The 461,373-nt window shown below is 45.5% G+C and carries 442 protein-coding genes and 5 pseudogenes (2 of these 447 running past the window's edge); 325 read left to right on the top strand and 122 right to left on the bottom strand.

The features are described 5' to 3' along the window. A protein-coding gene (locus tag AC4E8B_RS24105) for an extracellular catalytic domain type 1 short-chain-length polyhydroxyalkanoate depolymerase (protein WP_490216084.1) crosses the window boundary here: on the bottom strand, positions 1-1,409 show its 5' portion. It extends 376 nt beyond the left edge of the window; 1,409 of the gene's 1,785 nt are visible here — the first part of the coding sequence; its start codon is at positions 1,407-1,409; its stop codon lies beyond the left edge, outside the window. Positions 1,410-1,701: 292 nt separating this feature from the next. Here AC4E8B_RS24105 and AC4E8B_RS24100 point away from each other — a divergent pair, with 292 nt between their 5' ends. From AC4E8B_RS24100 to arsC, 3 genes are read left to right on the top strand one after another with little or no spacing between them, the layout of a single operon-like run. Next, a complete protein-coding gene (locus tag AC4E8B_RS24100; RefSeq protein ID WP_490216083.1) occupies positions 1,702-2,046 on the top strand; it encodes an ArsR/SmtB family transcription factor in 345 nt (114 codons plus the stop codon). 16 nt (positions 2,047-2,062) lie between these two features. Further along, complete coding sequence (locus AC4E8B_RS24095) at positions 2,063-3,358, top strand: arsenic transporter (RefSeq protein WP_490216082.1); 1,296 nt, start codon at positions 2,063-2,065, stop codon at positions 3,356-3,358. Between the two features lie 28 nt (positions 3,359-3,386). Further along, a complete protein-coding gene (gene arsC / locus AC4E8B_RS24090; protein WP_490216081.1) occupies positions 3,387-3,806 on the top strand; it encodes an arsenate reductase (thioredoxin) in 420 nt (139 codons plus the stop codon). Positions 3,807-4,389: 583 nt separating this feature from the next. Here arsC and AC4E8B_RS24085 read toward each other — a convergent pair. Together AC4E8B_RS24085 and AC4E8B_RS24080 are read right to left on the bottom strand one after the other, a co-directional pair. Next, complete coding sequence (locus AC4E8B_RS24085; RefSeq protein WP_490216080.1) at positions 4,390-4,944, bottom strand: hypothetical protein; 555 nt, start codon at positions 4,942-4,944, stop codon at positions 4,390-4,392. A 136-nt stretch (positions 4,945-5,080) separates the two neighbouring features. After that, positions 5,081-6,007: a sigma-70 family RNA polymerase sigma factor gene (locus tag AC4E8B_RS24080; RefSeq protein WP_490216079.1), complete on the bottom strand. Its 927-nt coding sequence runs from the start codon at positions 6,005-6,007 to the stop codon at positions 5,081-5,083. 196 nt (positions 6,008-6,203) lie between these two features. Here AC4E8B_RS24080 and AC4E8B_RS24075 point away from each other — a divergent pair, with 196 nt between their 5' ends. Then, positions 6,204-6,767 (top strand): hypothetical protein, encoded by a 564-nt coding sequence (locus AC4E8B_RS24075; protein WP_490216078.1) that lies wholly within the window; start codon positions 6,204-6,206, stop codon positions 6,765-6,767. A 95-nt stretch (positions 6,768-6,862) separates the two neighbouring features. Here AC4E8B_RS24075 and AC4E8B_RS24070 read toward each other — a convergent pair whose 3' ends face one another. The 3 genes from AC4E8B_RS24070 to AC4E8B_RS24060 are packed head-to-tail and all read right to left on the bottom strand — an operon-like array spanning position 6,863 to position 8,447. Continuing rightward, entirely contained in the window at positions 6,863-7,417 is a 555-nt protein-coding gene (locus AC4E8B_RS24070) for a restriction endonuclease (RefSeq protein WP_490216077.1), read from the bottom strand. A gap of 38 nt (positions 7,418-7,455) precedes the next feature. Beyond that, entirely contained in the window at positions 7,456-7,674 is a 219-nt protein-coding gene (locus AC4E8B_RS24065; RefSeq protein WP_490216076.1) for a hypothetical protein, read from the bottom strand. 35 nt (positions 7,675-7,709) lie between these two features. Then, entirely contained in the window at positions 7,710-8,447 is a 738-nt protein-coding gene (locus AC4E8B_RS24060; RefSeq protein WP_490216075.1) for a MerR family transcriptional regulator, read from the bottom strand. A gap of 90 nt (positions 8,448-8,537) precedes the next feature. Here AC4E8B_RS24060 and AC4E8B_RS24055 point away from each other — a divergent pair, with 90 nt between their 5' ends. The 3 genes from AC4E8B_RS24055 (at position 8,538) to AC4E8B_RS24045 (ending at position 10,559) form a co-directional block, all read left to right on the top strand. Next, positions 8,538-9,242 carry a CPBP family intramembrane glutamic endopeptidase gene (locus AC4E8B_RS24055; RefSeq protein WP_490216074.1) on the top strand — a complete coding sequence of 235 codons (705 nt, stop codon included), beginning with the start codon at positions 8,538-8,540 and terminating at the stop codon, positions 9,240-9,242. A gap of 114 nt (positions 9,243-9,356) precedes the next feature. Continuing rightward, entirely contained in the window at positions 9,357-9,950 is a 594-nt protein-coding gene (locus AC4E8B_RS24050) for a CBO0543 family protein (RefSeq protein ID WP_490216073.1), read from the top strand. A 153-nt stretch (positions 9,951-10,103) separates the two neighbouring features. Beyond that, entirely contained in the window at positions 10,104-10,559 is a 456-nt protein-coding gene (locus AC4E8B_RS24045; RefSeq protein ID WP_490216072.1) for an NUDIX hydrolase, read from the top strand. 40 nt (positions 10,560-10,599) lie between these two features. On the opposite strand, the gene AC4E8B_RS24040 is transcribed toward AC4E8B_RS24045, so the two are convergent. From AC4E8B_RS24040 to AC4E8B_RS24020, 5 genes are all read right to left on the bottom strand, one after another. Next, on the bottom strand, positions 10,600-12,246 hold the full coding sequence (locus AC4E8B_RS24040; RefSeq protein WP_490216071.1) for a hypothetical protein: 1,647 nt from the start codon (positions 12,244-12,246) through the stop codon (positions 10,600-10,602). Positions 12,247-12,248: 2 nt separating this feature from the next. Then, on the bottom strand, positions 12,249-13,025 hold the full coding sequence (locus AC4E8B_RS24035; protein WP_490216070.1) for an ABC transporter ATP-binding protein: 777 nt from the start codon (positions 13,023-13,025) through the stop codon (positions 12,249-12,251). Between the two features lie 643 nt (positions 13,026-13,668). Further along, a complete protein-coding gene (locus AC4E8B_RS24030; protein ID WP_490216069.1) occupies positions 13,669-14,277 on the bottom strand; it encodes a lysozyme inhibitor LprI family protein in 609 nt (202 codons plus the stop codon). A 192-nt stretch (positions 14,278-14,469) separates the two neighbouring features. Beyond that, positions 14,470-15,741, bottom strand: a complete 1,272-nt coding sequence (locus AC4E8B_RS24025; RefSeq protein WP_490216068.1) for an MFS transporter — start codon at positions 15,739-15,741, stop codon at positions 14,470-14,472. Positions 15,742-15,793: 52 nt separating this feature from the next. Beyond that, positions 15,794-16,336: a recombinase family protein gene (locus tag AC4E8B_RS24020; RefSeq protein WP_490216067.1), complete on the bottom strand. Its 543-nt coding sequence runs from the start codon at positions 16,334-16,336 to the stop codon at positions 15,794-15,796. A gap of 157 nt (positions 16,337-16,493) precedes the next feature. Here AC4E8B_RS24020 and AC4E8B_RS24015 point away from each other — a divergent pair, with 157 nt between their 5' ends. The 3 genes from AC4E8B_RS24015 to AC4E8B_RS24005 all read left to right on the top strand — a co-directional run bounded on the left by AC4E8B_RS24015 (position 16,494) and on the right by AC4E8B_RS24005 (position 18,970). Next, a complete protein-coding gene (locus tag AC4E8B_RS24015; RefSeq protein ID WP_490216066.1) occupies positions 16,494-17,957 on the top strand; it encodes a SulP family inorganic anion transporter in 1,464 nt (487 codons plus the stop codon). Between the two features lie 18 nt (positions 17,958-17,975). Further along, complete coding sequence (locus AC4E8B_RS24010; RefSeq protein ID WP_490216065.1) at positions 17,976-18,392, top strand: universal stress protein; 417 nt, start codon at positions 17,976-17,978, stop codon at positions 18,390-18,392. A gap of 158 nt (positions 18,393-18,550) precedes the next feature. Then, positions 18,551-18,970 carry a universal stress protein gene (locus AC4E8B_RS24005; RefSeq protein WP_490216064.1) on the top strand — a complete coding sequence of 140 codons (420 nt, stop codon included), beginning with the start codon at positions 18,551-18,553 and terminating at the stop codon, positions 18,968-18,970. Between the two features lie 55 nt (positions 18,971-19,025). On the opposite strand, the gene AC4E8B_RS24000 is transcribed toward AC4E8B_RS24005, so the two are convergent. Further along, entirely contained in the window at positions 19,026-19,718 is a 693-nt protein-coding gene (locus tag AC4E8B_RS24000; protein WP_490216063.1) for an LrgB family protein, read from the bottom strand. Continuing rightward, the gene (locus tag AC4E8B_RS23995) at positions 19,706-20,092 is read right to left on the bottom strand and encodes a CidA/LrgA family holin-like protein (RefSeq protein ID WP_490216062.1); all 387 of its coding nucleotides are present in this window, start codon (positions 20,090-20,092) and stop codon (positions 19,706-19,708) included. The genes AC4E8B_RS24000 and AC4E8B_RS23995 overlap by 13 nt, the downstream gene beginning before the upstream one ends. A 159-nt stretch (positions 20,093-20,251) precedes the next feature. On the opposite strand from AC4E8B_RS23995, the gene AC4E8B_RS23990 reads away from it, so the two are divergent. From AC4E8B_RS23990 to AC4E8B_RS23925, 14 genes are all read left to right on the top strand, one after another. After that, a complete protein-coding gene (locus AC4E8B_RS23990; RefSeq protein ID WP_490216061.1) occupies positions 20,252-20,689 on the top strand; it encodes a MarR family winged helix-turn-helix transcriptional regulator in 438 nt (145 codons plus the stop codon). A 117-nt stretch (positions 20,690-20,806) separates the two neighbouring features. Continuing rightward, positions 20,807-21,607 carry a hypothetical protein gene (locus tag AC4E8B_RS23985; RefSeq protein WP_490216060.1) on the top strand — a complete coding sequence of 267 codons (801 nt, stop codon included), beginning with the start codon at positions 20,807-20,809 and terminating at the stop codon, positions 21,605-21,607. Positions 21,608-21,834: 227 nt separating this feature from the next. Further along, positions 21,835-23,025 (top strand): YhgE/Pip domain-containing protein, encoded by a 1,191-nt coding sequence (locus AC4E8B_RS23980; protein ID WP_490216059.1) that lies wholly within the window; start codon positions 21,835-21,837, stop codon positions 23,023-23,025. A 45-nt stretch (positions 23,026-23,070) separates the two neighbouring features. Then, complete coding sequence (locus AC4E8B_RS23975; RefSeq protein WP_490216058.1) at positions 23,071-23,610, top strand: PadR family transcriptional regulator; 540 nt, start codon at positions 23,071-23,073, stop codon at positions 23,608-23,610. A 118-nt stretch (positions 23,611-23,728) separates the two neighbouring features. Beyond that, on the top strand, positions 23,729-24,025 hold the full coding sequence (locus tag AC4E8B_RS23970; RefSeq protein ID WP_426874211.1) for a nucleotidyltransferase family protein: 297 nt from the start codon (positions 23,729-23,731) through the stop codon (positions 24,023-24,025). Further along, entirely contained in the window at positions 24,018-24,239 is a 222-nt protein-coding gene (locus AC4E8B_RS23965) for a HepT-like ribonuclease domain-containing protein (RefSeq protein WP_490216057.1), read from the top strand. Before AC4E8B_RS23970 ends, AC4E8B_RS23965 begins: the two co-directional genes overlap by 8 nt. After that, positions 24,227-24,331 (top strand): HepT-like ribonuclease domain-containing protein, encoded by a 105-nt coding sequence (locus AC4E8B_RS23960; RefSeq protein WP_490216056.1) that lies wholly within the window; start codon positions 24,227-24,229, stop codon positions 24,329-24,331. Before AC4E8B_RS23965 ends, AC4E8B_RS23960 begins: the two co-directional genes overlap by 13 nt. Positions 24,332-24,534: 203 nt before the next feature. After that, positions 24,535-25,410 carry an SMP-30/gluconolactonase/LRE family protein gene (locus tag AC4E8B_RS23955; protein ID WP_490216055.1) on the top strand — a complete coding sequence of 292 codons (876 nt, stop codon included), beginning with the start codon at positions 24,535-24,537 and terminating at the stop codon, positions 25,408-25,410. 612 nt (positions 25,411-26,022) lie between these two features. Then, positions 26,023-27,477: a PTS system trehalose-specific EIIBC component gene (treP, locus tag AC4E8B_RS23950; protein WP_490216054.1), complete on the top strand. Its 1,455-nt coding sequence runs from the start codon at positions 26,023-26,025 to the stop codon at positions 27,475-27,477. Positions 27,478-27,554: 77 nt separating this feature from the next. Then, positions 27,555-28,271 (top strand): trehalose operon repressor, encoded by a 717-nt coding sequence (gene treR / locus AC4E8B_RS23945; RefSeq protein WP_490216053.1) that lies wholly within the window; start codon positions 27,555-27,557, stop codon positions 28,269-28,271. A gap of 137 nt (positions 28,272-28,408) precedes the next feature. Then, a complete protein-coding gene (locus AC4E8B_RS23940) occupies positions 28,409-29,413 on the top strand; it encodes a TRAP transporter substrate-binding protein (protein ID WP_490216052.1) in 1,005 nt (334 codons plus the stop codon). Between the two features lie 15 nt (positions 29,414-29,428). After that, a complete protein-coding gene (locus AC4E8B_RS23935) occupies positions 29,429-29,974 on the top strand; it encodes a TRAP transporter small permease (RefSeq protein ID WP_490216051.1) in 546 nt (181 codons plus the stop codon). After that, on the top strand, positions 29,971-31,266 hold the full coding sequence (locus AC4E8B_RS23930; protein WP_490216050.1) for a TRAP transporter large permease: 1,296 nt from the start codon (positions 29,971-29,973) through the stop codon (positions 31,264-31,266). The genes AC4E8B_RS23935 and AC4E8B_RS23930 overlap by 4 nt, the downstream gene beginning before the upstream one ends. 99 nt (positions 31,267-31,365) lie before the next feature. Beyond that, positions 31,366-32,091 (top strand): DUF421 domain-containing protein, encoded by a 726-nt coding sequence (locus tag AC4E8B_RS23925; protein ID WP_490216049.1) that lies wholly within the window; start codon positions 31,366-31,368, stop codon positions 32,089-32,091. A 246-nt stretch (positions 32,092-32,337) separates the two neighbouring features. Here AC4E8B_RS23925 and AC4E8B_RS23920 read toward each other — a convergent pair whose 3' ends face one another. Beyond that, positions 32,338-32,775 (bottom strand): hypothetical protein, encoded by a 438-nt coding sequence (locus AC4E8B_RS23920; RefSeq protein ID WP_490216048.1) that lies wholly within the window; start codon positions 32,773-32,775, stop codon positions 32,338-32,340. A gap of 417 nt (positions 32,776-33,192) precedes the next feature. On the opposite strand from AC4E8B_RS23920, the gene AC4E8B_RS23915 reads away from it, so the two are divergent. Next, the gene (locus tag AC4E8B_RS23915) at positions 33,193-34,422 is read left to right on the top strand and encodes a glycosyltransferase family 4 protein (RefSeq protein ID WP_490216047.1); all 1,230 of its coding nucleotides are present in this window, start codon (positions 33,193-33,195) and stop codon (positions 34,420-34,422) included. A 44-nt stretch (positions 34,423-34,466) separates the two neighbouring features. Here AC4E8B_RS23915 and AC4E8B_RS23910 read toward each other — a convergent pair whose 3' ends face one another. Next, a complete protein-coding gene (locus AC4E8B_RS23910; protein ID WP_490216046.1) occupies positions 34,467-34,955 on the bottom strand; it encodes a CBO0543 family protein in 489 nt (162 codons plus the stop codon). A 347-nt stretch (positions 34,956-35,302) separates the two neighbouring features. Here AC4E8B_RS23910 and AC4E8B_RS23905 point away from each other — a divergent pair, with 347 nt between their 5' ends. Together AC4E8B_RS23905 and AC4E8B_RS23900 are read left to right on the top strand one after the other, a co-directional pair. After that, on the top strand, positions 35,303-35,701 hold the full coding sequence (locus tag AC4E8B_RS23905) for a cytidine deaminase (RefSeq protein WP_490216045.1): 399 nt from the start codon (positions 35,303-35,305) through the stop codon (positions 35,699-35,701). A 124-nt stretch (positions 35,702-35,825) separates the two neighbouring features. Beyond that, on the top strand, positions 35,826-36,860 hold the full coding sequence (locus AC4E8B_RS23900; RefSeq protein WP_490216044.1) for a DUF3231 family protein: 1,035 nt from the start codon (positions 35,826-35,828) through the stop codon (positions 36,858-36,860). A gap of 82 nt (positions 36,861-36,942) precedes the next feature. On the opposite strand, the gene AC4E8B_RS23895 is transcribed toward AC4E8B_RS23900, so the two are convergent. Continuing rightward, positions 36,943-38,109: an acyltransferase family protein gene (locus AC4E8B_RS23895; RefSeq protein WP_490219874.1), complete on the bottom strand. Its 1,167-nt coding sequence runs from the start codon at positions 38,107-38,109 to the stop codon at positions 36,943-36,945. 138 nt (positions 38,110-38,247) lie between these two features. Between AC4E8B_RS23895 and AC4E8B_RS23890 the strand changes: the two genes are divergently transcribed. Both AC4E8B_RS23890 and AC4E8B_RS23885 read left to right on the top strand, forming a co-directional pair. Further along, positions 38,248-38,796: a GNAT family N-acetyltransferase gene (locus AC4E8B_RS23890; protein WP_490216043.1), complete on the top strand. Its 549-nt coding sequence runs from the start codon at positions 38,248-38,250 to the stop codon at positions 38,794-38,796. Positions 38,797-38,920: 124 nt separating this feature from the next. Then, a complete protein-coding gene (locus AC4E8B_RS23885; RefSeq protein ID WP_490216042.1) occupies positions 38,921-39,385 on the top strand; it encodes a 2-thiouracil desulfurase family protein in 465 nt (154 codons plus the stop codon). 493 nt (positions 39,386-39,878) lie between these two features. Here the strand turns inward: AC4E8B_RS23885 and AC4E8B_RS23880 are convergent, their stop codons facing one another. Then, entirely contained in the window at positions 39,879-40,640 is a 762-nt protein-coding gene (locus AC4E8B_RS23880; RefSeq protein WP_490216041.1) for an SDR family oxidoreductase, read from the bottom strand. Positions 40,641-41,013: 373 nt separating this feature from the next. Between AC4E8B_RS23880 and AC4E8B_RS23875 the strand changes: the two genes are divergently transcribed. From AC4E8B_RS23875 to AC4E8B_RS23855, 5 genes are all read left to right on the top strand, one after another. Further along, positions 41,014-41,475 carry a DIP1984 family protein gene (locus tag AC4E8B_RS23875; protein WP_490216040.1) on the top strand — a complete coding sequence of 154 codons (462 nt, stop codon included), beginning with the start codon at positions 41,014-41,016 and terminating at the stop codon, positions 41,473-41,475. A 343-nt stretch (positions 41,476-41,818) separates the two neighbouring features. Beyond that, positions 41,819-42,607: a hypothetical protein gene (locus tag AC4E8B_RS23870; protein WP_490216039.1), complete on the top strand. Its 789-nt coding sequence runs from the start codon at positions 41,819-41,821 to the stop codon at positions 42,605-42,607. Positions 42,608-42,610: 3 nt separating this feature from the next. Beyond that, positions 42,611-43,069, top strand: coding sequence for a hypothetical protein (locus AC4E8B_RS23865; RefSeq protein ID WP_490216038.1), 459 nt, complete (start codon positions 42,611-42,613; stop codon positions 43,067-43,069). 139 nt (positions 43,070-43,208) lie between these two features. Then, on the top strand, positions 43,209-43,448 hold the full coding sequence (locus tag AC4E8B_RS23860) for a hypothetical protein (RefSeq protein ID WP_490216037.1): 240 nt from the start codon (positions 43,209-43,211) through the stop codon (positions 43,446-43,448). Positions 43,449-43,520: 72 nt separating this feature from the next. Next, on the top strand, positions 43,521-43,694 hold the full coding sequence (locus AC4E8B_RS23855; RefSeq protein ID WP_490216036.1) for a hypothetical protein: 174 nt from the start codon (positions 43,521-43,523) through the stop codon (positions 43,692-43,694). 84 nt (positions 43,695-43,778) lie between these two features. Here the strand turns inward: AC4E8B_RS23855 and AC4E8B_RS23850 are convergent, their stop codons facing one another. Beyond that, positions 43,779-44,105 carry a hypothetical protein gene (locus AC4E8B_RS23850; RefSeq protein WP_490216035.1) on the bottom strand — a complete coding sequence of 109 codons (327 nt, stop codon included), beginning with the start codon at positions 44,103-44,105 and terminating at the stop codon, positions 43,779-43,781. A 142-nt stretch (positions 44,106-44,247) separates the two neighbouring features. Beyond that, the gene (locus AC4E8B_RS23845; RefSeq protein ID WP_490216034.1) at positions 44,248-44,679 is read right to left on the bottom strand and encodes a DUF4395 domain-containing protein; all 432 of its coding nucleotides are present in this window, start codon (positions 44,677-44,679) and stop codon (positions 44,248-44,250) included. Positions 44,680-45,009: 330 nt separating this feature from the next. Here AC4E8B_RS23845 and AC4E8B_RS23840 point away from each other — a divergent pair, with 330 nt between their 5' ends. Further along, on the top strand, positions 45,010-46,635 hold the full coding sequence (locus AC4E8B_RS23840; RefSeq protein ID WP_490219873.1) for a catalase: 1,626 nt from the start codon (positions 45,010-45,012) through the stop codon (positions 46,633-46,635). Positions 46,636-46,924: 289 nt separating this feature from the next. Beyond that, complete coding sequence (locus tag AC4E8B_RS23835) at positions 46,925-48,142, top strand: MFS transporter (RefSeq protein ID WP_490216033.1); 1,218 nt, start codon at positions 46,925-46,927, stop codon at positions 48,140-48,142. Between the two features lie 38 nt (positions 48,143-48,180). On the opposite strand, the gene AC4E8B_RS23830 is transcribed toward AC4E8B_RS23835, so the two are convergent. The 6 genes from AC4E8B_RS23830 to AC4E8B_RS23805 all read right to left on the bottom strand — a co-directional run bounded on the left by AC4E8B_RS23830 (position 48,181) and on the right by AC4E8B_RS23805 (position 51,217). Beyond that, positions 48,181-48,480, bottom strand: a complete 300-nt coding sequence (locus AC4E8B_RS23830; RefSeq protein ID WP_426835166.1) for a spore coat protein — start codon at positions 48,478-48,480, stop codon at positions 48,181-48,183. A gap of 14 nt (positions 48,481-48,494) precedes the next feature. Further along, positions 48,495-48,689: a hypothetical protein gene (locus tag AC4E8B_RS23825; RefSeq protein WP_490216032.1), complete on the bottom strand. Its 195-nt coding sequence runs from the start codon at positions 48,687-48,689 to the stop codon at positions 48,495-48,497. 16 nt (positions 48,690-48,705) lie between these two features. Beyond that, positions 48,706-49,842 carry a zinc-dependent alcohol dehydrogenase gene (locus AC4E8B_RS23820; protein ID WP_009794449.1) on the bottom strand — a complete coding sequence of 379 codons (1,137 nt, stop codon included), beginning with the start codon at positions 49,840-49,842 and terminating at the stop codon, positions 48,706-48,708. A gap of 18 nt (positions 49,843-49,860) precedes the next feature. Next, on the bottom strand, positions 49,861-50,232 hold the full coding sequence (locus AC4E8B_RS23815) for a spore coat protein (RefSeq protein ID WP_490216031.1): 372 nt from the start codon (positions 50,230-50,232) through the stop codon (positions 49,861-49,863). Positions 50,233-50,248: 16 nt separating this feature from the next. Beyond that, positions 50,249-50,494, bottom strand: coding sequence for a spore gernimation protein GerQ (locus tag AC4E8B_RS23810; RefSeq protein ID WP_490216030.1), 246 nt, complete (start codon positions 50,492-50,494; stop codon positions 50,249-50,251). Positions 50,495-50,668: 174 nt separating this feature from the next. Then, entirely contained in the window at positions 50,669-51,217 is a 549-nt protein-coding gene (locus tag AC4E8B_RS23805) for an MEDS domain-containing protein (protein WP_490216029.1), read from the bottom strand. Between the two features lie 203 nt (positions 51,218-51,420). Here AC4E8B_RS23805 and AC4E8B_RS23800 point away from each other — a divergent pair, with 203 nt between their 5' ends. Then, entirely contained in the window at positions 51,421-52,017 is a 597-nt protein-coding gene (locus AC4E8B_RS23800) for a cupin domain-containing protein (RefSeq protein ID WP_490216028.1), read from the top strand. Between the two features lie 301 nt (positions 52,018-52,318). Here the strand turns inward: AC4E8B_RS23800 and AC4E8B_RS23795 are convergent, their stop codons facing one another. Further along, positions 52,319-53,188 (bottom strand): SDR family oxidoreductase, encoded by an 870-nt coding sequence (locus tag AC4E8B_RS23795; RefSeq protein WP_490216027.1) that lies wholly within the window; start codon positions 53,186-53,188, stop codon positions 52,319-52,321. A 286-nt stretch (positions 53,189-53,474) separates the two neighbouring features. Here AC4E8B_RS23795 and AC4E8B_RS23790 point away from each other — a divergent pair, with 286 nt between their 5' ends. From AC4E8B_RS23790 to AC4E8B_RS23780, 3 genes are all read left to right on the top strand, one after another. Then, positions 53,475-53,954: a DUF2975 domain-containing protein gene (locus tag AC4E8B_RS23790; RefSeq protein WP_490216026.1), complete on the top strand. Its 480-nt coding sequence runs from the start codon at positions 53,475-53,477 to the stop codon at positions 53,952-53,954. Positions 53,955-53,963: 9 nt separating this feature from the next. After that, positions 53,964-54,188 carry a helix-turn-helix domain-containing protein gene (locus tag AC4E8B_RS23785; RefSeq protein WP_490216025.1) on the top strand — a complete coding sequence of 75 codons (225 nt, stop codon included), beginning with the start codon at positions 53,964-53,966 and terminating at the stop codon, positions 54,186-54,188. A gap of 102 nt (positions 54,189-54,290) precedes the next feature. Then, positions 54,291-55,055 carry a DUF817 domain-containing protein gene (locus AC4E8B_RS23780; protein WP_490219872.1) on the top strand — a complete coding sequence of 255 codons (765 nt, stop codon included), beginning with the start codon at positions 54,291-54,293 and terminating at the stop codon, positions 55,053-55,055. Positions 55,056-55,096: 41 nt separating this feature from the next. Here the strand turns inward: AC4E8B_RS23780 and hpaB are convergent. The 4 genes and pseudogenes from hpaB to AC4E8B_RS23760 form a co-directional block, all read right to left on the bottom strand. Beyond that, a pseudogene (hpaB, locus tag AC4E8B_RS23775) lies at positions 55,097-56,541 on the bottom strand (4-hydroxyphenylacetate 3-monooxygenase, oxygenase component). A gap of 363 nt (positions 56,542-56,904) precedes the next feature. Beyond that, a complete protein-coding gene (locus AC4E8B_RS23770; protein ID WP_490216024.1) occupies positions 56,905-57,804 on the bottom strand; it encodes a phosphotransferase enzyme family protein in 900 nt (299 codons plus the stop codon). 203 nt (positions 57,805-58,007) lie between these two features. Continuing rightward, positions 58,008-58,310 carry an ArsR/SmtB family transcription factor gene (locus tag AC4E8B_RS23765; RefSeq protein WP_257992806.1) on the bottom strand — a complete coding sequence of 101 codons (303 nt, stop codon included), beginning with the start codon at positions 58,308-58,310 and terminating at the stop codon, positions 58,008-58,010. A 45-nt stretch (positions 58,311-58,355) separates the two neighbouring features. Continuing rightward, positions 58,356-59,123 (bottom strand): SDR family NAD(P)-dependent oxidoreductase, encoded by a 768-nt coding sequence (locus tag AC4E8B_RS23760; protein WP_490216022.1) that lies wholly within the window; start codon positions 59,121-59,123, stop codon positions 58,356-58,358. Between the two features lie 197 nt (positions 59,124-59,320). Here AC4E8B_RS23760 and AC4E8B_RS23755 point away from each other — a divergent pair, with 197 nt between their 5' ends. The 6 genes from AC4E8B_RS23755 to AC4E8B_RS23730 all read left to right on the top strand — a co-directional run bounded on the left by AC4E8B_RS23755 (position 59,321) and on the right by AC4E8B_RS23730 (position 63,857). Next, positions 59,321-59,575: a hypothetical protein gene (locus tag AC4E8B_RS23755; protein WP_490216020.1), complete on the top strand. Its 255-nt coding sequence runs from the start codon at positions 59,321-59,323 to the stop codon at positions 59,573-59,575. Between the two features lie 38 nt (positions 59,576-59,613). Continuing rightward, entirely contained in the window at positions 59,614-59,919 is a 306-nt protein-coding gene (locus tag AC4E8B_RS23750) for a hypothetical protein (RefSeq protein WP_490216018.1), read from the top strand. Positions 59,920-60,417: 498 nt separating this feature from the next. Then, positions 60,418-61,530 (top strand): metallophosphoesterase, encoded by a 1,113-nt coding sequence (locus AC4E8B_RS23745; protein ID WP_490216017.1) that lies wholly within the window; start codon positions 60,418-60,420, stop codon positions 61,528-61,530. 46 nt (positions 61,531-61,576) lie between these two features. Next, a complete protein-coding gene (locus AC4E8B_RS23740) occupies positions 61,577-61,891 on the top strand; it encodes a putative quinol monooxygenase (protein ID WP_490216015.1) in 315 nt (104 codons plus the stop codon). 140 nt (positions 61,892-62,031) lie between these two features. After that, positions 62,032-62,637, top strand: coding sequence for a TetR/AcrR family transcriptional regulator (locus AC4E8B_RS23735; RefSeq protein ID WP_490216014.1), 606 nt, complete (start codon positions 62,032-62,034; stop codon positions 62,635-62,637). Between the two features lie 20 nt (positions 62,638-62,657). Further along, positions 62,658-63,857 carry an MFS transporter gene (locus AC4E8B_RS23730; protein ID WP_490216012.1) on the top strand — a complete coding sequence of 400 codons (1,200 nt, stop codon included), beginning with the start codon at positions 62,658-62,660 and terminating at the stop codon, positions 63,855-63,857. Positions 63,858-63,957: 100 nt separating this feature from the next. Here the strand turns inward: AC4E8B_RS23730 and ahpF are convergent, their stop codons facing one another. The 5 genes from ahpF to AC4E8B_RS23705 form a co-directional block, all read right to left on the bottom strand. Further along, on the bottom strand, positions 63,958-65,487 hold the full coding sequence (gene ahpF / locus AC4E8B_RS23725) for an alkyl hydroperoxide reductase subunit F (RefSeq protein WP_490216010.1): 1,530 nt from the start codon (positions 65,485-65,487) through the stop codon (positions 63,958-63,960). A gap of 13 nt (positions 65,488-65,500) precedes the next feature. Next, positions 65,501-66,064: an alkyl hydroperoxide reductase subunit C gene (gene ahpC, locus AC4E8B_RS23720; protein WP_129613196.1), complete on the bottom strand. Its 564-nt coding sequence runs from the start codon at positions 66,062-66,064 to the stop codon at positions 65,501-65,503. Between the two features lie 443 nt (positions 66,065-66,507). After that, on the bottom strand, positions 66,508-67,914 hold the full coding sequence (locus AC4E8B_RS23715) for a PTS transporter subunit EIIC (protein WP_490216009.1): 1,407 nt from the start codon (positions 67,912-67,914) through the stop codon (positions 66,508-66,510). A 24-nt stretch (positions 67,915-67,938) separates the two neighbouring features. After that, a complete protein-coding gene (gene chbG / locus AC4E8B_RS23710) occupies positions 67,939-68,664 on the bottom strand; it encodes a chitin disaccharide deacetylase (RefSeq protein WP_490216008.1) in 726 nt (241 codons plus the stop codon). 44 nt (positions 68,665-68,708) lie between these two features. Continuing rightward, positions 68,709-70,034 carry a 6-phospho-alpha-glucosidase gene (locus AC4E8B_RS23705; protein ID WP_490216007.1) on the bottom strand — a complete coding sequence of 442 codons (1,326 nt, stop codon included), beginning with the start codon at positions 70,032-70,034 and terminating at the stop codon, positions 68,709-68,711. Between the two features lie 196 nt (positions 70,035-70,230). On the opposite strand from AC4E8B_RS23705, the gene AC4E8B_RS23700 reads away from it, so the two are divergent. Both AC4E8B_RS23700 and AC4E8B_RS23695 read left to right on the top strand, forming a co-directional pair. Beyond that, complete coding sequence (locus tag AC4E8B_RS23700) at positions 70,231-70,935, top strand: GntR family transcriptional regulator (RefSeq protein ID WP_490216005.1); 705 nt, start codon at positions 70,231-70,233, stop codon at positions 70,933-70,935. Between the two features lie 144 nt (positions 70,936-71,079). After that, entirely contained in the window at positions 71,080-71,688 is a 609-nt protein-coding gene (locus AC4E8B_RS23695) for a LysE/ArgO family amino acid transporter (protein WP_490216003.1), read from the top strand. Between the two features lie 108 nt (positions 71,689-71,796). Here AC4E8B_RS23695 and AC4E8B_RS23690 read toward each other — a convergent pair whose 3' ends face one another. From AC4E8B_RS23690 to AC4E8B_RS23670, 5 genes are all read right to left on the bottom strand, one after another. After that, positions 71,797-73,743, bottom strand: a complete 1,947-nt coding sequence (locus tag AC4E8B_RS23690; protein ID WP_490216002.1) for an FtsX-like permease family protein — start codon at positions 73,741-73,743, stop codon at positions 71,797-71,799. Beyond that, positions 73,733-74,494 (bottom strand): ABC transporter ATP-binding protein, encoded by a 762-nt coding sequence (locus AC4E8B_RS23685; protein WP_490216001.1) that lies wholly within the window; start codon positions 74,492-74,494, stop codon positions 73,733-73,735. Before AC4E8B_RS23685 ends, AC4E8B_RS23690 begins: the two co-directional genes overlap by 11 nt. A 101-nt stretch (positions 74,495-74,595) precedes the next feature. Next, complete coding sequence (locus tag AC4E8B_RS23680) at positions 74,596-75,600, bottom strand: sensor histidine kinase (RefSeq protein WP_490215999.1); 1,005 nt, start codon at positions 75,598-75,600, stop codon at positions 74,596-74,598. After that, complete coding sequence (locus tag AC4E8B_RS23675) at positions 75,597-76,286, bottom strand: response regulator transcription factor (protein WP_490219870.1); 690 nt, start codon at positions 76,284-76,286, stop codon at positions 75,597-75,599. Before AC4E8B_RS23675 ends, AC4E8B_RS23680 begins: the two co-directional genes overlap by 4 nt. A 271-nt stretch (positions 76,287-76,557) precedes the next feature. Then, complete coding sequence (locus AC4E8B_RS23670; RefSeq protein WP_490215998.1) at positions 76,558-77,547, bottom strand: ornithine cyclodeaminase family protein; 990 nt, start codon at positions 77,545-77,547, stop codon at positions 76,558-76,560. A gap of 506 nt (positions 77,548-78,053) precedes the next feature. Here AC4E8B_RS23670 and AC4E8B_RS23665 point away from each other — a divergent pair. Both AC4E8B_RS23665 and AC4E8B_RS23660 read left to right on the top strand, forming a co-directional pair. Beyond that, entirely contained in the window at positions 78,054-78,623 is a 570-nt protein-coding gene (locus AC4E8B_RS23665; RefSeq protein WP_490215996.1) for a sigma-70 family RNA polymerase sigma factor, read from the top strand. Further along, complete coding sequence (locus AC4E8B_RS23660) at positions 78,620-79,687, top strand: DUF4179 domain-containing protein (RefSeq protein ID WP_490215995.1); 1,068 nt, start codon at positions 78,620-78,622, stop codon at positions 79,685-79,687. The genes AC4E8B_RS23665 and AC4E8B_RS23660 overlap by 4 nt, the downstream gene beginning before the upstream one ends. A 177-nt stretch (positions 79,688-79,864) precedes the next feature. Here AC4E8B_RS23660 and AC4E8B_RS23655 read toward each other — a convergent pair whose 3' ends face one another. Both AC4E8B_RS23655 and AC4E8B_RS23650 read right to left on the bottom strand, forming a co-directional pair. Continuing rightward, positions 79,865-80,317, bottom strand: coding sequence for a DUF305 domain-containing protein (locus AC4E8B_RS23655; protein WP_490215993.1), 453 nt, complete (start codon positions 80,315-80,317; stop codon positions 79,865-79,867). A gap of 206 nt (positions 80,318-80,523) precedes the next feature. After that, positions 80,524-81,432, bottom strand: a complete 909-nt coding sequence (locus tag AC4E8B_RS23650; RefSeq protein ID WP_490215992.1) for a Gfo/Idh/MocA family protein — start codon at positions 81,430-81,432, stop codon at positions 80,524-80,526. A gap of 265 nt (positions 81,433-81,697) precedes the next feature. Here AC4E8B_RS23650 and AC4E8B_RS23645 point away from each other — a divergent pair, with 265 nt between their 5' ends. After that, positions 81,698-82,045, top strand: a complete 348-nt coding sequence (locus tag AC4E8B_RS23645; RefSeq protein ID WP_490215991.1) for a PadR family transcriptional regulator — start codon at positions 81,698-81,700, stop codon at positions 82,043-82,045. Next, on the top strand, positions 82,032-83,027 hold the full coding sequence (locus AC4E8B_RS23640; RefSeq protein WP_490215989.1) for an HAAS signaling domain-containing protein: 996 nt from the start codon (positions 82,032-82,034) through the stop codon (positions 83,025-83,027). The genes AC4E8B_RS23645 and AC4E8B_RS23640 overlap by 14 nt, the downstream gene beginning before the upstream one ends. Positions 83,028-83,054: 27 nt before the next feature. Here the strand turns inward: AC4E8B_RS23640 and AC4E8B_RS23635 are convergent, their stop codons facing one another. Next, the gene (locus tag AC4E8B_RS23635; protein ID WP_490215988.1) at positions 83,055-83,432 is read right to left on the bottom strand and encodes a VOC family protein; all 378 of its coding nucleotides are present in this window, start codon (positions 83,430-83,432) and stop codon (positions 83,055-83,057) included. A 211-nt stretch (positions 83,433-83,643) separates the two neighbouring features. Between AC4E8B_RS23635 and AC4E8B_RS23630 the strand changes: the two genes are divergently transcribed. The 9 genes from AC4E8B_RS23630 (at position 83,644) to AC4E8B_RS23590 (ending at position 95,078) form a co-directional block, all read left to right on the top strand. Further along, positions 83,644-84,642: a sugar-binding protein gene (locus tag AC4E8B_RS23630; RefSeq protein WP_490215987.1), complete on the top strand. Its 999-nt coding sequence runs from the start codon at positions 83,644-83,646 to the stop codon at positions 84,640-84,642. A 1-nt stretch (position 84,643) separates the two neighbouring features. After that, positions 84,644-86,116 (top strand): sensor histidine kinase, encoded by a 1,473-nt coding sequence (locus tag AC4E8B_RS23625; protein ID WP_490215985.1) that lies wholly within the window; start codon positions 84,644-84,646, stop codon positions 86,114-86,116. Next, positions 86,094-87,671, top strand: a complete 1,578-nt coding sequence (locus tag AC4E8B_RS23620; protein WP_490215984.1) for a response regulator — start codon at positions 86,094-86,096, stop codon at positions 87,669-87,671. Before AC4E8B_RS23625 ends, AC4E8B_RS23620 begins: the two co-directional genes overlap by 23 nt. Before the next feature lie 340 nt (positions 87,672-88,011). Beyond that, complete coding sequence (locus AC4E8B_RS23615; RefSeq protein WP_490215983.1) at positions 88,012-89,295, top strand: IS110 family RNA-guided transposase; 1,284 nt, start codon at positions 88,012-88,014, stop codon at positions 89,293-89,295. Positions 89,296-89,941: 646 nt separating this feature from the next. Further along, complete coding sequence (gene mglB, locus AC4E8B_RS23610; protein WP_490215981.1) at positions 89,942-91,000, top strand: galactose/glucose ABC transporter substrate-binding protein MglB; 1,059 nt, start codon at positions 89,942-89,944, stop codon at positions 90,998-91,000. 166 nt (positions 91,001-91,166) lie between these two features. Further along, positions 91,167-92,669 (top strand): galactose/methyl galactoside ABC transporter ATP-binding protein MglA, encoded by a 1,503-nt coding sequence (gene mglA / locus AC4E8B_RS23605; protein WP_490215980.1) that lies wholly within the window; start codon positions 91,167-91,169, stop codon positions 92,667-92,669. Positions 92,670-92,681: 12 nt separating this feature from the next. After that, positions 92,682-93,701 carry a galactose/methyl galactoside ABC transporter permease MglC gene (gene mglC / locus AC4E8B_RS23600; protein WP_490215978.1) on the top strand — a complete coding sequence of 340 codons (1,020 nt, stop codon included), beginning with the start codon at positions 92,682-92,684 and terminating at the stop codon, positions 93,699-93,701. A gap of 77 nt (positions 93,702-93,778) precedes the next feature. Next, positions 93,779-93,970: a hypothetical protein gene (locus tag AC4E8B_RS23595; protein WP_490215977.1), complete on the top strand. Its 192-nt coding sequence runs from the start codon at positions 93,779-93,781 to the stop codon at positions 93,968-93,970. A 118-nt stretch (positions 93,971-94,088) separates the two neighbouring features. Beyond that, positions 94,089-95,078 (top strand): glycosyltransferase family 2 protein, encoded by a 990-nt coding sequence (locus AC4E8B_RS23590; RefSeq protein ID WP_490215976.1) that lies wholly within the window; start codon positions 94,089-94,091, stop codon positions 95,076-95,078. A gap of 12 nt (positions 95,079-95,090) precedes the next feature. Here AC4E8B_RS23590 and AC4E8B_RS23585 read toward each other — a convergent pair whose 3' ends face one another. Then, on the bottom strand, positions 95,091-95,990 hold the full coding sequence (locus AC4E8B_RS23585) for a PhzF family phenazine biosynthesis protein (RefSeq protein ID WP_490215975.1): 900 nt from the start codon (positions 95,988-95,990) through the stop codon (positions 95,091-95,093). Between the two features lie 153 nt (positions 95,991-96,143). On the opposite strand from AC4E8B_RS23585, the gene AC4E8B_RS23580 reads away from it, so the two are divergent. Next, positions 96,144-97,928, top strand: coding sequence for a S9 family peptidase (locus AC4E8B_RS23580; protein ID WP_490215974.1), 1,785 nt, complete (start codon positions 96,144-96,146; stop codon positions 97,926-97,928). A 104-nt stretch (positions 97,929-98,032) separates the two neighbouring features. On the opposite strand, the gene AC4E8B_RS23575 is transcribed toward AC4E8B_RS23580, so the two are convergent. The 4 genes from AC4E8B_RS23575 to AC4E8B_RS23560 all read right to left on the bottom strand — a co-directional run bounded on the left by AC4E8B_RS23575 (position 98,033) and on the right by AC4E8B_RS23560 (position 103,761). Continuing rightward, positions 98,033-99,553, bottom strand: a complete 1,521-nt coding sequence (locus tag AC4E8B_RS23575; protein WP_490215973.1) for a UDP-N-acetylmuramoyl-L-alanyl-D-glutamate--2,6-diaminopimelate ligase — start codon at positions 99,551-99,553, stop codon at positions 98,033-98,035. A 190-nt stretch (positions 99,554-99,743) separates the two neighbouring features. Further along, positions 99,744-100,976 (bottom strand): peptidase T, encoded by a 1,233-nt coding sequence (gene pepT / locus AC4E8B_RS23570; RefSeq protein WP_490215972.1) that lies wholly within the window; start codon positions 100,974-100,976, stop codon positions 99,744-99,746. 703 nt (positions 100,977-101,679) lie between these two features. Then, the gene (locus tag AC4E8B_RS23565; RefSeq protein WP_490215970.1) at positions 101,680-102,063 is read right to left on the bottom strand and encodes a VOC family protein; all 384 of its coding nucleotides are present in this window, start codon (positions 102,061-102,063) and stop codon (positions 101,680-101,682) included. Between the two features lie 45 nt (positions 102,064-102,108). Further along, positions 102,109-103,761 carry a M20/M25/M40 family metallo-hydrolase gene (locus AC4E8B_RS23560; protein ID WP_490219869.1) on the bottom strand — a complete coding sequence of 551 codons (1,653 nt, stop codon included), beginning with the start codon at positions 103,759-103,761 and terminating at the stop codon, positions 102,109-102,111. Between the two features lie 450 nt (positions 103,762-104,211). Here AC4E8B_RS23560 and AC4E8B_RS23555 point away from each other — a divergent pair, with 450 nt between their 5' ends. Together AC4E8B_RS23555 and AC4E8B_RS23550 are read left to right on the top strand one after the other, a co-directional pair. Beyond that, on the top strand, positions 104,212-105,390 hold the full coding sequence (locus tag AC4E8B_RS23555) for an Alp7A family actin-like protein (RefSeq protein WP_490219867.1): 1,179 nt from the start codon (positions 104,212-104,214) through the stop codon (positions 105,388-105,390). 15 nt (positions 105,391-105,405) lie between these two features. Next, positions 105,406-106,014 carry a hypothetical protein gene (locus AC4E8B_RS23550; RefSeq protein WP_490215969.1) on the top strand — a complete coding sequence of 203 codons (609 nt, stop codon included), beginning with the start codon at positions 105,406-105,408 and terminating at the stop codon, positions 106,012-106,014. An 86-nt stretch (positions 106,015-106,100) separates the two neighbouring features. Here AC4E8B_RS23550 and resA read toward each other — a convergent pair whose 3' ends face one another. Next, positions 106,101-106,637, bottom strand: a complete 537-nt coding sequence (resA, locus tag AC4E8B_RS23545; RefSeq protein ID WP_490215967.1) for a thiol-disulfide oxidoreductase ResA — start codon at positions 106,635-106,637, stop codon at positions 106,101-106,103. Positions 106,638-106,875: 238 nt separating this feature from the next. Between resA and AC4E8B_RS23540 the strand changes: the two genes are divergently transcribed. Then, positions 106,876-107,778 carry an NAD(P)/FAD-dependent oxidoreductase gene (locus tag AC4E8B_RS23540; protein ID WP_490215966.1) on the top strand — a complete coding sequence of 301 codons (903 nt, stop codon included), beginning with the start codon at positions 106,876-106,878 and terminating at the stop codon, positions 107,776-107,778. 151 nt (positions 107,779-107,929) lie between these two features. On the opposite strand, the gene AC4E8B_RS23535 is transcribed toward AC4E8B_RS23540, so the two are convergent. After that, positions 107,930-108,652 (bottom strand): class I SAM-dependent methyltransferase, encoded by a 723-nt coding sequence (locus tag AC4E8B_RS23535; protein ID WP_490215964.1) that lies wholly within the window; start codon positions 108,650-108,652, stop codon positions 107,930-107,932. Between the two features lie 182 nt (positions 108,653-108,834). Here AC4E8B_RS23535 and AC4E8B_RS23530 point away from each other — a divergent pair, with 182 nt between their 5' ends. The 5 genes from AC4E8B_RS23530 (at position 108,835) to AC4E8B_RS23510 (ending at position 113,619) form a co-directional block, all read left to right on the top strand. Continuing rightward, complete coding sequence (locus AC4E8B_RS23530) at positions 108,835-109,296, top strand: hypothetical protein (protein WP_490215962.1); 462 nt, start codon at positions 108,835-108,837, stop codon at positions 109,294-109,296. A gap of 235 nt (positions 109,297-109,531) precedes the next feature. After that, positions 109,532-111,190 (top strand): glycoside hydrolase family 13 protein, encoded by a 1,659-nt coding sequence (locus AC4E8B_RS23525; RefSeq protein ID WP_490219866.1) that lies wholly within the window; start codon positions 109,532-109,534, stop codon positions 111,188-111,190. A 136-nt stretch (positions 111,191-111,326) separates the two neighbouring features. Further along, positions 111,327-111,803: a Cys-tRNA(Pro) deacylase gene (gene ybaK / locus AC4E8B_RS23520; RefSeq protein ID WP_490215961.1), complete on the top strand. Its 477-nt coding sequence runs from the start codon at positions 111,327-111,329 to the stop codon at positions 111,801-111,803. 167 nt (positions 111,804-111,970) lie between these two features. Next, the gene (locus AC4E8B_RS23515) at positions 111,971-113,083 is read left to right on the top strand and encodes a PRK06851 family protein (RefSeq protein ID WP_490215959.1); all 1,113 of its coding nucleotides are present in this window, start codon (positions 111,971-111,973) and stop codon (positions 113,081-113,083) included. Positions 113,084-113,109: 26 nt separating this feature from the next. Continuing rightward, positions 113,110-113,619 (top strand): hypothetical protein, encoded by a 510-nt coding sequence (locus AC4E8B_RS23510; RefSeq protein ID WP_490215957.1) that lies wholly within the window; start codon positions 113,110-113,112, stop codon positions 113,617-113,619. Between the two features lie 108 nt (positions 113,620-113,727). On the opposite strand, the gene AC4E8B_RS23505 is transcribed toward AC4E8B_RS23510, so the two are convergent. The 4 genes from AC4E8B_RS23505 to AC4E8B_RS23490 form a co-directional block, all read right to left on the bottom strand. Next, positions 113,728-115,044, bottom strand: a complete 1,317-nt coding sequence (locus tag AC4E8B_RS23505) for a YjiH family protein (RefSeq protein WP_490219865.1) — start codon at positions 115,042-115,044, stop codon at positions 113,728-113,730. A 206-nt stretch (positions 115,045-115,250) separates the two neighbouring features. Beyond that, on the bottom strand, positions 115,251-117,017 hold the full coding sequence (locus AC4E8B_RS23500; protein WP_490215956.1) for an ABC transporter ATP-binding protein: 1,767 nt from the start codon (positions 117,015-117,017) through the stop codon (positions 115,251-115,253). Further along, positions 117,004-117,771 carry a MerR family transcriptional regulator gene (locus AC4E8B_RS23495; RefSeq protein ID WP_490215954.1) on the bottom strand — a complete coding sequence of 256 codons (768 nt, stop codon included), beginning with the start codon at positions 117,769-117,771 and terminating at the stop codon, positions 117,004-117,006. The genes AC4E8B_RS23500 and AC4E8B_RS23495 overlap by 14 nt, the downstream gene beginning before the upstream one ends. Before the next feature lie 171 nt (positions 117,772-117,942). Continuing rightward, the gene (locus AC4E8B_RS23490; RefSeq protein ID WP_490215953.1) at positions 117,943-119,262 is read right to left on the bottom strand and encodes a short-chain fatty acid transporter; all 1,320 of its coding nucleotides are present in this window, start codon (positions 119,260-119,262) and stop codon (positions 117,943-117,945) included. Positions 119,263-119,412: 150 nt separating this feature from the next. Here AC4E8B_RS23490 and AC4E8B_RS23485 point away from each other — a divergent pair, with 150 nt between their 5' ends. The 4 genes from AC4E8B_RS23485 (at position 119,413) to clpP (ending at position 122,345) form a co-directional block, all read left to right on the top strand. After that, on the top strand, positions 119,413-120,312 hold the full coding sequence (locus AC4E8B_RS23485) for an SDR family oxidoreductase (protein ID WP_490215952.1): 900 nt from the start codon (positions 119,413-119,415) through the stop codon (positions 120,310-120,312). 108 nt (positions 120,313-120,420) lie between these two features. Next, positions 120,421-120,912, top strand: coding sequence for a GNAT family N-acetyltransferase (locus tag AC4E8B_RS23480; protein WP_490215951.1), 492 nt, complete (start codon positions 120,421-120,423; stop codon positions 120,910-120,912). A 146-nt stretch (positions 120,913-121,058) separates the two neighbouring features. After that, on the top strand, positions 121,059-121,739 hold the full coding sequence (locus AC4E8B_RS23475; protein WP_490215950.1) for a sigma-70 family RNA polymerase sigma factor: 681 nt from the start codon (positions 121,059-121,061) through the stop codon (positions 121,737-121,739). A gap of 24 nt (positions 121,740-121,763) precedes the next feature. Next, positions 121,764-122,345, top strand: a complete 582-nt coding sequence (clpP, locus tag AC4E8B_RS23470; protein ID WP_490215949.1) for an ATP-dependent Clp endopeptidase proteolytic subunit ClpP — start codon at positions 121,764-121,766, stop codon at positions 122,343-122,345. Between the two features lie 32 nt (positions 122,346-122,377). Here the strand turns inward: clpP and AC4E8B_RS23465 are convergent, their stop codons facing one another. Next, positions 122,378-122,905: a DinB family protein gene (locus AC4E8B_RS23465; RefSeq protein ID WP_490215947.1), complete on the bottom strand. Its 528-nt coding sequence runs from the start codon at positions 122,903-122,905 to the stop codon at positions 122,378-122,380. A gap of 263 nt (positions 122,906-123,168) precedes the next feature. Further along, the gene (locus tag AC4E8B_RS23460; RefSeq protein WP_490215945.1) at positions 123,169-124,686 is read right to left on the bottom strand and encodes a glycine betaine uptake BCCT transporter; all 1,518 of its coding nucleotides are present in this window, start codon (positions 124,684-124,686) and stop codon (positions 123,169-123,171) included. A gap of 210 nt (positions 124,687-124,896) precedes the next feature. On the opposite strand from AC4E8B_RS23460, the gene AC4E8B_RS23455 reads away from it, so the two are divergent. The 3 genes from AC4E8B_RS23455 (at position 124,897) to AC4E8B_RS23445 (ending at position 127,641) form a co-directional block, all read left to right on the top strand. Beyond that, positions 124,897-125,559 (top strand): DNA alkylation repair protein, encoded by a 663-nt coding sequence (locus AC4E8B_RS23455; RefSeq protein WP_490215943.1) that lies wholly within the window; start codon positions 124,897-124,899, stop codon positions 125,557-125,559. A 60-nt stretch (positions 125,560-125,619) separates the two neighbouring features. After that, positions 125,620-126,486, top strand: a complete 867-nt coding sequence (locus AC4E8B_RS23450) for an HAD family hydrolase (RefSeq protein WP_490219863.1) — start codon at positions 125,620-125,622, stop codon at positions 126,484-126,486. Between the two features lie 69 nt (positions 126,487-126,555). Then, entirely contained in the window at positions 126,556-127,641 is a 1,086-nt protein-coding gene (locus tag AC4E8B_RS23445; RefSeq protein WP_490215941.1) for a PQQ-dependent sugar dehydrogenase, read from the top strand. Positions 127,642-127,683: 42 nt separating this feature from the next. On the opposite strand, the gene AC4E8B_RS23440 is transcribed toward AC4E8B_RS23445, so the two are convergent. From AC4E8B_RS23440 to AC4E8B_RS23430, 3 genes are all read right to left on the bottom strand, one after another. Further along, complete coding sequence (locus AC4E8B_RS23440) at positions 127,684-128,337, bottom strand: TetR/AcrR family transcriptional regulator (protein ID WP_490215939.1); 654 nt, start codon at positions 128,335-128,337, stop codon at positions 127,684-127,686. Between the two features lie 78 nt (positions 128,338-128,415). Next, entirely contained in the window at positions 128,416-129,444 is a 1,029-nt protein-coding gene (locus tag AC4E8B_RS23435) for an ABC transporter permease (RefSeq protein WP_490215937.1), read from the bottom strand. Beyond that, positions 129,441-130,172: an ABC transporter ATP-binding protein gene (locus AC4E8B_RS23430; RefSeq protein WP_490215936.1), complete on the bottom strand. Its 732-nt coding sequence runs from the start codon at positions 130,170-130,172 to the stop codon at positions 129,441-129,443. Before AC4E8B_RS23430 ends, AC4E8B_RS23435 begins: the two co-directional genes overlap by 4 nt. 176 nt (positions 130,173-130,348) lie before the next feature. Here AC4E8B_RS23430 and AC4E8B_RS23425 point away from each other — a divergent pair, with 176 nt between their 5' ends. Beyond that, on the top strand, positions 130,349-130,792 hold the full coding sequence (locus AC4E8B_RS23425) for an SRPBCC family protein (protein WP_490215935.1): 444 nt from the start codon (positions 130,349-130,351) through the stop codon (positions 130,790-130,792). Between the two features lie 70 nt (positions 130,793-130,862). Here the strand turns inward: AC4E8B_RS23425 and bshB2 are convergent, their stop codons facing one another. The 3 genes from bshB2 to pdxK all read right to left on the bottom strand — a co-directional run bounded on the left by bshB2 (position 130,863) and on the right by pdxK (position 132,859). Then, on the bottom strand, positions 130,863-131,528 hold the full coding sequence (gene bshB2 / locus AC4E8B_RS23420) for a bacillithiol biosynthesis deacetylase BshB2 (RefSeq protein WP_490215933.1): 666 nt from the start codon (positions 131,526-131,528) through the stop codon (positions 130,863-130,865). Positions 131,529-131,549: 21 nt separating this feature from the next. Beyond that, positions 131,550-131,897, bottom strand: coding sequence for a YojF family protein (locus AC4E8B_RS23415; protein WP_490215931.1), 348 nt, complete (start codon positions 131,895-131,897; stop codon positions 131,550-131,552). A 125-nt stretch (positions 131,898-132,022) separates the two neighbouring features. Beyond that, a complete protein-coding gene (gene pdxK / locus AC4E8B_RS23410; RefSeq protein ID WP_490215930.1) occupies positions 132,023-132,859 on the bottom strand; it encodes a pyridoxine/pyridoxal/pyridoxamine kinase in 837 nt (278 codons plus the stop codon). Positions 132,860-133,119: 260 nt separating this feature from the next. Between pdxK and AC4E8B_RS23405 the strand changes: the two genes are divergently transcribed. From AC4E8B_RS23405 to AC4E8B_RS23365, 9 genes are all read left to right on the top strand, one after another. Further along, positions 133,120-133,791, top strand: a complete 672-nt coding sequence (locus tag AC4E8B_RS23405) for a response regulator transcription factor (protein WP_490215928.1) — start codon at positions 133,120-133,122, stop codon at positions 133,789-133,791. After that, complete coding sequence (locus tag AC4E8B_RS23400; protein WP_490215926.1) at positions 133,788-135,167, top strand: sensor histidine kinase; 1,380 nt, start codon at positions 133,788-133,790, stop codon at positions 135,165-135,167. The genes AC4E8B_RS23405 and AC4E8B_RS23400 overlap by 4 nt, the downstream gene beginning before the upstream one ends. A gap of 591 nt (positions 135,168-135,758) precedes the next feature. Next, entirely contained in the window at positions 135,759-136,670 is a 912-nt protein-coding gene (locus AC4E8B_RS23395) for an ABC transporter ATP-binding protein (protein WP_490215925.1), read from the top strand. Beyond that, a complete protein-coding gene (locus tag AC4E8B_RS23390) occupies positions 136,670-137,377 on the top strand; it encodes an ABC transporter permease (RefSeq protein ID WP_490215923.1) in 708 nt (235 codons plus the stop codon). Before AC4E8B_RS23395 ends, AC4E8B_RS23390 begins: the two co-directional genes overlap by 1 nt. 1 nt (position 137,378) lies before the next feature. Beyond that, the gene (locus AC4E8B_RS23385; protein WP_490215921.1) at positions 137,379-138,113 is read left to right on the top strand and encodes an ABC transporter permease; all 735 of its coding nucleotides are present in this window, start codon (positions 137,379-137,381) and stop codon (positions 138,111-138,113) included. Positions 138,114-138,487: 374 nt separating this feature from the next. Further along, the gene (gene mobA / locus AC4E8B_RS23380; protein WP_490215920.1) at positions 138,488-139,084 is read left to right on the top strand and encodes a molybdenum cofactor guanylyltransferase; all 597 of its coding nucleotides are present in this window, start codon (positions 138,488-138,490) and stop codon (positions 139,082-139,084) included. 72 nt (positions 139,085-139,156) lie between these two features. Beyond that, complete coding sequence (locus AC4E8B_RS23375) at positions 139,157-139,621, top strand: molybdenum cofactor biosynthesis protein MoaE (RefSeq protein ID WP_490215919.1); 465 nt, start codon at positions 139,157-139,159, stop codon at positions 139,619-139,621. After that, positions 139,614-139,844 carry a molybdopterin converting factor subunit 1 gene (gene moaD / locus AC4E8B_RS23370; RefSeq protein ID WP_490215917.1) on the top strand — a complete coding sequence of 77 codons (231 nt, stop codon included), beginning with the start codon at positions 139,614-139,616 and terminating at the stop codon, positions 139,842-139,844. Before AC4E8B_RS23375 ends, moaD begins: the two co-directional genes overlap by 8 nt. Before the next feature lie 13 nt (positions 139,845-139,857). Then, on the top strand, positions 139,858-140,877 hold the full coding sequence (locus AC4E8B_RS23365; RefSeq protein WP_490215915.1) for a ThiF family adenylyltransferase: 1,020 nt from the start codon (positions 139,858-139,860) through the stop codon (positions 140,875-140,877). A 103-nt stretch (positions 140,878-140,980) separates the two neighbouring features. Here AC4E8B_RS23365 and AC4E8B_RS23360 read toward each other — a convergent pair whose 3' ends face one another. Then, positions 140,981-141,304: a YflT domain-containing protein gene (locus AC4E8B_RS23360; protein ID WP_490215914.1), complete on the bottom strand. Its 324-nt coding sequence runs from the start codon at positions 141,302-141,304 to the stop codon at positions 140,981-140,983. Between the two features lie 182 nt (positions 141,305-141,486). Between AC4E8B_RS23360 and AC4E8B_RS23355 the strand changes: the two genes are divergently transcribed. The 4 genes from AC4E8B_RS23355 (at position 141,487) to AC4E8B_RS23340 (ending at position 144,039) form a co-directional block, all read left to right on the top strand. Beyond that, positions 141,487-142,266, top strand: coding sequence for a DUF4230 domain-containing protein (locus AC4E8B_RS23355; RefSeq protein ID WP_490215913.1), 780 nt, complete (start codon positions 141,487-141,489; stop codon positions 142,264-142,266). After that, on the top strand, positions 142,250-142,924 hold the full coding sequence (locus tag AC4E8B_RS23350) for a uracil-DNA glycosylase (RefSeq protein ID WP_490215912.1): 675 nt from the start codon (positions 142,250-142,252) through the stop codon (positions 142,922-142,924). Before AC4E8B_RS23355 ends, AC4E8B_RS23350 begins: the two co-directional genes overlap by 17 nt. Positions 142,925-143,309: 385 nt before the next feature. Next, a complete protein-coding gene (locus AC4E8B_RS23345) occupies positions 143,310-143,645 on the top strand; it encodes a YwdI family protein (protein WP_490219862.1) in 336 nt (111 codons plus the stop codon). Positions 143,646-143,667: 22 nt separating this feature from the next. Then, positions 143,668-144,039 (top strand): DUF423 domain-containing protein, encoded by a 372-nt coding sequence (locus AC4E8B_RS23340; protein ID WP_490215911.1) that lies wholly within the window; start codon positions 143,668-143,670, stop codon positions 144,037-144,039. 34 nt (positions 144,040-144,073) lie between these two features. Here AC4E8B_RS23340 and gerQ read toward each other — a convergent pair whose 3' ends face one another. From gerQ to hemQ, 3 genes are all read right to left on the bottom strand, one after another. Beyond that, positions 144,074-144,568, bottom strand: coding sequence for a spore coat protein GerQ (gerQ, locus tag AC4E8B_RS23335; RefSeq protein WP_490215910.1), 495 nt, complete (start codon positions 144,566-144,568; stop codon positions 144,074-144,076). Positions 144,569-144,590: 22 nt separating this feature from the next. After that, positions 144,591-145,013 carry a cell wall hydrolase gene (locus tag AC4E8B_RS23330; RefSeq protein WP_490215909.1) on the bottom strand — a complete coding sequence of 141 codons (423 nt, stop codon included), beginning with the start codon at positions 145,011-145,013 and terminating at the stop codon, positions 144,591-144,593. Between the two features lie 395 nt (positions 145,014-145,408). Continuing rightward, positions 145,409-146,152, bottom strand: coding sequence for a hydrogen peroxide-dependent heme synthase (gene hemQ / locus AC4E8B_RS23325; RefSeq protein WP_490215907.1), 744 nt, complete (start codon positions 146,150-146,152; stop codon positions 145,409-145,411). A gap of 453 nt (positions 146,153-146,605) precedes the next feature. Between hemQ and pta the strand changes: the two genes are divergently transcribed. Together pta and lipL are read left to right on the top strand one after the other, a co-directional pair. Next, positions 146,606-147,583, top strand: coding sequence for a phosphate acetyltransferase (gene pta, locus AC4E8B_RS23320; RefSeq protein WP_490215905.1), 978 nt, complete (start codon positions 146,606-146,608; stop codon positions 147,581-147,583). Between the two features lie 415 nt (positions 147,584-147,998). Further along, positions 147,999-148,859 (top strand): octanoyl-[GcvH]:protein N-octanoyltransferase, encoded by an 861-nt coding sequence (lipL, locus tag AC4E8B_RS23315; RefSeq protein ID WP_490215904.1) that lies wholly within the window; start codon positions 147,999-148,001, stop codon positions 148,857-148,859. A gap of 108 nt (positions 148,860-148,967) precedes the next feature. Here the strand turns inward: lipL and AC4E8B_RS23310 are convergent, their stop codons facing one another. Next, entirely contained in the window at positions 148,968-149,762 is a 795-nt protein-coding gene (locus tag AC4E8B_RS23310) for an RsfA family transcriptional regulator (RefSeq protein WP_490215902.1), read from the bottom strand. 325 nt (positions 149,763-150,087) lie between these two features. Between AC4E8B_RS23310 and AC4E8B_RS23305 the strand changes: the two genes are divergently transcribed. The 3 genes from AC4E8B_RS23305 to AC4E8B_RS23295 all read left to right on the top strand — a co-directional run bounded on the left by AC4E8B_RS23305 (position 150,088) and on the right by AC4E8B_RS23295 (position 152,469). After that, complete coding sequence (locus AC4E8B_RS23305; RefSeq protein ID WP_022544517.1) at positions 150,088-150,312, top strand: YuzB family protein; 225 nt, start codon at positions 150,088-150,090, stop codon at positions 150,310-150,312. Positions 150,313-150,614: 302 nt separating this feature from the next. Further along, entirely contained in the window at positions 150,615-151,913 is a 1,299-nt protein-coding gene (locus AC4E8B_RS23300; protein WP_490215900.1) for an HD domain-containing protein, read from the top strand. A 49-nt stretch (positions 151,914-151,962) separates the two neighbouring features. Further along, positions 151,963-152,469 (top strand): YwgA family protein, encoded by a 507-nt coding sequence (locus tag AC4E8B_RS23295; protein WP_490215898.1) that lies wholly within the window; start codon positions 151,963-151,965, stop codon positions 152,467-152,469. 47 nt (positions 152,470-152,516) lie between these two features. On the opposite strand, the gene thmT is transcribed toward AC4E8B_RS23295, so the two are convergent. Then, positions 152,517-152,795: a 2-hydroxymuconate tautomerase gene (thmT, locus tag AC4E8B_RS23290; protein ID WP_490215897.1), complete on the bottom strand. Its 279-nt coding sequence runs from the start codon at positions 152,793-152,795 to the stop codon at positions 152,517-152,519. Positions 152,796-152,907: 112 nt separating this feature from the next. On the opposite strand from thmT, the gene AC4E8B_RS23285 reads away from it, so the two are divergent. Both AC4E8B_RS23285 and AC4E8B_RS23280 read left to right on the top strand, forming a co-directional pair. Beyond that, positions 152,908-153,570 carry a site-2 protease family protein gene (locus tag AC4E8B_RS23285; RefSeq protein ID WP_490215896.1) on the top strand — a complete coding sequence of 221 codons (663 nt, stop codon included), beginning with the start codon at positions 152,908-152,910 and terminating at the stop codon, positions 153,568-153,570. Positions 153,571-153,644: 74 nt separating this feature from the next. Next, positions 153,645-154,157, top strand: a complete 513-nt coding sequence (locus tag AC4E8B_RS23280; RefSeq protein WP_490215894.1) for a YwhD family protein — start codon at positions 153,645-153,647, stop codon at positions 154,155-154,157. Positions 154,158-154,320: 163 nt separating this feature from the next. On the opposite strand, the gene AC4E8B_RS23275 is transcribed toward AC4E8B_RS23280, so the two are convergent. Continuing rightward, entirely contained in the window at positions 154,321-156,396 is a 2,076-nt protein-coding gene (locus AC4E8B_RS23275) for a transglycosylase domain-containing protein (protein ID WP_490219861.1), read from the bottom strand. 261 nt (positions 156,397-156,657) lie between these two features. Between AC4E8B_RS23275 and speE the strand changes: the two genes are divergently transcribed. From speE to argS, 4 genes are all read left to right on the top strand, one after another. Further along, complete coding sequence (gene speE, locus AC4E8B_RS23270; RefSeq protein WP_490215892.1) at positions 156,658-157,485, top strand: spermidine synthase; 828 nt, start codon at positions 156,658-156,660, stop codon at positions 157,483-157,485. 42 nt (positions 157,486-157,527) lie between these two features. Next, complete coding sequence (speB, locus tag AC4E8B_RS23265) at positions 157,528-158,403, top strand: agmatinase (protein WP_490215890.1); 876 nt, start codon at positions 157,528-157,530, stop codon at positions 158,401-158,403. A gap of 425 nt (positions 158,404-158,828) precedes the next feature. Then, positions 158,829-159,272 (top strand): YwiB family protein, encoded by a 444-nt coding sequence (locus AC4E8B_RS23260; RefSeq protein ID WP_490215888.1) that lies wholly within the window; start codon positions 158,829-158,831, stop codon positions 159,270-159,272. Further along, positions 159,269-160,939: an arginine--tRNA ligase gene (argS, locus tag AC4E8B_RS23255; RefSeq protein ID WP_490215887.1), complete on the top strand. Its 1,671-nt coding sequence runs from the start codon at positions 159,269-159,271 to the stop codon at positions 160,937-160,939. The genes AC4E8B_RS23260 and argS overlap by 4 nt, the downstream gene beginning before the upstream one ends. A 569-nt stretch (positions 160,940-161,508) precedes the next feature. Here the strand turns inward: argS and uvsE are convergent. Then, complete coding sequence (uvsE, locus tag AC4E8B_RS23250; protein ID WP_490215885.1) at positions 161,509-162,465, bottom strand: UV DNA damage repair endonuclease UvsE; 957 nt, start codon at positions 162,463-162,465, stop codon at positions 161,509-161,511. Positions 162,466-162,525: 60 nt separating this feature from the next. Further along, complete coding sequence (gene cls / locus AC4E8B_RS23245) at positions 162,526-163,728, bottom strand: cardiolipin synthase (RefSeq protein ID WP_490215883.1); 1,203 nt, start codon at positions 163,726-163,728, stop codon at positions 162,526-162,528. Between the two features lie 207 nt (positions 163,729-163,935). On the opposite strand from cls, the gene AC4E8B_RS23240 reads away from it, so the two are divergent. From AC4E8B_RS23240 to pyrG, 10 genes are all read left to right on the top strand, one after another. Further along, positions 163,936-166,047: a (Fe-S)-binding protein gene (locus AC4E8B_RS23240; protein ID WP_490215882.1), complete on the top strand. Its 2,112-nt coding sequence runs from the start codon at positions 163,936-163,938 to the stop codon at positions 166,045-166,047. Positions 166,048-166,528: 481 nt separating this feature from the next. Beyond that, positions 166,529-167,716, top strand: a complete 1,188-nt coding sequence (locus AC4E8B_RS23235; protein WP_490215880.1) for an acetyl-CoA C-acetyltransferase — start codon at positions 166,529-166,531, stop codon at positions 167,714-167,716. Positions 167,717-167,753: 37 nt separating this feature from the next. Next, the gene (locus AC4E8B_RS23230) at positions 167,754-168,605 is read left to right on the top strand and encodes a 3-hydroxybutyryl-CoA dehydrogenase (RefSeq protein ID WP_490215879.1); all 852 of its coding nucleotides are present in this window, start codon (positions 167,754-167,756) and stop codon (positions 168,603-168,605) included. A 38-nt stretch (positions 168,606-168,643) separates the two neighbouring features. Further along, the gene (locus AC4E8B_RS23225; protein WP_490215878.1) at positions 168,644-169,774 is read left to right on the top strand and encodes an acyl-CoA dehydrogenase; all 1,131 of its coding nucleotides are present in this window, start codon (positions 168,644-168,646) and stop codon (positions 169,772-169,774) included. A gap of 42 nt (positions 169,775-169,816) precedes the next feature. Beyond that, positions 169,817-170,956, top strand: a complete 1,140-nt coding sequence (locus tag AC4E8B_RS23220; RefSeq protein WP_490215876.1) for an acyl-CoA dehydrogenase — start codon at positions 169,817-169,819, stop codon at positions 170,954-170,956. A 119-nt stretch (positions 170,957-171,075) separates the two neighbouring features. Further along, on the top strand, positions 171,076-171,753 hold the full coding sequence (locus tag AC4E8B_RS23215; RefSeq protein WP_490215874.1) for a TetR/AcrR family transcriptional regulator: 678 nt from the start codon (positions 171,076-171,078) through the stop codon (positions 171,751-171,753). Continuing rightward, positions 171,750-175,016: a fused isobutyryl-CoA mutase/GTPase IcmF gene (icmF, locus tag AC4E8B_RS23210; protein ID WP_490215873.1), complete on the top strand. Its 3,267-nt coding sequence runs from the start codon at positions 171,750-171,752 to the stop codon at positions 175,014-175,016. Before AC4E8B_RS23215 ends, icmF begins: the two co-directional genes overlap by 4 nt. 168 nt (positions 175,017-175,184) lie before the next feature. Continuing rightward, a complete protein-coding gene (locus tag AC4E8B_RS23205; protein WP_490215871.1) occupies positions 175,185-175,364 on the top strand; it encodes a hypothetical protein in 180 nt (59 codons plus the stop codon). A gap of 354 nt (positions 175,365-175,718) precedes the next feature. Continuing rightward, entirely contained in the window at positions 175,719-176,285 is a 567-nt protein-coding gene (gene rpoE, locus AC4E8B_RS23200) for a DNA-directed RNA polymerase subunit delta (protein ID WP_490215869.1), read from the top strand. Between the two features lie 381 nt (positions 176,286-176,666). Then, positions 176,667-178,274 (top strand): CTP synthase, encoded by a 1,608-nt coding sequence (gene pyrG / locus AC4E8B_RS23195; protein WP_490215867.1) that lies wholly within the window; start codon positions 176,667-176,669, stop codon positions 178,272-178,274. A gap of 438 nt (positions 178,275-178,712) precedes the next feature. Here pyrG and AC4E8B_RS23190 read toward each other — a convergent pair whose 3' ends face one another. Beyond that, positions 178,713-179,234: a DUF2529 domain-containing protein gene (locus AC4E8B_RS23190; protein ID WP_490219860.1), complete on the bottom strand. Its 522-nt coding sequence runs from the start codon at positions 179,232-179,234 to the stop codon at positions 178,713-178,715. Between the two features lie 458 nt (positions 179,235-179,692). Here AC4E8B_RS23190 and AC4E8B_RS23185 point away from each other — a divergent pair, with 458 nt between their 5' ends. The 19 genes from AC4E8B_RS23185 (at position 179,693) to AC4E8B_RS23095 (ending at position 197,996) form a co-directional block, all read left to right on the top strand. Then, the gene (locus AC4E8B_RS23185; RefSeq protein ID WP_490215865.1) at positions 179,693-180,067 is read left to right on the top strand and encodes a response regulator; all 375 of its coding nucleotides are present in this window, start codon (positions 179,693-179,695) and stop codon (positions 180,065-180,067) included. 311 nt (positions 180,068-180,378) lie between these two features. Next, a complete protein-coding gene (locus AC4E8B_RS23180) occupies positions 180,379-181,236 on the top strand; it encodes a class II fructose-bisphosphate aldolase (RefSeq protein ID WP_490215864.1) in 858 nt (285 codons plus the stop codon). Between the two features lie 111 nt (positions 181,237-181,347). Continuing rightward, entirely contained in the window at positions 181,348-181,995 is a 648-nt protein-coding gene (fsa, locus tag AC4E8B_RS23175; RefSeq protein ID WP_490215863.1) for a fructose-6-phosphate aldolase, read from the top strand. Positions 181,996-182,315: 320 nt separating this feature from the next. Further along, complete coding sequence (gene murA, locus AC4E8B_RS23170; RefSeq protein ID WP_490215862.1) at positions 182,316-183,602, top strand: UDP-N-acetylglucosamine 1-carboxyvinyltransferase; 1,287 nt, start codon at positions 182,316-182,318, stop codon at positions 183,600-183,602. Between the two features lie 38 nt (positions 183,603-183,640). Continuing rightward, the gene (glpX, locus tag AC4E8B_RS23165; protein ID WP_490215861.1) at positions 183,641-184,603 is read left to right on the top strand and encodes a class II fructose-bisphosphatase; all 963 of its coding nucleotides are present in this window, start codon (positions 183,641-183,643) and stop codon (positions 184,601-184,603) included. 446 nt (positions 184,604-185,049) lie between these two features. Then, positions 185,050-186,324 carry a transcription termination factor Rho gene (gene rho, locus AC4E8B_RS23160; RefSeq protein ID WP_490215860.1) on the top strand — a complete coding sequence of 425 codons (1,275 nt, stop codon included), beginning with the start codon at positions 185,050-185,052 and terminating at the stop codon, positions 186,322-186,324. A gap of 156 nt (positions 186,325-186,480) precedes the next feature. Next, positions 186,481-186,693, top strand: a complete 213-nt coding sequence (rpmE, locus tag AC4E8B_RS23155; RefSeq protein WP_490215859.1) for a 50S ribosomal protein L31 — start codon at positions 186,481-186,483, stop codon at positions 186,691-186,693. A gap of 166 nt (positions 186,694-186,859) precedes the next feature. Further along, entirely contained in the window at positions 186,860-187,480 is a 621-nt protein-coding gene (locus AC4E8B_RS23150) for a thymidine kinase (protein ID WP_490215858.1), read from the top strand. Positions 187,481-187,619: 139 nt separating this feature from the next. Continuing rightward, entirely contained in the window at positions 187,620-188,081 is a 462-nt protein-coding gene (locus AC4E8B_RS23145; protein WP_490215857.1) for a hypothetical protein, read from the top strand. Between the two features lie 350 nt (positions 188,082-188,431). Next, the gene (gene prfA, locus AC4E8B_RS23140) at positions 188,432-189,505 is read left to right on the top strand and encodes a peptide chain release factor 1 (protein ID WP_490215855.1); all 1,074 of its coding nucleotides are present in this window, start codon (positions 188,432-188,434) and stop codon (positions 189,503-189,505) included. After that, positions 189,498-190,376 (top strand): peptide chain release factor N(5)-glutamine methyltransferase, encoded by an 879-nt coding sequence (prmC, locus tag AC4E8B_RS23135; RefSeq protein ID WP_490215853.1) that lies wholly within the window; start codon positions 189,498-189,500, stop codon positions 190,374-190,376. The genes prfA and prmC overlap by 8 nt, the downstream gene beginning before the upstream one ends. 659 nt (positions 190,377-191,035) lie before the next feature. Then, positions 191,036-191,734 carry a stage II sporulation protein R gene (spoIIR, locus tag AC4E8B_RS23130; RefSeq protein ID WP_490215851.1) on the top strand — a complete coding sequence of 233 codons (699 nt, stop codon included), beginning with the start codon at positions 191,036-191,038 and terminating at the stop codon, positions 191,732-191,734. Between the two features lie 186 nt (positions 191,735-191,920). Further along, on the top strand, positions 191,921-192,307 hold the full coding sequence (gene gsiB / locus AC4E8B_RS23125; RefSeq protein WP_490215849.1) for a glucose starvation-inducible protein GsiB: 387 nt from the start codon (positions 191,921-191,923) through the stop codon (positions 192,305-192,307). A 154-nt stretch (positions 192,308-192,461) separates the two neighbouring features. Continuing rightward, the gene (locus AC4E8B_RS23120; RefSeq protein ID WP_490215848.1) at positions 192,462-192,902 is read left to right on the top strand and encodes a GNAT family N-acetyltransferase; all 441 of its coding nucleotides are present in this window, start codon (positions 192,462-192,464) and stop codon (positions 192,900-192,902) included. Positions 192,903-193,078: 176 nt separating this feature from the next. Further along, positions 193,079-194,119 carry an L-threonylcarbamoyladenylate synthase gene (locus tag AC4E8B_RS23115; protein ID WP_490215847.1) on the top strand — a complete coding sequence of 347 codons (1,041 nt, stop codon included), beginning with the start codon at positions 193,079-193,081 and terminating at the stop codon, positions 194,117-194,119. Between the two features lie 146 nt (positions 194,120-194,265). Continuing rightward, positions 194,266-194,823, top strand: coding sequence for a manganese efflux pump MntP (locus AC4E8B_RS23110; RefSeq protein WP_490215846.1), 558 nt, complete (start codon positions 194,266-194,268; stop codon positions 194,821-194,823). Positions 194,824-195,496: 673 nt separating this feature from the next. Beyond that, positions 195,497-195,934 carry a low molecular weight protein arginine phosphatase gene (locus AC4E8B_RS23105; RefSeq protein WP_490215845.1) on the top strand — a complete coding sequence of 146 codons (438 nt, stop codon included), beginning with the start codon at positions 195,497-195,499 and terminating at the stop codon, positions 195,932-195,934. Between the two features lie 16 nt (positions 195,935-195,950). Further along, positions 195,951-197,243, top strand: coding sequence for a methyl-accepting chemotaxis protein (locus AC4E8B_RS23100; RefSeq protein WP_490215843.1), 1,293 nt, complete (start codon positions 195,951-195,953; stop codon positions 197,241-197,243). A 120-nt stretch (positions 197,244-197,363) separates the two neighbouring features. Further along, positions 197,364-197,996, top strand: coding sequence for an NUDIX hydrolase (locus AC4E8B_RS23095; RefSeq protein WP_490215842.1), 633 nt, complete (start codon positions 197,364-197,366; stop codon positions 197,994-197,996). Between the two features lie 36 nt (positions 197,997-198,032). Here AC4E8B_RS23095 and AC4E8B_RS23090 read toward each other — a convergent pair. Continuing rightward, positions 198,033-198,341 (bottom strand): annotated as a pseudogene (locus tag AC4E8B_RS23090) (C40 family peptidase); the annotation flags it as partial. Positions 198,342-198,353: 12 nt separating this feature from the next. Next, positions 198,354-198,548 carry a hypothetical protein gene (locus tag AC4E8B_RS23085; RefSeq protein ID WP_490215840.1) on the bottom strand — a complete coding sequence of 65 codons (195 nt, stop codon included), beginning with the start codon at positions 198,546-198,548 and terminating at the stop codon, positions 198,354-198,356. 207 nt (positions 198,549-198,755) lie between these two features. On the opposite strand from AC4E8B_RS23085, the gene rpiB reads away from it, so the two are divergent. The 33 genes from rpiB to spoIID all read left to right on the top strand — a co-directional run bounded on the left by rpiB (position 198,756) and on the right by spoIID (position 231,121). Continuing rightward, the gene (gene rpiB, locus AC4E8B_RS23080; protein WP_490215838.1) at positions 198,756-199,196 is read left to right on the top strand and encodes a ribose 5-phosphate isomerase B; all 441 of its coding nucleotides are present in this window, start codon (positions 198,756-198,758) and stop codon (positions 199,194-199,196) included. A 20-nt stretch (positions 199,197-199,216) separates the two neighbouring features. Further along, positions 199,217-199,780, top strand: a complete 564-nt coding sequence (locus AC4E8B_RS23075; protein ID WP_490215837.1) for a TIGR01440 family protein — start codon at positions 199,217-199,219, stop codon at positions 199,778-199,780. Positions 199,781-200,414: 634 nt separating this feature from the next. Beyond that, a complete protein-coding gene (locus tag AC4E8B_RS23070) occupies positions 200,415-200,960 on the top strand; it encodes a sigma-70 family RNA polymerase sigma factor (RefSeq protein WP_490215836.1) in 546 nt (181 codons plus the stop codon). Next, entirely contained in the window at positions 200,941-201,939 is a 999-nt protein-coding gene (locus AC4E8B_RS23065; RefSeq protein WP_490215834.1) for an anti-sigma factor, read from the top strand. Before AC4E8B_RS23070 ends, AC4E8B_RS23065 begins: the two co-directional genes overlap by 20 nt. A 143-nt stretch (positions 201,940-202,082) precedes the next feature. Continuing rightward, positions 202,083-203,324, top strand: a complete 1,242-nt coding sequence (glyA, locus tag AC4E8B_RS23060) for a serine hydroxymethyltransferase (RefSeq protein ID WP_490215832.1) — start codon at positions 202,083-202,085, stop codon at positions 203,322-203,324. 164 nt (positions 203,325-203,488) lie between these two features. Beyond that, entirely contained in the window at positions 203,489-204,118 is a 630-nt protein-coding gene (upp, locus tag AC4E8B_RS23055) for a uracil phosphoribosyltransferase (RefSeq protein ID WP_490215831.1), read from the top strand. A 398-nt stretch (positions 204,119-204,516) separates the two neighbouring features. After that, positions 204,517-205,533 (top strand): nuclease-related domain-containing protein, encoded by a 1,017-nt coding sequence (locus tag AC4E8B_RS23050; protein ID WP_490215830.1) that lies wholly within the window; start codon positions 204,517-204,519, stop codon positions 205,531-205,533. Between the two features lie 24 nt (positions 205,534-205,557). Continuing rightward, positions 205,558-207,798: a S8 family serine peptidase gene (locus tag AC4E8B_RS23045; protein WP_490215828.1), complete on the top strand. Its 2,241-nt coding sequence runs from the start codon at positions 205,558-205,560 to the stop codon at positions 207,796-207,798. Between the two features lie 327 nt (positions 207,799-208,125). Next, entirely contained in the window at positions 208,126-208,347 is a 222-nt protein-coding gene (locus AC4E8B_RS23040) for an AtpZ/AtpI family protein (protein ID WP_490215826.1), read from the top strand. Between the two features lie 6 nt (positions 208,348-208,353). Beyond that, on the top strand, positions 208,354-208,728 hold the full coding sequence (locus AC4E8B_RS23035) for an ATP synthase subunit I (protein ID WP_129612994.1): 375 nt from the start codon (positions 208,354-208,356) through the stop codon (positions 208,726-208,728). 21 nt (positions 208,729-208,749) lie between these two features. Then, on the top strand, positions 208,750-209,460 hold the full coding sequence (gene atpB / locus AC4E8B_RS23030; RefSeq protein ID WP_490215824.1) for a F0F1 ATP synthase subunit A: 711 nt from the start codon (positions 208,750-208,752) through the stop codon (positions 209,458-209,460). A 76-nt stretch (positions 209,461-209,536) separates the two neighbouring features. Beyond that, the gene (gene atpE / locus AC4E8B_RS23025; RefSeq protein WP_009792631.1) at positions 209,537-209,749 is read left to right on the top strand and encodes a F0F1 ATP synthase subunit C; all 213 of its coding nucleotides are present in this window, start codon (positions 209,537-209,539) and stop codon (positions 209,747-209,749) included. 217 nt (positions 209,750-209,966) lie between these two features. Continuing rightward, positions 209,967-210,500 (top strand): F0F1 ATP synthase subunit B, encoded by a 534-nt coding sequence (atpF, locus tag AC4E8B_RS23020; RefSeq protein ID WP_490215823.1) that lies wholly within the window; start codon positions 209,967-209,969, stop codon positions 210,498-210,500. Then, the gene (locus tag AC4E8B_RS23015; RefSeq protein ID WP_490215822.1) at positions 210,497-211,033 is read left to right on the top strand and encodes a F0F1 ATP synthase subunit delta; all 537 of its coding nucleotides are present in this window, start codon (positions 210,497-210,499) and stop codon (positions 211,031-211,033) included. Before atpF ends, AC4E8B_RS23015 begins: the two co-directional genes overlap by 4 nt. Positions 211,034-211,057: 24 nt before the next feature. Beyond that, the gene (gene atpA / locus AC4E8B_RS23010) at positions 211,058-212,566 is read left to right on the top strand and encodes a F0F1 ATP synthase subunit alpha (RefSeq protein ID WP_490215821.1); all 1,509 of its coding nucleotides are present in this window, start codon (positions 211,058-211,060) and stop codon (positions 212,564-212,566) included. Between the two features lie 155 nt (positions 212,567-212,721). After that, on the top strand, positions 212,722-213,582 hold the full coding sequence (locus tag AC4E8B_RS23005) for a F0F1 ATP synthase subunit gamma (protein ID WP_490215819.1): 861 nt from the start codon (positions 212,722-212,724) through the stop codon (positions 213,580-213,582). Between the two features lie 168 nt (positions 213,583-213,750). Then, on the top strand, positions 213,751-215,172 hold the full coding sequence (gene atpD / locus AC4E8B_RS23000; RefSeq protein ID WP_490219858.1) for a F0F1 ATP synthase subunit beta: 1,422 nt from the start codon (positions 213,751-213,753) through the stop codon (positions 215,170-215,172). 22 nt (positions 215,173-215,194) lie between these two features. Beyond that, complete coding sequence (locus AC4E8B_RS22995; protein WP_490215818.1) at positions 215,195-215,602, top strand: F0F1 ATP synthase subunit epsilon; 408 nt, start codon at positions 215,195-215,197, stop codon at positions 215,600-215,602. Between the two features lie 757 nt (positions 215,603-216,359). Beyond that, positions 216,360-216,734 (top strand): NADH-quinone oxidoreductase subunit A, encoded by a 375-nt coding sequence (locus AC4E8B_RS22990; protein ID WP_490215816.1) that lies wholly within the window; start codon positions 216,360-216,362, stop codon positions 216,732-216,734. Next, a complete protein-coding gene (locus AC4E8B_RS22985; protein ID WP_490215814.1) occupies positions 216,725-217,237 on the top strand; it encodes a NuoB/complex I 20 kDa subunit family protein in 513 nt (170 codons plus the stop codon). The genes AC4E8B_RS22990 and AC4E8B_RS22985 overlap by 10 nt, the downstream gene beginning before the upstream one ends. Positions 217,238-217,241: 4 nt before the next feature. Continuing rightward, a complete protein-coding gene (locus AC4E8B_RS22980) occupies positions 217,242-218,540 on the top strand; it encodes an NADH-quinone oxidoreductase subunit C (protein WP_490215813.1) in 1,299 nt (432 codons plus the stop codon). A gap of 3 nt (positions 218,541-218,543) precedes the next feature. Further along, entirely contained in the window at positions 218,544-219,644 is a 1,101-nt protein-coding gene (locus AC4E8B_RS22975; RefSeq protein ID WP_490215812.1) for an NADH-quinone oxidoreductase subunit D, read from the top strand. Then, a complete protein-coding gene (gene nuoH / locus AC4E8B_RS22970; RefSeq protein ID WP_490215810.1) occupies positions 219,644-220,651 on the top strand; it encodes an NADH-quinone oxidoreductase subunit NuoH in 1,008 nt (335 codons plus the stop codon). The genes AC4E8B_RS22975 and nuoH overlap by 1 nt, the downstream gene beginning before the upstream one ends. Positions 220,652-220,719: 68 nt before the next feature. Beyond that, positions 220,720-221,139 (top strand): NADH-quinone oxidoreductase subunit NuoI, encoded by a 420-nt coding sequence (gene nuoI, locus AC4E8B_RS22965; RefSeq protein ID WP_009792644.1) that lies wholly within the window; start codon positions 220,720-220,722, stop codon positions 221,137-221,139. Next, positions 221,136-221,660: an NADH-quinone oxidoreductase subunit J gene (locus tag AC4E8B_RS22960; protein ID WP_490215809.1), complete on the top strand. Its 525-nt coding sequence runs from the start codon at positions 221,136-221,138 to the stop codon at positions 221,658-221,660. Before nuoI ends, AC4E8B_RS22960 begins: the two co-directional genes overlap by 4 nt. Beyond that, a complete protein-coding gene (gene nuoK / locus AC4E8B_RS22955; protein ID WP_009792646.1) occupies positions 221,657-221,971 on the top strand; it encodes an NADH-quinone oxidoreductase subunit NuoK in 315 nt (104 codons plus the stop codon). Before AC4E8B_RS22960 ends, nuoK begins: the two co-directional genes overlap by 4 nt. 149 nt (positions 221,972-222,120) lie before the next feature. Further along, positions 222,121-223,986 (top strand): NADH-quinone oxidoreductase subunit L, encoded by a 1,866-nt coding sequence (gene nuoL / locus AC4E8B_RS22950; RefSeq protein WP_490219857.1) that lies wholly within the window; start codon positions 222,121-222,123, stop codon positions 223,984-223,986. Then, a complete protein-coding gene (locus AC4E8B_RS22945; protein ID WP_490215808.1) occupies positions 223,983-225,497 on the top strand; it encodes an NADH-quinone oxidoreductase subunit M in 1,515 nt (504 codons plus the stop codon). Before nuoL ends, AC4E8B_RS22945 begins: the two co-directional genes overlap by 4 nt. A 6-nt stretch (positions 225,498-225,503) precedes the next feature. After that, the gene (nuoN, locus tag AC4E8B_RS22940) at positions 225,504-227,018 is read left to right on the top strand and encodes an NADH-quinone oxidoreductase subunit NuoN (protein ID WP_490215807.1); all 1,515 of its coding nucleotides are present in this window, start codon (positions 225,504-225,506) and stop codon (positions 227,016-227,018) included. Positions 227,019-227,226: 208 nt separating this feature from the next. Further along, on the top strand, positions 227,227-227,463 hold the full coding sequence (locus AC4E8B_RS22935; protein ID WP_490215806.1) for a DUF1146 family protein: 237 nt from the start codon (positions 227,227-227,229) through the stop codon (positions 227,461-227,463). Between the two features lie 256 nt (positions 227,464-227,719). After that, on the top strand, positions 227,720-228,466 hold the full coding sequence (locus AC4E8B_RS22930) for a YwmB family TATA-box binding protein (RefSeq protein WP_490215805.1): 747 nt from the start codon (positions 227,720-227,722) through the stop codon (positions 228,464-228,466). 33 nt (positions 228,467-228,499) lie between these two features. Further along, positions 228,500-229,807, top strand: a complete 1,308-nt coding sequence (gene murA / locus AC4E8B_RS22925) for a UDP-N-acetylglucosamine 1-carboxyvinyltransferase (protein WP_490215804.1) — start codon at positions 228,500-228,502, stop codon at positions 229,805-229,807. 285 nt (positions 229,808-230,092) lie between these two features. Continuing rightward, positions 230,093-231,121, top strand: a complete 1,029-nt coding sequence (gene spoIID / locus AC4E8B_RS22920) for a stage II sporulation protein D (protein ID WP_490215802.1) — start codon at positions 230,093-230,095, stop codon at positions 231,119-231,121. A 21-nt stretch (positions 231,122-231,142) separates the two neighbouring features. On the opposite strand, the gene AC4E8B_RS22915 is transcribed toward spoIID, so the two are convergent. After that, on the bottom strand, positions 231,143-231,562 hold the full coding sequence (locus AC4E8B_RS22915) for a VanZ family protein (protein ID WP_490215801.1): 420 nt from the start codon (positions 231,560-231,562) through the stop codon (positions 231,143-231,145). Between the two features lie 140 nt (positions 231,563-231,702). On the opposite strand from AC4E8B_RS22915, the gene spoIIQ reads away from it, so the two are divergent. From spoIIQ to AC4E8B_RS22875, 8 genes are all read left to right on the top strand, one after another. Beyond that, positions 231,703-232,668, top strand: a complete 966-nt coding sequence (gene spoIIQ / locus AC4E8B_RS22910) for a stage II sporulation protein SpoIIQ (protein ID WP_490215799.1) — start codon at positions 231,703-231,705, stop codon at positions 232,666-232,668. 438 nt (positions 232,669-233,106) lie between these two features. Next, the gene (ggt, locus tag AC4E8B_RS22905) at positions 233,107-234,720 is read left to right on the top strand and encodes a gamma-glutamyltransferase (protein WP_490215797.1); all 1,614 of its coding nucleotides are present in this window, start codon (positions 233,107-233,109) and stop codon (positions 234,718-234,720) included. Positions 234,721-234,732: 12 nt separating this feature from the next. Next, on the top strand, positions 234,733-235,338 hold the full coding sequence (gene pcp / locus AC4E8B_RS22900) for a pyroglutamyl-peptidase I (RefSeq protein WP_490219855.1): 606 nt from the start codon (positions 234,733-234,735) through the stop codon (positions 235,336-235,338). Positions 235,339-235,467: 129 nt separating this feature from the next. Continuing rightward, on the top strand, positions 235,468-236,001 hold the full coding sequence (locus AC4E8B_RS22895; protein ID WP_490215796.1) for a sigma-70 family RNA polymerase sigma factor: 534 nt from the start codon (positions 235,468-235,470) through the stop codon (positions 235,999-236,001). Beyond that, a complete protein-coding gene (locus AC4E8B_RS22890) occupies positions 235,994-237,322 on the top strand; it encodes a DUF4179 domain-containing protein (protein WP_490215794.1) in 1,329 nt (442 codons plus the stop codon). The genes AC4E8B_RS22895 and AC4E8B_RS22890 overlap by 8 nt, the downstream gene beginning before the upstream one ends. A 156-nt stretch (positions 237,323-237,478) precedes the next feature. After that, positions 237,479-237,661 carry a hypothetical protein gene (locus tag AC4E8B_RS22885; protein WP_490215792.1) on the top strand — a complete coding sequence of 61 codons (183 nt, stop codon included), beginning with the start codon at positions 237,479-237,481 and terminating at the stop codon, positions 237,659-237,661. Between the two features lie 128 nt (positions 237,662-237,789). Beyond that, positions 237,790-238,092 carry a DUF4212 domain-containing protein gene (locus tag AC4E8B_RS22880; protein ID WP_490215791.1) on the top strand — a complete coding sequence of 101 codons (303 nt, stop codon included), beginning with the start codon at positions 237,790-237,792 and terminating at the stop codon, positions 238,090-238,092. Between the two features lie 40 nt (positions 238,093-238,132). After that, a complete protein-coding gene (locus AC4E8B_RS22875) occupies positions 238,133-239,803 on the top strand; it encodes a sodium:solute symporter family protein (protein ID WP_490215790.1) in 1,671 nt (556 codons plus the stop codon). A gap of 91 nt (positions 239,804-239,894) precedes the next feature. Here AC4E8B_RS22875 and AC4E8B_RS22870 read toward each other — a convergent pair whose 3' ends face one another. Next, the gene (locus AC4E8B_RS22870) at positions 239,895-240,563 is read right to left on the bottom strand and encodes a LysM peptidoglycan-binding domain-containing protein (RefSeq protein ID WP_490215789.1); all 669 of its coding nucleotides are present in this window, start codon (positions 240,561-240,563) and stop codon (positions 239,895-239,897) included. Positions 240,564-241,296: 733 nt separating this feature from the next. On the opposite strand from AC4E8B_RS22870, the gene spoIIID reads away from it, so the two are divergent. Both spoIIID and AC4E8B_RS22860 read left to right on the top strand, forming a co-directional pair. Next, positions 241,297-241,569, top strand: coding sequence for a sporulation transcriptional regulator SpoIIID (gene spoIIID / locus AC4E8B_RS22865; RefSeq protein WP_009792667.1), 273 nt, complete (start codon positions 241,297-241,299; stop codon positions 241,567-241,569). 441 nt (positions 241,570-242,010) lie between these two features. Then, complete coding sequence (locus AC4E8B_RS22860; protein ID WP_009792669.1) at positions 242,011-243,012, top strand: rod shape-determining protein; 1,002 nt, start codon at positions 242,011-242,013, stop codon at positions 243,010-243,012. 202 nt (positions 243,013-243,214) lie between these two features. On the opposite strand, the gene AC4E8B_RS22855 is transcribed toward AC4E8B_RS22860, so the two are convergent. Then, positions 243,215-243,538, bottom strand: a complete 324-nt coding sequence (locus tag AC4E8B_RS22855; protein WP_490215788.1) for a hypothetical protein — start codon at positions 243,536-243,538, stop codon at positions 243,215-243,217. 159 nt (positions 243,539-243,697) lie between these two features. On the opposite strand from AC4E8B_RS22855, the gene AC4E8B_RS22850 reads away from it, so the two are divergent. From AC4E8B_RS22850 to AC4E8B_RS22830, 5 genes are all read left to right on the top strand, one after another. Further along, positions 243,698-244,537: a flagellar hook-basal body protein gene (locus tag AC4E8B_RS22850; protein WP_490215786.1), complete on the top strand. Its 840-nt coding sequence runs from the start codon at positions 243,698-243,700 to the stop codon at positions 244,535-244,537. 49 nt (positions 244,538-244,586) lie between these two features. After that, entirely contained in the window at positions 244,587-245,411 is an 825-nt protein-coding gene (locus tag AC4E8B_RS22845; RefSeq protein WP_490215785.1) for a flagellar hook-basal body protein, read from the top strand. 15 nt (positions 245,412-245,426) lie between these two features. Beyond that, positions 245,427-245,693: a DNA-directed RNA polymerase subunit beta gene (locus tag AC4E8B_RS22840; protein ID WP_490215783.1), complete on the top strand. Its 267-nt coding sequence runs from the start codon at positions 245,427-245,429 to the stop codon at positions 245,691-245,693. Between the two features lie 98 nt (positions 245,694-245,791). Continuing rightward, complete coding sequence (fabZ, locus tag AC4E8B_RS22835; RefSeq protein ID WP_490215782.1) at positions 245,792-246,226, top strand: 3-hydroxyacyl-ACP dehydratase FabZ; 435 nt, start codon at positions 245,792-245,794, stop codon at positions 246,224-246,226. A gap of 240 nt (positions 246,227-246,466) precedes the next feature. Further along, positions 246,467-246,799, top strand: coding sequence for a hypothetical protein (locus tag AC4E8B_RS22830; protein WP_490215781.1), 333 nt, complete (start codon positions 246,467-246,469; stop codon positions 246,797-246,799). A 69-nt stretch (positions 246,800-246,868) separates the two neighbouring features. On the opposite strand, the gene AC4E8B_RS22825 is transcribed toward AC4E8B_RS22830, so the two are convergent. Continuing rightward, on the bottom strand, positions 246,869-247,300 hold the full coding sequence (locus AC4E8B_RS22825) for a YwpF-like family protein (protein ID WP_490215780.1): 432 nt from the start codon (positions 247,298-247,300) through the stop codon (positions 246,869-246,871). A gap of 265 nt (positions 247,301-247,565) precedes the next feature. Here AC4E8B_RS22825 and ssb point away from each other — a divergent pair, with 265 nt between their 5' ends. The 3 genes from ssb to AC4E8B_RS22810 all read left to right on the top strand — a co-directional run bounded on the left by ssb (position 247,566) and on the right by AC4E8B_RS22810 (position 252,268). Further along, positions 247,566-247,922 carry a single-stranded DNA-binding protein gene (gene ssb / locus AC4E8B_RS22820; RefSeq protein ID WP_490215778.1) on the top strand — a complete coding sequence of 119 codons (357 nt, stop codon included), beginning with the start codon at positions 247,566-247,568 and terminating at the stop codon, positions 247,920-247,922. Beyond that, positions 247,919-248,089: a hypothetical protein gene (locus AC4E8B_RS22815; RefSeq protein WP_490215776.1), complete on the top strand. Its 171-nt coding sequence runs from the start codon at positions 247,919-247,921 to the stop codon at positions 248,087-248,089. The genes ssb and AC4E8B_RS22815 overlap by 4 nt, the downstream gene beginning before the upstream one ends. Before the next feature lie 276 nt (positions 248,090-248,365). Then, on the top strand, positions 248,366-252,268 hold the full coding sequence (locus AC4E8B_RS22810) for a S8 family serine peptidase (RefSeq protein WP_490215774.1): 3,903 nt from the start codon (positions 248,366-248,368) through the stop codon (positions 252,266-252,268). Between the two features lie 138 nt (positions 252,269-252,406). Here the strand turns inward: AC4E8B_RS22810 and AC4E8B_RS22805 are convergent, their stop codons facing one another. Continuing rightward, positions 252,407-252,817 carry a helix-turn-helix domain-containing protein gene (locus AC4E8B_RS22805; protein ID WP_490215773.1) on the bottom strand — a complete coding sequence of 137 codons (411 nt, stop codon included), beginning with the start codon at positions 252,815-252,817 and terminating at the stop codon, positions 252,407-252,409. 193 nt (positions 252,818-253,010) lie between these two features. Between AC4E8B_RS22805 and AC4E8B_RS22800 the strand changes: the two genes are divergently transcribed. Then, positions 253,011-253,427, top strand: a complete 417-nt coding sequence (locus tag AC4E8B_RS22800; protein WP_490215772.1) for a hypothetical protein — start codon at positions 253,011-253,013, stop codon at positions 253,425-253,427. Positions 253,428-253,430: 3 nt separating this feature from the next. Here the strand turns inward: AC4E8B_RS22800 and AC4E8B_RS22795 are convergent, their stop codons facing one another. The 4 genes from AC4E8B_RS22795 to AC4E8B_RS22780 form a co-directional block, all read right to left on the bottom strand. Further along, entirely contained in the window at positions 253,431-256,259 is a 2,829-nt protein-coding gene (locus AC4E8B_RS22795; RefSeq protein ID WP_490219853.1) for a DEAD/DEAH box helicase, read from the bottom strand. Further along, positions 256,252-257,874 (bottom strand): SWIM zinc finger family protein, encoded by a 1,623-nt coding sequence (locus AC4E8B_RS22790; protein WP_490215770.1) that lies wholly within the window; start codon positions 257,872-257,874, stop codon positions 256,252-256,254. The genes AC4E8B_RS22795 and AC4E8B_RS22790 overlap by 8 nt, the downstream gene beginning before the upstream one ends. Before the next feature lie 190 nt (positions 257,875-258,064). Further along, positions 258,065-258,790, bottom strand: a complete 726-nt coding sequence (locus AC4E8B_RS22785; protein WP_490215768.1) for a hypothetical protein — start codon at positions 258,788-258,790, stop codon at positions 258,065-258,067. 163 nt (positions 258,791-258,953) lie between these two features. Continuing rightward, on the bottom strand, positions 258,954-260,528 hold the full coding sequence (locus AC4E8B_RS22780) for a C39 family peptidase (RefSeq protein WP_490215767.1): 1,575 nt from the start codon (positions 260,526-260,528) through the stop codon (positions 258,954-258,956). A 305-nt stretch (positions 260,529-260,833) separates the two neighbouring features. Here AC4E8B_RS22780 and AC4E8B_RS22775 point away from each other — a divergent pair, with 305 nt between their 5' ends. The 3 genes from AC4E8B_RS22775 to AC4E8B_RS22765 all read left to right on the top strand — a co-directional run bounded on the left by AC4E8B_RS22775 (position 260,834) and on the right by AC4E8B_RS22765 (position 264,111). Beyond that, on the top strand, positions 260,834-262,219 hold the full coding sequence (locus AC4E8B_RS22775; protein ID WP_490215766.1) for a S41 family peptidase: 1,386 nt from the start codon (positions 260,834-260,836) through the stop codon (positions 262,217-262,219). Positions 262,220-262,369: 150 nt separating this feature from the next. Further along, positions 262,370-263,551, top strand: a complete 1,182-nt coding sequence (locus tag AC4E8B_RS22770; protein WP_490215765.1) for a hypothetical protein — start codon at positions 262,370-262,372, stop codon at positions 263,549-263,551. Between the two features lie 14 nt (positions 263,552-263,565). Continuing rightward, the gene (locus AC4E8B_RS22765) at positions 263,566-264,111 is read left to right on the top strand and encodes a signal peptidase I (RefSeq protein WP_490215764.1); all 546 of its coding nucleotides are present in this window, start codon (positions 263,566-263,568) and stop codon (positions 264,109-264,111) included. Between the two features lie 21 nt (positions 264,112-264,132). On the opposite strand, the gene AC4E8B_RS22760 is transcribed toward AC4E8B_RS22765, so the two are convergent. The 4 genes from AC4E8B_RS22760 to AC4E8B_RS22745 form a co-directional block, all read right to left on the bottom strand. Continuing rightward, on the bottom strand, positions 264,133-264,930 hold the full coding sequence (locus tag AC4E8B_RS22760; RefSeq protein ID WP_490215762.1) for a lipid II flippase Amj family protein: 798 nt from the start codon (positions 264,928-264,930) through the stop codon (positions 264,133-264,135). A gap of 182 nt (positions 264,931-265,112) precedes the next feature. Continuing rightward, positions 265,113-265,388 carry a hypothetical protein gene (locus AC4E8B_RS22755; RefSeq protein WP_490215761.1) on the bottom strand — a complete coding sequence of 92 codons (276 nt, stop codon included), beginning with the start codon at positions 265,386-265,388 and terminating at the stop codon, positions 265,113-265,115. Next, the gene (locus AC4E8B_RS22750) at positions 265,388-266,134 is read right to left on the bottom strand and encodes an Ig-like domain-containing domain (RefSeq protein ID WP_490215759.1); all 747 of its coding nucleotides are present in this window, start codon (positions 266,132-266,134) and stop codon (positions 265,388-265,390) included. The genes AC4E8B_RS22755 and AC4E8B_RS22750 overlap by 1 nt, the downstream gene beginning before the upstream one ends. Next, positions 266,134-267,120 carry an Ig-like domain-containing domain gene (locus tag AC4E8B_RS22745; RefSeq protein WP_490215757.1) on the bottom strand — a complete coding sequence of 329 codons (987 nt, stop codon included), beginning with the start codon at positions 267,118-267,120 and terminating at the stop codon, positions 266,134-266,136. Before AC4E8B_RS22745 ends, AC4E8B_RS22750 begins: the two co-directional genes overlap by 1 nt. A 607-nt stretch (positions 267,121-267,727) precedes the next feature. Here AC4E8B_RS22745 and AC4E8B_RS22740 point away from each other — a divergent pair. The 3 genes from AC4E8B_RS22740 to AC4E8B_RS22730 all read left to right on the top strand — a co-directional run bounded on the left by AC4E8B_RS22740 (position 267,728) and on the right by AC4E8B_RS22730 (position 275,060). Continuing rightward, positions 267,728-270,121 (top strand): hypothetical protein, encoded by a 2,394-nt coding sequence (locus AC4E8B_RS22740; RefSeq protein WP_490215756.1) that lies wholly within the window; start codon positions 267,728-267,730, stop codon positions 270,119-270,121. Positions 270,122-270,212: 91 nt separating this feature from the next. Next, positions 270,213-272,195 carry a WD40 repeat domain-containing protein gene (locus AC4E8B_RS22735; protein ID WP_490215755.1) on the top strand — a complete coding sequence of 661 codons (1,983 nt, stop codon included), beginning with the start codon at positions 270,213-270,215 and terminating at the stop codon, positions 272,193-272,195. 327 nt (positions 272,196-272,522) lie between these two features. Beyond that, the gene (locus tag AC4E8B_RS22730) at positions 272,523-275,060 is read left to right on the top strand and encodes a hypothetical protein (protein WP_490215753.1); all 2,538 of its coding nucleotides are present in this window, start codon (positions 272,523-272,525) and stop codon (positions 275,058-275,060) included. Between the two features lie 78 nt (positions 275,061-275,138). On the opposite strand, the gene AC4E8B_RS22725 is transcribed toward AC4E8B_RS22730, so the two are convergent. Next, positions 275,139-275,930, bottom strand: a complete 792-nt coding sequence (locus AC4E8B_RS22725; protein ID WP_490215752.1) for an SGNH/GDSL hydrolase family protein — start codon at positions 275,928-275,930, stop codon at positions 275,139-275,141. 189 nt (positions 275,931-276,119) lie between these two features. On the opposite strand from AC4E8B_RS22725, the gene AC4E8B_RS22720 reads away from it, so the two are divergent. The 21 genes from AC4E8B_RS22720 (at position 276,120) to istB (ending at position 299,685) form a co-directional block, all read left to right on the top strand. Then, positions 276,120-276,860 (top strand): YveK family protein, encoded by a 741-nt coding sequence (locus AC4E8B_RS22720; protein WP_490215751.1) that lies wholly within the window; start codon positions 276,120-276,122, stop codon positions 276,858-276,860. Then, entirely contained in the window at positions 276,850-277,554 is a 705-nt protein-coding gene (locus tag AC4E8B_RS22715) for a CpsD/CapB family tyrosine-protein kinase (protein WP_490215750.1), read from the top strand. The genes AC4E8B_RS22720 and AC4E8B_RS22715 overlap by 11 nt, the downstream gene beginning before the upstream one ends. Before the next feature lie 96 nt (positions 277,555-277,650). After that, entirely contained in the window at positions 277,651-278,418 is a 768-nt protein-coding gene (locus tag AC4E8B_RS22710; protein WP_490215749.1) for a tyrosine-protein phosphatase, read from the top strand. 257 nt (positions 278,419-278,675) lie between these two features. After that, a complete protein-coding gene (locus AC4E8B_RS22705) occupies positions 278,676-280,496 on the top strand; it encodes a polysaccharide biosynthesis protein (RefSeq protein WP_490215748.1) in 1,821 nt (606 codons plus the stop codon). An 11-nt stretch (positions 280,497-280,507) separates the two neighbouring features. Beyond that, complete coding sequence (gene galU / locus AC4E8B_RS22700; RefSeq protein ID WP_490215747.1) at positions 280,508-281,395, top strand: UTP--glucose-1-phosphate uridylyltransferase GalU; 888 nt, start codon at positions 280,508-280,510, stop codon at positions 281,393-281,395. 216 nt (positions 281,396-281,611) lie between these two features. Then, complete coding sequence (locus AC4E8B_RS22695) at positions 281,612-282,742, top strand: DegT/DnrJ/EryC1/StrS family aminotransferase (RefSeq protein ID WP_490215745.1); 1,131 nt, start codon at positions 281,612-281,614, stop codon at positions 282,740-282,742. Beyond that, positions 282,742-283,422: a sugar transferase gene (locus AC4E8B_RS22690; protein ID WP_490219852.1), complete on the top strand. Its 681-nt coding sequence runs from the start codon at positions 282,742-282,744 to the stop codon at positions 283,420-283,422. Before AC4E8B_RS22695 ends, AC4E8B_RS22690 begins: the two co-directional genes overlap by 1 nt. Next, positions 283,382-283,876 (top strand): GNAT family N-acetyltransferase, encoded by a 495-nt coding sequence (locus AC4E8B_RS22685; RefSeq protein WP_490215744.1) that lies wholly within the window; start codon positions 283,382-283,384, stop codon positions 283,874-283,876. The genes AC4E8B_RS22690 and AC4E8B_RS22685 overlap by 41 nt, the downstream gene beginning before the upstream one ends. Beyond that, entirely contained in the window at positions 283,866-284,819 is a 954-nt protein-coding gene (locus AC4E8B_RS22680; RefSeq protein WP_490215742.1) for an aminotransferase class V-fold PLP-dependent enzyme, read from the top strand. Before AC4E8B_RS22685 ends, AC4E8B_RS22680 begins: the two co-directional genes overlap by 11 nt. Before the next feature lie 32 nt (positions 284,820-284,851). Beyond that, the gene (locus tag AC4E8B_RS22675) at positions 284,852-285,889 is read left to right on the top strand and encodes a GNAT family N-acetyltransferase (RefSeq protein ID WP_490215741.1); all 1,038 of its coding nucleotides are present in this window, start codon (positions 284,852-284,854) and stop codon (positions 285,887-285,889) included. A 49-nt stretch (positions 285,890-285,938) separates the two neighbouring features. Continuing rightward, positions 285,939-287,171, top strand: coding sequence for a glycosyltransferase family 4 protein (locus AC4E8B_RS22670; RefSeq protein ID WP_490215740.1), 1,233 nt, complete (start codon positions 285,939-285,941; stop codon positions 287,169-287,171). Between the two features lie 2 nt (positions 287,172-287,173). Beyond that, positions 287,174-288,193, top strand: a complete 1,020-nt coding sequence (locus AC4E8B_RS22665; protein WP_490215739.1) for a polysaccharide biosynthesis protein — start codon at positions 287,174-287,176, stop codon at positions 288,191-288,193. Further along, entirely contained in the window at positions 288,193-289,302 is a 1,110-nt protein-coding gene (locus AC4E8B_RS22660; RefSeq protein WP_490215738.1) for a capsular polysaccharide biosynthesis protein CapF, read from the top strand. The genes AC4E8B_RS22665 and AC4E8B_RS22660 overlap by 1 nt, the downstream gene beginning before the upstream one ends. 3 nt (positions 289,303-289,305) lie before the next feature. Beyond that, entirely contained in the window at positions 289,306-290,430 is a 1,125-nt protein-coding gene (wecB, locus tag AC4E8B_RS22655; RefSeq protein ID WP_490215736.1) for a non-hydrolyzing UDP-N-acetylglucosamine 2-epimerase, read from the top strand. 1 nt (position 290,431) lies between these two features. After that, complete coding sequence (locus AC4E8B_RS22650) at positions 290,432-291,577, top strand: glycosyltransferase family 4 protein (RefSeq protein WP_490215735.1); 1,146 nt, start codon at positions 290,432-290,434, stop codon at positions 291,575-291,577. Positions 291,578-291,782: 205 nt separating this feature from the next. Then, a complete protein-coding gene (locus AC4E8B_RS22645; protein WP_490215734.1) occupies positions 291,783-293,084 on the top strand; it encodes a phenylacetate--CoA ligase family protein in 1,302 nt (433 codons plus the stop codon). A 4-nt stretch (positions 293,085-293,088) separates the two neighbouring features. Further along, positions 293,089-294,381, top strand: a complete 1,293-nt coding sequence (locus AC4E8B_RS22640; RefSeq protein WP_490215733.1) for an oligosaccharide flippase family protein — start codon at positions 293,089-293,091, stop codon at positions 294,379-294,381. An 8-nt stretch (positions 294,382-294,389) separates the two neighbouring features. Next, the gene (locus AC4E8B_RS22635; RefSeq protein WP_490215732.1) at positions 294,390-295,742 is read left to right on the top strand and encodes an O-antigen polymerase; all 1,353 of its coding nucleotides are present in this window, start codon (positions 294,390-294,392) and stop codon (positions 295,740-295,742) included. Between the two features lie 15 nt (positions 295,743-295,757). After that, complete coding sequence (locus tag AC4E8B_RS22630; RefSeq protein ID WP_490215731.1) at positions 295,758-296,924, top strand: nucleotide sugar dehydrogenase; 1,167 nt, start codon at positions 295,758-295,760, stop codon at positions 296,922-296,924. 425 nt (positions 296,925-297,349) lie between these two features. Next, a complete protein-coding gene (gene istA, locus AC4E8B_RS22625; RefSeq protein ID WP_490215730.1) occupies positions 297,350-298,924 on the top strand; it encodes an IS21 family transposase in 1,575 nt (524 codons plus the stop codon). Further along, positions 298,921-299,685: an IS21-like element helper ATPase IstB gene (gene istB, locus AC4E8B_RS22620; RefSeq protein WP_490215729.1), complete on the top strand. Its 765-nt coding sequence runs from the start codon at positions 298,921-298,923 to the stop codon at positions 299,683-299,685. The genes istA and istB overlap by 4 nt, the downstream gene beginning before the upstream one ends. 1,163 nt (positions 299,686-300,848) lie before the next feature. Here istB and AC4E8B_RS22615 read toward each other — a convergent pair. Both AC4E8B_RS22615 and AC4E8B_RS22610 read right to left on the bottom strand, forming a co-directional pair. Continuing rightward, positions 300,849-301,103, bottom strand: a complete 255-nt coding sequence (locus tag AC4E8B_RS22615; RefSeq protein ID WP_490215728.1) for a hypothetical protein — start codon at positions 301,101-301,103, stop codon at positions 300,849-300,851. Next, on the bottom strand, positions 301,091-301,615 hold the full coding sequence (locus AC4E8B_RS22610) for a hypothetical protein (protein ID WP_490215727.1): 525 nt from the start codon (positions 301,613-301,615) through the stop codon (positions 301,091-301,093). The genes AC4E8B_RS22615 and AC4E8B_RS22610 overlap by 13 nt, the downstream gene beginning before the upstream one ends. Positions 301,616-302,255: 640 nt before the next feature. Here AC4E8B_RS22610 and AC4E8B_RS22605 point away from each other — a divergent pair. The 5 genes from AC4E8B_RS22605 (at position 302,256) to AC4E8B_RS22585 (ending at position 306,893) form a co-directional block, all read left to right on the top strand. Further along, entirely contained in the window at positions 302,256-302,477 is a 222-nt protein-coding gene (locus AC4E8B_RS22605; protein WP_148975759.1) for a hypothetical protein, read from the top strand. After that, positions 302,477-302,839, top strand: a complete 363-nt coding sequence (locus AC4E8B_RS22600; protein WP_490215725.1) for a type II toxin-antitoxin system PemK/MazF family toxin — start codon at positions 302,477-302,479, stop codon at positions 302,837-302,839. Before AC4E8B_RS22605 ends, AC4E8B_RS22600 begins: the two co-directional genes overlap by 1 nt. Positions 302,840-303,090: 251 nt before the next feature. Continuing rightward, the gene (locus AC4E8B_RS22595) at positions 303,091-303,678 is read left to right on the top strand and encodes a transposase (protein ID WP_490215723.1); all 588 of its coding nucleotides are present in this window, start codon (positions 303,091-303,093) and stop codon (positions 303,676-303,678) included. Next, positions 303,648-305,180 (top strand): YifB family Mg chelatase-like AAA ATPase, encoded by a 1,533-nt coding sequence (locus AC4E8B_RS22590; RefSeq protein WP_490215721.1) that lies wholly within the window; start codon positions 303,648-303,650, stop codon positions 305,178-305,180. Before AC4E8B_RS22595 ends, AC4E8B_RS22590 begins: the two co-directional genes overlap by 31 nt. Before the next feature lie 483 nt (positions 305,181-305,663). After that, entirely contained in the window at positions 305,664-306,893 is a 1,230-nt protein-coding gene (locus AC4E8B_RS22585) for a multidrug effflux MFS transporter (protein ID WP_490215720.1), read from the top strand. Positions 306,894-307,398: 505 nt separating this feature from the next. Here the strand turns inward: AC4E8B_RS22585 and AC4E8B_RS22580 are convergent. From AC4E8B_RS22580 to AC4E8B_RS22570, 3 genes are all read right to left on the bottom strand, one after another. Then, positions 307,399-308,406, bottom strand: a complete 1,008-nt coding sequence (locus AC4E8B_RS22580) for a glycosyltransferase family 2 protein (RefSeq protein ID WP_490215718.1) — start codon at positions 308,404-308,406, stop codon at positions 307,399-307,401. Positions 308,407-308,457: 51 nt separating this feature from the next. After that, on the bottom strand, positions 308,458-309,420 hold the full coding sequence (locus AC4E8B_RS22575; RefSeq protein WP_490215716.1) for a PIG-L deacetylase family protein: 963 nt from the start codon (positions 309,418-309,420) through the stop codon (positions 308,458-308,460). 78 nt (positions 309,421-309,498) lie between these two features. After that, entirely contained in the window at positions 309,499-310,626 is a 1,128-nt protein-coding gene (locus tag AC4E8B_RS22570) for a glycosyltransferase family protein (protein ID WP_490215715.1), read from the bottom strand. Positions 310,627-310,935: 309 nt separating this feature from the next. Between AC4E8B_RS22570 and AC4E8B_RS22565 the strand changes: the two genes are divergently transcribed. The 19 genes and pseudogenes from AC4E8B_RS22565 (at position 310,936) to AC4E8B_RS22475 (ending at position 327,894) form a co-directional block, all read left to right on the top strand. After that, positions 310,936-312,066 carry an NAD-dependent epimerase/dehydratase family protein gene (locus tag AC4E8B_RS22565; RefSeq protein ID WP_490215713.1) on the top strand — a complete coding sequence of 377 codons (1,131 nt, stop codon included), beginning with the start codon at positions 310,936-310,938 and terminating at the stop codon, positions 312,064-312,066. Continuing rightward, on the top strand, positions 312,063-313,106 hold the full coding sequence (locus AC4E8B_RS22560; RefSeq protein WP_490215712.1) for a WaaS/CpsH family glycosyltransferase: 1,044 nt from the start codon (positions 312,063-312,065) through the stop codon (positions 313,104-313,106). The genes AC4E8B_RS22565 and AC4E8B_RS22560 overlap by 4 nt, the downstream gene beginning before the upstream one ends. 23 nt (positions 313,107-313,129) lie before the next feature. Beyond that, positions 313,130-313,696, top strand: coding sequence for a dTDP-4-dehydrorhamnose 3,5-epimerase (gene rfbC / locus AC4E8B_RS22555; RefSeq protein ID WP_490215711.1), 567 nt, complete (start codon positions 313,130-313,132; stop codon positions 313,694-313,696). After that, complete coding sequence (gene rfbB / locus AC4E8B_RS22550; RefSeq protein ID WP_490215710.1) at positions 313,693-314,715, top strand: dTDP-glucose 4,6-dehydratase; 1,023 nt, start codon at positions 313,693-313,695, stop codon at positions 314,713-314,715. The genes rfbC and rfbB overlap by 4 nt, the downstream gene beginning before the upstream one ends. Then, a complete protein-coding gene (gene rfbD / locus AC4E8B_RS22545) occupies positions 314,703-315,620 on the top strand; it encodes a dTDP-4-dehydrorhamnose reductase (RefSeq protein WP_490215709.1) in 918 nt (305 codons plus the stop codon). Before rfbB ends, rfbD begins: the two co-directional genes overlap by 13 nt. Positions 315,621-315,673: 53 nt before the next feature. After that, positions 315,674-316,318 carry a sugar transferase gene (locus AC4E8B_RS22540; protein WP_490219850.1) on the top strand — a complete coding sequence of 215 codons (645 nt, stop codon included), beginning with the start codon at positions 315,674-315,676 and terminating at the stop codon, positions 316,316-316,318. A 1-nt stretch (position 316,319) separates the two neighbouring features. Beyond that, a complete protein-coding gene (locus tag AC4E8B_RS22535; protein ID WP_490215707.1) occupies positions 316,320-317,081 on the top strand; it encodes a YveK family protein in 762 nt (253 codons plus the stop codon). Beyond that, positions 317,071-317,745 (top strand): CpsD/CapB family tyrosine-protein kinase, encoded by a 675-nt coding sequence (locus AC4E8B_RS22530; protein WP_490215706.1) that lies wholly within the window; start codon positions 317,071-317,073, stop codon positions 317,743-317,745. The genes AC4E8B_RS22535 and AC4E8B_RS22530 overlap by 11 nt, the downstream gene beginning before the upstream one ends. A 95-nt stretch (positions 317,746-317,840) precedes the next feature. Continuing rightward, a complete protein-coding gene (locus tag AC4E8B_RS22525; RefSeq protein WP_490215705.1) occupies positions 317,841-318,611 on the top strand; it encodes a sugar phosphate nucleotidyltransferase in 771 nt (256 codons plus the stop codon). An 82-nt stretch (positions 318,612-318,693) separates the two neighbouring features. Further along, positions 318,694-319,623 carry a glycosyltransferase family 2 protein gene (locus tag AC4E8B_RS22520; RefSeq protein ID WP_490215703.1) on the top strand — a complete coding sequence of 310 codons (930 nt, stop codon included), beginning with the start codon at positions 318,694-318,696 and terminating at the stop codon, positions 319,621-319,623. Positions 319,624-319,665: 42 nt separating this feature from the next. Then, complete coding sequence (locus tag AC4E8B_RS22515) at positions 319,666-320,955, top strand: hypothetical protein (RefSeq protein ID WP_490215702.1); 1,290 nt, start codon at positions 319,666-319,668, stop codon at positions 320,953-320,955. Between the two features lie 100 nt (positions 320,956-321,055). Further along, positions 321,056-322,453 carry a lipopolysaccharide biosynthesis protein gene (locus tag AC4E8B_RS22510; RefSeq protein WP_490215701.1) on the top strand — a complete coding sequence of 466 codons (1,398 nt, stop codon included), beginning with the start codon at positions 321,056-321,058 and terminating at the stop codon, positions 322,451-322,453. 29 nt (positions 322,454-322,482) lie between these two features. Beyond that, entirely contained in the window at positions 322,483-323,649 is a 1,167-nt protein-coding gene (locus tag AC4E8B_RS22505; RefSeq protein ID WP_490215700.1) for an NAD(P)-dependent oxidoreductase, read from the top strand. Continuing rightward, the gene (locus AC4E8B_RS22500) at positions 323,646-324,902 is read left to right on the top strand and encodes a glycosyl hydrolase family 28-related protein (protein WP_490215698.1); all 1,257 of its coding nucleotides are present in this window, start codon (positions 323,646-323,648) and stop codon (positions 324,900-324,902) included. Before AC4E8B_RS22505 ends, AC4E8B_RS22500 begins: the two co-directional genes overlap by 4 nt. Before the next feature lie 26 nt (positions 324,903-324,928). Beyond that, on the top strand, positions 324,929-325,135 hold the full coding sequence (locus AC4E8B_RS22495; protein WP_490215696.1) for a hypothetical protein: 207 nt from the start codon (positions 324,929-324,931) through the stop codon (positions 325,133-325,135). A gap of 127 nt (positions 325,136-325,262) precedes the next feature. Then, positions 325,263-325,640, top strand: coding sequence for a VanZ family protein (locus AC4E8B_RS22490; protein WP_490215695.1), 378 nt, complete (start codon positions 325,263-325,265; stop codon positions 325,638-325,640). Between the two features lie 90 nt (positions 325,641-325,730). Continuing rightward, positions 325,731-326,006: a helix-turn-helix domain-containing protein gene (locus AC4E8B_RS22485; protein ID WP_490215693.1), complete on the top strand. Its 276-nt coding sequence runs from the start codon at positions 325,731-325,733 to the stop codon at positions 326,004-326,006. 613 nt (positions 326,007-326,619) lie between these two features. Beyond that, positions 326,620-326,922, top strand: a pseudogene (locus AC4E8B_RS22480) (DUF3221 domain-containing protein). A gap of 420 nt (positions 326,923-327,342) precedes the next feature. Then, positions 327,343-327,894 carry a hypothetical protein gene (locus AC4E8B_RS22475; RefSeq protein ID WP_490215691.1) on the top strand — a complete coding sequence of 184 codons (552 nt, stop codon included), beginning with the start codon at positions 327,343-327,345 and terminating at the stop codon, positions 327,892-327,894. A 224-nt stretch (positions 327,895-328,118) separates the two neighbouring features. On the opposite strand, the gene AC4E8B_RS22470 is transcribed toward AC4E8B_RS22475, so the two are convergent. After that, the gene (locus AC4E8B_RS22470) at positions 328,119-328,784 is read right to left on the bottom strand and encodes an Ltp family lipoprotein (RefSeq protein ID WP_490215690.1); all 666 of its coding nucleotides are present in this window, start codon (positions 328,782-328,784) and stop codon (positions 328,119-328,121) included. A 347-nt stretch (positions 328,785-329,131) separates the two neighbouring features. Here AC4E8B_RS22470 and AC4E8B_RS22465 point away from each other — a divergent pair, with 347 nt between their 5' ends. Together AC4E8B_RS22465 and AC4E8B_RS22460 are read left to right on the top strand one after the other, a co-directional pair. Beyond that, positions 329,132-329,668 carry an excalibur calcium-binding domain-containing protein gene (locus AC4E8B_RS22465; protein WP_490219848.1) on the top strand — a complete coding sequence of 179 codons (537 nt, stop codon included), beginning with the start codon at positions 329,132-329,134 and terminating at the stop codon, positions 329,666-329,668. Positions 329,669-330,056: 388 nt separating this feature from the next. Beyond that, a complete protein-coding gene (locus tag AC4E8B_RS22460) occupies positions 330,057-331,361 on the top strand; it encodes a vWA domain-containing protein (RefSeq protein ID WP_490215689.1) in 1,305 nt (434 codons plus the stop codon). Between the two features lie 169 nt (positions 331,362-331,530). Here the strand turns inward: AC4E8B_RS22460 and AC4E8B_RS22455 are convergent, their stop codons facing one another. Further along, positions 331,531-332,124, bottom strand: coding sequence for a class D sortase (locus AC4E8B_RS22455; protein ID WP_490215687.1), 594 nt, complete (start codon positions 332,122-332,124; stop codon positions 331,531-331,533). Positions 332,125-332,511: 387 nt separating this feature from the next. Between AC4E8B_RS22455 and sipW the strand changes: the two genes are divergently transcribed. The 8 genes from sipW (at position 332,512) to AC4E8B_RS22415 (ending at position 339,049) form a co-directional block, all read left to right on the top strand. Continuing rightward, on the top strand, positions 332,512-333,081 hold the full coding sequence (gene sipW / locus AC4E8B_RS22450; RefSeq protein WP_490219846.1) for a signal peptidase I SipW: 570 nt from the start codon (positions 332,512-332,514) through the stop codon (positions 333,079-333,081). A gap of 85 nt (positions 333,082-333,166) precedes the next feature. Continuing rightward, positions 333,167-333,967 (top strand): TasA family protein, encoded by an 801-nt coding sequence (locus tag AC4E8B_RS22445; RefSeq protein ID WP_490215686.1) that lies wholly within the window; start codon positions 333,167-333,169, stop codon positions 333,965-333,967. A gap of 65 nt (positions 333,968-334,032) precedes the next feature. Next, positions 334,033-334,659 carry a TasA family protein gene (locus AC4E8B_RS22440; RefSeq protein ID WP_490215685.1) on the top strand — a complete coding sequence of 209 codons (627 nt, stop codon included), beginning with the start codon at positions 334,033-334,035 and terminating at the stop codon, positions 334,657-334,659. A 464-nt stretch (positions 334,660-335,123) separates the two neighbouring features. Continuing rightward, positions 335,124-335,444 (top strand): hypothetical protein, encoded by a 321-nt coding sequence (locus AC4E8B_RS22435; protein ID WP_490215684.1) that lies wholly within the window; start codon positions 335,124-335,126, stop codon positions 335,442-335,444. A 257-nt stretch (positions 335,445-335,701) separates the two neighbouring features. Continuing rightward, positions 335,702-336,322: a hypothetical protein gene (locus AC4E8B_RS22430; RefSeq protein ID WP_490215683.1), complete on the top strand. Its 621-nt coding sequence runs from the start codon at positions 335,702-335,704 to the stop codon at positions 336,320-336,322. Between the two features lie 406 nt (positions 336,323-336,728). Further along, positions 336,729-337,265 carry an NADPH-dependent FMN reductase gene (locus AC4E8B_RS22425; protein WP_490215682.1) on the top strand — a complete coding sequence of 179 codons (537 nt, stop codon included), beginning with the start codon at positions 336,729-336,731 and terminating at the stop codon, positions 337,263-337,265. Positions 337,266-337,545: 280 nt separating this feature from the next. After that, entirely contained in the window at positions 337,546-337,866 is a 321-nt protein-coding gene (locus AC4E8B_RS22420) for a PadR family transcriptional regulator (protein ID WP_490215680.1), read from the top strand. After that, positions 337,859-339,049, top strand: coding sequence for a DUF2812 domain-containing protein (locus AC4E8B_RS22415; protein ID WP_490215679.1), 1,191 nt, complete (start codon positions 337,859-337,861; stop codon positions 339,047-339,049). Before AC4E8B_RS22420 ends, AC4E8B_RS22415 begins: the two co-directional genes overlap by 8 nt. 157 nt (positions 339,050-339,206) lie before the next feature. Here the strand turns inward: AC4E8B_RS22415 and AC4E8B_RS22410 are convergent, their stop codons facing one another. Beyond that, positions 339,207-340,103, bottom strand: a complete 897-nt coding sequence (locus AC4E8B_RS22410; RefSeq protein WP_490215678.1) for a GAF domain-containing protein — start codon at positions 340,101-340,103, stop codon at positions 339,207-339,209. A gap of 499 nt (positions 340,104-340,602) precedes the next feature. Here AC4E8B_RS22410 and AC4E8B_RS22405 point away from each other — a divergent pair, with 499 nt between their 5' ends. From AC4E8B_RS22405 to AC4E8B_RS22330, 16 genes are all read left to right on the top strand, one after another. Continuing rightward, the gene (locus tag AC4E8B_RS22405; protein ID WP_490215677.1) at positions 340,603-341,769 is read left to right on the top strand and encodes an anhydro-N-acetylmuramic acid kinase; all 1,167 of its coding nucleotides are present in this window, start codon (positions 340,603-340,605) and stop codon (positions 341,767-341,769) included. 54 nt (positions 341,770-341,823) lie between these two features. Further along, positions 341,824-342,732, top strand: a complete 909-nt coding sequence (murQ, locus tag AC4E8B_RS22400) for an N-acetylmuramic acid 6-phosphate etherase (protein WP_490215676.1) — start codon at positions 341,824-341,826, stop codon at positions 342,730-342,732. After that, a complete protein-coding gene (locus AC4E8B_RS22395) occupies positions 342,725-343,819 on the top strand; it encodes a serine hydrolase domain-containing protein (protein WP_490215675.1) in 1,095 nt (364 codons plus the stop codon). The genes murQ and AC4E8B_RS22395 overlap by 8 nt, the downstream gene beginning before the upstream one ends. Positions 343,820-343,837: 18 nt before the next feature. Continuing rightward, positions 343,838-345,385 carry an ABC transporter substrate-binding protein gene (locus tag AC4E8B_RS22390; protein WP_490215674.1) on the top strand — a complete coding sequence of 516 codons (1,548 nt, stop codon included), beginning with the start codon at positions 343,838-343,840 and terminating at the stop codon, positions 345,383-345,385. 50 nt (positions 345,386-345,435) lie between these two features. Beyond that, the gene (locus AC4E8B_RS22385) at positions 345,436-346,380 is read left to right on the top strand and encodes an ABC transporter permease (RefSeq protein ID WP_490215672.1); all 945 of its coding nucleotides are present in this window, start codon (positions 345,436-345,438) and stop codon (positions 346,378-346,380) included. A gap of 27 nt (positions 346,381-346,407) precedes the next feature. After that, positions 346,408-347,238 carry an ABC transporter permease gene (locus tag AC4E8B_RS22380; RefSeq protein WP_490215670.1) on the top strand — a complete coding sequence of 277 codons (831 nt, stop codon included), beginning with the start codon at positions 346,408-346,410 and terminating at the stop codon, positions 347,236-347,238. Between the two features lie 66 nt (positions 347,239-347,304). After that, a complete protein-coding gene (locus tag AC4E8B_RS22375; RefSeq protein ID WP_490215669.1) occupies positions 347,305-348,300 on the top strand; it encodes an ABC transporter ATP-binding protein in 996 nt (331 codons plus the stop codon). Next, positions 348,293-349,270 carry an ABC transporter ATP-binding protein gene (locus tag AC4E8B_RS22370; protein ID WP_490215668.1) on the top strand — a complete coding sequence of 326 codons (978 nt, stop codon included), beginning with the start codon at positions 348,293-348,295 and terminating at the stop codon, positions 349,268-349,270. Before AC4E8B_RS22375 ends, AC4E8B_RS22370 begins: the two co-directional genes overlap by 8 nt. A gap of 21 nt (positions 349,271-349,291) precedes the next feature. Beyond that, positions 349,292-350,179, top strand: coding sequence for a MurR/RpiR family transcriptional regulator (locus tag AC4E8B_RS22365; protein WP_490219845.1), 888 nt, complete (start codon positions 349,292-349,294; stop codon positions 350,177-350,179). A gap of 308 nt (positions 350,180-350,487) precedes the next feature. Then, entirely contained in the window at positions 350,488-350,820 is a 333-nt protein-coding gene (locus tag AC4E8B_RS22360; RefSeq protein WP_332273024.1) for a DUF3870 domain-containing protein, read from the top strand. 220 nt (positions 350,821-351,040) lie between these two features. After that, a complete protein-coding gene (locus AC4E8B_RS22355; protein ID WP_490215667.1) occupies positions 351,041-352,084 on the top strand; it encodes an LLM class flavin-dependent oxidoreductase in 1,044 nt (347 codons plus the stop codon). Positions 352,085-352,139: 55 nt separating this feature from the next. Then, positions 352,140-352,691, top strand: coding sequence for an NADPH-dependent FMN reductase (locus tag AC4E8B_RS22350; protein ID WP_490215665.1), 552 nt, complete (start codon positions 352,140-352,142; stop codon positions 352,689-352,691). A gap of 92 nt (positions 352,692-352,783) precedes the next feature. After that, on the top strand, positions 352,784-353,743 hold the full coding sequence (locus tag AC4E8B_RS22345) for a hypothetical protein (protein ID WP_490215664.1): 960 nt from the start codon (positions 352,784-352,786) through the stop codon (positions 353,741-353,743). Then, positions 353,743-355,050: a fumarylacetoacetase gene (gene fahA / locus AC4E8B_RS22340; protein WP_490215663.1), complete on the top strand. Its 1,308-nt coding sequence runs from the start codon at positions 353,743-353,745 to the stop codon at positions 355,048-355,050. Before AC4E8B_RS22345 ends, fahA begins: the two co-directional genes overlap by 1 nt. A 22-nt stretch (positions 355,051-355,072) precedes the next feature. Continuing rightward, positions 355,073-356,239, top strand: a complete 1,167-nt coding sequence (locus AC4E8B_RS22335; RefSeq protein WP_490215662.1) for a homogentisate 1,2-dioxygenase — start codon at positions 355,073-355,075, stop codon at positions 356,237-356,239. Between the two features lie 182 nt (positions 356,240-356,421). Then, positions 356,422-357,747, top strand: coding sequence for an MFS transporter (locus AC4E8B_RS22330; protein ID WP_490219843.1), 1,326 nt, complete (start codon positions 356,422-356,424; stop codon positions 357,745-357,747). A 61-nt stretch (positions 357,748-357,808) separates the two neighbouring features. Here the strand turns inward: AC4E8B_RS22330 and AC4E8B_RS22325 are convergent, their stop codons facing one another. Beyond that, positions 357,809-359,119 carry an HRDC domain-containing protein gene (locus AC4E8B_RS22325; protein ID WP_490215661.1) on the bottom strand — a complete coding sequence of 437 codons (1,311 nt, stop codon included), beginning with the start codon at positions 359,117-359,119 and terminating at the stop codon, positions 357,809-357,811. A gap of 132 nt (positions 359,120-359,251) precedes the next feature. Here AC4E8B_RS22325 and AC4E8B_RS22320 point away from each other — a divergent pair, with 132 nt between their 5' ends. After that, positions 359,252-360,004, top strand: coding sequence for an NERD domain-containing protein (locus AC4E8B_RS22320; RefSeq protein ID WP_490215660.1), 753 nt, complete (start codon positions 359,252-359,254; stop codon positions 360,002-360,004). Positions 360,005-360,376: 372 nt separating this feature from the next. Beyond that, entirely contained in the window at positions 360,377-360,973 is a 597-nt protein-coding gene (locus AC4E8B_RS22315; RefSeq protein WP_490215658.1) for a hypothetical protein, read from the top strand. Here AC4E8B_RS22315 and AC4E8B_RS22310 read toward each other — a convergent pair. Then, on the bottom strand, positions 360,967-361,464 hold the full coding sequence (locus AC4E8B_RS22310) for a hypothetical protein (RefSeq protein ID WP_490215657.1): 498 nt from the start codon (positions 361,462-361,464) through the stop codon (positions 360,967-360,969). The two genes, AC4E8B_RS22315 and AC4E8B_RS22310, sit on opposite strands and share 7 nt — an antisense overlap. A 153-nt stretch (positions 361,465-361,617) precedes the next feature. Further along, entirely contained in the window at positions 361,618-361,902 is a 285-nt protein-coding gene (locus AC4E8B_RS22305) for a hypothetical protein (RefSeq protein ID WP_490215655.1), read from the bottom strand. A 735-nt stretch (positions 361,903-362,637) separates the two neighbouring features. Here AC4E8B_RS22305 and AC4E8B_RS22300 point away from each other — a divergent pair. The 13 genes from AC4E8B_RS22300 (at position 362,638) to AC4E8B_RS22240 (ending at position 376,216) form a co-directional block, all read left to right on the top strand. Continuing rightward, entirely contained in the window at positions 362,638-363,456 is an 819-nt protein-coding gene (locus AC4E8B_RS22300) for an SDR family NAD(P)-dependent oxidoreductase (RefSeq protein WP_490215653.1), read from the top strand. 11 nt (positions 363,457-363,467) lie between these two features. Further along, the gene (locus tag AC4E8B_RS22295) at positions 363,468-364,523 is read left to right on the top strand and encodes a ketopantoate reductase family protein (protein WP_490215651.1); all 1,056 of its coding nucleotides are present in this window, start codon (positions 363,468-363,470) and stop codon (positions 364,521-364,523) included. Next, positions 364,507-365,166 (top strand): GntR family transcriptional regulator, encoded by a 660-nt coding sequence (locus tag AC4E8B_RS22290; protein ID WP_490215650.1) that lies wholly within the window; start codon positions 364,507-364,509, stop codon positions 365,164-365,166. The genes AC4E8B_RS22295 and AC4E8B_RS22290 overlap by 17 nt, the downstream gene beginning before the upstream one ends. Positions 365,167-365,179: 13 nt before the next feature. Then, positions 365,180-366,196, top strand: coding sequence for an ABC transporter ATP-binding protein (locus AC4E8B_RS22285; protein WP_490215649.1), 1,017 nt, complete (start codon positions 365,180-365,182; stop codon positions 366,194-366,196). After that, complete coding sequence (locus AC4E8B_RS22280) at positions 366,126-367,142, top strand: ABC transporter ATP-binding protein (protein ID WP_490219841.1); 1,017 nt, start codon at positions 366,126-366,128, stop codon at positions 367,140-367,142. The genes AC4E8B_RS22285 and AC4E8B_RS22280 overlap by 71 nt, the downstream gene beginning before the upstream one ends. 38 nt (positions 367,143-367,180) lie before the next feature. Beyond that, entirely contained in the window at positions 367,181-368,176 is a 996-nt protein-coding gene (locus tag AC4E8B_RS22275; RefSeq protein ID WP_490215648.1) for an ABC transporter permease, read from the top strand. A 12-nt stretch (positions 368,177-368,188) separates the two neighbouring features. Further along, entirely contained in the window at positions 368,189-369,007 is an 819-nt protein-coding gene (nikC, locus tag AC4E8B_RS22270; protein WP_490215646.1) for a nickel transporter permease, read from the top strand. An 81-nt stretch (positions 369,008-369,088) separates the two neighbouring features. Then, positions 369,089-370,726, top strand: coding sequence for an ABC transporter substrate-binding protein (locus AC4E8B_RS22265; RefSeq protein ID WP_490215645.1), 1,638 nt, complete (start codon positions 369,089-369,091; stop codon positions 370,724-370,726). A gap of 84 nt (positions 370,727-370,810) precedes the next feature. Beyond that, the gene (locus tag AC4E8B_RS22260) at positions 370,811-371,752 is read left to right on the top strand and encodes a M14 family metallopeptidase (protein WP_490215644.1); all 942 of its coding nucleotides are present in this window, start codon (positions 370,811-370,813) and stop codon (positions 371,750-371,752) included. A 1-nt stretch (position 371,753) separates the two neighbouring features. Continuing rightward, positions 371,754-373,082, top strand: coding sequence for an amidase (locus tag AC4E8B_RS22255; RefSeq protein WP_490215642.1), 1,329 nt, complete (start codon positions 371,754-371,756; stop codon positions 373,080-373,082). Continuing rightward, complete coding sequence (locus AC4E8B_RS22250) at positions 373,075-374,211, top strand: M20 family metallopeptidase (RefSeq protein WP_490215640.1); 1,137 nt, start codon at positions 373,075-373,077, stop codon at positions 374,209-374,211. Before AC4E8B_RS22255 ends, AC4E8B_RS22250 begins: the two co-directional genes overlap by 8 nt. An 18-nt stretch (positions 374,212-374,229) precedes the next feature. Then, on the top strand, positions 374,230-374,970 hold the full coding sequence (locus tag AC4E8B_RS22245; RefSeq protein ID WP_490215638.1) for a creatininase family protein: 741 nt from the start codon (positions 374,230-374,232) through the stop codon (positions 374,968-374,970). Continuing rightward, positions 374,963-376,216, top strand: coding sequence for a hypothetical protein (locus tag AC4E8B_RS22240; RefSeq protein ID WP_490215636.1), 1,254 nt, complete (start codon positions 374,963-374,965; stop codon positions 376,214-376,216). Before AC4E8B_RS22245 ends, AC4E8B_RS22240 begins: the two co-directional genes overlap by 8 nt. Before the next feature lie 189 nt (positions 376,217-376,405). Here AC4E8B_RS22240 and hepT read toward each other — a convergent pair whose 3' ends face one another. Then, a complete protein-coding gene (gene hepT, locus AC4E8B_RS22235) occupies positions 376,406-376,777 on the bottom strand; it encodes a type VII toxin-antitoxin system HepT family RNase toxin (RefSeq protein ID WP_490219839.1) in 372 nt (123 codons plus the stop codon). Positions 376,778-376,861: 84 nt separating this feature from the next. Continuing rightward, positions 376,862-377,239 (bottom strand): annotated as a pseudogene (gene mntA, locus AC4E8B_RS22230) (type VII toxin-antitoxin system MntA family adenylyltransferase antitoxin); the annotation flags it as partial. Positions 377,240-377,527: 288 nt separating this feature from the next. Between mntA and AC4E8B_RS22225 the strand changes: the two are divergent. The 8 genes from AC4E8B_RS22225 to AC4E8B_RS22190 all read left to right on the top strand — a co-directional run bounded on the left by AC4E8B_RS22225 (position 377,528) and on the right by AC4E8B_RS22190 (position 384,280). Beyond that, positions 377,528-378,328, top strand: coding sequence for an SDR family oxidoreductase (locus tag AC4E8B_RS22225; protein ID WP_490215635.1), 801 nt, complete (start codon positions 377,528-377,530; stop codon positions 378,326-378,328). Positions 378,329-378,414: 86 nt separating this feature from the next. After that, positions 378,415-380,346, top strand: coding sequence for a BglG family transcription antiterminator (locus AC4E8B_RS22220; RefSeq protein ID WP_490215633.1), 1,932 nt, complete (start codon positions 378,415-378,417; stop codon positions 380,344-380,346). A 4-nt stretch (positions 380,347-380,350) separates the two neighbouring features. Further along, positions 380,351-380,791 carry a transcriptional regulator GutM gene (locus AC4E8B_RS22215; protein WP_490215631.1) on the top strand — a complete coding sequence of 147 codons (441 nt, stop codon included), beginning with the start codon at positions 380,351-380,353 and terminating at the stop codon, positions 380,789-380,791. A 4-nt stretch (positions 380,792-380,795) separates the two neighbouring features. Beyond that, complete coding sequence (gene srlA, locus AC4E8B_RS22210; RefSeq protein ID WP_490215629.1) at positions 380,796-381,341, top strand: PTS glucitol/sorbitol transporter subunit IIC; 546 nt, start codon at positions 380,796-380,798, stop codon at positions 381,339-381,341. 20 nt (positions 381,342-381,361) lie between these two features. Continuing rightward, positions 381,362-382,366 (top strand): PTS glucitol/sorbitol transporter subunit IIB, encoded by a 1,005-nt coding sequence (gene srlE, locus AC4E8B_RS22205; protein WP_490215628.1) that lies wholly within the window; start codon positions 381,362-381,364, stop codon positions 382,364-382,366. Between the two features lie 112 nt (positions 382,367-382,478). Then, positions 382,479-382,841 carry a PTS glucitol/sorbitol transporter subunit IIA gene (locus AC4E8B_RS22200; protein WP_490215626.1) on the top strand — a complete coding sequence of 121 codons (363 nt, stop codon included), beginning with the start codon at positions 382,479-382,481 and terminating at the stop codon, positions 382,839-382,841. 75 nt (positions 382,842-382,916) lie between these two features. Continuing rightward, positions 382,917-383,600 carry a fructose-6-phosphate aldolase gene (locus AC4E8B_RS22195; RefSeq protein ID WP_490215625.1) on the top strand — a complete coding sequence of 228 codons (684 nt, stop codon included), beginning with the start codon at positions 382,917-382,919 and terminating at the stop codon, positions 383,598-383,600. 23 nt (positions 383,601-383,623) lie between these two features. Beyond that, a complete protein-coding gene (locus AC4E8B_RS22190) occupies positions 383,624-384,280 on the top strand; it encodes an HAD family hydrolase (protein ID WP_490215623.1) in 657 nt (218 codons plus the stop codon). Positions 384,281-384,780: 500 nt separating this feature from the next. Here AC4E8B_RS22190 and AC4E8B_RS22185 read toward each other — a convergent pair whose 3' ends face one another. The 4 genes from AC4E8B_RS22185 to AC4E8B_RS22170 form a co-directional block, all read right to left on the bottom strand. Then, positions 384,781-385,068, bottom strand: coding sequence for a hypothetical protein (locus AC4E8B_RS22185; RefSeq protein WP_490215622.1), 288 nt, complete (start codon positions 385,066-385,068; stop codon positions 384,781-384,783). 256 nt (positions 385,069-385,324) lie between these two features. After that, a complete protein-coding gene (locus AC4E8B_RS22180) occupies positions 385,325-386,752 on the bottom strand; it encodes an amidohydrolase family protein (RefSeq protein WP_148949787.1) in 1,428 nt (475 codons plus the stop codon). Positions 386,753-386,770: 18 nt separating this feature from the next. Beyond that, complete coding sequence (locus AC4E8B_RS22175; protein WP_490215621.1) at positions 386,771-388,306, bottom strand: Na+/H+ antiporter NhaC family protein; 1,536 nt, start codon at positions 388,304-388,306, stop codon at positions 386,771-386,773. A gap of 38 nt (positions 388,307-388,344) precedes the next feature. Next, positions 388,345-389,100 (bottom strand): FadR/GntR family transcriptional regulator, encoded by a 756-nt coding sequence (locus tag AC4E8B_RS22170; protein ID WP_490215620.1) that lies wholly within the window; start codon positions 389,098-389,100, stop codon positions 388,345-388,347. A 305-nt stretch (positions 389,101-389,405) separates the two neighbouring features. On the opposite strand from AC4E8B_RS22170, the gene AC4E8B_RS22165 reads away from it, so the two are divergent. From AC4E8B_RS22165 to AC4E8B_RS22130, 8 genes are all read left to right on the top strand, one after another. Further along, positions 389,406-390,257: a sugar phosphate isomerase/epimerase family protein gene (locus tag AC4E8B_RS22165; protein ID WP_490215619.1), complete on the top strand. Its 852-nt coding sequence runs from the start codon at positions 389,406-389,408 to the stop codon at positions 390,255-390,257. Continuing rightward, complete coding sequence (locus AC4E8B_RS22160) at positions 390,250-391,590, top strand: amino acid permease (protein ID WP_490215618.1); 1,341 nt, start codon at positions 390,250-390,252, stop codon at positions 391,588-391,590. The genes AC4E8B_RS22165 and AC4E8B_RS22160 overlap by 8 nt, the downstream gene beginning before the upstream one ends. Positions 391,591-391,723: 133 nt before the next feature. Beyond that, positions 391,724-392,737, top strand: coding sequence for an SIS domain-containing protein (locus AC4E8B_RS22155; protein ID WP_490215617.1), 1,014 nt, complete (start codon positions 391,724-391,726; stop codon positions 392,735-392,737). A gap of 61 nt (positions 392,738-392,798) precedes the next feature. Further along, complete coding sequence (gene frlD / locus AC4E8B_RS22150) at positions 392,799-393,581, top strand: fructoselysine 6-kinase (RefSeq protein WP_490215615.1); 783 nt, start codon at positions 392,799-392,801, stop codon at positions 393,579-393,581. A 62-nt stretch (positions 393,582-393,643) separates the two neighbouring features. Next, a complete protein-coding gene (locus tag AC4E8B_RS22145; protein ID WP_490215614.1) occupies positions 393,644-394,372 on the top strand; it encodes a GntR family transcriptional regulator in 729 nt (242 codons plus the stop codon). A gap of 196 nt (positions 394,373-394,568) precedes the next feature. After that, positions 394,569-395,453, top strand: a complete 885-nt coding sequence (locus AC4E8B_RS22140; protein ID WP_490215613.1) for an ABC transporter ATP-binding protein — start codon at positions 394,569-394,571, stop codon at positions 395,451-395,453. Beyond that, positions 395,450-397,981 (top strand): DUF2705 family protein, encoded by a 2,532-nt coding sequence (locus tag AC4E8B_RS22135; protein ID WP_490215612.1) that lies wholly within the window; start codon positions 395,450-395,452, stop codon positions 397,979-397,981. Before AC4E8B_RS22140 ends, AC4E8B_RS22135 begins: the two co-directional genes overlap by 4 nt. A 303-nt stretch (positions 397,982-398,284) precedes the next feature. Continuing rightward, a complete protein-coding gene (locus AC4E8B_RS22130) occupies positions 398,285-399,493 on the top strand; it encodes a TraB/GumN family protein (protein WP_490215611.1) in 1,209 nt (402 codons plus the stop codon). A 49-nt stretch (positions 399,494-399,542) separates the two neighbouring features. Here the strand turns inward: AC4E8B_RS22130 and AC4E8B_RS22125 are convergent, their stop codons facing one another. The 3 genes from AC4E8B_RS22125 to AC4E8B_RS22115 form a co-directional block, all read right to left on the bottom strand. Beyond that, a complete protein-coding gene (locus AC4E8B_RS22125; RefSeq protein WP_490215610.1) occupies positions 399,543-400,208 on the bottom strand; it encodes a hypothetical protein in 666 nt (221 codons plus the stop codon). A 363-nt stretch (positions 400,209-400,571) separates the two neighbouring features. Then, entirely contained in the window at positions 400,572-402,128 is a 1,557-nt protein-coding gene (locus tag AC4E8B_RS22120) for an IS1182 family transposase (RefSeq protein WP_490215609.1), read from the bottom strand. Positions 402,129-402,268: 140 nt separating this feature from the next. Continuing rightward, positions 402,269-403,018, bottom strand: coding sequence for a hypothetical protein (locus AC4E8B_RS22115; protein WP_490215608.1), 750 nt, complete (start codon positions 403,016-403,018; stop codon positions 402,269-402,271). 364 nt (positions 403,019-403,382) lie between these two features. On the opposite strand from AC4E8B_RS22115, the gene AC4E8B_RS22110 reads away from it, so the two are divergent. After that, a complete protein-coding gene (locus tag AC4E8B_RS22110; RefSeq protein ID WP_490215607.1) occupies positions 403,383-404,042 on the top strand; it encodes a hypothetical protein in 660 nt (219 codons plus the stop codon). Between the two features lie 142 nt (positions 404,043-404,184). Here AC4E8B_RS22110 and AC4E8B_RS22105 read toward each other — a convergent pair whose 3' ends face one another. Beyond that, positions 404,185-404,619 carry a hypothetical protein gene (locus AC4E8B_RS22105; RefSeq protein ID WP_490215605.1) on the bottom strand — a complete coding sequence of 145 codons (435 nt, stop codon included), beginning with the start codon at positions 404,617-404,619 and terminating at the stop codon, positions 404,185-404,187. A gap of 451 nt (positions 404,620-405,070) precedes the next feature. Here AC4E8B_RS22105 and AC4E8B_RS22100 point away from each other — a divergent pair, with 451 nt between their 5' ends. Further along, a complete protein-coding gene (locus tag AC4E8B_RS22100; protein ID WP_490215603.1) occupies positions 405,071-405,730 on the top strand; it encodes a hypothetical protein in 660 nt (219 codons plus the stop codon). A gap of 63 nt (positions 405,731-405,793) precedes the next feature. Here AC4E8B_RS22100 and AC4E8B_RS22095 read toward each other — a convergent pair whose 3' ends face one another. After that, on the bottom strand, positions 405,794-406,852 hold the full coding sequence (locus AC4E8B_RS22095) for an SGNH/GDSL hydrolase family protein (protein WP_490215602.1): 1,059 nt from the start codon (positions 406,850-406,852) through the stop codon (positions 405,794-405,796). A 354-nt stretch (positions 406,853-407,206) separates the two neighbouring features. Here AC4E8B_RS22095 and AC4E8B_RS22090 point away from each other — a divergent pair, with 354 nt between their 5' ends. The 13 genes from AC4E8B_RS22090 (at position 407,207) to AC4E8B_RS22030 (ending at position 424,057) form a co-directional block, all read left to right on the top strand. Further along, positions 407,207-410,080: a family 10 glycosylhydrolase gene (locus tag AC4E8B_RS22090; protein WP_490215601.1), complete on the top strand. Its 2,874-nt coding sequence runs from the start codon at positions 407,207-407,209 to the stop codon at positions 410,078-410,080. A 202-nt stretch (positions 410,081-410,282) separates the two neighbouring features. After that, the gene (locus AC4E8B_RS22085) at positions 410,283-410,960 is read left to right on the top strand and encodes a YesL family protein (protein ID WP_490219837.1); all 678 of its coding nucleotides are present in this window, start codon (positions 410,283-410,285) and stop codon (positions 410,958-410,960) included. A 17-nt stretch (positions 410,961-410,977) separates the two neighbouring features. Continuing rightward, complete coding sequence (locus AC4E8B_RS22080) at positions 410,978-411,700, top strand: N-acetylmannosamine-6-phosphate 2-epimerase (protein ID WP_101549122.1); 723 nt, start codon at positions 410,978-410,980, stop codon at positions 411,698-411,700. Positions 411,701-411,720: 20 nt separating this feature from the next. Further along, a complete protein-coding gene (locus AC4E8B_RS22075) occupies positions 411,721-412,671 on the top strand; it encodes an acetylxylan esterase (protein WP_490215600.1) in 951 nt (316 codons plus the stop codon). Between the two features lie 31 nt (positions 412,672-412,702). Beyond that, complete coding sequence (locus AC4E8B_RS22070; protein WP_490215599.1) at positions 412,703-413,563, top strand: MurR/RpiR family transcriptional regulator; 861 nt, start codon at positions 412,703-412,705, stop codon at positions 413,561-413,563. A gap of 16 nt (positions 413,564-413,579) precedes the next feature. Then, complete coding sequence (locus tag AC4E8B_RS22065; RefSeq protein WP_490219835.1) at positions 413,580-415,154, top strand: FAD-dependent oxidoreductase; 1,575 nt, start codon at positions 413,580-413,582, stop codon at positions 415,152-415,154. A gap of 36 nt (positions 415,155-415,190) precedes the next feature. Beyond that, positions 415,191-416,156: an ABC transporter permease gene (locus tag AC4E8B_RS22060; RefSeq protein WP_490215598.1), complete on the top strand. Its 966-nt coding sequence runs from the start codon at positions 415,191-415,193 to the stop codon at positions 416,154-416,156. A gap of 13 nt (positions 416,157-416,169) precedes the next feature. Further along, on the top strand, positions 416,170-417,045 hold the full coding sequence (locus AC4E8B_RS22055) for a carbohydrate ABC transporter permease (protein ID WP_490215597.1): 876 nt from the start codon (positions 416,170-416,172) through the stop codon (positions 417,043-417,045). A gap of 118 nt (positions 417,046-417,163) precedes the next feature. Further along, positions 417,164-418,642, top strand: coding sequence for an extracellular solute-binding protein (locus AC4E8B_RS22050; RefSeq protein ID WP_490215596.1), 1,479 nt, complete (start codon positions 417,164-417,166; stop codon positions 418,640-418,642). Between the two features lie 100 nt (positions 418,643-418,742). Then, positions 418,743-419,912: an alpha amylase family protein gene (locus tag AC4E8B_RS22045; protein ID WP_490215595.1), complete on the top strand. Its 1,170-nt coding sequence runs from the start codon at positions 418,743-418,745 to the stop codon at positions 419,910-419,912. Continuing rightward, the gene (locus tag AC4E8B_RS22040; protein WP_490215593.1) at positions 419,909-421,504 is read left to right on the top strand and encodes a DUF4127 family protein; all 1,596 of its coding nucleotides are present in this window, start codon (positions 419,909-419,911) and stop codon (positions 421,502-421,504) included. The genes AC4E8B_RS22045 and AC4E8B_RS22040 overlap by 4 nt, the downstream gene beginning before the upstream one ends. Continuing rightward, positions 421,501-423,099 carry a beta-N-acetylhexosaminidase gene (nagZ, locus tag AC4E8B_RS22035; RefSeq protein WP_490215592.1) on the top strand — a complete coding sequence of 533 codons (1,599 nt, stop codon included), beginning with the start codon at positions 421,501-421,503 and terminating at the stop codon, positions 423,097-423,099. Before AC4E8B_RS22040 ends, nagZ begins: the two co-directional genes overlap by 4 nt. Before the next feature lie 22 nt (positions 423,100-423,121). Next, positions 423,122-424,057, top strand: coding sequence for an ROK family protein (locus AC4E8B_RS22030; RefSeq protein ID WP_490215591.1), 936 nt, complete (start codon positions 423,122-423,124; stop codon positions 424,055-424,057). A 397-nt stretch (positions 424,058-424,454) separates the two neighbouring features. Here the strand turns inward: AC4E8B_RS22030 and AC4E8B_RS22025 are convergent, their stop codons facing one another. Genes AC4E8B_RS22025 through AC4E8B_RS22015 form a run of 3 tightly spaced genes read right to left on the bottom strand, consistent with a single transcriptional unit; the run spans position 424,455 to position 427,360 of the window. Beyond that, the gene (locus AC4E8B_RS22025) at positions 424,455-424,808 is read right to left on the bottom strand and encodes a cupin domain-containing protein (RefSeq protein WP_332272986.1); all 354 of its coding nucleotides are present in this window, start codon (positions 424,806-424,808) and stop codon (positions 424,455-424,457) included. Between the two features lie 6 nt (positions 424,809-424,814). After that, positions 424,815-426,392 carry an autoinducer-2 kinase gene (lsrK, locus tag AC4E8B_RS22020; RefSeq protein ID WP_490215589.1) on the bottom strand — a complete coding sequence of 526 codons (1,578 nt, stop codon included), beginning with the start codon at positions 426,390-426,392 and terminating at the stop codon, positions 424,815-424,817. A 41-nt stretch (positions 426,393-426,433) separates the two neighbouring features. Continuing rightward, on the bottom strand, positions 426,434-427,360 hold the full coding sequence (locus AC4E8B_RS22015) for a sugar-binding transcriptional regulator (RefSeq protein ID WP_490219834.1): 927 nt from the start codon (positions 427,358-427,360) through the stop codon (positions 426,434-426,436). Positions 427,361-427,643: 283 nt separating this feature from the next. Here AC4E8B_RS22015 and AC4E8B_RS22010 point away from each other — a divergent pair, with 283 nt between their 5' ends. From AC4E8B_RS22010 to AC4E8B_RS21965, 10 genes are all read left to right on the top strand, one after another. Next, positions 427,644-429,128, top strand: coding sequence for a sugar ABC transporter ATP-binding protein (locus AC4E8B_RS22010; RefSeq protein WP_490215587.1), 1,485 nt, complete (start codon positions 427,644-427,646; stop codon positions 429,126-429,128). Positions 429,129-429,142: 14 nt separating this feature from the next. Next, positions 429,143-430,144: an ABC transporter permease gene (locus AC4E8B_RS22005; RefSeq protein ID WP_490215586.1), complete on the top strand. Its 1,002-nt coding sequence runs from the start codon at positions 429,143-429,145 to the stop codon at positions 430,142-430,144. Continuing rightward, positions 430,145-431,143, top strand: coding sequence for an ABC transporter permease (locus tag AC4E8B_RS22000; RefSeq protein ID WP_490215585.1), 999 nt, complete (start codon positions 430,145-430,147; stop codon positions 431,141-431,143). A 1-nt stretch (position 431,144) separates the two neighbouring features. Further along, positions 431,145-432,215 (top strand): autoinducer 2 ABC transporter substrate-binding protein LsrB, encoded by a 1,071-nt coding sequence (gene lsrB / locus AC4E8B_RS21995; RefSeq protein WP_490215583.1) that lies wholly within the window; start codon positions 431,145-431,147, stop codon positions 432,213-432,215. Positions 432,216-432,234: 19 nt separating this feature from the next. Next, positions 432,235-433,113 (top strand): 3-hydroxy-5-phosphonooxypentane-2,4-dione thiolase, encoded by an 879-nt coding sequence (gene lsrF / locus AC4E8B_RS21990; protein WP_490215581.1) that lies wholly within the window; start codon positions 432,235-432,237, stop codon positions 433,111-433,113. Between the two features lie 468 nt (positions 433,114-433,581). Further along, positions 433,582-434,211 (top strand): SGNH/GDSL hydrolase family protein, encoded by a 630-nt coding sequence (locus AC4E8B_RS21985; protein WP_490215580.1) that lies wholly within the window; start codon positions 433,582-433,584, stop codon positions 434,209-434,211. A 654-nt stretch (positions 434,212-434,865) separates the two neighbouring features. Next, positions 434,866-436,128, top strand: a complete 1,263-nt coding sequence (gene codB, locus AC4E8B_RS21980) for a cytosine permease (protein WP_490215579.1) — start codon at positions 434,866-434,868, stop codon at positions 436,126-436,128. A gap of 3 nt (positions 436,129-436,131) precedes the next feature. Then, entirely contained in the window at positions 436,132-437,400 is a 1,269-nt protein-coding gene (locus AC4E8B_RS21975) for a cytosine deaminase (RefSeq protein WP_248137930.1), read from the top strand. 155 nt (positions 437,401-437,555) lie between these two features. Next, positions 437,556-438,257 carry a phosphoribosyltransferase gene (locus AC4E8B_RS21970; RefSeq protein WP_248137899.1) on the top strand — a complete coding sequence of 234 codons (702 nt, stop codon included), beginning with the start codon at positions 437,556-437,558 and terminating at the stop codon, positions 438,255-438,257. 297 nt (positions 438,258-438,554) lie between these two features. Then, a complete protein-coding gene (locus AC4E8B_RS21965) occupies positions 438,555-438,821 on the top strand; it encodes a LysM peptidoglycan-binding domain-containing protein (RefSeq protein WP_009792881.1) in 267 nt (88 codons plus the stop codon). A gap of 61 nt (positions 438,822-438,882) precedes the next feature. Here the strand turns inward: AC4E8B_RS21965 and AC4E8B_RS21960 are convergent, their stop codons facing one another. Continuing rightward, positions 438,883-440,094 (bottom strand): M14 family zinc carboxypeptidase, encoded by a 1,212-nt coding sequence (locus AC4E8B_RS21960; RefSeq protein WP_490215578.1) that lies wholly within the window; start codon positions 440,092-440,094, stop codon positions 438,883-438,885. 566 nt (positions 440,095-440,660) lie between these two features. Between AC4E8B_RS21960 and AC4E8B_RS21955 the strand changes: the two genes are divergently transcribed. Next, positions 440,661-446,222: a pullulanase gene (locus AC4E8B_RS21955; RefSeq protein WP_490215577.1), complete on the top strand. Its 5,562-nt coding sequence runs from the start codon at positions 440,661-440,663 to the stop codon at positions 446,220-446,222. A 100-nt stretch (positions 446,223-446,322) separates the two neighbouring features. Here AC4E8B_RS21955 and AC4E8B_RS21950 read toward each other — a convergent pair whose 3' ends face one another. The 3 genes from AC4E8B_RS21950 to AC4E8B_RS21940 form a co-directional block, all read right to left on the bottom strand. Continuing rightward, on the bottom strand, positions 446,323-446,469 hold the full coding sequence (locus tag AC4E8B_RS21950; protein WP_490215576.1) for a hypothetical protein: 147 nt from the start codon (positions 446,467-446,469) through the stop codon (positions 446,323-446,325). Positions 446,470-446,715: 246 nt separating this feature from the next. Continuing rightward, a complete protein-coding gene (locus AC4E8B_RS21945; protein WP_490215575.1) occupies positions 446,716-448,035 on the bottom strand; it encodes a DUF4179 domain-containing protein in 1,320 nt (439 codons plus the stop codon). Further along, positions 448,025-448,567: a sigma-70 family RNA polymerase sigma factor gene (locus AC4E8B_RS21940; protein WP_490215574.1), complete on the bottom strand. Its 543-nt coding sequence runs from the start codon at positions 448,565-448,567 to the stop codon at positions 448,025-448,027. The genes AC4E8B_RS21945 and AC4E8B_RS21940 overlap by 11 nt, the downstream gene beginning before the upstream one ends. Before the next feature lie 97 nt (positions 448,568-448,664). Between AC4E8B_RS21940 and AC4E8B_RS21935 the strand changes: the two genes are divergently transcribed. The 7 genes and pseudogenes from AC4E8B_RS21935 to AC4E8B_RS21905 all read left to right on the top strand — a co-directional run bounded on the left by AC4E8B_RS21935 (position 448,665) and on the right by AC4E8B_RS21905 (position 453,210). Then, positions 448,665-449,270, top strand: coding sequence for a sigma-70 family RNA polymerase sigma factor (locus AC4E8B_RS21935; RefSeq protein ID WP_490215572.1), 606 nt, complete (start codon positions 448,665-448,667; stop codon positions 449,268-449,270). Beyond that, positions 449,263-450,663, top strand: a complete 1,401-nt coding sequence (locus AC4E8B_RS21930; protein ID WP_490215571.1) for a DUF4179 domain-containing protein — start codon at positions 449,263-449,265, stop codon at positions 450,661-450,663. The genes AC4E8B_RS21935 and AC4E8B_RS21930 overlap by 8 nt, the downstream gene beginning before the upstream one ends. A gap of 375 nt (positions 450,664-451,038) precedes the next feature. Further along, on the top strand, positions 451,039-451,470 hold the full coding sequence (locus tag AC4E8B_RS21925) for an SMI1/KNR4 family protein (protein ID WP_490215570.1): 432 nt from the start codon (positions 451,039-451,041) through the stop codon (positions 451,468-451,470). Positions 451,471-451,483: 13 nt separating this feature from the next. Further along, positions 451,484-451,690: pseudogene (locus AC4E8B_RS21920) on the top strand (hypothetical protein); the annotation flags it as partial. Between the two features lie 21 nt (positions 451,691-451,711). Next, on the top strand, positions 451,712-452,167 hold the full coding sequence (locus tag AC4E8B_RS21915; protein ID WP_490215569.1) for a DUF4274 domain-containing protein: 456 nt from the start codon (positions 451,712-451,714) through the stop codon (positions 452,165-452,167). Positions 452,168-452,322: 155 nt separating this feature from the next. Continuing rightward, positions 452,323-452,799, top strand: a complete 477-nt coding sequence (locus tag AC4E8B_RS21910; RefSeq protein WP_490219832.1) for a hypothetical protein — start codon at positions 452,323-452,325, stop codon at positions 452,797-452,799. A 246-nt stretch (positions 452,800-453,045) separates the two neighbouring features. Then, positions 453,046-453,210 (top strand): hypothetical protein, encoded by a 165-nt coding sequence (locus AC4E8B_RS21905; protein ID WP_490215567.1) that lies wholly within the window; start codon positions 453,046-453,048, stop codon positions 453,208-453,210. Between the two features lie 155 nt (positions 453,211-453,365). Here the strand turns inward: AC4E8B_RS21905 and AC4E8B_RS21900 are convergent, their stop codons facing one another. From AC4E8B_RS21900 to AC4E8B_RS21880, 5 genes are all read right to left on the bottom strand, one after another. Further along, positions 453,366-454,907 carry an AbgT family transporter gene (locus AC4E8B_RS21900; protein ID WP_490215565.1) on the bottom strand — a complete coding sequence of 514 codons (1,542 nt, stop codon included), beginning with the start codon at positions 454,905-454,907 and terminating at the stop codon, positions 453,366-453,368. Beyond that, on the bottom strand, positions 454,904-456,340 hold the full coding sequence (locus AC4E8B_RS21895; RefSeq protein WP_490215563.1) for a M20 family metallopeptidase: 1,437 nt from the start codon (positions 456,338-456,340) through the stop codon (positions 454,904-454,906). The genes AC4E8B_RS21900 and AC4E8B_RS21895 overlap by 4 nt, the downstream gene beginning before the upstream one ends. 36 nt (positions 456,341-456,376) lie before the next feature. Continuing rightward, the gene (locus tag AC4E8B_RS21890) at positions 456,377-457,624 is read right to left on the bottom strand and encodes a M20 family metallo-hydrolase (RefSeq protein WP_490215562.1); all 1,248 of its coding nucleotides are present in this window, start codon (positions 457,622-457,624) and stop codon (positions 456,377-456,379) included. Next, complete coding sequence (locus tag AC4E8B_RS21885; protein WP_490215560.1) at positions 457,617-458,915, bottom strand: amidohydrolase; 1,299 nt, start codon at positions 458,913-458,915, stop codon at positions 457,617-457,619. Before AC4E8B_RS21885 ends, AC4E8B_RS21890 begins: the two co-directional genes overlap by 8 nt. A 269-nt stretch (positions 458,916-459,184) precedes the next feature. Beyond that, the gene (locus tag AC4E8B_RS21880) at positions 459,185-460,501 is read right to left on the bottom strand and encodes a hypothetical protein (RefSeq protein WP_490215559.1); all 1,317 of its coding nucleotides are present in this window, start codon (positions 460,499-460,501) and stop codon (positions 459,185-459,187) included. A 557-nt stretch (positions 460,502-461,058) separates the two neighbouring features. On the opposite strand from AC4E8B_RS21880, the gene AC4E8B_RS21875 reads away from it, so the two are divergent. Then, on the top strand, positions 461,059-461,373 hold the 5' end (the start) of the coding sequence (locus AC4E8B_RS21875) for a LacI family DNA-binding transcriptional regulator (protein WP_490215558.1). 690 nt of this gene lie beyond the right edge of the window; only the first 315 of its 1,005 coding nucleotides appear in the window; the start codon lies at positions 461,059-461,061; the stop codon falls past the right edge of the window.

The following is a 461,373-nucleotide window of genomic DNA, read 5'->3' as shown; positions in this document are numbered from 1 at the left end:
AAGGATAAAATTCCTCTGAAGGTATCAGTATTGTACATCCCTTTATCGCCAGCCTTAATATCTCCTGAGCCTTTGCCATCTGCTGTGAATCGGCCGGCAAAGCCGCTTTCCCCTGAGATGGCGCTGAATGTCAGCGAGTCCCCGGGAGGAGGAGCATCTTCTTCGATGATATATACCTCTTCTTTGACAGACTCTCTTTGTCCGGAGCTGTCCTGGCTGAAAAACTTAAGGGTTGTATCGCCGGAAATGAAAATCGGTCCGGTATAGAGTGTGGATTGTGTTGTAGGATTTGAACCGTCCACTGTATAGTAAGTGGCTGCTTCTTTATTGGTCTGGAATTCTACATAGACAGGCTGATTATAGGTTCCGCCTTTAGGGCTCGCTGAAGTTGCAGGGGCAACGCCGTCATTTCCGCCGTTATCATTGCCTGCAAAAGATTGAAAGAACTCCCACATCATTCGGCTGGCATCAGGTCCCTGTGGATCTGTATAGCTGCCTTGCACATTTCCCCCTGACCAGGCATGCCCCATGCTTTGAACCGCTACTTTTTTCATCCAGACTTTGCCGTCCCCAGCTTTATAATGGCTGACAGTGTAGCTTTTTCCGCCAGGTACGGTTAAATTCTCGGTCTGGTCCGGCTGATCGTCAATCCAGACATCCTCAGTGCCATTCTGTGCTAAATCGTTTGTGACAGCCCACTGTGTGATGACCTGATTTCCATTTACCGGTGCGACTGTGTAGTCCGAAGTTCCGTGAAACACTATAACTGGCATGAGGTCTGCCCGGCTTCCCATTGCCTGATATGCAGCCCTCCCTTGGCGCACTGGATCAGGGCCGCCGCTGGACATAGCGGTAAAAGCCCCGGTCATGCTGGTTGCAGCTTTGTATTCAAGACCCGCTCCCACCCCAATGCCAGAGAAAAGGTCAGGATACGCGGCCCCCATGATCACGCTCATCGCCGCACCTGCCGAAAGACCCGCTGCATAAACCTGATCATCTTGGATAGAGTAATTATTTTTTATAAGATTCACCATACCGGCGATAGCAGCTGGTTCCCCGCTGCCGCGCGACTGATGGGCTGATTCGAACCAGTTCCAGCACTTATTGGAATTGGCACTGCTGGTCTGTTCAGGATACAGCACCAAAAATCCTTTTTCATCAGCCAGTGCATTCATCTTCGTCCCTGCCGCAAACTGGCTGGCATCCTGTGTGCACCCATGCAGCATGACATATAACGGATAAGACTGACTTTCATCGTACTGATCAGGAACATACAATTTATAAGGCTTGCCGCCATAGGAGCCTGTAATAAATTGTCCTGCAGCCTTCGAATTACCAGGAAGCAATGTGACCGAGCATACAAAAATCAAAACGATTAAACCAATCCAAGATTTTTTGCGAGCCAGCATAATCAACTCCTCCTTTTATCCTTCAGATTTAGTGTAGGAGGAGGGAGTTACAACCAAGTTACAGTGAGGCGGGAGAGGTTGGGTAGGCATTGATTAATAACCTAACCTGGAGAGAAAGACAGAAAAAAGCAGGCGGCTGGAATAGGTGAAGAATAAGGACAAAAAATCTGTTGAGAAACCTGAAAAGGCGCATATTAAAAGGGAGTAAAGGTAATGTAAAAAGAAAACTTAACCATTGCATATATAAGTAAATTCTTATATATTAATATCGTAAAGCAGGAGGTGAATACAGTTGAATCTGTCCGCTGTTGAAGTTGATAAAGCTGCCAGCATCTTGAAATTATTAGGTGATAAAACACGGCTGACCATGCTGAAAATCCTGGATAATAATGATTGCTGCGTTTGTGAGTTTGTTGAGATTTTTAAAATGAGCCAGCCTGCCATCAGCCAGCATATCCGAAAGCTAAAAGATGCAGATGTGGTAAGGGAAACCAGGAGAGGCCAATGGATCATTTATTCTCTGAACAAAGCGAGCGACTACTACCCGCTGGTGAAGGATGTACTGGATCATCTGCCGAGCCAGGACTATAAATTGAGAGAACTGGAAGAACAGGGATTAAGAATTTCGTGTGAGTAAGAGGGGGTAACATATTTTGACTCAGATTGTTTTAGCATCATTGATATTTCTGGCCACCCTCATATTGGTAATATGGCAGCCGAAAGGATTATCGATTGGCTGGTCTGCTTGTGGGGGAGCTATTCTTGCCTTGATTGTAGGAGTAGTTGACTTCAATGATGTGATTGATGTGACATCCATTGTCTGGAATGCAACGCTTGCTTTCATTGCGATCATCATCATTTCACTGATTCTGGACGAAATTGGATTTTTTGAGTGGGCAGCTCTGCATATGGCAAGAGCAGCAAAGGGAAGCGGAGTTAGAATGTTTGTTTATGTTTCCATTTTGGGGGCTTTGGTTGCGGCATTTTTCGCCAATGACGGAGCCGCATTGATTCTAACGCCAATTGTTCTTGCGATGGTCAGAAACTTGAAGTTTGATGAAAAAATGGTTTTCCCATTCATCATCGCGAGCGGATTTATTGCCGATACAACATCTTTGCCGCTGGTTGTCAGCAACCTTGTTAATATCGTTTCAGCTGACTTTTTTGGAATTGGGTTTGTGGAATTTGCATCCAGAATGATTATTCCAAACTTCTTTTCGCTCGCAGCAAGTATCATTGTCCTGTACTTATACTTTAGAAAAAGCATACCGAAGAATTATGATTTGTCCCATCTGAAGGAACCTTCCGACGCGGTTCGGGACAGCAAGATGTTTCGGCTGTCATGGCTTGTGCTGGGAATCTTATTAATCGGCTATTTTGCAAGTGAGTTTATTGGGGTGCCTGTTTCAATCATTGCCGGAGTCGTTGCCATCTTCTTCTTATTAATGGCACGCAGGAGCCCAGCCGTCAATACCCGCACAGTCATTAAAGGGGCACCTTGGGCAATTGTGTTTTTCTCCATCGGAATGTATGTAGTCGTATATGGGCTGAGAAACGTGGGCCTTACCAACGTGCTGGCTGATGTGATTCAAATGACAGCTGACCAGGGGCTATTCGCGGCAACCATCGGGATGGGATTCATTGCAGCCATTCTTTCATCTGTGATGAATAATATGCCAACTGTTATGATTGACGCACTGGCCATTGCTGACACTGATACCAGCGGTGTGATCCGGGAAGCGCTGATTTATGCAAATGTCATTGGATCTGATCTGGGTCCGAAGATCACACCAATTGGATCTCTGGCAACCCTGCTATGGCTGCATGTATTGTCTCTAAAAGGAGTAAAAATCTCCTGGGGAACCTATTTCAAGACTGGAATTGTGCTAACCATTCCAACATTATTCATCACATTAGTTGGCTTATATATTTGGTTACTGATCATTTAAAAAACTTACCTAAAAGGAGAGTCTCAACATGACTAAAAAAACAATCTACTTTCTATGCACAGGAAACTCTTGCCGCAGCCAAATGGCAGAAGGATGGGCTAAGCAGCATTTAAGTGATGAGTGGAATGTATACAGTGCAGGAATTGAAGCGCATGGTTTAAATCCGAATGCTGTAAAGGCCATGAAGGAAGCCGGCATCGACATCTCCAATCAGACTTCTGATATCATTGACACTGAAATTTTAAATAATGCGGACTTGGTTGTAACGCTTTGCGGTGACGCAGCAGACAAGTGCCCGATGACTCCTCCTCATGTAAAACGCGAACACTGGGGATTTGACGATCCAGCCAAAGCAGAAGGAACAGAAGAGGAAAAATGGGCCTTCTTCCAGCGAGTACGCGACGAAATCGGCGGCCGCATCAAGACGTTTGCCGACACTGGCAAGTAAAAGCAAATAGCCAAGAGAAATCACTCTCTTGGCTATCCTTTTTTCTGGCATATAAAGTATGCTTATATTAGTTTAAAGCTGAGCATCAGGATGAACATTCTGTTGTGCATGTGGTAAATGCCTATAATAAAGGGGATATTTTTACGTTTTTATATGCCAATTAGCAATCCATTTAGCGCCAGAAATCGCAAGCGTACAATAAGTTTTGTATAGACAACAACCTTATTTTGCAATAAACACTACTGAATAAAAGGGTGCCCTTGCTGAACAGCCTCCTGCCCTTAGTTCAAGCGGAGCGCAGAAAAGTCGAGAAAGAGAGAGGACCTTCCTTGAAGCCTTTTAAAGATAAAATATATTGGACGCTGCTGCCTATTGGTATAATAATTGGCTTTTTCGTCATATTTGTTTACCCGAAAAAGACTATCTATGGATTTTTACTGATAATTGTATTTTGGATTGTTTATTATACTTGGACTTATTTTGATGAAAAACGCAATAACAAAGAATAAGGTTTCTTATTGGATTATTCGCTCCGGCACTTTTGCACAGCAAAAAAACAAAGGGATGGAAAACTCCCATCCCTCTAACCATTTTTCTCAATAATATCCTCAATAATCTCAAACGCCTTCTCCCGAGTCATTCCCTCTCTCAATGAAAACTCAATATGATAAGAGCCTTCCTCGAGATTGAAGAAAGTGATTAACATATCTGTATCCGACGTAATCTCTCTATAATGGACTTCCACCCCGTTCATAGTCTTAATCTTGCTGTCCTCGTCGCCATCAATGATTTCGAAAGTGCTGTAAGTGATGTTGAAAAGCCAGGGTTCTCCATCATACAGCCCATACAGAACCTTTGAATCCATGGTATTTTCGTATTTTTCGATATACTCTTTGTCCCTTAACTTGCCTTTTTCTTTCGAATAGACTACAACCAGATCCTTTTTGTCACCTGATGGCGGATATTTAACCTCTGCCGATGTGATGGGATACTGTTCATATTCAGGAATAAAGACATCAGTCTTCAATTCATCGGCAGCTTGATCTTTGAAAGAATCTGTTCCTCTGTTCGCTTGAGAGGAACAGGCACTGGCAATAACCATCAAACCAAACAGCAAAACACTCATTCTCCGCTTCAAATTCTCGGCTCCCTGTTATTATTGGTAATTACCTTATTTTAACATATGTAACTTTTTTATGTTCTGAATCGTATAATCTGTCTTAGAAGCTTATTGTAGCAAGAGAAAAAGGCAGACCTAAATCTGCCTTTAAAGATTACCTCGCCCAATTCACAGGCGGCTTTGTAAGCTGCGCCGGCACACCCAACTCCTCTGCGGCTGCCAGAATGAATTCTTTCCGGAAAAAATAGCTTACATGCCTGACGATTTTTCCGTTTTCGGTTTCCTGGTACTGAATATCATGGATGAGAGGGCCTTGTCCTTCGTCGGCAAAAACAATGATAACCGGCTTGCCCCAAAGTATACGGGTCTCTGCTCTATAGCCGGGCAATCCATAGCGCAGCGAGCCGTTCCGCATTTCTTCTTTGCTAAACTCAGCGAATCCTAATGGCGCTTCATTCTGAGCCTGGTCACTGATCAGGTTCAGGACTGCTTCGACATCACCTTGGTTTAAAGCCTTTAAGTAGGCTTTAATGACAGGCTCATTTTTATGGACGAGGCGTTGGTTCTGAGTTTCCGGACTGTTATGCTGCTTCAGTTTCTCTTTCATTCTTCTCGTTGTGGCATAAACGGCTCCAGGGGTGGTCCTGACCATGCCTGCCACTTCCTCAGCCGTGAACTGAAAGACTTCAAACAGCAGGAATACGGCGATCTGCCTTGACTTGAACAGATTAACAAGGCAGCCGACTGCCTGCTGAAGCTCCAGCGTTTCCGTGAATTCAACCGCTGGAATATCTCCTTCGTCCAATGTGCCAAGATTTCTTTTCTCCCTGCGGCAGTGGTCGATCCAGATGTTGGTGGCCATCCTGTACAGATAAGATTTTGTATTTGTCGGATGCCATCTTTGAAATAATCCGCCCAATGCCTTCAGCATCGTTTCCTGAAACAAATCTTCGCCATCCCACGGAGATCCGGTCAGATAGCGGCAATATTGCCAAAGCTGCCCGGAATGTGCCTCAGCCAGCTCCGTAAACATCTCCTTCAGCTCACGTGCTTTGCCTGCTAATTCTTGTTCTGTCACCATATAGTCAGCTCCTTTATTGATAGGACGAATAGGAAGGTCGAAATTGTACGGAAAAATGAAATTTCATTAAAGTTTATTTTAAGTCTACATCGCCGGAGTGAATAATGCCCGGTATTGTTCTGCAGCGCCTAAAAAGCTGAAACCTTTTACATGAAAATTCCTTCTAATATTAAAAGAAGCCAAAAGGAGAGGTTAAGTGAATAACTATTTGCTGTCAGCCGTTTTGCTGCTGTTCACTATTCTAACGGCGGGCTGTCAATCGTCCCATACTGTCGATAACAGCGATTTAGAAAAAATTGAAGTTTCTCAGACCAGCGATGAAACCGTTCAAGGTGACTTTATCTTCCGGATTAAAAGTGAAAAGGCAGAGTACAAAGAAGATGAGGACATAGAGTTATATGGGGAAATTGAATATATAGGGGAAAAAGACGAGGTCACAATCCTTCATTCTTCATCAGCTTTCTTTTTCCCGATGCGGGAAAAGATACGGGGGTATGAAATCGGAAGTGCAGTAAATGACATCGGATTATCAACAACGCTTAAAAAGAGTGTGCCCTACCGGGAAGAGTACGGAAAAAGCGGCGGGTATAGTGAAGATCAAGATCCTCAAGACTATGTAAACTTTATGAAGGAGTTCCTGAATAGCACCGGCTTTCCTGCTGGGCATTATGTGGTCAAAGGCTCTACTGATTTTAGTGTTGAATCAGGAGAACACGTCAGGATAAAGGGGACCGTGGAATTTAAGGTGATGAAGAAATAATTAGCTGTGCAGTCACAGTAATTCAGCCTTGAGTTAGGTTTGACTGATTTCATTTTGGTGTCTTGTCCCCCGGGATAAGGGAGAGATTCCGAATGCTAACCCCGGATTCTCTTCCCCTTTCCCACCGCCAGAATCCAATCCATAAACTGCTCCCGCTCATACAGCCGTATAGGAAGCTTCCTGGCAAATTCAGAAGCTTGAGGGGTATAGCCATAATTGGTGATCACCCAGCATTCGTCAGCTTCATAAGCATCCATTAGTTTGAACGTCCGCTGCACAAGGCGGATCCCAACGTCCTTTTTATGGCTTTTCACTTTAACAACCGCTTTTTTGCCTGCTGGCGTCTCCAGCAAAAAGCTGATATCTGGATTTTCTCTCTCAAGCCTTATAATGATATAGCCTAATTTAGCCAATAACGGAATAGTGAACTCCTTCAATTCTTCATCTGTCTTCTTATCGATCACCCAAACCTCAGAATCTTTCTGCCTTTTCGTCATCCGCCGGAGCCAGAACACGGAATAAATGAAATACAAAATCACTTCACTGATAAAAATGAAAACGGCTGTTTCCCCATTGCCTGTTTTGATAAAAGAGAAAACCGGCACTATGATCATTGTGATCCAAACAAAAATATGAACACGATTGTTCATGGCGTAACACATCCTTCTATTAACAGTTAAAGTGCTTACTAAGCACCAGGATGATTTTCACAAGAAACAGGGGACCAAAAGCCTTCCTTCTTAATCGTCACTGTTCTCTCTGTATCAAAGCTTTCAAAGCACTGGTCTATGATCTGTTTGTTCACCTGATGATTCTTACCGATTTGAATAATCATGACGGTCCCGATTGTTAAAATAGCTATGCTTCCGATGATGGCCAGCATCATTTGAAGTTTGTTTTTCTTCAATGATCTTTCTCCTTTCCTGCTAGGCACGATTGCGCTTAGCTGCCAGCCTTTGTTTCAGCATATACCAAACAGCGCTCTACAAACTCCAGCACCTCTTCAGATACCGGATATAGGCCTGTTTCCTCGGCAGGCATTTTTCTGACTTCCCAAAATTGGTCCATCAGCTCTGTATCTCCCTGGAAGCTTTTCTGTGAAATTCTGATTAACTCAGAAGCAATCTCAACTCCTTCGTCAGATTCTGCTGGAATGCGTTGTTCCACGCACCACTCGATCCTCCGCAGCAGGGAAATATACTGCTGGGTGGTCTCATCATTGCTGCCCAGGTTTGGGATTGTTTTTTCCAGGAACGCTTTTTCCTCTTCCTGAAAATAGTCGGTCCATTTCTTTGAACGCTTTTGTGAATTCTGCACAAGCTCTGTGACACGGTCCCAGGATAGTGATTCCTCCAGGTCGGTCATATTGATCAGAGATGCTGTGTTGGAGATGCTAGCTTGCAGTTCCGAGAGCTGTTCCTGCAGGTGATTATAGTGGGATACTAAAATTTGCTTATAAGAAAGCTGTTTCAGTACTTCGCGGATTTCCTCTAACGGAAGTGAAAGGGATTTGAGAATCAGGATTTTCTCCAAAGTAAATAAGTCTTCCTCTGAATAATACCGCTTTCCATTCTCATCTTTAAAGCCCGGGGCCAGAAGGCCGATCTGATCATAATAGCGGAGTGTGCGAACGGAAATATTGCGCTGCTTCGCTACTTCTCCCGTTGTCCAGCGTTTCATTGGAATTCCTCCTAAAAAAAGCTTGCAGGTTACGCAGCGTTACCCAATATAGTTAGATTATACCATTTAAAAGAGAAAGAGGGACGGAGAATGGAAACTGATCAAGTGAACTGGAAAAAGCAGGACCCATGGGGCTGGAGAGAATTCATTTTATTAATGCTGCTTGAATTTGCTGTTGTAATAGGAGGCATCAAGCTTCTGGTCCAGCCGATATATGCTGAGCTGTTTAATGACGATTTATATGCCGGGACATTAACCGGGCTGACCATAGCTATTATTCTTATGCTGGGGATATACTTTATTGCCCTCCGCCCAAAAAGGCTGTCATGGAGGGAAGTTGGAGTAAAAGCATACAGCTCGAAGGATTGGAAGCTCATTGGATTGTATTCAGCAGTCCTGCTGGTGGGCTCAGTCATCATTGTCGTGCTCACCAGTTTCATAGGCAACTCATGGGAAAACAGCAAAACTGAGGCCATGCAGCAGAACGTCACTTTTTTCACAGTGCTCATTGCATTTATTTCTGCGGCTGTCATTTCGCCGATATATGAGGAAATCTTTTACCGCGGCTTCTTGTATCGGTGGCTGCGGACAAGGATGGGACTGACAGGAGCGCTTTTGCTTAGCTCGCTGATCTTTACCATCATTCATATCCCGACCTATAACGTCATGCCTGTCAACTTCTTCAGCGGCATCCTTTTCGCCCTGGCCTACGAAAGGACAGGTTCGATTTGGCCTTCTGTATTAATCCACGGATTGACGAACGGGATCATGGTGCTGCTGACGAGTTTAGGCTAGAGAGATGAATCCAGCTGGCTGTCTTTACAAGATTTTTTCACTTAATATATAGAAATTACCGAATAAAATCCCACTTGTGATTGATACTAATGATAAAAAGTGGGGGAAACCATTGTGGAAAAAGACCGGCTCGATATAATGGAGAAAATCATGAGGGAGGAAATAGAACAGAATGGCCGATTGGTAGATTATTGGCAAGAGTTTTCGAATTTGTTCTATTGGCAAACATGGATTGTCATTGCCATGTTTTTTATCCCGCTCATCGTCCTGATCCTTTTTATTGACCGGAAGAGGGCCCTCCAGCTTGGCTTTTATGGATACAGTGTGCATATCTTTTTTACCTATACAGACATCATTGCCACGGAAAGGGGACTGTGGATCTATCCCTTTAAACTTCTCCCTTTGCTTCCTTCCAGCATCACTCTTGATGCCTCTTTTGTTCCGGTCGTTTACATGCTCTACTATCAATTCATTATAAATACAAAGAAAAATTATTATATCTGGATGCTTCCGCTTTGCCTTGCGCTTGCTTTTGTATTAAAACCAACCATGGTTGGGCTTGGACTCTTTCATTTTCGCGGGAAAGAGAACTTCTTGCTGCTGTTTGCAGGGTATGTATTTGTTGCCCTTATCTCTAAATGGCTGACTGACTTTTTTATTTTGCTGGGGAAAACTAAGAAGTGGAGCTTTCTGCCATCTCGAGACTAGACAAGTCACTGTATAGTACTCTGCAGGATTCTTCATCCAGTTTGCACTAAATCTGAACAATCCTCACCTCGGATTCTCTGGAGAAAAGGAAGGAGAATGGACATCCTTATAGAAATATATACTTCATAGCGGGAGGTAACCAGGGAGGTTATTATGGGGTATATAGAAGATTTGCGCAGTGTTGTCGGCAATGAGCCGCTCATATTGGTTGGCGTGGCAGTCGCGGTCATCAATGATATGGGAGAATTTTTGCTGCAAAAAAGAATTGACGGCCGCTGGGGCGTTCCCGGAGGATTCATTGAATTAGGCGAATCGACAGAAGAAGCAGGAAGAAGGGAAGTCCTGGAGGAAACAGGCATTGAAATAGGCAAGCTTGATTTGGCAGGAGTGATTTCAGGAAAAGAGCATCATGTGAAATTGCCGAACGGGGATGAGTTTTATCCGGTGACAATCGCCTATATCTCGAGGGATATCAAAGGCGGGGTTCTTAAAGCAGACGGCCTGGAAACGACTGAAGCAAAATTCTTCAGAGCAGATGAGTTCCCTGAAGGGCTGAATCCTTTGATAAAAAATCTTATAAAGCAATATGCACAATCCTTATCGCAGTAAAAAAGAAGCCGCCAAATCATGGCGGCTTTCTTGTGCCATCCTATTCAAGGACATTCTTCCAAGTTACTTTAAAAGCCAGCTTCCAAAATACAGTCAGATAAATGAGAGCAACGGCCATATACAGATAAATTCCAAACGGCAGCAAGGTGCTTAAATAGTGCAGCCCGGCAAATAAGCCGGCAAACAGCATCAGTCCGATGATTATCACGCCATTGCCATTCTGATTATACTGGTCAAAAGACTCCGAAAACGGCACCGCTGTTTTCAGGATCATGAAGCAAAGGACTGCATAGGTACAGGCATTGATAAACACGACAACCAGGTCCGGCACAACCCTTGCCCCGAAAAGCAGGACAAACAGGACGCTTAATATAGAGTAGATCGGCAGGTACAATTTAATGATAAATGCCTTTATCGTCCCGCTGAACATGGGGCCAAGCTGTTCTAAAGGCGCGGCTCTGAAAATCCAGCTCCCTTTATATTTACCGGAATACTTCAGAAGGATCATGATGGTCGGGATGATGATCATGCTGAAGTAAATAGATAAGTATGATTTGCTGCCTTCCAGACGGCTGAGGTCTGTATCAAAGCTGCTGAAAATCATTAGAAAAGGAACGACGATGGAAAACCCTAAAGAAGGGTACACCTTCAACTTGAAATCCCGTTCATTTTTCATCATGCTGCTGGAAAATTTAAAGAATGCTCTTTCTTCCTTTGAACGGCAAAGCACCTTAAGGAAAAATTGGCCGGCTTTGCTTCTCTTCTTTTCCCTAGCTTTCCCGTGATAGGCAAGCTTTTGGAGGTTTTGCTCAAAGGTTGAGTTGAATTTGGTATAAATCCAAATGCTCAAGAGCGGAACGACGATGCTTAAAGCTGTAAAAAGGATATAAAACGGCTGGAAGCTGCGGTTCAGCACCAATTCCGTATTAGCTCCAAACCACATCGGGAAGATGAATACCTGCCACCATTTAGGCTCCAGCGAAACGGTGAAATCGATGATGGCGAAGGAGCGGATCAGCAATTGATAGCCGACCATGATCATCAGGGAAAGCCCGATCTGGACATAGTTAATAAGATCTTTTAATTTTTCCCCATCAAAGAAGCGAAGGAATGCCAGGTAGATAAGCGCAGTCAATCCAACGATAAACAGGTCAATCAGGATAATGTTGATGACTGCGGTCAGGAAGAACAAAGGTCCAATTCTGAAAAGCCCGACAAACAAAGGGATCGTGACAAGCGCGATGGTAAGGAATGATAGATAAATGACAACGTGGACCATCTTCGCCGTATTGATCGTTTTGCGGTCAACAGGTTTCGGAAACAGGATATTCCGGTCACGGATATCCAGCAGGACTGTAGAAAAATCGGATATCATCGAGGTCATGACGAAAAAGGTGAAAATTCCGTAAAAAAGACTCATTTGAAAAAGATAGTTCTCACCCATGAGCAGAAAGGGAATCATGAACAGCCCGAATAAAACATAAATCCATAGTGATTTTATATACTGATTGTTCTTTTCCTTGTCTTCTGCCTTCCTCGCGTTCTGCGCAAAAACGGTCGGCACACGCCGCCCATCCATCGTCAGCTTTACTTGCAGGATCATTCTCATAGCCTTATAATCTACGCCGAATCCGGTGAACATCCGCTCAAAACGGTCTAATATTTTGAGAGTCTGAAAGTTCTGCATCCTTACATCTCCCCTACAATCGAAACAAACCTAGCACCCAGTTCCTTATGCTCGCTGAATCCTGTCAGCTGGTTGAAAATCTGCTCAAGCGAGCCTTCCGTCTTTTGCTGCAGCTCTTCAAAGGTGCCATCAGCAGCAATCCTGCCGTCATGAAGGAGAATGATGCGGCTGCTGATTTTTTCGACCACATCCATAATGTGAGAAGAGTAGAAAATCGTTTTACCCTGCACGGCAAGCTGGGCCATGATCTCTTTAAAAATCATCACACTGTTCGCATCCAGGCCATTGATGGGCTCATCAAAAAATAAGAGGTCCGGATTATGCAATAAGCTCGAAATAATGAGCAGCTTCTGCCGCATCCCCTTCGAATAAGAAGCAATCCTGGAATAATAGACCTCGCCTATGCCGAACAGCTCCATCAGGGTCTTTGCTTTATAACTGGCAAGGTCAGAATCGATTCCGTACAGCTCGCCGATAAAGGTTAGATACTCATGGCCAGTCAGATTGTCGTATACCTCGGCAATCTCCGGCACATAGCCGATTTTCCTTTTATAATCAATCTTTCCATCCGATATATCCTGGCCGAAGATCTTCACCTCGCCTGAATACCCGTCCTCAATTCCCAGCATAATTTTCACAGTCGTACTCTTTCCAGCACCATTCGGGCCGATGTAGCCAATGATCTCCCCGCGTTTTACCTGAAAAGAAACGCCATTCAGCACCGGTTTGGATCCATAGCTCTTCTTCAAATCCTCAATCTCTAATATGATGTCTTCCATACCCCTAACCCCATTTCAAAATAATTCCATTTAGTATTAGTGTAACATTAGGTGCTGGGGGGCTAAAGGGTCGATTGGGAATTGTTCCATTTTTTCGGTTGTTTACGATCTTAGAAGGATGCTATTGAACGAGTTGAGCAAGGGGACTTTGGGTTGGAAAGTGCGGGAGGAAGTCCTGTAAGAGGCATTTAGAAGAGGACTTTACTGACCCAGAGTGCCTCGATGAACCGGTATGAGTCACTCAAGAGAGTGAATGCCCACTCCAGAGTGCCTCAGAGAACCGATATGAGTCACTCAAGAGAGAGACCCCTGCCCCAGAGTGCCTCAGAGAACCGGTATGAGTCACTCAAGAGAGAGAATGCTCACTCCAGAGTGCCTCAGAGAACCGGTATGAGTCACTCAAGAGAGAGATTTCCGCCCCAGAGTGCCTCAAAGAACCGGTATGAGTCACTCAAGAGAGGGATTCCTGCTCCAGAGTGCCTCAGAGAACCGATATGAGTCACTCAAGAGAGAGACCCCCTGCCCCAGAGTACCTCAAAGAACCGGTATGAGGGATCTCAAAAAAACAAAAAAGGCATTGCTCAGCGCAATGCCTTAGGATACTTCCTTTTTTCAGTTTATCAGCAATCCCGCCAAGGAAGAATCAGTTCATATAAATTTCGACCAGCTCATAGCATCTTTCTTCTGTGAGATTGGCCAGGACAGCGACATATTCTAAATGTTCCTGTGTACCGCCTTCATATTTGAGGGATGCCTCCAATGCGCGGGCGTCACGTTCCTTTAGCCAATCGCGCTGTTCTTCCCTTAAGGACTCCATCTCTTCTGCCGGAAGCTGCTCTTGTAGAGCTCCATAAATCTCATTCAGTCTGTCATCCCAGATTTCCCAACGGTCATTTTCTACTTTCTTCAATGCGTATGTTGATGAATCTGCTGCTTCTAATGCGTCTGCTTCTTTTTTGCTGGCATTCAGTTTTTGGAGGTACTCATCCTTCAGGCTATCTTCGGCTTCATTAGCAGGAGGGTCTTCTTCTTTTTCAGATGATGTGTCATCTGTATTGGTGCTGCCGGTATTTGAATCATCTTCTGCGGAGTCTGTACCAGAAGATTCGTGCTCTGCATGTTGAGACGAATCATTATTTTGCTGCTTCTCGGACTCATCATTTGATACACCAGATGAGCTTTCACAAGCCGCTAATAGCAGTACTGATAAAACAGCAAAAATGGCTATGTAATGTTTGATTTTGTTTTTCATGTTAAAAAGTCCTCCTCTTTCAATTTCCTGACTTATTATGGCGTCCGATTAATAGACTTGGCCTGCCTATTATACTGTAACATTATTCCTTTTATCAGGAAAATCGGCGGGGGACCTGATTCCAAATACCGCTAAAAAGCCTGCCTTTCATTAAGAAAAGCAGGCTTTGATATGGCAATATGCGGCACTGTCTTAAACCGAATAGGTCTGCTCCGATTTCACAGGCTTGCGCGCCAGCAATGAACTGAATATAGCAAGCAGCGGCAAAATCAGGGTCAGATACAATATTTGCTGATAACCGCCGAACAGGTCGAACGCAAAACCGAAAGGAAGGGGGCCGAGTGCCGAGCCGATGACGGTTACGGTCATGGCAGTTCCTTTAATGCTGCCAAGTGACTGCCTGCCGAAGTAGCTGGGCCACACATAATTGAGGGCGATCCTCTCAAAACCGCCGCTGATGCCCCACAGCACCCCGAAAATGATGGCAACCGTGACGTTTTTGGCGAACAGCAATATCAGAATAAAAATGATTTCCCCAAAGAAAATGCCTGCGAGGACATAATTCACTTTTACTTTATCAAGAATGAAGCCGGCTGCGAGTGTAATCGGAAAGCCGATGATAGCCATCAGGCTTAAAACCACCGCTGCCAAACCAGGGGATAGATTCTGGACCCCGAAGATGGATATAAGATGGAAGGTAAGTCCTGTATTGACTAATGCCGGTATGGACACACAGAACAAGAGCATCCAGAAAGCTTTGGTTTTCATGGCTTCCTTCAAGGTCCAATTTTCCTCTAGATCGCTCTCAGCCATATCTGTCTGCTCACCTGGTTTCAGGACCGGCTTCTGCCGTCCGTCCGGCAGGAGGCCGATATCTTCAGGCTTGTTCCTGATTAAAAGAAAGGCGAGCGGAACAAAAATGACCAGGAGGGCGACTCCCCACACACGCCAGGAAAAGCTCCATCCCCATGTATTGACCAGCCAGGCATTCAGCGGCGGGAAAAGGGCGGAGCTGGTGAAGCCACCCAGGGCCATCAGACTTAACGCCTTTCCCCGATTCTGGATGAACCATTGAGGCACAAGTGTGTTGGGGATGAGGGACATAGAACCCTGCCCGAGCAGTCTTATCAAGAAGAAACCGACAAAAAGCATGGCCGTATTGGCTACAAGGCTGTTCCAAAAACAGGCCAGTGCCAGGCTGAACCCAACAGCCACCGCCATCTTGCGCTGCCCATGCCGGTCAATGAAGCGTCCCACAAAAAACATGCACAGACCTGCACAAAGAGTAGCTGCAGAGTAGACCGCTGAAACCTGTGAACGGCTCCATCCGAAATCACGTATATAAGAATCAATAAAAACAGAAACAGAATAGGTCTGCCCAGGGCCGGAGAAAAACACGCCAAGGGCAGCCACAAAGACAATGACCCAGCCGTAATAGATGCCCTGGAACCTTTCTTTTATCATTGAAAATCCCCCTGTCCTCATGAAGTCCCGAAAGATGGCGGAATAAAGGGGATCAGCTTTCTAAGTATCGGTAAAGAGTTGATTTGCTGATGCCGGTCTCTTCCTTGATTTCCTTCAGGCTGTATTGCTTGCTCTGATACATGTCAATGGCGCGCCGGACGTTTTCATCTGCCTTGCGGGGCCTTCCGGCGACGTTGCCTTTTTCCTTGGCTGCCAAAAGCCCCTGTTTCGTTTTTTCGCTTTTGACATCGCTTTGAAACTCAACGAGATGCCTGGTTATGTAAAGAAAAGAATACCCGGCAGGATTGCCTGTATCAATATTTTCCTCGAGTGAGAAAATAAAAGCACTCTTTGAATTGATTTCTTCCAGCAATTCAACAAGGTGGCGCGAGGAATCTGCCAGGCTGAATAACCTGGTGACCATGATTTTGTCGCCAGGCTTAAGCCCTTCCAGCAGGGAGTCCAGCTGCAACCGTCTTTTGGGTGATGCATGCTCTTCCGCCAAAAGGATTTCACAGCCTGCTTCCTGCAGTGTCTTTCTTTGATTTTCACAATTCTCATCGCCTTGAAGAGGCCTCATATATCCGATCAGCATGATTTTTCTCCTTTAATGAAAGGTTTACAATCAGCATAACACATTGTGATTTCGTAAATAAAGGTTCAAAATGGTTCCTTTTTAGGACTATTCATGCTAGACTGTCTTAGTTGAGTTTTGGTTATTTATTATCTTTATATATATAGGAGGATCTAAATTGGTCGAAAAACTTAAGAAAGAATGGTTTTCAAACGTAAGGGCGGATATTCTTGCTGGCATCGTCGTTGCACTTGCCCTGATTCCGGAAGCTATCGCCTTTTCCATTATAGCAGGTGTAGACCCGATGGTGGGTCTGTACGCTTCCTTCTCCATCGCCGTCATCATCGCCTTTGTGGGCGGCAGGTCCGGGATGATATCAGCGGCCACTGGGGCAATGGCCCTATTGATGGTTCCGCTTGTCAAAGAGCATGGATTGGATTATCTTCTGGCAGCCACTATTTTGACAGGTGTCCTGCAGATCATTTTCGGGGTATTAAAAGTTGCCAAGCTGATGAAATTCATCCCGAGAGCCGTCATGATCGGGTTCGTCAATGCACTGGCCATCTTGATTTTCATGGCGCAGGTGCCGCACTTCCTGGGCATTTCCACAATGACTTATGTCTTTGTCGCGATTACACTTGTTATTGTTTATGTACTTCCAAGGTTCCTGAAGTCTATCCCGGCACCTTTGATTGCCATCGTTGCTTTGACAGCCGTAGCAATCTACTCAGGTACAGAGCTGAGAACTGTAGGCGATTTAGGGACTATCACACAGTCACTGCCTTCCTTCTTCATCCCTGATGTACCATTCAGCTTTGAAACACTGGCCATTATTTTTCCATACTCGTTAGCTCTATCTATTGTAGGTTTGCTTGAGTCACTGCTAACAGCTTCGATCGTCGATGATATGACAGGGACTGAAAGCAATAAAAATAAAGAATCCAGGGGCCAGGGGATTGCAAACCTGGTGAATGGCTTCTTTGGCGGCATGGCAGGGTGTGCGATGATCGGTCAGTCTGTCATCAATGTCAAATCAGGCGGAAGAGGGAGATTATCCACCCTCATTGCTGGTCTTTTCCTGATGTTCCTCATCATTGTCCTGGGAGACCTGGTCGTTCAGATCCCGATGCCGGTGCTAGTCGGAATTATGATCATGGTATCGATCGGAACATTTGACTGGAGCTCATTCGCTTATCTGCGGAAAGCGCCAAGAACAGATGCGGTGGTCATGCTTGCAACAGTTGCCATTGTTGTTGCCACCCACGACCTCTCAAAGGGCGTTCTGGCAGGAGTGGTCCTCAGTGCCGTCTTCTTTGTCTGGAAAATATCAACTGTCAGGCTGGTTAAAAGAACAGAAAAACAGAAAGTGGTATATGAAGTCGAAGGTCAATTGTTCTTTGCTTCTGTAGAAAGCTTTCTTGATTCATTGGATTTTACAGCTCAAAATGAAGCAATCGTTTTGGATTTCACCAATGCCCATATCTGGGATGACTCAGCCGTGGGGGCCATAGATAAGGCTGTTTTCAAATTCAGGGAAAACCATAATGACGTACAAGTCATCAACCTGAATGCAGCGAGCAAGAAGCTGGTCGATAAGCTGGCTGCCTTCCAAGATCCCAATGCAAAAATATCGGCACATTAAAGGAAAAGGGGAATAAATATGTACAAGAGGATTCTGCTTGCCATTGACGGGTCAGAGCATTCAGAAAGAGCCACAGACCAAGCTGCCAGCCTGGCAGAACTGTCCGGTGCATCGATAGAAATCGTCTATGTTGCCGACTATTCCAAAGCCATGAACGACGTCCTCCATACTCAAAGCAAAGAGGACCTTGACCTTGCCAGGCGGGAAAAGCTTCTGCCATTTGAAGAAAAGCTGGAGGCGCTCGGCATTTCCTTCAGTGTCAAGATCCTTCATGGCGAACCCGGTCCTGCAATCGTGGACTATGCCAATTCTTCTAATGCTGACCTGGTTGTCATCGGAAGCCGCGGACTGAATGCTCTCCAGGAAATGGTTCTCGGGAGTGTCAGCCATAAAGTCGTCAAAAGGGCCGACTGCCCTGTACTTATCGTAAAATAAAACAGACGCCCTCCAGTCCGGAGGGCAATATTTCCTTTTTTATTCTGAACCATGGCTATTCATATAAGAAATAGATATAATCATAAATAAATTGCAGGAAAGGCTTTATCCTTCACAAAAATGAAAGCGTTATCATCTTAATATCAGGAGGTTATCATATGTACCAAAAGATATTATTAGCAACAGATGGATCAGAGCACAGTAAAAGGGCTGCTGAAAATGCCATCCATATCGCCAAATGCAGTGCAGGTTCCAAGATTGAAATCGTCTATGTCGCCGACCCTGATAAAGCCAAGTCGGAAACGCTGAGCCACTGGAATTCTGCCAATCTTGGCGAGGGAAAAAAGAAGCGGCTTGCCGAGGTTGAAAAGCTTGCAAAGGAATCCGGAGTACAGTATGAAATTATTGTACTGGATGGTGAACCGGGTCCCTGCATTGTCGATTATGCCAATAAAAATAAAGCTGATATCGTGATCATTGGAAGCAGGGGGCTGAATGTCCTGCAGGAATTCGTCCTTGGAAGTGTGAGCCATAAGGTTGCCAAGCGGGCGGCCTGCCCGGTGCTGATTGTGAAGTAAGCTGCGGCTTTGCACATAAAAAAACCTGCCTTCCAAATGGATAAGCAGGCTTTCTTTAAATATGGAACAGCCACACAACAACTGGACCGAACACGGATCCAAGAAGGGCGCATAGAGTCATCGAAACGGAGCTCATGGAGACGCTGACTTCGCCGTACTCGGACGCTTTTGAAGTTCCGAGCCCGTGTGAGGCGCTGCCGAGTGCGATGCCGCGGCCAAGCGAGGAGCGGATCCGGACCCACTTGATGATAGAGGGGCCTAATAGGACACCTGAGAAGCCGGCAAGTGTGACAAAGATGACGGTCATGGAAGGGATGCCTCCGATGCCGTCTGCGATTTGCATGGCGACGGGCGTGGTGATCGATTTAGGGATGAGCGACAGGATGAGCTCGTGGTTCATCCCGAGCAGCATCGCAAACAGCATGCCGGTGATCATCCCGGTGAACAGGCCAGTGAACACACCGCCAAGGACCGGCAGGCTGTATTTCTTCAAAACTTCCCGCTGGGTATAAAGCGGATAGGCAAGGGCGGTCACAGCCGGACCAAGCAGGAAGTGGATCCATTTCCCGCCTGTCATATACTCTTTATACGGCACATGAAGTCCTGCAAGCAGGGCGACAATAATGATGGTCGAAGTCAGGACAGGAATGAATACAGGATAAGAGTATCGCTTATATACAGAAGCCATCACCATATAGATGGTGATGGTCGAGAAAATCATCAGGATTGCGATGATCATGCTTTGCACGCTCGTTTCTCCTTTCGTTTATCAGCTCGGCTTTCTAAAAACTGGCTCATCAGGCCTGCAGCAGCAATCGTGGCAATCGTACTCACGACAACGATGGCAGCCAGGACCGCTCCAGTGGCAGAAAGCAGGCTCGGATAATTGACGACACCGGCCATCGACGGGATGAACAGGAGAGGCAGGATTGACAGCAGAAAGCTTGCTCCGTCTTTCACAAAGATGACCGGCACAATATGGAGCAGTAAACAGGCAAGCAGCAGCAAGAGTCCGATGATGCTGCCTGGTATTGGTATATGAAAAGCCTGCTGGATCACATCACCCGTAAAGGTGAAAGCGTATAGTACACAGATTTGGAGGACAATTTGCAGCCATTTCATGATAGTTATAGCCGTTCTGGAAAATAAGAACAGCGTTCCTCCTTTCAAAATCACTTTACTTTTCAGATAAATGTTTGTATAGTACAAGTATATATTTGTATTATACAAGCATTTTAAGCTTTGTCAATCTATGTGCCACTCATACTAGGAGATGAAAGCATGTCAAAAGAGAAACAAAAAGATGTTGAATTAATAGAATACGAATTGGCAACCTTCATCCGCAAGGCAGTCTACCTTGAGCAGTCCGAAAAAAAGATCGGCCAGCTGGAGCGCTCAGCCTACCTGCTGCTCAGACAGCTTGATGAATTTGGCCCAGCCCGCGTTAAAGAGCTTGCTGAAGCTTTTAAGCTTGATATCTCGACACTGTCCAGACAGGCTGCATCACTTGAATCAAAAGACCTTATCAAGCGCTGTTCCGATCCAAAGGATGGCAGAGTAAGCGTATTTTCAATTACAAACCTCGGAAAAGAAAAACTGGAAGCAGATATCGCAAACCGAAGGGCCCATTATTCCAAGGTTCTAAAGAACTGGACAGAAGAAGAAAAGAAGATGTTCGGAAAGCTGATTGTCCGGCTCAATACTTCGTTCTTTGAGTAGATGCATAAAACTGCTGCTAAAAAAGTAAGCGCATCCATCAGGGGAGCCGAAAAGGAATTTCCATCTGCTTCCTCTTTGATATAATAAGAGAAAAAGAGTAAAAAAAGAGGGAATTCCATGCGCCTTTATAAAACATCACCATACCTGATGCTTGCCGGCCTGATCTGCCTGCTGGGCGACGGAATATGGATAATCAGCAGCTATGAAGACCCTGCGCCTTATCCGCCTGCAGCCTATCTGTGGCTCTTTGCCGGAGCTTTTCTCATGCTCATATCTTTTACTTTTATGGAAGTGATGAAGGGGAAGGCCGGCGGAAGCAGTTCAGGCTTTCGTGCAACAAGAAAAGATGTGAGGGAATATCTCCTGCCCTTAGCGGCAAAGGCACAAAACGGAGACAAGCGTATTTGGGCTTTGCTGATTGCCGTGATAATCATCCTGGCTGCGGTCTTTTTTGCCTTTCCGGGTTTTCCGCTGCTCGATGTAGTTTTCACAGTGATTCCGGCAGCTGCTGGAGCCGGCTTCGTTCTATATATGGCGAAAGCCGAACCTGAGGAAGATGATGAACCAGGCAAAGCTTACCGCTGGCTGCGCTTCATTGATTATCGCAGGCATCCGTTCAGCCTCGCCCTCCTGGTATTCATTCTAATGGCCCTGTCATTGCTTTTATCCAAGAAATACGAAATCAGCCTTGTGATTGACCAGGAGGGCTACAGCCCTTATGCCACCTCGCTCAGGACAGAATTCCATCTCAATGCCGCTCTCCTGGTGTCCTGTGCCTGCCTGTATATCAACCAGCACGCCCCATTTCTCGGCTTTCATCAAAAAAACAGCAGCCACCTGGTCGTTGTCGGAATTCACTTTATGGAGATTCTGGTCTGCGGTGTTGGATTGTTTGTGCTGATTTTGAGCTGGTTTTAGGGGGCGGTTTTAAACATATCTGGAGGGAAATTGCCCTGATCTAATTAAATACTTTTAAAAGACTGCAAGCTGCGTTTCACTACGCCAAGCATGCAGTCTTTTTTATATTCCCATGTTGACTTTCCCAAATAGATACAATAAACTAGCAAAGTACTCTAATTAAAGTACTTTTAATAAAGTGATTTAATAAAAGTCATATAACCCTTATAGAAGGAAGGAAAGCAATAATGAAGTTCACACAGTTCCTAAAAACACGAGGGGCCATCGCATCGATTTTCATGGGAATTTTTTATGCCGCTGCAATGCTTGGCATCTTTCTCCCAGGCTATTCTGCAATTCCAGGGAATGTCGATCAAATGCCTATTGCGATTGTGAATGAAGATGCTGGCGCTTATGGTGCAAAGATTGCAGGACAGCTCCAGGAGAATCTGCCTTTTAAAGAAATTGAAACAGATATAAGCAATAAGCAGGCCATTAAAGACCTGAATCATAATGATCTGGCTTTAGTCGTGCGAATCCCGGAAACCTTCTCTGCGGATCTGCAGAAAGGCGAGGGATCGACAGGCATTGATTTTACAATTAATGAAGCTTCGGCCACTACTGTTTCTTCCACTATGAAATCTGTCGTCGGTGAAATTAACAATCAGCTGCGCAGCCAGTTCTCACAGCAAACCGCACAGGGTGTCCTGATGAACTTTAATCTGCCGGAAGACCAGGCTGCAGAGATGGCTAAGAAAATAGAAACAGCTTATAGCGGAAATGTCATTTCTATCAATAAGATTCCAGCTGGCATGAATAATAATATGCTGCCGATGTTCCTGACAATGGCCGGCTATGTTGGTGCGATGATTGGTGCTATGCAGCTGGTTGCTGCTTTCAGGGAAAGCCGAGGCAAAGCAAGCAAAACCAGGCTGTTCCTTTATGTACAATTAACAGCACTTCTGATTGCCGTTGTATCATCGGCTGTTGCCGTCGGAGTGGCTTATTTGGTCAATGAGCCAAGCGGCGATCTGTTCTTCGGCATCGCCGGCCAGCAGATTCTGAACTATATGGTCTGCTTCAACTTCACGGCAGTTCTGATCTTCCTCATCGGGGAAGGGGGCATGGTCTTGAACCTGCCGATCCTGCTGATGCAGACACTAGCAAATGGCGCTACCATCTCACGGGAAATGATGTATGCTCCGTTCCAATGGATGAGCCATATTTCCCCGATGTATTATTCCGTCCAGGCTTACATGGCCAATATGTACAGCAGCATCAGCCCAAGCCCGTACCTCTGGTCAATGGCCGCAATAGGAGGGGCTGCGATGCTGATCAATATTGCCATTGTTGCGTTCCTTCACAAACCGGCGCCAGTCGGGGTTCCAGAGTTTGATGCAGGTGATGCTCTCAAGGCTGCAGGTGAAGTCACCGCCTAGTTTTGCTATGATAAGAAGAAGAGTCTTCTTGCAGGAGGATATAATATGTCCATTCAAATTTTCATCCTAAGCAAACTGATGGAGGATAATAATTATCCGTATAAATTAAAAAAGCAGCTTTCCGAACCGATCCCGCTCGATCAGCTGAGCGGGCTGACGGAAAGCAAGCTGTACTACCACTTCGATACATTGGCGAAGCAGGGCCTCATTGAGACAGTCGAAATCATCAAAGAGGAACATCGCCCTGATAAGCAGGTTTTCGGCATCACAGCTAAAGGCCGCGAAGAATTGCCGAAGAAAATCTACAAGGAATTCGAGAAATCAACCCAAATCGGGGAGATGGTCGTCGCGATCGCCAATATCAAATATGTGGAGCGCGGCAAGGTCATCACTATCCTGGAGAAAAAGCTCGACGCCATCAAGGCCCGCTGGGAGCAGATCAGCAGCATAGACGCCGAGCAGCATGTCGGCGAGGCGCATCAGAACATCAGGGAATTCATGGAAGGCTATGTTTCAACCAGGATGGAACATACGATTTACTGGCTGGAGGAGCTGATACGGCGGGTGGAGCGGAAGGAAATTTGATGGTTCCGTGAAAGGGAAAAGTCTTGTTTTGTGCAAGGCTTTTTCTTATGTCTGAAGAATAAATAAAGTTAGTGATGCTATAATGGAAATGACGAATATCGAAAATGGCGGTGAAATGATGGTATCACAAGTGGAGATTTTAGCTGTTCTGTCTGAAAATCTGGACAAGTGGAAGGAAATGTACGGTGTACAGCGAATTGGCCTTTTCGGTTCATATAGCAGGGGCGAGGAGAAAGAGTCCAGTGATATCGATTTAATTGTAGAATTCAGCAATTCTCACTTATCCTTTGACAATTATATGGATTTGAAGTTTTTTCTTGAAGATACTTTTCAAAAGCCAGTCGATTTAGTCATTATAAATGATATCAAGCCTGCTTTGAAACCAGTCATTTTAGAGGATGCTAAGTATGCATAGGGAACCTAAAGTTTTTCTTGAAGATATTTTAACTGCCTCCACAAGAGTGTTGACATATACAAAAGGGTTGACCTATGACGAATTTTTGGGAAATGATTTGGTCATAGACGCAGTAATAAAAAATATATTGGTGATTGGAGAAGCAGCAAAGAATATCCCGGATAAACTTAAAGAATCAAATCCCATATTGAATGGCGTAAAATGGCTGGGATGAGAGATATGGTGATTCATGGGTATTTTTCAAGAAACTACCTGATCATTTGGGATGTCGTTGAAAAGAAAATTCCTCAGCTTAAGAACAAATAGAGCAACTCTTAGAAATGCTTGATTAGCACTATTCCTAAATAATGAGCTTTCCAGCCAGCTTCTGCTAACAGAAGCTGGCGTTTCTATAAGCTGATCAATAGACTAAGGTTAAGGTTAATAAATTCATTCGTAGTTTCCATCCGCTCCGTCCCGGGAAAGTCTATAATAAAGTAAATTCTATACAATTGATGAGGGGGTTAAGAATGGGAGAAGCAGAATTAGTCCTGGATGCAAAGGCCACGCTTGGCGAGGGCCCATGCTGGGACGCAGAGAAGCAGGTATTATACTGGGTGGATATCAAGGAGAAAAAGGTGAACATCTTCAGCCCGGCTTCAGGAGAAAACCGGGAGATTCAGCTGGATCAGAATATAGGGACGATTGTGCCAAAAAACGCGGAGGAAGCGGTGGTGGCGCTGGAGGATGGCCTTTATCTTCTTAACCTCGATACAGAGAAGCTCACTTTACTAAAGGAACTAGAGAGCGATATTCCCTCTAATCGTTTCAATGACGGCAAGTGCGATCCTGCCGGCCGGTTCTGGGCAGGTACGATGGACAAGCAGGGTGCAGGGGCTGAAGGGGCGCTGTACTGTCTGGATACCGATCAGCAAGTTGAGAAAAAGTTAGATCAGCTTGGCATTTCGAATGGCCTCGCGTGGTCACCGGATAACAGGTTCATGTATTTTATTGATACACCAACAAAAAAGATCAGCCGCTTTGATTTTGACATTGAAACCGGAGCGATTGAAAACCGCACTGAAATCATCAGCTTTCCGGAAGGAGACGGTGCACCGGACGGGATGACGATTGATGGAGAGGGAATGCTGTGGATTGCCCACTATGGCGGCGGCAAGGTGTCGAGATGGAATCCTCATACAGGCAAGCAGCTGTCAGAAATAAAGGTCCCTGCCAAGAATGTGACCTGCTGTACATTTGGGGGCGAGGACTTAAAGGACTTGTACATCACCACTGCAAGAGATGGGCTGAACGAAGAGCAGCAGAAAGATTACCCATTGTCAGGCGGGCTGTTCAGGGTAAAAACGGACATAAAAGGAAGTCCGGCTTATTCTTATAAAGGTTAAAGTCTGAGCTGCCTATAAGGCGGCTTTTTTAAGTTTCCAGCTTGCAACTATATAAGCCATCTTAATAATTCTTAATAAATTCCCTAATAAATTCTTCAGGTTTTGAATTTATGCTAAAGGTATAAATTCGACAGATGGAGTGAAGCGAAATGAAGGGGCATGTATTTCTGCAGCAATATTTGAAGCACCCAAGAAAAGTTGGGGCACTCTTGCCAAGCTCGGGCTATCTGGCTGAAAAGATGGGTGCTAGATGAAGGAACTAAAGCCCTCTAATTCAAAAAAAGAGAAACAGAGGGTGCCAGATGAAGACACGAAGGTCCTCTGATTTAAAAAAAGAGAAATAGAGGGTGCCAGATGAAGGAACTAAGGCCCTCTGATACAAAAAAAGAGAAACAGAGGGTGCCAGCAGAACGAACTAAAGCCCTCTAATTCAAAAAAAGAGAACCAGAGGGTTCCAGTAAAGAAACAGTCCCCATTATCCCGGCAAAAAAGATTGTGTTGACAAACTTGTATATATAAGTTAAATTTTAAAAGAGCTCAGTATTTGTATATACAAGTTAATGAAAGCGCTGTTATATATTCATGCTGATTATAAAATATGGGGGAATACCTATGACAAAATATACAGGCCCTGCAAATGAGCTGCTGGAGCATATCGGCGGCCGGGACAATATTGCAGCGGTGACACATTGTGTGACACGCATGCGCTTTGTCCTGAATGATCCATCCAAGGCTGATATCGAAAAAATTGAAAACATTAAGCTTGTAAAAGGAACCTTCACACAAGCAGGCCAATTCCAGGTAGTAATCGGCAATGAAGTTTCCAGCTTTTATAATGAATTTACGAAGATTGCCGGTGTAGAAGGCACTTCAAAAGAGGAAGCCAAAACAGCGGCCAAGCAAAACCAGAATTTGCTTCAGCGGATGATGGGGCATATGGCAGAGATATTTACACCACTGATTCCTGCCCTTGTTGTCGGCGGTTTGATTCTCGGCTTCCGAAATGTAATCGGTGACATTAAGCTCGTAGAAGATGGCACCAAGACCATTGTTGAGATATCCCAGTTCTGGGCTGGCGTCCATGCTTTCCTTTGGCTGATCGGCGAAGCGATATTCCACTTCCTTCCTGTCGGGATCACCTGGTCTGTCGCCAAGAAGATGGGAGCATCCCAGATCCTTGGAATCGTCCTTGGTATTACATTAGTATCTCCTCAGCTGCTGAATGCCTATGGCGTTGCCGGGGCAGGGGCAGGAGATATCCCGCAATGGGACTTCGGGTTTGCCCAGATTGATATGATCGGCTATCAGGCACAGGTCATCCCTGCGATTCTGGCTGGTCTGACGTTAGGCTTTTTGGAAACAAGATTGCGCAAAGTGGTTCCGAACTCTATCTCAATGATTGTCGTGCCTTTCCTTGCATTGGTGCCGACTGTATTGATAGCGCATACAGTGCTCGGCCCTATCGGCTGGCAGATTGGTTCAGCAATATCAGATGTTGTTTATTCAAGCCTGACTTCTTCATTCGGTTGGCTGTTTGCAGCAGTGTTTGGCTTTGTGTACGCACCGCTGGTCATTACCGGCCTGCATCATATGACAAATGCCATTGACCTTCAGCTGATGAGTGAGCTGGGCGGAACGAATCTATGGCCAATGATCGCTATTTCAAATATTGCTCAAGGCTCTGCCGTATTGGCCATGATCTTCATCAACCGCAAAGATGAAGAAGAAAAGCAGGTTTCCATCCCTGCGGCCATTTCCTGCTACCTTGGTGTAACAGAGCCTGCCATGTTCGGGATCAACCTGAAATACGGATTCCCATTCCTGGCGGCCATGATCGGCTCAATGATTGCCGCGGTTGTCTCAGTAGCAAGCGGCGTCATGGCCAACTCGATCGGTGTTGGCGGACTGCCGGGCATCTTATCCATCCAGGCGCAGTATATTGGCACATTTGCGATCTGCATGATCATCGCGATCGTTGTTCCATTCGTTCTGACAACGATCTTCGCTAAAACAGGGGTAAAGAATTTTACTTTTAAAAAGCAAAAGAAACAGAGTGCAGCTGTCTAACTGCATACAGGAAGGGGGATGGGTTTTCTCCCTTCCTTTTTCTTTGCCCGATAAAATGAAGAATGGAGATTTGTCCAATGAGAAAGAAGTATCTCGATATCTGCCAAAGCCTCACAGAGCAAATCAGGAACGGAAGCATTAAACCGGAAACCTTTCTGCCATCTGAGAATGAAATGGTAAAAGAATATCATGCTTCAAGGGAAACCATTCGAAAAGCTTTGAATCTCCTAGCTCAAAATGGCTATATTCAAAAAATCAGGGGAAAAGGATCCATGGTCCTCAACACTTCCAAATTCGACTTCCCTGTGTCCGGGCTGGTCAGCTTCAAGGAGCTGGCAGGCAAGATGAGCGAAGCCCCCGAAACCATCCTGAACGGCTTGAATCTCGGGAAAGCCGGCGGGTTCATTCAAAAAGAATTGCAGCTGGAGGAAGGCGATCTGGTCTGGGACGTACTGAGAACAAGGAAGATGGGAGGAGAAAGGATTATTCTCGACCGCGACTATCTGGCCGGGAAGCATGTTCCCCATCTAACCCGGGAAATCTGTACAAACTCAATCTATGAGTATCTTGAAAAAGATTTGAACCTGAACATCAGCTTTGCCAAAAAGGAAATTGTCGTGGAGGAACCAACCGATGAAGACCGATCCCTTCTGGACCTCGAGGGCTTCCAGAATGTAGTGGTCATCAGAAGCCATGTCTACCTGAACGATGCCAGCCTTTTTCAGTTCACAGAGTCCAGGCACCGTCCGGACAAATTCCGCTTTACCGACTTTGCCAGAAGAGCTCTCCATTGAATAGTACTATCAAATGCCGGGCATTGCTCCGGTATTTTTTTATGTGCTTTCATAATCCCTTCTGTTTCAATAGTCATATTTTAGGGAATACCTTCAGGAAATAATACAACATTGCATACATAGCTGGAGGGGGATTTATGAAGAATTTTAAGGTGTTTGGCATTATCCTTCTGCTCTTGGCAGGTGTTCTGGCTGGATGTACAGCTCAGGCTGCCGGGGAGGAAGGGACCGTCACATTAAGGCTTGCCCATAATCAGGGCACTACACATCCGATACATACTTCGCTGGTAGAGTTTGCAAGATTGGTAGAAGAAAAGACAGATGGCAGTATGAAGGTCAAAATTTACCCGAGCGGACAGCTTGGCGGGGAGCGCGAGGCACTTGAGCTGACGCAGACGGGTGCGATTGACTTTGCCAAGGTGAGCGCCGGCTCACTTGAAAATTTTTCAGAAGTCTATTCTTTGTTCAGCCTCCCTTATCTATTCGACGATAAAGACCATTTCTATAAAGCGATGAACAGCAGCACTACAAAAGAGGTTTACCAGACTACGACTGATATCGGTCTGAGAGGCCTGACGTTCTATGAGTCAGGCACAAGGAATTTTTACACAAAAAACAAGCCGATTATGCATCCGGATGATCTGAAGGGGCTGAAAATACGGGTACAGCCAAGCCCGACAAACCTGAAGATGCTTGAGCTGATGGGCGGGTCGCCGACGCCGATGTCCTTCGGTGAAGTCTATACTGCTATGCAGCAGGGAGTCATCGATGGCTCGGAAAATAATGAAACAGCATTGACGGATAATAATCACGGAGAGGTAGCAAAGCAGTACAGCTACAGCGAGCATACCATCATCCCGGATATCCTGATTTTCAATGAAAGCAAATGGAAGCAAATGACTGCCGAACAGAAGAAGGCCATAGCAGAAGCAGCTGAAGAGTCATCTTTTTACCATAAAGAGGTTTGGCGGAAAGCAACAGAAAAAGCGATAAAAGACGCTAAGGATATGAATGTCACATTCAGCAGACCGGATAAAGAGCCTTTCATGGAAGCAGTCCAGCCGCTGCATAAGGAGTTTGCAGAAAAGAAATCGACCGGAAAATACTATAAAGAAATCCGGGATATGGCTGAAGGCAATTAAAAGGGGAGAGCAATCATGCAGACTATGAAAAAATGGATCGATCTGAGCATTGGCTTTGTGGCCTGCACCCTCCTGGGTGTGATGGTCCTGATGGCAATCTGGCAAGTGTTCACAAGATATGCCTTGGATTCACCAAGTACAATTTCAGAGGAGTTTCTCCGGTATTCGCTGATATGGGTTTCCATGCTCGGCGGAGCCTATGCCTTCGGAAACAAGAAGCATATCGCCATTGAGTTTATTATAGAAAAGCTGGAAAACAGGAAGAGGCTGGCCGCAGCTATCCTGATTGAGCTGATTGTCCTGGCCTTTGCTGTTTTTGTCATGATCGTCGGCGGGTCTAAAACAGTTGGGATTTCCATGGAGCAGTATTCTGCCGCACTCGGCCTCCCGATGGCCTATATTTATCTGTCCCTGCCGGTGAGCGGCGTCCTGATTGCTGCTTATTCTATGATCTCCATCAGGGAAATCTCCGCAAACAGAAAAGCAGACTTATATTCAGAAGAAGTGGAGACTCCAGAGCCCATACATATTGATAAGGATAGAAAGGAGGGGCTGGGATGACCATCACGGCAGGACTCCTATTGCTGTTTGTGTTCTTTCTTCTCTTATTTTTGGGCGTGCCCATTGCCATCAGCATCGCCGGTGCCTCTCTTGTCACCATGCTGGTTCTGTTTCCTTTTGATATCGCCGTTTTCACAGCAGCGCAAAAGATGGTGGCAGGTTTGGACAGCTTTTCCCTGCTCGCCATCCCGTTCTTCATCCTCTCGGGTGTCATTATGAATAATGGAGGGATCGCCATCCGCCTGATCAATTTTGCGAAGGTCCTTTCCGGGAGGATGCCCGGGTCGCTTGCTCATACGAATGTTGTCGGGAATATGCTGTTCGGCTCAATTTCCGGTTCCTCTGTTGCGGCTGCCGCAGCGATTGGCGGCGTCATGTCGCCACTTCAAAAAAAGGAAGGCTATAACCCGGCGTATTCGGCGGCTGTCAATATCGCTTCGGCACCGACAGGGCTGCTGATCCCGCCAAGCGGCCTGCTGATCGTCTATTCCCTTGTCAGCGGCGGGACTTCAATTGCCGCGCTCTTTATTGCCGGCTATATTCCCGGCATCCTTTGGGGCCTTGCGACCATGGCGGTAGCGTATGTGATTGCGAAGAAAAAGAATTATCCGATTGCACCAAAGATTACGTTCAGCCAGGTGCTGAAGGTATTCCTGGATGCCATACCGAGCCTGCTGCTCGTGTTCATTGTCATCGGCGGAATCATTGCCGGGGTGTTCACGGCAACAGAAGGCGCTGCCATTGCGGTTGCGTATTCGCTTATTCTATCGATGTTCTATCGGACTTTTAAAGTAAAAGATATACCGAAGATGCTGATGGAAACGGTGGAGATGACAGCCATCATCATGCTTCTGATCGCCGCATCGACCATCCTTTCCCTTATCATGGCGTTTACAGGCATTCCGGAGGCCATCAGCAGCGGGATTCTCAGCCTGACCGATAATCCAATCCTGATCCTGCTGCTGATGAACGTCATCCTGCTGGTCATTGGGACGTTCATGGATATCACACCGGCGGTCCTGATATTTACCCCGATCTTCCTGCCGATTGCCACAAGCATCGGGATGGACCCGGTACATTTCGGCATCATGATGTGCCTCAATCTCTGCATCGGAAGCATCACACCTCCGGTCGGAAGCGCCCTGTTCGTCGGATCCAGCGTCGGCAAGGTGAAGATCGAGCAGCTTGTGAAGCCATTGCTTCCATTCTACGCTGCCATCATTGTTGTACTGCTGCTTGTCACTTATATCCCGCAGGTCAGCATGGTGCTGCCGGGGCTGTTTGGTTTATAACATGAAAATGAGCCGCCTGCACTCAGGCGGCTCATTTTTTCCGTATAATTCTAGTCTTTCTCCGGACAATAAGGACATCATCTTTCAGGAGGAAAGACTATGGAAGAGTTCCTGCACAACAGCCTTATTATTTCCGGAAGAATCATTACCATCCTGCCTTTATTGCTATTCATCACTCTCTTTATGGGAAGGCGTTCGATTGGCGAACTTCCTGTCTTCGATTACCTGGTCATCATCACACTGGGGGCTGTTGCCGGAGCTGACATAGCCGATCCTTCAATCCGGCATCTGGAAACAGGCTTTGCCATCATCGCCATCGGCCTGCTCCAGCGGCTGATTGGCAAACTGAAAATCTCAAAGCGGAAGTTCGGAAAACTCATTACCTTTGAGCCGGTCATTGTCATACATAAAGGCAAATTCCTTAGTGCCAATCTAAAAAGAAACCATTACAGCATAGATAATATCCTGCAGATGCTCAGGGATAAGCAGGTCTTCGATGTCCGATATGTGGAATTGGGTGTATTGGAGGGGAATGGCATGTTAAGTGTCCAGCTGACATCATCTGAACAGCCTGTTACAAAGAGGGATATACATCTATCTGGAAATCCGGGCAAAATCGCTTTTCCGCTGGTCATGGAAGGAAAGTTATATCCGAAGGTACTGGAACAGTTTGGTTTGGACCAGGCATGGTTTGAGCAGGAATTATCCAGGGTGGGCATTTCCCAATTAGAGGAAATATTTTTCGCTTCCATCAGCCCCCAGAGAGAATTGCATATCTCAAAGAAAAATGAGAATCTGCAGTCCATCCCTCCTATGTACCATTGATCTTTTCCCCAATGTGCGGATCGGTTGTGAGATTTGACGATAGAATTGTATGTCCGCTCATCGTAACCTGGGAGGTAGAGCAGCAGGGACTGTATTGGATATACTGTGACTCTAACTTTATCTCATTCTTTTGTCATTCTTATGCATGCTTATTAACCTTAAACCCTAGATCGGATAGCTGCCTGCACAGTTGAAGGCTTTATGTAGAAACCACACTAAATTACTTCTAGTGTGGTTTTTATTGATTTATCCTGCAGTAGCTATGGCGCTGAAGCTCTCCGGTCCTACTCTCACTGTTCCTAATATCGTCGCTCTAATATAAGCCCGATACACCAGCTGGCCATTGGCTGGCGCAGGGGGATTAAAGTCCGCACCATTAAAGTTGATCAGCTGTGGACCCAAAATTTCTAAGTTGAGCTGTTGTCTTGCAGTATATACAGTGGTCAATCCGGTTTCTACTGTTCCACGCACAACCTCAATGATAACCGAAGTTATTAGTGGCAATAAGGGTAATTGAACTGCCACTGTACCGTTGAAGTTAACCCTGACGATTCCAGGTGGTTCTTGTCCCACTTGAAGCCCTATATCCCCAAAGAGTGACTCAGTTCCTACAAGAATAGGGATGGATTGGGAGTTGGCAAAGCTCGCGTTCTGGCTTGTTCTTCCATCTAAATAGATTCCCATTTCATGATTCACCGCCTTTCTAATATATTCTATGTATCGTTTGCATGAACGATTGGGTGATAACTAGAGAGTGTTAACCTATTTTTTCTGTTTCTTTTATACGAATGTGCAGAAATTGCTGTTATGCCCGGAACCATACACCTTCACAGGCATACGCTAATAATTGCAGGATTCTAACTCTGATGAAAAGGGGATTCTTCCTATATTCCACGGAAATGTAACATGAAAAATGTACCTAAACTAAAAAAAGTCATGAAAGGCATCGCGGGGGATAGGATGAAGTCTAAGGATAAACAGTCCTGAAGACGGGCTGAACTGGTTAAAGGAAGAAGAACCAACAGGAGCTAAAAATGCCGATAATGTCGAACAGGAGGCAATAAAGGTGAACTCAATGGGAATTTTAAGAAGGCATCATTCATGAAAATATTGTTTGTATCCTACTATCCTCAGCCATCGATTGGAGGCATATGGACTTATGCCTCAAGGCTTGTGGATCGATTAAAGGAAATGGGACATGACGTTTCTATTCTCAGCTTAAGCCAGGACACCTATAATTTTCGAATTCATGGAAGACCTGAATCTCTTACAAATCAAACGAACTCTTCCGCTGATGAAATTCTGAAGGCTTATCCGGATTATGACAAAAATAGTTTCACCTTTCATACCGAAGTTTATCGCTATTCTCTAAATGCCGCTGCCCAGCATTATGGGCTGGGCGATTATGATATCATCTATGCCCAGGATGCAATCGCGGCAGGCGCTATAGGCAGAAACAAGCCTTCGGATGTGCCGATGGTCATGAGTGCACACGGCTATTTATCAGGTGAGGTCTTCTATCATCTGAAAGATCAATTTCCTGCTGCATCTGATGAAGAGATCCGGCAGAATGAGATGTATACATTCTTTCATTTCTTGGAAGGGCTGGGCTATCACTACTGTGATCTGATTCATTCTCAGTCAAGTTGGATGAGGGATAAAATCATCGAAGGTTCTAAGGTTCCTGCAGGAAAAGTGGTTTTATTCCCATACGGAATGAATACGGGGAAATTCATCCATGAGCTGGAGGATGCTGCAAAACTGGACACCCGCGGGAAAAAAATTATATTGTTCACCGGACGTCTTGTCTCCTTAAAGGGCCTGCATATCCTTATACCGGCACTTAGACTCCTCCATAAGGAAAGGCAGGACTGGGAATGCTGGATTCTGGGCGACGGAGAGGAGAGGTCTGCTTTGGAACAGCAATGCTCAAACCTCGGCATTGCCCGCTTAGTGAAATTTTTTGGGAATACAAATAATGTCGTTCCATATCTGAAAAGTGCCGATATTTTTGTCCTTCCAGGACTGCAGGATACTCAGCCCCATTCTGTTATGGAAGCCCAGCTGGCAGGGCTTCCTGTTATTGTAAGCAATGCGACCGGGCTGCCGGAAATGGTTCAGGACCAGGTGAATGGCATTGTTTTTCCAGCCAATGACAGTGCAGCTTTGTCTCTTCACCTTCGTTTTCTTCTGGAAAATCAGCAAAAGAGGCAGGAGATGGGGCTGAACTCGCTTCAGTGGGGAAAATCGAAATGGGACTATGACCGGTTGGTCAACAATATTCTATCAATGTTTAATAAGGCGATTTCCAGAAACGATATCCACTCCTGAAAGCATACCCTGGGTGCAAGGAATGTGGAGATAGACACCAGTTCCTAATCTTTATCAGGAACTGGTGTATTAGGTGCTTTCCGGATGATCGCAATAAAAGCTCTGGAAATTAAAAAGGTGAGAGACAGTGAAAAAAAGCTTATAAAGGAATTCCAGCCTTTATTAAACTTAATCAAGTTTGTCCTTGTTACAAAGAAATGCTCAGCTAGTGACATTGGGATACTAAACCAGAGCAGCTTACCAAGAGTGCCTAAAAAGCTCGACGATTTTGTGGCCTGGTTGAAGTATACACAAGCAACAGGATAGAGCAGATAGTCAAAAATAAAGCTGATGTCAAACGACTTAAAGAGCTTCACGGGATAGGAGATAAAGCCTTTTCGGACAAGCAGCTTATCAAGGATGGAAGAAAGATACCCTTTGAATAAAAAGATCAGCATCCAGTCCTTGACCGGGGGCTTTCTTATTAGATTAATAAAAGAAACCAACCCAAATACCAGCAGAATTCTTAGTGTGTTTTTTTCAAATGTGTTCATCGTGGTTCCCTTCCAGCGTTATATTTTCTATCGTTACTATCCCATGGATAACAGGGATATATTCATGTTTAACGATCAGCTCCATACTATGTGGCCGTAGAAACTCCTTTAGTAAGCGTAAGCTGCAGGAAACCTGGATTGTGGATGAAAATTTGTGGGAATCATTATTTTGGTCTTTAGTCCTTTTCCTTGAAAAAAGAGAGTGGCTTCAAAAAAATAGCTTTTTTCATCAATATTCGGTATTGACAAACTTTTCCCTGATATATAATATAAGAAGTCCTGCCAACTAAAACATTGGCATCAGGGGACTGTGAAAAGTTCATCTTATGTGAAAGGGATGGATTGTTGTGGATAAAGAGAAATTAATGGAAAGTGCGCGGAGCGTTAAACAATCGGCCTACGCACCTTATTCCAATTTTCCTGTAGGAGCGGCTTTGCTGCTGAAAGATGGAACCGTTATCAACGGAGTGAATGTAGAAAATGTTTCCCTGGGGGCGACGAATTGCGCCGAAAGGACAGCCATCTTTACTGCTGTTGCAAATGGCTATAAAAAAGGGGACTTCCAGGCAATCGCAGTTTCCGGAAATACGGCTGACTTTCTTCCGCCTTGCAGCATCTGCAGGCAGGTGCTGGCAGAATTCTGTTCACCGGATATGCCGGTCTACTTAACCAATGAGAAAAAAGATATATTGGAATTGCCTTTGAAGGAACTATTGCCATATGCCTTCACTGATTTAGAAATGTAGATATAATCATACGAGCCTGCTCTTGGATTTTTCGGAGCAGGCTTTTTCTATGCCTATACAGAGAATACGTTTCCGGCGGGAGGAGGATACTAACACAATATAAAGCTGATGAAGGAGATTGATCATGAATACGATCAAACCGATTAAAGCAGGAACGAATAAGACGAGTCCGAAAGAGCCTCTAACTTCTGCAGAGATGGGGAAGCTCTGGGCCACCTATATGGGAAACAGCATGTCCAAATGCATCCTGGCTTACTATTTGCGCCATGTGGATGATCATGATATTAAAGCTTTATTGGAAAACGCCGCGAAATTATGCGGCGAGTTCATGCAAACCACAACAGATATTATGAAAGAAGCAAAATTCCCTATTCCTGACGGCTTTAATGAAAATGATGTCAATTTAGAAGCTCCCCGCCTATTTCATGACGACTATTACGTCCATTATTTGAAATATGCAGCCAAAGCCGGGGTGAGCATATACAGTGTAGGCTACCCCATTGTATTCCGGCAGGATATTGTAGAATTCTTTCGATATTGTACTAGAGCAACAATGGATCTGCTTGACCAGATCAAAGACATTTCCATGCAAAAAGGCTTGATCATCAAGCCGCCCTTTATTCCAGTACCCGAAAAGGTTGATTATGCCCAAAAGGATTTCTTAAACGGCTTCCTTGGGCGCGTCAGGCCGCTGCATGCTCTGGAGATCGCCCATTTATACGACAACATCGAAAATAATATGACAAGCAAAGCATTTATCATGGCCTTTGCCCAAACAGCCAAAAGTGAGAATATCCGGCAGCTGTTCCAAAAGGGAACAAGCATGACACACACCAATCTGGAGCGGTATATGAAAAAGCTCCATGACGAAAATTTGCCTTCCCCTTCCTTTCTGGATGACCTGGTAACAGACTCTACCTTCGCACCTTTCTCGGATAAACTCATGCTGTTCCACAAGATGGATATGTTCTCCATGAAAATCAGGTCGTTCGGCAATTCGCTGGCTGTGAATGGCAGGCATGATATCGCACTCTTATATTCAAGATCGCTTATGAAAATCTCGGATTTCGTCACAGAGGCCTCAGACATCATGATGGAGAATGGCTGGATGGAAAAACCGCCGGAAGCCGCGGAAAGGCAGAATCTCGCTTCCAAGTAAGTAAAATACCAGAAGGAGCACCTGAGGCCCAATCGGCTGATATCATGCGTGACTGTCTGCGGCGTAAGGTGTCCCCTTTTTCTTATATGACGATGTCTGCATTCGGTTCTTGAAGCGTTTCCGGCTTTTTGCGTTTACGCAGACCAAATATGACTCTCAACACGTTAAAATTGCGTATGATTGTATGATGAAAAGCCATGATAACTGCAAAAGACACGGATGTAAGAAAAACATATTTAAACGGAACATTCCAGCCTAAATCAGCGATCCAGAAACCCAATAAGATAATGATTGGCTGATGCAGGACATAAAAAGGCATTGATGCTTCATTGGCATAAGATAGTGCACGATTGTTGAAATTCAGATGCTTATCACCAAGAAAGAAGATGAACAGCAGGACATTCCAAACTAACAGGACGCGAATGACAGTAAAAATATAAAAGGCCGCATTCCCATGCTCGGGAAAGCCTGTAAGAAAAACCCACAAAACATAGGCTGCTAAGCTGGCTCCACTGAGTGCACCTGTAAGCTTGCCGCTATTCCGCGCAAAACTCCGGAAAGACTTTCGTGCAAAAAAATAATAGCCATAGGTGTATAAAATCAAGTAAAACAAAATCCCCCAGCTTGCCAAATTCAAGATATCATTCGTCCATAGAGCTGCTCCTGCTAAAGGCAGGGGCAAAAATAAGTAGTGGGAAATAGCAAAAGGTCCATTTTGAATACGCTGTCTCTGCCTCTCATTTAGAAAGAAAGGCAATGTTAAGGCAGAAAAAATCAGGAGCATCAACAGATACCATAGATGATGGCCGAAAAATGCAAAATTCCCCGTCCCGCCCATTTCCAGATACAGTCCATCGAAATAATGGGGGAAGAACTGAAAGAAAGGACCCTCAAACTGCTTATTGGTTACCCGCTCTATATATACTTGTGGAGGAGAGAGGATAAAGATGCCCAGGAGCAATGGGATGCCAAGCCGGGCAGCCCTCTCTTTTAAGAATGCTCCGGATGTGCGTTTTTTCAATGCATAATAGGTACTGATTCCTGAGATGGCAAAAAAGACAGGCATAATCCAATTGCCAGCGGATAATGAAAACAGCTCTATATAAGTTCTGTTGATTTCGTTATTCTTTACATGCCATTCAAATGAATTAAAAAACATTGAACAATGGTACAAAAATACAATAAGCATTGCTAAAATTTTAATCCAATCTAAATCATAATGCCTGTTTGCCTTTCCCGGCAGCCCCATATTATTCCCCCAAGCGGAACCCAATGCATCAACGTACATCAAGCCCCGTTTATAGTATTTTTCCGATAGCCTGCTGGCCTATATCAGTGTATATTAATATTTACAATAATAATATTTTTTATTGGGGGGAGTCTTTAGATGTTATATGACCATATCAATAAAACCATATCCACTGACCGGCTGCAGCTGAGACTGTTTCAAGTATCCGATGCAGAAACTGTCTCAAGACTCTGCAACAATTATAATCTTTATAAAAGCACCCTGTACCTGCCCTACCCATATTCACTGAATGATGCCCTGTCCTGGATGGAGCATCAACTAGAAAACTTCAACAGCGATAAATCATATGAACTGGCGGTGACCGGCCGGCAAACCGGTGAGCTGTACGGCGCGATTGCATTATCAAACAATCAAAGTTTCTGCCATGGCGAGCTTGCCTATTGGATAGGTGAGGAATATTGGGGGAAAGGCTATGCCACCGAGGCGGCAGAGGCAGTCATAAAGTTTGCTTTTGAAGAAAAGAAATATCATAAAGTATTCGCCCGCTATTTCCAATCCAACCCGGCTTCAGGACGGGTCATGGAGAAGCTTGGCATGAGGGAAGAAGGAATCCTCGTGGATCATGTGCGGAAGGAAGACCGGTATGAGAGCCTGGTATGCTATGGACTTATTAACCCGGCAGAATAATAGGAACTTTTATAAGACCTGTCCGTAATATTATTGAGGTGGATAGAATGGAAGCCATTGCAGCTTTGATCCTTCATTCTTACTTTTTTAAAAATAAATGCCCGGCATTATGGAGGTGGCAGTATTGTTATTAGTCAGTTCGTGCCTGGCAGGGCTGGAAGTAAGATACAATGGAACCCATTGCCTGCATGATAAAATCCTTCAATTGATTGATCAAAAGAAGGCTGTATCCATCTGCCCTGAATTGCTTGGTGGGTTCTCGACACCGCGTGAACCTGCTGAAATCATTGGGGGCGATGGGGGCGATGTCCTGGACGGCAGGGCGCGGGTCATAGAAAAATCAGGCCGGGATGTAACGGAGTTATACATAAACGGCGCCTATGCAGCCTTAAAGAAAGCAGAAGAGCTGCAGGTGAGTGCGGCAGTGTTAAAAGAGTTCAGCCCCTCATGCGGAAGTTCCGGGATATATAACGGAAGGTTTTCGGGGCAAAAAGTCTCCGGGGACGGCGTTGCTTCAGCCTTGTTAAAAAGGAACGGGATAAGAGTAATATCAGAAAGGGAGCTTGGGGAGCTGCTTGGAAATTTTTAAACTATAACTCTTTTGTTTTCTATTGTTACTAATCTGAAATAAGCGATGTTATGCTTTGCAGGCCTTATCCATAGTCTTTACGGTGCCGTTCCTCATATTGTAAAGGAAAACAAATAGTGTTAACCTTGTACTGACATAGTGTCTTTCCTATGTAAAAAGGAGCGATTACACTATGCTTAGTAAGGCGGAACACTTACTAATCAGTAGAGAACTTGGACGTTTACGTGATGAATTTATGCTATGCAGCGATGACCAAGTAAGGAAAAACATTCACCAGGATATTCTTTTACTCCGTACGGCGTTAACCATTACTGCTAGAAAATAGCAGTTTTTTTATGGATTTTTGCTGTGGTAAATTCACCTTGCCGATGCCGGCTGCAGCCTTATTTGTACATAAGGGATGAGCCCAACACTATTCTAAGGGGAAGAGGGCCCAATCCCGAGCCCTCATTTTTGACCTCGCATATTATGCGCTAACCTCTTCAGCAAAAGCTTATTCAATAGTGTGTTTCATTGCCTTGTACATTTTCGCCGTGTGTTCATCAAGTTCATCCCGTGACATGCGAAGGCGATCGACCGAAGAGCCATAGCCAATTTCTTCTTTTCCTTCTTCCAGGCCTTTAAAGATTCCATCAGCGAATGCATCAAGGGGTTCTCCCTGAGTATGAAGCCCTGCTCCGCCTAAGTCAGTGTTCACTGCCGGAGGGGCAATTTCAATCACTTCCACTGAAGTTTCGGAAAGCTGGTGCCGCAGGCTCACAGTAAAGGAATGGAAAGCTGCTTTCGTAGCTGAATAAATCGGCGCAATGACAAGCGGTGTAAACGCCAGACCGGATGTAACGTTGATGATGGCCGCTTCCTCTTTCTTTGCCAGGAACGGAGCAAACAGCATGGAGAGGTGGAAAGGCGCTTCAATATTCGTTGTGAGTTCTTTGTTAAAATAACCCCAATCATTCTTCGCATCCGCCGCCAGTACATTAAACCGCTGCTGGATCCCCGCATTGTTCACCAGCACATTTACATCCGGATGATGTTCCTCCACCCAATCAAACAAAGCCGAACGGTCCGTTTCCACAGACAGATCGCATACCTTTGTAATCAGCCCTGGAAATTTATCCTTAGCTTCCTGCAGGGCGCTTTCCCGCCGGCCGCAGACAATGACGGTATTGCCGGCATTGATAAAGCGTTCAGTAAAAGCCAGCCCGATGCCGGCGCCCCCGCCTGTGATCAGTATCTTATTTCCTGAAAGTTTCATTCTGGCACCCCTTCTCTTTCATTTCATGATTTTTGCCGATATCCACACAAAGATGACACTATCCCCACAAGATTGTTGATAATACCCGGATCTTGAAGATATCCACAGCTGGATTTAAGAAATCCTTCCGCAATTATGCGATATCCACAGCCGGAGCGAGGAGACTCGACAGCCATAGGATATCCACATTAAAAAGGCAATAACTGCAGCTTCTCATTTCCTGTATACCCCATCGGAGAACGGCTCACCCGGCACTGCCGCAAGAATATCATAAGGCTACGCCAGGACTGCAAACCAGCAAACTGCTTGATACAGCAGGAATTCGCCGGGAAGAATCGAAACTATAATAGTATAAACAGGGGGAGGGTCAATTATGAAATTAGCAGAGGCCTTGATATTGCGTTCGGATTATCAGAAAAGGGTCGAGCAATTAAGGAACCGGTTGAGCCAGAATGCCAGAGTCCAGGAGGGGGATCTTCCGAATGAGGAGCCGCAGGTGTTAATGGAAGAATTGACAGAAATCCTGGTAAAATTAAAAGTTCTGATCCAAAACATCAACCGCACCAACATACATACCCCTTACGATCAGTCGCAGTCGCTCGCGGACGCACTGACAAGCAGGGACCTGATCGGGCAGGAAAGAAAGATCTACAGCGACTTGCTGGGGCAGGCAACCATACGGCATGACCGCTATTCACGTTCGGAGATTAAATATGTATCTATGATCGATGTTAAGGAAACCCAAAAGTTTGTGGATGAATTATCCCAGAAATACAGGACCCTGGATGTGAAGATTCAGGAATTGAACTGGAAAACAGAATTGATGGAAAACTGATATTTGCTATGGAAGTTGGTAGCGGGCGGGAAGGCGAATGCCAAACCCTGCAGCAGGGTTAAGCTGCACTTAATGGTCAGGGTTCGGGGTGGCCTGAGGTTCAAATCCTCATTCACAGCTAATACCCAGTACTGTAACCACAGAACCATTTACAGCTAACAACTAACAACCGGGCATTGATTCCCGCTTCGTGAGGGCGGATAGGGGAAGATAGCAAATTTCTGAGGTGGCGCTGATCCTATAAGATCGGCGCCCTTTTTAGCTTTTTTGCAGTGCCGGTCTGGATAAAAGAAGGAATGGGAGGAAGGATAATACAATAGGATGAAACATAAGGTGGATAACAATGGATAATTATACGAATGACAATACTGCCCGCAGGTACAGAGCTCATGTGAGCATCCTGGGAACCACCCAGATCCATCTGCGGAATCCCTGTATCATTGCGTGGTGGAGTGCTGCATTTCCGGGATTTGGCCATCTGCTTTTATCAAAGTATCTGCGGGGGTTTGTGCTGTTTATCTGGGAAGTGGTAGTCAATATTAAATCAAAGCTGAATCTGGCCATGATCTATTCTTTTCAAGGTGACATAGAAAAGGCAAAAGAAGTGCTGGAACCAAGGTGGCTCCTGATTTATATTCCTGTGTATATATTCGCCATCTGGGACAGCTACCGGACGACTGTCGATTTGAATCAGATCTATGTGCTGGCTGAAAGGGAAGAGCATCGGTTCAACTCCTTCAGCATGGGTGCCCTGGAGATTAATTATTTGGATAAGCGAAACCCTGTTATGGCCGTAGTATGGTCCTTATTTGTCCCGGGATTGGGCCAGTTGTATATACATAGGATTGTGTCTGCTTTTTTCACCATTGTCTGGGTGGTGATCTTTTTTTACTATTCCCATGGCCTGGACGCGCTCACCTATCTTCTTATGGGTGACATCCAGAAGTCGACATCGGTCATCAATCCGGAATGGCTGCTCTTTTTCCCGTCCTTATACGGTTTTTCACTATATGATGCTTATATTAACACAGTTGAAAACAACAAATTATTCAGCAAAGAGCAGCGGGCGTTTTTCAAGAAAAACTACCAATCATCCTCTTTTCAAATTCTAAAAGGGCAGAAGGTGAAATGACTGATGCAGCTGTTTTCAACATTTGGACATGGCAGTTCGATTGAAATGGCGGTTTCTACTCTTGAAAAGAAGGGAATCAAGCGCGACAACATTTATATCGTTCCCTTGGACAATCGGCAAGAGAAGCATAGACTGTTCGATGGGCTGAACCGTTCAGACGGCACCTCCCTCATTGATATTGGGGCGGCACTCGCGACTGCCTTCTCTGTTGTTGGAGCGAGCATTGGATTTAAATTGGCGTGGGGGCCCATCTATTGGGGGCTGATCACTGCAGCTGCCGGTTTTGTGCTCGGTGTTGGCATCCGCCTTTTTACAGAAGGAGTTGTCAAAAAGAAACGAAGGCAGCTGAAAGGAATGCACTCTGAAGTTATTCTCATCGTGGAATGCGAAGATTCGGAAGGTGAAATGGTTGAAAATATCTTGTTTGGCCATTATGCATTAGGGGTCGCCAAGGTAATGTGAAATACATAGTGGAGAAAAATGCTGGCTGCTGTTCAGGCAGCTTTTTCTTTTGGGGCAGCTTCACCTAAGATCGAGTGAGATGGTGGATATTTATGGTAAAATAAAGATAGGGAGATTAGGAACTGGGAGGCAGAGGGATTTGAACACTTTTACAGAAACAAGAAGAATCAATGGCAAAGCAGTAGGCTCGCTGCTGATCGGACTTATATCAATAGCAGGCATCATGCTGGTGGGGGAAGGGGCTGTCCTTAGCTTAGCAGGGCTCATCTTGGGCTTCACTGGTCTGAGAGAAACGAAGAAAGGAGAGCAGACTGGCTTCTGGGCGGCTGCAGCAGGCTTGATTTTGAATGCTATAGGTAATATCAGTCTAATCTTATAGTTAGGGGGAGCCAAACTGGAAAAGATATTGGTAAAGACGGCTATATATTCATTCATTGCTTCTTTTTCCATTATGCTGGTATGGACAGACAGAGAGAACACCATTACCGATGGCGATGGGACTCATTCATTTATAACCACTTCTTATCCGGACTTCTTTTTCATAGTGTTAGAGAGGTCGCTTATGATCATGCTTTTGGCCGTTTTAATTGCACTAGTAATTCTCGGCTGGAAAAGGCTTCAATAAAGGGGATAATTCGAATCGCCCTCTTTCTTAATATGAAAGAGGGCTGACTGATGGCCTTAAATTTTATAGCATTTTTGCTTCAAGCTAGGCATTGCGTCCAAAGAATACATAGTCAGTTGAAATGGGGATGATATCGATAATGCTATTTGTGTTCAACAGGTTATCGAGCTGGCTTCCCCTTTCTGTGACAATCTGGGTTTTGTTATAAATATCTCCATTGAAGTTTGCACTGAGAACTAATCCATTGAGAAATGGATTTTGTGCATTTCCATAGATGATAGTCCTCGTTTGGCCCGGCGCAAGCGTAAAATAAACATCACCATCAAAGTTGGCAGGGTTGTCCCCTTGGCGGACGAGAAGAGCGATCTGCAGAGCAGCTGCACTGCGATTATTAAATGTCTTTTGTGCCATTTTTATTAACCCCCTTTCTCCATTATTCTATGAGAAATAATACTTAAGGAGAGGGCTTGTATAATAGGGAGATTGATCATTTATGCCGTTAAGCAGAAAAAAGGACGAGGGAACCTCTGTTTTGAGAGGTTCCCTCGTTTTATTAGTTCTGGCTCATTCTTCGTTTGGCACGGAACCTGATCAGCTGGAAGCGGATAAAGCAGCCGATGCAGAAGCCCAGGATGGCCACAAATGCAGCGAGTGCGACCATTATCGTGAAAATATGGCCAAGGATCGTCAATCCGAATGCATAAGAAATCAATCCCCCGGCCAGGCACACAACTGCAATGGCCTGATTGAACTGCTGCTGGTCCCATTCCTCAGGGATATAAGCAGACGGCGCTTTCTTAAGGAATGATCTGGCGGCCCGCATGACGGGATTGAATCCAAACAGTAGTCCCATCAGTCCGGCTATAAGCGGAATAGCCAAAATCCACTCCTGGCCGGTCAGCCAGCTGGCCGCAATACTGATGACAATGAACCATTGATTGGTCCTGACGAGGGGACGGGGAATTGAACGTACTGTTTCTGCCATATATAAATACGACCTTTCGTATAAGAATTTAAGGTTTTATACTATCTTACTCATTTTGCAGCATTTTGGGAAGTGGAAAGTCTTTATCTATTTATAATTATTTTTTTATAATAAACAGTTTAAACGGTTTGGGAGGCGGGTAAAAAATTGGTTGTAATAGTTGATTTTACCTTTAAGTTCCCCGGACATTGTCATCTTTAGACCTACATAGCAAGAAGATCATTTTACAAAATCATCCTTTATCTTTGTATAAAATTTCCTTAACCAGAAAAGATAAAGGTGATTAATTTGAGGAGGTTATGCAGTTTGGATCAGAACAAGGACAAAAATATGCAAAACGGCGACGATGTGAAGCGCGAGAAGCTGACGACCCGCCAAGGCCATCCTGTAAGAGATAACCAGAATATACGGACGATCGGCAATCGCGGTCCAGCTACACTTGAGAATTATCATTTTATAGAAAAGATTTCCCACTTTGACCGGGAGGAAGTGCCTGAGCGCGTCGTCCACGCACGCGGATCCGGGGCCTTCGGATACTTTGAGACATATGGAAAAGCAGGCGATGAGCCAGTTGAAAAATATACACGTGCAAAAGTATTTTCTGGTGCCGGAAAAAAGACTCCGCTTATGGTCCGCTTCTCAACAGTGGCCGGGGCGAAGGATTCGCCTGAGACAGCGCGTGACCCGCGCGGCTTCGCGGTCAAAATGTATACTGAGGACGGAAACTGGGATCTGGTCGGGAATAACCTGAAGATATTCTTTATCCGCGATGCCATGAAGTTCCCTGATATGATCCATGCTTTTAAAGCCGATCCTGCTTCGAATGTGCCGAACCCTGAGCGGATGTTTGATTTCGTTTCCCGGACGCCTGAAGCGACCCATATGATTACATTCCTGTTCTCGCCATGGGGCATCCCTGCGACTTACCGCCATATGCAGGGTTCAGGCGTCAACACATACAAATGGGTCAATGATAAAGGCGAAGCGGTGCTCGTGAAATATCATTGGGAGCCAAAGCAGGGAATCCGCAACCTGACGCAGGAAGAAGCCAATATGGTCCAGGCAAAGAATGTAGGGCATGCCACACAGGACTTGTATGAAGCGATAGAGCGCGGAGACTATCCGGAGTGGGAACTCTATGTACAGATTATGGAGGATGACTACCACCCTGAGCTGGACTTTGATCCGCTCGATGATACAAAGCTCTGGCCGGAAGATCAATTCCCATGGCTGCCGGTGGGCCGCATGGTGCTTGACCGCAATCCGGTTGACTTCCATGCAGAAATTGAACAGGCTGCCTTCGGAACAGGGGTCCTGGTTGACGGGATGGACTTTTCTGATGACAAAATGCTTCAGGGGCGCACATTCTCATACTCTGATACGCAGCGCTACCGTGTTGGCGCCAACTACCTGAAAGTGCCGGTGAACGCGCCGAAAGCGCCTGTCCGCACGAACCAGCAGCGCGGCCAGATGGATGTCCGCGATCCGAAAGAATCCGGTGACAATCCGCATATTAACTATGAGCCATCCATGCTCGGCGGCTTCGAGGAAGCGGGAGAAACAAGCCCTCCGCCGCATCGGCCGACCTATAATGCAGCAGCCATGAGCGCGCCGATCGACCGCCCGAACAACTACGGCCAGGCAGGGGACACTTACCGCAGCCTAGAAGACTGGGAGCGCGATGAGCTGATCCATAACCTTTCCGATGCCCTTGCCGCCTGCAACAAGCGCATCCAGGATGCGATGGTCGAGCACTTCACACAAGCTGACGAAGATTACGGCCGCCGCGTGAAGGAAGGCATCGAAAAGAGAACGAAAGAACTGAAAGAAATGTCAGCGGAAGACAATGTCCCTGGCCGTGAAGCAGGACAATCCAAATACGGACAAGGCTCCTTATCCGCCAACGAAGCAACCAGGGAAGCCGTGGACAAAGGCCACGAAGCCGATCCGTATTAATACAGGTTAAGCCGAGGAGCTGCCCGGAACATCAGGATGACCGGTGGGATGGGCGGCTTTTTTTTGTTGGATAAGTTCTGCTGAAGGGACTTGAGATAGGTGCATATAAATTTGATTCATAAGCCATTCAGCTGCTGAAACTTATCCCTCTCTTCATTCTCCACCAGGAAAAACCCCCTTCTTTACAAAGGATTTATCAAAGGTATTGGCGAATTGGTACCGATTAGGAAGATTAGCCGACACTATATTTCTAATTAACCAAATCCTCAATACATAAGGACTGATCATCGTGCTTTTCAAAAATAGAAATTTCCTTGTTTTATGGATCGGGCAGCTGGCAACGATTTTTGGGAATCGGTTCAGTGAGATTGCTGTTCCTCTGATCGTACTGCAGCTGACAGGATCGCCCTGGAAGGCAGCATTGATTGCTGTCTGCTCCAGGGTGGTGCCGCTGGCATTATCTCTGCAGGCAGGCTATTGGGTTGACCGGCATTCGAAGAAAAAGATTGCCATGGGGGCGGATGCCCTCAGTTTCCTTGCTATGTCTGCACTGGTCCTGTGTTTTTATTTTAATGTGCTGAACATCTGGACATTGGCGATCTGCCTGCTCTTACTGGGAGCTGCAGGGCTCTTTTACAGGGTGGCGCTGGGAGCGATGCTGCCGGCGATTGCGGGGAGGGAACAGCTTGTCAGAGCCCATAATTATATCGAAGGGGCAGATGCCGTCAGTACACTGGCTGGGCCAGTGATGGCAGGTGCTGCTCTGTCCGCTCTTGGTTCTGCCGCAGTGCTCGGCATTGATGCTTTGACCTATTTAATTTCCTTTGCAGCGCTGGCTTTATTGACCTATAAAGAAGTGCCTTCTGTTAAAGAAAGAGGGGAAGGCTTCAAAAATGCCCTTGCTTTTAAGGAAATAAAATACTTGTTCATGAACCCCTTTCAGCGTTTCATTTCTTTTCAGCAGGCTGTTTTAAATTTTGCTTCCTCCTGTGTGGTTCTTGCTGTCATTTTTTATACAAGCCAATCTCTCGGATTTAGTGAGTGGCAGACAGGCGCGGTATTATCAGCGGCCGGGGCTGGGAACCTCCTCGGTGTCTTTCTGCTGAACAAAACGGTTCACTTATCATGGAAAATTTTATATGGAGTACTGATGGCTGTTTCAGGGCTGGGCCTTCTGCTGATTTTACTGTCTGGCAAGTTCGCCGTCATCGCCTTTGGCATGTTTTTATTTGATGGGGCACTGTCGATGGCTTTCGTAGTAAATGGTTCTGCCCGGCAGGCAATCACCCCTGATAGTTTTTTGGCCCGTGTAGCGGGAGGGGGGATTCTATTATCCGGCCTGGCGGCTGTCAGCGGCACTCTTTTTGCTGGGGGAGTAGCAGAATCCTTACATCCGCGGATCGTTATTGCAGGCTGCTCAATCTTGCTTTTCCTGGCTGCTGCCGTGTCACTGTCGTTCAAGCAGGGCAAAAGCCGGCTGGATAAGCTTGAGCCGATGAGTTTTTAAAAAAGATGGACGCGCCTTAGCCGTCCATCTTTTTCCTTTTACAAAGTAGGCAATTTCAAAGCTATCTCCATATTCTGCAGGTTCAAATTCGTTTGCTCTTCTGTATTCCAGGCATAATACCAGCCTTTTTTCATCATATAAGTGGAAATTTCCTCGTGCAGATCGAGCGTTGCTTCCAAATGGCGGGTGAGCATTTCCTTGATCTCCGGCGTTCCTGCGTCCGTTACAGCCATGGCGAGGTTCCTCGCACCGCTTTTCGCTGAAATCAGCAGGTCCATAGCGACCATCTGGTCTGTAAGTGCGTCCATGCCGGTCAGTTTTTCTATAAATTGAATCATATAGTTTCAACTCCTCATTGCTGTACTTTTGATAAAACAGAACTGAATTCCTGCAGCTGGATGGTGGAGGTATCCACGTCCTTCTGCATGATTGCTTTGAGCTGCGGGTCAGTGACGAGTGCTTTCATCGTTTTCGACTTTGTCAGGCAAAGCGTTTTGAATGCCGCGATTTCCTGGACCTCCAGGATTTCGTGTAAAAGATAGTCCATTCTGCCATCTCCTTATCTAAGGTTTTAATACGACTTTGATGCAATTGTCCATCTTCGTATCAAAGATTTCATAGCCATGCTTGGCTTCGCTCAGCGGGAGGACATGGCTCACTACATCTCCCGGATCGATTTTTCCGGTGGCCACCAGTTCGTACATATATGGCATGAGGTGGATCATCGGGGCCTGGCCGGAGCGGATATTGACGTTGCGCTGCATGATATCCCCAAGAGGGAACCCATTATAGCGGCCGCCGTACACGCCTGTGATCTGGATGGTCCCGGCTTTGCGGACTGCCTGTGAGGCGATGATGAGGGCACTCATGGCCCCGCCCTGAAGCTTCAGTCCGCTTGCCAGAAATTCCATATCGGTCATCTTTCCATCCATGCCGACCGCATCAATGACTACATCTGCTCCTCCATGTGTAATTTCCTTCAAATGGCTCCCAACATTTTCATACTGTTCAAAGTTAATGATTTCGACCTTGTTCGTCCGTTTGGCATGCTGGAGGCGGTAATCGACATAGTCAACAGCGATGACCCGTTTAGCTCCCTTCATCCAGGCGAACTTTTGGGCAAAGAGGCCCACAGGTCCGCAGCCGAGTACGATGACGGTATCCCCGCTTTTTACTCCGGCATTGTCAACGCTCCAGAAGCCGGTGGACATGGCATCGGCGATGACGCTCAATTTTTCATCCGGCTCTTCGCAGCTCTCGGGAATTTTAAAATGGGTGAAGTTGGCGAAAGGCACCCGCAGGTATTCCGCCTGTCCGCCAGGGTAGCCGCCCGTATTGCCGGAATAGCCGAAATATGCGCCCATATCGCCGTTGTCATTCGTATTGTCGCATTGGCTTTCAAGCTGATTTTTGCAGTAGATGCATTCCCCGCAGGCGATATTGAAAGGAATAATGACGCGGTCCCCTTTTTTAACCTTTGTCACCTCTGGGCCTACCTCTTCGACAATGCCCATCGGTTCATGTCCGATGACATAGTCCTCCTGCATATTCGGAATGAATCCGTGGATTAAATGGAGATCAGATCCGCAGATTGCTGTGCTTGTAACCTTGATGATCATATCATCCGGCTTTTCGATCCTGGGATCTGGAACCTCTTTGACTTCGACATTTTTGATGCCTTGATAGGTGACTGCCTTCATGTATAGGTACCTCCAATATTAATGGGATTCATCAGGTGTCCGGTCAAACATGCCTTTTCTGTTAGTCTCACGAGGGAAAAGGTTCATGTTGCCGATCATGATCGTATTTTTGGCTGAGAGCTGGTCCAGCTTATATTGTTCGCTCAGGTCATGGGGGTGGAACCATTTTTTGCTGATCATGAGCTCTGAAATTTCCTGATGCATCTGAATGCCCTGCATAAGCTGTTTCCTAAGCAGCGCCCGTACATCTGGGGTAGCTGCTTCCGTCAAAGCCGCAGCCAAGTTTCTTACTCCTTCTTTTGTACGGATGAGAAAATCGAGCGCGAATGTCGTATCAGCCAGTTCGGGCATATTTAGGGCATTGATAGGATCCAAATGGTCTTGATTCAAGAGAGCTTACCTCCTTTCAATTAATGATGGGCGTTGGACGGCTTTCCGGGACGGGAGCACTAAAAGGAACCCGTTCGTAGATGGCCTGCAGTTCAGAAAGATCCTTTTTGGATTGTTCCAGATCTTTTTGCATAAGGGCCTTTAAGTCTTCATCAAAAACAAGCCCCTGCATCAGCTTGGATTTTGCGACACAGAGCGTTTTGAAGTTGACGATTTCATGTAAATCCAGTGATTCATGGGGAGCCAGATGCTTCGTATCCATAGATGTTCATCCTCCTTTTTGCATATACGCGGATTATTTTTCCCCGGAAACAATTATTTACGCTGGCGGTTTTTGTAAGCTGAGAGGTTTGCAGGGGGATTTTATAGAAAAATGGCCAGTTCTTCAGCAAAAATAAAAAAGCTTCCGGGTTGACCGGAAGCCATCTATTTATTCTTATTGTTCGCGCAGCAGATAGTTGTGGCATGAGAGGAGCCCTGCCTTAAATTCCTGGCTTGCCCTCTCTGAGTCATAGGCACAAACCGATAAAATTCTGTTGTCAAACACAATTGTATCCGCTTCTTCTTCGGAAGCCAGCAATTTGCCCTTGACTCCCTCTTCGCTCCGCCACTCTATATGTGCCCAGCTGCGGACCACTGAATTCTCTTCTGAATAATCGTCCATTAACTTTGGAAGAAAGTCGAAAATTGAATTAACCCGGAAATCTCCCTTTGCATAATAAAAATCAAAGTTGTTTATAAACGCTACTTTCTGCAGATCACGGTCTTCCAAACTTTCACAAAGTGAGTTTCTAATCTTTTTAATCCAACGATCGTTTTCTATAATAACGACATATTCATTCAATTTAAGTCCGGTGATGACAAAATCTTTTACATTCGACAGGTACCGATCATGATCCTCAAAAAAGTATAAAACATATCCCTTGGCAAGGCTTCGAAGATCGTGTATTTCTTTCACTTCCGTACTTTCCAATTTGCACCTCATTGAGTATAGACATATAACGCCTTCCGTTCAGCTTAACATACTTTATAGGGGAAGTATGCTATTCGTTAAAATTAGACATGTTATGCCCTGAATTTTCACACTTTTCATAAATAAGGAGAAGGATCAGAAACATGGAAGCGGATGGCATTCACCCAGCCCGATGCATAAGATAATCCGAATAGATGTGAAGGGATTGAGAGAGAATGCATGATTACCGAATGTATCCATATCCGTTTATAATGCCGGCAGCTGCCGGCTTTCAGCCGGTTTCCGGGCGCTATCCTTTGGAAGGGAACTATGCCGGGAGCTATTATCCCGTTTCTTATGGGGAACACCGGGTGCCGCTAAAGGATTATGGTCCCAGCCCATTTGTCGTTAATATCAATGAAGCGACAAAACAAAATAAAGCGTTCCGTACAGCTCTCTGGACAGGAAAGCATCTGCAGCTGACGCTGATGAGTTTGAAGCCTGGTGAGGACATTGGGCTCGAGAGGCATAATAACCTCGACCAGTTCCTGCGTATTGAAAAGGGGCAGGGTATCGTCCAGATGGGGAAGAGCAAGAATAATCTGGACTTTAGAAGGAATGTCTATGATGATTCAGCCATATTCATTCCTGCCGGCACATGGCATAATCTCACGAACACAGGCAATACATCACTGAAGCTGTACTCAATCTATGCGCCCCCAAACCATCCCTTTGGCACAATCCATCAAACAAAAGCAGCCGCAGAAGCTGCCGAACAAAGCCATGGATATCGCTCCAAACATGCGGGGTATCCTTATGGATGGGGTTATTAAGCAGAAAAAGATAGTGTAAAAAGGGGCTGCCGGGTGGGCAGCTTTCTTTTTAATATATTTTGGTTAAATATGGGTATTAGCTTGAGGCCCACAGGATGTGGGTCATGCGGATGTTGCCACAGGACGTGGCGTTCTTAGTCCGCGTTCCTTTAATGAGCAAGCGCCCTCCGCATTTCTATTTGTCTAGCTGCGGGCGCTAGCCCCTCGAGTCATAAGCCACTTTAGGATTGAAGGCAAAGAACGCCTTCTATCCTAAAGCGTCTTATGCTTGTCGGGGCTGAGCAAGCGCCCTCCGCATTTCTTAGTAAGGGGTACCCCCATTAATATGCAGCACCTGTCCTGTTACATATGAAGATTCATCAGATGCAAAGTACACATAGCCTGGCGCAAGTTCGCTCGGCTGGCCCGGGCGTCCCATCGGCGTTTGGAATTCTCCCTCGCTGCCGAAACCGTCTACCTGCTCTTTTGTAAAAGAGGCGGGGATGAGCGGTGTCCAGATTGGGCCTGGCGCCACGGCATTCACCCGGATTCCCTGCTCGACAAGAGACCCTGACAGGGAGCGTGTGAAGGCAAGGATTGCCCCTTTTGTTGAAGAATAGTCGATCAGCTTCGGTGCTCCCTGGAAGGCTGTGATAGAAGTGGTGTTGATGATAGAGCTTCCAGGCTTCATATGGTCGAGTGCAGCTTTTGTCAGATGGAACATGCTGAATATATTGGTGCGGAAAGTCCGTTCCAGCTGCTCTGTTGTAATTTCCTTGATGGATGGCTGGGTATGCTGCTCACCGGCATTGTTGACAAGGATGTCCAGCTTGCCAAATTCGGACACAACTTTTTCAACAGCTTCCTTGCAAAAAGCTTCTTCACCGATATCGCCGGCGATCAGCAGGCAGCGGCGGCCTTCCTGTTCCACGTACTTTTTGGTTTCACCGGCATCGTCATGCTCATCGAGATAGGAAATGGCTACATCAGCGCCTTCCTTCGCAAAAGCTACAGCCACAGCACGGCCAATTCCGCTGTCGCCGCCAGTGATCAGCGCAGTTTTGCCAGACAGCCTTTCACCTTTTCCTGCTAGATTCTGCGTGAAGTCCGGGCGTGGTTCCATTTCGTTTTCGAATCCTGGCTGGCGATCCTGCATCTGGCCAGGAATCTGTTTTGGCATGTCTTTTCCCATTGATTAATCAATCCTTTCTTTCATAATTGATTGTTTGTGATTACTATCACTTAAGCCTATATAGATTTCTTACCCTTGAGGTTGGATTTAAAACAGGATTGTCCGGTGTGGATGTGTATGACTTTCCATAACGGATATTCATGCCAAGGGGAGGTGATTAAAGCCTGCAGAAATCGGGGAGTTAAATTATTAACCAACAAAAAAATAATTAAAATCATTAACTTTTTATTGATATTCAATAAAAAATATCTTAAAATCAATCTAACTTAACTGTGAGGTGTTCAAAATGAAAAGAGAAACTCTCTTTTTGAAAATCGCTGTCTTTCTTATTGGCGCACCGATTCTTGCTTTATGTATCTTCGGGCTGCCTTCTTTGGCCATTAATGCATCCAAAAGCGGGTTAGAGTGGGCAAACCTGCTGTATGGCATCCTGGCCATTATGTATGTATCGGCGATTCCGTTTTTCGCTGCCTTGTATCAGGCCATTAAACTTTTAAATTATATTGACCATAACAACGCATTCTCAGAACGAGCTGTAAAGGCTTTAAAGACGATAAGAAACTGTGCCGTTGGTATTATGCTGCTATATACAGCAGGCATGCCGCTCTTCTACTTTGCGGCAGAGATCGACGATGCCCCTGGCATTATCCTGATTGGGATGGTCATCATTTTTGGTTCCATTGTGATTGCCGTTTTTGCCGCTGTCCTCCAAAAGCTGCTGAAGAATGCGATCGATATTAAGTCAGAAAATGATCTGACGGTCTGAGGTGAGAACATGGCAATTATCATTAATATAGACGTCATGCTGGCGAAAAGGAAAATGAGCGTTACCGAGCTATCAGAGAGGGTAGGCATCACCATGGCCAATCTTTCCATACTGAAAAATGGAAAAGCAAAAGCAGTCCGGCTGACGACTTTAGAAGCTATCTGCAAGGCGCTGGACTGCCAGCCCGGAGATATTCTGGAGTATAAAAAAGATGATGAAGAGCCGGAACGCTGAATGAATTAAGGCTTTGCCGGGTCAATCTGCGTAATCGGGAGGTTTCTTATGAGTATAGCCATACAGAATGATTCGAAAAAGAGAACATTACGGATGCAGATGATGGGAGGGGGCCGGCAGCTTTGCATTTTTGGATGGGAACAGGCATTGTCCTGTCTATTTCCTGTCGTCATCTTTGCTTCATTGGCTTTGACAAAAATCATCCCGCTTCCGTTCCTGCCGCGGTATGACTGGCTGCTCCTCATCTGTCTCGTGATGCAATGGGGGATGGTGCGTTCCGGGCTGGAGACACGCGATGAATTAAAGGTCATCACCCTTTTTCACCTGATTGGCCTCGCGCTTGAGCTGTTCAAGGTTCATATGGGCTCCTGGTCTTATCCGGAAGAAGGTTACTTCAAGGTTGGAGGTGTGCCATTATACAGCGGATTTATGTACGCCAGTGTAGCCAGCTATCTTTGCCAGGCATGGAGGAGGCTGAGGGTCGAACTGGTTGAATGGCCGCCGTTTTGGCTGGTTGTCCCTCTGGCCGCGGCCATTTACCTGAATTTTTTCACCCACCACTACTGGATAGATATTCGCTGGGTGCTGTCAGGGCTGGTGATTATCGTCTTTTGGCGCTCCTGGGTCATATATGAAGTCGGAGGAATCAAGTACCGCATGCCGATTGCCCTGTCATTCGTGCTCATCGGATTTTTCATCTGGATAGCGGAAAACATCGCCACCTTTTTCGGGGCGTGGGAATATCCAAATCAGGCGGATGCCTGGAGCCTTGTCCACCTCGGAAAGGTGAGCTCCTGGCTGTTATTGGTGATCGTCAGCTTCCTGATTGTTGCAACATTGAAATTGGTCAAGGGAAAGTCCCATTAAAAAAAGCCGTATCCTTTTGCAGGGATGCGGCTTTATCTATACTAATCTGATTTTCTCTTATGAAGGAAGTCGCTGATTTTCCGGACAAAATCTTCCTTCGGATAGGTATGATATAAAGTGCTGGCCAGCCGGATCGGATCGCCGGAAAAATATCTTTCATAATGAGTCTGCCTTGTGCCGTATGGGCTCATCGTCAAATCCCAGGCCAGCCGAAAGAGGTGGACCCGATTCTTTGCATCCATTGCTTCTGCTTGAAGATATTGATCAAGGTCCGCTCGTATGCCGGATTCAAAATCCTTCTCGGTCGGCAGTGAAGTCATGCCGCTTGCACCGATGACCTGGATGATTTCGCAAAAGCGGGGATACAGATCCGGGAAAAGATTGCTCGCGATCTGCAGCGGGACGAGGCTCGGACGCATGCAGCCAAACTCATCAAGGGCAGCATCATTTTCAGACTTCTCGAGCAGTGCTTTCATTGTTTCAAGCCCGATGATGATCTCGGAGATCTTGGCTTGTATATGCTGGTACTCGCTGATATTGATTCCCTTTACAATAGATTCGGCAATGCCAAGAATGAATTCTGTTTTTACAATCTGCCTGGTTTTGCCTGGTGATAGGCAAAAGGATGAAAGCTGCTCTTATTTTTGAACGCAAGGGCTGCTTCGCCATTGTCATAAAGGAATACCCGCTCCCAGGGGACCAGTACATCATCGAACACCACAATAGCATCCATTTCATCGTAATGAGAGCTGAGGGGATAATCAAAGGCAGAGCCATTGCCTGTAAAAGAGCTCCTGCAGATAAATCTCAGCCCATCTGTGTTGGAGGGGATGGAAAAAGCAAACGCTTCTTCCGTGTCAAACCTGCCGGGCGAGCTGAGGACCAGCAGTTCATCGGTCAATCCTCCCTGCGTCGCCAAAAGGCGGGCGCCCTTGATCATCAGGCCTTTATGGTTTTTCTCGATTATTCTCGCTGAGACAGGGGTGTCAGAGCCAAGATAGAAAGCTGAGCGGTTGACCTGCGGAGTAATGAGTGTGTGGGTGAAAGAAAGGTCTTGATCTGCGGCACGGTCATAAAGGGAGCGGACATGATCAGAAAAACAGTTTTCCCTGCCCTCCAGGATGGAGGCAGAAGCTGCCAGGCTCATGACCGCCGTATTCATATAGTCCGGGCTTCTGCCCATCATGCCATGAGTGGCCCTCGCCCAATGCTCAGTCATTCTCCTTCTTTTCAGCAAATCCTCTTTTGTCTGCGGCTTTAAATACGACAAGCCTGCATGTTCATTTGTCCCGGGCATGCGAAAAGTCATCTCGTCCTTCAAATGGCCGTCGCATTGCATATCATAGAGCGAGGCCTTTGCCGCCACAATTCCTTCAAATGCAGGGTGCTCAGAAATCTTCCCCATGACCCTCTCTCCGTCCAGCCACACCTCATTTTCCATCCGGTCCAATCGTTCAATGAATTCCTTCCCATTCCGAATCCCCATTGTCCCAATCCCCTTTACATATTTGGCCGATATATCGTCCTTCTAAGTTATTATCACTGTATTTTCCGGCTAGCCTGTTCGTTACAGGGGGAAAAGCCTTGTTTTTGAATAGGCTGCTGGTTTTGCTGGCAGATTGAGAGCATAGATTAATCCATTGGCAGTTAATACGGTTAATTGAAGCTTTTTTTCTATTAATTCAGCAGTTTATTTAATCACTCCAGGGTTTTCGCCCAATGTAAAAAACCAGCAGTTCAAGTCGAGCTGCTGGCTTAGAAATTTCACTTTTTCCCTGCATGAGTATAATGTGTTAGTCATTCTCCCGGCAGCTGAAGTAAGCTTCTAGATCACTTCAAGGTCAGAAGATTATAGATATTCCACGAAGACTGTAATCCCCGCGAAAGGTTCCCGGCTCTTGATCTTCCGCTCCAGATCCTGCAGCGTATATACCTGCCAATCTTCTAAATAGGCTTTATCCCATTCTCGGTCAAACAACTGATATAAGAAAACCTCCCTTAACTTTAAAAAAATCGGAATCTGGGCAATCGTGTCGGGATGCAGATCTGTTACAGACTGATATCCGCTAAAAACATGATGCATAAACCGATATGAGAAAGCCTCTGCTTCTCCAATGAATGAATCCTGCTGCCAGTAGGCGTGGTAGAACAACACGGCCAGATCCTGCGCAAACCAATTAAAGGCGCATTCATCAAAATCGATGACCGTGATTTCTCCATTTTCCCGAACGACAAAATTCCCTTGATGGAAGTCGTTGTGAATGAGCCCAAAGGTGTCCCGGGCTGGCTTGTATGTCTGCAGGCCATCCATAAGCCGGTCATATTCTTCCCTTAGCCAGTCAGCCAGACCATCTCTGATACCAAACACATCCGGATTCTCATTCGACCAAACAGGCCGCCTATTATCCTCAATCTGATAGTTTTTTGATAAAGCATGCATCCTTCCCAATATCCGCCCAAACTGTTCAAAATTCTTTTCGTTCCAATGAGCGGGAAGGGTCACATCAACCGGGTTCCCACGGACATATTCGAAGTGCGCCTTTACCAGTCCGCCATCCAGTTCGATTTTCTTGGCCGGTTGCGATAAAGGAATTCCGTTTTTATGTAAAAAATCCATCCATTGAAGTTCCTGCCGTACTTCTTCCGCTGATTTGTGATTACCGGATATTCTTATGATTCTATTATTCTTTTTATCGTAAAATACTTCATTATGAAAACCGCCGCTAAGGCGTACGTATCCCTCTGTCATTCGCAACCTCTCCCTAAGAAACTGATCTTATAAACAGTATAAGCCGATTGCAGACGGAGGGGAATGACTATTGGGTTAATTTGTAAAATCCAGGGTAGCTTCTATAAGAAGAGAGGAAAAAAATAAGATTCCCCTGGGCTGCAGAAGAATCTAATAAAAAATATATTTGTATTTCCCTTGGCTTCAAACTGCACACAGTCTAATCACAAACACTCCGACTCAACGATATGGATCAGGTCCTTCAGCATCTCAACTGATTGGTCGAGTGTAAGGGAATAGTAACGCTGCGTGCCGCGCTGTTCCATTGCAACCAGCTTCTGGTCCCGAAGAATTTTTAAATGATGGGAAATTGCCGGCCTGGATAAGGCAGACTGATCCGCTATTTCATTTACGCTTAAGCTTTCATGATCGGCCAAGAGTAAAATGATATCCTGTCTTGCGGGATCGCTTAATGCCGTGAAAAGCGGTATGCATGAACGGAATACTTCAATTGCCTGCTGTCCCATCGAACAAACTCCTTTAGCCCTTTTTCTCCCATAATTAAAGCTTATTTAGGCTTCTTTTGCAACATATTTGGCGATCTTGGCTGCTGCACTTCTTGGAAGGAATTTTGCAGCATAGGCCCCAAGCTTATTCGAACTTCCAGTAATGACGACACGCTTACCAGCCATGAGGGCACGGTATCCCTGCTGTGCAACCTCGCCTGAATCCATGGCTCCGCTGAACATTTTGGTTTTCTCCACTTTTGCAACAGAGGCAAAATTGGTCTTAGTGGCTCCCGGACATAGGGTAGTGACAGTTACATTCGTATTGGCCAGCTCTTCCGCCAAAGCTTCTGAAAAAGATAACACATAAGCTTTTGTCGCATAATAAACGGCCATTAAAGGACCGGGCTGGAAGGCAGCCGTACTTGCGACGTTCAAGATTCTTGCCTTGTGGGGACGATTCTTCAGAGCAGGAAGAAAATGATAGGTCAGCTCTGTAAGGGCAGAGACATTTAAATGAATCATTTCCGCCTGCTTTTGAATATCCAGCTCATCAAAATGCCCCATGAGCCCGAAGCCTGCATTATTCACCAGCACATCAAGGGATATTCCCGCCGCTGTAACTTCCTCATAAACCTCTTTTGCCGCCCCAGCTATGCTCAAATCCTTGCTGATGGTTAAGACGGATCGGTCCGGGAATGCGCTTTTGATTTCTTCCAGCTTTGTTGTATTCCTGGCCACCAGAACCAAATCATATCCGTCTGCAGCAAACAATTTTACAAAGTCATACCCCAAACCGCTGGTTGCTCCTGTAATCAAGACAGTTTTTTTCATCTTAAGACCTCCATGTTTTTCATACAAATGTTTATAGGCTTAAATGTTTAAGTGTTTAAACGTATAGTACAACAAAAGATCCTCTTTGGCAAACACTTTAATCATCAAAGAATCTGGAAAGAGAAAGAAGGAAGCGGCCCAGCTATGGAGAATCTATCTGAAAGAGCCATTTCAGCACTAAGGAATAGAGGGATACGGTGACTATTGATAAAAGAAACCGGCTGGAAGAAATTCCATTCAGCTATCGTGTTAATAAAGAGAATACAGTTTTCCTGGAGTATCACGGAAAGCAAGTGAAGATTTTAAAAGGAAAAGAGGCTGAGAAGTTTTTGAAGAAAATGAATGTAGCCGCTAATGAACAAGAATCACAATTGATCATGGCAAAGGCTACGGGCAATTTCAAGAGAGGAAATGAAGGGGATCAGGTTTTGAAGCTAAAGGGGAAGCAGTAGTCGATTAAAAAAACAAAGCTTCAAATAAGGAGGGCAATATGCTGGCGCTATCCTTGTTTTTAATGGCTTTAGGGCTTGTTATTATGGGGGTTGGAATTTATATCAGGAGGAAGGGGAAAACAGCATTCATCGCAGGGAACAATGAAGTATTTGTACCGAAAAATGAGAAAGTGCTGGCAGGACGGATCGGCGCTGCTGTTCAATTGTTTGGGATTGAGACAGTCCTTTTTCCGCTGCTCTATCAACTGATTGAAGGGTTGAAAGGCTGGCATTTTGCCATATTGGCTGTTGTTCATTTGTTGGCTGTGCTGGTTTTTATGGTGATGGATCAGGTGGAGAGATAAGAAAAGTCAAAGAGGGTATAGCTCTGAGAACTAAGACCTTCTAAACGCCAAAAACAGAAACAGAGGGTGCTAGTCGGAGAGACTAAGACCCTCTAAACGCCAAAAACAGAAACAGAGGGTGTTAGTCAGGGGGACTAAGACCCTCTGAACGCCAAAAATAGAAACAGAGGGTGCTAGTCAGGGGGACTAAGACCCTCTGAACGCCAAAAACAGAAACAGAGGGTGCTAGTCAGGGGGACTAAGACCCTTTAAACGCCAAAAACAAAAACAGAGGGTGCTAGTCGGAGGAACTAAGACCCTCTAAACGCCAAAAACAGAAACAGAGGGTGCTAGTCAATAAAACTAAGACCCTCTAAATCCCCAAAACCCAAACACCGAACACAGGGTGTCTGCTGCCCCCTCTAACGGCCTATAATTATGCTTATTATGAAGGATTTCCTTTCTTAGAAACGAATCTTTTTATTATCATTAAAAACAGCAGACAGAAGGAGAACGCCAGTGGACAAGATACAAGAAATGCACATACCAAAGAATGCCAGGGTAATCGTCACTTCGGATATCCATGGAGAAATCGGCCTCTTTAAAGAACTCCTGAAAAAAGTCAGCTTTAGCAATGAGGATTACCTGATCATTAACGGTGATATCTGTGAGAAAGGCAGCAACAGCAAGGAGGCTGTCGCATACATAATGGAGCTTGCAATGCTCAATCCCCTGGTGCAGGTAATTGAGGGGAATTGCGAGGCACTGGTTGGGGAGCTGCTGGCAGAAAATCCTTTGCTTATCAAATATTTAATGACAAGGCGCTATTGCCTTTTCAATGAATGGCTAACAGACGCAGGGTTCCCGCTGAATGAACAGTCAAGCATCCGTGAGGTAAAAGAAATCTTGATAGAGCATTTTTCACAGGAAATTGAATGGCTTTCCAGCTTGCCGACTGCGATAGAGACAGATGATTATATCTTTGTTCACGCAGGGCTGGAGGATTTGCCGGATTGGAGGGAGACAAACAGGGACAAGGCTATTTCAATTCCATCTTTCCTGGAAAAATCCCATCAGGCTGACAAGTTTGTAGTCGTCGGCCATTGGCCTGTCGTGAATTATTCGAAAGATATTCCAAATGATAACCCGATCATCGACCGGGAGAAAAAAATTATCAGCATTGATGGCGGGAACAGGGTGAAGGACAAAGGGCAACTGAATGCCCTGGTCATTCAGAGGACCTTTGAAGACGATCTGTTTTCTTATACTTATGTCGATGATTCCCCGGCTTGCCGGGCCGTTAAGGATTCCGCTGAAGCTTTTGATATGAAGGGGGCTATTCTCTACCCCGATTATGATATTGTCCCTTTAGAAGAAGATGAACATTTTACCGTGTGCAGGCAGCCGGGGAAGGACGAGCTGCTTTATGTTAAGAATGAATACATCTTACAAGATGAGGCTGGGTGTTATAAGGTGAAATCTGATGTTTCCTGCTCCCTTATAAACGTGAGTGCAGGAGAGGCAGTGTCGGTTCTGGATGACAGCTGCTCAGGCTATGCACTGATCAAAAAAGACGGAAAGACCGGGTGGGTGAGGAAAGAGATTCTGCCTGCTGTTTTGCTTGGAGATTGAAGGGTTGGGGCATCCTTATAGCAGTAAAATAAGAGGAGGACTTTGAGTGGATAAATTCAGTCTGTTCGGCAAGTTTACAATAAAAGAAGGAGAGCGGGATAATATGGTCAGCATCCTTCTCGAAGCAGCAGAATCTATGAAGGAAATGGATGAATGCGAAATCTATCTTGTTCATACATCAGCAGGCGAGCCAGATGCCGTCTTTGTTTACGAGGTGTGGAGCGATGAGGCTGCCCATCAAAACTCTTTGTCTCTTGAAGCAACCCAGACCTTAATCAAGCGCGCCAAGCCTATCATCGCCGGGATGGAGCGGATCAGCACCATGGAAGCCAAGGGCGGGAAGGTAGTTTACGGCTCTTAATATTGAACAGAAGATTTAAGCTGCCAATACAGGCGGCTTTTCTTTTTTCAGAAGGAGGAGTTCACTCAAATCAGGAAGTTGACTTTCCGCCAATTTCAGTGTTAAATAAGACTAACGAACGTTAGGAAGGTGAGGCGGCTGTGGCAGTTGAGCTGACCAGCGAAAGAATTAAGATGACTGCTCTCAAGCATTTTGCCCAATTTGGCTATGAAGGTGCATCAATGGCAAATATTGCAGAGGAAGTCGGCATTAAGAAGCAGTCCATTTATACACATTTCAAAGGGAAAGATGAGCTGCTGCTGAAAGTTTCTGATGATGTGCTGGCAGACGAACTGAAGTTTTTGGATGACTATGCGGAAACCCACAAGGAGAGCCGGCTGGAGGATTTCCTTTATGGTTTTCTTTTAAAATACCGCGACCGCTATGGGAAAGATGACTTTACGAAGTTTTTATTACGGATGCTGTTTTTCCAGCCTGCCCATCTGTCAAAAGAGGCGGAGGAATTTGGCCGGAAGTATGTCGATCATTTGGAGGAAATCCTAATCCTTGCTGCCGGGAAGGGAAAAGCGGACGGCCGGATTGACAGTGGTGTGGGAGCGAGAACGGCCGCAGCAGCCTATATGGGTGTGCTGGATGGCTTGTTTTTTGAACTGTTGACAGGTGATGCATCCAGGGTCCAGGAGAAGCTTGAATTTTCCTGGCATGTCTATTGGAGAGGGGTATCCAGTGATCCCGTCAGGACATGATACTTACAGGAGGAAGAGGTATGAAAAGAAATAATATTGCTTTGGCTATTCTGCTTATGAATTTGCTGATTGCCTTTTTAGGGATTGGCCTTGTGATTCCTGTTACACCTGCCATTATGAATGAATTGAATATTTCGGGGACGGTTGTCGGCTATATGGTCGCTGCCTTTGCCGGCGCCCAGCTGATTATGTCGCCCATTGCGGGAAGATGGGCAGACCAGTTCGGCAGGAAGCGGATGATTGTGATCGGCCTGTTCATTTTCAGTGCCTCTGAGCTGCTGTTCGCATTGGGACAGTCGGTTGCCCCTTTGTTTGTCTCCCGCATCCTCGGAGGGGTGAGCGCGGCGTTTATCATGCCTGCGGTCACAGCGTTCATCGCCGATATTACGACTATCAAGTCCAGGCCAAAGGCACTTGGCTATATGTCTGCAGCCATCTCGACAGGATTCATCATCGGCCCGGCCATCGGCGGATTTCTAGCTGAAATCGACACAAGGCTGCCATTCTTTTTTGCGGCAGCTTTTGCATTAGGCGCGGCGATCTTATCCTTAATTACGCTGAAAGAGCCAGAGCGGAATCCGGAAAACGGGGAAACAGAGAAAGCCGGGGCGCAGAGAGCAGGCTTCAAGCGGGTTTTCGCACCAATCTATTTCATCCCTTTTGTGATCATTCTTATCTCTGCCTTCGGCCTGGCGTCCTTTGAGTCGCTGTTCTCGCTGTTTTCAGACCACAAATTCGGGTTTTCGCCGAAGGATATTGCGATCATGATTACAGGGGGAGCGATTCTTGGCGCCATCGTCCAGATTGTGTTTTTTAACCAGCTTACGATATGGCTCGGTGAAATCCGCCTGATCCGCTATTGTCTGATCTTTTCTGCTTTACTCGTATTTATGATGACGATGGTGAACTCTTATGCGGCCATCATGATGGTCACGATGACAGTTTTCGTCGGCTTTGACTTGATCAGGCCGGCTGCCACTACCTATTTATCGAAAATCGCAGGTAATGAACAGGGCTTTGTCGGCGGCATGAACTCGATGTTCACAAGCGTTGGCAATGTATTGGGTCCCATCATCGGCGGCATGCTGTTTGATGTGGATTATGATTATCCATTTTACTTTGCTGCCCTGATGATCGTCCTTTCGGTTGGCCTTTCGTACCTTTGGGCTGAACCAGGGAAAAGGAAGAAGAAAGTGGCAGGGAAGCTGTCTGCCGGGTGATGGAGTGGATAAGCTGATTGGTTTAATGCCGGTCAGCTTTTTTCATTGGGCTCAACGTAAAAAAAAGCCGCTCTGCTGTAACAGCAAAGCGGCTTTCGTTTTAGTGGCGGATCAGATAATCAAACGCGCCGAGGGAAGCAGTCGCGCCGGATCCCATAGAGATGATGATTTGCTTATAGGCGCTGTCAGTGCAGTCGCCGGCCGCAAATACACCAGGGAGGCTGGTCGCGCCATGCTTGTCCACGATGATTTCGCCGAAGCGTGTACGCTCGATCTCGTCACCGAGCCAGTCCGTGTTCGGTATCAGGCCGATCTGGACGAAGACGCCCTGAAGCTCGACGTGATGCTCTTCTCCTGTTTCGCGGTCAACATAGGAAATGCCGTTCACTTTATCAGTACCGGTGATTTCCTTTGTCTGGACGTTCTTCAGGACTGTTACGTTAGGCAGGCTGTACAGGCGGTCCTGGAGGACAGCATCGGCCTTCAGCTCAGGATTGAATTCAAGTACGGTTACGTGCTTGACAATGCCGGCAAGGTCGATTGCCGCTTCAATTCCGGAGTTTCCGCCGCCGATGACGGCAACATCTTTTCCTTCAAAGAGCGGGCCGTCGCAGTGAGGGCAGTACGCTACACCTTTGTTTTTGAACTCGGCTTCGCCAGGAACGCCGACATTGCGCCAGCGTGCACCTGTTGAAAGGATGACGCTCTTGCTTTTCAGCACTGCGCCGTTCTCAAGTTCAAGCTCGATCAGGTCTTTCTTTTCCAGGCTCTTTGCGCGCTGGAGATTCATGACATCAATGTCGTACTCTTTCACATGCTCCTCAAGGCTTGCAACGAGCTTAGGGCCTTCCGTGTGCTTGACGCTGATGAAGTTCTCGATGCCAAGAGTATCCATGACCTGGCCGCCAAAGCGCTCGGCTACAATGCCGGTGCGGATGCCTTTACGTGCCGCATAGATCGCAGCACTCGCACCGGCAGGGCCGCCGCCGACAACAAGGACATCGTAAGGATCTTTATCAGACAGCTCGGAGGCATCCGGGCCGCTGCCCATTTTGCCAAGAATCTCTTCCAGGCTCATGCGGCCGCTGCCGAAGGATTCGCCGTTCAGGAAGACGGTCGGAACAGCCATGATGTCCCTGCTTTCGACTTCTTCCTTGAAAGCGGCGCCGTCAATCATCGTATGCGTGATGTTTGGATTGAGAACGCTCATCAGATTGAGTGCCTGTACCACATCAGGGCAGTTATGGCAGCTCAGGCTGATATATGATTCAAAGCGATATTCGCCTTTGATGTTTTTGATCTGGTCAATAACCTTCTGGTCGGCTTTAGGTGCCCTTCCGCTGACCTGCAGCAATGCAAGCACCAGGGAAGTGAATTCATGTCCTAGAGGGATACCGGCAAAAGTTACTCCTGTATCTTCACCGATCCGATTCACACTAAAGCTTGGTGTCCTATGCAATTCTGCTTTTTCCACCTTAATGCTGGATGACATGGAGGCCAATTCGTCTACCAGTGCCAGCATATCGCGGGAGACGTCGTCAGAGCCTGCGCTGACCTTAAGCAGGACCTCGCCTTCCATTAATTGAAGATATTGAGCTAACTGTGCTTTTATATCTGCATCTAGTGCCATTTAAATTCTCTCCTTAGATTTTTCCTACAAGGTCAAGGCTTGGCTTAAGTGTTTCTCCGCCTTCCTGCCATTTAGCAGGGCAGACTTCGCCTGGATTGTTGCGTACATATTGGGCAGCCTTGATCTTGTTCACGATTGTGCTTGCGTCACGGCCGATGCCGCCTGCATTGATTTCTACTGTCTGGATGATGCCGTCTGGATCGATGATGAAAGTACCGCGGTCTGCAAGGCCTTCCTCTTCGTCAAGAACGTCGAAGTTGCGAGTGATTTTCTGTGATGGGTCGCCGATCATCACATACTCGATCTTGCCGATTGCTTCTGAGTGGTCATGCCAAGCTTTATGTGTAAAGTGAGTGTCTGTAGAAACAGAGTAAACCTCTACTCCAAGATCTTTCAGAGTTGCATATTCGTTTTGAAGGTCTTCAAGCTCAGTCGGGCATACGAAAGTGAAATCTGCAGGGTAGAAGCAGACAACGCTCCACTTTCCTTTGAAGTTTTCTTCCGTTACATCGATGAAATCACCGTTAAAGAACGCTTTTGCTGAGAATGGCAGTACTTCTTTTCCAATTAAAGACATTTGAAAATCCTCCTAAATATTTTTTTTTAGAAAATAATAGTATGCCCATAGGACGTCACTATTACTTATCTATAATTATTATAATCAGATATAAATTATTATATATTGAGGTGGGGTTTGTCAAGCGATAGGCGTGGCCAAAGCTGTTTTAAAATAGCTTCCGCCCTAGGGGAATCCCTAGTGAGGCTAATTTAATTTCTTTTGTCCCGGTCAGCAGGTGATTTTCAATTAATCAGCGTTACCTTAGTAATGTTGATAATTTGGGCCGGGGGGTCAGGTCCCTTGGCCCGGGGAGAAAGGCAGTTGGGAAGACAGAATTTCTTTCATAGGGTATTCCTCTTTCAACACATTTGCCTGGGGGATGATTACTTGTATGTGATCTTTACCTACAATGCACCTCTCTAATAAACAACACCCCCTAAATGAACAGGGGGTGTGAAGTATTAATTTTCCTCTTCTAAAAACTTATCCATTTCATTTTTAATAGTTGTAGCTTGGGAGCCGATGACAATCTGGACACTCCGGTTATCTACTTTGATGACTCCGTGGGCACCTGTTTGTTTAATTTTTTCGACATTGACCTTGTTTACATCCTTCAACTCTAAACGAAGGCGTGTCATGCAATGATCATTGGAAATAACATTTTCCTTTCCGCCGATGTTTTCTAGTATTTTTTTCGCCATGTATTCAAGATTAGAATGGGATAAAATCAATTCTTTCTCTTCTTTTGTCGCCGCAGCTTCAAATGCTACATCTTCTTCACGGCCCATAAGAGGAATGTTCTTCTTTACGATCAGGGTATAAAAAGTGAAGTAATACAGGGCGAAGAATGCGAGCCCAACAGGTATGAAGAGAAGTCCTTTATCTGATAAGCTTAAGTTTAATATGAAGTCGATTACACCTGCTCCCCAGGAAAAACCAAGTCTGATATGGAGGAGGTAAAGAATGGCGCCTGCCAAACCTGTGAATATAGAATGAATGAAGTACAGCAGTGGTGAAGTAAATAGGAATGTAAACTCAATTGGTTCTGTAATCCCTGTTATAAACGAAGTAGCTGCTCCTGAAGTCATGAGGGTTTTGGTTTCCTGTTTCCGCTTTTTAGCTGCCCGTGTAATGGCCAATGCAATGGCAGGAATACCGAACATCATGGTCACAAAAAATCCTCCGATGAAATAGCCGGCAGATGGATCACCGCTTAAAAAGCGAGTGATTTCACCGTGGACAACTTCTCCTGAAGGTGTTTCATAATCACCAAGACCAAAGTAGACATACGTATTCAGGACATGGTGCAGGCCAAACGGCAGGAGAAATCGGTTCAGGAAACCAAAGAGGAATACACCGAAAGCTCCCATACCTACCAGGGCTTTACTAAATGAATCAATTCCCATTTGGGCATAAGGCCAGATTATTGACATGAGACCTGCTATTGGAATCATTGTAAAAATAATTACGGTAATGGGAAACTTCTCGCCGCTAAAAAAAGCAAACATATTCGGCAGCTTTGTATCTTTAAATTTATTATAAATAAATGCAGCAACCAGCCCCGCCATGACCCCGCCGAACACACTCATGTTTAGATCCGGATCCATGATTTTCAAACCTTCTTTAAGAACATTGATGGCCAAAAACCCAGTTAGTGCAGGTATTCCTTTATCTTTGGTCTTGGCGAGGCCCATTGCGATACCGATTGCAATAAGCGCATCCATTTGTGCCAAAATGACCCCTGCAGCCTGGAACAATGGAATATTCAATAAGTCTGGTGCTGTTAAACGCAATAGCAATCCTGCAATCGGTAGAGCAACAATTGGAATCAGCAGTGACTTCCCCAGCTTTTGCAAAAAACTTCTCATGAATATTTCTCCCCCTTTGTGTTCTTACAAGTCTTTAAATGTAGCTAATTTGATTTCTGAATGTGAAGTGATCAACTCCTTGATGGCAGGATGGGTCAGGAACTCCACTTCGTCTATTCTGGGATAAGTAAAAGAAGAGGTGGACATCAGCTTTTTGTCTAAGTATGCTGGATGGCACATCACTTCAGCGGAGCTGCCAGATTCGAACAAGTCTTGAAGAGATTTTTCATTTTTTAAAGCGGTTTCAATTAAGTAAGAAAAAGAATCGGTTGTTTTCAAACCGATAGGAACATCCATATTCTTTCTAACAGGTAAACCGTATTCTTTCGCCAGTTGTATAAAAACTTTAGGAAATTCTCCAAATGAATTGATATGATGATGGCTGTCTAAATGAGTCGGTGTCAGTCCAAAGGATAGGGAAGCTTCGATTTGGGCTTTCCATTCTGCATACACTTCTTCATAATCAATCGTAAATGCGCCTTTGTAAAAAGCTAATGACCTGAAGTTTCCATGGACATCAACAATGGTCCGATGGGTTGTTAACAATGGCCGGTCGCATGTCATTACAAGATGTACGCCAACCCCAAGCCCTGGGTTTTCTTTTGCCAGTTCAGCGGCATGCTCAGCCCCGGGCATATTGGACATAAATGTAGTGGATGTCAGAACTCCTTCTTGATGGCAGTCAATGATGGCATGATTCACGCCTCTTGAATAGCCGAAATCATCTGCATTGATAATCAATTTTTTCATCGTAATGCCTCCTTTTTAAAAGCCTGCTGTCCATATTAATAGTGCTATTTCAAAGTCGGCCAGTAAGGTTTGTTGACTTCTATCATATCTTCCAAAATGGCCTTTGCTTTTACCGGCGAAATGACTGTCCGGTTCAACGTTAATGCCTGCACTAATTTCTGGTAGCTTTTTTCAAAAAAAGCTTCTGAAACAAGTTTTTCATATGCGTACTGGCCTTCTATCAATCCCTTGTAAAATACCGGGATTTCTCCAATCGCAAATGGCTTCGGGCCATTCGCGGTCAATAAAGCCGGCACCTCTATCATTGCATCATTGGGGAGGTTAGAAATGATTCCATTGTTCTCTACAATCACAATATAGCGTTCATTCAAGTTGTAAGCTATTGACGCTGCTGCTTTTACCATAAAGACACCATGGATATCGACATGAAGGTCTGAACCTTCAGCACTTCCTTTTTCAATAATCTCATCACATAGTGTATGCACACGCTTCTGTCGGCCTTCAATTACTTGTCTTGCCCTCGTCCGTTCCGGATCCTCTTTTTCTACCATCTTGTCTGGATACAAATAGTATTGAAGATACGTATTCGGAAGAAATTCCGGGAAATCCTTCAGCATTTCTCTCGCCTGCTCAAACGTTTTTTGCCAAGAAACATCATTCGCAATTTCCTGATCTTCCGGAACAAATCCATCATTGATGATCCTGGATTTAAGAAGTTCTGTATGATCATTTCCTTGTTTATCATAAATTTTCGTAAACCATCCGAAGTGATTTAATCCGAAATATTCCGGCACTATCTCCCAAACATCCAGCCCAAGTATCTTGGCGTAGCTGATCATAATGGCAATGGGCATATCACAGATGTTCATTAGTCTCTTTTCATCAGGGAATGCTTCCTTCAATGCCACCGCTACTATGGCAGCAGGATTGGTATAATTCAAGATCCAAGCATGAGGAGCATGGGTACGTACACTTTTGACCAGTTGAATCATATCTCTGATGGAACGCAAGCCATAAGCCATCCCTCCAGGTCCGCAGGTTTCCTGTCCTACAACCCCGTGTAAAAGCGAAATTTTTTCATCCTGTTCTCGCATTACCAACCCGCCGGTGCGAATTTGCACGAATACAAAGTCTGCATTTTGGAACGCTTCTTGTTCATTAGTGGTATACGTAAAAGATTCCAGCTCCGGATAGCGTTCCTTCATCAGAATCTCTGTTGCTTTGGCATTTCTCTCTTGGCGTTTTTCATCAATATCGTAGAAAACGAGTTCTTTTAATGGGAAATTGGCTTTTTCGTTAATCAAACTCATCATCATCCCCATTGTATAAGTGCTTCCACTTCCGGCTATGACTACTCGTTGCGTTTGCATTGCATGCAGTGCTCCTTTCCCTGTTGTTCATTTATTAATACAAATATAATACTAATTTAAAATATATTCAACACAATTTTATAATATTCTTATATTTCAATCTCTTTATCCTCTTAATTTAGATGAAAAATAAGCTGTGTTGTTTTATATTTGTATTAGACATATTTATAGCTAGTTAGACGGAAAAGGAGAGAATATGAATAATCCTTTATATAAACAAGTAGCGAATCAAATTAAAAAACAAATTTTATCGGAAAACCTGGATAAAGATGATGCGATCCCTTCAGAACAAAAATTAGCGGAAGCTTTTGAAGTGAGCAGAGTGACCATTCGACAAGCAATAAAGCTGCTGGTGGATGAAGGGATTCTCTATAAAATCCGTGGAAGCGGAACGTACGTCAAACAGCCGAAGATCGAACATGATATTTACCGCCTTCAGGGATTTACTGAAGAAATGAAAGGGTTAAACCATATTCCCTCCAATGAAGTGCTTGAATTCTCTATGCAAGTCCCAAAAGCAGAAATAAGAAATAAGTTAAAAATACTGGAGGAAGAGAAAGTATTTTTTATTAGAAGATTAAGAAGTGTGGATGGAGAACCGCTGATTTTGGAAGAAACCTATATGCCAGTTTCCCTCTTTCCGGACCTATCTGTAGAGGTCATGACCCGTTCAAAGTATGATTACATCGAGGGGAAAGGGTATCTCATAAAGGAAAGCCAAGGTGAAATCTCTCCTCATAGCCCAAATAAGGATTTAAGGGAGATTCTCCACATGAAAGACCATTCCTGTCTAAAGATGAATGTAGGAGCCTATCTAGAGGATGGAACTCCATTCGAATATACAGAACTTTACTTTAGAAGTGAGAAGTATACCTTTAAATTTACATCTCGGAGATTTTAAAATTGTATAACGCTACATAGGCGCTGTACAGGTTCAAAATTAAAGTATAAATAGAATTTAAATAAAGATCAGTACAAGTTAATGCTATGACAAATTGGCTTGAAACTTCCTCTTTCTTAATAGCAAAGCAAAGGAGGAAATGAATTGGAAGTGCTTCTTCACGGAATCATTCTCGCCTTCGGCCTGATCCTTCCGCTTGGCGTTCAGAATGTGTTTATCTTTAATCAGGGTGCTGTACATAAAAGATTTACAGGGGCGCTGCCGGCGGTGGTGACAGCCGGGATATGTGATACTATTCTGATCACACTGGCTGTTGCCGGTGTATCAATCATCGTTTTCAGCTTTGAATGGCTGCGGCTCCTGCTGTTTGTAGCAGGAGCCCTTTTTCTTGCCTATATGGGCTGGCAGATGTGGAAAAGCAGGCCGGAGCCTGCTGCAGGAGAGGGGGAGGGAAGATTCACGGCAATGCGCCAGATTGCCTTCGCCGCTTCAGTCTCCTTATTGAATCCCCATGCCATCATGGACACGATCGGTGTGATTGGAACCAGTTCTCTGGCATATGAGGGCTATGAGAAAGTGCTGTTTTCCGCGGGCTGCATCGGCGTCTCATGGATCTGGTTTCTGGGTCTGGCCTTCGCAGGCAGAATGCTCGGCCAAATCGATGAAAACGGGAAAATCCTCTATTTGATGAACAAAATCTCCGCGCTCATCATCTGGGCAATGGCGATTTACATGGTCAGGCAGCTGTTTTGAGCCGGGGGGTCTGTCCCCCTGGCTCACTTTGGTCGGGCAGCGGTTTTGAGCCGGAGGGTCTGACCCCCTGGCCCGCCGGCTCCCTGGCCCGCCGGCCCCCTGGCTCGCTTATAGCGCATCCTTTACGACCTTTTTGGAGTACAGGACAGATAGTACGCCAAAGATGGAGTAGAGGATGGTGTATAGGATCATGACGCTGATCATGGGTGTCCATACTTCGGCCCCGAACATGAACCAGCCGGACTGGACGGCGAAGTAGCTGTGGACAAGGCCGATCGCAAGCGGGATCCCGAAGCTGAACAGCTGCTTGGCCTGGAGGCCCTTCATGAGATCTCCTGTGGTGAATCCCAGCTTGCGGAGGATCGTGAAGTTCGGCTTTTCGTCCTCGCTTTCGCCCATCTGCTTGAAATAGAGGATGCAGCCGGAAGTGACAAGGAAGGAAAGTCCAAGGAAGCCGACGATGAACATTATGAGTCCCATATTGCTTTTCTGGCTTAGCATTACATCGAGCTGGGAATCATTTTCCCCGCTTTTGCCGAGCTCCAGCGTATGGAAGGCCGCATTGGCTTCATTGATAAGATTCTGGTCTTTGATATCAATGCCGATATACACATCATGCTTATCCTGCAGCCCGGGTTCCATCTCTGCCTTCAGCTGCTCATACACAGCATCATCCACAACCGCTGTCTGCAGGCCGCCTTTCGTATAATAAAGAGGGAGAAGATAGTCTTTTTCCAGTCCGATGTACTGAAGCGGGATACCATTTTCCTGGGTAAGAAGCTCAACCTTTCCCGAATCCTTCAAGGGCATGAACCTTTGAAGAACGTCGCTGTAGCCTGTAAAAATGACCTCATTTTCATTAAGGTCCCATTTCCCCGCCGAGCTCTCACTGATGACCGGCAAGTCCATCTTATCGGTATCAAAATTCATTTCCTCCAGCTTTTTCCCTTGGATATCTTTAACATCGATAGAGGCTGTGACTACTTCAATCCGTTTTTCCTTGTACTCGATATTTTTAGAATCAAGCTCCTGCTTGAACTGTTCAGCACTATCCTTGACGGTGAAGGAAAAATCATTCGGCACATTGTCCCGCGCCATTTTTTCAGCCGAATAATAAGAGATATAGCTGAGTGACAGCAATCCGATCGCCAGCGCAGAAACCGTGGTAATGATCGTCAGCAGCAGCGCATTCGATTTCATCCGGAACATGATGGATGAAAGAGACAGCACTTCTTTTACATTCAAATATCCGTCCTTTTTCCTCCGGATCAGGTAGATGATGAAGCTGACCGAGCCTTTATAGAAGAAATAGGTGCCGAGAATGACGGATCCGAGGATGAAAATCATTGCCCCGAACAGCGCTGGCATTGAGGTGAAGTCTCCTTCGAACAGGATGCCTGATACATAATAGCCGGAGGCAATCAGGATGATGCCAAGGATGCCGATGATGATATTAAATACAGACATCTTCCTGACCTTCTCTTCAGCGGACGACTGCACCCTGAAGAGAGACAGGATGCTCTGCCCTTTAATGAACAGATAGTTCACCAGCATGATCAGCAGGTAGATGGCAGTGAAGACGATGATGGTCTGCACGAGGGCCTTATTTGAAAAATAAAGCTCAGCGACATCATCGACACCCGTAATCTTGAACAGGATCATCATCATCAGCTTGGAAACCAGGAACCCGGCCAGCATGCCGATGAGGAGGGAGCCGTAATAGAGCAGGAAGTTCTCTGCCGTCAGGATGCGGAAAATCCGGCTTTTTGTCATGCCGATCAGCTGAAATAAGCCGATTTCCCGGCTGCGCCTTTTTGTAAAAAGGCTGTTGGCGTACACAAGAAAGACTGCCACAATGGCCACAAGAAGAACAGAGGCTGCTTTCATCCCGGCGCCTCCCTTGATGGAGCCTTTGACCTCATCCATCGCCGGGTCATACTGCAGGGTGACAAACGCGAAATACAAAGCTGCGCTGAATACGAGGGCAAAGATGTACAGATAATAGTTTTTCACATTCTTTTTGAGATTCTTCCAAATCAGACTATTAACGCTCATCCTGCACACCGCCCAGCACAGCCTGCGTTTTCATGATGTCCTTGAAAAAAGCCTGCCTTGTCTGTTCTCCTTTGTTGAGCTGCGTGTAGATCTGCCCATCTTTGATGAAAATCACGCGGCTGCAGTAGCTCGCCGCTGCCGGATCATGGGTGACCATGACGATCGTCGCCCTGCGGCTTTCGTTCAGTCCACCAAGCTTGTTCAGAAGGTCTGCGGCTGACTTTGAATCAAGGGCGCCTGTCGGCTCATCGGCAAAGATGATGCTCGGCTCATGGATGAAAGCCCGGGCTGCCGAGGTGCGCTGCTTCTGCCCGCCAGAGATCTCATTCGGATATTTATCCTTCAGCTCCAGGATGCCGAGCTCTTCGGCGATAGCGTTGAAGCGGCTGTCGGCCTCCTTTTTCGCCACCTTTGAAATCGACAGCGGCAGCAGGATATTTTCCTTTACCGTCAGTGTGTCCAGGAGATTATAATCCTGGAAAATAAAGCCGAGATAGTTCTTCCTGAATTCGGCCAGCTTCTTTTCCTTCAGGATGGTCATTTCTTTGTCCTCGATCCGGATCGTTCCGCCTGTTGCTTTATCGATCGATGATAAAACATTCAGCAAGGTCGTTTTTCCCGAACCGGAAGCCCCCATGATGCCGACGAACTCGCCTTCGTGTATTGCCAGGTCGATGCCCTTCAGCACCTCCTGCCGGTTCAGCTTCGTTCCGTAGCTTTTATGGAGCTTGATTGCTTCTAGAATCGCCATATAGGCTTCCTCCTCTAATCTTGATACTCTCATTATAAAAAGAACCCTGATGGAAATCCTTTCAGCAGACGAACAAAAAGGAAAAGCATGTGACAATCGTGTCACATGCTGATCACTTGGGAAAAATCATTTTTCTTTGGAAAAGAAAGGGTAAAACAAGTACCTTCCCCAAGGGTGGATTGGACCTCAATCTCAATAAGAAGCGGAGCGGCCGCCTTTTTTGAAAGATACAGTCCCATCCCTGTTGCTGCATGGTCTTCATGCTTGAGTGTGGACGTAAAGCCTTTATCAAAGATGCGGGGCAGGTCCCTCGGGTCGATGCCGCGTCCGAAATCGCGGATTTCAAGCCTGGTCTGCCCGTTCTGTTTCCAGCTTTTGATTTTAATATCGCCAGAATCGCTGTATTTAATGCTGTTCGTCATAATCTGCCTGATGATGAAAGCCAGCCATTTGCCGTCTGTCAGCACCTCTGTCTCCCCAAGGCTGATATCAAAGCCGATCCCTTTCTGGATGCACCAGGCTTTCATCGTCAATAGCTCGTGGTGGATGATTTCCTCCAGGTCGGCTTTCTGGATATACAGGTCATTCTCGATGAACGGGATCCGCTTCTGGTGAAGCTGCTGGTCGAGGAGCAGGTGGATGCGGAGCCACTCATAGGTAAGATTCGATTTGAGCGGACCATCTTCAAGTCTTTCAATCATCAGATGCAGGGCGGTCAGCGGTGTTTTCACTTCATGGATCCAGGCAAGCAGCTGGTCCTTTTCTGTCTCGAGGGAAAGATGAAGCTCCTGGGCCTCCTTTTTCAGGAGTGCTGACTGCTCGGAAACCGCTTCTTCCACAATCTTTTCAAAGGGGCTGGAGGGGGCGGGGATGCTGCCTGGATCCAGGTCGCCTAATCGTTCTTCCAGATTTTTATAAAAGGAAGCCTCCCGCTGATAGCGGACTGCCAGGAAAATCAGGAATGAGATGAAGGACAGTCCGGCAAAATACAGGATGCTATCCAGCGGGATGGCAGAATCGACGAAAGAAATGAAAATCAGCAAAGCATGCGCAAACAGGAAGTACAGGATCCAGCTGAGGCGCTCTCTTAAAAAACGGAGTTTCATTGGCTCTGCTCCTCCACCGCCATATAGCCCATCCCGACCTTCGTTTCAATATAGCGGCCAAGCCCAAGCTCTTCCAGCCTTTTACGCAGGCGGTTGACGTTCACGGTCAGTGTATTGTCGCTGATGAAGCGCTTATCGTCCCAAAGGCTGCTGATCAGCTGGTCACGCGTTACAATCTTGTTTTTCTGCTCAATCAGCTGCTTCAAGATAAACATCTCATTTTTGGTCAGCTCCACACGCCCGGATTCATTCTCTACAATGCTCCGGTCAAAGTCGATGCTTGCGCCGCACCACGTCTTCAGCTTCACTTCATCCGTACTGTAGCTGTAGACGCGCCGCAGGATCGCCTGGATTTTGGCGATCAGCACATCAAAATGGAACGGCTTTTGCACAAAATCATCCGCCCCAAGCTGCATCGACATCACCATATCTGTCGGATGGTCACGCGACGACAAAAAGATGATCGGCACATTCGAGCCCGACCGGATCATCCGGCACCAATGAAAGCCATCAAACCGCGGCAGCTGTATATCAATGATCACCAGATCAGGTCTGATTACCGCAAACTCCTCCATCACCAGGCTGAAATCCTGGATTCCGTGCACCTCATACGACCACTGTTCCAGCCGTTCCTCCATCTCCTGAAAAAGAGACCGGTCATCCTCAATCAGCAAAATCTTAAACACAACCATCACCACACGTTTCTAATCAATTACCTCAAGTGTAAGGAAATAATGGGAAATGAGCAAGTAGGCCAGGGTGCCTGTCCCCTTGGTTCTTTCCCTTGGTTCTTGGAGAGCCAGGGGGACAGGTCCCTTGGCTCAATCGTTTGATTGCGGTGTGGCACGAAATAGGGGGATATTCATAGTCCGAGCAGGCGATCCACTCGGTGCTGCGGAAGGCCCGGGATGAGGAGGCACAGCCCGAAGAGGGACAGTAAGCCTGCCCCTCTTTGTGCTATACATCCACCTCGGCACCTGCCCCGAGTTCGAGTGCCTTCTGATAAACGGCACTGGCGATGGCGAGGTCGAAATAGGCCGTGCCGACTGATTTGAAAAAGGTGATTTCCTGGTCATTTTCTCTGCCGGAAATCTTACCTGCCGCGAGCTCCCCGAGTTCCCCATGCAGCTGATCAAAGCGCCATGTCCCCGAATTTGCCGGTATGATTAAGTCACCGGCCTCTTCTTTTACGCCTTCAATCGTATCAGCCACAATTTTAGAGGATCTCAGCAGAGTCTCTTCATCAACTTCCTGCATATGCGGCTGATAAGAGCCGACTCCGTTGATATGAGTGCCCGGCTTGAGCACTTTCCCTGAGAAGACAGGGGTGGAAGAGCGGGTGGCGCAGATGATGATATCCGCCGCGGCAGCTGCACGGTCAGCATCTTCAGCGATGGTGACCTTCCCATCAAAGTCCGGGCAGAGCGCCTTGATTTTTTCGGCGAATCGCTCGGCTTTTTCCCGTGTGCGGTTATAAAGGATGATGCTGGAGATCTCCCGTACCTCAAGGACGGCCTGCAGCTGTTCTTCTGCCATTGCTCCGCAGCCGATGACGGCGGCAGTCCGGGCATCTTCCTTGGCCAGATGCACAGTCGCCACACCACTGATAGCACCGGTCCGCAGGCTGGTCAGATAGGATGCATTCAAAAGGGCAAGATGGTCGCCATTCACAGCATCTGTTAACAGAATTACTCCCTGGGTCGTTTTCTTGCCGATGGAAGGGTTGTTGGGGAAAATAGTGACCGCTTTGACGACTGTTTTCCCAGCCGCAGGCATTGCGCACGGCATATACAGTGCAGATGCCTCATGCTCGGGGATATCGAGGACCGTCCGGTGCGGATTGAGGACTTCGGCTTCCGTTTGCAGGATCAGGCCGTCCTTCATATCCTGGAGGGCATTTTTCATAGAATAAAAGGATCGTATTTCTTTTTCAGATAAAATAAGCATTCATAATTCCTCTCTTTCTAAAAAAAGGAACTGCCAGAGCAATTCCTTCTTCATTTTTTAAAGCGCAGCGTTTGGCTTTGTGCTTTCGGTGATCACGGTGCTGGTGTCCAGGTCCTTGATGCTTGCCACGGCCGCCAGAGAGATGGGGCAGTCAGCATGATAAGCACTCCCCGCAAGTCCAGCTCAATTATGTAAGGATATAAAAGAGGTCAAAAAACGAGCAGGTCTTAAAAGGTAAAATGCTATACAGACTAGGATATAATCTATGGCGGACGGAAACAAACGAAACGATATTTAATTATAAATTTTCTGAATAACAATAGGCTTTGCCAAACAAAAACGGAATCTTTCCATAAAGGAGAGGATTCCGTTTTTTAAAGACCAGGCTCTATCGATCTAAGTCAAGGAACCTGCCAGCCCGTCTTTTAAAAAATATGAGAGATTCCCTTACTTTCTTCGTTATATAAGGTATAAATGATTCTAGATAACTAGCAAGGAGAATGTACATGAAGTCCAACGAAAATAACTTCATTATGCGGCTGCAGTGTCAGAAAGAAGACGCTTTGGAATACATCATTGATCAGTATTTGCCATTAGTAAAAGGAATTACATTAAAAGTTCTTTCTCCGGTGGAAAACGGCGGAATGGCCGAAGAATGCATCAATGATGTATTTCTGTCCATATGGAGTAATTCAAAAAAGTTCCAGGGTGATTCAGCAGCAGACTTCAAAAAGTGGGTCTGTGCCATTGCAAAATATAAAGCGATCGATTACTACCGAAAGGCCAGCAAAAGGGTGGAGCACAGCACTGAGTTTCCAGAAGCTAATACGGAGAATTCAGCAGAGGCTGAGCTTGTCGTAAGAGAGGATAAAGCCGAGCTGATCAGGCTGATCAATCTGCTGGATCCTATTGACCGCAATATTTTCATCATGAAGTTTTTTCTTGGCTTAAAAACAGAGGAGATAGCAGCTAAGCTGGGACTGACAAATTCCTCCGTTGATAATCGGCTGCATCGGGGAAAGAAAAAACTGTATAAAAAAGCTCTAAATCTTAATATCGGGGGGAGCATTGTATGAAGGATATATATGAATTGCTGAATGATGCCAGCATCGATGAAAATGATTTTGAGGAAATAGAAGTGAATGAGTTAGAAAAGCAGAAATATAAAACCAGCCTGAAAAAGTCTATAAGACGCAGAAATAAAAAGTTTGGCTGGAAAAAAAGTGCCGCAGCTGCCGCAGTCGTAAGTTTGTCTGTCGTCACATTCGGTCTGGCGTTCCCTGCTTATGCTGCCAATATCCCGGTGGTCGGGGATGTATTCAGGTTTTTAGAAGGCGGGACAACAGGAATTTATGATCGATATAAGGAAAATTCCACTAAGGTGGCTCTGTCAAAAGAAAGCCAGGGAATCGAAGTCACCCTTAATGATGCGATATTCGACGGCAAAACAGTTTCCATCACTTATACCATCGAAAGTGAATACGATCTGGGAGATGAAGATGAACTGGAAACGGAGCCTTTTGTGGAGCCATTCCTGATTATCAAAGGTGAACAGGGATGGACAGGCTTTTCAAAGCTGTCGAAAGTAGATAACAGCCATTATGCAGGGATTACCACAGCTACCACTAATACTTATACTGAAAAGAAGGATGTCAGCGTTAAGCTGCATATGCCCAGCATCTTCACTAAAAATAAACAGCAGGAAATTAAAGGTGACTGGCAATTCGATCTTGATTTAAAAGCAACGGAGAATAACGTTCAAACCATCGGTCAGCATATCGAACAGGGCGGACTTAAAGTTGAGGTTGATAAAATCACCTTCACCCCTATGTCGTTCATCGTCTATTACAGCCAGCTGCTTTCAGAGAACGGCGGCAGCAGCCGGAAAAATGCGGATGTGGAGCTCGAAATTAAGGATGAGCTGGGAAATCTTTATCATGGTGAAGTGTATGGCGGCTGGTCAGATGAAGAGAAGATAACCCGCGGATTCAGCAAGACATTCGGCAAGCTCGATCCGAAAGCAACCAAGCTTAGAATTACTCCCCATATCAGATTATATAAAGAAGTGGCTGAAGATGGTTCCTATATTGGTGAAGAAACACTGGTATTGGACGACATCTTAGTTGATTTAAAGAAATAGCGGGGGAGGAACGGAGTCAGATTCAGATTATTGCAGAGGTCCTTTTTCAATATCCTCTGCAGCTCTGATTGTCTTTCTATCGGAGTTTAGTTTTTCTTCTCATAAAACACAGGTTTACTGTCCCGCCGTCAGATTTGGGGCAGTAAACCTATCCCCTCCGTTCCGCTTCCATTTCAATCATTCCTTCTCCTCAAGATCCTCAATCAGCTTCTTCATCTCATCGATCTCCCTGCGCTGCGCTTCAATGATATCTTCAGATAGCTTCTTGACCCGAGGGTCCGACAGGCTGGCGCGTTCACTTGTCAGGATGGCGATTGAGTGGTGGGGGATCATCGCTTTCATCCATGCGGTGTCCTCGATAGTAGCCTGGCTGCGGACAAGCCAGAGTGAAACAGCGAATACCAGGGCGCTTCCCGCTAAAATCATATAATTCAGCTGCTTATTTTTGTACATATTCCACATGAACAGCAGCATCACAATGGCCATGGCCGATCCCATGATCAGTGCCATATACACCCGTGTCTGGCTGTAAAAAATATGATCGAGCTGAAAAACATTCAAATACATAAGTCCAAACATAATGATCGTCGAAACAGCGATCATCACTCCAAATCTTGCGTAATTCTTCATTGAGGGCCCCTCTCTCTTTATAGTTTCTATAAGGCTCGTTCCCTTGCTGCAGTCAAAGCAAACTAGGAATTTTCCATGCGGCTTAAACCAGCGTTCCAGATCGAGCCAGCATAAAAAGCCGGAAACAAATGTCTCCGGCTTTCCTTTTTAAATCCGTTCTAAATCTAAGCGGGAGAATAAACTGCCTCCCGTGTCCCGAATCAGCTTCAAGCCTCCGGATCAATTTGTTTTACAATTTTCTCGCAGATCTGATGGGTGATGAGCGAGTCCTCGATGGAGGGATCCGGGGTTTTATTCTGCCGGACAGTGTCGAGAAAGTGGCCGATCAGCTGATAGAAGCCGCGTTTGTAGAGAGTGGGCTCCCAGTCCCCGAATTTGGTCACTTGAATGCTTTTGTCATGATAGTGGACCGTTTCGACAAGGGCATTGACCACATATTTATCATGGCTGGTGCTGTATTCGATCGTTTCCTCGGTGACCCCGCCATTGCGGTTCATGATGCCGACCGCGGTGCTGCTTTCCCCGATCAGCTGAACGATGAGGTGGTCCAGCCTGCCGCCAGATCCTTTTGACTGGACAGTAACATCCTTAACCGGCTCATCCATGAGGAAACGAAGGGTATCAACGACATGGATGAAGTCCTCCACCACGAATCTCCTTACAGCATCAGGGGAAGAGAAACGGTTTTTCTGCATCAGGATCAGGTTTGCCCTGCCATGCTCCTTCAGCTCCCTTACCCTTGGGATAAAGCGGCGGTTGAAGCCGACCATGGCAATTTTGCCTTTTTCTTTGGCCAGACTGACAATCTTTTCGGTTTCTTCAAAGTTCATGGAAACCGGCTTGTCTATGTATACATGGATATCGTGCAAAAGCAGTTTTTGCGCGATTTCAAAATGGGCTTCAGTTGCCGTGCTGACGATAGCCGCATCAATCCCCTTCTCGAGCAGTTCCTCGACAGTGCCCGCAGTTTCACTGATCCTGTACTTGTCTGCAAGCTGATAGAGTGTCTCTGCATTTCTCGTGCAGAGCACAAGCTCTATGCCTTCCTGTTCTGACAATACAGGCAAATAAGCCTTCTTCGCGATATCTCCAAGGCCGATGATGCCAATTTTCATATGCTCACCCCGTTTATGATAATTTTTTTATCAGTTCGTACTTGAGGTTGTTATACAAATAAACTTTCGGACATATGTCCTGAATCTTATCCAGCTGTCTCCCTGATTATAGCAATTCTGCCCAAAAAGGGGGGGACAGGTGTTTCAATTTTTTTAAAAAACAATATTATGTGATCAACAATAGTGTACATCGCATAGTATGTAGTATACTGTATGATATATAGCAAACAACCCAGAAATACTTGAGATCAATGAGGTGAAGCCGATGGATTCATTGCTGAACAGTTTAATGACGGAATTGAGGAGGGGGACATTGACGCTTGCTGTGCTCAGCCAGCTGGATACGCCCCAATACGGCTATTCGCTGGTGCAGAGACTGGAGGCGGGCGGCATATCAATTGAGCAGAGCACTCTGTACCCGCTCCTGAGAAGACTGGAAAAGCAGGAGCTTGTTACAAGCAGCTGGGATACGAGCGAAAGCAGGCCGCGGCGCTATTATGTGCTGAGCGAATACGGGACAAAGGTTTACAGAGAGCTGAAAAAAGAGTGGGAGCGAAGCACACAGGACCTTCGCGGCCTGCTGAAAGGGGATGGAAAAGATGAACCTGATTGAGCTTTACATTCAGGAGGTGGTGCGCCGCCTTCCGGAAGGCAAGCGGGAGGATATCGGACTGGAGCTTCGCTCGACAATCGAGGATATGCTTCCGGATGATTATGAAGAGAAAGATATAAAAGAAGTGCTCATAAAGCTGGGCAGCCCGGCGCGGCTGGCAGCGAATTACATGGACCGGCCGATGCACCTGATCGGCCCGCGGTATTTCGATGTTTACGTGCATCTTATCAAGCTGATTCTGCCCATTGCGGCTGTTATCGCATTCCTGGCTAATGCAGCTGTGGAAATTATGGCCCGGGACACTGGCGAATCTGCGCTTGATATTATTCTCGCTGTTTTTGGAACTGGCATTTGGGGGATGATCAGCTCCGGCATCCAGACGCTATTCTGGCTGACACTGGTGTTTGCCGTCATCGAACGGACTGACAAAGGAAACAATCAGGAGCCGGTAACAGACAGCCTTCAAAAGTGGACTCCGGATGACCTGAAAAACGTCCCTCAGATCAGCAGGGAAAAAAGGATTCCGAAACATGAGCCGATCGCGAGCCTGATCATGACCATTATTTTCGCCGCCCTGTATTTCAATGCAGATAGGATCATCGGGCTGTATGAACAAGGCGGTGCCGGATTGGAATTCAGGATATCGGTATTTCAGCAGGATATCCTGCTTTCCTATTGGCCTATTATTCTGGCTGCCCTTGCCGTGGAGCTTGTTCTGATTTTCTTTAAATGGGCGAAGGGACAGTGGACGAAAGGATTGGCATGGCTGGCTGCAGCCTCACAGGCCATATCCTTAGCCGCCTTCATCCTGATCTTCAGCAATTCCTCTGTTTGGAACAAGGACTTTACCGGTTATATGGATGAACTCTTCCATGCCTCGCTCCGCCTTGAACACTGGGTTCTCTGGGGCGGCATTGTCTCCATTATCGTCTTTGGTTCTATAGAGGTGTATCACGCCTTCAGAAAATCCCGGATCCGCTGAAAAAAAAGCCCGCCATAAAAGGCGGGTTTATTGCTGCACCGGGATATCGCTCGTCAAGGCGTGTGTATTTCCTTCAGTGTCCTGGAAAAATGCCATCCAAGTCTCGGTTTCCCCCATCCTGGCAACCATATGCGGTTTGCCTGTAAAGCCTGCCCCTTTTTCAGCGAGGTCCTTGTACGATTTGCGGATATCCTCCACCTGAAAATAAAGGACAGAGCTTGGATGGGCGAACTCTTCTTTTTCAGGCAGGCTCAGCATCAGGCGCTGTCCGCCGCACTCAAAGAACGCCATCGTCTCCATGCTGAACAGTAGGGGAAGCCCCAGCACGTCCCTGTAAAAAGGGACCGCCCTTTCAATGTTTTTGACAGGGATGCCGATCTGGCTGATTTTTTGTAAATCCCGCATTTCTACCACTCCTTAGAAATTTTTGTTAAATCTATTATAGCGCTAACTCCTTTTAATAGGACCAATTATTGGGAAAATCCACTTTAGAATTCTGAAAATTATACCACCTTTTAAAAAGAGGCGTTATAATATTTCTATTCGCTTAAGCAAGACTTAGGCACCGCCATGATTCCTATTAATCTACCATTCCAAAAAAAGAGGGTTGTCCGCCATGAGCAAATGGTCTGTGTTTGCCTATACATCGTTTAGCTTCTTTTTTGCCATCAGCTGTACCATGGCTGTTTTCTACGGCTACAAAGTGATTGCCCATCATGTTCCTCAGGAGTCCGGCAAGCTTGAGGATTACCGCTACCATTTCGTGCTTGTGCCGGAGGAGCTGGATAATGAGTACTGGAGGCTTGTTGAAAAAGGGGCCAGGAAGGCTGCGGAGGAAGCGGGCGTCATCCTGGAATATGCCGGTCCGAATCAGGCTAGCATCGATGAGCATCTGGAGACGATTGAAAAGGCGGCCGCATCCAAGGTTGATGGCATCATCACCCAGGGCCTCAGCGATGAGCAGTTCACGCCTCTCATCGATAAAGTGGTCGAGAAAACCCCTGTAATCACAATTGATACGGATGCAGCCAACAGCAAGCGCCTTGCCTACATAGGCACTGATAATTATTATGCCGGCTATCTGGCCGGAAGGGCTCTGGTAAAAGATCTGGACGGCAAAGCCGAAGTGGCGATCATCACCGGGAATTTCTATGCCAATCATCAGATTCAGCGGGTGAACGGCTTCAAAGCAGCGGTCGGGAGCGAAAAGAACGTCCGCATCATTGATGTGGAAGAATCGGAAATCAGCAGGGTAAAGGCCGCAGAAAAGGCATACCAGATTTTAAAAGAACACCCGAATGTAACCGCTTTCTACGGAACCAGTGCCCTTGATGCCATCGGGATTGCCCAGGTGGTGGAGATGATGCAGAGGCAGGGAGACATTTATATCATGGGCTTTGACACGCTTCCTGAAACCATTGATTACATGAAAAAAGGGACCATCCAGGGAACAGTCGTTCAGGAGCCTTTCGAGATGGGCTACCGGTCCGTCCGGATGATGATCGACCTGCTTGAAGGCAGGGAGGTTCCGCCCCTCGTCCATACAGATACAAAGATTCTGAGAAAAGCAGACCTGCCGATCAGCAGCCAGGAACAGCTCAGGGAGGTCCACTGATATGCTGTTCAGGATCAGGTCGAAGCTGCTCTTATATTTTATTGTCCTTGTCATCCTGCTGACTTCTGTCGGCCTGTTTTTCTATAAAGCCAGCGAAAAGCTGGTAACTGAATATGATAACAGCTTTGAAAGATTCCTGCTCCTTAATGATATCTCCCAGCGGACCAGCCTTGTCACAGAGAAGCTGAAGGCTTATATCACAGACAAGGACCATACCTACCTGCTCCAATATGAGCAGGAAAAAATAAAGCTTGTGGATGACCAGAAAAGGCTTTATGAGATTATGGATACCAGTGATCTGACACTCATTAACTATAAAAACATGATCGACAGCTTCCTTGAAGAAACAGATGCCTCGCTCGAAGCCTTTGAGCGGGATGAAATCAACACCTACTCGGGCCATCTGAATGAGGTGCTTAAGATCGGCGGGTTTCTCCAGGAAAATACACTGGCCCTTTTAAATAATAAATTGACCGACTACCGCTCCTTCTATAGGCAGATGGAGCAGCAGAACCACTATTATAAAATGCTTTCCCTGTCCCTCTTTGCCGCGGCCTTCTTTTTGAGCACACTGCTTGCCTTCTGGATATCAGGAGGAATCACCAAGCCGATTTCCAAGCTTTCAGAGGCGGCAAGGCAGATTGCAAAAGGCAATCTGGAAGGGGAGGAAATCAAAGTGGCTGCCAAGGATGAACTGAAGCTGCTGACAGATACCTTCAATCAAATGAGGACAAATATCAGGACGCTGGTCATTGAAATCAAGCAGCAGTCCGAATTGGACAAACTGCTGAAAGAGCTGGAGCTCAAGAGCCTGCAGAATCAAATCAATCCGCATTTTTTATTCAATACACTGAATACGATTTCTAAAATGGCTTATCTGGAGGATGCCGAGGAAACCTCGCGCCTGATTGAATCCGTCGGGGCTCTTCTCCGCTACAACTTGGGGGACTTGAATAAAGCCTCGACTCTCCGGGAAGAGGTCAGGGTGGTAAAGGAATATTTTTATATCCAGCAGACGCGTTTTGGAGACCGGATCTGCTTTGAAGCAGACATCGAAGAAGACTGCCTGGACATTGAAATACCTGGGCTGACCCTGCAGCCATTAATTGAAAATGCTTTCATACACGGGGTGGAAGAGTACGAGGAAAATGGGGTCATCCGCCTGGATATCAGCCGCAGAAGCGATGCGATTATTGTTGAAGTAAGCGATAACGGCCCAGGGATGGACCCGCAAGCAAAAAGAAGGCTGCTGGCCTATGCAGAGGGGCTGGAGGAGAATGGCCCCCAGGAGCAGCCAAACGGGCACTCCACAGGCATCGGTGTCAGGAATGTCATCAAAAGGCTGCAGCTGTTTTATCAGAAAAAGCATGTCGTGGAGATCGAATCAGGGCCGGGGAAGGGAACGACTTTCAGGCTGGTGATCCCAGCCATGGCCAAAGGGGGAGAAAAGCTTGCTCAAAGTATTGGTCGTTGATGATGAGGTATTGGAGAGAAAAGCTGTAGCCAAAATGATCCGCAGCTCATTCAATCATGCCGAGGTGGTAGGGGAAGCAGCCAACGGGAGGATTGCGATTGAAATGGCTGAAAAGTATGAGCCGGATATTATTTTTATGGATATTAAAATGCCGGGCGTGGACGGGATCGAGGCTGTTCAGGAAATCAGGAAAATCCGGCCGGAAACACGCTTTATCATGGTTTCGGCTTTTGATACGTTCGAATATGCCAAGAAGGTGATGCAGCAGGGTGTAAAGCAATATATCCTGAAGCCAAGCTCTAAGGCGGATATCACCGCTGCCTTTGAAAGCGCGGCCGGTGAAATCATGGAAGAGCGCAGGAAAAGGGAGGAAGAGCGGAGCCTCAAGGAAAATCTCGAAAAAGCGGTATCCATTGCCCAAAAAGAATGGGTCGCTTCCCTGATGATGAACCAGGTGCAGGATATCACCTTTGAGAGCTGGGGCCGGCTCTTGGGCACCGAGATTCTATCCGGCTATATCATGCTGTTCAGCTATCAGCATAAGCCTGGGAAGGAAGCTTCAGAGGACCGGGAAAAAGCGTGGTACAGCTGGCTGAAAGAGGCACTCTCCAATCTGCCGGAGCATCAGGAGGCAATGGTCGGCCCTCTCGTTGAAGACCAGGTTCCTGTGCTGTTCCTTTGCCAAAAACCGACTGAAAAAATACATTTCAAATCCAAGTCCCAAACTGTGCTGGACAGGCTCCTTGCAAGATTCGCAAAGGAATTTCCGGAAGCGGAATTAAGGACAGGGATCGGCCATCCCTATGACGAGGCCCGGGATCTGACTAAATCCTACCATGAAAGCGTCCTGGCCCTCCAAAAGCTCATCCAGCTGCCCGGCCGGTCTTATTTAGTCGGGGAAAAGCAGGGCAGATCCGCCGCAGGAAGCCCGCCGCCTGTCTTTAATGCAGAGAAAGAGCTGCTTGAAGCAGTGCGCCAGGCAGATGTGAACCATGTCCTGTCTGCCTTTGACCGCTTTATGAGCAGCCATGCCGCTGGAGCGCAGGAAACGGCGGACATCCGCAGGTCTCTTCATGAGCTGTTCGTGCTGGTATCAAGAATGCTCTATGAACTCGGCATCGATTACAGGCAGTCGCCCGAGCTCAGCGGTTTTGATGACAGCAGGGCCTTGTTTGAGCAGGGGAAGAATCATCTCCTCCGCATTGTCCGGCATGTGCAGGCATGGCGGAACAGCCATGCCAAAGATATGCTCTATAAAGCGAAGGAATATATCGAAGCCCATTATGCCGAGGCGCTCACCCTTGAGACGGTCGCCGAATATGTAGAGTTGAGCCCGTTTTATTTTTCCAAACTGTTCAAGGACCGCTTCGGGATGACCTTCATCGATTTTGTCACAGACGTCCGGATCCGGCAGGCAAAGCACTTCCTCAAGGAAGGCGCCCTCAGCCTGAAAGAAATCTGCTACAGCATCGGCTACAAAGACCCCAACTACTTCAGCCGCGTCTTCAAAAAACACACCGGCCTCTCACCAACCGAATACCGCAAGGAAAGCTGAAGGATCTCTAATAAGGGGTCTTTTTTTTTATAAAAGCAGATGGGAAAGAAATTGCTGTCACGTCTTTTGAAATTAATAAACATGCCGGGTGAAAGCCGGGACAAATGAATGCCCAAAGAATTATAAAAACCTGTTGATTGGAGTGGAAGGCACGTAGACTCCTGCGGGATTGCAGCGGCAGAGCTGAGACCCCGCAGGAGGTACGACGAGGAGCATTCCTGTAATAAAGTAATTGGGTTACTTTTCGGGATTTCTGCGATGTGCATAAAAAAAGTCCCCCTGGTACGATAGAGAGTGTCATGCATGACCTCGAATTAAGTACCGAAGGGAGACTTCTACTATGGATATTACACAAAATGAACGACTTAGGCAAATTACTGAACACACACTGATCATTGGAATCGATATCGCCAAGTACAATCATGTGGCCCGGGCCATTGATGACCGCGGTATCGATTTATCCAAACGGCTAGTTTTCCCTAACTCGTTAGAAGGATTCAACCTTTTACTTCAGTGGGCAAGGCAACTAAGCCAGGAAACAGGTCGTCCAAACTTGATGATAGGCATGGAGCCCACAGGCCATTATTGGTTGAATTTAGCCTATTTTCTTAAAGCTAAAGGGGAAAAAACCGTCGTTGTAAACCCGATGAAGGTCAAAAAATCGAAAGAGCTGGATGATGATTCCCCCACCAAAAATGACACGAAGGACGCCAAAGTAATCGCCCAGGTCATACGTGCGGGCCGTTATCATGAACCTATCTTACCTGAGGGGTTATATGCAGAGCTTCGTGAAGGAATCAAACTGTTTGACATGATTCAAGAGGACCTGTCTTCGATTAAAGCACAAATGCATAATGTGCTGGATCGGTATTTCCCTGAATTCTTAACAGTCTTTAAAGAATGGAACGGCAAAGCAGCGCTACAATTCTTGAAGTGCGGTTATCTGCCCGAAGATATTCAGCAAAAGACAGAAGAAGAACTTCTTAAAGAAGTAAAGCCGGTGGCCCAGAATACTCCAATGTCGAAGATATCCCGCCTTAAGCAGGCGGCCGCCTCAAGCGTTGGAATGACCACTGGTCTCCGGATGGCCCGCAAGGAGATTCTATATCTTGTGGATCAGTATCATTGGTTATCAGAACGCCTCCAAGACCTTAAAGTAGAATTGGAGGAGCTGGTGCGGCAGGTTCCAGGGGCGGAGAGGATGATGGACATCAGAGGCATCGGGTCTATGACCGTCGTTGGCTTCTTTGCCGAGGTTGGCGACCTCTCAAATTACCGAGATCCACGCCAAATTATTAAATTAGCGGGACTCAACCTGAAGATGAACCAATCCGGCAAGCACAAGGGGCAGACAACCATTACCAAACGCGGAAGGCGGAGACTGCGTGCCATTCTGTATCAAGTCGCCCGCCCGCTGGCCTGTCACAATAAAGGGTTCAAAGCCCTCCATTATCACTACAAAAACAGGGCTAAAAACCCTCTAACGGGGAAACAGTCCTACATTGCCTTAGGCCGTAAGCTGATCAAAATCCTGTTTGTGATTGGAACACGGGAGTGTTCTTTCAGTGAAGAACGCATGATTCATGATATCCCACATTTCTCTGATGTACAGGTAGCTGTTTAAATCAAATTCCGTTTCTTGTATTGTTTGTTTATACTGTTTCTAAATCAAGACAGAAGAAGCACGGATAAGCCGGTCACCATTCCGAGCATTAGGGCATAGACCCACCCGAGGAGCATATCCGGCATCCACACATGGCTAGGTCGAACGAAGGAATTTGCGCGCATAGACGCCGAGAGAAATGGGAGGGTCCACCACCATGTCGTAAGTGGAGATCCAAAGGTGCGATTATCAATTTACTTCCTATAACTGGTAATTGATATATCCGGTCTATTGAGACGCAAAGTCCACTTCCAAATTCTTAAAAATTTGGATGAAAATGTTCATCTACGCCGTCCCCCTTCTTTATAGTCAAGAGATGAAATGGGAGTAAAACAAAGCAATTATAAGAAAACGGTCGTTTTCATGAGGGAGGCTCAGCGCCGCCCCGCGGAAAGCGAAGTGCCTGGAACGGAGATCAACCCCCATTTACAAGTGAAGCCCTTTTTGGCAATTCAAATATCATCAAGATTTTTATCCTGAACACGCTTTCACAAAATAATCTAGAAAATCACAATTTAATGCTAGTTTTTCCAAAGATGAATTTCCCCCTATCCTGCTACTATTTATGTAAGGGCTTACAAATTAAAAACCAAAAGGGGATTAGAAAATGGCGAAAAAGAAAAAAGGTTTACTGGTATCACTTACAGTTGCATCAAGCATCCTGCTGGCTGCAGGCTGCAGCAGCTCGACTGGCGGTTCAGGGGATTCCGGCAAGGAAGATGGACTTCCGGCTGTCGGAGCAACCATCTACAAATTTGATGATAACTTCATGTCCTATGTGCGGCGGGCGATGGAGGATGCTGCAAAAGACAAGGCTGATCTGATGCTCAATGACTCGCAGAACGACCAGGCAAAGCAGATCGAGCAGGTCGACACACTGATTGCCAAAGGGGCAAAGTCGCTGGCGATCAACCTGGTTGACCCAAAAGCGGCACAGACTGTCATCGATAAAGCAAAAGCTAAGGACCTGCCGGTTATCTTCTTCAACAAAGAGCCGGATGCAGCGGTAATGAAAGGCTATGACAAAGCGTACTATGTCGGAACGACTTCCTCCGAATCAGGCGTGATTCAGGGTGAATTGATTGCCAAGCAGTGGGAAGCGAATGAAGCTGCCTGGGATAAAAATGGAGACGGCAAAATCCAGTATGTACTCCTTAAAGGCGAGCCGGGCCACCCGGATGCTGAAGCCCGCACCAAATATGCGGTTGACACAGTCAACGGCATCGGCATTGAAACAGAAGAACTGGCAATGGATACAGGCATGTGGGATGCAACGAAGGCAACCGAAAAAATGGATGCCTGGCTGGCAAAATACAGCGACCAGATTGAATTCGTCATCGCCAATAATGACGGCATGGCACTAGGAGCAATTTCTTCTCTTGAAAAAGCAGGCTATTTCTCTGGAGACAAATTCATGCCAGTCGTAGGCGTTGACGCTATTCCGGAAGCATTGGATATGATTGAAAACGGCAAAATGGTCGGAACCGTATTGAATGATGCGAAGAATCAGGGGAAAGCAACCGTCGATCTTGCTGTCAATGCAGCAAACGGCAAGGATGTGCTTGACGGAACGGAATGGGAGCTTGATGAAGCCAAAGCTGTCCGCGTTCCTTACGTAGAAGTTACGAAAGATAACATCGATGTCGGCAAGAATGCTTATAAGTAAGAACCGCTGATTCTTATAGCAGCAACGGAATAATAGATTAAAAGAGTTTTGCCAACAACAATGGGGGGCTTGCTGTGCGGGTCTCTCATTGTTTTACAGGAAATAGCCGGACAGCCATTACAGGCAGCGCCGGCACATGCAGAAGGGCAAGCAAGGAGGTGCACTCATGCCGGAAACAAACGGAGCAGTGCTGCTGGAAATGAAAAATCTAACAAAAAGATTCCCCGGGGTCATCGCCCTGAACAATGTCTCCCTCAAAGTGAGGGCAGGCACGGTGCATGCCTTGATGGGGGAAAATGGTGCAGGCAAATCAACATTGATGAAATGCCTTTTCGGCATCTATTCAATGGACGAAGGCCAGATCTTCCTCGAAGGCCGGGAGGTGGCGTTTGCCAGTTCGAAGCAGGCGCTTGAAAGCGGGGTCTCCATGGTCCATCAGGAGCTTAACCAGGTGCGCCAGCAGAATGTCATGGATAATATCTGGCTTGGACGCTACCCGAAGAAAGGCATTTTCATTGATGAGAAAAAAATGTATGAAGATACGGCAGCCATTTTTAAAAGCCTGGACATCCGCATCGATCCGTCCAGCAAGGTAAGCTCTCTTTCCGTTTCAGAGATGCAGATGGTTGAGATTGCCAAAGCGGTTTCCTACCAGTCGAAGATCATCGTCATGGACGAACCGACCTCTTCACTGACAGAAAAAGAAGTGAATCATTTATTTAAAATCATTAAAAAGCTGCAAAGCGAAAATGTTGCCATCATCTATATATCCCACAAAATGGAGGAAATCCTCCAGATTTCTGACGAAGTGACGATCATGCGCGATGGCCAGTACATTGGGACCAAGAGCGCCGAGGAGCTCACAACGGACGAAATCATCCGACTCATGGTCGGGCGCGATCTGTCACAGCGGTTCCCGGAAAAGCTCAACAAGCCGGGAGAGGTCATTTTAAAGGTCACCGGCCTCACAGCTGAAGCAAAGCATTCTTTCTCTGATATCGGCTTTGAATTGAGGAAGGGAGAAATCCTCGGCATCGCCGGGCTGGTCGGATCAAAGCGGACCGAGGTAGTGGAAGCCCTGTTCGGCATGAGGGGCGTGAAGTCAGGAAAGGTTGAGCTTCACGGGAAGGAAGTCCATAACCATTCCCCGCAGCATAGCATCAAGAACGGTTTCGCACTCGTTACGGAGGAAAGAAGATCGACGGGTATTTTCCCGGAATTGAGCATCAGCTTCAACTCTATCATCGCCAACCTGAAGAAATACCGGAAAGGCATCTTCCTTTCAGACGGCAAGGTGGCTGAGGATACCAAATGGGTCATAGACAGCATGAATGTCCGGACACCGTCGCAGAAAACATCCATCGGCAGCTTGTCCGGAGGGAATCAGCAGAAGGTCATCATCGGCCGCTGGCTCCTCACAAGGCCCGAGATCCTGCTATTGGATGAACCGACGCGGGGAATTGATGTCGGTGCCAAATTCGAAATATACCAGCTGATCAGCGAATTGGCAGCAGAAGGAAAGGGAATCATTTTCATTTCATCCGAAATGCCGGAACTATTGGGCGTGACCGACAGGATTATGGTCATGAGCAACGGGAAGCTGGCTGGGATACTGGATACTGCAGAAGCCTCACAGGAAGAAATCATGCGGCTCGCTGCGATGTACTAGGAGGAAACACACATGAACAAAGCTGAAAAAAGATTCGATGCAGCCAAATGGCTCGTCGACAATGTCATATATGTTGTACTGGTCCTGCTCGTCATCGGGATCATCATCGCTTCACCTGACTTTCTATCAATCACGAACTTTATCAATATCCTGAGCCAGTCTTCATCCAGGATCATCATTGCCCTCGGGGTAGCAGGCATCCTGATCACAGCGGGGACGGACCTTTCGGCTGGAAGGCTTGTGGGTCTTGCTGCCGTTGTGTCAGCCTCGATGCTGCAGGCATCAGACTATGCCTATAAAATGTATCCGAATCTGGCTGAGCTGCCAATCATCGTGCCAATCCTGATCGCCATGGCCGTTACTGGCCTGTTCGGGGCACTGAATGGTGTTATTGTCTCCAAGTTCCATGTACCGCCTTTCATTGCCACCCTTGGCATGATGATCGGCGTCTACGGAGTCACTTCAATCTATTTTGACCGCCCGCCATACGGCGCCCAGCCAATCGGCGGACTGAGCCAGAGCTTTACGACATTCGCCCAGCGGGGGATCCCGATCGGCCAGTATGAATTGCCATACCTTGTCATTTATGCAGCAGTTGTCTCGATCATCATCTGGGTGGTCTGGAACAAAACACAGCTGGGGAAAAACATGTATGCCATCGGCGGAAATCCTGAGGCAGCAAAGGTTTCAGGCGTTAACGTCGCAAGAAATATCATCTTGATCTATCTGATCGCCGGCCTTCTTTACGGCTTCTCCGGCACCCTTGAAGCCGGGCGTGTAGGAAGTGCCACGAATAATACAGGAAATATGTATGAACTGGATGCCATCGCGGCTTGTGTGGTCGGCGGGGTTTCACTGTCAGGCGGTATCGGCACCGTGCCGGGCGTCATCACCGGCGTACTGATTTTCCAGATCATCAACTACGGCCTTGCTTTCCTTGGCGTCAGCCCTTACATTCAATTCATCGTAAAAGGCGCCATCATCATTGTCGCCGTCGCCTTTGATATGAGAAAGCATGCGAAAAAGAAATAAGCACTCCGGCTCTGTTTCTCATTTGTGCCGCCCTGTGCTATACTTGCCTGACAAAACCGGCAAAAGGAGCTCGGGACATGAAATTTTTCAAATCGCAAATGAAGCAGCTGGTCAAGCAGAACAAAGAACTGCAGCTGCGTTTAAAAGAACTCGAAAAAGAGCATATGCTGGAAAAAAACTTTGCTCTTAAAGCCTTGTACCATGCAGAGGTTGCAGACGGAGGAAAATACCAGACTGCTTATCAAGCATTGGACCTGCCTAAAAAGTAGGTCCTTTTTTTGTTTGATTTTAAAGGAGAGGGATTTCCATCATATTCCTGTTTGGGGATGGGGTGAAGGAGGGAAAAGATGTAAAAAATTATACGTATATAGTAAAGGGGGAGCCCTTATGAGCCAAATCAAAGTAACTGTCGGGATTCCGGTCTACAATTCTGCCAATCATATCAGCATATGCCTGGAATCGATTCTGAATCAGTCTATGGAGCAGGAGAGCATCGAGATTATTGCGGTGAATGACGGGTCGACCGACAGCTCGGGAAGTGTGCTCGACTGCTATGCAGGCTCCCATTCCAATATTACAGTCATCCATCAGGAGAACACAGGAGGGCCGGGCGCCCCGCGCAACACGATTATGGGACGGGCCCGCGGGGAGTTCATCTTCTTTGTCGATGCGGATGATTATTTGGGTCCTGAGGCACTGGAGCGGATGTATGGGATGGGGAATGAAAACCACTCTGATATTATTGTGGGAAAATTTACAGGAGTGAATGGCCGGTGGGTTGCCAAGTCTATGTTTTCAGAAAACAAACCTTTCACCAATGTGTATGAATCAAATGTGCTCGAAGCGATCGGCCCTACAAAAATGTTCCGCCGCAGCTTTCTGCTTGAGAGTGATATCACCTTCCCGGTGGGCATCTGCACAGCAGAGGACCAGCCATTCATGGTAAAGGCCTATATCCTGGCCCGCGGCATTTCAATCCTGGCGGACTATCCATGCTATTATGTCGTCAATCACAAAGATAAGCAGCATGCGAGCGTCATCCAGGTTCAGCCGCGGGACTATTATAAAACGCTTGAAGAATCGGTGAAAATCATCCACCGATACGCAGAGAATGAAAAGAAGCGTAATCTGTTAAAAGCAAAATACCTAAAGAAAGAGCTGACAACGGGAAGAAGCATCCTGTTTGCCGGCTCTCGGATGGGGCTTGATGAAAAGATTCGGTGGCTCAGTGAACTGAACCGTTTTTTAAACAGCTGGGTAGACGAAGGTACCGAAAAGCTTCTGCCGCTCAATATGAGGGCCTTCCTTTTCCTTGTGAAGAGCGGCGACCTGGAGAGACTTAAGGCGTTCTCCGGAACGGAGGCAGTCCGGGCTTAGGGAGAGGGATGCTTAAAAGGCCAGTGTTCCGGAGATCACAGTTACCGCTCTGCCGCCGACTGTAATCCGGATGTTCTCCCCATCTGAGCTGATGCCCGCCTCAAGAAGCCCGGGCCTGCCGGCTGCATGGCCCTGGCCAATGACGAGCTTATGGCTTTTTTTCTGTTCAAGAATATTCTCGAGCATCAAATAGCCGGCAAGGGCGCCATTTGCGGAGCCTGTGACAGGATCTTCCCTGATCCCTGCAGCCGGTGCAAAATCCCTCGTATAGATATCATACTCCATACCGTCAGCATCAAAAGTAAATAAATGCGTCTTGGCAAGCCCCAAGCGGCGGTTATGCTCCTCCAGCATGCTGAACTCGGGGTCTGCCTGATCGATTGCTTCCCTCGTCTTAAGGGGGATGAGAAGATGCCAGTTCCCTGTATACCCCAGCCTGACAGGATAGCGCACGTCAATGTCGGAAGAAGAAACGCCAAGCATCCGGGACAGTTCCTCCAGGCCATATTCTATTTCTTTTACTTTCGGTGATATTTGAGTCATCTCTGCAGAGAGAAGCCTTCCCCTGTCTGTCTGGAAAGTGACCGGTACGATGCCGATATTGGTTTCAAAGCGGATCTGGCTGCTTTTTTCAAGCCAGTCCAACTCAGACGCCATGACCCAGGCAGCGCTTAAGGTCGCATGGCCGCAGAAATCAATTTCACAGGAAGGTGTAAAATAGCGGATCCTGTAATCCGCATTTTCGTGTTTAGACGGAGACAGAAAAGCGGTCTCAGACAGATTGAATTCCCTTGCTGCCAGCTGCATCTCCTGCTCTTCCATGAATGCTGCATCCGGAACCACGCCGGCAGGATTGCCGCCAAAAGCCCGCTCCGTAAAAGCATCTACCTGATAGAATTTGATATGTTTCATCAAAAACGCCTCCTTCAGCTCTATTTTCAAGAAAATTCTTGCAAAAAGATAGGGATTCCGGCCTTTCTTCCCGAATACTATAAAGATGCCGGCAAATCTATTATACAGAATCACTGCCGTATCCAGTAAAGAGAGAAGAAGGGGGAAACAAGAATGCTGTCTTTTTCAAAACCGGATGTTGAATATTTCTTCCAAACCTTTGGCATCCAGACATTTGCTGTGAGCCCGGATGAATCGCAGCTTGTGTTCAGCACAAACATGAACGGAAAATACAATCTATGGGCGATGGATCTGCCCAATCTCTATCCTTATCCGTTAAGTTTCCAGAACCAGAGCTGTGAGGAAATCGAGTTTGATAAAGAAGGCCGCTTCCTGCTTGCTGTCATAGACTCGGACGGCGATGAAAACGGCCAGATCTATGCCCTGCCGAGGAACGGCGGTGAGTTAAAGCCTATCCGCACGCATGAAAATGCCCGGCATATGGGACTGGTTGCCTCCAAGGACGGAAAGACGCTTTATTATACGTCCAGCAAGGAAGATGCCACCTTTTTGAAGGCATACGCCTATAACATGGAGACGGGGGAAGAAGAGGTCTTGCTTCACGGCCGGGATGCCGCCACCTTCCTGACCGCAAAGAGTCCTGATGAGAAGCGCTTTGTCTTTGGCAGGATGTTCGCGAATACGTACTCGCTTGCCTATGCATGGGATGGGGAGAAGGAAGTGCTGCTGACGCCGGAGGCAGAGCCGCAGCATACAGTCACTGATGCAGTCTTTATTTCGGAATCCGATATCTATCTTGTAACCAACTATAAAGAGGATTTATCCTATTTAGCTAAATTCAGCCTGGAAACAAACGAATTCACAAAAATGCTTTCGCTCGATGGGGAGGACTTTTCAGGGCTGAAATATGATAAAAAGGCCCGCGCTCTGTATATCAGCAGCCAGAAAGGGGTAGAGGACCATCTCTACCGCTATGGGCTTGAGGAAGGCAAAGCAGAGCAGCTGGAGCTGCCGGCGAGCACCATCGACGGGCTGTCAGTGGCAGAGTCCGGAAACATCTACCTGCTGGGAAGGTCTGCAGTCACCCCTCCTAATATATATAAATATGAAAAGGGCGAATGGACACAGCTGACCAATAACCGGGTGCCTGGTGTCAGTGAAGAGGAAATGTCCGAGCCTGAAATCCTTCGCTATCCTTCCTATGACGGACTGGAAATCGAAGCACTCTTCTTCAGGGCGAAGGAGGAAAGCAGCAACGGCCACGTCATCCTCTGGCCGCACGGGGGCCCCCAGGCGGCAGAAAGGGCGTCTTTCCGGTCGCTGTTCCAGTTCCTCGTCCACAGGGGCTACAGCATCTTTGCGCCGAATTTCAGGGGCTCCTCGGGCTATGGGCTGTCTTATATGAAGATGGTCGAAGGCGACTGGGGCTATGGTCCGCGCCTGGATAATATTGAAGGACTTGAATGGCTCATCAAGAACGGCTATGCAGACCGGGAGAAGCTCCTGCTCATGGGCGGAAGCTATGGCGGCTATATGGCCCTGCTCCTGCACGGCAGGCATCCAGAGTACTTCAAAGCTGTTGTCGATATCTTCGGCCCGAGCGACCTGTTCAGCTTCATCGAATCGGTTCCTGAGCACTGGAAGCCTGTTATGAACCAATGGGTCGGCGATCCGGTCAAAGACAAGGAAAAGCTGGTCGAATACTCACCGATCACTTATCTTGACACGATGACAAAACCGATGCTCGTCATCCAGGGAGCCAAAGACCCGCGGGTCGTCAAGGCGGAATCCGACCAGATTGTCGCAGCGCTCCAGGAGAAGGGAAGGGAAGTCGAGTACATGGTCCTCGACGACGAAGGCCACGGCTTTTCCAAGAAAGACAACGAAATTAAAGTTTACCGCAAAGTGCTGGAGTTCTTTGACGGTTTTATCCATTAAGGCCTGGCCGGGGAGTGCATGCTGTGTGCGCGCTTCCCGGCTTTTTGCTGTTTTTATGTGTCAGGAACCGAAAAAAACAGGCCAGCACCAGGCCTGCCTGTCCTTTACGCTTCATAGCGTTCAAGATTCCCGCTTTCTTCAGTATTCCGGAAATAATCCTTAATGATTTCCTTATCAGAATGTGGGATTTTTTCGCCTTTGACGATTTGAGCCCCATTAATGCAGCCGCTTGTAAGGAGGATTAAATCGTCTTCATCGCTGACAGATAATGCTGCGAGCACGCCGTCCCTCCGCGTCGGCTCCTGCAGGATATTCCCGGCATGAGGGTTGGAGAAGCCTTTCATAACGTGGCCGACCACTTCCCAAGGGTCAAGGAAACCGGGATGGTCGACCGATACGATTACCTGGTCTGCCTGATTCTCGACAGCTTTTGCCATTTGCGGCATTTTCGCTTTATCCCTGATTCCGATTCCTGTGATCATGACAATCATTCGCTTATGCTGCAGTTTTTTCGCTTCCTTCAGCAGGCTTTTGAGGGCGACCGGCGTATGTGCATAGTCAATAATGATCTTCCTCCGGCCGAATTCCTGCAGCACCTCGAAGCGGCCTGTCGGGTTCTCAACGCGCGGCAGGGCCTCGATGATCTGTCCGATCGTAAAGCCAAGGTGCATGGCAGCGCAGATGGCTGCCAGAAGATTGGCCACATTATAGCTGCCGTATACAGGCGTCCGGACAATATAAGAGCCGTTTCCAAGCCTCAATTCAAAGCTTGTCCCATCGTTCGTCACCCTGATGTTTGAAGCTTTTACATCTGCAGCGGAATTCTTTTTCAGGCTGTAGGTGAGGAGGCTGCCCCCGAAGTCCTGGATGATATCAGCGCCCATCCCTTCATCGTCAAGGTTCACCACTGCCCGTTTTGCCTGGCGGAACAGCTTCAGCTTCGCCTGCTTGTAATTCTCAAAGCTTTTGTGAAATTCGAGATGCTCAGGCGACAGATTTGTGTGGATGGCCACATCAAAGTTGATTCCGGCGGTCCGCTGCTGCTCAATGGCAACGGATGAGACCTCCATCGCGGCGAGCTGGTCCCCGCGTTTTGCGAAATCGGCAAAAATGGCATGCAGGTCGCTTGCCTCCGGGGTAGTCGGTGTGGACTGGACAAAGCGGACCTGCCCCTTGGATGAAAGCACCCCATTGGTGCCAATAGAACCGGAGGGGATGCCGAGTGCTGTCATCAGCGATTTTACGAAGGCTGCAACAGTTGTTTTGCCGTTTGTGCCGGTAATGCCGACTGTATGTATTTTTTCATGGATTTCTCCATGGAATATGATGGATAAATGGGCAAGGAAAGCCCGTGCATCTTCAGTCTGGATGAAGGTAAGCTCCGGATATTTCCGGCTGAATTCCTCGAGGATGGCAGCATTCTCTCCTGCAAGGGCTGCAGCCCCCTTCGCTATGGCTTCTTCCAGGAAGGCATGGCCGTCATGATTTTCGCCGCCCATGCAGACAAAGACCGACTGAGGGCCCGCATTTCGGGAATCATAAGTGATGCTATTTATTCTCTGAGTGGGGCGGCCCCATCTCTGTCTGATGTTCAGCTGATCATATTGCTCAAAGTAGATGTCCATAGTGTCGCTGTCTTAACCCCCTGTATTAAAAAGCCTGAATTGGCGCATTTTTCGACAATACGCCATATTCCTATACCCATACTAAAAGTATTTACACATTCTCTTGAAAAAATGTACCCTGTGAATGTGCTTCGGTCATTTCAAGCTAAGGGAGAACAAAAAAGACGGAGATTAGATCTCCGTCCTGCCATTATGCTTTCTCTTCAAACAGCTTTGCGATTTCTATGATAACATTCGCTGCTTTTTCCATATTATCAACCGAAATATATTCGAATTTGCCATGATAGTTTTCGCCGCCTGTGAAAATGTTCGGTGTCGGAAGCCCCATATAGGAAAGCTGGGAACCGTCAGTGCCGCCCCTGATCGGAAGGATCTGCGGCTCGATATCAAGCTTTTTCATCGCTTCTCCTGCAATGTCGACGATCTCGATGACAGGCTCAATCTTCTCTTTCATGTTATAGTACTGGTCCTTAAGCTCCAGCTGGACGCGCTCTTTTCCGTATTTCTCCTGCAGGGCAGCAACGGCTTTTTCGAGCAGCTCTTTTTTATTCTCGAATTCTGCCCGGTCAAAATCACGGATGATATAGCTCATCTCTGTCTTTTCTACATCTCCTTTGAATGAGCCAAGGTGGAAGAAGCCTTCATAACCCTCTGTAAGCTCAGGAGCCTGCTCCTGCGGAAGGCTGCCTTGCAGCTCCATCGCGATTTTGATGCTATTGACCATCTTGCCTTTGGCAGATCCAGGGTGAATATTGGTGCCGTTGATGGTGATCCTGGCTCCCGCCGCACTGAAGCTTTCGTACTGGAGCTCACCGATCGGCCCGCCGTCCATTGTATAAGCATAAGTGGCATTGAAGGCTTTTACATCAAATTTATGCGGACCCCTGCCGATTTCCTCATCTGGTGTAAAAGCGACCCTGATGGCCCCATGCTTGATTTCAGGGTGTTTGATAAGGTATTCCATCGCCGTCATGATTTCAGCGATTCCTGCCTTATTGTCGGCCCCGAGAAGGGTAGTGCCGTCAGTTGTGATCAGTGTATGGCCCTTATACTGCTTCAGGCTTGGAAAATCCTTCGGCGAAAGGACAATATGTAAAGAATCGTTCAGGATAATATCGCCGCCGTCATAATTTTCAGTAATCTGCGGGCTGACGTTTTTGCCGGTAAAGTCGGTTGCTGTATCCACATGGGCAAGGAAGCCGATGACAGGCACCTGCTTATCTGTATTGGAAGGGAGGGTGGCCATAACATAGCCGTTGTCATCCATTGCCACATCCTCCATGCCGATGCTTTTAAGCTCTTCTACGAGCTTTCTGGCAAGGTCCAGCTGTCCGGGGGTGGAAGGGCAGGTGTTGCTGTTATCATCTGACTGTGTATCCATTTTTGCATACGAAACCAGGCGTTCAATCAGGTCTTTTTTCACTAAAATCACTCCAAGCCTTTTTCTTTCATCATATCATTTTTGTTTCGGGAAGCGAATAATAAAAGGCACAAAAGCTGAACTTTTGCTCTTTGGTTTCGGAGAAAGGAAACGGCAGAGCTTTTTAAGTTTATTTTTGTTTGATATAGGGGCTGTTGATTTCCGTTCCAGGCACTGCGCTTTCCGCGGGGCGACGCTGAGCCTCCTCAGAGCAAGCTCCTGCGGGGTCTCAGCATTGCCGCTATCTCCCGCAGGAGTCTGCGTGCCTTGCACTCCAATCAACAGGGTTCCTAAAATTAGTTGGGCAGGTTTGCATCAATAATGGGGCTGTTGATTTGCGTTCCAGGCACTTCGCTTTCCGCGGGGCGGAGTTGAGCCTCCTCGCGCTGCGCGCTGTGGGGTCTCAACTTTTCCGCTATCTCCCGCAGGAGTCTGCGTGCCTTGCACTCCAATCAACAGGGTTCCTAAAATTAGTTGGGCAAGTTTGCACCAATTATGGGGGCTGTTGATTTGCGTTCCAGGCACTTCGATTTCCGCGGGGCGGAGTTGAGCCTCCTCAGAGCAAGCTCTTGCGGGGTCTCAGCATTGCCGCTGCGATCCCGCAGGAGTCTGCGTGCCTTGCACTCCAATCAACAGGGCTTTTAAATTTTTATGGCAGTGTGACTAAAAAAGTGCCGAATTGTCCCAGCCCATTCTGTAATTAAAGTTACCGCTGAAAAAATTCAATCCATTCCCTGTCAGGCCCGTAAAAGAAGAAATACTTATATCCGTTCGGAAGGGTGGTGATTTCCTGGTCTATGAGTTCAATTCCAAGCTCCTTGAGCCGGGTGAATTCTCCTTCCACATCATCGGTGCTGATCGCAAAATGATGGACTGTTCCTTCCTCTGGGAGATGATCATTATAGCCCTGGATCAGCTCCAGCTCTGTTTCTTCATTTCCGCTAAAGCCAAGGAAGGCAAGCTTGATGATACCGTTTGAATGGGGGGCTTCAGCCTTCAGCTCCATGCCGACAGCATTTTTATAAAACTCTATCGATTTCTCTATGTTTTTCACCATTACCCCGACGTGGTCAATTCTTTTTCCTGCCATGAAAACATCTCCTCACTATTATTTTAAAATCATTTCCCAGGAAACCTAGCCTCTTAATACCTGCTGAATCACCCGGTTTGTCAGGTTAGGGGCAATCTCAAGCGAATACTTCATTTCCATGCGCTCAAGCTTTTTATGGGCATCCAGTCCGTATGGCCCTATATTGATGACAGGTACATTGAGCTCACGGATATCGCTGTATTCTACATAATGCTTCGTGCCCCAGCCAGGGTTATTGTCAGATACAGCATTGATTCCTGCTTCATCATCGCTGAGCGCTATAAAGCTCATATCAGATATATAAGGGAAAAAATTCTTGGCGATGATTGGATGAGGGTAGGAAGGCTGGATTTCTTCCACTGCCTGATCCAAGGCATCAATAAGCCTTCTCTCATCCTCGGTTTGCCCAGACAGCTCAATTCTCGGCGAGTATAAAGAAGAGTAGAAAAGAATCATCGCCGGGCTTTTATCTCTCATCCACTTCCAGGCTTCTTCAACGACTCTCGCGGCATACATCCTTGTATCCAGTTCCTTATCAAGAAGAAGTTCTTCTTTAAAATCTTCCATTTGTTCTATATATGCCTGTCCATTTTCTTCCACAAGCATCTTGTGCATTTCTTCATACGTATAGACGCGAGGCTGCCAAGGCATCTTCGCATATGGTTCCCCGCTTAATTCAGCGAACTGCCTGTTCCGCTGCTCAAAGGAAGAGAGCGCACTGCTAAAGGCGATGTGGGCTTGCTCCCTCAGCTTCTCGAGTACTTCCTTCGGCGACCAGGAATGAATGAAGAAATTATAGTAGACATAGGCACTCAGCGCAGTCTGTACGGTATAGGAAGGCTTCAGGTCTGTCTGCTTCAGGGATACCGGAGGAACGGTCGTTTCCCCTAGCGCCTCATTGCTTAGTTCCGGGTTGTAGCTGATCTGCCTTGTCAGTTCAGCAGCTAGGAAATTCGGATCCAGCCCTTCAAAGCAGGAGCCGACATGTGTTTCGGCACCTGTTATGAAGAAAGAGGGGAGCAGCTTTCCAACTGTTCCTTTGTAGATATAACGGTTTGTATCTCCCTCGAAGCGCGGGGAGACAAAGTCAGCATTGATTGCCGCAGCATAATGGAAATTATACTCATCTTTCCATTTTTTCAATGTCTTCAAAGCAGACAGGACTCCATGTGAACCGTCCTCTTCATCACATTCAGCCAGGAATACCAGATTTCCTTCCAGTTCTTCCGGATGCTCAGAATAGTATTTTAAAAGAAAGAGATGGCTTGCAAGCCCGCTCTTCATATCAAGCACACCTCTGCCAAACATCCAGTCGCCGGATTCAAGCTGTTTCTTTGCTCCGGCAGGGAGTTCTTCATTCCTGAACAGGTCTGCAAGCTGATCAGGGTCGCAGGCTGCATCACGGAGCTGGTTGAAATCATCGATTCCCACCGTATCCATATGGCCCATCAGAATGACTGTCCGGCTGTTTATCTTTTTTGTACCTTTTACAAAAGCCAGTACATTATACCGTTCCAATTCATCATCTATCGTCTGCTCTATAACGAGCTGTCCGCTGTTCTCCGCAAAATAGGGGAACGAGGATAGCAGTGTATATAAAGAATGGGCAATCACCTTCTCGCCATTTGTATTCACTATGCTTTCAATATTGACTAGCTGTTTCGTAAAAGCCAAAGTTTCTTCGCGGCAATTAAGCATCTTCATCAAGCTCTCCTTTTGTCTAGTAAACTGTTAATGTATTAAAATTATCCTATTGTTGGAACGGTCGTCAAGAGGACTGTTTTTTACTGAAGAAAGTTCTTGAGAGGGGAGGGGAGAAGAGATTTTTGAAAAGGGAAAATGGAAGTAAATGGTTTGAAAACACAATTGTATACTTGTTTACATATATGTTTGCAAATGAAAACAATAATGTAAACTTGCAAACAAAATGTATACAAGGTGTTTATAAAAATGTTTACAAGTTTACAAAGTTGTTTAGATGTTGTCATGTCAACATTTTCTATGCTTACGATGAAGTTTGCGTAATGTTTACAATCTAACATTTATATTACTTTATATGAAACTCATTGAATATTTGCCAAATATTAATTAAGCTTAAGGTAATTGCTTGTACGATAAGCAAGGTACAATGTGAAAGGAATGGTAGATTTGAAGAACCCGAGAATAGCAGCAGTAGACGTAGGCAATGATTCACTGAAAGCCTTATTCGGAAAATTGGATTATGAATTGAATATACCGAATGTCATTGCAAGGGATGTTGCGGACAGACCGGTAATCGGAATAGAAGAATTAGACAGCAAAGAACCTTTGGACGGGATTCATGTTAAAGTTCATTCCCCAGCATTAAAAGACAATAATGCAATCTATCGTGTCGGAACACTGGCGACTAAAAGCGATAATGCTTCCGAGCTGGATCCAGGCAGCAGTAAATCCGAGGAAGACCAGACGCTTGTCATGCTTTTCGTTTCACTTGCCCTTGATGCGGTAAGAGAAGAAAATGCAGGTTTGTTCCCGAAAAATAACAATATTATCGATACTGATTACATCTTGGGCACTGGGCTCCCTCTCCGTGAAGTGAAGGAAGGGAAAGATGCGGGCTACCGTTCAAAGCTGCTCGGATCTGTGCATCAGGTAGAGTTCCTTGTGACTCCTAAATACCAGGGCATTAAAGTTAATCTGAAATTCAGCGATGTGAAGGTTTATCCGGAAGGCTTCGCGGCTTTCATCAATCTTGTGATGGATAACGACCTGAACATCATCAATAAAGAACTGATCGACAAGCGCATCCTGATCCAGGATATCGGAGGCCTTTCCACTGATATCGCTGTGATCAAGAACCGTACAGTTGATGATGATAAGGCGCAGGGCTTCAACCTGGGCGTGTCGGAATCATTGGAAATGATCCGTGAGGAAATCAGGTCCAAGCATGGCGTTGAGCTTGACAGCCGCCGTGATGTGGTGGAAATCATCACCAAGAAAAATGACCGCAACCATATCATGGTGAAGGGAAGCCGGACAAGCGTCCATGACATCACGGACCGCATCCTTTTCGACCTTGCCAAAAAACAATACCGCCTGCTCCGCAATGTTTGGCTGAAAAATTCGCAGACAGAGATCTGCTATTTCGTCGGCGGAGGTTCTGCTGTATTGAAGGAATATATCAAATCGCTGAACAACAGCCTTGATGGATACAATATCGACTTCTTTGAGGATGAAAAAGAAAGCATCTGGATGATGGCGAACGCGTATTACAAGCTGGTTGCCGACCATTTGAAGAGAACATCCAAGCCGGAGAAGCAGGATGAGAAAAAGCCGGTAAAAGCATAAAAATAAGGTGGTAACATGACAAAATCTTCATCCAAGGGGATCGAAAGAGGCCAGACGATCGCGTTTCGTGTACCTTCTGATACCCCGGAATACTTAGTTAAACAGCTGCAAAAGCTTAAAGAAGCTGAAAAAAGGAATTTTTCCAGCAGGATTGCCGACTATGTCATGCAGGGTGTCAGCCAATCAGTCAAAAAGGAACAGGAAACAGTCACGATCCCGCTGCCGAAGGCGCTCAGCAAGATGCAGCGCGACTGGCTCAAGCATGAGCACTCTGAAGCCCTTCTCGGAAGCATCATCTACCAGCTGATCACAGACCCGGTCAGGTCTGCGGCGCTGCTTGCCAGCTTGAACAGCAAATCGACCGATATCGATGAAGCCCTTTATCTGCAGGAACAGAAGGAAAGGGAAGAGAAGCCCTTCAACAAGGCTGATGCTCCCCTTCCATTACCTCCAGAACAGGAAGAAGAGGAAGAGCTGCCTGTGTTCACGGCAGATGCTGATGACGATCTGGATGATATGGATTGGTCAAGTGTACAAATAGACCGTTCGGCTGAAAACGGGGACCAGGAAGAAGAAAGCATGGAAGACCTTCTTGGTGATTTTCTTGCTCATATGAATAAATAGGATGAAGAAAGAGACAGGCGCGCAAAATGGCCTGTCTCTTTTTTTTATAGAAGTTATACTGATGGCGCGAAAATAGACGGGCGTTTCTAATCTACCAATTCACTTACCCAGTCATTCAGATTCTCACTGCTCATTTCTCCTTCATACACTCTGGCGATTTTACCGGAAGAATCTATAAAGAAGCTTGAAGGAATCTTATAAACATCGTACATGCTTTCAACTGCATTATTTTTGTCTAAAAGGATTTGGAAGTCTATACCTAATTGCTCTTGCAGGTTTTTTACCGAAATTTTTGGTTCGCTCAGATTGACTGCCAGCACCTCAAACCCATCTTCTTTATATTCTTCGTAGGTGGACTGGATTGCTGGCATTTCGTTCTTGCAGGGTGCGCACCAGGTGGCGAAAAAGTTAATCAAGACGGGCCTTCCGCTGTATTCACTTAATTTTGTCTTCTTGCCATCCAGTGTTTGAAGCGCAAAATCTGGTGCTTTTTCGTGAAGCATCGCTTTTGTACCGGATTCTTTTGAAAGAACATTCTGGTACAAAGTGTATCCTGCTGCCAGGAATAGAGCCATTAAAATAATCGATCTCATGACAAGTCTTTGTGTCTTTTTAGGTTTCATAACTCCTCCGATCAAAACAGATGGTTTTAAATAGTGTAACATTTTCTGGAATGAATTCTTTGGGTGAATGTTATTATTTTTTGACAATTCCATTAAAGCTGTCTGGAGGAGGGCTGTCAGCATGATTATATACCTCAATGATATTGCCGGCAGCCAAAATTGCGTTTCCGTGCGTTAATAGAGCCCTGATGCGGGTAAATTACCTATAAATACCTAATAGGCGCAAGGAGGCCATCTAATGACACACGATTGCATCATCATCGGCGGAGGGATTGCCGGCCTGCAGGCTGCGATTCAATTGGGAAGGTATAAGCACAGGGTGCTGGTTGTCGACTCAAACCATGGCCGGTCGACCATCTGCAAAAGCTATCATAATATCCTCGGATATCCAGATGGGGTAAGCGGCCAGGAGCTCAGGGACATCGGGCGGTCTCATGCAGAAAAGCTTGGAGTCGAATTTAAGCTGGGAAAAGCAGAGAAGGCAGAAAAAGAGGAAAGTCAGTTTAAAATTACCCTTGAGGACGGCGGGCAGCTGGAGTCCAAAAGGCTGCTTTTATCAACAGGGGTTATGGACAGGATCCCGGAATTTCCGAATCTTTATCCAACGCTCGGCGTCAGTGTGTATGTATGTCCGGACTGTGACGGTTATGAGGTGAAAGATAAAAGGACGATTGTGATCGGCTCTGGCATTCCTGGGGCTAATATGGCTGTCACACTTTCCTACTGGACAGGCGAATTGGTCTTTATCAATCATGAGAAGCGGGAAGTCAGCGGGGAGCTGATGGACAAATTGCGCGAGCTGAATATTGAATACATGGAAGAGCCGATCCAGGAAGCAATTGCAGACGGGCCGAACATCCGGGGATTTCTGCTTGAGAATGGCCAGAGGGTTATGGGGGAGCGGGGCTTTACGGCTTTTGGAGGAAATGAAGTCAAGTCGGACCTGGCCAAGCAGCTTGGGGTTGAAAGGCTGGAAAACAAGCATATTAATGTCGATCCACGTTCCAAGATGACCAATGTAAAGAATGTTTGGGCGGCAGGAGATGTGGTTGCCCATTCAGAACAAGTGACCATTGCAATGGGGGACGGATCACAGGCGGCGATTTGGATTCATAAGTCTATTCTGGCGGAGGGAAAATAAAAAATGAATAAAGGGACCCCGGCTTTACTGAAGGCTGGGGTCTCTTTATGCTCGTTCGTTCACTATAATGAACACCTCGGATGCTGCTGTGCTTCCCGGGTGGACACTATACATACAATGCCCGCTTTATGCATAGATTGTATAATCACGGCTATTTCTGCATCCGGTACACCCGGTATCCCAGGCGCTCAGCATAGATGGCCAGGAGTTTCTGATGCTCAATCAGTATATGCTCATACTTGGGATTGATGAGGTGGGGATTGGCGATTTCCGGCTGCTGATCCCATGGCGAGTTGATGATTTCAGTATAAATGGAGTTGGCCGCTACCGTCCTTGGGGACCGGAAACCTTCTGATGCATAAGTCTGCAGCCATTCTCCCTCTGTCAGCAGGCGCTTGATGCTGTATACATTCTGAATTTGGGTTTTCTCCTGAGGATTCAATGGCTCCTCTGCCGTCATCTCAAGGTCGAGGAAAATCCCGCCTGGTTTGAGTACCCGTTTAATTTCTTTCAAAGATTGTTCAATGCTGGTAAAAATAATGACAGATTCGGCGATAATATAGTCAAAGCTATTATCAGCAAAAGATAAATTTTCAATATTTTCCCTGAGAGCAGTGACTGGCAGCCCTTCCTGGGCAAATCTCTTCTTTGCCTGGCCGATCATCAGTGGATGGCGGTCGATCGCTGTTACGTGGCAGTTGAAGGATTTGGCTATGAAGGCAGCTGTCTGCCCGGTGCCGCAGCCTGCATCAAGCACCTTTGCCTTGCCTGAGAGCTGTTCCATCCCTAAAACTCTCTTCGTCAAAGCTAAGCCGCCCGGGTGAGCGCCGCCCATTCCGAAAAAAGCAAGTGCATCCTGATATGATGGCTTCATGTTTCCGGTATCCCTCCTGTTCCGTTCTGCTGTGCCATACAGTATATGGATAAAAAGGGTGCAAAGTCACAAAAATAATGGTAAGATAATGTTTCATTACAGAGTTAAAGGGGTAAAGGATTTGTTTCCCTTCCTTTCGCTGTAATGGATTATTAGCTTATTTGCAAAGAAAGGTGTAGGAATTGACGAATAAAAGGCTTGAACAAATCGTTGATGGGCTCCTGGAAAAAGCAGGGAGCACGGCCGCTGTCGTTTTGGAGGATTATTTCGGGGGAAACCGTTTTGCAGGTGGAAAATACAGCATGGGGACCCATACCATTACATTATATATTGAGGAAATCAAAAAGCAGTGCCTGCAGATTTTTTCCTCGCTTGATCATTTCGAAGAATATTTTGCAGTCGTTTGCGCACATGAAATCGGCCATGCCGAAGACCGGGAGCTCGGGGAGCTCGCAGACCGTTCCGACCTTGCAGCGACTTCATCAGAAAGAAACCGGCTTGCCCTCCGCATTGAAGAAAATGCGTGGGAATTTGCAGAAAAATTATTGGGGCATATTAATATGGCTTTTGTAAAAACCATTATCTATCATTCGCTTCAGCCCTATATGGAGCTGCTTGAGGCAGAGGCCGCTGAAGCTGTGTAAACCGGCATCCAAAGAGATGGCCGGTTTTTTGCTGGCTTTTTATTATCGTGATTCCTAGAAGGCATATTCTCTGATTATATTGCCAAAGGGTCATATTTTCCTATGGCGCCGCTTCACTTTCATATTGAATAAATTCAATGTAAGCGTTACACTACATATAGACGTATGCGATTTTTTTTGCGGTTTAATGCAAACGTTTGCGCATACAAATATTAACTTACTTGAGGGTGTTATGATGAAAAAAATTTGGTGGAAAGAAGCAGTAGGCTATCAAATATATCCGCGCAGCTTTCAGGATTCAAACGGAGACGGCATAGGCGATCTTCAGGGAATCATTGAAAGGCTTGATTATGTAAAAGACCTTGGCATCGATGTGATCTGGATTTGTCCTGTCTATAAATCGCCCAATGATGACAACGGCTATGATATTTCCGATTATCAGGACATCATGGAGGATTTCGGGACGATGGCCGATTTTAACAGGCTGCTCGAGGAAGTGCATCAGCGGGGGATGAAGCTGATCATCGATCTGGTCCTCAATCATACGAGTGATGAGCATCCGTGGTTCATTGAATCGCGTTCTTCCGAGACCTCGCCCAAGCGGGACTGGTACATTTGGCGCGACGGCAGACAGGGTGCTGAACCGAATAACTGGGAAAGTATTTTCGGAGGCTCTGCATGGGAATGGGATGAATTGACGCAGCAATATTTCCTCCATGTGTTCTCAAGAAGGCAGCCGGACTTAAACTGGGAAAACAGCGAGGTCCGCGAGGCGCTTTATGATGTTGTGAACTGGTGGCTGGAAAAAGGAATCGATGGATTCAGGATTGATGCCATCAGCCATATCAAGAAACGCCCCGGCATGCCTGACCTGCCGAATCCGGAAAATAAGAAGTATGTCTCTTCCTTTGATATGCATATGAACCAGGAAGGCATCCATGATTTCCTTCAGGAGTTCAAGGAAAAGACGTATGCGAACTATGACAGCATGTCTGTCGGTGAAGCAAACGGCGTTGCAGTGGACGAAGCAGACCTGTGGGTAGGCTCTGAAAACGGGAAAATGGATATGATCTTCCAGTTTGAGCATCTTGGGCTATGGGATGCGGAAACAAATCCTGAGCTTGATATCGTTGAGCTGAAAAAAGTGCTGACCCGCTGGCAGAAAGGCCTTGAGAAGGACGGCTGGAATGCATTGTTCATTGAAAACCATGATAAGCCGCGCGTTGTATCAACATGGGGGAATGACAGGGAATTCTGGCGGGAAAGCGCCACCTCGATGGCAGCCATGTACTTCCTGATGCAGGGGACGCCTTTCATCTACCAGGGCCAGGAAATTGGAATGACGAATGTCCAGTTCCCTTCAATTGATGATTATGACGATGTGGCCGTAAAGAATCTTTACAAGCTTAAAACAGAAGAAGGCAAGAGCCACCAGGAAATCATGGAGATCATCTGGGCTTCATCACGGGACAACAGCCGGACGCCGATGCAGTGGGACAGCACAGCCAATGCAGGCTTCAGCAGCGGCAGTCCCTGGATGAAGGTAAATAGCAATTACACAGACATCAATGTTGAAAAGCAGGAAAAAGATGAAAAGTCCATTCTGTTCTTCTATAAAAAAATGATCTCCCTGAAAAAAGCCAATGAAGTCTTTACCTACGGACAATATGACCTGCTGCTTGAAGAAGATAAGCAGATCTACGCCTATACACGCACTTCGGAAGACGAACAGGTCATTGTCATCACCAACCTGTCTGCTAAAGAAGCCGTTTTTACAAGCGATTTTGCCTTAAAGCCAGAGAATCTGCTGCTGAACAACTATCCGGCAGAAGAGGCGGAAGGGGAAAGCGTTGTGCTGAAGCCTTATGAAGCGCGGGTATACCGCTTGGGGTGACAGGCACCTATACCACCTATATACCAGTTCCCAAAACAACCCCTCCCGCAATGGGAAGGGTTTTTTCCTATTTCACAGGTGCCTGGAACCGATTGGAAATGCTACTATAAAGAAAAGGCTTCAGGAGGGAATACCTATGGCCCAGGGAAAGACAAATGCAATGAGACTGCTGGATGCAGCAAAGCTGGAGTACAATTCATTATCCTATGACAGTAAGGACGGCAAGATTGACGGGGTTTCGGTTGCCGGGAAAATCGGCAGGGATCCGAAACTGGTTTACAAAACACTTGTCGCACAGGCCGGCAAGAATATTTATGTTTTCCTTGTTCCGGTAGAAGCAGAGCTGGAGCTCAAAAAGGCAGCGAAGGCGGCAGGAGAGAAAAAGGTGGAAATGATTCCTGTGAAGGACATCCAGAAGTTCACCGGCTATATCCGCGGCGGGTGCTCGCCTGTTGGCATGAAAAAGCTGTACCCGGCCTTCATCGACAGACAGGCAGAGCAGCTTGAAAGCATCATTGTCAGCGGAGGGAAGATTGGGCTTCAGATTGAACTGGCGCCTGAAGAATTGAAGGAACTGATCAAAGCCGAATGGAAGGATCTTGCAAAAAAATAGCAGCACCTAAAAGCCTCTGCACTGTAAGGGGCTTTTTATTTTGTCCCTGAAAAAGTACATCCATTGACAGCAAATTTCTGCACATAGGCGTTCACCCATACGGCCGTCCCGGCATACAGTAAAGAGGTAGGACCATTCAGCAATCAACTGAAAAAGGATGTGTGAATGTGGCTGGAAAAATTATCGATTATTTTGCAGGCGGCAATACCGCAAGAGGCTTCCACAGCCTATATGAATCCAATCTCCAGGATTTATCGCGTTTATTCATACTTAAGGGCGGCCCAGGCACAGGGAAATCGACACTCATGAAAGAAATCGGCAGCAAATGGCTTGATAAAGGCTTTAACATTGAGCTTCTTCACAGTCCCTCAGACAATGACTCTGTCAGCGGTGTGATCATTCCTGCTCTGAAGATCGGGATTGTAGACGGCACTGCGCCACAGGTCATTGAACCGAAAGCGCCTGGTGCCATAGAGGAGTATGTCAACCTTGGGGAAGCGTGGGACTCAGCCCAGCTGGCCACCCAGAAAGGGAAGATACTCAGGCTCAACAGCAAGATTGAAATTTGCTATAAACAGGCATACAGCACTTTTGCAGAGGCGCTGAAAATCCATGATGACTGGGAGAAATTCTATATCGACAGCATGGATTTTGAGAAGGCAAACCAGCTTACTTCAAAGCTGATTCAAGTATTTTACGGAAAAATGACCCTGAATAAGCTATCTTCCGTCAAGCATCGGTTCTTAGGTGCTGCCACGCCAAAGGGAGCGGTTGACTGCATCCCGAACCTGACTCTCGATATCCATAAGCGTTACTTCATCAAAGGCCGTCCCGGCTCAGGGAAGTCAACGCTTTTGAAAAAGCTGGCAGCTGAGGCAGAAAAGCGCGGCTTTGACATTGAGGTTTATCATTGCGGCTTTGATCCCAATAGCCTTGACATGCTGATCATCCGCGAACTTGGCCTCGCCATATTCGACAGCACTGCCCCCCATGAATATTTCCCGAGCAGGGACGGGGATGAAATCATTGATATGTATGAACAGCTGATCGCCCCTGGAACCGATGAAATATTTGCTGATGAAATTAAAGAAATCGCAGCCAAATATAAAGCGAAGATGACAGAGGCAACAGGCTATCTGGCAGACGCCAAGAGGCTGAATGATGAATTGGAGAAGATTTATTCAGAATCCATGGATTATTCGATTGTGGACACTATCCGCGGCAGTATTGAGGAGAAAATTCTCCGTATTGAAACCCCTCATCCGATCTATGCCGATTAACTGAAAGCAGAAAGGGGAACGACTCATTGAATTATTACCCTTATCAAGGCCAGTATTATCCTTTGCCACAGGCAGATCCGCAGCAGCCGCCGGCTAGATTCAATCTATTTCCAGGGGGCGGGGGCCAGCCTGGCATTCCTTTCCCGCCCGGTTTTCCAGGCGGAACGCCATTCCCGGGCCAGCAGCCTGGCTTTCCGGGAGGCGGCGGGCAGCCCTTCCCAGGCGGAGGAGGCCAGCCCGGTTTTCCTGGAGGAGGCGAAGGACAGGGGCAGGCGGGAGGACCGCCGAGCTCACCGCCGCCATCCTTCACCCCTGAGCTTCAGACTCAGTCCGCCTCCGTGTTTGCCGTCGATCCCGGCGCCATCAGAGGCTGTTTATACCGCTTCACCTATCTATGGCTGAATAATGGCAGAAGCTTCTGGTTCTATCCAACATTCGTCGGCAGGACTTCTGTCGCCGGCTGGAGGTGGAGAGGATTCCGCTGGGAGTATTATGGCACAGACACCAATCGGATCCGCTCCTTCCGCTGTACCTGATAAGAAATGTGCAAGCGCAGCGGCTAGACAGCATTCAGAGTTAAAAGATATACTTTCTTATCAAATAAAACAGACCCCTTCAGCCATCCTGAAGGGGTCTTCTCTTCGTTAAAAAATAAGATGTGCTGCCAGCACGATGACCGGCAGGGTAATGATCGTCCGTTCAAGGAAAATAATGATCAGGTCCTTCAATGAGACAGGGATCTTGCTTCCAAGCAGGAGTCCCCCGACTTCTGACATATAAATCAGCTGGGTCACGGATGTACAGGCGACGATAAAGCGGGTCATCTCGCTCTCAATCCCGCTTCCAATAACAGAAGGCAGGAACATATCGGCAAATCCGACTACAAGCGTCTCTGATGCTGCTTTCGCCTCAGGCACCTGCATAAGCTCCAGGAGAGGTATGAAAGGCATGCCAGCCACCTTGAAGATCGGCGTGAATTCCGCTACAATCAGCGCCAATGTGCCGAGCGCCATGACGATCGGCGCCACACCCATCCACATATCGAGGATATTTTTCGCACCCTGTTCAAAGAATTGCAGGATGCCGCGGTTTGCTGCCGCTTTGGCTGTTGCCTGTGTTATACCCCAGCTAAGAGGTGAATAGCCTTCCGGAATCGTTTCATCAAGCTGGGGAGCATCCTCTGTAACATAGGTGTCAGGCTTGGTCGACAACGGCGGAATTCTCGGACAGATAAGGGCTGCCACAATCCCGGCTATGAGGACGGTCAGATAGAATGGAACAAAATAGCTCCCCAAATCCACCTGGGAGATAACAACAAGGCTGAAGGTAATGGAGACAACAGAGAAAGTTGTGCCGATGACGGCCGCTTCCCTTTTCGTATAAAAGCCTTCCTCATACTGCTTGCTCGTCAAAAGGACACCGATCGTGCCATCGCCGAGCCAGGATGCCGCACAGTCAACCGAAGAGCGTCCCGGCAGCCTGAACAGAGGCCTCATCACTTTCGTCAGGAGGGAGCCGAAAAGCTCGAGCAGTCCAAAGTTCAAAAGCAGCGGCAGGAATAATCCCGCAAATAGAAACACTGAAAATAGAACAGGGAGCAGATCAAAAAGAAGCAGCCCTCCTGTATTCTCAGACCATACCCATTCAGGGCCGATCTGGTAAAAAGTCATTAAGGCAAAGATGGCGCCGAGCACTCTTGCCGCAAACCAGATGGCCGGAACATCAAACAGGGCAGTGAAAAACGCACTTTTGCGGATGAAGGCGGGCTTTACAAGCTTGGCCAGCAGTGTACCTGCAAAAGTCAGAAAAATGATCACGGTCATGATGGCCGGCAGATAGGCTGCCAGAAGGTCCTGGACAAGGCCCGATAAGATGGCGATTGGAATGGTCACTTCGCCTTTATAAGAAATAGGAAGCATAAATAAGCTGATACCGATCAATGAAGGAATGAGGAAGATCATAAAGCTTTTTCCTGATGCTTTTTTCCTCGCTGCAGATTCTGTCAAAACATTCACCCTTAATACAATTTATATTTATAAGACAAAGGTTATTTTAATTCATCCTGTATGAATTGCCAACCCACATCTCTTAAATTCCACGGATTCCCTTGTTTTTAAACCTTTTTCCCAAAGAATATATTTATAAAGAAAGAGACTGACCTGAAAAGTCAGCCTCCTGAGGCGGCAGAGCGGTCTGACAGCTGCTGCTCTGCGAGCTCCCTGTACAAAGAATGTTTTTCATACAGCTCCCGGTGTGTGCCGGTCCCGGTAATGCTTCCGTTTTCCAGCACGGCAATCTGATCGGCATCCACAACGGTGGAAAGCCGGTGGGCAATCACAAGGGTGGTGCGGCCCTCCATCAGATGCTCCAGGGCTTTCTGGACAAGATGCTCGGATGTGCTGTCGAGATTGGATGTGGCTTCATCCAGCAGCAGGATGCGGGGATTGCGGATCAGCGCCCTGGCAATGGCAATCCGCTGCCTCTGGCCGCCGGAAAGCTTGATGCCGCGCTCACCGACCTGTGTATCGAAACCATCAGGCAGGGCATCGATGAATTCCGAAGCATTGGCGAGCCCCGCAGCTCTTTCAATTTCCTCATCCGGCACCTCGCGCTCCATTCCATAGGCAATATTATCGCGGATGGTGCCTGACATGATCGGGCTTTCCTGTGAAACATAGCCGATGGCTGACCGCCATGAATGGAGGCGGAAGGAGTTGATGTCCTGACCGCCGAGCAGGATCCGGCCTGTCTGCGGCAGGTAGAAGCGCTCCAGCAGGGCGAACAGGGTGGTTTTTCCGCCTCCGCTCGGGCCTACGATGGCCGTGGTCTTTCCGGCAGGTACAGTCAGTGATGCCCCGCCAAGGATTTCCTTTTCTTTGTAAGCGAAACTTACCTTCTCAAAAGTGATATCCTGGCTTGGATTGGCCACAGCCTCCGTGCCTTTATCCACTTCCTTTTCTGTATCAAATATATGCTGGATCCTTTCTGTCGCCCCGACAGCCTTCTGGAATGCCGTAAAGAAGGAAGCCATCTGGCTGAAAGGGACGACAATCTGGAACATATAAATGATGATCGCGACGAGCGAGCCGGCCGAGAGAGCGCCAGAAGCAACGCGGACGCCGCCGTAGCCGATCAGGATGACGAGCACAAACATCATGATGAAGGTCATGAAGGGGGAAATGACAGACTGGATTTTCGCTTCCTTCAGCCCGAACTGAAATAGATGGCGTATGCCCTTGTCGCCGCTCTCCTGCTCTGCTTTTTCAGCATGATAGGCTTTGACAAGGCGGATATCGGCAAGGACACGCCCGAGATTGCCTGAAAAACTCGCCATTTCATCCTGGGTTGCCCTTGAAATCTTATACATTTTCTGCCCCAGCGGCATAATCATAGCGATGGCCAGCGGTACGGCAATGATCATCACAAGCGTCATCTTCCAGTCAATCAGCAGAAGGATGATCACGGAGCCGATGATGGAAATGATCCCGGTCAGAAATGAAATCAAATGCTGGGTAATGAGGTTTTTGACGATATTCGTATCCTGTGTGACCCGGCTCATCGTTTCCCCTGACTGCTGCTGGTCAAAGAAAGGGACAGGCAGATGGAGGATCTGCCCCCAAAGCTTTCTCCTGATGGATGCAACAACCGCCTCCCCGATATAGCTGAGGAAATAATAAGAAAAGCCGGAAGATACAGTCTGGATGATAAAGGCCCCTGCCAGGAGCAGGACGACGCTCATCTCCAAAGCGGAAGCGGCCAGCTGGTCGACCATCGATTTGGTGAATAGGGGGACGATCAGACCGGCCCCGGTTTCCAGGATGCTGAGGAAAATGGCCGACAGCAGGATCCAGCGCGGCGGCTTGGAATCCTTCAGAAGGCTCCAAAATGCTTTCCAGCTTCCTTTCTTGATTTCAGGCTCCTCATTCTTTTTCATAAAAATTCAATCCTTTCTGCTCCAGATACAGACCTAGTGCAGCCGCAAGCCATTCTTCCTCCTCAGGGGAGAAGGGGATATGGAAAAGGCCGCCGTCATCTTCATCGCCCAACTCCACCGAACTGATTTCTTTCAGAAGCGAAGGATCATTTCCCGAGATTTCATCGACTATCTCCATCATGGCCTTTATTAAAGCCTGCACTTCCCCGCTTGCAGGGTCTGAACCTGCAAGCTCCTTCAAGCCCATTGAAATGGAGACCCATCTGCTTTCATATTCCCGCTGTTTTTCCTCCGGAATGTCATAGATAGAATCTACTCTTTCCTCCGGGAGGACGCTTTTCAGCCATTCTTTCTGTTCATCCTCCCGGTGGATGGTGTTGATGAGCGAAATAAAGATGCCTGCGTCCACCTCGCCTTGATCCTCCATCACATAAAGGGCCCGGTCCAGCGCCCGGATGACACCTTCGACTTCTTCCTTTTTCCGGACCATCTCCGCTCTTTGGAAAGCAAGGGAATCCTTCAGGCTCCATTTTTCATTCTGAAGCATCCCTTTGATCTGTTCGAGAGAATAGCCAAGGTATTTCAGTGTCACAATCCGCTGGAGTACGGTGAAGTCACGGTCTGAATAATAGCGGCGTCCGGAGTCTGTTATTTCGGTCGGCTCCAGGAGGCCGATTTCATCATAATAATGGAGTGTCCTGATCGTGGTGCCGGTTTTCTTTGAAAATTGACCGATTGAGTATTTGCCAGCCATCTCTTCATCTCCCTTAATCTATCTGTCTTTATCTTAAAACCTCACGCTGCGTGAGATGCAAGCGGTTTTTATAAAAAATTGCTTAAGTCTATTATATCCAATCCGCAGACCCGGCCATAAGCAGGGAACAGCCGCATGAAAAAAACCCGCCGGAGCGGGTTTTCGGAAGTCTTATAGAAACAGCATCCCCAGCGAAATGATGACGCCGCTTACAAATAAAGCGAGCACGCAATAACCCATAATATCCTTGGCCTTCAGCCCGGCAATGGCGAGGGCGGGAAGTGCCCAGAATGGCTGGATCAGATTGGTCCAGGCATCGCCCCAGGCGACTGCCATGGCCGTCTTCGGTATCGAAACACCGAGCGTCTGTGCTGCTTCCAGCATGACCGGCGCCTGCACGGCCCACTGGCCGCCTCCTGACGGGACAAAGAAATTGACCAGGCCGGCGGAAAGAAAGGCGAAGAATGGGAAGGTGAAATCATTGGAAATGGACACGAATGCCTCTGACATCACAGCCGCAAGCCCGGAAGTCGTCATCATCCCCATGATCCCGGCATAAAACGGGAACTGGATGATGATGCCGCTGGCTCCTTTCACGGCATTGACCGTCGCGTTCAGGAACTGCTTTGGAGTCCCGTGGAACAGGATGCCCAGGAACAGGAACAGGAAGTTGACGATATCAAGATTGAGCTTAAAGCCGTTTGTGGCAAAATAATAGAATAAGAACACAAGTCCAAAAAGGCCGATCAGCATGGAAAGGATTTTGCTGTTCTCAAGCCGGTCTGCCGGCGTAAGGGCAGCCTGTTCAACGGCCGCGGCCGGCTGATCCTCCTCAAGCAGAGCGGGATCAACTGCGACGGTATCTTCCATGGACGGCATCATCATCCTGTTCACAATCGGCATAATGACGAAAATGCCTATGATAATAGCAATATTAAAAAAAGCAAAAATGGTCTGGTCTGTCGGGATGATGCCAATGAGATCCTCCGAGAAATGCCCGGCTGTTGCAATCGTCAGCGGAATCGAACCCGAAATGCCTCCATGCCAGACGATAAAGCCTGTGTATGCGCTTGCAATCAGGAGCCGGTAATCTACATTTTTGACCTTTTTCGCCAGCTCTTTGGCAAAGAGAGCGCCGATGACAAGGCCGAATCCCCAGTTGATCAAGCTCGCGAGCATCGAGATGACGGTGACAAGGATGATGGCCTGCCCGGGTGATTTTGCAAGGCCGGCCAATGAACCAAGACCCTTTTTAAAGATTTTGCTGCTTGCCAGCACATGGCCTGTCACCAGCACAAGCACCATCTGCATCGAGAAAGTCAGAAGCCCCCAGAATCCGCCTCCCCAGAACTGGACCATCTGGTACGGGCTGCTGTCTGTGAAGATGAGCCCAAGACCGAAAACAGCGAAGGTCAGGATCACCACAAACAGGAATGGATCCGGCAGATAGCGCTGCATGATCCGGTTAAAAAGTGATACGACAGCTTTCATATAAATTCCCCCTTTATAAAAACAATACCTATATAGTTTCTTTAATATTCTAATTTTTCCTTCTTTTGCTCCAGAATCCTCTCTTTTCACCAAGTGGGCATCTACCGAATACACTGGATAGTCATATGCCTATGAACAGGAGTGGTGAGCATGTATCCGGTTTATCCTTATTACGGAAAAAAAGAGGAATGCAAAAAAAAGCCGCTGTCTTTCCCGCCGCAGCATCAGGATGTACAGCCAGGCCTGGAATATAAAATGGTGCCAAGGCCGATATCTGAAGACCCGGACTATCGGGGATCGGGCAAGCTGAAGGGCAAAGTGGCCATCATCACCGGCGGCGACAGCGGGATTGGCCGTGCGGCGGCCTATGCGTTTGTAAAGGAAGGCGCCAAAGTTGTCATTGTCTACCTGAATGAGCATCAAGATGCCCGGGAAACGCAGGAAAGGATCCGGGAGCTTGGCGGGGAAAGTCTTTTTATAGCCGGCGACATGAGGAGGGAGAACTTTTCCCAGGAAATTGTCGAACAATCGCTTCGGCATTTCGGCAAAATTGATATCCTCGTCAATAACCACGGTGTCCAATTTGTGCAGAAAAGCATTCTCGATATCACAAGGGAACAGCTCTTCGATACCTTTGAAACCAATATTTTCGCGTTTTTCTACTTAACAAAAGCCGTTCTTCCCCATATGAAGGCAGGGGGCTCCATCATCAATACAGCGTCCGTCACGGCCTATGAAGGCCATAAAGACCTGATTGATTATTCCTCGACAAAGGGCGCGATAGTAACGTTTACCAGATCCTTATCATTGTCGCTTGAGAAAAAAGGGATACGGGTGAATGCCATAGCGCCCGGTCCTATCTGGACACCGCTCATTCCGGCCAGCTTCTCTGCGAAGAAGGTATCAGAATTCGGCACAGATACGCCGATGAAAAGGGCCGGCCAGCCGTTCGAGCTGGCGCCGGGCTATGTTTACCTCGCCTCCGATGACTCCCGCTATATGAGCGGGCAGGTGCTCCACATCAACGGCGGGACGATGGTAAGTTCATAAGAAAAGCTGCCGGGCTGGCTGGCCCGGTTTTTTTTATGGATATATCTTGCTGAAACTCCAGGAACCTTATATTATTTTAATAATCTGACAAAAAAGAGGAGAACATTAATGAGTATTACTTTAGCCGCAGCAGATGCTTCAAAAAAGGAAATAGTACAAAACCTTTACAGCTTTTACCTCCATGATTTGTCTCAATATTCCCCCTCCCTTATGCCGAATCGGCTAGGGACATTTGAGTTCGACTCGTTCGATGTGCTTTGGGATACACCAGGCATAACGGTTCAGCTTATTGAAGCCGGGGAAGAGCTGGCCGGCTTTCTGCTGTTTCTGGAAAAGCCGTTTTTAAAAAAGGCTGATTACTGCATCAATGATATGTTCCTTTTTCATCGTTACAGGGGAAAAGGATTTGCGGAGGAGGCCCTCGATGTATTGTTTCAGAAGCATAAAGGGACTTACTATGTTGAGCAGCTTGCGGAAAACAAGAGAGCAGTGAGTTTCTGGAAAAAGGTATTCAGCAGGAACGGGTTTCCTTATGAGGAAGTGGAAAAAGCTGAGGACGGGGAGCTGTGCCTTGGCCAGTTTTTCACAGTGGGAAAATAAACCGGGAAGGTTTGGGCCGGCTTCCTGAAGAATACTCTATAAGAGAACATATTCATGCAGCTGAATAAAATAAATTTAAACAGCCGTATCCTTTCTCCCCCCTGATCCGTTTAAGGGGCAGAGATGTGTAAAAGGAGTGAACAGCTATGGTGATGAAGCAGGGAATGGCAGACGGGAGGCAGCGGCTGTCTGAGAAGGCGGATGATGTGTATCCCGCCCTCCAGCGCTATAGCCGATTTCTGGCGCAGAACAGCTGGGATGGGGATGACCTGGCACAGGAGGCTTTCCTCCGGGCGGCCGGCAGCTACGAGCCTGAGCAGGTCAGCCAGGCACTTTTGAAGAAGATTGCCTATAACTGCTGGGTGGACATGACGCGCAAGCGGAAGAGAGAGAGGCTGGAAGAAGCTCCTGAGCCCGTCCGTGACGAAGGGAAGCCCCCAGAAGGCAGTGAATCGATCGAGAAGCTGATGAAGTGCCTGACCTTAAAACAAGCAGTCATTTTTGTGCTGAAGGAGGGATTCCAATATACCTCTAAGGAAATAGCCGGGCTGATGCAGACAACCGAATTTGCCGTAAAGTCGGCCTTGAGCCGGGCGCGCAGGCAGCTGCAGACAGCAGCGCATACAGAAAGTCCGGACTCCGGGAGTGAAGAGTCTGCCGCCGTTGCCAGGCTTTTAATCAGGTCTCTTCAAGAAGAAGATCCAGGCTGCCTGCTCAGGGCGATCCCTATGCTGCCGTCCCTGAAAAGCCTGTCTGTCCATGCCGTGCCAAAACCGTGCCGGCACAGGCAGACTCCTCCGCAATGCACACTCTCTATGGCGGCATAGACCGCACAAAAGGGAGGAAAGAATATGACGGCCATACCTTATGTAATCGAACAGTCGAGCAGGGGCGAGCGCTCCTATGATATCTATTCACGGCTTCTGAAAGACCGGATCATCATGATTGGCGAAGAAATTAATGACAGCATGGCAAACAGCGTGATTGCCCAGCTGCTGTTTCTTGCAGCAGACGCGCCTGACAAGGACATTTCCCTCTATATCAACAGTCCGGGCGGCTCAACCACAGCCGGCTTCGCGATTTATGATACCATTCAATACATCAAGCCTGATGTCAGGACGATCTGCACAGGGATGGCAGCTTCCTTCGGCGCAATGCTCCTGCTCGCCGGCACCAAAGGCAAGCGCTACAGCCTGCCGAACAGTGAAGTGATGATCCATCAGCCGCTCGGCGGGGCCAGGGGGCAGGCGACTGAAATTGAAATATCCGCCAAACGCATATTAAAGCTCCGGGAGCATATCAACGAAATCATCTCGGAACGAACAGGCCAGCCTGTCGACAAAGTGGCCCGGGATTCAGACCGCGATTATTTCATGAGCGCGGAGGAAGCGAAGGAATACGGGATCATCGATCAAATTATCTATCACAGCTGATAGCTCGAAGGCAGCCTTTATGGCTGCTTTCATTATTTATAATTGGGCACCAGCTCACTATGCAATTGAAAAATCTGCCCTCTATGATGTGCTTCATGTTCAATCAGGTGATAGATGACCCATTCTGGTGTGACGTCATACTCCTCAAGTGCCCGGGGAGTTCGCCAGTCTTCCGCTGTCATGGTCTGAAAATGTGTTAGCAGGGCCTCCCGGACAGTCCTGAGCCGTGTGAGATGCTCTTCTAAACTTTCTCCCTTAAATGGGGTCAGCTTTCCTTCAGTCCAGCCTTCTGCAGGAAATAAAGCGCTGATTTCGGGAGGCAGCTCTTCAGAACCTATCACTTCCCCATAAAGCCAGCCAGCCTCGACGAAAGCTATATGATATAGAAGAGTTCCGATTGTATGTCCGTTTGCTGGTTTATAATCCAGCCCGCTTTGCGGCGTCCCCGCCAGCCTGGTGGCCAAATTATGGCGGACGTCCTCCAGGCACCACAGCCAGCGGCCGATTTCCGGGGCATAACCGGGCAAGGAAAACATAAATAATGCGTCTTTGTTCTTCATTATTCCTCATCCTCCTGTTCATTAATGAGCTGCTCTAATTAACGTTCTCTATCGGTGCTTCAAGTTCCTTTTATAAAAAGAATATTGTATAGATTCTTTACTGGACTGCAATTTCACATGCTTTTAAATATGATTCAAAGTCAGGAGGGAAATTGGAATGGAATTTAGAAATAACCTTAATATCCACAGGAAAGCTGAAGATGCATAGGACAGGGTCTTTCCCAATAGAAAAAACTCCCGCTTATACACGGGAGTTTTGCTGTTTATTTCTTTTCCCTTGGCACCGGCGGTTCCTTCCTCAATGATTTGAGGAGAGAAACGCACATAAAGACAAGAATGATGGTGAACGGCAGGGCTGCGACAAGCGAGGCGGTCTGCAGTCCCTCCAATCCGCTGCTGAGCAGGAGGACGGCCGCAATCGCACCGATCAGGATGCCCCAGACGATGCGCACACCGAGGGGAGGCATCAGCGAACCCTTTGAGGTCATGCTGCCAAGAATATAGGTCGCTGAATCTGCTGAGGTGATGAGGAACGTAAAAATCAGCAGAATCGACAGCAGCGACACGATGAATGTAAGCGGCAGTTCCCCGTAGGTAGTAAACAAGGCGCTCGTGACATCTGCATTGACGGCTTCTGCAATGCTTGTCCCTTTGAACAGGTCAAAATGCAGGGCAGTACCGCCAAAAACGGCAGTCCATAAGAGTGCGATCACCGGCGGGATGATCAGCACGCCGACAACAAATTCCCTGATGGTACGGCCCCTTGATACCCGGGCGATGAATGCACCGACGAATGGTGACCAGGCGATTGCCCATGCCCAATAGAAAATCGTCCAGTCACGCACCCATGTCCCGCCTTTATAAGGGGTCAGGCGCAGGCTCCAATTGATGAAATTGGTAATATAATCGCCAACGCCCTGTGTGAATGTATTCAGGATGAATACGGTCGGGCCGGCAATGAATACAAAAAGCATGATGATCAGGGCAAGGGAAAGGTTCAGATTGCTCAAATATTTGATTCCCTTATCCAATCCGGTCGTAGACGACAATAGGAAAAGGACAGTCAAAACAACGATGATGATAATCTGCACCCACGGGCTGTTTGTAATCCCAAAGGCTGCATTCAAGCCGCCGTTAATCTGCAGGATTCCAAGCCCGAGAGACGTGGCCACCCCCAGCACAGTGGCGATGACAGCCAGGATATCAATGAATTTCCTGAGGCCTGTCCGCTCTTTTTTTACACTGATGATCGGCTTGAGCGTGGTGGAAACAAGCCCATCCTGCTTTTTGCGGAATTGGAAATAGCCGACGGCCAGTCCGACAATCGTGAACACAGACCATTGGCTTATGCCCCAATGGAAGAAGGAATAGCCCATTGCAGTCCTTGCAGCTTCAGGAGTGAGCCCTTCCATATCAGCAATGGGAGGAGAGAAGTAATGGCTCATCGGCTCGGCGATTCCCCAGAAAACAAGCCCTATGCCGAATCCGGCGCTGAAAAGCATGCCAACCCATGTGAAAAAGGAATATTCCGGCCTTTCATCATTTCCGCCAAGCCGGATGCGGCCATATTTGCTGATGGCCAGGAATAGGCAGAATAACACAAAGAGGAGTACCGATAGCAGGTAGAACCAGCCAAAGGCATATGTAGTAAAATCGAAGGCTTTCTGTGCGGCCCCTGAAAAAATATCAGGCAGGAAGACGCCTGTGAGGACAAGCAGAAGGATCACAGAAGCAGAGACCCAAAAAACACTGTTTAATGACTTATCTTGCTGTTCATTCATAGAATACCCCCTGTTTTTTCTCTATATTTAACCTTAACATGTATAAAAGGCTGGCGAAAACGCCATCAATGGCTGAAAATGGCAATATCCAAGTATATTTGGCGGAAAAGCAGGGATTTCGCCGCCCTCAGTGTGCCTCACGTATATATATACCCGATTAAGCAAGTTAGTAACCTATTTAGCAAAAAGTCAGAATGGGAGTTGAATGAAATGGATCTCAAACAGCTGGAAGAAAAATTCGAACTGCACAGAAATCCCGGGCAGGCAGTGCCGATGGAGAGATATATGAAAGGCAATTTCCCGTTTCTGGGAATCAGGACGCCGGAGCGAAGGAAACTGACAAAGGAGTTTTTTGCAGACACCGGAATCCTGAAGGAGCCCTTTCAGCATGAGCTGGTTTCGAAGCTGTGGAAGAAGGAAGAAAGGGAATATCAGTATGCAGCCTGTGATTATATAACAAGCTCCTTAAAGAAGCTTGTTAAAGAAGAAATGCTTTTTATGGAGAAATTGATTACAGAGAAATCCTGGTGGGATACTGTTGATACACTGGCGGCACATCCGGTCGGCCGCCTAGCATCCGATCATCCGGAAGATATTGAGAAGACGGTGAGAGGCTGGGCCTTTGGGAGCGATCTGTGGCTGAGAAGGACAAGCATCATTTTCCAGCTCCGGTACAAGCAAAATACAAGAGAAGATATCTTGTATGAATTCATCAGCCAAAACGCCGGCAGCAAGGAATTTTTCATCCAAAAAGCGATCGGCTGGGCATTGAGGGAGTATAGCAAGACAAATCCGGAGTCAGTCGGAAGCTTCATCAGCAGCACTTCGCTGGCACCCTTGAGCATCCGGGAAGGTAGCAAATATTTAAAGTAAGAAGGAAAAACTGATAGAATGCTACATAGATTGAAAAAACAATTAGTAGGTGAAAAAATCATGGTGAAATGCATCGCGATTGATATGGACGGGACACTGCTGACCGCAACCCAGCAGATTACAGAAGAAAACAAAAAAGCGATCCAAAAGGCACAGGCAGAAGGGGTAGAGGTTGTCATCGCCACAGGGAGATCCTATTTCGAAGCAAACTTCGTCCTCGAAGAAGCAGGAATACGCTGCCCGATGATCTGTGTGAATGGGGCCGAAGTAAGGTCCATCGATAAAGAAGTCATAGCCAGCAATCCGCTCGACAAGTCGACGGCAAGGACAGCGGGCATGGCACTCCTGCAAAACGGCGTATATTTCGAAGTGTACACAAACAAAGGCACTTACACGATTGATGCCGATAAAGGCGTTTCCATCATTGTCGATATTTTCATGAGCGGAAACCCTGAAGCTGATGTAGATGAAGTCATGAAGGCGGCAGAGGAAAGGTTTACAAAAGGGCTTGTCCAAAAGGTCGACAGCTACGATATCCTTTTTGATGATACAGAGCATCAAATTTACAAGCTCCTTGCTTTCTCATTCGACGCTGGAAGGCTTGCAGCGGCAAAGGAAGCCCTTTTGCCGCTTGAAGACGAAGGACTCGTCATCAGCTCTTCCGGTGAGGAAAACCTGGAGCTGACAAGCAAGCAGGCCCAAAAGGGCGTTGCGCTTGAAGTTTTCCTTGAAAAAAGCGGGACAGGCATCCAGGATGCAATGGCAATAGGCGATAACTATAACGATCTTTCTATGTTCAAACGCGTGGGCAGATCAGTCGCCATGGGCAATGCCGATGACATCATCAAGGCACAGTGCGACTTTGTTACGCTCACCAATGAAGAAAGCGGAGTTGCGAAAGCAATCCTGGATGCCATTGAGGCATAGGAAAATGACGGAACGGGCAGGCCTGTTTTTTGGACGTTTTGAAACCTTTATCTGAAAGGCGGAGATACTGTGAAAAAGTCAGCCCTATTCATGCTGCTCGGTCTGCTGGCAACGGCTGGCTGCTCGGCAGAAGAAAAATCGAATGAGACAGAGCCGCGGCAGCAGGAAAGCGAGGAGGCGGCTTCAGCCGTTCCGGAGGCGGAAGAAATTGCAGCCGATCTGAAGACCCCGTGGTCGATTGACCAGGCAGGCAGCACTTTTTATATGACCGAAAGGACAGGGAGCATTGTAAAAGCAGAAGAAGGCAGCATGCAGAGGCAGGAGGTCCGCTTGAAAAAGAAACTCTCACAGGCTTCAGAGGCCGGCCTGCTCGGCTTTGTCCTTTCCCCGGATTTTGAAAGCTCAGGAGAAGCTTTTGCGTATTATACCTATGAGGAAGGGGCCGTCCAGCAGAACCGGATCGCTGTCCTGAAGCAGACGGATGGTACATGGGAGGAAACAAGGCTGCTGCTCGATGGAATTCCAAGCGGCCAGTACCATCATGGCGGCCGGCTGAAAATCGGGCCCGACGGCAAGCTTTACGCAACAGCAGGCGATGCGGCTGCCGATCCCGAAATCGCCCAGGACCTCGATTCCCTCGGCGGAAAAATCCTGAGGATGAATCCCGATGGAACGGTTCCTGAAGATAATCCATTTGCCGGTTCTTATGTGTACAGCTACGGGCACCGCAATCCGCAGGGCCTGGCCTGGGCTGAAGACGGCAGCCTGTATGCCTCTGAGCATGGGCCTTCCGCCAATGATGAAATCAACCGGATTGAAGCCGGGAAGAATTATGGCTGGCCTGTCATCCAGGGCACGGAAGAGAAGGAAGGAATGGAAGCGCCGCTCTTCACCTCCGGGGAAGACAATACCTGGGCTCCCTCCGGAATAGCCATAAAGGACGGGAAGCTGTACGCCGCTGCCCTGAGGGGGACTGCAGTTCTTGAATTCAACCTGGAAACAGGAGAGCGAAAGGAACTCATCATCGGTGCCGGAAGGGTCAGGGATGTGCTGCTCTCCGATGATATCCTGTATTTTGCCAGCAATAATACGGATGGCCGCGGCAACCCGGGGCCGGGCGATGATAAGCTGTATAAAATCAGTGTTTCAGAATAGAAAAGAGGCAGGGCTCACTGAGCCCTGCCTCTTTGGCAGCTTTCAAGATCCGGGCGTAATCCCGTTCATGACAAAGCGGATGGTCCGCTCCACTTCAGCTTCATCATCCCATTGCGCCTCGGGCAGGAACAAATAGCGGATACCGACGTGGCCGATCAAAGCGCTGAAGGTCATCCGTACGATGCTTTGAGGCGGAATGCCGGATATGATCTGGCCCTGTTCCTGATAATATTCCACAATTTTTGCGAACTGCAGAAAAACTTTTTCGGCAATCTGTTCAATAAATCTTTTCTTCAAATCAGGATGAAAGGGAATTTCCTGTATCAGTATTTTGACAATCGGCAGGTTTTTCTTCAAAAAGGCAATCCGGTTGTCGAGCAGGGAACGCAGGAAATCCTCATAGCGGATCGGCCGCTGCTTCAGCACCTGCTCAATATCCTGGATAAGGTAAGGGGCCGCCAGATCGCTCATGATCGGCTCGATAATGGCGAGCAGAAGATCCTTTTTCGTTTTATAGTGCCGGAAAATCGTGCCCTCCGCCACACCTGCCAATTTTGCTATTTCACTCGTCGACGTTGCGGAATAGCCTTTCTCTGAAAACATTTGAATGGCCGCGAGCAGGATGCTTCGCTGCTTCTCTGTCAGTCCGGCCTGTTCTCCGAATAGATAATCAATCAGGGACTTTTGTTTAGGCATAATATGCTCCTTATACGACCGGTTTTCACCGTTTCTGATAAAGCCATTATAATCATATCCGGAGAAAAAGAGAAACAGCTAGATTTTCCGGTATCTTTTCAGTGCCAGGACATTGAACAGCGCAAAGGCAAGGGAGAAACCTGCCAGGACAAGAAGATCCGGATAGATCTCCCCGAAGCCATATCCGCGGACCATTACATCCCTTAAAGCATTCGCCGCATAATAGAGTGGTGTCAGCGGGCCGATCCAGCTGAGCCAGCCGGAGATCGTCTCCAGATTGAACAGCCCCGAAAAGAAGATCTGCGGCACGACCGCAAGCGGGATGAACTGGATCATCTGGAGCTCGTTATTGGCAAAAGCAGATAAAAAGATTCCGAGTGTAAGAGCTGTCAAGGAGAGCAGCAGGACAGTGACCAGCACATAAAGGAAAGAACCTTCCATTCTCATATCCAGCACATAAACGGCAAAAGAAGCAATAATGCCTGCCTGGAGCATGGTGAAAATGCCGAAGCCAACAATATAACCGCCTACGATCTCCCAGCGCCTCAAAGGACTGGCCAGCAGCCGTTCCAGCGTTCCGGTAGTCCTTTCACGCAAAAAGGAGACGCCTGCAATCAGGAAAACAAAGAAGAAGGTGAAAAATCCGACCAGGACCGGACCGAAATAATCGAATTGCCCCATATCCGATGAGCCGTGCAGCTGGCTGATCTTTAAGCCGGGCGCCTGATCTCCAGGCTGCAGCAGCCTGAACGCCTCCTGAAGCTCCTGTGCTGCTTCGCGGCTTACGCCGGGGTCGCTTCCTTCAAGCCTGACTGATGGTCTCTCATTCTCCATGAACAGATAGGCATCCAGCTTTCCTTCCTTTAAGTCCTTTTCGGCTTGGCCGGCCGAGTCATATTCTGTTATGTCTGCGTCCTGGAACTCAAGCCTTTCGGACCATTCTTGCGGAATGCCAGCCAGCCCGATCCCAGGTTTATATTCTTCGCCGTTAAAGACGAGATTCAGCATTGTTAAGATGAGGATCGGCGCGAGGATCATCAGTGCCATTGTCCGTTTATCGCGGATGAATTGCCTTAAAATCCTGATAGCCAGTGCGGACAGTCTCATTCCCCTGCACCTCCATATGCCAGAAAGGCTTCTTCGATCGTAGCTGCCTTTGTGTCCGCTTTTAATTCTGCCGGGCTGCCAGAAGCAATCAGCCTGCCATCCCGCAGCAGTCCGAGTCTGTCGCATTTTTCTGCCTCATCCATTACATGAGTGGTGATGATCAGTGTTTTCCCTTTCCGCTTCAGCTCCTGAAAGGCGGCCCAGATGCTCTTGCGCAGAACAGGATCAATTCCGACCGTCGGTTCATCAAGAATCAGGAGCTCGGGTTCATGAAGAAGGGAGATGGCAAGCGACAGCCGCCTTTTCATTCCGCCGGAATAGTTGGAGACAAGCTTATCCATGTGCTCAGATAATCCGACAACCTGCATGGATTCCTGCATCCGCTCTTTTTTGCGGCTGCCCTTCAAGCCATATAAGGAAGCAAAGAAAGATAAATTTTCTGCGGCAGTAAGTTCGCCGTAAAGAGCGTCTGATTGTGCCATATAGCCGATCCTTTCCAGAAGGCTTAAAGAGGGAACCTTCTCGCCGAATATAGTGATCTCTCCGGCATTGGGGATATCCAGTCCGGCAATTTGCTTAATCAGGGTGGTTTTGCCTGCACCGGAAGGTCCGAGCAGCCCATAGATTTCTCCCTGGCGGATGGCCAGGCTGAGCTCAGACAGAACTTCCTGGCTTCCAAATCTCCTGCTGACATTTTTAATAGAAACGAGCGGATTGTGATTACTCATGGTAAAATCACCTCTTCTTTAAAATGAGTGATTACTCACTTATATAGTAATTGTTTTATCGCGAATTGTAAAGTGAGTAATCACTCACTCATTTTTTAAATTTAACACTGACTCCCATCCCTGAAAAAGGTATAATGTTCTCTGTACCAGCAAATTTTTAAAACGGGGTGCAGAATATGGCTGATTTTAAATCAACTGTCATTATAAGAAGACCAGTAGCAGAAGTTTTCCAGTATGCCACAAACCCGGACAATGCGCCTGAGATCATGCCGAATGTCGTCAAGATGGAAAAGGCCACGGAAGGTCCGGTCGGGCCATCCGCGAAATTCATTGAAACAAGGATGATCAGAGGCAAGAAGGTTAAGGCCGAGATTGAATATACCCAATTTGAACAGGACAAGTCTTATACGGCAAAAAGCAATTCCAATGGATTGGTTGTTACGTATAATTATACATTCACGGAAATCGATGAAGGGACGCAGGTGGAGCTTGAGGCCAATATCCATACATCCGGCTTCATCATGTCCCTGACAAAGCCGATGCTCGTAAGGATCATCAAAAAAGAAGATGGCCGACAGCTTTCCTACCTGAAGCAGATGCTGCAGGGGGACGAAGAATAAAAAAAGAGCCCGGGGGCTCTTTTTTTTTTATGGATATGGTGCCTTCTGCTAAAGAAAGCCGCATCCGCTTTTAAAATTTATATGTCCAAAACCGTTCATTCTGGATCCAGGCTGTAGCCTGCGGGTCTTTATTTTTCAGCTTTTCCTCAGTTTGGGCAGCCATCAGCTGCGTCTGGGAAAGGTGTGCTTTAATGGCAGCAAGCTTCTGGTCGACGACGGCGCTGACATCATTGAGTACATCCGCTTCGCCAATCTCATCGACACAGTTATTGGAAAATGCGACGCAGTGAAGCTTCGGCCGGTCCTGCTCAGGCAGACGCTCCAGCGCCCTGACGACAGCAGCCCCTGTTGCATCATGGTCAGGGTGGACCGAGTAACCAGGATAAAATGAGATGACCAGCGACGGATTCACTTCCTCTACAATGGAGGAGAGATGGTCAGCGAGTAATTCTTCATCTTCAAATTCAATGGTTTTGTCACGATATCCGAGCATCCGCAAATCCTGGATCCCCAGGACGCGGGCAGCTTCCCTCAATTCTTTGCGGCGGATCAGCGGCAGACTCTCCCTGGTTGCAAAAGGAGGGTTCCCCAGATTGCGCCCCATCTGGCCAAGCGTCAGGCATGCATATGTAACAGGGGTCCCGCTGTTGACATGGGAAGCAATAGTGCCTGACACGCCAAATGCTTCATCATCAGGGTGCGGGAATATGACGAGTACATGTCTTTCCTTTTCCATTAGCTATTTCTCCTTCCACTTTTATTCAAACGGAGTCTCACTGATCTGCAGCGCCACAGCCAGCTTTCCGCTGTTATCATGGCCGGCCATCAGCAGGCGTCCGATTTCATCACTTTCAAAATGGGTGATGCCCTCTGCATACACCCAGCCAAATTCCATTTTCAAACCGACTCTGAATGGGCCGTCCCCGGTGATCTTCCCGTGTTCATATTTAAGGGAAGCGTTGCGGATATAGGCGCCGGCAGAGAAAAAGGACTCGTCGAAATGGGATGCGTACGCCCCATTGGTTGTTTCGAGGTGGACAAAGACATTTTTCCCGGCAAGCCGGCTGATCTCTTTTTGCACATCTTCTATTACGACAGGCTTCATGTATATGCCTCCTTTCAGCATAATGCTGCTGTTCCTTGAATGAGATTATTTTACTAAAAAAGGAATGGAAAAGCGAAATCGGCGCTTCCACATTCCTTTTCAGCAGCGGCAGTTTTCCTCCGCTATCAGATTTTCCGGCCTTCTGCTTTTTCGATCGAGCCATTGCTGCGGTACGCACCGTGCATCGTAGGACCCACATACTCGTTCAGTCGGAACCCGTGGCGGATCGCTTCCGTAATGAAGGATTTCGCGATTTCGACAGCTTCTGTCACGCTATGGCCCTTCGCAAGGCCTGCTGTCACAGCAGAAGAATAGGTGCAGCCTGCTCCATGCGTATAAACAGTGTCAATCAGCTCGTTTTCAAACAGGGTGAAGTCTTTGCCGTCGTATAGGAGGTCAGCCGCTTTTTCATGCTTGAGCTTGCTGCCGCCTTTGATCAATACATACTTCGCACCCATGTCATGAATTTTCGCTGCGGCTTCCTTCATATCATCAATGGTGCGGATCGGGCCGGTCTGCGCCAGCTGCCATGCTTCAAACAGGTTCGGCGTCACCACTGTTGCCCGCGGCAGGAGGAGCTCCCTCATCGCGTCAGTGGTTTCAGGGTTCAATACTTCATCTTCCCCCTTGCAGACCATAACAGGGTCGATGACTGTGTTGCCCAGCTTATTTTCATCCATGACCTTTGCCGCCAATTCAATGATTTCCACCGTTCCGAGCATGCCGGTCTTCATTGCATCGATGCCGACAGAAAGGATGGTTTCAAGCTGCGATTTCAGCGTTTCGATTGGCAGCGGATGCACATGATGATGCCATTGGTCTTTCGGGTCCATCGTGACGATCGTTGTCAGGGCAGTCATCCCATACACGCCGAGCTCCTGGAATGTTTTAAGGTCAGCCTGGATGCCCGCTCCTCCGCTAGTATCCGATCCAGCAATCGTAAGTACTTTCTTCATAGTCATGTCATGCGCCTCCCATTCTTGTTCTAATTATGATTATAACAATATTATCTCTCAGTACAATTGGAACGAATTGCAGGGACCTCTTTTCTTTTCGCCAAAATTTACCTATGATTAGGGAGTGAAGCGCCTGGGCCGCCTGTGGAAAACTGGGCATTAATTACGTCCACGGGGGACTGGCGCAGCTGTGGGATTAATATCGGAGTTTAAATATATATTTCCATATCTTTTGAAAAACAAAAGAAGATTGAGCGGTGATCAAGATGAAGAAAATCTTATATATCGAAGACGATAAAGAAATCGGCAAATGGACTAAAGATTATCTTTTAGAAAAAGGCTACTCGGTCGATTGGCTGCAGTCAGGAGAGGGGGCGGCCCATGCAGCAGCAGGTGCGGACCTGGTCATCCTCGATCTGATGCTGCCCGGGCTTGACGGTTTTACGGTCGGCCAGCGCCTGAAGAAGGATGTACCCGGGATCCCAATCCTGATGCTGTCGGCCCGGACGGCTGTCGATGATAAGCTGCAGGGCCTGCAGTTTGCTGATGATTACCTGACAAAGCCATTTCATCCGGAAGAGCTGGCGGCGAGGATCGATGTGCTTCTCCGGCGGTATGGGAAGCCGGAACAGAGCCATCTCAGGATTCGCCATCTCGAGATCAGCCTGGGGGAAAACCGCATCACCGATACAAGGAGCGGCGAAGAAATCCTCCTGACAGGCAAGCAGCACCAGATTTTCATGTACATGCTCCGTCACCCGAACCAGATTCTCACAAAAGAGCAGATTTTTGAGGCAGTCTGGGGAGAGCCCTATATCGACGGTGATAAAACCTTGATGGTCCACATCCGCTACCTGCGTGAAAAAATTGAAGAAAATCCCGGCTCGCCTGCCATCCTTGAAACGATCAGGGGCATCGGCTACAGGGTGAAGCAATGAAGCCAAAATCGCTGCAGGGCAGATATCTGCTCATCATCCTGCTGGCGCTGGTGCTCATGCCGATCACGTTTCCGCTCGTTTCTGTTCTTTTCCATATTCCTTTTTCCATGCAGGAACATGACCCGAATCTCTACGAAGACAGCAAAGGAATTGAATCAATGTGGAAGAAAGAAGGAGAGAAGCTCGGCGGCAGGACGGAAGAAGAAATCAATGAAAGACTGCTGAAGCTGAAGCAAAAATACAGCAAGGCAAGCATCTTCTGGGTCGACGGTCAGGGGAGCACAAAGCTGAAGCTTCCTGAGCAAATAAAGATCCCGGCTCAGTGGGACCCGATGTACACAATCGATTTCATGAAAACGAACCGCGGCCTTGAAGCTGACCCCTATACCGTCGTTTCATTCATCGGGCCAGGTAAATCGGAAGGCTTTATGGTCATCCAGGTTCCGCGGGGGGAAATGGATACAGAATGGGAGAAAGTAAGCAGAAGCTATGACTATTATTATCTGATTGCCACCTTTGGGGTGCTGGGATTGTTCCTGTTTGTGTCATGGATTTTCTTTTACAGGATCCGCCAAAGGCTGCTCCGCCTCCAGGAGGCGATGGACAAACCGGCTGAAGGCGGGATCCCGCTGCCGATTGCCATTGAAAAAAAGGATGAGATCGGCCAGCTCGAAGGTGCCTTCAACCGGATGATCGACCAGCTTGAAACAGGCAGGCAGCGGGAGCGGGAAGAAGAAGAGCTGCGGCGCCAGCTGATCGCCAATCTGTCCCATGACCTCAGAACACCGCTGACAACAATCAGGGGCCATGCCTATTCTTTGAAAAAAGAAATATATACGGAAAAAGGGCAGGAATCTCTCGAACTCATTGACAATAAAATCAGCTATCTGGGCCAGCTGATCGAAAACCTGCTTTCCTACACACTCCTAACATCCGGCAAGTATCCATATAATCCAGAAAAAACCGATATCGTCCGGCTGGTGAAAACCTCGGCAGCCGCCTGGTATCCGGTTTTTGAAAATGAAGGATTTGAGCTTGATATCGAGCTGCCGGATAAGAGCATCTTCTGGGAACTGGACGGGCAATGGATGAACCGCATCCTCGATAATCTGTTTCAAAACATCCTCCGGCACGCCGCCCAGGGCAAATATGTCGGCGTCCTGCTGGATGAGGACAAGGAAATCCTCACTATCAAAGATAAAGGCCCGGGAATGACAGGCGAATCGACTGGCAAAGGCGCCGGCATCGGCCTCTCCATTGCTGCTCTCATGCTGAAGGAAATGGATCTTGATCTTCATATTAACAGCAGCAGCGGCGGGACGGAGATGGTGATTGGGAGGAAAGGGGATTCGGGAATAGGGCATAAGGATGGATAAATATTGGTGGAGGGTTCGGATTCCATATATCCGGGCCTTTTTTGTCGCTGAAATGGGTTATAACTGATAATGGGGGCTGTTGATTTCCGTTCCAGGCACTTCGCTTTCCGCGGGGCGGCGCTGAGCCTCCTCACGCTCCGCGCTGCGGGGTCTCAGCTCTGCCGCTGCAATCCCGCAGGAGTCTACGTGCCTTGCACTCCAATCAACAGGGCTTATAAAATTTGGTTTGTCATTGAGTAGCTCTAATATTTTTCATATTTAATCTAACCGCGATGTTGATTAATGGTAATAAATGTATAATATGTAGAATAACTAAAAATTTATGTAGAATCTTTTAATTTTTATGTAGAATAATTGAAAATTTATGTAGAAAACCGCCGAATTTAGGTAGAATCAGCCGGAATTCATGCTGTGGGCACCAACGGGTTCTAAGACAGCTAGATTTCCTCAACAAAAACACCTCAAATCTGCCCCAGACCAGCTGAAAATCAGGCAGGCATGCTAACTTCCATCCTTTTTTAAACCAAATTTAAACTTCCCTGCACCCCCAGCTTAACCTTCGCGGGATAAGATGGTTCCGAGGTGAAGAAAATGAGCGAATTAATATTGGAAACGAATGGTTTAACAAAAAAGTTTGGAAAACGGAATGCGGTCGAAAATGTAGACCTGCGGCTGGCGAAAGGTGAAATATACGGATTTCTCGGTCCGAACGGTGCGGGCAAGACTACTACAATCCGGATGCTGCTCGGGCTGGCCAGGCCGACGGGCGGATCCATCCACATCTTTGGCAAGGATCTGAAAAAAGAGAAGCTGCAGATCCTCCGCAAGATAGGTTCCCTTGTTGAGTATCCATCCTATTACGGACATCTGACTGCCATCGAAAATCTTGAGGCTCTCCGCAGGATCCTCGAGGTGCCAAAATCCAGGATCGATGAAGTGCTTAGCATCGTCCGCTTGTCAAATGAAGCGAAGCGGCCGGTAAAAGGCTTTTCACTTGGGATGAAGCAGCGGCTCGGAATCGCCGCCGCCCTGCTTGCGAATCCCGAGCTGCTGATCCTGGACGAGCCGACGAACGGACTGGACCCATCCGGCATCCTGGAAATCCGCGAGCTGATCAAAAGCATGCCGGCACAGCATGGGATGACCATCCTCGTCTCTAGCCATCTACTATCAGAGATCGATCAGATGGCAACACAGGTGGGCATCATCTCCAAAGGGTCAATGATCTTCCAGGATTCGATCCATGTTCTCAGGCAGAAATCAAACAGCCGGATCAGCATAACAGTCAATGAAACAGAGAAGGCCTGGAGGGCGCTCCTGTCAAACGGCATCCAGGCAGAAAAAGAGCGGGATCATCTGCTGCTTGACGGGACAGACACCCAGGTTGCCGCGGCTGTGGAAACATTGGTCCGCCATGATGTTTCTGTGTACCGTGTCCAGGAGCAGCGAAAAACGCTCGAGGACATCTTCCTGGAGCTGACAGGAGAAGGGGGAAGCCTGTGATGCTGAACATGCTTTCCGCTGACTTCCTGAAAATTAAAAGAAAAATGATCTGGTTTCTTGTTTTTCTCGGCCCGTTTGGCGTCGTTGCTCTTGAAGGGGTCAATTTCGGGCTCCGCTATGAGTATTTAACGGGAGTCTATGAGAAGGATTTATGGAGAGGGCTGATCGGTGAAGCAAGCTTCCTCAGCATTCCTGCCATCATGCTCGGACTTGCGCTTGTCACCAGTATGATTGCCAATATCGAGCATCAGACAAATGCATGGAAGCAGCTCCTGGCCCTTCCGGTTTCAAAAGGGAAAGTATTTACATCCAAGTTTCTATTGGCAGCCATCTTATTGTTCCTTTCCTGTGTGCTGCTGTTCTTTGGATTGATCATCCTGGGAATCATCCTTGGCTTTGGCACTGACATTCCCTTCCTTCACCTGGCAAAATCGGTGTTTTTTCCTTATATGGCCGGGATGCCCTTCATTGCGCTGCAGTTATGGATTTCCATCACCATGAAAAATCAGGCCATCCCGCTGACGGCTGGCATCCTGGCGACGGTACTGACGCTGTTTTCCGTGAAATTCCCGGACTGGGTTCCATTGAAATGGCTCTTCCTTGAAAGCTGGGGCGGTCCTTTTTATTCGGCACTGGCCGGTGTCCTGCTCGGCACAGCCATCTATTTGACCGGGATGATCGATTTTTCCAGAAAGGAAGTGAAATAGCATGATCAATCTATTAAGTTCTGAATGGCTGAAGCTAAGAAAGTCTTCTATCTGGCTGCTTATGTTTATAAGCCCGCTGCTTGCTGCTCTGGCCGGTTTTGCTGAAGCGGATTACCCCGGGATGGAAGGAAAGATGCAATGGCTTTACACTCTCAGCAGCATGGCCTTCGTTCATGCACTGCTGTTCCTGCCGCTCTTGACCGGTGTATTCTCTGCATTTGTCTGCCGCTATGAGCATCTTGGCGGAGGCTGGAAGCAGCTGCTGTCACTGCCGGTTTCCCGGAGGAATGTATATATCGTGAAATTCAGCCTTGTCATGGGTCTGATCGCTGTCTCCCAGCTGCTTTTTTTAGGCGGCCTGCTGCTTGTGGCACAGATGAAAGGGTTTGACGCACCGATTCCATGGAAAGTCATCCTGGAAAGCATAGCCGGCGGCTGGGTTGCCTGCCTTCCGGTCGCGGCCCTGCAAATGTTTGTTTCTGCCGCATGGTCCAGCTTTGCCGCACCGCTGGCCATCAATGTGGTTTTTACACTCCCAAACATTCTGATAGCCAACTCAGAAACCTATGGCCCGTTCTATCCATGGGCACAGCCGTTTCTGACAATGATCCCGCGGATGGGAGAAGAATTCGGGGCACTGAATGCCTCCATGGAAACCCTGCTGATCGTCATCCTCGGAGGCTTCGCCCTGTTTTTCCTATCAGGATTGACGTACTTTCAGCACAAGGAGATTTAACATCCGGTTTGTGTAGACAAATGGGAGCGGATTTTCGTAGGTAAAAAAAATATAGTCTTGAAACATTGCTGCTGTTTTCCGTTCCAGGCACTTCGCTTTCCGCAGGGCGGCGCTGAGCCTCCTCCCTCTCCGCGGTGCGGGGTCTCAGCTTTGCCGCTGCAATCCCGCAGGAGTCTACGTGCCTTGCACTCCAAATAGCAGGCCTTTTAAAATTTTTTGGCAAAACCTTATCCACGCTCGAGTTTGTTATCCCATTGCCACACTTGACCCGTTTTACCATCCAGCACCCTCCCCATGGGTGTTTTTTCCTCTACCTATTAATCCACCATTAAGAAAGCTACAATAGATACATATACCAAAAAGGGGGCATCGGAATGAGTGCGACAGGAATCATCCTTGCTGGCGGGCGCTCAAGCCGGATGGGCCAGAACAAGGCGCTGCTCAGCTTAGGGGGGGCAACGGTCATCGAGCGGGTGCGCGATGAGCTGAAAAAGGTTGCCCAGGACATCATCATTGTCACCAGCTCCCCGGAAGACTATCGATTTCTTGGCTGCACGCTGGCCGCAGACATCTATCAGGATGGAGGGCCGCTGGCTGGACTCCATGCAGGCCTGAAAAACTCGCAATCAGACTATAATCTTGTCGCCGCCTGTGATATGCCGTTTCTCTCAGCCGGGCTCGGACGCATCCTTTTAAACGAGCTGGGCGAATGCCAGGCCGCTGTCCCGGAAATCTCCGGACAGCTTCATCCCTTGTTCGGTGCCTATCACAAGGGGTTATGCCGGAGAGCAGAGGAAATGCTGGAGGCAGGCGACCGGAAAATGAGAAATCTGCTCACAGAAGACAGCCGGATTTTATCAGAGAAAGAGCTATTGGAAAAAGGCTGGGCCGGTGCAGAAGCCTGTTTGTTCAATATGAACCATCCTTCCGAATACGAGCAGGCTAAGCGCATGCTCGGCAGGGAATCTTAAGATTGGGAATGGGAAGCCAATCCTGCTATTCTATATAGATAAAAACATGGAAAAGCCTAAGAGGTGAGAAAAATGGATTTTGAACTATCAAAAGAGCCGATCAATGTGCAGGCTGTCACTGATAAAGTCATCCAGCGGAATGCAGGGGCGGTCACCGTGTTTATCGGGACGGTCAGGGAGCTGACGGGCGGCAAAAAAACATTGTATCTCGTTTATGAAGCCTATGAATCAATGGCAGTGAAGAAGCTTGAGCAGATCGGCCATGAAATAGAAGAAAAATGGGAAGGCGCCAAGGCAGCCATCACCCACCGGACAGGCAGACTGGATATTACCGATATAGCCGTCGTTATTGCTGTATCAACTCCGCACAGGGCGGATGCCTATGAAGCAAACCGCTATGCTATCGAAAGAATCAAGGAAATAGTCCCTATCTGGAAAAAGGAACACTGGGAGGACGGGGAAGAGTGGATCGGCAACCAGCTTGAAACCGTTTCTTATCAGACTGGCCGGCCGGAAAAGGAGGATCTGGATGAATAAAGTCAAACTGTTTGCCCATTTGCGTGAAAGTGCAGGCCAGGAAGAAATCGAGCTTGAGGCGGCAGGCAAGACGATCAATGAATTGAAAGCAATCCTGACCGAAGCCTACCATCTTAATCTGGAAACTGTAATGACAGCGGTGAACGAAGAATTTGCCCTGGATCATGAGCTGATCCAAGAGGGAGATGTTATTGCTTTTATCCCTCCGGTCAGCGGCGGCTGAGGAGGGAATTAGCTTGGACGATAGATATTCGCGCCAGACGCTGTTTCCCGGAATCGGCACGGCCGGACAGGAGAAGATCGCCCGGAAGCACGTCCTCATCATCGGAGCCGGGGCGCTTGGGTCGGGCTGTGCGGAGCTTCTCATCCGGGCCGGAATTGGAAGGCTGACCATCATTGACAGAGATTATGTGGAAGAAAGCAATCTCCAGAGGCAGCAGCTTTATGGCGAAAAAGATGCCAGGGAAAAGCTGCCGAAAGCGAAGGCAGCAGAAAGGCGGCTGAAGGAAATTAATTCTTCTGCCAGCTTAGACTGCATCGTCGGGGATGCTGATCCTTCGCTGCTGGCTGAGCTTGCGCCTGGAACGGATCTGATGATTGATGCGACTGACAATTTTGAAACGAGAATGGTCATCAATGATCTGTCCCAGAAGCTTGGAATACCCTGGATTTACGGAGCCTGTGTCGGCAGCTTCGGAATGAGCTTTACCGTGGTCCCCGGCAAGACCCCATGCCTGAATTGCCTTCTGAAGGCCGTTCCTCTGCAGGGTCTTACCTGTGATACAGGCGGCATCATCGGGCCGGCCGTTCAGATGACTGTAGCCCATCAGGGTGCAGAGGCACTGAAAATCCTGGCAGAAAACTGGGACGCAGTCAGGACCTCATTCGTAAGCTTCGATCTCTGGCACAGCCAGTATACAAACATGAAAACGGCAAAAGCCAAGGATCCGGGCTGTCCTTCATGCGGGTCTGAAAGGACCTATCCATACCTGGAGCAGGATAACCGGACAAGGACTGCTGTGCTTTGCGGCCGGGATACCGTCCAGATCCGCCCGCCGGGCAAGCACGACCTTGACCTCGAAGAGCTGGCCGGGCAGCTGGAGCGGCTCGGCTATGAAGTAAAAGGCAATCCGTATCTCCTGTCTGCCGGGCTTGGCAGCGAAAGGGCCGTCTTTTTCAGTGACGGCCGGGCGCTCATCCATGGAACGAAGGATGAAGCCCATGCCAAATCCATATACCAGCGCCTGCTGGGCTGAATGCAAGAACCCCCTCTGCAGGGCAGCAGAGGGGGTTCTTGTTTGCAGTGAATAAGAAAACCGCCCCGGAGAGATGCTCCGGGGCGGTTTTCGGGTTCCTATATTATTCGTTTGAGCCTACGATGACAAGCTTGCCTTCATCAAGCACTTTTTCATACTGCTCAGCTTCAACCTTTGAAAGGCCTAATGATTCAAACTTGTTGCGGAGCTCATCGCCGCGCTTATTGAACATATTGCCGACAGAATCAAATAAACCCTGTTCCTTTAAGCCGACACTGCCAGTGTTGGTAGCATCCGTCAAATCTTCGGAGCGGTTTTCGTCATGCGCAAAAATAAAGATATTGTCCTTTTCATAGCCTTCTGCCGTTAATGTTTTAATAGTGTCCGTTGCTTGTACGCCGTTTTCACAAACCTCAATTTTATACATGAATAATTCCTCCTCTAATTTTTTGGACAATGTGCCTGTCCGCTTATTCTTTTATTTATCCTTTTTTTTCATTCTTAAACTTCGTTTTCTTTTTGAAGTTATACTCTGTTTCAGCAAAATTTTACAAAAAAGGCGGTTCTCATTTTATAATGGAAAAGAACGGGTATAGAAAAGGAGCGGAAATGTTGAAAAAAGAACAGGAAGTATTAGAACAGATGGAGGCGCTTATGAAGGAGCTGAAAACTTCCCGCAGGCAGGCTGCAAGTGCCGCCGCTCTTGAGGGCAGCGGGGGCGGATTCACATTTTTGCGGTTTTTGCGCTACGGCTTCAGGAAGTGGAGCTGGAAAATCGGGCTGCTTTTATTATCGTTAATTATGATCGGGATTCTGCTTACAGCAGGAATCTTTTATTTTTATACAGGAGCATCAGTTAAAGAAGAGAAAGGCAGTTTTGTAGAACAGATGCGCGGGCTGTCAACGCTAGCATCGTCACAGGCACTTGTGAAAGCAGTGATTGAGAAAGAAGACAATGAATTATTCGGCAGGCAGATAGAAACGGATCTGCCTGGGACAAAGCGGAAGCTGCTGCTGATTGTGCCGGGAACGGTAACAGCCGGCGTCGATCTTGGGCAGATTGGTGAAAATGACATCAAGGTGTCAGAGGAGGACAAGAGGATTGAGGTTTCCCTTCCGAAGGCAAGCATCCTCGAAGAACCGTCACTCGACCTGGAGGGTGTCCAGACCTTTTCGGCTGCCGGCATTTTTCGGGATGATGTGGACTGGGATGAGGCATACAGCCTTGCAGCAGAGGCTAAGAATCAGGTGAAGGCTGAAGCGATTGACCAGGGAATCCTTGAGCTGGCTGAGAAAAATGCTGAAAAAACGATCAGCGAATTTTTTGGCAGGCTCGGCTATGAGGCCTCTATCAGCTATAAGGAGGAGCAGGATGCATCTATTAAATAACCGCTGGGGCGAGCTTTTGGAAGAGGAGTTCGAAAAAGAGTATTTTCATGAGCTGGAGGCATTCCTGGAAGAAGAATATGCCAGCGGGAAGGTCTATCCGGCCAGGGAAGATATTTTCAACAGCCTGAAATATACCGATTATGAGGATGTGAAAGTGGTCATCCTGGGGCAGGACCCGTACCACGGACCCGGCCAGGCGCATGGATTGAGCTTTTCGGTCAAGCCGCAGACCAGGATTCCTCCGTCCTTAAGGAATATCTTCAAGGAGCTGCATGAAGATTTAGGCTGCGAGATCCCGGATAACGGCTATCTGGTCAGCTGGGCGGAGCAGGGAGTCCTGCTGCTGAATACCGTTTTGACCGTGCGGAAGGGTGAAGCCCATTCTCATAAAAACAAAGGATGGGAACACTTCACTAATGCCGTCATCACCCTGCTGAATGAAAGGGAAAAGCCGGTCGTATTCCTTCTTTGGGGGAAGCCTGCCCAGGAAAAGGCAAAGCTGATTGATAACCCCCGGCATATCATTCTTAAATCAGTCCACCCCAGCCCATTATCAGCAAGAAGAGGATTCTTTGGCAGCCATCATTTTTCAAAAACCAATCAGATTTTGAAGAATAATGGGGAAGAAGAAATCAGCTGGGAGATACCGGATCTCTAATTCGCCATGTTTCACGTGGAACGGAAACTGCATATGGGAAAAATGCCGTCGAAAGCCGACGGCATTTTTTATATGTTTAGTAGGATAACTGTCAGAGTTATAGGATGTATAATGGGCATAAGTCATGTACAATAGAAACCGATAACCAAAATGACTTGGAAATAACACTCTGCAAAGGATGACAGGTTTGAACAGCAATCAGCCAAATTGCTTTTTGTGCAAGCATTTCTATGTGACATGGGACCGGCAGTATCCGAAAGGGTGCAGGGCATTTCAATTCAAAGGAAGGCAGCTGCCATCGAAAGAGGTGGAGAGGGCTTCGGGCCATCCTTGCCTCAAATTTGAGGAAAAGGCAAAGTGATTCAGGCTGGCTTGAATAGCTTTGATGCCTGCTGCCGAAAATGGAGCTGTAGAGATTCAGGAAAAAGAGGTGAACAGTATGCAGATACCTGTTGGAAATCTGCTGGGCAAGATCGAAAAAGAGCTTCAGGAGGCAAAATCGAGCTCTTCTGAGGAAATGATCCGGCAGCGGGTATATTCTATAAAAGCTTTGTGCGAGCTGCTTCTGGAAGGTGAGAAGGCAAGTTCAGAGCCGGTGCGGCCGGCTGCATCTTATACTCCTCAGCCTGTCCAGGAAAGTGTGCCGCTGGCTTCGATCCAGCAGCCAAAGAAGATGAATATGGAAAATGAAGCGAACGGAGATTCAATTTTTGACTTTTAACAGTCAATGAAGAGGTGTAATCATGAAAACTTTTATCATAATCGGTGCTATAAATGCGTTCCTGTCTGTTGCTCTCGGTGCTTTCGGCGCCCATGGACTTGAAGGGAAAGTTGAACCAAAATATCTTGAAACATGGAAAACAGGCGTCACTTATCAAATGTTCCATGCCACCGGGCTCCTGATCATCGGAATCCTGCTGGGGCGTCTGCCGGCGACGGCCTTATTATCCTGGTCCGGCTGGCTGATGCTGGTCGGGGTCATCTTATTCTCCGGAAGTTTGTACGTCCTGACACTTACAAAAATCAGTGTGCTCGGCGCCATCACGCCGCTTGGCGGAGTCGCTTTCCTTGCTGCATGGGTCCTCCTGATCATTGCCGCAGTTAAATATCTTTAAAAAAAGGGCCTGGCTGCATAAGCCAGGCTTTTCATTATCTCGGCGGAAAGGCTGCCATCCCAGGAGCCGCACCATATGGATAGTCGTACTCAATTTCCTCATCGAATGTAATATAATCCAAGTAAATCATTGGAATCAGGTAGCGGGTCCCTGACTGCGGATCGCTCAAGATCAGGTGATCCCTTCCGGCTGCTTCAATGATTCCCTTGAAAATCTTCGCATTCCACTCCCGGTTGTTTTCAAATGTGGCATAAACGGTTGCCAGCTTTCCCTTATTCAGGCGAAGGATATTTTCAATATACGATTGCTCAATAGGAAGCATCCCGGGAACCTGTGAAACGGGTGAAGCTGAAGCCGGGGACGTGGTGAGCATGGAACCGGCCGGCATTTGCGGGTAGACCTGCTGAGCGCCGTATCCCTGTGCCTGTGTGCCGGCCCCATAGTAAGGCTGCTGCTGTTGCTGCTGCTGATAAGGCGGATAGGTGCGGTAATCAACGTATTGCTGCTGCGGTACAGATTGCTGTTTCAAAATAAATCCCTCCTATATTTCATTAATAAACAGTTGGACAGTCTGCCTGGGTCGGCTGGAAGAAGCAGTGTGCTTTGTATCTTCCAGCATTCGGCTGATTATACCATTCGGCAGGGCAGTCCCCGGTGGGGCGGAAAAACCAGAGCGAATTGCTGGCAGGATGATGGCGCTGCCCCTTGATGACTTTCCTGGCCAGGTCGAGCTCATTCTGGCGGGGCCTTTGGTAAAAATAGCCCTTGATGGTGGCCTCAAATCCGCCTGGCCGCTGGTAAACCATTTTCCGGATGGAAGGGATCTCCTTGAAATCCAGGCAATCGGCCCTGACCCGGTTCACCCCGACATTGCCGACCATCAGCATGCCCAGATTTCCTTCCCCTTCAGCCTCAGCGCGCATCAGCCTCGCGAGAAGCCTGACATCCGCTTCGGTATAAGGAATAACGGCCATAACTTCACCTCTCTCAGCAGCTATTCAATAGCTGCAAGTGAAAGCATCCGTAAAAAACCAAACTCACTATTTCATAAATATGTGGGAAATGCTGTATTATGCCTGATGGGGGAAAGAAAAGCGGAGGCGACTGTTCAGAATAGAGGAACGCAGGCTAAAGACGCCACGTCCTGTGGCAACGCCTGCATGACCCGCGTCCTGCGGGCCCAGCATAAGACGCTTCAGGATAGAAGGCGTTCTTTGCCTTCAATCCTGAAGTGACTTATGACTCGAGGGGCTAGCGCCCGTAGCTGGACAAGAAGAAAAGCGGAGGGTGCTTACCTTGGTCGCAGCCAATTAATATTTTTCCAATGAAAAAAAGCCCCGGCCGGAGCCGAGGCTTGATTCACATAGTATTAAATATTCAGGAAGCTGCCTACCTGGTCTTCCTGGAGCAGGTTTCCGACAAAGAATGAGCCGAACTCGCCGTAGCGGGCGCTCACTTCATCAAAGCGCATTTCGTAGACAAGCTTCTTGAATTGAAGAACATCGTCTGCGAAAAGGGTTACTCCCCACTCATAATCGTCAAAGCCGACAGAGCCAGTGATGATCTGCTTAACTTTGCCTGCATATTGGCGGCCGATCATACCGTGGCTGCGCATCATATTGCGGCGGTCTTCCATAGGCAGCATATACCAGTTGTCTTCACCCTGGCGGCGCTTGTCCATCGGATAGAAGCAAACATACTTTGCTTTAGGAAGCTCTGGATAAAGGCGTGCCAGGACCTGCGGATTCTGGTAAGGGTCCTCTCCGGCCGGCAGATAGTTGCTGAGCTCAACGACGGAAACATAAGAATGTGCCGGGATCGTGTATTCCGCAAGCTTTGATTTATTGAACTCGTTCTCGATTTCATTCAGCTCTTCCATTGTAGGGCGCAGGATCATCATCATGAAATCTGCTTTTTGGCCAACAATCGTATATAAAGCATGGCTGCCATTTTTTTCGCTCTGGACAGAATTCCATTTGTCCACAAGACCCATGAACTCCTGGATTGCTGCATCGCGCTCTTCTTTCGGAGTCATTTTCCATGTAGTCCAATCCATTGTCCTGAAATCATGGAGGCAATACCAGCCATCAAGCGTTTGTGCTGCTTCACTCATTCTGATCACTCCTATATATGTACTCGAATTCTCAACAATACTATATCATAGTTTCACCATAACACGTCTGCCTGAAACTTGAAAATTATATGTCACTTGCCTGCTTTCAAAAATAATTCTTAATCAGGTTTCCAGCCGGGAAAACAAGGGGATTCTAAAGAATAGCAGATAAGGCAATCAGAACGGGCGCGGAATCGGATATTTTCCGGCAAAAAAGACCATATTAACATCGTCCGGAGAGAATCGTTTCCCGGTAATAAGTATAAGAATGTTAAGAAAACAAAAACTTTTCAGGTGTAACCGCTGCCACTTCTCCTTGTTCTTGAATTTTCACAGTGGAGGAGTATCCTAAGGGAGTGAGAATAGCGGACGCAGGCCCATTTCTGCGGATAAAGGCAGTCTCAGCGCCGCTTAAGCCGAGTGATTTGTTACATATAAAAGGAGGATTTTCATATGAGTGATCTTTTTGAAGGATTAAGGAATAAGGTTTCCGGCAATAATCTGCGAATCGTATTTCCTGAAGGCACGGATGAAAGGATTTTGACTGCAGCAGGCCGTCTGGCAGCTGATAAAATTCTTACCCCTATTCTGATCGGGGACATCGCACAAATCGAGGATAAAGCAAAATCATTGGATGTATCCCTAGATTCAGTTGAAATCTATGATCCAAAAAACTTTGCGATGATGGACGAACTAGTTGCAGCATTTGTTGAGCGCCGAAAAGGAAAAGCTACTGAAGAGGATGCCCGCCGCATTCTTCTTGATGAAAACTATTTCGGCACCATGCTTGTATATGCCAACAAAGCAGACGGCCTAGTCAGCGGAGCTGCACACTCTACTGCAGACACAGTCCGTCCGGCACTTCAGATCATCAAGACGAAAGAAGGCGTCAAAAAGACTTCCGGTGTCTTCATCATGGTTCGTGAAGATGAGAAATACGTATTTGCCGATTGTGCGATCAATATCGCACCAGACAGCGCAGATCTTGCGGAAATCGCCATCGAAAGCGCCAAGACAGCAAGAATGTTCGACATCGACCCGCGCGTTGCGATGCTGAGCTTCTCTACCAAAGGCTCTGCAAAATCGCCTGAAACGGAAAAAGTATCCCAGGCAGTTGAAGAAGCCAAGCTTCGCGAGCCATTGCTCATCGTGGACGGTGAATTCCAGTTCGACGCAGCTTTCGTTCCATCCGTAGCACAGAAGAAAGCTCCGGATTCCCCGCTGCAGGGAGATGCCAATGTATTTGTATTCCCAAGCCTGGAGGCAGGAAACATCGGCTACAAAATCGCCCAGCGCCTCGGTAACTTCGAAGCGGTCGGACCGATCCTTCAAGGCCTTAACCGCCCGGTGAACGACCTGTCCCGCGGCTGCGACCAGGAAGACGTCTACAAGCTTGCCCTGATCACAGCAGCGCAGGCATTGAACCAGTAAATAGGAAGGAGCCGGTGCGTTGTGTGCCGGTTCTTTTTTTTGCGGTGCGGCGTGTGGCGTGGTGCGGTGCGGTGCGATGTGGTGAGGCTGTCAGCTGCCAGTTGGTAGAAAAAACGCCGAATTCGGTAGATTATAGGTTGGGTTCGGTAGAATATAGCGCGAAGTCGGTAGATTCCCGGATAGACTCGGTAGAATATCTGCTGAATTGAACAGAAAAGCAGCTCCAGCACCGTTTGCAATCCGAATAATAGGCTGTTCTCAGGCGAAAGAGCAGTTTTCAAACGGAAAAAGCAGTCAAAAAGCAGATTCCAATAATTAAATTGCGCTCCCGGACCAGCGACTCCGCCCCTTTTCTGCTCCCCGCCCCCCATATGCTATAATAATCCCATATTGCTTATTTAAAGGAGTACTGAAGATGAACGAAGCAAGTGAGCTGCTGCAGCAGCCGGAGTGGCGGATTATAGATCAGTCGAGTGCGGGCCTGCATTTGAATGCGATGCATTCGTTTGGGATGGATGATACGCTGTGTGCTTCTGTCGGCTCGGGCAAAACCCCGGCAACGGCAAGGGCATGGGTCCATGACCGGACAATCGTGCTCGGCATCCAGGATTCGCGCCTTCCCTATCTGGAAGACGGGGTCGGCTATCTCCGCGGGCAGGGGTACCGGACGATTGTCCGCAACTCGGGCGGCCTGGCGGTTGTGCTGGATGAGGGCGTACTGAATTTGTCGCTCATTTTTCCGGAAAGTGAAAAAGGGATTGATATTAACCGCGGCTATGATGCAATGTGGCTTTTAATAAAAGAAATGTTCAGCGATTTTCCATATGAAATAGAAGCAAGGGAGATTGTCGGCTCCTATTGTCCCGGCAGCTATGATCTGAGCATCGGCGGCAGGAAGTTCGCCGGCATTTCCCAGCGCAGGCTGCGCAAGGGAGTGGCGGTCCAGATTTATTTATGCGTAAACGGAAGCGGCAGCGGGCGTGCTGCATTGATCCGCGAGTTCTACAGCAGGGCGAAAAAGGATGAGGTGACGAAATTCCTGTATCCTGATATCACACCGCCGGTCATGGCGTCGCTCAGCGAGCTGCTCCAGTCCGAGCTGACAATCGCGGATGTAATGATGAGATTTCTGAACGTGCTTAAAAACAAGTCGGGCAGGCTGTATGCCGGCGGACTTAATGAAGAGGAAGCCGTTCTGTATGAGAGCTATTATGAAAGGGTCGCTGAGCGGAATGAAAAAGTATTCGGCTCAGGAAGCCTGCAGGATCCCGCCTGAATATCGATCAAATAGAGAAAACCGCCCGCAAAATCCGGGCGGTTTTCTATTTAAGGAGGCAGGCTGCTGCCGTTTCGTCTCTCCGATTCTATAAAACAGCGGGTTCCTTTATTCTGCTACCTTTTCCAGGTTTCCGTTGCGGTCCATCTTGAATTTAGTGGCCGGGCGTTCTTCTTCATCGAACAGAACCAGTTTTCTTGCCCTGTTCATGATTTTCATGAGCGTCTCGTAATCTTCCTGGATCGTGACGGTGTTTTGTTCGAGCATGCCGATTTTTCCGGATAATTGCTCATTCTGGCTCCGCAGCATGGCGATTTCGCGTTTCAATCTTTCATTCTCGCTTTTTAAAATATCAGCGCTGAAGGTGGAGCCGTTCAGGCTTTGCAAAAAGCTGATGACAGAGTCGAGATTCAGCTGGGCTTTCGGCTGCGGCGCCGATTGATAGGCAGGATAAGAGAATACTGGTTCGGCAGCTTCCATTGATTCTTCCTCAGCTTCTGTATCTAAATCCGCATCCATATCAATACCCATATCCATTTCTGCTTCTGTATAGATCTTCGTTTCTTCTTCTGACATCGGCAATGTATCGGCAGTGAGCAATTCTACTTCTTCAGCAGCCGGGAATGGAGGGTTGTACAGCAGCTTTTTCTTTCCGCCCTGTTCTTTGCCAAGCAGTCTGTTGCGCTGTTTGCGTTGTTTTTTGGCGAGCTGCAATGCCTTTTCGTAGCGGTGCCTTACAACAGCGTTCCAGCGGAAACCGCAGGCGGCAGAAGTGCGGTTGAGTTTATCTCCTACTTCCTCAAAAGCATTCAGCTGGGTGCTTCCTTCCCTGACATGCCTTAATACCGTTTCAGCGAGCAATAAATCATTTTCTTCTGACCATGCATCCTGTCTTACTTTCATTTTCTCTTCAACTCCCTGGACAAAATTGGTTTATATAACCTTCTAGCCCTAGCATGGCCACATCCTGGTTTGTTTATACAGAGGGAATAAAAGGATAGTAGTTTTTTTTTCTGATATATTCAGGGTCTGGGGAGAAAAGGGAGGATGTGCTGGAAAAAATGCCTGTAACCCGCCATCAGTGCTAAAGATTGCAGCTTGCAATACAAGTTGAGAAAATGTAAAATACCTTTTAGTGCCTCCGGGCAGATAGAATAAGACACTAACTAAAAGCCATCAAATTATAGAGATTCAATCAAATTGATAGACCGAGAAAGGGATGTACGAAATGGCAAACGAATTCCGTGTTTGCGACGACTGCCAGGCAGTTAATCTGAAAACACTGATCCCCATGCTGAAGGATATCGATCCTGAGGCAAAAGTGGACGTAGGCTGCCAATCCTATTGCGGGCCGGGCAGGAAGAAGACCTTCGCCTTTGTCAACAATCGTCCGCTGGCAGCATTGTCGGAAGAAGAGCTAAGAGAAAAAATTGAAAAGAAGCTGAAAAAATAAATCGCCTTTGACACCTGTCTTAAGGTGATTTTTTATTCGCCAAATGGTGCATGTTTCTGGCAGAACAGGCAATTTCCTTTCTTCCCCGTATGTTTAGCGTGCTGCCTGTTTGTGGAAAAAGAACACCATCTGAACGCAGGAAAATTTTATTTTTCCGAAAGCCTTGCTGTGTCTGGATTTTGTCGAAGAAAAGAGAATTACAGCAGATTTTGTAATGATTTAGCGGTGAAAACTGGCTATAATAGATACAAAGGAAACAAACTGGAAATAGGCCAGACAGGTGCACAGGAAGAGGGGAAAAGATGCCATATTCGACGGAAAAATTAAGCGAGGAAAAAGTATTCAAGGACCCTGTCCATCGCTATATCCATGTCCGTGACAGAATGATCTGGGATTTGATCGGGACAAGGGAATTCCAGCGCCTGCGGCGGATCAAGCAGCTGGGGACGACTTATCTGACCTTCCACGGGGCAGAGCACAGCCGCTTCAATCATTCACTTGGAGTCTATGAGATTGTCAGGCGGATCATTGATGATGTATTTGCCGGCCGGGAACAATGGGATGAGAATGAACGCCTTGTGTCCCTTTGTGCGGCGCTCCTGCATGATCTTGGGCATGGTCCTTTCTCCCATTCATTCGAAAAGGTGTTCGACCTGGATCATGAGCATTACACGCAGGCGGTCATCCTCGGCAATACAGAAGTGAACAAGGTGCTTTCAAGGGCAGGGAAGGATTTTCCGAAAGATGTAGCCGATGTGATTGCGAAGACTTACCGGAACAAGCAGGTCGTCAGCCTGATTTCGAGCCAGATCGATGCCGACAGGATGGACTATCTGCAGCGCGATGCATATTTTACCGGTGTCAGCTACGGGCATTTTGATATGGAAAGGATCCTCCGGGTCATGCGCCCGAGGGAGGACCAGGTCGTCATCAAGCAGAGCGGGATGCATGCGGTCGAGGATTATATCATGAGCCGCTACCAGATGTACTGGCAGGTCTATTTCCACCCGGTTACCAGGAGTGCGGAAGTCATATTGACGAAAATCCTGCACCGGGCCAAGCAGCTTCATGAAAACTATTATGCATTTAAGTACCTCCCCCTCCATTTCTATACGCTGTTTGAAGGCGAAGTGACGCTGGAAGACTATCTGAAGCTCGATGAAGCCGTGATACTCTATTATTTCCAGATGTGGCAGGAGGAAGAAGATCCGATTTTGAGGGATCTGTGCAAGCGGTATATGGACCGCAACCTTTTCAAATACGTGGAGTTTGATCCGGCGAAGGAATACAAGAAGCTGGCCGAGCTGTCAGTCCTGTTCAGCAAGGCAGGCCTTGATCCCGAGTATTATCTGGTTGTCGATTCCTCGTCAGACCTTCCTTATGACTTTTACAGGCCGGGAGAGGAAGAGGAGAGGCTGCCGATCCACCTGCAGATGAAAAACGGGGATCTCCGGGAACTGTCGCGCGAATCGGAGATTGTTGATGCAATATCCGGAAAAAGGCGGACGGACCATAAATTGTATTATCCTGCTGATTTGATTATGGACGAAGGCAGCAAGAAGACTGTTAAGAAAAAAATCCGTGAAATGCTGGAGATTTAATCGACATACATAGAAGCGGTAATTACTTTGGAGTAGGAGATGAGGGGTTTTGTTAAAAGATCATGCCAATTTGGTGCACGCTTTGGCGGCTTCCGGGGAAATCATCGGACGGAAAAAGCTTCAGAAGATGATTTTTATTGCAAAGAAGATTTCTTTTCCGTTTCAGGAGCGGTTCCAGTTCCACTTTTATGGCCCTTATTCAGAGGAGCTGACTTTGAGGGTGGAGGAGCTTTGCAATATGGGCTTCCTGAATGAAGTGAAAGAGAAGAAGGGCGGCTATTTTCAATACCGGTACACACTGACGGACAACGGCCGGGAATTTCTATCCGTCAACCAGGTCGATATGCCATGCCTGCCGGACTGCCTGGAAGATATGAACAGCCAAAATGCGAGATTCCTGGAGCTTGTCTCAACGGTTTTATATTTTGATAATCTTCCCCGTGAAGAGGTGCAGGAGAAGGTCTTTACCTTAAAAAGCAAGCAGAAGTACACAGTAGAAGAGGTTGAAGAGGCCTATCAATATATTGGGAAGCTGAAAGAAAAAGCTAAGCACTAGGGGTGTGCTTAGCTTTTTCTTTAGTTTGCGGGCCTTACAAGGCCATTTTAATCTTCGTCGCTTAAGCGTTTGCCCGCGACTGCGTAATGGTTTTTGCTCATTTCTTCGATGAACACGACGACTTTGTCTTTGGAAGCGCCGGTCGTTTCGCTGACGGCATCGGTCACTTTTTCAACAAGAGCTTTTTTCTGGTCTTCTGTACGTCCTTCAAGCATTTTGACTGTCACATATGGCATATTAACTTCCTCCTTTTTATATTTTTTACTATAGCAGAAGGCTGGCGGGAAGTGCCAGTCCCGGACGCCCGCGGACGCCGGGCTTTTCATGGAAGCGGAGTTTTCCCTTCATCAGGCATTTCATGTATACTGAAAAATAGATAAGTATGTGTGCAGGCGTGTGCCTGTACCTAATGACTTGATTGAAAAAGGGGTATTGCCGTTGGAACAATTCTTAGCCTTTTCTTTAAGGGAGATTCCCTATGTAGCATTGACTTTGATGATCGCTTTTACGGTCCATGAATTTGCCCATGCATTTGTTGCTTATAAATTCGGCGACCCGACGGCACAGAAGCAGGGGCGGCTGACGCTCAATCCAATCCATCACCTGGACCCCCTTGGGACCATCCTGATTTTTATAGCGGGATTCGGCTGGGCGCGGCCAGTGCCGGTGAACCGTTTCCACTTTAAAAATCCAAGGCTTGCAGGAATCTCAGTATCGATTGCCGGACCGCTGAGCAATCTTCTGATGGCGGCCATCGCACTCGGCATCTGGTATGGACTTGCCGCGGCCGGGGCAGCATCAGGCCTGCCTGACTTTGTGCCGGAATTCCTGGATTTGTTCATTTACTTGAATCTTATGCTGTTTGTGTTTAACCTGCTGCCTTTTCCGCCCCTTGACGGATACCGGATCATTGAGGACCTCGCGCCGGCGGGAATCAGGCCGAAGCTGACGCAGTTCGAGGCATATGGTTCTATTATATTCCTGATTCTTGTCATCACCCCGCTCGACCAGTATACGATCCAGCCGATCTTCAGCACCGTTCTGCCGGTACTGATCAATGGGATGCATGACTTTTTCTCGAGTTTATTCCTGCGCGGCTGACGACTCGGGAAGCAGGCGTCTATATCAAAGACCAGCCTGTGATAACTGACCTTTCTAAAAGGAGGATAAATCAAATGGAAGAAAAGAAGAAAAAAAGTATTGGCTTCAATATCATCAAAAGTGACCCGACGGACGGGCATGGCGGCTTTGGGGGAGGTTCTCTCAGCCTTGACAACGTGTCACCGGTCTTTGTCGATGTGGAGGCAGGGGATGCCCATGTTGATATCGGCGCCATGCATGCGAGAAGCGCTGTAGAAAAAGGAATCAAGTTCCTGACCAAGCAGGAAGATGTCCCGAACGGCAAGCCTTACTGGCTCGTGTGGGTGACGATCGACCGCAAGCAGGAAGGCCCTTATTATGCCGGCGTCACCGCATGCTTTATGACGGTGGACCGGGAAATCCGCCGCGGCTATAAACTGCTGCCTGAGCATGTCAACAGGCTTGATAAAAGCATCAAGCGCCATATCATCGTCGATCATATGGATGATAAGTCAAAAGGGATCCTTACAGACTTCTTGAAGAACCATGATATGGGCATGTGGGAAAGGGCAGAAGAAAAGCTGAAAAAGGATCTGGCTTCCAGCTAGAATTTTTGACGAAATTGTGACAGATTTTCGAACTTAAATTCCAACCTACTTGCCGAGCGGCGATAAAAAAAGTAAACTTATTTACAGTGTTGATGCACTGTATAGAACTAGGACACGAAAAACCCCGGGCGGAAACCCGGGGTTTTTCCTTTTATATGGTGTACTAAGATCCCCACTGAAACAGCTTTTTATACCATGTTTTCTTCTCCTTGGGCTTTTTCACAGGCCGTTCCGGCTCTTCTTTTTCCATATGTTCCAGATGATCAGTGCAATATTCAGCCGGCTCTGTCCCGGCGGTGAAATAGGTTAAGCGCTGAACCGGGCATTGGTCTGTGGCAAGCTTTCCGTTTTCCGGATTGATATACACGCCGACCGTTCCTTTTGGGCCTTTAAACCGTTTGACGGGCATATCTTTATGGGCATCCTCCATGAACTGGATCCAAATATTCTTCGCATAAGCTTTATCTGCAGTCAGAGTGATGGGCTTGCCCTGGTCATATCCGGTCCAGACGGCGGAAACGAGCTGCGGGGTAAACCCGGCCATCCAGCTGTCTGTATCGGTTGAGCCCGATTTGCCGGCATAAGGCCTTGTCATCTTATTGATGATCGTGCTCCCGGTGACGCTGGAATAGCCGTCAAGCTTATGGTCAAACATCCCTGTCATCATTTGGGTCATTACATAAGCATCCTCTGGCTTCAGTACAGGCAGGGGCTCTTTCGTTTCCTCATAAATCACTTCGCCTTTATGGTTTTCTACCTTTGTCACCAAAACTGGCGCAACCTTCTTCCCGCCGTTGGCAAAAAGGCTGTAGGCATTGGCCAGTTCAATGACTCTTATGCCTGATGTCCCAAGCGCCAGCGAAGGAACTTCAGCCATTTTGGAAGTGATGCCGAATTTTTTCGCTGTCTCTGCAAGCATTTCTTCGCCTAAAAAGAGATGAGTTTTTACGGCGTACACATTGTCCGACAAAGCGAGTGCCTGTGCCATGGTGATATCACCATTGGCATATTGATTGTTGAAATTATGCGGCGTGTATTCCGGCCTGCCGTCTTCAAAACGGAAGGTGGTCTGCTCGCTCCTCATCATGGTTGCAGGGGTGAATCCCTGTTCGAGGGCGGCATAATACAGGAGCGGTTTAATTGTCGAACCAGGCTGCCGGACTGCCTGCACCGCCCGGTTGAACGGGCTCTCGCTATAGTCCCTTCCGCCGACCATTGCTTTGACATGTCCGTTCTTCGGGTTGACCGACACAAGCCCGACCTGGATCTCTGAATCTTTGCTGATAGTGCCGGATACAGCTTGTTCAGCAGCATCCTGAATTTTTGTATCAAGCGTTGTGTATACCTTCAGGCCGCCAAGTTCTATTATGCGGTCATCAAGCTGAAGCTGATTTTTCAGCGCATTTTTGACCGCATCCTGAAAATATGGCGCTTTTTCGATTGCATTATGCGGAAATTCACCGACAAGCTTCAGCTCTGCACCAAAAGCATTTTCAGCTTCCGCCTCAGTAATTTTTCCATGACCGGCCATCGTATCCAGGATGATCCGCTGCCGGTCCTTGGCCCGCTCAAAAGAGGCGAGCGGAGAATAGACACCGGGCCCCTTCGGTATCCCGGCAAGCATGGAGGCTTCTGCAAGATTCAGCTCCTCTGCATCCTTGCCAAAATAGTACTGGCTTGCCGCCTGGACCCCGTAAGCGCCATAGCCATAATAAATCGTATTGACATAGCCTTCGAGAATCTCATCTTTTGAATAATTCATCTCAAGCCTGATCGTGTATAAGGCCTCCATCATTTTCCGTTTCCACGTTTTCTCATGTGCAAGAAATAAGTTCCGGGCATACTGCTGGCTGATGGTGCTGGCACCCTGGACCTTCGCCATCGCTTTTAAGTCGGCAAGGGCGGCCCCGGCAATCCGTTTATAGTCAAAGCCGTGGTGGGAATGGAAATTCTGGTCCTCGACTGAAACCGTTGCATCAATCAGATAAGGGGAAATATGGTCAAGCGTCACCCAATACCGCTTCTGGCCATTGCTGCTTTCCCCGATCACTTCTCCGTCCTCTGAGTAATACAGAGTAGACTGGGGTACAGCAAGCGGGGGAGGGCCAAGGACCTTGGCATAAATCAGGACAGCCCCGATGGCAAGGCCGGCAGCGATCATGCCTATTAAACTGATGACAGCGGCTGCCCGCACATATTTCTTCGCTCTCTTGAGCCGATGGTCTGCCATGATTTCCATCATATTCACCCCTTTATATGGACAGTGCCTGCAATGGTGCCCGGCACCCAAATTTGGTCTTTATTCCTAGTATTGAAATAAGAGAAGGAATTTATTCGCGAGTTTCATTTTTTTCTTGCAATTTTGCTAGATTCATCTATACTTTTTCTCATGTTTGTAAATAAACAGTTAGGGAAGCATAAAGATAACCGCACAACTTTTGCAAAGTTTTGAGAGCGTTTTATGCGCACTATACATTTTTAAAATGGAAGGATGTTTAGAATGGGACTTTGGTTTACAGAGAAGCAGACCGAGAACTTTGGCATTACAATGAAAGTGAAGCAGACTTTACATACAGAGCAAACTGATTTTCAAAAGCTTGATATGGTAGAGACAGAAGAATGGGGCAATATGCTCCTCTTGGATGATATGGTCATGACATCCATCAAGGATGAGTTCGTATACCATGAAATGGTGGCTCACGTTCCTTTATTCACGCACCCGAATCCGGAGAATGTCCTTGTAGTGGGCGGCGGCGACGGCGGCGTGATCCGCGAAGTGCTGAAGCACCCGAGCGTAAAAAAAGCGACGCTTGTTGAAATCGACGGCAAGGTCATCGAATACAGCAAAAAATACCTGCCTGAAATCGCAGGCATGCTTGATGATGAAAGAGTAGAAGTGAAGGTTGACGACGGCTTCATGCATATCGCGAACAGCGAAAATGAATATGACGTCATTATGGTTGATTCCACTGAACCGGTAGGCCCGGCAGTAAACCTGTTCACAAAAGGATTCTATGCCGGCATTTCCAAGGCATTGAAAGAAGACGGCATCTTTGTCGCGCAGTCTGACAACCCTTGGTTCAAGGCAGACCTGATCCGCACCGTTCAGAAGGACGTAAAAGAAATCTTCCCGATCACAAGCTTATATGTGGCCAACATCCCGACATACCCAAGCGGACTGTGGGCATTCACAATCGGAAGCAAAAAGTACAGCCCGCTTGAAGTGAGCGAAGAGCGCTTCCACGAAATCGATACAAAATACTACACAAAAGAACTGCACAAAGCAGCGTTTGTACTGCCTAAATTTGTTCAGGATCTAGTGAAATAATTTTTGGTGCCAGGCACCAGCATGTAAAGCGAGGGAGTCATTTTGGTTAGATTTGATGAAGCTTATTCAGGAAATGTATTCATCGGAAGCCATCCGAATCTTATGGAAAGCCAGGCGGTCCTTTACGGAATGCCGATGGACTGGACAGTCAGCTACCGTCCGGGCTCACGCTTCGGCCCGACCCGCATCAGGGAAGTTTCAATCGGACTTGAAGAGTACAGTGCGTATCTGGACCGCGAGCTTGAGGAAGTTAAATATTACGATGCCGGCGATATTCCGCTTCCTTTCGGAAATCCGCAGAAGAGCCTGGATCTAATTGAGGAGTTTGTCGACAAGCTATTGGCTGCCGATAAATTCCCGCTTGGCATGGGCGGGGAGCATCTTGTTTCATGGCCGGTTTTCAAGGCGATGTACAAGAAATATCCTGATCTTGCCATCATCCATATGGATGCCCATACAGACCTTCGGGAGCACTATGAGGGAGAGCCATTGTCACACTCAACGCCGATCCGCAAGGCCGCAGACCTGATCGGGCCTCAGAATATCTTCTCCTTCGGCATCCGTTCCGGGATGAAGGAAGAATTCGAATGGGCTAAAGAAGTCGGAATGCATATCTCGAAATTCGATGTGCACCAGCCGCTGAAGGAAATCCTTCCACAGCTGGCCGGCCGCCCGGTATACGTAACAATCGACATCGACGTCCTTGACCCGGCTCACGCGCCAGGCACAGGCACCGTCGACGCCGGCGGAATCACATCCAAGGAGCTTTTAGCCTCCATCCATGAAATCGCCCGCTCCCAAGTAAAAGTAGTCGGAGCCGACCTCGTGGAAGTAGCACCAATCTACGACCCATCAGAACAAACAGCCAACACAGCCAGCAAACTCATCCGTGAAATGATTTTAGGCTGGGTGAAATAGAAAAGCTGGGGCTAATGCCGTTTGAGCAAAAGGGATACAGGATTCTGTATCTCTTTTGTTTTGTAATGGAACTTCATTCATATAATCCTATTAGTTGGGCGGGTTTGTATTAATAAGTAGGCCTGTTGATTTCCGTTCCAGGCACTTCGCTTTCCGCGGGGCGACGCTGAGCCTCCTCACCGCTGCGCGTCTGCGGGGTCTCAGCATTGCCGCTGCAATCCCGCAGGAGTCTTCGTGCCTTCCACTGCAATCAACAGGGCTTACTTAACTTTTTGCAGTGTTACCAATCTGGAAAAAAATTCAATCAACAGCCCCCATCATTAACCCAATCCCTATCACTGCCCAACTTCATTTGCACTTCAACCCCAAAAAAATTATAATTAAAAAGTTATACTAAAGAGTTAAACGAAAAGGAAGTGTGCCCGTTGTCCAATAGCCCAGCGGAACAGACACCTGTTAAAATAAAAGTAAAAACGGATATCCGCAGCGGAGGAAGCAAAGAGACTTTTGAATTGACTGCGTTTGGCCGATACTATAAAAAAAACGGCTCCCGCTTTCTTCAGTATGAAGAAGAAAACGAAGCCGGAACCGTAAAGACAATTGTAAAAATGGCAGACGGGGAAGGCTTGATCCTCCGTTCAGGGGCCGTGAAAATGAGGCTGCCCTTCCGGATGAACAAAAAAATGAGGGGAAGCTATGAAATGCCCTTCGGAACCATGGAAATGCTCACTTTGACAAAAGGGCTTTCACAGTCCTTTGATGACGGCAGCGGAACAGGGTCCTTTGACCTTTTGTACGAAATGAAAATGCAGGGATCACAGGCAAATACATATCATTTGGTGATTACGTTTGAGGAGGAAGGAAAATGAATATAGTCGAACAAGTGCAAAGCAATTTAAAGGAAGAAATCAAGCAGGCCGTCATCAAAGCCGGCCTTGCTGCAGAAGAGCAGATCCCGGATGTGATCCTGGAAACCCCGAAAGAGAAGGAGCATGGCGACTATTCTACTAATATGGCGATGCAGCTTGCACGTGTAGCCAAGAAGGCGCCGCGCATGATTGCCGAGCAGCTGATCGAGAACTTTGACAGCAGCAAAGCCTCCATCGAAAAAATTGAAATCGCAGGGCCGGGCTTCATCAATTTTTACATGAACAACAGTTATCTGACGAACCTGATCCCGACTGTGCTCGACGCAGGAGATCAGTACGGAGAAACAAATACAGGCAATGGCCAAAAGGTGCAGATTGAGTTTGTTTCCGCCAACCCGACAGGCGACCTTCACCTGGGACATGCCCGCGGTGCGGCAGTCGGCGATTCCCTAAGCAGCATCCTGGCCAAAGCAGGCTATGATGTATCCCGCGAATATTATATCAATGATGCCGGAAACCAGATCAATAATCTTGCATTGTCCGTTGAGGCCCGTTATTTCCAGGCGCTTGGCATGGAGAAAGAAATGCCGGCTGACGGCTACCACGGTGCTGATATCATCGGCATCGGCCAAAAGCTTGCCGATGAATTTGGCGACAAATATGTGAATGCCGATGAAAAGGAGCGCTTTGATGCATTCCGCGAATACGGCCTTAAATACGAAATGGAAAAGCTGAAAAAGGATTTGGAAGATTTCCGCGTGCCTTTTGATGTCTGGTACTCAGAAACTTCTCTTTACCAGAACAGCAAGATTGATGATGCTTTGAAAGCACTCAAAGAGAACGGACATGTATATGAAGAAGAAGGCGCAACCTGGTTCCGCTCAACTGAATTCGGAGACGATAAAGACCGCGTCCTTATCAAGAATGACGGATCTTATACTTATCTGACGCCGGACATTGCTTATCATAAAGACAAGCTCGAGCGCGGATTCGAAAAACTCATCAATGTATGGGGCGCCGACCACCACGGTTATATCCCGCGTATGAAAGCTGCCATCCAGGCGCTTGGCTACGGAAAGGATGCCCTTGAGGTGGAAATCATCCAGCTCGTCCACCTGTATAAGGACGGCGAAAAGATGAAGATGAGCAAACGGACAGGAAAAGCTGTCACCATGCGCGACCTGGTGGATGAGGTAGGACTTGATGCAGTCCGCTACTTCTTCGCAATGAGAAGTGCTGATACTCATATGGATTTCGACCTTGATTTAGCTGTGTCCCAATCCAATGATAATCCCGTCTATTATGCCCAGTATGCACATGCGCGCATCTCGAGCATCCTCCGCCAGGGAGAGGAGCAGGGGATGGCATTAAGCTCTGACGCTGATTTCTCCCTCATTTCTGCCGAGAAGGAAATCGACCTGCTGAAAAAGCTTGGCGAATTCCCGCAGGCGGTTGCTGAGGCTGCAGAAAAACGGATGCCGCACCGCATCACCAACTATATTTTCGAACTCGCATCTGCCTTCCACAGCTTCTACAATGCTGAAAAAGTGCTTGATAGTGACAATCCGGAAAAAACAAAAGCCCGCCTCGGCCTGATCAAGGCTGTACAGACGGCGCTAAAGAATGCACTGAAGTTAATCGGTGTATCCGCACCTGAGAAAATGTAAGACTTCAGCCCCGCTTCCTGCAAGCGGGGTTTTTTGTAAGATAAAAAAGTATTATTTGATTACTGTCCAGCAGCTGAACCTGCCTCCTCGTGGCTAAAAGCCAATCCTGCCAAAAAGGAAAGGACATCCTTTGGGCAGGATTGGCTTTCGCTGTCGGGGGAGGGCGGGGCGCTTGCGGTTTTCTTATTTGAACTTGTAAATTTCGCTCAAAAATCAACGAAAAGTGTTAAAGGAGTGGGCACTCATGCCCCTGTCTTGGATTATCCAAGAATCAGAAGGAGTTATTTACTTATTTTGGGTATAATCTAATTGCCGGGGGTGTTATGATACATAAATTTTGAATTATTCTACATAAAAGTAAAAGATTTCTACTGAAAATTTCATTTATTCTACATAAAAATCGAATGACTCTACAAATAATACATATATTACCATATATTGCAGCGCGGCCCAGTCAAAAATTCAGTACCGCCCCGCGGAAAGCGAAGTGCCCGGAACGGAAATCAACCAACGATTTCCCATTGGCTTTTTCTGCAGAAAAAGCCGGGACAACTTCGCCCGGCTTCTCTCTATTTCCACTCAACGGCCCCGCCGCTGACCCGCTTCACCCCGCGGATCCGGCTGATATCCTCAACAAGCTTCAATAAAGCTTTGTCCTTCATCTTTGCTTCGATCATAAAATCAACATCCTCGCCGATCGCATGAAGGTGATCCAGCAGCGGCTTCAGGAAGTCGGCATCCACATAGTCGGCATGCGACCGGAAGGCTTTTTCCGATTTAGGCGATGATACATGGATTTTCGGCTTCATGCCGAAATGGTCCCAGGTCCGGAAGATATCCGGCAGCATATCTTCAAGCGGCCTTTCGCTTAGATTCGCCATATGGTGATGATAGTCAAAAATGAGCGGAATCTTCTCCCGCTGGCAGGCAGCCAGCGTTTCTTCGGCATTATAGGTTTTATCATCATTTTCAAGTGTCATAACCGCTTTTATATGCGCAGGAAGGCTCTTCAGGTTTTGGTAAAAGCGTTCAATGGATGTTTCTTTATCGCCATAGGCTCCGCCGATATGGATGTTGATCAGCGCCTGATTTTCAAGGCCCATTGCCTCGAGCATCCGGTAATGGTACTCCATATCAATCACAGCATTGGCTGTCACTTCACTGCGCGGAGAGGTGAAGAGGGTAAACTGGTTGGGGTGGAAGCTGACCCGCAGGCCATTGTCCCTGACCAGTCTGCCGAGCTCCTGCCATTCATCGCGGAAAGGGGAAACAAAATCCCACATCACCTCCGGATGGGTAGCAAGAGGGGCAATGGAGCTTGAGAGCCGGTAAAGTTCTATATCGTGAGCAAGATTATAATAAAGCATCCTTCTGGTGCTGCGGAGATTTTCCGCGGTCGCAGCCAGCAGTTTCTGCATTCCTTCTTCCTTTGTCATCTGCTTGTAGCGGGTAAATGTCAGTGTCCTGGCAGGGGAAGCTTCCCAAAGGCTTACCGCCTGGGAAACATAACCGAATCGTATTTTCATAAGAAACTCCTTTAAAAAATGGCTTCAATCCGCCATTGACGGGAGAAGAGGCGAACACCCTCAGAGAAAGTACGAAACAGATTTCGCCACTCCTTCCCGCAGCCAGCGGATTGCATTAAATCCCGAGATAGCTTTCAGCATGAGCAGCTTTGAGTCCTTCATATCCTGCTCGAGGACTTTTTCAGCACTTCGGATAAAAGATTTTTCATATATATAGCAGTTGAGCTCATGATTCAAATACAAGCTCCTTTTATCAAAATTGGCTGTCCCGATATCGCATACTGTGTCATCCGCAAGAAGGATTTTCGCATGATAAAATCCATTCGTGTATTGATAGATGCGCGCACCTTCCTTCAGCAGCACCCGAAGATAAGGATAAGAGGCTTCCTTTACAAGGAGATGGTCTGTCTTGGCCGGGACGATGATGCTCAGTCTGACGCCTCTTTTCAAAGCCCGCTGCAGCTCTTGAAAAAGAGCAGGGCTCGGAATGAAGTACGGGGTGCCGATGATGATCTTCACCCTGGCATTCCGGATGATGGCCAGGAAGGTTTCCTCCAGATAGCCGGCTTCAGTGGGGATGTGCTGATGCCGGATGCTTCCCTTTGGAAGATCGGGAAAATAGGCCGCATCACGGTGCAGGTCGGTTCCGGACGCATTCTGCCAGTCGTACAGAAATTCACTCTGCAGATCTTCAACCCCTTCGCCCGTTAAGCGGAGGTGGTAATCGCGCCAAGGGCACAGCTTCGCATCCAGATTGACGTATTCCTTGCCAATGTTATACCCGCCCAAATAGCCGATACTCCCATCGATGACGGTTATTTTCCGATGGTTCCTTGACTGCGAAGAATAAAATAGATAGGGGAACCTGGGGACATGGCAAAAAGCAAAGCGGACCCCGGCTTCCTTCAGGCCGGCAATCAGCTTCCTCTTTACACGCATGCTGCCCACCCAATCAAGGAGCAGCCGCACCTCTACGCCTTCTTCGGCCTTCTTCTTAAGCAGGGAAAGGAACTCGCCTGAGATTTTATCATTTTTAACAATATAAAATAAAATATGGATATGCTTTTTGGCATTTTTAATATCCAGGAATAGCTTCTCAAATAATTCTGGCCCGGCGGTGATCAAATCGATATTGCTCTGCCTGATCGGATAGCTTTTCCTCTGGGCTTTTGAAAGCTGCTTCCGCCGGCCGAGCGCCAAATCGCAGGACACCCAAAGCAGCAGCGCCAGCAGAATGGCAATGATTACAATGGCAGTTTTCAAGTCATATGCCCCCTCGAACCTTTTCCTGATAGCATCCCCTTGAGAACTGGTTTCTATAAATGTGCAGAGAGATTGGAAAATGTGGATGAAAGCAGAAAAAATTATTGACTGAATGCTCATTCATTATATAATGGTACTAAGAATCTTTTCAGAAAATTTGGTTGGTTGTAAATTTTCTGTTGGAAAAAGACGAAAGGAGAATCAGCCATGAACGGATTATTATGGATCAACTTAATTGCGTTTTTACTTGTAACCGCTTACGCAGTCAGCCTGTTTGTCTATGTGGTTAAAACAAGGATTGAATATATTAAGCTCGGCAGGAAAGCGGAGTTTGATAAAAACGTCAAAGAACGCCTGGGGAAAATATGGGTGAATGTCTTTGGACAGAAAAAACTCCTGAAGGACAAGAAGAGCGGCGCCATCCACGTAATGTTCTTCTACGGGTTCATCCTTGTCCAATTCGGGGCGATCGATTTTATCATAAAAGGTATAAAGCCGGGGGCACATCTGCCGCTCGGACCGCTGTATCCCGGGTTCACTTTCTTCCAGGAAATTGTGACGCTCATGATCCTAGTCGCCGTTCTCTGGGCTTTCCACCGCCGCTATGTGGAGAAGCTTGTCCGCCTGAAGCGCAATTTCAAGGCAGGGCTTGTGCTCATTTTCATCGGAGGCTTGATGCTGTCCGTTCTTCTTGGGAATGGGATGAGCATGATCTGGCACGGACATGAAGGAACCTGGACAGAGCCGGTTGCTTCTCTGATAGCAGGAGCACTCTCAGGGATAGGGGAGACAGCCAGCATCGTCATTTTCTATATTTCCTGGTGGATCCACCTGCTCTTCCTGCTTGCTTTCCTGGTCTATGTTCCGCAGTCCAAGCACGCGCATTTGATTGCCGGGCCTGCGAATGTATATTTTGACCGGACCGAGAATGCCGGAAAGCTGAAGAAAATCGACTTTGAAGATGAGTCACAGGAATCATTCGGGGTCGGCAAGATCGAGGATTTCAATCAGCTGCAGATGATCGACTTCTACGCGTGTGTGGAATGCGGCCGCTGTACGAATATGTGCCCTGCGACAGGGACAGGCAAGATGCTGTCGCCGATGGATCTGATCGTAAAGCTGCGCGACCATCTGACAAACCATGGCGCTGCCGTAACTTCAAGGCAGCCGTGGGTCCCGACCTTTGCCTTCTCAAATACGAAAGGCAATCAGCTTGCACTTGCAGCTGCCGGAAAGGGCGCCGAGGAAGCGGCAGCAGGCCTGGCCTACAGCCCAAGCCTGATCGGCAATGTAATCACAGAAGAGGAAATCTGGGCATGTACAACGTGCCGGAACTGTGAAGACCAATGCCCTGTCATGAATGAGCATGTGGACAAAATCATCGACCTGCGCCGTTATCTTGTCCTGACAGAAGGAAAAATGGATGCTGATGCCCAGCGCGCGATGACCAATATTGAACGCCAGGGCAATCCATGGGGCTTGAACAGGAAAGAGCGCGAAGACTGGCGCGAGGCAAGGGAAGATGTATCTGTACCGACTGTGAAGGAAATGAAGAAAGCCGAAGAAGAATTCGAGTATCTCTTCTGGGTCGGCAGCATGGGTTCATATGATAACCGGAGCCAGAAGATTGCTTTATCCTTTGCAAGGCTCCTCAACGAAGCCGGCGTGAAATTTGCGATCCTCGGCAACAAGGAGAAGAACTCCGGCGATACGCCGAGGCGCCTTGGGAATGAATTCCTGTTCCAGGAGCTTGCCGCAAAGAACATTGAAGAATTCGAGAAAAATGAAGTCAAGAAAATTGTTACGATCGACCCTCATGCCTATAACATCTTCAAGAACGAATATCCGGATTTCGGGCTAGAGGCAGAGGTGTATCACCATACAGAGCTGCTGGCCGACCTTGTGAAAGAAGGCAGGCTGAAGCCGCAATTCGCTGTAAATGAAACGATCACCTTCCATGACTCCTGCTACCTCGGGCGATACAACGAGGTGTATGATCCGCCGCGTGAAATCCTGAAGTCCATTCCGGGCGTGAAGCTGGTGGAGATGGAAAGAAACCGCGAGACAGGCATGTGCTGCGGAGCCGGCGGCGGCCTTATGTGGATGGAGGAAGAAACAGGGCATCGCGTCAACGTTGCCCGGACAGAGCAGGCACTGGCTGTCAATCCTTCAGTCATCTCTTCCGGATGCCCGTACTGCCTGACCATGCTGTCTGATGGCACAAAGGCTAAAGAAGCAGAAGAAACAGTCCAGACCTATGATGTGGCAGAGCTGCTTGAGAAAGCTGTGATCGACGAACCGCAGACTCTTGTATCTTGAGTTGAAACCAGGCTGTTTCCGTATAGATGGTGGCATTCGGAAAAATCCCAAGGTACGGATTTTTCCCCTAAATACAAAGACTCTCTTTTTAAAAGGAGTGAACAGCTCTTTTCTTATCAAGATAATCAAGGTAGGAAGTGTGATGTACTTAGGGATTTATATTAAAAAGCAACAAAGTGTCAGAAAAGAGCCAAAACCAAGAAAGGCCTGGCGCACCGGGCCTTTCTTAGAAATATAATGCAGTGATTATTAAGAATCTTCGGTAAAATATTTTTATTTTCGCCGCTGATGGAGTAAGATGGAAATATAAATAAAGCGCTTACACAAAATGGAGAACCACTGCTAATGGTCTCCTTTTTGTCCTTATTGCATTGAAATTATATAAGACAGGTTTATGTTCAGCGGGCTGCGCTTTCTTTACGAGCGAGCGTTCAGTCAAATCAGTAAATCAACTTTAATTTGCCTGGAGGAGAGGATACAGATGGGAAGAACAGTCATAATCAGCGGAGCGCGGACACCTTTTGGAAAAATGGGAGGGGCATTAAGCAGCCTGACTGCTTCTGATTTGGGAGCTGCAGCCGTCAAGGAAGCATTGAAGCGTGCCGATGTCCGTCCTGAAGAGGTTGGGGAGCTGATTCTCGGATCGGTCCTTCAAGGGGGCCAGGGCCAGATCCCATCCCGGCAGGCAGGCAATAAGGCCGGCCTTCCATGGGAAGTCAAGACAGAAACGATCAATAAAGTCTGCGCATCGGGCATGAGGAGTGTAACGCTCGGCGACCAGATCATCAGGGCCGGAGATGAAGAAGTCATTGTGGCAGGCGGGATGGAATCGATGAGCAATGCGCCATATCTTCTCCCTAAAGCAAGATGGGGCATGCGGATGGGCGACTCGACTGTGAAGGACCTGATGATCCATGACGGTCTCAGCTGCAGTTTCACAGGCGCCCATATGGGGACATACGGCAATTCGACGGCAAAGGAAATGGAAATATCGCGGGAAGAACAAGATCAATGGGCTTACAGAAGCCATCAGCGGGCTGTCGAAGCGATCGAAAGCGGCAGGCTGGCTGAAGAGATTGTGGCAGTAGAGGTGCCGCAGCGCAAAGGCGATCCGCTTGTCGTGGAGCAGGATGAAGCACCGCGCAAGGATAGTTCTATTGAAAAGCTGTCAAAGCTGGCTCCTGTATTCAATGGGGATGGAACGATCACTGCCGGGAACGCACCTGGAGTAAACGACGGAGCTGCCGCACTGGTGCTGATGAGCGAGGAAAGAGCTGAACGGGAAGGAAAGGAAGTTCAGGCCTATATCCTTGCCCATACGGCAATTGCAGTTGAAGCAAAGGATTTTCCGAAAACACCTGGGCTTGTCATCAACGAGATTTTGAAAAGAACAGGCAAGTCCATGGATGAAATCGACCTGTTTGAAATCAATGAGGCCTTCGCTGCTGTTGCCCTGACGAGCGGAAAGATCGCCAATCTGGATGAAGATAAAGTGAATGTCAACGGCGGGGCCGTTGCCATCGGCCATCCGATCGGGGCAAGCGGTGCGAGGATTATCCTGACGCTGATCTATGAGCTGAAGCGCAGGGGCGGAGGAGTCGGCATCGCGGCAATCTGCAGCGGCGGCGGCCAGGGTGATGCCATCATGATCGAGGTTCCGGCGAACTGATAGATTAGAAGTTTGGTAGAGAAATGGAGGAATAACCGTGGAAGTGAAAACAGTAATGGTCATCGGTGCAGGGCAGATGGGCTCCGGCATCGCGCAGGTATGTGCACAGGCAGGCTATCAGGTGCTGCTGAATGATTTAAAAACTGAATATGTCGAGCGGGGGCTTGGTGTAATCAAGAAAAACCTCGCCCGCCAAGTATCCAAGGAGCGCATGACAGAGGCGGGGATGGAAGAGGTGCTCCGCCGCCTGCAGCTCTCAGACAATCTGGACGACGCCGGCGGGGTGGACCTGGTCATCGAAGCTGCCGTGGAAAATATTGAAATCAAAGCAGATATCTTCAAACGGCTTGATGGAATTGCCCCGGATCATGCAATCCTGGCAAGCAATACCTCCTCACTGCCGATCACGGAAATTGCCGCCGCGACAAAGCGTCCGGAAAAGGTGATCGGGATGCACTTCATGAATCCGGTCCCGGTTATGAAACTCGTTGAAATCATCCGCGGGCTCGCTACAGCAGATGAAGTTTATACAGCAATCGAGGAAATGACCCATAAGCTCGGCAAGGTCCCGGTCGAGGTAAATGACTTCCCGGGATTCGTCTCAAACCGCATCCTGATGCCGATGATCAATGAGGCCATTTATACCCTCTATGAAGGGGTTGCCGAAAAGGAAGCGATCGATGAGGTCATGAAGCTTGGCATGAACCATCCGATGGGGCCGCTCACATTGGCGGATTTCATCGGTCTGGACACCTGCCTCTATATTATGGAGACGCTCCATGAAGGGTTCGGCGATGATAAATACCGCCCATGCCCGCTGCTTCGGAAATATGTGAAGGCCGGCTGGCTCGGCAAGAAATCCGGCCGGGGCTTTTATCAATACAGCTGAACTGGAAAGACCAGAATGGACAGCAGGAGGGATCTGCCATGAATTTACGGTTTACAGAAGAACAGGAAATGATGAGGAAAATGGTCCGCGATTTAGCCCAGAGCGAGATCGCGCCATTCATTGAAAAAATGGAGCAAGGGGAGTTTCCCCGTGACATATTGAAAAAGATGGGCGCACTCGGGCTGATGGGAATTCCCGTGCCTGAAAAATATGGCGGGGCAGAAATGGACTTCACCTCCTACATCATTGCCATCAATGAGCTGTCAAAGGTATCCGCAACCGTTGGGGTCATCCTGTCTGTCCATACATCGGTCGGCACCAACCCGATCCTGTATTTCGGGACAGAGGAGCAGAAGCAGAAGTATGTACCGAAGCTGGCTGCCGGCGAATATCTGGGGGCATTCTGCCTGACAGAGGCCGGGGCAGGCTCTGATGCAGGAAGCTTGAAAACCAAAGCAGTCAAAAACGGAGAAGAATACATCCTCAACGGCTCGAAAGTCTTCATTACAAACGGAGGCGAAGCTGATGTGTATATTGTCTTCGCGTCCACAAGCCCTGAGCTTGGGACAAAGGGAGTATCCTCCTTCATCGTTGAAAAAGGGACACCTGGCCTTGTGATCGGCAAGGACGAGGAGAAGATGGGGCTTCACGGTTCCCGGACAGTCCAGCTCAGCTTTGAGGATATGAGAGTTCCGGCAGAGAATCTCCTTGGCGCTGAAGGGGAAGGGTTCAAAATCGCCATGGCCAATCTGGACGCGGGGCGCATCGGCATTGCAGCCCAGGCCCTTGGCATCGCGGAGGCGGCACTGGAAGCGGCAGTTGCCTACTCGAAGGAACGCAGCCAATTCGGGAAGCCGATCAGCCATCAGCAGGGCATCGGTTTCAAGCTGGCTGATATGGCCACACATGTGGAAGCCTCAAGACTGCTGGTCTACCAGGCAGCAATGATGCGCCAAAATGGCGAGCGCTGCGGGATGCAGGCCAGCATGGCAAAGCTTTTTGCCTCAAAAACAGCGGTTGAAACGAGCATAGAGGCTGTCCAGGTATTCGGCGGCTATGGATATACAGAAGATTACCCTGTCGAGCGGTATTTCCGCGACAGTAAAATAACCGAAATCTATGAAGGCACAAGCGAGATTCAGAGAATTGTCATCAGCAAAAACCTGTAAATAAGATGCAGGTCAATATTGAAATGGACGGGGGAAAATACGATGAATTTCCGACTGACGGAAGAACATGAAATGATCAGGAAAATGGTCCGTGATTTTGCAAGAAATGAAGTGGCGCCGAGCGCGGCAGAGCGCGACGAGGAAGAGCGTTTTGACCGTGAAATTTTCGATAAGATGGCTGAGCTCGGGCTGACAGGAATCCCTTGGCCTGAAGAGTACGGCGGTATCGGAAGCGACTATCTGGCATACTGCATTGCAGTCGAGGAGCTTTCAAGGGTTTGTGCATCCACAGGGGTGACATTGTCTGCCCATACATCGCTTGCAGGCTGGCCGATCTATAAATTCGGCAGCGAAGAACAGAAGCAGAAATACTTGAAGCCGATGGCGCAGGGTGAGAAGATCGGCGGCTACGGCCTGACAGAGCCGGGAAGCGGATCGGATGCGGGCGGCATGCGGACGACGGCCCGCCTTGACGGCGACCATTATGTGCTGAACGGTTCAAAGATTTTTATCACAAACGGCGGGATTGCCGATATCTATGTCGTATTCGCCCTGACAGATCCGGAGAGTAAGCAGAAAGGCACGACAGCCTTCATCGTTGAAAGCGATTTCCCCGGCTTCTCTGTCGGCAAAAAGGAGAAGAAACTGGGCATCAGATCTTCGCCTACAACCGAAATCATCTTTGAAGATTGCCGGGTGCCAAAGGAAAACATGCTCGGCAAAGAAGGCGAAGGCTTTAAAATCGCCATGATGACCCTTGATGGCGGAAGGAACGGCATTGCAGCCCAGGCGGTCGGCATTGCCCAGGGAGCATTGGACGCTGCGGTGGACTATGCGAAAGAGCGGGAGCAGTTCGGCAAGCCGATTGCGCTTCAGCAGGGAATCGGCTTCAAGCTGGCCGATATGGCGACAAGTGTTGAAGCGGCGAGGCTTCTGACCTATCAGGCTGCCTGGCTCGAGTCGGAAGGCCTGCCGTACGGCAAGGAGTCGGCCATGTCCAAACTGTTCGCCGGCGATGCAGCCATGAAAGTGACGACAGAGGCTGTCCAGGTATTCGGCGGCTATGGCTATACGAAGGACTATCCGGTCGAACGCTATATGCGCGACGCCAAAATAACACAGATCTATGAAGGCACACAGGAAATACAACGCCTGGTCATTTCCAGGATGATAACCAAATAGAACATAAGAAGAAAAGGGCTCTTTCCTATAAAAAATATGTCACCTCCGCGAGAACAGCCACCAGTAGGGAAAAGTCCAATTTTGACTCATGAGCGGCCAGAGGAGGGCAGTGCATATCTATGAAAAAACGGGAAGTCCATGCTTCTGTGAAAGATGAAAAGCTGGTGAAAAAGCGGCGGGATGAAATGATCAAGGGAGCAGTGAACCTTTTTAAACAAAAAGGCTTTCACCGTACGACGACAAGGGAGATTGCAAAGGCCTCGGGATTCAGCATCGGGACCCTCTACGAATATATCCGCACAAAGGAAGATGTGCTGTACCTGGTCTGCGACAGCATCTATGATTCGGTCCGCGACAGGCTGCAGGAGGCCCTTGATGCCAACAGGGGGACGCTTGAAAGCCTGAAGCTCGGGATCGCCTACTATTTCCGGGTTGTGGATGATATGCAGGATGAAGTCCTGGTCATGTACCAGGAAGCAAAATCCCTGTCAAAGGACGCCCTTCCATATGTGCTGAGAAAAGAGATTGAAATGGTCTCCATGTTTGAAGATGTCATCCAGCGCTGTGTGGACAACGGGGAGCTCCTGTTGACGGAAAAAGAGGTCAAGATGATCGCCCACAATATTTTCGTGCAGGGCCAGATGTGGGGCTTCCGCCGCTGGGCGCTGCAGAGAATATACACTCTTGATGAATATATTGAACTGCAGACAGAGCTTCTGATTCAGGGGATAAAGCAAGAACAGGCAAAAGTGCCTGACGGCAGGAAAATCCAGGGACAGGGGGAGTCAAACGAATGAGTACAGCAGAAATCTACAGGCCGAAGCATCATTTGCGCTTCGTTACAGCCTCAAGCCTTTTTGACGGCCATGATGCTTCCATCAATATCATGAGAAGGATCATCCAGGCGAGCGGAGCGGAGGTCATCCACCTCGGCCATAACCGGTCGGTGGAAGAGGTCGTGAATGCGGCAATCCAGGAGGATGTCCAGGGAATCGCGATTTCCTCCTATCAGGGGGGCCATGTTGAGTATTTCAAATATATGTACGACTTGCTGAAGGAAAGGGGAGCTTCCCATATCCGCGTCTACGGCGGAGGGGGAGGGGTCATCATCCCGCGCGAAATCAAGGAGCTGCATGAGTACGGGATCGCCCGCATCTTCTCTCCCGAAGACGGCCGCCAGAAAGGGCTCCAGGGCATGATCAATGAGATGCTTGCGGAGTGCGACTTTCCGACGGTTTCACAGGAAAGTGCAGCTGAACTTGAAAAGCTTGAAGCAGGCGAAGTGAACAGCATCGCTAAGCTGATTACGCTCGCCGAGCATGGTGTCGGGCTTGAAAAAGAGGCAGCCGCTGCAGCAGAGTCGCTCATGGAAAAAATCAAGACTTTGGAAAAAACGGCACCGGTCCTCGGGATCACCGGAACAGGCGGAGCCGGGAAAAGCTCCTTGACTGATGAGCTGATCCGCCGCTTCATCAATGAAATTCCTGACAAGAAAGTGGCGATTCTTTCCGTCGATCCGACAAAGCAGAAAACAGGCGGGGCGCTCCTTGGCGACCGGATCCGCATGAACGCGATCTTTTCGCCGCGCGTCTATATGCGGAGCCTTGCGACGCGGAAGTCAAAAAGCGAGCTGTCCTTGGCGATCAAGGATGCCATCTCTGTCGTAAAGGCGGCAGGCTTTGACCTGATTGTCGTCGAAACGAGCGGGATCGGGCAGGGCGATGCCGAAATCGCGGAAATCTGCGATCTTAGCATGTATGTAATGACAAGTGAGTTCGGAGCGCCTTCCCAGCTAGAAAAAATTGATATGCTCGACTATGCTGACCTGATCGTCATCAATAAATTTGAGCGCAAAGGCTCAGAAGATGCCCGCCGCCAGGTGCAGAAGCAATATCAGCGGAACCATATGCTGTTTGAGAAAGAGCTGGAGGAAATGCCGGTCTACGGCACCATCGCCAGCCAATTCAACGATCCGGGCACCAATGCCTTGTTTGCTGCCCTGGTAGAAAAAATGAATGAAAAAGCCGGCCTTGGCTGGAGCACTTCTTTTTCTAAAAATGAAGTGGTTGAAAAGCAGAATGTCATCATTCCGAATGAACAGCGCTATTATTTGCGTGAAGTATCTGAAACGGTCCGCCATTATCATAAAAAAGCGGAAGAGCAGGCAGCCCTTGCCAGGAAGCTGTTCCAGCTGGAGGGTGCAATCCAGGCAGTAAGAGAGGCAGACGGAAGTAAAGATGCCCTGGCCTCACTTGAGGCTCTGACAGCGGAAACAGAAGAGAAGCTGACAGCAGAATCGAAAATAATACTGGAAAACTGGAATGATCTGAAGGAGAAATACTCCGGGGAGCAGTTCACAACAAGAATCCGCGATAAAGAAATCATCACGATCCTGAAGACAAAGAGCCTTTCAGGCCTGCAAATCCCAAAGGTGGCGCTCCCGAAATACAGGGACTACGGCGAAATCATCCGCTGGGTCTACCGGGAGAATGTGCCGGGTGCCTTCCCGTATACCGCAGGCGTCTTCCCGTTCAAGCGGGAGGGAGAGGATCCGAAGCGCCAGTTCGCCGGGGAAGGGACACCGGAACGGACGAACCGTCGCTTCCATTACTTATCAAAGGATGATTCGGCCAAGCGCCTGAGCACTGCGTTTGATTCTGTCACATTATACGGCGAGGATCCGGACTACCGCCCTGACATCTATGGAAAAGTCGGTGAGAGCGGCGTCAGCATCTGTACGCTTGATGATATGAAAAAATTATATGCCGGCTTTGACCTTTGCCACCCGTCCACATCGGTTTCCATGACCATCAACGGCCCGGCTCCGATCATTCTGGCCATGTTCATGAACACGGCGGTCGAACAGCAGGTGGAAAAGCAAGAAGGAGAGCTTGGCAGAAAGCTGAACGAAGCGGAGCATGAAGAAGTGAGAGCTGCGACTTTGCAGACGGTCCGCGGTACCGTCCAGGCGGATATCCTGAAAGAAGACCAGGGCCAGAATACTTGCATCTTCTCAACAGAATTTGCCCTCAGAATGATGGGTGATATCCAGCAGTATTTTATCGATAAAAAGGTCCGCAACTATTATTCTGTCTCCATTTCCGGCTACCATATTGCCGAAGCGGGGGCAAACCCGCTGTCACAGCTGGCCTTTACGCTGGCGAACGGCTTCACATATGTCGAGTACTATTTGAGCAGAGGCATGAAGATCGACGATTTTGCGCCGAATCTTTCCTTCTTTTTCTCAAACGGGCTTGACCCGGAATACACCGTCATCGGCAGGGTCGCCCGCCGCATCTGGGCGACTGTGATGCGAAATAAATACGGAGCCAATGAGCGGAGCCAGAAGCTGAAATACCATATCCAGACTTCGGGCCGATCCCTGCATGCCCAGGAGATTGATTTCAATGACATCCGGACAACGCTGCAGGCATTGATGGCGCTGCAGGATAATTGCAATTCCCTTCATACAAATGCCTATGATGAAGCGATCACCACGCCTACCGAGGAATCTGTCCGCCGGGCGATGGCGATCCAGATGATCATTACAAAAGAACATGGCCTTACAAAAAATGAAAATCCTCTTCAGGGGGCATTCATCATTGACGAGCTGACAGACCTTGTTGAAGAAGCGGTCCTTCAGGAATTCGAACGGATCAACGACAGGGGCGGCGTGCTCGGCGCCATGGAAATGCAGTACCAGCGCGGCAAGATCCAGGACGAATCCATGTACTATGAAATGAAAAAGCATACCGGCGATCTTCCGATCATCGGTGTGAATACGTATCTGAATCCAAATCCGCCGTCCGAAGAGCAGATGGACAGCATGGAAATCGCCAGGGCGACGAAGGAAGAAAAGGAAACACAAATCCGGAATCTCAGGAGCTTCCAGGAACGGAACAAGGATTATGCAGCTGAAGCCCTGTCCCGCCTGAAAGAAGCGGCGGTGACGGACGGCAATATTTTTGCCGAGCTGATGGACACCGTTAAGTATGCGAGCCTTGGCCAGATTACAAGGGCGCTTTACGAGGTTGGCGGACAATACCGCCGCAATATGTAGCATTTTAAGAGCCAGGGGCTGATTACAGCCCATGGCTCTGTCTCATATATGGAAAAAGGATATATTTTTCTGGAAAATCTCATAATGTATTTAGCGAATGGACTATTCTCAGATATAATGTAAGGGAATGCAGTCCTAAGGGATATTGATATGCAGGATGTGAACGGATTGAGACAGATTTTATCAATAGGCGCTTTTGCTGCTGCGATAGCAGCCTTTTACTTCTTATACCAGAGGCAGCTTGGTGCAGTCGCTTTCTTCCTGCTGTCCATTTACTTCCTATACCTGGCGATGATTCAGCTCTCCGGCAGGAAAGGCAAGAAGCGGTGGAAGAGGAAAAAGACTTGAGATGTTTCCCGGGTGCAGGTTCCTTTTTCACCAAAGGAAGAAAGCCATTCCGGGAAAACCAGCAGCAGCAGGCCTTCCAAAAGACTGTCTCTCATCAAAAATGCAAGGAAACTGCAGATAGAACTAGCATAAACACCAGCAATTTGTTTATAATGAAGAATATGTATTTTACATAAGCTGTCTATCCGGCTTGCAAAAGGCATTCTTATGCCTTTTATTCATCTTGGGATGCTTTTGAAGCGGCGGAGGTTATTGCGTTCTTTAAAAGCAGTGCATATCCGGGAAGCCCCGGTGCTGTTTAGAGTTTTTTGCGCTCCAATAGCGAGTGTTATATAGGGAAAGGAAGTGCGTATAGTGAGTCTAGACCAATTCACAAAAGAAGAGCTGCAGGAAATGTCCTTTATCGATATTACCTACGAATTGCTGAAAGGCACAAAGCAGCAGGTTTCTTTTACCGACATTATAAACGAATATAAAACGCGGCTTGGGGTATCAGATGAGGAAATCCGCTCAAGGATTGCCCAGTTCTATACTGACCTGAATCTGGACGGGCGCTTCATTGCCATGGGAGAAAACCGCTGGGGCCTGCGCAGCTGGTATCCTGTCGATACAATGGAAGAAGAGACAATGACAGCAGCGAAGCCGAAGAAGAAAAAGGCCAAGAAAGCGGCGAAGACTGAAGACGTCGATCTTGACCTGGACGAGTATGATGAGCTCGATGAGGAAGACATCGAATACGATGACCTTGATGATGACGATGATCTGGATGAAGATGACGACGATCTTCTCGAGGATGACCTGGATGAGGACTCAGATGATGACTTCGAAGACGACGAAGAGGTTCTAGAGGATGACCTTGAAGAAGAAGAAGATCTTGACGAAGATGAGGAAGAACTCGAAGAAGACGAGGAAGACTTATAATCGCTTGACTTTTCCTGGCCAGCCTTGTAGAATCATTTTTGGGCTCCTTAAAAAAGGACCATATGAATGTATATGCAATAGCGCTCCCTTACTGTTTGGTAAGGAGCGCTTTTTTATTTTTAGTTCAAAAATATGTCTTTGAACTTTGAACACTGTCTAGCTCCAGGCGCCATCTGCTCGAGGTCATAAGCCAATCCGGCCAAAAGGTTAAAGAACAACCTTTCGGCCGGCTCGTCTTATGCTTGTCGCCGATAAGCAGGCGCCTTGCGCATTTCGTATTAGCTGTTCTTGGCTGCAATCAGGAACAGCAAATTTTTTTTAGGAAAAGCCTTACCTAAAGGATGCAGAAATTGCACAGACTGATTATGAGGGGGAAATAACATGACAAAGTATATTTTTGTAACAGGCGGCGTTGTGTCGTCATTGGGAAAAGGGATCACCGCTGCGTCTTTGGGCCGCTTGCTGAAAAACAGAGGCTTGAATGTCACCATTCAGAAGTTTGACCCCTATATCAACGTTGACCCGGGAACCATGAGCCCATACCAGCACGGTGAAGTTTTCGTTACAGGCGATGGCGCCGAAACGGATTTGGATCTGGGCCACTATGAGCGCTTTATCGATATCAACCTGACTAAATTCAATAACGTGACGACTGGGAAAATCTATTCCACTGTCCTGAAAAAAGAGCGCCGCGGCGACTATTTGGGCGGAACGGTCCAGGTTATCCCGCATATTACCAATGAAATCAAAGAAAGAGTTATGCGTGCAGGGCATGAGACGAATGCCGATGTAGTCATCACAGAAATCGGCGGTACAGTAGGGGATATCGAATCCCTGCCATTCCTTGAGGCAATCCGCCAGATCAAGAGTGATATTGGGCGCGATAACGTTATGTACATCCACTGTACATTGATCCCTTACATCAAAGCGGCAGGCGAAATGAAAACAAAGCCGACACAGCACAGTGTAAAAGAACTGCGCAGCCTCGGGATCCAGCCAAATGTCATTGTCGTACGTACAGAGATGCCGGTTTCCCAGGATATGAAGGATAAGATCGGCCTGTTCTGCGACCTTGATCCGAAGGCTGTTATCGAGTGCCGTGACGCCGATACATTATACGCTGTCCCTCTTGCCCTGCAAGAGCAGAATTTTGACCAGATCGTCTGCGATCATTTAAAGCTGGAATGCGAACAGGCAGATATGGCTGAATGGACAGAGCTTTTGAACAAGGTCCGCAATCTGTCCAAGACAACGAAGATTGCCCTTGTCGGCAAATATGTTGAGCTGCAGGATGCTTATATATCTGTGGTCGAAGCATTGAAGCATGCCGGCTATTCCTATGATTCTGATATTGAAATCAAATGGGTCAATTCAGAAGAAGTAACAGAAGGCAATGTGGAGACACTTCTTCATGATGCTGACGGAATCCTTGTACCAGGCGGATTCGGCGATCGCGGCATCGATGGGAAGATTCTTGCCATCCAGTATGCGCGCGAGCAGAAGCGCCCATTCCTTGGCATCTGCCTTGGCATGCAGCTCGCTTCCATTGAATTTGCCCGCAATGTCCTTTCACTGGAAGGAGCGCACTCAGCTGAGATCGATCCTTCTACACCGCATCCGATCATTGACCTGCTGCCTGAGCAGAAGGACATTGAAGATCTCGGAGGGACGCTCCGCCTTGGCCTGCAGGCATGCAAGCTGAATGAAGAAACGAATGCATATGCTGCATACCAGGATGAGGTTGTCTATGAGCGCCACCGACACCGCTATGAGTTCAACAACCACTACCGCCAGGCGATGGAGGAGAAAGGCTTTGTTTTCTCAGGTACAAGCCCTGACGGCCGTCTTGTTGAGATCATTGAAGTGAAAGATCACCCTTGGTTTGTCGCTTCCCAGTTCCACCCTGAATTCATTTCAAGACCAAACCGCCCGCAGCCGCTGTTCCGCGACTTCGTCGGCGCATCCTTGAAGCATCAGGAAAATAACTAATTATACAAAAGCCCCCTCTTGAATTTGAGGGGGCTTAGTTTTTTAGTTTGTGCGTCATAATGGGGCTGTTGACTTCCGTTCCAGGCACTTCGCTTTCCTCGGGGCGACGCTGAGCCTCCTCACGCTTACGCGCTGCGGGGTCTCAGCATTGCCGCTGCAATCCCGCAGGAGTCTGCGTGCCTTGCACTGCAATCAACAGGGCTTTTTAAAATTAGTTGGGCAGGTTTGCATCAATTAATGGGGCTGTTGATTTCCGTTCCAGGCACTTCGCTTTCCGCGGGGCGACGCTGAGCCTCCTCACGCTTGCGCGCTGCGGGGTCTCAGCATTGCCGCTATCTCCCGCAGGAGTCTGCGTGCCTTGCACTGCAATCAACAGGGCTTTTTGAAATTAGTTGGGCAGGTTTACAGCATCAAGTGATGCCTTCTTGTTCATTTTTGTTATTCATACTCACCCAAAATCTCATCAATTGTAAATTTCAGCCCATGGTACACAAAGAGGGCGGCGATGGCAGATGGGTAGCCAAAGCGATTTCCTTCTTCATCCGGTAGCAGTCCCTTTGTCAATTTCAGGTCAATATGGACATCCGCAAGCTCAGCGAGGGAAGGGCCGTCACCTTCCACAGCAGTGGAAATAGCGGCAAAAGGAATCATTTTTTCAGAAAGTACTTTTGCCAGGGCGACGGCCTCCTCATCATGGGAAAAGCGGGAGATGATCAGAAAGCGGTCTGTATCAGCAATATCATTTTCTGAATGAGCATCAGTCCACTGGGCAGCAGATGAGAGCGGTTCTGCTCCTTCGGTTGCCTCGAGGGCCGCTGCCTTCATTTCAAGGGCAGCAAAAATCTGGATTTTCCCCTCGCCCGCTGGCGCCTGGGCAAGCAGCCGGGCTGCGTCTTCAATGCTGAATTCCTCTTTTTCCATCAGCCTTTTGAAGATTCCTGTCAGCTGGGTTGAAAACATCTTTAGCACTTTAAACTTCCTCCTAAATTGAACAATAATCAATCTGCCGGGCTTAAAACCCTGCAGGATAATGAACACTATTTGTGGTCTTATTATAGTGAAACGAACGTAAAAGGTAAAATATTCGGCAGAATTGCATAAAAAGAAGCAGGAATTCAGGCGCAAAAGGGAGAATGTTGAGAAGTGGATATATTTTCTATGACCAATGGTCATTCTTACAAAAGCAGGAGTTTAATTTCACTGGCGCTGGAATCCCGCAGAACAGCAGGTGCAAGAGGCCTTATTCCTAATGGAAGCGGGCCATTGACAGCAGTGAGCTTCTTATCTTACCGGGAAAGCGGGAATTCTTATGTGCTGTCAAAAAAACAGAAGGGTTCGTGTGAGCCCGGCAGGACATAAGAATTCCGCTTTCTGTCTAGCAGCATCAGAAGTAACTATTTTAGGGAAGAGGTGGCTGTATGAAAGGGAAAATATTAATAGTAGACGATCAGTTCGGCATCCGCATTTTGTTGAATGAAGTGCTGCAGAAGGAAGGCTATGAAACATTTCAGGCTGCAAATGGCGTCCAGGCCCTTGAGACCGTTACAAAACATCCTCCGGATCTTGTCCTGCTTGATATGAAGATCCCGGGCATGGACGGAATCGAAATCCTGAAGAGAATGAAAGTAATCGACCCCGATATCCGGGTGATCATCATGACAGCCTATGGGGAATTGGACATGATTCAGGAGGCAAAGGACCTGGGGGCATTGACCCACTTTGCCAAGCCGTTTGATATTGACGACATCAGGGCTGCTGTTAAGAAGTATGTCCCTATCCCGAATTCATTTTAGGAGATTCCGGTGAAATTCCGGTGAAATTCCGGTGAAAATGGCTGCCGGCTAAAAAAAGAACGCTGGCCCAACTCAAAAAAATGAATATTTAAAATGATAGCGTTTGCTTTAAAATAATCTGTCCTGCAGGGAAAAATAGCGCTGGATTAATGGAATTTCTGATTCTCTTTTGGTATGATACAAATGAATTCCAAAGGATTGCGTCCGTTTTGCCCATTGCAAGACAGGGTACATATTCATGGGCATGCTGGGAGAAACTTTATGTGAATCCCTGCAAAGAACGATGCAATCATTAATAAGGAGGAAGAAATATGCCTTTAGTTTCCATGACTGATATGCTGAACAAAGCTAAATCAGAAGGCTATGCTGTAGGTCAATTTAACTTAAATAACCTTGAGTTCACTCAAGCGATCCTGCAAGCTGCAGAAGAAGAGAAATCACCTGTCATCCTTGGTGTTTCCGAAGGTGCAGCTCGTTATATGGGCGGCTTCAAGACAACTGTGAAAATGGTAGAAGGGCTTCTTGAGGACTATAAGATCACTGTTCCCGTTGCCATCCACCTTGACCACGGTTCAAGCTTCGATAAATGTAAAGAAGCGATCGAAGCAGGCTTTACGTCTGTCATGATCGATGCTTCACACGGTCCTTTCGAGGAAAACGTGGAAACTACTTCAAAAGTGGTAGAATATGCACACTCTAAAGGTGTTTCTGTTGAAGCCGAGCTGGGAACTGTCGGCGGACAGGAAGACGATGTAGTGGCTGACGGTGTCATCTATGCCGATGCCAAAGAATGTGACGAGCTTGTTAAGCGCACAGGAATTGACTGCCTTGCACCTGCACTTGGCTCTGTCCACGGTCCTTACAAAGGTGAGCCAAATCTTGGCTTTGCTGAAATGGAAGAGATCGGAAAGCTTACAGGCATGCCTTTAGTCCTTCACGGCGGCACAGGCATCCCGACTAAAGACATCCAAAGAGCTGTTTCCCTTGGAACGGCAAAAATCAACGTAAACACTGAGAACCAGATTGCTTCCGCGAAGCGCGTGCGCGAAGTATTGGCGGCTGACACAGAAGTGTACGATCCGCGCAAATACCTGGGACCTGCACGTGAGGCGATTAAAGAAACAGTAATCGGCAAAATGCGCGAGTTTGGTTCATCAAATAAAGCTTAATAAAGATACAGTATGTTAAAATAGATTGAAACCGCCTTTCTTTTAAAGGCGGTTTCAATTCATTTATGTCGATTTTAAAAAATCAGTCGAATAATCTTAGGGGGAAGCGAAATGAAATTTTTTATTGATACGGCAAACCTGGAAGAGATTAAAGAGGCCCATGCTCTGGGAATACTGGCAGGAGTGACGACAAATCCTTCTTTAGTGGCAAAGGAAAAAAATATCTCCTTCCATGACAGGCTCCGGGAAATTGCAGAGCTTGTGCCCGGTTCTGTCAGTGCAGAGGTCATTGCGCTCGATGCAGAAGGCATGATCAAAGAGGGGAAGGAACTTGCAGCAATCGCTCCTAATATCACCATAAAAGTCCCAATGACGCCGGATGGGCTGAAGGCTGTCCATGCTTTTTCAAAAGAAGGCATCAAAACGAATGTAACCCTCATTTTCAGCGCCAATCAGGCTTTGCTTGCAGCAAGGGCCGGTGCATCCTATGTTTCTCCATTCCTTGGCAGGCTTGATGATATCGGGCATAACGGCCTTGAACTCGTCACCTCCATCAGGGAAATCTTTGACATCCATGGAATCGAGACTGAAATCATCGCTGCTTCTGTCCGCCATCCCCAGCATGTGACCGATTCCGCTTTGAGGGGAGCCCATATCGCGACTGTTCCGCTGAAGGTCATCAACCAAATGTTCAATCACCCTCTGACTGACAAAGGAATTGAAGCATTTTTGGCTGACTGGGGCAAACGGTCAGAATGAACCTGAAGAGGCCATGATTACGCCGGGAATTTTCTGAATAGGCGGAAATGTAAGTGCATACTTCAAAAATTTAACTTTTTTCAATTCCCATACATGAAGTTTAATTTTTCGTGTAAACTAGATGGTGAGGATAATGTCGGAATTCGTCTTTTGCTCATGGAAAATTATCCCTTATAGATTGCGTATAATGGACAAGCTATCAACTATTGAGAAATGAAAAGTCCAACAGTGTCATACTTTCGCCTGCAGCGGCAGGCTGGCAATCAATGTTCAGACTGGATTTGCGAATAGGCACTCAAGGGCAGGAAAGGAAGTCGAAAATGGAAAAGCTTATGATTGCGGGCGGCTACCCCTTAAAAGGAACTGTAAGGATCAGCGGAGCCAAGAACAGCGCGGTTGCATTGATCCCGGCTACGATTTTGGCAGATTCGCCTGTGACAATTGAAGGTTTGCCGGATATTTCTGACGTTCAAATACTGAAAGGGCTTTTGGAGGAAATTGGCGGGACTGTCGATTTCACTGACAACGATATGACCGTTGATCCCTCTTCGATGATTTCCATGCCCTTGCCCAATGGAAAAGTAAAAATGCTCCGTGCCTCTTATTATTTAATGGGGGCGATGCTCGGCCGCTTTAAAAAAGCAGTGATCGGCCTTCCTGGCGGCTGCCATCTGGGACCGCGCCCGATCGACCAGCACATCAAAGGCTTTGAAGCACTTGGTGCCAGCATAACGAATGAACAGGGGGCCATCTATCTTCGCGCGGACGAGCTGAAGGGTGCAAGAATCTACCTGGATGTTGTCAGTGTCGGGGCCACCATCAATATCATGCTGGCTGCCGTTAGGGCCAAGGGTAAAACCATCATTGAAAATGCGGCGAAAGAGCCGGAAATCATCGATGTGGCTACGCTTCTGACCAATATGGGTGCAAAGATCAAGGGAGCCGGCACAGATGTAATCAGGATTGAAGGGGTGGACCAGCTGCATGGCTGCCGCCACACAATCATTCCTGACCGGATCGAAGCAGGGACATATTTGATCCTCGGTGCTGCCGCAGGTGAAGGGATCCTGATCGATAATGTCATACCCCAGCATCTGGAATCATTGATCGCCAAGCTGCGTGAAATGGGTGTCAATATTGAGGGCGGGGATGACCAGATCTTTGTCAGCCCTCCTGAAAAAATGAAGGCGGTTGATATCAAAACCCTTGTTTATCCGGGATTTCCGACCGATCTTCAGCAGCCGTTTACTTCTTTGCTGACAGGGGCCGAGGGTACGAGCATGGTGACGGATACCATTTATGGCGCCCGCTTCAAGCATATTGATGAGCTGAGGAGGATGAACGCCAATATCAAGGTGGAAGGCCGTTCAGCGATCATCAATGGTCCGGTCCGCCTGCAGGGTGCAAAGGTGAAGGCGAGCGATCTCAGAGCAGGGGCAGCCCTCGTAATTGCCGGCCTGAAAGCCGAGGGGATAACTGAAGTGACAGGACTAGAGCATATAGACCGCGGCTACAGCCATCTCGTTGAAAAACTCAATGGACTGGGAGCGACCATATGGCGGGAAAATCTGACCAAGGAAGAAATGGAGCAGATGAAAAACGCCTGAGTACAGATAGAGAAAACAACCCGGGGAGGAAAAACAGAATGGAAAGAAGTTTATCGATGGAACTTATCCGTGTTACAGAAGCAGCAGCACTTGCATCAGCCCGCTGGATGGGAAGAGGCGTGAAGGATGAAGCTGATGATGCTGCAACCTCTGCCATGAGGGATGTGTTCGACACGGTACCGATGAAGGGGACCGTTGTAATCGGAGAAGGGGAAATGGATGAAGCGCCAATGCTTTATATCGGCGAAAAGCTCGGGACAGGCTATGGCCCGCGTGTCGATGTAGCAGTAGATCCGCTGGAGGGCACCAATATCGTGGCTTCCGGAGGCTGGAACGCGCTTGCTGTACTGGCTGTCGCCGATCATGGCAATCTTCTTCATGCGCCGGACATGTATATGGATAAAATTGCGGTCGGTCCCGAAGCGGTCGGCGAAATTGACATCAATGCGTCTGTCATCGATAATCTGAGGGCTGTTGCCAGGGCAAAAAATAAGGATATTGAAGATGTCGTGGCAACCGTCCTGAACCGTGAGCGCCATCAGCATATCATCAGTCAGCTGCGGGATGCAGGGGCAAGGATCAAGCTGATCAATGATGGCGATGTCGCAGGTGCCATCAATACAGCATTTGACCATACAGGCGTTGATATCCTGTTCGGATCTGGCGGTGCACCTGAAGGGGTGCTTGCGGCAGTTGCGCTTAAATGCCTCGGCGGCGAAATCCAGGGCAAGCTGGTTCCGCAGAGCGATGCCGAAGTCGAAAGATGCCAGAACATGGGCCTTGACCTTGGAAAAATCCTTCGCATGGAAGACCTTGTCAAAGGCGACGATGCCATCTTCGCAGCAACTGGCGTAACAGACGGCGAGCTATTGAGAGGGGTCCAGTTCAAAGGCTCTTACGGTTCTACACACTCGCTGGTCATGCGCGCCAAGTCAGGTACGGTCCGTTTCATCGATGGACGGCACAGTCTGAAGAAGAAGCCGCATCTTGTCATGAGATAAGGAATTTTTTTGAAAGCCGGTGCAAACCCTTTCAAGATCGGTCTGCAGAATCAGAATAGCATAAAAATGATGCTAAAGAAGGGACCTGGCCTGCCGGCTAAAGCCGGTCCCTTTATATATTCCCCCGTAACCAGGCAGTCTATGAAAGATTTGAAAAAATTATATTGATTAACTTTCAGGTATAAGGGTAAAATAGAGATTGTTTTTGAAATCTGTTATGATGGGTATGCAGTGCCATGATTTTTTTATATCCAGTCTCTCTGGGCCGCCAGGAACATACCAAAAGATCAAAAGATTCTACCTTTTTAAAAAGCAGAATCATCCTTCCAATGCTTCGATGAACCTCAAACGATTTCTTTCCTTTTTCCTTCCATATTCTTAACCAAGTCCGTTATTGTCTTTTTATATGGGGAAAATGATTTAAAATTCAAAAGAGTGGTGTCAATATGGGATTAAATATATCCAGTTTAGAAAATATGAAGTTAAAAGAGCTGTATGAACTTGCTAAAGAATACAAGGTATCTTACTACAGCAAGCTGACAAAGAAAGAGCTGATTTTTGCCATCCTCAAAGCCCGTGCTGAGCAGGAAGGCTACTTTTTCATGGAAGGCGTGCTTGAGATCATCCAGTCAGAGGGCTTTGGCTTCCTGAGGCCGATCAACTATTCGCCAAGCTCTGAGGATATCTATATCTCCGCGTCGCAAATCCGGCGATTTGATTTAAGGAACGGAGATAAGGTATCCGGAAAGGTCCGCCCTCCAAAGGAAAATGAACGCTATTTCGGCCTCCTTCAGGTTGAAGCGGTCAATGGAGATGACCCGGAATCGGCTAAGGAGCGCGTCCACTTCCCGGGGCTGACGCCTTTATATCCAAACAGGCAGATGAAGCTGGAAACGACGACGAAGCATGTTTCCACAAGAATCATGGACGTCCTGGCACCGGTCGGCTTCGGCCAGCGCGGCCTGATCGTCGCTCCGCCAAAAGCAGGTAAAACGATGCTGCTGAAAGAGATTGCCAACAGCATCACAACGAATCATCCTGAGGCAGAGCTGATTGTCCTCCTGATTGATGAGCGTCCGGAAGAGGTTACCGATATTGAGCGTTCTGTTGCCGGCGATGTCGTCAGCTCGACATTCGATGAAGTGCCGGAAAACCATATTAAAGTGGCTGAGCTCGTCCTTGACCGGGCGATGCGACTCGTGGAGCATAAGAGGGATGTCATCATCCTCATGGACAGCATCACAAGGCTTGCACGCGCCTATAACCTGGTCATCCCGCCAAGCGGCCGTACGCTTTCCGGCGGTATCGACCCTGCGGCCTTCCACCGTCCGAAGCGTTTCTTCGGGGCGGCGAGGAATATTGAGGAAGGCGGAAGCCTGACCATCCTTGCCACAGCACTTGTCGATACCGGTTCACGGATGGATGATGTGATTTATGAAGAATTCAAGGGGACAGGAAATATGGAGCTTCACCTTGACCGCCAGCTTGCAGAGCGCCGCATTTTCCCTGCCATCGATATCCGCCGTTCCGGTACAAGGAAGGAAGAGCTCCTCATTCCGAAAGAGCATCTGGACAAGCTGTGGGCGATCAGGAAGTCAATGTCGGATTCGCCTGATTTTGCCGAGAAATTCCTCCGCAAGCTGAAGCAGACGAAATCCAATGAAGAGTTCTTTGCCAATCTTGGTGAAGAAATGAAGAACGGCAGGCGTTCCCAATCCTGATGTGTTCCTCATCGGAAAGTCAGTAAATCCCATCTTGCAAAAACACATTGTCCTTGTTATAATAACAACAGTGTGTTTTTGAATTATACGGTGTGACCAAGCATCGTACTATATAACTCTGTTTCGCAAGACTCAGGGCAAAAGGAGATGAAAGAAATGAAAGCAGGAATTCATCCTAATTACAAGAAAATCACGGTTACATGTGCTTGCGGCAACCAGTTTGAAACTGGTTCTGTAAAAAATGAGGTTCGTGTTGAGACTTGCTCTGAATGCCACCCATTCTATACTGGCCGTCAAAAATTCGCTGAAGCAGGCGGACGTGTGGATCGTTTCAACAAAAAATACGGTCTTAAAGGTCAACAGCAATAATGATGATAAGAAACAGGCAAGTTTTTACTTCTTGCCTGTTTTTTATTGCCGATAGATGAATATGATGATCAGATAGGTTTATACTTTTAGCAAAAAGTGTAAGTTGTAAAAGGGGAGCGGGCGCTTTGGCGCCTTGTCTTCTTTAGCAAGGAAGGAGAGGCCACTCATGTATGTAATGAAGCACCACGGCTGGGTTGAAGTAATCTGCGGCAGCATGTTTTCGGGAAAATCGGAAGAGCTCATCCGCCGTGTCAGAAGAGCGCAATTTGCAAAGCAGAAGATAGCTGTATTCAAGCCGCAGATCGATAACCGCTACAGTGAGGAAGCGGTTGTCTCCCACAACGGAACATCAGTCATTGCCAAACCCATCAGCCATTCAACGGAGATCTTTAAGCATATTGATGAAGATATGGAGATTATCGCCATTGATGAGGTGCAATTTTTTGATGATGAGGTTGTAAAGGTGATTCAGCATCTGGCTGACAGCGGATACCGGGTGATCGCTGCCGGGCTCGACCAGGATTTCCGCGGTGAGCCGTTTGGGCAGATGCCGGCTTTGATGGCAATTGCAGAACTTGTGACAAAGCTTCAGGCAGTATGTGCAGTGTGCGGTTCGCCTGCCAGCAGGACCCAGCGCCTCATTAACGGAAAGCCGGCTTCATACGATGATCCGGTCATTCTTGTCGGAGCATCGGAGGCTTATGAGCCGCGCTGCCGCCACCATCACGAAGTACCGAAATCGCCGAACGTCCTCAACAGTTCGGAAACGACCCGTACTTTATCTTAATAGATGAAAGCTCAGGCCCTGCTTTTTGAAAGCAGGGCTTTCTGCTGTTTAAAAAAACCGGAATCCTTAACCAAACTGGCTGAATTTGGACTGCGGAATCACCTCCAGGAATGGAAAACCTAGTAATGGAGGTGTCGAAATGATGAAATCAATACTAGCCGCTGCAGCAGTCCTTCTTTCTGTCCTGATGGGGGGATGTGCACAGGATGACAATGTAGCGGGCATACATGAGCAGAATGAAGACCGAAATGGCACAAACTTGATCAAAAGCGGCGGGGGCCAGGTGAAAAGGGGCCTTGATCAAGTATCTGACGAGAACCGCGGGAGGACGATGAGCGATCAGAACCCGAATCTCCTCAATATCGATGGAGGGCGGGTCAACGATCAGTCTGATGTCGACAAAGCCCGCCAGGTCGTTAGCCAATACACAGAATACGAACCGGATGAAGTCTGGATCAACGGCGGCCGCATGTGGGTCACTGCCCACACAAACAAAAGCCTCTCAGCCGAAGAAAAACGCAAGGCCCAGGCCGAGCTGCACAAAACACTCACCAAAGCCCTTCCCCGGTATAACATTGAAGTGCGGTTGAGTGAGCGGTAGAAGGTGACAGAAGAAGGTGACAGGCACCTATACCACTTCTTTTGAAGAGTGACAGGCACCTATACCACTTCTTTTGAAGAGTGACAGGCACCTATACCACCTTTCTGTACGAAGACCTTGATTTGACGAGGTTTGAACTGAATTGGGTGCCTGTCACCTATACCACCGCCTATACCACTTCCAGCCCTGGTTTTCCGGGGCTTTTTAGGTTTTGACCTGGGATGCCCTGTATACTATAATTAGAATGTTATGGGCAAGATGGTTTAATGGACTTATTTTATGAATTTATAAGCTTTTATAGGTTTCAAAGCCGATTTATATAGAATAGAATCAAAATGAGGTGAAGGACTGTGTACGATCGTCTTCAAGCTGTAGAAGATCGCTACGAAAGGCTGAACGAGCTTTTGAGCGATCCTGAGATTGTAAATGATACGAAGAAGCTGCGCGATTATTCCAAGGAGCAGTCGGGCATACAGGAAACGGTAGAAGCTTACCGCGAGTATAAAGAAGTCCGCGGGCAATACCAGGATGCAAAAGCAATGCTCGAGGAAAAGCTTGATGCAGAAATGCGTGAAATGGTGAAGGAAGAACTGGGGGAGCTCGAAGAAAGAGTGGAAGCTCTTGAAGCCCGCCTGAAGATTCTCCTGATCCCGAAAGACCCGAACGATGACAAAAACGTTATTATGGAAATCCGCGGAGCAGCGGGCGGCGATGAAGCGGCCTTGTTTGCCGGTGACCTTTACCGTATGTACAGCCGCTTTGCAGAGGTGCAGGGATGGAAAACAGATGTGATTGAGGCCAGCTCCACCGGTGTAGGCGGCTATAAAGAGATCATCTTTATCATCAATGGAAACGGTGCCTTCAGCAAGCTGAAGTTCGAGAATGGCGCCCACCGCGTGCAGCGTGTGCCGGAAACAGAATCAGGCGGGCGCATCCATACTTCGACTGCAACGGTGGCTGTTCTGCCGGAAGCGGAAGAAGTTGAAATCGAGATCCACGATAAAGATATCCGCGTCGATACGTTTGCTTCAAGCGGACCAGGCGGACAGAGCGTTAACACAACCATGTCAGCAGTGCGGCTTACCCACTTGCCGACAGGGACGGTTGTATCCTGCCAGGACGAGAAATCACAGATCAAGAACAAAGAAAAGGCAATGAAGGTCCTTCGTGCCCGTGTATATGATAAATTCCAGCAGGAAGCACAGGCGGAATACGACCAGCAGCGGAAATCCGCAGTGGGCACCGGTGACCGTTCTGAACGGATCCGCACCTACAACTTCCCGCAAAACCGTGTAACAGATCACCGCATCGGCCTGACCATCCAGAAACTTGACCAGATCCTTCAGGGCAAGCTGGATGAAGTGATTGATGCACTGATCATGGAAGAGCAGTCAGCCAAGTTGAAGGAAGCTTCAGATGCCTGATCAGCCTATGAAAGTCTATGAAGCCCTAAAGTGGGCTTCTTCTTTTTTAGAAACGGCAGGGAGGGATTCCAATGCGGGTGAAATCCTCCTTGGCCACTTTCTGAATATGAGCCGTTCCCGCCTGCTCGCGGAGATGAGGGAAGAACTGGACCCGAAGATACAGGCTGCCTTTGAGGAAGCAGTCAATTTGCATGCAGATGGCAGGCCAGTGCAATATATCATTGGAAAAGAAGAATTCTATGGGCGCGCTTATCTTGTGAATGAAAATGTGCTCATTCCCCGTCCGGAAACAGAAGAGCTGGTGCTCGAAGCCCTGAAGCGGAAGGAAAGGCTCTTTGGCAGGGAGGCTGCTCCTGCAGCTGCAGATATCGGAACCGGAAGCGGAGCCATTGCGGTAACCTTGAAGCTGGAATCACCGAGCCTTCAGGTGACTGCTACAGACGTGTACGGACCATCCTTGGACACGGCAAAAGAAAATGCTGAGCGCAACGGGGCTGAAATAGAATTTATTTTAGGGGATCTGCTGCAGCCTTTCATACAGAACAGCCGGAAATTCGATATCATCATTTCCAATCCGCCCTATATACCGACCGGGGATATGGCAGAAATGTCTGAAGTCGTCACCGAAAACGAGCCCCACCGCGCCTTGTTCGCCGGCCAGGACGGACTCGACCTTTACCGCCGCTTCATGCAGGAACTGCCGCTCGTGCTAAAAAAGAAATCGCTAGTCGGCTTCGAAGTCGGCGCCGGCCAAAGCAAAGATGTATCCCAACTGCTTCGGACTGCATTCCCAGATGCCAAAATAGACACAGTCTACGATATCAATGGGAAGGACCGGATGGTATTTGCGGAGATTGGCTGGCAGGATTAGTATATTGCAAAATTTAAGCATTAGGATTCAAGAGTGAGGGGGCCATTGGAGAATGGCTGCCCTCTTTTTATGTCGGACCTGTATTACCGCTAAAATCTAATTAAAAATATACTAAATAAGTGAGCAGGCACACTATTTTATCGGATTATCCTAGAATTTAAAGGCGCGCCTGCCTTATTTTCGGCGGAATTTAATCGTTGTAGGTGTTATTCTACATAGATTTCGATTTATTCTACATAAAAATGAGATATTTTTACGTAAAATTTCATTTATTCTACATAAAAATTAAAAGATTCTACACAAAATACATTTATTACCAATCGGCGGCAGCGCAGCAACATAGACTCCGTTCGGAGAACCAAATTTACTCCCTTGCCTTTGGTCTATGCACATAAATTTTTAAAAAACGAGTTGATTGGAGTGCAAGGAACGTAGACTCCTGCGGGAAATAGCGGAAGAGTTGAGACCCCACAGCGCGCAGCGCGAGGAGCTCAACTCCGCCCCGCGGAAAGCGAAGTGCCTGGAACAGAAATCAACTGACCCCATTTATAAGCAATCTAAATTGACAGATCTCAAACACGGGATCTTTTTTTATATTTTGCTAGTTTAAGAATCCCTCTTCCTGTCCACAATGGATTAGTGAAGGGACGGTGTCAAAAATGACAGCAAAATCATTAGCGAAATTATATATCATTATCTTATCCTTAGGAACAATGCTAAGCCTATATATACCAAACACAGAGGCGGCAGCGGAAGATCCGCTCGTTATCCCGCAGGAAGCCATCCGCCTCCGCATTCTCGCAAACAGCGACAGCGAAGGAGACCAGGCACTGAAACGGTTGGTGAGGGATGCGGTAAATAAAGAGATCACTGAATGGGTCAGCGAGCTGACTTCAATAGAAGAAGCGCGTTCGTTGATTAAGGAGAGGCTGCCGGAAATCCAGGAGATAGCAGAAAAGGTGGTAGAAGAAGAAAATTCAGACCAGACGGTCAGAGCTAATTTTGGCAAAGTAGATTTTCCTACTAAGCTGTATGGCCAGTTTTTATATCCGGCCGGCGAGTATGAAGCGATCCTGATTACACTTGGCGAAGGTGATGGAGCAAACTGGTGGTGTGTTCTTTTCCCTCCTCTATGCTTCCTTGATTTCTCAAATGGAGTAGCTGTAAGCGACGGATTTGAGGAGGAAAATCAGGAAAAAGGAGAATTTGGTAAGAAAGAACTAGATGGGAATGTGCTGGAAAGTGATAAGCCAAAAGTACCGAAGGCTGAAACAGATCCGGTATTCGTTAAAGAAGAGGAAGAAAAGGCGGAAGTTAAGTTTTTCATCAAAGAATTATGGGATAAAATCTTCGGATAGAATGCTGCTCTTTTCATAGAGCAGTATTTCTTTTTATAGGAAAAAAGTTATAAGAGAAGCTAATGCGTTTGTTACAAGTGCATGACAAGCCTTTTACATATGCTGGGAGCATGTTTGATTCCGGGAGAAGCGGATATTAAAGGAGTGTAAGCTAAAACAACAACTACTAAAAAGGAGATGGAAAACATGGCAAACAACAACAACAACGATAAAATGTCCCGCGAGGAAAGAGGCCGAAAAGGCGGAGAAGCTACCAGCAATAACCATGACAAGGAATTCTACCAAGAGATCGGCCAAAAAGGCGGAGAAGCTACTTCTGAGAATCATGACAAAGAATTCTATCAGGAAATCGGCCAAAAAGGCGGAGAAGCTACTGCTGAAAGCCATGACAAGGAATTCTATCAAGAGATCGGCAAAAAAGGCGGAGAAGCCACTTCTGAGAATCATGACAAGGAATTCTACCAGGAAATCGGCCAAAAGGGCGGAGAAGCTACTTCTGAGAACCATGATAAGGACTTCTATCGCGAAATTGGCGAAAAAGGCGGAAATTCAAGAAACAATAACAACGACTAAGTTTATAATGTAAAGGAAGTTTAAATTGAAAGATTTGAGATAGCGCGGCAGCCCGTATACAGATGGCTGCCGTGTTTTTTGTTTTTACGGTTCTACTTTTTTTCCCGCCTCATAGATATATTACTAGATTACAAATACTTAATGAGGTGAGAGTATGGAGGCATTGATCCGCTGTGCAGGAAAAGAAGATGAGAAAAAACTGACCGCATTTCTGGAAAAAGCGAATCTAGGGACAGATGGCATTTCTGAGTCTATCAATTATTTTTTGCTTATGGAAGATGAAGAGCAGAATATCAAAGCGACACTTGGAATCGAGCCATTAGGAAGCGTGGGCCTGCTCCGCTCACTGGTGCTTTCGGAAAGAGCATCGGAAAAAGACCTGCTGTTGCTTGTGGAACAGATACTGCGGCTGGCGAGAGAGAGGGAGCTGCACTCATTGTATCTGGCGACAAATAAAAAAGGATCATCAGAATTCTTTAAGCTGCTTGGCTTTCAGGATGAAAAAGGTGCTCTTCCGGAAGATCTCTGCCGTTCTGCCCACGTCCAGCATATTCTAACTGTGGATAACTTTTCATTTCTGAAGCTTTCATTATAAATTGTGGATATATCCACAAAGTTATCCACCATTCCTGAAAAGTTATACACAATTTGTGGATAAAACTTGAGTTATCCTCCATCTTCTTTTATACTTTCAAAAGTGATTGTGGTTTAAAAGCCGAAACAATGGGTAAACCACATAGAATTTGAACAGTATTGAAGGTGGGCACATTAATGAAGACAGAAATTTGGTCAGTGGATAAAAATGTGGATAGTTTAAATGATTATCCACAGATTAAGCAGGCAGCTGCTCTTTTAGCCCAAAATGAAACGGTAGCCTTTCCGACAGAGACGGTATATGGACTCGGCGGAAATGCAAAAAATGACGAAGCGGTTAAAAAGATATTTGAAGCGAAGGGCAGGCCATCTGACAATCCCCTTATCATCCACATTGCCGGCAGGGAGCAGCTGGAGGAGATTGTGGAAGAAATTCCAGAAAGTGCAGACAGGCTGATGAACGCTTTTTGGCCCGGCCCGCTGACAATCATATTTAATAAAAAAGAGGGCCAGCTTTCAGAGACAGCAACTGCCGGACTTTCAACGGTGGGTGTCAGGATGCCGGATCATCCGGTGGCGCTCGCTATCCTCCGCGAAAGCGGCGTTCCGGTTGCGGCTCCGAGCGCGAACAGGTCTGGGCGGCCGAGCCCGACCACTGCCGGACATGTGGCGGAAGACTTGAATGGAAGGATTGCAGGGATTGTGGATGGCGGGCCGACGGGGGTCGGTCTGGAATCCACAGTACTGGATTGTACGGGAGAGGTACCAGTCATCCTGAGGCCTGGCGGAGTCACGAAAGAGCAGCTGGAACAGGTGGTCGGAGAGGTGGCGGCCGACCCCGCACTTGCCGATGAGAAGGAGGCACCGCGCTCCCCTGGCATGAAATATCGCCATTATGCACCCGATGCTCCTCTCTATATAGTAGAAGGAACAAGGGAGCGGATCCAGGAGCTGATACGTGAAAATCAGGCAGAAGGTCTAAAAGCTGGTGTCCTTACGACCTCCGAAAATAAGGATTTTTATGATAGCGATTATACGTTTATATGCGGCAGGAGAGCAAACCTTGAAACAGTGGCAGCCTCCCTGTACGAAGCATTGCGGAGCTTCAACAGCTCAGGGGTGGACGTGATTTTCAGCGAAGCCTTCCCGGCTGAAGGCGTCGGTGAAGCCGTCATGAACCGGCTCCTCAAAGCTGCAGGCCATCGCATCATCAAATAAACTTGGAAATATTGATCTTGGTGCCAGGCACCGTCTATGGACATTGTCCACGGGTGGTGCCTGGCACTATTTTTGTCCCATTTCTCTGATTCTATTTCGCTTTGGACGTGCATATGCTGAATTAGCAAGTCCAAGGAGGAGAATGGATGACTGCGTATTTTGGGGAACTTATTACGTTGATGTTAATGGCGTTTGCCCTCGGGATGGATGCTTTTTCGGTCGGACTTGGCATGGGCATGTTCGAGCTGCGCCTGAGGCAAATTTTTAAAATAGGAATAACCATCGGCCTCTTTCACGTGTTCATGCCGCTATTGGGAATGATTGGCGGCAGGCTGCTGTCTGAGCAGTTTGGCTCTATTGCGGCTTATATCGGAGGCGGGCTCTTGCTGCTGCTCGGCGCACAGATGATATGGTCAAGCATCAAGGATGATGATACAAGCCTGATCACGCCTGCTGGTTTCGGCTTGCTCATTTTTGCGTTGAGCGTCAGCCTGGACAGCTTTTCAGTCGGACTCTCACTCGGGATTTATGGAGCAAAAACAGCGCTTGTCCTGGTATGTTTCGGCGCTGCCGCTGCAATTCTGACCTGGGCCGGACTATTGGCAGGACGAAAGGTGCAAGGCTGGATTGGACCCTACAGTGAAGCACTTGGCGGAGCCATCCTCCTGGCTTTCGGCATTAAGCTGTTATGGCCATTTTTATGATTCAGGCGGTGCCGGTGTGATTATATTTATTAAACACATGAAGGCATCCGAGTGGGTGCCTTTTTGTATGAATGGTCATGCAGGTTTTATCCACAGGTCGTGAGGGTCTTAGTTGTGTTCCTTAGTATGGGCAAGCCGCTTCCGCATTTCGTGTTGTCCGGCTCCAGGGGCTAGAGCCTCGAGTCATAAGTCACTTAGGAATTAAAGGCAAAGAACGCCTTATATTCCTAAGCGCCTTATGCTGGGCCCGCAGGATGCGGGTCATGCGGACGTTGCCACAGGATGTGGCGTTTTTAGTCCGCGATCCTTAATCTGAGCAAGCCCCTTCCGCACTTCGTGTTGTCCAGCTCCGGGTGCTAGCCCTTCGAGTCATAAGCCACTTTAGGATTGAAGGCAAAGAACGCCTTCTATCCTAAAGCGTCTTATGCTTGTCAGGGCTGAGCAAGCACCCTCCGCATTTCGTGTTGTCCAGCTCCGGCGGCTAGAGCCTCGAGTCATAAGCCAATCAGGCCAGAAGGTTAAAGAACAACCTTCCGTCCTGCTCGTCTTATGCTTGTCGGCTCTGAGCAAGCCGCCTCCGCATTTCGGTTGTGAACTTTCTATAAATTTTTCCATGCTTGTCTATTGAAAGTGTGACATTTGGCTTATAATGGAGGGAAAGGGGGCTGCATCGATGAGACGCATATTGTTTGTTTGTACAGGGAACACGTGCCGGAGTCCGATGGCAGAGGCTATTTTGAAGAGCCGGGGGCTTCAGGGGATTGAGGTAAGGTCTGCTGGTGTGTTTGCTGCCAATGGAGGACAGGCCTCCGCCCATGCGAAGCAGGTCCTTGAGGAGAATGGAATCACCCATGAACATACCTCGAGCGTTCTGACGGAGGAGCTGGCCGGATGGGCCGATCTGATTTTGACGATGACGTCGGGGCATAAATGGAATGTGGTCAGCATGTTTGAAGGAGCAGAGAGCAAAACCTTTACACTGACAGAGTTTGCAGGGAAGCCAGCCGGTGAGATCCTTGATCCATTCGGCGGAAGCCTTGAAATATACAGAGAAACGTTTAATGAACTGAAAAAGCATATCGGACAGATCATCAACAAATTAGAGAAGTAACGACCAGGGGGCAATTATGGAGAAGAAGCGCTATAAGTTCGGGTTGAGAAAAAAGCTGGTGCTGTTAACGACCATATTGGCATTCATTACATACACGACGAGTGCTGTATTCATTTATGGCCTTTATCCGGCTGTGAAGGATTATCTGCCGTTCGGGGAATCGGCCTTCAACATCATCACGCTTACGCTTGGGGCCATGTGGTCTGGCGTATTAACGTTCGTGGCGGCCGGCTTTATCACGAAACCGCTTCAAAAGCTTGAGAAGACAGCCCTGAGAGCAGCGGAAGGGGATATAAGGGAAGACGCGGAGCTTTCAAAATCGGATGATGAAATCCGCTCACTCGGAGCGGCGTTCAATCATATGCTTTCCAACCTCCGTGAAATGGTCGCAAAAATCGATGAAAATTTTCAGCATACGAATGATAAAGTAATCAGCATTTCACAGGAAGCATCTGCGGCTGCGGAGCAGGCTGCAAGCATTTCGAGGACAATCGGTGAAATTTCACTTGGTGCCGACAGCTCAGCTGTATCGATCCAGGCGACCGCCGAATCGGTCGAGGATGCCACAAGGATTGCTGAGGAAGTGCAGCAGCAGGCAAAAACATCCCAGCAGGTTTCCGGTGAGCTTGTCGACGATCTGAATGAGTCGAAGAAAGTCATCCACTCTCTTGTATCGGGAATCACCAAGCTGGCGGAAGACAACCAGGAATCTTTGCAGACCGTCAAGCGGCTCGAAGAAAATGCGGTCAAGGTTGAGCATATCATCCAGCTGGTAGGAGATATCGCTGCCCAGACGAATCTGCTGGCGCTGAACGCATCGATTGAAGCAGCGCGCGCAGGCGAGCATGGCAAAGGCTTTGCGGTCGTGGCCGAAGAGGTCCGGAAGCTGGCGGATGAAAGCGCCAAAGCGGTCCAGGGCATTTCCGAATTGATTAAAAACATCCAGAATGAAGTCCAGAATGTTGTCAGGCAAATCACTGCCCAGGTCGAAACCGCATCGGCCGAAGGGAAAAAAGGCGTCAAAACCAATCAGGTCCTCGGCGAGATGACAAATACCGTCAACCAGATGGCATCGTCTGTCACAACGATTTCCAGCCTGGTAGAGCAGCAGATGGAAGGCATCCGCCATTCTGCCACCCAGTCGCAGGAAGTGGCAGCCATTGCAGAGGAAACATCGGCAGGAGCCCAGGAGGTCGCGTCTGCTACGGAGAACCAGGCAAGGGTCATTTCCAATGTAGAGCAGCTTGCCTTTGCATTAAAGAATGAGGCGGAAAAGCTGAAGGAAACGATTACGAAATTCAGGGTATAAACACAAAGCAAGAATCTCTGCAGCACAGGCGGGGATTCTTCTTTATTTCACAGCCGGCCATTTTGACAACAGTCAAATAGGGGAATAGATATAAAGATATATATGGAGGTGGATGGATGAATGAATATGGAGGAAATCATCGCAGGATTGGGCAGCCGGACACCGGCCATCCTGGGAAGCAATAAATTCATAAACTATTCAGTTCTCGTACCGCTGATTGAAAAAGAAGACGGTGTCCATGTCCTTTTTGAGGTCCGGTCCATGGAAATGCGCAGGCAGCCAGGGGAAATCTGCTTTCCGGGCGGCAGGGTCGACAGATCGGACCCGGATGTGAAGCATACAGCAATCAGGGAAACAACCGAAGAGCTTGGAATCCCGATGAATGAAATTAGAGGGACAGTTCCCCTTGACTATATGGTATCCCCGTTTGGCATGATCATCTACCCTTTTGCAGGAATGCTGAAGCCATCCCAGCCTTTCCAGGTTAACCCGAAAGAGGTGGGCGAAGTATTCACTGTGCCGCTTTCCTACCTGCTGCAAACCAAGCCCGAGATTTATAAAATGAATTTCAGGCTGGAGCCTGAAAACGGCTTTCCTTTTGATCGGATTGCAGGAGGCGAAAACTATAATTGGCAGACCAGGTCAATGGAGGAATGCTTCTACTATTTTGAGGATAAAGTCATCTGGGGGCTGACCGCCAGGATCCTGCAGCATTTTATAGAGATTGTCAATGGTCTCCCGGAACAAAAATAGGCCCTTCCCAAAGGAAAGGCCGCTGCTGCCGCAGGGTTATATGACCCGTTTGGCACCCAGGTATTTCTTCGCCCAATAAGAGTCTGTCATTTTGACAACAGTGACCCCTTTATTGACAGTAACCGCGAAGAACTGATTATGGCCGGCATAAATGCCAACGAAGGAAGCCTTTTTGCTGGTGCCGCCGGCTGTGTTGAAAAAGACAAGGTCGCCCGGCTTCAAGTCTTTTTTCAGGATGGTTTTTCCGGTTTGCTGCATAGCAGCAGAAGTCCTCGGAAGCTTAACGCCTGCTTTGCTGTAGACATGCTGTACAAAGCCGGAGGCATCAAATCCTTTCTCTGATGTGCCGCCGTATTTCTATTTGATTTTCGCATGGGCAAGCGCATCCGCATATTCAATGACAACATTTAATTTTTGCTCATAATTCAGCTTCTGCTGTAGCTTCCCGAAAGTATCGGTGAAAACGTCTGCAGATGCTCCTGCTGAATGGAAGGACAATCCTGCCATCAATACAGAAGCGGCAGCAAGGCCTTTAAATAAATTCTTTTTCATTTGAACTCCTTCTTTCTTCGTTTGTCTTCATTGGTAATTGTAAATGGCAGCGGGGAAAAAATCGTTAAGCATTGTTTACAGTTTCAGTGAATGGGCGTTACTTTTCTGTAATTTTTTAACCGCAGAAACAGTCCGGCCAGCTTTCTATTTCAGCTTACTTGTGTCAAAATAAAGGAAGAAATCGTGTTTATTTAGGAGGTTTTTGTCATGAAGGTTGCAATTGCTTCAGATCATGGCGGAGTGAATATCCGCGAAGAAATGAAACATTTGATGGAAGAAATGGGCATTGAATATGAAGATTTCGGCTGCGAATGCGGCGTCTCCGTCGATTATCCTGATTATGCACTCGCTGTAGCGGAGAAGGTAGCATCAGGCGAATTTGATAAAGGAATCCTGATCTGCGGTACAGGGATTGGAATGAGCATTTCCGCCAACAAGGTGAAGGGCATCCGCTGTGCACTGGTCCATGATGTGTTCAGCGCCAAAGCGACCCGCCAGCATAATGACAGCAATATCCTTGCCATGGGCGAGCGTGTGATCGGACCGGGACTTGCCCGGGAAATAGCGAAAACCTGGCTGGAAACCGAGTTTGAAGGCGGACGCCATGCGAACCGGATCGGAAAAATCAAAACCTACGAAGATCTATAAGCAACTGGAAGGGTGATACCATGTTCGAAGAGATTCAGACTGAATTGAGAGAAATCCTGGATGAGTTCGGCGGACAGGTGGCGCTTAACGAAAACAGCGTGCTTGTAGTCGGCTGCAGCACCAGTGAAGTAATCGGCAAAAGGATCGGCACATCCGGCACAGATGAAGCCGCAGCCATTCTTTTTAAAGAGCTGAAGGAGTTTGCCGGCCGGACAGGAGTAAGCCTCGCCTTCCAATGCTGCGAGCATTTGAACAGGGCGCTCGTCGTGGAAAGGCAGACAGCAGAGCAGAAGAACCTTGAGGAAGTATCAGTCGTACCGGTGCGCCAGGCCGGAGGGGCCATGGCCTCATACGCCTACAGGCAGTTCAAGGACCCGGCCGTCGTCGAATTCATCAAGGCTGACGCCGGCATCGACATCGGCGACACCCTCATCGGCATGCACCTGAAACATGTAGCAGTCCCAATCAGAACAAAACAAAAAAGCATCGGCAGCGCACACGTCACCCTCGCCTCCACAAGATCCAAACTCATCGGCGGAAGCCGCGCCGTGTATGAGAGGCTGCCGGAGAATGAATCGTGTTAAGGATATTTTTTTGTAAAAAAGGAGTACGGTGAAAATTATCCGTACTCCTTTTTGATTTGTAAAAAGATTGCCTGGCGCCACTGGGTTGCCAATTAAATTTTAAAGCACCTGTTGATTGCAGTGGAAGGCACGAAGACTCCTGTGGGAAATAGCGGAAAAGTTGAGACCCCACAGCGCGCAGCGCGAGGAGGCTCAACTCCGCCCCGCGGAAAGCGAAGTGCCTGCAGCGGAAATCAACAGCCCCATTGAAAAAATAAACCCTATGAATGAATCGGCAGTGCGAAAAAGTAGAAACACCACCCGCACTCTTATTGATTTTAAAAATACCTGCCTTGTTTCAGGGATTTGCCATAAAAGTTTAAGGCACCTGTTGATTGCAGTGGAAGGCACGAAGACTCCTGTGGGAAATAGCGGCAAAGCTGAGACCCCGCAGCGCGCAGCGCGAGGAGGCTCAACTCCGCCCCGCGGAAAGCGAAGTGCCTGGAACGGAAATCAACAGCTTCATACATAAATACAATCTATGTTTTTAGCAGCCTTTCCATGGCTGCTTTTATTTTTTCTAAGAATCCTGTAACAAATCCAATCCCCGTGCGTTATCATTATACCCATTCAAAGAAAGGAGGGGAAAAAGCAGTTGGACGCCCGCAGAAAAGAAAAACTCGATGACCTATACTCACACTACGCAAAACCGTTGTACTATTATCTGCTCAAGCTTTCCGGCTCAGACCATATGGCCGAAGAACTCGTGCAGGAAACCTTCGTGCGTGCAACTGTTTCACTCTCCTTTTACCAGCAGGAGGATGTGCGTGCCTGGCTGTTCAAAGTGGCCAGGAATGCCTATCTGGATGAATGGCGGAAACGCCAGCGCCGCAAATGGGTGCCGTTTGCAGACTATCTTTTTTCAAAAGAAGAAATGCTCAGCCCCTACGGCCTGCCCGAAGAAGAAGCACTGGCTGCCGAACTGGAGCAGGATGCCGCAGCTTTATTGGCAAGCCTGCCGGAAAAATACCGGACAGTCCTCTATTTAAGAGAATACGAGCATTTCAGCTATAAGGAGATACAGGAAGCGCTTGACCTGACAGAAAGCCAGGTGAAGGTCGATCTTCACCGCGCCAGGAAAAAGCTCGCTTCAATTGCAGAAAAGAAAGGATGGGAGAAGGATGGAAGACTGGAGCCCTGATAAAGAAAAGAAAATCCTGACGAAATACCGTTTTACCCTGACATTCCGGGTGGTCAAAATCATCATTGCCGCACTATTTTTCTTCTGGGTGTATATGCTGGCCGTCACGATCAGCTATGACAGCCTGCACCTGGACCGGAAACATACTTTTTACACTCAGCTGGCGATGGACTGGACCCAGCCGAACACTCATAAAGACTTTGGCGGAATCGCGCAGTCAGAAATTACACCATTTTTCACCCAGAAGATTTCTTATCCTGTAACAAGGCGGGTCGGCAAAGAAGAACAGCCTGCCGGTGAAATGCAGATCAGGAAAGGGCTTTTGAACAGCTATTCGACACGGGCGCTTTCCTATTATCAGCCGGATCAGGAAGGAGGCTTCCGATTCTATTTTCCCGAAGATCCGAAGACAGGAGGGAAGCTTGATGCCGGGGACAGCAACGGCGTTTGGGAGGCTTTGGATAAGGTCCACGAGGGGACAGTGGCAGAGGCTGCTTTTTCAACAGACCGGTTTATGGAGCCGGAGAAGCTGTTCGCTCTCCTTGCGCCTTATGATCTGGACGTTTTGTGGATGCCTTTGTATACAGGTGAATTAAAAACTTTTAAAGGAAACACTGGAAGCGGCGGCAACTCTATTTCTCCTATTCCGGCCTTCGGATTGACGGGGGGAAGGGAGATCAGCGATGACCGCATGTCAGAAAGTGAATACGAATTCACGCCGGACATGCTCGGCAAAAATAAAGAGCTGATGCTTGGACAGATGGAAAAGCTTCTGAAAGAAGAGCGGAAAAGCTATTATGAGAATTTCCTTGGCATCGGCTATCTTGAGGAACGGCATGCTTTTCTGGAAGAGAACGGCTTTCAGGTATACGGAGCGGTCGTGACAGGGCCGGTCAAGGAGCTGCTGAAGCTGAAGGAGGTTAAAGAGCTGCGCGGCGCCCAGCTTGGTGAAATGGATTATTGGAATTGGACGGAGTAGCGATATTCCTATGAGAAATGCCCCGCCTGTTTTTGGCGGGGTATTGAAGTTGGGTTCCTTTTTAAAACCAAAACATGATAGAATGTAAGAGGATTTTACAAAAAAAGCATACATATGTAGTTTTTCAAAAAGGGAGGATTACAATGAAGCATTTAGCACAGCAGGATGAGCAGGTTTTTCAATCAATTCAAGATGAATTGAAGCGCCAGAGAACGAAGATCGAATTAATAGCTTCCGAGAATTTTGTCAGTGAAGCGGTGATGGAAGCGCAAGGGTCTGTATTGACCAATAAATACGCGGAAGGCTATCCGGGCAGACGCTATTATGGAGGCTGTGAGCATGTTGATGTGACGGAAAATCTGGCGCGCGACCGTGCGAAGCAGATTTTCGGGGCAGAGCATGCCAACGTCCAGCCTCACTCAGGTGCCCAGGCGAATATGGCTGTTTACTTCACAATCCTGGAAACAGGGGATACTGTCCTTGGCATGAACCTGTCCCATGGCGGACACCTCACCCACGGCAGCCCCGTCAACTTTTCAGGCATCCAGTACAACTTTGTTGAATACGGGGTGGATAAAGAAACGCACCGCATCAATTATGATGATGTCCTTGAAAAAGCGCGCGAGCATAAGCCGAAGCTGATTGTAGCCGGTGCAAGTGCCTATCCGCGCGAAATCGACTTCAAGCGTTTCCGTGAAATTGCCGATGAAGTCGGTGCTTACCTGATGGTCGACATGGCCCATATCGCCGGACTGGTCGCAGCGGGACTCCACCAAAATCCTGTGCCATATGCTGACTTTGTAACAACCACTACACATAAAACACTGCGTGGACCGCGCGGCGGCATGATCCTTTGCCGTGAGGAATTCGCGAAGAAGATTGATAAATCTATCTTCCCTGGCATCCAGGGCGGCCCATTGATGCACGTGATCGCAGCCAAGGCTGTCGCATTCGGCGAAGCACTGCAGGACAGCTTCAAAGATTACGCGAAAAATATCATTGATAACGCTAAAGCGCTGGGAGAAGGACTGAAAGCGGAAGGCATCGACCTTGTTTCCGGCGGAACGGACAATCACCTTCTTCTGATCGATCTCCGCTCCCTTGGCCTGACAGGCAAGGTGGCTGAAAAGGTGCTTGATGAAATCGGCATCACCGTCAATAAAAATACGATTCCATTCGATCCGGAAAGCCCATTTGTCACAAGCGGCATCCGCATCGGAACAGCCGCTGTCACTTCCCGCGGCTTTGGCGAAAAAGAGATGAAGGAAATCGCATCCCTGATTGCCTTCACCCTGAAGAACCATGAGGACGAAGCAAAGCTTGCGGAAGCAAATAGCCGCGTTGAGGAACTCACAGGCAGATTTACCCTTTATAAAGAGCTTTAAGATGGAGGGCCTTCCTTTGCGGGAGGCTCTTTTTGCGGAGGGCTGCAAAGACTCATTACGAATAATTAACAATTTCTGCTCTCAGTTGCCCTTGCATTTATTTTTCTGTAAAATTAGACGAAGTGTAAACGAAACATAGCGAAGAAAAAAGGAGAGATTTTTCAATGGCAAAAGTATACGTCTTTGATCACCCGCTCATTCAGCACAAGCTTACATACATCAGAGAGAAAAACACAGGCACGAAAGAGTTCCGCGAACTGGTTGATGAGGTCGCAACACTTATGGCCTTCGAAATCACCCGCGACATGCCGTTGGAAGAGATTGAAATTGAAACTCCTGTCAGCGTAACAAAATCAAATGTCCTTTCCGGCAAAAAGCTGGGAATCGTACCGATCCTGCGTGCTGGAATCGGCATGGTGGACGGCATCCTGAAGCTGATCCCGGCTGCCAAGGTAGGGCATATCGGCCTTTACCGCGATCCGGAAACACTTCAGCCGGTTGAATATTATGCCAAGCTGCCAAGCGATGTCGAGGAAAGGGACTTCATCGTAGTCGATCCTATGCTTGCAACAGGCGGATCTGCCATTGAAGCGATGCATTCTTTGAAAAAGCGCGGCGCGAAAAATATCAAATTCATGTGCCTGATCGCAGCTCCTGAAGGTGTGGATGCAGTGAAGGAAGCACATCCGGACGTTGATATCTATATCGCTGCCCTCGACGAGAAGCTGAACGAAAAAGGCTATATCGTCCCAGGCCTTGGCGATGCAGGCGACCGTTTGTTTGGAACTAAATAAGTAAGAAGATTAATGGGACCGGCCGTGGGAGCGGCTGGTTTCTTGATTTTTTGGTAATTAATGTATTTTTTGTAGAAAGACGCAGATTTTATGTAGAATCATGCTAATTTTATGTAGAAAAACAAGAATAATTGGTAGAATAACGTCAGATTTATGTAGAATCAACATAAATCCTCCCTGCATTTTTAGGAAAAACTCCTCACTGTTTATGAAAAATATGTATTTCTGTATAAAATATAGACCAGCCTATGAAAATCCTCATTTTTTATGTAGAAAAAACAAGCTAACCCCAAGAAAATTTTAATAAAATCGAATTCACTCCTATTAAAAGAGGAAATCCATATTAAACAGAGAATCTAATACTGACCAAATACCATTCCAAAGAGGTGAATGTCCATATGATTGCCAAAAAAAGAGTCGTGCCTTTGAAAATCAGGCAGCTTGAAGCATTGTTGAGAAGATCGCCGTCCCATCATCCGAAAATCCCTCTGATTGAGCAGGAACTCATCAAACGCCGCACCGGTTACCGCGGAGAAAAGAATGTAGATTATCATCTTTCCTTCCTGCCGGATGAATACCTCATTTTTCATGGTCTCCGCTTAGTGCATCAGCACCCCTTCCAGATAGATACCCTTATCCTTGCCCCCTCATTTATCACAGTAGCTGAAATCAAGAACATTTCCGGTACACTATTTTTTGAAAAACACTCCCACCAAGTAATCAGGCAGTCCAGCAAGGGAGAGGACGGGTTTTCCAATCCGCTGTTTCAAGTCCAGCGCCATAAAATTCAGCTCAAAGGCTGGATGGAGAAAATGAAGCTTCCAGACCTGCCGATTGAGCCGCTGGTCATCATCAGCTCCAATTCAACGATTATTAAAACCAACATAGGTAATGAGCTTATCTATAATACCGTGATACATGCGGAACAGCTGCCCGGCAAACTCGATAAGCTCCGCCCATTATCTCCTACACTAATCCTAACAAGCAAAGAAATGAACAAACTGAAAAGGATTCTGCTGAAAAACCACGAGCCGCTCTATACATCCATTCTCGAACAATATAACATCTCACCTGAAGAAATTATTCGCGGGGTGCAATGCCCCGGATGCCAACTGTACGCGATGTCACGCATTCATGGCAGATGGATTTGCCCGGCTTGTGCGGGCGAGTCAAAAAAAGCCCACATCCGCGCGATACTCGATTACTTTCTCCTCGTGAAAAATTCCGTCAGCAGCCAGAAATGCAGAGACTTTCTGTTATATGACTCCAGCAGGAACATCCACCAACTTTTATCCACCCTCAACCTCCAATCCTCCGGCACCACCAAAAACCGCCTATACCACTCTCCCTCTGAAGAAAACTGGGATGACCTTGAAAACCTCCTGAATACTCCCGCCCTTGAAAACAAACCCTAAGGAAAAAGCCGAAAGGAGCCTTCCATGAAAAAAATTCTCCTCGTCATCAGTCTGTTTGCAGTCATGCTCTGTCCCCATGTGCATGCAAGAACTTTACAAATCCCGCCGCTCCCGGCTGAACCGCAGGATGAATACAGGGTGGCCATTGTACTGATGAAAGAAGGCAAAACCAAACAGGACCGGAACATCCTTCTTAGGCAATACCCTGAATTAACTCTCAGGCAAAGCTTCCAGGAGGCCTTGAACGGTTTTTCAGTAAAGGGGCCGGTCAGCATTCTTGACCGGCTTGCTAAAGAAGAGGAAGTCCTTAAAATATCCCAGGCGGTCACGTATCAGGCGGAAAGTGAGGATGGCATCAGCCTGATTGGCAGCCATACAGTCAGGGGGCTGTTTGATGAGAAGGGGGAGCGGCTGTCTGGGAAGGGTGTCACAATCGGGGTGATTGATACGGGGATTGATTATAATCATCCGGATCTGCGGAGGAATTACGCTGGCGGCCGCGACCTGGTGGACCAGGATGATGACCCGATGGAAACGGTGAAGACGGCGGGAGAGAATACTTTTCATGGAACCCATGTGGCAGGTGTGATTGCAGCCAATGGCAAAATGAGGGGAGTGGCTCCTGAGGCGAAGATCATTGCCTACCGGGCACTCGGCCCAGGCGGTGCAGGCACGACTGAACAGGTGATTGCAGCCGTTGAACAGGCTATTAAAGACAAAGTCGATATTCTGAATCTATCGCTCGGCAACAGTGTCAATGGCCCGGATCTGCCCATCAGCCTCGCCTTGAATAAAGCGGTAGACAAGGGCATTACCGCGGTTACTTCATCCGGTAATTCAGGACCGAATACCTGGACAGTCGGCTCGCCGGGCACCGCCTCCAAAGCAATTTCGGTTGGCGCCTCAACGCCAAAGCTCCGGGTTCCTTATCTCGACTTTGGCAGCGGGAAGAAAGTGAAATTGGATCCCCTTCAAGGCTCTTCGCTCTGGAATTTAGACCGATCCTATGAGATGGCGTTCGGCGGACTTGGCAAACCGGAGGAGCTTAAGCAGATAAAAGGGAAGATTGCCCTCATTCAGAGAGGCGGCCTTACTTTTTCCCAAAAAGCCAAAAATGCCAGGCAGGCAGGGGCCGTCGCCGTCATTATCTACAACAATACCGACGGAAGCTTTGCAGGCAATCTTGAGGAAGATGCCGGCCTGCCGGTTGTGTCGCTCTCTAAGCAGGAAGGGGACCAGCTTAAGGAGCGCCTGCAGGGAGAAACGGTGCTGGCCCGAACATATATAATAGAAGAAAAGGATCTTCTTGCCGATTTCAGCTCCCGCGGACCGGTGACCGATACTTGGGAAATCAAGCCGGACGTTCTTGCGCCCGGGGTGGCCATCAGCAGTACGGTTCCCGGGGGATATCTTCCTCTGCAGGGGACGAGTATGGCCTCACCCCATGTTGCTGGTGCATGTGCGCTGATTAAACAGGCCCACCCTGATTGGAGCCCGGAGGAAATCAAGTCCTCACTCATGAATACAGCTCTTCCTCTCTATAATGAAGGGGGCAGTCTGTACAGGACTTATGAACAGGGGGCAGGCCGCATTCAAATAGAGGATGCGGTGAAGGCCCCTTCCTTAGTGACGCCGGCCTCGCTCCAATTTGGCAAGTTCCGGATAGCGGGCCGTGAGAATGAACATGTCCGCTATCTGACCGTTAAAAATACCGGCAGCCGCACAGAATCCTATTCTTTCTCTGTACCCTCAAACGTCGGGGGGATAGAATGGGAAATTCCGCTCGCCTTTCGACTGGAACCCGGCGAGAAGAAAAAGCTGGCTGTAAAAATGAAGATAGACCCCGAAGAATTCAAACAGAAAATCCATGATGGGCGAATTGTTCTGAATGCGGGCAGCAGGAAAGTCAGCATCCCGTATTTGTATGTCCTCGAGGAGCCGGATTACCCGCGTGTGATGGGCTTTGATTTTGGAAAAGGCGACAACGGCGGGAGCTACCGCTATGAAGTCTATCTTCCAGGGGGGGCGGAAGAATTTGGGATTGCCCTGTTTGATCCTGATACGCTCCGGTTCATCCAATTTCTTGACTGGAAGCGGGATGCAGGCAAAGGCCAGATCCAGAAGGAATTGAAGAACGGTGACCTGCCGCCGGATGGCGTCTACATCGCCCAGGTCTTTGCAAGGAAAGCGGGGAGACAGGATATGATAGAGGCTTATCTGGAGGTAAAAAAAGAAGAGGAAAAAGGTGCAATTGGAGCGAGATGATACTCCGCTCCAATTGCAAGTTATTATCCCAAAAAAATATCGAAAATAGTGTGAACAAACACTTTTCGGTTTGCAGAGTTTGTGAACTTTTTCACTCCGAATGCATTGACATTGACAGATGCCTATTGTATGCTTACAAAGGGTATAAATGATAGGGTTTTCACAAAGATTCCCGCAGGTGAAAGTAACCGCAATCTGCGTGGTATCAGCAATGAAAACACTTACCTCAAAACCGCCCCCATTCTCTTTTCACTAGTAAGAAACTTTGCATTCTTAAGACAAAAAGACGTCAAGGGAATACATTTCTAGCATGGAGGATGCGTTATCATGCGTCGAAAAGACCGCCACCCATTTCAAGCCATGGCTTTGATGTCCGCCATCCTTTCCCAATTAGTAGGCTCCGTCCTGATCGGCATCTTCCTCGGAAGATGGCTTGACCATGTGATGGGAACCGGGCCTTTATTCCTGATACTCGGATTGCTTATAGGATTGGCAGCAGGGACTTATGCCATGCTTCACTTGGTCGGACGTTTCTTTACAGGAGACTAACAGCCTATGCCAGACCTCAAAACAATGTTTATACGGCAGCGCAAATACATATTCCTGCTGCTGTCAGTCTATGTTCTCGGTTGGGGATTCACCTCTTATCAATCTATCTTTATGGGGCTGATATTGGGGACAAGCCTGAGCCTGTTCAATTTATGGCTGATGGTAAGGAAGACGGACCAGCTTGGGGAAGCGGCAGCGAACGGCCAAAGGATGAGGTCGCTTGGGATGCTGTCGAGGATGGCGACGGCAGTGCTTGCCGTCATGATCAGCATGAAGTACCCGGATGAGGTGCATCTGATCAGCGTAGTTCTGGGATTAATGACATCATATATTGTCATTATGATAGATTATTTTCTTCAACTTTTTGTTTTACGTAAATAGCCGGGAAGAGAGGTGAATACTGTGCATCATGAAGCACCTATAGTTGAATTTCTTGGTTTGAATTTCAACTTGGCAAACATGTTGATGATTACAGTTGCCAGTGCCATTGTTTTCATCATCGCTGTTCTTTCCACTCGTACGCTCGCCATGAGACCAACCGGAATGCAGAACTTTTTCGAATGGATCATGGATTTTGTAAAAAACATCATCAACAGTACGATGGACTGGAAAGATGGCGGAAGATTCCATATCCTTGGAATCACGATCATTATGTATGTTTTTGTTTCAAATATGCTGGGGCTTCCATTCTCCGTGGTCATCAATGACCAGCTTTGGTGGAAATCGCCTACAGCAGACCCTGCTGTAACGCTCACATTGGCAGTTATGGTAGTTGGATTGTCGCACTATTACGGTGTAAAGCTTCGGGGAGTAGGGGAATACGGAAAAGAATTTTTCCGTCCATTCTGGTTCATGTTCCCGATCAAGATCATCGAGGAGTTTGCCAACACGCTTACACTCGGCCTTCGTCTCTATGGTAACATCTATGCGGGTGAAATCCTGCTGACACTGATTGCCGGAAGCCTGGCATCAGGGTGGGTCGGACATCTGGCCGCGATTGTACCAATGCTTGCATGGCAAGGGTTCTCAATATTTGTCGGCGCAATCCAGGCATTTATTTTCTGTATGTTAACAATGGTTTATCTCTCCCACAAAGTGAGCTCTGACCATTAATATATACCTGTTCATTCTATGAACAAAACATTCAAACACTATATTATTTTATACAATCCTAAGGAGGAACTTTATAATGGGTCTTTTAGCAGCAGCAATTGCAATTGGTTTGGCAGCACTAGGTGCCGGTATTGGTAACGGTCTTATCGTATCACGTACAGTTGAGGGGATTGCCCGTCAGCCGGAAGCTCGCGGAATGCTTCAAACAACTATGTTCATCGGGGTAGCGTTAGTTGAGGCCGTGCCGATCATCGCAGTTGTTATCGCGTTCATGGTTATTGGTCAATAATTATACTGCAGTACACATAATGGCGAAGATCATGGATGTGACCCTTCGCCATTCCTTTATGCCCAGGTGCGGATGCGCCTGATTCCTGAAGCACCGCCAGCATGTGCAGGCGGGTGCTGACTGGCTTTTTGAATCTGAATGAACCGAATTCATTTTATGAAATTCGTTAACTTGTTGATAGGGAAAGTGGAAGACTCTTGAAGGGAGTGAATCGAGGGTGTTAGCAAGCAATTTAGTATTAGGCGCTGCAGAAGGCGCAGCACATACAGCATTCAACGGCGGGGATATTTTATTCCAGCTGGCTATGTTTATCATTTTGTTGGCATTGCTCAAGAAATTTGCATGGGGTCCTTTGATGGGCATCATGAAACAGCGTGAAGAGCATATTGCCAATGAAATCGGCGCGGCTGAGCAAAGCCGTGTTGAAGCGAATAAGCTTCTGGAAGAGCAGAGAAGCCTTCTGAAGGAAGCGCGTACAGATGCTCAGAACCTGATTGAAGGTGCGAAAAAGCAAGGCGACGTGCAGCGTGAGGAAATCATCTTGGCAGCCCGTGCCGAAGCAGAGCGCGTGAAGGAATCAGCGAAGCTTGAAATCGATCAGCAGAAAGAAAAAGCAGTTGCCGCAATCCGCGAGCAGGTTGCTTCCCTGTCTGTCCTTATTGCTTCCAAAGTTATTGAGAAGGAACTGAGTGCAGCAGACCAGGAAAAGCTGATCAATGAATACATCCAAGAGGCAGGAGAAAACCGATGAGCGGCTCTACAGTAGCAAAGCGCTATGCGTTGGCTCTGTTCCAGCTTGCGAATGAACATCAGCTTCTTGGCCAAATGGAAGAAGACCTTCGCATCGTCAAAGATGTCGTAAACAATAATAAGGGCCTGGATGCAGTCCTGAAATCCCCGAAACTTGAGAATGATGAGAAAAAAGGGATCATCAAAACTGCCTTCGCGTCTGTTAATCCTTTAGTACTTAATACACTTATGCTATTGATTGACCGCCACCGTGAAGATCAATTCTCTGATCTTGCGGAGGAGTTCATCAGCCTTGCGAATGACGCAAGGGGCATTGCGGAAGCAAAGGTCTACTCAGTCCGTCCGCTGACAGAATCTGAGAGCAGCGAGCTATCTGCTGCATTTGCATCAAGGGTTGGAAAAACGTCCCTCCGCATTGAAAATATCGTGGACCCAGGCCTGCTCGGCGGCATCAAGCTCCGCATCGGAAACAGGATTTTCGACGGCAGCATGCGCGGCAAGCTGGAACGCCTGGAACGTCAATTATTAAGCTAAGATTTATAGATAGGGGTGAAACTCATGAGCATCAAAGCTGAAGAAATCAGTGCGCTGATAAAAAAGCAGATCGAAAACTATCAGTCGGAAATTCAAGTGAGTGATGTAGGTACAGTTATCCAGATCGGTGACGGTATCGCCCGTGCTCATGGCCTCGACAATGTCATGGCTGGAGAACTTGTTGAATTTTCAAACGGCGTTATGGGTATGGCACAAAACCTTGAAGAAAATAACGTCGGTATTATCATCCTTGGCCCATATACTGAAATCCGTGAAGGAGATGAGGTCCGCCGTACGGGCCGCATCATGGAGGTTCCTGTCGGGCCTGAGCTGATCGGGCGCGTAGTCAACCCGCTTGGACAGCCTGTTGATGGCATGGGGCCGATCAACACAACAAAAACACGTCCGATCGAAAGCCCTGCACCAGGCGTTATGGACCGTAAATCCGTCCATGAGCCGCTGCAGACTGGTATCAAAGCGATCGACGCCCTTGTGCCAATCGGACGCGGACAGCGTGAGCTTATCATCGGTGACCGCCAGACTGGTAAAACTTCCGTTGCCATCGATACAATCCTGAACCAGAAGGACCAGGATATGGTATGTATCTATGTAGCTATCGGACAAAAAGAATCTACTGTCCGTAATGCAGTAGAAACGCTCCGCAAGACAGGTGCATTAGAGTACACAATCGTTGTTACTGCTTCTGCATCCCAGCCGGCTCCGCTATTGTTCCTTGCTCCATATGCAGGTGTAACATTCGGTGAAGAATTCATGTACAATGGCAAGCACGTTCTTGTCGTATATGATGATCTTACAAAACAAGCGGCTGCTTACCGTGAGCTTTCACTATTATTGCGCCGTCCTCCAGGACGTGAAGCATATCCAGGGGATGTATTCTACCTGCACAGCCGCCTGCTTGAGCGTGCTGCAAAGCTGAGCGATGCGAAGGGCGCAGGTTCCATCACTGCACTTCCTTTCATCGAAACACAGGCAGGGGATGTATCAGCATACATTCCAACTAACGTTATCTCTATCACGGACGGACAAATCTTCCTTCAGTCTGACCTGTTCTTCTCAGGCGTACGCCCTGCGATCAACGCTGGTCTTTCTGTATCACGCGTCGGCGGATCTGCACAGATCAAAGCGATGAAAAAGGTATCCGGTACATTGCGTCTGGACCTTGCATCATACCGTGAGCTTGAAGCATTTGCCCAGTTCGGTTCTGACCTTGATAAAGCAACACAAGCCAAGCTTAACCGCGGTGCCCGTACAGTTGAAGTACTGAAGCAGGATCTTAACAAGCCGCTTAAGGTTGAAAAGCAGGTAGCCATCCTGTATGCATTGACACGCGGCTTCCTAGACGATATCCCTGTCCAGGACGTCCGCCGTTTCGAAGCTGAATTCCTTACATGGCTTGACCATAACAAGAAAGATTTGTTAGACCATATCGCATCGACGAAAGAGCTTCCTGCTGACGATGATATGGCTTCTGCGATCAACAGCTTCAAAAAGACTTTCGCAGTAACCGAGTAATAGCGCAGGTCCCAAGCAGAAAAAGCCTGATTCAGGCTTTTTCCCTTGAGGATGGATATCGCTGTTAAAGGTCTGACAATAGAAGCGCTGGCGGGGCTGCTCCATAGCGGGCAGGCTCTCAGCCTGACATTCTTTGAAAAGGGTGGTGAGAACCTGTGGCATCATTGCGCGATATAAAAAATAGGATCACTTCTACAAAGAAGACGAGCCAAATCACAAAGGCCATGCAAATGGTATCTGCGGCAAAAATGAACCGTGCAGAAATGAATGCTAAGTCATTCGTTCCCTACATGGAAAAAATCCAGGAAGTGACTGCCAGCATCGCACTGGGCAGCACTGATGTATCCCATCCGATGCTGACATCCCGTCCCGTTAAAAAGACAGGATACCTAGTCATCACTTCCGACCGCGGATTGGCCGGGGCATACAACAGCAATATCTTGCGGACTGTATACCAGACCATTCAAAAACGCCATAAATCAAATGATGAGTACGCAATCATCGCCATCGGCCGCATTGGGCGCGATTTCTTCAGGAAGCGCGGCATGAACGTCATTCTGGATATCGTGGCAGTTGCGGACCAGCCTGCTTTTGCGGAAATCAAAGATATTGCCGGCAAAACGGTAGGGATGTTTTCAGACGAAACATTTGATGAACTATATATTTATTACAGCCATTATGTCAGTGCAATCCAGCAGGATGTAACAGAGAAGAAACTTCTCCCGCTTACGGATATCTCTTCTTCCGGCGGAAAGCTTACATCCTATGAATTCGAGCCTTCTGCAGAAGATATTCTGGAAGTCCTTCTTCCGCAATATGCAGAAAGCCTGATCTATGGCGCTCTTCTGGACAGCAAGGCCAGTGAGCACGCGGCCCGCATGACAGCCATGCAGAGTGCGACGGATAATGCGAAGGAGCTTATCAATTCGCTTAGCCTCAGCTACAACCGTGCGCGTCAGGCGGCCATTACCCAGGAAATTACCGAAATCGTCGGCGGCGCGGCAGCGCTGGAATAATAAATGCCGGCCCTGGCTGCTTTTAGAAGCTTCTGCTTAAGTGTCTTCACTGCTGATGGCGCCAAAGCAGCTGCATCTTACAGCACAGGCAAGGCAAGATAGAGACGCCCGACTGATATCATGCCAGGCGCAATCCTCTATTGAATTGAAATATTAGGAGGGAAAATGATGAACAAAGGACGCGTTCTTCAAATCATGGGTCCGGTTGTTGACGTAAAGTTTGACAGCGGCGAGCTTCCGCAAATCTACAATGCATTAACAATCTCAGTCCCTGCGCGTAACGAATCTGAAGTTGCAATCAGCTTAACCCTTGAAGTTGCCCTTCACTTAGGTGATGATACAGTTCGTACTATTGCCATGGCTTCTACCGACGGATTAACCCGCGGAGCAGAAGTTACTGACACTGGTGCACCTATCTCTGTACCTGTTGGGGATATCACTCTTGGACGTGTATTCAACGTACTTGGTGAAACAATCGACCTGGATCCGGCACTTGAAGCCGGCATCCGCCGCGACTCCATCCACAGGGAAGCACCTAAATTCGAGCAGCTTTCAACTGAGGTTGAAATCCTCGAAACTGGAATCAAAGTAGTAGACCTTCTTGCACCTTACATCAAGGGTGGTAAAATCGGCCTCTTTGGTGGTGCCGGTGTAGGTAAAACCGTTCTGATCCAGGAATTGATCAATAATATCGCCCAGGAGCACGGCGGTATCTCCGTATTCGCCGGTGTCGGCGAGCGTACACGTGAAGGTAATGACCTTTACCACGAGATGACCGACTCAGGCGTTATCAAGAAAACAGCAATGGTATTCGGCCAGATGAACGAGCCGCCAGGAGCACGTATGCGTGTTGCCCTTACAGGTTTGACAATGGCTGAATTCTTCCGTGATGACCAAGGACAGGACGTTCTTTTCTTCATGGATAACATCTTCCGTTTCACACAGGCAGGTTCTGAGGTTTCCGCCCTGTTAGGCCGTATGCCTTCAGCGGTAGGTTACCAGCCGACACTTGCAACAGAAATGGGACGCCTTCAGGAACGTATCACATCTACTAACGTAGGTTCTGTTACTTCCATCCAGGCAATCTATGTACCAGCCGATGACTATACGGATCCGGCTCCTGCAACAACGTTCGCTCACTTGGATGCAACAACTAACCTTGAGCGTAAGCTTTCTGAGATGGGTATCTACCCTGCGGTGGATCCTCTTGCTTCAACTTCCCGCGCACTGTCGCCGGAAATCGTTGGAGAAGAGCACTACTCAGTAGCGCGTCAGGTTCAATCAACGCTTCAGCGTTACAGAGAACTTCAGGATATCATTGCGATCCTCGGTATGGATGAGCTTTCTGACGAAGATAAGCTTGTTGTACACCGTGCACGCCGTATCCAGTTCTATCTATCACAGAACTTCCACGTTGCCGAGCAGTTCACTGGCCAGAAGGGTTCTTATGTTCCAGTTAAAGAAACTGTCAAAGGCTTCAAAGAAATTCTTGAAGGCAAATACGACCATCTTCCAGAAGATGCTTTCCGTCTTGTCGGAACGATCGAAGACGTGCTTGAAAATGCGAAAAGCATGGGCGTAGAGGTCTAATTTCGGACCAGGAGGGTAAAAAATGAAGACGATCAAAGTCAGTGTTGTTACTCCCGATGGCCCGGTGTACGAATCAGATGTGGACATGGTCAGCACCAAAGCTCAAAGCGGCGAGCTTGGCATCCTGCCTGGACATATTCCAATGGTCGCACCGCTGCAAATTGGAGCCGTCCGCCTGAAGAATGGCGGAAATACTGAATTCCTGGCAGTCAATGGCGGCTTCATCGAAGTCCGTCCGGATCAAGTAACGATCCTAGCGCAATCCGCTGAGCAATCAGAAGGAATCGACATCGAGCGTGCCAAAAGCGCAAAAAACCGCGCCGAACAGCGCCTCGCCGATCAAAAGCGCGACAACATTGACGCCAAACGGGCCGAACTAGCCCTCCAAAGGGCAGTCAACCGTATTTCAGTTGCTGAAAGAAGAATATAATTATAAAAACCTCCGGTCATGTGCCGGGGGTTTTTATTTTGGCTTATATTGTATAAAGAGAGGCTTTTTCAGCTAATGCGGCGGCAAGATAGTGAAGGAATGGTTAAAAAAAACAGGAAATCTTATCCCTATTCGAGTGTCCAGCAAGCCTTAAAATAAGCGGAGATTTTCCGGTTAAGCTGCTGAATATGGCACGGGTGGGAGTAATTAAGCGGACAATTTCCGGTTAAGAAGAGAGAAGTTGCCCATTTTCCTGTTTTTTGAGTCGATAACCGGAATTTCTCCGTCTATTTTAGCCATTTTTAGAGACTTTTCAAGAATAAGGGAAATTTCTCCGCTTATTTTTCGTCATGAATCCATAAAAATTATAAAAACCCCTGTTGATTGCAGTGGAAGGCAAGACTCCTGTGGGAGATAGCGGCAGGGCTGAGACCCTGCAGCGCGCAAGCATGAGGAGGCTCAACTTCCCCCCGCGGAAAGCGAAGTGCCGCAACGGAAATCAACAGCCCCATTACCAGCACAAATCCACTCTCCTTAAGAATAAGCCCTCAACTATTTTATTATTAACTAACCCCACAGTCCCTATATCAGAAAAACATAGGTCATAACTCCAACGATTCTGCGTAAAATGTACAAGGGCCTCAATATTTCCAAATAATACATAAGCTTTATCGACAGTAAAAACCAACGATGCTATAATGATAACGATTACATTTCTAAAAGTTTTGAAAATTCACATGTTTTAGGAGGGAAAGACATGGATTTGCTGAACTTATACCAAAATAACTATCTAATTGTCTTTGTATTTCTATGTCTTGGTGTCCTGCTTCCTGTCATAGCATTATTCATGGGGAAGCTCCTTCGCCCCCACAAGCCGTCAGAAGCAAAGTACACCACATACGAAAGCGGGATTGAACCATTCCATGATTCCAGGGTACAGTTCAATGTCCGCTATTATATTTTTGCCCTCATGTTTGTCATCTTCGATGTTGAAACCGTATTTTTATACCCCTGGGCTGTCGCCTATGAAAAACTCGGAATATTTGCCCTGATTGAAATGCTCATTTTTACCATCATGCTGGTCATCGGACTAATCTACGCATGGAAGAAGAAGGTGCTCAAATGGACTTGAAGCTCGAGGATATCACACCGGAAGAAATGCAGGAGCTGCAGCGTAATGTATTTATGGCCACACTTGAACAAATCAAAGCCTGGGCCAGAAGCAATTCTCTATGGCCGATGACTTTCGGTCTTGCCTGCTGTGCAATCGAAATGATGGGAGTGGGTTCTTCCCACTATGACCTGGACCGGTTCGGCTCATTTTTCCGAACCTCACCGCGCCAGTCGGACGTCATGATTGTCTCCGGGACTGTTACGAAAAAAATGGCGCCGATCGTCCGCCGCCTGTATGATCAAATGCCTGAGCCCAAATGGGTCATTGCCATGGGTTCCTGTGCAACGGCCGGCGGGCCTTATGTTAAGTCTTATTCGGTTGTTAAAGGTGTCGACCAGATCGTCCCGGTGGATGTATACATACCAGGCTGTCCGCCAAATCCGGCAGCTCTGATCTATGGAATCAACAAGCTTAAAGAAAAAATCCGTTACGAAGCAAAGACCGGGAAGCGGGTGATCTAGACCAATGGGCGATGAAAAGGATAAAGAGCAGCTGAAGAAAGAGGCAGCAGAAAAGGCCAAAGCAATCGCCAAAAAGCGCCTTGAAGAACAGCGTGCAGCTGAACAGGCTGAAATAAAGGAAGCATCAGACTCAGAAGAAGACCTTGCGAAAAAGAAAGCCGCCGCAGCCGCCAAAGCGAAGGCCGCAGCTCTCGCAAAAATGAAAGCCAAGGAACAGGAAGCCAAAGAAGAGAACTCCGCTTCTGAAGAAATGGAAGAAGACCTTGCGAAAAAGAAAGCCGCAGCAGCCGCCAAAGCAAAGGCCGCAGCCCTTGCAAAAATGAAAGCCAAGGAACAGGAAGCCAAAGAAGAGAACTCCGCTTCCGAGGATATAGAAGAAGACCTTGCGAAAAAGAAAGCCGCAGCAGCCGCCAAAGCGAAGGCCGCAGCCCTTGCAAAAATGAAAGCCAAGGAACAGGAAGCCAAAGAAGAGAACTCCGCTTCCGAGGATATAGAAGAAGACCTTGCGAAAAAGAAAGCCGCCGCAGCTGCCAAAGCCAAGGCAGCCGCCGCGGCAAAGGCAAAAGCGGCAGCTATGGCAAAGCAAGCAGGCGAGTCTGGCACAGATGACGAAAAGGCAAAAGCTATTGCAGCCGCTAAGGCGAAGGCAGCGGCCGCAGCCAAAGCAAAAGCCGCTGCTGCCGCAAAAACTTCAGGAGCAGGCGGTGATGATGAAAAAGCCAAAGCTATTGCCGCAGCCAAGGCAAAAGCCGCAGCAGCCGCCAAAGCGAGGGCTGCGGCAGGAGCAAAGGCGTCCGCAGAGCCTGGGGCGGAGCAGCAGCCTTCGAAAAATCAGCCTTTCCTTGATTTGTACAAAAAGGTAATTGAAGAGCATCTCGGAGGGGATGTATTGGAAGATTCCTATATTAATAGGCTTTCGAAAGACGTTCCGACTCTTGTCGCAAGGCAGGATACATATTTCAGGATTGCAGAGTTCCTGCGCTATAACGAACAGCTGGGCTTTGACTATCTTTCCGAGCTTCATGGCACCGACTTTGAAACCCATATGGAGATTTATGTGCATTTGTACTCTTATAAAAACAGCCAGACGGTTGCATTGAAGACAAAGATAGACCGTTCAGACCCGGTCATAGAGTCGCTGGCAGCTTTGTGGCCGGGGGCCAACTGGCCGGAATGCGAAGCGTATGACCTGCTTGGCATCAGCTTCAAGGGCCATCCAGGATTGTACCGGATCATGCTCGGGGAAGAATGGATCGGCCATCCGCTCCGAAAAGATTATGAACCCTATGATGTGGAGGTGTAGCCGATGCTGCGAACAGAGGAAATGCTCCTGAACGTCGGGCCGCAGCACCCCAGTACACACGGTGTTTTCAGGCTCGTCCTTAAAATAGACGGAGAAATCATTAAAGAAGCAAAGCCTGTCATCGGCTATCTGCACAGAGGAACGGAAAAGCTGGCCGAAAATCTTCAGTATACACAAATCATCCCTTATACAGACAGGATGGATTATCTTGCTGCCATGACGAATAACTATGTGATCGTCCATGCGGTGGAAACGATGATGAACATTGAAATTCCGGAGCGGGCAGAATATCTGCGCGTCATCTCGATGGAGCTCGGCAGGATCGCAAGCCACCTGGTATGGTGGGGAACCTATCTGCTCGATATCGGGGCGGTAAGTCCCTTCCTGTACGCTTTCCGCGAACGGGAAATGATCATCAATATGCTGAACGAGCTGAGCGGGGCCAGGCTTACCTTTAACTATATGAGGGTCGGGGGCGTCAAATGGGATGCTCCTGAAGGCTGGATTGAGAAGGTCAAAGAATTTATCCCTTATATGAGGGAGCAGCTGAAAGGCTATCATGACCTCGTCACAGGAAATGAGATCTTCATGAACCGTGTAAAAGGTGTGGGGACTTATACGAAAGAGGAGGCGCTCAGCTACTCGCTGAGCGGCGCCAATCTCAGGTGTACAGGCGTCAAATGGGATCTTCGCAAAGATGAGCCGTACTCCATTTATGACCGCTTCCAATTCGATGTGCCTGTCCGGGAAGGCGGGGATGCATGGGCCAGGTATCATTGCCGGCTTGAGGAAATAGAAGAGTCCCTCAAAATACTGGAGCAGGCAGCAGAGCAATTCCCGCAGGATGGAGAATTCATGGCGAAGGTTCCGAAAATCATTAAAGCGCCGAAGGGCGAAGCCTTTGTAAGGATTGAATCGCCGCGCGGCGAGATCGGCTGCTATATTGCCAGCAACGGGAAAAAAGAGCCGTACCGCCTGAAATTCAGGAGGCCGTCTTTCTATAATCTTCAGATACTCCCCAAGCTCCTGGTGGGGGAGAATATCGCCAATCTGATCGCTATTTTAGGAGCGATTGATATTGTACTAGGGGAGGTGGACGGCTGATGGTAAACGAACTGCTCCGTTCAGAACCCGGCCTTCTGAACTTTGGCATCTTTTTTGCGCTTGCGGCTGTTCTTCTGCTTGTCGTGCTCGGGTTTGTCACCTATGCCATCCTGGCAGAACGGAAAGTAATGGGCTTTATGCAGCTGAGGCAGGGGCCTAACCAGGTCGGAGGGCGATGGGGCCTGCTGCAGACAGTGGCAGATGTGCTGAAGCTGCTGTTGAAAGAAGACACCATCCCGAAGCTGGCGGACCGTCCGCTGTTCATCCTTGCGCCGGTCATTGCCTTTACGCCGGCCTTTATGGTCCTGGCAGTCATCCCGTTCACAGATAAATTCCAGTTTGCCGACATCGGCGTCGGGCTGCTCTACTATATTGCCATTTCCGGTTTGACGACGATCGGAATCGTAACCGGAGGATGGGCATCCAATAATAAATATGCGCTCCTCGGCGGCATGAGGGCGGCCGCACAGATGATTTCCTATGAAATCCCCCTCGTCATGTCTGTGCTTGGGATCGTGCTTCTGACAGGAAGCCTGAATCTCAATGAGATAGTAGAGGCGCAGCGGGGCGGCTGGTTCATTATCTGGCAGCCGGTCGCGTTCATCATCTTCATCATCGCCTCTACAGCCGAGCTGAACCGGGCTCCGTTTGATCTCCCGGAGGCGGAATCAGAGCTGGTCGCAGGATTTCATGTAGAATATTCAGGGTTTCGCTGGGCATTTTTCATGCTGGCGGAATATGTGTATTTTTTTGCAATGGCTTCCCTGACCACTGTCCTGTTTCTCGGGGGCTGGCTTCCGCTGCCATTCCTTGGCTTCATTCCCGGTGCAGTCTGGTTTGCCCTTAAATTCAGCATGGTCGTCTTCCTGCTCATCTGGTTCAGGGTCACCTTCCCCCGCATCCGTGCAGACCAGCTGATGGAGTTCGGCTGGAAGGTGCTGCTGCCGGCTGCCCTGGCAAATATATTCCTGACCGCGATCATTAAAGAGCTGATTAAATACTTCTAAACATGCAGCCCGGCACAGATGCCGGGAATGCCGTTTATATACCAGACTGATAGAAAGGGTGAAAAAGCATGCTGGGACTGGCAAAGGGACTCAAATATACCCTTAGTAATCTGGCAAGAAAAAAAGTCACCTATAATTATCCGAAAGAGCCGCTGCCGCTCCCGGACCGTTTCAGGGGCATCCAGAAATTCTATCCGGAAAAATGCATCGTCTGCAATCAGTGCGCCAATATCTGCCCGACCGACTGCATCCAGCTGACAGGCAAGAAGCATCCCGACCCTGCGAAAAAGGGGAAGATCATTGACACCTATGACATCAATTTTGAGATCTGTATCTTATGCGACTTATGTACAGAGGTATGCCCGACCGAAGCAATCATCATGACCAATAACTTCGAGCTGGCAGAATACAGCCGGGATGAACTGTTCAAGAACCTCGAATGGCTCGATGAAAATGATGAAAACATACGGCAGGTGAATAAAGCATGACATTTTCAGGAGAGCTGCTTGCCTTTGTGGGGCTGGCCATTGCTGCGGTGACAGGGGGGATCCTTCTGATCAACCTGGAAAAGGTAGTCCATATGGTGGTCGCACTCGTCTTTACTTTTATCAGCATTGCCGGCATTTATATCCTCTTATCTGCAGAGTTCATTGCCGTGGTTCAGGTTCTGATTTACTCGGGTGCCATCACGATCATTATGCTGTTTGGCATCATGCTTACCCGCCATCATGACCAAAGTGAGCAGAAAGCCGGCCGCCTGCGCAGGATTCTATTGTTTCTGGCCATCCTGGCCTTTGCCTTCAGTGTGTATATCGGCATCTATAACCTGGAGTTTCCGGAGCAGGAGGCACTGCTTCATGAAAACAATACAGAGCAAATCGGGATCAGCTTATTCTCCGAATTTGTCATTCCGTTTGAACTGACATCAGTGGTGCTCCTGGTCGCCTTAGTCGGGGCCATTGTCCTGGCGAGGAAGGAAGATGATGAAACGGAGGGGGATGAAAGATGACCGGTGTACCTGTTTCAGCTTATCTTGCGCTGGCACTCATCTTATTTTGCATCGGATTGTACGGTGCGCTTACAAAACGGAATACTGTCATCGTCCTCATTTCCATCGAGCTGATGCTGAATGCAGTCAATATCAATCTTGTCGCCTTCAGCAAATATGGGATGGTCCCGTCGATCACCGGGCAGGTTTTCGCTTTATTTGCCATCGCGGTTGCCGCTGCCGAAGCGGCAGTCGGCCTTGCTATCCTCATTTCGCTTTACCGCAGCCGCAGGACTGTCAATATTGATGAAATGGATACGATGAAACATTAGCTCTTAGGGAAAATCAGCGGATTTCCGCTGGAACATAACAAGCAGATAGAAAGAGGCTATGCCCGGCAGAAGCATGGATACATGCTGCCTGCTGCCGGCCTCCATCCAGCACGCCGGGTTCCGGTGTGCCAAAGGGGATCGTGATATTGATGGAAAGTGCATGGATCATACCGCTTTTCCCGCTGTTATCATTTGTCATACTCCTGCTTTTCGGCAGGAGGCTCAAGGAAGCGAGCGCCTACTTCGGGATGATCTTAAGTCTTGCCTCCTTTGTGTTATCTCTGTTCGTCCTGTTTGACAGATTGTCCTCCCCGAGCTTCAAGGCGGAAGGAATCTGGCTCAAAATCGGCGGACTGCAGATCACAGCGGGATATGAAGTCAATCAATTGAACGCTTTAATGCTGATCATTGTGTCACTAGTGAGTTTTCTTGTACATATGTATTCAAAAGGCTATATGCACGGGGACGGGAGATTCCATATTTATTATGCGTACCTCGGGCTTTTCACATTTGCCATGCTTGGACTGGTCCTGTCGCCCAACCTCTTGCAGACTTATATTTTCTGGGAGCTTGTCGGCCTCGGCTCCTTCCTGCTGATCGGCTTCTATTTTTATAAAAATGAAGCAAAGCAGGCCGCAAAGAAAGCTTTCATCATGACAAGGATCGGCGATGTCGGCCTCTTGATCGGCCTCATTCTGCTATTCTGGCAGACAGGAAGCTTTGAGTATGATGAGATATTCGCTGCTGTCGCTGGGGGAAGCATTTCTGAAGGTATGATTACGCTGACAGCGATCCTGATTTTTATCGGGGCCGTCGGAAAATCTGGCCAGTTCCCGCTCCATACATGGCTACCCGATGCAATGGAAGGGCCGACACCGGTTTCTGCACTCATCCACGCTGCAACAATGGTGGCGGCGGGTGTGTATCTGGTCGCTGCACTTTTTCCACTATTTGCAGCCAGTGAAACAGCATTATTCACGGTCGCAGTTGTTGGAGGGGGGACAGCGGTCTTTGCCGCCCTCATTGGTCTTGTTCAGAAGGATATCAAGAGGGTGCTTGCTTATTCGACTGTCAGCCAGCTCGGCTATATGATGCTTGCCCTTGGCTCGGCCGGCTATACGGCCGGAGTGTTCCACCTGATGACACACGCATTTTTCAAGGCGCTTCTTTTCCTTGCGGCAGGGAGCGTCATCCATGCTGTTCATACACAGGATATCGAGAAGATGGGCGGATTGTGGAAAAAAATGAAGCTGACCGGGCCGCTTTTTTTGATCGGGACACTTTCCATCAGCGGGGTTCCGCTCTTTTCAGGCTTCTTCAGCAAAGATGAAATACTGGCGTCTGCCTGGGTACACGGAAATACGGTCCTGTTCTGGCTTGCCTTGCTGGCCGCATTTTTCACCGCCTTTTATATGTTCAGGCTGTTCTTCATGGTGTTTGCCGGAGAGCCGCGGACGAAAACAGATGACGTTCATGAATCGCCGGGTGTAATGACATTCCCGATGCTTGTTCTGGGATTCCTCGCTGTTTTTGCAGGCTATGTGAATACCCCTTGGTTTGGTACCTTCCTGGGCGACTGGCTGACAGAGGGCAATGATCTGCTGGGGCACGGCCATATTGAGGTGCCTGTCTGGATCATGATTGCCGCGACTGCCGTGTCGCTTGCCGGCATACTTCTTGCCTGGCTGATGTACGGCAGGAGGACGGTATCGCGCACCTGGCTCAGCAGCTATATGCCTGCCGTTCACAGCATCCTGCTGAATAAATTTTACGTGGACGAATTTTACCGGCTCAGCATTGTACAGGGAATGAAGGTGTTCAGCCTTTTCCTTCATTATATTGAAACTTTCATAGTAGAAGGAGCTGTAAAGGGAATCGGTTCTGCTGTACAGGGACTTGGAAAAGCAGGCTCCAGGCTCCAGGATGGGCAGGTACAGACATATGGGGCCGCTGCCTTTATTGGCCTGGCCATCCTGACTGCTGTTTTTGCTTTGACAGGGGGGTTCTTTAAATGACATTTCCGTATTATCTATCTGTACTGGTGTTCTCCCCTTTAGCAGGGCTGCTTGTGCTCTTGGCTGTGCCAAAAGCAAAAGAAAAGGCGATAAAGTGGATAGGGCTGGCCGCAACCCTGCCGGCTGCCATTCTCTCTCTCGCTGCCTATTTTATGTATCATTCAGGGGCAGAGCTGGAGGAGCTGGATGAAAGAGCAGACTGGTTCCAGTTTGGCCATCCTGACCTTGTAGGCGATTATTTTAAAATCGGCTATGAACTCGGTGCTGATGGCTTCTCAATGATCATGGTGCTGCTCACCAGCTTGCTTGCCTTACTCGCTGCGGCTGCATCATTCCGGATCACTAAAGAATGGAAAGGTTATTTTATGCTTTTCCTGCTGCTGGAAACGGGGATGCTTGGCGTTTTCGCCGCAGAGAATCTGTTTTTGTTCTTCCTGTTTTTTGAAATAACGCTCATCCCGATGTTCTTTCTGATCGGGAAGTGGGGATTGTTTGAAAAAGAAAAAGCAGCCTTCAGCTTTCTGATTTATAATGGCCTCGGCTCTGCCATCCTGCTGATCGTGTTCATTGTTTTATTTGCGAGAACCGGAACAGCCAATATTGACGAGCTCCAGCTCGTGATGCAAGGGGGAGCACAGGCTATTTCGCCATTTTCTGAGGAACTGAAGCTGGGACTTTTCATTGCTTTGCTGATTGCATTCGGAGTCAAGCTGCCGATTTTTCCGCTTCACAGCTGGATGGTCCGTGTCCATGCAGAGGCGCCTCCTTCGGTTGTTATGCTGCATGCGGGAATCCTGCTGAAGATCGGTGCTTTCGGCCTTATCCGTTTTGGCCTCGGGATTTTTCCGGAGCAATTCCAGCAGCTCGGTCTGCTGATTAGCATACTGGGTGCAGTCAATCTTCTGTACGGGGCATTCCTTGCTTTTATCCAGGATGATTTCAGGAAAGTGCTCGCTTACTCTTCTATTTCCCATATGGGGATCGTTTTAATCGGATTGGGGGCATTAAATGAAGCAGGCGTCCAGGGCGCGATTTTTCAGGTGGTGTCCCACGGACTGATCTCAGCGCTCTTGTTCTATCTTGTCGGTGCTTTATATGAGCGGGTCGGGACCTCCTCCATCAAGAAGCTTGGCGGTCTTTCCCGGCAGATGCCGCTTGCGGCCGGCTTCCTGCTCGCCGGGGCAATGGCTTCGCTCGGCATGCCCGGCATGTCAGGATTTATCAGTGAATTCATGGCCTTTCTCGGCCTCTTTGAAAACCGGCCAGCAGTGGCTGCGATTGCCGCACTGGGCATCATTCTGACAGCTGTCTATCTTCTGAGGGCAGTCCTTGGAATGACGTTCGGGGAAGCGCGGTCCGACTACGGGAACACTGCGGACCTGAAAGCATTGGAACTGGTGCCGGCGGTGATCCTGGTTGGGGCCATCGTCCTGATCGGCGTGTATCCGCTCGCCATCAGCGCGCCGCTCCAGCCGATGCTCGAAACGATTTTGCCAGGAATGGGAGGGTGATGAAGGATGGATCTGGAAACATTGCTTTCATATAATTGGCTGCTGATGACGCCGGAATTCATCATCCTCGGCAGCACAGCCATTTTAACCCTGATAGATCTGTTCATGCCCTCTAAAAAGAACAGGCAAATCCTTGGCTGGCTTGCGTTAGCCGGCATCCTTGGTGCAATGGCAGCCCTCCTTGGCCTGCTGGGAAGCGGGACGGAATCCATACTTTTTGACACCTTCCGCCTCGATTCATTTGCCAAGGCTTTCAAGCTCCTGCTGCTGATTGGCTCTGCTTTTGTCATGCTGCTCGCCCTCGGATTTAGAGGGAAAGAGGGGCTCGAGGAATACAGGGGAGAGTTTTATTATCTCTTTCTGACGGCGCTTCTTGGGGCGATGATGATGTCTTCAAGCGGTGATCTGATCACCCTTTTCACAGGGCTCGAGCTGCTGTCGATTTCCTCGTATATACTGGCCGGCATGCAAAAAAGGAATCTGCAGTCCAATGAATCGGCCATGAAATATGTTATCAATGGCGGGATTTCCACTGCAATCACCTTGTTTGGGATGAGCTATTTGTACGGAATTGCCGGAACGACCAATTTGAAGGAAATCGGCCTGGCACTGTCATCCATCACTGGTTCTCAATATCTGTATCTTGTCGGACTTGCCTTTTTCATGATTCTGACAGGTCTCGCTTTTAAAATTGCGTCTGTGCCTTTTCATATGTGGGCGCCGGACGTTTATCAGGGTGCACCGCTTCCGGTCACCGCTTTCCTGAGTGTGGTATCAAAAACAGCAGGGTTTGTACTGATCGCACGGGTGGTGCTCGTCGTTGCCCTGTCTGCACCGTCAGAAGGACCGGGGTCACTGCCGCTCATCATCAAGGTCCAGGACTATATGGCCTTCCTCGCAGGCGCCACGATGATTGTTGGGAATGTGGTCGCCCTGAGGCAGCGGAATATCAAGCGCCTGTTTGCGTACTCAAGCATCGCCCATGCCGGATACATATTCGTTGCCATATCCGCTGCATCGGTGTTTATGTTTGACTCGCTGTGGTTCTATCTCGGCGCCTATCTGCTGATGAGCCTTGGCGCGTTTGCGGTCATCCAGGCTGTTTCTGAAAAAGCAGGATCTGAGGACATCAGCATCTTTTCCGGCCTTTACAGAAGGTCGCCTATGCTTGCTGCTGCGATGGGGATATTCATCCTCTCTTTAGCGGGGATTCCCGGGACCGCAGGATTTATCGGAAAGCTCAATATCATCACAGGCGCCCTGATGACAGAACCGGCACACTATGTGCTCGTTTCCATCATGATCGCTGCAACCGTTGTTTCCTACTATTATTATTTTGGGATCCTGACGCAGATGTTTTTCCGGCCTGCCGCAGACCAGGAGAAGCCGGCCCAGCCAGCTTCCGTATCCATTGTCATTGGCATTTGCGCCTGTGCAGTCGTTGTGTTCGGAATCCTGCCGAACCTGGCCATTGATTTCCTGCAGAACAACTTCAATCAATTTGCTGATTTTCTTCAATGAGAAGAAAAGGAGGCTGGTGGAAAGCGCCAGCTTCTTTTTTATTTTTTCTTTAAAAGTGTGAAACCTTTGCGGGGGAGCTTACGTCAAATGAAAGGAGGCATCCGCTTCGTCTGCCATTCGGGAAGTAATATGCGCCAGCCAATGTATTTACATGGCAATAGGTGCTACAATCTAAGTACTGAATGAAAGTTTCTAGGGGGATTGCCAAATGATTTCAGGCTTCGGCCAGCAGGCATTAATAAGCATCATATCACACTTGTTTTTCATCGGGATTGCCTGGTGGGCACTGCAGTCAGTCAACTATGAAAAGTTCCTGAGAGCCCATCATGTGTTCCAGGCAAGAGTGCTGTTCGTCATGCTTTCGGTTGTCATCGGATCGATTGTCAGCAATTTTTTCCTCGATTATCTGCTATGGTCGCAGCAGCTGCCGCTCATTCTTCAATAAAAGTTGAGTAAAATGACGCCAAAAGCGAAATATAGGTCTTCACGCATGTTCCATTCCAGCAGGAATCTTAGTAAAATCTTTTTGTATGTCAGCAGCTTGCCTGCTGCAAATACATATGCGCACTTTTGTGAAAAAAGTCACGTATAAACATATTGTGAACTTTCCGGCTTCTGCACTTGTCAAAAAGTGACGACTTTTCCCTGGTATGCTCTCTCCCAGCTTGGCAACAATGGTAATAAGGGGAGTGAGATACAAGATGAAAAAGTTCACACTTTATTTTGCAATTATCGCCATTATTGGTTTTGTCACTATAAACCTTGGGAATAAGACGACTGTAGCTATCGGAAAGCATGACCTATTGACTATGGCCGCGGTTCTTCAAAACAAAGATATTTTGATTCAGGACTGGACGATCCATGCAAGAAAAAATATGGAAAATGTCGAAAATCTTCGGGACGCCGAAACGCTTGCCGGGAAATTGAAGGCAGATTATCCGGATTGGGAGTGGACATCAAGCTCCAGCAAGGATAAGGCCGAGTTTTCAGCGGTTTTCCAGGCAGACGGAAATAAAAAAGAGAGCATAAAAATCCTTTCGACCCTCACAAATGGCAAGGCTCATACGTATTTAATTTATGAGGCCACAGGCCATGGCTGGGGGAAGGAAACGGAGACCTTCCTCAAGGAAGAACTTTCCGATAAGCTCTCCGACATATTTCGTGGAAATGCCACAATTTTCTCTTGTATTAAAGGCGACTTCGGTGATAAGATGAAAAAGACTTTGCCTGATAATGTAAATGAATTGATGAAAGCTTTTGATGCAAAGGAAATTGAGTCATTAAAAGAAAGTTCTTTTATATCAGCATCGGCGTATTCTCCAATGTTTGCCGGGTCGATTGAAAGCAACAATGATGAGATGAATTTACAAATTGGATTAAGAACGCAAGGATTGGGCGGAAAGACTACCCTTGTAGTTGGAACACCAATCATTACGATTGAATATTAATATAGAGAAATTGGACGCGGAGGGGAATACACTTTGGAAAAAATCATCGTCCGCGGCGGAAAAAGGCTAAGCGGTACTGTTAAAGTAGAAGGAGCAAAAAATGCTGTCTTGCCTGTTATCGCCGCTACACTGTTAGCAAGTGATGGAAAAAGCGTAATTCGTGATGTGCCGACTCTCTCCGATGTATACACCATCAATGAAGTATTACGCAATTTAAACGCCGAAGTGGAGTTTAAAAATAACGAAGTCATCGTGGATGCATCAAGAGAGCTTAAGGTTGAGGCACCGTTTGAATATGTTCGCAAAATGCGCGCATCTGTACTTGTAATGGGTTCATTGCTCGCGCGTAACGGCCGTGCCCGTGTCGCACTGCCTGGAGGCTGTGCAATTGGATCACGTCCGATCGACCAGCACCTGAAAGGCTTTGAAGCTATGGGTGCTAAGGTAAAAGTAGGAAATGGCTTCATTGAAGCGGAAGTAGAAGACCGCCTGAAGGGAGCAAAAATATATCTGGACTTCCCGAGTGTCGGGGCAACTGAAAACATCATGATGGCTGCAACCCTTGCAAAGGGCACAACAATCATCGAGAATGTTGCCAAAGAGCCTGAGATTGTCGACCTCGCCAACTTCCTCAATAAAATGGGGGCAAAAGTTAAAGGTGCAGGCACAGGCACAATCAAGATCGAAGGCGTCGACGTGCTTTTCGGAGCAGTCCACAACATCATCCCTGACCGCATCGAGGCAGGCACCTTCATGGTAGCAGCTGCTATCACAGGCGGAGATGTGCTGGTACAAAATGCAGTTCCGGAACACATGACATCCCTGATTGCCAAAATGGAAGAAATGGGTGTTACTTTCATCGAGGAAGGTGAAGGAGTCCGTGTCATAGGCCCTGACAAGCTGAAGGCTGTTGATATCAAGACTATGCCTCACCCCGGCTTCCCGACTGACATGCAGTCACAGATGATGGCCCTCTTGCTTCGTGCAAAAGGAACCAGCATGATCACTGAAACGGTATTCGAAAACCGCTTCATGCATGTAGAGGAATTCCGCAGGATGAATGCCGAAGTTAAAATCGAAGGCCGTTCCGTTGTCATGAATGGACCATCCAATCTGCAAGGCGCAGAGGTTGCAGCAACAGATCTTCGTGCTGCAGCAGCCCTGATCCTGACTGGCCTGGTCGCTGAAGGCGTTACCCGCGTAACAGAACTTAAGCATCTTGACCGCGGCTATGTCGGCTTCCACAACAAGCTGGCAGCCCTTGGCGCTGACATCGAACGCATCACAGAAGTGGAAGAAACAATTTCCGAAGACACTTACGTATCCGATATGAATGCTTAATTGAGCATTCCGGATCCGTCTCAATAAAACCGTAGAACCTTGTTGTCTGATATCTGACGATAAGGTTCTGCGGTTTTTTGATTTTATGCGGAGTGCCTGGTTTTACGACTGATCATGGTGAATGTGTAATCTATTCTTAATGCTGTGTCACTCGTCAATCCTTCTAACAGCAAAAGCCTTCTGCGGACTGATTATTCTAGTCATAAAAGCCTGTCCAAAACCATATGAATGAATGGAGATGGCCATTTGGTTATTTGACAATCATTCGATATGGAGGCATAATTCATGATTAAATTTAAACCGATCGCACTACTAGCCGCCCTACTGCTCGTGACAACCCTGATGATCCCTACGCTGCTCGTCCTCCCATTCAAAGATGCAAAAGTCAGCGGCAAGCTGGGCGAGGAGCTTCAGCAGCAGGAAAAGCCGTCAGCACCTGCCAAGCCTGCAGGACCGGCAATTGACGTGTCTGTATACCGCACTATGGCCAAAAAAGTAGAAACCCTTCCTCTTGAGGATTATGTAGTCGGGGTGGTCGCCTCTGAAATGCCGGCCGACTTTGAAAAAGAAGCCCTGAAGGCACAGGCATTGACAGCCAGGACCTATATTGTCAGGCAAATGATGGGCAAGGTGACAGAAGGGCTGCCGGATGGGGCCATCGTAACCGATACGGAGAACCATCAGGTCTATAAAAATGAGGCTGAACTGAAAAAAATCTGGCAAAAGGATTACAGCTGGAAAATCAAAAAGATCAAAGAGGCTGTGACTGAAACGAACGGCCAGATCCTGACATATGAAGGCAAACCGATTGAAGCCCAATTCTTCTCCACGGCAAACGGCTATACCGAAAGCTCGGAAGAAGTCTGGTCCAATGCCATGCCATATCTGAAAAGCGTGGAAAGCCCATGGGATGTAGGAACACCTAAATACCAGGCGCAGAAAGAAATCACAGTCGCAGAATTCGAAGCAAAGCTCGGCGTAAAGCTGCCTGCTGACAATACGATTGGCACTGTCATCGAAAGAACGGCCGGAAAGAGAGTCGGCAAGGTGGATATTAACGGCAAGGTTCTGGAAGGCACGACGATTCGCACAGATCTCGGACTCAGATCTACCGACTTCACGTGGGAGCGCAAGGGCGATAATATTGTCATCACCACCAAAGGATTCGGGCACGGTGTCGGGATGAGCCAATACGGGGCCAACGGGATGGCAGCAGAAGGGAAATCCTTCAAGGATATCGTCACATACTATTATAAAGGCGTCGAAATTGTCTCAGCTGATCAGGCATTAACAAAAATAACAGCAAAAAAATAGGAATGGGGTCAGACCCCACTCCTATTTTTTTATGTTCTCTATGCTTTTTAAAAAGCTTGCAAGCAGTTTGAAGCGATCGCCGAACCTTGCCTGATAGACAAAATAATAAACAGCGGCAACACCGATCCAATCCTTTGCCACATCGATCAGAGAAGAAGACCGTGCCGGGATGAAGGACTGATGGATTTCGTCTGTCACGCCGTAGAGTGCAGCAATGACAGCAAGGATGATGTTAAGCTTTTTCGTGAAATGCCCGCCTGTCAAAAAGGCCAGCACGAGCAGGAAATAAAGGATGGCAAACTCTATCAGATGCATCGATTCCTTCAAGAAGCTGTCGACCTTTGAATCAGGCAAGGCGACGACGGCATCAGACGGCATGCTCGATAAAAACCAGATCAGCCCCATATATAAGAATGGCAAAACTCGTATAATCCACTTCATTATTTGTCTCCTTAAAATTATTTTGATCTTTCATGCATAAAGCGGAAAGCTTTGTCGAAAAATAAGCATTAAAAAATTTTTTTCCGGTATGTATATAAAACCCGCAATCTGTTCAGAATGATTGCTGAGGTGATGATAAAATGAGAGAGGAAGAAAAGCAACGATCTTCTCAGGATTCAGGTTTCAAGCGCTTTATGAAAAAAAGGTGGGCATTCCCGGCTATCTATCTGGCGAGCGCAGCAATCATTCTAACCGCGGTTCTTTGGTATCAAAACTCGAACAATGCGTCTGATGAGTATGATTACAGCGATACTGATGTTGCCGAGAAGAAATTCGATGAACCATCAGTAGAAGTTACCCGCTCAATGGAAAACTTTGTAATGCCGGTAGCCGACCAGGATTCAGTCGAAATCCAAAAGCAGTTCTATGATTACACAGGCAAGAAAGAAGAACAGGAAGCAGCATTGGTTTTCTACAATAACACGTACCATCCAAACACTGGAATTGATATCGCCCAAAAAGATGGCGAATCTTTCGAAGTGAAAGCAGCCCTGAGCGGGACTGTCACAAGAGTGGATGAAGATGCGCTGTTAGGAAATGTGATCGAAATCGAGCATGACAAAGGTATTGTAACACAATATCAATCGGTTACAGATGTTAGTGTAAAACAAGGCGACCAGGTTGAACAAGGACAAGCACTTGCAAAAGCCGGCCAAAGCCTATTTAACGAAGAAGCAGGCGTCCATGTACACTTTGAAATCCGCAAGGACAATGTACCTGTCAACCCGCTTGACTACTTCAATAAGCCATTAAGCGCGCTTCAGGAAGCCGCACCGACTGACAACACTGGTGCAGCAGACGACAGCGGTGCTTCTGAAGAAAGTGACAGCGATGCAGCAGCTGAAGGCGAAGAAGCTGACGATGCCGCAACTGGAACAGAAGAACCAGCCGACGAGAAAAAAGCCGCTGAAGACGATAAAGCAGCAGAAGATAAAGAAGACAAAAATGCAGGCGATAAAGAAGATCAGGACAAAGACACTTCCGGAGATCAGGAAGAAGAGTCCAATGATTCATCTGACGCCAGCCTGAACAGCGAAAACGCATAATAGGAATGGAAAAGCCCGCCGTGATGATGGCGGGCTTTTTCGTTGTGAATGGGGAGTTGCTTTCGGGACGGGCTGGGCTGGCGGGCTGCTCATTGGGGGCTAGTTGCTAATAAAATGGAAAAGTTGCTAATATATCCGGAAAGTTGCTAATAAAATGGAAAAGTTGCTAATATCCGGGAAAAGTTGCTAATAAAATGAAAAAGTTGCTAATAAACTCAAAAAGTTGCTAATAAACGAAATTTCCGGACCCCTCCTATGGCCAATCCATTCTAAAATTCCCCCTCTTTCCAATCAAACACTGAACTCCTCAACCAAAACTACACTCAGAATAATCACTCATTCATAATTTTTCGACACTTCCCCCTATTCTCTGGTATAATATTTCGCAAGGCGAAGGTTTTGCCTAGCTGGTGCCCTGCACCATCAATAGAGGGGGAAATGAATTTGTCTTCATATCTTACATATCCATATCAGTCACAGCGGATGGCTTCAATTGCGCGGAACGGGATGGTTGCGACCTCCCAGCCCCTTGCTGCCCAGGCTGGGCTCGACATAATGAAAAAAGGCGGGAATGCCATTGATGCGGCAATCGCGACTGCGGCCTGCCTGACGGTCGTAGAGCCGACCTCGAACGGGATCGGCGGGGATGCATTCGCGCTTGTTTGGACGAATGATTCGCTGTACGGGCTGAACGGAAGCGGACCGTCCCCGCAAAACATCAGCATCGAGAAGGTAAAGGAGAAGGGCCATGAATCCATGCCATCACACGGCTGGGTGCCTGTCACCGTGCCTGGCGCTCCTTCTGCATGGGCAGAGCTGTCCAAGCGGTTTGGCCGCCTGCCTTTAAAAGAAGTGCTTCAGCCGGCCATCGACTATGCACGCAATGGCTATCCTGTTTCTCCGATTCTCGGGAAATATTGGGCAGGAGCTCATAAGATTTATAAAAAGCGCTTTACCGGCCCTGAATATGAAGAATGGTTCAAAGTTTTCGCGCCAAATGGCAAAGCTCCGGAAATCGGTGAAATGTGGAAGTCAGAAGATCACGCAAGAACACTCGAAGCGATTGCTGAAACGAACGCTGAAAGCTTCTACCGCGGCGAACTTGCCGATAAGATTGCCAAGGCATCTGAAGAGGGCGGAGGCTTCCTTTCCAAAGAAGACCTGGAAGGCTATAAAGCTGAGTGGGTGGACCCGATTTCAGTCAACTACCGCGGCTACGATATTTGGGAAATCCCGCCGAATGGCCAGGGACTGGTAGCGCTGATGGCCCTGAATATTTTAAAAGGCTATGAGTTCACCCATCGTGAAGACGCTGAACAGCTTCATCTGCAGCTGGAAGCGATGAAGCAGGCTTTTACAGACGGCAAGACTTATATTACAGACCCTGCCTTCATGAAGACGAAGGTAGAAGACATGCTTTCTGACAGCTATGCAGAAGCGTCCCGCAGGAAGATCACAGATGAAGCCCGCCTTCCGGAGCCAGGCACCCTGCCAAAGGGCGGCACTGTCTATCTGTCTACAGCTGATGGGGAAGGAAATATGGTTTCTTTCATACAGAGCAATTATATGGGCTTCGGTTCAGGCGTGGTCGTGCCGGGCACCGGAATCGGCCTGCAGAACAGGGGGCATGATTTCTCCCTTGACCCAAGCCACGAAAATGCCCTTGCACCTGGCAAGAAGACCTATCACACGATCATCCCCGGCTTTATCACGAAAGGCAGCGACGCAGTGGGGCCGTTCGGCGTGATGGGCGGATACATGCAGCCGCAGGGCCATGTGCAGGTTGCGATGAATATGATCGACTTCAAGCTGAATCCTCAGGCAGCCCTTGACGCACCGCGCTGGCAGTGGGTTGAAGGCAATAAAATAGAAGTTGAATACACAATGGCTAACCATCTCGTGAAGCAGCTTGCCGCCAAAGGCCATGAAATCAAGGTTGCCCACGACACAGGCGGCTTTGGCCGGGGGCAGGTTATCACCCGCAACCCGGAAACAGGCGTGCTGACAGGCGGCACAGAGCCGCGCACAGACGGAACGATTGCAAGCTGGTAAAGGAGGAACATGATGAAGAAACTGCTACTGACAGGCTTTGAACCATTTTTGGAATTTCCAATCAACCCGACGGAAAAGGTCGTGGAAGCCCTGAATGGGAAAAAGATTGGAGACTATGAAATTACAGGAGTCCTGCTTCCTGTCGACTTTAAAGAATCACCGGTGAAAATATTGGAAGCCTACCAGGAGCACCAGCCGGATACTGTCATTTCGCTAGGGCTGGCTGGAGGCAGGAACAGCATCACACCAGAGCGGATTGCCATCAACTGCCGCGACGGCGAACCTGACAACAGCGGAGCAAAGCTGGAAGATTCGCCGATCGAAGAGGATGGCCCGGACGGCTATTTCTCTACTCTTCCAATCAGGAAGATGGTCAACAGATTAAAAGAAAACGGTCTGCCCGCTGAAATTTCAAACACAGCAGGAACATACCTATGCAATAATGTCATGTACACGATCCTGCACGAAATAAAGAAGAGCGGGAGGGAGATCCCGGCCGGATTCATCCACATCCCGGCTTCCCACCAGCTCGCCGCCAAAAGTAAACGCAGCCTTCCAAGCTGGTCTGACAGCGATTTGGAGGAAGCAGTGAAACTGATGATAGAAGAGCTGGTATAAGATAAGTTGCAGGCTCAGCCAATTGGCTGGGCTTTTTCTTTCGTCATAATAGCTTATTTGATTTCCTGTAAGAAATTTGAACCTCCTCACTTCACTGAGGCGTCTAAGAATGAGAAAGGGGGACTAAAGTTGAACCAACAGGATATACGGGAAGTTGATTTGGACAATATCATCACCGGTATTATGAAAAGTTACGGAACAGAGCTCTCCATCTTGGCTTACTCATATGTCAAGGACGTAGAAGTTTCAAAGGATATCATTCAAAACGTTTTTATAAAATGCTATACCCATTACCATACATTCGAAAAGCGTTCTTCCATTAAGACATGGCTCTATAGAATCACAATCAATCAATGTAAAGACTATTTGAAGTCACAGTATATTAGGAGGATGTTCCTCCAAAACAGCACGATGAAACAGGCAAGCTATCATACGCCTGAAACCATCACGATGGATAAATTGGATGACGAACAAGTCGTTGCAGAAATTATGAGCTTAAGCAAAAAGTACCGTGAAGTTCTTATTTTGCGGTATATCCATGAACTAGAGTCCAGGGAAATTGCTGAGGTTCTATCTGTTTCCGTGGAAACAGTAAAAACGAGGATACGAAGAGGGAAAAATAAGCTGCTGCCTAAATTAAGGGAGGAATTTCTTTATGACTAGGAAAAGATCCTTGGAACAGGCATTTATAAAAAAATATGGGGAGAACCTCAATTTTTCAGACACCGATATGCAGGAAGTTTTGCAGAAAGCGCAAGCCCAGCCGCAAAAGTCAGCCAGGAAGAAAATGAAGTTTGGTCCGCCGCTCATCATGATAGCAGCGCCGTTGATTGCCGTTTTCCTGCTCCTAAGTTACAACATTCTGCCGACAAAAGAAAATCAGGCTTCGCCAGATACAGAGAAGGCCATTAATGAGACAGGCGAAGACCAGAAATTATTTGGTGATATTGGAATTCAGCGGGCCAAAAAGGAAGGTCTTTTTACAAAGATAGATCAGACTGTTGAAAAAGATGGAACAAGCATTACCCTGCATGAGTTCTTGTATGATGGGACCCGGTTGGCGATTGTATATTCTATCGCGGGAGAGAATATAGAGGACAAACTAGGTTACCCTTTATTGCCTGAATTTAATTTATCTGTAGATGGAAAACCATACATGGAATATTCAGCAGGGAATTCTTTTACAGATGAGAAAGATAAATATTTATATGAGTTTCATTTGTATGGGAATTTGCCTGAGGAGTTTAATCTCGGGATAAATGCAATGATTCTGGGAGAGAAAGGTACAAAAATGAGCTTTGATTTTCCAGTGGAAAAAGCAGGAGAGGATTACTACTCAGCCAGTCCTAATAACACAGTAGAAAATGGCGAAGTTAGTATGACACTTAATAAAGTCTCATTTGCTCCAAGCGGAACCCAAGTGGTAATAACTATGAGGGAATCAATGGAAAAATATAATGCTAAAAACGGTTCCTATGTTTTTGATATCAAAGACCAGGATGATAAAGGCTTTGCTCATTTGATCTCTGGCGCCACCGGGGGCAGCCAAGAGGAGGGTATGTTTTCCGAGGAGTTCAATGAATATTATGAGCCTGCAGAAAGTCAGCCAAAGTCCCTGACAATCACACCATATTTAAGGACTTTTGGAGAGGCCAGTTATAACGAAAAGCCCCTTAAAGAGAAGCTGCCTTTTTATCTTGAACAAGATTCCTATGGGGGAGTTGAGATTACCAATGTTAAACAAAAAGAGGGAGAGGTTTGGATATATTATCAGCCTGAAGGCGAGCTGAAGGGAATGGGAACCACCCCGATTCTAACAGACAAATCTTCAGGAAAATCAATAAGGGGGATCAATCAGAAAGCTGCTGAAGGCTATGTAGTGAAATTTAAAACTCTATTGGGAGCTGAAGAGTTAATGGTAAGTGTTCTAGAGAGAAATATAACAAAGCTGGAAGGGCTGGAGTTACAAGTAGATTTAAATTAACAGTGAAAAGGTGTCCTCTACGAAATGGACACCTTTTTGATTTGAAGAAATATGTCTGTGGAAATATCTTGACCCTGAGAGAGTTTCAAGTGATAATATAGTTAAAATTTTCATAAAATTTAGTCTATTATTTCAACTGCATTGGGGGGGAACTACTTGCCGACTCTTATTATTGTGCTTCTATTGACAGCATTCTGCCTCTTTCTTGCGCTGCGCCAGAAAAAGACCATCTTCCTTGCGATTCCTTTTCTGGGGATATTCGTTTACTTCCTCGTCCAAATCATCCTGGTCCCTGTGCCTTTTCTCGATACCATCAAGTTCATCTTCAGCCTCAGCTGATCCGGATCTGCCGCCTTTTACAGCGGCGGGCCGATTAGAATATAACTCTTTAATAAGGAGGGAATTGACCTAGTAAATGAATACGCTTCCAAATGAGAGGAAATCCATTAATTGCGAGGTGCAAAAGGTTGAAAAAAATTGATAAGGCAGCTGCAGACAGTTATTTTCGCGAAAAAACGAGAAACATGATCATCTATTTTGCTATCTGGTTCATCGTTTCCTACGGGGTAGTGCTATTCGCGGAGCCGCTAAGCGGAATTACGATCAACGGATTCCCGTTCCACTATTTCATGGGCGCGCAGGGGGCAGTCATAACGTTTATCATTCTTTTATTTGTGAATGCGAAGCTCAGCGATGCCATTGACCGCAAATATGGGATTGATGAGGATAAAAATGAACAGATCAGCACAGGGAAGGTGCTGGACCACTAGAATGCTTGCGTGAGGATAGAAACCTTTTAAGGGGGATTACATGGATACACAGTTTTTGGTCTCATTATCAATTATTCTGGCTACATTTGCGCTGTATATCGGCATTGCTGTCTATAATAAGGCGCGTGCAACCTCGGATTTCTATGTGGCAGGGCGGGGGGTCCCGCCGATTTTCAATGGGATGGCAATCGGCGCCGACTGGATGAGTGCAGCTTCCTTCATCGGGATGGCCGGGACGATCATGCTGCTCGGCTACGACGGCCTTGCCTATATTATGGGCTGGACGGGCGGCTACCTGCTCTTGACATTCCTATTGGCGCCGCAGCTGCGCAAGTACGGCCGCTATACTGTTCCGGAGTTCATCGGCGACCGCTATAACAGCCATACAGCGAGGGTCATTGCCGCCATCTGTACAATCGTCATTTCATTTACTTATTCCATCGGCCAGCTGTCAGGATCGGGCGTGGTAATCGGGCGCTTATTTGAGATCGATGCCAAGCTCGGGACCATGATCGGGGTTGTGTTGATCGCCTTTTATGCGGCTTTCGGCGGGATGAAGGGAATCACCTGGACACAGGTGGCACAGTATGTCATTTTAATTATTGCCTACCTGATTCCGGTCATTTTCATGTCTCTGCAGCTTACCAATAATCCGCTTCCCTGGATTTCTTACGGGGAGCTCGTCGGCAAGATGGGTGAACTTGATAGGGAGCTCGGGATCTCTGAATACTTCGCGCCGTTTACGAACGGCACTAAATGGCAGTTCCTTGCGCTTATGTTCACACTGATGGCAGGGACGGCAGGACTGCCTCACGTCATTGTCCGCTTCTATACGGTTTCTACGATGAAGGCTGCCCGCTGGTCAGGGGCCTGGGCCTTGCTTTTCATCGGATTGCTGTATCTTTCTGCACCGGCTTATGCTGCTTTCTCCCGGTTCATCCTGATGACAAAGGTTGCCGGCAGCAGTATCAGCGAGCTTCCGGCCTGGACCAAAACATGGGTTGATACAGGAAAGCTGCAGCTCGCTGATGGGAATGGAGACGGCATCCTGCAGTGGAGTGAACTGATCATCTCCAATGATATTGTCGTCATGGCAACACCGGAGATTGCGAATCTCGGCGTGTTCGTCATCGGCCTTGTTGCAGCCGGCGCCATGGCAGCCGCCCTGTCAACGGCTGGCGGGCTGATGATCGCCATTTCGTCTTCATTTGCACATGATATTTTCTATCGGGTCTGGAAGCCAAATTCTACTGAAAAAACAAGGCTTAGCGTTGCCCGCTGGTCCATCGTCGTCGCGACGCTTCTGGCAGGCCTGATCGCCTTGAATCCGCCGGGAGCCATTACCCAGATTGTCGCATGGGCATTCGCTCTTGCTACAGGAACCTTCTTCCCGGCACTCGTTCTTGGCGTCTGGTGGAAGCGGTCCAATGCAAAAGGGGTCATCTCCGGCCTACTTGTCGGTCTGGGCGTGACCCTGGCATATATCTTTGCCGCAAAATACGGCGGCTTCACAATACTGGGCATTATCGATACAGGAGCGGGCGTCTTTGGGGCAGCAGCGGCCTTCCTGACCAATATCATAGTATCGAAGGCCACCGAGGCTCCATCCAGGAAAATTCAGGAGGAAGTAATCAATCTGCGCTATCCTGAACAGATGATCTATAAAGATGGGGAAGTGTGGTTGGATGAGGGGAATTCCAAATCCGTTTAACAGCTCTCCTGATAAGGCTGTGCGGCTCTCTTTTTCACAAAAGAGACTGTACGGCTTTTTTTGCGGCTATCGACAAATTTCTCGGGAAATATTATTTCTTCATAGAAACAAGAGCACCGTCTTTATATGAAATCTTTACTTTTTGGCCGGAGAGCTTCTGATAGTCCGTGGCAGTTCCATAAGCCACTTTTAATGCCACATATCCGTCCTCTAACTTGAATTCCACAGTAAAGTTATCAGCTGCGCCAACCACTTGTGCATCTACATAAGGAGTCTCCACATGGATGATCAGTTTCTGGCCGATCAGGAGGAAATTGCTGTTCAGACCATTCAGCCTTTTGATCGTCTCTATCGGGGTCTGGAAGCGTCGGGACAATTCCCAAAGACTGTCTCCTGCCTGTACAGTGTAGACGGAAATGTCTGCAGGTGTTTCCTGGTCAGGTGCCGGTGGTTCTGCCATCCTGTCTGCTTCAGGTATCTCCAATTGCTGTCCTGGAAAAATAAGATTGCCGGTAAGATTATTCGCTGTTTTCAGCTCGGAAACAGAAACGTCATAGGTTTTTGAGATTTTATAAAGAGAATCGCCTTTCTTCACGCTGTATACCGTTTGTGCTTCAGCCTGTGCATGGCCTGTGCCAGCTGCCAAAACCGAGGACAGAGTGAATGCCGCTGACAGGGAAATGGCTGCAGCCTTCTTCTTGCCTTTTTGCCTGCTTGCTTCTATACGTTCCTTTCTTGTCATCGTAATAGTATGTTCCATAGAACAACCCGCCTTTTTATAAGTAGTTGGATAAAGTTGGATGTAAAACCAAATTTATGAACACTGAGCCAGAGTTCATTTTATGGTAATCAATACCCTCCGGCAATAGGGATAAACTCATGAAAAAAAACGAGGGCGATCCTGCTGTAAGAACCATTCTTTTTTCTGTTAAGGAGGACTTATGCCCAGTGTCCGGCATGTCATTTTCAAAAATATAGAGCGAAACGATTATGGATTTCCCTATTAAAAGGAGTAAATGAAAAAAAAGATAGTAAATGCCCATAGGGCAGAATAGCCTAGAAATTTGTCGGGGATTGTCGAAAATTGGTTATTTCGTCCCTCATCACCTAGGGGACAAAGGAAGGGGGAAGCGGAATTCAATATCCAGAGTGAACTAGTAAGAGGGAGATGAATGTCCAATTTTTCAAATAATTTTCGGCAGGCCTTGTCCTTATTGCAGTAATCGTGCATATATTCTCAACCAAGCTAATAAAATGTTACAAACCTTACACAAAAGTGAGAGTATGAGGTGCAGAGTCGTTTTGAGACTTACAAATAGCAGGCCCAAAGGACATGATTATTCCCTGCAGTATTAGAGAGCACAGCTTTCTGCCGCAATCAATTGTTGATTCTACCAGCTGTTGTATCAGAATGTGCGGGATGGAGAACTTCTAAAAAGCGAAACGGATCTCATTTCACACTCCTCACATCCAATTTAGGGAGGGCGAGTGGTGTGCACGATTACATCAAAGAGAGAACTATCAAGATTGGAAAGTATATCGTGGAGACGAAGAAAACAGTTCGCGTGATTGCGAAGGAGTTTGGCGTATCCAAAAGTACAGTCCATAAAGATTTGACAGAAAGGCTTCCTGAAATCAATCCTGATCTCGCAAACGAAGTAAAGGAAATACTTGATTACCATAAATCGATCCGCCATCTGCGCGGGGGAGAAGCAACAAAGATGAAATATAAAAAAGAGGAACTGGAAGGCGAGCCTGTTCAGTAGGCTGTGGCAATGAATAAGAGAGAGGAAGAAAGCGCAGCCGACAGGATTTGTGCTTTTTTCTGCTTTTGCAATATTCAGCGACATATTTTGCGGGAATGCTACATAATTTTTACAAAATGTTTCTAGTTAAGGTTTGATTGTGATAAAATAAACAATTAGGATAGAACTTGGAAAAAATACTTTGCAGCTTCGTCAGCCGCCCGAACCTTTAATTGGAAAGGCTTCCTTAATGAGAGGATTTGCGGCGGTCCAGAGCTATTGCATAAAGGCCTCCTGAATTGTACCTGCTATGGCAGCTTCCGCCGGACAGCAGGATAGGTGCAGGGGGCATCCATAAAAATATGAAGCAGCGGCAACTGGCCAGCCAGGAAAAATCGTTAGTAACTTCATTCAGGAGCCGGAAGCCCGCGCTGGCTAAGTGCAGGGAGGAAAAAAAGTAAAATGTTTGCTAGAGATATTGGAATTGACCTGGGTACTGCCAATGTACTTATTCATGTAAAAGGCCGGGGAATTGTGTTGAATGAGCCGTCTGTAGTGGCGATCGACAGGAATAATAACAAAGTGCTGGCTGTCGGCGAAGAAGCGCGCCGCATGGTTGGGCGTACGCCCGGCAATATCGTCGCCATCCGCCCGCTGAAGGACGGCGTCATTGCCGACTTTGACGTGACTGAAGCTATGCTGAAGCATTTCATCAACAAATTGAATGTTAAAGGATTCTTATCCAAGCCCCGCATCCTGATCTGCTGTCCGACCAATATCACAAGCGTCGAGCAGAAAGCGATCAAGGAAGCTGCTGAAAAAAGCGGCGGCAAGAAGGTTTACCTTGAGGAAGAGCCGAAGGTGGCTGCAATCGGCGCCGGCATGGACATCTTCCAGCCAAGCGGCAACATGGTTGTCGACATCGGCGGAGGCACAACAGATGTAGCTGTCCTTTCAATGGGCGATATTGTTACATCTTCTTCCATCAAGATGGCCGGAGACAAATTCGATGCCGAAATCCTCAACTACATCAAGCGTGAGTACAAACTCCTGATTGGTGAGAGAACAGCAGAGAACATCAAAATAAATATTGCAACTGTATTCCCGGATAGCAGGGATGAAGAAATCGACATCCGCGGCCGTGACATGGTATCAGGGCTGCCAAGGACCATTACTGTGCGCTCAGGCGAAATCGAGCAGGCTCTCCGCGAGTCTGTTGCAGTCATCGTCCAGGCTGCTAAAACAGTCCTTGAAAGGACGCCACCTGAGCTTTCTGCCGACATCATCGACCGCGGCGTCATCCTTACTGGAGGCGGAGCGCTTCTGCATGGCATCGACATGCTGCTGGCCGAAGAACTTAAAGTGCCGGTCCTCGTCGCCGAAAATCCAATGGACTGCGTTGCCATCGGAACCGGAATCATGCTTGATAATATCGATAAGCTTCCTAAGAGAAGATTAGGTTAATGGAAAAAGCGTGCGGGGGTCCGTACGCTTTTTTTATTTGGGTTTGGATAGCAGGCTGCAGATGAAAATGATCAGACCGGGCCTTCGGGGTGGTTCTGTGACTCTGAATTGCTGCATTCTACTGGAACATGAACATTAATTAAGTGTTTTTTGGGGAAATGTCCTTAAATTGGAGAGACTGCAGTATATTTTTTGAGGTGGTTCACCCAAATTTTGAAGAAATCATGCCAAAATTCCAGATAATCATTCCTGGCGTCTTCATAATCATGCCGGCTTCGGCCATAATCATTCCGGATTTGCGGATAATCATGCCGGTTTCGGCAATAATCATTCCCAATCCGCCAATAATCATGCCGGCTTCAGCAACAATCACTCCTAAATCCATATATTTACAAACTAACCTCCCTAAACCCGGCATCTGGCCACCATAAATAAAATAACCCATCTCCCCACAAGCTACCGCCAACACTGCTCCCCCTTCCTCTAAAATTGCTCCCCCCTCCAAAATCCAGCCTTTAAACCGCAAAATCCGCTGTTTTTTTCACATATTGACACTTTTCTGCAAAAATCTGCTGTTTATTGGGCGGTTTTTTTTTATAATAGAAAGTAACGCATAATGATTATATGTCCCTTTTGATGGTGAAATGATGTCCGGTCTTTACCGGTCAATATATAGAGGTGGAACATGTTTAGAGGGTTTTATACAGTGGCTTCCGGAATGCTGTCACAGCAGCGCAGGACGGAAATGCTGACAAATAATATGGCAAACAGTAATACTCCGGGCTTTAAGGCAGATCAATCCTCGATGAGGGCATTTCCGGAAATGCTCCTCCAAAGTGCGGGGCAGCTGGAAATCCCTGTTCAGAACAGGCTTAAGCTGCCGTTGAACAAGGAAATCGGCAGCATCAACACGGGTGTTTATATGCAGGAGAACACACCTAACTTCCTTCAGGGAGATCTGAGGGAGACCGGGCAGAATACAGACCTTGCCCTTGTGGACGTGAACATGCCGGAGAATGGGGAAACAGGGATCAGCGCTTCTGTATTTTTCAAGGTGTCAGGAGCGGACGGCGAGCCGCGATATACACGCAACGGCGACTTTACGCTTGATGGGGAAGGCTTTCTGACAACTGCTTCCGGTATGTATGTTTTGGACGGGCAGGACAACCGCATCCAGCTGGAAAGCGACCGCTTCACTGTTACCAGCGCAGGTATAATCACAGGCGAAAACGGCGAAACAGCACAGCTTGGATTCGGCTTCTCGGAAAATCCGTCAGAGCTGATCAAAGAAGGCGATGGCCTGTTCCGGACAGAAGATGGAGCGCCGCTTGCAGAGGCAGCAGATAATCCTGAAGCCGGCTTCACCCTGCAGCAGGGCTTCCTGGAGTCCTCAAATGTGGATGCAAGCAGGACGATGACCGATATGATGACAGCCTACCGGGCGTTTGAAGCGAACCAGAAGGTATTGCAGGCTTATGACCGCAGCATGGAAAAACTGGCGAATGAGGTCGGCCGCATCGGATGATGGCCGCCAGCGGCTCTCCGAATAACAGCAGCCCGATGAGGGGGATATTATGAGCAGAATGATGATTACAGCCAGCAACACGCTGGCCCAGCTGCAAAAGCAGATGGATATAACAAGCCACAATATGGCGAATGTCGATACAACCGGCTACAAGCGCAGGGAAGCAACATTCACAGACCTGCTTGTGCAGCAGTTTGCCAATCAGCCTAACTCAGCAGATGAAAACAGGCTGACGCCGAACGGGCTGAGGCAGGGGACCGGGGCGATGCTGGCCCAGTCGCAGATCGTGATGGCGCAGGGCAGCATAAAAACAACCGACCGCCAGCTTGACACGGCTTTTACAAAAGAAAACCAGCTTTATAAAGTCCTTGTCCAGACAGAGGCAGGCTCAGAGATTCAATATACACGGGATGGGGCGTTCTATCTGACGCCGGTATCCGATACAGAGAGCATGCTTGTCACCAGCGCCGGCAACGCGGTCCTGGATGAGAACGATAATCCGATTTACATCAATGGCCTGCCCGGTGAATTCGCCATTTCAGAAAATGGGCTGCTGACAGCAAAAGACAGCACCGGCATGGAACAGGAGTTCAGCCTGGGCATTGTCAGGGTCAACAAGCCCCAGTTCCTGCAGCAGCAGGGAGGCAATCTGCTGGCAATGGCCGCCGGCGCGGATGCAATCGATGTTTTGACGGATCTGACTGGCGCACTTCGCGGCGAAGCAGGTGTCCAGCAAAGGGCGCTTGAGCAATCGAATGTGAATATGCAAAAAGAAATGACTGATCTTATTACCGTACAGCGTGCCTATCAGTTCCAGTCACGGGCCATTTCAATGGCGGACCAAATGATGGGGCTTGTAAACGGGATCAGGTAAAGGGGATTAAAATCGATGCTAGTGAAGAAAAACCAGGAAGCGGCCAACACGCGTGAACAAAAGAAAAAGCTAAAAGCGGAAGAAAAAGCGGCCGGCAAACGGATCATCCGCATACGCCTTGTCCCGATCTGGCTTCGAGTCATCATTGTGCTGATTTTAATTGCCGGAAGCCTCATCCTCGGAGCATTTGTGGGCTACAGTGTAATGGGCGGCGGCAAAGCATCCGATATTTTTGAAAAATCGACCTGGATGCATATCAAGGATCTGGTTGAAAAAGAATAAATTTTTGCCGGGAAGGGGGTTTGCCCTTCCTTTTTTATGTTCATTTACAGTACAATAAGATATAGATGATACCTATTATTAGTAGGAGGTACTAAATTATGATGGATATAGAGCAAATCAAAGCAATCATCCCCCACCGCTATCCTTTCCTGCTCGTGGACCGCATCCTCGAGGTAGAAGAGGCGCAAAGGGCGATCGGAATCAAAAATGTGACGGCGAATGAAGAATTCTTCAACGGGCATTTCCCGGACTATCCGGTTATGCCAGGCGTGCTGATTGTTGAAGCCTTGGCGCAGGTCGGTGCCGTGGCCATGCTCAAAAAAGAAGAAAACCGCGGGCGTCTCGCTTTTTTTGCAGGCATTGACAACTGCCGCTTTAAAAGGCAGGTCAAGCCGGGCGACCAGCTCCGCCTTGAAGTTGAAATGACACGTGTCAGAGGAGCTATCGGAAAAGGGAAAGGCACGGCAACCGTAGATGGAGAACTCGTCTGTGAAGCGGAGCTGACATTTGCCCTTGGTGATAAGCAGGAATAAATTTTGGAGGATGTCCGGGGTGCCGGGCATTCTTTTTTAATATCCCGCAAAAACAAACTAACACGTTTAGCTATTCCCATATACGTGTATGTATATAATATCCTGGCCAGCAGGTGACAACTTGCATATAAAAATCCCCCTAAAATAATTTTTTATATGCAAGTTGTTTCTTTTTTTGGACATCCTATGAAAAGACCAAGGTCGATAAACTATACACAACCAGAAGGGAGCTTTTTACTTATGAAGAAAAGGCTTTTAACACTAATTGGCGGATCGGTTCTTTCAGCAATGGTTTTGGCAGGCTGCAATAATGACCAGGAGCCGCCTCCGGAAGACGACAACACGCCTGTAGAAGAAGGCGACATGAATGGCGAAAACGGCGACATGAACGGCAATAACGAAGACAATGGCAACATCAGCGAAGATGACAACGGTGTTATCGACGATAATGGCGAAAACGGCGACATGAACACAGACGAAGATAAAGACATGATGGAAGATAATAATGATCCTGGTGAAGATACAATTGAAGACGATCTTGACATGCAGGATGATGATAATAAAGATAAATAATGAGTGAGGAGAGCAGGGGGAACCTGCTCTTTTTTATGCAGAAAAAAGGAAGCCCTTTTCAGGAGCTTCCTATTTCTTTGCGGCGGCCAGTCTTGGCTTGCTCTTCATTTTCTGCTTAAATTCAATGACCAGCGCCTCTCCAGCCAATCCTTGCTGCACAAGATCATCAAGAAGCAGCTCAGCATAATCGCTTTTTGTTCTTCTTAAACTTCCTTCAAGAAGGATGCTGATATGGTTCTCCAATTCTTTCACAGAAGAAACTTTAGTGATAAAGGCAGCCGGATCATTCTCTTTTTTTGTAATAACAGCCTGGACGGTCAATTCTCTATTCTCTTCTTTGGCGGCTTTGAAGTAATCAAGATATGTTTTATCGATATAAGCTTCAATCAGCCAGTTGCTTAGATCATCCTCTTTATTGATGATTAAGCCATCATCAAGTGTAACATCCTTCAAGCCCTCTTCTTCGACAATCTGCAGGGAGATCAACTTAAATGTCTTCATTATCATTGCCTCCGTTCTGGTTTATAGTTCTTGCTAAAATTATAGCACAGCACTCTTTGAAAGCGAATTTTGGCATTGTCGAAAAATAATGGCGGAGGTACCTAAAATTCAATTTTATATAACTGAAATGGCACAGAAATTTAAATTCAGCAGCCTAAAAGAGCCTTCGTCCGGCAAAAGTGCCGCACAAACACCGGTTTCCGCTCTTTTACCATTTCCTGAACAGCCTGTAATATAAAATTATCAAGAAGAGAGGAGATGAGAAATGATCAATCAAGTGATTCTGGTAGGAAGGCTGACAAAAAATCCGGAGCTGAAAATTACCCCGGCTGGAACATCGGTTGTAAATGTCACAGTGGCCGTCAACAGGCAATTCAAGAACCAGAAGGGAGAAATAGAGGCTGATTTTGTCCAATGCACATTATGGGAAAAAACAGCCGAAAACACTGCCCAGTACTGCCAAAAAGGTTCCTTGATTGGCATAACAGGCCGGATTCAGACGAGGAACTACGAAAACCAGGAAGGAAAGCGGGTGTTTGTAACAGAGGTTATGGCCGAGTCGGTCCGCTTCCTTGAACCCAAACGGGACACTAACAGCCAAAAGGAGGCGGCAAAGGTTTGAGCAGGGAACAAAACCTGGAAGCACTCATAGAAATGCTGATCAAAATGACCGGCAGGTCCAATGAAAAGATAGGCCGGCTGGAAAAAAGGATAGAGCAGCTTGAATTCATCCTCCGCAGTATGCCTCAAGAGAAACTTCAACTTCAAAAAATCCGCCGCATTCATTAGGTATCTCCTCTAAAACCGCGCAGCATCCACCTCAATAGATAAAATCAATGACTTCCTCAATTCCCCCTCTTTCCGGCGATATTCGCCGGATTTTTCTTTTTTGTATGAGTAATAGTGTCGGAATTTGTTTCGAGAGTCGAATAAATAAGCCTATAGGACTAGCATAAACCAAACACAATCGTGACTATTTCCCCTTAATATCCTTTTTTCCGATATGGTAACTTTATGTAGTATTAGAAAAATTCTGAATAAACTTACCGCTTAAGGGGGAAAAGCATGAAGTCGACTAAAAGGCTATTGGCTATTTTATCTTTATTTTTCTTAATGTTTTCAAGCTCGGTGTCTGCAGCAGCTGTGCCTGAAAAATCAAAGAGCACAAAAGGGGAGCAGAACCAAAAGACAATCCAGCAGATCAAAAAGGCTGAATTGGACAAGCAGTACAAAGACACTGACATTGTCCGTGTTATTGTAGAAATGAAATCGGAGCCTGCGATTCTTGTTGCACAAAAGCAGAACAAGCGCTATAAAGAGCTGCCTGATGCAACAAAAACACAGCTTAAGAACGAGAAACTGACTGAACAGCAGGCGGTTAAAAATAAAGCAAAGCAAAACCGGGTAAAGCTTATTGAGCATGAAAGCTTTACAACGGTTGTCAACGGCTTCAGCGCCGAAATGATGTACGGAGATATCGAAAAGGTTGAAGAACTGGCCGAAGTCTCCAATGTACAGGTAGTCAATGAGTATACCCGTCCTGAAGAACAGCCGGACATGGTATACAGCAAGGAGCTTGTCCAGGCACAGGAAGCCTGGAGAGAATACGGCTTCAAGGGAGAAGGCATGATTGTCGGTGTCATCGACACGGGTATGGACCCGAACCACCGCGATATGGTGCTTTCATCTGAAACGAAAGAAGAATTGACAAAATCCAAAGTCAATAAATTCGTGAAGAACAATGCACTTAAAGGAAAGTACTATACCGAAAAAGTGCCTTATGGCTACAACTATATGGATGAAAATAATACTATCGGCGACATCGGCCCTGATGCCTCTATGCACGGAATGCACGTTTCCGGTACAGTCGGCGCCAATGGCGATGAAGAAAACGGCGGGATCAAAGGGGTAGCCCCTGAAGCACAGATCCTGGCGCTGAAGGTATTCGGTAATGATCCGAATATGCCAAGCACATACAGTGATATCTATGTTAAAGCAATCGATGATGCCATCGTATTGGGGGCAGATGTCCTGAATATGAGCCTTGGCTCTACGGCAGGCTTTGTTTCTCCGGAAGACCAGGAGCAAAAAGCAGTTGAAAGAGCCGTAGACAACGGAATTCTTATGTCCATCTCTGCAGGGAACTCCGCCCACTTCGGAAATGGCTTTGCCAATCCTTTGGCATCGAACCCTGACGTAGGTGTTTCTGGTTCTCCTGGAGTTTCTTATGATTCAATGCAGGTGGCTTCAATAGAAAACGCTTATATGGACCTTGATGCAGTAAACTATTCATTCGGTTCGGAAAGCGGCAAGGCAGCATTCCTTTCTGCCGGAAGCGTCCACCCGAACAGTGTGGAAACAAAAACATTTGAAGTTGCCTACGGCGGTCTTGGCAAGCCGGAGGAACTAGGTAATGTAGCAGGCAAATATGCGCTCATCAAGCGCGGTGAGCTCGCATTTACTGTTAAAGCACTGAATGCCCAGGCAGCAGGTGCGGTCGGCGTCATCATTTACAACAATGCTGACGGCTATGTCAACATGCAGACAGAGCCTGCCATCAAAATCCCGCAGCTGTTCATGCTGAAACAGGATGGAGACAAGCTTCAAGCAGCCCTTGAAGCAGGCGAGAAGGTCACACTGACATTCAATGGAGAAAAAGTAAAATCAGCCAACCCGGAAGGCGGCAAAATGAGTGCCTTCACTTCGTGGGGTCTGACCCCGAACCTTGATTTCAAACCGGAAATCACGGCGCCGGGCGGGCAAATTTATTCTACACTGGAAAATAACAAGTACGGAATGATGAGCGGTACTTCCATGGCAGCACCACATGTTGCCGGCGGTTCTGCACTGATCCTTGAAAGAGTCGATAATGAATTTACAGTAGAAGGCTTTGATCGCGTCAATATGGCGAAAAACCTTATGATGAATACAGCGAAGCCGATCATTGATCAGGGAACTGTAAATGCGGCATTCGGCTGGGAGCTTCCTTACTCTCCGCGCCGCCAGGGTTCAGGAATCATGCAGCTGAACTCTGCCCTGCAGTCTCCGGTAATCGTAACCGAAGCATCAACGGATGAAGCTAAAGTGGCATTGAAAGAAGTAGGAAATACTTTCGAATTCACATTGAAAGCGAAAAACTACAGCAACAAGAAAGTGAAGTATGATGTGGCTGCCAATCTGCAGACAGACTTTGCAGCATATGGCGAGCTGGGCTGGGATCCAGACAGCCTTGAAGCACAGAAGATCCTTGACTCTTCCATCAAGGTGAACGGCCAGGATACAACCACTGTCAATATTCCGGCAAAAGGCATCGCGACTATCAAGGTATCTGTTGATGTGAGCAATGCAAAGGTAGTAGAGCCTTCAATCACTGGCGACTGGGAGATACCGGTAGCTATCGATGAAGTGTTCCCGAACGGCTACTTTGTTGAAGGATATGTAACACTGAAAGACCCTAATGATGTAAACGCCGAGCTTACAGTCCCTTATGTCGGTTTCAAAGGTGACTGGGACAAGGCACCGATCTTGGATGGGACAAAATATGATGAAAGCTCATTCTACGGAATGGCCGGAGCTGTATCAGAAAGCGCGGACAGCTATAACTACCTGGGCTACAACCCTGTAGAAGATGCATTCCAGAAAGAAGCCATTGCCATCTCTCCAAACGGGGACAAAGTACAGGATCAGATCATTCCTGTCCTGTCATTCCTGAGAAATGCCAAGAAGGCAGAATTCATCATCACAAATGAAAAAGGAAAAGAGCTTAGAAAGCTGCGCACGGAAACCAATCTCCGCAAGCATTATTATGACGGCGGAGCGGGTGCCAATTACACGCTGAATCCGGCATGGGGCTGGAATGGCCAGCTGAATAATGCTGTTGCTAAGGATGGCCAGTATTATTTCGAGATTAAGACAGTAGTAGATTTTGCGGGTGCTGAATGGCAGAGTGTCAAGATTCCTGTAAAAGTGGATACTGCTGCACCAAGCGTGAAAGCGAACTTAACAGAAAATAATACGGTTGTAAAAATTGAAGCAGCCGACAATGAAAAGGGATCCGGCTTGTCTTATCTTGATGTGCTTGTAAACGGAAAGACCGTTCTTTCTGAGCCGTTAAGCGCTGATACAGAAGAATTCGAACTGCCGGAAGCATTGGATGAGAAAGAAGAAGTTACAGTTGTCGCATATGATAACGCTGGAAATTCTGCCGAAGCAAAAGCTGAACTCGGCGAAAGCAGCAACGACAAAACCGTTCCATATGTATACCTGGACGAGCCTGCTGCACTTGAAGTCTATAATACTAATGATTTGAATGTTTCTGGTTCTATTAAAGAAGAATCAGAGATGAAGGAGTTCACAATCAACGGACAAGAGGTTGAGCTGACATACAATGAAGAGAAAGAACAGTATGAATTCACTTCAACCCTCCATTTCGAAGATGGTGTCCATTCTTTTGAAGTAAAAGCAACTGACGCTGCTGATAATACTATTTCCTTCAAGCGTACAGTGATGGTCGATGCAGCAGCTCCAGGAGTAGAAGTAACCGGGCTGCCGTCCAGCATGTATGTAAAGCACAACGCGAAGGACCCGGTTGTTAATGTGAAGGTAACAGACAATTTCGATGAGCTCCGCATTTCCCTTAATGGCAGCGAACTGTTCTACAATGAGTTCAAAGAGCCTTATGAAATGAGGAATATTGAGAAAGTCCTTAAGAAGGTAAAACTGAAGCTGAAGGACGGTCCAAACCAATTCGTCTTTGAGGCAGTTGACCTTGCAGGCAATAAAACAGCGAAAACCATTGATCTGTATAAGCTGCAAAAAGGCGAAAAGGAGCCTGATAAAGGAGAAACACCTGACAAAGGGGAAACTCCAGTTCCTGATAAGGGCAATCCTGTAAAACCTGATATTCCAGGACTGCCAGGCACGCCTGACACTCCTGTCAAGCCAGACCCGGGCAAAGAAGCAATATAAAGAATAAAGCCGGAATTCCCTTGCGGGGAGTTCCGGCTTTATCATTTGTGTAAAACAGTTAAATTGTGCATGAGGGCACGGGGAATCCGCTCAAAAAACAAAATTTGCCTCCCGCTAAAGAACGCTATATCAGCCTATTTAAGTCATTCTCCTAAACTTCTTATGCTCTTTAATGAGCGCTTTCAGAATCCCGGAAATATACTCATTTGTCCTGCTGTCCAGCGATGCCAGTTCAAGCAGTGCCTCTTTCAGGGAAGGAGTCTGTACGAGGAGCCTGCGGATCATTTCCAAGTCCAGATCATCAGGATTTTCCGCCAGTACATATGATGCAGTGGCATCCTTCAGCATTTCATCAAGTTCTCCAATCAGGTATTCTTTTTCTGCGCCGAAAATCTCTGCGAATTGAAGGACTGTCTGGTAGGGAGGTATGCTCTTGCCATTTTCATAACGGCTGATGGTAGAACGGTCTATCTTCATCAGATCAGCTACGTACTCTTGTTTCCAATTTCTCGCATCCCGCAATTCTTTCAGCTTATCTCCTAAGCTCATCTTGTCCACCCTCGTTTATCGCTTTTCTTTAATCTAACGAGAATCAGAAAAGAATAAGTTGTATGTGCAAATAGTTCACGTTAATTATCGTGAAAATAAAGCACATTCAGAAAAAAGATTAAAGGAAATTGAAGAAAGCTGTCGAAATTACAATTGGAAACAGATTCCAAAATAAAAGGAGTGCAAATTGTATATGGAGAAAAACCCGAAAAGGATGAAACACCAGCTTTATTTCCAAAGAACAGCTGCGAAGGAAATCAACCTTGATTTCAAGCCAGGCTTTTTTGACGCCCTTCAGCTGCTGAAGCCCTACCCATCAGCACACTTCTGCCAAATCCTCCTTGATCAATACACCTCACACCATATCTATTCCAAAATATATCAAAGTGATGTCCGGCTGATGCAATATGAAGACGAGCCGGACGGCCGGGTGAATCTCATCCGTGAAAACAGCTGCATCAGCTATAGCCTCTTATCGGGCTTTCTGTTAAAAACCAGCAGGAATAAAGTGTCATTTGCCATCAAGGTGCCTGACAGCCGGGTGAAAACTAAAGAAAAAAATCCGCTGCCGTCTCTTGCGGAATACAAAAGACAGAAGCGGACTCTATAATATTTAAACCAGATGAACAAGGTCGCGGAGTTCCTCGGTGGACAGCTCCGTGATCCAGCTTTCGCTTTGGATGACCTGGTCGTTGAGGGTTTGCTTTTTCTCGAGCATCAGATCAATTTTCTCTTCCAAGGTTCCTGTGCAGATCAACTTGTGAACGTGGACGAACCGTTCCTGGCCGATCCGGTAGGCACGGTCTGTCGCCTGGTTTTCCACAGCCGGGTTCCACCAGCGGTCATAGTGGATAACATGGTTCGCCGCTGTCAGATTCAATCCGGTCCCGCCTGCCTTCAGGGACAGCAGGAAGACAGGGAATTCCCCATTCTGAAACCTGGTGATCATTCGGTCGCGCTCATTTTTTGAGACACTCCCGTTCAGGAATGGCACATCGATTCCGTGCCGCTTTTTCATGATTTTCTGGATCATGCGCCCCATCTCAATGTACTGGGTGAAAATAAGGCAGCTTTCCTCCTGCTCCAGAACGGCATCGACGAGGGCATTCAGCTTTTCGAGCTTGGATGACCGTTCGAGCAGATGGGACGGCTTCTCTTCCTTCAGGTAAAGAGCCGGGTGATTGCAAAGCTGCTTCAGGCGGCTCAGCAGCTGAAGGATCAGCCCTTTGCGCTCAAAGCCTGACAGCTTCTCAATCTCGGCAAATGTATCCTTGACCAGCTGCTCATAGAGTGAGGCCTGTTCTGCGGTCAGCGGGCAATATTCCTTTTGCTCCACCTTATCCGGCAGGTTCAGTGCGACTTCTTTGTCCTTCTTCGTCCGGCGCAGGAGGAAGGGGCGGATGATTGCCTGGAGCTGCTGGACTTTTTCTTTTTCATCTTCCTTCTCGATCGGGAGGATGAACTTTTTCTGGAACTGCCCGAGACTGCCAAGATAGCCGTGATTGGTAAAATCAAAAATTGACCACAGCTCGCTGAGCCGGTTTTCCATCGGCGTCCCGGTCAGGGCAATATGATGCTTGCCGCGCAGCTTCCGGACTGCCCGGGACTGCTTGGTCTGCGAATTTTTAATATTCTGGGCCTCATCAATGCTGATCGAGCTCCAGGTGACAGCCTCAAAATCCGCGAGATCCAGATGGGTTAAACCGTAGGAAGTTAAGACAATATCCGCTTTCTCAGCTTCTTCAGTGAACATCTGCCCCTTCAGGCGATTCTGTCCATAATGGAGATACACCTTAAGGTCAGGGGCAAAGCGTTCAATCTCTTTTTGCCAGTTGCCGAGCACTGACGTCGGGCAAATGATAAGAGAGGCTCCTTCTTGCTCCTGCTCGCGCACTTTTAATAAGTAAGAGATGAGCTGGACCGTTTTTCCGAGTCCCATGTCATCAGCAAGGATCGCGCCGAAGCCGTATTTCCTAAGGAATAACAGCCAGCTCATCCCGAGCTGCTGGTATGGACGCAGTTCGCCGTGAAGGGCAGCCGGCGGTTCAGCCAGCGGGATGTTGTTTACCTCGCGAAGCTGCTTCACCATCTGCTTCCACTGCCGGTTCAATTCAATCTGGATACGGGCGAATGCCTTGGGATTATCAAGCTCATCTTCTGAACCATCTTCTCCGGACAATTCCTGCTCAATCAAATCGCGGACATGCAGCCCTTCTTTTTCCGCTTTTTTCATCAGATCCTGAATCTGGCGGATGAAGCCGTGGTCAAGCTTGATCCAGCGGCCGCGGATATAGACGAGGCGGCGCTTTTCTTCAACGAGTTTATTGAACTCATCTTCTGACAGCTCAACCCCGTTCATGCTGAAGCGCCAGTCATAATCAAGCATCGCCTGCAGGCCGACGAAGGAAGGGCGGTGGCTGCCGGAATTCCCTTTAACCTTCGCCTTCACCTTCATGCTCGCATTTTTCATCGCCTGCCACCAGGAAGGAAGGAGAATCTCGACGCCAAGAGCAAGCAGCGTTTCACTTGCTTCAGTCAGGAAAGTCCAGGCTTCGTCTTCTGTCAGGCGGGTAGAGAGCCCGCGATCGCCGTTCAGCCATGGAAAGACATTGATCCAGCGCTGCTGCTCCCGTTCAATGACTTCCTGATATTTATGCCAGCCGCGCGGATAGTTGCTTTCATCCCGGTAATCGACAAACAGATCAGGGTTCTTCTTTCCGCGCAGGAAAACAGACAAGTCCCAGAAGCTGTCGATATCAGCAGGCTCCTCAAGCTTCAGGCCGATTGTAAAAGGCACATCATTTTCCTTCAGCCCGATCCATTCCTGCCAGCTTTCTTCGTCAAAATAAGCAGCCAGCTGGCTTGGCGCGATATCTTCGTTCTGCAGGCTGTCTATCTTTTGCCCAAACATTTCTTTCATTTCTTTATTCCGGTTCAAATAATCATTCAGAGAGCGGTCAAACCAATGCTGGACGAAGCCTTTGACAGAGCTGCCCTCTTCTTCTTCAGCAAGGGGGCGCTCCCAGAAGGAATCATCAAATTCATAAAGGACATTCTCGGGCAGTGCCCAGTGGAACTCATTCTTTTCCCATGCCTTAAAGTCAGGGACCCATTCTTTTTCAAGGATGGATTCCTCAAGCGCATGTCCGGCAGCAAGGCAGATCTCGGCTGTTTCATCCCAGTCCCATTCGATCAGGCGGTTGAACTGCTCATTCGCAAACAGCGTAGCCAGCTGCCAGCCGTTGATCAAGAGTCCAGGGGCGCCCTCCAGCTCAGACTGTGGGAGCATCGTCCCGAAAAAACTTTCCTTATGATTGTTGAACAAAAGGTTCTGCCACTCGTTCGGCACCATCCATCTGTCATGCTCATCAGAAGCTCCAATGAAAAAAGTGTTCTTATCAAATAGTTGGACGTTCACTTTTATAAACCGTGTTTTAAGCATCAATCAGCTTACCCCTTTTGCATTCTTCATGAAAGGCACGCAGCCGTCTGGTCTTTTCCAGAATTATTTCCAGAAAAAGCTCCCAGTCATCCTGCCGCTTCAATTTCTTGTAGATGGTCCGCAGCTTCTTCATCTTACGGACAGCTTCCCGGTAATGATCCCGGCTCTTCATATTTATATGGCCCTGCACAGACTGATGGTAAAGCCCAAGCAGGATCTCAGGCTCGGCCTGCTGAATCCTTTTGATCCGCTCAGAAGGGAGCATGCTGATATCAAAACCGATATAAGCCTGGAGCTCTGCCCACTTTTCATAGTTTTCCTGTTCAAAAAGAACATCCTCATATTCCCGGTAGCTGTACGGCAGCGTCTGGATCATGGCTTTCTCATACAGATCAGGCCTCCGCATCTCGCCGGTATAGGGGCGCAGTGCCCTCAAAGCCATTCTGGAAAAATCCATGCTGGCATTATAGTCATTGTTCCAGCCAAGATACTCCTTCAGCCGTGAAACAAATACCTCGGCAAACGGAGTCATCCGCTTCCATTCTTTAAGGCTGGTGAAATAATCAAGCCAGTATAAAAGATAAGGCGTCATCGCCGCATTCGGGACCTGGATGATATTCATTGCATCTTCATCCTCACGCAGGAGGATATAAAGATGGGTCACCCCCACAACCAGGGGCATTGTTGTCTCCTCCTGAATGCTGTTAAGCTTCTTGACTTCCTCTTCCCGCCATTCTTTGCTCTTGAAGAGATGAGTCCAGAGCAGGCGGTAGAGGTGAGCGCGCTCATACTCAATCTCAAAATCGTTCGTCAGAAGCTCTGCTGTTTCCTCTTTCAGCTTCCCGATGAATTCGTCAAACGCAAAAGGCACTGACTGGACCGTCAGCTTGCCTGTAATATCCGCTGCTTCTTCGGTCATGAGGTGGAAGAGGTGGCGGTAATAGCGGTTGATCGTATCCTCGAAATAGCCGAGCTCCATGCTTAGGGAGATAAGCTTTTTAAAAGAAACAATATGCGCAATCAGCATATAAAGAAGCCGCCATTCCTGCTCGACCGGCGCTGCCGCCCTGAGCCGCCGCAGATGGACCTGAAACAGCTCGGCTATCACATAAGGCTTCGGGTCACCCTGGCCCAGCAGGATTTTATCAAAGCTTTCTTCAATAGAAGATTTCCAGTTATCATAATCCGGCTCCTGCTGCTGTTTGTTCGCCTTCAGCAGATCCCTTGCCGTCTTCAGACCCTGCAGGGCCGCCGATTTTGTTTCCTTGACCGGCTGGCGCCAGTCATCAAGCCAGGCGGCCACACTGCTGCCCTGGGACAGCAGATAGAAAAACGCAGCCATCCGGTGCCGGCAGAACCCTTCAAATGGACAGGAGCATTCACTATGGTTAATGAAGTCAAGATCAAGCGTCACCCGCGCAGGCGTCACATCCTGGACCACGGCCGTAATCTGGTCACCCTCATAATTCACCTGATGCACAAGCCCCTGATGATACAGTAGCAGGCCCTTCTGGACCACCTTCTGATCTTCCTGGTCCTCCGGCCTCAGCAGGCTCCTAAGCTCGCCCGCCGCAAACTGCAGCCCCTCCAAATACCGCTCAGGAATCTGCGCCATAACAATCCCCCCTATACTCTAACCCGGCTGGAACCGGGTGAAAAAACACAAAAAAAGCACACAAAAACAACAGCATTCCGATAAAATACATATTCCTTTATTATACCGCATTTGGCGGGAGTCTAAAAGCAAACGAAGAAGAGGGTCTGACCCCTACGAAAGTAGGGGTCAGACCCTCTTCTTTTATCACTCAATCAATTGCCTTCAGCAAAATATTATTCAGCTGCGAATCTTTCCCTTTATCAAAGGTGAAATAGAGCTCATAGCCGCCTCGGGTATACTTCATTGTCCAAACGCTGTCCATGTCACTGATGCCTTCCCAATTCGGCTTGCCGATTCTTTCCCTGATGATATGCGGAGTGATCGGAACAAGATAATCATTGAACCATGAGATAGCATAGACATGCTGATCGTACGGGTAATAGTTATAATAGCTGTACTGCCCAAACCTCTGGGCCAATGCATCGTTTTGATATTCCACCGATACAGGTTCATGTTTGTAATAATCAAAGACCTTTTTTATATCAGTGCTGCCGTCAATGGAGAATGGCTGTCCCTTAAAGATGCCCTTTTCCAGCTGGGTAAGGATATTGCCATCAAAGAACACAACCCGTGCCAGCTGCATCTTCTTATGTGTCGAAGGCGTTTCATACTTTACCATCGCCGGATCTTTCTTGATAAAAAGGCCAGCCCCCAATCCATACAGCCCGCCATGAACATCCTGATACTGATACACACGGAACTCGCTTCCTTTAACCCTGGAGCCTCCAGGCAGAAGCTTGCCATCGCTCGACAGTTTATAAAGAGGGGAATCCTTCAAAAGAGTAACTTTCCCGATCTGTGATGGAATCAGGATCGTTTTCCCCCAAGGAACCCCAATCAGCTCTGCTGCTTTGGCAGGAGAAGAAGAAGGCATAAAGAGCAATCCAACTGACAAAACAGCGGCAATTCCCAATATACTGATTTTTTTAAGCGTAATGACCTCCCAGATTAGTATATGTGCCTTAACTCTATACCTCTAATCCTATGCGTTAAAACAGGGTCAGACCCCTACTTTCGTAGGGGTCTGACCCCAGCCTTTACTTTAACTCCGCCAGAAACCTTTCCCGAACCCCAGCATCCTTAATCTGCCCAACAACAGCCTTCAGCTCTGCTGCCTGCTGATTATACTCTTCAGGCGCCACCCTCGCCTGATCAAGGGCTTTAAAGTCATCCAGCATCATTTTAGCTGTTACGGTATACCGGTGCTTGGCAATCATGTCCTCAGCCGGCTTCTTATAGGCAGTGAGCACAGCCTCCCGTGTCGACTGTCCATACACGCGGTACAGAAGAACCGCATTTTTTCGAACTTCCGCCGACAGCTGGTGATACTTCGCTTCACCAGTATCTCCAAGCGGGTCGCCCAAGACTGCAACATCCATGGAATATGCCATATCGACAAGCTTCTTCCCGGATGTGACAGCATCAATATAGCCGACAGCTCGTCTATAATAAGTGATAACATCTGCATTCAGTTCATTCTGTAAAGCCTGTTTCTTAGCCGCATCCCCAACCCGTCCGATGGCAGCCTGGGACAGATTCAAATATTCCTTCGTTTTATTGAAATAGGTCATATTTGGATAACCGGACACATCACCAGGGTATTTGCCTTTCCGATAATCCGCCTGAATCTCCCACTTCAGGCTTCCTGCATAGGACTTCGCCGCAGCCAGGACCTTCTGTGCATCAGCCATTGCCCTTTCCTGCAGCATGCTGGAAGGCGGTGTCTCATAACGGATATAGCCCGCCATATTGGTGACATAGCCTCCGCCGCACAGTTTGTATTGCCCGCCGTAATGTCCGTCATAACCACAGACCTGTAATGTCTCAAACGGCTCCAGCACTCGGCCGGCTTTCAGCCCGGTGCTTGTACGATCCCAAAGCGTAATCGGCTTCATGATGGTCAGCTTGCCGATCTGGCCAGCCGAAAGCTCTTTATCCCAATCAGCCTTCGGGATGGCCGCAATCGCCTGGCTGCCCATCTGAATCCAGGAAGCCTCGAAATCCTTGCGCGGCACAGCGCGGTTCTTCTTATTATACAAAGGATCATTTATGTAGACATACTGGCTGTCATAGCCAGTCACAAGAACAGAATGTTCTTTATATGTAATCTTCAGATTGCCGCTTGAAGTATTCCACGTCTGGAAATAACTGCTCGGCAGCTGCTTGAATTGTGAATTTGTGATAACCCAGACAGGACTTCCCATATCGATAGCCTTATAAATGGCAGAAGGGCTGCTTCCTGTAAAATCAACCACTCTGCCATGCAAATACTTGTCAGCCAAATCGAAGATTGGCCCATGATAAACACCAAGACCGGGAAGGCCAAATGTATACATATTGCCCACAAATCCATCGTAAGGATTTCCATAAACGCCATTCGTCTTGAATGGAACCTTTTTCACTTCCTTGGCCAGCTGCATTTTGCCGACATTCACGCCCTGGTCCTGCAGCAGCATGCTGAGACTAGTAACCTCACAGCCTCTCGGAAGCTCGGGCATTTGCTTGATGTGCGGAGCATCCAGCTTTTTAGCCGAAGCCTCTCCGTCTGCAGCAGCCAGTCCTGCCAAAAACATTACCGTAAAAACAAAGAAAGATAGAGTTTTAGCCTTCAATTAATACGTCCCTCCACAAATAAAGTCATAAATCCGTATACTTTACCCAGTATATCAGGGGGGGAAGCATGTCGAAATTCCTCATTTACTGCCAAAAGAAAAGACAGGAAGAAAGGCATTATCCTTCCGGAATATGTAAGTCTGTACCAGCTAGATGACAGAAAGGAAACAAATGAGGGACCTATCGGCCATGCCGCGTATCAAATAAAAGATAACAAGACTGAAAAGTCCTTATTGGACCCTATCAAAATATGGATAATAATACTAAAATAGTTATATATCAACCTATCTATGGAGGAACAGAAATGAAACTATTGAGGACTGCCCTAACAGGCCTGACGGCCTTCCTGCTGCTGTTTTCTGCACAGACCGCTTCAGCAGCAGAACCGCTAAACGAGATCAGGCAGATCATAAGCAACTATTATATAGAAGATGTTCCGGACCACGTCCTGGAACAGCCCACTGCAAAGAGGATCACAGACTATCTGGACCCTTACTCTGTCTATATGTCCGCAGATGAATACGAGAAATTCTTTCGTACAATCGAACGAGAGCTCGTCGGAATCGGTGTCACGTTGGAAGAAGACAAGGCAGGCATTAAAATTCTCTCTGTCATTGATGATGGCCCGGCCAAGAAGGCAGGTCTTGAAGCGGGGGATATTATCACCAATGCCGGAGGAAAAAGCCTGGCAGGGGAGTCTGTCCAATATGCCATATCCTTGATCTCTGGAAAAGCCGGAACGACAGTGGAGCTGGCGATAACAAAATCACAGACGAACGAAAAAATAACTAAAACACTAATAAGAGAGGTGCTCCATCTCCCTAATACAGAAACTGAAATTCTGGGAGGAGATATAGGATTCATCAGACTGAACAGCTTTGCCGAAAATTCAGCTGCAGAAATCGAGGCAGCCATCAAAAGCATGCCAGAAACAAAAAGCTGGATACTAGACCTCCGCAATAACGGAGGGGGTCATGTGTCGGCAGCCCAGGAAATAGCTGGCTTCTTCCCTGGTGTGAAGGATGCTTTCCAGCTCCGTGATAGGAACGGAATTGAAGAAGTGAATAAAAGCATACCGCAAAAGGTTCACTTCACCAAGCCAGCTCATATATTAATCAACACATATAGTGCGAGTGCTTCTGAAATGCTCTCGGCATCTGTGAAGGAGCAGAAGGGAGCGGTGCTATACGGCCAGAACTCATTCGGGAAAGGATCTATGCAAACCCTGTTTGCCCTGAGTGACAACAGTTTCCTAAAGCTGACAACAGCCCATTTCTATTCACCAAAAGGTACGCCCGTCAACAAGGTCGGAGTAAAGCCTGATGTAATAACATCTGTAAACGAAGAACTGCAAGTATCACACAGGGACCAGCTCCTATCGCAGTATCCCGGCTATCTCAAACTGACTGCACTCAATAGCGTACCGGTCACAAAAACCTTTAAAGTAGTCATGAATATGGACATGAACTGGTCCGGCCTAAAACCGGAAGACGTCCAGCTAATCCAATTGGGCGGCCAAGAGGTCCCGGTAGAGGTTAAAGCAAACAGCAGCCGAAGCATGACCATCACGCCAAAAGCCAACCTCCAGCCAAAAGGCCATTACCTGCTCCTCATTCACCCAAAATGGACAAGCAGCACCGCCAAGAAGATGGCAAAGGGAATTTATCTAGAGGTTAAAGTAGGGGTCTGACCCCTACTTTATACCTACAAAAGTTCTTAATAAAGAAAAAACGATTGAATTTTACTTCTTGTAATGTATAATTATAGTATTAATATACCCAAAGGAATCTTATTTTTTTGCTTTTGTTGTTCTTTATAGAGAATAAAAGGGGGATTGTTCATGGATCCAAGATCTGTGCGGAAACAGAAGAGGCTGGAACAGAAAAGGAAGCGGATGAGAAGGGTGCTTACTTCTAGCATTGCCATTTCTTCCATACTGCTTGGAGGTGCAAAGCTGGCGACTCCGACATATGGTGAGTTTAATGACACAGAAGAACAGGAAATGGCCATTGGCGCATGCGTCATATTCCCGAAATACATAGAAGAACAGAAAGAGAAGGCTGAAGAACTGGCCAAGGAGATGGAAGAAGATCTTGAAGAAGCTTTGAGTAAAATTGAGGAACTCAAAATCGATGACTTCACCAAAAAAGCAGGGGAGATGACAAAAGAAAATTCAGAAGGAGAGGCGCCGCCAACCTCATCAGCCCCTTCTGGCGATTCATCGACCGTTGAAGGCTTAAAGGCGATTCAGGCTCAGTTGTCATCTAAAATTACTGCAGCTAATGGTGAAATCCAATCCAATACCGATGAAATAAGCCAAATCACTGAGCTTTCAAATGAACTACAAGCATTGCAGACAGCACTGGGAAAGATAGCTGGTGAGGCGCTGCCTGAAGTAAAAGAAACCATCCAAAATAAAATAGAGAAATTTAAAGAAATTAAGAAGTTTATAGAAGAGGCAGAGAAATTGGTAGAAGAATGCAGATATGAACCTGATTTTTTCTATATGATCTTTAAAGCTTTAACAGCAATTGAAGAAAAAAACACTAAAAACACAGAGAAAATGGAAGAAGCAATCAAGCAGACCGAAGAACAAGTAAAACAATTTGAAGAGCAATCCAAACAATTCGAAGACATTATCAAGGCCCTTGGAGCTGAGATTGAAAGCCTCAAATCAAAGATAACCAGCCTTGAGCAGGAAATTGCAAGCATTGACACCCAGATACAAAAGCTAATTGAAGAAGAGGAAGAAAAAGAGCGCCTTAAAAAGCTGAAGGAAAAAGAGAAGCAGGAAGAAGAAGAACTGAAAAAGCTAGAGGAACAGAAGAAGAAGGATGAAGAGAAACAGGCAGAAGAACAAAAGAAGAAGGCAGATGAAAAATCAGATACAGGTAATAATGAGCCAAAAGAAGACAAACCAGCTGCTGCTGAAGAAACAAAAGAATCAGAACAACCTGTCCAAGACAAGCAGGCTGAGCCAGAACAGCAGCAATCCAATGAAGATACTAATCCAGCAGGATAACAGGATTACTGCCAATGAAGCTGCTGCTTAAATCCCTATATTATTTTCTTATCGCTCTATCAATACTTATGATCTTTTCCTTGCTTTCATCCAAACTGAAAGGAGAAAGCCCAAGCCTGTTTGGCTATGAAGCCAAACAGGTCTTATCCGGTTCAATGGAGCCTGTTATCCCGACAGGCTCTATTGCCATTATGAAAAAGTCCTATGACATAAAAAAACTTACTGCAGGTAACATCATAACCTATACAAAAGATAATCATTCAGTAACCCACAGAATAGTTAGTGTAAATGAACAGAGAAGCAACATTTCTTTTGTCACACAGGGGGATGAAAATCAATTTCCAGACAAGGAAGCAGTCCTGCCCATGCAAATCACCGGCTTCTACACCGGCATAACCATCCCAAAAGCCGGCTATCTCCTGAACCTTATAAACACTAAATTGGGAAGTTTTCTATTCTTCATCATCCCAGGGCTCTTTTGCCTCCTGTATGCCTATGTAATCTTTAAGCCAATAACGTTCAACAGACGGAACACAGGGACCCATAACAATGAATACTAGGTCCTTAGTAGGGGTCTGACCCTAATTCAAAACACCGCTAACCCAGGCAATCCAATAAGCAGCAGGCAAAAACAGCAGCTGAGCAAGCAAAGTCCCGCAGAACCGTGATATCATAAGCCAGCCGTACATCTTAGCCATATTATCAGCTCCACCTTGTTCAGTCAGCGCCTTCTCGGTCAAAAGCGCGATGCGAGGATCCAATACCAATGTCAGCAGAATCGTCGCAAATCCGTTAATAAGCCCCGTCGCCATGCTGGAAGCTGTGGAATGATCCGGACTTACCAGTGAAGCATACAAAGCAGAAAGGATCCCGGTCGTATAAATGGCCGTCACAATCATGTTCATCAACATGATCCGCTTTGGAATGCCGCCGACCCTCAGCTTCTCGAACATCTGAAACCTTGGCCGCCTCACATAAGAGCCGGTCTTTTTAAGTTTGCTTATATTAGTCGCACTGACCAATGCAAACACAGAACCTTCTGCCTCAAAGCGCTTAATCACAAAGATAGCCAGTTTAGTGAAAGTGGGAAACAGTATAATGGCCAGCAGAGTACCTACAGATGCACTAAGCAGAACAAGCCGGAAAATCCCTTCAACATTAATGGCTTTGTCTACCCTCGCACTATCAATCACACCGCCAAGCAAGGGAGCCTGTACCAGATTGGAAGTCCGCGCTACCAATAATACAATCCCTGTCAACGAGAGGGAGACAGCAATCTTCCGCAGCCTCACGCCGCCAAGGCGGATGCTGTAAGCCAGAGTCTCGCTTGTATGTATAATGATTGTAAATAAAATAATAGCTAACAATTTCATATCCAAATTACATCACCGCACCTTATCTTTACCAAAGAAAAAAGAAAAAGCCGGCAGCAGAGACAATCTCTGTACCAGCTTAAAGGAGGCAGAGCGATCTGCCTAGTTAGGTAAGCACCAGCCATGGACCATTCACTGCTCAATGAACCAGTGTCACATATTAAGACGAGGCACCCAGCGGAAAAGTTTCATTTTATTTCTACTATTTTAAAAACTTCTTCTTCCGTAGTCTGAACTTCCGAAGAATCAGCTTGTCCTTCTCCCGCAGCCTTCTCTCCATCTGAGCTGCTTTCAAAAGAACTCTGATCCTTCCCGGCAGCAGTGCCTGCCACAGGAACTTCAGCCTGCTCTTCCTCAGGACTCAGCTTTGAAATAATCTTCGGCCACATGGCTATATTCACCAATATCAGCGTAAATACCAGCATATTAATCAACATCAATTTATACGGTGATTTCTTCTTCATTACGGAACAATGATCTCCTTTGTTTCCAATACCTTTTTGGACATGCTGTATCCTTTGATCAAAATCTTATCCCCAGCCTCAACACCAGGCTTATATAGAATAAACTGGTTATTCCCTTTATAATCAAGCTCAGCCGAACCAGCTTTAACACTTGTCACCTGATCACTTACAGCAACTGTGATTTCTGCAAAGTGGCTATGTTTTTTTACTTCAGCCTTCAGGATATGCTGAGGTTTTTCTTCTTTAACGCTTCCTGAAGCAGCAGGCTTAGAGCTGCTTGAGTTTGATGAACTGCGATTTCCGGCCGCCAGGCTTTTGCCGGCACTTGAAGCTCCGTTTGCTTTCTCATCAAAGCTCTTAGCAGCTTCTCCCCCCTCCAAAGCAAAAGGAACAATCGTATGCTGATTCAAATAAAGCTTCTCCCCGGAACGAAGATTTCCCTTAATATGCAAAAAATAGGTTTTATCCTTTGAGTAAGGGGTATTAGGGGAAATGTTGAGCTTGTTATCATCACCAGAAACCTTTAAGGAGGTGCTGATCCGCTTTCCAGTATGATCAATAATGTACACGTTTTCCTTTTTCACCGACCCCTTATTGATAGGGTGGTTGAAAGTGATGCTCCAGCTTTTCTGGGGATCGCTGATCACTCTCGCATCAAGACGAACCTCTTCTGTAGCAGCATAGCTTCTTAGACTAATAGGTATCAATAGCAGCAAAAGAACTAAAACGGTTTTCTTGCCAAACATTATCTATCCACAACCTGTACTTTTAAATCACGGATATTATGCTCACTGAGCAGGCTGCTGAACAGCTTTTCATCGGACAAGAGCTCATGGAACGATATGACGGCACCATCTGTTTCGTATTTATAAGACTCATTGTATTCTGTTATCACTTTCTCAGCGGCAGAGAACTTCACAACTTTCTCATCTATTTGCTTATTGGTGCTGTTAAATACCTTAATCCTCACATCATAGAAATCCGGCATCTTCGAAAAACCGACATCAAAGGTAAAAGTATCGCCCTTGGACTGTGTCTTGCCGTTTGGATCGGCAGTCACTTTGCTGGCATACTGATTTTTCAATACCTTATCGCCCTTCATAATATCAACATGAACATAACTTACATCTTCTGATTTAGTTACAACATCTATATTGGTAATCCCATTAGTGGAAGACTGTTCTTCCTGAATCGCACCTTGCTGCTTATGAAGCACAGTTACTTCATTAATGTACTTTTTTGGTGCCACGGCCATAATCTGTCTTGGTGAGTAGGATGCAAGCATGTCTTTAAGGCGCTTTTCATTAATCACCATCAGTTCATAAAAGTCATAGTAGTTAGTTCGGAAGGAGAAATTCATATTTTGAGCATACTGCCCGTTGCTTAATGTCACTGAGTTTCCGAAAATTTCAACTGTATATGTCTTATTAAAGTCTAACGGCTTGCTTAAAATGACAGATACAGTGTTTCCGATTTTCCTATATTCCTTGATATCAAGAGGAACGTAATATCCATCTTCAAAGACAGTTATGGAACCTGATGCCACTTTTAGCACCTTATCGTTAAATTCAATCTTAATGTCCGTATCAACAGGCACATACTGATCATTGGACGAAGGATAGGTATGCTCGATCGTTGGAATAGTCGCTGCATATCCTTTAATAGAATGAAAAGATAACACAGCAGTTCCAATCAAGACGAGGGCGACAAAGAGGTTTAATCCTTTTTTCATAGTAATCCACCTTTTCTTTCCATTTATGTATAAAAGTAATTTTACAACGGATAGGCTGAATGTACCAGCTTTAAAAAGAAAAAAGCCGCCAGTTATTGGCAGCTTTTTTCCCCGCGCTGAAGCAGAAGGTTAGTACGCTGTACTAAATACAAGTTTAAAGAAAGCAGTGTCCTTTTGGAAGGAAAGTACCTTCTAAAGAATAGTTTACCAAATTTAGAAAGAAAGTACATGAAAAATTTTCCGAAACACCCATTTTTTTAATTTATTACGTTATAATTGGAAAAAAAGTGAATAGAATAGCAGGGTGTGAATTTACCAGAGGTTATAAGTAAATTTATTACAAATTTATTAAAATAAGCATTTTTTAATAGAAAATTGTAGAAATTTAGTAAGATATGTATTAGTATTGAAAAGAAGACCAAAGGTGGAAATTTATTGGCTGTTTACCAAAAAAATAATTAGTTGGAAACTATTGCAATTAATTTGAGTCTCTAGTATACTTTTTTACTAGTTAGGTAAGCGGTGAATAAATAGGTATAAACAACCATTGGTATTCATTGCTACAAAATAAAAAAGCACTACATAGCTGAAGGGAGAATACAAGTTTATGAAGAAGAAAGCAATCAAACTCGCTACTTCTACAGCAATCGCCGCTACAGCATTCGTAGCAGCAGCTCCAGCTAACCAAGCTGATGCAGCTGTAAATGTAGATCAACTAGTCAAAGACGCAGAAACTGCAGCAGGTGCTCTTAAATGGGCAATCTCATTAGAAGGTACTGCTGACGGCAAAACTCGTCCATGGGCAATTTACAACTTAACAAAAGACGCTACTGCAAAAGCTAAAGCAGCTGTTGCAAAAGTTAGCGGATCTCAAAAAGTATTATACGAAGCACGCCTGCAAGCTGCTGATGTGCAAATTGCACGTGCACAAGCATATATCGATGCTTTAACTGCTGGAGAAAAAATCAAAGGTTTCCAAGCTGAACTTGAAAAAGCAATCAGCGCTAACAACCTTGATGCAGTTGAAACAAACTACCACAATGTAACTCGCGAAATTCGCAAGCAAGCTAAATTGCTTTACCGTGTATATGGTCAATCAACTCGTGACCTTATTCTTGAAAACTACAAAGCTCCAGCTGAGAGAGTTGTAAACTCTGTTAAAGTTGAAGTGACAGTTAAGATGGAACTTGATCTTGCTGCTGCTGATGTTAAAGCTGGCAAGCTTGAAGAAGCTTCAAAGCATATCAATGAAGCAAATGCTCTTCTTCCACAAGTTGATCAGTGGAAAACTGAATTAACTAAAAATCGTGATGATGTAGTAGCTTCTCTTCCACTACAAGTAACTTCTGTTACTCGTGTGAACGATACTACAGTAGAAGTGAAATTCAGCAAAGCTGTTGATGCAGTTCTTCCAGCTGGACAATTCACTTTCGATAATGGACTTCAGGTAACTGCTGCTTCAGTATCTAGCGACAGAAAAACTGTAACGCTAACTACAACTACTCAAGTTGCTGGTAAGGCTTATGTACTTTCTTACAAAGGTGTATCAACTGGTCTTTCCTTCACTAAAGCAGCTAACCCAGCTGATGATTCAATCGTTGTTGATGCTACAGATGTGGCGCGTTTAGAAGTTGGTAAAACAAGAACTTACACGGTAACTGTTAAAAATGCCGATGGTTCACCTTATACTGGTGAAGCTACTATCCGTCTTTACGGTGACAGCAATAGAGGTACTTTGACTAACTCTGATACAGTTCTATCTTCAGTTGAGGGTCTAAAGACTGGAATCAATACTTCAGCAAAGCCAACAACTGGTTCATCTGCTGAACCGTTAGCATTTGCTGTTGGTCAAGCGTGGGAAGGAACTGTTGGTCTAGATGGTAAAGTGACTTTCACAGTTACATCACCAGCTGGCGATGATAGTGAATCTTCAGTAGTGTATCCAGTTGTAACACTTGATACTAATAAAAATGGAGTTCCGAACTATGCAACAGAAAAGTACGTAACAGGTGCAGCAACTTACTTCTATGTTCCAGCACCAACAAGCTACGTCAATCAGTTTACTCTAGGAGCGACTGGTACAGACTTCTATGTAAACAAAAATGACAAATATCTTGTTTATCAGGATAGCACTTCTATCGGTGATGCTTTGAAGTATAGCTGGGATAGCAACGATAACTTCTTTATTGACAATAGAAGAGTAACTATGGCTGATTTCGAAGCAGCGATTTCAAGTGGAGATGCTTTAGTAATTGATTATAAGAGTATTAGTGCAAATAACTCTACATTCACAATCACTAGCGATGTAACTCAGGGGCCAGCTATTAGTGTTACTAATCCAGATGAAGTTGTACGTTACGATGGAGTTAACTACCGAGTAACTGGTAAAGGTAAGCCTGGTAATAAAGTACAAGTATTCAAAGACAAAGGTGTAGCCGGAACTTTTGAGCAAGGTACTGATGCACTTGTTGGAGAATCCGTTGTTGATGCTAATGGTAACTGGGTTGTTCAAGCTTCAAGCTTGGATCAAAATCAGGCAAACAGCCTAATTGCATTGCAATTTGCTCCAGAATCATCATCTGCTTCATTGAATAATCAAGTTGCTACAACAAATGCTAATGTTGCTCAAGTACCAACCATACTAGAAGGTGCTTTTGCCCTTACTAATGTAACTTTTGATGGAAACAGTGATCGTGTAGTGGGTATCGGTGATAGGTTACAACTTGGATTCTTGAATAACCCTGCATTTGGTCATGCTTTAGAGCTTGCTTCTAATGCTACAGTTACTCTCGAAGATGCATCTGGTAAGAAAGCGGTTATCAGAGTATCAGAGCCTTCAGCAAATGTAGTAAGCTTTGATAGTTTCGTTTCTTCTGATTCCGGTTTCGGATCTGGACAAATCACAATCAAGGATGTTACAGGCTTTGCTAACCAAGACAATTTAGAGCTAAGCCTAACTGACTCTACAGTTAAAGCTTTCAGAACAGGTCTTTTACAGTAAGTAAGCTTAAAAGACTTAAGGGCTGTTGGGATAATCCCAACAGCTTTTTTATTAAGGATTTACCATATAGAAATAGCCGGGGGAATAAATCTTGAGAATTAAAGTACTTTTAAGTACAATAATATTGTCTATGGCAATAGGTGACTCTTCAGTATTAGCGAATATGCCGAAAGATTTTAATCTCGGCCCAAAAGTCTTCCAAACCTCAGCCCTAACCGCCACATCCGGCACAGACGATTTTGGCAACGACTACATGTACTTCATCATGCACGGCACCCCATCAGCCCTGGCAGTTGTCGACCTAAACACAAATCAAACTGTAAACGTCTTCACTCTATCAAATTCTACAAGTGCTTGGGGTTTAGACGTCGATGAAAAGGGTATAGTATGGGTTGGTGGAACAACGGATGGAAATATATACAGCTATAATCCAAACACAAACGAATTCACTGATCACGGTAATAAGCTGACAAATCCGAAGGATACGGCTATTCAGGATATTGATGCAGCCAATGGAAAAATCTTCGGTTCAACTGCATATGGCGGATCAGTCTTTCTATACGATTCCGAGACTGAAGATTTAAACAACTTCGGCCAAATCATGAACAAAAAAGAATTCGCTAAATCCCTTGTCTATGATGAAGAAAATGATTCTCTTTATATAGGTGTTGGTTCAAAGGCGGAACTGGTTAAGTATGATCTTCAAACGAAAAAGAAGACAGCTTTCCTGCCAAGCGAGTATCAGGATGATAAGTACATAAGAGACTTGAAAATCCAGGATAACTACTTATTTGCCCGAATGGATCCATCGAATAGGCTAGTCATTTTTGATAAAAACACTTTGGAAAAAATAGATGAGCTTGAGATGAATTCAAGAACAGTTTCAGCGGTTTTGGAGGACGAAATATACTACTCCCAAAACAATTCCTTCTATAAATACAATCTTCTCACCAAAGAAACAATCGACCTACAAGTTTCGTTATTTAAAGGAACCGAGCTTCTCAATCTTGATTTCGTTGAGCTCAATGACCAAGAGCTTTATCCTGGCATGACACTGGTTGGTCAAATCGACAACGCGGGCAACATGTTCCGCTATAACATCCAGACTGGCCATTACGAGATTACAAAGCTGGACCTTCCAGCCCAGCCGGTCACTCTTTACACAATGCTGGCAGATGAGAAAAAAGAAAATATCTTTATCAATGGATATATGTCCGGCGGATTGGCCATTTACAACACGAGAGAGAAAACATCGAAGCTCTTCCAGAACATAAGCCAAATCGAGTCCATGTCCTTAATGGGAGATAAGCTGTATATTGGCGCTTATCCAAATGCGCGCGTGCTTGAGCTTGATCTAAGCAAACCATGGACTGCCAGTAATCCTCGGGAAATGATGAGGCTCGGCAACTATGGCCAATCTAGATCTACAGCAATCACGGCTATGCCAAAACTGAACAAAGTCTTTGTAGGCACATATCCAGAAACAAGTGTTGGCGGGGGTGCACTCGCTATATATGACTTGAAAGAAGATAAATATGAGGTATACGAAAACTATATCTACAATCAAAGTCTGGTTTCTTTTGCCACTCACAATGGTTATGTCTACGGCGGTACATCAATTCACGCCAACTATAAAGTAAATGAGCGCGGAGCAAGGTTCTTCCGCTTCCGTCCGGATAACCCGGAGAAGCCGGAGTACATCCATCTCCCAATGAACGCCAGCATGATTACTAGCCTGATGGTAGATAAAAATAATCTGATCTGGGGTATGGCGGATGGTACATTATTCTCCTACAACCCGGAAACGAAAGAAATTAAAACGCAGCAAATCCTTAACCTGATCTCCGGCCGCTTCCATAATGGAAAAATCATAGAAGGCCTTGACGGCAATATTTACGGTACCGTCGAAGGGAAACTTTTCAAAGCGAACCCTAAAACTCTATACTATGAGATTCTAAAAGAAGACGGAGCCTATGATCTAGTCCAGGATTATAAGGGCGATCTCTATTTCCGCAACCAGGCCGACCTATGGAAATATTCATTAAGCAAACCGGAAAAGAAACAAGACAATTAGAATATTAGCAACAGTATAATTTCTCACTAAAAAAACCCAGAAAATCTTTTTCTGGGTTTTTTACTATATTAATAGAAGAAACTTGTATTACATCTGTATTATATTTCCTATATATCCATATAAATATAACCTTGGAAAGAATTTATCATTTAACTAAATCCTATAATGATTTACCATATTCTATGGAGAGGGAATGCTAGATATTACCTCGACTTCTATTAAAATGTTAAAAGTTTAGAAACTTTATCCTAGGTATCTAGAATAAGGCTCTGCTTTTGACAACAACTGGTCAATTTTACACAATAATTCTATTAGGGGGCTTTTTCCGTGAATAAGAAACACGCAATCAAAGTATTAAGCGCAACAGCTGTTGCAGCTACAGCATTTGTAGCAACTTCACCAGCAGATGCATCTGTTCAAACTGATGCTCAAAAATTAGTTAACCAAGCAAAGAATGCTGGTACAGTATTAAAGTGGGCTATTTCTACAGAAGGTTCTGCTGATGGCACGACTCGTCCATGGGCACAATATAATGCTGCTAAAGCTGCTCGCGACAAAGCCGTTGCTGCTGTAAATAAATTGCCTGCATCTCAAAAAGCTGGCTACCTGGCTGACCTTGAAGCAAACGTAAACCTACATATCACTCGTGCTATGTACTATATCGATGCAATTACAGCCGGTGAAAAGATCAAAGCGAAGCAAGACGTTCTTTCTGCTCAAATCGCTAAAGGCGCAATCAACGATGCAACTGAAACTGCATACCACGAGCTTTCAAAAGAAATCCGCAAGCAAGGTGTCCTTCTTGACCGCGTTTATGGTAAATCAACTCGCGATGAAATCCGCGGACAATACAAGCAAGCTGCAGAAACAGTTCGCGACAGCGTTGTTTATGCTGTAACAGTGAAAATGGAGCTAGACCTCGCGGCTGATGCTCTTGAAAACAACAACATGGCTGAAGTGGAAAAGCACTTGGCAGAAGCTAACAAGTATATCGATGAAGTTCAAAACTCAGCAATGAAGGCTACATTGACAAAAGTTCTTGGCGAAATTGAAGCTGAGTTAACTCCTGCAGTTAAGTCTGTAAGCGCGGTTAATGCTACTCAATTAGTTGTTACTTTCAACAAAGAAATCGATGCTGCAGACGCAACGAAAGATAAATTCAAATTAGAAACTGCAACTGCTGCTTCAGTAACAGTATCTGAAGACAACAAAACAGCTACTGTTACTTTTGATAGCGTACAAGTTTCTAACAAAGTGATCACTGTTGAACCTGTTAAAACAAAAGCTGACGCAAAAGTTCTTACAGAGCGTTATGTTTCAACATTAACTTACACTGATACAAAAGCTCCATCAGTAACAGGTGTAACGTATGATTACGTAGCTGGCAAAGCAGTTGCCACTCTTACTTTCAGTGAGCCATTAAAAGCTGCTGGTACAGTATCTGTAAATGGTGTAGCTACTAAGGTAACAGAAAACCTTGCAGCTGGTACTGTTTCAATCTCTAATCTTGAAGTTGGAAAGTCTTATAAAGTAGACATCGTTGGGGCGAAAGACAAAGCGGACAACATTGCTAATCCAATCGTTGAAAACTTCACTGTACCAACTGCCGTTAAGGATGAAGTGAAGCCTGTTGCTTCTATCTCTGCTTCTGGAAACGAAGTAACACTTAACTTCTCAGAAGAGGTAACTCTTACAACTGTAACAGTTAATGGCAAGAACCTTGCTGGAAAGTTTGTTCAGGACAAAACTGATAAAACAAAGTATGTTCTTGATGCTCAAGATGCAAAATTACTTGATGGTGTTAATTTCTTAACTGCAAATGTAGCGGTAGAAAGCTTCACTGATAAAGCAGGAAATGCTGGTGAAAAGGTTGAAACTACAGCCACTTTACAAGCTGACCGTACAGCGCCTGCATTTGTATCTGCTACAGTAGCACCGACAAATGACTTACTTCTAGTAACGTTCAACGACGAAGTAGAATCAGGTAACCTAACTGGTTTAAACGAACTATCTTTGAAAGTTTTGGATAACGTCTACAAGACTGGCGTAAACCAGAATCTTACTGCGGATAACACGAAATTCGGTTATGATGTAGATGGAAATGGTACTGTTGAGGGTACAGAGAACAACGTTCTTGCTATCGACTACACATTTGTACCAAAATCAACATACAAATTTGAATTAGCCGGTGCTGTTGCAGCTGATGCTTACGGTAACCAAGTAACAGATACTTTAACATTTACTGTAACTGCTCCTGAAACAACAACTGCTCCAGTTGATCCAAAAGCAGATGTTAGGTTTGGTACTGTACAAGTGAGTGGAAGTGTTATCACAGTTCCTTTCAATAAAGATATGAGCAACACGGCAATCGATGCTTCTAACTACAAGCTTGGCGGCAAAGTATTGCCTAACAGCACTGAAATGAAGTTTGTTGGAGACAGAAAAACGGTTGAAATCACTCTTCCAGAAGGTTTTGTAACAGCTAATGGTACTTATGTACTTGAAGCAACTAACCTTACTGACAAAGATGGCAACACACTTGAAAATGCTAAAGCTGCTGCTACATTGAACAGCGTTAAAGAAAACGTTGCACCAACAGTTGAAAAGGTGACAGCATTAAACAGCAAGAGCCTGACTGTTAACTTCTCTGAAGCAATTGCTAACAATAACGAAGTTAAAGGTGTTGCAGTTAAAGTTAATGGAACGCTTGTACCTACATCTTCCATGAAAGCTGCTAATGGAGTTCTATCTATTGCAACTACTAATGACTTTAACCTATCTGACAGCGTAACTGTAGTAATCGAATCTACAAACCTTACAGATGCAAATGGCAACACTGTTAAAAACGCTACAATCGCGAAGTAATAAAATTGAGAAGAAGCCTGTGATCTCACAGGCTTCTTTTTCTAAAAAAAAGACCGAAGCCGCAGCTTCAGTCCTCTGTTAGTTGTTTACCAAGTAATCCCCCACAAACCCAGCCCACAACTCATACCCCTCATTATCAGGCTCACTCAAATCCTCAACCAAATACTCCTTCATGTCCTCTGTCTTATAATCCGGCCAAGCCGCCCAATGATCTAAATAAACGAAACCATTATCTTCCGCATACTTCTTAAGTGCATCCACCTGTACCGGGTAAAAATTAGCATTATACAGCGGATAAGGTGGCTGCAGTACAAAAACAACGGAAGGACTATCCTGTCTAATTTCCTCTATAATATTAGTAACGTTCTTAAGGGATTCTTCTATAACGACTTTACCATTATCATTCAGCGTGAAGGGCTCAAGGATAACCATATCCGGTTTCTCGCTGCTGATCTCACCTGCAAGGCCTTCTTCGACAAATTCAGCTGAAGTTTTTGGATAGCCTTTGGCAGTGAAAGATACTATGTTTCCAAAACTTGCTTGAATTTTTTCTTCTATTATATTGCCCCATTGAGAGTGATCTTCTCCAAGCACTTCTGATCCGGCAGCTACAATATTAAAGGGCCGGCCTTCTTCAAAGGTCTTACTTAATGTGGTTTTACTTTCCTCCGGCCAGTTGGCTGCGAGGCTTAACAGCTGTTCTTTCGAAAGGTCAGTCAGTTTTTCAGCTGCAGGTTCTGTTGTCTCCTGTACAAGAGTGGCCGTTGTTTTATCAACGGCATTTGTGGTCTTATCATTCCAGTGCAGGTTGCCAAATACGAGTATGACTACGCATACAACAGCTAGCAGGCTGGTGAATAAAGCTTTCATCTATATACCTCCGATATAATCCATTTTTCACCAAATCCCCAAAAACCCTTTCTCTTTTGTCGAAAATAAGGTTTAATAGAAATTATATGTTACAAATTAAGCCATTTGCATTTAAATTATGACAAGGATTGTAATAAAATACAAGAGTATATAAATAAATTGTAGTTTTATAGGAATAGGGAGGAAGAAATGGAAGAGACGATAAGTTTGAAAGAGCTGTTTCAAACGCTCCGGAAAAGATTGAATTTAATAATAGTTATTGCGTTAATCGCGTTGATTGTGAGCGGAGTTATCAGTTATTTCTTTATTACACCGATCTACAAAGCGTCTACGCAAATCCTGGTTAACCAGGCGAAAAATGAGCAGTCTGTCTATACGCCAAGTGAAGTTCAGACAAATCTACAGTTGATTAATACGTATAACGTCATTATGAAAAGCCCGGCCATATTGGATCTGGTCATTCAGGAATTGAATCTGGATATGAATGTGAATGCATTGAACCAAAAGATTGCGGTGCAAAGCGAAAATGATTCACAGGTAGTGACGATAAGTGTAGAAGATGAAGATCCACAAAAAGCTGCAGACATTGCCAATAAAGTAGCCGAAGTGTTCCAGAATGAAATTGTCACCATCATGAATGTCGACAATGTCAGCGTCCTGGCTGAAGCAACAGTGGCTGAGAACCAGTCGCCAATCAAACCGCAGCCCCTCCTTAATATTGCGATTGCTTTAGTAGTCGGGCTGATGGCCGGTGTGGGCCTTGCATTCCTGCTGGAGTACCTGGACAACACGGTAAAAACAGAACAGGATATCGAGAAGCTGCTTGAGCTGCCGATATTAGGGGTTATTACAAAGATAGACGAGCAGGATGTACAGGCTCCACGGGGAGATCGTACATCCAGAGGTAGAGGTGAATCCATTGGCTCTTAAGAAAAATAAAAAAATGAAGACTTCTGATCATAAAAGAAAGCTGGTAACAACGCATAATTCTAAATCGCCGATTGCAGAACAATACCGGACGATCAGGACTAATATTGAATTTTCTGCCGTGGATGGAGAAATGAAGACCATTATGGTCACTTCTTCAGGTCCCGGGGAAGGTAAATCGACTACAGTATCCAATCTTGCGGTGGTTTTTGCTCAGCAGGGGAAGAGGGTATTGCTTGTTGATGCCGATCTAAGGAAGCCGACGGCTCATTATACATTTAACTTAACTAATACATTTGGGCTTACAAATGTCCTTACGAAACAAATGGATCTAGTTGAAGCTGCAGCGGCAACCGATGAGAAAAATCTATTCATCCTCCCAAGCGGGCCGATTCCGCCAAACCCGGCTGAGGTGCTGGGATCTAAGGCAATGGATGAACTCCTTGCTGTCGCGGCACAGGCTTTTGACTTCATTCTTTTTGACACTCCGCCTATGCTGGCTGTGGCTGATCCGCAAATTCTAGCCAATAAGGTTGACGGCGCGATTCTGGTAGTGTCAAGCGGGACGACCGAAATCGAACAGGCCGTAAAGGCAAAAGAACTGCTTCATAATGCTAAATCAAAGCTTTTGGGAGCCGTGCTTAATAACAAAAAAGTACAAAATGCGCATTATTATTACTATTACAGCCATAAGTGACAAAAAACGACAGATTTAGCTATTTACCGATAAATAGGCCTATAGTATGATTATATAAGATTTACATTTTTTACAATAAATAGGAGGCGGGGTTGCTTGATTGATATTCACAGTCATATTTTGTACGGAATTGACGACGGCGCCAGAACATTGGAAGACAGTCTGGAAATGGCCGAAGCAGCAGCAAAAGAAGGAATTCGTTCAATCATTGCAACTCCCCATCATAAAAACGGAAGATATGACAATGTAAAAGAAGAGATTCTTAGAAAAGTAGATGAATTGAATCTTTCACTGCAAGCTGCCCATATTGATATAACCGTCCTGCCAGGCCAGGAAACCCGAATATGTGGAGAAATTCTTGAAGATATAGATAAGAATGAAATTCTCACCTTAAACAACACAGGTAAATACCTATTCGTTGAACTTCCATCCAATCATGTGCCGAGATATACAGACAAACTGCTTTACGACATCCAGGTAAAAGGCATGACCCCTGTCATCGTCCATCCGGAAAGAAACCAGGAAATCATAGAACGCCCTGACCTGCTTTATCGTTTGGTCAAAAACGGGGCACTTACCCAAGTCACTGCATCGAGCGTAGCTGGTTATTTCGGAAAAAATATCAAAAACTTTTCCTTTCAATTAATAGACGCCAACTTAACCCATTTTGTTTCATCAGATGCCCATAATATTACAAACAGATCCTTTAAGATGTTAGAGGCCTATGATCTGATTGAAAAAAAATATGGTACAGACATGGTCTATTATTTTACTGAAAATGCCGAACTACTTGCAGAAGGCAGCAATGTATACAGAGAAATACCCGAGCCGGTAAAGAAGAAAAAGTTTCTCGGTATCTTTTAAACTGCATAATCGGTAATGTCTCCTCGCCGTTATCCAAGGGGGCACTCGGCTATTCTGTGGGAAAGAGGTTCTATGCCTCTTTCCTTAGACGCTTGTCGTCATTAGGGTGGTGTGAGGGTGGGTTGGATGCCCGTTTACATATTGTGATAAATATCTAATGAAAAGACATGAAGCTTCATGTCTTTTCATTAGATATTTATTTTCGTAGTGTACTTTATCTAAATACCATAATAAAGAAAAATTTAGGAGGATTGTAAATGTCCTATCCAAAGCGCCTGACTTTTCTAGTTGCGTTAGATTCCCTTATTGTTTTGACCGCTATTTATATCAGTTATATTACTCTTCATCCCACTTTGCAGATTTTTAAATATGAAACATTGATGCTGACTTCCATTACCTTGTTATTAAGCCACCATTTGTTTGCCAGTATTTACAGGCTCTATAACAAGGCCTGGGAATATGCGAGTGTAGGCGAGCTTGTTGCAATAGTGAAAGCGGTCAGCCTTTCCATCATGATGACGGCTTTTGTCCAGCAGCTGGTCATTCAGGACATTTACTTCCGGGCTCTTATGCTCGCCTGGATGCTCCATGTTCTCCTCATCGGAGGATCGCGCTTTTCCTGGCGTGTCTACCGCGACCGATACATTAAACCACAGGTTGAACAGACGCGGGCATTGATTATTGGAGCAGGTGCAGCAGGCACCATGCTTGCCCGCCAGCTTTTGAAAAATAATGACGCAGGAATCAAGCCGGTTGCTTTTATTGACGATGACCCCAAAAAATACAAGCTGCAAATACTTGGCCTTCCGGTAGTGGGAAATTCTAAGCGCATCAGTAAATCAGTTGAAACATTGCAGATTGATAAAATCATCATTGCCATTCCTTCATTAAATAAGGAAGAAATGAAGAAAATCTTCGAACAGTGTGCAGGGACAGATGCCAAAACGGTCATCATGCCGCTGATTGAGGATGTGATGCTCGGAAACGTTTCGGTTAACCAGTTCCGCGATGTCCAGGTTGAGGATCTTCTCGGCAGGGAGCCTGTCCAGCTGGATTCAGAAAGCCTTTCGCAAAAGCTGACAGGCAAGACGATCATGGTGACAGGGGCAGGCGGAAGCATTGGCTCCGAGATCTGCCGCCAGGTGATTAAATTCCATCCGAAGAAAATTGTTCTGGTCGGCCATGGGGAGAACAGCATCTACCTGATCGACATGGAGCTACGTAATCTCAAAATCGAGAATCTGGAAATCAGGCCGGTTATTGCTGACATCCAGGACCGGGCAAGGATCTTTGAAGTGATGCAGGAGCATCAGCCGGATGTGGTCTACCATGCTGCAGCCCATAAGCATGTGCCGCTCATGGAATACAATCCGAAAGAAGCTGTGAAAAACAATGTCATCGGCACGAAGAATGTCGCTGAGGCAGCTGATACATTCGGGGTTGGCACATTTGTGCTTGTGTCCTCTGATAAGGCAGTAAACCCAACCAATGTAATGGGCTCTACCAAACGGATTGCCGAAATGGTCATCCAGGCGCTGGACGAGCAGAGTAAAACGAAATTCGTCGCTGTCCGCTTCGGCAATGTCCTCGGCAGCCGCGGCAGTGTGATCCCATTATTCAAAAAGCAGATCCAGGCAGGCGGCCCGGTAACGGTCACCCACCCGGATATGACCCGCTATTTCATGACGATCCCGGAAGCATCCAGGCTGGTTATGCAGGCAGGGGCCCTGGCGCGCGGCGGAGAAATCTTCGTCCTTGATATGGGAGAGCCGGTCAAAATCGTCGACCTGGCGAAAAACCTTATCCAGCTGTCAGGCTATACAATAGAAGAAATCGGCATCAACTTCTCAGGTATCCGTCCTGGGGAGAAGATGTTCGAAGAGCTGCTAAATGAAAAAGAAGTGCACACAAAAGCGGTATTTCCGAAGATACATATTGGGAAAGCTGTGCTCGAGCAGGAGCATGAAGTGCATTATTTGATAGATAGATTTGAAACGATGACGGTGCAGGAGATTAGTGAGTTTGTGATTAATGTGGCTAATCGGAGAGAGAATAAGATTTTATCTTTAGCGAAATAGGGGGCTTAATAATGAAGAAAGTGCGGAAGGCGATTATTCCTGCGGCTGGATTAGGGACGAGGTTTTTGCCGGCTACGAAGGCGATGCCGAAGGAGATGCTGCCGATTGTGGATAAGCCGACGATACAGTATATTGTGGAGGAAGCCATTGCAGCCGGTATTGAAGATATCATCATCGTTACTGGAAAAGGCAAACGCGCTATTGAAGATCACTTTGACTTTGCCCCTGAACTTGAACAAAATCTGTTGGAAAAAGGAAAGATGGAGCTGTTGGACAAGGTTAACTACTCCAGCAATCTAGCAGACATCCATTATATCAGGCAGAAAGAACCTAAGGGACTGGGACATGCAGTATGGTGTGCGAGAAACTTCATTGGGGACGAGCCATTTGCGGTCCTGCTCGGGGATGATATTGTTCAAAGTGAAACTCCTTGCTTAAAGCAGCTTATTGATCAGTATGAAAACACTCATTCATCGGTCATCGGTGTTCAGACAGTGCCAGAAAGTGAAACTCATCGCTATGGAATTGTGGACCCTTCTGTTAAGGACGGCAGAAGATATCAGGTAGAAAACTTTGTGGAAAAGCCGGCGAAGGGAACTGCCCCTTCCAATTTGGCTATCATGGGTAGATACATCCTTACACCAGAGATCTTTATGTTCCTGGATCAACAGGAAAAAGGAGCAGGCGGTGAAATCCAGCTGACGGATGCGATTCAAAAGCTTAACCAAATACAACGGGTATTTGCTTATGATTTTGAGGGTGTACGATATGATGTTGGTGAGAAATTAGGGTTTATTAAGACGACGATTGAGATGGCTTTGCAGGATGGGGAATTGAGGGAGGATCTTGTGAGGTTTTTGGATGAAACTTTGAGTGGGTTGAAGGTTAGTAAAGACTAACAAAAGTAAATTCTATTCTAGGCATACTATTGATTTTTAGTATGTCTAGAATATTTTTATGTAAATGATATATTTGAATTGCAAATGGAATTATAGGAATAAGTAGTTGATAACAGGTATTTATTTAGTAGCTTAGTAGTTCGATGGAAAAGATTAAATTCCAGCTAAGTCCTAAACTACTAAATCATAAAGTAATACTAGGAAGGAAGTTTGGAAATGGAATCTACTAAAGTAAAAGAAAGAATATTCCTCTCTTCACCACATATGAGTGATGAAGGCTACGAAATGCAATATGTTAAGGAAGCATTTGATACAAACTGGATTGCGCCCCTTGGTGAAAACGTAAATGGATTTGAAAGAGAATTAGCCGATAGGGTTGGTTCCAAAGCTGCAGCTGCACTTTCTTCTGGAACTGCTGCTATCCACTTGGCTCTTAAAGCTGCTGGAGTAGGAGAAGGGGATATTGTTTTCTGTCCAACCCTTACCTTTTCAGCTACCGCAAATCCAATCATTTATCAGAATGCCATTCCAGTTTTTATAGATAGTGATTATGAAACGTGGAATATGAGTCCGAAAGCTTTAGAAGAAGCATTTGAGAAGTATCCAAAAGTAAAAGCAGTCATTGTAGTTCATTTATATGGCTTATCCGCTGATATGGATAAAATCATGGCGATTTGCAAGAAAAATAATGTAGCGGTTATAGAAGATGCTGCTGAGTCATTGGGTTCTTACTATAAAGGTAAACAAACGGGGACGTTTGGTGATTATGGCATTTTCTCTTTTAATGGTAACAAGATTATCACTACATCTGGCGGTGGAATGCTGGTTTCTAATAATGAAGAACGAATTGCTAAGACAAGATTTTGGGCAACTCAATCGAGGGACCAAGCAAGACATTATCAGCATAGTGAATTAGGGTTTAATTATCGGATGAGTAATGTTGTTGCTGGGATTGGCAGAGGGCAGCTTAAGGTGCTGGATCAGAGAGTTGAGAAGAAGAGATATATTTTTGAGTTTTATAAAAGAGAGCTTGGTGAGCTTGAGGGTGTTGAGTTCATGCCTAGTAATGAATGGGATGATCCGAATTATTGGTTAAGCTCAATGACATTGACAGGTAAAGTTAGACCTGTTGATATATTTGATGCGTTGGAAGCTGAGAATATTGAGTCAAGACCGGTTTGGAAACCGATGCATATGCAGCCTTTCTTTGAGAGATATGATTTTGTTGGTGATGGTGTATCCGAGAAGTTGTTTGAGAATGGTGTTTGTTTGCCGTCTGATACTAAGATGACGTATATGGATTTGGAGAGAGTTGTAGAGATTATTAAAGGATTGTGGATAAAATAATGAATAGTTATAAAGGCGATTTATATAAAAGGTTTTTTAAAAGATTAACGGATTTCATTCTATCTTTAATAGCTATTATCGTGCTTAGTCCGATTCTACTAATTGTTGCAGCCCTAGTAAGATTCAAGTTAGGTAGCCCAATCTTGTTTAAACAAGAAAGGCCAGGACTTAATGAGGAAATTTTTATGATGTATAAATTTAGAACAATGACAGATGAAAAAGATAAGAATGGGAACTTATTTCCTGACAATGAACGATTAACTAAGTTTGGAAAGTTCTTAAGGTCTACATCTCTCGATGAGTTACCAGAGCTATTTAACATTCTTAAAGGAGACATGTCGATTATAGGACCAAGACCTTTGCTAGTTAGATATTTGCCATATTATCGTGAAGAGGAAAGGTTACGGAGTAAAGTCAGACCAGGAATCACTGGATTAGCCCAAGTCAGTGGAAGAAATGCCCTTACTTGGGATGAACGTTTCAAAACAGATGTAGATTATGTAAATAACCTTTCTTTCATACTAGATGTCAAAATCTTAATTAACACAATTCTAGTTGTATTTCAGAGAAAAGATATCTTGGTTGGATCAGAACATATTATGAAAGACCTAGATGTAGAGAGGAAAGAGGAATTTAACTATGGATTTAGAAAACAGGAAAATAGAGGTCAGATTAATTAGTGTAGAAGATTTAATTGAAAATAAGAATTTTATGATCGACTTATTAGAGGATAATCTCAACATAAACTTTCCTAGTATGAGCAATTTAAACAAGTACGCAATTAATGGTTATGATGATATGCTTCGTTTTAAAAGGGACAATTCCGCTATCCTAATTGGGGCTTTTGACAATGAAAAAATAATTGGTTTTATTTGGGCTTACACAAGAGAAATTTTTGGTGAGAGAAGGATACACATTGGACATATTGTTGTAAGCTCCGAAGTAAGGTCAGGAGGTATTGGTTCAAAGTTATTAAAGTGTCTTGAAGATTATTCTATTCGTGAAAATATAAAAAAAATTGACTTGATGACCACATTTGAAAATGAAAAAACAATGAAATTTTATAAAGCAAATGACTTTTCGATTGTACGTGTTCAACTTGAAAAGGAACTAGGTGATATTGATGATAATTGAAAAAATTGCTCTTAACAAAGATGATCAAAAAATACATGAGTACTATTATGACAGTGCTCGTGAGGGAATGTTTGATCTTTTAAATAGTATGAAAAATGATAACCTAATTGATACGTTATTTTTACCTGGTTACATTGGTTGGTCTCCTAGAGAAGGAAGTGGGATATTCGATCCAGTTAACAGACTAGAAGGTTTGTCGGTCCAATATTATAAGATGACACCTGATTTAAATATAGATTTAAATGACCTTTCCCAGAGAATAGAAGATATTGATAAAGGCAAGTTTGCAGTATTAGCAGTAAATTACTTCGGATTTATTGATTTACGAATTAAAGAAGTTGCTGATACAGTCAAAAAAAAATCTGGTTGGCTAATTGAAGATAATGCACATGGTTTTTTCACATACCAATACACAGAGAATAATTATTCAGATGCCACATTCTTTTCATTGCATAAAATGTTCCCATTTAAAAATGGGGGAAGCCTAATTGTGAAAAATAGTAAACTTAAATCATTGAAATATAGTGGTAATAGCATGACTGATGTTGATTATAATCCTTGGAAATATGATGTGAAGAATATAGCAAAATTGAGAAAAGAAAATTATGAGGTATTAGATAATATTATCCATAATGAAGAAGTGAGTGAATATTTTACTCCATTAAAAGATTGCTTATTGCCAGGTAATATTCCACAAACTTATCCAGTTTGTATAAAAAAGGGAAATAGAGATAGAATATATGAATTAATGAATGAAGCCGGATTCGGTGTTGTTAGTCTATATCACACATTAATTGAGCCTCTAAGGAACTCTGAATATCAAACTAGTATTGAGCTTTCAAAGTGCATTATGAATCTACCAGTACATCAGGATGTTAATAAAGATAAATATAAGGATATGATCAAGTTACTTGTTAAATATTGTGAGGAAACAAGTGCATAGGCATATCTGAGAAAGGATGTTTTTTAGAATTTATGCTTTCAATAATTAACATAGATGAACATGAGAAATGGAATAGTATTGTAAGAAGTTTTAAAAACTATGATGTAAGTTATTTGAGTGATTATGTAAAAGCGTTTCAACTGAATGGTGATGGTTTGCCCCTTTTATTTTATTACGATGATGATAGGACAAGAGCAATAAACGTTGTAATGAAACGTGATATAGCAAAATCAGTTCAATTTAAAGATAAGTTTCCTTTAGACACTTGGTTTGATCTATCCACCCCTTATGGTTATGGTGGCTTTTTGTATGAGGGAGAAGATTATTCAGAGGTTAACAAAGCATATGATGACTATTGTAAAGAAAATGGATTTGTGAGTGAGTTTGTAAGGTTCCATTTAATAAGTGGATCTCAATCCTTTTACAATGGTGTAACTCAAACCCCGACAAGGAACATAATTCGTAGTCTGGATATGTCGCTAGATGATATGTTTATGGACTTTGAGCATAAAGTTAGGAAAAGTATTAAAAAGGCGAGTAGAGCTCAGTTGGAAGTGAAAATAGACACTGATGGTTCTAAATTAGATGAATTTTTGAGCATATATTATGGAACTATGGACCGTGCAAATGCGAAGGGGAACTATTATTTTTCTGAAGAGTTTTTTAAAACAATTAATAAATTGGAAGATAATTATGTGTATGTTCATGTATTGTACGAAGGGAAAATCATCTCTACAGAACTCGTGATATACGGTACTGAAAATTGTTACTCTTTCTTAGGTGGCACCGATCGAGACTACTTTCATTTGAGTGCGAACAATTTCTTAAAATATGAAATTATTAAATGGGCTAAAGAAAAAGGTCTTAAGAGATTTATTCTTGGTGGTGGCTATGCAGCTGAGGATGGTATTTTTAAGTATAAAAAAAGCTTTGCACCAAATGGAATCTATGATTTTTATATTGGAAAAAAAGTTTTTAATGAAAAGAAATATAATGAATTAGTTGAAATACGTAAAAAAGAAGAAGGGTTCGATGCTAACACAGCATTTTTCCCAGCATATAGAGATTAAGTGAAAGAAAATTCAGATATACAAGAAGACGGACAAGGTGGAATAAGTAATGAACGTAATTTTTCTTTCAATTGGTGGTTTAACAGATTTAGGTGAAAATGCTGTTTATCCAGATTTACTCAGACATTTTCGAGATAATGGTCATTCAGTACATGTTGTATGCCAGCGTGAAAGACGTTCTGGATTACCCACAGAAATGAAAATTGAACATGGGATAAAAGTACTTCGAGTACAGACTGGAAATATCACTAAGACAAATATAGTTGAAAAGGGTATTTCTACAATTCTGATTGGTTCCCAATTTAAAAAAGCAATAGAAAAGTTTTTTAAAGAAATAAAATTTGATTTAGTGCTTTATTCAACTCCTCCAATAACGATCGCAAGCACAGTTTCATACCTAAAAAAACGTGATAATTCTTTTTCTTATCTTATGCTGAAGGATATTTTTCCACAAAATGCATTGGATATAGGAATGCTTCAAGATACAGGATGGAAAGGTGTTCTAACCAGGTACTTCTTTATGAAAGAAAAGAAACTTTATCAAGTTTCAGATTTTATAGGATGTATGTCAGAGGCAAATGTTAATTTCTTACTAAATAATAACGATTATATAAATGAAGAAAAAGTTGAAGTTTGTCCAAATACTATTAATCCATTAAACTCTTCTAAAAAAATTGATAAGAAAGTGTTAAGGGATAAATTTAAACTTCCTCAAGATAAAATGATATTTGTTTATGGTGGGAATTTCGGAAAACCTCAAGATGTAGAATATATTATTAAAGTATTAAATAGCAATACAGGAAACACCAATATGCATTTTGTAATGTGTGGTTCAGGCACGGATTTTTATAAAATCAAGGATTATGCTAAAAATGTCAATAACTCTCATGTTACTGTTATGGATAGTTTAAACAAGGATGAATACGGAGAACTACTTGATGCATGTGATATAGGGTTAATCTTTCTTGACTATCGATTTACAATACCTAATTTCCCTTCGAGATTACTTGATTATATGAATCATAGCATGCCGGTCTTTGCAGCTACAGATAGAAATACAGATGTGGGAGAAGTTATTTTAAACGGAGGGTTTGGATGGTGGTGTGAAAGTAATGATGTTAAGGGCTACCAAACTATCATTGATAAAATAACCTCTAACCCAGAATTAGCAAAAGAAAAAGGTAAATTAGCTAGAGAATATTTAGAAAAAAATTATGATACAAGAATTTCATATGAGCGAATTGTAAATGCCTATAAAAAAAGAGGTAAACTGGAGGATTAAAGATGTTCAATGGTAAAACACTACTTATTACTGGTGGTACTGGTTCCTTTGGGAATGCAGTAATGAAAAGATTTTTAGATACAAATATAAAAGAAATCCGTATATTTTCACGTGATGAAAAGAAACAGGATGATATGAGGAAACTATATAAAAATGATAAGTTGAAATTTTATATTGGTGATGTAAGAGACTTAGCAAGTGTAAAAAATGCTATGCATGGGGTGGATTATATCTTTCATGCTGCAGCGCTTAAGCAAGTACCATCATGTGAGTTTTTTCCATTAGAAGCTGTGAAGACAAATGTTATGGGGACTGATAACGTTCTAACTGCTGCAATTGAAAGTGGAGTAGAAAAAGTTATTTGTTTGTCTACAGACAAAGCAGCCTACCCCATTAATGCAATGGGGATTTCTAAAGCAATGATGGAAAAGGTGTTTGTGGCTAAAGCTAAAACCGTAAATCCTGAAAAGACTCTTATCTGTGGAACAAGATACGGAAATGTGATGGCTTCTAGAGGTTCGGTAATTCCGTTGTTTATAGAACAAATTAAAAGTGGACAACCTTTAACTGTTACCGATCCTAATATGACTAGATTTTTGATGAGTCTTGAAGAAGCGGTGGAGCTTGTAGCTTTTGCATTTGAAAATGCTGAAGCTGGAGATATCATGGTTCAAAAAGCCCCCGCATCAACAATAGGAGATTTAGCACAGGCAATTAAGGAGTTATTTAATGTAGACAATGAAATTAAGGTAATTGGTACTCGACACGGTGAAAAGTTATATGAAACTTTACTTACAAGAGAAGAACATGTAGTAGCACAAGATCTGGAAGGATTTTATAGAGTGCCAGCCGACAAAAGAGATTTAAATTATGATAAGTATTTCGTTGAAGGGGACGAAAATTTATCTTCTCAGGATGAGTATAATTCTCATAACACTGAGAGGTTAGGAATAGAGGCAATTAAAGATAAGCTATTAATGCTTGAGTATGTTCAGGAAGAATTGAAAGGTTGGAATAAGTGATGAAAATAATAGTGACCGGTGCAGAGGGTTTTATCGGTAAAAACCTGGTTGCAGAGTTACGAAACCGAAGCTATACTGACATTTTGGAATTTGGAAGAAACACTGATTCGGCATTGCTGGAAGAATACTGTAAAAAAGCGGATATTGTTTTTCACCTTGCAGGTGTAAATCGCCCGAAGGATCAGTCAGAATTTATGGATACTAACTTTGGTTTTACATCAACTCTACTTGATACTTTGAAAAAGTATCAAAATACCTGTCCGGTTATAGTTTCTTCATCTATCCAAGCATCGATGAATAACCCTTATGGTATTAGTAAAAGAGCAGTTGAGGATTTAGTATTTGAGTACAGCAAAGTGACTGGGGCGAAAGCAATTGTATATCGTTTACCAAATGTATTTGGTAAATGGTGTAAACCTAATTACAATAGTGCTATAGCAACATTTTGCCATAATGTAGCTAATGATTTACCTGTAACTGTAAATGATAGAAATGCTTTAATGAATTTAGTATATATTGATGACGTTGTAGAAGAACTTATAAATGCCCTAAGTGGTAATGAAAATTCAGTTGGTGGATATACTGAGGTTCCGGTTGTTCATACTATTACTCTTGGAGAAATCATTGATTTAATATATTCGTTCAAGAGTAGCCGTCAGGAACGTTCTATTCCTGATATGTCTAATCCATTTACAAAAAAATTATATAGTACTTACTTGAGTTATTTGCCTGCAGATAAATTTAGTTATGACCTTAAGATGAATGTAGATCATAGAGGATCCTTTACAGAGTTTATTAAGACTCCTGATAGAGGTCAAGTTTCTGTGAATATTTCTAAACCAGGTATTACAAAGGGAAACCATTGGCATCACACCAAGAATGAGAAATTCCTAGTGGTAAGTGGAAAAGGAGTTATCCGGTTTAGGAAACTTAACTCAAATAAGGTTATTGAATATTTTGTTAGTGGAGAAAAAATGGAAGTTGTAGATATACCTACTGGATATACCCACAACATCGAAAATCTAGGTGACACTGATATGGTGACCATTATGTGGGCAAATGAATTCTTTGATCCAGAGAAACCAGACACTTATTACTTGGAGGTATAACTAATGAAAAAGCTTAAAGTGATGACAGTTGTTGGTACTAGACCAGAGATTATAAGACTATCAGCTGTTATTAATAAATTAGAAGAATCAAATGCAATAGAACATACTCTTGTTCATACTGGACAAAATTATGATTATGAATTAAATGAAGTATTCTTTAAAGATTTTAATTTAAAAAAACCTGATTACTTTTTAAATGCTGCTACTGGAACTGCGGTAGAGACTATAGGAAATATCTTAGTTAAAATAGACCCTGTTATGGAAGAAGTAAAACCAGATGCATTTTTGGTACTTGGAGACACTAATAGCTGTTTATGTGCTATTGCAGCAAAAAGAAGACATATTCCAATCTTCCATATGGAAGCAGGAAATAGATGTTTTGATCAAAGAGTGCCAGAAGAAACAAATAGAAAAATTGTCGATCATACAGCGGATATTAACCTAACTTACAGTGACATTGCAAGAGAATATCTTCTTAGAGAAGGATTCCCATCAGATAGAATTATTAAAACAGGAAGCCCAATGTTTGAAGTACTTAATGCAAGAAAAGATGACATTGAGAAATCCGATGTATTAGAGAGATTGGAACTTGAAGAAGGAAAGTATTTTGTAGTATCAGCTCACAGAGAGGAAAATATTAATTCGGAAAATAATTTTATGGATTTAGTAACTAGTTTAAATGCTGTGGCAGAAAAATATCAATTACCTGTTATTATTAGTACACATCCTAGAACAAAGAAAATGATTGAGGCTAAAGGGATAGAGTTTAATCCTTTAGTGAAAACGATGAAACCTTTAGGATTTAATGATTATGTGAAACTTCAAACTAAGGCTAAAGCGGTTCTAAGTGATAGTGGAACGATTAGTGAAGAGTCTTCTATCCTTGGCTTTAGAGCGCTTAATATAAGGCAAGCCCATGAAAGACCAGAGGCAATGGAAGAAGCAGCAGTTATGATGGTTGGTTTAGTTCAAGAAAGAATTTTGCAGGGATTAGAAGTATTGGAAGAGCAAGAGGAATATACATTAAGGACTGTTGAAGATTACAGTATGCCTAATGTATCAGATAAGATACTTAGAGTCTTATTGTCATATACAGACTATGTGAATAGAGTTGTGTGGGGGAAGTAGTATGAAAAAGAGGGTTTTGATAATGGCTGGCTATTACGTCCCCAGTATTAAAGGTGGCGGGCCTATACAATCTATTAAGAATTTAGTAGATAACCTTTCAGATAGAATCGACTTTTATATTGTTGCTGCCGATAGAGATTTAGGTGATAATAAACGCTTTAATGGAATAAAAGTTGATGAATGGCTCCCAGTTGGAAAAGCTACTGTTCTTTATACTAATTATTCGGAATTAACATGGAGTAAGACGTCGGAAATAATAAATAGTATAGATTATGATTCGATTTATCTTAATAGTTTTTTCTCGTACAAAGATAGTATTGTGCCTATCTTGTTGACTAAGCTGAAAAGAATATCTGGAAGACCAATCATAATAGCTCCAAGGGGTCAGTTTTCAGCAGGTGCTCTAGGTTTAAAAGATAAGAAAAAGAAACTATATATAGAAATAGCAAAAGTTATGGGATTATATAAAGATATAATTTGGCATGCAACAGCCGAAATGGAAAAAAATGATATTCAATCTATATTTGGGAACAGAGTTAACATAAAGATAGCAAACAATCTAACTGCCAACTATAATGAATTCAAATATGAAAAAAGTATAGGAAAAAATAAGGGTGAACTAAAAATAGTTTTTATTTCAAGGATTCATCCAAAAAAAAATCTTAAAAAGGCTATCGAATTTTTGAAAGATATTCATGGGAGGGTAGAATTTAATATTTTCGGGCCCATTGAAGATAAATTCTATTGGTCTGAATGTAAGAAATTAATAGAAGAACTACCCGAAAATATAAAGGTTTCATATAAAGGTTCAGTAGAACATAACAAAATTATAGATATATTTAAAGCACATCATATATTTCTTTTTCCAACTTTAGGGGAAAACTTTGGACATGTAATATCTGAGGCCTTAATTGGCGGTTGTCCTGTAATTATAAGTGATCAGACACCTTGGAGTGGATTAGAAAAACAACAGGTCGGCTGGGATATAGCTTTAGCGGATAAGGACAAATTTAAAGAGGCTATTAATCATTGTGTGAATTTAGACGGTGAAAATTATAGAGTGCTTTCTAAGAATGCCTTTGAGTATGGAAAGCAAAAATCTAATAACATTGAAGATATAGAAGAAGGTTATAATCTTTTTAAATAAGAATTTTATTTATAACTGATAAATATCTATTTATAATTAATCCAAAAAATACATTTATTTTGATGCCTATCCCCGCCTTCACAAATGTAACCAATGGTATAAGAATGGTATATCATACGAATTGCATTATTATTTAGATGAAATTTATTTAGATATAATCTTTACTAGTATTGTTTTTATTTTTGCAGATATTTGAGGTGGGTAAATGTATTTAATTAGACTATTTAAAAAAAGAAGAATTGAAAAGTTAATAAATAACAGAGAAGTGGAAATTAGTGAAGTAGATCAAAATAATATCCAGGAGTATCAATTAAGAAAGTTCAATGAAGTGTGGAAAGATATATATTTGAACGTTCCTTATTATAGTCAACTAGTAAAAAGGGGAGTTTTACAAAAAGAAATAAATAACTGGGATGAATTAAAAATATTTCCAATCCAGACAAGGGATTTTGTACAAAGTAATAGTGAGAATTTGTTTAGTGCTAAAAATGAAACAAAGGGATGGACTTCAACAGGAGGTTCTACTGGAAGGCCGTTTAAATTTCCGTTCTGGAAATCCGAAAAGTTATTTACAGAACCAGATTTATGGTCTTCAAGAAAGAATTGTGGAATAAAGCGTTCTGATAAACTATTTATTCTATGGGGACATTCACACCAATTGGGAACGGGAATGGCCAGATATATCAAAACATTTCAAAGGAAAATAAAAGACAATATATTAGGTTACAGGAGATTTCAAGCATATAATTTATCTACAACTAACTTAAGGAAAGCATGTGATGAATTACTTATTTACAAACCAAGCTATATGATAGGGTATAGTAATGCATTATATCAGTTGGCAAAAGCTAATGAAAAAAGAAGCGCGAAACTAAGAGAGCTAAATTTAAAAGCAATAATAGCAACATCTGAAGCATTTTCAAGTGAAGAACATCAAAGGTTCGTTGAAGAAGTCTTTGGTTGTAAGGTTGTTTTTGAATATGGTTCAGCAGAGACAACAATTATGGCATCTACGATGAATAATGGGTATTATAAGGTTTTTTGGAATAATTACATTCTTGAAGGTGTTTTACAGGATAATGGGACTTATAATGTGTTAGTAACTTCTCTGTATCCAAGAGCCTTCCCTTTAATAAGGTATGAATTAGGTGACAAAGTCTCAGAACCAACTCTTAATAAAAAATCTATTACTGAGTTCAGAAGCATTCATAATGGTAGAGGTGAACTTTTGTTTTTAGATGAAGAAACTCCTATTCATACCACATACTTTGAACATTGTATAAAACCAAATTCAAAAGTGATAGCATATCAAGTAATAAAGAGAAAAGATAACATCGAAATAAATATTTTAGCGCATTCAGAACTTAACAGTGCTGAAAAAGAGATTATACTTAAAGATTTAAGTAGAAAAGATGAGCGATTGGGTAGATGTAAGATTAATTGTGTTAATAGTCTAAAACAAACAGTTGCTGGAAAAACCAAAATTATTATAAATGAGGAAGAATAAAGTTATGGACAACATCATTCAAGGTGTAAAGAAACCATCATTAAAGAGTAGTTTTTCATGGACTTTGGTGGGAAATTTATTTTTTTCTTTTTCTCAATTTATGATAGTTATTATGTTAACAAAATATGGAGATGTGAAAATGGTAGGGCAGTATATTTTAGGATTAGCTATTACTGCACCAATTTTCCTTTTTACAAATCTTCAGTTAAGAGTGCTATTTATCACAGATGTTGATAATAAATATTCGTTCATTTCAATTTTAAAAACAAGATGTCTTACAGTCCTTATCTCTTTTGTACTAGTACTGTTTATTATATATTTCGGTAATTACGATAATAATACTGGCGCAATAATATTATTAGTAACATTACTCAAAATAATCGAATCATTTAGTGATATTATCTATTCAGTTTATCAAAAAAGTGAACAGATGAAATTTATATCTATTTCTAAAACAATTAAAGGGTTTATTTCTATAATAACTATTTGGTTATCTATGTATATGCTAAATAATGGTGTTTTCACCTTATTTTTATTATTAATCTTTATGATAATAAGTTTATTTTTAGTAGATATACAATTAGGTAAGAAATATATTAAGATAGCAAAAGACATAGATATAAAACAACTTTATAGAGAATTACTTCCGTCTAATGGACTAAAAAGTTTCAGAACACTATTAGTAACTGCCTTACCATTAGGAATAATTGCTACTTTAGATAGCTTTAACGTCAACATACCTCGCTACTTTATTCAATTTAGTTTAGGGGAAGAGGATCTTGGTTATTTTGGTTCTATTTCCTATATTATGCTTTTAGGTGGCATAGTCGTAGGGGCACTTGGACAAGCAGTAATGCCAAGGTTATCTAGTTATTATAAGAATGATACACGTAATTATAATAATCTATTAAATAAATTAATCTTTATAGGATTTATACTAGGTTTCCTCGGATTTTTATTTACTATTTTTATGGGAGAATTATTTCTAACAATATTATACAGCAAAGAATATGCTAGTTATACAGGTTTATTAAATGTAATTATGCTATGTGGTATTTTATGGTATGTGGCTTCATTTATAGAAACAGGAATATATGCGACTCAGGAGTTCAATAAACAATACCTTATACATGTATTTACTATAATTACTTCCATTATAGCTTGTATGATTTTAATACCAGCTTATGGTTTAATGGGAGCCGCATTTTCTATGTTGATTTCAATGGTAGTTAGAATGTTTGTAGGTCTTTATATCCTTCACAGTGTAAAACGTAAAAACTCCCTCTCTGGATATTGAGGTGTAATATGATTATTTTAATTTCATCAATATTATTATTTATTATTTTTATAACACCAATTTTGTATAATTTAAGACATGATCTAAAACATGGAGACCTTTTTAGGCCTTCAAGAATTGTTTCATTTTTTCATTTAGTATCGATTGTTCCATATTTATTATTTTTAAGCAGGGACACTGGGATTATGTCCCCACTTGTTTTGAATCATCGAACAATGGACAATTTGGATAATACTGTTTTTTTATTTGTAGTTATTCAAATATGCGGTTTTTTAATGTTGTTATTAGGTTTGAAATCTTCCACTGCTGCTAAAATGGCTGAGTTAAGTCCAAGTGTTGGATTTAAAATCAGTAGGAAAAGAATGGTGAATGGCTTTATAATTGCTTTAACTATAGGAATATTAGGCTATTCTTTATTTATGTATAAAATAGGAGGATTATCGACTTTATTATATAATTTAGAATCCAGGTCATTTTTAATTGCTGGAAATGGCTATGTTACTAGTATTATATTTTTTATTCAAGTAGCGCTAATGATATTAATCTTCAGTTTTCAGAATAAAAAAAGCAAAACTAAACTCTTAATATGGCTTGCTTTGTCTATTGTATGTATGTTGATCTTATCATCCCTAGGAGGAAGAAAGTCAACAATTGAGTTAGTTTTTATTAGTTTGTTAGTATGGCATTATGGGGTTAAAAGTATTAGGCAAATCCCCTTTTTTAAAACAATAGCAATAATTGCTTTGCTATGTCTTTACTTTATTGCAATTCCTCTAATAAGGGCTCCTGGGGGATTTGAATACTATACAAATAACATGGGTCAACTTTGGGAAGATATTTATTCAAATGGTGAGACATTAATAAAACAGACTAGTTATGTGGATCATTATCTATTAGTAATTAATTATTTTGATAGTGAAACTTACTGGTGGGGGAAAAGCTTTATTGACCTTTTAACCGCACCAATCCCTAGTAGTATTTACCCCAATAAGCCTCCTGTAGATGAAGGAGTATATTTAAGAACAATAGCAGAAGGATACAATCCTGTTCCTCCTACAGCTTATTCAGATCTATACAAATCCTCATGGCCACCCGAAACATTTGGAGTTATGTATATGAACTTTGGATTTTTAGGTGTAATGTTAGGAATGTATATATTAGGAGCTATATATAGATATACCTATGAATACATGAAGAGGTCCAGTTTTTCTTTGTATTCTATAATAATTTATGGTATCGTTCTTTTTTCATTTCACCTAAGCAACTTAAGAATAGTACAGTTTGGAATTGAATTTTTATGGTTAACATTATTTTTCATGATTGTGTTTGGTCTCAAGATTAAGAGAATAAAAAGTATATAAATGAGGTTGTAATATATGAAAATTACAATAGCGGGAACTGGATATGTCGGTTTATCAAATGCTATATTATTGGCTCAGCAAAATGAAGTCATTGCACTTGATATTATTCAGGAAAAAGTGGACATGATCAACAATAGAAGGTCTCCTATAATTGACAATGAAATCGAAGAATATTTAGCAACAAAGGAACTAAATTTAACCGCAACCACTGATAATTATAAAGCTTATAAGGATGCGGAGTATGTAATTATTTCTACGCCAACAAATTATGATCCGGAGAAAAACTACTTTAATACCAGAACTGTTGAGGCTGTTATCGCAAATGTACTATCTATTAATCCAAATGCAGTAATGGTAATTAAATCTACAGTGCCGGTTGGTTATACAGAGAAAATAAAAGAGAAGTTTGAAACTGATAATATTATTTTCTCACCTGAATTTTTACGTGAAGGAAAGGCTTTGTATGATAACTTATATCCATCACGTATAATCGTTGGTGAACAATCAGATAGAGCTCAAGTATTTGCTAATTTATTAGTTCAAGGAGCGATTAAGGAAGATATTTCTGTATTATTTACAAATTCAACAGAGGCAGAAGCTATTAAACTATTTGCCAACACATATCTTGCGATGAGAGTCGCATTTTTTAATGAGCTCGATTCATATTCAGAGGTAAGAGGATTAGACAGTAAGCAAATTATTGATGGGGTTGGTTTAGATCCACGCATTGGCAATCAATATAATAACCCTTCGTTTGGTTATGGCGGTTACTGCCTACCTAAAGATACAAAGCAGTTATTAGCTAATTATGAAGATGTTCCCAATAATATCATGGCTGCAATCGTAGATGCCAACAGAACAAGAAAAGATCATGTTGCTGAAATGATTATTAAAAGAGAACCTAAAGTTGTAGGGATCTATCGCCTTACGATGAAAATGGATTCAGATAACTTTAGACAATCTGCTATTCAAGGTGTTATGAAACGCATTAAAGCAAAGGGGATTGAAGTTGTTGTGTATGAGCCAGCACTTCAAGACAATACATTCTACAATTCTAGAGTGATTAATGATTTCGAAGACTTTAAGAGAGTATCAGATGTTATTGTAGCGAATCGATTATCTGATGATTTACGTGATGTAGAGGACAAAGTGTATACCAGAGATTTGTTTAGTAGAGATTAATAAATTACCCGCTGGGCCTGTGGCTTGGCGGGCTTATTTGTGTTGTTTACTTTTTCCCTAGTTTTAGGTGCCTGTCACTCCCCGCATTTTCTTGTTTCACAGATGTGTTTCACAGAGGGTTGGGTTGAAATCGGGGGCCTGACCCCACATCCAGTGAAGTATTAAAGTATTATTTATTAATGTTCCACTTTATTCGGGAATTGATGGTATTAGTTGTTTTAAAATTGACGGAGTCACTACCCAAAATGGTTGAAATCGGGGAACTAAAGCGGAGAAACCGGGGGCCTGTGACTGCTAAACTAAAGTAAACAGTTTTTGCTAGATAAGATGAAACACTTATTTACCCTAATATACCAGTAAAATATATAGCTCCTCCATTGTATGATGATGGTTTGATTCTTAAATCATTGGAGGGCTGAGAAAAGGTGGATAAGTGGGAAATGTATATGGAAATTCAGCAGTTACTCAAGAAAGGTTTTAGTAAATCCAAAGTAGCAGATAAACTGGGTGTATCCAGGGCAACTGTATATCGGCATCTTAAGAGATCTCCTTCGGAGATGGCAGAATGGGTTGAATCTTTACAAACAAGAAAGAAAAAGTTGGATCCTTATAAAGAGTTAATCTTGAATTGGTTAAGGGAACATCCTGATCTTTCAGCAGCACAAGTAGAAAATTGGTTGATGGAAAGGTATAAGGAACAACTTGAAGTGGGTGAAAGCACAGTCCGTGCTTACGTAAGGGAGCTAAGAGTTGAATATAAAATAGCTAAGGAATCTTCACCAAGGGATTATGAAGCAATACCTGATTCACCAATGGGGGAACAGGTCCAAGTTGACTTTGGGCACACCAAGCAGAAAACGTCTGATAATAAAGAAGTAAAGCTGAACTTTATTGCCTTTGTGCTATCTAACTCGAGATACAAATATAAAGAGTGGTTAGATCGCCCCTTTACAACTCAAGATGTCATTCAAGCTCATGAAAATGCTTTTCAATGGTTTAGTGGGATCCCAGGAGAACTCGTGTATGATCAGGATAGCTTAATTGTGGTGAGCGAGAATGGCGGAGATCTCATTTTAACGAAAGAGTTTCAGCACTATAAGCAAACTCGAAATTTAAACCTTCGGGTTTGTAGGAAAGCCGATCCAGAAAGCAAAGGGAAAATAGAGAATGTTGTAGGATTTATTAAGTACAATTTCGCCAAGTATAGAGTGTTCAATAATATTGATTCTTGGAATGAGCAAGGATGGGAATGGTTAAATCGTACAGGTAATCGAAAAATCCATAACACAACAAAAAAAAGACCGGTCGAAGTGTTCTCCTTGGAAAAGCAACACTTAAGACCAGTCTCGGGAAACATTAATTTCCTAAACAATCATGAAAATAGTATAACAAGAAGCGTCCATAAGGACAATACCATACGGTATTTATCCAATAGGTACTCCCTTCCACTTGGAACTTTTTATAAGCATGAAATGGTCTCAATAAAAGAAACAAAAGACAGAGAACTATTAATCTATAACTCTGAGACAGGAGAACTCCTGGCCAAACATCAGATTCCGGATGGTAAAGGACAATTAATTAAAGACAGAAAGCATACAAGAGATCGCTCAAAAGGAATCGATGCATTTATTGATACTGTGGCAAACCGATTCGAAGAAACAGAAACGGCCTACGATTACTTGGATAAACTTCGTGAGAAGTACCCACGGTATATTCGTGATCAGTTACAAATGATACTAAAAGAAACAAAACAAAATAACGAGCAGCTTCTAACAGCAGCACTCTCGGAATGTATCAAGAGAAACTTATATAGTGCAACAGATTTCAGCGATATCATTTTATACCTCAAGCGACAACGACAGGTTCATGATACAACAAACGACAAAGCTGAGACTGTTTCACCATTAAATAGCATATCCGGTTGGATAATAGAAACAGAAGCACAAAAGAGAAATGTAGATGCCTATACGGTCTTACTGGAAGAAGGTGATCAAAGTTGAATCAGCTTCAGGAGGTCCAAGATAAATTAAGGTCCCTTCGGCTAGCTGAAACAGCTGATCGATTGCCAGAGTTAATAAGAGAAGCTGAGAAAAGGGACTTGTCCTTTACTCAGTTTCTACTAGATGTAGCAACCTATGAACAAAAACGCAGAGATGAAAAGCAGCTGGAAAGGCGATTTAAGTGGGCAACGTTTCCCTTCCATAGTACTGTGGATGAGTATAATGTGAATGAGCAAAAGTCTTTGAGCAGTAAGAAGTTAAACCAGTTAAAAGATTTAACATGGATTGAGCAGCTATATAACATCATTTTTCTAGGACCGCCAGGTGTCGGTAAGACCCATCTTTCGATAGGTTTAGGAATAGAAGCTTTAAACCAGGGATATAAAGTGATCTTTACCACTATGGGAGATTTAATTCAGGCATTAAAGACTGAAGAAATAACGAGGAAATCCAAAACAAGAATGAAGCGAATAAGAGAAGCAGATTTGGTTATTATTGATGATTTGATGTTTATGGCAATGGATAAACAGGAAGCTAATATGTTCTTCCATCTCATTAACAACCTTTATAATCAAACCTCGATTATACTTACATCTAATAAAGGGCCTAAAGAATGGGGTGAGCTATTGGGCGATCAAGCCATCACGACAGCTATACTGGACCGGATCTTACATCGAGTGGAAATAGTTCATTTAAATGAAGATAGTTGGAGAATGAAACATCGAAAAACGATTTTTGGTGAACAAAGTGTCTCAAATTAATCAGCAAAAATTGTATCATTCTACTTGACGGTCACAGGGCCTGACCCCACATCCGGTGAAGGGTTAAAGTGTTTTATGATATTTAATCACCGGATTGTTTGAAAAGCTCCTTTAGCCCAAATAGGAAACATTGCTGATTTTCAGCTGAAATCCGGGAACCTGACACCACATTCAGTGGAGCAATAAAGTATCAGTATATAGTCTGATTAGGAACAAGGAAATCTCCTTGTAATCGTTAAGTAGAGATGAACATTTTTAGTAATTAGATTAAATACTAATTAAGAATCAACACTCTTGTTATCAAATAGAGCTTTTCTGTACTTTATTCTGGTACTGTTCTTTCCAGCTGCAGGTCAGAACTTCGCTATAAGGAAGAAGACGATTCAACAGGAAATCGGGGGCCTGACCCCACATCCAGTGAAGTATTAAAGTGTTATTTATTAATGTTCCACTTTATTCGGGAATTGGAATCGGGGGGCCTGACCCCACATTCAGTGAAGTGCTAAAGTGTAAGAAATTTAATTAGGAACTAATATGGAAGAAAGTGTACTGGATTGTCAGGTGTTTTTGACACCCTTAAATCTCCGAAAGTTGACGGTATTGCCTGTCCAGAATTAGTCGATTATAATGTCCGTATATATAATTCGAAACATTTCGATATTTATTATGGAGAAAGGAAAAGACGTCCCCCATAATGTATAACTGCGCCAACAGTTATACAGGAGACGTCCCACAAAAAAAGTATACGGTTATTGTATCAGATTATCAGCTGATTGAAAACACTCATACTGGAGTTTTTAGTTAGGGGTGCGGGGAGGATTCCTTCCCCTTGCTGCGAAAAAAACGGGGGCCTGATCCCACATTCAGTGATGGATTAAAGTATTAGTATTAGATTTAATCACGGCTGTCAAAATTTTATCCCGTTGGCCGTGTGTTTGTTGCAAAATAAATGTGCAGAACTTTGCAAAGTTAAAATGCAGAGCGATGCACTATTTTTATAGAGCATAGAAAAAGCTTGCTCCTGTATATTGCAAAGTGAATTCTATTTGTTGTTAACGACAAGTTCATCAAGCAATGTAGAATGTTTATGTTCTAAGTGATTAAACAAGAGTGGCACAAAGGACCTGTTCCTTGCCCTTATTATCATCCCTAGCTAAGCAAAATTAAAAACGAAATTGCTCCATTTCTTCATCTGTTAATTCTATTGGTTTCTTTCCAACTTGCTTGCAATAATTATTCATATCACGGAATTTCACCCTTGGTGGTCCTTCATTTGGCGATACATATTTTCCATCTTGGAAAGCAGCATCCATGTCATCTATGAAACGTTTCTTTGGCAAAGATTCCTCACGGTCCTTTCTTACAGCTAATATTCCACTTGGGGTTTTACGTATAATAAATGCGCTTAACTTGGACATATATTTACACCTCCGGGCAAGTACTTTTTGAGATGATTAATGGAACCATCAGTATCAAAAAAATAGTATGGCTTTCCGTTTATTAAATTTGCGCGTTGTGCATTCAGTTTTAGATAGAAATCTTCGTTATAATTCCTCTTCGCCTCTAATCCAACATATCCTTCAAAACGTTGTATGTTTAGACTATAGTTCATCGCAAAAGCTAATAAAACTTTGCCCACGGAAGCATTTTCTTGGTGAGGATTATTAAATTGATTATATGGTGCTGCTTCCATTAAAGAAATATGAATTAATTGGTTAGGCTCCCGTTCTTGAATTGAAATTACTCCCTGTATGTTACTATTATCCCCTTCTATAAATAAGCCAAACACCCGATTTTGTTCGTTGTTGAACTCTCTTGCCCACTGAAACCAACCGTTACTTTTGCTTAGTCCATAATTATCTACATCCGACTCATCTAATTCACGAAAACAGACATTAACCTTCTTTCCAGTTATAACGTTAACAATCATATTGTTAGGACGTCTCTCTTTCAATTATTATTATGTCTATTATATCATATGGTAAAAAACGTTGGTCTTACACCGCATCAACTGAAGGAAGAAAAGTTGGTTGGTTTGGGTGCCTGTCACTCCCCGCAAATGTGTTTCACAAAGGGTTGTAGAAATCGGGGGCCTGACCCCACATCCAGTGAAGTATTAAAGTGTTATTTATTAATGTTCCACTTTATTCGAACTAAAGCGGGGGCCAGACCCCACATTCAGTGAAGGGTTAAAGTGTTAGTTGTAAATGATACTCTACTTTATGCATAATATCAGCCAATGAAATGTACCATCAATGACATTCCATTTACCACTTAGTGACAAGTAATGTACCAGGCGTGAGGGTTTAATCAAATGTTTGATTAATTACATATAACTTTGCTTTGCAGGAAAAGACAGCATGAGGAGTTGTAAATCATTTTTACATATCTTTAGGTAAATCATTAATAATTATTTGAGTATGATGTATATTTATTCCAATTATTTGACTGCTTAATGCTTAGTTAGATAAAATATGCGTAAGTAGCACGCTTCATTTCATCTTTTCACATATACTGTTTATAACAACTAAGTAGAGGTGCTGCAAATGAGTAGAAGGAGGGTAAAGAAAGTGGTTAAGTTAGCAAGGGCACGTGTGGCAGGAAAAGTTGCAAGAGGCCATAGCCTTAGAAGAAGAGGTATGAGTATAGAAGCAAAAAATGAGTTCTTAGCCAATCAAATCGCTAATACTGCCTTTAGTAAACAGACAGAGGCACTTAAGGTAAGTAAAGATGGAATTGTCACCAATGCAGATTATAGAAATCCAAAGCATAGAAGATGGATGGAAGACTAATGAAGCCAGGGGATATTTATGATGTTGTCTTTCCATACAAACCTCCACTTCCGCCGGACAGCACATCTTATAAAGTGCGTCCGGCTTTAATTATCTCAATTTCTCCAAATGGGACCGATTTAGCCCTTATGATAAAGATTACGGGTACTGGTCCGACTCCCAAGTTTCCTAACCGCATTAGAATTATAAGCTGGCAGCATGCAAAATTGGACAAACCCTCCTATGCTGAAATAGATTCAGAGGAATATTTTGATCTTGAGGACGCGGAAACATACCGCGGAACGTTGAGCCCTAAAGATCTGAATAATGTCCTAACAGCTTATATTCAATTAAAATCAAGCACCAAATCCACGAAACAATAGATTCATATAGTGGGTCTGAACCCACTTTCAAGTCCTTATTCATATTCAATAAAGATTCAAAGTGTAAGAGATTTAATTTAGGAGCCCTCGTAGGGAAGAGTCTTATAACACTAACTTAATTCAGTATTATAACTCAGCAGATTAATTTACAATGGGATTTTTTCTTAGTTGTTATATTAGATTGACGAGATAAAGGAATTGGCTTACAATTAATTTATAGAACATATGTTCTTTTTTGGGGGAGGGATTTAATGCCCAGACAGCATCGGGTTTGGTATCCAGGTGCTCTGTATCATATTGTTGCCAGGGGTAATCGGCGGGCGGCGATATTTCTGGAAGATATGGACTTTAAGATGTACCTTACGATATTGGAAGATGTCCGCAGTATGATGCCTTTTATTCTTCATTCTTATTGCCTCATGACCAACCACCTTCATCTCCAGCTTGAAACCTCACAGCATCATATCCAGCATATTATGAAAGAAATGCATTCACGCTACGCCATTTATCTGAATCAGCGATTGAAGACGGACGGCCATGTATTCCAGGGGCGTTACGGTGCCAAGCTGATTGAAACAGATGCATACTTTTTAGAAGCAAGCCGCTACATCCACCGCAATCCCCTGGAAGCCAAAATGGTCAGTGATCTGTATGACTATCCCTGGAGCAGCTATCCTTCTTATATTGACCTCACACAGAATAATCCCCATATTGCCCACAATAGAACACTATCCTATTTCCGTGAACCAGCTGAAGATGAATATCGCATATTTGTTGGAAAAAATGAAGAGATTGAGGAGGGGCTGCTATGTATGCCAGGTCGGCCAGTATTGGATTAAAAGGAATGGAAGGCTATATTGTGCAGGTGGAAGTAAGGACATCAATCGGAACAGATTCTATCATTATTGCAGGCCTGCCGGATGCCTCGGTCAAAGAATCGAAGGAGCGGGTAGCAGCTGCCCTGCACGCTTTAGGCTATTCCCTGTCAGGCCAAAAGATTGTCATTCATCTCTCGCCGGCTGAACAAAAGAAAAATGGTCCAATGTTTGATCTGGCAATGGCGGTCAGTACATTGATCAGTCTAAAAGGACTGGATGTACATATCCCCGACAGCACCGCCTTTATCGGGGCGCTTTCTCTGGATGGCAGAGTGCAGCCGGTGGAAGGGATGCTTCCAGGTGTACTGTCTGCCAAAAAACTCGGAATTAAAAAGCTTTATATGCCCTATGATGAAAAACTGCCGCATTTGGAGTTTCGTGAAATGGAAATCATCTATGTAACTTCCCTGGAAGATGTGATCAAGCACCTCAACGGACAAGAGCTGATACAGCTGCTTCCGGTAGTGATGAAAAAGGAGAGCCCGGTCATATATAACGATTTTAATAAAATTGCAGGGCATTCCTTTGCGAAATATGCACTGGAAGTAGCTGCGGCGGGGGAGCATCATTTATTTATGACAGGCCCTCCCGGCTGCGGGAAAAGCCTATTGGCAGAAACTTTCCCCTCCATCATGCCCCCTCTTTCAAAAGAAGCGCAGCTTGAAATGATCAGCTTATATCAATTAAGCGGCAGCTCATGGAATCAGGCAGAAGTCCCTCCTTTTCGTCATCCTCACCACTCTGCTTCTTCCGTGTCCATCATAGGGGGAGGTCAATATCCCAGGCCGGGAGAGGTTTCGCTTGCTCATCGCGGTGTGCTGTTTCTTGACGAAATGGCCGAATTCACGAGGAAAACCCTCGATATGATGCGGCAGCCATTGGAAAGCGGCAGGGTCAGCATAAGCAGAACCCAAGCCTCCGTCACATATCCGGCTTCTTTTATCCTGATCGGCGCCATGAATCCCTGCCCATGCGGATATGCAAATTCCAGCTCCCGTTATTGCACCTGCACCCTCAAACAAATAACAGCCTATCAAAATAAGCTTTCCGGCCCCCTGCGCGATCGCTTTGATATCAATCTATCCTTGCACCCGGTCCGTTTGAGATCCATTTCTGAAGGAAACCCAGATTCTTCCTCTATGATAAGAAGCAGAGTGGAAGAGGCGAGAAGCAGGCAATATGAGCGGTATGGAAAGGAAACAGGAAACGGCAAAGTATCTTATGCCGAATTATTAAATAGCAGCCCTTTAACACCTGAGCAGCAAAGAAACCTACAGCAGATTAGCATCAAGAAAAGCTGGAGCAACCGGGCTCATATTAAAATCATTAGATTGGCCAGAACGGTTTCGGATTTGCAGGGCCGCAAGGATATATCAGACCAGAGCATTTGGGAGGCTATTAAATTGAACAGTTCTCCGGAGGTTGGGAGGAAGCGGGATGGTTCTTTGATGATTAAAGGGTGATTTTGCATACTGTATAAAAAGCAGAGATAGGTACTTGATAAGGAGTGAGGATTAAGATGCCTGTCACTTTTTTTGTTTTACAGCAGGTTTCACTCATTATTTTGAGTGGCAAGCAGGAATGGAGGAACTTTGCATCACTGTTCCGACTAGAGTAAATGAGCAAATAATCAAACGTTTGATTAATAGTGTAATTGCAAACATTCGTTTAAGTCCCTAATGCTCATTTCATGATGGAGGGGGCTCTTTTTTTGGGGAAACTTTTCTACAAGAGCCACAGGAACAGGTACCTTGGATCATTCTAAAAAAGTAAGCCAGGGTACCTGTCCCCTTGGCTCTTTCAAGGGAGTCCAGCAAATAAAAAAGGTTAACCAAAAAAAGTAAAATTATAACATTGCATATTTAGTGAAAAACCCTGCATAAAGTTATACAATTACAAAGGTATTATCAACCATTAATTTACTTCATTAGAAAGGCGATAGAAAATTGAACTTATCAAAGACTAAAAGAGTACAGCTAGCTTTTCTGTTGGGGTCACTGGCCATTTTAGGTCCATTTACGATTGACACGTATTTGCCTTCATTTCCTACTATTGTTAATGATTTTCATACGAATGCTTCGCTGGTTCAAATCAGTTTGACCACTTGTTTATTAGGACTCGGATTAGGTCAATTAGTTATAGGACCTATGAGTGATGTGCATGGCCGCCGTAAACCATTGCTCATCTTCCTTACTTTGTATTTTTTATCCTCTGTCACTTGTGCCATCGCACCCAATATTTATACATTGATTGTTTCCCGTTTTATTCAAGGCTTTGCAGCTGCAGGGGGACTGGTCATCTCAAGAGCCATTGTACGGGACTTGTTTAGCGGACGGGAACTTACAAAGTTTTTCGCCTCTTTAATGTTGGTTGGAAATCTTGGTCCCATTATCGCGCCAATTATAGGCGGGGCGATTCTGACGTTTACGGGCTGGAAAGGAGTTTTTATTGTCCTGGCTGGTATCGGCATGATTTTCACATTCATTGTTACCTTGAAACTGGAAGAAACGCTGCCAGCTGAAAAACGGGTACCGGGAAATTTCAAGCAAGTCATCGGGAACTTTGGAATGTTATTAAAGGACCGTGAATTTGCTGGATATGCCTTTACTCAAGGATTTACAACAGCCGGGATTTTTGCATATGTGTCAGGTATTTCTTTTGTCTACCAAAATATTTATGGAGTATCCCCTCAAGTTTTCAGCTTCTTATTTGGAGTGAATGGAGTGGGCTTAATCATAGGGACTCAACTGGTTGGCCGATTAGCAGATTATATACCAGAAAAAACATTCTTGAAAATTGGATTAGGGCTTTCCAATACAGCTGCTATTCTTTTGCTTATAGCCCTTTTACTAAAGGCACCGCTTCTGTTAGTTGCGCTTCCTATCTTCTTTTTAGTCATGTCCATCAGTATTATTGGAACAGCATCATTCTCTCTCGCGATGGAAACGAAAGGGCATGTGGCAGGGAGTGCTTCTGCTTTATTAGGGGTGCTGCCGTTCTTGCTTGGATCCATAACAGCTCCACTTGTTGGAGTAGCGGGTGAGTACTCCGCTCTTCCGATGGGGGTTATTATTTTGGCTGCAAGCTTGTTGGCTTTTTTGTCTTACTTTTTGTTGGTGAGGAAAGGCTCAATGCATTCAAAAGGGCCAGACGTATCTGTGCATAACAACTTGTAATATATCATTTTAAAAACACCTTTCTGCTCGGTAACAGATCGAGCAGAAAGGTGTTTTTATTTTTCGGTAGAATATCGGAGCATTGAGGAGTGTGCCTGTCACTTCCCGGATACTCTCGATTCACAGAATGTTTACAGTTATTATGGGAGTTGAGTGAAGAGGGAGCTGTTGACTTTTTGGTATTAGGTGCGCAGTCACTCCCTGATTAAAGTCATAGGGATTACCAGCCGTGCTATCTGTTTTACCACTCAATGACAGGGAAGTCACTACTGCCAAAGCTCTTTCCTAAATACAAATTTCATTGAAATTTCCCTGCCTATTTAACCACTGGCAGAGGTGAGGAAGGATCAATACTTCTACAAGGAAGTGAGCAACTATCTCTTGATTGTGGCTCGTCTTCGTATGGGATGGTTTTAATCTAAAGGAATATCTTAATGCAAGCAAAGCACCTGCCGCAGTTACCGCCGCTGGTTGAGAAACAGGGTGAGGGCAGCTCACCTAAACGTTACCCCTCTAAGAACTCCTTGGTTTGATTCCATTTCTTGTAATGCCGTATAGAGGTGGTATAGAAATACCAAACAAGATAACAAAGTTTAATATTAATTTTGATCAGTAAAAGTGGAATTTTAATGGATGTTTTAGTTGCAGCGGTAAGTTTATACTTTATTACATTCCGTTTAAGGTGATGCTCAATGAATTTGGTACATTTTTTCTCTTTTATCCCATGCATCAATAGATTAATATTTGTCTGAATGTAAAAGCTCTTAAAAATGTTGGTGTTGACTCCATCCACATTAGATAGTTGGTTTATTATCTTATCTAATGCATTAAGTAAAGTGAGTTTCTTATCACTATATTTCGATAGGGTTGTATTGCTATCGTGGATAATATAGTGGTATCCAGGTTTGGGATCATAGATAATGGTTTCGCACTTTTGAATAGTTTCGCAGCAAAATAGCAGGTCTTCACCATAATGGATATCTGTGTCAAAAAGTATGGCCGGTGTACTTTTAAGGATATCTGAAGAAAATAGTTTGTTGCAGACGTAACCCTGAAAGCTGTTTGGGTCAAGTATTGTATCAAGAGCATCTATAAGATTGTATTTAGTCATATCCAAATCGGAAACAGGATGCAGTCGTTTTCCTTCTGAGCTTTCCAGCGCAGCTCCACAAGCGGCAATATCTGTTTGATGTTCCGTCATTAATTGGTGCAATCTTTCATACATGTCGGGTTCAACCCAATCATCTGGATCAACAAATCCAATATATTTTCCGTTTGCGATTGATAATCCCCTGTTTCTGGCAGAAGAAACGCCTCCATTTTCTTGATGCAGCACAATGATTCTCTCATCTATTCTGGAATACTCCTCACAGATCATCCCGCTTAGATCTGTAGAACCATCATTTATTAGTATTATTTCCAACTCTATAAGCGTTTGGTTGATGATGCTATCCAGGCATTTTCGTAAATATTTTTCAGCATTATAGACTGGAATAATAATTGATACTACCAATACTCTACCCCTTCTTTCCATAATTTCGTTCGATACACTTCTTGCTAAGAGTCACTTAACGGAAGACTTTTTTAAATCATTTTTGCCAGGGACATTATCAGCTTTGAATTCTCTGGCTTGTATTTGTCTAAAGTCTTTTATAATAGAAGACAAAATATTGTTGGGAAGGTGACAAAACTCCTTTAATTCAACATCCAAATTAGACAGTGAAGCCTGCCGGACTGCTTCTCCCTGAAGGTAGTAACCTTCTACGTTCTGCGATTTATGGCACGCCAGCATCTTCCTTTTTAAGTAACGTTCAGCTTCTGTTATATTGATTGTAGTCACTCTATAAGTACTGTATTGAGTCGATAAGAACTTTATATTTCTGGTACCGATTGGTTGTTCGGAATTGTACTCCGCCCACTCGATTACATTCCTGAACCCCGCTTCCTTACAGACAGACTTAACGACATAGCTTGTCATATCATGATCAATATGTCCTCCTTCAATACAGTGAACGTATACTCTGCCGGGATTCCACTGTCGTATTAAATGTAAGACATCCTTTTTTATATCTTTTAAATAGCGTTGGGAACCTCCATCTGGATATCCCAAACAGAAAACATTTTCCTTGGGTATCTTCAATAGTGACAAAGCCTTTACTGCTTCTTTATATCTAGTCTCAGACTTGCTTCTCGCTTCACTGGCTTTTATTTGCCAGCTCTGTACTCCTGTCCAGTCGGCTGAGCCGTTTGTTACAAAAACTACTTTAATGTTATCTCCGTTTTGGCTGTGCCGGGAAAGAGTGGCACCTAAACCCAGTACCTCATCATCAGCATGCGCTGCAAATACCAATACATCCGTTTGTACATTGTGAGTTTGATTAATATCTAAATTTCTGCCAAGCATGCTTGCTGGATATTGATATAATCCTCTTATATATTCAACTTTTCTGATGATTTGTATATTCCCAGGAGTGGAATTTAATACCCTTTGAACCCTGCTTCGAGACCATATCTTTTTGAAAATCAATGAAATCCTCCTTAAATTCAAAAATTTTCATTAGGCTACTAACTTACCAGACGAGGTTTCAGCCTAAGGATAGACAAGCTAACCGTTCATGAATATTTCTTTTTTCTGCTCAGCTCCATCTTTATTGACTATTGAGTCTATGATTTCATTGCCAGCATAGTATTCTCGCAAGATATCATTAAGGCAGGAGTCACAACTCTGATGAAATTCCTCCCAACTTAGAGTTGAATAATATAGGTATAGCCGGTCTGCAAAAGAGGAGTCTTGTGGATCCAATTCAGCGCCGACCTTTTCAAGTGTTGTCCTTTGTCCCATAAACGAACCTTCCATGCAAATTTGCGGGATATAGTGAACAATTCCGTCGTAGAACTTATTGCCCATTGCATTGGATAACAGTTCATCCTTCTCGTAAATGTTATGAAGGATATCCGTCCCTTTAGCAAATTCATACCTTTCATGCGGAGTATATACACCATGGAAGTAAACATTGGTTATGCCATTCATCTTGCAATAATTCTTTAAATTCTTACCGGTTTTTTGCATTCTGCCATGGTAATGAAGTTCAAATCTTTTATCATTTGAGAGCCTGTTTATAAGTGTTCTATTAATGGACTCGTCGCGAATCATCCCCCAGTAGCGGATTCTAATAGGAGAAATTTCCCTGCTATATGCTTTTCTTACATTTCTGTATTTGAAAGAATCTAAGAGGATATTATGAGAAGTGAAAATGTTTTGTTTATTAGGAAGAAGTTTCCTAAACCCATCTGAACTTACAAATGTAACAAGAGATTTTTTGACGATAATGCCAATTAGAAACTTGTAGAGTCGTATGTTTTCGAGAGTAGGATCCCGATAATCGAAAATAAATTTTCCTGCAAAATTCCTCCATAGTGTATCTTGTATTAAAAATGCAGCAGCGGTATTCAGCACAATAATTAAATCGAAATTTCCCTCGTTTATTATCCTTTTTGCCTCTCTTCTATACTTAATAAAGCTCGGGATCTTTTTTACTTTGGGTACTTCATCCTCCTGGTAGCATTTAAACTCATGATAGGTGATATTATAGTCTGACAAACTCTCTTCTTGATTATCCCGATTCCAATAAAGCAAATGTACATCATTTTTTTTCAAATCCAATTGAGAAAGATAAAAATTCATATATGGCATAAAAGCCAGTTTCTGAACACCCAACAATAAAATCTTCATTTTCCACCTCTTGTTCTTTATAAAATTTTTTTATTTATTGTAACACACTTTGTGTTCGTTATAAGTTTGTTTTATTTACAGAATATTAGGGGATAATTTGCATTTTTGATTAAGAAAGCCAAAGGATTGCTCGTGAAATAAAGAATTTTTTAGAAAATCATTCAAAGAAGTAATGGAAATTTTCAGTATTGTTCTTTATAATGAATTTAAAACGTTCACAAAAACGAACCGCTTCAAAAGTTTTTACTGTCATTTTGTTCTTTATAAAGATTAACGTTGAAACCATTTATTTAAGGGGAGAAATGGAAAATGAAAGTACTGATAACTGGAGGAGCTGGTTTTATAGGCAGCTCTCTCTCTTTTAATCTTGTTGCGAAGAAATATGAGGTTACCGTTTTGGATAATCTATCTCCTCAAATTCATGGAGAGGATCCAGAGCAGTCGGAACTTTTCTCGAAAATCAGAGATAAAGTAACTTTTATTAGAGGAGATGTACGCAGCAAAGATGACCTTCGAGAAGCATTGGCAAATGCCGGCATTGTTATTCACCTGGCTGCAGAAACAGGCACAGGGCAATCGATGTATGAGATTGATAAATACATAGATGTGAATATTAAAGGTACATCGAACCTCTTGGACTTGATTGCAAATGAACCTAATGAAGTGAAAAAGCTTGTGGTAGCTTCATCCCGGGCTGTTTATGGAGAAGGAAAATATAACTGTGAAATACATGGTGAAGTATTTCCCGGCCAGAGATCGGAGGAGCACTTATCAACAGGTGACTTTGCTGTAAAATGTCCAAAGTGCGGGATCAATGTGACAGCCATTAGTACATCGGAAGATTCACAGATCCAGCCGGCTTCCATATATGGACTGACGAAGTATGTTCAGGAAAGTATGTGCATGATTATGGGAAGGGCATTAGGAATTCCTGTTGTGGGTCTTCGATACCAAAATGTATATGGTCCTGGGCAATCATTAAAGAATCCGTATACAGGCATTCTTTCTATTTTTTCAACCAGGATAAAAAATGGAAATATTATCAATATATTTGAGGATGGTACAGAAAGCCGGGATTTTGTCTATATAGATGATGTAGTGGCTGCGACAATAGCGGCAATCGAATCAGAAGAAGCCGATTACCAGGTTTTTAATGTCGGTACAGGAGTGGCAACAAATGTACTGACAGTTGCCAACACACTTGTAGAGAAGTACCAATCCGATGTGGATATTTATGTTAGCGGACAATATAGGCTCGGAGATATCAGGCATAACTTTGCTGACCTGACTGAAACCTTCAATAAGCTGGCTTTTTTTCCAAAGTTTGAATTTCAGGATGGCATCCAGCACTTTGTCGACTGGGTAAACCAGCAGGAAATAGAAGAGGACCATTTTGATAAAACAATCCATGAAATGAAGGAAAAAGGGCTGTATAAATGATTAATGGTTTTAAGGGAAAAAGAATCCTGTTTATCACGGCCCGCTTCTTTGGTTATGAAGAAGAAATTAAGAAGAAACTGATTTCCTTCGGAAGTGAGGTAGACTTCTTTGATGAACGGCCCAAAAATGATGTTTTAACGAAAACGCTGATTCGTATTAACCGAAATTTGCTGGCTAAAAAGAATTCTGAGTATTACAACAAAATTATTGAGGACACTAAAGACCGTGATTATGATGTGATCTTTATTATCAAAGGGGAAGTCATTTCAATAAGTAATTTAAAGAAGTTAAAAAGGCTCCATGGAAAGGCCAAGTTAATCTTATACATGTGGGACGCATTAAGTTATACCCCAAATTCCAAACGAATCAAATTTTTATTTGATCATGTTTTTACATTTGATAAACATGATGCCCAAGTCTATAAGGACATGAAATTCCGGCCATTATTCTATATAGATGACTATAAAAGAGTTGCAGGAAAAACTGCAGAATGGGACATTGAAGCCCTTTTTGTCGGTACGGTACATACTGACCGGTTTTCCATACTAAAAAAGCTTGAAGCACGGCTGTCTTCCATTCCAGTAAATTATTATTTCTACAAGTTTTATCCTAACAAAATCTTATTCTATGTAAAAAAGTATTTCAATCGTGACCTTCGGAAGTATGGAGAAAAAGAGCTGAAGTTCAATGCACTTTCAAAAAAAGAGGTCCTTGCACTATTTTCAAGAGCAAGGGTAATCGTGGATATTGAAAGACCGAGACAAAATGGTTTAACAATCAGGACGATTGAGGTTTTTGGAGCGAAGAAAAAGCTGATTACAACAAACCAGTCAATTAAAGATTATGACTTTTATCATCCGAATAACATTTTAATCATTGACCGGGAGAACCCGGTCATACAACCGGAATTCTTTAAAAAGGAATATAAAGAAGCTCCTATTTCTGTATATGAGAAGTATTCTATTGACCACTGGCTGTTCGAGCTGTTTGAAGAATCCATCGACCAATCAGTGAACAAAGCTCTATCTATAGTGAACTAGACAATAGGAGGAGTTTAAACAAAATGAATTTAATCCAAACAAAATTCCAAGATGCCGTAATAGTGGAATCATCCGTTTACAGAGATGGACGCGGATACTTCTTGGAAGTCTATAATGAAGAAATTTTTAAACAGCAAGGTATCAGGATAAAGTTCATCCAGGATAATCATAGTTTATCAAGTGAAGCCGGAACAATAAGAGGCATGCACTACCAGCTTTCTCCTAAATCACAAACAAAATTGGTTCGTGTTACCAGAGGGGCAATTTACGATGTGATTGTAGATATTAGAAAAGGTTCTCCTACTTTTGGTGAATGGGAGGGCTATATATTAACTGAAGAAAATAAACGGCAGCTCCTGGTTCCCCAAGGTTTTGCCCATGGCTTTTGCACTTTGACAAGGAATACGGAAGTTCAATACAAGGTTGATAATGTATATTCTTCAGACCTTGATAGAGGAATCATCTGGGATGATCCGGATATGGGCATTATTTGGCCAACATCTAACCCCATCTTATCAGACAAGGATAAAAATCATCCTCCTTTAAAATCGGCAGAATACAATTTCGAATGGAAGGAGCTTTCCGTATGAACTTATTAGTTACAGGCGGTGCCGGCTTCATTGGCAGCAATTTCATTCATTACATTCTGGGGAGATATCCCAGCTACAGGATAATTAATCTAGATTTACTGACATATGCAGGAAACTTGGAAAACTTAAAAGCAGTAGAAGGAAGCGAAAATTATAAATTTATCAAAGGAAATATCAATAATCGTGAATTAGTCGATTATCTTCTAAAGACCTATAAAATTGATGTAATCGTGAACTTAGCAGCAGAATCACACGTAGATCGGAGCATCATCGAACCAGACGTTTTTGTAAAAACCAATTTCCTGGGGACACAAACTCTGCTCGATGCTGCTAAAGAAAACAACATAAGTAAGTTTATTCAAATTTCCACTGATGAGGTGTATGGAAGCCTTGGTGAATCGGGTTACTTCACCGAAGAGACTCCTCTCGCGCCTAACAGTCCTTATTCTGCCAGTAAAGCAGCTGCAGATTTATTGGTTCGTTCCTATTATGAAACCTATGGGATGAATATTAATATTACCAGGTGTTCCAATAATTATGGACCCTATCATTTTCCAGAAAAACTAATACCCTTAATGGTGACAAATGCATTGCAGGGAAAAGAACTTCCCATTTATGGGGATGGAAAGCATGTGAGGGACTGGCTCCATGTAAGTGATCACTGTTCCGCTATCGATTTAGTCCTGCATACAGGGAAATCAGGCGAGGTTTATAACATTGGCGGACATAATGAGAAAACAAATAATGAAATAGTAGAGATGATTATAGAACGATTGGGTGTTTCACGAAACTTGGTCAAATATGTTAAAGACCGACCAGGCCATGATCGGCGATACGCAATCGATCCAACAAAAATAGAACAAGAATTGGATTGGACACCAGCCTATACATTTGACAAAGGTATCATCCAGACAATTGACTGGTTTATCGAGAATAAAGATTGGTGGAACAATATAAAAGTTGGCTCCTATATGGTTTATTACAAAAACCAGTATGGTGATCAATTATGTTACCTTTAAAAGTAGCAGTAACAGGGGCTAATGGACAGTTAGGTACTGAGCTTGTAAGGTTCATGTCGAATGAGACGGATATGAAGGTTATCGGCCTTGGTAAAGAAGAACTGGATATTGTGAATTATAATCAGGTCGAAAAAGTACTGTTTAAGATAAACCCGGATATAGTCATACATTCTGCTGCACTTACAAATGTAGACCTTGCAGAAGAAGAGCCAGTAACTGCATTTCTAGTGAATGGGGTAGGGACAAAAAATGTTACATTGGCTGCCTCTAAGCTTAATTCAAAGCTGGTTTATATTAGTACTGATTATGTATTTGACGGAAAAGGAAAAGAGCCGATCAGGGAATCAGAGCATCCTGCCCCTTTAGGCATATATGGACAATCAAAGCTCGCAGGTGAGATGTATGTACAGAATCATATAAATAAGTTTTTTATTGTCAGGACATCCTGGATTTACGGGGAGCATGGAAAAAATTTTGTTAAGACCATGATGAGTCAAGCTGAGAGTAGGAAACAACATATTAGAGTCGTGAATGACCAAATTGGAAGCCCAACCTATTCCTTTGATTTGGCCAGAGCAATAGCAGGATTACTTCGAACCGAGAAATATGGAATCTACCATATTACCAATGCGGGAAGCTGTTCATGGTACGAGTTTGCAAAAGCTATATTTGAAGAGACTAAGGCAGAAATCAACGTAGTTCCGTGCCTGTCTGAGGAATATCCGAGAATCGCCCTTCGGCCCAAATATTCCGTTTTACAAGGATATGAATTAAGTGCCAATGGATTTCCAAAGATGAGAGATTGGCGGGAAGCCCTTACTGACTTTCTCTCAAAGACTTCAGGAAGAGATATTAACGCTTTGCATGAACAAAGAAAATTGAGCAGGGTGGGTGAAAGGGATTGAGTTTAAACAGGGATAGGGGCTTGGCTGTTGCGCTGGAAAAGGATGCCCCTCATATAAAGACGGCTTCGAATCAAACCAATGGCAAAGGGTATCTTGTTACCAAGAGAATAATTGATATGACAGGAGCTGCGTCAGGTTTAATATTATTCCTCCCAATTTTCCTCATAATAGCATTGACTTATTTATTTAGCGACGCCAGGGGACCGGTATTTTTTAAACAAAAAAGAGTGGGCAGGGAAGGCCGGATATTCTATATTTACAAGTTCCGGACCATGGTCATTAATGCAGAAAGTGTATTGAGAGCAAACAAAAAACTGTACACGAAATTTAAAAGAAATAACTACAAATTGGAACAAGATGAGGATCCGCGTATTACCAAGGTCGGCAGGTTTTTAAGGAAAACGAGTCTGGATGAACTTCCTCAGCTTATTAATGTTCTTAAAGGTGACATGAGCTTGGTCGGCCCAAGACCGGTTATAGTTGAGGAGTTAAAGGAATACAGTTCGAGAGCCTCTGAATTTTTATCGGTGAATCCAGGAATAACCGGCTATTGGCAGGTATGCGGCAGAAGTGATGTAGGATATCCGGAACGGGTAGATATAGAACTCCATTATGTTTATCACCAATCAATAAAACTGGATATGGTCATTCTTATGAAGACTATCATTTTCGTTTTGTTGCGTAAAGGAGCTTATTAATGTGGAGCAGACACTTACATTAAGAAGGTTATGGTCAATAGTAAGGAAACGAATTGGATTAATCCTGACATTTGGAATTATTGCTGCGTTATGCAGCTGGGCAGCAGCCACCTACCTTATTCCACCTACTTACGAGGCATCCAGGCAGATCGTAATTAATAATTCAGATCCAGAACAGGTAATGGATTACAGTACTGTAATGACCAACTTTCAATATGCTAACACCTACAGTGACATGATCTATTCCGATGTTGTATTGGAGACAGTCATCGATGAACTGGGAATGAAAACTACTGCAAAAGAATTCTCAAAGAGTATAAAAGTAACCAGTAAGAAAGAATCTCAGGTAATCACAATCACTGCAGAAAACTCTGATTATCCAATGGCAGTTGACACTGTAAATAAACTATCTACAGTCTTTAAAGACCAGGTGCTGCAGATTATGAAGGTAAATAATGTGGAGCTCTTTCCGCCTACAAAAGCTAAGCCTGATCCGCAGCCAGTTCAGCCAAAGCCAATATTGTTTGCTGTTGTTGGCTTATTGACGGGTATCATACTCGGGCTCACCATATCTGTTCTTTTGAAAGTATTCAGCAATACCATCACTTCTCAAAGTGATATTGAGCAATTGTTTAATATACAAGTAATCGGAGTGGTATCAAAAGTCAAACCAAGTGAAACTTCCGCAAAGTCAGATAGCCAAGGACAATCTGTGAAACTGGCATTAAATAAAGGATTGGGAGGAAGGCAAGTTGATAGGTAAAAGGAGTAAAAAGAACAAAAATAAGAACTTAGTATTGCCGTATCAACCAGGATCAAGATTTGCTGAACAATACAGGATTATAAGTACCAATATACAGGCCGCTTTGGAACATGGACAGATTAGATCGATTGTTGTCACCTCTGCATCAGCAGGGGAGGGTAAAACAACTGCAGTTGCTAACTTGGGAGCAGTGATGGCTAATCAGGGAATGAATGTTTTGCTGATCGATGCTGACTTTCGTAAGCCGTCCCTGCATCAGTTTTTTGATAAAGAAAACACCAATGGCATGACTGATTTTATCCTTAATAATTATACGATTGAAGAGGTGGTAACTTCCACTGAAGTTAATGGGCTTTCTCTCATGCCTAGTGGTATTTGCCCTCAGCACTATTCAGAGCTTCTGAGTTTCAAGAAAATGTCCTTGTTATTGGAAAAGGCCAAAGAAACGTATGATTTGGTTCTGATTGATAGTCCACCAATAGTTGAAAACGCTGACTCTCTTATTCTTTCTAATCTGAGTGATGCATCCCTGCTGGTAATGAAAAGCGGAAAAACTAAAAAGGATAAGGTGCTGGCAGCCAGAAACAGCTTAATCAATTCCAAGGCAACACTTTTAGGTGCCATTTTTAACGAGAATAAAGGAAGAATCAGTGTTTTAAGTTAAAGTTCTGATTCAATTAGCATCTGAAACTTCGTTTGTTCTCTTTTGAGAACGCCATCTAATCAAAGTATATAAAAAAATAGTAGGAGTGATAAAAAGTGAAAGGGATTATTCTTGCAGGGGGAACTGGTTCCCGTTTAAATCCATTAACAAAAGTGACAAATAAACATTTATTGCCTGTGGGCAAGTATCCTATGATTTATTATTCCATTGCAAAACTAAAGGAAGCAGGAATTGAGGAAATTATGATAATAACGGGCCGCCACCATGCAGGAGATATTATAAATCTTCTTGGCAGCGGGTCTGAAATTGGTATAAAGCTGACCTATAGGGTTCAGGATCAGGCTGGAGGAATTGCGGAAGCCCTAGATCTAGCTGAAGAATTTGTGGGTGATGACCTAATGACTGTCATTTTGGGAGACAACATCTTTACTGGCGATATTTCTCCTTATGTAAATGATTTTATAAAGTATAACAGCGGGGCGAAGATTTTAATCAAAGAGGTCCAGGATCCGCAGCGATTTGGTGTAGCAGAAATTGAAGATGACCGCATAGTTGGTATTGAAGAAAAGCCTGTGGTTCCCAAGTCGAATTTCGCGGTCACTGGATTTTATATGTACGATAAGCGGGTGTTTGACATTATAAAAACATTAAAGCCATCTGCTAGAGGCGAGCTTGAGATTACCGATGTCAATAATGCCTTTATTGAATTAAACGAATTAAAGTTCGCTATCGTTTCTGGTGACTGGATTGATGCCGGTACGCATATGTCACTTGCGCGTGCAAATAAGATCGTCGAGGAAATCATCATAGATTTACAGGCAGTTGGTCAAAGGGAAACAATCGATAAAGTACCAACATTAGCGTGATAACTCTGTAAAGGTCCTTTATCACTGGTAAAGGCCCCATTATAAATAGCTATATGATATATAGATAGAGGGGTGATAAAACATGGATTCTGCTCCTTCAGTTGCTGTTATTCTTCTTAACTGGAATGGGTATAACGATACATTTGAGTGCTTAAAGTCATTAGAAGCTCTCAACTTTCCAGACTTTCATGTTTTTTTAGTGGATAATGCTTCAACTGATGGCTCTTATTCAAAATTTGTGAAGGATCAGAGGGATGGTAAATATAACATTCAATTAACTTGTATTCAGTCTGGGGGCAATCTGGGCTGTGCAGGTGGAAATAATATTGGAATCAGAATGGCTTATGAACAGGGGTTTGATTATTGTTGGATGCTAAATAATGACACCATTGTTCAGCCTGATAGTTTGTGTACTCTTGTGGATGTAATTGACAAGGACGACAGAATCGGAATTGTTGGATCCAAAATCTATAATGCAAATAATAATCTTTTATGGTTTGCGGGAGGCTCGATCAATCCTTATTTAGGCACCAGCCGGCCTTTCGGGATAGATGAAGAAGATCACGGCCAATATGATCAGCTGAGAGAAGTGGATTTTATCGTTGGGTGCAGTATGTTATTCCGAAGGGAATTAATCGATTTAATTGGCTTTTTAGAAGAAGACTATTTTATTTACTATGAGGATACTGAATGGAATCTAAAGGCAAAAAGGGCTGGGATGAAAATTCTTTTTGTGCCGACTTCAATCATCTATCATAAGGAATCCAGTTCAACGAAGTCATCAGATCTATCCCCGCATTATGCGTACTATTTAATAAGAAATGGTTACATGATGGTCTGCAGGACTAATGCAAAGTATAAATGGATTGCCATTATATTTTTGTTTTTTAGAATCTTTAAATTCCATATCTTATATGTGCTGCAAAATGATAACAAAGTTAAGAGGAGCAGTATGATTTTTAAGGGAGCCTTGCATGGGCTGAGGAATGTGCGGGGGCAATATATCAACTAAAAAGGTGTCCAATCGCTGCAAAAAGAGTAAAGGAGACGAACAATGATAGAAGAGAAGATTGGAAGGTTGGAAAAAACATTTATTTTTTCAGTGTTGTTTAGTTTAATCTTTATGCAGCGCTTGGCGGTAACCGTTGGAGGATTTCAGTTGTCTCCGGTTTTTCTCATTTCTCTTCTGGCGGTAACAGTATTATTTTTATTTAACCAAATTGAAGTAGACCAACAAAGAATGATCGTTTTTTTAGTGGCAATAAGCGGACTCTTGCTGGCAAGTTTATATGGCTTGATCACCGCCAAGAATGTGGGGCTAGCTTCCCTGCTTTCTTTGATTGTATTTTATATTCCTTTTCTATTTATTAACAAAAGCAAAGGCACCACTCAATATACATTTTCAATTTACCAGGGATCAATGATGGTGGTGGCTGTATTGGGCATTGCCCAATTTCTCTTTCAGTTTATGGGACTTGGCTACATAGATCCTATCCATTATTTACCTGAACAATTGCAGCTGGCAGACTATAACACACAGAACCACTTATCTTATGACTCTCCTTTGATAAAGCCAAATGGGATATTCATGCTGGAACCTTCTTTTTACTCAAAAATGCTGGCAACAGGAATTATTATTGAGTTCATTACAAAAAAACGGCTGAAAGTAATAACTATTTTTTTTATTGGTATGCTGTTATCTTTTTCCGGAACTGGCTTTATCCTTCTTCTGGTTGCGACCCTGCCGATTTTGTTTAAATTAAAGCCTGTTCAAGTCTGTTTACTGGCTGTTTTAATGAGTATATCCGTTTTTATATTCTTTGATAAAGGTTTTGGTGATATATTCCTGGAAAGACTTGAAGAGTTCAATACACCGCGAACCAGCGGCCATGTCAGATTTATTGCTCCGTGGATAGCCTATAACGAGTTTCTCTCCTTGGAAGACAGCGAAACGATCCTATTCGGGGTAGGTGCAGGAACCATTCAGGATTACCACGGGAGAGAGTATAGTTTTGATGAATATTCTCCTGTATACAATACAGCCCATCCAATGGCTTATATTAAATTGCTAGTTGAGTATGGAATAATTGGCGGGCTCTTCTTTTCCATTTTCATCATCTACTCATTATTTTCATTTACTCAGAATAAATTGTTGGCTATTATCCTTTTTATCAATTATTCCTTTTTGGGCGCCTCTTTACTGCAATCCACGACAATTTTTACTTGTTTTATTTTAGGAACTCTCGCTGCTGATCATCGTCAATCAGTAAATATCCCTGATAGGAGCTTGCTAAATACCTTGCGAGTACCCCAAAAAAGTTATCACAGAGCTACAGGGGGTTAATTAAGGATGTTAATTTTATGTATCCTGAGTCAATAATTTATTGTGCTTCCTGTACTTATTATTTTCGAAACTTCCACTGCAATTTAATGATAAGGAGGGGATGATTATTCCCGTCACATCAAATTTCAGAAAGAGCTTAATGTCGGGTGGTTTATGGGCGATCGCAGGAAAGTTTACCACATCTTTTTTGACTTTGGCAATCAATGCAATCTTGGCAAGAATGCTAGCTGCAGAGGAAGTAGGGGTTTACTTTTTAGCTTTCAATATTGCTATGTTTGGAGCATATCTTGGGACATTTGGCTTTGAACAAACCGTAGTCCGATTTATTGCTGAAAGTATAGGAAGAAACGAACTCAAGAATATCACTTATATTATTAAAATCGCATTGACTGCAACAATAGCTGGTGCAATATGTACAGGTGTTATCTATTTCTTTAGTTCGGACTGGATAGCCTTTACGGTGTTTAGTTCTATCGGATTATCTTCTATAAAACTTGTAATGTTCTTTTGGATTATTGCTAATAGCTTTCAAGTTATGTTAGGGGAAACTTTCAGAGGATTTCAAGATATTCGTTATGCCTCCATCTTTGGAGGAATTCTATCGACAATCATCTTTTTCACCTCATTGGTGTCCATTTACTTTATGGATATGGCGGTAACGATGTCCTCTATCATTCTTTTATGGGTGGCTTCTCTAACACTATCGAATAGTATCGGTTTGGCTGTGCTATTGAAAAAGGTTGGAGTGTTAAAGAGACGACCTAATACAAATCCAAACCGAACCTTGAGTTTGAAAAAGATGCTAGAAACTGGAGTGCCACTGTTCGCAGTTTCTATAAGCACATTTATTCTCTCTCAATGTGATTTATGGATCATGGGCGGGGTAGGAGGTGATGAGGATTTAGCGGTATACGGTGCTGCCGCCAAGCTCACCATGCTAATGTCGATGCCTCTGCTTATCCTAAATTCAGTGGTTCCCCCCATCATTGCTGAAAAACATGCCCAAGGTGAAGTTAAGAGTATCGAAGCAACTCTTCGTACAATTGCTACCTTAGCATTTATACCAACCCTAAGCTTGTTGCTGGTATTTATAGTAATTGGAAAGTCTCTCTTATCTTTAGTTTATGGTTCACCCATGTTTGGAAGCGGTGCACATGTCCTTATAATCCTGGGGTTAAAACAGCTGGCATGTGTGTCGATAGGTGCTACCAGCTCAGTACTCGCTATGGGGGGGAAGCAGAAGGAATTAATGAGAATCACACTTTGGACAGGATTGTTTTCTATTATTCTATCTTTGATCCTTGGTAGCTATCTTACTGGAACTGGAGTGGCAATAGGATTCCTGATCCCCATTTGTATATCCCAGATTTTACTGGTGCTTACTGCAAAGAAGTCGATGAAAATCAGTGCTTATATAGATGTATGGGGTACCATTCGATTTGTAAAAAGACTTATCCATAGCAAGAAGTCTAGGATGAAAATGGATTATAGGTATTAGCCAAAAAAGTACAGAACAGGAGTGTAGACATGCATAAAACTAAAATAGGTGTCATTGGCACTGGTTTTATTGCACAGGGATTGATAAAAGCACTTGAAAAACTGGAGGACTTAGAGGTTTCGAAAGTTTTGACCCGTCGAAAAATTGATAGTTTCAGAATTTTTTCCAATAAGGACTTATTGACTAACAATGTTTGGGAAGTGGTAGAAAATAGTGACCTTATCGTAGAATGCAGCGGCGATGCAATTTATGGAACTGATGTAGTTGATAAGGCATTTTCTGCTTTACTTCCAGTCGTTACGATGAATTCTGAACTCCAAGTCACAACAGGATCATATTTTGCTGAAAGAGGATTGATAACTGAAGCTGAAGGAGATCAGCCGGGATGTTTAGCGGCATTAAAAGAAAATATGGTTCAAATGGGATTTAAGCCACTTGTTTACGGTAACATTAAGGGATTTTTGAATCTTAATCCTAAAAAAAAGGAAATGGAATACTGGGGTAAACGCAGTAATTTAAGCCTGCAGATGGTTACTTCATTTACCGATGGGACAAAAGTTCAAATTGAGCAAGCACTTGTAGCGAATGGGCTGGGGAGTGATATTGTTCAAACAGGGTTGTTGGGACCTGCAGCAGTGGATGTGGAGAGCGGAGGAAGATATTTGGCCGAACAAGCTATTAAACAAGGGCGGGCAATCAGTGATTATATCCTTTGTCCCAAAGGACCTGCGGGTGTGTTTGTTACTGCCGAGCATGATGATAATCAAAGAGATGCATTGAAATACTTTAAAGTTGGTGACGGCCCTTACTATACATTAGTTCAAAATTTTCATCTCTGTCATTTGGAGATTATCAAGACAATAAGGAGAGTGCTGAGCGGAGGGGGAGTATTGTTGAATAATACTGCCACCCCCTCTATAAGCGTTGGTGCGATTGCAAAGAAAAAAATTGAACCGGGAGAAAAAATTAAGCACGGAATCGGAAGCTTCTTGGTTAGAGGTGAAGCGATAAGAATAAAGGAACATGAGGGCCATCTTCCTATTGGCTTGTTAGCCGATACTGTAATAACTCGGAAGATTGAAGAAGGTCAGCTCATCACAATGAATGATGTGGAGATACCTGATAGCCTGGCTTATAGAGCCTGGAAAGAAGTAGAGAAAAATTCCTTAGAAAAATATAGGGCAGTCCCCAAATGAGAAAGATAGGGACAATAGGTTTATTACTTGCGATAGTTATCATCACTGGCTATATAAAAAGCGTAGAAAAACCAAAGCAATCTACTCACTCGTTAATAAACGTGATGGACTATGGAGCCGTAGGCGATGGAGAACATGATGATACTAAAGCAATCAAAAAGGCGTTTGCAGCTGGCAGTGACATCTATTTTCCAGAGGGGAAATACTTGATCTCTGACTCCCTTGATGTTAAAAGTAAGAAAATTCACGGAGCCGGGATGAAACATTCTGTTATTTTCAGCACGGCTAATGCTCCAATCTTTAGGATAAAAGCAACAAAGAATGATATCCGCGATTTAGGGCTGCAGTATGAAGGATGGGATCAAAGGGAATTTGAAAACAGGAATGCCATTCAATTTGAAGAGCAGGTAGCAAATTCCGTTTTTGAAAATCTTGATTTGGTCTCCGTTTATCGGGGGTTTTATATTGCGCAAGAGGGGGAGTTCTATGCCTTCTCTGTAAATATCCGTAATATTTATATTTTTGGCTATGCTAAAAATGCAATCAGCCTCGTTCCCCCAACTGGCGGCAATACAGGAAGTGTTATTGAAAACATCTACACCTCAAATGGGCTAAGAGACAATCGGTATGATCCCAATGTTGTTCCGTTTGTATTTGAAAGGGCCAGTGAAATGACGTTAATTCAGTTAAATGCCGAATGGGCAAATATTGAAAAGGCAATACAGTTGGATTACTGCTTTAATGTTGTCATAATAAGCCCCCACTTTGAAGGAAACAACCTGTTAAAAGAGAATAGCACCTTTTTTGACTTTAATCATTCAAATGTCAAAGTAATTGGTGGACGTGCATATGATAATCAAATAGAAGCTGAAGCATCTGTATTCACTTTAGAATGGAATGCAGATGTATCCGTAGATAGTTTTTATGTAGAAAAAAGTGAAGAAAAAGGTGGTTCCCTTAACCTGCTTCGCACAGAACACAGTAAAAGCAATCGGCTTGAATTGACAAGACTTAAATCAGATAAGGCCGATTTGCTGGAAAATCCAGGTCTCTTCAATGAAGATGGTACCCCGGTCTTATCCAGACTGAATGATAAAACCTACTTTGATGGGTTGGGTGTTCAATCTTTTTCAACACTTCCAGATCCGAATGAATCTTGGAGAGGAAAAATGATTCTATTGGAATCCATTTCTGGAGACAAGATATATATATGTAAATATAGTGATGGCAAGTATGTATGGACAGAATTATAACGGTAGATTAATAAGGTCCTATTTAATTGCTAGAAGCAAGCAGAGATCATCCGCCAATTGAGGACGTAGGGGAAGCACTGGGGGTTGTTAAGACAAGAAGGGAAATTGTCTTTAAACATGATCATCTTAAAGATGATCATCTTAAAGATGAGGTGAAGGCATTTTTAAAGGAAATTGTATCAGCTGCAGAGAGAAAACAGGAACAGAAGCTGAGAAACTTTAAGATAGAATAAATGATAGGGTAAGTGGGTGAAACCAATTAATAAAAATAACAGGGGTAAATCTGGCTACAGAAATGTACAGGGTGTATGTGTGTTGTTATGGGGGATATTTCTTTGTTTATTTATCCTTACTGAAAGTTTGGAAGCCTTATTAATAAATCATCATATTGAGTTTACGTGGAAAAAGAAACCCGACTTTTACGCCCTTTTTATAATCAATGACGTTTTCCAGGTCCATAAGTGGTCTTTTATCGTTAAGTCTGGCCACTTCATAGGGTTTGGAGTTTTAATGTTACTTTTATTTTTATGGTTGAGGAACATAAAAGCTTCAGCTTTAATAGCTATCCTGTTTGCAGCAGTCACTGAAGTCCTTCAACTTTTCTTTGGCAGGGATGGACGAATATATGATTTAATAATTGATTTATTGGGTATACTTTTGTCTTTTTATCTATTGAAGCTATTGAAAAACCAACCTGCCCTTAAGAGGAAAATTAATGAAATGAATCAAGCCAAATAAAAAATATTTTGCCAAACCGTTCTTTTACACAGATGAAACTATGCTTTATTGGTATCAAAAGGAGGTATGGATGAATCTTAGGAGGTACATATGCTAGGGACGTATATTCGGAATATAAGGAAGAGTAAAAGTATCTCTCTTTCCCAGTTGGCTGTAAGGACAAAATTATCAAAATCATATTTAAGTTATATTGAAAGAAACATTCAGACAAACCCATCTATAGGAGTCATTTTGCGAATTGCCGATGCTCTTGACACAGACATACAAAAGTTAATTGAAGCCAATAATACATACAACGATGATCAGATCCCACAAACTTCAAATAACAGCAAAGATAAATTGCAAAACTCAGGATCTTCAGAGTAGGGACAGGTCCGAGGCCACTGAAAAAGCAACCAAAGTCGCCATCATCTCTGCTGATGAGCGTAAAGACGGAGGAGCTGACTACAGCAAATACAAAGTGACATATAAGCTGTGGAAAAATTAAGAGCTGAAACTTATTTCTGGTGAAGGGGAGCGGGTTAAGAAACGGGTAGTAGTGGCAGGCACCTCCCAAAATCATGTTCCACACAATCGTTTCACAAAAGTGATCCACCCTTTTAAAAAGCCAGGCATTCAATAAACTGACTGCCTGGCTTTTCTAGTCCCATTTTCTCAAATAATATAGGGAAAGCCAAAGGGACAGGTCCCTTGGCTCAGTAAAAAAAATTTGCCATAGTCCCGTCTTGTTAGCTATCGTTAATCAAACGTTTGATTAATTCTTCTAGTTTTCGTAAGGTTAAGCGAGATATTCAATCTCTTTAAAGAGTATTGAAAAACACATAAATCCACTAGTATCCTTCTTTAATCAAGCCTGTTCAAATATAATTGTAAATAAAAGGTATCGCTTTACTAAAATCTTATGAGGAAGGAGTAACAGTCATTAGAACATTGTTATTATTGCTGTCTTTTATTATTCTCGGCGTGTACTCTAGTTGCTATTCAAGAAGAAGGCTATATCATAAACAAAAGTGATTCTGAAATTAGGGTTGTACCGGCGACTGAAAAAGAGATAGGGGAGAATGGATTTGAAGAGCTTGCCGAAACTTATGCTGGAGAAAGAACATATTTTAATATTTCCAATCTAGATAACAGATGACAGGTAAGCTGGCATGATTTTTATGTTAGCGATACAATGTTTCGGGAATTAGAAGTTGGACAAAAAGTATCAGTTACTCATCAGGGAATGGCTCAAGAATCGCTTCCTTCTAAGACTGGGCAGAGCGACCTCCCTACCAGCTGAAAATCTGCTGAATCTTATTCAAGTTTGCTTGATGTGGTGGCAGAACTAAGATTTCAGTTTGAGATAAAGGTGTCAGATATGACGAATTGAGGGTTTGGAAAGAAACTTAAGTCCTGTTCTCTATAGTCTCTTTTGCAATTAACCCAAATAATATCTAATAACTTTTTGAATATTAATTGAGTTTAGAGGGTGTTTTTTTTTGATTACAAATAAATGGGCTAATAAATACCTGATTATTTCTTTAATAGTAGTGGTAATATTTGTTTTGATTGGAGGGGCAACATTTTTCGGAAATACTTCAAATGAAAAATTGAAAATGAAAAAATACTTAGAAAATAAGTATAAACAGAATTCTCAATTGGAGCAATTCAGGAATTCAATCGTGGCTTTGCAGCAAGGAAATTATTACAAGCTAAAGCCATGCCAGATTCAAACAAACAGATGGAATTTGTTGTTACAAGGGAGAGTAATCATTCGAATTATGAAGATTCTTATACGGAAGTCCTTTTAGAAAAATTTGCAGTCGAATCGTTTTCATTAATGGTAAATGATCTTCATGAAAATCTAAAATACTATATTAAAACCGCTTATGAAGGAGACTTTAACAGTGAAGAAGAAATAAAGTTAAACAAACTAAACCCTTCTTTTATAATAGCAATTCCTGTGGAGCCTCCTTTTAACAGTAAAGATTATGTGGGGAAAATTCAAAGGTTCATTAATAATATTGAACAAAAAGAGGTTGGCAGCTATAGGGTGAGAATCGACTTCATCGACAATAAGCACAGGAGTATTTTGAGAGAGTATTTTGATTTATCACAAAGAGAATTAACACAAATTGAACTAAAAGAGCAGAATTATTCAGGGGTTAAATCACAATATGAAAATAATATTATTGGGAGATTTATTTACGATAGTAATGAAGTAGAGTTTAGTGATAGCCCATATTTTATTGAAGGTTTATTTGTAGAGTGATAACCGGAAAATTAATAATTTATCTGTAGGTTCTAGGTTCCTGTAGGACATCCTACTTACACTGACTTTTGCAGATAAATTGAACTAGTTATGCATAGTTTTAATAATGAGTAAAAGAAGCTGGTGAACGAGGTTCAAAATTCTTCCCAGCGAGAAATTATTGCTCAAGTAACTTGGTTCAATCCAAAAAATGAGCCAGGGGACCTGTCCCCTTGGCTCGTGTTTTACAAATGATCTATCGCGTATTGTGCTTCTGCCTCAGTGAATTTTTCTCCGTACTCCGAAGTCAATTGATCATAAATTTCCGCGTCTGACAAATTCATCATTTCTGCGTAAGACCTCGCATTCTTTAAGGCATTTTGCTTCCAGTCAACTTTAAGGTTATCAATTGCATATTGAGCGGCTGCTGGAGGGAATTGCTCTCCATATTCAGATACTAATTGATCATAAATTCCTGCCTTTGACATGTACATCATATCTGAGTATAACTCCGCAGTTTTTAGCGCTGCTGTATATTCTCTAGGGACACTTTGCGCCTTGAGCAGAGCTAGTTTAGCTTTAGAAGGAGTTTCATATTTTACTTTTGTCGCATTTTTTTGGACAAAACTCCCGCCGCCTACGCCATATAGACCGCCATGATTGCTCTTATAGCTGTAAACCCGGTATTCTTCCCCTTTTTTAAGCGTACGGATAGTAGTCAATGAACCATTGCTGGCCAATTTAACCAGGTTTGTATTTGATAAAATAGTAACCTTACCTATCTGGCCTATTTTTAATTCTGTTTTACCCCACATAATTTTAGTAGCTGCATTGGCTGTTTGAACGCTGTAAGAAGCAAAACCAATCACTAGCGCAAACATGATAAAAGACTTAAATAGTTTAGAAAACATAATTTCTCTCCTCCTGTACTTAATAGAACAATTATACAATTAAAATAATATTTAGGAAGCAACATTTTATACAAAAAGTCCTAGTAAAAATTTCCTTGTCAGACCCGTTATAATACTATTGTTGACTAAATATCGGAAGTCATTGACTTGAAAATTTATCTCCTCATAATGAGAGGTTCAAAAATCTTTAGTTTCAATAGCGTTTGTAATAGTTATGAGGGAGCAGGTGTAGGGGGACTAGGATTTAAAAGACCTAAAAATTATTGCAATAATTCTCCAATATTTGTATATTATAAATTATAGTACAAAAATACTAACCTGCTCAGGGGGAATTAAGATTGAATAGAATGGCGAAGTTTGTAATGGGATTTGTTCTTGGCTTAACATTTTTAAGTTTTTCATTAGTGGATACATATGCTACAGCTAAAGTAATGTGGGGGAAAACAGAGCTAAAGCTTGGTCAAATTGGAAAGGTAACGATTCTTTCTAATACTGAATTGGTTAGCCTGGATGCAAAAGGTTCTGCTAAAGGTGTTCGGAAACTAAAAGCTGGAGAAGAATTCAGGGTTTACAGCTATAAAGGAAACCAGGGCGGTTTTTATGGAGTAGGCGGAGGAAGCTTTGTGCCTAAAAGTAATAAGGTCAAATACGAAACACCCTCCAAGGCTAAGTTAGCACTGCTGAAGCAGCAGTCAGAAGGCAAAAGCTCACCATCAAAGCCAGTTGATCAAGGAGATGGGCTTTACGTAATTCCAGGAGCACCATCATCTTTTCCTAATTGTACTGCAATGAAAGAATATTATCCGGACGGTGTAGCTAAAGGGCATCCTGCTTATGAGTCAACACATGATCGGGATAAGGATAATTGGGCATGTGAGAAGTAGATTAAAAATAGCGCTGCAGGATTACATTTTAGTGATTCAGCAGCGCTATTTTTTTGCCGTTTTGCGGTGCGCACCAAAAATAATCTTAAAGACTCATATTTAAATCCGGAAGATAAAAAATGGACGGAATATGAAGCAACAATTCTACTTTTTTGTCCCAGTTATGGACTTTTGTCATAGAAGGAAAATCTTGATTTAAAGAGATATCGGGAATAAATTCACAGACAAATTCCGACAATTTTGCCCGCTTGTTTGACTGAAATAAGAACACATGATAGTTAATATATAGTACAAAAAAGGAAATATTTGAAATAATGGGTATGTATATGACTGTTCCTTTAGCTTTGCTAAGGATACTCTTAAAACTGAAAGAAAAGGAGTTTTATCATTGCGCAAATTCTACTATGTATTATTACTGGCATTAATGTTGATTTTCACTGGCTGCTCCAAGGAAGAACCTACTGCAGCAAAAGATTCAGCATCTGCTGAAAAAGAGGAAAAAGCTGAGAAGGAGAAGGTCCAGTATCCGGAGGCGGCCACTTCAGCTGAAGAAATTGTCAAGCAGCAGATGGGGGAAAAGATAGAAAAGGCGATGGATGAAGGATCGGAAGAGGCCAATATGAGTGAGGAAGAGGTGATGGCAGATTTCGAAGCTGAAGGTATGAGTGCAGAAGAAGTGTACAACGGCCTGGTGCACTGGTTTGCCGTTGATTATTCTGAAGTAAATGATGCACTGGCCAATTATGAGCCTGCTTTCGGGGAGTATGGAACAGAAGAGGAAGACCAGAAAACGAAGAATATCAGCATCCAGATTGACTCAAGCGGGAGCATGAATGGACAGGTAAGCGGCGGGGTGAAAATGAACCTGGCTAAAGAAGCGGTCGAGAATTTTGCTGCCGGTTTTCCGGAGGATACCATCATGACTCTGCGCACCTACGGCCACAAAGGGACAGGGGATGACAAGGATAAAGCCATGTCCTGTGCAAGCACCGAGGTTATGTATGAGACCAATACTTACGATCAAGCTGCGTTCAAGGCGGCATTAGAAAAATTTAAACCGAGCGGCTGGACGCCTTTGGCGGCTTCCATCAAGGCGGGATACGAGGATCTAAAGGCAAAGGCGGGAGAGGATACAGAAAATATCCTCTATATAGTAAGTGATGGAATAGAAACCTGTGATGGCGACCCGGTAAAGGAAGCGAAAGCTTTGGTAGATTCCGACCTGAATGTGAAGGTGCATATCATCGGCTTTGATGTAGATGATGCAGGTCAGGCTCAGCTGAAGAAAACAGCTGAAGCAGGCAACGGAAAATATTATACAGTCAACTCCAAGCTCGAGCTGACCAATACACTCAATGAACTGATGGGTGAGGCAATCTCCTCCATCCTGAAAAATAACGAAAAGGCCATGAACGGCATTGATATTAACTTCAAAAGTGTCGAACTCCGTAAAGACGTCCAAAAGCTTAGAAGTAATTTTATGAATATGGCTGGGGTGGAGAATGAGGTACTGAAGGGGGCAGCTCAGGAGCTTGAGAGTCAGGAGAAAGTTACGTCTGAGGATGTAGAGGCGATAACGGAAATGGCGGATGAGCGTCTAAGTGTTCTTGCTGAATACATTGGGAAGCTTGAGGAAGCTGCGCAGGAGAAGATCAGTGTGAAGAAGGATGAATTGTTTGAGGAGATGGAATGAGGTAAAGAGCAATTTTTGCAGTAGAAAATCTTTGCGTAACCATATGTAATACCATTCAAAAATCTTGAGCAAATAAATTAGTTTTAAAGGTATACAGAGGAGCCGAAAGGTTATCTGTATACCTTTTTTATTTTCTCTGTCCTTCATTAGAATCGGTGGTCATGAGGAGTTAGTCAATCCGTTTCGCATTAATAATATAGCGCTCTTCTGAACTCGACAAATACTCAAAAGGATAGCAGGTAGATAAAGTCAGAATCTCATCAGGGGAAGTGGATTGGACAACCGACATATCATCTTCTTTAACGATGAACATTTCGTAGATTTCATATGTAAATGTACCGTTGCTCATTTCTATCTTTAACTGATCCCCTTCTTTTAGACTGCCCATCTTCTTAAATACGGTATCCCGGTGTCCGGCCAGGAAAACCCTGTCCTGCTGGTTGGGCAGCTTGGTTGTGGAGTAGTGACCAACACCTTTTTCCAATTCCTCCTCACCGGTTCCTTCTATAATAGGAAGTTCTTTCTGAAGACGGGGGATATGGAGGACTCCTACAGTTGCTCCTGCATGAAAGGAGTAATCGGGCAGTTTAGTCTCTTTTTGAATAAAAGAAGGTTCTTTGGAAAGAATTTGTGACTTGGCTTCTTGAAGTGCTTGATCTTGGTGTTGTTTTTGAATAAAAAGCTGGTAGCCTGAGTAGCCAATAAAACAGATCCCGAATATTATCAATAGAATGCTTATGGATTTTATCAATTTATAGAACAAGATCAGTCCCCCAGTAAGATCTATTTAAATAAATCGTATCATATCAGGCTTCAATGTTCTTTATAAAATTGATTTAGTTCATTATAAATAACGAAAAGTTGAGCAAGTCTGAGGTATTTCCAGAAAATATAAGATTTTTAGTCTTTTTAGAACAAAAATGGCTGTATTTGAGGTTTTTCAAACTAGGATATATGGCTTATACTTTGACTATAAGTTCTTTAAAAAGAACAAAATCGAACGTAATAACTATTACAATGAAAACTTAAAGTCAAAGGCATCCTGCAAATCTTCTAGGCAATCTCTACATCAAGAGATGGAACAAAAAGAGATTGATTTAACAGAAGATTGATATAGGCATTTCAGATTTCAAAAGGAAGGTGAAGGTTGATGACAGTTAAAAGAATTAGAAAAACACTTAGTAATATAGTCACTTGGACTTTGGGGCTAGTATTTATCTTTATGGTATTTGTTGTAATCTCTTCAAAGGCCTCAGGAGGAGAGCCACAGTTTCTTGGCTACCAGCTGAAAGTAGTATTGTCTGGATCGATGGAGCCCGCCTTTAAAACCGGGTCACTCATTTCCGTCGAGCCGGTAGAAGATAAAGCAAGCCTAAAAAAAGGCGATGTCATTACTTTCATGCAGCAGGATAACAGCCTTGTGACGCACAGGATTACTGAAGTAATAAAAAATGGCGAAAACACCATGTATCAGACAAAAGGTGATAATAATGACGACGTCGATTCAAATCCTGTTCTGGCAGCAAACGTTATTGGAAAGTATACGGGTTTCACTATTCCTTACTTGGGATATTTCATAGATTTTGCAAAATCGAATAAAGGTACTGCAATCCTATTGATTGTACCAGGGATATTAATGATCATCTATTCTGGAATAACAGTCTTCTCAGCACTAAGAGAGCTTGACAAAGGACAACAAAACCAGCAAAAAACGGCTTAACTTGATTGTACTCCTTATTACATAATAAGGATTCAATATAAAAATACATACCCAAATATGGGGGAAACCAGGAGGAGAAATTAGCATGTCAATTAAAAAGAAATTAGGTATGGGCGTAGCCTCAGCAGCACTTGGACTGACTCTGGTAGGCGGCGGAACTTGGGCAGCATTCAATGACACGGCGACGATTAACAACCATTTTGCAGCAGGTAATCTAGATCTTCAGGTTGGTAAGAGTGGGACTAAACCTATCAGCTTCGATCTTTCAAATCTGAAGCCTGGTGACAACATTCAACGTATCTTTACTTTAGACAATGTTGGTTCCATTGCAATTAAAGAAGTTTTAATGACTGGATCTGCTGCTAACTTCTCTGGTGGTACAGATTCAAACCAAACTGACTTCTTATCTCAATTTGAAGTTGATTTCATGCAAGTTGATTCCGAAACCAGCCAATGGCAGCCAAGACAAGATGTAGTTACTGGAGATTTTACTCTAGCGGACCTTGTTAACGGTGACTATTCTGACATTGCTACAGCACATAAGGCTGATGGGAAAATAAATCTGGCTTCTATTGCTGCGGGTACTGACGGAAGAATTGGTATCCCGGTTGATCCAGATGACAAGGATGATGTTTTTATCCAAATTACATTTAAAGATGATCAAACAAAGAAATCAAACGGAGAATATGTACAAAATAAATACATGAACGATAGTGTAAATGTATTCTTTAACCTTGAAGCAACACAGTGGGATGGGGTGCATGTAGATACTAACCACGGTAATGGTGCAGTAAACAATGGCGTACAAAATTCTGCTGATGGAAGCAACATGCCTAACCTGAGGACAACTGGTAATGCAACACATAGTGGAGAGGTAAATGACTGATAATTAATCAGCTCAATAGTAGAAAAGGCGGCCAATACCGCCTTTTCTATATAAAAAAAAGAGGGATGAAGATGAAAATTTCCTTTAGCATAGTATTATTTATATTTATTCTTATTTTAATTCCTTTTAAAACATCAGCAGAAACAAATAACCAATTAGATATCTCTACAAATCCTCACAAAATTCTCTTCGATCTAACAAACCTCAAGCCAGGTGACTCAATTTCACGTGATTTGGCCATTACCAATAATGGAGAACAAGCTTTTCAATATGTAATCAGCAATAAATTTACTGGAGGATCAGAGAAGATTTATAATCAATTGCGACTTAAAGTCTCGAATGGCAACACCACGATCTTTCAAGGATACCTAAAAGACTTCTCAAAAATAGATGCACGTTCCCTAAATAGTGGACAGCAGGAAGATATCTTATTTCATATAGAAGTACCCTATGAGCTGGGAAACGAGTATCAAGGCTTAACTTGTGATTTTCAATTGAAGCTATTTGTAGAAGGAACACTAGGCGGTGTGCTTCCAGTTGATGGCCCAAAGCTTCCAACTACAGCAACTAATATATTTCAAACACTTTTAGTTGGTGGAATTTTGTTAGCGATTGGAATAGTCATGTTTAGATATCAAAGTAAGAAAAGATATTTAAGAAACATGGGCCAGGATAAATTATTGAAGACTTAGGGATAGATACTTTTTTTAGAGATACTAGAAGACTTATAAATGGGTGCGGCTTTACAAAATTATAGTCTATCATTTGTTTCTATTAACTTGGAATGTACCGCTGAGTAATTAAGTAGGATTTGGCGGTCAACAGATGTGTGATCTGTTTTTTTGTTGTGCCAAAATATTTCAGACTACACAATCGGTGAAGGGTTAAAGTGCTAGTCAGTTTTAACCATTTTTTATTTGATTTGTTGTTAAATAACGGCTAACATTTTTAACATAATAATTTTAAGGTCTTTTTGTATGGCAGCATTCAGAAAATTGGGGTCAGACCCCACATTCACAATAGTCCGTAATGACAGCTATTTTTATTGATAAATATTAATGGATAGAAAAATAAAGAGGAGACTGGAAATTTCAGCTGAATATTAAATGGTTTTCATCCCTCAACTGGTATAATTAGTAAAAAAGGGGGATTTAGCTTGAGAGAATTAATCACATTAGCCAGAGGGTCTTTATTTAGTTATGAAGGGTCAATTGAAAAGGGAGTAACCCTTCATTTTGGATCAAGCAATCAATTTCACTTGCATGTGAGTAAAGAAAACTGTTTACAATTGGTTGATCATTTCCGGGGCAAAAGGGTGATTATAGGTACTTCACGGGATAATCCTCCACAAGGCAGCATGGGCGAATGGTTAAAAAACAATATAACAAAGACAGCCATTTCGTCATACATGGCCCCAATACTAATCGTGGAGGGATATGCAAAGGGAATTGGTATACAGGAGTTACAGTTTTTCTAACTTGGAGAACGAATTAACAACGTGATTTTTTCCCGCAAAAGAGCCACCTTACTTATAGGCTTATATCAAAAAAAGAAGAATCATGTTTTTGATTAGGGCAAGACAAGTAACTCAGAAAAAATTAAAAAGGCATATGTAAACCGAATGCCTTTTATTTGAGAAAAAGGCGGAAGGAGTTTGTCGTATTTTGTCGATAAAAAGGGATTGTGTAAGAGTACTCCTCTAATCCATAATTAGTGGCTGGAGGAGATTACATCATGAAAAGACTATCAATTATTTTAGCTGCTGTGCTTTTAGCTGCTGTGCTTTTAGCTGCCTGTAATGCAGAAGAATCAAAGACAGAGGATGATTCCGCTGCAATATCAGAACAATCGGCAGAAGAAACACAGGATCAGCAAACAGAAGAAGAGACAGCAGTGGCTGATCCAAAAGAGGAAACTCCAGAAGATTCAGCTGAAACTATCGGAGAACAGCCATCTGAAGAATCAGAAGAGGATGTTGAGGAAGAAGCTGCTATTGAGCAAGAAGAGGTACAAGAACAGGAAGTATTAACAATAGAATCGGCAGAAGAGGTAAAGGAAATAATTGAGTTCTATGCTTTGGGTAACGAGGATACCCTAGTCAATTTTTCCTTCAGCAACGGCCAAATTAAAGCGACTATAGACTTGATTTATGATGGAGAACTTTCATTAGGAGATTTAGCAGTTAATAGATACAGCCAGCTATCTGACGAGTTATTGTACTACAATGGCTGGGAATTACTGACTGTGACGTATACTAATGTGGGAACCATAAGTATGAATCGAAATGAAAGCGAAAAAAATGACTATGGTGAATATTTTCCTACTATGAAAATTGAAGAAAGACTAAACTATTAAATAGCATCCTTTTGGGTGCTTTTTTTGTTTACTTATCCTCATGTATTTAGCATAGAAAAATACATATAGTAGCAATTGCAAATGCAGAGTTTTGCAACTTGACATGGAGCCTCTATAGGCATACAGTTTGGCCAATTTCTAATTAATCTTGCTGCTGCAAAATACTCTTTTGTGATTCCAAACAGAGTGAAAGTTTGGGATTGCTAATTGTCGTTTTCCTCATTAAAAGCAAAATTTATAACAAATCCATTGCCATAACATCACTTTTAATTAGGGGGATAAGCAGCATAGCGGAAGGTATTATTAAAAAGTTAGGGTTTTGCAATTTACAAATGCACTTTACAAGTTTTCACGGGATATACTAGAATATTATGGTAATAAATAAACTATTTGGAAGGTGTTTATCTTGATTCTTATCATTAATGGCAGTGCCCGCATCCAGTCTAATAGCTTTGGAATCTCAAAAACTGTAGAGAAATACATAACAACTCTGAATCAACGTGTTAGTTTATTTGATTTAAGACAAGAAGATTTGCCTATTTTTAAAATGGAGGAAGCACAATATAGAATGGAATCAACACAAAAGTTGGTTTCTCTTGCAGAACAAGCCAGTGCTTTTATCATCATTACGCCTGAATATCACAACGGTGTCAGCGGGGGCTTGAAAAATGCTTTAGACTTTTTAGGGATTGATCATTTTAAGAAGAAACCAACTGCCATTATATCAGCACAGGGTGGTGCAGTTGGCGGGTTCAATGCGTTGAATCAGCTGCGATTAATTCTTAGAAGCCTGCATGCCCATACCCTTACAGAACAAGTAATTGTAAACGCAAGAAGTTTTAATGAAAAACAAGAGTTAATCGATGAGGAAGTAGTCAAGCAGCTTCAATTTTTAACTGATGAGTTAGTTCTTGGGATGAATTTGAGGATGCAATTAGCTTAAAGAGGTGCCTTGGTGGTGACAGGCACCACCTTGAAAGTCTTGTTTCACACTATTGTTTCACATACCAGCGGAGGAAACGGATACTACCTCCAAACCAGAATATGACTTGAAAAGCACTGCCGTGTGACATTCCGGCAGGCTTTTTTTATATTTACCAGTTATAATCTCTGAACCTATTTACAAGAAACTTCCAATCCCATATTATTATGTTATACGATATATCGAATCGCGTAATATCGAGCAACATAACAACTCTAACAATGAAAGAAGGAAACCACCAATGGCATACACCGGAGGCCCAATGACCGAAGCCATGTACTATGTACTCCTTGCACTCATGCGTCCCAATCACGGCTACCAGCTGATGCATGCCATCAATGAGGTATCGAACGGCCGGGTGAATATGGGGCCGGGCACGCTTTATGGAGTGCTTTCTCGAATGCAAAAAGACGGACTCATTTCCCTCGCCGAAAATGATGGCAGAAGGAAGACTTACAAAATCACCACTGATGGGGAACAGGCCCTGCGTGTAGAGTACGGCCGATTAAAAGCCCTGATTGAAGACAGCAGGATTTTAAAGGAGGGTGAGGGGAATGGGTAAGACTGTGCGCAAACTCCGGCCCAATGACTATTGGCGGATCGGGGAGCATGAAAGCTGGTTTACTGACATGGCAGCAGAAGGGCTCTACCTTAAAAAGATGGGGCTCCGATTTGCTAAGTTTGCCAAAGGTGAACCGAAGAAAATGAGATACAGAATTGATGTATCGTTCAGTAAGAAAATCTCCAGTGAACAAGTCGAGATGTACGCTGAAAGCGGATGGGATTATGTCACAAGCTACAGTTATTTCCATGTCTTTTCCTCACCTGCTGAGCTTCATGCACCCGAGCTCCATACAGATCCAGCCGAGCAGTCCTACACATTAAAGGCACTGGATGAAAAATATGCTCAGACTGCCTGGACCGTCACGATCATAATCCTGCTGACGTTTGGGATGCTGGCTTCTATATGGTTCCTTGACGGAACACCAACTTTGATGATGGTTCAAGGCAATGTGCTTACACAAACAATTTTAACTATCATCCTCGGATACTTGGCCTACAATTCCCTCCAGGCGGCAATTTCTATTCGGGCGCTGCGGAAAAAACTAGCCGAAGGAAAACCGATCGACCACCATGCTCCGTGGAAGAAGCGCTTCCACCGGAATACGGCGATTGCCTTGCTTTTTATAGTAACAGCCGGTTCCACTGCTGCTATATCATTCGCGCAGCTTTCTATGATGGACACAAAAACATTGCCTGAAGGAAACATAGACCTGCCGATTGTGAGATTAGCAGATATAGAACAGAATCCTGACTTGATCCGGGCAGAGCCCTCATATGCAGATGACGATGTGGATTGGGGCAACCGCATTTCCTATGACTGGAGTCCATTGGCACCCGTTCAATATGAAACAGATGAAAATGGAGAAGTTATTGGAGAGAAGTGGGGTGATGGCAGCGGCAGATATTCACCTTCCATTCAAACACAGGTCTATCAGCTCAGCATAGCTGGTCTCGCCGAGAATCTTCTTTCTGATCTAGTGAAAAGATACAGGTATGAAGATAGCATGGAAGAATTTGTGCAAAAAAAGCATCCTGCTTTGGATGACTTGATTGTTTATGAGGAAGAGGGTATTAAAAAGGTATTTGCTTCAAAGGGGAAAACTGTGATGTATGTTTGGTACAACGGGAAGGCGGATATGGAAGCGTTAATTGAGGGTGTTGTGGGGGAAATATCGTTTTAGGTGACAGGCACCACCCGAAAAATCTTGTTTCACACCTATGTTTCACGTGATTGAAGATACAACGTAACAGGCTGCCTTGCCAGTGACGTGAGGGACAGGTTTACTGTCCCTCTCTGGCCTGCAAAGCATTTAATCAATCGTTTGATTAATAAAAATTTCACCTAAAAAGAGAGCGGGACGATGACCCTGTCCCTCCGTTTTTGCCTTCATCTCTGCTCAGTGTAAAACCAATCGTCTTCAAAGCACTTTCCAGGCTGGCCTCGGTTTTAACAGATTTCAAATCTGTATTTGTGCTGATTGCGTTTAACGCCAGGTCCGGCCGGATACCGGTAAGTATGGGGGTTACGCCAATCAGGCTCAGCATATTGGCAACTTTTAAAAGGGATGAGCTTACCATATCGTTGATTTGGAGTATTCCTGACAGATCAATGATCAGATATTCTAGTGAAAGATTCTCGCTTTTTGTAAGCGCCAATTCGATAATGGTCTCCAGCCGGAATTCATTGATATTGCCGATGATGGGAAGAATGGCTACTCCCGTAGTGATCGGGACGAGCGGTGCTGACAATGTTTGAATCTGCCTGTTCGCGTCATCGAGCTCCAGTACATAAGACAGGAGCGAGCTCATGGTCTCAAATAACTCCACATGCTCCTCATTCAGTTCAAATGTCTCTGTATCCAGTCCGCAGATGGTTCCGTAATTTCTTCCATCTTCATAAAAAATAGGAAGGCCTACAAAGCTGCCGCTTCCTAAATTCCGCGTCACATTAAGTGCGTTTGATAAATCGCTTTTTGTAATATCAGGAATGAAGAGGACCTTCTTGCCGTGATCCACACTCAGTTTGCAAAAGGTCTCTTCAAAAGGAAGAGAATCTCCTTCCCTCAGCAAAGTATCCTCATGATTAACAACCTTAACAATTTCATTTGTCCTCTGATCATTTTTAGCGATGAAAAGAGTGTTTATATTTAAGATCCTGCCCATCATTCTTAGAATGCTGTCCGCCGCTTCATCGAAATTCATAAACTTGCTATAAGAAAAAGCATTTGAATTCATATGTATGTGTACCCCTCAATTCTAAAATAAGCCTCAACTCAGTTTTTACCACTGATTGGGATTGTTAAACATAGGCGGTGACAGGCACCACCCGAATAATCTTGTTTCACCATTGTTTCACAGAGGGAGGAGCCGAATTTAATTATTTTCAAAGAGAAAAAAGATGACTCAATGGCCGCATAGCTGGCTATGAGTCATCTTTTTATTAAAGAGACTATTAAGCAGCCATTGCGCAGTCAATTCGATATTGAGAACCTGTAATAAATGTGGTCATCTGAAGCGGGGAATACCTTACTTCATGTTTGCAGTAATAAGGGGCGGATTTACTAGCTTTATGCTTAGTGAGTAATCAAATGTAAAATATTTACCATAATCCCTTCGTCCCACTTTCTGAAAAAATAATTCAAAAAATTCCTAAAAGTATTGATATTTTATTTTGTTTTCCATAGAATAATAGTTAAGCGCTTACAATAATCTGAATTTTGGAAGGAGTGAGAGTTTGGATTTTCCTAAAATGAAAGTGGTCGGTTTAATGTCGGGTACCTCTTTGGATGGGATGGACATCGCGATTGTTGATGTGCAAAAAGTGAATGACAAGCTGGAATTTGATCTGGGTTATTTTACAACGATTTCTTACGAGAAAGAATTGAAAGCCCGCCTGGAAAAGGTGGTTGTGCCGAATACCTTATCTCCTGAAATTTCGTCTATGAATATGCTGCTTGGAGAAGTTTTTGCAGATGGTGTGTTAGCTGCCATCAAGGAATCCGGGGTGGATATTTCGGAGATTGACTTAGTCAGTTCTCATGGACAGACCGTCTTCCATGATCCGGTTTACAAGGAGAACGATCCTTATTACCGGCCTAATACACTTCAAATCGGCGACATATCCGTCATTGCAGAAAGGACGGGAATCCCGGCTGCCGGCGATTTCAGAACGCGTGATGTGGCAGTTGGAGGACAAGGTGCTCCGTTAGTTCCTTTCCTGGATTACATCCTGTTTAGGTCGGAAGAGTCGGGACGGGTGCTCGTCAATATTGGAGGGATATCCAATATCACGGTGCTTCCTAAGAATGCTTCCGGTGAAAAAGTGACTGCGTATGATACCGGGCCAGGGAACATGATTATAGACGCATTCACTGCTTGGCATACCAATGGATCCCAAAGCTATGACAAGGACGGAAATCTTGCGGCGAACGGAAAGGTTGACCAGGAGTGGCTAAGGGAGCTGCTGGAGCATCCTTATTATAAAGAAGCTCCGCCAAAAAGCACGGGCAGAGAGCAATTCGGCATTGAGTATGCGAAAGATCTGTGGGCTCAGGCTGAGAGCAGGAACATCACGGAACTAGACAGGATTGCGACTGCAACAGCGCTGACGGCTGTTTCACTTGGAAAAGCGTTGGAGAAACACATCAAGGATGATGGTGTGGAAGAAATCTATATCAGCGGCGGCGGGCTGAATAATATCAGCATGATAAAAGGGCTGAAAGATTATTTGCCGGAAACCGTGAAAATCGCTTCTACGAAGGAGCTTGGCATCAATAGCGATGCGAAAGAAGCGATTGCTTTTGCTGTATTCGGCTATCTTTGCTACCATAAGCAGCCTAATAATTTACCGGCAGCTACCGGGGCGTCAAAAGAAGTAATCATGGGCAAGATTGCCTGGTAAAGCTGCTTCGATCGATTTTTACAACCATATCAATACAATTAGGATGGTAGGTAAATGGAAGATTTAACAAAGCTTACAACAGAAATGCATAACGAAAAGTCTACAGCTCTGGACATGATGCCGACGGATGAGATATTGAAGCTTATGAACGAAGAAGACTCTTTAATTCCAAAGGCTGTCCAGCAAGTGCTTCCTGAAATTGAACAAACGGTGGAAGCGGTTGTGGCTTCGTTCCGGAAAGGCGGGAGGCTGTTTTATACAGGGGCAGGTACAAGCGGGCGGATAGGATTAATGGACTCGGTTGAATGCCCGCCAACTTTCAGTACAGCACCCGAAATGGTTCAAGGTGTCCTGGCAGGGGGCGACCGGGCTCTCATGAAAGCGGTGGAGGGTGCCGAAGATAATGAACAGCTTGGCCAGGATGACCTTCAGGCACGGGACTTAACTGCCAATGATGTTGTAATAGGGATTGCAGCAAGCGGCAGGACCCCTTATGTGACAGGAGCCCTTCAGTATGCACGTTCAATTGGCGCTATAGCTGTAAGCCTGACCAGCAATAAAAATGCTGAAATAAGCAAGCATGCTGACATTAGGATTGAAGTGGAGACAGGGCCTGAAGTCCTGGCAGGATCGACCCGCCTGAAAGCAGCGACTGCCCATAAAATGATATTGAATATGATCAGCACAGCCTCCATGGTGAAAATGGGAAAAGCTTATAAAAATTTAATGGTTGATGTTAAGGCTTCTAACTTTAAACTGAGGGAGCGGGCGAAGAAAATCGTGTGCGAAGCAACAGGCGCTGATTTTCAAACGGCATCAGAAGTTCTTAAGAAGACGGAATATTCAGTGAAGCCAGCCATTGTGATGCTTCTATCGGACGTTATGTATGAGGATGCACTGCAGCTGTTGGCTAAAGCGGATGGATTTGTCCGGGGTGCCGTGGAGCAGGTAAATCATGGTTAGCTTGAAAGAGGAAAGCCGCAGGGATTCTCTTGAAAAGAGTGTCAGCCAAATATTCCGGAAATACATGGATGAAGATTATATGGCCGGCGGTGTTTGCCTTGTTAAGCAGAATGATAAGGAAATATTGTTCCAGGCCTATGGCAAGCGAAACTCAATGACGGGTGATGAAGTCACCATAGATACGGTGTTTGACCTGGCAAGCGTAACAAAAATAATCACCTCAACATTGATTTTAAAGCTGGCAGGCCAAGGCCTATTGTCCTTGGATACTGCATTAGAAGACTGTCTTCCGGCAGCATCCGGCAATAAGATACTGGCGCCGCTCACAATCAGGCAACTATTAACACATTCTTCAGGCCTGGCTGCCTGGCATCCCTTTTATACAGAACTGCCAAACAATAACCTCTATGAGATTTTAAACTCCATTGAATTGAAGCATCAGGAAGAAGACCAGGTTGTTTATAGTGATCTGAATTATATTTTACTAGGTGAAGTTCTTAAAGAAATGCATGATAACAGCCTGCAGAAAATCGTTGAAAAAGAGCTGGCCACCCCGCTGAAATTAAGCGGGCTGACGTATGGTCCGATTCACACAGCTGATGTTGCCGCCACGGAGTTTGGCAATCGGATAGAAATGGATATGTGCAGAAGCAGAAAAAGGGAATTTTCGGGCTGGAGAGATACGGGCAAGCCCATTATAGGCGAAGTCAATGATGGGAATACCTATTATTTTCTTAACGGCGAGTCAGGGCATGCAGGATTATTTGGAACTGCTGCAGACTTGAGCGGTACAGCTGATTTGTACTTGAACAGGGGCTATGCGGCAGATACAGAGTTTATCCAATCTGGTCTGGTCCGTCAATCACTGGAGAATATCGTTGAAAATAGAGGCTTGGGATGGCACAGCTCGGATCCTTTTCCGGAAGGCGCCGGACATACTGGCTTCACCGGGACTGCGCTTTGGATTGTACCGGAGAAAAACCTGCAGGCCGTGCTTCTTACAAACCGGCTGCATGTGGATGAACCAAAGAATATCAATCCGTTCAGAAGAGAGATTTTTGAAGAAATACGGCAATATTTTTTATAAATAAAGGGGGAAAAGTAAGTGACTAAAAAGGGTTTTCAATTGCTGTTTGTACTTGCTGTTTTAGCTTCGATGTTAATAGCCTGTTCAGGAAAAAGTGAAACTTCAGGAGAAGCGGGTGAAGGCGGCAAAAAGGCAGAGCAAATTTTAAAGATTGCAAATGACCAGGAGCCGGCCGGACTGGATCCGCATAAAACACCGGCACATTCTTCTGTCCGCATTTATTCCCAGATATACAGCGGATTAGTAAAATTCGATGACAAAATGGAGGTTGTCGGCGACCTTGCCGTTGATTGGGAACAGCCGGATGATCAGACATATGTGTTCAATCTGCGTGAAGGCGTTAAATTCCACAATGGCAATGAAATGACAGCTGAAGATGTAAAATACAGCTTCGAACGCATCCTTGCTGAAGAAACTGCTTCTCATATTGCCTCTTATTTTGCCAATGTAGACAGCGTTGAAGTGCTGGGAGACTACCAGGTTCAATTTAACTTAAAATCTCCTGATGCGACGTTCTTGTCTAATCTAACAAACTCAAGTGCAGTGGTAGTATCCAAAGAAGTTGTAGAAGAAAACGGTGATCTGCAGCAGGTTGCTGTGGGTACAGGACCTTTTAAATTTGAAGAGTGGGTGCCTGACAGCAAAGTCGTTTTGGTGAAGAACGAAGATTATTATGAAGAAAGCCTGCCAAAGCTTGATGAAGTGATCTACTACACAATGAAAGATGAAGCTTCCAGGATGTCTGCGATCCGTACTGGAGAAGTTGACCTGACTACAGTAAACGCAAAGTCTGCGTCACTGCTAGCGAAGGACGATAAGATTGAAGTTAAAGATTATCAATCTCTTGAATACAGTTACGTAGGTTTTAATGTAAATGTTAAGCCGCTGAACGATCCAAAGGTCCGCCAGGCGTTAAGTCTTGCAACGAACCGCAAAGCAATTGCGGATGTTGTGTGGAATGGCGATGCAGTGGTATCAGGTCCGGTAGCACCGTCAATGGGGGATTGGGCCATTGATGTAGCAGAGAACGAATTATATGCCAATGATGCTGAAAAAGCGAAGAGCTTATTAGCTGAAGCTGGATATCCAGATGGATTTGATATTACGATCACAACAGCATCGACTTATCCTGATATGGTCGACACTGCCCAAATCCTTCAGCAGCAATGGAAAGAGATTGGTGTGAATGCAGAGATCAAGCAAATCGAGTGGGGCGAGTATATCGATACATGGCTGAATACATCAGCTGATGTACTGATCGGACGCAACGGTTCCGGTACTGACCCGGACCGCGCTATGCAATACTTTTTCCACACAGAAGGTTCTGCTAACGTTTGGGGCTTCTCTGATGCAGATTATGACAAGCTTGTAGAATCAGGAAAAACAACGCTTGACGCTGCTAAGCGCAAAGAAATTTATACTGAAGCGCAAGAAAAATTAATAGATCTGTCTCCAAACTTATTCTTAGTATCTCCAATGAAATATGTAGCGGTGAGAAAATCGGTAGAAGGATTTACTCCTTATCCGCATAACGGCGAGTATATACTAGAGGTTTCAAAAAAATAACACAGTAGGGGCTGCCTTGGCAGCCTTCTGCTCATTAAGGGTGAACACCGATGTATGCCTATATTCTGAGACGATTATTGATGTTGATTCCCGTATTGTTCGGAGTATCTGTCGTTATCTTTTTTACATTAAGAATTATACCTGGCGATGTGGCAGCGACAATCCTTGGGACCGATGCCACTCCATCAGCGCTTGCGCAGCTACGGAAGGATTTTGGACTGGACCGCCCCATCCACGAGCAATATTTTACCTGGATGGGAGGCGTGCTGACGGGTGATTTTGGCGAGTCTATGCGGACAGGAAAAGAGATTCTTCCTGACATTGCGAGCCGCTTTGCCATTACATTTGAATTAACAATGCTGTCAGCCTTTATCTCATGGATCATCGCTATCCCGCTTGGAATCATCGCAGGGATTAAGCGCAACTCCAAGACAGATTTTGGGGTGAGGATCATTTCTTTGCTGGGTGTATCCATCCCCAATTTTGCGCTTGCCACCGTATTGATTCTCGTACTGGCCCTGTTCTTTTCCTATAGCCCGCCAGTCGGCTATGTCGGCTTTTTCGAAGATCCGGTTACTAATCTGCAAATCTTGTTTCTGCCGGCGCTTGTCCTTGGAACATCCATGGCTGGGGCGGTAACAAGGATGACAAGGTCGTCAATACTGGAAATATTGAGGCTTGATTTTATCCGTACCATCCGTGCGAAGGGTGCAAAAGAGCGTGTCGTTATTTTCCAGCATGCATTAAGAAATGCGATGATCCCGATTCTGACGATTATTGGATTGCAGATTGGCGTCCTGCTGGGCGGAACCGTCATCATTGAACAAATCTTTTCGCTTCCTGGCCTGGGGCAGCTTGTTTTAACAGGAATTAACCAGCGGGATTTCACCGTCGTGCAGGGCTCAGTTTTATTCATTGCATTTGTTTTTGTCATGATCAATCTGATTGTGGATATTTTGTATTCATATCTGGACCCGAGAATTTCGTATAAATAGTCTGCAGAAAAGGGAAGTGTGATCTTTATGAAAGAGTTTTTTCAGCGGTTGGCCAGTGACAAAGTAGGGTTGATTGGCTTTATCGGTATTTTGCTAGTCATTCTGGTTGCTGTGTTTGCACCCGTTATAGCTCCTTACAGCCCTGATAAGATGTTCACCGAACACACTCTGGAAGGCCCGAGCGGCCAGTTTTTGTTTGGGACAGATGAATTGGGAAGGGATATATTTTCAAGGACCGTATATGGCGCCCAGGTTTCTCTGCAGGTAGGATTGATAGCTGTGGGAATAGGTGCTACGGCGGGATTATTCTTCGGATTGATAAGCGGATATTTTCAGGGGAAAGTGGATCAGGTGATCATGCGGGTCATGGACGTCTTTTTTGCCTTCCCTGACATTTTGCTGGCATTGACCATTGTTGCTGTTTTAGGGCCAAGCCTGACAAACACGATGATTGCCATAGGAATTGTCTTCACCCCCGTTTTTACCAGGCTTGTAAGATCGGCGGTGCTGTCCGTGAAAGAAAACGAGTATTTAACGAGTGCTGTAGCGATTGGGGTGCAGCCTTTGCAGATCATCACCAGGCACATCACCCCTAATATCATGGCCCCTTTTATCGTTCAGATTTCATTAGCCTTATCAGGCGCTATCCTGACTGAAGCAGCATTAAGCTTCCTTGGTCTTGGCGTCCAGCCGCCTGACCCATCATGGGGAGTCATGCTGAATGCGAGCAGGACGTATATGGAATTTGCGCCTTGGACGATTCTTTTTCCAGTAACAGCCATTGTTTTTACGATTCTGTGTTTTAATCTGCTGGGCGACAGCCTCCGGGATATATTAGATCCGAAACTGAAGCAATAGAGCAGCATCTTAGCATAGCAGTCATGGTGAAGTGATGGGCTGTTATTCTGAAGGGGAGAGGTCATTTTGAATTCTGTATTGGATATCAAGGATTTATCAATAGAAGTAAATACAAAGAAGACGAAATACAATGTTGTCGACGGCATTAATTTATCGATCGGAAAGAAAATGAAGTACGGGATCGTCGGTGAGTCAGGGAGCGGGAAAAGCCTTACATCCCTGGCGATTATGAACCTGCTTCCTGATGTCCTGAAAGTATCTAAAGGCAGCATAACGCTGCACACGGACGAAACAAAAGAGCTTTCAAACTTGTCAAAAAAGGCTATGCAAAAAATCAGGGGGAATGACATCTCGATGATTTTCCAGGAGCCTATGACCGCATTGGATCCTTTATATACAATCGAACATCAGCTATTGGAAGTCTTGAAGTTTCATAGAAATTACAGCAAAAAAGAAATGCGTGAATTGGGCCTTGATATGCTTAATAAAGTCGGCATTTCAAGAGGTAAAGAAATTTTCAAGAGCTACCCGCACCAGCTTTCCGGCGGGATGAGGCAGCGGATCATGATCGCGATGGCGCTGATCTGCGAGCCGAAGCTGCTGATTGCGGATGAACCGACAACGGCCCTGGACGTGACGATTCAGGCACAGATACTGGATCTGATGAATGAGTTATCGGAAAAAAATGACACGTCCATCCTGATGATCACGCACGATCTTGGCGTCATCCTGGAAACATGCGAAAGAGTTGCCGTTATGTATGCCGGGCAGGTGATGGAGGAAACGACGGTTGTAAAACTATTTAAGAATCCTTCCCACCCGTACACACAGGGGCTGCTGAAATCGATCCGCTCCCTGGGAGACCGGAAAAATACGTTGTATTCAATACCCGGAAATGTTCCGGCACCGGCTCAGTACGAGCATATGGGATGCAGATTCGCCAGCCGCTGCCCTCATGTGATGGAAATCTGCAAGACAAAAGAGCCTTCTATGAATTCGGTTGATAAGGACCATAAAAGCAAATGCTGGCTGCATGAAGAGGAGGGCGTGCTATATGGCTGATACAGCGTATGCGATTGAAGTCAAGAACCTGAAGAAGTACTTTCCCATTAAAGGCGGCGTTTTTAAAAGAACGGTAGGGAACGTGAAAGCCGTCGATGATATCAGCTTTCATGTAAACAGAAACGAGACGCTTTCATTGGTAGGGGAAAGCGGCTGCGGCAAATCAACGACTGGAAGAACCATCCTGAAGTTGTATGAGCCTACATCAGGAGAAGTGTTTCTTGATGGGCAGAGGATTTCTGATATACCCAAAGGCGAGTTTCGTAAAATGCGGAAAGATATACAAATGATTTTCCAGGATCCGTTCAGCTCCTTAAATCCAAGAATGACTGTAAAGGCCCTGCTGCTGGAGCCGTTGTTGACCCATAAGCTGGCTTCAAAGAAAGAAGCGAATGAACTGGTTGCTGAAATGATTGAAAAAGTTGGCCTCTCCAGGGAACAGCTCAACCGTTATCCCCATGAATTCAGCGGAGGGCAAAGGCAGAGGATCAGCATCGCCAGGGCATTGATCGTAAAACCGAAAGTAGTCATCCTGGATGAAGCGGTCTCAGCTTTGGATGTTTCCATCCAATCGCAAATCCTTAATCTGCTGATCCAGCTGCAGGAAGAGTTCCAGTTAACCTATGTATTCATCTCCCATGATCTTAATGTAGTCCAGCATCTCAGTGACCGGGTGGGAGTCATGTATCTGGGGCAGATGATGGAGCTGAGTGAAACTAAGGATCTGTATAATCGTCCTCTTCACCCGTATACCCAAGCTTTATTATCAGCTATCCCATCCCTTGACCCTGATATAAAGAAGAAAAGGATCATTCTGCAGGGAGATGTGCCGGACCCGTCCAATCCGCCTTCCGGCTGCCCTTTCCGCCTTAGGTGCCCAAAGGCGCATGCCCGGTGTGCTGAAGAAAAGCCCGGTTTCCTTGAAGTGGAAAAAAGTCATTGGGTAGCTTGTCATCTTTATGATGAATAAAGAATGAGAGTTGGTTCTTATATGTCGAGTACAAATGCAGGCATTTTTATGCTGAAAGAAATGAAGGATAAGCTTCCCCCTTCAGAACGGAAAATTGCAGAGTTTATTCTAGAACAGCCCCAGGATGCAATCGGCATGACTGCGGCTGGCCTTGGCAAAGCGACGAACACAAGCAGCGCGGCCGTGATCCGGATGTGCAAATCCCTTAATGTCAGCGGCATCCAGGAGCTGAAAATCCGGATTGCCGGTGACCTGCAAAGGAAGGCAAAAGACGTACTAAGAGATATAGAGCCGAATGAATCCTGCCCTTCCACAATAGAAAAAATGACTTCCCACAGCCTCCAAACCATCCGGGAAACGGCAGATCTCCTGCATAGCGAGGAACTTGAAAAAGCTGTAGAAGCATTACTGCATGCGAAAGGAATCCATTTCTTCGGGGTCGGTGCTTCAAGCATTTCTGCGATGGATGCCGAACAGAAATTCCTCAGGATCAACAGGCCGGCAAGAGCATACAACGACTTGCATATGTGCACCACCGTGGTGGCAAATGCTGATGAAAGGGAAGTCGTGCTGGGCATTTCCTTTTCAGGAGAAACCTATGAAGTCGCAAAAGTCCTGCAGCTGGCAAAAGAAAAGGGAGCAACCACCATCAGCCTCACCAAATACGGAAGCTCCCTGGTTTCCAGTTATGCAGACATCTGCCTGTATACCTCCAACTCCATGGAAGCCACATTCAGAAGCGGCGCCACATCCTCACGCCTCGCACAGCTTCATGTGATTGATATTTTATTTATGTGTGTGGCGTCCAGGACTTATGAGGAGACCGTTACGTATTTGGATTCTACGAGAGACGCGATCGGGTCTTTGTTTGAGGAGCCGTTTCGGCGGGGGAAGAGGGTTAGGGTGTAGAGCTTGGTGACAGGTACCGCCCGAGAATTCTTGTTTCACAAGAAGAGAAGGTTTTGTTGACTTGGTAATTACATAAAGGTGAGAGTTGAAGTAATAGAACTTTCACTCATAATAAAAGTTAGGAAGAACGGGGCAATGCCTTCCCTTTTTCTCCATTGATCAGCTGAAAAATATTAAGTGAATTTTAATTGCTTTGTGATAATATGATGATGTGTATTTCGTTAATTAGCTGGATACTCCAATGATTTTAAGCTTTACTGAAAGCACCACTTTTATCTTGATGAATGGTAGAGAAAGGGATGAGGCTAGTGTCAATAGAAGTTAAGGAGAAGCACGTACTGGTTGCGGGATTTGCTCAATTGCCAAAGGGTACGCCAGTATTCGAGGTTCAGAAAACGATTGGCTGTATTCTTATGGTTGATACCGAGACAAATGTAATTGAGGATGCTACTTTTACTTTCATACAAGATCTGACAAATGAGTTTGCCAGTGCTTTGCTCCTCGGTAAATCTTTGGATCATACTGAAGAGATCATTAAAGACATCGAGCAAAAGTTCATTGTTCCCCCACAAAAAGCCGTTATCCAAGCATTACTTTCAGCGAAGAAGAGCTACCTGGAAAGAAAAATTACTGATAGGTAAAGAAAACGCTTGCAATATACTGAAAATTAACAATATAGTAATATCAACAACTTAAAGCTAGTGCGGAACTGGATTATCTATGGAGCAAGGACAAGGGCCGGACCTCTATAAGTAGATAAAGAGCCAGTGGCGATAAGAATTAAATGGAGTGTTTCTCCGTTTAGTTTCTATTGCTGCTGGCTTTTTGCTTTGTTAATAAACATATATGGAGGGCTTAAGAATGGAATTCGGTTTATTTACGGTATTTGATAATTATAAGAACATTGATGAAAATTTCAAACGGACTCCAGAAGAATTGCTTCAGGAAGTTCTGGAACAAACAGTCTCAGCAGATGAATTGGGATATAATGCTGCCTGGTTCGCAGAGCATCATTTCAGTGAGTATGGAATCATGACTACTCCCCAAACTTTTTTGGCAATAGCAGCAGAACGGACCAAAAATATCCGATTAGGGACAGCGATTGTGACACTGCCATTCAAAAATCCAATTCAAGTAGCTGAAGATTATGCCTTGCTTGATGTTCTTAGCAACGGCAGGCTGAATCTTGGATTGGGAAGCGGTTATCTTCCGCATGAATTTGCAGGTTTCAATGTGGAAGGGAAAGATAAGGCATTGAGATTTAATGATTCTCTTGCAGTTATTGAAAAGGCCTGGAAAGGTGAGAAATTTTCCCATGAGGGCGATTACTACCAATTCAAAGATATAAAATTGGAGGTACTCCCTAAGCAAAAGGAAATGCCCATTTGGATCGGTACTTTAACACACAATGGGGCAAAGTTTGTTGGGAAGATGGGGTACAACATTAGCGGAGTACCTTATGTCGCCTGCAACTCCATTCCGGAATTGAAGGAAATTATCGAAAGCTATAAATCTACTTACCGTGAGGCTGGTCACGATGAGCGTAAAGTGAATATCCCGCTTGCTATTCATACCTATGCAGCTGAAACGACAGAGGAGGCGGTAAAGACTGCTAAACCTCATTTAGACTTGTATCTTGATACTCGTATGTACGGTAAAAGTGCAAAATATGAGGATTTAAGAGATAAGGAACAGGTGCTGATTGGTTCACCGGAAGATATCTTTGCCATGATCAAGAAATATCAAGATGCTGGCTGTGATCATATTATGATGCTTATGAACTTTGGGGGATTGCCTCATGATAAAGTACTGAAATCAATGGAATTAATTGCAAAAGAAGTAATGCCGGCATTCAAGGATAACTCTGAAAAAGAATCGTTCATTGAAGTAGCCCGAAGCGTTTGAGCCGCTGTTTTGAAAGTTGAGTTTACGCGATTCTGATGAGAGAGGAGATTCAATAATGAAGCTGCTTGGTATATCCGGAACAATAGTAGGGGCTAAAACCGCTGTATTAGTAAAGAGAATACTTGATGAGGTACAGCGAAGGCATCCAAGTGTCGAGGTAGACCTGCTGAATCTAAGTAAATATGAGCTGCAATTCTGTGATGGAAGAAAAATAGGTGAGTATAACAAGGATACAAGAGAGGTAATAGATAAAGTTTCTCAGGCTGATTTTTATTTGATTGGCTCACCTGTTTTCAACAGTTCATTCCCAGCACCGTTAAAAAATCTCATCGACCTGATCCCGCCTGATGTATTCCGGAATAAGGTTATGGGATTTGCTGCTAATGGAGGGACTTATCAGCATTATTTAATGATAGAAAACCAATTAAAGCCTATTGCCGGCTATTTGCGCGCTTATGTTGCACCAAGTTATGTGTATGCTCATACCAGTCATTTTAACGAACAAAATGAAGTGTTTGACAAGGATATTATATGCCGCATTGAGAATCTGGCAGATGAATTGGTTCGGATGCATCAAGGTGTGGGCAGCGAATTAACAAAAATCTAAAGTTATCCTGTTTTTTTTCAGCCATTACTACCGGAATCGCTGAAGAGAATCTGGTTTCTATATGTAATTGAACAAAGAAGGATGTGAGGAACGTGAAGAATGCCCCGGCTGTCTATGCATTTTTAGAAGGGTTGATTGATTATGCCGGTTTATTTCCGCCAGCCAGTCTTCCATTGGAGACTGCTATTAGGAATTATGAGAGCTATATAAACAGCTCCGATTCTTGGATGCTGGGTCCTTTCATCGTACCTGTTGCAGAGTTGCCGGAACTACAAAAATATCAAGAGTTATTTACAAAGCAGAGGCCTTTGGCGCTAACAGTTGTTGGGCGTAAAAGCAGGTCGATAAATGAGTGCCTGAAACAGCTTAACGAGGATTTAGATTATATTTGCACCTATGCAGCTAATTGCAAGCATTGGATAAGCGTAAACGTGATTGAGGTCCCCTTGCCGCCTGTTATTCCTTCTCAGGAAATGCTCAAAGAGATTTCAGGGGAGACAAGCAAGTTGGGGATGAAGGTGTTCTGTGAAGTATCCCTTCAGGACAGCGACGGTTGGAGAAATCAATTAGGCAAGTCATTAGATTCAATAGCTGCTTTTAATGCACTGCATAACGAAAAGATAGGGGTAAAGCTGCGGACAGGTGGAACTAGCGCAGAAATGTTTCCTGCTCCTCATCAAGTTGCATTTGTACTTGCTTCTTGCAGCTTGCGTAAATTGCCAATAAAGTTCACTGCGGGACTGCATCATCCAATACGCATGTACCGGGGAGAAGTAAAGACAAAGATGCATGGTTTCCTGAATGTCTTCCTTGCAGGTATGTTCGCCTATCACTTGGATCTCGATGAAGGCAAAATAGAAGAAATCCTTTTAGATGAACATGAAGAACATTTTGTGGTAAATAGAGACGCTTTCTTTTGGAAGGATTTAAGACTTCCTTCTGAAGAAATGAAGGATCTACGGAAACAATACCTTTGCTCATTTGGAAGCTGCAGTTTTGTGGAACCAAGAGATGAATTTATGGAATTAAGCAGCCGACAGGAGGTCATTTAATGAAGTCTTTTATTGAAGTACAGCCGGAATCTCACTTCCCGATTCAAAACCTCCCATATGGTGTTTTTAGTACAAGGAATTTATCGGAACCGAGAGTGGGAGTGGCTATCGGAAGTTTTGTACTAGATTTGTCCATATTGGAAGAAAAAGGTTTTTTTGAAGATCTATTAGGCAAGGATACAAAGATTTTTAGCCAGTCCACTCTAAATTCATTTATGAAAATGGGCCGGGATGTTTGGAGTGGGACAAGAAAAAAGATTCAACTTTTATTGTCAGAGGATGAGCCTGATCTTAGAGACAATGATAAACTTCGAAAAGAAGTATTGCTGCCCAGAAAAACTATTACACTCCACCTTCCTGTCAAAATAGGAGATTATACAGATTTTTACGCCTCTAAAGAGCATGCGATGAATGTAGGAGAAATGTTTCGCGGCAGGGAGAATGCCTTAATGCCGAACTGGACTCATTTACCGGTAGGGTATCATGGGCGGGCCAGTTCTGTTGTTTTGAGCGGTACCAATGTTAGGAGGCCTTTGGGACAAATAAAGCCTCTTGATCGTCCGCCAGTCTTCTCCGCCTGTAATCAGCTGGATTTTGAATTGGAAGTGGGCTGTTTTATTGGCACAGGCAATGACCGCGGGGAGCCCATTGCCATTGGAGACGCGGAAAAACATATTTTTGGCATGGTTCTAGTAAATGATTGGAGTGCCCGTGACATTCAGTCATGGGAATATCAGCCTTTAGGTCCCTTCCTGGCTAAAAGTTTTGCAACTTCCATTTCTCCGTGGGTAGTCCCGCTGGAAGCCCTGGAACCATTCCGTATAGAAGGGCCTTCTCAAGATCCAAAGCCATTAGAGTATCTGGAACAAAAAGGGCCGGGTTCATTTGATATTCAGCTTGAAGTTCATCTAAGGGGTAAAGGGATGAACACATCAAAACGGATTTGTTCAACCAATTATAGTTCTTTGTATTGGAGTGCAGCCCAACAAGTTTCTCACCATACTATAGGGGGATGTAACCTTAATTCAGGTGATTTGCTTGCTTCTGGCACTATAAGCGGCCCTCAAAAAGATTCCCGCGGAAGCTTATTAGAAATAACCTGGAGAGGGACAGACCCCATACAGTTAAACAACAGTGAACAAAGAAAGTGGCTGGAAGATGGTGATGAAGTGACAATGACAGGCTGGTGCCAGGGGGATGGATATCGGATCGGCTTTGGAGAAGTCACTGGTGTAATTGAACCAGCCCTTGACAGAGAAGTGGCATTAAAGGAGAAAGCTGGCATGGGTGCTGGCGCTGTAAGGTAAATCAACAAGGAGGCTGAATGATATGCCGTCTTATCAGCAAATGGGGAAGGTTCCCCGTAAAAGGCACACTGTATTTCGCAAGGAGGATGGATCCCTGTATAGGGAGCAAGTAATGGGGACAAAAGGATTTTCAGGGATCCAATCCATTTTGTATCACCATAATCCACCTACGCAAATGAGTAAGGCAGAACTATTCGGTGAACGGAATGCTGAATATGAAGAGCAAAGTGCGCTGCGGCCGCGTCACTTTTATACCGGGGATGTAAATAAAGAACCGCAGGATGCCGTTATGGGCAGAGAGTACGTCTTAGGAAATGAAGATCTTTTAATTGGCATTGTAAGGCCTTCTGAAGGTATGAATTACTTCTACAGAAACAGTGATGGCGATGAATTATTATTCGTCCATCATGGCACAGGGAAAATTGAATCTACTTTTGGAACACTCAGCTATAAGCCAGGTGATTATATTGTTATACCAGTAGGGACAATATACCGTGTAGCTCCCGATCAAGGGGAGTCCAAGTTTCTAGTTGTAGAAACAAACAGCTGGATCACAACACCTAAGCGGTATCGGAATGAATTTGGCCAGCTTCTTGAGCACAGTCCTTTTTGCGAAAGAGATATTAAAGGGCCGGAAAAGTTAACTACTTACGATGAAGCTGGGGATTTTGAGGTAAGGACAAAGTCAAGGGGATTCTTGCATTCCCACCATTATCCTCACCACCCCCTGGATGTTGCAGGGTGGGACGGATATTTATATCCATGGATCATTAATATAGGCGATTTTGAACCGATAACAGGCCGTATTCATATGCCGCCTCCCATTCATCAGACATTTGAAGGGCACAACTTTGTCATTTGCTCCTTTGTTCCAAGACTGTATGATTATCATCCGGAGGCTATACCTGCTCCATATGCACACAGCAACGTAGACAGTGATGAGGTCCTCTATTATGTAGAAGGCAATTTTATGAGCAGAAAAGGAGTAAAGCAAGAGTCGATAACTCTTCATCCTTCAGGAATTCCCCACGGCCCACATCCAGGAAAAGCTGAAGCCAGTATCGGAAAAAAAGAGACACTGGAACTGGCAGTTATGATTGATACCTTCCGTCCGTTGAAGGTTGTAAAAAAAGCACAAAGACTGGAAGATGAAAACTATCAATATAGCTGGTTGAACAAAAATAATTGAGACTGGCTACTTGGCTGGCAGCTGTTCGAGGGGAGAGAAATAATTGCTTCTTCCCTCCAACCGTTAGCAACAGAGGTTCCTCTTAACAAAAACGGAGGAGAGCTTAATAGTGACTGACCATTATAATGTTTTATTTGCCTAAATTAAGGAGTGAAATGAGAATGAGTCAAGTAATTAAAGAAATGCCTCGCCAAGCAAATGTGGATAATCCAGCATCCAAAGCAGGAGTGCCTGGATCTTTAATGTATTTTATACTGGGTATTTGTTTTTTCTGCATTTTGGCAGATGGGTACGATTTGGGCATTTATGGTGCTGTTCTCCCGAGTCTGTTAGATTACCAGCCATGGGGATTAACAGCTGCTGAAGCTGGGACAATAGGGAGCTATGCACTATTTGGTATGCTGTTCGGTGCTGTGTTTGTAGGAACAATTACAGATCTTATAGGAAGAAAGTGGACCTTGATAACTTGTCTCACATTATTTTCGTTGACAATGGCAGCCTGTGCCATGGCTCCATCACCAGGAGTTTTTGGCATTTTCCGTTTTATTGGGGGGGTTGGCTTAGGGGGAGTGATTCCGACCGCCTCTGCGCTTGCCGTTGAATATTCACCGACTCACCGCCGGACATTGAATTATTCCATCATGTTTACTGGTTATTCTTTCGGAACAGTTATGGGTGCAATTTTAGCCATTCTTTTATTAGAGTCATTCGGCTGGAGGTTCATGTTTTGGATTGGCGCGATTCCTTTATTGATTGTACCAGTTATGATCAAATACTTGCCTGAATCAGTAAGCTTCCTTCTCTCAAAAAATAAAACTAAAGAAGCAGAAGAAATTTGTAAGCGTTATCAAATGAATATTTCATTTTTTAAAGAACAAGAAAGCGGAGCTAAAATGGGTGAGCAAAATGAACAGAAATCATTAAAAGGGCTGTTCTCAAAACAATACTTCAGGGCTACCTTATTTATTTGGCTAACATACATCATGGGTTTCTATTTAGTGTATGGTTTAAACACATGGCTGCCGAAAATAATGACAGAATTAGGCTACTCACTTAATTCGAGTTTATCTTTCTTGTTAGTGATGAACCTTACCGCAGGAATAGGCGCACTATTTGCAAGCGCCATTGCTGATCGCTGGGGATCGAAAAGGGTTATTGGCGTTTCTTACTTTCTGGCAGCAGTCTGTGCATTTGTTTTAACTCTGGGAGCGCCGCCACTAGCAGTAACATACGTATTAGTAGGCATTGCTGGTTTCGGTGCAGTCGGAAGTACACAAATTCTCAATGCTTTTGTTACAAAGTATTATCCGGCGAGATCCAGGGCTACTGCTTTAGGGTGGGGTCTGGGGATTGGCAGGATTGGTGCAATTTCGGGACCGATACTTGTGGGCTACCTGTTAAGTATGAATGTTGATTTAATCTGGAGCTTCTATACATTTGTTATTGCAGGTATTATTGCTGTAATTGGCACCGTGTTAACACCAAGTAAAAAAGGGGAAGTAGTTTAAAATTGTTTTCGGTACCTGACACAGACCGGGAAATTTAGGAGGGGGACAGCCCCCTCCTTTTTTATTTCCCCTTTACTACATCCAGCAGTTCCTGCCCAAACTCCCCGGCTTTTTTAGGCCCGATGCCTTCTATATTCAATAGTTCACTCATAGTACCAGGCCTCTTAACTAAAATTGATTCTAGCGTATTGTTAGTAAAGATATAATACGGTTTTACATTGAGCTTTTTTGAGTGGCTGGTTCTGAATGCTATTAAAGCTGACCGGATTTCTTTTTCATTTGGTGGATCATTCTGGATATCCCTGGTGTGCTGCTGCTTTGACAAACGTGATTCTGGCGGTTGTCCGCTAATGATCGCCAATAGATCCTTTCCGTAGTCCTCCGCTTTTTTCTGGCTAACCCCTTCAATCTCTAACAATTGCTCAATGGTCATAGGCTTTTTCTCCAAGAGCTCATCCAGCATTTTATTAGTGAAAATATGGTAAGGTTTTATATTCAATTCTCTTGAACGGTTAAGACGATATTCAGTTAGAGATTTTTTTAAGATGCTATCCTTATCATTTTGATTTACAGCTGGGACAGGGGCAGCGTTTGATATTTCCTTTTGAGTCGCTTGAGATGTTTGCAGCAAGTAATCTTCTTTGTTGAATTGCTTTTCTTTACTGTATTTCAGAATAGTATCTGCGATCCCATAGACGAGTTGATCTGTCATGAATACAGGTGATTTTTTCTCCAGCTCATTTTGAATGAAAGTTTTGATTTGGTCATGGCGGATGACCTTTGATTGTATATTTGCCGGCGAGTTTTTAGCGATATTCAATATAGTTTTGGGATTTGCAAAAGTAACAGCATAGGTAACGGGACAATTTTTTATGGCGCCGTCATCTTTCAGGAGTTTTTCCAGGATTCCCATATGCCGTTCGACTTGGTTGATCGGGCTGTACATCCCTTCTTTGTTAATGATCCTGTTGTTCTTCGTAATTACTCTTTGGAATTCCCCTTTATCAGTAATATGTATATTGCCAAACATCTTCTTCACTTCTAAAACCATTATGAACTTATGTGTAATAACGACGAAATCCAATTGAGCAGCATAATCACCATACTCCAGATATACATCATGCAGGATGACCAGCGGCAGCATAGAGTGCTGGAGTTCAAACAGGACGTTTTTTTCTCCTGTTTGGCCGATGGTGAATAACTTCAAGTGGTTTTCCACTTTTTTCAGGTCGATGCTTGGGTCTTTGCTTTCAGCCAGCTCGGTCAGATGTGAGATAGTGGCTGATTTTTCATTGAAATGCTTATACATTTCAGGTTCTTTTATATCCCGCTTGTCTGTTAAGACATTAAAGACGTTTTTAAGAAAAGACATTGTTTCCCCCGCTTTCGATTAGATCCTACGTACATATGTAACTTTTTGTAAATAATAGTATAATTATAGCAAAACAGGCAGTTATTTTCATGAAAAGCAGATAAGTTTGAGATGTTATGAGGAGAGCATTGGTTGGGAAAAATTCTCCTGTTTAAACTGCTGGTACAAGGAAGCAGTATGGCTATAGTTGTAAAAAGAGAGACTGCGTTTGGAAGGCAAAGAGAAGAAGCCCTTGTGCGGAAGCTGAATCTGCAGCAGGAAATCAAAAAAATCAAGCAGGAAAATGCAAAGGTAATACTAAAGAGCGAGCTGAAATGGATGGTAATATTGGGCCTTTTGTTAATTTTTATTTTTCCGTTCGGTTTTTTAATAGGATGGTTTATAGGACGTGAAAGTGCTCTTGATCAGCTATGTAAAGGACAGAGAAGAGAGCTAAGGGATATGAGCAGAAAGATAAAAATTCAGCGTGGAGAGTCTGGAGAAAGTAAAGTATCCCATGCAATTGAAACACTTCTTGCCAATAACTATTTATTATTGAATGATCTTGTGATTCCAAATGGCAAAAATGGAACTCAAATTGACCATGTATTGATTGGCGAAGGCAGAATTTATTGTATTGAAACCAAGGATATCACTGGAAGATTCTATCCGCACAGGAATGGGTGGCTGTGGTATCCCTCTCACAGCCAGGGCAAAGTCCGCAAGAAAACACTTGTTAAAAATCCGCAGTATCAATCACTCTATCATGCTCATCACCTACAAAATCTCCTCAAGCGCCATGGGCCATGGGTTTACCGTGGAAGTCAGACCGGTTGTTATATTAACCAATCCTTATGGCGAGTGGAAAGGAAAACAAGATCACAAGTGTCCTATACTTCGTGTTAAAGAATTTGTTCAGTATGCATCCCGGGAAAGTGATGTGAAGCTTACTGATGAGACAAAGATAAAAATAGCTAAAATGCTATCGGCCAGTGATCAGCAGCAGTCAAAAGTTTTTTATGATCAGTTTAATATGAGTTAGTTGATTAAGCAGGCTGCTGGCCAGATTATAAAGCGCCATCCTCTGTGGCCCGGTATGTTTCTCTAGGATACAAACAGGCTATAAATAAATTAATCAAACGTTTGATTAATAAGGCTTTATTCCTTCTGCCATGCGGTTTTCTGTTCAGTAAAGGACCGGCACACTATGAACTTTTAACAGGAATCTATTTTTGCCTAGAGAAGTGTTCTGGCAGCGGGATCGCCAAGAGGAGGCTGATGATGAAAAAACTAAAGGCATTGCCTATCATACTTCTGGTTTTCTTTCTGACTGCCTGCAGCGAGTCGGAAACCAAAAATGATGGTGAGTTTATGTTTGGAAATCTGTATGCTGATTCAATGGAATCGGGCGAAAGCTACTATATGGTTCTGCCGATTGAGTGGACGGGTGAGAAGCCGTCTATCATTACTTCTATTGACTTAATTAAAGAAGATGGTTCTCCTGTAACTTTTGATGAAGATGGGATTGCCTATGAATTTTTCGGTGCGGATCCTTTGAAGAAAACGGGTTTATATTCGGGAGACCGCAATATAGGGAAAGTAAAAGATATACAGGGATTTAAAGTCCAGGGAGAGAGCAGGATTGTTGCTGAAATTCAACTTGGTGAGGTGAAGGAGGATGAAAGCAGGGAGGCGAAGGTTACTTACAATATTGATGGTGAGGAGTATGAGGAAGTGGTGGAGTGGGATACGTTTGCAAAACTTAGTACAGATTCAGGGGGCGTGACTTATACGGGTAGGAGAGGATCAAATAATGCAGAAAAAAGTCTCCCGCCATGGCGAAAGACCTTTCCTTCGATTTCTGCTATTCAATAATGATGATTATAATCATCCGACATACTGTGAAGATCTTCCTGGAATCGTGCAGACTGTTCATCTTCCATTTGATCTGCCAAGCCATAGCTGCTTTCGTCAGAGTAGCTGCTGAAATATCCGGAAGAGCCCCTGCCGGAGTATCCGCCAGAACTGCTGTTGTGTGTCATGAAGGCTTCAATCGGAGAAACCAGGGTCATGACAACAATGATTGTATCTGCAGAGCTTTCCCCAGCACTCAGCTTGTAGAAGGAACAGCCTATAAATAATCCAGTCATGAGCAGCCCTCTCATCCATTTCCTTCTATAAAATTGCCCGGAGCCCACAAATAGTAATGATGAATAAAGCGAAACAGAGTCTTTTCTCCTTTTCCCTCCAAACAGGAATAAAAGGATATTAACCAGAATAGTTGCCAGCATTACGCCTATGACTGCATCTGATGAAGACAGCCCTAACTCACCTTTCACCCAATTTCCCGCAAACATTGAACCCATCTAATTCCCCCTAATTAAGCTGATTTTCCTGTGTGGAAAGATATGTATATAGTGATAGGTTACTATAATGACAGGGTCCTGTCACCGCCCGATAAATATAGTTTCAAAGATATGTTTCATAAGTGAAAAAAACTGCCTTCAATAATTTTATGCTCATTTGTACTTCCCATTCACCGGACGGTAAGTTTTATACTTGTACTGAATGGTCCCATCATCCTCTAATGTATACGGAATGTCTTCTTCCTCAAATATCCCCGCTAGCTGAGTTCTCTCCAGCTGCTGCCTTGTGTCCAGCTCATTGATATGCGGGGTGAGCTCATTAAAGTTTTGAGTCCTGCTGGTGGTGAGCACCTCTAAATAAGTTAAAATGAACAGCCTTTTTTCCATGATTCCAATAACAGAATTCTTGTGCTCTTTGAATGCAGAAGGAGCTTTCATATTATTTGCCTCTAAAATGAGATTAGTTAAGCTCTTTTTGCTTTCCTGTAATGTGTTAATATTCAGGGAGGCAGGGGTGGAAGATTTCAAGAGAGAGGTATTTAAGATAGTGCCGCTTTGTTCTGTGTACGCCTGCTGTTCCTTCAAGTAAGCAATCATCTTATCATGCTTGTATACAATGAAATTATTGTAGAATTACTTTGGCATGCCGGATAGTAGTAACAGAATCAGCACAAAAGCAATTATGCTGCAGCTCCATCTGGGTTTGGCCCGTCTGCTTTTATTAGTAGAATGATAGATATTTGGTCTGGCCGAATGGTCGGCCGCTGCGGTTAAGTTCCTTCATTTTTTTTTGAAAATGATTTTGGGCTGGTGTGGCCAAATTGTTTCCTCCTGCTATATACATCGTTTTATTCCATTTTAACCCATGCAAAAGCGAGACAATCCACTTGTGACTATAGAAAATGGGTATTTAATCATTCGTTTGATTAAAACTTAACCTGTTCTCAACCCTGTCTATATGAATAGCCTGGTTCTTTTTGCCTCTCGTTCCTCATACTTATAAACCAAGATTTCTGCTTAAGAGACTCTATGCTTATAACAGGGAGAGTGGAATTTAATATTCATTACCCTGAAATAGAAGTAAAATTAATAATTTTCTAAATATATTGACAATTAAACTTTCACCCTTTACTGTAAATATTAATAAATTTGCCAAACATAGGAAGTGTTGTCTTGATAAAAAGTGTTAACAGTTTACATTCAACATTTTTCAGCGGGAAAGTCGTTCTGGTTACCGGGGCAGGCCATGGCATTGGAAAAGGAATTTGCGAGGCTTTTATAAGGCATGGGGCCACTGTTGTAGGGACAGATATTTTGGAAGAAATCCTTCAGGATACAGAAAAAGTTCTTAACGGCTTGGCGAAAGAGTTGGGCGGGGATAATCAGTTTTATACATATACGGCGGATATCACAAAGGAAAACGATGTTAAAAAGCTGATTGATTTTGTGATAGCTGAATTTAACAAAGTCGATATCCTTGTCAATAATGCCGGCGGTGTCTGCGGACAGGTGCATAAGCCGGTAGAGGAAGTGGCGGAGGAGGATTGGCATAGAATCTTTGCCGTTAATCTGGACGCTGCTTTTTACACGATTAAAGCTGTCGCGCCGCATATGAAGCAAAACAATTATGGAAGAATCATTAATATATCAAGCGGTGCAGGCAGGAGCACGAGCCTGACCGGGATTCAGGCATATGCGAGCGCCAAAGCGGGGCAGATTGGCTTGACCCGGCAGATGGCTCAGGAGCTGGGCCCTTATGGAATTACAGTCAATAATGTTGCTCCGGGATTTGTCATCTCCAATCCTTCAACGAAGAAACAGTGGGAAAGCATGTCCGGTGAGCAGCAGGAGAATCTGGTTGCTTCTATCGCAGTGAAGCGTTTGGGAGAGCCGGAGGATATAGCATACCCCGTGTTATTTTTTGCATCAGATTGGGCCGGGTATGTCAGCGGGCAAATCATTTCAGCGGATGGCGGACAACAACTCTTCTAGGAGGATAAGAAATGGAAATTACGATTATTGGAGCGGGGGCAATAGGCGGGGTCCTTGGGGCTTATCTTGTAAGGGACGGAAATCAAGTGATATTTTGCGATTCAGCTGAAGATCATGTTCAGGCGATGAACACGCAGGGGCTCAGGATTGAAGGGCCGGATGAAATCCTGCATGTAGAATGCACCGCATTCACTCCGAAAGAGCTGGCGGAGCACGGAAAGGTATTGGACACTGTCTTGTTATGTGTAAAAGCGCAGCATACGGAAGAGGCACTGAAACCTTTTCTTTCTTTGATTGATGAAGACACCAAGGTGGTTTCCTTCCAGAATGGATTATGCGAAAACCAGATTGCGAAATTGATTGGCCAGGAAAAGACAATCGGCTGTTTTGTGAATTTCTCTGCGGATTACCTGGGTCCGGGACGGATTCTTTATGGCGGTACAGCAGCTCTATATCTTGGGGAGCTGGACGGCACCATCACACAAAGGGTCATGGAATTGAAAGAGATACTTTCTTGCTGGGGCCCTGTACAGGTAACAGAAAATATCTGGGGCTATTTATGGGGGAAGATGTCTTACGCGGGATTATTATACGGAACAGCGCTTGTCGATGAAACGATGGCAGCTGTCGTCCGGAACATGGAGCTTCGGCCGGCGCTGATGGAGCTGTGCGCTGAAATATTGGAAGTGGCTGAGAAGATTGGTGTTGTTCCTATCGGCTTTGATGATTGGGTTCCCGCATTGGTGTATCCAAGGGGAACGACGGATGAAGAAATCTTAAATGACCAATTGGAACGGCTGAGCGAGCGGATGGCTTCCAATAAAAAGACGAAAAGCGGCATCTGGCGGGACCTTGCTGTCAGAAAGCGAAGAACCGAAATTGATTCGCAGCTCGTCCCAATTGTCGAAATAGGGGAAAGGCATCATATTCAGATGCCATTAACAAGAACATTGATCTCTCTTATCAAAGAAATCGAAAATGGTGAACGGCAGATGTCATGGGAAAATCTGAATCTATTAAAAGCCAAATACGAGCAGGGTGAGCAGAAGAATGCTATTTCATCATGAAAATCTATCAGACCACGTAGCAAAATTAATCAGAAAAATGATCTTCAACGGCACCCTGAAACCAGGCGAAAAGATTAACCAGGTCCAGCTTGCAGAAAGCCTTGAGATTTCCCGGGGGCCGGTCAGGGAAGCTTTGAGCATGCTTCAGAATGAGGGGCTTATCAAGCACGAGACCAATAGAGGAACGTTTGTCACGACTCTATCGTTCCAGGATGCTTATGAGATTTATACATTGAGGGCCCTGCTTGAAGCAAAGGCTGCAGAGCTCGCTGTAAAGCATCTGACAGAGAGAGGTTTTGAGAGACTGCAAGATTGCCTGGATGTTTTTGGAGAGGCGTTGAAAAATAAAGATCTGGAAGCAGAGGCATCATGCGATATCCTCTTCCACGAAACAATTGTAAAAGCCTCCCGTCATGAAAGGCTCATCCATATGCATAAGCAGCTGAACACCCAGGTTGGCGCCATGTTCCTGACCGTAGCCAATATGCTGCCGGACCGGGCGGCACTGGTGGTTGAAAATCATCAAAAGCTTTTGGAGGCTTTAAGATCGAAGGATAAGGAACGGGTCAGCAGGGAGTTTTCAGACCATTATGTGCATGCTCTTGATGAATTGGAAAATGTAAAAAGCTTACTAACAATCTAAAGGTGGTGTTACTGTGCTGCTTGATATCAATAACGTATCCCTCGAATTAAAAAAGGATGGCAGATATACAAAGATATTAGACCAGATTTCTTTCCAGGTGAATAAAGGGGAAACGGTAGGGATTGTTGGCGAATCCGGCTGCGGAAAAAGCATGACAGCACTCTCCCTTATGCGCCTTTTGCCTGATAAGGCCAAGCTGGATGGGTCAATCGTTCTGGATGGGGATGACATAACCAAATATAAGAAAAAGCAAATGCAGAAAATCAGGGGCGATAAGATGTCGATGATTTTCCAGGATCCGCTCACTTCCCTGAACCCCCTCCATACAGTAGGCAAGCAGATTGATGAGACGCTTATGCTTCATACTGATCTAAATAAAAACCAAAGAAAAAGCAGGATCATCGAACTGCTGAAAGAGGTTGGGCTGCCGAGGGCGGAAGAGCTGATCTATGAATATCCCCACCAGTTGTCCGGGGGGATGAGGCAGAGGATTATGATCGCGATTGCCATGGCCTGCAACCCAAGCATGCTGATTTGTGATGAGCCGACAACGGCTTTGGATGTGACAGTTCAGGCCCAGATTCTGGAGCTGATGAATAAGCTCAAGAAGTCCAATGATATGGGAATCATTATGATCACACATGATCTGGGTGTTGTAGCTGAAGTATGTGACAGGGTCGTTGTGATGTATGCCGGGAAAATCGTGGAGCAGGCGGATGTGAAGGAATTGTTTGGAAGCCCTAAGCACCCTTATACAAAAGGGCTGCTGGATTCTGTGCCGAGGCTCGGGGTCAAGAAAGAGAAGCTCGGGTCAATTCCAGGCATGGTTCCTTCACCAGATCAGATGCCGGAGGGGTGCCGCTTTTATGACCGGTGCGGGATGGCCATGGATGTGTGCAGAACCAATATGCCGGAAATAAAGGATGTCGGGCAGAACCATCAGGCGGCTTGCTGGCTATATGAAGGAAAGGAGGGAGAATCTTTTGACACTGCTGGAAGTAAAGGAGTTAAAACAGCACTTCACTCTTAAAAAAGGCTTTCTCGGCGAGAAGAAAATCGTCAAGGCAGTAGATGGGGTCAGCTTCAAGGTAGAACAGGGAGAAACTCTGGGGATAGTAGGCGAATCAGGCTGCGGAAAATCAAGCCTGGGAAGATCGATCCTACAGCTGATCAAGCCTACCTCCGGAGAAATTTTATTTCATGGAAGAAATATTACGCATCTTCCAAGGAAAGACATGAAAGAATTGCGCCGGGATATGCAAATTGTCTTTCAGGATCCGTATGCATCCCTGAATCCGAGGAGCACCGTCCGCTCTATTTTAGAATCGCCGCTGATCATACATGGTCTGAAAAGCAGGCCTGAGCGGATGAAAATAATCGAGGGTATCATTGATAAAATTGGCATCCGCAAAGACCAGCTGGACCGGTATCCCCACGAATTTTCCGGAGGCCAGAGACAGCGGATCGGGATTGCGAGGGCACTCACTTTGAATCCCCAGCTGATTATAGCGGATGAGCCGGTATCAGCACTGGATGTCTCCGTGCAGTCCCAGGTGCTGAATCTGATGGTTGATCTGCAAAAAGAAATGAATCTGAGCTACATATTCATCTCTCACGATTTATCGGTGGTGCAGCATATATCTGACAGGGTCGCGGTCATGTATTTGGGAAAAATCGTCGAGATTACCCATGTGGATGAATTATACAAAAACCCTTTGCATCCCTATACAAAAGCACTCTTAACAGCAGTGCCATTGCCTGATCCAACCCAGAAAAGAGAGCGGATCATCCTGCAGGGGGATTTGCCAAGCCCCATCAATCCTCCAAGCGGTTGCCCGTTCCATACCAGATGCCCGTCCGCTACCTCTGCATGCAAAGAGGACGTCCCAAGCCTTAAAGAAAAAGTGATGGACCATTGGGTTGCCTGCATCCATGTACATCCTGAAGAGGCAAATAGAAAATCGCAAATTTCATAGAAACAAAGGAGGCGGAATAAGTGGATGCTCTCCGCTATTTGCTAAAAAGATTGCTGCTGATGATCCCGATCCTGATCGGCATCAGCCTGCTGACATTCTTTATATCCAATACCATCCCGGGAGATCCGGCCAGACTGGCTGCAGGGCCCTACGCAGACGCAAAAGTCATTGCCGAGCTGCAGGAAAAAATGGGTCTGAACGATCCGGTATATGTTCAATACTTCAATTATATGAAGAATCTGGTTCAAGGAGATTTGGGGAATAGCAATTATTCGCACCGTCCAGTGATGGAGGATATCAAACAGTATTTTCCCGCAACACTGGAACTTACCTTTTTTTCCATGTTCATTACAATTCTGATCGGAATTCCTTTGGGAATCATTAGCGCCAGCAAAAAGGATAAATTAGCGGATCAATTGGCCCGTGTCATGGCCTTGATAGGGGTCGCCATGCCGGCTTTCTGGCTGGGCATCATCTTCCTGCTGTTTTTCTATCTGCAGCTGGGTGTGCTGCCTGGATCAGGAAGGCTGGATACCGGACTTCCGCCGCCGACAAATATCACAGGCATGTATACGATCGATGCATTGTTGACCGGCAACTGGACAGTGTTTAATTCGGCAGTCATCCATCTGATCCTGCCGGGAATCACACAGGCTGCTGTCACGATTGGGATGATTACGAGGATGACAAGGTCTTCCATGCTTGAAGTATTAAGAAGTGATTATATCAGGACAGCTTCAGCCAAGGGAGGATCAGAAAACAGGGTGCTGTACGGCCATGCTCTGAGAAATGGCATGATGCCGATCCTGACACTCCTGGGAATGACATTCGGCCACTCACTGGGCGGCAGTGTCCTGGTAGAGTCGGTATTCTCCTGGCCGGGCCTTGGCAAATATGCGGTCAATGCGATCACCTATCTTGACTTCCCGGCAGTCATGGCCGTCACCATCCTCATTGCCGTGCTGTTCATCACAGTGAACCTGATCATCGATCTTTTATACCAGGTAATTGATCCGAGACTCAATTATGAATAAGGAGGAAGCATAATGGCCAGACGCATTTTCCAGAGTCCTTTAACGCTAATAGGATTAGTATTAGTCATCATTATCATCGTCCTTGCCATCTTTGCCCCGTGGATTGCGCCTAAAGATCCGCTTCAGGTAAACATCGGGCAAAAGCTGCTTCCTCCAAGTTCAGAGCATTGGTTCGGAACAGATGAAGTGGGCAGGGATATTTTAAGCAGGATTATTTACGGAACCCGCATTTCTCTGAAAATCGGCCTGCTGGTCGTGCTGATCGCCTTTCCTATTGGCACCATCCTCGGAGCGGTGGCAGGATATATGGGCGGGATTGTCGACCAGACGATCATGAGGATCACTGATATTTTCCTCAGCTTCCCGGGCATCATATTGGCTATGTCCATTGCTGCTGCCCTGGGGCCGTCGATTGAGAATGTGCTCCTGGCACTGGCCATCACCTGGTGGCCGTGGTACACGAGGATTGTCCGTTCATCAGTGCTTTCTATTAAAAACTCGGAGTTTATTGAATCTGCCAGAGCCCTTGGAGCCAACCCCATCAGGATCCTTTTTAAGGAAATCATCCCGAACTCCATTGCGCCGGCAAGCATCCAGGCGAGCCTGGACCTTGGCTTTGTCATCCTGGCCGCAGCAGGTTTAAGCTTTATCGGGCTAGGCGCACAGCCGCCGTCCCCGGAGTGGGGAGCCATGCTGTCGTCAAGCAGGGAAATACTGCGTGATGCCTGGTGGGCAGCGACATTCCCTGGAATGGCCATCTTGCTGACCGTTCTTGGATTCAATCTTTTAGGAGATGGGTTAAGGGATCTGCTGGATCCAAAAAATAGATAACAGCATGACTTGAAGGGGGGCGATTCTTTCTTAGGCTGGTTGTTTGCATCTTTACAATAAAAATAGTTTGGGGGAAAAGAAGTGAACAGAAAACCTTTCTTGTTAAAAATGATGGCTCTCGTTTTGGTCCTTTTACTGGCATTAGCAGGCTGCAATAAATACAATCAGGAAACCTCCTCGGGTGAAGGCACAGCTCCAGAAAAAGAAAACAACACCGGCCAGGAAAGTGCTGCTCCAAGTGATCCAAACGTGCTGAACTTTGCAACGAACCAGGATATACCCCATCTTGACCCACACGGAACCGCAGCCAATACTTCTTTCAGAATCACTTATATGCTATATGACCGGATGGTAACATACGATGGGACAGATACCGAAGTCAAGCCTCAGCTGGCAGAGAAATGGGATATTTCCGAGGATGGAAAAACCTATACTTTCTATTTGAATAAAGAGGCCAAGTTCCATGACGGCTCGCCAGTCACTGCCGAAGCTGTTAAATACTCTTATACACGCGCCATTGATATTGGAAAATCAGCAGCCGGCCAATTTGCAAAGGTCATCAACAAAGACAGCTTTGAAATTGTCGATGATCATACGATCAAAATTACAACTGAAAAACCGTTTGCTCCATTCCTGAAAAGCCTTGGGACTGTATATGCCAATATCGTCAATCCGAAGCTGGCAGAAAACCACGGAGATGATCTTGGGGAAACATTCCTGGCAGATAAAGAGATGGGATCAGGTCCGTATGTGCTTGAAAGCTGGGACCGCGGACAGAAATTGGTATTGAAAGCGAATGAAGATTACTGGGGAGAAGCTCCTAAGATCGGCACCGTTAATATCCAAATTGTCAATGAACCGGCAACAGCCCGCCTGATGCTTGAAAAAGGTGAAATTGACATGATTGACGATACCATGCTGTCACCGGATGTTATGAATAACATGAAAGAAACGGAAGGGATTGAAATCGTCAGCTCTCCTGGCTACCAAATCGATGATATTGCCATCAATATGGAAAAAGAGCCGCTCAATGATGTGAAGGTCCGCCAGGCATTGTCACATGCTGTGAATTACGATTCTATCATTAATGATATCCTTCTGGGAGCAGCACAGAGAACAGGCGGAATCATCCCGGAAGGCATGTTTGGCTATAATCAGGATATCCAAAAGCCAGAGTTTGACCTTGAAAAGGCTAAGGCACTATTAAAAGAAGCCGGCCATGAGGACGGATTCAAGCTTGAACTCCTGATTTCCGAAAACAATGAAGTCCGTAAAAATATCGCCGTCATGATGCAGTCAGATTTGAAGCAGATCGGAATCGACCTGGAAATCAAAACACTTGCCTGGCCGACATTCCTTGAGACAGTCACGAGCGGCGGCCATCAGCTGGCATTGGCAGCCTGGACTCCGGATTATGCCGACCCGGATTATAATCTGTGGTACTTTGCCCATTCTTCCAGCAAAGGCCCGGGCTTCAACTTAGCTTTCTATGAAAATAGCAAAGTGGATCAGCTTCTTGAAGAAGGAAGAGAAGTAGTTGATGAAGCCCGCCGTGAAGAAGTGTATAAAGAAGTCCAGTCCATCATGGCTGAGGAAGTGCCGTATATCTTCCCTGCTCAGCGCCTTGTGCAGACCGCTAAGAGATCATGGGTCAAAGGCTATGAAATCAATCCTATGAACACTTGGTATGTACCGTTCCAAAAATTGACGAAAGAGTAAGCCTGACATCTAAAGGAAGCGTCCGTTTGAATTCAGCAGACGGCCGCTTCTATTCAATTACATAAAAGATGGGGAGGAGCTTGTATGTGGACATTCGGAAATCTCGCTGCCGGCAAGGGTGAAAAAGTAAAGAGCTATCTTGAATTCCCAGGGATCCAAGAAAAGCTTCCTGCTTTCCTGATCAATGGAGCGGAAGATGGACCGGCAACCCTTATACTCGGCGGCATTCATGGCTGTGAATATTCTTCCATCGATGCTGCTTTGACGCTCGGCAGAAACTTATCAGCAGAGGGTGTAAAAGGAAAAATAGCAGTCCTTCCGATCGCAAACCCTGCTTCTTTTTATGCAAGGAGCATCTATGTCCACCCCGAGGACAAGAAAAATCTTAATCGGGTTTTTCCTGGCAAGGAGGATGGAACTGCAGCGGAAAGGCTGGCCTACTTTTTAACAGAGACAGCCATCAAACAGGCGGAATATATCATCGATCTTCATGGCGGCGATATGATTGAGGCCCTTGTCCCTTTTACGATTTATCATAAGGGAGAAAACCAGGAACTGGCAGCTGGATCCAGGCAGCTTGCTTCTGCCATGGGGATTGAATATATAGTAGGTTCAACCGATCAGGTAGGGGGATCTACTTACAGTTCAGCCAGCTTCCTGGGGAAAAAAGCGATTATCGCAGAGGCTGGTCAGCAGGGGATCCTTGACAGGGAAAGCTCCCTTCTCCTGCAAGAGGGCACAAAGAACGCGCTGCGCCATATCGGAAATCTCACCGGCACTGTAGAAGATAAACCTACGAGACAGCTGAATACCTTCGATTGGTACAGAGCTGACCACAAGGGATTATGGTATCCAGCCGTTGCAGTCGGAGATTCAGTTAAGAAAGGTGATCTTGTCGGGAAAATCACTGATGAATTTGGAGACAGCATAAAGGAATACCATGCCAATACAGATGGAATCGTTCTGTTTTTGGTAACCTCACTGGCCATTAACCTGGACGATCCATTGCTGGCTGTTGGAGATTAGGATGAAAAGATGGGATGAACTTTCAATCATCGAAACAGCGGAGCTTTATCGGAAGACAGAATTGTCTCCTGCAGAAGTCGTCCAAGATATTTTCAAAAGAGTAAAGGAAATAAATGAAGAGCTCAATATTTTTATCACCCTTACGGAAGAAAGTGCCTTAGCAGCCGCTCTAAAGGCAGAGAGGGCTTTTAAAAGGAAGGAGAAGCTGCACATCTTAACTGGCATCCCTTTCAGTGTCAAAGATCTGTTTGATACAAGCGGGGTAAGAACCACTTGCGGGTCAAGGATCTTAAGCAAGCATATCTCTCGGGAAACTGCGCCATTGATACGGATTCTGGATCAGTTCGGAGCTGTGATGACAGGGAAAACCAATATGCTTGAATTTGCATATGGCGCTGTCCATCCTGATTATGGCCAAACAAATAATCCCTGGGACAGTTCGAAAACGGCCGGAGGATCGAGCGGCGGATCAGCTGCTTCGGTAGCTGCGGGGCTTAGCTTGTTTTCTCTCGGAACAGATACTGGAGGATCCATCAGGATACCGGCATCTTATTGCGGGATTGCCGGGCTGAAGCCAACATATGGCCTTCTGCCGGTTGAAGGTGCATTCCCGTTGTCAAGTTCCTTTGACCATGCCGGGCCGATGGCTAAGAGTGCTGAAGATTTGCTGGTTATTATGGAATCTCTGTGTGCTGGGCCGATTGAATTTTCAGAGGACGAAGAACCGCTGACAGTAGGGGTGCTCCCGCAAGATTTCCTCAATGGAGTAGATGAGGATGTCATCGCTGCCTATAATAGCACCCTGTCTCAGGCAGAAAAGGCTGGGTGGGAAATAAGGGAAGTCAATATTCCTTTATTCGAAAAAACAGAGTCCATCTTGATGAATGTACTCCTGCCAGAGGCGGCGCTGGTTCATGAGCAATGGGCCGGAAGAAAAGCAGATTACGCACCTGTCACTTATAAGCAGATTGAAGCGGGACTGCATCATAACTCGCTAGATTATTTGAAAGCCAGGCAGCAAATGGCGGAACTCCGGCAGCAGGTTGATGAAGCGCTGACTGCTGCAGATATTCTGCTCATGCCGACAGTCTCCTATCCCGCACCGGAAGAAGATCCTGCACTGGAGATGGATGATGAAATGAAATTCACTGGGATTTTCAATGTCACAGGGCATCCGGCTGTGACCATTCCAGCCGGGCTTTCAAAAGGAGGGCTGCCGATTGGGATGCAGCTGGCCGGCAAACATAAAGAAGATATCCGATTATTAAAAAGGGCAGTCAGGCTTGAAAAACAATTAGGTTTTTTAAAGAAAGGAGGCTGCAATGTCTAAGATTCTTAGTTTCTTAAAAGAAAATCAAACTGAAATGATTGAAACCCTGTTAAAACTGACAGAAGCCGAATCTCCTTCGTACTCAAAGCCCCATGTTGATCACTGTGGTGAGGTATTGAGTGAAGAATATGCCAGGTTAATTGGCGGGCCAGTAAGAAAAATAGATAAAGAGGAGGTGGGAAATCAATATCTTTTTACATATGGAGAGGGAGATAAAGAGCAGATTCTTGTGATTGGCCATATGGATACTGTTTGGGCTGCTGGAGCGATTCCGATAAAGAGGGACGGAAATATTTTATACGGACCCGGAGTGTTTGATATGAAGGGCGGCCTGACCGTCACTCTCTGGGCCTTGAAAGCATTGAGGGAATTCGGGGAGACCGGCAGCCGCAAGGTGGCATTCCTGGTATCGACCGATGAGGAAATAGGCAGTGTGCATTCAAAGGATATCATTCTCGAAGAAGCAAGAAAAAGCTCGCTGGTCCTTGTGCCGGAATCCAGCATCAGCCCGGATGGTGATGTGAAGACGGAACGCAAAGGAGCCGGGCAGTTTCTTTTAAAAGTTGAGGGGATTGCTGCCCATGCCGGCATTAATGCATGGGACGGGGCCAGTGCCGTTGAAGAACTCGCCTATCAGATTATCGACTTAAAGAAGCTCGCTAATAGAGAAGAAGGAATATCAATCAATGCCGGTGTGATACAGGGCGGGACGCGGTGCAATGTGATTGCGAAGGAAGCTTCAGCCGAAATTGACGTACGGATCAACAAAAAAGAACAGGCCTTTCAGCTGATGGAGAAAATCAGGAACCGGCCGAGTTTTGTTGAAGGGACCAAAGTAGAGGTAATTGGAGAATTTGAGCGCTTTCCGCTGGAACGGAACGAAGCAGTGAAAGCTCTATATAAGGACCTGAAAGAGATTGCTGCTTCCCATGGCTACGATCTGAAGGAAGGATCTTCCGGGGGAGCGAGCGATGGGAACTTTACAGCCGGCATCGATATCCCGACGATAGATGGGCTGGGGCCGGTTGGGGATGGTGCTCATGCCGAAAATGAGCATGTGGACTTGGATAATCTCCCATACAGAGCAGCTTTGCTTGCGGAAATGATTTTAAAATATATGAAAGAATAGGAGACTAATTCTATGTATATGATGAATTTGACAGCTCTGCAGTTTAAAGAAATGAAAGAATCGGTAGGCACTGTGCTGATGCCGATTGGCATGATGGAGACGCATGGCCCGCACTGCTCGCTCGGAACAGATGTATGGATTCCCCGCGAATTTGTCCGGAGGCTCGAGAAGGAAGTTGGCAATCGAATTTTAATGGCGCCGGAAATCGCTTATGGCCATTCATGGGCACTTGCTCCGTTTGAAGGAACAATCGATATTTCTGCAGAAGCTTTTTCACAGTATGTATTTGAAATTGGGAAAGAGTTTCATAGAAATGGATTTGAGGAAATCATCCTTTTTAATGGCCATGGGGGAAATATTCCGAGTCTCAGCATTGTGGCTGAAAAGCTTTCTGACCTGGGGATGCGCGTCCTGACCATTAACTGGTGGATCGATTACAGAGAGCAGATTTTAACGATTACCAAAGGGCCGGGACATGGCGGTGAGGATGAAACTTCACTTGTGCTGGCAATCAGTGAAGAGCTTGCCGATCCTTCTTTGGCAGGCAATCATCAGGTACCAATGAATCCGAAAATCAAGTTTCAGAACTTAGGGAAGAAGCTGTTCAAAGACGGATATATGGGCAATGCAGGGGAAGCAACAGCCGGCAAGGGCGAGCAATTATACCAAAGCCTGCTGAAGCTTATCATCGCTGACATAGAAGAATTATGGAAACTATCAGAACCTGCAGCCGAAAAGGAGGAAAAAATCAATGCTTAGATGGACAGACGCACCAACAGGGAAAAAGATTGTTGATATCGTCCTTAGTTTAAATGAACAAACACAAAAAATGTATAAACAGGAAGTGGCCACTGCCAGCTATAGTGATACCGTTTCTTCACTCTCAACATTTGATGAAATAGGCAGGTCCCTGGATGAAGTGGAAGGGACCATTAAAACGGTTGAAGGGCACAAAGGCGAGTATCTGCGCTCCATGGTCAATGGCTTCCGTTATTTCGCTCGAAGCCTGCAGGGAGATCAAGTGCCGTATGATGAACTGATCGCCAATATTCAGGAGCTGCCATCCGATCTTATAACAGATGAGCAGCTTGAGCATGCAAGGGAACTGGTTGAGAAGGGGTTAACAGATTTAGGATACAGGGGAAACGTACGGGAGAAAGCGGAAGCATGGCGTTCGGATACTCTTATAGCACCTGATGAAGTAACCGCCGTCGCAGAAAACTTCCGCGAAAAAAGCAAACAGGGCACCCTTTCAAGAGTCATCGGACTTCCTGAAGAGGATGGGATTGACTGGATCAAAAGTATACGCGGCGTGTTCTGGAGCGGTTATTCTAAGTACACTGGCGATTACCGCGGAAATCTTACATTTAATATAGACCGCCCATGGACTGAGCCGATATTGGCGCAAATCATGACACATGAAGCCTACCCTGGCCACCAGGCCTTCTACTGCCGCTGGGATTATCTATTCAAACAGGGAAAACTCCCGCTGGAGGCATCTTATTATCTGATCAACAGCCCGACGAATGCTTTATTCGAGGGCGGGCCTGAAACGGCGCTAAGCTTCCTTGGCTGGGATGATTTAAATGAAGAAACTCCGGGCATTACCGATGATCAGAAGAAGCAATACCAGCTTGCAAGAAACTATCTTGATTATCAGCGGATGTTCACAACAAACGCCTGCTATCAGTATAATCTTGAACAGAAATCAAAAGAAGAAGTTATAGCCTATCTGATCGAAGAGGGCGGAATCACCGAAATAGAAGCTAACAACGCTTTCCGCTTTTTCTCAGACCCTGTCCAAAAAACCTATTTCCCCAGCTATTTTTATGGCAGATGGATGGTAGGCAACTCCTATAAAGAAACACCAAAAGAAAAGCGGGGAGAGTATTTCAGGATTCTGTATGATACACCTCATACGACCAAGACGTTTATTAAAGCGATTGAGGAGTTGAATGGGAAGAGGTTTGATGCTTTTGATACGGTGGGGCGGTTGGAGCGGTGACAGTTGGAGCGGTGACAGGCACCACCCGAAAAATCTTGTTTCACATAAATGTTTCACGGAAAGTGAGCCGAGGGACCTGACCCCATGGCTCAAAAGCGGAAGTGAATTAATAGAAGTACAAAAAAGCGCACGGCTCCCCTGGAGCTGTGCGCTTTTCATTATTCCAATAAGAAAAGTTAAATTCTTTCTTCAATACCTCAAAATTGCCGAGGTATATTCTAAAAAATCATCTAAATGATTCTCAAGTATTTTTTGCAGGATAACTAAATTGATTTCCTGGTAATCATGTACCGCTATATTGCGAAAGCCAATCATTGCTTTCATTTTGGCAGAAAGAGGAGCATCAATGATCCCCTTTTCTTCAATTAAAGAGAAGGCATCCCGGCTGTTTTGAGGCAGTCCCAGTTTTTCTCCAGCTACTATATGCATCGCTAAATCAATGCTTGCTTCACAGGCTCTTTGAAGATTTAGGACGATAGAGTCCTGTTTCGTGAAGTTTTGCAGATTGGCGGGTTTGTCTTCATATTCTTCATTCACTCTTTGAAGGCAGCGTTCAATCATGCTGATTTTATTTAAGATAATATCATTTTCATAAATCCTCCCGTTTTCAAGGATTTTCCTCAATATAGGCGAGCGCTCTTCATTCAGCTTTGCGTACTTTTTTAAAACAACCATCTCGAATCGTGCTTTTTTATCTTCAGCATTACAATAAATGACTTTTCCGGTATGGAGGATTTGAGCCTGAAATACTGTGCTTGCTTTATGAAGATCAACCAAGTCAACATCCTTGCCGACCTTAGCGGCAATCTCCTGCGAAAGGAGAAAGAGGTCATAGCTGTCCAGGTCTGAATGCTGACCACCTCTGAGAAAACCAATGTCAATGTCACTTCCCTGATGGGCTGTTCCTTTAGCGTAAGATCCAAATAGAAAAATCAAAAATGGAGAGAGCCTCTTTACTAGCACATCAACAATGATTTGTTCTGTTTTAGCATCCAATTCAAACCCTCCGTCATTTTTGTTCATTATAACATGAATTATAAGGTTCATTGTTCCGTTTATCAAAGTGTCCGGCCGCATGTGCCAATGAGCCAAGGGACCTGACCCCATGGCCCACCGCAAAAAACGAGCCAAGGGACCTGACCCCATGGCCCACCACCCAAAAAACGAGCCAAGGAACCCGACCCCATGGCCCAATTCATACACCGATTTTCACACTTGAGTGAAAAAGTCTGTATTAATAATTCTTAATACAATTACTATACTGAAATTAGAAATTGTAAGTGTTTTCAACTTGGTAGGGAGGAATGACAGATGAGCAGTTCTTGGCTTGGTTTGGAAGAGAAGGTAGCGATTGTTACGGGTGGTGCTTCGGGCATCGGTTTACATATTACGAATGAGCTCCAGAAAAACGGCGTGAAGGTTGTGGTTGCCGATTTGAATGGGAGTGAAGGCGAGCAGGAAAACGGGTCTTACTTCATCCAATGCGATGTGACAAAGAAGGAGAGCGTTGACCAGGCGGTTGGGAAGACGGTTGAGCTGTTCGGGTCTTTGGATATCCTAGTGAATAATGCAGGAGTGAATCTTCCTAGACTTTTGGTTGACGACAAGGGAGAAAAGCCGGAATATGAGTTAAGTGAAAAAGACTTTGATTTCATGGTTGCTGTGAATCAGAAGGGTCCTTATCTGTTTGCCCAGGCTTCTGCGAAGAAGATGCTGCAGCAGAGCGGCGGCGTGATTATCAATGTATCTTCAGAGGCTGGCCAGGAAGGGTCTGCCGGGCAGAGCTGCTATTCGGCAACAAAAGGTGCGGTGATTGCTTTTACAAGGGCATGGGCGAAGGAGCTTGGCAAACACAATATTCGTGTCGTAGCGATTGCCCCTGGTATCATTGAAACGACTGGCCTGAGGACAGATGCTTATAATGAAGCATTAGCGTACACTCGCGGTGTAACGGTTGATGGCCTTTCAACAGATTACAGCAAATCGATCCCGCTTGGGCGCGAAGGGAAGCTGACAGAAATCGCTGACTTGGTTTCTTACCTGGCTTCTGACCGTGCAGGCTATGTAACAGGGACAACTTTTAATATTTCAGGCGGTAAATCCCGCGGCTGATGCTTGTAAAGACGTGATTGCAGCGCCTTTATGGAAGCCGGCCTGCGGGAAGACCGTCCGGCTTTCATATCAATAGGGGTGATATTATGTCAGACAGAATGATAGATGAACGTGCAGCAAAGATGCTGGCAATTGCCCGGACAAAAACCTATCACTCACTTGATGAGCTTGCAGAAGCAATGGGTGTGGGCACCAGGACGATCAGGAATTATATTAAACAGCTGAATGAAGACTTGGACGGAATTGCTTCTTTTTTCAATGAAAGAGGAAAAGGCTTCCGTTTCGATATCAATAATATGAAAGCGTTCCAATCTTATCTGGAAGAAAGCAGCCCGGAAGATAGCTCGCTGAATTCGCAAAAGGGCCGGATCGGCTTCATCATCGACCGGCTCATCAACAGCGAAGAAACGTATACACTGGATGATTTGGCTGAGGAAATGCACTTGGGCCGCACAACACTTGTCAATGAGCTGAAAAAGGCAGCTGTTTCCCTTGAGACATACAAGCTTATCATCCACGGCAAGCCGAACAGGGGGATGGAGCTGAGCGGCAGGGAATTGGACCTGCGCTTCTACATCCTTGATCATCTGTATGATGTGCTGTATGGCGATTATCCGCTTGATGAAGATATTACAGAGGCGATTGAGAAAATCTCGAATGAGTATAATCTCGAGTCTCCTACCCAGTCGAGGCTGATGGAATTCATCATCATCATGCTGGACCGGCTTTTGAAAAATCATCAGCTTGAAGCTATCGAGGAAAAGCATAAAAAGCTGATCGGTACACAGGAGCATGGGATCGCGCTTGAAATTGTTGAAGCGATCCAAAAGCAACTCCCGATAGAAATCCCTGAGGCTGAGGCTCTGTTCATCACCATTCCGATTGCAGGAAGGCGGACGCCGACAAACAACCGGACGCTGGCAGATATTGCGATTACCGATGATGTAAGGCGGCTGCTGGAACAGATTTTAGAGCAGGTTGGCTTTAAAAGGGAAATCATTGAGCAGAATGAGTCATTCTTTCAGGATCTCCTGTACCACTTGACGTTCATGCTGAACCGGCTGATTTTCGGGCTCCGCCTGAAGAACGCGCTGCTCGCCGATGTAAAGGAAAAATATCCGGTGGCCTACAAAATGGCCGAGATTGCCGGACAGGTGATTGAGAGCAGATATGGGCTCGAGGTGCCGGAGGATGAGCTGGGATATCTGGCCTTTTACTTCGGGGTCTTCATCGGCCAAAGCGATATCAAGGTCAAGCGCTTTCAAAAAGCAGCAGTCGTCTGCGGCACCGGCCGGGGGACGGCAAAGCTCGTCAGCATCCAGCTGGAGCGCATCCTGAATCAGGATACAGAAATCGATCTTTTTGCCGAAAAAGACGCAGCGAAGGAAGTCCTGGATTCATATGATCTTGTTTTTTCAACTGTAAAGCTGCCTTTTGAGACAAAAGCTCCTTTTATCATGGTCAACGAGATATTTGATGAAAGCCGTGTGAAAAGGGAGATTGAGAAAGCGGCCTACAGACAGAGGCTCAACATTCAAAATGGCGGCGAGTATCATTCGGTGATGGCCCAGATGCTTGCAAAAGAATCATTTTTCCAGCTGGACAGCTCTAAGGGCTATCACGAAAATGTCTTCCATATGGTAAACGAGCTGGTGGAAATAGGCCGCCTTGACCCTGGGTTTACAGAGCGGCTGAAGGAGAGGGAAGAAAAAGGGTCGATGGTTTTTGACCGCTATATCGCTTTTCCGCACACCTTCAATCAGCAGTCAGATGACATTGAGCTTGCGATCGGGATTTTCCCGGAAGGGGTCATAGAGAATGGTAGGGAAGTCAGGCTTGTATTCCTGCTCGGATTGCCGGAGGAACAGAATGAAGGCAATGAAAGCCTGATTGTCAAAATCTATGATGAAATTATCGCGATTGCGAACAATGAAGAGCTCATCGCACAGCTGGTGCAGGCAGGGTCCTATGAGGATTTCGTATCCAGCATCGAACGGTCAAACAGGGAAAGGGGCTGAGAAGATGATTGTATTTTTAATCATACTGATCGGGATCGCCTGGCTGGTCCAGAGCATCCTCGGGTTTTTCCAGATCAAGCATTTTAATAAAAAGTATGCTGAAATGAGGTCGCTCGGACGGGTGGCCATCGGCAAAAGAACAGGGAAACTGCGCGCAGGGACGGTCGTCATGTTCGCTATCGACAAAAGGAATAAAATCCTGAAGGCATCGAAAATGCAGGGCGTGACCGTTTTTTCCAAGGTCAAGGACCTGAATGGATTTGAGGGAAAATACCTCCTGAAGATTTCAGAAGAAGATTTCAAGGGCCATGATAAATTGACCCGGCTTGCGATTGCAGACGCGCTCAAGAGCTATGACATCATCTCCAAAGGCGGCGAGCTGCAGGTGAAAAAAGGCTGGATCGATTATTTAATGCCAAAAAAGAAAGAATTGAGAAGAGGGTGAAGAGATGGATTTAATCATCAAATTAGCTGAAGGGTTCATGAATTTATTCCGCACAGGCGGCGAAACCTTTGTCAGCCTTGTCACAGATATTGTACCGCTATTGATCATGCTATTGGTTGCGATGAACGCGCTTGTCCGCCTTGTCGGGGAAGAACGTGTTGAAAAACTTGCAAGAAAATCAGGAAAAAACGCATTCACAAGATATTTCATTCTGCCGATCATCGGGACATTCGTCCTTGCCAATCCTATGACATTATCACTTGGAAGATTTCTTCCGGAAAAATATAAGCCGAGTTATTATGCGGCTGCATCGTATTCATGCCACACGCACAACGGATTATTCCCGCACGTGAACCCGGGCGAGCTGTTCGTATTCCTCGGAATTGCAGCAGGGATCACAACATTGGGACATGATGTAACCGAGCTTGCGCTCCGCTACTTCCTGGTTGGTATTTTCACCAACTTCTTAAGAGGCTGGATCACTGACCTGACAACATCTTATGTGGCCAAGCAGCAAAACGTAAAATTAAATGATACCGTTCAACTATAGAATTCTAGGTGGTGGGAAACATGACATTTCAATCAATCAAAATTTCAAAAGGCGCCGGCGGATTTGGCGGACCTTTACTAATAACACCAACAGACGAGAAAAATAAGGTTGTCTATATTACCGGCGGACAAAGGCCGGAGATTGCTGACAAAATTGCTGAATTAACAGGCTGCGAGCTTGTTGACGGCTTTAAAACATCTGTGCCGGAAAAAGAAATGGCCTGCGTCATCATCGACTGCGGCGGCACACTGCGCTGCGGACTATACCCGCAAAAGCGCATCCCGACAATCAACATCATGCCGACAGGCCAGAGCGGTCCATTGGCCAAGCATATTACAGAAGACATCTACGTTTCCGGCGTAAAGGCGGACAATATCCAGCTCGCAGATGCTGAAGGGGCAGCGGCACCGGCAATGTCAGTACAGGAAGAGGCAGCTGAAGGGATCAAAACACCTAAATACAGCTCAGACAAGAAAATCAGTGAACAGCAAAAACCACAAGGGTTGATGGCAAGAGTCGGTATGGCCATGGGCTCGATCACAAGCGTCTTCTACCAGGCTGGCCGTGATGCCATTGATACAGTTATCAAAACGATCCTTCCGTTCATGGCATTCGTGGCCATGCTCATCGGTGTCATCCTCGAATCAGGAATTGGCGATGTGTTCGCGAAATTCCTGTCACCGTTCGCAGGTTCTGTATGGGGACTGATCGTCATCGCACTTGTCTGCTCATTCCCGCTTCTATCCCCATTCTTAGGCCCTGGCGCCGTTATTGCCCAGGTAGTCGGAACACTGATCGGGGTTGAAATCGGAAAAGGGAACATCCCGCCCCACCTTGCATTGCCGGCCCTGTTCGCCATCAATGCCCAGGCAGCGGCTGACTTCGTGCCAGTAGGACTTGGACTTGCAGAAGCAGAAGTTGAAACAGTCGAAGTAGGGGTGCCATCTGTCCTCTACTCCAGATTCCTTACGGGGGCGCCGACCGTCTTCATTGCCTGGCTCGCAAGCTTTGGCTTGTATGATTGAGATTAAATAATAGAAAAAGTTAGAATGCGGATGAGGAGCTTCATGGTGCATCTGGGCCAGGAGCTCCCCGACCCGCAATATAGAAAACTGATCCAAAAGGAGAGACACAACCATGACAACGAAATTCGAAACCAAAATCAACAGCATCGGCCCTTCTGTAACGGACTTCCTCGGTGAAAAAATGTTCATCCTTTTCGGGGATAATGCTCCAGCTGAACTGGCTGAATACTGCCTCCTTATTGATGTAAAAGAAGTTGCTGGCGAGATTGCAGCAGGCGATACCCTGCAGATCGGCAGCAATGAATATAAAGTTACTTCTGTCGGCGACGCTGTGAAACAAAATCTTTCCTCACTCGGCCATATCACTTTGAAGTTCGACGGCTCACAGACTCCGGAACTGCCAGGCACCCTTTACCTGGAAGACAGTGAAATCAAGGAAGTTAGCGCTGGAGACACAATCCGGATCTACTCATAATGAATAAAAAACAATAGCTTAACTTTTGTCATCCAAGAGTTAGGCTATTATTTTTAAAAAGAGGGGGCAAGGGAAATGAAATTAGTCATTGATTCAGCAAATGTGGAAAGCATTGGGAGACTCGTGGATTTTTTCCCGATTGACGGGGTCACCACTAATCCGAGCATCGTTGTAAAGGAGCAGAAGCCGTTTCTGCCTTTGCTCAAGGAAATCAGAGCTGTCATCGGGGAGGATAAAGAGCTGTTTGCCCAGACCATTGCCGGGGATGCAGAAGGAATGGCGGAGGAAGCCCGCTGGCTTTCTGAAGCAGTATCCGGGAACGTCGTTGTAAAAATTCCTGTCACGATGGAGGGCATTAAAGCGATTAAAATGCTGAAGGCTGAGGGAATCCGCACACTGGCGACTACGGTTTATACACCGATGAACGCGTATCTTGCTGCCAAAGCCGGTGCCGATTATGTCGCTCCATATGTTAACAGGATCGACAACCTTACTGGCAATGGTGCGAAGGTAGTCGCAGAGATTACTGAGATCCTCTCAAAGCATAACTTATCTTGTGAGATCCTGGCCGCCAGCTTCAAAAACGTCCAGCAGATTCACAATGTCTGCCTTGCCGGCGCGCACGGAATCACCGCCGCACCAGAACTGATTGAGGCGCTCGTCAAAATTCCCTCCATTGAAGACAATGTAGAAACCTTCAGGCAGGATTGGATGGGGCAGTATGGAGCAGCCAGTTTAATTCCTAACGGGGACAAATAGATAGAAAGAGGAAGGTGGAACCTATGATTAAAGCCATTGTCTGCGATTTTGACGGGCTGATCATCGACACAGAATATGCTCTTTACGAAGCATTCTGCGACCTGCTTGAAATTGACCCTAGTGAAATGCCGATTGCAGACTATTCCCATTTTATCGGCACCGACTCAAAGGGCTTATATGAATATATCATGGAAAAATCAAACGGCACCATGACAATCGAAGAGATCATCGAAAGATCTCATATCTTACATAAAGAAAAACTTCAATCTCCTATTGCCCGTGAAGGGGTTGAAGACTATCTGAAGGAAGCCAAGAGCAGGGGGCTGAAAATTGGGCTGGCCTCCAGCTCTAACCGGGAATGGGTCACCTTCTTTTTAAAAGAGCTGAATTTCCTACAGTATTTTGACTACATCCAGACTTCGGACGATGTTGAGAAGGTAAAGCCTGATCCGGCTCTCTACAGGAATGTTATCAGCCATTTCGGGATCGAACCGTCTGAAGCCATTGCTTTTGAAGATTCTATGAATGGATCCAAGGCTGCCATTGCGGCAGGGCTTAGATGTGTGATTGTGCCGAATAAAATTACTAAGAATTTGGCATTTGAGGGGTATCATATGAGGCTTGGGAGTATGGGGGAAAAAGAGTTTGGGAGAGTAATAGAGGAGATTGAGGGAGTGTAGGGGACAGCTTTTTGGCTGTCTCTTTTTTTATCCTTATACTTATTCCTAAAAATAGCAGTAATCTTATCAAACCTTCATGCAGCTTGCAGATTAGCAGTCATTGCAGCAATAGTTTAGCTATTGTAAACCGGCAATTTTTCTAAGGCATTTAACAGCCTGCCTTCAAAGAATCCACTCTCAATTGTATGGAACTGCTATGCTGTTTAAAAAAACTCAATGGCACAGGAAGGAGAGCTGGAAACCATGATGATGAAGAGACTATTTTGTGTACTGTTTACAGCGCTGCATGGATGATTGGAGCTTGTTCAAACCATTTGGTTTCATATGATGAAGACTTTAATGTTACGCTCATACAAGATTTTAGATAACGAAAAAGCTGCAATATAGACTTTTTTTATAAGCCTCTAAGAAAGGCCCCCTGGTTATTATTATTTAATTATAATAATCAGAGGTTATTTTCCACTTTTAGATATCTTATTAACTAACTAAGACTTTTTACTCTATCCCCCAATTTGTATCTGTCCCAATGCCAAACCAGATATTAAAATAGCCCCGGCCAGACCCGGAATGCTTATTAGCAGCTTATGAAAAAAAGAGATATCTGTAAAGCGCTTATATACTTTTTCGGCAAGGAGGGCAAGCGGGATGAATAACAGCAGCATTTCTCCTATACCGAACAGGTCGCCAGAATCAAAGGGACTGCTGATAAATTGATCGACAAAGTGGTTGATGGTGAGAAGTATAGTGAATAAAAACATTTGAAATAGAAAGAATAGCAGATTTTTCAACTGGGTATCTCCTAGCTTTGTGTGTGAAAGTAAGCTTCATTATGTAAATTTTAATGCAATTCTTATTGTAGGACAAGGTGACTGTCTTTGGGTCTGTTTGATTAATAAGTTGAAAAGAGTGAGTCCCGGTATGTGAAAGGAGGTTTTAGAGTAAAGGGGAATATATAGAATAAATGTAGTGTAACATTTTAATTAGAATTCTAAATATGGGGAGAGGCAGTCCCTCTTTTATTAGCAGGGACATGCCTATCCTTTATTACAGCAGTCCTTCTTTTACCATATCTAAAATATCGCTTTCAGCACTGAGTATATCTTTTTCGGCGCGGCTAGAGATGTTTTCAGCTGCTTTTTGGGCTTCTGTGATGGCGGCAGTTTCATCAATGGTTAGCAGTTTCCTGTTTTCCATAATAACCTGCCCATCTATAATGGTAGTTTCGACTTCATGCCCCCTGGCCGAGTAGACTAAATTCGGAACTATGTTTCTGATCGGCTTTGTAAGGACAGGGAAGAAGGATGGATCCTGGAGATTGATAATAATCATATCAGCCTTTTTGCCTTTCTTTAAAGACCCAATTTCCTGATCAATCCCCATGACTTTTGCTGCTTCAATGGTTGCCATCCGCAGGGCGCGGGTGGCGTTGAACACCTTCGGGTCAGCCATTTTGACTTTGTTTAATATAGCGGAAAATTTCATTTCATTAAACATATTATTGCAGTTATTCCCTGGAGCCTGGTCAGAACCTAAGCAGGCTGTTCCCCCTGATTCCATAAAGTGAAAGACAGGAGGGACAAGGCCGTCTATGATACCGATACTTCCGGAGCAATAAATCATGCCAGCCCCGCTTTCAGCCACTCTGGCAGCTTCTTCATTAGTTGCTTCTGTCAGGTGGACAGCAATCAATCTCTCGTTCAATAGCCCCTGTTCCTCCAGAAAATCAATAGACCTTTTTCCATAGCGTTTGATCATTTGATCAATCTCTCTGTCTCCCTGGGCTACATGCATATGGAGCTTAGTGTCTAATCTTTCCCCATGCCCTTTTATCTCTTTAAGGAGTTCAAGGCTCATCATATCTGGCCCATGAGGACCTAAAATGACTGAAATTCTGCCATTTTCGCTTTCATGGTGGGTATTAAAGAGATCAAGATTTCTCTTTAGCTTCGTATTTCCAATGGAAGGATCAAATGGATATAGTTCACCTACCGGCAGGTCGCCGACATTATCGGGAATCTCATTAACCAGCTCGGCAACCCTGGCACGTGCGCCAATCTTTTTATAGTTTTCTACTATAAGGTCCATTCGTCCATCATAGTCACAGAAGGTGGTTGTGCCGGATTTTAGGCCTTCGATAATATTGACCATAGACCCTTTGGCGGATTCTTCGGGTGTCAAATGCTTCATGAATGGCCAGAGCCCTTTTTGCATCCAGTTGGACATATCCTGGGCAACACCCCGGAAGATGGCAATGCCAGTATGGATATGGGCATCGATAAAGCCTGGCATGACTAATTTGTTTGTTGCATCAATCACCCGCTCGCCTTCATAACTTGCCTTAATCTCATCAAAGCTCCCGATATCGTGAATCCTGTTTCCTTTTATCGCGATGGAGCCATTTTCTATAAAGCCTACTCCCTGTCCTTCCATCGTTAAAATATGTGCATTTTGTATAATGATATCTACTTTCAATCATGACACTTCCCTTGCTTACATAGTTATGTTTTTTGGATAGTCCGTACGTTTCATTCTTTTGTTTAACACATAAAGGCTCGAAAATACTGCTGCAGCGGTAATGATGATGCCAACCCATCCGGCGGTTGCTCCCGCGGCCAGAAAACCGATAAAGGAGCAGATCCCAATCAGTAATGCATATGGAAGCTGTGTGCGTACATGTTCAATATGATCGCAGGCCGCTCCCGTCGAAGCGAGGATAGTCGTGTCTGAGATAGGGGAGCAGTGGTCGCCGAATAAACCGCCGCTAATTACAGCCCCTATGACTAAGGGGATACTGATATCCATTGCCGCGGCTATAGGCAGGGCAATAGGCATCATGATGGCAAATACTCCCCATGAGCTTCCAGTCGCGAATGCAATGGCTGATCCCAACAGGAAGATTAATGCAGGCACCAAGAAAGAGGGGAGATTATCGCCTACTATTGCTGACATATAGGCCCCGAGCTCCATTTCCCCAGCTACTTTTCCAATTGACCATGCCATGACAAGAATCATGGGTACAATCATCAGGCTGACTACTCCTTGTGTCCATTCATCGAAAGCTGTTTTCACAGAATGAAGCCCGGAAGAAATTGAAATCACTGCTGCTCCGGCGGATCCGGCCAGAAAACCGCAAGAGATAGCAAGAACTATATTGGCCTTGATAAATGCTCCCCTTAATCCATTTTCGGCAATATCCCCTGTCCAAAAGATAACAGTGAAGATTGTTAGGAATAAGAGCACCATAGGCACGAGGAACTGCCTAAACTTAAAGACATGGCCTTCAGGAAAAGAATCTGCATTGTCTGCCACTAAAGGTTTGTCATTCTTGCCGAAAACCTCACCGGATTCAATTGCTCTTTTTTCTGCCTGGTACATAGGTCCAATATCCAATCCTGTATTAATGACATATAAAACCCCTACCATCGCAAATAATCCATATAAGTTATAAGGAATCATCTGAATAAAAAGAGACCAGGGATTTTCTGATAAAGAGAGAGCAGTTATTTGTGTGGCTAGCAGCCCTGTAATAAAAGGCCCGTAGCTGCTGATAGGAGACATTGCTGCAAGTGAGGCACCCATGGAGTCTAAGATGTATGCGAGCTTAACCCTGGAAACATTAAGCTTATCTGTGAGCGGCCTCATAATGGTTCCAAGAATAAGGACAGGCTCAGTGTAGGAAAACAAAAAGGCGCTTCCCCATGTGATATTTTGAACCTTTTTTCGTGTATTGACCCTTTTTGTAGCGATATTCGCGAAAGCTTGAGCCGCACCTGTTGCCCGCAAAATGTGGATGAATCCTCCTGCAAGGGAAACCAGGACCAGCAATCCGGCATTCCATGGATCGGCAATCGAAGGAATCATAAAATCAGAGATACTCCTGGCAAAACCTGAAAATGGATTCCATGAATTAATAATGGTAGACCCGACCCAGACACCAATGAACAAGGATAAAATCGTTTGCTTTGTCAGAAGGGCGATAATAATTGCAATAAGCGGCGGCAGTAACGCCAAAATACCAAACTCCATCTCACTTTCCCCCTATTTAGATAAATTAAAAGCCAGTTCTATCTCTCACCCCCTTTAATGGAGCTTTTTATTGCTAAGATCAGCTTCTCCATATGTTCTTCCATTTCGGCTGATGCCGTATCGGCATCTCCGGCTTTAATGGCTTCAAGCACCTTACTATGATCGGGGGCAAAATGTCCTCCCTGTGTATGAGCGGCAAGGTATGGAAAGGTCTTTTCCAATTCTATCTCCTCCAATATAAGCAGCTTCAGGGTAGAACATAAAAAACCATTGCCTGAAGCATCTGCAACTAATTCATGGAAATGGCAGCTGACCTCTGTCAGATCTAATTGATGGGAAGCATCACAGCAATGTTTTTCAATAGTAAGCTCCATTTTTTTTATATCATCTTCATGGGCATGAAGGGCTGCAAGCCTGGCCGTCTCCATTTCAATTACCTTCCTTGCGTGCAATAGGTCGAGCAAATCCTGATAGCTTCTTGGTTTGGAGGCATTGATAAACTCTTTTTCTATTTGATAACGATTAAGCTCATCTTCGATATACCCCAGTTGTTTCATACCTTTGTGGGAAAGCTTCCTTCCCTGGTTTTTTATCAGCTCGGTATATCCCTTATGGTCAAACTCCTTCAATAACCTCCCTATGCTGGCAGTACTTATGTCTATTTCGAATCGAGCCATCTTCTCCTTAAGAACCCAAGAGCCCAGGGGGGCAGGCGAATCAGCTAATATCCGCAAAAGAGCATAATTCCTGTAATCATGTTTGGACTTAAAGAAAGTTTGTATATTTTCTGGCATATTTACTCTCCCATCTATACCTGCTCATCATTAATGAGCAGGTATAATTATAATATTTCGACTATTTATTCAGTATTCCTTCTGCATTTAAAAATTTTGGCAAAAGAGATATGGACTATTTAAAAATAAAGCTTAATTCGGTTTACCCTGGTCTATCAGCAGAGCAGGAGTATGGAATTATTTAAAATTTATGTGTCTATGCTTAAATATTAAATTTTCAAAAAAGTATTGCTTAATTTGTATTACCTAACTATAATACAAATCATAACAAATTAATAAGCGCTTTCAAAAAGGAGGGGTATTATATGAAGCTTGCCGGGATGAATATTACATTCAGGCATTATCCGTTTAAGGAGTTTTTGGAGTGCATGACAAGTCTTGATATCCGGCAGATTGAGTTGTGGGCTGGAGAGCCGCATTTCTATGTATACCGGAATCTGCCTGGCCATTTAAGAAGCATGAAGCGGGAGCTTAGATCGAGAAATATGGAGCTGGTTTGCTTTACGCCGGAGCAATGTGTTTATCCTTACAATATTGCGGCGTCCGATTCTGATTGGAGAAGAAGCAGTTTGGAGTACTTTAAGGATAATTTATATGCTGCGCTGGAGCTGGACTGCAATATGATGCTGATTACTTCAGGCATTGGGGATCATTCTGTGAGCAAGAGAGAATCGTGGAATTATGCCGCTGATTCGATTCATCAGCTAGCAAAGATAGCAGAAAAGGAAGGGATGAACCTCGTCCTGGAACCGTTAACAAGGTTTGAGACCAATCTTGTGATGGATGTTGAGGGAATTAAGAGGATGCTTGAGGATATCCAATCACCTTCTCTGACAGGAATGATTGATACTATAGCGATGCAGCTCGCGGGGGAAACTCCTGAAGAATATTTTTCCACTCTCCGTGATGTTAAACATTTTCATTTGATAGATGGGGATGGTATGTCAGATGCCCATTTGGCACTGGATGATGGAAAGCTGGATTGGCGGGGGTATATGAAGTCTCTTGAAAGCAGCGGGTATAAGGGGGCATGCACCCTTGAGATTATGGGATCTGATTATTATAGAAATCCAAAGGAAATAGTTTCAGAGTCTGTGAAAAAATTAAGAGAGATGGAAGCATTCCATTTTAAAACTGGGGGAACTCAAAATGAGTAATGGGGCTCTAACACGCAAGCTTGGATTTTGGGCGGCGCTGGCTATTGCGGTTGGGACGACAATAGGATCCGGTATTTTTGTTTCGACAGGGGAAGTGGCAAGAGCAGCTGGCACCCCGACTATTTCAATTTTGGCCTGGGTCATCGGCGGGCTGATTGCTATTCCGCAAGTAATGGTGCTGGCAGAGCTGTCTACAGCCTATCCACAAAATGGAAGCGGTTACGTATATCTCAATAAAGCTGGCTGGCGGCCTTTGGCTTTTTTATACGGATGGTCTACCTTTTGGGCGCTTGATCCGCCAAGCATCTCGATTATGGCACTGGCCATTGTCTCTTATGTAGCTTCCTTCTTCCCTTTCTTTGACGGCATGAATGGAAAGCTGCTTGGCATTGCCATCATTTTGGCGATTACGGCTATCCATTATAGGAGTGTAAAGGAAGGCGGCCTCTTTCAGGTCATCATTACAGCAGTAAAAATCATCCCATTCCTGATTGTCATTGCACTTGGCTTTATCTATATGAACCCAGGAAACTTTTCTTATACTCCAGCATCCGGCAGTACGGAAACAAGCTTGATCGGAGGCGTTTCAGCTACAACTTGGGCATATACAGGCATGGCGGCGATCTGCTTCATGGCCGGGGAATTCAAGAATCCGGGCAAGGTGCTACCGCGTGCGCTGATTACTTCAATCTTCATTATCCTTACGCTTTATACGCTGCTTGCTGTCTGTGTAATCGGCCTTATGCCTTTTGAACAGCTGATTCAATCCAATGCGGCTGTTTCTGATGCGGTTAAGTATATTCCGGGGTTATCGGATATTGCTTCATCGTTTGTAGGAGTGACAGCGATTGTTGTCATACTCGGTTCTTTGAGCTCATGTATCATGTTCCAGCCGCGGCTGGAGTACGCGATGGCAAAGGACGGCTTGTTTTTTCAGCGCTTTGCGAAGGTCCATCCGAAATATGAAACTCCCAGCTTTTCGATATTGGTGCAGGTCATTTATGCGTGCTTCCTGGTTTTCTTCGGCAATCTAACGGCCCTGCTGGGATATTTTACGCTTATCCAGCTTCTGATCAATATTATGGACTTTGCAGCCGTCTATAAATGCCGGAAAAGAGACGACTATAAGCCGGTCTATCGGATGCCTTTATGGAGGATTACAACGATTTTGGCCATCGCCGGGGCTGCCTGGCTTGCCTGGGGAACTTTTACCTGGGCGCCGATCCAGGGCATGATTGCGGCATTGGTTGTCGTTGCCACCGGACTTCCTGTCTATTATTATTGGGAAAAAAAGTATGGCTCAAAGGCTGCCAAAGACAATATAGTTGCCTGATGCCAAGGAGGGGAGTTAGTGATTGCTGACTCCCTGAAAATTTTCAAAGGAAAAAGATTGAATTATTTGTAATGTTTATTTATAATACAAGACATAACAAATAAAGCAAGAGACTCATAAGGAGAGTGTTCCCATGTTGAAGTTTGATGAAGAATTGTTTTTGAAACTTGTAGAAAAAGAGGGCCTTGGCTACAGAGGCGAAATTGAGAAGATTGTTGATGGTATCTGCCAAAAGGGCTACAGCAATATTTACATGATTGGCGCCGGCGGAACGATCGCCATGATGTATCCTTATGAATATATGTTCAAAACACACTCAAGCATTGATGTCCGTGCAGAAATTGCTTCAGAATTCATGGCTACGAATCCTAAGCATTTTACAAAGGATTCTGTCTGCATCTTTACTTCTGTGTCAGGCACAACAGAGGAAACGGTTGCGGCTGCAAAATTCTGCAGGGAAAGAGGAGCAACTACGCTGGCTTTAGTCGCTGAAGCGGACACGCCGCTGACAAAAATCGTCGACTACTGCATCACAACTGGATCTGAAAAGCATTCTTTTGATACATTCTTTATGCTGTTATATATGGTGTCCTTCCGCTTCATGCATAACAATGAAGAATTTCCGCAATATGACCAATTCGTGAAAGAAGTATCATTGCTTCCAAGAGCCATTCTCGATGCGGTAAAGTCTTTTGATAAAAAAGCGGAGGAATTTGCTGTTAAGCATAAAGATACGGACTACCATATGATGATCGGATCAGGCAATCTATGGGGCAATACGTACTCTTATGCGATGTGCATTCTGGAAGAGATGCAGTGGATCCACGCAAAATCGATCCATGCTGCTGAGTTTTTCCATGGCACGCTTGAATTGGTTGTCGAAGATACAAGTGTCATTTTGCTAAAAGGGGAAGATGAAACCCGTCCGCTTGCCGAGCGCGTTGAGCGTTTCGCTGAGAAGATTACAAAAGAACTTACAGTAATCGATACGAAGGATTTTAAAATGGAAGGAATCAGCGATGAATTCAGGAAGCATTTCGCTGTCAATATCAATTGGGCTGTCCTCAGCCGCATCAGCGTTTACCTTGAGCGGGAGAGAAATCATCCTTTGGAACTCAGACGCTATTATCGCAAGATGGAGTACTAAGAATGATCGAGCACTGCTAGCGGCAGTGCTCCTTTCTTAAGCTGAAAGGAGTGAAAACACCATGAAGGTCGTTACAGTCGGAGATAACTGTATGGATGTCTATAAGGACAGCGGAAAAGCTTATCCTGGGGGGAATCCGGTAAATGTGGCGGTTTATTTAAAAGCATTGGGAGCGGAACCTGCGTATATTGGCTGGGTCGGCACGGACCACTATGGGGAAGAAATGATTAAAAGCATCCAGGATAAGGGAGTGGATACAACCCATCTTTCCATAAAGGAAGGAAAAACAGCCGTTACAGATGTACATATGGAAGGCAATGACCGGCGCTTTGGTGACTATGATGAAGGTGTAATGAGCGAGTTTGCTTTGACAGGAGAAGAACTTGAATTTATTGCTGCTCATCAGCTGGTGCATGCCGGGCTATGGGGACATGCACAAAATTATTTTTCTCTTTTTAAGAAAAAAGGGCTGTTGACGTCCTTTGATTTCTCTGATCAGCTGAACCATAAACTGGTCCAAAGTTTGCTGCCATATGTTGATTATCCTTTCTTCTCTTATAAGGAAAATGATGCGTTTATCCGCCAATTTTTAAAAAATGCTGTTGGCAAAGGGGCAAAGATTGCGGTTGCCACTTTGGGTGAAAAAGGTTCGCTTGCTTATGATGGAAGAGATTTTTACGAGTATGGTGTGGTGGATACTGACGTTGTGGATACGATGGGAGCGGGAGATTCTTTCATAGCCGGGTTTACTTACGGTATTTTGAAAGGCCTTTCAACACAAAGCTGTTTGGAATTGGGCGCGAAGACTGCCGCCAATACAATCAGATATTTTGGTGCCTGGTGACTGGGGAGTTAGATCAATGTATAATAGATCTTAACAATCTATCGAAGGTAAGGATGAGCCAGATGAATTTAAATCCTTCAACGCCTCAGCCGCTGTATATGCAAATCAGGCAAATGCTGAAGAATGACATCCAGAGCGGAAAGTACAAGCCGGATGAACAAATTCCAACAGAAGCAGAGCTTTGTGATATTTATAATGTGAGCCGGATTACGATCCGCAAAGCCATTGAGGAATTAGTGAATGAAGGAACTCTTACACGCGTACCGCGCAGAGGGACGTTTGTGGCTTCAAATAAGTTCCATAACGAGCTCTTGTCTGTAAGCGGCTTCTCGGAATTCAGCCACCAGCTAGGGATGATTCCCAACTCGCGGATATTAAGAAGCGAAGTCTTATCTGCATCAGAAGAGGTCGCCGGGCACCTTCGCATTGAAGAAGGCAGCCCTGTTCTTGAATTGGAGCGGCTGATGTATGTAAATGACCGCCCTTTATTCTACGACATCGCACACTACTCTCTCATGCGATTCCCTGATTTGGAAAAGAAAATCGCGAGGCTTGAATCCACCTATCAGATCCTCCTGGAGGATTACAGCACTGAAATTATCAGCAATGACAAAATCATCGATGTGATCGGGGCCACGAAAGATCACGCCAGACTGCTGGAATGCGATATTGGCGCGAATCTTTTCAGAATCGTCAAGATTGCGTTTGATTCAAAGGATGAACCAGTCCACCTTTCTACATTTGTTTGTGAAACGAATAAAGTTAATTTGACTGTTCATCGGGCGAAATAGACATTCGGGGCCATACTCCTTTTTTGTGGAGTATGGCCCTTTTCCATTGTTCCATTTTATATAGGGCATTAAAATTTTCCCAACCCCCAAATCTGTTACTTTTGTCATGTCCATCCGTCTATTAATATATAATACTACTCAAACTCCTCAGCGAGTCCCACTCTCTCTTATTGAAAAAAACAGCCAGGAGGAAAAGATGATACTTTCTGTTGACGGAATACATAAGACGTATGGAAAAGAAAAGATATTAAAGGGAATAAGATTTCAAATCGATGAACCGAAAATTGTGGCGCTTGTCGGACCTAACGGGTCAGGAAAGTCTACGTTGCTGAATATCATTGCCAATCTGCAGCAGGCCGACCAGGGCAAGGTAACCATTTTACATAAAAGCAATCAGGATCATAATATCTTTAAAGAAATTTCATTCATGCAGGACAACTCGGTCCTTTACGACTACTTGACTGGATATGACCATCTCCAATTCATTGGCGATATGCAGGGAATCTCTAAGAAAAGACTGCTATCGACTGCTAAGCGGGTTGGCATGGATGCTTATTTGAATAAGAAGGTCGGAAAGTATTCTCTTGGCATGAAGCAGCATCTTCTTTTGACGATGGCACTTGTAAACGAGCCAAAGCTCTTGATCCTGGATGAGCCTTTGAATGGGCTTGATCCAACGAGCAGCATCCGGGTGAGGAATCTTTTGCTGGAAGAACAGCAGAAGGGCACCTGTATTTTATTATCTTCCCATAATTTATCAGAAATCGATCGGGTCACCTCGCACATCCTGTTCATGAAGGGCGGGGAGCTGATAGAGGAAAATATCGGAGTATACGAGAAGGTATTTTACCATGTTCTTGTTGATGAGCAGGAAAGGGCAGCGGCCATAGTTAAAGAGAACCAGGCTGATGTCTCATATAATGAAGGGAAATTTGTTTTTGCGAGCGAAGATTTAACGCTGCCTTCATTCATCCAGCTTATGAAGGAGAATCGTATCGGCATCCTGGATATTGAGAAAAAGGTGCATGGTTCAGAAGAAAGGTACCAGAGGATTTATTTGGAAAATGGTGCCGGGCTATGAAGCATATCATGTTCGAGCTGAAAAAGCTGATCAGGCAGAAGAAGTTTCTATGGCTCTTTTTCATTGTTCTGCTCTATACAATGGCGGTCTATTTTTATCATTACCAGCAGTACCCGGAGATGAAGGACCGGGCCTATTTCGCGGTCCAGCAATTGGATGAAGAGGCAAGGGGTGCTCAGACGCAGCTGATGCTCGAGCAAAAGGATACTCCGGAAAATCCGCTGATTGCCGAACAGCTTTCTGAGATCCAAGGTATGCTGAGCAGCATTTTCCAGTGGAAGGTGGCTGTTACAGAAGAAAGATGGTGGGACATTCCGAAGCCGGAGGGTGAGTTTCTATCACATTTGCAGGCTTTTTTGGACAGTGGCGGGGTATTCACTGGAATTCCGCAGAGTGAGATCCAGGCAAGGCTTGATAAAAGCCGCTGGCTCCAGAAATATAATTTGCCTTATGAGGATGAAGAGTACCCTCTTTCAGCCCATCTGATCTTGAAGGAGGGCAGCTCTGTATTTATGGGCGTGATCGGGCTTGTTCTTATGGTGTTATTTTTCGGCAGCAGCCTTTCACAAGAAAAGGAGCAGAACACCTGGTCTACACTGGCGACCCAGCCGATATCCCGCTGGCGGCTGGCCGCCGGCAAGTATATGAGCCTGCTGGTGTCAGCGTTATTGTTTGTTGTGATTGTAATAGGAGTCAGCGTCCTGATTCCCCTGCTGGTCCAGCAGAATTTGAGCATGCAATACCCAGTGATAGTTGGAACCGAGGATAAGGCTACACTTATTCCAATATATCAATTCATCTTCCGTGCCATTTTGTTTTTTGTGTGTGCGAGTGGCTTTCTTTTCAGCCTGATTTTCTTTTTCAGCAGTTGGACGAAGAACACCTTTATGACTATCATGCTGACTGTTTTTTTCTCGCTGGCAGGCTTTATTGTGACGGATATGCAAGCCGTTTTACAGGGACCGTTCAATCCTTTTAGCTTGCTGATGGCTGACCGCCTGGCTATGACAGTCCCATCGAAGACTGATTTTCTCTATTTTCTTGGAGCTTTCTGCTGGAGCTCTGCCCTTTTAATAGTGGCAAGCAGATTATTAAAAAGGGAAGGAAAGCAGCGTTTTTCCTCTGTCCACCGGCCATTTAATAAAGGGAGAACACAGCTTACCAGCAGCCTCATGGCAAATTTCATTCTGTTTGAATGGAGGAAAGAAAGGAGAAAAGGACTGCTGCTGCAGGTGATGGCCGTTTTGGCGGTGTTTATTGTCCTTGGCTCGGTCATTCTTACTTATGAGAAAGATGAAAGAGCTGAAGCTTATATTGCGGGGCTTGAAGAAGAGGTCAGAGTGATAGAGGAAGAGCTGCTACCTTATTATGAAGAAGCTATTGGGCTTTCTGAAAATAGCCAAGGGGACAAAAAGTACGCTGAGGAATTAAAAACTGTACTGAATTTATATGAGGAACGGTTGGGAAAAGTGAATAAAGCAGTTGATGGCTACTACCATCATGAACTCGCACCTTTACAGGAGTATCATCTATTTGAGCTGCAGGCTGCTAATGGTGAGTTTGATACAAACAATATTTCTCAAAGCTATGTAGATTTGCTGGGCCAGTTCACTGTTGATGTGAGTCTGGCTGAAAAACAATGGATGCTGGAAAAGCAGATAGACCCGATCATAGCCGGGGAGTTCAATCCAACCATCAATACCACTTGGACCCATGAACAGCCGAATCAGACTCAAGAGGAATGGGTGAATCAGAACAAAAAGATTGATAACTCCGGCCTATATTCGCTGTATTATTATTTTGACCACTATTTTTCTTATATTATCGTTGTATTCTTCTTCCTTCTCGGGGGAGGGCTAGCAAGGGAAAGAGGCAAGCGGCCTGCCATTCAATTCATAAGGACGCAGCCTGTAACAGGCAGACAGGTTTTTATCGGAAAGCTGATAGCCGCTTCAAGTTTAAGTCTCTTAAGCTGGACAGTCCTGGTCTTTCTGGTGGTGCTGGCAGGGGCGTTTGCAAATGGATTCGGGGATTGGCTGTATCCGATTGTCCATTATGACAGTGCCGCCGCGGTTGGTTCGGCTTCTTACACCGGCCAAAGTCCGGCCGGATGGAGCACCGGCTTCCACTTGGAAAGCTTGGGGAGAGTGGTGCTGGAGAATTATGCGCTGCATAGCCTGGTCCTTTTGTTTTTAATCGTATTGTCTGTGTTTCTTTCTTTATTCATCAAAAATCAGTTCAGTGTGCTGGCAGTGGCGGCAATTGTTTGCATATCCGGTTATGCCGTAAGCACCAGGATTTTTTCGGCTATAGCTCATATGCTGCCTTTCACTTATCTTAATCCTGCTAAGGTAATCAACGGTGAAATGTCGGTTGAGTTGAATAACCCTGGTATTGCTTTTGCTGATGGATGCTGGGTGATGATGGGGGCGGTGCTGGTTTTGGGGGCAGCTGGGTATGTGGTTTCGGGCTGGGTAAAGAGGAAGGGTTTTGTGGCCCATCCTTTGAAGGTGAGCAAGTCTATTTAAAGAAGCACGGTTATATGGAATTAATAAAGTGGTACGTGAACGAGTATCATTTTTGTCTTTCGCAAGAAGGATTCCAAGACTCATTTATTGTATTTACGCTTTGTTAGGTGTCTTATTTTTAAGGCAATATTCATAGACTGGTCCTAGACTAGCACACATTAATTTAATGATGAATCAAAAAATAAATCTCTTAAAAGTTGTCCCTCATCCTAAATTAAAGTAACATTAAAAATGTTAATAGTTTCCTTTAAATGAATATATAGGAATCTATTGGTGAAAAAGATTAAAGGGGAGATAATGGCGTTGAAAAAGTTGTTTAAAAGTTTAGCGACACTATTTGCGGTTGTGCTGCTCGTTTCTTCGTTTGCAAATACTTCAGTTTCTGCAGCGGAACAAACCAGGAATTGTGTCCCCAAAAAAATCATGTGGGGAAAAACAGAGCTGAAGAGCGGACAATTGGGTAAGGTTACAATTTTAAAAGAAACAAAGTTATATTCCTTGAAAGATAATAAGCTTGCGGCGGGAAAAACACTGCCTGCTAAAGGTGAATACAGAGTCTATTCTTTTAAGAAGGCTTCAGGAGCGGAACTTTATGGAGTCGGCGGCGGATCTTATGTTAAAAAAGACAGCCTGATTAAGTATGAAACTCCTTCAAAGCGGAAGCTGGCTGAGCTTAAAGCAGCTGCTTGTGTTGAAAATGAGGGCGGCTTCCTGTGGAAGGCAGAGAAAAATGGCAACACCGTTTATATGCTTGGATCCATCCATGTTGGCATTGAAGAATATTACCCATTGAATTCAAAGATCATGAATGCTTTTAATAAATCACAGAACCTGGTTGTAGAAGCAAATATTCTGAATGTAGATCCGTATGAAATTCAGCAGTTCATCATGGAAAAAGGCGTCTATACTGACGGAACGACTATTGAAGATCATATCTCAAAGGAACTGTATACAAAGCTGGGAGCTGCATTGGACGAATATGGAATGGATATTAATAAACTGAAACAATTCAAGCCCTGGTATATGAACATGCTGCTAGAAGGCCTGGTTCCTATGGATCCCAAGTATAATCCGGAATTGGGGATTGATTATCAATTATTATCCAATGCCGGGAAGAAAAAAATCATTGAGCTTGAGGGAATGGACTTCCAGCTTAATATGATGGCAGGTTTTTCAGATAAAGTGCAAATCAAGCTTCTGGAAGACTTCCTGAAAACTGAGCGCAATGGCAATGAAATCGAGCCTCTTATCAAAGCATGGCAGTACAGCGATGATGCTGCTATTGAGAAGCTGGTATTCGACATCCCTGATAACAGCCCGGAATACAAAGAATATATGACAGAAATGTTCGATAAACGCAATATGGGCATGGCCAATAAAATCGAGCAGTATCTCAAAGCAGGCAATAAACAAACCTATTTTGTCGTTGTAGGTGCAGGACATTATTTTGGTGACATGAGTGTTATTAAATTGCTGGAGAGAAAAGGTTATAAGATAGAGAAGATTCAATAGAAAAACAGGGTCAGACCCCTACTTTAGTAGGGGTCTGACCCTGTTTTTGTTAATTGTTTAAAAGAGCCAGCTTTGCTTTAGAAGGAGTTTCATATTTTATGTTATTTGTTCTCTGGACATATAAACCGCCGCCAAGGTCATAGAGCAGTATTTCCCCAATCCGTTTGGTCCCATAAACCCGATACTCTTCTCCAGGCTTTAACATCTTTACTACCCTATACTTCCTGATAGCTGCCGGATCAGCTTTCTCGGCACCAATATCACGTAAAATAGTAACTTTACCAATTTGCCCTGGTTTCAGTTCTGTTTTTCCCCACATTACTTTAGAATCTGTATTGCTTGATTCTAAAAGAGCCAGTTTGGCTTTGGACGGGGTTTCGTATTGTATATTGTTTGTCCTTTGGACATACAGCTCTCCGCCTAAATCATAGAACAGCGCCTCTCCTATGCGTTTAACTCCGTACACCCGAAATTCTTCCCCGGGTTTTAACATTTTCACTACATCACGATTAAAACTATGCATTGGATTCTGCGGACCATCCTCCCGGATTGGTTTGAATTTGATAGCACCAATATCCCTCAGAATAGTGACTTTTCCAATTTGCCCTGTTTTCAATTCAGTTTTTCCCCACATCACATCCGCTGAAGCAAGAGTTGACGGGAACAGCAAAATAGCCGCAGCAAGAAAAGTAAATAGAGATTTTTTCAGTTTCATATGTCTGCCTCCTTCTGTTTTATCCAATTAAATGGTAACATACTGTATCCATCTTTAACTATATTTTACATTATAAGTGTACTGGTATCATATTCCATTTTGGTTTGGTTACTGAGGCAGTATAGCATTCCCTTGCTCTTTTTATTGTTCTTTTCTACCCAGTCTATATCTATAGTCATCGGCAATATATAAAGGAATCTTGCCAATTCAGTTGTCCAGGCAAGACTAGAGCGAAGGAAAAATTCGAGGAGGCTGACTCAAAAGGTCGTTGATTTACGATCTTTTGGGTCAGTTTTTTTGTTACTTGAGAAAATTTGGGTATTTTTGAAGGCTAATGGTAGCTTTGAGAGGGTAGATGCCCCTTTATTGTGCTTTTTCTTTTGGTTTCTTAGTGATGGAATCCCATTTTAGTAAATTATGCGCAACGCAAATAAGCCCCCAATCTGTCAGATTTTTTGAGAGTCCTCGGTAGGAAAAACGGTTAAATTCCCTATTGTATTTAATTTGACCAAATACCGGCTCAACCTCTATTTTCCTCTTCCGGTACTTTTGATCTCCTTTTTCAGTCGACAGCTTTTCGCGGATTTCTTTTCGCTGCTTTTGGTTTTTTATAGAGACCTGAACGGTCTTTACATCTTTGTCTTTTGCACATGATGACAGGAAAGGGCAACCGTGGCAGTCAGTGCACCGGTAGGTCCGTTTAACCGATTCATATCCATTATCTGAGGTTTTTTTGCTTTCATATTGGAAGGTTAGCCTCTTTCCATTTGCGCAGATCCACTCATCCAATTCCTCATCATATTCCATATTTTCAATTCGGCCCACTTGTTCTTTCCATGCTTTCGTTGTTTCCTTATCGATAGTGCTGTACTTGATGAGCGCTTCAATTTCCTCTCCCTCACAATGGGAGTAGTTTTCCTCGCTGCCATAACCAGAATCGGCAATCACTGTTTTTGGGTTTGGGCGCTTGTACTTTTTTAAAATATTTAAGTGTGGAATAAAACATCCTGGATCTCCTGCTCGCTGATGAAGGCTGAAGCCAACGACAAACTGATTTTCTGTCCCAATTTGGACATTATATCCGGGTTTTAGCTGACCGTTTTTCATGTGATCTTCTTTCATTCTCATGAATGTGGCATCATTATCAGTTTTGGAATAGCTGTTTCGGTCCTCAAATGTCGCTTTCTGTTCTTCATATTTTTGTTTACGTGGCAGAAGATCCTTTTTTAATTGACGATGCGCCTTTTTTAAAGGTTTATTTTTAGGATCTTGTTCTAGCCGTTCTTCAAGTTTCTTGACTGTGTTTGCAATTTTTTCAGAGGTAATTGGTGATTCCTCCAGTTTCTCCTGAAAGCCCAATTCCTGTTCTGCTTTTTCATCTTCACTCGTAACCAGTTCAATGTCCATGACAATCTGACGGAACTTCTCATCCAGTTGCTTATCATATCTTTCGGTAGCCTTTCTCCAAACAAAAGTATATCTGTTGGCGTTGGCTTCTATTTTGGTGCCATCAAGAAAGTAATCCTCCAGCTTAACGAGACCTTCCTCCCGGAGGAGGTCTACAATGGAGAAGAAGGTTTCATAGATAACATCCTTCATTCGTTCAGTCCTGAACCGGTTAATGGTTCTGAAATCTGGCTGCTGTTCGCCTGAAAGCCACATAAAGAAAATATTTTCGGTTAATTGTTTGGCAATTTGGCGAGATGAATAGATGCGGTTGGCATACGCGTACAAAATGACTTTCAACATCATTTTTGGGTGATAGGGAGGACGACCTCCTCCAGGATAGAGGGAAGTAAAAATAGTGGGGTTCATTTGATTGACCGCAAGGTCAATTAGCCGGGCAAGGTGCTGTTCGGGTATGAGGACTTCAATATCCATTGGAAGGGTCAGTTGGTTCGTGTTATACTGTTTGTACATAAGAAAATCGATCCTTTCTTTTTATAATGGTTGTTGTGGTGACTTCATTATATCAAAAGGATCGATTTTCTTCTTTTTTTTGCCCAAAAAGAAAAGGATGCCCCAAAAGTTATACTTTTGGGACAGCCTCCTCCTCCAGTTTAATCAAACGTTTGATTAGCACACGCACCAGCCACGGTATCCCTGGCAGATTTACTTATAATTAAGCTTAATTCCAGACGCTGAATCCACTTCTCAGTTTGGCTGATGTTTTTGGAAACCCCATTTATTTCTTCATGATATTCAAGCCCTTCTGCAGCTATATATCCTAAATTAAACTGAGCTATTCTATGGATGATCATAGCCCACTCTGCGTCTGTCATCTTTGCCTCTGAATATTGATTGATATAACCTGCAGCTTGCCGTGAAAATGCACAGGATCCCGCGGTTATATCTACTTGTTTTCCAAGTTCCAGTGAGCAGATTCTATTTGTTATTTTTTCGGTTTCTACCCATTCAACAGGATGGGTTTTGAATGCCCGTTCGGTGCGCCCTATGATTGTGTAGTCATGGGCTGATAGGTTGGAAATTATGGTTCCTAACTCTTCAGGGTAATATCTGCTCCAGGTCAATATCCTGTCAAAATCACAATAATGATAGTAATCCATTTGTGACGTTAGTCCCCATTCTACTGCTTTGCGCCGGGCATGGGCAGCTCCTCTTTTAGGGATGATTTTTACTTTGAATTGGCTTTCTTCCAAAAGCTTGATCAAATCAGGAGAAGTTTCATTGCTGACTGCAATAAATAAATCCTCATATATATCTTCAAGCAAGCTCTTGCATTCAATGAAAGATTCACAGTTGTTCCCGGTTGGATCATGGGTCACAGTTAAGAGAGCTGTTTTATGCATGAGAAATCACCTCTGAGTTTTGGGTGTGTTGTAATTCGCTAAGGAGACGGCTGAATCCTTTTTACCTGCTCAGTTTTAATTCAAAACCAAGGTGACTGATTCTGAGATCTGTGCCGTGGTTTTAAGAAGATATCTTAATTTGAAATGTTTTTGTAAAAAAAGAAATTTATTTGTCATTTTTATAAACCTATCCTTAGTTTGTATCGTCTAAATTCTGAAATGTACTTGAGGGGAATTTTTTAACTGAAAAGAACAAGCAGTTGTTCCTCTGATACTTTTTGGTGCAGCCGGCGCATTTATTAAGTAGCTCCAGATAGAAACTGATTTTTATTAATATAAAAAATAAACAAAAGGGGAAATCAAAATGAAAAAGAAATATCCAGCAATTGTTATGATGACACTGTTTTTAGGTACTGCGGGTGCGTTTTATTATGAAGGTTCTCCGGCGAAAGTTAATGCTACGGAAGAAAAATCTGATCTAAAGGCTCAAATTAGTAAAATAGAAGAAACTTTCAAAGAGGAAGTGAAAGTTCCAACCGTTGAACCTGATTTGACATCCAACGAAAACGTTGAGAATGCCGACTCTATAAGGAAAAGTGACTCCAGCCAACAGCCGGCTGGTTCAAAACCTGAAAAGCCTGAATCTAAGCCTGCCTCAGTACAAGATACGTTTAAAATAGAAGACACAACTTATTATCTAATCTCTCCCCAGGAGAAGTTCAATCATGACCAGGAGTTTGCCAAGAAATATGGTGCAAAGTTTTACGGAGTTCCAAACAGTGACATGTTTGTATTTGTCAGAAATGGAGAAGCCATCCTTCAAACGAGCTCTGGACTCGCCGCAGCCCCGCTTAAGTATAGCGATATATTATCTGAATTTCTTGCACCAGGAGGAGAATATAAGAACATCGCTCAAAATGTTTTATTCTCCGCTAAAACTGGAGCTAAAGTAACTGTCGATTTCGGGAACCAAATAGGATATAGCATATGGATAGAAGACGGAGTGGTTGTAGCATCATGGTAAAGTAGAGCAGAGGGACAGGTATCTGTCCCTCTTTAATTTTCATGGATAAGGTAACTGTCATCCTCAAAATTAATACGAAATTGAATTAATTTTCCTAATTCTGTCGTGTTTATCAAGTCACGAAAATTCAACCCTAATACTGCTAAAACCCAAAGTCTATTTCCAAAGTCCTCATTAATGGGTTTCCAAAGATGTTAATTGTTGCAGCACCTGCCTGGGTACTGGTCTTTTCCTTAGGGGCGTTAGAGTAAGAGTTATGTATGTTTGCCTTCACCCATTCTCCTGCTTCATTCTCTTCTGTTCCTTTAAAAGGAATCTTGGCAATAGGGATGAAATAGTTTTCAGCAATCTTATTGACAGTGTTTTCAACCTCAGACTGGTCTGGATGATCAATGTATGCACTGGCGTCAATGTTAGTTTCAATAAGAAGGACCTTCTGGCTGGACCTTTCAAAGTACACATCGACTTGTACGACAAAATTGCTGTTATTCAGGGCCATGGTTCCTGTATGAATATCTGTTGTTGTACCAGCGGTTACCGGGAGGATTTCAAAGCCGTTTTTTTGTAGATGCTCCATTATGTGCTCCGGAGAGATATCGGGAGAATCCTGAATCCTCTTTACTGCAGCTTTTTGTACTGCTTGTCTAGCATGGGTGCTAGTTTTATTAATTTCAGTTTGTAATAGAGATTCTTCGTTGATATTTATTCCTATATAAATTGCAGCTGCTACTACAATTAGCAGAATCTATGGATTAAGCTTCAATCTTACCCCTCACTTTATTGGTAATATTTTACTATATTCTACAATGAATTTATCTAATATTAAAGGGAATTATTGATTTCTAAAGATTTATGAATTTATTAGAATTATATATTCCATCTTTTTCATTGGATTCAAAGCGAGCTTAGTGTCCTGCCACAAAATTTCGAAACATAATTGTAATAATTGAAATTTATTTGTTATTTTGTCAACCTTTCTTAATCTTACATCGTCTAAATCTATGAAATGATCTTGAGGAGGAAAAGAAATGAAAAAGAAATTTCCTGCAATTATTCTTATGACCTTATTTTTAGGCAGTGCCGGTGCATTTTATTATGAAGGATCTCCAACAGAGGTAGTGGCCACTGAAGAAAAAACGGATGTAAAAGCTCAAATAGGCGAATTTAAAGAAGGCTTTAAAGAGGAAGTAAAAGTGCAAGCTGCAGAAGTTCAAGAGCCGGTGATTGAAAAAGTGGAGGGGAATGATTCTGAAAAGAAAAACGATCCTGCTCAAAAACAGCCTCCTCTTAAAGCTCAAGAAAAAGAATCCAAGCCGGACGCAGCGTTGAATACAATTAAAATTGGTGACTCTACGTATGAATTAGTGTTGCCTGAAGAAAAATTCTTGTATCAAATGGAAGTTGCAAAGAAGTACGGTGCAAAATTGTACGCTATCCCAAACAGTGATCTGTTTGCATATATTAAAGATGGAAAAGCCATCGTCCATACGAGTACAGGGATAATGAGCGCCCCTCTGAAATATGCAAATATGGTTGCAGAATTAATCGGTAAATATGAAGAATATAAAAAATTCCCCGAGAATGTTCTATTCTCAGCGGAAACTGGAGCAAAAGTAAGTGTGGTCCTTGACCATAATCTTCAGTACGGAACATGGGTGGAAAACGGAATGATTATAGCTTCCTGGTAAAAGGGAAACGAAGGGACAGGTTACTGTCCCTTTTTGTGTCCTGTCCAACTGTTCGCCCGGCACTCATTGCCGGCCCACAGTTTCAGCAATAACCGGCCCCAAATACTCTGCCATTTTAATGAATCCCAGGTCTGTGGGATGGACCCCATCAACGGTAGCTTCATTTGTATATTCTCCGAGCATATTAGTGCCCTCGATGAACGTTATATTTTGATCGCCTTTTTGCTGAAGTTCCTGAACTAAGTTTTTCTGAAATACTAATCTGGCAATCCGGTCTTCATAAAGCTGCCGGTCCACAGCTTCTGAGGCATAAGGAAATTTAGAGACTAGGATAATCGGGACATAAGGGTGAGTTTCTCTATAGATCCGTATGAATTCTGGCAGGGTCTTTTTATACAGCTCTGTGCTGACACAATTGGGTTCATAGTCTAAAACGAGACAGGCGGGATTTTCAATCGTACGGATGATCTTAGCCATATTGGGCTCGCCTCTGCCGCTTCCCGAGAATCCAAGGTTGATAAATTCGTGGTTGATCTTGCGGCTGATAATATTGGTATATGCCATCCCCGGCCTTGAAGCGCATCCTCCCTGTAAAATCGAAGTACCGTATAAAATGATTTTCTGTCCGCTGTCAAAGGGGGCGGGTTCAGATATAACCGCTCCTTCATTGACTCCCACAAGAACTTCCCCGACTCCCTGGTACAGCGGAAAATTCAATGTAATCGGCAGTAGGTCAGTTTCTTCCCGTTCAAAAAAAGCTAGCTCGTATTCCTGCAGTGTTGGCTCATATCTTGTTATATTAACAAAATGTTTGTGGCCGGCGGGTCCGATATAGCAGTCAAAGCCGCATTGTCCGGTGGCAGGCATATTGCTCATATCCGCCTTTCCCGACAGCTTTACTTTTACAGCGATCGTTTTGGCATTTGTCTGGAAGCGTATCTGCCCTCCGGCTGTACAGTCTGCGAGCCTGCTGACAATATCAGGTATTTCCCAGTCAGGCTCGGAGGGGAGCCGCCTGTATTTCTTTTCATCCTGGAACCAGGCAAAGCCGCTAATCACAAATGGTGCCTCTTTCGGATCATGCCAAATCAATTTCTCCGCTTGTTCTTCTGAGCTTTTCAATTGCCTTCACTCCTTTATATGATTCTAAATAACTAGTTTCAGAAATTTCCGACTATTAACTTTACAATAAAAGCGCTTTCATTTATTATGGATTCATCTTCCGAAAATGTAAATAGAAAAGGAGATTTCCTCCAGTCCGACTTCACAAGAATTCATCAAGCTTTCCCCTACATGATAGCCGACACCACTATTTCTTTAGAAAGGCGTTCAAATAAACGCTTTTTCATAATGCTTTAATCCAGCCAAGAGATCTCCATACTTCAAATCTAAAAGGAGGTGTGACAGTACATCTATTCATAAAAACTTTATATCCCTTATGCCATGAGAAAAACTAAAAGAAGGCAGGTAATAAGAATGTGGAAAAAGCGTTACAGTGTGTTTTCTGTTCTGATTCTATTATTCTCCATGATCCCGGTTTTCTCGGCATCCGCTGACTATACAGAGGATGATGTGATAGAAGTGGAGGCAGCGCCAGAGGATATTACTATTGATCCTATTGGGAAAATGAAGCAAATCTCATTTATTGATGAGGATTTTGAAGGGAAAGCTGATTTCATCGGCCTTTATACATCTGAGTATGCAAGGGAGATCCTTGTGAAGAGGCTTTGGGTCGCTGTTCAAGTGAACGATAAGAACGAAGTGACAAAAGTGGTCAATCCATCCGCTGGTGGGGCTGTGCCTGTTTGGGAGCCGGAGCAGACTATTGAAATACCGGCAGGGGGCTATGTACTCCTGGCACAGGATGATTCCTGGGCAACGAAGGATTTCCGGAAGTTCCTGGCCGTTAATTTTACAGAGGGTGATGTGATCAAGCTCCGGAAGAATGGCGAGGTTGTCCCGATTACCGAGTTCATGACCGGGGAAGGGATGGTGCCTGGCATCGAGGTGTCCAATGAACCGATGTATACCGTAACTGAAGCTTCCACTCTGGTGAAGGGAACAATCCGCAACTTTGAAGAAGGGGAAGATTACAGCCTTATGGTGAATGGGCAGGAGGCAGCTATAGCTTCTGATGGCTCCTTCCAGTATGAGTACCCATTGTCAGCGAAAACGAATTATATCGATCTTACAATTTCAAAAAATGGCAAAGAATACGAGAAGAAATCACTTGTTGTTTTTTATAAAAATTATACTGAAGAAGACAAGGAAGTTTTCCTTTGGGTAGACCAGGCAGCGAATGCCCGGAAGTTTCAGTCATCCGAGAGCATCCGCGATATGCTCGTGATGGCTAAGGATGCTGGTGTGACGAGCATTGTCTTTGATGTTAAGGGAGTTGAAGGTTTTGCCTCTTATAAGAAAAATGATCTGACAGGCAGGCCCTATGTGAGTGAAATGACGGCTCCGTCAAGGACGGGTTCCAATCCTGACCTGGATCTGCTTGAAGAATTCATATCTCATGCCCATGATCTCGGCTTGACGGTGCATGCCTCTATGAACGTATTTGCTGAAGGATCTATTGCCTATGATGAGTATGCTGTACTGAATGATCATCCGGAATGGGAAGAGAAGGTATACCGCCATGAGGACGGCGGCCAGATCCTTCCGCTCCGGGAAAGCAAATATGGAAAAAGCGGGGCGCTGGTTGCCTTTGTGAATCCGGCAGACCCAGAAGTGGTTGATTATCAATTAAAGTCCTATGAAGAAGTGATTAAAAATTATGATGTTGATGGAATTGTCCTGGACAGAGGCCGGTATGATAATTTCTTTGCCGATTTCAGTGACATTTCCCGGGCTCAATTTGAAGACTTCCTGGCTGAACGCGGCAAACAGCTGACCAGCTGGCCTGAAGATGTTTTTACTTATGAAGGCTCAACCCGGGTGGATGGACCACTGATCGATGAGTGGTTCACTTATCGGGCAAGCGTTATCAAAGACTTCACATCTCAGCTGAGAGGGCTTGTGGATAGCTATAATGGCAAACGTTCCAAGCAGGTGGAGATTTCATCTTATGTAGGTTCCTGGTTTGATTCTTACTACTTGAACGGAGTCAACTGGTCCAGCCCTAATTTTAAGTATGATGAGCGGCTGCAATTTCCTAATGACCAGATTTATACTGATGATTATGCGCAGTTTGGCTATACAGAAGACTTGGACTTCCTTATGATCGGCACATATCAGGATACTGCAGCAGAGGTGAAGAAATATATTACACTTGGAAATATCCTTATGAATGGCGAGCTGCCTGTCTATGCCGGTATGGCCCTCGCCAATCATCAGGAGCCTGCGCTTCAGCGTGAAGTATTCCAGGCAGGTCTCCAAAATTCTGCCGGGCTGATGATTTTTGACTATTCCCAGGCAAATTTTCCGGTCATTAAAGCATCGATCAATGACGAGGAATATGTGAAGGATTATGAGCTGGGGATAAGCGACCCGCGGGAGGGCTCGGAGCCGATCAAGGGTGATTTCTTCAACGTCAACCGCAATGAAGATAATATTAACGTTTATTCTGATGGGTTCGGCCTAAGCACTGGAACCAATAAATGGGGCGTTGAGGCAGTTGTTGATAGAACAGGGAAGGTTACAAAAATGGTCAATAAAGAGCAGGCCATGAATTGGAGCTGGGGCGTAGCCAATGATAACAACAGCCTGATACCAGAAGGCGGATTTGTCATTTCTGCCGCTGATGCTTCAGGTATCAGGGAAAGAAGGCAGCTGGTCGCTAATGCCTATAGAGTCGGTGATGATGTAAGGGCAGCCCTTTTGAGCGGCTTCCTTGAGTATGATGGAAAAACCTTTACTAAATCAAAAGTCGAAATTAAAGGAAAGGCCGAGGTAATTGGAGCGGGGGCTGCAGCTGTTACAATTAATGGAGAGGAAGCAGCTGTCCAATCGAACGGTGCTTTTTCTGCAGCTGTTCCGCTTCAAGTGGGAGCTAATCAAGTAACTGTCGAAGTATTTGTGGATGGCATGAAGACGCATCATAAAGTGCTGAAGCTGAACCGTGAATCCAGTGAAGATCCTCTTCAGGAAGCGATGCAGCTGATTGAAGAGCAGAATGATGCCGGTATCCGCAACAGCCTGCTTGCACAGCTGAGAAATGCAGAAAGGCATTTTGAAAGGATGGAGGAGTTCCGGGAAAGAGGAGATGAAAAGAAAGCTCTGCAGGAAGAAAAGAATGGCAAGAAGTCCGTTCAAAAGGTGATTGACCAGCTGGAGAAGCACAGCGGGAAGCATGTGGACCCCGACACAGCAGCTGAGATCATCGATTTGCTTGAATCTTTATTGTAAAAATAGAAGACAAACATTCTGCTGAAAGAGTGTTTGTCTTTCTTTTTAATTTTCTGAATTTATAAAATAAAGCCTTTACAATAAATGGGTTGGGCTTTATGATGGAGGTATATTCCAATAAATGAATAATACATTGGAGGATAACTCCACTTTTTATGGTCCAGCATTTCTACTATTCTATTGCGAGGTGACGTGTGTTTTGATGAATAATCCCCATATGGATGGATTATATAAGTTTTGCCTCATGTTTGTCCGGCTTGCTTATGTCAATCTGCTGTGGATTTTTTTTACCCTCCTTGGGGCCGTATTCCTTGGCTTTTTCCCTTCAACTGCTGCGATGTTTGCTATCGTCAGGCAGTGGATCAAGGGCAACAAAGATCTTCCGGTATTCCTGACCTATTGGAATACGTTTAAAAAAGAATTTACGAAAGCTAATATGATTGGCGCAGCATACTTTGGGGCAGGCATCATCCTGTATATCGATATTCTCTATTTTTCTTCTCCCGCGAATATCGGTCTGCTCATCCTTTATTACTTCTTTTGGGTAACAGCCTTTCTTTATCTGCTTCTTGGCACTTTTCTCTTCCCAGTCTATGTTCACTATCAAGCTAAATGGTGGCAGTATTTTAAAAGCACTTTCATGATTATGCTAATGAATCCGCTGGCCGTTCTGGCCCATCTGGCCATCCTTATCGGCGGGGCAATCATTCTAAGAGCATTGCCAGGACTCATCCCGCTTTTTGCAGGAAGTGCTATGGCCTATGCATTGACGCTGGTCAGCTTTAAAGCTTTCAGTAAAGTGGAAGCGCTTACCAAAAGGGGCATATCACAATCTGGAAAAGGGCAGATGGCAAGCAGGCAAATCAAAACCGAAATTTAAAAACAGGACGTGAAAATATGGTGAAACAAGCTTTCATGGAAAAAATTAAAGGGCAGCTGATTGTATCCTGTCAGGCGCTGCCTGAAGAGCCTCTTCACGGGGCAGATATGATGGCAAGAATGGCAGTGGCTGCTAAAGAAGGAGGAGCGGCTGCCATCCGGGCAAATGGAACAGATGATGTGATCGCGATAAGAAAGGCCTGCAATCTTCCAGTCATCGGCCTGATTAAAAGGGATTATTCCGGCTCCCCGGTATATATTACCCCGACAAAAGTTGAACTGGACGCTTTAATCGAAGCAGGAGCAGATGTGATCGCCCTGGATGCAACAAAGCAAAAGCGGCCGAATGGAGAATCTCTTGAGGAATTGATTCTTTACATACGGGAAAGGAGCTCCTGCCTTATCATGGGCGATATCTCCAATTTCGAGGAAGGAATTGCCGCAGGCTGGGCGGGCGTTGATCTGATATCCACAACGCTATCCAGCTATACCCCTTATACCAAAGATCGCAGGATACCCGATCTGCCGCTGATCGAGGAATTGGCGAAGGCGACAGAAATCCCGATTATCGCTGAAGGTAATATTAAGACCCCGATGGAGGCAGCCGAAGCCCTTAAACTGGGGGCCCATGCGGTAGTAGTAGGCACTGCCATTACAAGGCCGCAGGTCATCACAAAGCAATTCTATGAAGCTATCAGGGAAACGGCTGAAAGGATGGCACTTAAAAAACAAGTTAAATAAGAAGCGAAGGAGGTGAAGCCTTGCTGAATCATATAGAAGAACAGATCAGGCAGCTGGAAGCATATATCCCTGGCCGGACAAAGCTTGGGGACCATGATGAATTCTGGGATTGGACGCTTCTCGAGACAAGGAGCAGGCCACTGGGGGACGAAGTGAAGCGGATGGATTATCCGATCAGGCAGGTTGAGGCATATGAAGCCAGCTTTCATGGGTTCGATGAAACACCTATCCAGGCTTACTATATACTGCCGCCCCAGCATGACGGCAAACTGCCGTGCCTCGTCATTTTTCACGGCTATGGGGGCCATAAAAATTCAGTCTCCCATTATATGAAATGGCTGATCCAGGGCTATGCCGTCCTGGCTGTCGACTGCAGGGGCCAGGGACGGACAGGCGACTATTCCCGCTATAACTCGGATGAAATGGGCACCTGGGCCACAAAAGGCATTCTCGATAAGGAAGAATACTATTATCGGAAGGTATATATGGATGGAGTCCGGGCAATCGACTTTGTAAGCTCCCGGCCGGAGATCGACAGCTCGCGGATCGCTGTGATGGGGGCAAGCATGGGGGGAGGCATCACGCTCGCTGTGGCAGCCCTTGACGGCAGGCCAAAGCTTGCTGTCGCAGATGTTCCGAATATGTGTGATATAGGCCTGGCCATGAAGCAGAAGTTTGAAGGTTCGCTGACCATAGTCGAACAGTTCCTTCACAGGCATCCAGAGCATATAGAAACTGTTTATCAGACTCTCTCTTATTTTGATAATCTGAATCTCTGCTCGCGCATCACCTGCAGGACAAGGGTCACAGCAGGATTAAAGGATCTGGTCTGCCCGCCTATGCCTATATACGGCGTCTACAACCATATCCAGGCTGAGAAGTCGATTGAGGTGTTTCCTTTTTCAGGCCATGATATGGGCATCATCAGCCATATGGATCAGACGCTTTCCTATGTAAATCAATATCTATAACTATACGAACTTTTAGAAGGTGAATGTTTCAATGAATAGAATCAGCACGACAATGAACCCTGATGTAATGATCACGAGCATATTTCAATCATTGACAAAATCGGAGCAAAAGGTGGCCGAGGTTGTCAGAAGCCATCTGAAGCAGGCGGTATACTGGTCGGTTTCAGATCTGGCCGAGCATGCCGAAGTGGGGGAGACGACCGTAATCCGTTTCTGCCGGAAGCTTGGCTATCGCGGCTACCAGGATTTCAAGCTGGCTGTTGCCCAGAATGGCACCGAAGCTGCGAGGCAGGAATTTGGCGAAGTGGAAGATACGGACAGTGCCTATGTGCTTGCCCAAAAGGTGACAGCCGAAAACATTGCTACACTGCAGAATACACTCAGCCTGGTCGATCCGGATGCCATGGAGGAGTCAGCCCGGGAGGTCATTGCCTCCAATAAGGTGTATCTTTTCGGCGTCGGTGCATCCGGTGTGATGGCACAGCAGGCGCAGTACCGGTTCATGCGGCTGGGATTCAATGCGGAATCAGCTTCTGATTCCCACGTGATCGCCATGAATTGCGCCTTGGCCAAAAAAGGGGATGTGGTCATCGGGATTTCTACCTCCGGAAGTACGAAAGATTTGGTCGATGCCATTGAAATCGCCAAAAGAAATGGGGCATTCATCATTTGCATCACCAACCATATGAAATCGCCGATTACCAAATACGGTGATGTCGCCCTTTTGACTTCTGGTGTGGAAGACCCGCTCCATGGCGGTGCTTTCTCTTCTCTTATTTCACAGATGCATGTGCTCGATATGCTGACCAGATTCATTGAGAGGCAGCATAAGGAACATTCGCTGGCTGCATTGCAGAAGACGGCCAAAGCTGTTTCCGACAAATTATATTAGGAGGGCCAATGAAATGCTGAAAAGAGAATTGTCTGCAGACATTGTCATCATCGGCGCTAGTACAGGAGGATGTGCAGCAGCATTGGCTGCTGCCAGGTCCGGGTGCAGAGTCGTGATGACGGAAGAGACGAAATGGATCGGCGGGCAGCTGACGAACCAGGCGGTCCCCCCTGATGAGCACCGCTGGATCGAAAAATTTGGCTGCACCAGCAGCTACCGGACTTTCCGCAGCCTGGTAAGAAACTATTACAAGTCGCATTTTCCGCTCTCTGAAAAAGCCTTGCAGATGCCACATCTCAACCCGGGAAGCGCCATTGTGAGCCGGATCTCCCACGAGCCCCGTGCAGCGCTGGCTGCCTTGCAGGAAATGCTGGCTCCGTACATACATAGCGGGAAGATTGTGGTCCTAACGGAAACCAAAGCAAGGAAAGCAGAGTCGGACGGGGACCAGGTCAAGGCTGTGGAGGCAGAGCATCTGTTAAGCGGGCAAAGTTATGTACTGACTGCTCCCTACTTTTTGGACGCAACAGATTGCGGGGATTTGCTGCCGCTTGCCGGGGGGGAATACGTGACAGGGGCAGAGTCGCAGAAGGAGACAGGAGAGCCGCATGCGCGGGAAGGGGAGGCAGACCCGCTGGATATGCAGGCCATCACCCACTGCTTTGCCGTTGACTATCTGGAAGGAGAAGACTTTACCATCCAGAAACCCGAAACCTACAGCTTCTGGCGGGATTACAGGGCTTCTTTCTGGCCTAACAGGCAGCTGGACTGGACGGCTGTCAGCCCTGTGACACTTGAACCGATTACGTATGGCTTCTTTAAGGAAGAAGGCAAATTTTCTTTATGGGAATATCGGAGATTGATAGATAAAAGCAATTTCCAGAAGGGCACTTATGAGGGCGACATTTCTCTCATTAACTGGCCGCAGAACGATTACTGGCTTGGCCCGGTAATCGATGTGGACGAAGAGGAGAGGAAGAAGCATCTCGAAGGAGCCAGGCAGCTGAGTTTATCGCTCCTTTACTGGATGCAGACAGAAGCGCCGAGGCCGGATGGAGGACAGGGGTATAAGGGGCTACGGCTTCGCCCGGATGTGACCGGCACTGATGATGGCCTTGCCATGTATCCCTATATCAGGGAATCGAGGAGGATTAAAGCTGAATTCACCGTATTGGAGCAGCATATCAGCACGGCTGTCCGCGGAGAAGCGGGGGCTGAAGTTTTTCCAGATTCTGTCGGGATCGGATGCTATCGGATTGATCTTCATCCAAGTACAGGCCTGTCTACTTTCATCGATATCTCCAGCCTGCCGTTTCAGATTCCGCTGGGCAGCCTGATCCCTGTGAGGGTCGATAATCTGCTGCCGGCGTCCAAAAACCTTGGCGTAACGCATATCACAAATGGCTGCTACCGCCTTCACCCGGTCGAGTGGAATATTGGCGAAGCGAGCGGCTGCCTGGCAGCTTACAGCCTGAAGCGGGGTCTGACCCCCCGGCAAATCCGCAATGATGCGGTCAGGCTGGCTGATTTCCAGAGGTTCCTTGAAGCTGAGGGGATTGAGCTGTCGTGGCCGGCTGTCCATTCTGTTTAAGTGCTGATGGCAGGTTAGTGAAAGGAGGGGGTTTTTATGATCAAAGGAGCACCGATTGAAACACAGGCGGCAAAGTTCGATGCTAAGACAAAGCCAAAAATCAAACGGAAGAATGTTTTCCTGAAATACTGGGATCTGTATCTGCTGATGGTGCCCGGCATATTATTTTTCATCATTTATAAATACGTACCGATGTGGGGCATTGTGATTGCCTTTCAGGACTACAGCATATTTACGGGTGTCCTGGAAAGCAAATGGGTCGGCTTTAAACATTTTGAGCGGATGTTTGAGGCGGAGGAGTTTTACCGGATTTTCAAAAACACACTGCTTATCAGTCTTTATAAGCTGTTCTGGGGCTTCCCGGCTCCTATCATTGTCGCCCTGATGCTGAATGAGCTGAAGAACATGATGTATAAACGGACGATCCAGACGGTCATCTATATGCCGCATTTTCTTTCCTGGGTCATTGTCGGCGGGATCATGATGAATCTTCTTGGACCATCCACAGGGATTGTGAACAGCTTTGTTGAATTCCTCGGGTTTGAGCCGATCTACTTCCTTGCGGATGACAGCTGGTTCCGAAGTGTCCTTGTCGCCAGTGACCTGTGGAAGAGTGTAGGTTGGGGAACCATCCTTTACCTGGCTGCCCTCGCTGGTATCGACCCTCAGCTTTATGAGGCGGCAACAGTCGATGGGGCCAATAAATGGCAGCAGACATGGCATATTACTTTGCCGAGCCTGCTTCCTACCATCGTCATCCTGCTGATCCTGCAGATGGGCCATATCCTGGAGGTCGGGTTTGAACAGGTCTTCATCTTGCTGAATCCTCTTGTATATAACGTTGGAGACGTCTTTGAAACCTATGTGTACCGGGTCGGCGTCACCCAGGGACAGTTCAGCTACACGACTGCGGTCGGATTATTTAAATCGGTCATTGCACTCATCCTGGTTGTGGCAGCCAATAAGTTTGCCAAAAAGCTGGGGCAGAATGGCCTTTGGTAAGGGGGTGCCTTAAATGGCAGTTATGCGGACAAAAGGAGAGAAAACATTCTCCGCCATCAACTACCTGCTTTTAGGGGGCTTTGCACTATTATGCCTGTTCCCCTTCTTGCATGTAATCGCCCAGTCTTTAAGCAGCCAGCGCGCCATCGTTTCGGGAGAGGTCGTCTTTTTCCCGATTGAGACTACCTTCCTCGCCTATAAAGAGGTGCTGATGGACCAGCATTTTCTCAGGGCATTTGGTGTAAGTGTGGGGCGGACTGTGGTCGGTACGTTTATAAATGTTTTCCTGACCTGCTTAATGGCTTATCCACTGTCGAAATCATATATTAAAGGCCGTGGCGTCATCTTGTTTCTCGTAGTATTCACGATGCTGTTCAGCGGCGGTATGATCCCTACCTATCTGGTCGTCAGGGAAACGGGATTGCTTAATACGTTCTGGGCATACATCATCCCGACGGCGATCAGCGCGTTCAACCTGATCATCGTCAAGAATTTCTTCCAGAGTGTCCCGGCAGAGCTGGAGGAGTCGGCGAAAATGGATGGAGCCTCTAATATCGGCATCCTGTTCAAGATTGTCATTCCATTGTCGATGCCGGTCATCGCGACGATAGGCCTATTCCATGCGGTATTTCATTGGAACTCCTTCTTTGATGCAGTTCTGTACATCAATGACAGAGGTTTATATCCGCTCCAGGTTTATCTCAGGGAGCTGATCCAGTTCGATCAGTCAGAAATAAATCTGAGGGATAATTTCGAGCAGCAGCTCCTTGCCAATGAGTCACTAAAGGCAGCCGCCCTCATATCCAGTACACTGCCGATCCTGATTGTCTATCCATTCCTTCAAAAGTATTTTGTAAAGGGTGTCATGATTGGCTCTGTAAAGGGCTGATGCTTTTCAGCAAATAAAAGGGGGTGTCCGGGATGATGCCTGTATAGCCTGGACTTATTTTCTGCTTCATACCCGAAAGGTATTATCTTAATTAAATTTCCAAAGGGGGAAATGTAGAATGAAGGGGTTATTTTCAAAAAAAGCTGGTTTAGGTCTCGCTTTAGCGTCAGTGATGCTGTTCAGTACCGCCTGCTCCAAAGAAACGGGCAACGATGAAAAGGATTCAAAGGAAGACCAGAAGATTGATATTGTCGTGAATAACTATGGACGGACTTTCCCGAGCGGCATGGATGAAAACAAGAATCCTTACCTTGAATTTATTGAGGAAAATACAGGCATCGATGTATCTGTCCAGGTGCCTCCAGCTGAAGGATATATGGAAAGGCTGAATGTCCTGATGGCAAGTGATGATCTTCCAGACCTCATCTACAGTCCGGATGCAACCTGGTTCGTCAATTATGTGAATCAGCAGGCACTCACACCGCTGACTGATATTGTTGATAAGCATGGTAAGAATCTGAAGAAGCTGATACCGGAGGAAGCTTGGGATGCTGTGACAGTTGATGGCGAAATCTACGCCATTCCCCATATTCTCCAGGAAAAAGGGTCTGAAATCATGTATGTCCGCCAGGATTGGCTTGACGAGCTGGGGCTTGAGAAACCGGAAACCCTTGATGAATATGTGAATGTATTAAGAGAATTCAAAGCGAAAAAAGACAATACAGGCTTGATCATGACAGATACACTGGGGCGAATCTCTCCATTCCTTGGGGCTTTCGGGATTCAGCGCAGCCAGTGGGTGGAGCGAGACGGCAAATTGGTATATTCCAGCACCACTCCTGAAATGAAGGAAGCGCTCGCCTTCCTGGCAGATATGTATAAAGAAGGATTGCTGGATAAAGAGTTTCCTTCCAACAGCCTGTCTGTCCTGGGTGAAAAAGTGGCCAACGACCGCGCCGGCATGTTTACAGCGGCATGGTGGGATCCTCGCGGGCCAATCCTTACAAACCAGCAGAATAACCCTGATGCCAAGTGGACATCACTCGAGTATCCGGTTGGGCCGAATGGAGACTCCGGCCCTGCGGGAAGCGCCCTTGTCCGCGGCTACAATGCTGTACCAGTGACAAGCGATAATGCAGAAGCCGTAGTGAAATACCTGGACTTTATCGTATCTGACGGTTTCCGCGATATTTTCCTCGGGTTTGAAGAAGATGTGTGGAGCATGAAGGACGGAGTGGCATCAACAGATTTTGAAAAACATAATGAGCATCTTTACCGCCAGATGTATGTTACTGTAGAGCCGCTTGATCCGGAAACAACGAAAATCCGTTTGGATTCACTTGGCCTTGAATTCGGCTTATATGACAATGTAACCAAAATTGGCGAACACGCCATGCATACGGAATATCAGGGACCTCCAACACGTGCAAGCGGCCAGTATGGCGGTCAGCTGAAGACAATGGAAGATGAAGTATTTTCCAATATCATTGCCGGAAACGAGCCTATCGATGCTTTTGATAAGTTTGTAGAAAGATGGAATAAAGAAGGCGGCCAGGAATGGACTGATGAAGTCAATGACTGGTATAAGAACAAGTAAAAGGCTGTCTGTTTTGGATAATGTTTAACCGGGATCAGATAGGAATGGCGCCTGAGGAGGCGCCATTTCTCACTTAAGGGAAAGGAGTTGTTATGGCTTCATGAGAGAGGCAAAGGTCCTGTGGATCGACTTTCTGGCTAATGGCGCGAGGCTCCATATAGAAGAAAAGCGGAATGAATACATAGAAAAGGCCAAAAAGGCTGGATTTACCCATATTGTCGTAGACGCAAAAATTCCTTACGGATATGTTACCTATAAAAGTAAACTTGCCCCGCATGCCGGAGAATGGAAAAGGTTTTCCTGCTGGCAGGGGCTTGATTATGTGGCAGTGATGCTTGAAGAGGTCAAAAAGCAGGGATTAAAGGCAATATTGAAGGCAGATATATTTGCTGAAGGCAGGATAGGGGCGCCGGCACTGCCTCAATTACAGGAAGACTGGCAAGTGATTTATCTCGGGGAGGAAGAAGACGGAAGGCCGGTCTTTACTAAGGCGGAGGACTGGACCGGAAATGCTGTTTTCGTTAATCCCGCTCTGACTGAAGTAAGAGAATATGAGCTTTCCATCATCCGTGAACTGGGAGAAAATTATGAGTTCGACGCCTTCATTCTTGACCGGTGCCGTTATCCGAATGTAAAAGCTGATTACAGCCCGCTTAGCAGGAGGGAATTTGAAAAGTACAGCAGTCTTCCTATAAATAATTGGCCTGATGATGTGGCTGAGGGAGGCCCCTACTTTAAAAAATGGCTTGCCTGGAGGGCATCTGTCATCAGCAGCTTTATAAAGGAAGCAAAAGCAGAAGTGAAGAAAGCGGGCAGCAGCAGGGATTTTGGTGTATATGTCGGCTCATGGTATCCGGAGTTTTTTCAGGAAGGTGTCAATTGGGGCAGCAGGGAGTTCAGCCCGGGCTATGATTGGATGGATCATGATTACAGTGAGACAGGATACGCTGAAGAGCTCGACTTTCTGATGACAGGCTGCTATTACTTTCATGCAACAAAGCAGGAAGCAGCAGCTGCAGGCTTGAGAGACTGGCAGAGTGTCGAAGGGGCGATCGAAATCAGCAAGGCGGCGGTGATGGGCAAGCCTTCGTACCTGCCATCCCTATTTCTCAAGGATTATGAAGGTGATGAGCAGCAGTTTCAGAAGGCATTGCAGATGTGCACCATGCACGGCAGAAGCTTAATGATTTTTGATAGCATCTATCTTGAACAGTACGGCTGGTGGAATTTATTGAAAGAACACAACTTGAGCAGAGGAGGATCCTTATGAAAAAGGTCATATACCTTCCACTTGATGAGAGGCCCTGCAACCTGAAATATCCGCAGGACCTGGCGGCAATGACAGACTTGAAGATGGTGGTACCGGACCAGCAGCTGCTTGGCGATATGAAGAGGCCGGCTGATGTTCCTCTCCTTCACAAATGGCTGAGGGAGGAATCAAGATCTGCAGATTATTTAATTGTTTCCATCGATATGCTGATCTATGGAGGCATTGTCCCTTCCCGGCTGCATCACCTTTCCATGGATAAGTGCCAGAAACGGCTCGAGGTGCTGAGAACGATTCAGGACGAAAATCCACATATAAAAATCTATGCCTATAATCTGATCATGCGTGTCCCTGCCTACAGCAGCAGCGAGGAGGAGCCCGACTATTACGAGCACTACGGCGAACAGATCTGCCGCCTTGGCCGCCTGTCCGATAAAAGAGATCAGGTGCTTGCAGGCAAGGAGGAGCTAGCTGAGTTGCTGGAGATAGAAAGCAGGCTCCCGGAGGAAGTGAAGGAGGATTATTTTAAACGGAGAAAAACCAATTTCAGCCTGACTTCACATGTGCTGCGGATGGTTGAGGAAGAGATAATCGATTATTTTATCATCCCGCTTGACGATAATTCGGAATTTGGATTCACTGCCAAAGAACAGCGGCAGCATATGCTTGAAATCGACCGGCTCAATCTGATGGACCGGACGGCTGTCTACCCGGGAGCTGATGAGATTGCTTGTACCCTTTTCGCAAGAGTGTTCTGTGAAATCCAACAGTATAGCCCTGAAATTGCACTCAGATTTTCTTCTGCCAACGGACCGCACATCATCCCAAGATATGAGGACCGCACCCTGATGGAAAGCATCAAATCCCATATCACTGCGGCCGGCGGCATTATTACAGGAGATGAAAAGGACAATGATTTCCTGCTGATGGTCCATTCTCCGGCTGCGGGGGCAGAGCATATGGCAGAATCAAGCCATGGTTTTAGCAGCAGGCACCGCTCCTATTTTTCAGAGGTGAATATCCGGGAATTCATCCAGGCAATGAAGCATTATATCGGAAAAGGCAAGAGGGTAGCATTAGCGGATGTGGCCATATGCAATGGCGGGGACCATTCGCTGCTGCAGCAGCTCTCCAAGCAGTCTATCCTCCACAGCCTCCTGTCGTATGCCGGCTGGAATACAAATGGCAATACAATGGGGACGGTCATTTCCCATGCCATCATCGCATCATATTATCAGCAGGAGGATAAGGAAACGCCTGCTGCCTTTAATAAGGCCAGCCGTTCTTTCTTTTATTCCCGCCTTGTGGAAGATTGGGGGTACCAGTCAATTGTGCGGAAGCATATTTCCTATCAAGTTCTGCCGCAGATGGGACTGACTCCCCGGAATCTCGGCAGCCAGGTTAGTGAAGTAACAGATATGGCTGCAGAAAAACTCCAGCAATTTACTGACACTTATCTCGCGGATATTCCGGAAGGTAAAGTCATACTGGGCGGTGTCTACCTTCCATGGCGAAGGATGTTTGAAGTCGGCTTTACATTGAACCTGGATGAAGTGCCGGGCCGAAATGAGGATGTACTGGAGGGAAAGGCATGAATAGTAACTGGTCTCTGAAAGAGAAGATTGGACAAATGTTCATCATCGCATTCGCTGGGGAAGAAATGAATCCAGAGCTGGAGAGAGCCATTGCGGAGCTGAACGTTGGCGGAGTCATCCTTTTTCAGCGGAATTTAAAAGACGCAGGCAAGGTAAGGCAGCTGAACAGGGAAATCCAGCGTATCGCCAGAATGCATAACCGGCCGCCCCTCTGGATTTCCATCGACCAGGAGGGAGGAGGGATAGCTTACTTATGGGAAGGGATGGCCATTTCTCCCGGAAATATGCTGATCGGTGCTGCCGGTAATGCTGAAAATGCCTATGATGCCTCTTATCTGATGGGGCTTCAATTGATGAAGCTTGGGTTCAATATGAATTTTGCACCGGATATTGATATTAATAATAATCCCAAAAACCCTGTCATCGGCGCCCGTTCTTTCGGTGAGACGGCTGAGATGGTGAGCATGTTCGGCCAAAAAAGCATAGAAGGTTATCGTGCTGCAGGAATGCTTGCGGTAGGGAAGCATTTTCCGGGACATGGGGATACCGAGTTTGATTCACATCTCAGCCTTCCGAAGGTAGAGAAAAATCTTGAAGAGCTGGAGCGGTTTGAGCTGCTGCCGTTCATCGAGAACATCCAAACAGGCATGGAAGCCATCATGACAGCCCATATCGTCTATCCGAAGCTCGATCCCGACCATCCGGCAACACTCAGTTCTTTCTTTTTGCAAAAGCTCTTGCGGGAAAAGTACAGGTTTGACGGCCTGATTCTGACGGATTCCATGGAGATGCAGGCTATTTCCAAGTTTTTCGGCAGGGAAGCTGGGACGGTAAAGGCCGTCCAGGCGGGTGCAGATATTATTCTTGCCTGCGGAAGGGATGTGGCTGCCCAGCAGCTAATGATTGAAGCGGTCGAGAAGGCAGTTGCCGACGGGCAAATTAGTGAAGAGACGATTGATTCGGCAGTTGGGAGGATAAGTGCTTTTAAACAAAAGTGGATAAAGAGCCATGAGCCTGCAGAGGAAGAGTTGCCAGAAGATCATGAAAAAAACAACCATGACCGGATGGAGCAAATTGCCTTGGAAGGCATCACCCTCCTTTTTGACAGGAAAGGATTATTGCCTCTTCCATCAGAAGCGTCCGTTAAAATTATCAGCCAAAAAACCTATAATGATGAAAATTATGTCGGCGACCGTAAAGCGATTATCCATCAAGTATTCAATGGGGGCAGGTACGAAACTCATTATATCGAAGGTGCCAATCCTTCCCAGGAAGAAATTGATGAGCTGGCGGGCAGCGTGAAAGAGGAAGATTTTGTGCTTCTTTTGATCAATGAGCGGAGAACTCTTGATGAAAATTGGGTGAATCTCTATGAGGAAATCAATAGAATCACAGGAAAAATTGTCATCGTGTCTTTATGGAACCCGCAGATCATATCAGCATTTCCGGCAAATGCGGCCGCTTATATTGCTGCCTATAGCAATACGAGCCACACGATCTCTGCTTTGAAGAAGCTGGTTGAAGGAAGAGCTGAATTCAGGGGGAAGCTGCCTGTTACAATCCCGCCTTTCGCAGAGGAACCTTCCAAAAGCTGAATACATTTAGGGGGGAGAAAGGATGCTTCATAATATCGGCATAGATATCGGCGGGACGAAGATTGCAGCCGGAATTGTGGATTCCGCTGGCAGCGTCATATATCAAAACAGGGTGCTGACGCCTAAAGCAGGCAGGATTGAAATCATAGATTCATTGAAAAAGATCATCCGAGACATGCAGGAGCACGCAAAGATTAATAGTTTAGCCTTGGGTAAAATCGGAATTGGTACAGCTGGCCAGGTGGACTTCTCTCGCGGAATCATTCTGTCAGGAACCGCCAATATCAAGGACTGGGGAAATATCCCCCTTGCCGGGATCATATCGGAGTTTGCGGGGCTGCCAGTTTATATTGATAACGATGTTAATGTATTATGCCTTGCTGAACAGCAGTTTGGCTCTGCCAAAGGCTTCCGGGAAGTGGTTTGCCTTGCCCTGGGTACCGGTGTCGGCGGTGCTGTCATCACAAATGGAAGTATGATGCGGGGAGCCTGGGGCGGGGCTGCAGAGCTTGGCCACATTACGATTGATATGAACGGAAAAGAGTGCAATTGCGGCATGAAGGGCTGTTTGGAAACCTATGCGTCCGGCACCTGGATCGCCAGAAGGATGAAAGAGCTCGTTGAAAAAGCTGAGGTGCATAGTGATTATCCTGCTGAAATAACAGGCGAGGAAGTCTTCCGCTTGTACCATAATGGAGATCTTCTTGCTGAAGAAACAGTCAGCATCATGATCAAAGGGCTATCCTATGGGCTGGTCAACCTCATCCATACCTTCAATCCCCAAGTCATTGTGCTGGGAGGCGGGGTTATGTCAGGCGGGCAATGGATCATTGACCGGGTGAAGATTGAGCTGAAGGAGATTGGCCTTCAGACAATGATAAGAGATACAGAAATCAGGCTGTCCGGGCTTGATAGCCGGAGCGGGGTTGTGGGGGCGGCTTTGCTGGGGGAGGCTTGATAAGGTTTTTTGGTTTGATATTTCCAATAAATGTTATTTTTGTAGAATCAATCTGATTTTATGTAGAAAAACTATAATTTTTTGTAGAATCACTATAATTTTATGTAGAAAAATTCCAATTCTATGTAGAATTACTATAATTTTATATAAAAATTATAAGAAACAGGTAGAAACATACTCGATTTAATTTGAATACTCTCTATGCTCCCATCTTGACTGATGAAAAATGCCCTCTTGCACATGCGGGAGTGGCATTTTTTATGCTTTTTCAACTCTTAGTTCTCTTTTGCATGACGATTCTGCTTGTTCTGCCTTCTGCGGGAATAGAAGATGATTCTCCTTTGTGGAAAAACAAATACAGGAACAGAAAACCTGTCCCTGTGCTGCCAGGCCGAGTTCAAATCCCCGGCCTATAATCCACATCCACCTTATCCTTAATCTGATACGGAGCCAGCATAAACGCCCCTTTAAAAACTTCCTTGCCTTTATTGACTAAATAATGGACTTTCTTCGGCTCAACATGGATGAAGTCGCCTTTCCGGCAGCTGAAGATCTCGCCGTCGATATGGATTTCGAGCTCGCCTTCGAGGACGAAGAAGTTTTCTTCCATGATTTCATGGTAGTGGGCAGGGAAGTCCTGGCCAGGCTGGAGGACGACGAGTCCGAAGTTCATTCGTGGCCCCCTCAGGAGATATTTCGGTCCGCTGTCCCCGAAACGGTATGCTTCCTCGTTTTCATTGATGATGCTCATCTTTCATCACACTCCGCTCTTTTTTAGTCCTGGGGCGATCCACATATGGTCGGTGAGTCCCTGGTCAGCCAATTCCAGCTGGTTTTTATAAATGCGAGTCCACTTTTGGTACAGCTTTTCATAGACTGCGTGATTTTCTTTGTTAGGATAATAGGTTTTTTCAAATGCCACGACCTTCTCAATTGCATCATCGAAGCTGCTGTATATATTTGCTCCTACACCTGCACAGATGGCGGCACCAAGGGCAGTGGATTCTCGTACCACTGGAATTTTGACTGGCTTATTGAGGACATCTGATACAATCTGGCACCATAATGGACTTTTGGAAGCTCCGCCTGCAAATACGACAGAGGCGGGGAAAGCGCCGGTTATACCGCTGATCAGCTCCATATTTCCCTTTGTAACGAAGGCAGCGTTTTCCATGATTGCCCGGTAAAAGGCGGCTTTATTGAATTTGCCGCTGTCCAGCTTGAAGTTAAGGAAGCCGGGTGCTGCATGCTTCCAGGAAATATAATTCATCGTATCTGAGAAGGTGCAGAGGAGGCCATTGCTGCCGGCCGGGACATGCAGTGCTTTTCTCTCCATTTGTTCATAGATGCTTTCATTCGTTTCGTTCTCCAGATATTTTTCCAGATCGCAGAAGCTATCCCTGAACCATTTCATCACAAGGCCGGGGAAGAAGGCGATGGCTTCATACTGCCATGTATCAGGAATGCTATGGCAGTTGATCCTGACCCTGCATCCAGGATCCATCTGCAGCTTTTTCGTTGTAAATTCATATTGCCAAAAGCTTCCGCCAATGACCGCGGCGTCTCCTTCATTGATGATCCCGGCCCCGATGCAGGCCAGCTGGGCATCTCCTCCTCCAGCCACAACAAGGGTTTCTGTACTCAAACCTGTAAGCGCATTCATTTTAGAGGTGATCTTACCAACTGCTGTTCCGCTTTCATATACGGCTGGGAAAATATCATCTCTTAAATCGGCTTTCCTGCCAATCTCAGCTTCCCAGCTTCGGTTCGCCAGGCTGAAGAGTCCGGTCGTGCAACCATTGGAAGGCTCGACAGAGAGGATGCCGGTTAAATGGTAGACGATCCAGTCATTCAGCATGGTCACATACTTTGTTTGCTGATAGATGTCAGGCAGATTATTTTTGACCCATAAAAGCCGGGGAATGGCGCCCAGGGAAAAGGTCTGGCCGGAGATGCTGTACATCTCAGCCTCCAGGGAGCTGTCCCCGCTGTTTAGTTTGGCTGTTTCGTTTTCCGAGCGGGAGTCGACATTGGCGCAGGCCCAAAGCTCCCGGCCGTTTTCATCATAGAGGACGATGGCTTCCCTCATGCTGGTTGTCGAGACAGAGATAATCGCATCAGGGTTTACGCCGCTTTTTCCAATGGTCTCCTTAATTAATCCAATAATGATATTCAGGTTCTTCTCCACATCGAAATCCATTGACCCGGGATATTTTTCATCCTCTAAATGCTTCCATTCTGCCTGTGAGGTGCAGACCTCGCTTCCCTTTGTATCAAAGAGAATGACCCGGGCGCTCCCGGTCCCTGCATCAATCGCCATTAAATATTGATCCATTCACAGTCATCCTTCCCCTGATAAAATCCGGCCTAGCCGGCTCACTCCACTAAGCCTCTTGCTGCTGCTTCGTCAGTAATCAGAACATCAATATATCCTCCCTTTAGGGCGCCGATGATCGCTTCCCTTTTATGAGCGCCTCCGGCAACGGCCACCACGTGATTGAGTGACTTCAGTATGCCTATTTCGCTGCTGATCAGCTGTTTATGAAGATCTAAATCAATGAGATCGCCGTTAATATCGTAGAATTGGCTCAGCATATCGCCGGCAGCCCCCTGGGTTTTGATGATGTCTATATCCATGGAATTCAAATAGCCTTCTTTTACAATGGTGGCTTTGTCATTAAGGGCGCCGATGCCCATGATCGTCATATTGGAATGCGGAATCATTTCGAGCACATTTCTGATCGGCTTTTCCGAGAGCATTTCCTTTGCCAGCTTTTCGGAAGAGACCATTAATGGAGAGGGGATGATGTAGTGCTTGTAGTTTGGATTGGTATAGTAATCGGAACGTGTATCAATCGCAGTCGGCATATAAAATTTCACACCGCCCGATAAAGACACGAATGTCACATTATATTTAGTGGAAATGCGCAAATGCCCCAGCGTCTTTGAAACGGCTTCCCCGTAGCCGATGCTGATCAAGGTATCACCAGTAATTCTGTCTTCAATATACTGCGCCGCGGCCAGCGTGAAATTCTCGCTTTCCGCATCATTGGCGGCGGGGACAATATAGATATCCTTCAGCTGGTATTTTTCTTTTATCTTCTGTTGAAGCTCCTGATAATTGATTTTCTCCAGATCGATCCTGAACTGGATCACATGATTGGCCTTTGCTTTTTCAAGATATTTGATCACCTTCATCCTTGAAAGGTTCAGAGATTCGGAAATCTCATTTTGCGTCAGCCCCTCAATATAGTACTTCCAGGCAATCTTTGTAATCAGATCATTTTCATAGGACATTGTCATCACTCATCTTCTGTTGGGATGCAAACAAAATCTTTACAGTTAAACATATGTTCAGGGAAAAAGAAAATATGACAGCAAAGTGGCTGCGGGCATGCTGATACGAAAAAATTGCAGGGACAATGGGATGCCACTGCGTCAGGAGGCTTAGGCCGGTTAGAACTTCAGAAGAAAAATAATAAATTCATACTTTCTTCAAACAAAAATTAATAAAATGATTTGCCGTGAATAAAATGTAGCAAGTAAGCGTTTTCAATCACGTAGGTATGTAGAAGGAGGGATGCAGATGGGAGAGCTTCCATGCCTTATCCGGCTTGAGGATATCCATAAATCCTTTCAGCAGAATAAGGTCCTGAAGGGGGTCTCGCTTGAAATAAAACCATCGGAGATTATCTCAATCATTGGGGGCAATGGGGCAGGGAAAAGCACATTAATGAAGATTCTGACCGGCGTACACAAGGCAGATGCAGGGATCCTTGAGATTGGCGGAGAGGAAATCGGCCAGTATCATCCCGCCATTGCCCATGAAAAAGGGATCTATCTTGTGCCGCAGGAGCCTTTGCTTTTTCCCAATATGACAGTTGAACAGAATCTGACGATTGGCTTTGCCAGGGATAAGGCTGAAGTGAAGTCAAGGGCCGCTGAGCTCATTCGCCGGCTGGACTGGAATCTTGAACTTGGGAGGCTGGCCGCTTCCTTATCAATTGCAGAGCAGCAGCAGCTGGAAATCATTAAAGGGCTCCTCAGGGATGCGAAGGTCCTTATACTCGATGAACCTACTTCTGCACTGACCTTTGCTGAAACAAAAGCATTATTTCAATTGATTGATAGGCTGAAAGAATCGGGTGTGGCCATTTTTTATATCACACACAGGCTTGATGAGGTTTTCCAAATCTCGACCCATGCAGTCATTCTCCGCGACGGCAGGATCACCCTTAAAGGAAGAATCGATGAATTTACGAAAGAGATGCTCATTAAAGGGCTGCTGCCGGAAGAAAGCCTGGAAAGCGGTAAGGATGTTTTTGAAAAAAGGCAGAGGGGGCGTGCAGATGAGGAACCTGTCCTTGATGTGCAAAACATCAGCGGGGATGGCTTCAAGGATATCAGCATCCAGGTTTATAAAGGTGAGGTTGTTGGAGTGGCGGGGCTGGTTGGCGCCGGAAGGACGGAAATCGCTGAGGCGATCTATGGCATCAGTAAAGTGAAGAGCGGGAAGGTCTTCCTGGCAGGGAAGGATATTACGAATCTGCCTGTCCGCCAAACAATTGAAAATGGCCTGGCTTACATACCAGAGGACAGGTTTCTGAATGGGATTTTCTCTATCAGCTCGGTACAGAATAATCTGACGGCCCAAATTCTCAGGCGGCAAGGCTTTTTCAGCAGCAGGAAGAAGGAAAGCAGCATTACAGATGAATATGTCGACCGGCTGAGGATTAAGATCAGCAGCCAGGAGGATGAGATCAAATCTTTGTCCGGCGGGAACCAGCAGAAAGTTGTGATCTCAAGGATCCTTGCCGGGAACCCTCAGGTGATCATCATGGATGAACCGACCAGGGGGATTGATGCCGGTGCCAGGGGCGATATTTACAGCATCATAGCCGACTTAAAAGAAAAGGGCTATTCCATTCTGCTGATTTCTTCCGATCTGGAGGAGATTGAGAGACTCAGTGACAGAATCTACACCATCTATCAGGGCACCTGCAATGTATGTCTCGGATTTGATGAAATCAATGCTGCCAATGTGATGAAATCTGCTTTCGGAACGTTATGAAGGATGTGATGTAGATGTCTGCGTTGAAATGGGCGGCGTCACGGCGGGAATTCAGGACTTTATTATTCTTATTTATGCTGTTTGCGCTTGTCGGCCTCGTAAACAGCGACTTTCTGACTCTGGCAAACATACAGGCCTCTGTAAAAAGCAGCCTTCTTTATATTGTCTTGGCTGCGGGTATGACATTTGTGCTGCTGACAGGAAATATTGATATCTCGATAGGGGGGATCATGGGGCTCAGCGCTGCGGTGGCAGGCACCATCCTGAAAAGCGGCGGCAGCCTTTTCACGGCAGCAGCGGCAGCCCTTTTCATAGGCGCAGCCATCGGGCTCATCAATGGATTGGGAGTGACGAGGCTGAAGATCTCTTCTTTTATCATGACCCTGGGAGTGCTTGAAATCACGCGGGTTCTCCATGTGATCTATGCTGATGGGAAATGGGTGGAGAATCTGCCGGCAGGCTTTAAGGGTCTTTCCAAGTTCAGTCTGGCCGGTGTGAATATCCTCTCCCTGCTGGTGATTGCAGCGGTGATCCTTGTCCATTTTTATCTTTCAAAAAGCAATAAGGGAAGGTATTTTGCCGCCATCGGCGATAACGAAGACGGAGCGGTATTGCTCGGAATCCCCGTGCAGCGCTATAAAACTTATGCCTTTGTTATCTCCGGTATTTCCGCCTCTATTGCCGGCCTGATTTTCGCCAGCCAAATTGGCTTCATCTCAACCACAGCGGGAGCCGGCATTGAAATGACCGTCATTGCGGGCGCTGTTCTCGGCGGGGTTTCTCTCAGCGGCGGGATCGGGTCTGTCATCGGAGCGGGGATTGGCGCCATCATTATGACTTCAATCAATTCGGCTCTTGTGTTCATGAAGGTTCCAGCTTTCTGGAATGCGGCCATATCCGGATCTCTTTTAATCCTTATTGTGGTCATCGACACCCTGCTGACCAGGAAAGCGATGAAAAAGGCGAAAAAGGAAAGGCTGAATGCGCGGATCCTTCAAAAGGAGGTGCAAATTTAAGTGATTCGGAAGATTCCTAGATGGAACATTATGCTGCTATGTATTTTACTGGTGGAAATACTCGTTTTCGGCCTGATCAATCCGAGGTTCTGGAATATCTCCATCCTGCTGGGAAGCTTTAATGATTTTATCGGCATCGCCCTGGTCGCCTTCTTTGTCACCTTTGTCATTATTACAGGGGGGATCGATATTTCCGGCGGATCAATCATTGGGCTGACCTCAGTCCTGGCGGGGATTCTATCGCAGGTGGCAGGGCTCAATATTTGGCTGTCGGTCCTTTTGGCGTTAGCGGCCGGCGGGCTTTGCGGGCTCTTGAATGGAATATTGATCGCTTACGGACGTGTGCAGGCGATGGTGATCACCCTCGGGGGCATGCTGCTCTACAGCGGCATATCCATCGTCATCGTCGGCCTGTCAGGAGTGAGTACGTATGAAGGGATATCAGGCTTTCCGGAGGCCTTCAGCAATCTCGCCTATGGGGAAGTGATGGGCATCCCGAACTCTGTTCTCCTCTTCCTTGTTATGTTTTTCATCGCATATATCCTTCTGCATTTAACGAAATATGGAAGGTATATATATCTAACCGGCATTAACCAGAATGCGGCAGAATACGCAGGCATTGATACTAGAAAAATCATCGCCAGCACCTATGTCCTATCGGGATTGAGCGCAGGTGTGGCAGGGGTGATGCTGACTTCCTACCTGGGCAGTGCCCGGGCGGATTTCGGCTCTGAATATTTGATGCCGATCCTGACTGCCGTTGTCCTTGGAGGAACACTGATCACGGGAGGCAAAGGAGGTGTACTCGGCACTGCGCTTGCCAGCATCATCGTCGGCCTGCTGCAGCTCGGCCTGCAGATGGGCGGCGTCTCCACACAGTATATTGGCCTTGCGACCGGCCTGCTTCTGATTATTTCTGTCGCATTCCTTGGACTGTCATCTGATTTAAAGCATTCGGTAAAAAGAATTCTTGCACCTAAAAAAATGGGGGTCGATTGAGATGAGATTTAAGCCTTATAAGCTGTTCCTTGGTATGGCCATGGCTTCGCTTCTGCTGGCAGGCTGCAGCGGGGAGAAAGACTCCGGCGGCAGTTCCGGCGGGAAAAAAGCTGATGACATTGAAGTTGTCTTTATCCCGAAAATGACCGGGAATGCATTTTTTGAATCAGGCAATAACGGGGCTCAGGCTATGGCCAAGAAAGAAGGGTTCAAGGTCAAGTATGACGGGGCGCCGGAAGGGACTGTGGCCAATCAGGTCCAGATCATCAACAGCGCCGTCAGCAGCGGGGCAGATGCCATTGCCATCGCTTCTGTTTCTTCAGACGGCCTGAACCAGGCGCTGAAAAAAGCGCTGGATGCCGGCATCAAGGTAGTCACTTGGGATTCGGACGTTGATCCGGAATACCGTTCTGTTTATGTGAATCAGGGAACACCGGAAATCCTCGGTGCGATGCTCGTCGATATGGTCGCCGGCCAGCTGGAAAACCCGGACGAAGCCCAGCAGGTCGCCTGGTTCTATTCCAGCCCGACCGTGCCTGACCAGAACTCCTGGGTTGAATATGCTGATCAGTATATAAAAGAGAAGTATCCGAAATGGGAAATTGTCACAAGGCAATTTGGTGAAGGAAATGAGCAGAAGTCCCTGCAGGTAGGGGAAAGCATTCTTGATTCCTATCCAGATATTGACGCCATCATATGCCCTGATTCCACTGCCCTTCCGGCAATGGCACAGGCAGCAGAGAATAAAGGGCTGACAGCGAAAGATATTGCGATCACCGGGTTTGCGTCACCGAATTCCATGAGACCATTCCTGGAGAACGGCACCATCTTGAATCATGGTTTATGGGATGTCCAGGATCAAGGAGCGCTTGCTGTTTATATCGCTTACCACCTGGCACAGGGCAATGATTTGAAGGTTGGCGACAAGCTCGAGGTTCCTGATCTTGGCGAAGTGACAGTCGAACCGAACAGCATCCAGGGCTATGACTATGAAGCGGACGATTCCGGAATCATCGTGCTGCCGGAGCGGATTGTATTTACAAAAGAAAACACTGGTGATTATGACTTTTAATTAGGGGGAGTTGCGGAGAATGGCAGATAATATCGGCAATAAAGCGGCGAAGAACTTTTTTGAAGACGTACCATTTGCGGGCGGTGAGAGCTTCCATGTAAAAGGGGCCGCCAATTATGACTGGGGCATGAAAGACCGGCTGTCGAGGATCTTCAACCCGAAGACTGGAAAGACCATTATGCTCGCATTCGATCACGGCTATTTTATGGGGCCGACCTCAGGACTTGAACGGATCGATTTGCTTGTCCCGAGGCTTGAGAAATATGTTGACTGCCTGATGGGAACAAGGGGGGCGATCAGAAGCAGTGTGCCGCCTTCATTCAACAAGGCGATTGCACTGCGGGCGTCATCCGGTTCTTCTATTCTGCAAAATGACCTGAGCCATGAATCCATGGTCGTCGATATCGAGGATGCAGTCCGGATGAATGCCAGCGCCATTGCAATCCAGACCTTTATCGGCGCGGACGGGCAAAAAGAGACGATTGAAGAGCTGAACAAAGCTGTCAACCTTGGCATGAGATACTCGATTCCGACTTTGGGTGTCGTCGCCGTCGGCAAAGAAATGGCGCGCACCACCGAATTCTTCCTGCTCGCCACCAGGATGCTGGCGGAGTTCGGTGTCCAGATTGTCAAAACCTATTATTGCGATGACTTTGAAAAAGTAGCATCAGCCTGCCCCGTTCCTCTGGTGGTCGCAGGAGGCAAAAAAATTCCGGAAAAAGACGCACTCACCCTTGCCTACAATTCAATCCAGGGAGGAGCAGCAGGAGTCGACATGGGCCGGAACATATTCCAATCTCAGCATCCGGAGGAAATGGTGCAGGCCGTTGGGAAAGTGGTGCATGAAGGGTTTACAGATAAAGAGGGGTATGAGTATTATCAGTCGCTGATAGGTTAGAGGGGGGTTGTTTAGTAGTGCTATATATCGGGATTGGTGAGGAGTTTTGGTAATGATTGTAATTTTTATGGCGTTAATAGAGAAGTGGGTAGAATAAATAGCCGATTTGGTAGAATAAGTCGAGAAGTCGGTAGAATAACCAGAAGAGTTGGTAGAATAACAGCGAAAGTCGGTAGAATCGCTCTAGATACATGTAGAATACGATAGGATTCCAACTCAATAAATGGGAAGTGCCCCTCTAGTATATGTTAGAGGGGCATTTTTTCAGCTTTTAATACTCATCGGCAAGACATTTTGCTTGTTTCCACACCTTTTTGCAGGGAGCAGTTCAATTTCAGCATATGATGACTTGTTTTCTCGCTTTTGCAGACACTGGTATGGCCCTAAACCTGTAATCTTGTCCTGCCAGCAGGAATCCCCAGGATGATGATCTAATATATATAGAATCAAACTAAAGCGGGTGAGCGTATGAAATCAAAAAAACTCTTATTTATCGGCGACAGCATCACAGACCATGGCAGAAGGGAGGATCCTGAACAGATTGGTTATGGTTATGTAAGGACTCTCCGAGATTATTATATGACGGCTTTTCCTGAAAAGGCGCTTGAGTTCATCAACAGGGGAGTAGGCGGCAACCGCGTTACTGACCTCGCTGACCGCTGGAAGGAGGATGTCATTGATATTCAGCCGGATCTTGTGTCCATTTCGATTGGCATTAACGATGTATGGCGGCAGCTGGACAGTCCGGGGATTGTGCAGATAGGGCCTGAGCGATTTAAAGAAGTTTATGAGAAATTGCTGACACAGGTGAAGAAGGAGACTGAAGCTGAAATTGTGCTCATGGAGCCGACTGTCATTGAGGAGGATGTCAGTTCGGAAGGCAACCGGCTGCTTGTCCCGTATGTTGAGGCAGTGCATGAACTGGCTGAGCAGTTCAATGCAGAGGTGGTTACGGAGCGTAAGGCATTCCTCCGGTATCTGGAGTCGGGAGGTAAACTTAAGCTGACGACGGATGGGGTGCATATGACATCGGCTGGAGATATGCTGATGGCTCGGACGTGGGTTATGGGAGCAGGCTCTTTGTCTGTCTTTAACTAATATGCTTTGGTTCGTAGAATGGGGGCATTATTGGCGGCGTTAGGGTGTATTTTTTCCAGTAAATGTATTTTATGTAGAATGACGCTGATTTTTTGTAGAATCATTGGAAATATAGGTAGAATAACTAAGAATTTAAGTAGAAAAATAGAATATTTATGTAGAATCGTATAAGATTGCTGCCCCAACTAAGAAAAAATGTCTCTTTTGCATATAGCAGAAGGGCATTTTTCATGCTATACCAACACTCAATGCGATCCAGCAGGATAATTTTCCCCATTTTTGCAAAGCAGATACCTAATTTTTCCGGAAAACCTACAATCTCGTAAAAACACAAAGATTATAAGACATCCCTCTAGTTTCCACCATCGCCACAACCTCATCCCACGCCACCCTATTTGACATCCCCCTATTTTTCTGCCATAATAATAACCAATTAAATACTGGTACCTTTAATTCAGTCCCGTGAGGCTGGCAAGGACAGCGGAAATTATGAGAATCATTGGGTGAGGTGTATCCTGCCCGCTGGTTTTTCATGAGGAAAAAGGCTTCTTGTCGGAAACGGCGAGAAGCCTTTTTTCGTGTCCAACTTCTTATCATCGAAGGATCCTTCGGTACCAGTTTCAACATTATTGAAACTTATAGGAGGAATGGAAAATGAGTAAAGTAGATTTGGATTTTTCACTGAGTGCAGTTCCGCAGAAGCACCGCACCGGTTTTTGGAGAATGCTTGTGGTGATGCTGGGGCTGACGTTTTTCTCGGCAAGCATGTGGTCAGGCGGGACGCTTGGTTCAGGGCTGACTTTTATGCAGTTTATCGGAATCGTCCTGGCTGGGAACCTGATACTTGGCGCTTATACAGGAGCGCTTGCCTATATCGCGGCCAAGACCGGCTTATCGACACATCTGCTGACGCGCTATGCATTTGGTGAAAAGGGCTCTTATCTTTCTTCATTCTTATTAGCTGCTACACAGGTTGGCTGGTTCGGCGTCGGTGTGGCGATGTTTGCTCTTCCTGTCCAGAAGGTGACTGGGCTTGATGCGTATCTGCTGATTGGGATTGCAGGCATCCTGATGACGGCGACAGCGTTTTTTGGAATGAAGGCACTGGCGATTCTGAGCTTTATCGCGGTCCCGCTTATCACCATTCTTGGCAGCTTTTCAGTGTTCAAGGCAACGGAAACGGTCGGCGGTCTTAACGGCCTTATGCAGTATCAGCCAACAGAAGCAATCGGGCTTGCTGCGGCATTGACGATCTGTGTGGGTTCTTTTATTAGTGCGGGTACATTGACACCTGACTTTGCTCGCTTCGCCCACACAAAGCGGTCAGCAGTGATCACGACTGTGATTGCCTTCTTTATCGGAAATTCGCTCATGTTCATTTTCGGTGCTATCGGCGCCATCGCGACTGGCCAATCTGATATTTCCGAAGTGATGTTCATTCAAAAATTGATCCTCCCGGCCATCCTTGTGCTAGGGCTTAATATTTGGACAACCAATGATAATGCGCTGTATGCGTCCGGCCTCGGCTTCTCAAGCATCACAAAAATCGCGAAAAGCAAGGTTGTCATTTTTAACGGAATCGTCGGTACGATCATGGCGATGTGGCTTTACAATAACTTCGTCGGATGGCTGACCATCCTTGGGGCAGCCCTGCCGCCGGTGGGAGCCATCATTTTGGCGGACTATTTTATCATCAACAAAGGCAAGTATAAGAAATTTGAGCAAATGAGATTCAAAGCTGTCAACTGGCCGGCCATGTTCGCATGGGGTGCGGGCGTGGCTGCTGCGAATTTCATCCCGGGAATTCCTCCGGTCAATGCATTGCTTGGGGCGGCGATCACATTCGTCGTCATCACCAAGCTTGCAGCTCTCACGGCAAACACAGGCACAATAACAGAAATGGAAAAGGTGAGCTAAATGATGTTAATTAAAAATGCGAAGCTTAGAGGTAAGGATGGGCTTTGGAATATAACAGTAAGAGGCGGAAAGATTACGGAATTGTCGCAGGGAGATGTATCAGACTGGCAAGGTGAGGAGCTTGATGTAAAAGGATCGCTAGTTTCAGCTCCTTTCATTGAACCGCATATTCATTTGGATACAACACTGACAGCAGGAGAGCCTGAATGGAACCAGAGCGGCACACTGTTTGAGGGTATCCAGAGATGGGCACAGCGCAAGGAAACTTTAACACATGAGGATGTAAAGGAGCGGGCTAAAAAAGCGCTCAAATGGCAGATCGCACAGGGAATCCAGCATGTCCGCACACATGTGGATGTGACGGATCCAACCTTGACGGCGCTGAAGGCGCTCCTGGAAGTAAAAGAAGAAATGTCTTCCCATGTTAATCTGCAGCTGGTTGCTTTTCCGCAGGAGGGGATCCTTTCTTATCCAAGCGGGGCAGAGCTGATGGAAGAAGCGCTGAAAATGGGTGCAGACGTGGTCGGCGGCATCCCGCACTTTGAGTTTACGAGAGAATATGGTGTATCTTCTATGAAAATTGCATTTGACCTTGCGGAAAAATATGACCGTCTAGTAGACATTCACTGCGACGAAATCGATGATGAGCAATCACGGTTTGTTGAGGTGGTAGCAGCGGAAGCATATGAGCGGGGGTTCGGCAGCAAGGTGACGGCCAGCCATACAACGGCGATGGGCTCCTATAATGATGCTTATGCCTACAAGCTCTTCAGGCTGCTGAAGATGTCGGAAATAAACTTTGTGGCTAACCCCCTTGTGAATATCCATCTTCAAGGCCGTTTTGATACATATCCAAAACGGAGAGGCATCACAAGAGTGAAGGAGCTTCTCGAAGCGGGAATGAATGTGAGCTTCGGCCATGATGATATTTTTGATCCGTGGTATCCGCTTGGTACAGGAAATATGCTTCAGGTTCTCCATATGGGCATACACGTATCCCAGCTCATGGGCTATGAAGAAATAGTCCGTTCCTTTGACTTGATTACCGATAACAGCGCCAAAACACTTCACATCGAAGACAGCTACGGGATAGAAGCCGGAAAACCGGCCAGCTTCATTGTCCTAGACGCTGAAAATGAATACGAAGCCATCCGCAAGCAGGCAGCCGTCCTTTACTCTATCCGAAACGGCAGGATCATTGCGCAGACAAGCCCAAGGCAGACTTCTATTCTGCTGGGGGAGCAAAGAGAAAGTATAAATTTTAGCAAATGATCTAAGAGAGGGGGCAGCGGCGGCTGCCCCTTTTGCGCCTGGCACCCTCTCAGGCTTTTCCATTTACCCTTCCTCTTTTTCTATAATATAATGACACAGGCAAAGCTTTTAGCAGCTTTCCCGGTTATTGAGTTTTTCTAAAAGAGGCTAGATAAATGAAGAATATATATCTTGATTATAATCAGATTTCCCTTTCGCTTGATTCTATGGCGGATGAGATAAAAAGAGAGGGCTTTGACGGGCTTGTGATTATTTTGCGGGGCGGATCTTTTCCTGGCTTTCACCTGGCTTTCCTGACGGGGCTTCCTTATTATTTTTTGACCTATGACCGCAGCAGCGAGTCGGCAGAGTGGAAAGGGCAGGCTCCCAGACTTGAGAAAGTCCTCCTTGTTGAAGACTTTGCCGGAATGGGAAATACGCTGATTAACAGCAAAGAGTTTTTAATAAAACAAGGAATTGAAGTAAAAACACTGGTAATCTGCAAGGATTCGAAATCAGCATCAGTGCCTGACTTTTTCTGCTTTGAAACAACGGAAGAAAATGCCCGCTTTATTTTGCCGTGGGAAAGATTCAGGCTTAATCCAGCGGAAAGCAGCGTTTCTAGATCAGAAAATATTGCAGATCACCAATTTGAGAGAACCCTTTGGGATGAACAGCTCTTTTCCTTTGTCCGCGAAGGCGATGGGATTGCCGCAGGGCATATCGATAAAGGGAAAATGGCGATTTCACTCGGTTTTACCCATGTGGTGACGGCGAATGTGGAAGAGGCCATTCTAATATCCTCTCAATACCCTGAGCTCAGGGTAGCATGGTGGGACGGAGACCGAAAGTTTATGATACAGTCTAAGGCGGTATAAGGAATGAGGGACAGGTACTTATTCCTTTTTTTTTGCTCAAAGATACTATCATCTTCTGATTTTCCCAAGCAGGAATTGTTATAAAGAACGTTAGGTCAACTCCTGTTGCGAGTAAATTACGCAATAAAGAACCTCGTATTCTTAAATTAGATTAGCCTTTAAATAAACACTCCATAAGCCCTAAGTTATCATAACAAGACTTTCGTAAGTTTTCCCAAGGTCAACCCTATTGTTAACGCTTCCGATATTTGATAGTTTTGAAAGGAAGAACCGAAACTATATTAGGAGGAGATTTCTATGAAAAAGCTTGGGAAAATTGTATTAGCGTCTGCTATGTCTTTAGGGATTCTGGGGGGATTCGGCACTGTAGGCACTTCCACTGCCGAAGCCGCGCCTCCAGGCTGCTTTGGCCCGGTCTATTATTATGTGAAGTCAGGAGACACTCTTTCTGAAATTGCCGCTAAGTATGGGGTGACGGCTTCCTATCTCGCATCCTTAAATAATATTTCGGATCCGAATAAGATTTATGTGGGCCAGCGGCTGATGACGTATAATTGCAATTAAACTGTTAAAAGCCTCCACCCTGCCAGCAATGCAGGATGGAGGCTTTATTTTATATAATGCTCTATAGTCCTGGCTCATAAGCTGTATTTGGAATCTCGTTATAATCATCCGCATCCAGATTCTCCACCGAGCCGTCCGCAACCCCTTTAATAATGGCATTCAAACCGGTTTCAACCGCCTTTACAAGCTGGCCCTTTTTCTTTTGTCCCAGTGTATGCGACTGGCCTCTAACCTCAAACAGAACAGTGCCGCTGCCGTTAAGGGCGAAGCTTCCCAAGGCAGTGCCTGGAAGGTCAAGGTTTTGCTGATAGAGGGTGATGTTATTGAACGGCGAGTTTCCGATTGATTGCAGGGCATTATAAGCTGCCAGGTTCAGCTGCTTTGAAAACTCCACATTATACTGACCCGCATACTCTGCATATTTTAGTCCTGCTGGAGTGTTTGGATCAGGCACAAACTCGCCTGACAAGGACATCGTGACGATGTCGTCGGTTCCCTTTACATAGTATTCTCCTTGATGGTGAAGGTCAACGAAGACATCAACCTTCCCGAACTCGGCCTTTAATGCTTTATACACATCCCTTACAGTTTGAGATTCAGGTGTTATGTACCAGCCGGGTGCGCTTGACCTGCCAGGGAAATCTCCGGCCTGCGGGACGTAATCCAGGTCAGGATTGAAGTCGCGGTTCACATCAAAACCGGGCTGTCCGGTGTAATTCCGCTCCTGGATTGTGCCTGAGGCATAATAATTCCAGGCTGGCTTTGCGGCGGCTGCAAGCTGAGGAAAGTCCTGCACAGCTTCCTCCCAGGACATATCATTTCCGCGGCGGTCAAGCTCAGAAGCATCAGGGTTGATTTTTGGCAGCACCACCAAAGTGACATTTTCACGGATCTGCCTCGCTTCCGGTGAATTGCTGGATCCGAGATACTGAAGAATTTTTAACAGTGCCTCTGTGCCTGTCTTTTCATTGCCATGAATTTCGCTTTCAATCAGTACCACTTTTTCCCCTGTACCAACTCGTGCCTGGTAAATGTCCCGTCCCTGATTGGATTGGCCGACAACCGATAACGACACTTTGCCCTGGCTGCTCTTCTCAATCTGCTGGAGCTTGTTTACCATTTCGGCATAGTCAGTAAATCCAGCCACAGAGCTGGCCTCATACTGTCCTGCTTTGCCGCTGTCAGGAGATTGGGCCGCAATAGCTGTGCCTCCAGCCCCCGCACATAAAACCACTGCTGTACTTAATCCTGCAATCCATTTGTTTACCTTCATCCTGTCACTCTCCTTCGCTTTGCTTACAAAGACTATTGTAAATCGACAAGCCGCCGTCACCTTGTCGAAATATAAATCACGCACAGGTCTAGTTTTGTAGGAATGAAATGAAGAGTGTCGAATATTTCGCGTTTCGAAATAATTGAATAGTTCGTCCTATCAGGTGTATAGAAAGATCATGCCCATTGTCACCCGTTCTCAGATTAAGCATGACTATGAATCTATATATGTAATTAATTCCTTACTTTTTGTAAAAAATACTTAAGGGCCAAGGGACCTGACCCCCTGGCCCAACCCGCCCCCCGGCACAGCACTTTTACAGTTGCCGTTATCTGAAAATTATTGTAAAATTTGCTTACGTACTGCAAGCGGTTGCACAAGCTCTCATTTCATACCACGCACATTTATAGTCATTTCATCCTATAATTTGCAAACGGTTACAGTCATTTAGTTGTGCAACTTTGTGCAAACGCTTTCGCAACCCGCGCTGCAGGACTATCCCCGACAGAAAGGAGGCTCCCCCTAAATTCTATCCTATCAACCAACCAAAAGGAGGAAAGCAATTCATGCAAAAAAACCGACGCCAACTATCCATCTTCCTGTCGGCCATTATGCTATTGAGCCTGTGGCTGCCATTTATGCCGGCACGTGCGGCAGCAGCAGAAACAGGAGCATCCGACACCCCTGAAGCAGCACAACCCTCTGAACGACAGGTCCGCTTTACTTATATACGTGATGACAAGACATATGACGGCTGGAATATCTGGGCCTGGAACACAGGCGTGAAGGATGACCAGATTAATTTTGAATCCTATGAAAACGGGGTTGCAACCGTCAATATTGCTGTTGCCCCTGAAACAAAACAGTTCGGTTTTGTGCTCCGCAGTACAGAGGACTGGAATACAGCACAAAAGGAATTTGGCGACCGCGTCATTCCTGTGAACAAGAATGACAGTTTGACAAAAGCATACATCACGAGCGGTGTGGAAAAGATCCGGATCGTCCCGGACGGCTCAGCGCCTGTTATCAATAAAGGCAATGCAACTTTCTATTACCGTGATAAAGAGCTTTTTGCCAATGACAGCATGGACACCATTGAAAAAGTTGAATTGAAGTTTAATGGTGAAAATAAAGAAATGGTGTATGAGCAGGAAAACGAGCGTTTCATGCTTACATACGAGAATATCCCAAACGGAAAGCATGAATACTCATTTCTTGTTACTAAAGGCGGGGAGACAACAGAGGTTACAGATCCTTACAACACCACGGATGGTGTCTCTGCCATTGACTTTGAGCAGGCTGACTTGACTGTATCAGCTTCGACCAAGCCAGCAGCCATCGACTATAGCCAAAATGCAGTTCTGAGTGTGGATATAGCGGGACTCACTGACGAGGTGAAAATCACTGAAATTCTAGCTGATACTTCCTCTTTGGGAGGTTCTGATCAGCTGGAAATTGACCCTTCTCTCGGCAAAATCACCATTGCTGCAGATGACAGCACAACGGCCGGTGTGGAAAATATTCCCATTACAGCCGTGGATTCTTATGGCAATGAATATAGCGGGAATGCCGAGATTGAAATCAAAACACGGCAATCTGCCGGCGAAAATGATTTTGACTGGGATGAATCTGTCATCTACTTTATGCTGACAGACCGTTTCTTTGACGGAGATGACTCCAATAATGACCCATATGATCTAGGTTATGATGATTCCCGCGGCGCCTACCAGGGCGGGGATTTCAAGGGGGTAACAGATAAGCTGGATTACCTTGATGAGCTTGGGGTCAATACGATCTGGATTTCCCCGGTCGTGGAAAATATCCAATATGATGTACGTAACGGTGAGGCTGAACCTTATTATGCCTACCATGGATACTGGGCGGAAAATTTCAGCACCCTGAATCCTCATTTCGGTACGATGGAGGATTTCCATACATTAATTGACGAAGCCCATGAGCGCGGCATTAAAATCATGGTGGATGTTGTATTGAACCATACCGGATACGGCCTCAAAGAGCTGGATGCTGATAAAGAAAATCCTCCTCCAGGCTACCCGGATGATGAAGACCGCAGCCGCTTCAAGGATATCGTCCGCCAGGGTGCGAATGTGGGCACCGATGAAGTTGTTGGCGAGCTGGCTGACCTTCCGGATATTAAAACAGAAGATCCTGCCGTCCGCAAGCAGATCATCGACTGGCAGACAGACTGGATCGAAAAAGCAACAACAGCAAACGGCAACACAATCGATTATTTCCGTGTGGATACCGTCAAGCATGTGGAGGACGCCACCTGGATGAGCTTCAAAAATGCGCTCACCGAAAAAATGCCGGAATTCAAAATGATCGGGGAAGCATGGGGTGCAGCACCAGACAATGATTTTGGCTACCTAGAGTCCGGGATGATGGATTCCCTGCTTGACTTCGGCTTCAAAGAAACAGCCCGCAACTTTGTGAACGGCAAGCTGAAGGCTGCCAATGATGATCTTGCTGCCCGGAATGCAAAAGTGGATAACGCAGCAACGCTTGGCCAGTTTTTAAGCAGCCATGATGAGGACGGTTTCCTGCATTCACTCGGCGGTGATAAGGGCAAAATGAAGGTAGCAGCCTCCCTGCAGGCAACGGCAAAAGGCCAGCCTGTCATCTATTACGGAGAAGAGCTTGGCCAGACAGGCGCCAATAATTACCCGCAATATGATAACCGCTATGATTTTGCATGGGATCGAGTAGAAGGCAATGATATGCTCGAGCATTATAAAAAGATCCTTAACTTCAGGAAAGACCATTCCAAGGTTTTTGCCAAAGGTGACCGTACAGTGATTGGCGGCTCTGACAAGGAGCAATTCCTGCTGTTTGCCCGCAGCTATGGGGAGCAGACCGTGTATGCCGGCCTGAACACAGCGGATAAGGCAAAAACCATCAAGCTGGCTGTTGATTCAAAAACAGCCACAGTAACAGACCATTATGCTGATCAAAGCTATCAAACTACTGAAGCTGGAGAAGTTATTCTGACAATCCCGGCCAACTCAGATGGCGGTACTGTCCTGCTGACCGTGGATAACGGCAGCATCACAGGGGCAGCGCTTCAAAGCGGGGAAGAGGGCGAGGAACCTGAAATAGAGCCGATTCCCGAGAACTCTGTCCGCATCCACTATAACCGCGGTGACGGCAGCTATGAAAACTACGGAGCCTGGCTCTGGAATGACGTGAAATCCCCGTCAGCCAACTGGCCGGTCGGAGCAACGATGTTCGAAAAGAAAGACAGCTATGGTGCCTATATTGATGTACCCCTTGCTGAAGGAGCCAAAAATATCGGTTTCCTTATTATGGATGTGTCCAAAGGGGATGCAGGCAAGGACGGCGGCGATAAGAGCTTGACCATTTCCTCGCCGGAGATGAATGAAATCTGGATCAAGCAGGGGTCGGATGAGGTGTATACCTATGAACCTGTCGATCTTCCGGACAACACCGTCCGCATCCATTATACCCGTGACAACGGGGACTATGATGATTTCGGACTATGGCACTGGGGCGATTCAGCAGCTCCTTCTGATAATTGGCCAGCTGGCGCGGCTGATTTTACCGGAAAGGACCGGTACGGGGCGTATGCTGACATCGAACTGAATGAAGATGGCAAGGAACTGGGCTTTCTTATCGTGAACGAAAGCACTGGGGAAAAGGATGCCAGTGACAAGACCTTCAACCTGCTGGATAAATATAATCAGCTTTGGATCAAGCAGGGAGACGACGTGGTCTATATTTCACCATATGGAGATGTGGCATCAGGGATGACCTCTGCAGAAGTCATCTCAGAAGATACGATTTTATTAAACTTTACAATGACAGAAGGATTGACAGAAGACGGATTGAAAGCCGGCTTGTCCATTAAAGATAAGGATGGAAAAGAAATAGCCGTCACAAGTGCAGAGGTTACAGGTGAGAAAACGGCTGAGGTTAAAGCAGATTTTGAACTTGAGAAACTGCCGCTTTCCGTATCCTATTCCGGCCGCACAGTTTCTGCTTCATCAGGCTGGCGGATGCTGGATAAACTGTACAGTTATGATGGCGATGACCTTGGGGCCACCTACAAAAAAGGCGGAGCTGTGCTGAAGCTTTGGGCGCCGACAGCCAGCAAGGTAAGTGCCAATTTTTATGATGAAAATGATGCTGCTAAGCTGATCGGCAGTTTTGATCTCAAGCTTGGTGAAAAAGGCGTCTGGTCAAAAGAAGTCAAGCCGTCGGACCTTCGGGTGAAGGACTTGAAAGGCTATTACTACCAATATGAAGTCACCAATAATGGCGTAACAAAAAAGGTGCTTGATCCTTATGCGAAATCAATGGCGGCTTTTACCGTCAACACGAAAGGAGAAGCCGGGCCTGACGGCGATGATGTTGGAAAAGCGGCGATCATCGACCTGAAGGGTACAGACCCGAAACACTTTGATCATGCAAAAATCAAAGGATATGAAAAGCGCGAAGATGCCATCATCTATGAAGTCCATGTCCGCGATTTCACTTCCGATCCTTCCATCAAAGGCGATCTGGATGCGAGATGGGGCTCTTATGAAGCATTCATCGACAAGCTTGACTATATTAAGTCGACGGGTGTGACACACGTCCAGCTTCTGCCTGTCATGGCCTGGTATTTTGGCGATGAGACGAAAATGGGCGAGAGGGAAATGACATATTCAGCAGGAGGAAACGAGTATAACTGGGGCTATGATCCGCACAGCTATTTCTCGCCTGACGGAGCGTACTCGGAAAATCCTGAAGACGCGGAGCTGCGTGTGAAGGAACTGAAGAAATTAATCGACGCAATCCACGATGCCGGCATGGGTGTGGTCCTTGACGTTGTTTACACCCATATGGCAAAAGCAAGCACGCTCAATGATATTGTGCCAAACTACTATGCTTTCCAGGATGCCAAAGGCAATTTCCTTGGAGGGTTCGGCAATAATCTCGCAACCAGCCATACGATGGCTGAGAAGCTGATGGTAGATTCGGTGAAATACTGGTTTGATGAATACAAGATTGATGGCATGCGTTTCGACATGATGGGGGATGCAACCTATCATTCCATCCAGAATGCCTATGATGCAGCTGCCGCAATCAATCCGGATGCCCTGTTCATCGGTGAAGGCTGGCGGACATTTGCAGGTCATCTCGCTGACCCGGCACTTGAAGGAATGGGAGCCGATCAGGATTGGATGGATAAGACCGATGATGTCGGTGTGTTCTCTGATGAAATCCGCAATGAGCTGAAATCTGGATTCGGTTCGGAAGGTGAGCCGAGATTCCTCACAGGCGGTGCACGTGATTTGAATGTTATTTTTAATAACATTAAAGGCCAGCCGTCCAATACCGCTGATGATGATCCAGGCGACATGGTCCAATACATCGCAGCGCACGATAATCTGCCGCTGTACGATGTGATTGCCCAGTCTATTAAAAAAGACCCGGCCATCCCGGAAAATAATCTGGAAATCCATAAGCGTATCCGCCTCGGCAACTCGCTGATCCTGACCTCGCAGGGAACCGCATTCCTGCACGCCGGCCAGGAATACGGACGGACAAAGCAGTGGCTCGGAGAAGGTGTTCCGGAGCAAAAGTATCATGAGCTGACAGATGAAAATGGGGATCCGTTTGGATACTTTATCCATGATTCTTACGATTCATCTGATGCGATCAACAAGTTCGACTGGCAAAAAGCCACGAACAGCAGAAAATACAAGGTGAATGCTGTTACAAGGGAATATACAGAAGGGCTGATCAAGCTGAGAAGGTCAACAAACGCCTTCCGCCTCGGCGATAAAGAGCTCGTAGACAAAAATGTCTCTCTGCTGAAGTTCCCGGAAATGAAGGATCAGGACCTACTGATTGCATATAAGAATGTTTCCACAGACAAAACAGGCAGCTACTATGTCTTCGTTAATGCGGACAGCAAAGCCCGCAGCTTGACGCTCGGAAATTTGGATCTTTCCAAAGGCAAGGTGCTGGCCGATAACGATGAAGCGGGCACAAAGCAGGTCAAGAAAGAATCAGGATTCTCTCTTAAGAAAAACAAGCTGACCATCGAACCTTTAACGACCATCATCATTAAAGTGGATGAAAAGAAGAAGGGGAGAAAATAAAATTTCAAAAAACAGGGGGACAGTGAATCTGTCTCCCTGTTTTTCATAAAAAAACACCCATCAGGGTGCTGAAAGATTCTCATTCATTTTGTATAAGCTCCTACCTGATAACCAATCCGCGCCTCTTCTTCAAAGGAATGCTGTAGCAATCATCACAAACTCCATCATTATCAACAAACTCTGTGTAATCAGCAATTTCAGATTTGCATTTAGAGCAAATCCATTTTTCCTTGACAGTCTGCTCCATATGATCATCTCCTTTTTCCTGTCATTATTCGGCAAAAGGAGGAAGTTTCCTGCTGATAAATGTATATTTTTTGAATATTTAGTTGCTTATTGGCATATAGGCGCAGGAGGAGACATTCCTGTCTCTGTCAGATTATTTGTAAATATTTGGTGTTGGTGCCGACGCTTGTTAATAGCATTCTTTTTGTTACTGCAAGAAAACCAGCTGACATAAAGAGCCAGCCAATATGGCTGAAGCTCTCTATAACTATTTAACTTCTACTTGTAAGGTAAGGCCATCGAGCTTTTTAATATTGGATTTAAAGATACTCACGATTAATTCATCCAGGGAATCATTTGTTTTAAACCGGGCAAGGATATAGCCTTGCTGATCACTGGTATAATTGTCTAACCGTTCAATCTCGGCAGTTTCTCCTTTTTTCTTTAATGATAGATGACTGCGTGTAAGGCTTGGCGGTCCGTCCGCTTTGTATTTTATCCAGGTTTCCCCCTGTTTTTGCTGTATATCCGTAATTGTGATTCCGCCATATTTATCTTGGGGCAGATAAAAAGGCAGTTCTTGTTTAAGCGGGCTATCCAGTGCTTCATGATAGTCTGCATCCTCGATATAAGGCTGGATGGATAACGATTCAGGCAGTTTGCTCATTGGCTCGTAATATAGCCTGTATTTTTCAATATACTCGCCTGTAATATCTTCTCCGGAAGTACCTCCCATAATCATGAATGGAAGGATATTTCCCTTATTATCCTTCACTTCAAAAATGAATCTATCCAGATGACCCATGACTTCCTCTTTTAATCCCGGTGTGGCCATATTTACTTTTAGAAAGGTGGAGCTTTGGGATAATGCAGCTTTTTCAAGAGTAACTGTCCATTCATCATTGCTGGCAGTATCTGTTGGCCGCAGCTCAAGGGCATCAACTGCTTTCTCAATTGGAAATTCAAAGTTCCACTCTCCTTTTTGTTCTCCAACAGAGAATAATTGAACCCCAAGTTCAAACTGATCTGGCCAATCCTCGGAAGGTTGAATTTGATGCAGGTAACGAGGCCCATTGTCTATACTGCGGGCACCCCCTGAGTAATTATAAGAATTATCTCCATTTACTGTTAATCTGTCGTAAAAGTATGGACGCTCCATTGGTACATTGTCCTTTTTTGCCGAATAGATCAAAGCGATGCGGTCTCCATCATACAAGGCCTCATGGATGGTGACTGAAATGCCATTATCCTCAACGGTCTGGTTTATCTCCTGGAATTTCCCTTCATTATGCAGATTCTGCAGCCCTGCATCTCCCAATGGATTATGCACTGCTTCGTCCCCATCCGCGATAGTGGAGCTGAGAGGCTTCTCTGGATGATTATTGATAGACGAGTTGGAACTGATAATAAGAATAGTCGCAATAAGAGGCAGCGCAGCCAGTGTTAGGGCCGGAATAAGCTTTATTCTTTTAGGCTTTTGCTGTTTCTCCATCTTAAGGAATACGCCTTTTTTATCTTTTTCAGAAAACTGCAGGCCATCTCCATATTGATTGATGAACTCCTGTTTTAAAGGTGATTTATTCTTCATTAAAATATTCCTCCTTTAGAGTCGGGCGCAGCTTATCCTTGGCTCTGCGGATTCTGGTTTTAACTGTATCCAGTGGTATCGATAATATGTCTGCTATTTCTTTTGATTCCAGTTCGTGGATGAACCGCAGGATCAGAACTTCCCGGTACTTTTTTGGCAGGCTCATGATGTGGTCGATGATGCCCTGGTCGTTTAGCTTTCTCAGCGTGATAGTTTCTGGCGTTTGCTCTGTTGCCTGCTCCTTTGTATCGTCTGTCAGAAAAATTTTCCGGATATAGTACGATTTCAAGTAATCTTTGCATTGATTGACTGTAATCCGGTATAGCCAGGTCTTCAAAGATGACCTTTTCTCAAAACCTTTTATGTGCATAAAACATTTCAAAAATACAGTCTGAACAATATCCTTAGAGGCTTCAATATCCTTTACATAGGAAAAGGCCAGGATGGTTAAATCTGTTCCAAACTCTTCCATGATATCGTCGAGTAAGATATCGGCATTTTCATTTTCTATGTTGATGGCATTTTCCAACATACCTTCCCCCCTCTCTTAATAATTAGACGAATGGCAAAAAAACGGGGGTTCAAACCCTGTATTCATTTTACTATAATTGGTAAATGGGGCTTTTATAATGATTTTGAATAAAAAATGTGATCCACCTCGTTTAATTGTTGAAAGGGGGATAAAAATGAAAGCCGGCAAAATTTCAGAGAGATATCCCGAGGGAAAAGAGGAAGCATTACTAGCGAAATTAATGGCCGAATTCGGCACCGAACTGACTTATCTTGCCTATTCATACGTGAAAAACAGCGAGGATGCAAAGGACATCGTACAAAATGTATTTGTTACAGCTTATAGGCAATTAAATGAAGTCCAGGAAAATTACGTTAAGTCCTGGCTTTACAGGGTGACGATAAATAAATGCAAGGATCATCTGAAAAGTTCGCTTGTCAGAAGGGTGGTTCCATTTGGGTTGCCCATTGAAAAGAAAGAATCTGAGCCTTCTTTGGAAACGAGCATTATTGATAAGGAGTTTTCAAGCTCGGTGAGAAAAGCAGTTTTTAAACTGAAGCTAAAATATCGGGAAGTGGTATTCATGAGATACTTTCAGGATCTCAGCATAAGCGAAATAGCTTCCGTCCTTAAGCTTCCGGAAGCGACCGTACGTACAAGGCTAAGAAGAGCAAATGAGCAAATGGGACCGATTTTGAAAAAGGAGGGTTTCATTTATGAATAATCCTGATAAAAAATTCAATAGGATTTATTCAAAGCAAGAACAGGAAACACTGAAATTTTCTGCCGAGGATCAGAAGATTGTGTTTTCCAAGATACAAAACGGCAGTATCGAGCGCAAGAAAAAAGCCAGCTTTGCGATTATTGCTGCTTCTATCATGACGCCTGTCCTTTTGGCTGTAATCCTTGTATCCCTTCTGCAGACACCGCTTAAGCCGCATATCACATCGGCACTTCCATTCTTAGAAAGCTTGTTGAAAGAACATGGAGATGAAGGGCAGAAAAAAGCCTTAAAAGAGTATGAGCCCCAGCAGATTGATCAATCAGCTGAAAGCAATGGCATTAAGATTACAATGAATGAGGTTTTCTTTGATGGAGCAAGGATTTCTGCTTCATATACTATCGAGAATCAGAATGAGGACAAAGCTAAAGATTTGGACTTCTTTGCATATAATATGAAAATAGACGGTGAAGATGCTGGGGATATTGGATTTTCAGGAGGAAAAATCATAGAAAGAGAAAAAAATAAGATTAATAAAATTGTTAACATCGATATTGAAAAAGAGCTTCCTGAAACCTTTATTTTCGAACTCAGCATTGATGAACTGATTAATACGGAGGATATGGAAAGCGATACTATAGAAGGCAGCTGGAGTTTCTCGTTCCCGATTAAAAGGATCGGAGAAATTTATCAACTTGAGCCATCTATAGTACGTAAAAGTAATCTGGGAGATTTCAGAATAAGGAAAATGACTTTCTCACCAAGCGGAATGCTAATTGATGTTGAGACAAAGCAGACTCAAGAAGCAATCCAGGAAACAGGAGTTATTGCCTATAAAGTTTATGATGATAAAGGTAAGCTGTTGACACCACTAAATGAATCGGGTTCATCCTATAAATACGAATCAGGCACGGGTACTCGCATAACTAGTATCCTATATTCTCCTGCGGACAGTATCCCAAAACGCATTACAGTTAAACCATATATAAGTTTAAGATTCTTAAAAGGAGAGCCGGAGGAAAACATAATAAGTATTACCGAAAAGCTCCCTATTTTTCTGCCCCAAGGAGAAAATGGCGGAATCCTAATTAATGAAATTGTAAAGAAAAAAGAAGAAGTTTGGGTTAAATTTGATGTAAAGGGAGATTTTGTGCCAGAAAGGAAAAAGAACTTTTCTCTGATCAATGGCAAGGAAAGAAGCAAGGAGACTTCTGTAGAGCATGAAGGTGACAGGGACAGTGCCAAGCGGAAAAACCAGCTTATGAAATTTAAAATTCCATATAATGAAAATCTTCATTTCATAGCTATCGATGAAAGCCCGGAGTGGATTAAGGATTGGGAGCTGAAGATCACTATTAAAAAGGAAGATTTAAAAAAGCTGAGTAATTCTAAATAAAGTTTTAGTCTCTAAAGGTAATAGGCTCTACAGTATATTTGTAAGGAACCGATAAGGAAGAACCTTGGAAGTGTATTTGAGATCATGCGACTTAATTAAAATCCATATAATGTATTTCAGGCTTGTGTATCCCAGCGCAAGCCTTTTTCGTAAATAAGCGCTTACAAAATCAATACTAATGCTCAAATTGCAAGGCGAAATACGCAGATGGCTCGGGGTTAAGAGAAGTGGAGCGGCACTCTACAAGAAGAATTACAATTTATAGTCGAAGATATATCTAAAGCAGGATTTTCACAATACTATTAATGAGGTTCTGGACCAACAATATAAAATGCTTGATAAATTAGGTGTATATTATGAAAGGGTTGATTATTAATGAACATTCTGGAAAATATCAGTAGTGAATATACCATCGATGCTAAACAAGCTGCTTCAAAAGAGGAAGAAATCAAAGAACTTCTTGAATTTTCGAAGATAAGTGTACCTGAAGAATATATTAGAATAGTTCGACTAGCTTCAGATATAGAACTTAATGTTGACAGCGAAATGTATATTCGAATTTGGGGAGCTTCGGGATGCATAGAAATGAATGAAGCTTATGAGGTTCAGAAATATCTCCCAAATTCACTCGCCATTGGAGATGATGAAGGAGGCGGAGCATTAATCTATCTGGAGGGAAAAGATGGGTTCGGAATATACTATAACAGATTCGCTGATTTGGACATTGACGAAGCAGTAAAGATTGCTCCATCCCTAACCGATTTATTAGTAAATAATGTTGGTATCAATTTATTATTTGAATTGTAAAATGAGTGTGTTTGAATTAATTTGGTCTGCAAGACATAATGGTGTGGTTAAGGCCGGGGACTCATGGGATATGTTTGTGAGATTATTGACAAATGATACAGAGACTATTCCTGTAATGTTCTTTCAAAGCTATGAAGAACTGCAGGAAATCATGAGGATTGCTTTTGGAATGTACGAGGATTTTAAGGGTGAATTGATTAAAGTTTATTCCCCTGAATAAAGACAGTGGAGGGTAAACATCATGGATAAGCAAAATATAAATGTTCTGGCACAGCTGCTTTATTATACAGATAAAATTAATATAATAAGTCACTTAAGCAAGATGGATAACCCCCTCATGCTCCATTTTTTTGCAGCAAATTACAATTGGAGTAATGGTTTTGATATGCCGATGGCTATTATAGAAAATAAAACTTGTGATTTTGGGACTGGATTACTAATGTTTCATTATGCAGATGGCTTCCGTATACTGGAAAATCCAAATGAAGGAATCGATCATTCTCTAGAGCACTGGGGATATTTTCTGAATAAGGTTTATCACAAGCTTGTTAACCAGCAATTTAAATCGCAGAATATTTCCTTTGATCCGGGATTAACAAAAGTACAAAGATATAAATTGCAAAAAATCAACCCTGACCTCCCTGAATTACTGATAAGCCAATCCCCAGGCGTAGTGGTAGATATTCCTGCTATCTAATATAACTTCTTTGCGTACTTCTTCTCAGGGAAACACTTTCCTTCATATTAATTTTATCTCTTTAAGTAACCAGCAATAAAAAGCGGAGCAGCAAGACATTCCGTTCCACAGGCATAGGTTTATTTGAAAGATTGCAGGAGGAATAGAAATTGAGTATGGAAATGAAACCAGAATTCAAAATGGCATTAGAAAATATCTCATTTGAAGATCGGTATAGAAGTTTATCCGCTCGTTATAAGGCAAATTCAAATGATATGGAAGATAGGCTGGAAAGCTATGAGAAAGATAAAGTTGAAGAAATATTGAATAGTTTAGGGTATCCTTCCAAATTTGATAAAAGAGAAAAGTTTTTTAAGCTGGGGGTTGAAGACAAGTCACCCGATTACAAAATATGGTTCAATATTAGTGTAGAGCTTGGAATGACAGAATTTATTTGGGTTGTTTATCTTAAGAGTGAGGTGCAATTGGGAAGTCCCTGGAGTATATATTCCAGATTTTTAAATCCTTCAGGACAAAGAATAAAGAAGCCGGTATATCGAAGCTATGAGGAATTAGAGGAAGTTCTAAAAGAAGCAATTTCGATGTACGAGGATTTTAAACGAGAATTAATTAAAATCTATACTCCTGATTAACTATTGGCAATTTCAATAAATGGAGGGATCTTCGAAAATGAGTGCTTCAATTTACTACACAGCAAAACGCAAGCAAAAACTTACCCAAGCTGAACAAGGGGCGATCAATTACTGGAAAGGTACTCCGTCGATGATGAAATAGAAGAATACTTAAGGACCGGAGAAGGCCACAATTGGACAAGTTTTTATATCTATGATCCTGAAAGCCCTTCTGAGCCTGATGTGATTCTTGAGGGGTCAACTGAATTGCCCGATAATAGTGAAGATGCCATGTTTGACGGGGTGGATCATTGGGCTTCACTGCTTGCGGATATTCGAAATGTTTTAGAAGGCGCTGAATGGCATGTGCATGTTGATGACCATACTCTTGTGTGGGACGAACAGAACAAGGAATATGACCTGACACAATGATTTTCTTATTAGAGAAAAGGCCCGCATCTTTGCTGCAGGCCTTTTCCTTTTCTTCCGGTACCAGGTACCCTTTGTCTTTTCTGCGTACCAGGTACCCTCCGTGGACAAAACAGCAAAAGTGTCTTTTTGGTATACCTGGTACCTAATAACCTCTTTTACAACATCGGCCCAATCCCCGGCCCAAACGGAATGCCGAAGAAGTAGAATACGAGAATCAGGATGATCCAGGTAATCAGGAAGCAGATGGAGTACGGGAGCATGAGGGCGATGAATGTCCCGATCCCGGCTTTTTTATCGTACTTCTGCATGAATGATAAGGTGATGACCATATATGGCATCAATGGTGTGACGATGTTTGTGGACGAGTCGGCGATCCTGTAGGCAACCTGGGTGAATGCAGGGTTATAGCCCAGCTGCATGAACATTGGGATGAAGACAGGAGCCTCGAGCGCCCACTTGGCTGAGCCTGATGTGATCAGGAAGTTCAGCATGGCGGTAAAGATGATATAGCCGATGATAAGGCCGATTCCGGTGAACTCGATGTCTTTCAGGAAATCAGCGCCGTTTACAGCTACCCATGTCGCAATATTGGACCAGCTGAAATAGGCGATAAACTGCGCGATGGCGAAGATAAGGACGATATAGCCTGCCATATCCTTCATGGATTCAGCCATGTATTTAGCGACGTCGCCGCTTGATTTGATGTTTCCGATTGTCATCCCGTAGGCGACCCCGATAACGATAAAGAAAATAAGGGTGATCGGAACGATTCCATCAATGAATGGTGACGGGACAATGGTTCCGCCTTCGCCGCGCAATGGGCTGTCAGGCAGGAAGAGAGTGACAAAGATGATGGCTAAATAAACTCCACCGGCAATGACGGCATTGCGCAGGCCTTTGCCTGCTTTCGGGTGGTCCTCTGTGACTGCTTCTTCGACGACATCTCCTTTATATTTGCCAAGGCGCGGCTCGATGAACTTTGTTGTCACGAGGCTGCCGACAATGGTAAGAAGGAATACGGAAACAATATTGAAATAATAGTTATCAACAGGTGAAACGGTGAAACTGTCATCAATGATCCTTGCTGCTTCCGTGGAAATCCCGGCAAGCAATGTGTCTGTTCCGGTAATGACCAGGTTGGCTGTGAAGCCGGCACCGGCTGCAGCATACCCGGCTGCAAGTCCGGCGATCGGGTTGCGCCCGACCTTGTAGAATACCATGGCGGCGAGCGGCGGGATCAGTACCATGGCAGCATCTGATGCCAGATTCCCCATGATCCCGACAAATACAACGGTATAAGTGATCAATACCGGCGGTGACTTCAGGATGGTTTTCCTGATGGCATAATCAAGCAATCCGACTTTCTCGGCCAAGCCGATACCAAGCATCATGGCCAGTACGAGGCCGAGCGGTGCGAAGCCTGTAAAGTTATCGAGCATCGAACTGAGGATATACTGCAAGCCTTCTCCTGACGCTAAGCTCTTGACGGGCAGCTCTTCCCCTGTGCCGGGGTGGACGACTGTAGCACCGAACGCTTTAAAAATCGCTGAAGCAACAATGACCAGAAGCGTCAGTACGACGAATAAAATAAATGGATCCGGCAGCTTGTTTCCTATTTTTTCAATTCCGTTCAGGAACTTCTGGAAAATACCTTCCTTCTTCTGTGGACTTGTTCCAGGCTGGTTTTCAAGTTTCATGAGGACCCCTCCGATAGCTTGGAAGGATTAACACCTTCCGGAATTGGACATGTATAGGGATTTCCGTCCCTGAATAGAGCAAACTCCTGCTGTACCTTTTTAAGCTCTTCTTTTTCCGTCAGCATCCTGATGGCGGTCAATGCCATCGCCTCCGCTGCCCGCAGCATGCCTTTATGCGCATAGCTGCTGATTCCCTGGGCGGTCATTTGCCAGGTATGCAGCGGCGTGCCGAGAGCAGAGGTCGAAGCCGTCAATTGTGCGGTCGGGATGACCCAGCTGACATCGGAAACATCGGTCGACCCTGGCAGGATGCCGTCCGCTGGTTCATACGGCGAAATGGTATCTGCCAGGTATTTGCCGGCAAATTCACTGCCGTCCCCGACGTAGCCGAAGCCTTTTAAAATATCAATATAGCTTTCTTTTTCGCCTTCAGAGAGCGTGTCCCACAGCTTTTTCGCGTAGAACTCTTCCTGCTCGTCCGGCTCTTCGATCCCGGCTTTCAGCAGGCTTTCATGGAGAATGCCCTCCAGGCTGCGGTTCGGGATGTAATTGGAGCAGGCTTTATCAAATTCAATGGTCAGCTCCGTTTCGGTCATTAACGCCGCACCTTCCGCAATTTTGCACACCCGCTTGTAGATGTCATCGACCTGCTTGACCTTCGGCGAGCGGATCAAATAGAGCACCTCTGCATCTGCCTGTACTACATTCGGGGAGATGCCGCCCGTATTGGTGACCGCATAATGGATGCGTGCCTCCGGAATCACATGCTCGCGGAGATAGTTGACCCCGACATTCATAAGCTCGACGGCATCAAGTGCACTCCGCCCAAGATGAGGAGAGTTGGCCGCATGGGAGGAAAGCCCTTTGAAGCGGAAAAATACCTGATAGTTTGCGAGACTTGATAAGCTCATGATGCTGTTGGCCGGCGACGGGTGCCAGGTAAGGGCAGCGTCCACTCCGTCAAAGACACCTTCCCTGACCATGAAGGTCTTGCCTGAACCGCCTTCTTCTCCGGGACACCCGAAAAATTTAATCGTCCCCGGCAGATTATTTTCCTCAAGATAGTTCTTAGCGGCGCAGGCTGCTGCAAAGGCACCGGTGCCAAGAAGATTATGGCCGCAGCCATGGCCGGCATTTTTCCCAGTCGGTTCTGGAGAGGATTTGCCAGGCTCCTGCCCAAGGCCGGAAAGGGCATCAAATTCTCCAAGGAAGCCGATGACAGGAGAGCTGCTGCCGTAAGAGGCAACGAAGGCGGTTTCAATGTTGCCGGCATTCCGTTCAACCTGGAATCCGGCTTTTTCACATTCTGCTGCAAGGAATTCGGCAGAATCATATTCTTCGAAGCGGGTTTCAGGATGATGGTAGATATATTCGCTTATACTTTCAAAAGTTTGTCTATTTTCTGATAAATATGTTTTTACGGGGGAAGTCATAGGGTCACTCCTTTAAAATAAGTCAAATATCGGCTGTTATAAGGAAGCCTCTTTTTCCAGGAATCTTGTGATTACCCGGACGCCCTTGGCCATGTCTTCAATTAAGGCAAATTCATCTGGATGATGGGAAATGCCATCTCTGCAGGGGATAAAAATCAATCCGGACGGCCATTTAGCTGCCATATTCATGACATCATGGCCTGCGCCGCTGTTCATGCTGTGGGCCTTTAAGCCGATTTCACCGCATATAGCTGAAAGCTTCTGCTGCATATCGGGATCAAGCATGATGGAATCGTTGTTGATTAGAGTTTCAACGTGGATTTCCACCCCGCTGTCTGCAGCGGCCTTCTGGCAAAATTCCCTGATTTCTTCTGCAAAAGAACGTTTCAGCATGTCATCAACGCTGCGGATATCGATGCCGAGCTCGATTTCTCCGGGGATGACGTTCATGCTGTTCGGTTTTAATTCAACGGTGCTGACTGTTGCGACGAGCGGCTGGATGCTTTCTTCACTAAGCTGTGACGCCCTTTCATTCACAAAGGTGACGAGCGGGGCGATGGCGACAAATGCATCTTTTCGGTTATGCATCGGAGTCGTTCCGGTATGGCCGGCCATTCCTTTGACGTGTATCTTCAGGCGGACCGGGCAGGCGACGCCGTTTACGATGCCGACTTCTGCTCCGTGCTCCTCAATATGAGTTCCCTGCTCGATATGCAGCTCCAAAAAGCAGGCAAAACTCTCAGCCGGCAGTTCAGCTTCTTCAATCCTGGACCAGTCAAGCCCAAATTCCTCGGCAGCCTCTTTAACAGTGACACCATTGCGGTCAGTCATCCCACCCGCTTCCCGGCTGTTGAGATTTCCGGAGACGGCTTTGCTGCCGATGGTCGACAGACCGAAGCGCGCCGATTCCTCAGATATAAAGCAGACGACTGCAATATCCCTGGCTGGCTGGAAACCAGAATCCTTCAGCGTTTTGACGGCGGCCAGGGCGCTGAGCACCCCGGCAGGACCGTCATAGCCGCCTCCGTTCACGACTGTATCAAGATGGGAGCCCACGGCAATAGCTGGTGTGCTGCTGCCTGTTTTCCATATGGCCCATTGATTGCCTGCTGCATCCTGATGGGTATGGAGCCCGAGTTCTTCCGCCACTTGTTTGAATGCAGCATGTGCTGCTTTTTCTTCAGCAGTGAAACTGAGGCGGGTGAAGCCCTCCGGCTGGTCCATGGTATCGACTGTATTCAGGATGGCTAGATTTTTTTCAAGCCAGCTGTGCAAGTCAGCCATTAGAAGAGCCGCCCTTGATGATGCTTGCGAATGTATCGACCGCAGCCGCGAGCACTTCTTCCTCATAATCGAACTGAGGGTGATGGTGCGGGAAGTCGAGCTTAGTGCCGAATAGCATATAGGTGGCCTTTCCGCCATGCTCCTGAACCTTATTCATCATAAAGCTTGCATCTTCAGAGCCGGAAACAGGGACAGAAGGGATGACCTCTGTGACAAGCTCGCTTGAAGCGCACCATTCCTGGATTTTCGGGATGAGCTCTTCATCGCACGTCATTACTTCGGTGACGCCGACAGGCTCGATTGTACATGTGACATCATGCATATCGGCCGCTGCCTTGATGATCCGAAGGGCGCTGTCTGCCATATAGTCGCCGATAGCGTGGGTTTCACCGCGGACTTCAATTTCCATGTAGCTGTCCTCAGGGATGATATTCCGGCCGCTTCCTGCTGTCAGGCGCCCGACATTCACGCGGGTGACGCCATCAAAATGGCGCGGGATCGCGTATAAATTATTGGCTGCAGTGGTTGCGGCAAGCAGGGCATTTTTACCGAGCTCCGGATGCATGCCGGCGTGGGAGGAGACTCCCTTAAATGAAATATTGTACTTTGTTGATGCCAGGAATCCTGTCGTTGTGGCGGCGATTGTTCCGACCGGGTAAGAGTGGATCCCGATATGCCCGGAGTAGAAATAATCGACATCATCAAGCCATCCTTTTGCTACCATCGCCCTTGCACCGCGCCCGCCTTCTTCAGCAGGCTGGAAAAGGAGCGTGAATTTTCCTTTGAGTTCATCGGTGTGCTCTGCGATATATTTTGCTGTCCCCAGTCCGATCGTGGTATGTCCGTCATGTCCGCAGGAATGCATCACATTAGGTTCGCCGGACGAGAATCCATGCTTGCAAGGAAGATGGGACTCATCGGCCGACTCAAGGATCGGCAGGGCATCGATATCAAAGCGGAACCCGATATGGTCTCCGGGTCTTCCTGTATCCCAAGTTGCCACAAGGCCGGTGTTGCCGCCTGACAATCTTTCAAGCCATTCTTGCTCGACTCCCCACTCAGCCGCCTTTTTTTCGTGAGCTTCCAGGGCTTCTTTTTTCGGTACACCGAGACGGGCATCTTCCTGCAGGGCATCCTTCCCGATATGGAGGGTAAAGCCCATCTTCTCAAGTTCCTGCCCGATCCGGTAGGTTGTGATATATTCCATAAAGCCCAATTCCGGCAGAGCATGAAGCGTCCTGCGCCATTCCACTAATTGCGGAGTAAGACTTTTGACAAATTCGCTGGTCATATTTCAGCACTCCCTGTATGTAAAATTTTGGTTGTTTCCTAATTTAGGAAAGTTATAGAGACATTATGCTGGTGCAATCATCGGGGTTTTGGTTTTCGGATAATTGCCGTTTTGTTTCCTTAAAGGGATTATACTACAATATTTAGAAAATTGATACTTTGTAGAATAATTCACAAATAGGGTATGTAAAGATAGTGAGAGAATTGGCGGGGCAAGGCTTGAAAGCAAAATAAAAAGCAAGCCGGCAGAAATCTCCTGCCTGCTTGCTATTAATTACCATTCAATAAAAGTTTATAAACCTTTCTCGGCCTGCCTTTTGACTGGCCCGTCTGGACTGATTTGCTTTCAGCGAGGCCGATTGTCTCCATCTCGGAAAGGATCCGCCGCGCATTCCGCTCTGTGCTTTCCAGCCAGCCTGCCACCTCCCGGGAATTCACTTCTGTTTTTTTATAAAAATTGGACAATGTCTGGATTTTTGAAAGAGCGACAGGAGAGATATTTGCTTTTTTCAGCGTGTCTGCCCATTCCTCATCACTCCATTTTTTAGAATGATAGGTAACCGAATCCCCGGATGAATGAAACTCTGTCAGCTCCTCATTTTCATCAACGAGAACGATTGCCGGCTTGGTCTTCTGGCGGGCGCTCCTGAGTGCATTCTGCACATTTTCCTCTGCCTGAAGGGCTGTGATTCCGTAGCCAAGGCCAATCCCGAGGCGGAAATGGGTCTGAGCATAGACCGTTTCGATCAGATCGTAAAGATCCTTTTTATCAAGCTTGATTTCAACCTCGCCGCGCGTTGTGTAGATAAAATAGAGGCCGTCGCCGATCTGTACATATGACCCGTTCACATGCTCTGCAAGCTCGATGAGAAGCTTCTTCATGGCAAGCTCCTTGTGCTTCCTTTCATATGAAAAAAAGAACTCGCCGTCATTGTCCGGCTGGATAAGCTCGATTCCGAGCAGCGCCATCTGAGATCGCTGGTACCAGCTTGAATGGCCCCGTTCCTTCAGGATTCTCAGTGCAAATTGAATTGAGAGATGAGAAGGGTACACCCGGTAGCAGGGGATATTCATTTTTTTAAGATAATCATAGACTGACCGCAGGCACGTAAAAGCCGCTTCCGTCCTGCCCTCGCGGTAAAGCTTTATATGAAACTCGGCCAGCTCCTCAACAGGACGGAAATCCGGATAAGAAAAAGAATGGATCTCCAGGCTCTGCAGCGAAAAATAGCGCTTCGTCGTCTCCAGCTCCTCTTCCTGAATCGTATCCAGGCTGATGCTTTTGATCACCCGTTCCTTATCGAGATAAGACTCCAGCACCTTCCCAAGCAGGCTCGCACCGTAAAGGGGAGGATAAAAGCTGTTCTCCTCACAGATCAGATTCTTTGATAACGCATATGTATAAGGCACCTGCCCGGAAAAAAACCACTGGTCAATCCTTTGCTGGTTTTCCTCAATGATCCCGTCGATATCTTCCAGGCTCCCATAATAAAAAGGAACCAGCCGCAAATCCGAAAAAGACTCCGCTGAATCCATAATATGCCGGACCGAATCCTCAGGCCCGATAACCCCTAACGCAATCTCCATTCCATTCACCTATTTCTGCATCAGCTGTAATCTTCTGCCTATTATATACCAAAAATTCCGTGCCAGGTACCATCCGTGGACAAAAGGGGGGGAAGTGTCTTTTTATGGTGCCAGGTACCATCCGTGGACAAAAGGGGGGGAAGTGTCTTTTTATGGTGCCAGGTACCGTCCGTGGACAAAAGGGGGGGAAGTGTCTTTTTATGGTGCCAGGTACGCCCCGTGGACAAATAGGGTGGAAGTGTCTTTTTATGGTGCCAGGTACGCTCCGTGGACAAAAAGGCGGAAGTGTCTTTTTATGGTGCCAGGTACGCTCCGTGGACAAAAAGGGGTGAAGTGTCTTTTTATGGTACCAGGTACGCGCCGTGGACAAATAGGGTGGAAGTGTCTTTTTATGGTACCAGGTACGCCCCGTGGACAAATATGGCAAAGTGTCTTTTCATGGTACCTGGCACTAACATGGCACTTAACATGGCATCAAATCATATTGACAAACCCGCTGTGTAATTATAGATTCAAACTAACAAGAAAACGTTTTCCTGGAAGGGATGAAAGAATAGATGAAATTAACGATAAAAGATATTGCCAGAATGGCAGGTGTATCTGTTGCTACCGTTTCACGTGTGATCAATAAGAGTAAGCCTGTTAATGATGAAATAAGAGAAAAAGTCGAGAAGGTCATCCGGGAAACGCAATTCCGTCCCAATGCACTTGCAAGGGGCCTGATCAGCAAATCTACGAACTTGATTGGAGTCATCTTCCCGCAAATCAACTATACATCCGCCGATTTGATCAATGGCATTGAAGATGTGGCTAACAGGAATGGCTACAATATCATCCTCAGCAATACCAGGCTGGATCCGGAAATGGAGCTG

Source organism: Bacillus sp. SRL543 (assembly GCF_984799205.1).
This window is presented reverse-complemented; position numbering and strand designations above follow the sequence as displayed.

What these genes read in the sequence shown, in the direction of transcription:
- arsC (WP_490216081.1), top strand. Translation starts at nt 3,387, where the DNA reads ATGACTAAAAAAACAATCTACTTTCTATGCACAGGAAACTCTTGCCGC.
- AC4E8B_RS24080 (WP_490216079.1), bottom strand. Translation starts at nt 6,007, where the DNA reads ATGGTGACAGAACAAGAATTAGCAGGCAAAGCACGTGAGCTGAAGGAG.
- AC4E8B_RS24070 (WP_490216077.1), bottom strand. Translation starts at nt 7,417, where the DNA reads ATGAACAATCGTGTTCATATTTTTGTTTGGATCACAATGATCATAGTG.
- AC4E8B_RS24060 (WP_490216075.1), bottom strand. Translation starts at nt 8,447, where the DNA reads ATGAAACGCTGGACAACGGGAGAAGTAGCGAAGCAGCGCAATATTTCC.
- AC4E8B_RS24055 (WP_490216074.1), top strand. Translation starts at nt 8,538, where the DNA reads ATGGAAACTGATCAAGTGAACTGGAAAAAGCAGGACCCATGGGGCTGG.
- AC4E8B_RS24045 (WP_490216072.1), top strand. Translation starts at nt 10,104, where the DNA reads ATGGGGTATATAGAAGATTTGCGCAGTGTTGTCGGCAATGAGCCGCTC.
- AC4E8B_RS24040 (WP_490216071.1), bottom strand. Translation starts at nt 12,246, where the DNA reads ATGCAGAACTTTCAGACTCTCAAAATATTAGACCGTTTTGAGCGGATG.
- AC4E8B_RS24035 (WP_490216070.1), bottom strand. Translation starts at nt 13,025, where the DNA reads ATGGAAGACATCATATTAGAGATTGAGGATTTGAAGAAGAGCTATGGA.
- AC4E8B_RS24030 (WP_490216069.1), bottom strand. Translation starts at nt 14,277, where the DNA reads ATGAAAAACAAAATCAAACATTACATAGCCATTTTTGCTGTTTTATCA.
- AC4E8B_RS24025 (WP_490216068.1), bottom strand. Translation starts at nt 15,741, where the DNA reads ATGATAAAAGAAAGGTTCCAGGGCATCTATTACGGCTGGGTCATTGTC.
- AC4E8B_RS24020 (WP_490216067.1), bottom strand. Translation starts at nt 16,336, where the DNA reads ATGCTGATCGGATATATGAGGCCTCTTCAAGGCGATGAGAATTGTGAA.
- AC4E8B_RS24010 (WP_490216065.1), top strand. Translation starts at nt 17,976, where the DNA reads ATGTACAAGAGGATTCTGCTTGCCATTGACGGGTCAGAGCATTCAGAA.
- AC4E8B_RS24005 (WP_490216064.1), top strand. Translation starts at nt 18,551, where the DNA reads ATGTACCAAAAGATATTATTAGCAACAGATGGATCAGAGCACAGTAAA.
- AC4E8B_RS23995 (WP_490216062.1), bottom strand. Translation starts at nt 20,092, where the DNA reads ATGAAATGGCTGCAAATTGTCCTCCAAATCTGTGTACTATACGCTTTC.
- AC4E8B_RS23990 (WP_490216061.1), top strand. Translation starts at nt 20,252, where the DNA reads ATGTCAAAAGAGAAACAAAAAGATGTTGAATTAATAGAATACGAATTG.
- AC4E8B_RS23985 (WP_490216060.1), top strand. Translation starts at nt 20,807, where the DNA reads ATGCGCCTTTATAAAACATCACCATACCTGATGCTTGCCGGCCTGATC.
- AC4E8B_RS23980 (WP_490216059.1), top strand. Translation starts at nt 21,835, where the DNA reads ATGAAGTTCACACAGTTCCTAAAAACACGAGGGGCCATCGCATCGATT.
- AC4E8B_RS23975 (WP_490216058.1), top strand. Translation starts at nt 23,071, where the DNA reads ATGTCCATTCAAATTTTCATCCTAAGCAAACTGATGGAGGATAATAAT.
- AC4E8B_RS23970 (WP_426874211.1), top strand. Translation starts at nt 23,729, where the DNA reads ATGGTATCACAAGTGGAGATTTTAGCTGTTCTGTCTGAAAATCTGGAC.
- AC4E8B_RS23965 (WP_490216057.1), top strand. Translation starts at nt 24,018, where the DNA reads ATGCATAGGGAACCTAAAGTTTTTCTTGAAGATATTTTAACTGCCTCC.
- AC4E8B_RS23960 (WP_490216056.1), top strand. Translation starts at nt 24,227, where the DNA reads ATGGCTGGGATGAGAGATATGGTGATTCATGGGTATTTTTCAAGAAAC.
- AC4E8B_RS23955 (WP_490216055.1), top strand. Translation starts at nt 24,535, where the DNA reads ATGGGAGAAGCAGAATTAGTCCTGGATGCAAAGGCCACGCTTGGCGAG.
- treP (WP_490216054.1), top strand. Translation starts at nt 26,023, where the DNA reads ATGACAAAATATACAGGCCCTGCAAATGAGCTGCTGGAGCATATCGGC.
- treR (WP_490216053.1), top strand. Translation starts at nt 27,555, where the DNA reads ATGAGAAAGAAGTATCTCGATATCTGCCAAAGCCTCACAGAGCAAATC.
- AC4E8B_RS23940 (WP_490216052.1), top strand. Translation starts at nt 28,409, where the DNA reads ATGAAGAATTTTAAGGTGTTTGGCATTATCCTTCTGCTCTTGGCAGGT.
- AC4E8B_RS23935 (WP_490216051.1), top strand. Translation starts at nt 29,429, where the DNA reads ATGCAGACTATGAAAAAATGGATCGATCTGAGCATTGGCTTTGTGGCC.
- AC4E8B_RS23930 (WP_490216050.1), top strand. Translation starts at nt 29,971, where the DNA reads ATGACCATCACGGCAGGACTCCTATTGCTGTTTGTGTTCTTTCTTCTC.
- AC4E8B_RS23925 (WP_490216049.1), top strand. Translation starts at nt 31,366, where the DNA reads ATGGAAGAGTTCCTGCACAACAGCCTTATTATTTCCGGAAGAATCATT.
- AC4E8B_RS23920 (WP_490216048.1), bottom strand. Translation starts at nt 32,775, where the DNA reads ATGGGAATCTATTTAGATGGAAGAACAAGCCAGAACGCGAGCTTTGCC.
- AC4E8B_RS23915 (WP_490216047.1), top strand. Translation starts at nt 33,193, where the DNA reads ATGAAAATATTGTTTGTATCCTACTATCCTCAGCCATCGATTGGAGGC.
- AC4E8B_RS23910 (WP_490216046.1), bottom strand. Translation starts at nt 34,955, where the DNA reads ATGAACACATTTGAAAAAAACACACTAAGAATTCTGCTGGTATTTGGG.
- AC4E8B_RS23900 (WP_490216044.1), top strand. Translation starts at nt 35,826, where the DNA reads ATGAATACGATCAAACCGATTAAAGCAGGAACGAATAAGACGAGTCCG.
- AC4E8B_RS23895 (WP_490219874.1), bottom strand. Translation starts at nt 38,109, where the DNA reads ATGGGGCTGCCGGGAAAGGCAAACAGGCATTATGATTTAGATTGGATT.
- AC4E8B_RS23890 (WP_490216043.1), top strand. Translation starts at nt 38,248, where the DNA reads ATGTTATATGACCATATCAATAAAACCATATCCACTGACCGGCTGCAG.
- AC4E8B_RS23880 (WP_490216041.1), bottom strand. Translation starts at nt 40,640, where the DNA reads ATGAAACTTTCAGGAAATAAGATACTGATCACAGGCGGGGGCGCCGGC.
- AC4E8B_RS23875 (WP_490216040.1), top strand. Translation starts at nt 41,014, where the DNA reads ATGAAATTAGCAGAGGCCTTGATATTGCGTTCGGATTATCAGAAAAGG.
- AC4E8B_RS23870 (WP_490216039.1), top strand. Translation starts at nt 41,819, where the DNA reads ATGGATAATTATACGAATGACAATACTGCCCGCAGGTACAGAGCTCAT.
- AC4E8B_RS23865 (WP_490216038.1), top strand. Translation starts at nt 42,611, where the DNA reads ATGCAGCTGTTTTCAACATTTGGACATGGCAGTTCGATTGAAATGGCG.
- AC4E8B_RS23855 (WP_490216036.1), top strand. Translation starts at nt 43,521, where the DNA reads ATGCTGGTATGGACAGACAGAGAGAACACCATTACCGATGGCGATGGG.
- AC4E8B_RS23850 (WP_490216035.1), bottom strand. Translation starts at nt 44,105, where the DNA reads ATGGCACAAAAGACATTTAATAATCGCAGTGCAGCTGCTCTGCAGATC.
- AC4E8B_RS23845 (WP_490216034.1), bottom strand. Translation starts at nt 44,679, where the DNA reads ATGGCAGAAACAGTACGTTCAATTCCCCGTCCCCTCGTCAGGACCAAT.
- AC4E8B_RS23840 (WP_490219873.1), top strand. Translation starts at nt 45,010, where the DNA reads ATGCAAAACGGCGACGATGTGAAGCGCGAGAAGCTGACGACCCGCCAA.
- AC4E8B_RS23830 (WP_426835166.1), bottom strand. Translation starts at nt 48,480, where the DNA reads ATGATTCAATTTATAGAAAAACTGACCGGCATGGACGCACTTACAGAC.
- AC4E8B_RS23825 (WP_490216032.1), bottom strand. Translation starts at nt 48,689, where the DNA reads ATGGACTATCTTTTACACGAAATCCTGGAGGTCCAGGAAATCGCGGCA.
- AC4E8B_RS23820 (WP_009794449.1), bottom strand. Translation starts at nt 49,842, where the DNA reads ATGAAGGCAGTCACCTATCAAGGCATCAAAAATGTCGAAGTCAAAGAG.
- AC4E8B_RS23810 (WP_490216030.1), bottom strand. Translation starts at nt 50,494, where the DNA reads ATGGATACGAAGCATCTGGCTCCCCATGAATCACTGGATTTACATGAA.
- AC4E8B_RS23805 (WP_490216029.1), bottom strand. Translation starts at nt 51,217, where the DNA reads ATGAGGTGCAAATTGGAAAGTACGGAAGTGAAAGAAATACACGATCTT.
- AC4E8B_RS23800 (WP_490216028.1), top strand. Translation starts at nt 51,421, where the DNA reads ATGCATGATTACCGAATGTATCCATATCCGTTTATAATGCCGGCAGCT.
- AC4E8B_RS23795 (WP_490216027.1), bottom strand. Translation starts at nt 53,188, where the DNA reads ATGGGAAAAGACATGCCAAAACAGATTCCTGGCCAGATGCAGGATCGC.
- AC4E8B_RS23790 (WP_490216026.1), top strand. Translation starts at nt 53,475, where the DNA reads ATGAAAAGAGAAACTCTCTTTTTGAAAATCGCTGTCTTTCTTATTGGC.
- AC4E8B_RS23785 (WP_490216025.1), top strand. Translation starts at nt 53,964, where the DNA reads ATGGCAATTATCATTAATATAGACGTCATGCTGGCGAAAAGGAAAATG.
- AC4E8B_RS23780 (WP_490219872.1), top strand. Translation starts at nt 54,291, where the DNA reads ATGGGAGGGGGCCGGCAGCTTTGCATTTTTGGATGGGAACAGGCATTG.
- AC4E8B_RS23770 (WP_490216024.1), bottom strand. Translation starts at nt 57,804, where the DNA reads ATGACAGAGGGATACGTACGCCTTAGCGGCGGTTTTCATAATGAAGTA.
- AC4E8B_RS23765 (WP_257992806.1), bottom strand. Translation starts at nt 58,310, where the DNA reads ATGGGACAGCAGGCAATTGAAGTATTCCGTTCATGCATACCGCTTTTC.
- AC4E8B_RS23760 (WP_490216022.1), bottom strand. Translation starts at nt 59,123, where the DNA reads ATGAAAAAAACTGTCTTGATTACAGGAGCAACCAGCGGTTTGGGGTAT.
- AC4E8B_RS23750 (WP_490216018.1), top strand. Translation starts at nt 59,614, where the DNA reads ATGCTGGCGCTATCCTTGTTTTTAATGGCTTTAGGGCTTGTTATTATG.
- AC4E8B_RS23730 (WP_490216012.1), top strand. Translation starts at nt 62,658, where the DNA reads ATGAAAAGAAATAATATTGCTTTGGCTATTCTGCTTATGAATTTGCTG.
- ahpF (WP_490216010.1), bottom strand. Translation starts at nt 65,487, where the DNA reads ATGGCACTAGATGCAGATATAAAAGCACAGTTAGCTCAATATCTTCAA.
- ahpC (WP_129613196.1), bottom strand. Translation starts at nt 66,064, where the DNA reads ATGTCTTTAATTGGAAAAGAAGTACTGCCATTCTCAGCAAAAGCGTTC.
- AC4E8B_RS23715 (WP_490216009.1), bottom strand. Translation starts at nt 67,914, where the DNA reads ATGAGAAGTTTTTTGCAAAAGCTGGGGAAGTCACTGCTGATTCCAATT.
- chbG (WP_490216008.1), bottom strand. Translation starts at nt 68,664, where the DNA reads ATGAAAAAATTGATTATCAATGCAGATGATTTCGGCTATTCAAGAGGC.
- AC4E8B_RS23705 (WP_490216007.1), bottom strand. Translation starts at nt 70,034, where the DNA reads ATGCAAACGCAACGAGTAGTCATAGCCGGAAGTGGAAGCACTTATACA.
- AC4E8B_RS23700 (WP_490216005.1), top strand. Translation starts at nt 70,231, where the DNA reads ATGAATAATCCTTTATATAAACAAGTAGCGAATCAAATTAAAAAACAA.
- AC4E8B_RS23690 (WP_490216002.1), bottom strand. Translation starts at nt 73,743, where the DNA reads ATGAGCGTTAATAGTCTGATTTGGAAGAATCTCAAAAAGAATGTGAAA.
- AC4E8B_RS23685 (WP_490216001.1), bottom strand. Translation starts at nt 74,494, where the DNA reads ATGGCGATTCTAGAAGCAATCAAGCTCCATAAAAGCTACGGAACGAAG.
- AC4E8B_RS23680 (WP_490215999.1), bottom strand. Translation starts at nt 75,600, where the DNA reads ATGAAACTCCGTTTTTTAAGAGAGCGCCTCAGCTGGATCCTGTACTTC.
- AC4E8B_RS23670 (WP_490215998.1), bottom strand. Translation starts at nt 77,547, where the DNA reads ATGCTTATTTTATCTGAAAAAGAAATACGATCCTTTTATTCTATGAAA.
- AC4E8B_RS23665 (WP_490215996.1), top strand. Translation starts at nt 78,054, where the DNA reads ATGAAGTCCAACGAAAATAACTTCATTATGCGGCTGCAGTGTCAGAAA.
- AC4E8B_RS23660 (WP_490215995.1), top strand. Translation starts at nt 78,620, where the DNA reads ATGAAGGATATATATGAATTGCTGAATGATGCCAGCATCGATGAAAAT.
- AC4E8B_RS23655 (WP_490215993.1), bottom strand. Translation starts at nt 80,317, where the DNA reads ATGAAGAATTACGCAAGATTTGGAGTGATGATCGCTGTTTCGACGATC.
- AC4E8B_RS23650 (WP_490215992.1), bottom strand. Translation starts at nt 81,432, where the DNA reads ATGAAAATTGGCATCATCGGCCTTGGAGATATCGCGAAGAAGGCTTAT.
- AC4E8B_RS23645 (WP_490215991.1), top strand. Translation starts at nt 81,698, where the DNA reads ATGGATTCATTGCTGAACAGTTTAATGACGGAATTGAGGAGGGGGACA.
- AC4E8B_RS23640 (WP_490215989.1), top strand. Translation starts at nt 82,032, where the DNA reads ATGAACCTGATTGAGCTTTACATTCAGGAGGTGGTGCGCCGCCTTCCG.
- AC4E8B_RS23635 (WP_490215988.1), bottom strand. Translation starts at nt 83,432, where the DNA reads ATGCGGGATTTACAAAAAATCAGCCAGATCGGCATCCCTGTCAAAAAC.
- AC4E8B_RS23630 (WP_490215987.1), top strand. Translation starts at nt 83,644, where the DNA reads ATGAGCAAATGGTCTGTGTTTGCCTATACATCGTTTAGCTTCTTTTTT.
- AC4E8B_RS23625 (WP_490215985.1), top strand. Translation starts at nt 84,644, where the DNA reads ATGCTGTTCAGGATCAGGTCGAAGCTGCTCTTATATTTTATTGTCCTT.
- AC4E8B_RS23615 (WP_490215983.1), top strand. Translation starts at nt 88,012, where the DNA reads ATGGATATTACACAAAATGAACGACTTAGGCAAATTACTGAACACACA.
- mglB (WP_490215981.1), top strand. Translation starts at nt 89,942, where the DNA reads ATGGCGAAAAAGAAAAAAGGTTTACTGGTATCACTTACAGTTGCATCA.
- mglA (WP_490215980.1), top strand. Translation starts at nt 91,167, where the DNA reads ATGCCGGAAACAAACGGAGCAGTGCTGCTGGAAATGAAAAATCTAACA.
- mglC (WP_490215978.1), top strand. Translation starts at nt 92,682, where the DNA reads ATGAACAAAGCTGAAAAAAGATTCGATGCAGCCAAATGGCTCGTCGAC.
- AC4E8B_RS23595 (WP_490215977.1), top strand. Translation starts at nt 93,779, where the DNA reads ATGAAATTTTTCAAATCGCAAATGAAGCAGCTGGTCAAGCAGAACAAA.
- AC4E8B_RS23590 (WP_490215976.1), top strand. Translation starts at nt 94,089, where the DNA reads ATGAGCCAAATCAAAGTAACTGTCGGGATTCCGGTCTACAATTCTGCC.
- AC4E8B_RS23585 (WP_490215975.1), bottom strand. Translation starts at nt 95,990, where the DNA reads ATGAAACATATCAAATTCTATCAGGTAGATGCTTTTACGGAGCGGGCT.
- AC4E8B_RS23580 (WP_490215974.1), top strand. Translation starts at nt 96,144, where the DNA reads ATGCTGTCTTTTTCAAAACCGGATGTTGAATATTTCTTCCAAACCTTT.
- AC4E8B_RS23575 (WP_490215973.1), bottom strand. Translation starts at nt 99,553, where the DNA reads ATGGACATCTACTTTGAGCAATATGATCAGCTGAACATCAGACAGAGA.
- AC4E8B_RS23565 (WP_490215970.1), bottom strand. Translation starts at nt 102,063, where the DNA reads ATGGCAGGAAAAAGAATTGACCACGTCGGGGTAATGGTGAAAAACATA.
- AC4E8B_RS23560 (WP_490219869.1), bottom strand. Translation starts at nt 103,761, where the DNA reads ATGCTTAATTGCCGCGAAGAAACTTTGGCTTTTACGAAACAGCTAGTC.
- AC4E8B_RS23550 (WP_490215969.1), top strand. Translation starts at nt 105,406, where the DNA reads ATGACAAAATCTTCATCCAAGGGGATCGAAAGAGGCCAGACGATCGCG.
- resA (WP_490215967.1), bottom strand. Translation starts at nt 106,637, where the DNA reads ATGAAACCTAAAAAGACACAAAGACTTGTCATGAGATCGATTATTTTA.
- AC4E8B_RS23540 (WP_490215966.1), top strand. Translation starts at nt 106,876, where the DNA reads ATGACACACGATTGCATCATCATCGGCGGAGGGATTGCCGGCCTGCAG.
- AC4E8B_RS23535 (WP_490215964.1), bottom strand. Translation starts at nt 108,652, where the DNA reads ATGAAGCCATCATATCAGGATGCACTTGCTTTTTTCGGAATGGGCGGC.
- AC4E8B_RS23525 (WP_490219866.1), top strand. Translation starts at nt 109,532, where the DNA reads ATGAAAAAAATTTGGTGGAAAGAAGCAGTAGGCTATCAAATATATCCG.
- ybaK (WP_490215961.1), top strand. Translation starts at nt 111,327, where the DNA reads ATGGCCCAGGGAAAGACAAATGCAATGAGACTGCTGGATGCAGCAAAG.
- AC4E8B_RS23505 (WP_490219865.1), bottom strand. Translation starts at nt 115,044, where the DNA reads ATGATCTTCCTCATTCCTTCATTGATCGGTATCAGCTTATTTATGCTT.
- AC4E8B_RS23500 (WP_490215956.1), bottom strand. Translation starts at nt 117,017, where the DNA reads ATGAAAAAGAATGAGGAGCCTGAAATCAAGAAAGGAAGCTGGAAAGCA.
- AC4E8B_RS23495 (WP_490215954.1), bottom strand. Translation starts at nt 117,771, where the DNA reads ATGGCTGGCAAATACTCAATCGGTCAATTTTCAAAGAAAACCGGCACC.
- AC4E8B_RS23490 (WP_490215953.1), bottom strand. Translation starts at nt 119,262, where the DNA reads ATGAAAGCTGTCGTATCACTTTTTAACCGGATCATGCAGCGCTATCTG.
- AC4E8B_RS23485 (WP_490215952.1), top strand. Translation starts at nt 119,413, where the DNA reads ATGTATCCGGTTTATCCTTATTACGGAAAAAAAGAGGAATGCAAAAAA.
- AC4E8B_RS23480 (WP_490215951.1), top strand. Translation starts at nt 120,421, where the DNA reads ATGAGTATTACTTTAGCCGCAGCAGATGCTTCAAAAAAGGAAATAGTA.
- AC4E8B_RS23475 (WP_490215950.1), top strand. Translation starts at nt 121,059, where the DNA reads ATGGTGATGAAGCAGGGAATGGCAGACGGGAGGCAGCGGCTGTCTGAG.
- clpP (WP_490215949.1), top strand. Translation starts at nt 121,764, where the DNA reads ATGACGGCCATACCTTATGTAATCGAACAGTCGAGCAGGGGCGAGCGC.
- AC4E8B_RS23465 (WP_490215947.1), bottom strand. Translation starts at nt 122,905, where the DNA reads ATGAAGAACAAAGACGCATTATTTATGTTTTCCTTGCCCGGTTATGCC.
- AC4E8B_RS23460 (WP_490215945.1), bottom strand. Translation starts at nt 124,686, where the DNA reads ATGAATGAACAGCAAGATAAGTCATTAAACAGTGTTTTTTGGGTCTCT.
- AC4E8B_RS23455 (WP_490215943.1), top strand. Translation starts at nt 124,897, where the DNA reads ATGGATCTCAAACAGCTGGAAGAAAAATTCGAACTGCACAGAAATCCC.
- AC4E8B_RS23450 (WP_490219863.1), top strand. Translation starts at nt 125,620, where the DNA reads ATGGTGAAATGCATCGCGATTGATATGGACGGGACACTGCTGACCGCA.
- AC4E8B_RS23440 (WP_490215939.1), bottom strand. Translation starts at nt 128,337, where the DNA reads ATGCCTAAACAAAAGTCCCTGATTGATTATCTATTCGGAGAACAGGCC.
- AC4E8B_RS23435 (WP_490215937.1), bottom strand. Translation starts at nt 129,444, where the DNA reads ATGAGACTGTCCGCACTGGCTATCAGGATTTTAAGGCAATTCATCCGC.
- AC4E8B_RS23430 (WP_490215936.1), bottom strand. Translation starts at nt 130,172, where the DNA reads ATGAGTAATCACAATCCGCTCGTTTCTATTAAAAATGTCAGCAGGAGA.
- AC4E8B_RS23425 (WP_490215935.1), top strand. Translation starts at nt 130,349, where the DNA reads ATGGCTGATTTTAAATCAACTGTCATTATAAGAAGACCAGTAGCAGAA.
- bshB2 (WP_490215933.1), bottom strand. Translation starts at nt 131,528, where the DNA reads ATGGAAAAGGAAAGACATGTACTCGTCATATTCCCGCACCCTGATGAT.
- AC4E8B_RS23415 (WP_490215931.1), bottom strand. Translation starts at nt 131,897, where the DNA reads ATGAAGCCTGTCGTAATAGAAGATGTGCAAAAAGAGATCAGCCGGCTT.
- pdxK (WP_490215930.1), bottom strand. Translation starts at nt 132,859, where the DNA reads ATGACTATGAAGAAAGTACTTACGATTGCTGGATCGGATACTAGCGGA.
- AC4E8B_RS23405 (WP_490215928.1), top strand. Translation starts at nt 133,120, where the DNA reads ATGAAGAAAATCTTATATATCGAAGACGATAAAGAAATCGGCAAATGG.
- AC4E8B_RS23400 (WP_490215926.1), top strand. Translation starts at nt 133,788, where the DNA reads ATGAAGCCAAAATCGCTGCAGGGCAGATATCTGCTCATCATCCTGCTG.
- AC4E8B_RS23395 (WP_490215925.1), top strand. Translation starts at nt 135,759, where the DNA reads ATGAGCGAATTAATATTGGAAACGAATGGTTTAACAAAAAAGTTTGGA.
- AC4E8B_RS23390 (WP_490215923.1), top strand. Translation starts at nt 136,670, where the DNA reads ATGCTGAACATGCTTTCCGCTGACTTCCTGAAAATTAAAAGAAAAATG.
- AC4E8B_RS23385 (WP_490215921.1), top strand. Translation starts at nt 137,379, where the DNA reads ATGATCAATCTATTAAGTTCTGAATGGCTGAAGCTAAGAAAGTCTTCT.
- mobA (WP_490215920.1), top strand. Translation starts at nt 138,488, where the DNA reads ATGAGTGCGACAGGAATCATCCTTGCTGGCGGGCGCTCAAGCCGGATG.
- AC4E8B_RS23375 (WP_490215919.1), top strand. Translation starts at nt 139,157, where the DNA reads ATGGATTTTGAACTATCAAAAGAGCCGATCAATGTGCAGGCTGTCACT.
- moaD (WP_490215917.1), top strand. Translation starts at nt 139,614, where the DNA reads ATGAATAAAGTCAAACTGTTTGCCCATTTGCGTGAAAGTGCAGGCCAG.
- AC4E8B_RS23360 (WP_490215914.1), bottom strand. Translation starts at nt 141,304, where the DNA reads ATGTATAAAATTGAGGTTTGTGAAAACGGCGTACAAGCAACGGACACT.
- AC4E8B_RS23355 (WP_490215913.1), top strand. Translation starts at nt 141,487, where the DNA reads ATGTTGAAAAAAGAACAGGAAGTATTAGAACAGATGGAGGCGCTTATG.
- AC4E8B_RS23350 (WP_490215912.1), top strand. Translation starts at nt 142,250, where the DNA reads ATGCATCTATTAAATAACCGCTGGGGCGAGCTTTTGGAAGAGGAGTTC.
- AC4E8B_RS23345 (WP_490219862.1), top strand. Translation starts at nt 143,310, where the DNA reads ATGCCTGCTGCCGAAAATGGAGCTGTAGAGATTCAGGAAAAAGAGGTG.
- AC4E8B_RS23340 (WP_490215911.1), top strand. Translation starts at nt 143,668, where the DNA reads ATGAAAACTTTTATCATAATCGGTGCTATAAATGCGTTCCTGTCTGTT.
- AC4E8B_RS23330 (WP_490215909.1), bottom strand. Translation starts at nt 145,013, where the DNA reads ATGGCCGTTATTCCTTATACCGAAGCGGATGTCAGGCTTCTCGCGAGG.
- hemQ (WP_490215907.1), bottom strand. Translation starts at nt 146,152, where the DNA reads ATGAGTGAAGCAGCACAAACGCTTGATGGCTGGTATTGCCTCCATGAT.
- pta (WP_490215905.1), top strand. Translation starts at nt 146,606, where the DNA reads ATGAGTGATCTTTTTGAAGGATTAAGGAATAAGGTTTCCGGCAATAAT.
- lipL (WP_490215904.1), top strand. Translation starts at nt 147,999, where the DNA reads ATGAACGAAGCAAGTGAGCTGCTGCAGCAGCCGGAGTGGCGGATTATA.
- AC4E8B_RS23310 (WP_490215902.1), bottom strand. Translation starts at nt 149,762, where the DNA reads ATGAAAGTAAGACAGGATGCATGGTCAGAAGAAAATGATTTATTGCTC.
- AC4E8B_RS23305 (WP_022544517.1), top strand. Translation starts at nt 150,088, where the DNA reads ATGGCAAACGAATTCCGTGTTTGCGACGACTGCCAGGCAGTTAATCTG.
- AC4E8B_RS23300 (WP_490215900.1), top strand. Translation starts at nt 150,615, where the DNA reads ATGCCATATTCGACGGAAAAATTAAGCGAGGAAAAAGTATTCAAGGAC.
- thmT (WP_490215897.1), bottom strand. Translation starts at nt 152,795, where the DNA reads ATGAAAAGCCCGGCGTCCGCGGGCGTCCGGGACTGGCACTTCCCGCCA.
- AC4E8B_RS23280 (WP_490215894.1), top strand. Translation starts at nt 153,645, where the DNA reads ATGGAAGAAAAGAAGAAAAAAAGTATTGGCTTCAATATCATCAAAAGT.
- AC4E8B_RS23275 (WP_490219861.1), bottom strand. Translation starts at nt 156,396, where the DNA reads ATGGAAATCATGGCAGACCATCGGCTCAAGAGAGCGAAGAAATATGTG.
- speE (WP_490215892.1), top strand. Translation starts at nt 156,658, where the DNA reads ATGGGACTTTGGTTTACAGAGAAGCAGACCGAGAACTTTGGCATTACA.
- argS (WP_490215887.1), top strand. Translation starts at nt 159,269, where the DNA reads ATGAATATAGTCGAACAAGTGCAAAGCAATTTAAAGGAAGAAATCAAG.
- uvsE (WP_490215885.1), bottom strand. Translation starts at nt 162,465, where the DNA reads ATGAAAATACGATTCGGTTATGTTTCCCAGGCGGTAAGCCTTTGGGAA.
- AC4E8B_RS23240 (WP_490215882.1), top strand. Translation starts at nt 163,936, where the DNA reads ATGAACGGATTATTATGGATCAACTTAATTGCGTTTTTACTTGTAACC.
- AC4E8B_RS23235 (WP_490215880.1), top strand. Translation starts at nt 166,529, where the DNA reads ATGGGAAGAACAGTCATAATCAGCGGAGCGCGGACACCTTTTGGAAAA.
- AC4E8B_RS23225 (WP_490215878.1), top strand. Translation starts at nt 168,644, where the DNA reads ATGAATTTACGGTTTACAGAAGAACAGGAAATGATGAGGAAAATGGTC.
- AC4E8B_RS23220 (WP_490215876.1), top strand. Translation starts at nt 169,817, where the DNA reads ATGAATTTCCGACTGACGGAAGAACATGAAATGATCAGGAAAATGGTC.
- AC4E8B_RS23215 (WP_490215874.1), top strand. Translation starts at nt 171,076, where the DNA reads ATGAAAAAACGGGAAGTCCATGCTTCTGTGAAAGATGAAAAGCTGGTG.
- icmF (WP_490215873.1), top strand. Translation starts at nt 171,750, where the DNA reads ATGAGTACAGCAGAAATCTACAGGCCGAAGCATCATTTGCGCTTCGTT.
- pyrG (WP_490215867.1), top strand. Translation starts at nt 176,667, where the DNA reads ATGACAAAGTATATTTTTGTAACAGGCGGCGTTGTGTCGTCATTGGGA.
- AC4E8B_RS23190 (WP_490219860.1), bottom strand. Translation starts at nt 179,234, where the DNA reads ATGTTTTCAACCCAGCTGACAGGAATCTTCAAAAGGCTGATGGAAAAA.
- AC4E8B_RS23185 (WP_490215865.1), top strand. Translation starts at nt 179,693, where the DNA reads ATGAAAGGGAAAATATTAATAGTAGACGATCAGTTCGGCATCCGCATT.
- AC4E8B_RS23180 (WP_490215864.1), top strand. Translation starts at nt 180,379, where the DNA reads ATGCCTTTAGTTTCCATGACTGATATGCTGAACAAAGCTAAATCAGAA.
- fsa (WP_490215863.1), top strand. Translation starts at nt 181,348, where the DNA reads ATGAAATTTTTTATTGATACGGCAAACCTGGAAGAGATTAAAGAGGCC.
- murA (WP_490215862.1), top strand. Translation starts at nt 182,316, where the DNA reads ATGGAAAAGCTTATGATTGCGGGCGGCTACCCCTTAAAAGGAACTGTA.
- glpX (WP_490215861.1), top strand. Translation starts at nt 183,641, where the DNA reads ATGGAAAGAAGTTTATCGATGGAACTTATCCGTGTTACAGAAGCAGCA.
- rho (WP_490215860.1), top strand. Translation starts at nt 185,050, where the DNA reads ATGGGATTAAATATATCCAGTTTAGAAAATATGAAGTTAAAAGAGCTG.
- rpmE (WP_490215859.1), top strand. Translation starts at nt 186,481, where the DNA reads ATGAAAGCAGGAATTCATCCTAATTACAAGAAAATCACGGTTACATGT.
- AC4E8B_RS23150 (WP_490215858.1), top strand. Translation starts at nt 186,860, where the DNA reads ATGTATGTAATGAAGCACCACGGCTGGGTTGAAGTAATCTGCGGCAGC.
- AC4E8B_RS23145 (WP_490215857.1), top strand. Translation starts at nt 187,620, where the DNA reads ATGATGAAATCAATACTAGCCGCTGCAGCAGTCCTTCTTTCTGTCCTG.
- prmC (WP_490215853.1), top strand. Translation starts at nt 189,498, where the DNA reads ATGCCTGATCAGCCTATGAAAGTCTATGAAGCCCTAAAGTGGGCTTCT.
- spoIIR (WP_490215851.1), top strand. Translation starts at nt 191,036, where the DNA reads ATGACAGCAAAATCATTAGCGAAATTATATATCATTATCTTATCCTTA.
- gsiB (WP_490215849.1), top strand. Translation starts at nt 191,921, where the DNA reads ATGGCAAACAACAACAACAACGATAAAATGTCCCGCGAGGAAAGAGGC.
- AC4E8B_RS23120 (WP_490215848.1), top strand. Translation starts at nt 192,462, where the DNA reads ATGGAGGCATTGATCCGCTGTGCAGGAAAAGAAGATGAGAAAAAACTG.
- AC4E8B_RS23115 (WP_490215847.1), top strand. Translation starts at nt 193,079, where the DNA reads ATGAAGACAGAAATTTGGTCAGTGGATAAAAATGTGGATAGTTTAAAT.
- AC4E8B_RS23110 (WP_490215846.1), top strand. Translation starts at nt 194,266, where the DNA reads ATGACTGCGTATTTTGGGGAACTTATTACGTTGATGTTAATGGCGTTT.
- AC4E8B_RS23105 (WP_490215845.1), top strand. Translation starts at nt 195,497, where the DNA reads ATGAGACGCATATTGTTTGTTTGTACAGGGAACACGTGCCGGAGTCCG.
- AC4E8B_RS23100 (WP_490215843.1), top strand. Translation starts at nt 195,951, where the DNA reads ATGGAGAAGAAGCGCTATAAGTTCGGGTTGAGAAAAAAGCTGGTGCTG.
- AC4E8B_RS23095 (WP_490215842.1), top strand. Translation starts at nt 197,364, where the DNA reads ATGAATATGGAGGAAATCATCGCAGGATTGGGCAGCCGGACACCGGCC.
- AC4E8B_RS23085 (WP_490215840.1), bottom strand. Translation starts at nt 198,548, where the DNA reads ATGAAAAAGAATTTATTTAAAGGCCTTGCTGCCGCTTCTGTATTGATG.
- rpiB (WP_490215838.1), top strand. Translation starts at nt 198,756, where the DNA reads ATGAAGGTTGCAATTGCTTCAGATCATGGCGGAGTGAATATCCGCGAA.
- AC4E8B_RS23075 (WP_490215837.1), top strand. Translation starts at nt 199,217, where the DNA reads ATGTTCGAAGAGATTCAGACTGAATTGAGAGAAATCCTGGATGAGTTC.
- AC4E8B_RS23065 (WP_490215834.1), top strand. Translation starts at nt 200,941, where the DNA reads ATGGAAGACTGGAGCCCTGATAAAGAAAAGAAAATCCTGACGAAATAC.
- glyA (WP_490215832.1), top strand. Translation starts at nt 202,083, where the DNA reads ATGAAGCATTTAGCACAGCAGGATGAGCAGGTTTTTCAATCAATTCAA.
- upp (WP_490215831.1), top strand. Translation starts at nt 203,489, where the DNA reads ATGGCAAAAGTATACGTCTTTGATCACCCGCTCATTCAGCACAAGCTT.
- AC4E8B_RS23050 (WP_490215830.1), top strand. Translation starts at nt 204,517, where the DNA reads ATGATTGCCAAAAAAAGAGTCGTGCCTTTGAAAATCAGGCAGCTTGAA.
- AC4E8B_RS23045 (WP_490215828.1), top strand. Translation starts at nt 205,558, where the DNA reads ATGAAAAAAATTCTCCTCGTCATCAGTCTGTTTGCAGTCATGCTCTGT.
- AC4E8B_RS23040 (WP_490215826.1), top strand. Translation starts at nt 208,126, where the DNA reads ATGCGTCGAAAAGACCGCCACCCATTTCAAGCCATGGCTTTGATGTCC.
- AC4E8B_RS23035 (WP_129612994.1), top strand. Translation starts at nt 208,354, where the DNA reads ATGCCAGACCTCAAAACAATGTTTATACGGCAGCGCAAATACATATTC.
- atpE (WP_009792631.1), top strand. Translation starts at nt 209,537, where the DNA reads ATGGGTCTTTTAGCAGCAGCAATTGCAATTGGTTTGGCAGCACTAGGT.
- AC4E8B_RS23015 (WP_490215822.1), top strand. Translation starts at nt 210,497, where the DNA reads ATGAGCGGCTCTACAGTAGCAAAGCGCTATGCGTTGGCTCTGTTCCAG.
- atpA (WP_490215821.1), top strand. Translation starts at nt 211,058, where the DNA reads ATGAGCATCAAAGCTGAAGAAATCAGTGCGCTGATAAAAAAGCAGATC.
- atpD (WP_490219858.1), top strand. Translation starts at nt 213,751, where the DNA reads ATGAACAAAGGACGCGTTCTTCAAATCATGGGTCCGGTTGTTGACGTA.
- AC4E8B_RS22995 (WP_490215818.1), top strand. Translation starts at nt 215,195, where the DNA reads ATGAAGACGATCAAAGTCAGTGTTGTTACTCCCGATGGCCCGGTGTAC.
- AC4E8B_RS22990 (WP_490215816.1), top strand. Translation starts at nt 216,360, where the DNA reads ATGGATTTGCTGAACTTATACCAAAATAACTATCTAATTGTCTTTGTA.
- AC4E8B_RS22985 (WP_490215814.1), top strand. Translation starts at nt 216,725, where the DNA reads ATGGACTTGAAGCTCGAGGATATCACACCGGAAGAAATGCAGGAGCTG.
- AC4E8B_RS22980 (WP_490215813.1), top strand. Translation starts at nt 217,242, where the DNA reads ATGGGCGATGAAAAGGATAAAGAGCAGCTGAAGAAAGAGGCAGCAGAA.
- AC4E8B_RS22975 (WP_490215812.1), top strand. Translation starts at nt 218,544, where the DNA reads ATGCTGCGAACAGAGGAAATGCTCCTGAACGTCGGGCCGCAGCACCCC.
- nuoH (WP_490215810.1), top strand. Translation starts at nt 219,644, where the DNA reads ATGGTAAACGAACTGCTCCGTTCAGAACCCGGCCTTCTGAACTTTGGC.
- nuoI (WP_009792644.1), top strand. Translation starts at nt 220,720, where the DNA reads ATGCTGGGACTGGCAAAGGGACTCAAATATACCCTTAGTAATCTGGCA.
- AC4E8B_RS22960 (WP_490215809.1), top strand. Translation starts at nt 221,136, where the DNA reads ATGACATTTTCAGGAGAGCTGCTTGCCTTTGTGGGGCTGGCCATTGCT.
- nuoK (WP_009792646.1), top strand. Translation starts at nt 221,657, where the DNA reads ATGACCGGTGTACCTGTTTCAGCTTATCTTGCGCTGGCACTCATCTTA.
- nuoL (WP_490219857.1), top strand. Translation starts at nt 222,121, where the DNA reads ATGGAAAGTGCATGGATCATACCGCTTTTCCCGCTGTTATCATTTGTC.
- AC4E8B_RS22945 (WP_490215808.1), top strand. Translation starts at nt 223,983, where the DNA reads ATGACATTTCCGTATTATCTATCTGTACTGGTGTTCTCCCCTTTAGCA.
- nuoN (WP_490215807.1), top strand. Translation starts at nt 225,504, where the DNA reads ATGGATCTGGAAACATTGCTTTCATATAATTGGCTGCTGATGACGCCG.
- AC4E8B_RS22935 (WP_490215806.1), top strand. Translation starts at nt 227,227, where the DNA reads ATGATTTCAGGCTTCGGCCAGCAGGCATTAATAAGCATCATATCACAC.
- AC4E8B_RS22930 (WP_490215805.1), top strand. Translation starts at nt 227,720, where the DNA reads ATGAAAAAGTTCACACTTTATTTTGCAATTATCGCCATTATTGGTTTT.
- spoIID (WP_490215802.1), top strand. Translation starts at nt 230,093, where the DNA reads ATGATTAAATTTAAACCGATCGCACTACTAGCCGCCCTACTGCTCGTG.
- AC4E8B_RS22915 (WP_490215801.1), bottom strand. Translation starts at nt 231,562, where the DNA reads ATGAAGTGGATTATACGAGTTTTGCCATTCTTATATATGGGGCTGATC.
- spoIIQ (WP_490215799.1), top strand. Translation starts at nt 231,703, where the DNA reads ATGAGAGAGGAAGAAAAGCAACGATCTTCTCAGGATTCAGGTTTCAAG.
- ggt (WP_490215797.1), top strand. Translation starts at nt 233,107, where the DNA reads ATGAATTTGTCTTCATATCTTACATATCCATATCAGTCACAGCGGATG.
- pcp (WP_490219855.1), top strand. Translation starts at nt 234,733, where the DNA reads ATGAAGAAACTGCTACTGACAGGCTTTGAACCATTTTTGGAATTTCCA.
- AC4E8B_RS22890 (WP_490215794.1), top strand. Translation starts at nt 235,994, where the DNA reads ATGACTAGGAAAAGATCCTTGGAACAGGCATTTATAAAAAAATATGGG.
- AC4E8B_RS22875 (WP_490215790.1), top strand. Translation starts at nt 238,133, where the DNA reads ATGGATACACAGTTTTTGGTCTCATTATCAATTATTCTGGCTACATTT.
- AC4E8B_RS22870 (WP_490215789.1), bottom strand. Translation starts at nt 240,563, where the DNA reads ATGGAACATACTATTACGATGACAAGAAAGGAACGTATAGAAGCAAGC.
- AC4E8B_RS22860 (WP_009792669.1), top strand. Translation starts at nt 242,011, where the DNA reads ATGTTTGCTAGAGATATTGGAATTGACCTGGGTACTGCCAATGTACTT.
- AC4E8B_RS22850 (WP_490215786.1), top strand. Translation starts at nt 243,698, where the DNA reads ATGTTTAGAGGGTTTTATACAGTGGCTTCCGGAATGCTGTCACAGCAG.
- AC4E8B_RS22845 (WP_490215785.1), top strand. Translation starts at nt 244,587, where the DNA reads ATGAGCAGAATGATGATTACAGCCAGCAACACGCTGGCCCAGCTGCAA.
- AC4E8B_RS22840 (WP_490215783.1), top strand. Translation starts at nt 245,427, where the DNA reads ATGCTAGTGAAGAAAAACCAGGAAGCGGCCAACACGCGTGAACAAAAG.
- fabZ (WP_490215782.1), top strand. Translation starts at nt 245,792, where the DNA reads ATGATGGATATAGAGCAAATCAAAGCAATCATCCCCCACCGCTATCCT.
- AC4E8B_RS22830 (WP_490215781.1), top strand. Translation starts at nt 246,467, where the DNA reads ATGAAGAAAAGGCTTTTAACACTAATTGGCGGATCGGTTCTTTCAGCA.
- AC4E8B_RS22825 (WP_490215780.1), bottom strand. Translation starts at nt 247,300, where the DNA reads ATGAAGACATTTAAGTTGATCTCCCTGCAGATTGTCGAAGAAGAGGGC.
- ssb (WP_490215778.1), top strand. Translation starts at nt 247,566, where the DNA reads ATGATCAATCAAGTGATTCTGGTAGGAAGGCTGACAAAAAATCCGGAG.
- AC4E8B_RS22810 (WP_490215774.1), top strand. Translation starts at nt 248,366, where the DNA reads ATGAAGTCGACTAAAAGGCTATTGGCTATTTTATCTTTATTTTTCTTA.
- AC4E8B_RS22805 (WP_490215773.1), bottom strand. Translation starts at nt 252,817, where the DNA reads ATGAGCTTAGGAGATAAGCTGAAAGAATTGCGGGATGCGAGAAATTGG.
- AC4E8B_RS22800 (WP_490215772.1), top strand. Translation starts at nt 253,011, where the DNA reads ATGGAGAAAAACCCGAAAAGGATGAAACACCAGCTTTATTTCCAAAGA.
- AC4E8B_RS22795 (WP_490219853.1), bottom strand. Translation starts at nt 256,259, where the DNA reads ATGCTTAAAACACGGTTTATAAAAGTGAACGTCCAACTATTTGATAAG.
- AC4E8B_RS22790 (WP_490215770.1), bottom strand. Translation starts at nt 257,874, where the DNA reads ATGGCGCAGATTCCTGAGCGGTATTTGGAGGGGCTGCAGTTTGCGGCG.
- AC4E8B_RS22785 (WP_490215768.1), bottom strand. Translation starts at nt 258,790, where the DNA reads ATGCCTTCTTCTTCTCCTGCCAAAGCAGCAGAGCTGATTGGGGTTCCT.
- AC4E8B_RS22775 (WP_490215766.1), top strand. Translation starts at nt 260,834, where the DNA reads ATGAAACTATTGAGGACTGCCCTAACAGGCCTGACGGCCTTCCTGCTG.
- AC4E8B_RS22770 (WP_490215765.1), top strand. Translation starts at nt 262,370, where the DNA reads ATGGATCCAAGATCTGTGCGGAAACAGAAGAGGCTGGAACAGAAAAGG.
- AC4E8B_RS22765 (WP_490215764.1), top strand. Translation starts at nt 263,566, where the DNA reads ATGAAGCTGCTGCTTAAATCCCTATATTATTTTCTTATCGCTCTATCA.
- AC4E8B_RS22755 (WP_490215761.1), bottom strand. Translation starts at nt 265,388, where the DNA reads ATGAAGAAGAAATCACCGTATAAATTGATGTTGATTAATATGCTGGTA.
- AC4E8B_RS22750 (WP_490215759.1), bottom strand. Translation starts at nt 266,134, where the DNA reads ATGTTTGGCAAGAAAACCGTTTTAGTTCTTTTGCTGCTATTGATACCT.
- AC4E8B_RS22745 (WP_490215757.1), bottom strand. Translation starts at nt 267,120, where the DNA reads ATGAAAAAAGGATTAAACCTCTTTGTCGCCCTCGTCTTGATTGGAACT.
- AC4E8B_RS22740 (WP_490215756.1), top strand. Translation starts at nt 267,728, where the DNA reads ATGAAGAAGAAAGCAATCAAACTCGCTACTTCTACAGCAATCGCCGCT.
- AC4E8B_RS22725 (WP_490215752.1), bottom strand. Translation starts at nt 275,930, where the DNA reads ATGAAAGCTTTATTCACCAGCCTGCTAGCTGTTGTATGCGTAGTCATA.
- AC4E8B_RS22720 (WP_490215751.1), top strand. Translation starts at nt 276,120, where the DNA reads ATGGAAGAGACGATAAGTTTGAAAGAGCTGTTTCAAACGCTCCGGAAA.
- AC4E8B_RS22705 (WP_490215748.1), top strand. Translation starts at nt 278,676, where the DNA reads ATGTCCTATCCAAAGCGCCTGACTTTTCTAGTTGCGTTAGATTCCCTT.
- galU (WP_490215747.1), top strand. Translation starts at nt 280,508, where the DNA reads ATGAAGAAAGTGCGGAAGGCGATTATTCCTGCGGCTGGATTAGGGACG.
- AC4E8B_RS22695 (WP_490215745.1), top strand. Translation starts at nt 281,612, where the DNA reads ATGGAATCTACTAAAGTAAAAGAAAGAATATTCCTCTCTTCACCACAT.
- AC4E8B_RS22690 (WP_490219852.1), top strand. Translation starts at nt 282,742, where the DNA reads ATGAATAGTTATAAAGGCGATTTATATAAAAGGTTTTTTAAAAGATTA.
- AC4E8B_RS22685 (WP_490215744.1), top strand. Translation starts at nt 283,382, where the DNA reads ATGGATTTAGAAAACAGGAAAATAGAGGTCAGATTAATTAGTGTAGAA.
- AC4E8B_RS22680 (WP_490215742.1), top strand. Translation starts at nt 283,866, where the DNA reads ATGATAATTGAAAAAATTGCTCTTAACAAAGATGATCAAAAAATACAT.
- AC4E8B_RS22675 (WP_490215741.1), top strand. Translation starts at nt 284,852, where the DNA reads ATGCTTTCAATAATTAACATAGATGAACATGAGAAATGGAATAGTATT.
- AC4E8B_RS22670 (WP_490215740.1), top strand. Translation starts at nt 285,939, where the DNA reads ATGAACGTAATTTTTCTTTCAATTGGTGGTTTAACAGATTTAGGTGAA.
- AC4E8B_RS22665 (WP_490215739.1), top strand. Translation starts at nt 287,174, where the DNA reads ATGTTCAATGGTAAAACACTACTTATTACTGGTGGTACTGGTTCCTTT.
- AC4E8B_RS22660 (WP_490215738.1), top strand. Translation starts at nt 288,193, where the DNA reads ATGAAAATAATAGTGACCGGTGCAGAGGGTTTTATCGGTAAAAACCTG.
- wecB (WP_490215736.1), top strand. Translation starts at nt 289,306, where the DNA reads ATGAAAAAGCTTAAAGTGATGACAGTTGTTGGTACTAGACCAGAGATT.
- AC4E8B_RS22650 (WP_490215735.1), top strand. Translation starts at nt 290,432, where the DNA reads ATGAAAAAGAGGGTTTTGATAATGGCTGGCTATTACGTCCCCAGTATT.
- AC4E8B_RS22645 (WP_490215734.1), top strand. Translation starts at nt 291,783, where the DNA reads ATGTATTTAATTAGACTATTTAAAAAAAGAAGAATTGAAAAGTTAATA.
- AC4E8B_RS22640 (WP_490215733.1), top strand. Translation starts at nt 293,089, where the DNA reads ATGGACAACATCATTCAAGGTGTAAAGAAACCATCATTAAAGAGTAGT.
- AC4E8B_RS22635 (WP_490215732.1), top strand. Translation starts at nt 294,390, where the DNA reads ATGATTATTTTAATTTCATCAATATTATTATTTATTATTTTTATAACA.
- AC4E8B_RS22630 (WP_490215731.1), top strand. Translation starts at nt 295,758, where the DNA reads ATGAAAATTACAATAGCGGGAACTGGATATGTCGGTTTATCAAATGCT.
- AC4E8B_RS22615 (WP_490215728.1), bottom strand. Translation starts at nt 301,103, where the DNA reads ATGTCCAAGTTAAGCGCATTTATTATACGTAAAACCCCAAGTGGAATA.
- AC4E8B_RS22610 (WP_490215727.1), bottom strand. Translation starts at nt 301,615, where the DNA reads ATGATTGTTAACGTTATAACTGGAAAGAAGGTTAATGTCTGTTTTCGT.
- AC4E8B_RS22600 (WP_490215725.1), top strand. Translation starts at nt 302,477, where the DNA reads ATGAAGCCAGGGGATATTTATGATGTTGTCTTTCCATACAAACCTCCA.
- AC4E8B_RS22595 (WP_490215723.1), top strand. Translation starts at nt 303,091, where the DNA reads ATGCCCAGACAGCATCGGGTTTGGTATCCAGGTGCTCTGTATCATATT.
- AC4E8B_RS22590 (WP_490215721.1), top strand. Translation starts at nt 303,648, where the DNA reads ATGTATGCCAGGTCGGCCAGTATTGGATTAAAAGGAATGGAAGGCTAT.
- AC4E8B_RS22570 (WP_490215715.1), bottom strand. Translation starts at nt 310,626, where the DNA reads ATGAAGATTTTATTGTTGGGTGTTCAGAAACTGGCTTTTATGCCATAT.
- AC4E8B_RS22565 (WP_490215713.1), top strand. Translation starts at nt 310,936, where the DNA reads ATGAAAGTACTGATAACTGGAGGAGCTGGTTTTATAGGCAGCTCTCTC.
- AC4E8B_RS22560 (WP_490215712.1), top strand. Translation starts at nt 312,063, where the DNA reads ATGATTAATGGTTTTAAGGGAAAAAGAATCCTGTTTATCACGGCCCGC.
- rfbC (WP_490215711.1), top strand. Translation starts at nt 313,130, where the DNA reads ATGAATTTAATCCAAACAAAATTCCAAGATGCCGTAATAGTGGAATCA.
- rfbB (WP_490215710.1), top strand. Translation starts at nt 313,693, where the DNA reads ATGAACTTATTAGTTACAGGCGGTGCCGGCTTCATTGGCAGCAATTTC.
- rfbD (WP_490215709.1), top strand. Translation starts at nt 314,703, where the DNA reads ATGTTACCTTTAAAAGTAGCAGTAACAGGGGCTAATGGACAGTTAGGT.
- AC4E8B_RS22520 (WP_490215703.1), top strand. Translation starts at nt 318,694, where the DNA reads ATGGATTCTGCTCCTTCAGTTGCTGTTATTCTTCTTAACTGGAATGGG.
- AC4E8B_RS22515 (WP_490215702.1), top strand. Translation starts at nt 319,666, where the DNA reads ATGATAGAAGAGAAGATTGGAAGGTTGGAAAAAACATTTATTTTTTCA.
- AC4E8B_RS22510 (WP_490215701.1), top strand. Translation starts at nt 321,056, where the DNA reads ATGATTATTCCCGTCACATCAAATTTCAGAAAGAGCTTAATGTCGGGT.
- AC4E8B_RS22505 (WP_490215700.1), top strand. Translation starts at nt 322,483, where the DNA reads ATGCATAAAACTAAAATAGGTGTCATTGGCACTGGTTTTATTGCACAG.
- AC4E8B_RS22500 (WP_490215698.1), top strand. Translation starts at nt 323,646, where the DNA reads ATGAGAAAGATAGGGACAATAGGTTTATTACTTGCGATAGTTATCATC.
- AC4E8B_RS22485 (WP_490215693.1), top strand. Translation starts at nt 325,731, where the DNA reads ATGCTAGGGACGTATATTCGGAATATAAGGAAGAGTAAAAGTATCTCT.
- AC4E8B_RS22475 (WP_490215691.1), top strand. Translation starts at nt 327,343, where the DNA reads ATGCCAGATTCAAACAAACAGATGGAATTTGTTGTTACAAGGGAGAGT.
- AC4E8B_RS22470 (WP_490215690.1), bottom strand. Translation starts at nt 328,784, where the DNA reads ATGTTTTCTAAACTATTTAAGTCTTTTATCATGTTTGCGCTAGTGATT.
- AC4E8B_RS22465 (WP_490219848.1), top strand. Translation starts at nt 329,132, where the DNA reads ATGGCGAAGTTTGTAATGGGATTTGTTCTTGGCTTAACATTTTTAAGT.
- sipW (WP_490219846.1), top strand. Translation starts at nt 332,512, where the DNA reads ATGACAGTTAAAAGAATTAGAAAAACACTTAGTAATATAGTCACTTGG.
- AC4E8B_RS22445 (WP_490215686.1), top strand. Translation starts at nt 333,167, where the DNA reads ATGTCAATTAAAAAGAAATTAGGTATGGGCGTAGCCTCAGCAGCACTT.
- AC4E8B_RS22440 (WP_490215685.1), top strand. Translation starts at nt 334,033, where the DNA reads ATGAAGATGAAAATTTCCTTTAGCATAGTATTATTTATATTTATTCTT.
- AC4E8B_RS22430 (WP_490215683.1), top strand. Translation starts at nt 335,702, where the DNA reads ATGAAAAGACTATCAATTATTTTAGCTGCTGTGCTTTTAGCTGCTGTG.
- AC4E8B_RS22420 (WP_490215680.1), top strand. Translation starts at nt 337,546, where the DNA reads ATGGCATACACCGGAGGCCCAATGACCGAAGCCATGTACTATGTACTC.
- AC4E8B_RS22415 (WP_490215679.1), top strand. Translation starts at nt 337,859, where the DNA reads ATGGGTAAGACTGTGCGCAAACTCCGGCCCAATGACTATTGGCGGATC.
- AC4E8B_RS22410 (WP_490215678.1), bottom strand. Translation starts at nt 340,103, where the DNA reads ATGAATTCAAATGCTTTTTCTTATAGCAAGTTTATGAATTTCGATGAA.
- murQ (WP_490215676.1), top strand. Translation starts at nt 341,824, where the DNA reads ATGGAAGATTTAACAAAGCTTACAACAGAAATGCATAACGAAAAGTCT.
- AC4E8B_RS22395 (WP_490215675.1), top strand. Translation starts at nt 342,725, where the DNA reads ATGGTTAGCTTGAAAGAGGAAAGCCGCAGGGATTCTCTTGAAAAGAGT.
- AC4E8B_RS22385 (WP_490215672.1), top strand. Translation starts at nt 345,436, where the DNA reads ATGTATGCCTATATTCTGAGACGATTATTGATGTTGATTCCCGTATTG.
- AC4E8B_RS22380 (WP_490215670.1), top strand. Translation starts at nt 346,408, where the DNA reads ATGAAAGAGTTTTTTCAGCGGTTGGCCAGTGACAAAGTAGGGTTGATT.
- AC4E8B_RS22370 (WP_490215668.1), top strand. Translation starts at nt 348,293, where the DNA reads ATGGCTGATACAGCGTATGCGATTGAAGTCAAGAACCTGAAGAAGTAC.
- AC4E8B_RS22365 (WP_490219845.1), top strand. Translation starts at nt 349,292, where the DNA reads ATGTCGAGTACAAATGCAGGCATTTTTATGCTGAAAGAAATGAAGGAT.
- AC4E8B_RS22355 (WP_490215667.1), top strand. Translation starts at nt 351,041, where the DNA reads ATGGAATTCGGTTTATTTACGGTATTTGATAATTATAAGAACATTGAT.
- AC4E8B_RS22350 (WP_490215665.1), top strand. Translation starts at nt 352,140, where the DNA reads ATGAAGCTGCTTGGTATATCCGGAACAATAGTAGGGGCTAAAACCGCT.
- fahA (WP_490215663.1), top strand. Translation starts at nt 353,743, where the DNA reads ATGAAGTCTTTTATTGAAGTACAGCCGGAATCTCACTTCCCGATTCAA.
- AC4E8B_RS22335 (WP_490215662.1), top strand. Translation starts at nt 355,073, where the DNA reads ATGCCGTCTTATCAGCAAATGGGGAAGGTTCCCCGTAAAAGGCACACT.
- AC4E8B_RS22330 (WP_490219843.1), top strand. Translation starts at nt 356,422, where the DNA reads ATGCCTCGCCAAGCAAATGTGGATAATCCAGCATCCAAAGCAGGAGTG.
- AC4E8B_RS22325 (WP_490215661.1), bottom strand. Translation starts at nt 359,119, where the DNA reads ATGTCTTTTCTTAAAAACGTCTTTAATGTCTTAACAGACAAGCGGGAT.
- AC4E8B_RS22315 (WP_490215658.1), top strand. Translation starts at nt 360,377, where the DNA reads ATGATGAAAAAACTAAAGGCATTGCCTATCATACTTCTGGTTTTCTTT.
- AC4E8B_RS22310 (WP_490215657.1), bottom strand. Translation starts at nt 361,464, where the DNA reads ATGGGTTCAATGTTTGCGGGAAATTGGGTGAAAGGTGAGTTAGGGCTG.
- AC4E8B_RS22305 (WP_490215655.1), bottom strand. Translation starts at nt 361,902, where the DNA reads ATGAAAGCTCCTTCTGCATTCAAAGAGCACAAGAATTCTGTTATTGGA.
- AC4E8B_RS22295 (WP_490215651.1), top strand. Translation starts at nt 363,468, where the DNA reads ATGGAAATTACGATTATTGGAGCGGGGGCAATAGGCGGGGTCCTTGGG.
- AC4E8B_RS22290 (WP_490215650.1), top strand. Translation starts at nt 364,507, where the DNA reads ATGCTATTTCATCATGAAAATCTATCAGACCACGTAGCAAAATTAATC.
- AC4E8B_RS22280 (WP_490219841.1), top strand. Translation starts at nt 366,126, where the DNA reads ATGAAGGAAAGGAGGGAGAATCTTTTGACACTGCTGGAAGTAAAGGAG.
- nikC (WP_490215646.1), top strand. Translation starts at nt 368,189, where the DNA reads ATGGCCAGACGCATTTTCCAGAGTCCTTTAACGCTAATAGGATTAGTA.
- AC4E8B_RS22260 (WP_490215644.1), top strand. Translation starts at nt 370,811, where the DNA reads ATGTGGACATTCGGAAATCTCGCTGCCGGCAAGGGTGAAAAAGTAAAG.
- AC4E8B_RS22255 (WP_490215642.1), top strand. Translation starts at nt 371,754, where the DNA reads ATGAAAAGATGGGATGAACTTTCAATCATCGAAACAGCGGAGCTTTAT.
- AC4E8B_RS22250 (WP_490215640.1), top strand. Translation starts at nt 373,075, where the DNA reads ATGTCTAAGATTCTTAGTTTCTTAAAAGAAAATCAAACTGAAATGATT.
- AC4E8B_RS22245 (WP_490215638.1), top strand. Translation starts at nt 374,230, where the DNA reads ATGATGAATTTGACAGCTCTGCAGTTTAAAGAAATGAAAGAATCGGTA.
- AC4E8B_RS22240 (WP_490215636.1), top strand. Translation starts at nt 374,963, where the DNA reads ATGCTTAGATGGACAGACGCACCAACAGGGAAAAAGATTGTTGATATC.
- hepT (WP_490219839.1), bottom strand. Translation starts at nt 376,777, where the DNA reads ATGATTGAACGCTGCCTTCAAAGAGTGAATGAAGAATATGAAGACAAA.
- AC4E8B_RS22225 (WP_490215635.1), top strand. Translation starts at nt 377,528, where the DNA reads ATGAGCAGTTCTTGGCTTGGTTTGGAAGAGAAGGTAGCGATTGTTACG.
- AC4E8B_RS22220 (WP_490215633.1), top strand. Translation starts at nt 378,415, where the DNA reads ATGTCAGACAGAATGATAGATGAACGTGCAGCAAAGATGCTGGCAATT.
- AC4E8B_RS22215 (WP_490215631.1), top strand. Translation starts at nt 380,351, where the DNA reads ATGATTGTATTTTTAATCATACTGATCGGGATCGCCTGGCTGGTCCAG.
- srlA (WP_490215629.1), top strand. Translation starts at nt 380,796, where the DNA reads ATGGATTTAATCATCAAATTAGCTGAAGGGTTCATGAATTTATTCCGC.
- srlE (WP_490215628.1), top strand. Translation starts at nt 381,362, where the DNA reads ATGACATTTCAATCAATCAAAATTTCAAAAGGCGCCGGCGGATTTGGC.
- AC4E8B_RS22200 (WP_490215626.1), top strand. Translation starts at nt 382,479, where the DNA reads ATGACAACGAAATTCGAAACCAAAATCAACAGCATCGGCCCTTCTGTA.
- AC4E8B_RS22195 (WP_490215625.1), top strand. Translation starts at nt 382,917, where the DNA reads ATGAAATTAGTCATTGATTCAGCAAATGTGGAAAGCATTGGGAGACTC.
- AC4E8B_RS22190 (WP_490215623.1), top strand. Translation starts at nt 383,624, where the DNA reads ATGATTAAAGCCATTGTCTGCGATTTTGACGGGCTGATCATCGACACA.
- AC4E8B_RS22175 (WP_490215621.1), bottom strand. Translation starts at nt 388,306, where the DNA reads ATGGAGTTTGGTATTTTGGCGTTACTGCCGCCGCTTATTGCAATTATT.
- AC4E8B_RS22170 (WP_490215620.1), bottom strand. Translation starts at nt 389,100, where the DNA reads ATGCCAGAAAATATACAAACTTTCTTTAAGTCCAAACATGATTACAGG.
- AC4E8B_RS22165 (WP_490215619.1), top strand. Translation starts at nt 389,406, where the DNA reads ATGAAGCTTGCCGGGATGAATATTACATTCAGGCATTATCCGTTTAAG.
- AC4E8B_RS22160 (WP_490215618.1), top strand. Translation starts at nt 390,250, where the DNA reads ATGAGTAATGGGGCTCTAACACGCAAGCTTGGATTTTGGGCGGCGCTG.
- AC4E8B_RS22155 (WP_490215617.1), top strand. Translation starts at nt 391,724, where the DNA reads ATGTTGAAGTTTGATGAAGAATTGTTTTTGAAACTTGTAGAAAAAGAG.
- frlD (WP_490215615.1), top strand. Translation starts at nt 392,799, where the DNA reads ATGAAGGTCGTTACAGTCGGAGATAACTGTATGGATGTCTATAAGGAC.
- AC4E8B_RS22145 (WP_490215614.1), top strand. Translation starts at nt 393,644, where the DNA reads ATGAATTTAAATCCTTCAACGCCTCAGCCGCTGTATATGCAAATCAGG.
- AC4E8B_RS22140 (WP_490215613.1), top strand. Translation starts at nt 394,569, where the DNA reads ATGATACTTTCTGTTGACGGAATACATAAGACGTATGGAAAAGAAAAG.
- AC4E8B_RS22135 (WP_490215612.1), top strand. Translation starts at nt 395,450, where the DNA reads ATGAAGCATATCATGTTCGAGCTGAAAAAGCTGATCAGGCAGAAGAAG.
- AC4E8B_RS22125 (WP_490215610.1), bottom strand. Translation starts at nt 400,208, where the DNA reads ATGAAACTGAAAAAATCTCTATTTACTTTTCTTGCTGCGGCTATTTTG.
- AC4E8B_RS22120 (WP_490215609.1), bottom strand. Translation starts at nt 402,128, where the DNA reads ATGTACAAACAGTATAACACGAACCAACTGACCCTTCCAATGGATATT.
- AC4E8B_RS22115 (WP_490215608.1), bottom strand. Translation starts at nt 403,018, where the DNA reads ATGCATAAAACAGCTCTCTTAACTGTGACCCATGATCCAACCGGGAAC.
- AC4E8B_RS22110 (WP_490215607.1), top strand. Translation starts at nt 403,383, where the DNA reads ATGAAAAAGAAATATCCAGCAATTGTTATGATGACACTGTTTTTAGGT.
- AC4E8B_RS22105 (WP_490215605.1), bottom strand. Translation starts at nt 404,619, where the DNA reads ATGGAGCATCTACAAAAAAACGGCTTTGAAATCCTCCCGGTAACCGCT.
- AC4E8B_RS22100 (WP_490215603.1), top strand. Translation starts at nt 405,071, where the DNA reads ATGAAAAAGAAATTTCCTGCAATTATTCTTATGACCTTATTTTTAGGC.
- AC4E8B_RS22090 (WP_490215601.1), top strand. Translation starts at nt 407,207, where the DNA reads ATGTGGAAAAAGCGTTACAGTGTGTTTTCTGTTCTGATTCTATTATTC.
- AC4E8B_RS22085 (WP_490219837.1), top strand. Translation starts at nt 410,283, where the DNA reads ATGAATAATCCCCATATGGATGGATTATATAAGTTTTGCCTCATGTTT.
- AC4E8B_RS22080 (WP_101549122.1), top strand. Translation starts at nt 410,978, where the DNA reads ATGGTGAAACAAGCTTTCATGGAAAAAATTAAAGGGCAGCTGATTGTA.
- AC4E8B_RS22070 (WP_490215599.1), top strand. Translation starts at nt 412,703, where the DNA reads ATGAATAGAATCAGCACGACAATGAACCCTGATGTAATGATCACGAGC.
- AC4E8B_RS22060 (WP_490215598.1), top strand. Translation starts at nt 415,191, where the DNA reads ATGATCAAAGGAGCACCGATTGAAACACAGGCGGCAAAGTTCGATGCT.
- AC4E8B_RS22055 (WP_490215597.1), top strand. Translation starts at nt 416,170, where the DNA reads ATGGCAGTTATGCGGACAAAAGGAGAGAAAACATTCTCCGCCATCAAC.
- AC4E8B_RS22050 (WP_490215596.1), top strand. Translation starts at nt 417,164, where the DNA reads ATGAAGGGGTTATTTTCAAAAAAAGCTGGTTTAGGTCTCGCTTTAGCG.
- AC4E8B_RS22045 (WP_490215595.1), top strand. Translation starts at nt 418,743, where the DNA reads ATGAGAGAGGCAAAGGTCCTGTGGATCGACTTTCTGGCTAATGGCGCG.
- AC4E8B_RS22040 (WP_490215593.1), top strand. Translation starts at nt 419,909, where the DNA reads ATGAAAAAGGTCATATACCTTCCACTTGATGAGAGGCCCTGCAACCTG.
- nagZ (WP_490215592.1), top strand. Translation starts at nt 421,501, where the DNA reads ATGAATAGTAACTGGTCTCTGAAAGAGAAGATTGGACAAATGTTCATC.
- AC4E8B_RS22030 (WP_490215591.1), top strand. Translation starts at nt 423,122, where the DNA reads ATGCTTCATAATATCGGCATAGATATCGGCGGGACGAAGATTGCAGCC.
- AC4E8B_RS22025 (WP_332272986.1), bottom strand. Translation starts at nt 424,808, where the DNA reads ATGAGCATCATCAATGAAAACGAGGAAGCATACCGTTTCGGGGACAGC.
- lsrK (WP_490215589.1), bottom strand. Translation starts at nt 426,392, where the DNA reads ATGGATCAATATTTAATGGCGATTGATGCAGGGACCGGGAGCGCCCGG.
- AC4E8B_RS22015 (WP_490219834.1), bottom strand. Translation starts at nt 427,360, where the DNA reads ATGACAATGTCCTATGAAAATGATCTGATTACAAAGATTGCCTGGAAG.
- AC4E8B_RS22010 (WP_490215587.1), top strand. Translation starts at nt 427,644, where the DNA reads ATGGGAGAGCTTCCATGCCTTATCCGGCTTGAGGATATCCATAAATCC.
- AC4E8B_RS22005 (WP_490215586.1), top strand. Translation starts at nt 429,143, where the DNA reads ATGTCTGCGTTGAAATGGGCGGCGTCACGGCGGGAATTCAGGACTTTA.
- lsrB (WP_490215583.1), top strand. Translation starts at nt 431,145, where the DNA reads ATGAGATTTAAGCCTTATAAGCTGTTCCTTGGTATGGCCATGGCTTCG.
- lsrF (WP_490215581.1), top strand. Translation starts at nt 432,235, where the DNA reads ATGGCAGATAATATCGGCAATAAAGCGGCGAAGAACTTTTTTGAAGAC.
- AC4E8B_RS21985 (WP_490215580.1), top strand. Translation starts at nt 433,582, where the DNA reads ATGAAATCAAAAAAACTCTTATTTATCGGCGACAGCATCACAGACCAT.
- codB (WP_490215579.1), top strand. Translation starts at nt 434,866, where the DNA reads ATGAGTAAAGTAGATTTGGATTTTTCACTGAGTGCAGTTCCGCAGAAG.
- AC4E8B_RS21975 (WP_248137930.1), top strand. Translation starts at nt 436,132, where the DNA reads ATGTTAATTAAAAATGCGAAGCTTAGAGGTAAGGATGGGCTTTGGAAT.
- AC4E8B_RS21970 (WP_248137899.1), top strand. Translation starts at nt 437,556, where the DNA reads ATGAAGAATATATATCTTGATTATAATCAGATTTCCCTTTCGCTTGAT.
- AC4E8B_RS21965 (WP_009792881.1), top strand. Translation starts at nt 438,555, where the DNA reads ATGAAAAAGCTTGGGAAAATTGTATTAGCGTCTGCTATGTCTTTAGGG.
- AC4E8B_RS21960 (WP_490215578.1), bottom strand. Translation starts at nt 440,094, where the DNA reads ATGAAGGTAAACAAATGGATTGCAGGATTAAGTACAGCAGTGGTTTTA.
- AC4E8B_RS21955 (WP_490215577.1), top strand. Translation starts at nt 440,661, where the DNA reads ATGCAAAAAAACCGACGCCAACTATCCATCTTCCTGTCGGCCATTATG.
- AC4E8B_RS21950 (WP_490215576.1), bottom strand. Translation starts at nt 446,469, where the DNA reads ATGGAGCAGACTGTCAAGGAAAAATGGATTTGCTCTAAATGCAAATCT.
- AC4E8B_RS21945 (WP_490215575.1), bottom strand. Translation starts at nt 448,035, where the DNA reads ATGAAGAATAAATCACCTTTAAAACAGGAGTTCATCAATCAATATGGA.
- AC4E8B_RS21940 (WP_490215574.1), bottom strand. Translation starts at nt 448,567, where the DNA reads ATGTTGGAAAATGCCATCAACATAGAAAATGAAAATGCCGATATCTTA.
- AC4E8B_RS21935 (WP_490215572.1), top strand. Translation starts at nt 448,665, where the DNA reads ATGATTTTGAATAAAAAATGTGATCCACCTCGTTTAATTGTTGAAAGG.
- AC4E8B_RS21930 (WP_490215571.1), top strand. Translation starts at nt 449,263, where the DNA reads ATGAATAATCCTGATAAAAAATTCAATAGGATTTATTCAAAGCAAGAA.
- AC4E8B_RS21925 (WP_490215570.1), top strand. Translation starts at nt 451,039, where the DNA reads ATGAACATTCTGGAAAATATCAGTAGTGAATATACCATCGATGCTAAA.
- AC4E8B_RS21915 (WP_490215569.1), top strand. Translation starts at nt 451,712, where the DNA reads ATGGATAAGCAAAATATAAATGTTCTGGCACAGCTGCTTTATTATACA.
- AC4E8B_RS21910 (WP_490219832.1), top strand. Translation starts at nt 452,323, where the DNA reads ATGGAAATGAAACCAGAATTCAAAATGGCATTAGAAAATATCTCATTT.
- AC4E8B_RS21900 (WP_490215565.1), bottom strand. Translation starts at nt 454,907, where the DNA reads ATGAAACTTGAAAACCAGCCTGGAACAAGTCCACAGAAGAAGGAAGGT.
- AC4E8B_RS21895 (WP_490215563.1), bottom strand. Translation starts at nt 456,340, where the DNA reads ATGACTTCCCCCGTAAAAACATATTTATCAGAAAATAGACAAACTTTT.
- AC4E8B_RS21890 (WP_490215562.1), bottom strand. Translation starts at nt 457,624, where the DNA reads ATGGCTGACTTGCACAGCTGGCTTGAAAAAAATCTAGCCATCCTGAAT.
- AC4E8B_RS21885 (WP_490215560.1), bottom strand. Translation starts at nt 458,915, where the DNA reads ATGACCAGCGAATTTGTCAAAAGTCTTACTCCGCAATTAGTGGAATGG.
- AC4E8B_RS21880 (WP_490215559.1), bottom strand. Translation starts at nt 460,501, where the DNA reads ATGGAGATTGCGTTAGGGGTTATCGGGCCTGAGGATTCGGTCCGGCAT.